General features: G+C 63.6%; 390 protein-coding genes, 7 tRNA genes and 4 pseudogenes (2 of these 401 only partly in view). 166 read left to right on the top strand and 235 right to left on the bottom strand.

Going from position 1 to position 430,482, the window contains the following annotated elements; all coding sequences use genetic code 11:
* The 21 genes from K226_RS0109580 to surE form a co-directional block, all read right to left on the bottom strand.
* Positions 1-1,026, bottom strand: the 5' portion of a protein-coding gene (locus K226_RS0109580) for an ATP phosphoribosyltransferase regulatory subunit (protein ID WP_024814600.1). It extends 153 nt beyond the left edge of the window; the window shows 1,026 of its 1,179 coding nt (coding positions 1-1,026); its start codon is at positions 1,024-1,026; the stop codon falls past the left edge of the window.
* A 92-nt stretch (positions 1,027-1,118) separates the two neighbouring features.
* Positions 1,119-1,304, bottom strand: coding sequence for a DUF2065 domain-containing protein (locus tag K226_RS0109575; RefSeq protein WP_024814599.1), 186 nt, complete (start codon positions 1,302-1,304; stop codon positions 1,119-1,121).
* Between the two features lie 18 nt (positions 1,305-1,322).
* Positions 1,323-2,231, bottom strand: a complete 909-nt coding sequence (gene hflC, locus K226_RS0109570) for a protease modulator HflC (RefSeq protein ID WP_024814598.1) — start codon at positions 2,229-2,231, stop codon at positions 1,323-1,325.
* 9 nt (positions 2,232-2,240) lie between these two features.
* Positions 2,241-3,602, bottom strand: a complete 1,362-nt coding sequence (gene hflK / locus K226_RS0109565) for an FtsH protease activity modulator HflK (RefSeq protein ID WP_024814597.1) — start codon at positions 3,600-3,602, stop codon at positions 2,241-2,243.
* Between the two features lie 53 nt (positions 3,603-3,655).
* Complete coding sequence (hflX, locus tag K226_RS0109560) at positions 3,656-4,783, bottom strand: GTPase HflX (RefSeq protein ID WP_035241626.1); 1,128 nt, start codon at positions 4,781-4,783, stop codon at positions 3,656-3,658.
* 108 nt (positions 4,784-4,891) lie between these two features.
* Positions 4,892-5,149 carry an RNA chaperone Hfq gene (hfq, locus tag K226_RS0109555; protein ID WP_024814595.1) on the bottom strand — a complete coding sequence of 86 codons (258 nt, stop codon included), beginning with the start codon at positions 5,147-5,149 and terminating at the stop codon, positions 4,892-4,894.
* A gap of 107 nt (positions 5,150-5,256) precedes the next feature.
* Positions 5,257-6,600, bottom strand: coding sequence for a ribosome biogenesis GTPase Der (gene der, locus K226_RS0109550; RefSeq protein WP_024814594.1), 1,344 nt, complete (start codon positions 6,598-6,600; stop codon positions 5,257-5,259).
* Between the two features lie 13 nt (positions 6,601-6,613).
* Entirely contained in the window at positions 6,614-7,780 is a 1,167-nt protein-coding gene (bamB, locus tag K226_RS19480) for an outer membrane protein assembly factor BamB (protein ID WP_081739350.1), read from the bottom strand.
* Positions 7,777-8,463, bottom strand: coding sequence for a tetratricopeptide repeat protein (locus tag K226_RS0109545; protein ID WP_024814593.1), 687 nt, complete (start codon positions 8,461-8,463; stop codon positions 7,777-7,779). Before K226_RS0109545 ends, bamB begins: the two co-directional genes overlap by 4 nt.
* A gap of 14 nt (positions 8,464-8,477) precedes the next feature.
* Positions 8,478-9,743, bottom strand: a complete 1,266-nt coding sequence (hisS, locus tag K226_RS0109540; protein ID WP_035241623.1) for a histidine--tRNA ligase — start codon at positions 9,741-9,743, stop codon at positions 8,478-8,480.
* 147 nt (positions 9,744-9,890) lie between these two features.
* Positions 9,891-11,162: a flavodoxin-dependent (E)-4-hydroxy-3-methylbut-2-enyl-diphosphate synthase gene (gene ispG / locus K226_RS0109535; RefSeq protein ID WP_024814591.1), complete on the bottom strand. Its 1,272-nt coding sequence runs from the start codon at positions 11,160-11,162 to the stop codon at positions 9,891-9,893.
* Positions 11,163-11,170: 8 nt separating this feature from the next.
* The gene (locus K226_RS18850) at positions 11,171-12,139 is read right to left on the bottom strand and encodes a helix-turn-helix domain-containing protein (protein WP_035240972.1); all 969 of its coding nucleotides are present in this window, start codon (positions 12,137-12,139) and stop codon (positions 11,171-11,173) included.
* Positions 12,132-12,965, bottom strand: coding sequence for a type IV pilus biogenesis/stability protein PilW (pilW, locus tag K226_RS0109525; protein WP_024814589.1), 834 nt, complete (start codon positions 12,963-12,965; stop codon positions 12,132-12,134). Before pilW ends, K226_RS18850 begins: the two co-directional genes overlap by 8 nt.
* A 26-nt stretch (positions 12,966-12,991) precedes the next feature.
* The gene (rlmN, locus tag K226_RS0109520) at positions 12,992-14,113 is read right to left on the bottom strand and encodes a 23S rRNA (adenine(2503)-C(2))-methyltransferase RlmN (protein WP_024814588.1); all 1,122 of its coding nucleotides are present in this window, start codon (positions 14,111-14,113) and stop codon (positions 12,992-12,994) included.
* Positions 14,114-14,197: 84 nt separating this feature from the next.
* Positions 14,198-14,623 carry a nucleoside-diphosphate kinase gene (gene ndk, locus K226_RS0109515; protein ID WP_024814587.1) on the bottom strand — a complete coding sequence of 142 codons (426 nt, stop codon included), beginning with the start codon at positions 14,621-14,623 and terminating at the stop codon, positions 14,198-14,200.
* Between the two features lie 87 nt (positions 14,624-14,710).
* A complete protein-coding gene (locus K226_RS19475; RefSeq protein WP_081739349.1) occupies positions 14,711-16,282 on the bottom strand; it encodes a pseudouridine synthase in 1,572 nt (523 codons plus the stop codon).
* Entirely contained in the window at positions 16,279-17,019 is a 741-nt protein-coding gene (scpB, locus tag K226_RS0109500) for an SMC-Scp complex subunit ScpB (protein ID WP_024814584.1), read from the bottom strand. Before scpB ends, K226_RS19475 begins: the two co-directional genes overlap by 4 nt.
* A 152-nt stretch (positions 17,020-17,171) precedes the next feature.
* A complete protein-coding gene (locus tag K226_RS0109495) occupies positions 17,172-18,200 on the bottom strand; it encodes an RluA family pseudouridine synthase (protein ID WP_035241619.1) in 1,029 nt (342 codons plus the stop codon).
* Between the two features lie 62 nt (positions 18,201-18,262).
* Positions 18,263-19,144 carry a peptidoglycan DD-metalloendopeptidase family protein gene (locus K226_RS0109490; protein WP_024814582.1) on the bottom strand — a complete coding sequence of 294 codons (882 nt, stop codon included), beginning with the start codon at positions 19,142-19,144 and terminating at the stop codon, positions 18,263-18,265.
* An 11-nt stretch (positions 19,145-19,155) separates the two neighbouring features.
* A complete protein-coding gene (locus K226_RS0109485) occupies positions 19,156-19,932 on the bottom strand; it encodes a protein-L-isoaspartate(D-aspartate) O-methyltransferase (RefSeq protein WP_024814581.1) in 777 nt (258 codons plus the stop codon).
* Positions 19,932-20,720: a 5'/3'-nucleotidase SurE gene (gene surE, locus K226_RS0109480; RefSeq protein WP_024814580.1), complete on the bottom strand. Its 789-nt coding sequence runs from the start codon at positions 20,718-20,720 to the stop codon at positions 19,932-19,934. Before surE ends, K226_RS0109485 begins: the two co-directional genes overlap by 1 nt.
* Before the next feature lie 165 nt (positions 20,721-20,885).
* Here surE and K226_RS0109475 point away from each other — a divergent pair, with 165 nt between their 5' ends.
* From K226_RS0109475 to K226_RS0109455, 5 genes are all read left to right on the top strand, one after another.
* Complete coding sequence (locus tag K226_RS0109475; protein WP_024814579.1) at positions 20,886-21,860, top strand: NADPH:quinone oxidoreductase family protein; 975 nt, start codon at positions 20,886-20,888, stop codon at positions 21,858-21,860.
* A gap of 91 nt (positions 21,861-21,951) precedes the next feature.
* On the top strand, positions 21,952-23,478 hold the full coding sequence (locus K226_RS0109470; RefSeq protein ID WP_024814578.1) for a GGDEF domain-containing protein: 1,527 nt from the start codon (positions 21,952-21,954) through the stop codon (positions 23,476-23,478).
* A gap of 54 nt (positions 23,479-23,532) precedes the next feature.
* Positions 23,533-25,110: an alkaline phosphatase gene (locus K226_RS0109465; RefSeq protein ID WP_024814577.1), complete on the top strand. Its 1,578-nt coding sequence runs from the start codon at positions 23,533-23,535 to the stop codon at positions 25,108-25,110.
* Between the two features lie 162 nt (positions 25,111-25,272).
* Positions 25,273-27,108, top strand: a complete 1,836-nt coding sequence (locus K226_RS0109460) for a gamma-glutamyltransferase family protein (RefSeq protein ID WP_024814576.1) — start codon at positions 25,273-25,275, stop codon at positions 27,106-27,108.
* A gap of 97 nt (positions 27,109-27,205) precedes the next feature.
* Entirely contained in the window at positions 27,206-28,246 is a 1,041-nt protein-coding gene (locus K226_RS0109455; RefSeq protein ID WP_024814575.1) for an Ldh family oxidoreductase, read from the top strand.
* Positions 28,247-28,283: 37 nt separating this feature from the next.
* Here the strand turns inward: K226_RS0109455 and bioD are convergent, their stop codons facing one another.
* The 4 genes from bioD to K226_RS0109435 form a co-directional block, all read right to left on the bottom strand.
* Positions 28,284-28,928 carry a dethiobiotin synthase gene (bioD, locus tag K226_RS0109450; RefSeq protein ID WP_238324251.1) on the bottom strand — a complete coding sequence of 215 codons (645 nt, stop codon included), beginning with the start codon at positions 28,926-28,928 and terminating at the stop codon, positions 28,284-28,286.
* A gap of 135 nt (positions 28,929-29,063) precedes the next feature.
* Positions 29,064-30,281, bottom strand: a complete 1,218-nt coding sequence (bioF, locus tag K226_RS0109445; protein WP_024814573.1) for an 8-amino-7-oxononanoate synthase — start codon at positions 30,279-30,281, stop codon at positions 29,064-29,066.
* Positions 30,271-31,587, bottom strand: a complete 1,317-nt coding sequence (gene bioA, locus K226_RS0109440) for an adenosylmethionine--8-amino-7-oxononanoate transaminase (RefSeq protein ID WP_024814572.1) — start codon at positions 31,585-31,587, stop codon at positions 30,271-30,273. The genes bioF and bioA overlap by 11 nt, the downstream gene beginning before the upstream one ends.
* A gap of 264 nt (positions 31,588-31,851) precedes the next feature.
* Entirely contained in the window at positions 31,852-33,498 is a 1,647-nt protein-coding gene (locus K226_RS0109435) for an acyl-CoA synthetase (RefSeq protein ID WP_024814571.1), read from the bottom strand.
* Positions 33,499-33,777: 279 nt separating this feature from the next.
* Between K226_RS0109435 and K226_RS0109430 the strand changes: the two genes are divergently transcribed.
* From K226_RS0109430 to rpoD, 4 genes are all read left to right on the top strand, one after another.
* Positions 33,778-34,800, top strand: a complete 1,023-nt coding sequence (locus K226_RS0109430; protein WP_035240967.1) for a cytochrome-c peroxidase — start codon at positions 33,778-33,780, stop codon at positions 34,798-34,800.
* 33 nt (positions 34,801-34,833) lie between these two features.
* Positions 34,834-35,256, top strand: a complete 423-nt coding sequence (locus K226_RS0109425) for a Fur family transcriptional regulator (protein ID WP_024814569.1) — start codon at positions 34,834-34,836, stop codon at positions 35,254-35,256.
* Positions 35,257-35,288: 32 nt separating this feature from the next.
* Positions 35,289-37,271, top strand: coding sequence for a DNA primase (dnaG, locus tag K226_RS0109420; RefSeq protein WP_024814568.1), 1,983 nt, complete (start codon positions 35,289-35,291; stop codon positions 37,269-37,271).
* 253 nt (positions 37,272-37,524) lie between these two features.
* Complete coding sequence (gene rpoD / locus K226_RS0109415; protein ID WP_024814567.1) at positions 37,525-39,894, top strand: RNA polymerase sigma factor RpoD; 2,370 nt, start codon at positions 37,525-37,527, stop codon at positions 39,892-39,894.
* 206 nt (positions 39,895-40,100) lie between these two features.
* Here rpoD and K226_RS20225 read toward each other — a convergent pair whose 3' ends face one another.
* The 3 genes from K226_RS20225 to K226_RS0109400 are packed head-to-tail and all read right to left on the bottom strand — an operon-like array spanning position 40,101 to position 41,720.
* Positions 40,101-40,274: a hypothetical protein gene (locus tag K226_RS20225; protein WP_236637047.1), complete on the bottom strand. Its 174-nt coding sequence runs from the start codon at positions 40,272-40,274 to the stop codon at positions 40,101-40,103.
* A gap of 46 nt (positions 40,275-40,320) precedes the next feature.
* Positions 40,321-40,476, bottom strand: coding sequence for a hypothetical protein (locus tag K226_RS20220; protein ID WP_236637048.1), 156 nt, complete (start codon positions 40,474-40,476; stop codon positions 40,321-40,323).
* Entirely contained in the window at positions 40,473-41,720 is a 1,248-nt protein-coding gene (locus K226_RS0109400) for a CaiB/BaiF CoA-transferase family protein (protein ID WP_024814565.1), read from the bottom strand. The genes K226_RS20220 and K226_RS0109400 overlap by 4 nt, the downstream gene beginning before the upstream one ends.
* Before the next feature lie 17 nt (positions 41,721-41,737).
* Here K226_RS0109400 and K226_RS0109395 point away from each other — a divergent pair, with 17 nt between their 5' ends.
* The 3 genes from K226_RS0109395 (at position 41,738) to K226_RS0109385 (ending at position 42,995) form a co-directional block, all read left to right on the top strand.
* Entirely contained in the window at positions 41,738-42,025 is a 288-nt protein-coding gene (locus tag K226_RS0109395; protein WP_255346696.1) for a LysR substrate-binding domain-containing protein, read from the top strand.
* A 167-nt stretch (positions 42,026-42,192) separates the two neighbouring features.
* Entirely contained in the window at positions 42,193-42,501 is a 309-nt protein-coding gene (locus K226_RS0109390) for a helix-turn-helix domain-containing protein (RefSeq protein ID WP_024814563.1), read from the top strand.
* A 137-nt stretch (positions 42,502-42,638) separates the two neighbouring features.
* On the top strand, positions 42,639-42,995 hold the full coding sequence (locus K226_RS0109385) for an FKBP-type peptidyl-prolyl cis-trans isomerase (protein WP_024814562.1): 357 nt from the start codon (positions 42,639-42,641) through the stop codon (positions 42,993-42,995).
* Between the two features lie 321 nt (positions 42,996-43,316).
* Here the strand turns inward: K226_RS0109385 and K226_RS0109380 are convergent, their stop codons facing one another.
* The 3 genes from K226_RS0109380 to ppsA are packed head-to-tail and all read right to left on the bottom strand — an operon-like array spanning position 43,317 to position 48,182.
* Complete coding sequence (locus K226_RS0109380; protein WP_024814561.1) at positions 43,317-45,416, bottom strand: VC_2705 family sodium/solute symporter; 2,100 nt, start codon at positions 45,414-45,416, stop codon at positions 43,317-43,319.
* The gene (locus K226_RS0109375; RefSeq protein WP_024814560.1) at positions 45,409-45,744 is read right to left on the bottom strand and encodes a DUF4212 domain-containing protein; all 336 of its coding nucleotides are present in this window, start codon (positions 45,742-45,744) and stop codon (positions 45,409-45,411) included. The genes K226_RS0109380 and K226_RS0109375 overlap by 8 nt, the downstream gene beginning before the upstream one ends.
* A 47-nt stretch (positions 45,745-45,791) precedes the next feature.
* The gene (ppsA, locus tag K226_RS0109370) at positions 45,792-48,182 is read right to left on the bottom strand and encodes a phosphoenolpyruvate synthase (RefSeq protein ID WP_024814559.1); all 2,391 of its coding nucleotides are present in this window, start codon (positions 48,180-48,182) and stop codon (positions 45,792-45,794) included.
* 194 nt (positions 48,183-48,376) lie between these two features.
* Between ppsA and K226_RS0109365 the strand changes: the two genes are divergently transcribed.
* Positions 48,377-49,198: a pyruvate, water dikinase regulatory protein gene (locus K226_RS0109365; protein WP_024814558.1), complete on the top strand. Its 822-nt coding sequence runs from the start codon at positions 48,377-48,379 to the stop codon at positions 49,196-49,198.
* A 181-nt stretch (positions 49,199-49,379) separates the two neighbouring features.
* Here K226_RS0109365 and K226_RS0109360 read toward each other — a convergent pair whose 3' ends face one another.
* The 3 genes from K226_RS0109360 to ahpC form a co-directional block, all read right to left on the bottom strand.
* On the bottom strand, positions 49,380-50,540 hold the full coding sequence (locus K226_RS0109360) for a diguanylate cyclase (RefSeq protein WP_024814557.1): 1,161 nt from the start codon (positions 50,538-50,540) through the stop codon (positions 49,380-49,382).
* A 392-nt stretch (positions 50,541-50,932) separates the two neighbouring features.
* Positions 50,933-52,501, bottom strand: a complete 1,569-nt coding sequence (ahpF, locus tag K226_RS0109355) for an alkyl hydroperoxide reductase subunit F (RefSeq protein WP_024814556.1) — start codon at positions 52,499-52,501, stop codon at positions 50,933-50,935.
* A 168-nt stretch (positions 52,502-52,669) separates the two neighbouring features.
* Entirely contained in the window at positions 52,670-53,233 is a 564-nt protein-coding gene (ahpC, locus tag K226_RS0109350; protein WP_024814555.1) for an alkyl hydroperoxide reductase subunit C, read from the bottom strand.
* 243 nt (positions 53,234-53,476) lie between these two features.
* Here ahpC and bfr point away from each other — a divergent pair, with 243 nt between their 5' ends.
* The 6 genes from bfr to K226_RS0109320 all read left to right on the top strand — a co-directional run bounded on the left by bfr (position 53,477) and on the right by K226_RS0109320 (position 60,063).
* Positions 53,477-53,953 (top strand): bacterioferritin, encoded by a 477-nt coding sequence (gene bfr, locus K226_RS0109345; RefSeq protein WP_024814554.1) that lies wholly within the window; start codon positions 53,477-53,479, stop codon positions 53,951-53,953.
* Positions 53,954-54,082: 129 nt separating this feature from the next.
* Positions 54,083-55,051, top strand: coding sequence for an IS1595 family transposase (locus tag K226_RS0109340; protein WP_024814553.1), 969 nt, complete (start codon positions 54,083-54,085; stop codon positions 55,049-55,051).
* Between the two features lie 293 nt (positions 55,052-55,344).
* A complete protein-coding gene (locus K226_RS0109335; RefSeq protein WP_024814552.1) occupies positions 55,345-55,650 on the top strand; it encodes a hypothetical protein in 306 nt (101 codons plus the stop codon).
* Positions 55,647-57,404: a PepSY domain-containing protein gene (locus tag K226_RS0109330; protein ID WP_024814551.1), complete on the top strand. Its 1,758-nt coding sequence runs from the start codon at positions 55,647-55,649 to the stop codon at positions 57,402-57,404. Before K226_RS0109335 ends, K226_RS0109330 begins: the two co-directional genes overlap by 4 nt.
* On the top strand, positions 57,401-57,730 hold the full coding sequence (locus tag K226_RS0109325) for a DUF3325 family protein (protein WP_024814550.1): 330 nt from the start codon (positions 57,401-57,403) through the stop codon (positions 57,728-57,730). The genes K226_RS0109330 and K226_RS0109325 overlap by 4 nt, the downstream gene beginning before the upstream one ends.
* A 176-nt stretch (positions 57,731-57,906) precedes the next feature.
* Complete coding sequence (locus tag K226_RS0109320) at positions 57,907-60,063, top strand: TonB-dependent siderophore receptor (RefSeq protein WP_024814549.1); 2,157 nt, start codon at positions 57,907-57,909, stop codon at positions 60,061-60,063.
* 295 nt (positions 60,064-60,358) lie between these two features.
* Here the strand turns inward: K226_RS0109320 and K226_RS0109315 are convergent, their stop codons facing one another.
* Positions 60,359-62,284, bottom strand: a complete 1,926-nt coding sequence (locus tag K226_RS0109315) for a radical SAM protein (RefSeq protein WP_024814548.1) — start codon at positions 62,282-62,284, stop codon at positions 60,359-60,361.
* A gap of 115 nt (positions 62,285-62,399) precedes the next feature.
* Here K226_RS0109315 and K226_RS18840 point away from each other — a divergent pair, with 115 nt between their 5' ends.
* Entirely contained in the window at positions 62,400-62,759 is a 360-nt protein-coding gene (locus tag K226_RS18840) for a VF530 family DNA-binding protein (RefSeq protein WP_024814547.1), read from the top strand.
* 45 nt (positions 62,760-62,804) lie between these two features.
* Here the strand turns inward: K226_RS18840 and K226_RS0109305 are convergent, their stop codons facing one another.
* From K226_RS0109305 to K226_RS0109290, 5 genes are all read right to left on the bottom strand, one after another.
* Positions 62,805-64,010: a PLP-dependent aspartate aminotransferase family protein gene (locus tag K226_RS0109305; protein WP_024814546.1), complete on the bottom strand. Its 1,206-nt coding sequence runs from the start codon at positions 64,008-64,010 to the stop codon at positions 62,805-62,807.
* A gap of 141 nt (positions 64,011-64,151) precedes the next feature.
* On the bottom strand, positions 64,152-65,111 hold the full coding sequence (locus tag K226_RS0109300) for an alpha-E domain-containing protein (protein ID WP_024814545.1): 960 nt from the start codon (positions 65,109-65,111) through the stop codon (positions 64,152-64,154).
* The gene (locus K226_RS19470; RefSeq protein WP_081739347.1) at positions 65,105-65,317 is read right to left on the bottom strand and encodes an alpha-E domain-containing protein; all 213 of its coding nucleotides are present in this window, start codon (positions 65,315-65,317) and stop codon (positions 65,105-65,107) included. Before K226_RS19470 ends, K226_RS0109300 begins: the two co-directional genes overlap by 7 nt.
* The gene (locus K226_RS0109295) at positions 65,311-66,774 is read right to left on the bottom strand and encodes a circularly permuted type 2 ATP-grasp protein (protein WP_024814544.1); all 1,464 of its coding nucleotides are present in this window, start codon (positions 66,772-66,774) and stop codon (positions 65,311-65,313) included. Before K226_RS0109295 ends, K226_RS19470 begins: the two co-directional genes overlap by 7 nt.
* 80 nt (positions 66,775-66,854) lie before the next feature.
* The gene (locus tag K226_RS0109290) at positions 66,855-69,416 is read right to left on the bottom strand and encodes a DNA internalization-related competence protein ComEC/Rec2 (RefSeq protein WP_081739346.1); all 2,562 of its coding nucleotides are present in this window, start codon (positions 69,414-69,416) and stop codon (positions 66,855-66,857) included.
* A 149-nt stretch (positions 69,417-69,565) separates the two neighbouring features.
* On the opposite strand from K226_RS0109290, the gene K226_RS0109285 reads away from it, so the two are divergent.
* Positions 69,566-70,024 (top strand): RidA family protein, encoded by a 459-nt coding sequence (locus K226_RS0109285; protein ID WP_024814542.1) that lies wholly within the window; start codon positions 69,566-69,568, stop codon positions 70,022-70,024.
* A 42-nt stretch (positions 70,025-70,066) separates the two neighbouring features.
* Here K226_RS0109285 and K226_RS0109280 read toward each other — a convergent pair whose 3' ends face one another.
* The 4 genes from K226_RS0109280 to K226_RS0109265 all read right to left on the bottom strand — a co-directional run bounded on the left by K226_RS0109280 (position 70,067) and on the right by K226_RS0109265 (position 77,201).
* Entirely contained in the window at positions 70,067-71,857 is a 1,791-nt protein-coding gene (locus K226_RS0109280) for a methyl-accepting chemotaxis protein (RefSeq protein ID WP_024814541.1), read from the bottom strand.
* A gap of 140 nt (positions 71,858-71,997) precedes the next feature.
* Entirely contained in the window at positions 71,998-74,352 is a 2,355-nt protein-coding gene (gene parC / locus K226_RS0109275; protein ID WP_024814540.1) for a DNA topoisomerase IV subunit A, read from the bottom strand.
* Positions 74,349-75,182, bottom strand: a complete 834-nt coding sequence (locus K226_RS0109270) for a lytic transglycosylase domain-containing protein (protein ID WP_024814539.1) — start codon at positions 75,180-75,182, stop codon at positions 74,349-74,351. Before K226_RS0109270 ends, parC begins: the two co-directional genes overlap by 4 nt.
* Positions 75,183-75,218: 36 nt before the next feature.
* Positions 75,219-77,201 (bottom strand): DNA topoisomerase IV subunit B, encoded by a 1,983-nt coding sequence (locus K226_RS0109265; RefSeq protein ID WP_024814538.1) that lies wholly within the window; start codon positions 77,199-77,201, stop codon positions 75,219-75,221.
* Between the two features lie 123 nt (positions 77,202-77,324).
* On the opposite strand from K226_RS0109265, the gene K226_RS0109260 reads away from it, so the two are divergent.
* The 6 genes from K226_RS0109260 (at position 77,325) to K226_RS0109235 (ending at position 82,212) form a co-directional block, all read left to right on the top strand.
* Positions 77,325-78,542: an MFS transporter gene (locus K226_RS0109260; RefSeq protein ID WP_024814537.1), complete on the top strand. Its 1,218-nt coding sequence runs from the start codon at positions 77,325-77,327 to the stop codon at positions 78,540-78,542.
* Positions 78,543-78,577: 35 nt separating this feature from the next.
* Complete coding sequence (locus K226_RS20055; RefSeq protein WP_202899882.1) at positions 78,578-78,727, top strand: hypothetical protein; 150 nt, start codon at positions 78,578-78,580, stop codon at positions 78,725-78,727.
* Positions 78,728-78,807: 80 nt separating this feature from the next.
* Positions 78,808-79,359: a bifunctional 2-polyprenyl-6-hydroxyphenol methylase/3-demethylubiquinol 3-O-methyltransferase UbiG gene (locus tag K226_RS0109250; RefSeq protein ID WP_024814536.1), complete on the top strand. Its 552-nt coding sequence runs from the start codon at positions 78,808-78,810 to the stop codon at positions 79,357-79,359.
* Positions 79,360-79,393: 34 nt separating this feature from the next.
* The gene (dapA, locus tag K226_RS0109245; protein WP_024814535.1) at positions 79,394-80,290 is read left to right on the top strand and encodes a 4-hydroxy-tetrahydrodipicolinate synthase; all 897 of its coding nucleotides are present in this window, start codon (positions 79,394-79,396) and stop codon (positions 80,288-80,290) included.
* A gap of 41 nt (positions 80,291-80,331) precedes the next feature.
* The gene (bamC, locus tag K226_RS0109240; protein ID WP_024814534.1) at positions 80,332-81,420 is read left to right on the top strand and encodes an outer membrane protein assembly factor BamC; all 1,089 of its coding nucleotides are present in this window, start codon (positions 80,332-80,334) and stop codon (positions 81,418-81,420) included.
* 12 nt (positions 81,421-81,432) lie between these two features.
* Positions 81,433-82,212 (top strand): MBL fold metallo-hydrolase, encoded by a 780-nt coding sequence (locus K226_RS0109235; RefSeq protein WP_024814533.1) that lies wholly within the window; start codon positions 81,433-81,435, stop codon positions 82,210-82,212.
* Positions 82,213-82,358: 146 nt separating this feature from the next.
* Here K226_RS0109235 and K226_RS0109230 read toward each other — a convergent pair whose 3' ends face one another.
* From K226_RS0109230 to K226_RS0109225, 3 genes are all read right to left on the bottom strand, one after another.
* On the bottom strand, positions 82,359-82,655 hold the full coding sequence (locus tag K226_RS0109230; protein WP_024814532.1) for a hypothetical protein: 297 nt from the start codon (positions 82,653-82,655) through the stop codon (positions 82,359-82,361).
* 275 nt (positions 82,656-82,930) lie between these two features.
* Complete coding sequence (locus tag K226_RS19465) at positions 82,931-83,449, bottom strand: hypothetical protein (protein ID WP_081739344.1); 519 nt, start codon at positions 83,447-83,449, stop codon at positions 82,931-82,933.
* On the bottom strand, positions 83,446-84,585 hold the full coding sequence (locus K226_RS0109225; protein WP_024814531.1) for a cupin domain-containing protein: 1,140 nt from the start codon (positions 84,583-84,585) through the stop codon (positions 83,446-83,448). Before K226_RS0109225 ends, K226_RS19465 begins: the two co-directional genes overlap by 4 nt.
* Before the next feature lie 54 nt (positions 84,586-84,639).
* Here K226_RS0109225 and K226_RS0109220 point away from each other — a divergent pair, with 54 nt between their 5' ends.
* The gene (locus K226_RS0109220) at positions 84,640-85,164 is read left to right on the top strand and encodes a peptidylprolyl isomerase (protein WP_024814530.1); all 525 of its coding nucleotides are present in this window, start codon (positions 84,640-84,642) and stop codon (positions 85,162-85,164) included.
* A 39-nt stretch (positions 85,165-85,203) separates the two neighbouring features.
* Here K226_RS0109220 and K226_RS0109215 read toward each other — a convergent pair whose 3' ends face one another.
* The 3 genes from K226_RS0109215 to coaBC all read right to left on the bottom strand — a co-directional run bounded on the left by K226_RS0109215 (position 85,204) and on the right by coaBC (position 88,097).
* Entirely contained in the window at positions 85,204-85,719 is a 516-nt protein-coding gene (locus K226_RS0109215) for a glycine zipper 2TM domain-containing protein (protein ID WP_024814529.1), read from the bottom strand.
* 204 nt (positions 85,720-85,923) lie between these two features.
* On the bottom strand, positions 85,924-86,370 hold the full coding sequence (gene dut, locus K226_RS0109210) for a dUTP diphosphatase (RefSeq protein WP_024814528.1): 447 nt from the start codon (positions 86,368-86,370) through the stop codon (positions 85,924-85,926).
* 503 nt (positions 86,371-86,873) lie between these two features.
* Positions 86,874-88,097: a bifunctional phosphopantothenoylcysteine decarboxylase/phosphopantothenate--cysteine ligase CoaBC gene (coaBC, locus tag K226_RS0109200; RefSeq protein ID WP_024814526.1), complete on the bottom strand. Its 1,224-nt coding sequence runs from the start codon at positions 88,095-88,097 to the stop codon at positions 86,874-86,876.
* 90 nt (positions 88,098-88,187) lie between these two features.
* Here coaBC and K226_RS0109195 point away from each other — a divergent pair, with 90 nt between their 5' ends.
* From K226_RS0109195 to K226_RS0109170, 6 genes are all read left to right on the top strand, one after another.
* On the top strand, positions 88,188-89,846 hold the full coding sequence (locus tag K226_RS0109195; protein ID WP_024814525.1) for a CTP synthase: 1,659 nt from the start codon (positions 88,188-88,190) through the stop codon (positions 89,844-89,846).
* A gap of 15 nt (positions 89,847-89,861) precedes the next feature.
* Positions 89,862-90,719 carry a 3-deoxy-8-phosphooctulonate synthase gene (gene kdsA, locus K226_RS0109190; RefSeq protein ID WP_024814524.1) on the top strand — a complete coding sequence of 286 codons (858 nt, stop codon included), beginning with the start codon at positions 89,862-89,864 and terminating at the stop codon, positions 90,717-90,719.
* Between the two features lie 3 nt (positions 90,720-90,722).
* Positions 90,723-91,013 (top strand): DUF1330 domain-containing protein, encoded by a 291-nt coding sequence (locus K226_RS0109185; RefSeq protein ID WP_024814523.1) that lies wholly within the window; start codon positions 90,723-90,725, stop codon positions 91,011-91,013.
* Between the two features lie 99 nt (positions 91,014-91,112).
* A complete protein-coding gene (gene eno, locus K226_RS0109180) occupies positions 91,113-92,399 on the top strand; it encodes a phosphopyruvate hydratase (RefSeq protein WP_024814522.1) in 1,287 nt (428 codons plus the stop codon).
* A 114-nt stretch (positions 92,400-92,513) separates the two neighbouring features.
* The gene (locus K226_RS0109175; protein ID WP_024814521.1) at positions 92,514-92,792 is read left to right on the top strand and encodes a septum formation initiator family protein; all 279 of its coding nucleotides are present in this window, start codon (positions 92,514-92,516) and stop codon (positions 92,790-92,792) included.
* Positions 92,793-92,821: 29 nt separating this feature from the next.
* Positions 92,822-93,319 (top strand): hypothetical protein, encoded by a 498-nt coding sequence (locus K226_RS0109170; protein ID WP_024814520.1) that lies wholly within the window; start codon positions 92,822-92,824, stop codon positions 93,317-93,319.
* 8 nt (positions 93,320-93,327) lie between these two features.
* On the opposite strand, the gene K226_RS0109165 is transcribed toward K226_RS0109170, so the two are convergent.
* Together K226_RS0109165 and K226_RS0109160 are read right to left on the bottom strand one after the other, a co-directional pair.
* Positions 93,328-94,320: an Hsp33 family molecular chaperone HslO gene (locus tag K226_RS0109165; RefSeq protein WP_024814519.1), complete on the bottom strand. Its 993-nt coding sequence runs from the start codon at positions 94,318-94,320 to the stop codon at positions 93,328-93,330.
* 40 nt (positions 94,321-94,360) lie between these two features.
* Positions 94,361-94,885, bottom strand: a complete 525-nt coding sequence (locus K226_RS0109160) for a gamma carbonic anhydrase family protein (RefSeq protein WP_024814518.1) — start codon at positions 94,883-94,885, stop codon at positions 94,361-94,363.
* 95 nt (positions 94,886-94,980) lie between these two features.
* Between K226_RS0109160 and K226_RS0109155 the strand changes: the two genes are divergently transcribed.
* The 3 genes from K226_RS0109155 (at position 94,981) to K226_RS0109145 (ending at position 98,486) form a co-directional block, all read left to right on the top strand.
* Positions 94,981-95,784 (top strand): ferritin-like domain-containing protein, encoded by an 804-nt coding sequence (locus K226_RS0109155; RefSeq protein ID WP_024814517.1) that lies wholly within the window; start codon positions 94,981-94,983, stop codon positions 95,782-95,784.
* 89 nt (positions 95,785-95,873) lie between these two features.
* A complete protein-coding gene (locus K226_RS0109150; RefSeq protein WP_024814516.1) occupies positions 95,874-97,136 on the top strand; it encodes an EAL and HDOD domain-containing protein in 1,263 nt (420 codons plus the stop codon).
* 66 nt (positions 97,137-97,202) lie between these two features.
* Positions 97,203-98,486: an EAL and HDOD domain-containing protein gene (locus tag K226_RS0109145; protein ID WP_024814515.1), complete on the top strand. Its 1,284-nt coding sequence runs from the start codon at positions 97,203-97,205 to the stop codon at positions 98,484-98,486.
* Between the two features lie 106 nt (positions 98,487-98,592).
* On the opposite strand, the gene K226_RS0109140 is transcribed toward K226_RS0109145, so the two are convergent.
* The 3 genes from K226_RS0109140 to K226_RS0109130 form a co-directional block, all read right to left on the bottom strand.
* A complete protein-coding gene (locus tag K226_RS0109140; RefSeq protein WP_024814514.1) occupies positions 98,593-99,582 on the bottom strand; it encodes a tripartite tricarboxylate transporter substrate binding protein in 990 nt (329 codons plus the stop codon).
* Positions 99,583-99,685: 103 nt separating this feature from the next.
* Positions 99,686-100,585, bottom strand: a complete 900-nt coding sequence (gene xerD / locus K226_RS0109135; RefSeq protein WP_024814513.1) for a site-specific tyrosine recombinase XerD — start codon at positions 100,583-100,585, stop codon at positions 99,686-99,688.
* 65 nt (positions 100,586-100,650) lie between these two features.
* On the bottom strand, positions 100,651-101,613 hold the full coding sequence (locus K226_RS0109130; RefSeq protein WP_024814512.1) for a tripartite tricarboxylate transporter substrate binding protein BugE: 963 nt from the start codon (positions 101,611-101,613) through the stop codon (positions 100,651-100,653).
* A 124-nt stretch (positions 101,614-101,737) separates the two neighbouring features.
* Here K226_RS0109130 and K226_RS0109125 point away from each other — a divergent pair, with 124 nt between their 5' ends.
* The gene (locus tag K226_RS0109125; RefSeq protein WP_024814511.1) at positions 101,738-102,643 is read left to right on the top strand and encodes an AEC family transporter; all 906 of its coding nucleotides are present in this window, start codon (positions 101,738-101,740) and stop codon (positions 102,641-102,643) included.
* Positions 102,640-103,347 carry a GDSL-type esterase/lipase family protein gene (locus tag K226_RS0109120; protein WP_024814510.1) on the top strand — a complete coding sequence of 236 codons (708 nt, stop codon included), beginning with the start codon at positions 102,640-102,642 and terminating at the stop codon, positions 103,345-103,347. Before K226_RS0109125 ends, K226_RS0109120 begins: the two co-directional genes overlap by 4 nt.
* 55 nt (positions 103,348-103,402) lie before the next feature.
* On the opposite strand, the gene queG is transcribed toward K226_RS0109120, so the two are convergent.
* Positions 103,403-104,482, bottom strand: coding sequence for a tRNA epoxyqueuosine(34) reductase QueG (gene queG / locus K226_RS0109115; protein ID WP_238324214.1), 1,080 nt, complete (start codon positions 104,480-104,482; stop codon positions 103,403-103,405).
* On the opposite strand from queG, the gene tsaE reads away from it, so the two are divergent.
* The 4 genes from tsaE to K226_RS0109095 all read left to right on the top strand — a co-directional run bounded on the left by tsaE (position 104,465) and on the right by K226_RS0109095 (position 107,379).
* Positions 104,465-105,007, top strand: a complete 543-nt coding sequence (gene tsaE / locus K226_RS0109110; RefSeq protein WP_024814508.1) for a tRNA (adenosine(37)-N6)-threonylcarbamoyltransferase complex ATPase subunit type 1 TsaE — start codon at positions 104,465-104,467, stop codon at positions 105,005-105,007. The genes queG and tsaE overlap by 18 nt on opposite strands.
* Positions 105,004-106,494: an N-acetylmuramoyl-L-alanine amidase gene (locus K226_RS0109105; RefSeq protein WP_024814507.1), complete on the top strand. Its 1,491-nt coding sequence runs from the start codon at positions 105,004-105,006 to the stop codon at positions 106,492-106,494. The genes tsaE and K226_RS0109105 overlap by 4 nt, the downstream gene beginning before the upstream one ends.
* Before the next feature lie 57 nt (positions 106,495-106,551).
* Positions 106,552-106,884, top strand: a complete 333-nt coding sequence (locus K226_RS0109100) for a cupin domain-containing protein (RefSeq protein ID WP_024814506.1) — start codon at positions 106,552-106,554, stop codon at positions 106,882-106,884.
* A gap of 258 nt (positions 106,885-107,142) precedes the next feature.
* Positions 107,143-107,379, top strand: a complete 237-nt coding sequence (locus K226_RS0109095) for a glycine zipper 2TM domain-containing protein (RefSeq protein ID WP_024814505.1) — start codon at positions 107,143-107,145, stop codon at positions 107,377-107,379.
* 69 nt (positions 107,380-107,448) lie between these two features.
* Here K226_RS0109095 and K226_RS0109090 read toward each other — a convergent pair whose 3' ends face one another.
* On the bottom strand, positions 107,449-108,096 hold the full coding sequence (locus K226_RS0109090) for a DedA family protein (RefSeq protein ID WP_024814504.1): 648 nt from the start codon (positions 108,094-108,096) through the stop codon (positions 107,449-107,451).
* A 96-nt stretch (positions 108,097-108,192) separates the two neighbouring features.
* On the opposite strand from K226_RS0109090, the gene mutL reads away from it, so the two are divergent.
* A complete protein-coding gene (gene mutL, locus K226_RS0109085; RefSeq protein WP_024814503.1) occupies positions 108,193-110,238 on the top strand; it encodes a DNA mismatch repair endonuclease MutL in 2,046 nt (681 codons plus the stop codon).
* A 155-nt stretch (positions 110,239-110,393) separates the two neighbouring features.
* Here mutL and K226_RS0109080 read toward each other — a convergent pair whose 3' ends face one another.
* Entirely contained in the window at positions 110,394-111,566 is a 1,173-nt protein-coding gene (locus K226_RS0109080; protein WP_024814502.1) for a glycerophosphodiester phosphodiesterase, read from the bottom strand.
* 253 nt (positions 111,567-111,819) lie between these two features.
* Between K226_RS0109080 and gdhA the strand changes: the two genes are divergently transcribed.
* From gdhA to K226_RS0109055, 5 genes are all read left to right on the top strand, one after another.
* Entirely contained in the window at positions 111,820-113,163 is a 1,344-nt protein-coding gene (gene gdhA, locus K226_RS0109075) for an NADP-specific glutamate dehydrogenase (protein WP_024814501.1), read from the top strand.
* A gap of 120 nt (positions 113,164-113,283) precedes the next feature.
* Positions 113,284-114,417: a PilT/PilU family type 4a pilus ATPase gene (locus tag K226_RS0109070; protein WP_024814500.1), complete on the top strand. Its 1,134-nt coding sequence runs from the start codon at positions 113,284-113,286 to the stop codon at positions 114,415-114,417.
* A gap of 75 nt (positions 114,418-114,492) precedes the next feature.
* Positions 114,493-115,728 (top strand): multidrug effflux MFS transporter, encoded by a 1,236-nt coding sequence (locus tag K226_RS0109065; protein ID WP_238324213.1) that lies wholly within the window; start codon positions 114,493-114,495, stop codon positions 115,726-115,728.
* The gene (gene miaA, locus K226_RS0109060; protein WP_024814498.1) at positions 115,725-116,726 is read left to right on the top strand and encodes a tRNA (adenosine(37)-N6)-dimethylallyltransferase MiaA; all 1,002 of its coding nucleotides are present in this window, start codon (positions 115,725-115,727) and stop codon (positions 116,724-116,726) included. Before K226_RS0109065 ends, miaA begins: the two co-directional genes overlap by 4 nt.
* Positions 116,723-117,376, top strand: a complete 654-nt coding sequence (locus K226_RS0109055) for an ABC transporter ATP-binding protein (protein ID WP_024814497.1) — start codon at positions 116,723-116,725, stop codon at positions 117,374-117,376. The genes miaA and K226_RS0109055 overlap by 4 nt, the downstream gene beginning before the upstream one ends.
* A 45-nt stretch (positions 117,377-117,421) precedes the next feature.
* Here the strand turns inward: K226_RS0109055 and K226_RS0109050 are convergent, their stop codons facing one another.
* Positions 117,422-117,850 (bottom strand): Hsp20/alpha crystallin family protein, encoded by a 429-nt coding sequence (locus K226_RS0109050; RefSeq protein ID WP_024814496.1) that lies wholly within the window; start codon positions 117,848-117,850, stop codon positions 117,422-117,424.
* A gap of 166 nt (positions 117,851-118,016) precedes the next feature.
* Between K226_RS0109050 and K226_RS0109045 the strand changes: the two genes are divergently transcribed.
* Positions 118,017-120,683 carry an FtsX-like permease family protein gene (locus K226_RS0109045; protein WP_024814495.1) on the top strand — a complete coding sequence of 889 codons (2,667 nt, stop codon included), beginning with the start codon at positions 118,017-118,019 and terminating at the stop codon, positions 120,681-120,683.
* Positions 120,684-120,867: 184 nt separating this feature from the next.
* Positions 120,868-122,040, top strand: a complete 1,173-nt coding sequence (locus K226_RS0109040; protein WP_051463525.1) for a lipocalin-like domain-containing protein — start codon at positions 120,868-120,870, stop codon at positions 122,038-122,040.
* Between the two features lie 52 nt (positions 122,041-122,092).
* Here the strand turns inward: K226_RS0109040 and K226_RS0109035 are convergent, their stop codons facing one another.
* From K226_RS0109035 to K226_RS0109015, 5 genes are read right to left on the bottom strand one after another with little or no spacing between them, the layout of a single operon-like run.
* Positions 122,093-123,088, bottom strand: coding sequence for a branched-chain amino acid ABC transporter permease (locus tag K226_RS0109035; RefSeq protein WP_024814493.1), 996 nt, complete (start codon positions 123,086-123,088; stop codon positions 122,093-122,095).
* A gap of 12 nt (positions 123,089-123,100) precedes the next feature.
* The gene (locus K226_RS0109030) at positions 123,101-123,985 is read right to left on the bottom strand and encodes a branched-chain amino acid ABC transporter permease (RefSeq protein ID WP_024814492.1); all 885 of its coding nucleotides are present in this window, start codon (positions 123,983-123,985) and stop codon (positions 123,101-123,103) included.
* A 35-nt stretch (positions 123,986-124,020) separates the two neighbouring features.
* Positions 124,021-125,217 (bottom strand): ABC transporter substrate-binding protein, encoded by a 1,197-nt coding sequence (locus K226_RS0109025; RefSeq protein WP_024814491.1) that lies wholly within the window; start codon positions 125,215-125,217, stop codon positions 124,021-124,023.
* Positions 125,218-125,277: 60 nt separating this feature from the next.
* Positions 125,278-126,003: an ABC transporter ATP-binding protein gene (locus K226_RS0109020; protein ID WP_024814490.1), complete on the bottom strand. Its 726-nt coding sequence runs from the start codon at positions 126,001-126,003 to the stop codon at positions 125,278-125,280.
* A 1-nt stretch (position 126,004) separates the two neighbouring features.
* Complete coding sequence (locus K226_RS0109015) at positions 126,005-126,775, bottom strand: ABC transporter ATP-binding protein (protein ID WP_024814489.1); 771 nt, start codon at positions 126,773-126,775, stop codon at positions 126,005-126,007.
* A 419-nt stretch (positions 126,776-127,194) separates the two neighbouring features.
* Here K226_RS0109015 and K226_RS0109010 point away from each other — a divergent pair, with 419 nt between their 5' ends.
* Positions 127,195-129,009: an ABC transporter transmembrane domain-containing protein gene (locus tag K226_RS0109010; protein ID WP_024814488.1), complete on the top strand. Its 1,815-nt coding sequence runs from the start codon at positions 127,195-127,197 to the stop codon at positions 129,007-129,009.
* A gap of 63 nt (positions 129,010-129,072) precedes the next feature.
* Here the strand turns inward: K226_RS0109010 and K226_RS0109005 are convergent, their stop codons facing one another.
* The 23 genes from K226_RS0109005 to K226_RS0108895 all read right to left on the bottom strand — a co-directional run bounded on the left by K226_RS0109005 (position 129,073) and on the right by K226_RS0108895 (position 150,873).
* Positions 129,073-129,537, bottom strand: coding sequence for a DUF1178 family protein (locus tag K226_RS0109005; protein ID WP_024814487.1), 465 nt, complete (start codon positions 129,535-129,537; stop codon positions 129,073-129,075).
* A 24-nt stretch (positions 129,538-129,561) separates the two neighbouring features.
* Complete coding sequence (locus K226_RS0109000) at positions 129,562-129,867, bottom strand: DUF2818 family protein (RefSeq protein ID WP_024814486.1); 306 nt, start codon at positions 129,865-129,867, stop codon at positions 129,562-129,564.
* Between the two features lie 19 nt (positions 129,868-129,886).
* The gene (gene nuoN / locus K226_RS0108995; RefSeq protein WP_024814485.1) at positions 129,887-131,380 is read right to left on the bottom strand and encodes an NADH-quinone oxidoreductase subunit NuoN; all 1,494 of its coding nucleotides are present in this window, start codon (positions 131,378-131,380) and stop codon (positions 129,887-129,889) included.
* Positions 131,381-131,404: 24 nt separating this feature from the next.
* The gene (locus K226_RS0108990; protein ID WP_024814484.1) at positions 131,405-132,880 is read right to left on the bottom strand and encodes an NADH-quinone oxidoreductase subunit M; all 1,476 of its coding nucleotides are present in this window, start codon (positions 132,878-132,880) and stop codon (positions 131,405-131,407) included.
* A 13-nt stretch (positions 132,881-132,893) separates the two neighbouring features.
* Positions 132,894-134,933, bottom strand: coding sequence for an NADH-quinone oxidoreductase subunit L (gene nuoL / locus K226_RS0108985; protein WP_024814483.1), 2,040 nt, complete (start codon positions 134,931-134,933; stop codon positions 132,894-132,896).
* 28 nt (positions 134,934-134,961) lie between these two features.
* The gene (nuoK, locus tag K226_RS0108980; protein ID WP_024814482.1) at positions 134,962-135,270 is read right to left on the bottom strand and encodes an NADH-quinone oxidoreductase subunit NuoK; all 309 of its coding nucleotides are present in this window, start codon (positions 135,268-135,270) and stop codon (positions 134,962-134,964) included.
* The gene (locus tag K226_RS0108975; RefSeq protein ID WP_024814481.1) at positions 135,267-135,935 is read right to left on the bottom strand and encodes an NADH-quinone oxidoreductase subunit J; all 669 of its coding nucleotides are present in this window, start codon (positions 135,933-135,935) and stop codon (positions 135,267-135,269) included. The genes nuoK and K226_RS0108975 overlap by 4 nt, the downstream gene beginning before the upstream one ends.
* 52 nt (positions 135,936-135,987) lie before the next feature.
* Complete coding sequence (nuoI, locus tag K226_RS0108970; protein WP_024814480.1) at positions 135,988-136,500, bottom strand: NADH-quinone oxidoreductase subunit NuoI; 513 nt, start codon at positions 136,498-136,500, stop codon at positions 135,988-135,990.
* A gap of 12 nt (positions 136,501-136,512) precedes the next feature.
* Complete coding sequence (nuoH, locus tag K226_RS0108965; protein ID WP_024814479.1) at positions 136,513-137,595, bottom strand: NADH-quinone oxidoreductase subunit NuoH; 1,083 nt, start codon at positions 137,593-137,595, stop codon at positions 136,513-136,515.
* Positions 137,592-139,727, bottom strand: coding sequence for an NADH-quinone oxidoreductase subunit NuoG (nuoG, locus tag K226_RS0108960; protein ID WP_024814478.1), 2,136 nt, complete (start codon positions 139,725-139,727; stop codon positions 137,592-137,594). Before nuoG ends, nuoH begins: the two co-directional genes overlap by 4 nt.
* A 15-nt stretch (positions 139,728-139,742) precedes the next feature.
* Positions 139,743-141,098 (bottom strand): NADH-quinone oxidoreductase subunit NuoF, encoded by a 1,356-nt coding sequence (gene nuoF, locus K226_RS0108955; RefSeq protein WP_024814477.1) that lies wholly within the window; start codon positions 141,096-141,098, stop codon positions 139,743-139,745.
* Entirely contained in the window at positions 141,095-141,586 is a 492-nt protein-coding gene (gene nuoE, locus K226_RS0108950; RefSeq protein ID WP_024814476.1) for an NADH-quinone oxidoreductase subunit NuoE, read from the bottom strand. Before nuoE ends, nuoF begins: the two co-directional genes overlap by 4 nt.
* Positions 141,583-142,836 carry an NADH-quinone oxidoreductase subunit D gene (locus K226_RS0108945; RefSeq protein ID WP_024814475.1) on the bottom strand — a complete coding sequence of 418 codons (1,254 nt, stop codon included), beginning with the start codon at positions 142,834-142,836 and terminating at the stop codon, positions 141,583-141,585. The genes nuoE and K226_RS0108945 overlap by 4 nt, the downstream gene beginning before the upstream one ends.
* Before the next feature lie 27 nt (positions 142,837-142,863).
* Complete coding sequence (locus tag K226_RS0108940) at positions 142,864-143,472, bottom strand: NADH-quinone oxidoreductase subunit C (protein ID WP_024814474.1); 609 nt, start codon at positions 143,470-143,472, stop codon at positions 142,864-142,866.
* A 10-nt stretch (positions 143,473-143,482) separates the two neighbouring features.
* On the bottom strand, positions 143,483-143,962 hold the full coding sequence (locus tag K226_RS0108935) for an NADH-quinone oxidoreductase subunit B family protein (RefSeq protein WP_007849129.1): 480 nt from the start codon (positions 143,960-143,962) through the stop codon (positions 143,483-143,485).
* A 25-nt stretch (positions 143,963-143,987) separates the two neighbouring features.
* Positions 143,988-144,347 (bottom strand): NADH-quinone oxidoreductase subunit A, encoded by a 360-nt coding sequence (locus tag K226_RS0108930; protein ID WP_024814473.1) that lies wholly within the window; start codon positions 144,345-144,347, stop codon positions 143,988-143,990.
* A 73-nt stretch (positions 144,348-144,420) separates the two neighbouring features.
* Positions 144,421-144,505 (bottom strand) — tRNA-Leu (locus K226_RS0108925).
* Positions 144,506-144,617: 112 nt separating this feature from the next.
* Positions 144,618-145,004 (bottom strand): preprotein translocase subunit SecG, encoded by a 387-nt coding sequence (gene secG, locus K226_RS0108920; RefSeq protein WP_024814472.1) that lies wholly within the window; start codon positions 145,002-145,004, stop codon positions 144,618-144,620.
* Positions 145,005-145,045: 41 nt separating this feature from the next.
* Positions 145,046-145,789 (bottom strand): triose-phosphate isomerase, encoded by a 744-nt coding sequence (gene tpiA, locus K226_RS0108915; protein WP_035240947.1) that lies wholly within the window; start codon positions 145,787-145,789, stop codon positions 145,046-145,048.
* Positions 145,786-146,778, bottom strand: coding sequence for an NAD(P)H-quinone oxidoreductase (locus K226_RS0108910; protein ID WP_024814470.1), 993 nt, complete (start codon positions 146,776-146,778; stop codon positions 145,786-145,788). The genes tpiA and K226_RS0108910 overlap by 4 nt, the downstream gene beginning before the upstream one ends.
* 91 nt (positions 146,779-146,869) lie before the next feature.
* Complete coding sequence (pnp, locus tag K226_RS0108905; RefSeq protein WP_024814469.1) at positions 146,870-149,128, bottom strand: polyribonucleotide nucleotidyltransferase; 2,259 nt, start codon at positions 149,126-149,128, stop codon at positions 146,870-146,872.
* A gap of 208 nt (positions 149,129-149,336) precedes the next feature.
* A complete protein-coding gene (gene rpsO / locus K226_RS0108900; RefSeq protein WP_005793232.1) occupies positions 149,337-149,603 on the bottom strand; it encodes a 30S ribosomal protein S15 in 267 nt (88 codons plus the stop codon).
* Positions 149,604-149,715: 112 nt separating this feature from the next.
* Entirely contained in the window at positions 149,716-150,873 is a 1,158-nt protein-coding gene (locus K226_RS0108895) for a pyridoxal phosphate-dependent aminotransferase (RefSeq protein ID WP_024814468.1), read from the bottom strand.
* A gap of 87 nt (positions 150,874-150,960) precedes the next feature.
* Here K226_RS0108895 and K226_RS18830 point away from each other — a divergent pair, with 87 nt between their 5' ends.
* The 8 genes from K226_RS18830 to ribD all read left to right on the top strand — a co-directional run bounded on the left by K226_RS18830 (position 150,961) and on the right by ribD (position 159,687).
* Positions 150,961-151,251 (top strand): hypothetical protein, encoded by a 291-nt coding sequence (locus tag K226_RS18830; RefSeq protein WP_051463524.1) that lies wholly within the window; start codon positions 150,961-150,963, stop codon positions 151,249-151,251.
* A gap of 137 nt (positions 151,252-151,388) precedes the next feature.
* Positions 151,389-151,952 (top strand): GspH/FimT family protein, encoded by a 564-nt coding sequence (locus K226_RS19460; protein ID WP_081739343.1) that lies wholly within the window; start codon positions 151,389-151,391, stop codon positions 151,950-151,952.
* A gap of 5 nt (positions 151,953-151,957) precedes the next feature.
* Positions 151,958-152,596, top strand: a complete 639-nt coding sequence (gene pilV / locus K226_RS0108885) for a type IV pilus modification protein PilV (protein WP_024814466.1) — start codon at positions 151,958-151,960, stop codon at positions 152,594-152,596.
* Positions 152,597-152,631: 35 nt separating this feature from the next.
* Positions 152,632-153,513, top strand: coding sequence for a PilW family protein (locus K226_RS0108880; protein WP_024814465.1), 882 nt, complete (start codon positions 152,632-152,634; stop codon positions 153,511-153,513).
* A 29-nt stretch (positions 153,514-153,542) separates the two neighbouring features.
* Positions 153,543-154,337 carry a PilX N-terminal domain-containing pilus assembly protein gene (locus tag K226_RS0108875; RefSeq protein ID WP_024814464.1) on the top strand — a complete coding sequence of 265 codons (795 nt, stop codon included), beginning with the start codon at positions 153,543-153,545 and terminating at the stop codon, positions 154,335-154,337.
* Between the two features lie 82 nt (positions 154,338-154,419).
* Positions 154,420-158,082: a pilus assembly protein gene (locus K226_RS0108870; protein WP_024814463.1), complete on the top strand. Its 3,663-nt coding sequence runs from the start codon at positions 154,420-154,422 to the stop codon at positions 158,080-158,082.
* Positions 158,083-158,112: 30 nt separating this feature from the next.
* Positions 158,113-158,541, top strand: coding sequence for a type IV pilin protein (locus tag K226_RS0108865; RefSeq protein ID WP_024814462.1), 429 nt, complete (start codon positions 158,113-158,115; stop codon positions 158,539-158,541).
* A gap of 39 nt (positions 158,542-158,580) precedes the next feature.
* A complete protein-coding gene (ribD, locus tag K226_RS0108860; protein ID WP_024814461.1) occupies positions 158,581-159,687 on the top strand; it encodes a bifunctional diaminohydroxyphosphoribosylaminopyrimidine deaminase/5-amino-6-(5-phosphoribosylamino)uracil reductase RibD in 1,107 nt (368 codons plus the stop codon).
* 76 nt (positions 159,688-159,763) lie between these two features.
* On the opposite strand, the gene selD is transcribed toward ribD, so the two are convergent.
* Positions 159,764-160,840 carry a selenide, water dikinase SelD gene (selD, locus tag K226_RS0108855; protein ID WP_024814460.1) on the bottom strand — a complete coding sequence of 359 codons (1,077 nt, stop codon included), beginning with the start codon at positions 160,838-160,840 and terminating at the stop codon, positions 159,764-159,766.
* 36 nt (positions 160,841-160,876) lie between these two features.
* On the opposite strand from selD, the gene mnmH reads away from it, so the two are divergent.
* The 3 genes from mnmH (at position 160,877) to K226_RS0108840 (ending at position 165,623) form a co-directional block, all read left to right on the top strand.
* A complete protein-coding gene (gene mnmH / locus K226_RS0108850) occupies positions 160,877-161,926 on the top strand; it encodes a tRNA 2-selenouridine(34) synthase MnmH (protein ID WP_024814459.1) in 1,050 nt (349 codons plus the stop codon).
* A gap of 258 nt (positions 161,927-162,184) precedes the next feature.
* On the top strand, positions 162,185-163,387 hold the full coding sequence (locus tag K226_RS0108845; RefSeq protein ID WP_024814458.1) for an ammonium transporter: 1,203 nt from the start codon (positions 162,185-162,187) through the stop codon (positions 163,385-163,387).
* Positions 163,388-163,628: 241 nt separating this feature from the next.
* Complete coding sequence (locus K226_RS0108840) at positions 163,629-165,623, top strand: phospholipase D family protein (protein ID WP_081739410.1); 1,995 nt, start codon at positions 163,629-163,631, stop codon at positions 165,621-165,623.
* 31 nt (positions 165,624-165,654) lie between these two features.
* Here K226_RS0108840 and K226_RS0108835 read toward each other — a convergent pair whose 3' ends face one another.
* Positions 165,655-166,608 carry a tRNA-dihydrouridine synthase gene (locus K226_RS0108835; protein ID WP_024814456.1) on the bottom strand — a complete coding sequence of 318 codons (954 nt, stop codon included), beginning with the start codon at positions 166,606-166,608 and terminating at the stop codon, positions 165,655-165,657.
* A 261-nt stretch (positions 166,609-166,869) separates the two neighbouring features.
* Between K226_RS0108835 and K226_RS0108830 the strand changes: the two genes are divergently transcribed.
* A complete protein-coding gene (locus K226_RS0108830) occupies positions 166,870-167,385 on the top strand; it encodes a hypothetical protein (protein ID WP_024814455.1) in 516 nt (171 codons plus the stop codon).
* A gap of 41 nt (positions 167,386-167,426) precedes the next feature.
* Here K226_RS0108830 and K226_RS0108825 read toward each other — a convergent pair whose 3' ends face one another.
* From K226_RS0108825 to K226_RS0108815, 3 genes are all read right to left on the bottom strand, one after another.
* The gene (locus tag K226_RS0108825) at positions 167,427-168,575 is read right to left on the bottom strand and encodes a class I SAM-dependent methyltransferase (protein WP_024814454.1); all 1,149 of its coding nucleotides are present in this window, start codon (positions 168,573-168,575) and stop codon (positions 167,427-167,429) included.
* 9 nt (positions 168,576-168,584) lie between these two features.
* The gene (locus tag K226_RS0108820) at positions 168,585-169,103 is read right to left on the bottom strand and encodes a GNAT family N-acetyltransferase (RefSeq protein ID WP_024814453.1); all 519 of its coding nucleotides are present in this window, start codon (positions 169,101-169,103) and stop codon (positions 168,585-168,587) included.
* A gap of 122 nt (positions 169,104-169,225) precedes the next feature.
* Positions 169,226-169,792 (bottom strand): hypothetical protein, encoded by a 567-nt coding sequence (locus tag K226_RS0108815; protein ID WP_024814452.1) that lies wholly within the window; start codon positions 169,790-169,792, stop codon positions 169,226-169,228.
* A 164-nt stretch (positions 169,793-169,956) separates the two neighbouring features.
* Between K226_RS0108815 and K226_RS0108810 the strand changes: the two genes are divergently transcribed.
* On the top strand, positions 169,957-170,592 hold the full coding sequence (locus K226_RS0108810; protein ID WP_024814451.1) for a response regulator transcription factor: 636 nt from the start codon (positions 169,957-169,959) through the stop codon (positions 170,590-170,592).
* The gene (locus tag K226_RS0108805; RefSeq protein WP_024814450.1) at positions 170,579-172,441 is read left to right on the top strand and encodes a hybrid sensor histidine kinase/response regulator; all 1,863 of its coding nucleotides are present in this window, start codon (positions 170,579-170,581) and stop codon (positions 172,439-172,441) included. The genes K226_RS0108810 and K226_RS0108805 overlap by 14 nt, the downstream gene beginning before the upstream one ends.
* On the opposite strand, the gene K226_RS0108800 is transcribed toward K226_RS0108805, so the two are convergent.
* The 6 genes from K226_RS0108800 to K226_RS0108775 form a co-directional block, all read right to left on the bottom strand.
* Positions 172,413-173,852 (bottom strand): coniferyl aldehyde dehydrogenase, encoded by a 1,440-nt coding sequence (locus K226_RS0108800; RefSeq protein ID WP_024814449.1) that lies wholly within the window; start codon positions 173,850-173,852, stop codon positions 172,413-172,415. The genes K226_RS0108805 and K226_RS0108800 overlap by 29 nt on opposite strands.
* Before the next feature lie 111 nt (positions 173,853-173,963).
* Positions 173,964-174,305 carry a hypothetical protein gene (locus K226_RS0108795; RefSeq protein WP_024814448.1) on the bottom strand — a complete coding sequence of 114 codons (342 nt, stop codon included), beginning with the start codon at positions 174,303-174,305 and terminating at the stop codon, positions 173,964-173,966.
* Between the two features lie 150 nt (positions 174,306-174,455).
* Positions 174,456-177,062 (bottom strand): ATP-dependent chaperone ClpB, encoded by a 2,607-nt coding sequence (gene clpB, locus K226_RS0108790; RefSeq protein WP_024814447.1) that lies wholly within the window; start codon positions 177,060-177,062, stop codon positions 174,456-174,458.
* 321 nt (positions 177,063-177,383) lie between these two features.
* Positions 177,384-177,743 carry a collagen-like protein gene (locus tag K226_RS20395; RefSeq protein ID WP_024814446.1) on the bottom strand — a complete coding sequence of 120 codons (360 nt, stop codon included), beginning with the start codon at positions 177,741-177,743 and terminating at the stop codon, positions 177,384-177,386.
* A gap of 378 nt (positions 177,744-178,121) precedes the next feature.
* The gene (locus tag K226_RS0108780; protein WP_024814445.1) at positions 178,122-178,679 is read right to left on the bottom strand and encodes a molybdenum cofactor biosynthesis protein MoaE; all 558 of its coding nucleotides are present in this window, start codon (positions 178,677-178,679) and stop codon (positions 178,122-178,124) included.
* 57 nt (positions 178,680-178,736) lie between these two features.
* Positions 178,737-178,967, bottom strand: coding sequence for a hypothetical protein (locus K226_RS0108775; RefSeq protein WP_024814444.1), 231 nt, complete (start codon positions 178,965-178,967; stop codon positions 178,737-178,739).
* A 74-nt stretch (positions 178,968-179,041) separates the two neighbouring features.
* Here K226_RS0108775 and K226_RS0108770 point away from each other — a divergent pair, with 74 nt between their 5' ends.
* Positions 179,042-179,296: a hypothetical protein gene (locus K226_RS0108770; RefSeq protein WP_024814443.1), complete on the top strand. Its 255-nt coding sequence runs from the start codon at positions 179,042-179,044 to the stop codon at positions 179,294-179,296.
* A gap of 9 nt (positions 179,297-179,305) precedes the next feature.
* Entirely contained in the window at positions 179,306-179,653 is a 348-nt protein-coding gene (locus tag K226_RS0108765; RefSeq protein WP_024814442.1) for a hypothetical protein, read from the top strand.
* A 78-nt stretch (positions 179,654-179,731) separates the two neighbouring features.
* Here K226_RS0108765 and moaD read toward each other — a convergent pair whose 3' ends face one another.
* The 6 genes from moaD to K226_RS0108735 all read right to left on the bottom strand — a co-directional run bounded on the left by moaD (position 179,732) and on the right by K226_RS0108735 (position 186,086).
* A complete protein-coding gene (gene moaD / locus K226_RS0108760; RefSeq protein ID WP_024814441.1) occupies positions 179,732-179,983 on the bottom strand; it encodes a molybdopterin converting factor subunit 1 in 252 nt (83 codons plus the stop codon).
* Positions 179,980-181,209 (bottom strand): gephyrin-like molybdotransferase Glp, encoded by a 1,230-nt coding sequence (glp, locus tag K226_RS0108755; RefSeq protein WP_024814440.1) that lies wholly within the window; start codon positions 181,207-181,209, stop codon positions 179,980-179,982. Before glp ends, moaD begins: the two co-directional genes overlap by 4 nt.
* A complete protein-coding gene (mobB, locus tag K226_RS0108750; RefSeq protein ID WP_024814439.1) occupies positions 181,206-181,775 on the bottom strand; it encodes a molybdopterin-guanine dinucleotide biosynthesis protein B in 570 nt (189 codons plus the stop codon). The genes glp and mobB overlap by 4 nt, the downstream gene beginning before the upstream one ends.
* 111 nt (positions 181,776-181,886) lie before the next feature.
* Positions 181,887-183,401, bottom strand: coding sequence for a threonine synthase (locus tag K226_RS0108745; protein WP_024814438.1), 1,515 nt, complete (start codon positions 183,399-183,401; stop codon positions 181,887-181,889).
* A 23-nt stretch (positions 183,402-183,424) separates the two neighbouring features.
* On the bottom strand, positions 183,425-184,786 hold the full coding sequence (locus K226_RS0108740; RefSeq protein ID WP_024814437.1) for a homoserine dehydrogenase: 1,362 nt from the start codon (positions 184,784-184,786) through the stop codon (positions 183,425-183,427).
* 70 nt (positions 184,787-184,856) lie between these two features.
* Positions 184,857-186,086, bottom strand: coding sequence for a pyridoxal phosphate-dependent aminotransferase (locus K226_RS0108735; RefSeq protein WP_024814436.1), 1,230 nt, complete (start codon positions 186,084-186,086; stop codon positions 184,857-184,859).
* A gap of 169 nt (positions 186,087-186,255) precedes the next feature.
* On the opposite strand from K226_RS0108735, the gene K226_RS0108730 reads away from it, so the two are divergent.
* From K226_RS0108730 to K226_RS0108715, 4 genes are all read left to right on the top strand, one after another.
* Entirely contained in the window at positions 186,256-186,636 is a 381-nt protein-coding gene (locus K226_RS0108730) for an Mth938-like domain-containing protein (RefSeq protein ID WP_024814435.1), read from the top strand.
* 152 nt (positions 186,637-186,788) lie between these two features.
* Positions 186,789-187,274 (top strand): peroxiredoxin, encoded by a 486-nt coding sequence (locus tag K226_RS0108725; protein ID WP_024814434.1) that lies wholly within the window; start codon positions 186,789-186,791, stop codon positions 187,272-187,274.
* 184 nt (positions 187,275-187,458) lie between these two features.
* Positions 187,459-189,219: a PhoH family protein gene (locus K226_RS0108720; RefSeq protein WP_024814433.1), complete on the top strand. Its 1,761-nt coding sequence runs from the start codon at positions 187,459-187,461 to the stop codon at positions 189,217-189,219.
* Between the two features lie 2 nt (positions 189,220-189,221).
* Positions 189,222-189,608 (top strand): hypothetical protein, encoded by a 387-nt coding sequence (locus K226_RS0108715; protein ID WP_024814432.1) that lies wholly within the window; start codon positions 189,222-189,224, stop codon positions 189,606-189,608.
* A 78-nt stretch (positions 189,609-189,686) separates the two neighbouring features.
* On the opposite strand, the gene dnaB is transcribed toward K226_RS0108715, so the two are convergent.
* The 5 genes from dnaB to rpsF all read right to left on the bottom strand — a co-directional run bounded on the left by dnaB (position 189,687) and on the right by rpsF (position 192,779).
* A complete protein-coding gene (gene dnaB, locus K226_RS0108710) occupies positions 189,687-191,105 on the bottom strand; it encodes a replicative DNA helicase (protein ID WP_024814431.1) in 1,419 nt (472 codons plus the stop codon).
* Between the two features lie 179 nt (positions 191,106-191,284).
* Complete coding sequence (rplI, locus tag K226_RS0108705) at positions 191,285-191,737, bottom strand: 50S ribosomal protein L9 (protein ID WP_024814430.1); 453 nt, start codon at positions 191,735-191,737, stop codon at positions 191,285-191,287.
* 12 nt (positions 191,738-191,749) lie between these two features.
* The gene (rpsR, locus tag K226_RS0108700; protein WP_005795932.1) at positions 191,750-192,031 is read right to left on the bottom strand and encodes a 30S ribosomal protein S18; all 282 of its coding nucleotides are present in this window, start codon (positions 192,029-192,031) and stop codon (positions 191,750-191,752) included.
* 17 nt (positions 192,032-192,048) lie between these two features.
* The gene (gene priB / locus K226_RS0108695) at positions 192,049-192,339 is read right to left on the bottom strand and encodes a primosomal replication protein N (RefSeq protein WP_024814429.1); all 291 of its coding nucleotides are present in this window, start codon (positions 192,337-192,339) and stop codon (positions 192,049-192,051) included.
* A gap of 20 nt (positions 192,340-192,359) precedes the next feature.
* On the bottom strand, positions 192,360-192,779 hold the full coding sequence (gene rpsF, locus K226_RS0108690; RefSeq protein WP_024814428.1) for a 30S ribosomal protein S6: 420 nt from the start codon (positions 192,777-192,779) through the stop codon (positions 192,360-192,362).
* A gap of 251 nt (positions 192,780-193,030) precedes the next feature.
* Between rpsF and grpE the strand changes: the two genes are divergently transcribed.
* From grpE to accD, 16 genes are all read left to right on the top strand, one after another.
* Entirely contained in the window at positions 193,031-193,582 is a 552-nt protein-coding gene (gene grpE / locus K226_RS0108685) for a nucleotide exchange factor GrpE (RefSeq protein WP_024814427.1), read from the top strand.
* Positions 193,583-193,664: 82 nt separating this feature from the next.
* Entirely contained in the window at positions 193,665-195,611 is a 1,947-nt protein-coding gene (gene dnaK / locus K226_RS0108680) for a molecular chaperone DnaK (protein ID WP_024814426.1), read from the top strand.
* A gap of 90 nt (positions 195,612-195,701) precedes the next feature.
* Positions 195,702-196,847 (top strand): molecular chaperone DnaJ, encoded by a 1,146-nt coding sequence (gene dnaJ, locus K226_RS0108675; protein WP_024814425.1) that lies wholly within the window; start codon positions 195,702-195,704, stop codon positions 196,845-196,847.
* Between the two features lie 248 nt (positions 196,848-197,095).
* Positions 197,096-198,460 carry an MBL fold metallo-hydrolase gene (locus K226_RS0108670; RefSeq protein ID WP_024814424.1) on the top strand — a complete coding sequence of 455 codons (1,365 nt, stop codon included), beginning with the start codon at positions 197,096-197,098 and terminating at the stop codon, positions 198,458-198,460.
* 243 nt (positions 198,461-198,703) lie between these two features.
* Entirely contained in the window at positions 198,704-199,642 is a 939-nt protein-coding gene (locus K226_RS0108665) for a LysR family transcriptional regulator (protein WP_024814423.1), read from the top strand.
* A 36-nt stretch (positions 199,643-199,678) separates the two neighbouring features.
* Entirely contained in the window at positions 199,679-201,100 is a 1,422-nt protein-coding gene (gene leuC / locus K226_RS0108660; protein ID WP_024814422.1) for a 3-isopropylmalate dehydratase large subunit, read from the top strand.
* A gap of 11 nt (positions 201,101-201,111) precedes the next feature.
* Positions 201,112-201,237, top strand: coding sequence for an entericidin A/B family lipoprotein (locus tag K226_RS0108655; RefSeq protein WP_008903921.1), 126 nt, complete (start codon positions 201,112-201,114; stop codon positions 201,235-201,237).
* 9 nt (positions 201,238-201,246) lie between these two features.
* The gene (gene leuD / locus K226_RS0108650) at positions 201,247-201,897 is read left to right on the top strand and encodes a 3-isopropylmalate dehydratase small subunit (RefSeq protein ID WP_024814421.1); all 651 of its coding nucleotides are present in this window, start codon (positions 201,247-201,249) and stop codon (positions 201,895-201,897) included.
* 88 nt (positions 201,898-201,985) lie between these two features.
* Positions 201,986-203,056 carry a 3-isopropylmalate dehydrogenase gene (gene leuB / locus K226_RS0108645; RefSeq protein ID WP_024814420.1) on the top strand — a complete coding sequence of 357 codons (1,071 nt, stop codon included), beginning with the start codon at positions 201,986-201,988 and terminating at the stop codon, positions 203,054-203,056.
* Between the two features lie 329 nt (positions 203,057-203,385).
* Positions 203,386-204,543, top strand: a complete 1,158-nt coding sequence (gene asd / locus K226_RS0108635) for an aspartate-semialdehyde dehydrogenase (RefSeq protein WP_024814419.1) — start codon at positions 203,386-203,388, stop codon at positions 204,541-204,543.
* A gap of 282 nt (positions 204,544-204,825) precedes the next feature.
* Positions 204,826-207,396 (top strand): FimV/HubP family polar landmark protein, encoded by a 2,571-nt coding sequence (locus K226_RS0108630; protein WP_024814418.1) that lies wholly within the window; start codon positions 204,826-204,828, stop codon positions 207,394-207,396.
* The gene (truA, locus tag K226_RS0108625) at positions 207,396-208,265 is read left to right on the top strand and encodes a tRNA pseudouridine(38-40) synthase TruA (protein WP_024814417.1); all 870 of its coding nucleotides are present in this window, start codon (positions 207,396-207,398) and stop codon (positions 208,263-208,265) included. Before K226_RS0108630 ends, truA begins: the two co-directional genes overlap by 1 nt.
* 14 nt (positions 208,266-208,279) lie before the next feature.
* Complete coding sequence (locus K226_RS0108620; RefSeq protein WP_024814416.1) at positions 208,280-209,041, top strand: phosphoribosylanthranilate isomerase; 762 nt, start codon at positions 208,280-208,282, stop codon at positions 209,039-209,041.
* Positions 209,019-210,302 (top strand): tryptophan synthase subunit beta, encoded by a 1,284-nt coding sequence (trpB, locus tag K226_RS0108615; protein ID WP_024814415.1) that lies wholly within the window; start codon positions 209,019-209,021, stop codon positions 210,300-210,302. Before K226_RS0108620 ends, trpB begins: the two co-directional genes overlap by 23 nt.
* Entirely contained in the window at positions 210,299-211,108 is an 810-nt protein-coding gene (gene trpA, locus K226_RS0108610) for a tryptophan synthase subunit alpha (RefSeq protein WP_024814414.1), read from the top strand. Before trpB ends, trpA begins: the two co-directional genes overlap by 4 nt.
* Before the next feature lie 114 nt (positions 211,109-211,222).
* Positions 211,223-212,095, top strand: a complete 873-nt coding sequence (gene accD / locus K226_RS0108605) for an acetyl-CoA carboxylase, carboxyltransferase subunit beta (protein WP_024814413.1) — start codon at positions 211,223-211,225, stop codon at positions 212,093-212,095.
* Between the two features lie 104 nt (positions 212,096-212,199).
* Here the strand turns inward: accD and K226_RS18825 are convergent.
* Positions 212,200-212,752 (bottom strand): annotated as a pseudogene (locus K226_RS18825) (YggT family protein).
* 77 nt (positions 212,753-212,829) lie between these two features.
* Between K226_RS18825 and K226_RS0108595 the strand changes: the two are divergent.
* From K226_RS0108595 to K226_RS0108580, 4 genes are all read left to right on the top strand, one after another.
* Positions 212,830-213,468, top strand: a complete 639-nt coding sequence (locus K226_RS0108595; RefSeq protein WP_024814412.1) for an LON peptidase substrate-binding domain-containing protein — start codon at positions 212,830-212,832, stop codon at positions 213,466-213,468.
* Between the two features lie 187 nt (positions 213,469-213,655).
* The gene (gene lysS / locus K226_RS0108590; RefSeq protein WP_024814411.1) at positions 213,656-215,200 is read left to right on the top strand and encodes a lysine--tRNA ligase; all 1,545 of its coding nucleotides are present in this window, start codon (positions 213,656-213,658) and stop codon (positions 215,198-215,200) included.
* A gap of 111 nt (positions 215,201-215,311) precedes the next feature.
* Complete coding sequence (locus tag K226_RS20420) at positions 215,312-215,611, top strand: hypothetical protein (RefSeq protein ID WP_369795421.1); 300 nt, start codon at positions 215,312-215,314, stop codon at positions 215,609-215,611.
* A 52-nt stretch (positions 215,612-215,663) separates the two neighbouring features.
* Positions 215,664-216,332: a mechanosensitive ion channel family protein gene (locus tag K226_RS0108580; protein WP_024814409.1), complete on the top strand. Its 669-nt coding sequence runs from the start codon at positions 215,664-215,666 to the stop codon at positions 216,330-216,332.
* Between the two features lie 19 nt (positions 216,333-216,351).
* Here the strand turns inward: K226_RS0108580 and nagZ are convergent, their stop codons facing one another.
* The 21 genes from nagZ to K226_RS0108480 all read right to left on the bottom strand — a co-directional run bounded on the left by nagZ (position 216,352) and on the right by K226_RS0108480 (position 235,350).
* On the bottom strand, positions 216,352-217,443 hold the full coding sequence (gene nagZ, locus K226_RS0108575) for a beta-N-acetylhexosaminidase (protein ID WP_024814408.1): 1,092 nt from the start codon (positions 217,441-217,443) through the stop codon (positions 216,352-216,354).
* Positions 217,444-217,504: 61 nt separating this feature from the next.
* Positions 217,505-217,915 (bottom strand): holo-ACP synthase, encoded by a 411-nt coding sequence (acpS, locus tag K226_RS0108570; protein ID WP_024814407.1) that lies wholly within the window; start codon positions 217,913-217,915, stop codon positions 217,505-217,507.
* A gap of 57 nt (positions 217,916-217,972) precedes the next feature.
* Positions 217,973-218,770, bottom strand: a complete 798-nt coding sequence (locus K226_RS0108565) for a pyridoxine 5'-phosphate synthase (RefSeq protein WP_024814406.1) — start codon at positions 218,768-218,770, stop codon at positions 217,973-217,975.
* Complete coding sequence (recO, locus tag K226_RS0108560; RefSeq protein WP_024814405.1) at positions 218,767-219,528, bottom strand: DNA repair protein RecO; 762 nt, start codon at positions 219,526-219,528, stop codon at positions 218,767-218,769. Before recO ends, K226_RS0108565 begins: the two co-directional genes overlap by 4 nt.
* Positions 219,529-219,689: 161 nt before the next feature.
* Positions 219,690-220,694 carry a GTPase Era gene (era, locus tag K226_RS0108555; RefSeq protein WP_024814404.1) on the bottom strand — a complete coding sequence of 335 codons (1,005 nt, stop codon included), beginning with the start codon at positions 220,692-220,694 and terminating at the stop codon, positions 219,690-219,692.
* A complete protein-coding gene (gene rnc / locus K226_RS0108550) occupies positions 220,691-221,374 on the bottom strand; it encodes a ribonuclease III (RefSeq protein ID WP_024814403.1) in 684 nt (227 codons plus the stop codon). The genes era and rnc overlap by 4 nt, the downstream gene beginning before the upstream one ends.
* Positions 221,375-221,737 carry a DUF4845 domain-containing protein gene (locus tag K226_RS0108545; RefSeq protein WP_024814402.1) on the bottom strand — a complete coding sequence of 121 codons (363 nt, stop codon included), beginning with the start codon at positions 221,735-221,737 and terminating at the stop codon, positions 221,375-221,377.
* 35 nt (positions 221,738-221,772) lie between these two features.
* The gene (gene lepB / locus K226_RS0108540) at positions 221,773-222,747 is read right to left on the bottom strand and encodes a signal peptidase I (RefSeq protein WP_024814401.1); all 975 of its coding nucleotides are present in this window, start codon (positions 222,745-222,747) and stop codon (positions 221,773-221,775) included.
* Entirely contained in the window at positions 222,747-224,555 is a 1,809-nt protein-coding gene (gene lepA / locus K226_RS0108535; protein ID WP_024814400.1) for a translation elongation factor 4, read from the bottom strand. The genes lepB and lepA overlap by 1 nt, the downstream gene beginning before the upstream one ends.
* Before the next feature lie 510 nt (positions 224,556-225,065).
* Positions 225,066-226,478 (bottom strand): DegQ family serine endoprotease, encoded by a 1,413-nt coding sequence (locus K226_RS0108530; RefSeq protein WP_369795465.1) that lies wholly within the window; start codon positions 226,476-226,478, stop codon positions 225,066-225,068.
* A 561-nt stretch (positions 226,479-227,039) separates the two neighbouring features.
* Positions 227,040-227,657 (bottom strand): sigma-E factor negative regulatory protein, encoded by a 618-nt coding sequence (locus K226_RS0108525; RefSeq protein ID WP_024814398.1) that lies wholly within the window; start codon positions 227,655-227,657, stop codon positions 227,040-227,042.
* A gap of 70 nt (positions 227,658-227,727) precedes the next feature.
* Positions 227,728-228,354 carry an RNA polymerase sigma factor RpoE gene (gene rpoE / locus K226_RS0108520; RefSeq protein WP_024814397.1) on the bottom strand — a complete coding sequence of 209 codons (627 nt, stop codon included), beginning with the start codon at positions 228,352-228,354 and terminating at the stop codon, positions 227,728-227,730.
* 13 nt (positions 228,355-228,367) lie between these two features.
* On the bottom strand, positions 228,368-228,889 hold the full coding sequence (locus K226_RS19780; protein ID WP_155886506.1) for a hypothetical protein: 522 nt from the start codon (positions 228,887-228,889) through the stop codon (positions 228,368-228,370).
* Positions 228,890-228,989: 100 nt separating this feature from the next.
* The gene (fabF, locus tag K226_RS0108515; protein WP_024814396.1) at positions 228,990-230,234 is read right to left on the bottom strand and encodes a beta-ketoacyl-ACP synthase II; all 1,245 of its coding nucleotides are present in this window, start codon (positions 230,232-230,234) and stop codon (positions 228,990-228,992) included.
* 48 nt (positions 230,235-230,282) lie between these two features.
* On the bottom strand, positions 230,283-230,522 hold the full coding sequence (gene acpP / locus K226_RS0108510; RefSeq protein ID WP_003058049.1) for an acyl carrier protein: 240 nt from the start codon (positions 230,520-230,522) through the stop codon (positions 230,283-230,285).
* Between the two features lie 103 nt (positions 230,523-230,625).
* Complete coding sequence (fabG, locus tag K226_RS0108505; RefSeq protein ID WP_024814395.1) at positions 230,626-231,372, bottom strand: 3-oxoacyl-ACP reductase FabG; 747 nt, start codon at positions 231,370-231,372, stop codon at positions 230,626-230,628.
* Positions 231,369-232,319, bottom strand: a complete 951-nt coding sequence (gene fabD, locus K226_RS0108500) for an ACP S-malonyltransferase (protein WP_024814394.1) — start codon at positions 232,317-232,319, stop codon at positions 231,369-231,371. Before fabD ends, fabG begins: the two co-directional genes overlap by 4 nt.
* 58 nt (positions 232,320-232,377) lie before the next feature.
* Positions 232,378-233,355, bottom strand: coding sequence for a beta-ketoacyl-ACP synthase III (locus K226_RS0108495; protein ID WP_024814393.1), 978 nt, complete (start codon positions 233,353-233,355; stop codon positions 232,378-232,380).
* Entirely contained in the window at positions 233,355-234,407 is a 1,053-nt protein-coding gene (gene plsX, locus K226_RS0108490; protein ID WP_024814392.1) for a phosphate acyltransferase PlsX, read from the bottom strand. The genes K226_RS0108495 and plsX overlap by 1 nt, the downstream gene beginning before the upstream one ends.
* A 108-nt stretch (positions 234,408-234,515) precedes the next feature.
* Positions 234,516-234,698, bottom strand: a complete 183-nt coding sequence (gene rpmF, locus K226_RS0108485; RefSeq protein ID WP_005794249.1) for a 50S ribosomal protein L32 — start codon at positions 234,696-234,698, stop codon at positions 234,516-234,518.
* Between the two features lie 100 nt (positions 234,699-234,798).
* Positions 234,799-235,350 carry a DUF177 domain-containing protein gene (locus tag K226_RS0108480; RefSeq protein WP_024814391.1) on the bottom strand — a complete coding sequence of 184 codons (552 nt, stop codon included), beginning with the start codon at positions 235,348-235,350 and terminating at the stop codon, positions 234,799-234,801.
* Positions 235,351-235,375: 25 nt separating this feature from the next.
* Between K226_RS0108480 and K226_RS0108475 the strand changes: the two genes are divergently transcribed.
* Both K226_RS0108475 and K226_RS0108470 read left to right on the top strand, forming a co-directional pair.
* Positions 235,376-235,975: a Maf family nucleotide pyrophosphatase gene (locus K226_RS0108475; RefSeq protein WP_024814390.1), complete on the top strand. Its 600-nt coding sequence runs from the start codon at positions 235,376-235,378 to the stop codon at positions 235,973-235,975.
* Positions 235,972-236,787, top strand: coding sequence for an SAM-dependent methyltransferase (locus K226_RS0108470; protein WP_024814389.1), 816 nt, complete (start codon positions 235,972-235,974; stop codon positions 236,785-236,787). The genes K226_RS0108475 and K226_RS0108470 overlap by 4 nt, the downstream gene beginning before the upstream one ends.
* Before the next feature lie 136 nt (positions 236,788-236,923).
* On the opposite strand, the gene K226_RS0108465 is transcribed toward K226_RS0108470, so the two are convergent.
* The 4 genes from K226_RS0108465 to K226_RS0108450 all read right to left on the bottom strand — a co-directional run bounded on the left by K226_RS0108465 (position 236,924) and on the right by K226_RS0108450 (position 240,177).
* Positions 236,924-237,982 carry a S49 family peptidase gene (locus K226_RS0108465; protein ID WP_024814388.1) on the bottom strand — a complete coding sequence of 353 codons (1,059 nt, stop codon included), beginning with the start codon at positions 237,980-237,982 and terminating at the stop codon, positions 236,924-236,926.
* 91 nt (positions 237,983-238,073) lie between these two features.
* Positions 238,074-238,451, bottom strand: a complete 378-nt coding sequence (locus K226_RS0108460; RefSeq protein ID WP_024814387.1) for a Rieske 2Fe-2S domain-containing protein — start codon at positions 238,449-238,451, stop codon at positions 238,074-238,076.
* Positions 238,452-238,487: 36 nt separating this feature from the next.
* The gene (locus tag K226_RS0108455) at positions 238,488-239,159 is read right to left on the bottom strand and encodes an HAD family hydrolase (protein WP_024814386.1); all 672 of its coding nucleotides are present in this window, start codon (positions 239,157-239,159) and stop codon (positions 238,488-238,490) included.
* Positions 239,160-239,166: 7 nt separating this feature from the next.
* Entirely contained in the window at positions 239,167-240,177 is a 1,011-nt protein-coding gene (locus K226_RS0108450; protein ID WP_024814385.1) for an RluA family pseudouridine synthase, read from the bottom strand.
* A gap of 583 nt (positions 240,178-240,760) precedes the next feature.
* Between K226_RS0108450 and K226_RS0108445 the strand changes: the two genes are divergently transcribed.
* The 4 genes from K226_RS0108445 (at position 240,761) to queF (ending at position 246,741) form a co-directional block, all read left to right on the top strand.
* Entirely contained in the window at positions 240,761-243,904 is a 3,144-nt protein-coding gene (locus K226_RS0108445; RefSeq protein WP_024814384.1) for an Rne/Rng family ribonuclease, read from the top strand.
* A gap of 237 nt (positions 243,905-244,141) precedes the next feature.
* A complete protein-coding gene (gene yaaA, locus K226_RS0108440) occupies positions 244,142-244,918 on the top strand; it encodes a peroxide stress protein YaaA (protein ID WP_024814383.1) in 777 nt (258 codons plus the stop codon).
* A gap of 8 nt (positions 244,919-244,926) precedes the next feature.
* Positions 244,927-245,829, top strand: coding sequence for a 2OG-Fe(II) oxygenase (locus tag K226_RS0108435; protein WP_024814382.1), 903 nt, complete (start codon positions 244,927-244,929; stop codon positions 245,827-245,829).
* 66 nt (positions 245,830-245,895) lie between these two features.
* Positions 245,896-246,741 (top strand): NADPH-dependent 7-cyano-7-deazaguanine reductase QueF, encoded by an 846-nt coding sequence (gene queF / locus K226_RS0108430; RefSeq protein ID WP_024814381.1) that lies wholly within the window; start codon positions 245,896-245,898, stop codon positions 246,739-246,741.
* Between the two features lie 81 nt (positions 246,742-246,822).
* On the opposite strand, the pseudogene K226_RS18820 reads toward queF, so the two are convergent.
* The 3 genes and pseudogenes from K226_RS18820 to K226_RS0108415 form a co-directional block, all read right to left on the bottom strand.
* Positions 246,823-248,384: pseudogene (locus K226_RS18820) on the bottom strand (methyl-accepting chemotaxis protein).
* Between the two features lie 100 nt (positions 248,385-248,484).
* Positions 248,485-249,690: a DNA polymerase IV gene (locus K226_RS0108420; protein ID WP_202899900.1), complete on the bottom strand. Its 1,206-nt coding sequence runs from the start codon at positions 249,688-249,690 to the stop codon at positions 248,485-248,487.
* Between the two features lie 135 nt (positions 249,691-249,825).
* Complete coding sequence (locus K226_RS0108415) at positions 249,826-250,815, bottom strand: DMT family transporter (RefSeq protein WP_081739341.1); 990 nt, start codon at positions 250,813-250,815, stop codon at positions 249,826-249,828.
* Positions 250,816-250,908: 93 nt separating this feature from the next.
* On the opposite strand from K226_RS0108415, the gene K226_RS0108410 reads away from it, so the two are divergent.
* Entirely contained in the window at positions 250,909-251,790 is an 882-nt protein-coding gene (locus tag K226_RS0108410; RefSeq protein WP_024814378.1) for a LysR family transcriptional regulator, read from the top strand.
* Positions 251,791-251,813: 23 nt separating this feature from the next.
* Here the strand turns inward: K226_RS0108410 and K226_RS0108405 are convergent, their stop codons facing one another.
* The 10 genes and pseudogenes from K226_RS0108405 to K226_RS0108360 all read right to left on the bottom strand — a co-directional run bounded on the left by K226_RS0108405 (position 251,814) and on the right by K226_RS0108360 (position 271,252).
* The gene (locus tag K226_RS0108405; RefSeq protein WP_024814377.1) at positions 251,814-253,487 is read right to left on the bottom strand and encodes a thiamine pyrophosphate-binding protein; all 1,674 of its coding nucleotides are present in this window, start codon (positions 253,485-253,487) and stop codon (positions 251,814-251,816) included.
* Positions 253,488-253,509: 22 nt separating this feature from the next.
* Positions 253,510-254,673, bottom strand: coding sequence for an alpha-hydroxy acid oxidase (locus K226_RS0108400; RefSeq protein WP_024814376.1), 1,164 nt, complete (start codon positions 254,671-254,673; stop codon positions 253,510-253,512).
* Between the two features lie 190 nt (positions 254,674-254,863).
* Positions 254,864-256,968: pseudogene (locus K226_RS18815) on the bottom strand (diguanylate cyclase domain-containing protein).
* 260 nt (positions 256,969-257,228) lie between these two features.
* Entirely contained in the window at positions 257,229-259,568 is a 2,340-nt protein-coding gene (gene pbpC, locus K226_RS0108390; protein WP_369795418.1) for a penicillin-binding protein 1C, read from the bottom strand.
* Between the two features lie 116 nt (positions 259,569-259,684).
* Positions 259,685-260,557, bottom strand: coding sequence for an endonuclease/exonuclease/phosphatase family protein (locus K226_RS0108385; protein ID WP_024814374.1), 873 nt, complete (start codon positions 260,555-260,557; stop codon positions 259,685-259,687).
* A gap of 81 nt (positions 260,558-260,638) precedes the next feature.
* Positions 260,639-261,523, bottom strand: a complete 885-nt coding sequence (locus K226_RS0108380) for a carbohydrate ABC transporter permease (RefSeq protein ID WP_024814373.1) — start codon at positions 261,521-261,523, stop codon at positions 260,639-260,641.
* Positions 261,520-262,422 carry a carbohydrate ABC transporter permease gene (locus K226_RS0108375; RefSeq protein WP_024814372.1) on the bottom strand — a complete coding sequence of 301 codons (903 nt, stop codon included), beginning with the start codon at positions 262,420-262,422 and terminating at the stop codon, positions 261,520-261,522. The genes K226_RS0108380 and K226_RS0108375 overlap by 4 nt, the downstream gene beginning before the upstream one ends.
* Positions 262,423-262,426: 4 nt before the next feature.
* Positions 262,427-263,722 carry an ABC transporter substrate-binding protein gene (locus K226_RS0108370; protein ID WP_024814371.1) on the bottom strand — a complete coding sequence of 432 codons (1,296 nt, stop codon included), beginning with the start codon at positions 263,720-263,722 and terminating at the stop codon, positions 262,427-262,429.
* A gap of 121 nt (positions 263,723-263,843) precedes the next feature.
* The gene (locus K226_RS0108365) at positions 263,844-264,950 is read right to left on the bottom strand and encodes an ABC transporter ATP-binding protein (RefSeq protein ID WP_024814370.1); all 1,107 of its coding nucleotides are present in this window, start codon (positions 264,948-264,950) and stop codon (positions 263,844-263,846) included.
* Positions 264,951-265,270: 320 nt separating this feature from the next.
* On the bottom strand, positions 265,271-271,252 hold the full coding sequence (locus tag K226_RS0108360; protein WP_035241553.1) for an MG2 domain-containing protein: 5,982 nt from the start codon (positions 271,250-271,252) through the stop codon (positions 265,271-265,273).
* Between the two features lie 240 nt (positions 271,253-271,492).
* On the opposite strand from K226_RS0108360, the gene K226_RS0108355 reads away from it, so the two are divergent.
* Both K226_RS0108355 and K226_RS0108350 read left to right on the top strand, forming a co-directional pair.
* Complete coding sequence (locus K226_RS0108355) at positions 271,493-273,610, top strand: catalase (protein ID WP_024814368.1); 2,118 nt, start codon at positions 271,493-271,495, stop codon at positions 273,608-273,610.
* A 49-nt stretch (positions 273,611-273,659) separates the two neighbouring features.
* Positions 273,660-274,268, top strand: coding sequence for a hypothetical protein (locus K226_RS0108350; RefSeq protein ID WP_024814367.1), 609 nt, complete (start codon positions 273,660-273,662; stop codon positions 274,266-274,268).
* 161 nt (positions 274,269-274,429) lie between these two features.
* Here the strand turns inward: K226_RS0108350 and K226_RS0108345 are convergent, their stop codons facing one another.
* Together K226_RS0108345 and argH are read right to left on the bottom strand one after the other, a co-directional pair.
* A complete protein-coding gene (locus tag K226_RS0108345; RefSeq protein ID WP_024814366.1) occupies positions 274,430-275,413 on the bottom strand; it encodes a Bug family tripartite tricarboxylate transporter substrate binding protein in 984 nt (327 codons plus the stop codon).
* Between the two features lie 235 nt (positions 275,414-275,648).
* Positions 275,649-277,127 (bottom strand): argininosuccinate lyase, encoded by a 1,479-nt coding sequence (gene argH, locus K226_RS0108340; RefSeq protein ID WP_024814365.1) that lies wholly within the window; start codon positions 277,125-277,127, stop codon positions 275,649-275,651.
* Between the two features lie 51 nt (positions 277,128-277,178).
* Here argH and K226_RS0108335 point away from each other — a divergent pair, with 51 nt between their 5' ends.
* Complete coding sequence (locus tag K226_RS0108335; protein WP_024814364.1) at positions 277,179-278,342, top strand: sensor histidine kinase; 1,164 nt, start codon at positions 277,179-277,181, stop codon at positions 278,340-278,342.
* The gene (locus K226_RS0108330) at positions 278,323-279,090 is read left to right on the top strand and encodes a LytTR family DNA-binding domain-containing protein (RefSeq protein WP_024814363.1); all 768 of its coding nucleotides are present in this window, start codon (positions 278,323-278,325) and stop codon (positions 279,088-279,090) included. The genes K226_RS0108335 and K226_RS0108330 overlap by 20 nt, the downstream gene beginning before the upstream one ends.
* Before the next feature lie 231 nt (positions 279,091-279,321).
* Here the strand turns inward: K226_RS0108330 and K226_RS0108325 are convergent, their stop codons facing one another.
* Together K226_RS0108325 and K226_RS0108320 are read right to left on the bottom strand one after the other, a co-directional pair.
* The gene (locus tag K226_RS0108325) at positions 279,322-280,218 is read right to left on the bottom strand and encodes a ZIP family metal transporter (RefSeq protein ID WP_024814362.1); all 897 of its coding nucleotides are present in this window, start codon (positions 280,216-280,218) and stop codon (positions 279,322-279,324) included.
* A gap of 125 nt (positions 280,219-280,343) precedes the next feature.
* Complete coding sequence (locus K226_RS0108320) at positions 280,344-281,240, bottom strand: dienelactone hydrolase family protein (RefSeq protein WP_024814361.1); 897 nt, start codon at positions 281,238-281,240, stop codon at positions 280,344-280,346.
* Positions 281,241-281,593: 353 nt separating this feature from the next.
* Here K226_RS0108320 and K226_RS0108315 point away from each other — a divergent pair, with 353 nt between their 5' ends.
* Positions 281,594-282,484 (top strand): NAD-dependent epimerase/dehydratase family protein, encoded by an 891-nt coding sequence (locus K226_RS0108315; RefSeq protein ID WP_024814360.1) that lies wholly within the window; start codon positions 281,594-281,596, stop codon positions 282,482-282,484.
* Positions 282,485-282,551: 67 nt separating this feature from the next.
* Here K226_RS0108315 and K226_RS0108310 read toward each other — a convergent pair whose 3' ends face one another.
* The 6 genes from K226_RS0108310 to K226_RS0108285 form a co-directional block, all read right to left on the bottom strand.
* A complete protein-coding gene (locus K226_RS0108310) occupies positions 282,552-283,052 on the bottom strand; it encodes a flavodoxin family protein (protein WP_024814359.1) in 501 nt (166 codons plus the stop codon).
* A 7-nt stretch (positions 283,053-283,059) separates the two neighbouring features.
* Positions 283,060-283,692: a glutathione S-transferase family protein gene (locus tag K226_RS0108305; RefSeq protein ID WP_024814358.1), complete on the bottom strand. Its 633-nt coding sequence runs from the start codon at positions 283,690-283,692 to the stop codon at positions 283,060-283,062.
* 27 nt (positions 283,693-283,719) lie between these two features.
* The gene (gene yghU / locus K226_RS0108300) at positions 283,720-284,595 is read right to left on the bottom strand and encodes a glutathione-dependent disulfide-bond oxidoreductase (protein ID WP_024814357.1); all 876 of its coding nucleotides are present in this window, start codon (positions 284,593-284,595) and stop codon (positions 283,720-283,722) included.
* Between the two features lie 349 nt (positions 284,596-284,944).
* Positions 284,945-286,246 (bottom strand): ATP-binding protein, encoded by a 1,302-nt coding sequence (locus tag K226_RS18810; RefSeq protein WP_035240938.1) that lies wholly within the window; start codon positions 286,244-286,246, stop codon positions 284,945-284,947.
* Entirely contained in the window at positions 286,243-286,965 is a 723-nt protein-coding gene (locus tag K226_RS18805) for a response regulator (protein ID WP_035240933.1), read from the bottom strand. The genes K226_RS18810 and K226_RS18805 overlap by 4 nt, the downstream gene beginning before the upstream one ends.
* On the bottom strand, positions 286,962-287,477 hold the full coding sequence (locus tag K226_RS0108285) for a cytochrome b (protein WP_024814356.1): 516 nt from the start codon (positions 287,475-287,477) through the stop codon (positions 286,962-286,964). Before K226_RS0108285 ends, K226_RS18805 begins: the two co-directional genes overlap by 4 nt.
* Positions 287,478-287,668: 191 nt before the next feature.
* On the opposite strand from K226_RS0108285, the gene K226_RS0108280 reads away from it, so the two are divergent.
* Positions 287,669-288,130: a hypothetical protein gene (locus tag K226_RS0108280; RefSeq protein ID WP_024814355.1), complete on the top strand. Its 462-nt coding sequence runs from the start codon at positions 287,669-287,671 to the stop codon at positions 288,128-288,130.
* Positions 288,131-288,335: 205 nt separating this feature from the next.
* The gene (locus K226_RS0108275) at positions 288,336-288,668 is read left to right on the top strand and encodes a hypothetical protein (protein WP_024814354.1); all 333 of its coding nucleotides are present in this window, start codon (positions 288,336-288,338) and stop codon (positions 288,666-288,668) included.
* Between the two features lie 436 nt (positions 288,669-289,104).
* Here K226_RS0108275 and K226_RS0108270 read toward each other — a convergent pair whose 3' ends face one another.
* The 12 genes from K226_RS0108270 to K226_RS0108210 all read right to left on the bottom strand — a co-directional run bounded on the left by K226_RS0108270 (position 289,105) and on the right by K226_RS0108210 (position 302,107).
* Entirely contained in the window at positions 289,105-290,160 is a 1,056-nt protein-coding gene (locus K226_RS0108270; protein ID WP_024814353.1) for a DMT family transporter, read from the bottom strand.
* 7 nt (positions 290,161-290,167) lie between these two features.
* Complete coding sequence (locus K226_RS0108265) at positions 290,168-290,563, bottom strand: hypothetical protein (RefSeq protein WP_024814352.1); 396 nt, start codon at positions 290,561-290,563, stop codon at positions 290,168-290,170.
* A gap of 102 nt (positions 290,564-290,665) precedes the next feature.
* Positions 290,666-293,812: an efflux RND transporter permease subunit gene (locus K226_RS0108260; RefSeq protein ID WP_024814351.1), complete on the bottom strand. Its 3,147-nt coding sequence runs from the start codon at positions 293,810-293,812 to the stop codon at positions 290,666-290,668.
* Positions 293,813-293,826: 14 nt separating this feature from the next.
* Positions 293,827-294,957: an efflux RND transporter periplasmic adaptor subunit gene (locus K226_RS0108255; RefSeq protein ID WP_024814350.1), complete on the bottom strand. Its 1,131-nt coding sequence runs from the start codon at positions 294,955-294,957 to the stop codon at positions 293,827-293,829.
* A gap of 32 nt (positions 294,958-294,989) precedes the next feature.
* On the bottom strand, positions 294,990-295,622 hold the full coding sequence (locus K226_RS0108250; RefSeq protein WP_024814349.1) for a hypothetical protein: 633 nt from the start codon (positions 295,620-295,622) through the stop codon (positions 294,990-294,992).
* Positions 295,619-296,710 carry a TolC family protein gene (locus tag K226_RS0108245; protein ID WP_238324211.1) on the bottom strand — a complete coding sequence of 364 codons (1,092 nt, stop codon included), beginning with the start codon at positions 296,708-296,710 and terminating at the stop codon, positions 295,619-295,621. The genes K226_RS0108250 and K226_RS0108245 overlap by 4 nt, the downstream gene beginning before the upstream one ends.
* Before the next feature lie 324 nt (positions 296,711-297,034).
* Positions 297,035-297,391, bottom strand: a complete 357-nt coding sequence (locus K226_RS19450; RefSeq protein WP_081739339.1) for a hypothetical protein — start codon at positions 297,389-297,391, stop codon at positions 297,035-297,037.
* Positions 297,392-297,963: 572 nt separating this feature from the next.
* Positions 297,964-298,935, bottom strand: a complete 972-nt coding sequence (locus K226_RS18800; RefSeq protein WP_051463522.1) for an FAD:protein FMN transferase — start codon at positions 298,933-298,935, stop codon at positions 297,964-297,966.
* Positions 298,925-299,380 (bottom strand): hypothetical protein, encoded by a 456-nt coding sequence (locus tag K226_RS20210; RefSeq protein WP_369795414.1) that lies wholly within the window; start codon positions 299,378-299,380, stop codon positions 298,925-298,927. The genes K226_RS18800 and K226_RS20210 overlap by 11 nt, the downstream gene beginning before the upstream one ends.
* A 14-nt stretch (positions 299,381-299,394) precedes the next feature.
* The gene (locus tag K226_RS18795) at positions 299,395-301,149 is read right to left on the bottom strand and encodes a PepSY domain-containing protein (protein WP_238324209.1); all 1,755 of its coding nucleotides are present in this window, start codon (positions 301,147-301,149) and stop codon (positions 299,395-299,397) included.
* 26 nt (positions 301,150-301,175) lie between these two features.
* Complete coding sequence (locus K226_RS0108220; protein ID WP_024814346.1) at positions 301,176-301,646, bottom strand: DUF2271 domain-containing protein; 471 nt, start codon at positions 301,644-301,646, stop codon at positions 301,176-301,178.
* Positions 301,647-301,783: 137 nt separating this feature from the next.
* Positions 301,784-302,107 carry a PepSY domain-containing protein gene (locus tag K226_RS0108210; RefSeq protein ID WP_024814345.1) on the bottom strand — a complete coding sequence of 108 codons (324 nt, stop codon included), beginning with the start codon at positions 302,105-302,107 and terminating at the stop codon, positions 301,784-301,786.
* Positions 302,108-302,374: 267 nt separating this feature from the next.
* On the opposite strand from K226_RS0108210, the gene K226_RS19305 reads away from it, so the two are divergent.
* The gene (locus K226_RS19305; RefSeq protein ID WP_024814344.1) at positions 302,375-304,282 is read left to right on the top strand and encodes a sensor domain-containing diguanylate cyclase; all 1,908 of its coding nucleotides are present in this window, start codon (positions 302,375-302,377) and stop codon (positions 304,280-304,282) included.
* Between the two features lie 87 nt (positions 304,283-304,369).
* Here the strand turns inward: K226_RS19305 and K226_RS0108200 are convergent, their stop codons facing one another.
* Together K226_RS0108200 and K226_RS0108195 are read right to left on the bottom strand one after the other, a co-directional pair.
* Positions 304,370-304,675, bottom strand: a complete 306-nt coding sequence (locus tag K226_RS0108200) for an AzlD domain-containing protein (protein WP_024814343.1) — start codon at positions 304,673-304,675, stop codon at positions 304,370-304,372.
* A complete protein-coding gene (locus tag K226_RS0108195) occupies positions 304,672-305,400 on the bottom strand; it encodes an AzlC family ABC transporter permease (RefSeq protein ID WP_024814342.1) in 729 nt (242 codons plus the stop codon). The genes K226_RS0108200 and K226_RS0108195 overlap by 4 nt, the downstream gene beginning before the upstream one ends.
* Before the next feature lie 222 nt (positions 305,401-305,622).
* Here K226_RS0108195 and K226_RS0108190 point away from each other — a divergent pair, with 222 nt between their 5' ends.
* Positions 305,623-305,976: a hypothetical protein gene (locus K226_RS0108190; protein ID WP_024814341.1), complete on the top strand. Its 354-nt coding sequence runs from the start codon at positions 305,623-305,625 to the stop codon at positions 305,974-305,976.
* Positions 305,977-306,179: 203 nt separating this feature from the next.
* Here the strand turns inward: K226_RS0108190 and polA are convergent, their stop codons facing one another.
* On the bottom strand, positions 306,180-308,972 hold the full coding sequence (gene polA, locus K226_RS18785; RefSeq protein ID WP_035240926.1) for a DNA polymerase I: 2,793 nt from the start codon (positions 308,970-308,972) through the stop codon (positions 306,180-306,182).
* Between the two features lie 211 nt (positions 308,973-309,183).
* Between polA and K226_RS0108175 the strand changes: the two genes are divergently transcribed.
* The 4 genes from K226_RS0108175 to K226_RS0108160 all read left to right on the top strand — a co-directional run bounded on the left by K226_RS0108175 (position 309,184) and on the right by K226_RS0108160 (position 312,065).
* Positions 309,184-309,603: a hypothetical protein gene (locus K226_RS0108175; RefSeq protein WP_024814340.1), complete on the top strand. Its 420-nt coding sequence runs from the start codon at positions 309,184-309,186 to the stop codon at positions 309,601-309,603.
* A gap of 150 nt (positions 309,604-309,753) precedes the next feature.
* Positions 309,754-310,113 (top strand): hypothetical protein, encoded by a 360-nt coding sequence (locus K226_RS0108170; RefSeq protein WP_024814339.1) that lies wholly within the window; start codon positions 309,754-309,756, stop codon positions 310,111-310,113.
* Positions 310,114-310,170: 57 nt separating this feature from the next.
* Positions 310,171-311,121: a homoserine kinase gene (locus tag K226_RS0108165; RefSeq protein ID WP_024814338.1), complete on the top strand. Its 951-nt coding sequence runs from the start codon at positions 310,171-310,173 to the stop codon at positions 311,119-311,121.
* Positions 311,122-311,222: 101 nt separating this feature from the next.
* A complete protein-coding gene (locus K226_RS0108160) occupies positions 311,223-312,065 on the top strand; it encodes a BPSS1780 family membrane protein (protein WP_024814337.1) in 843 nt (280 codons plus the stop codon).
* 354 nt (positions 312,066-312,419) lie between these two features.
* On the opposite strand, the gene K226_RS0108155 is transcribed toward K226_RS0108160, so the two are convergent.
* The 3 genes from K226_RS0108155 to K226_RS0108145 form a co-directional block, all read right to left on the bottom strand.
* Positions 312,420-314,630 carry a PhoX family phosphatase gene (locus tag K226_RS0108155; protein WP_024814336.1) on the bottom strand — a complete coding sequence of 737 codons (2,211 nt, stop codon included), beginning with the start codon at positions 314,628-314,630 and terminating at the stop codon, positions 312,420-312,422.
* A 141-nt stretch (positions 314,631-314,771) separates the two neighbouring features.
* Entirely contained in the window at positions 314,772-314,939 is a 168-nt protein-coding gene (locus K226_RS0108150) for a hypothetical protein (protein ID WP_202899881.1), read from the bottom strand.
* Between the two features lie 148 nt (positions 314,940-315,087).
* Positions 315,088-317,550, bottom strand: coding sequence for a UvrD-helicase domain-containing protein (locus K226_RS0108145; RefSeq protein ID WP_024814334.1), 2,463 nt, complete (start codon positions 317,548-317,550; stop codon positions 315,088-315,090).
* A 563-nt stretch (positions 317,551-318,113) separates the two neighbouring features.
* On the opposite strand from K226_RS0108145, the gene K226_RS0108140 reads away from it, so the two are divergent.
* Entirely contained in the window at positions 318,114-319,091 is a 978-nt protein-coding gene (locus tag K226_RS0108140; RefSeq protein ID WP_024814333.1) for a GMP reductase, read from the top strand.
* Between the two features lie 27 nt (positions 319,092-319,118).
* Here K226_RS0108140 and K226_RS0108135 read toward each other — a convergent pair whose 3' ends face one another.
* Positions 319,119-320,000: an alpha/beta hydrolase gene (locus K226_RS0108135; RefSeq protein ID WP_024814332.1), complete on the bottom strand. Its 882-nt coding sequence runs from the start codon at positions 319,998-320,000 to the stop codon at positions 319,119-319,121.
* A 123-nt stretch (positions 320,001-320,123) separates the two neighbouring features.
* Between K226_RS0108135 and K226_RS0108130 the strand changes: the two genes are divergently transcribed.
* The 4 genes from K226_RS0108130 to K226_RS0108115 all read left to right on the top strand — a co-directional run bounded on the left by K226_RS0108130 (position 320,124) and on the right by K226_RS0108115 (position 323,884).
* Positions 320,124-321,011 (top strand): NAD(P)-dependent oxidoreductase, encoded by an 888-nt coding sequence (locus K226_RS0108130; RefSeq protein WP_024814331.1) that lies wholly within the window; start codon positions 320,124-320,126, stop codon positions 321,009-321,011.
* 81 nt (positions 321,012-321,092) lie between these two features.
* Positions 321,093-321,168, top strand: a tRNA-Lys gene (locus tag K226_RS0108125).
* Positions 321,169-321,404: 236 nt separating this feature from the next.
* Positions 321,405-322,637 (top strand): multidrug effflux MFS transporter, encoded by a 1,233-nt coding sequence (locus tag K226_RS0108120; RefSeq protein ID WP_024814330.1) that lies wholly within the window; start codon positions 321,405-321,407, stop codon positions 322,635-322,637.
* Between the two features lie 107 nt (positions 322,638-322,744).
* Positions 322,745-323,884 (top strand): HD-GYP domain-containing protein, encoded by a 1,140-nt coding sequence (locus K226_RS0108115; protein WP_024814329.1) that lies wholly within the window; start codon positions 322,745-322,747, stop codon positions 323,882-323,884.
* A 100-nt stretch (positions 323,885-323,984) separates the two neighbouring features.
* Here the strand turns inward: K226_RS0108115 and K226_RS0108110 are convergent, their stop codons facing one another.
* Both K226_RS0108110 and orn read right to left on the bottom strand, forming a co-directional pair.
* On the bottom strand, positions 323,985-325,865 hold the full coding sequence (locus K226_RS0108110; RefSeq protein WP_024814328.1) for a DEAD/DEAH box helicase: 1,881 nt from the start codon (positions 325,863-325,865) through the stop codon (positions 323,985-323,987).
* A gap of 316 nt (positions 325,866-326,181) precedes the next feature.
* Positions 326,182-326,760, bottom strand: a complete 579-nt coding sequence (gene orn / locus K226_RS0108105; RefSeq protein WP_024814327.1) for an oligoribonuclease — start codon at positions 326,758-326,760, stop codon at positions 326,182-326,184.
* Positions 326,761-326,798: 38 nt separating this feature from the next.
* Between orn and K226_RS0108100 the strand changes: the two genes are divergently transcribed.
* The 3 genes from K226_RS0108100 to rsgA are packed head-to-tail and all read left to right on the top strand — an operon-like array spanning position 326,799 to position 329,401.
* On the top strand, positions 326,799-328,106 hold the full coding sequence (locus K226_RS0108100) for a M48 family metallopeptidase (RefSeq protein ID WP_024814326.1): 1,308 nt from the start codon (positions 326,799-326,801) through the stop codon (positions 328,104-328,106).
* Entirely contained in the window at positions 328,103-328,438 is a 336-nt protein-coding gene (locus tag K226_RS0108095; RefSeq protein ID WP_024814325.1) for a 4a-hydroxytetrahydrobiopterin dehydratase, read from the top strand. Before K226_RS0108100 ends, K226_RS0108095 begins: the two co-directional genes overlap by 4 nt.
* Positions 328,439-328,456: 18 nt before the next feature.
* Positions 328,457-329,401: a ribosome small subunit-dependent GTPase A gene (gene rsgA, locus K226_RS0108090; protein WP_024814324.1), complete on the top strand. Its 945-nt coding sequence runs from the start codon at positions 328,457-328,459 to the stop codon at positions 329,399-329,401.
* Positions 329,402-329,440: 39 nt separating this feature from the next.
* Here the strand turns inward: rsgA and K226_RS0108085 are convergent, their stop codons facing one another.
* From K226_RS0108085 to rpsP, 6 genes are all read right to left on the bottom strand, one after another.
* Positions 329,441-330,427 (bottom strand): CobD/CbiB family protein, encoded by a 987-nt coding sequence (locus tag K226_RS0108085; RefSeq protein ID WP_024814323.1) that lies wholly within the window; start codon positions 330,425-330,427, stop codon positions 329,441-329,443.
* A gap of 58 nt (positions 330,428-330,485) precedes the next feature.
* Positions 330,486-331,205, bottom strand: coding sequence for a CoA pyrophosphatase (locus tag K226_RS0108080; protein ID WP_024814322.1), 720 nt, complete (start codon positions 331,203-331,205; stop codon positions 330,486-330,488).
* Between the two features lie 97 nt (positions 331,206-331,302).
* On the bottom strand, positions 331,303-331,689 hold the full coding sequence (gene rplS, locus K226_RS0108075) for a 50S ribosomal protein L19 (RefSeq protein WP_024814321.1): 387 nt from the start codon (positions 331,687-331,689) through the stop codon (positions 331,303-331,305).
* A 127-nt stretch (positions 331,690-331,816) separates the two neighbouring features.
* Complete coding sequence (trmD, locus tag K226_RS0108070) at positions 331,817-332,575, bottom strand: tRNA (guanosine(37)-N1)-methyltransferase TrmD (RefSeq protein ID WP_024814320.1); 759 nt, start codon at positions 332,573-332,575, stop codon at positions 331,817-331,819.
* Positions 332,576-332,603: 28 nt separating this feature from the next.
* Entirely contained in the window at positions 332,604-333,173 is a 570-nt protein-coding gene (gene rimM, locus K226_RS0108065) for a ribosome maturation factor RimM (RefSeq protein ID WP_024814319.1), read from the bottom strand.
* 75 nt (positions 333,174-333,248) lie between these two features.
* Entirely contained in the window at positions 333,249-333,500 is a 252-nt protein-coding gene (gene rpsP, locus K226_RS0108060) for a 30S ribosomal protein S16 (protein ID WP_024814318.1), read from the bottom strand.
* Between the two features lie 147 nt (positions 333,501-333,647).
* Here rpsP and K226_RS0108055 point away from each other — a divergent pair, with 147 nt between their 5' ends.
* Both K226_RS0108055 and K226_RS0108050 read left to right on the top strand, forming a co-directional pair.
* Positions 333,648-334,169 carry a GNAT family N-acetyltransferase gene (locus K226_RS0108055; RefSeq protein WP_024814317.1) on the top strand — a complete coding sequence of 174 codons (522 nt, stop codon included), beginning with the start codon at positions 333,648-333,650 and terminating at the stop codon, positions 334,167-334,169.
* Between the two features lie 90 nt (positions 334,170-334,259).
* On the top strand, positions 334,260-334,706 hold the full coding sequence (locus tag K226_RS0108050; protein WP_024814316.1) for a hypothetical protein: 447 nt from the start codon (positions 334,260-334,262) through the stop codon (positions 334,704-334,706).
* A gap of 29 nt (positions 334,707-334,735) precedes the next feature.
* Here K226_RS0108050 and K226_RS0108045 read toward each other — a convergent pair whose 3' ends face one another.
* From K226_RS0108045 to K226_RS0107990, 12 genes are all read right to left on the bottom strand, one after another.
* Positions 334,736-335,704, bottom strand: coding sequence for an IS1595 family transposase (locus K226_RS0108045; RefSeq protein ID WP_024813637.1), 969 nt, complete (start codon positions 335,702-335,704; stop codon positions 334,736-334,738).
* A gap of 164 nt (positions 335,705-335,868) precedes the next feature.
* Complete coding sequence (locus K226_RS0108040; protein WP_024814315.1) at positions 335,869-336,879, bottom strand: inorganic phosphate transporter; 1,011 nt, start codon at positions 336,877-336,879, stop codon at positions 335,869-335,871.
* Positions 336,880-336,897: 18 nt separating this feature from the next.
* A complete protein-coding gene (locus tag K226_RS0108035; RefSeq protein ID WP_024814314.1) occupies positions 336,898-337,545 on the bottom strand; it encodes a DUF47 domain-containing protein in 648 nt (215 codons plus the stop codon).
* 148 nt (positions 337,546-337,693) lie between these two features.
* Positions 337,694-338,056, bottom strand: a complete 363-nt coding sequence (locus tag K226_RS0108030) for a DMT family protein (RefSeq protein WP_024814313.1) — start codon at positions 338,054-338,056, stop codon at positions 337,694-337,696.
* A gap of 182 nt (positions 338,057-338,238) precedes the next feature.
* A complete protein-coding gene (locus K226_RS0108025; RefSeq protein ID WP_024814312.1) occupies positions 338,239-338,967 on the bottom strand; it encodes an ABC transporter ATP-binding protein in 729 nt (242 codons plus the stop codon).
* Positions 338,968-338,969: 2 nt separating this feature from the next.
* Entirely contained in the window at positions 338,970-339,752 is a 783-nt protein-coding gene (locus tag K226_RS0108020; protein ID WP_024814311.1) for an ABC transporter ATP-binding protein, read from the bottom strand.
* A gap of 20 nt (positions 339,753-339,772) precedes the next feature.
* Positions 339,773-340,849: an ABC transporter ATP-binding protein gene (locus tag K226_RS0108015; RefSeq protein ID WP_024814310.1), complete on the bottom strand. Its 1,077-nt coding sequence runs from the start codon at positions 340,847-340,849 to the stop codon at positions 339,773-339,775.
* A 13-nt stretch (positions 340,850-340,862) separates the two neighbouring features.
* Positions 340,863-341,792 (bottom strand): branched-chain amino acid ABC transporter permease, encoded by a 930-nt coding sequence (locus tag K226_RS0108010; RefSeq protein WP_024814309.1) that lies wholly within the window; start codon positions 341,790-341,792, stop codon positions 340,863-340,865.
* 347 nt (positions 341,793-342,139) lie between these two features.
* Positions 342,140-343,474, bottom strand: a complete 1,335-nt coding sequence (locus K226_RS0108005; RefSeq protein WP_024814308.1) for a replication-associated recombination protein A — start codon at positions 343,472-343,474, stop codon at positions 342,140-342,142.
* Between the two features lie 47 nt (positions 343,475-343,521).
* A complete protein-coding gene (locus K226_RS0108000) occupies positions 343,522-344,433 on the bottom strand; it encodes a hypothetical protein (RefSeq protein ID WP_035240923.1) in 912 nt (303 codons plus the stop codon).
* A 292-nt stretch (positions 344,434-344,725) separates the two neighbouring features.
* A complete protein-coding gene (lolA, locus tag K226_RS0107995) occupies positions 344,726-345,358 on the bottom strand; it encodes an outer membrane lipoprotein chaperone LolA (RefSeq protein WP_024814306.1) in 633 nt (210 codons plus the stop codon).
* 51 nt (positions 345,359-345,409) lie between these two features.
* On the bottom strand, positions 345,410-347,740 hold the full coding sequence (locus tag K226_RS0107990; RefSeq protein WP_024814305.1) for a DNA translocase FtsK: 2,331 nt from the start codon (positions 347,738-347,740) through the stop codon (positions 345,410-345,412).
* 500 nt (positions 347,741-348,240) lie between these two features.
* Here K226_RS0107990 and trxB point away from each other — a divergent pair, with 500 nt between their 5' ends.
* The 3 genes from trxB to rpmG all read left to right on the top strand — a co-directional run bounded on the left by trxB (position 348,241) and on the right by rpmG (position 349,875).
* Positions 348,241-349,194 (top strand): thioredoxin-disulfide reductase, encoded by a 954-nt coding sequence (trxB, locus tag K226_RS0107985; RefSeq protein WP_024814304.1) that lies wholly within the window; start codon positions 348,241-348,243, stop codon positions 349,192-349,194.
* 265 nt (positions 349,195-349,459) lie between these two features.
* Positions 349,460-349,693, top strand: coding sequence for a 50S ribosomal protein L28 (gene rpmB / locus K226_RS0107980; protein WP_007859763.1), 234 nt, complete (start codon positions 349,460-349,462; stop codon positions 349,691-349,693).
* 11 nt (positions 349,694-349,704) lie between these two features.
* Positions 349,705-349,875, top strand: coding sequence for a 50S ribosomal protein L33 (gene rpmG, locus K226_RS0107975; RefSeq protein WP_005797189.1), 171 nt, complete (start codon positions 349,705-349,707; stop codon positions 349,873-349,875).
* Between the two features lie 149 nt (positions 349,876-350,024).
* On the opposite strand, the gene K226_RS0107970 is transcribed toward rpmG, so the two are convergent.
* Together K226_RS0107970 and K226_RS0107965 are read right to left on the bottom strand one after the other, a co-directional pair.
* Positions 350,025-351,239: a fatty acid desaturase gene (locus K226_RS0107970; RefSeq protein ID WP_024814303.1), complete on the bottom strand. Its 1,215-nt coding sequence runs from the start codon at positions 351,237-351,239 to the stop codon at positions 350,025-350,027.
* Between the two features lie 207 nt (positions 351,240-351,446).
* On the bottom strand, positions 351,447-352,721 hold the full coding sequence (locus K226_RS0107965) for an RsmB/NOP family class I SAM-dependent RNA methyltransferase (protein WP_024814302.1): 1,275 nt from the start codon (positions 352,719-352,721) through the stop codon (positions 351,447-351,449).
* Positions 352,722-352,915: 194 nt separating this feature from the next.
* Between K226_RS0107965 and K226_RS0107960 the strand changes: the two genes are divergently transcribed.
* Positions 352,916-353,188 carry a DUF1653 domain-containing protein gene (locus tag K226_RS0107960; RefSeq protein ID WP_024814301.1) on the top strand — a complete coding sequence of 91 codons (273 nt, stop codon included), beginning with the start codon at positions 352,916-352,918 and terminating at the stop codon, positions 353,186-353,188.
* A gap of 75 nt (positions 353,189-353,263) precedes the next feature.
* Here the strand turns inward: K226_RS0107960 and purN are convergent, their stop codons facing one another.
* Complete coding sequence (purN, locus tag K226_RS0107955) at positions 353,264-353,845, bottom strand: phosphoribosylglycinamide formyltransferase (protein ID WP_024814300.1); 582 nt, start codon at positions 353,843-353,845, stop codon at positions 353,264-353,266.
* A gap of 21 nt (positions 353,846-353,866) precedes the next feature.
* On the opposite strand from purN, the gene K226_RS0107950 reads away from it, so the two are divergent.
* The 3 genes from K226_RS0107950 to K226_RS0107940 all read left to right on the top strand — a co-directional run bounded on the left by K226_RS0107950 (position 353,867) and on the right by K226_RS0107940 (position 357,082).
* A complete protein-coding gene (locus K226_RS0107950; protein ID WP_024814299.1) occupies positions 353,867-354,580 on the top strand; it encodes a YceH family protein in 714 nt (237 codons plus the stop codon).
* Positions 354,581-354,627: 47 nt separating this feature from the next.
* Complete coding sequence (locus tag K226_RS0107945) at positions 354,628-355,833, top strand: acyl-CoA dehydrogenase family protein (protein WP_024814298.1); 1,206 nt, start codon at positions 354,628-354,630, stop codon at positions 355,831-355,833.
* A 133-nt stretch (positions 355,834-355,966) separates the two neighbouring features.
* Complete coding sequence (locus tag K226_RS0107940; RefSeq protein ID WP_024814297.1) at positions 355,967-357,082, top strand: acyl-CoA dehydrogenase family protein; 1,116 nt, start codon at positions 355,967-355,969, stop codon at positions 357,080-357,082.
* Between the two features lie 72 nt (positions 357,083-357,154).
* On the opposite strand, the gene K226_RS0107935 is transcribed toward K226_RS0107940, so the two are convergent.
* Entirely contained in the window at positions 357,155-358,096 is a 942-nt protein-coding gene (locus K226_RS0107935; protein ID WP_024814296.1) for a bestrophin family protein, read from the bottom strand.
* A gap of 95 nt (positions 358,097-358,191) precedes the next feature.
* On the bottom strand, positions 358,192-358,749 hold the full coding sequence (locus K226_RS0107930) for an HNH endonuclease (RefSeq protein WP_024814295.1): 558 nt from the start codon (positions 358,747-358,749) through the stop codon (positions 358,192-358,194).
* A 166-nt stretch (positions 358,750-358,915) separates the two neighbouring features.
* Between K226_RS0107930 and K226_RS0107925 the strand changes: the two genes are divergently transcribed.
* The 4 genes from K226_RS0107925 (at position 358,916) to K226_RS0107910 (ending at position 365,216) form a co-directional block, all read left to right on the top strand.
* Positions 358,916-360,010: a bifunctional riboflavin kinase/FAD synthetase gene (locus tag K226_RS0107925; protein WP_024814294.1), complete on the top strand. Its 1,095-nt coding sequence runs from the start codon at positions 358,916-358,918 to the stop codon at positions 360,008-360,010.
* 106 nt (positions 360,011-360,116) lie between these two features.
* On the top strand, positions 360,117-362,960 hold the full coding sequence (gene ileS, locus K226_RS0107920; protein WP_024814293.1) for an isoleucine--tRNA ligase: 2,844 nt from the start codon (positions 360,117-360,119) through the stop codon (positions 362,958-362,960).
* Positions 362,960-363,469 (top strand): signal peptidase II, encoded by a 510-nt coding sequence (gene lspA, locus K226_RS0107915; protein ID WP_024814292.1) that lies wholly within the window; start codon positions 362,960-362,962, stop codon positions 363,467-363,469. The genes ileS and lspA overlap by 1 nt, the downstream gene beginning before the upstream one ends.
* 100 nt (positions 363,470-363,569) lie before the next feature.
* Entirely contained in the window at positions 363,570-365,216 is a 1,647-nt protein-coding gene (locus tag K226_RS0107910) for a Na/Pi cotransporter family protein (RefSeq protein WP_024814291.1), read from the top strand.
* Between the two features lie 24 nt (positions 365,217-365,240).
* On the opposite strand, the gene lolD is transcribed toward K226_RS0107910, so the two are convergent.
* Positions 365,241-365,975, bottom strand: a complete 735-nt coding sequence (lolD, locus tag K226_RS0107905) for a lipoprotein-releasing ABC transporter ATP-binding protein LolD (RefSeq protein WP_081739338.1) — start codon at positions 365,973-365,975, stop codon at positions 365,241-365,243.
* On the bottom strand, positions 365,968-367,221 hold the full coding sequence (locus tag K226_RS0107900) for a lipoprotein-releasing ABC transporter permease subunit (RefSeq protein ID WP_024814289.1): 1,254 nt from the start codon (positions 367,219-367,221) through the stop codon (positions 365,968-365,970). Before K226_RS0107900 ends, lolD begins: the two co-directional genes overlap by 8 nt.
* An 80-nt stretch (positions 367,222-367,301) precedes the next feature.
* Between K226_RS0107900 and K226_RS0107895 the strand changes: the two genes are divergently transcribed.
* On the top strand, positions 367,302-368,267 hold the full coding sequence (locus tag K226_RS0107895) for a phosphoglycerate mutase (RefSeq protein WP_024814288.1): 966 nt from the start codon (positions 367,302-367,304) through the stop codon (positions 368,265-368,267).
* The gene (gene recJ / locus K226_RS0107890; RefSeq protein WP_024814287.1) at positions 368,264-370,093 is read left to right on the top strand and encodes a single-stranded-DNA-specific exonuclease RecJ; all 1,830 of its coding nucleotides are present in this window, start codon (positions 368,264-368,266) and stop codon (positions 370,091-370,093) included. The genes K226_RS0107895 and recJ overlap by 4 nt, the downstream gene beginning before the upstream one ends.
* 12 nt (positions 370,094-370,105) lie before the next feature.
* Here the strand turns inward: recJ and K226_RS0107885 are convergent, their stop codons facing one another.
* The 4 genes and pseudogenes from K226_RS0107885 to K226_RS18775 all read right to left on the bottom strand — a co-directional run bounded on the left by K226_RS0107885 (position 370,106) and on the right by K226_RS18775 (position 373,923).
* Entirely contained in the window at positions 370,106-370,291 is a 186-nt protein-coding gene (locus tag K226_RS0107885; RefSeq protein ID WP_024814286.1) for a hypothetical protein, read from the bottom strand.
* Between the two features lie 3 nt (positions 370,292-370,294).
* The gene (locus K226_RS0107880) at positions 370,295-371,641 is read right to left on the bottom strand and encodes a type II toxin-antitoxin system HipA family toxin (RefSeq protein WP_024814285.1); all 1,347 of its coding nucleotides are present in this window, start codon (positions 371,639-371,641) and stop codon (positions 370,295-370,297) included.
* A complete protein-coding gene (locus tag K226_RS19300; protein ID WP_024814284.1) occupies positions 371,641-371,946 on the bottom strand; it encodes a helix-turn-helix domain-containing protein in 306 nt (101 codons plus the stop codon). Before K226_RS19300 ends, K226_RS0107880 begins: the two co-directional genes overlap by 1 nt.
* Before the next feature lie 211 nt (positions 371,947-372,157).
* Positions 372,158-373,923 (bottom strand): annotated as a pseudogene (locus tag K226_RS18775) (methyl-accepting chemotaxis protein).
* Between the two features lie 170 nt (positions 373,924-374,093).
* Between K226_RS18775 and K226_RS18770 the strand changes: the two are divergent.
* The 8 genes from K226_RS18770 (at position 374,094) to K226_RS0107830 (ending at position 383,166) form a co-directional block, all read left to right on the top strand.
* On the top strand, positions 374,094-374,954 hold the full coding sequence (locus tag K226_RS18770; protein ID WP_035240920.1) for a 3',5'-nucleoside bisphosphate phosphatase: 861 nt from the start codon (positions 374,094-374,096) through the stop codon (positions 374,952-374,954).
* 25 nt (positions 374,955-374,979) lie between these two features.
* Positions 374,980-375,615, top strand: coding sequence for an L-threonylcarbamoyladenylate synthase (locus K226_RS0107860; protein ID WP_024814283.1), 636 nt, complete (start codon positions 374,980-374,982; stop codon positions 375,613-375,615).
* A gap of 101 nt (positions 375,616-375,716) precedes the next feature.
* Positions 375,717-376,379, top strand: a complete 663-nt coding sequence (locus K226_RS0107855) for a site-2 protease family protein (RefSeq protein ID WP_024814282.1) — start codon at positions 375,717-375,719, stop codon at positions 376,377-376,379.
* 29 nt (positions 376,380-376,408) lie between these two features.
* Positions 376,409-377,713: a tryptophan--tRNA ligase gene (locus K226_RS0107850; RefSeq protein ID WP_024814281.1), complete on the top strand. Its 1,305-nt coding sequence runs from the start codon at positions 376,409-376,411 to the stop codon at positions 377,711-377,713.
* A gap of 226 nt (positions 377,714-377,939) precedes the next feature.
* Positions 377,940-378,950: a formylglycine-generating enzyme family protein gene (locus K226_RS0107845; protein ID WP_024814280.1), complete on the top strand. Its 1,011-nt coding sequence runs from the start codon at positions 377,940-377,942 to the stop codon at positions 378,948-378,950.
* A 92-nt stretch (positions 378,951-379,042) separates the two neighbouring features.
* Complete coding sequence (locus tag K226_RS0107840; protein ID WP_155886536.1) at positions 379,043-379,486, top strand: thioesterase family protein; 444 nt, start codon at positions 379,043-379,045, stop codon at positions 379,484-379,486.
* A 102-nt stretch (positions 379,487-379,588) separates the two neighbouring features.
* Complete coding sequence (locus K226_RS0107835) at positions 379,589-381,538, top strand: DUF47 domain-containing protein (RefSeq protein WP_024814278.1); 1,950 nt, start codon at positions 379,589-379,591, stop codon at positions 381,536-381,538.
* Positions 381,535-383,166, top strand: a complete 1,632-nt coding sequence (locus K226_RS0107830) for a PEP/pyruvate-binding domain-containing protein (protein ID WP_024814277.1) — start codon at positions 381,535-381,537, stop codon at positions 383,164-383,166. The genes K226_RS0107835 and K226_RS0107830 overlap by 4 nt, the downstream gene beginning before the upstream one ends.
* Positions 383,167-383,463: 297 nt before the next feature.
* On the opposite strand, the gene K226_RS0107825 is transcribed toward K226_RS0107830, so the two are convergent.
* From K226_RS0107825 to K226_RS0107810, 4 genes are all read right to left on the bottom strand, one after another.
* Positions 383,464-384,756 carry a sensor domain-containing diguanylate cyclase gene (locus tag K226_RS0107825; protein ID WP_024814276.1) on the bottom strand — a complete coding sequence of 431 codons (1,293 nt, stop codon included), beginning with the start codon at positions 384,754-384,756 and terminating at the stop codon, positions 383,464-383,466.
* 191 nt (positions 384,757-384,947) lie between these two features.
* A tRNA-Ser gene (locus K226_RS0107820) sits at positions 384,948-385,037 on the bottom strand.
* Positions 385,038-385,071: 34 nt separating this feature from the next.
* Complete coding sequence (gene serS / locus K226_RS0107815) at positions 385,072-386,388, bottom strand: serine--tRNA ligase (RefSeq protein WP_024814275.1); 1,317 nt, start codon at positions 386,386-386,388, stop codon at positions 385,072-385,074.
* A 153-nt stretch (positions 386,389-386,541) separates the two neighbouring features.
* Positions 386,542-387,483 (bottom strand): threonine/serine dehydratase, encoded by a 942-nt coding sequence (locus K226_RS0107810; RefSeq protein ID WP_024814274.1) that lies wholly within the window; start codon positions 387,481-387,483, stop codon positions 386,542-386,544.
* A gap of 212 nt (positions 387,484-387,695) precedes the next feature.
* Here K226_RS0107810 and K226_RS0107805 point away from each other — a divergent pair, with 212 nt between their 5' ends.
* A complete protein-coding gene (locus tag K226_RS0107805; protein WP_024814273.1) occupies positions 387,696-388,391 on the top strand; it encodes an HPP family protein in 696 nt (231 codons plus the stop codon).
* A 95-nt stretch (positions 388,392-388,486) separates the two neighbouring features.
* Here K226_RS0107805 and ispH read toward each other — a convergent pair whose 3' ends face one another.
* Complete coding sequence (gene ispH, locus K226_RS0107800; RefSeq protein ID WP_024814272.1) at positions 388,487-389,482, bottom strand: 4-hydroxy-3-methylbut-2-enyl diphosphate reductase; 996 nt, start codon at positions 389,480-389,482, stop codon at positions 388,487-388,489.
* 3 nt (positions 389,483-389,485) lie between these two features.
* Positions 389,486-389,950 (bottom strand): peptidylprolyl isomerase, encoded by a 465-nt coding sequence (locus K226_RS0107795; RefSeq protein ID WP_024814271.1) that lies wholly within the window; start codon positions 389,948-389,950, stop codon positions 389,486-389,488.
* An 89-nt stretch (positions 389,951-390,039) separates the two neighbouring features.
* On the opposite strand from K226_RS0107795, the gene radC reads away from it, so the two are divergent.
* Entirely contained in the window at positions 390,040-390,750 is a 711-nt protein-coding gene (radC, locus tag K226_RS0107790) for a DNA repair protein RadC (RefSeq protein ID WP_024814270.1), read from the top strand.
* 388 nt (positions 390,751-391,138) lie between these two features.
* The gene (locus K226_RS0107785) at positions 391,139-391,756 is read left to right on the top strand and encodes a Smr/MutS family protein (protein WP_238324208.1); all 618 of its coding nucleotides are present in this window, start codon (positions 391,139-391,141) and stop codon (positions 391,754-391,756) included.
* Between the two features lie 122 nt (positions 391,757-391,878).
* On the opposite strand, the gene K226_RS0107780 is transcribed toward K226_RS0107785, so the two are convergent.
* The gene (locus K226_RS0107780) at positions 391,879-393,936 is read right to left on the bottom strand and encodes a bifunctional 2',3'-cyclic-nucleotide 2'-phosphodiesterase/3'-nucleotidase (RefSeq protein WP_035241523.1); all 2,058 of its coding nucleotides are present in this window, start codon (positions 393,934-393,936) and stop codon (positions 391,879-391,881) included.
* A gap of 229 nt (positions 393,937-394,165) precedes the next feature.
* On the opposite strand from K226_RS0107780, the gene K226_RS0107775 reads away from it, so the two are divergent.
* The gene (locus tag K226_RS0107775; protein ID WP_024814267.1) at positions 394,166-394,855 is read left to right on the top strand and encodes a DUF3334 family protein; all 690 of its coding nucleotides are present in this window, start codon (positions 394,166-394,168) and stop codon (positions 394,853-394,855) included.
* Between the two features lie 102 nt (positions 394,856-394,957).
* Positions 394,958-395,045: transfer RNA gene (locus tag K226_RS0107770), tRNA-Ser, on the top strand.
* Between the two features lie 779 nt (positions 395,046-395,824).
* Here K226_RS0107770 and arsB read toward each other — a convergent pair.
* The 6 genes from arsB to K226_RS0107740 all read right to left on the bottom strand — a co-directional run bounded on the left by arsB (position 395,825) and on the right by K226_RS0107740 (position 400,731).
* A complete protein-coding gene (gene arsB / locus K226_RS0107765; protein WP_024814266.1) occupies positions 395,825-396,850 on the bottom strand; it encodes an ACR3 family arsenite efflux transporter in 1,026 nt (341 codons plus the stop codon).
* A gap of 70 nt (positions 396,851-396,920) precedes the next feature.
* Positions 396,921-397,421, bottom strand: a complete 501-nt coding sequence (locus K226_RS0107760) for an arsenate reductase ArsC (RefSeq protein ID WP_024814265.1) — start codon at positions 397,419-397,421, stop codon at positions 396,921-396,923.
* 59 nt (positions 397,422-397,480) lie between these two features.
* Positions 397,481-398,740 (bottom strand): organoarsenical effux MFS transporter ArsJ, encoded by a 1,260-nt coding sequence (gene arsJ, locus K226_RS0107755; RefSeq protein WP_024814264.1) that lies wholly within the window; start codon positions 398,738-398,740, stop codon positions 397,481-397,483.
* Positions 398,727-399,770 (bottom strand): ArsJ-associated glyceraldehyde-3-phosphate dehydrogenase, encoded by a 1,044-nt coding sequence (locus K226_RS0107750; protein WP_024814263.1) that lies wholly within the window; start codon positions 399,768-399,770, stop codon positions 398,727-398,729. Before K226_RS0107750 ends, arsJ begins: the two co-directional genes overlap by 14 nt.
* 135 nt (positions 399,771-399,905) lie before the next feature.
* Positions 399,906-400,391: an ArsI/CadI family heavy metal resistance metalloenzyme gene (locus K226_RS0107745; protein WP_024814262.1), complete on the bottom strand. Its 486-nt coding sequence runs from the start codon at positions 400,389-400,391 to the stop codon at positions 399,906-399,908.
* Positions 400,392-400,407: 16 nt separating this feature from the next.
* Entirely contained in the window at positions 400,408-400,731 is a 324-nt protein-coding gene (locus K226_RS0107740) for a helix-turn-helix transcriptional regulator (protein WP_024814261.1), read from the bottom strand.
* Between the two features lie 92 nt (positions 400,732-400,823).
* Here K226_RS0107740 and arsA point away from each other — a divergent pair, with 92 nt between their 5' ends.
* Positions 400,824-402,584 carry an arsenical pump-driving ATPase gene (gene arsA, locus K226_RS0107735; RefSeq protein WP_024814260.1) on the top strand — a complete coding sequence of 587 codons (1,761 nt, stop codon included), beginning with the start codon at positions 400,824-400,826 and terminating at the stop codon, positions 402,582-402,584.
* A gap of 56 nt (positions 402,585-402,640) precedes the next feature.
* On the opposite strand, the gene K226_RS0107730 is transcribed toward arsA, so the two are convergent.
* Positions 402,641-403,123, bottom strand: a complete 483-nt coding sequence (locus tag K226_RS0107730; protein ID WP_024814259.1) for a hypothetical protein — start codon at positions 403,121-403,123, stop codon at positions 402,641-402,643.
* 227 nt (positions 403,124-403,350) lie between these two features.
* Between K226_RS0107730 and K226_RS0107725 the strand changes: the two genes are divergently transcribed.
* Positions 403,351-403,734 carry an I78 family peptidase inhibitor gene (locus K226_RS0107725; protein ID WP_024814258.1) on the top strand — a complete coding sequence of 128 codons (384 nt, stop codon included), beginning with the start codon at positions 403,351-403,353 and terminating at the stop codon, positions 403,732-403,734.
* Between the two features lie 154 nt (positions 403,735-403,888).
* Here the strand turns inward: K226_RS0107725 and hemW are convergent, their stop codons facing one another.
* From hemW to K226_RS0107700, 5 genes are all read right to left on the bottom strand, one after another.
* Positions 403,889-405,142 (bottom strand): radical SAM family heme chaperone HemW, encoded by a 1,254-nt coding sequence (gene hemW / locus K226_RS0107720; protein ID WP_024814257.1) that lies wholly within the window; start codon positions 405,140-405,142, stop codon positions 403,889-403,891.
* 7 nt (positions 405,143-405,149) lie between these two features.
* Positions 405,150-405,749: an RdgB/HAM1 family non-canonical purine NTP pyrophosphatase gene (gene rdgB, locus K226_RS0107715; RefSeq protein ID WP_024814256.1), complete on the bottom strand. Its 600-nt coding sequence runs from the start codon at positions 405,747-405,749 to the stop codon at positions 405,150-405,152.
* A gap of 45 nt (positions 405,750-405,794) precedes the next feature.
* Positions 405,795-406,523 (bottom strand): ribonuclease PH, encoded by a 729-nt coding sequence (rph, locus tag K226_RS0107710; protein ID WP_024814255.1) that lies wholly within the window; start codon positions 406,521-406,523, stop codon positions 405,795-405,797.
* Positions 406,524-406,705: 182 nt separating this feature from the next.
* On the bottom strand, positions 406,706-407,608 hold the full coding sequence (locus tag K226_RS0107705; protein ID WP_024814254.1) for a PP2C family serine/threonine-protein phosphatase: 903 nt from the start codon (positions 407,606-407,608) through the stop codon (positions 406,706-406,708).
* A gap of 82 nt (positions 407,609-407,690) precedes the next feature.
* Entirely contained in the window at positions 407,691-408,707 is a 1,017-nt protein-coding gene (locus K226_RS0107700) for a serine/threonine-protein kinase (RefSeq protein ID WP_024814253.1), read from the bottom strand.
* A 76-nt stretch (positions 408,708-408,783) separates the two neighbouring features.
* On the opposite strand from K226_RS0107700, the gene K226_RS0107695 reads away from it, so the two are divergent.
* From K226_RS0107695 to K226_RS0107680, 4 genes are all read left to right on the top strand, one after another.
* Positions 408,784-409,701, top strand: a complete 918-nt coding sequence (locus K226_RS0107695) for a YicC/YloC family endoribonuclease (RefSeq protein WP_202899879.1) — start codon at positions 408,784-408,786, stop codon at positions 409,699-409,701.
* A 36-nt stretch (positions 409,702-409,737) separates the two neighbouring features.
* A complete protein-coding gene (gene gmk / locus K226_RS0107690; protein WP_024814251.1) occupies positions 409,738-410,358 on the top strand; it encodes a guanylate kinase in 621 nt (206 codons plus the stop codon).
* A 16-nt stretch (positions 410,359-410,374) separates the two neighbouring features.
* Positions 410,375-410,578, top strand: a complete 204-nt coding sequence (gene rpoZ / locus K226_RS0107685; RefSeq protein WP_005794722.1) for a DNA-directed RNA polymerase subunit omega — start codon at positions 410,375-410,377, stop codon at positions 410,576-410,578.
* A gap of 95 nt (positions 410,579-410,673) precedes the next feature.
* Positions 410,674-412,953, top strand: a complete 2,280-nt coding sequence (locus K226_RS0107680) for a bifunctional (p)ppGpp synthetase/guanosine-3',5'-bis(diphosphate) 3'-pyrophosphohydrolase (RefSeq protein ID WP_024814250.1) — start codon at positions 410,674-410,676, stop codon at positions 412,951-412,953.
* 32 nt (positions 412,954-412,985) lie between these two features.
* On the opposite strand, the gene greB is transcribed toward K226_RS0107680, so the two are convergent.
* From greB to hrcA, 4 genes are all read right to left on the bottom strand, one after another.
* Complete coding sequence (gene greB / locus K226_RS0107675; protein WP_024814249.1) at positions 412,986-413,555, bottom strand: transcription elongation factor GreB; 570 nt, start codon at positions 413,553-413,555, stop codon at positions 412,986-412,988.
* Between the two features lie 79 nt (positions 413,556-413,634).
* Positions 413,635-413,711: transfer RNA gene (locus K226_RS0107670), tRNA-Arg, on the bottom strand.
* A 202-nt stretch (positions 413,712-413,913) separates the two neighbouring features.
* Positions 413,914-413,990 (bottom strand) — tRNA-Ile (locus tag K226_RS0107665).
* Between the two features lie 48 nt (positions 413,991-414,038).
* Positions 414,039-415,043 (bottom strand): heat-inducible transcriptional repressor HrcA, encoded by a 1,005-nt coding sequence (gene hrcA, locus K226_RS0107660; RefSeq protein WP_024814248.1) that lies wholly within the window; start codon positions 415,041-415,043, stop codon positions 414,039-414,041.
* A 28-nt stretch (positions 415,044-415,071) separates the two neighbouring features.
* Here hrcA and K226_RS0107655 point away from each other — a divergent pair, with 28 nt between their 5' ends.
* From K226_RS0107655 to rapZ, 3 genes are read left to right on the top strand one after another with little or no spacing between them, the layout of a single operon-like run.
* Positions 415,072-415,968: an NAD kinase gene (locus K226_RS0107655; protein WP_024814247.1), complete on the top strand. Its 897-nt coding sequence runs from the start codon at positions 415,072-415,074 to the stop codon at positions 415,966-415,968.
* Positions 415,969-415,970: 2 nt separating this feature from the next.
* Positions 415,971-417,635 (top strand): DNA repair protein RecN, encoded by a 1,665-nt coding sequence (recN, locus tag K226_RS0107650; protein ID WP_024814246.1) that lies wholly within the window; start codon positions 415,971-415,973, stop codon positions 417,633-417,635.
* A gap of 5 nt (positions 417,636-417,640) precedes the next feature.
* Entirely contained in the window at positions 417,641-418,504 is an 864-nt protein-coding gene (gene rapZ, locus K226_RS0107645; RefSeq protein ID WP_024814245.1) for an RNase adapter RapZ, read from the top strand.
* Between the two features lie 29 nt (positions 418,505-418,533).
* On the opposite strand, the gene mutY is transcribed toward rapZ, so the two are convergent.
* From mutY to mutM, 3 genes are all read right to left on the bottom strand, one after another.
* Positions 418,534-419,586: an A/G-specific adenine glycosylase gene (gene mutY, locus K226_RS0107640; RefSeq protein ID WP_024814244.1), complete on the bottom strand. Its 1,053-nt coding sequence runs from the start codon at positions 419,584-419,586 to the stop codon at positions 418,534-418,536.
* Positions 419,583-421,439, bottom strand: a complete 1,857-nt coding sequence (locus tag K226_RS0107635) for a dynamin family protein (protein WP_238324207.1) — start codon at positions 421,437-421,439, stop codon at positions 419,583-419,585. The genes mutY and K226_RS0107635 overlap by 4 nt, the downstream gene beginning before the upstream one ends.
* Positions 421,440-421,649: 210 nt before the next feature.
* Positions 421,650-422,465, bottom strand: coding sequence for a bifunctional DNA-formamidopyrimidine glycosylase/DNA-(apurinic or apyrimidinic site) lyase (gene mutM / locus K226_RS0107630; protein WP_024814242.1), 816 nt, complete (start codon positions 422,463-422,465; stop codon positions 421,650-421,652).
* Positions 422,466-422,494: 29 nt separating this feature from the next.
* Between mutM and K226_RS0107625 the strand changes: the two genes are divergently transcribed.
* The 7 genes from K226_RS0107625 to pth all read left to right on the top strand — a co-directional run bounded on the left by K226_RS0107625 (position 422,495) and on the right by pth (position 428,329).
* Positions 422,495-424,279: a tetratricopeptide repeat protein gene (locus K226_RS0107625; protein WP_024814241.1), complete on the top strand. Its 1,785-nt coding sequence runs from the start codon at positions 422,495-422,497 to the stop codon at positions 424,277-424,279.
* Entirely contained in the window at positions 424,279-424,815 is a 537-nt protein-coding gene (locus K226_RS0107620) for a lipoprotein insertase outer membrane protein LolB (protein ID WP_024814240.1), read from the top strand. Before K226_RS0107625 ends, K226_RS0107620 begins: the two co-directional genes overlap by 1 nt.
* Before the next feature lie 9 nt (positions 424,816-424,824).
* On the top strand, positions 424,825-425,688 hold the full coding sequence (gene ispE, locus K226_RS0107615) for a 4-(cytidine 5'-diphospho)-2-C-methyl-D-erythritol kinase (protein WP_024814239.1): 864 nt from the start codon (positions 424,825-424,827) through the stop codon (positions 425,686-425,688).
* Between the two features lie 23 nt (positions 425,689-425,711).
* A tRNA-Gln gene (locus tag K226_RS0107610) sits at positions 425,712-425,788 on the top strand.
* A gap of 47 nt (positions 425,789-425,835) precedes the next feature.
* On the top strand, positions 425,836-426,810 hold the full coding sequence (locus tag K226_RS0107605) for a ribose-phosphate pyrophosphokinase (protein WP_024814238.1): 975 nt from the start codon (positions 425,836-425,838) through the stop codon (positions 426,808-426,810).
* Between the two features lie 172 nt (positions 426,811-426,982).
* Complete coding sequence (locus tag K226_RS0107600; RefSeq protein WP_024814237.1) at positions 426,983-427,621, top strand: 50S ribosomal protein L25/general stress protein Ctc; 639 nt, start codon at positions 426,983-426,985, stop codon at positions 427,619-427,621.
* A 99-nt stretch (positions 427,622-427,720) separates the two neighbouring features.
* The gene (pth, locus tag K226_RS0107595) at positions 427,721-428,329 is read left to right on the top strand and encodes an aminoacyl-tRNA hydrolase (protein WP_024814236.1); all 609 of its coding nucleotides are present in this window, start codon (positions 427,721-427,723) and stop codon (positions 428,327-428,329) included.
* Positions 428,330-428,388: 59 nt separating this feature from the next.
* Here pth and K226_RS0107590 read toward each other — a convergent pair whose 3' ends face one another.
* Positions 428,389-428,646, bottom strand: a complete 258-nt coding sequence (locus tag K226_RS0107590; protein ID WP_024814235.1) for a YfhL family 4Fe-4S dicluster ferredoxin — start codon at positions 428,644-428,646, stop codon at positions 428,389-428,391.
* 218 nt (positions 428,647-428,864) lie between these two features.
* On the opposite strand from K226_RS0107590, the gene K226_RS0107585 reads away from it, so the two are divergent.
* Together K226_RS0107585 and K226_RS0107580 are read left to right on the top strand one after the other, a co-directional pair.
* Positions 428,865-429,827, top strand: coding sequence for an ABC transporter permease (locus K226_RS0107585; RefSeq protein WP_024814234.1), 963 nt, complete (start codon positions 428,865-428,867; stop codon positions 429,825-429,827).
* Between the two features lie 145 nt (positions 429,828-429,972).
* Positions 429,973-430,482, top strand: the 5' portion of a protein-coding gene (locus K226_RS0107580; RefSeq protein ID WP_024814233.1) for an ABC transporter permease. It continues 363 nt past the right edge of the window; only the first 510 of its 873 coding nucleotides appear in the window; the start codon lies at positions 429,973-429,975; its stop codon lies off the right edge, out of view.

Genomic DNA, 430,482 nt, shown 5'->3' with positions numbered 1-430,482 from the left:
CGCCGCAATGGCCGCATGGACGTCTTCCGAATCGCCCCACGGTGCCCGGATGGCAGCCTTGAGTACGCGCGGTGACACCACGCTCACCACCTGCTTGATGTCAAGGCTGAAGCCAGCGGCAGGCCGATTGCGACCAAACACGGCACCGACTTCGTCGTAGCGCCCACCTCGCACCAACGCATCGCTGGCGCCAGGGGCATAGATGGCAAAGCGCATTCCGCTGTAATAGGCGTAGCCCCTCAAATCGGCCAGATCAAAACTGACACGGACGCCTTGAACACGGGAGGCCAGCCACTTCAAATTCAATAGCACTTCGCGCACGCCAGGCGTGCGCTGCAGTGCTTTTTCTGCTTCAACAAGAACCTCTTCGTCGCCATACATCTGCAACAACGCCAGCAAGCCCTCGCGCGATGCCACGGGGAAATCGCGTGACAGGAAGGCCAACTCACTGGCGTCCTTGTTTGCCAAAGCAGTGTGGATGGACTGAAGCAAAGGGGCATCCACCGGCACACCGGCAAGCAAACTACGAACAATACGCACGTCAGCAAGGTCCACGCTGGTGTCCTGCACATTCGCAACCCGCAGGCAATCCAGGGATAGCTGCACAGCCTCAAGGTCAGCTTCCAACCCGGCATGGCCATAAATTTCTGCGCCAAACTGCAGAGGCTCACGCGTCGCATGAGGACGGTCAGGGCGCGTGTGCACCACCGGGCCGCAGTAACACAGTCGAGTTACACCCTTGCGATTCAACAAATGGGCATCAATGCGGGCGACTTGGGGTGTGGTGTCGGCGCGCAAACCTAGTGACCGACCAGAGAGCTGGTCGACCAACTTGAAGGTCTGCAGATCAAGCGCCTCGCCGGTTCCCGTCAGCAAAGACTCCAGGTGCTCCAGCAAGGGCGGCATGACAAGCTCATAGCCATAGCAGCGGGCTGTATCAAGCAGCCCGCGACGCAATTCTTCGATGTGCCGTGCTTCAGACGGCAAGACATCGGCAATGTGATCCGGCAGGACCCAAGCAGACATGGAAATTGGAAGGCTGTTAAAAACGCGATTCTACCGGCAGGGACGAAGTAACCCGAAAGCCCCCGCAGGCTTGGGAGTCGCGCTCGGCAGAATCAGAAAAGCAGCATCACGATGCCAGACAGAATGCAAAGCAATGCAAAGAACCGAATTTGGCCATCACGCAACTGCACCATTTGCGTAAACACACGGCGCCAGCTGGCAGGTGACAGGAACGGCAAGAGCCCCTCGATCACCAACACCAAAGCGAACGCCGTCCAGAGACTATCGGTCAACTCCATGTAATGCAGCCAATGGCATCATTTGCGGGCCGGCTGCACAGCGGAGGAACTCGAGCCACCCCGAAAGACCTTGAAAAACTCAGACGAAGAAGGGTCCAGCACCATAACGTCGCTCTTCTTGCTGAAGCTTGCCTTGTAAGCCTCAAGACTGCGATAGAACTGAGCAAATTGAGGGTCGCGGCCAAAAGATTCAGCATAAATGCGCGCGGCCTCGGCATCCCCTTCACCCTTCACTTTTTGCGCATCGCGGTAGGCATTGGCAATGGTGATCTCGCGCTGACGATCCGCATCGGCACGGATCTTCTCCCCTTCAGCTCCGCCCGTGGAACGCAACTCATTGGCCACGCGCTTGCGCTCTGCCTCCATACGGCGATAGACGGATTCCGTGATCGCCTCAACATAGTCCACCCGGGTAATGCGAACATCGACAACGTCTACACCCCAAGGCTTGGCACCGCGGACGGTTTCCAGAACCTCGCGCTTCACGTCTGCCATCAAGTCCTCTCGCTTGAGTGACAAGAGTTCTTTGACGGTTCGCTTGTTGATTTCTTCCTGAAACGCATTACGCACCACCCGATTGAGCTGCATTGCACCGGCAGTCTCATCCAGACCGACATTGCGAATGTATTCAGTGGGTTCGGAAATGCGCCAGCGCACATACCAATCGATCACCACACGTTGTTTTTCCGCCGTCAGCATGGGCTCGGTATCCGTGCTGTCGAGCGTCAACAACCGCTTGTCGATATAGGACACATTCTGAAATGGCGGCGGCAGCTTGAAGTTCAGCCCCGGTTCCGTGATGACCTCCTTGATCTGCCCGAGGGCGTACAGCACACCAAACTGGCGCTGATCCACCACGAAGAGCATGGAGCTCATCAATGCGAGAACTACCAGAACGGTAGAAGCAATAAATCCAACTCGGTTCACAAAATGCTCCTATCGGGTTTCACGGTCACGCGTGCGACTGCTGTCACGCGCACGGGAATCGTTCGACAAACTACCGGCCGCAGCCGATGACGGCACCGCAACCGCCCCGCCACTGGCGGGTACTTCAACAGCGCCGGACGACTGCGCAACTCCCTGCATGATCTTGTCCAGCGGCAGATAGAGTAGGTTCGAACCCTGCCGGGACTCCACCAACACCTTGGTGACGTTGCCATAAATCTGCTGCATGGACTCCAGGTACATCCGGTCACGCGTAACCTGAGGGGCCTTCTGGTATTCCGCCAGAACGGAAGTGAAACGTTGTGCATCACCTTGGGCTTGGGCCACGATGCGGGCCTTGTAAGCGGCCGCCTCTTCCTTCAGGCGCGAAGCAGAGCCAACAGCACGTGGAATCACATCGTTGGCATAGGCCTCCGCTTCGTTCTTTGCCCGCTCCCTCTCCTGCCCAGCCTTCAATACATCGTCAAAAGATGCCTGAACCTGCTCAGGTGGGCGCACGCCTCCTTGCTGCAAATTAATGCCAACCACCTCCACGCCCACTTTGTAGCGATCCAGGATTGTCTGCATCAAGGTGCGCACCCTTGGTGCAATCTGATCGCGCTCTTCAGCCAAAGCTGTGTCCATACGCATCTTGCCAACCACCTCGCGCACCGCAGTCTCTGCAGCCTGCACCACGGCATCTGCTGGATTCTTGCTTTCAAAAAGCCAAGCCCGGGCATCGCTCAAGCGGTACTGGACAGCAAACTTGATTTCGACAATGTTTTCATCTTCGGTCAACATGGCCGACTCGCGCAGCCCGGTGCTTTTGATGACATTGTCCCGCCCCACGTCAGCAGATCGTATCTGGGTCACAAAAACCAGTTCGTGACGCTCGATCGGATAAGGAAGACGCCAGTTGAAACCAGCCCCTTTCGTACTCTGGTATTTGCCAAATTGCGTAATGACTGCCTGCTGACCTTCCTGGACGATAAAAATACCGGTCCCCATCCAGATCACAAAAACAATACCGGCAATGAGCCCGATGCCCACGCCAGCACTCTTCATGTCTGGTTGAAACCCACCTCCATTGCCCCCACCAGGACCGCGCGAGCCACCGTTCTTGTTGCCGAACAGCCCGCCCAGCTTACGGTTGAGGTCGCGCCACAATTCATCCAGATCAGGCGGTTGCCCGGTGGGGCCGGAATCACGCCCACGCCCCCCAGCAGCCGGTGCTGGTGGGCGCTCAGGCTCAGGGCGACTGCCATCCTCTGCCTTGTCCTCGCCGCGCCCCCATCGTGGATCGTTCAAATTGAACATCCCACGGATGCGTTCCGGCAGCATGGCCCAGCGTGGGTTACGGTTTTGGAAATTCATGCGCAAAATCTCTGGTTCTCTGATGACATTGTTTCAACCGGCATTGTGCCCAATCAAGACGCTTCGGTCGGGAATTCAGCGAGATCGCCTGGGGTCATGTCAGTCTGGGCCGCAAGTAGGGTCTGGGCCAATTTCTGCCGCAGCGCACCTAGACCCTCACCAGTCTTCGCACTGACAAACAGACGGTCTACTGGTCGACCGTCCAGGTCGTACATATCCTGCAACAAGGCGGGGCGCTGCTCAGGCGGCACCGCATCAAGTTTGTTGAACACCAGCAGTTGGGCAATATCGGCCGCACCGATCTCGCGCAACACCCGTTGAACTTGATCGATCTGCTCAGGAAAGTTGGGGTTGGATGCATCGACGACATGCAGCAGCAAATCCGCATCCACCGCCTCCTGCAGCGTGGCCTGGAAGGCATCTACCAGGCCGTGCGGCAAATCTCGGATAAAGCCGACGGTGTCGGATAGCGACACGGATCTATCGGCCTCCCCCAAATACAGTTGCCGCGTTGTTGTATCCAGTGTTGCAAACAGCTGATCAGCAGCATACGCCCTGGCCTTTACCAAGGCATTGAACAAGGTCGATTTACCGGCGTTGGTATAGCCCACCAGGGAAATATTGAAGGTTTCACGCCGCTCACGCTGGCGCCGTTGGGTCGAGCGCTGGCGCTTCACCTTGACAAGGCATTCCTTGGTCCGTTTGACAGCGTCGCTGATCATGCGGCGATCAAGCTCAATCTGAGTTTCGCCCGGCCCCCCACGCGCACCGATTCCGCCCCGCTGACGCTCCAGGTGCGACCATCGACGAACGAGGCGAGTACTCAGGTACTGCAGACGAGCCAATTCGACCTGCAGTTTGCCTTCGTGGCTGCGTGCTCGCTGCGCAAAAATCTCCAGAATCAGCAACGTTCGATCATTCACCGGCAATTCAAGATGACGCTCGAGATTGCGCTGCTGTGCGGGACTCAGCGATTGGTCAAAAAGCACTTCTACGGCACCGTGCATTTGGGCAAGCATACGGATCTCATCCGCCTTGCCCGAGCCGACAAAAAGCGCAGCATCCGGCGCCTTGCGCTTGCACGTGATGCGCGCAACGGGCTCAAGACCAGCAGTTTGCGCCAGCAACCCCAGCTCTTCGAGGTTTGAATCGAAATGGGGAAGCCCGAAATCGACGCCCACCAAAAGTACTGGAGCGCTGGGAGTGCGAGTGGAATCAGTGGAACTCAAACGAACCGGCCCATCTGCGGGGCCGACCTTTGATGGTCGGCTGTGCGACGCCATCCACAATCAGACGCCGCTGTTGTCGGCATCCGGGGCGGCGTCTGGTGTCAAGAAATTGACTGCACGTCCCGGCACAATTGTGGATATGGCGTGCTTATAAACCATCTGGGTCACTGTGTTGCGCAGCAACACCACATATTGGTCAAATGATTCGATTTGTCCCTGCAGCTTGATACCGTTCACCAGATAAATGGAGACCGGCACATGCTCCTTGCGCAAGGCGTTCAGGAAAGGATCTTGCAGAAGTTGGCCTTTATTGCTCACGATATGCTCCGTGTTCAAGTGTTGTTGTAAACCAGCACCTTACCACAGCGCGCACCGCAGCCAAGCATAGACCTGCGTCAAACCCCTCCGCAGTTCACGCTCTTGCTCTAACTGGCGTCTTTGTCGGCAAAGGGATTGTGAGAAGTCTTCATTTCAATGCGCAGCGGCGTCCCCACAAGATCGAATTCTTTGCGGAACCGCCCCTCCAGAAACCGCTTGAAAGCATCTGTCACATGCTCCAGGGAATTACCGTGGATCACAATAACCGGTGGATTCATGCCGCCTTGGTGGGCGTAACGCATCTTGGGGCGGAACATGCCCGCGCGCTTGGGCGCCTGAAATTGCACCGCCTCCAAAAGCACTCGTGTAAGCACCGGTGTCGACATCTTGCAGGTAGCCGCCTTGTGCGCTTGGGCAATGGAAACCCACAGGGGGCCAAGACCCTGCCTCTTTTTCGCCGAAATGAAATGCATTGCTGCAAATTTCAAGAATGCCAGCCGTGTCTCAATGGAGCGCTCAAGTAGTTGGCGCTGATAGTCATCGACGGCGTCCCACTTGTTGACGGCCAGAACCACAGCGCGCCCGCTCTCAAGAATGTAGCCCGCAATGTGTGCGTCCTGGTCTGTCACACCCTGGGTGGCGTCCAGCAACAGCAACACTACATTCGCTGACTCGATCGCCTGCAGGGTTTTAACCACCGAGAACTTTTCGATTGCTTCAAACACCTTCCCCTTGCGGCGCAGACCGGCAGTGTCTACCAACTCAAATCGTTGCCCGTTGCGCTCAAAAGGCACCGTGATGGCGTCGCGCGTGGTGCCCGGCATATCAAATGCCACCAGCCGCTCTTCACCCAGCCACGTGTTGATCAGGGTGGACTTGCCCACATTGGGACGACCGGCAACCGCCAACTTGATCACGCCTTTATCGACGCTTTCTTCGGTGTCGTCCGGATCCGGCAAATGAAGCGGCTCAAGAGCAAGATCGACCAGCCCCCGGATACCCTGTCCGTGGGCGGCTGACACAGGGTAGACGTCTCCAAGGCCTAGTTCATAGAACTCTGCCAGCTGAATGCCCTGCAGCATGCCCTCGGCTTTGTTTGCCACCAGAATGCACGGTTTGCCAAGGCGACGCAGATAGTTCGCAATATCGTGATCCTGTGCCGAAACACCCGCGCGGGCATCCACTACAAAGATCACCACATCGGCCTCCGCCACTGCCTGCTGCGTTTGCTTGGCCATCTCGCGGTAGATGCCGCTCGATGCGTCTGGCTCGAATCCCCCTGTGTCGATAACGATGTACTCGTGCTTGCCTTGCTTGCCGTTGCCGTAGTGCCTGTCGCGCGTCAATCCAGCAAAGTCGGCCACGATGGCATCCCGCGACTTTGTAAGACGGTTGAACAACGTGGATTTTCCGACGTTCGGACGCCCCACGAGGGCGATAACTGGCTTCATTGAATGCAATCCATTAATCAGGACGGAAGCCGTATATCCCGCCATTGCGGGTTACGGCCACCAAGGTATCCGCAGCGACAACCGGCGCGGCGGCGATGCCGGAGGCATCCGTGGTCAAGCGATTCAAGGGACTGCCGTCGTTGCGAGACAGCAGATGCACGAGCCCGGCATCGTCCCCTACAACAACCGACCGCCCCAGGAGCAGCGGAGCCGTTAACTTTCGAAATTTGAGCCTATCCGATGTCCACGCACGCGTACCATCTGCTCTTCTCCAGGCAATCATTGAGCCATTGCTCTCAGACCCAAAGACAAGTTCGCCGTCACCATGGATGCCATCGCTTCCAGCAGCAAGTTGTGTCCAGGCCACGGTTCCCCGTGAAGTGTTCACACAGCCCACCGTCGCTTGAAATGAGCGTGCGCAGACACTGTCGCCGACACGAGAAACGCGGCCTACCAGTTCAACCAAACGCTCCACGTCGTTGGTGCCACGGGCACTGGCGAGAGGGGCCTCCCACCGTACACTGCCATTGTCAGGATTGAACCCAACGAGTCGTCCTGACAACCCGACCACCAGCGTGTCGCCCACAGCCAGAAGCACCCCGGATTGGCGCAACACCAAAGGCTCACCCGGGCGGGATTGAATCCACAAACGTCGCCCCGTCATTGCATCGTAGGCAGAAACCGACCGGTCAGCAGAAAGGACGAAAATGCGGTTTCCTGCAACCAAGGGGGCTGTGAATGTCTGCGTCTGCAGAGGCTGACGCCAAAGCTCACGACCAGACTCCATCACCACCAAAGCATTGCTGCGGGAAACTACGGCAGTCCATTTTCCGTCGCTTCCCACACCGGCCGAAAGAGGCTCCCCCAGCGCCGTGCGCCAAAGATCTGCCCCTGAGCGAGCATCCAAAGCAACCACAACGCCGTCCGCCGATGCGAGTGTCACCACATGGCCGCTGACATGCATATCCAAAGGAAGGCCCGCGATGCTTCCGATCCGCGCGGTCCATACATGGTTGACCCCCAGCACGGGCACATTGGGCCCAAGATCTGCAGGCACAGGCTTGGAGCTCCCGCCCCAGAGAGAGCAACCACTCAAAACTGCCCCGACCAAAAGCACGGACGCGACATGCCTGGCGTACGAGATCCAAAGCGAGGAACACGAGGTTAGAGCGAATCTCATTTTTTGTTCTCAGGTGTTGCACCAGCAGTCACATCAGCACCTTGTGGACGGACACCCAGTGCGTTGAGCTTGACTTCCACCAAACGGCGATATTCCACGCGGTCATCAAACGCCTTGAATGCGCGGTTGTACTCAGTAACGGCTTGATCCTGTTTCCCCTGCAGAATCAAGATATCCCCCTTGCGATCCGCGACAACCGCCTCGAACTCGGCTGGAAATGAGCCCGAGACCTGCTTGAGCGCTTCGTCCAGTTCCTTCTGATCCATCAGTACACTGGAAAGACGCAATCTGGCAAGCGCCTTGTAGCCGTCATCACTGGCCTTTTCTGCAACCCAAGTCAATGCTTCACTGGCGCCTTTGATGTTGCCGACATCCAGCATGGATTTTGCAAGCATCAGCCCAGCTTGGGCTGTCTGCGTTGTTCCCGCATAGCTGGCGCGCAGATCGCCGAATGCCTGCTCCATGCGAGCCTGGTCACCGGCACGAGCGGCTACATCCACGGCGTCAAAAAGTGCTGCCGCCTGAATTGCCTGGCGATTCTGCCAATACTGGTACCCATTCCAGGCTGCTACAGAGCCAAAAATCAAGATTGCCAAGGCACTGATCAATGTCCCCCAGGTATTCCAAAAATGCTTGAGTTGATCAAGCTGCTCTTGTTCTTCGAGATCGAGGTGATTAGCCATGAATTTATTTGGAATTAACGGGAAAATTGCAGGGCGCTGGCCCACTCGGAAACGCTATCGAGGCGGTGTTCGGTCTGCATGCCACTGCCATCTCGCAATGACTTGCACAGCACCACGCCACGCGCCAACTCATCTGATCCAAAAACAAGCGCATACCGTGCACCGCTGGCATCTGCTTTCTTAAACTGGGATTTCATGCTACCCATGCCCTCACCCGACACAGGGGCACCATGCATCTGCACGCGGACACCGTGCCCACGCAAACGCTCAAGGGTTGTAATGGCAATAGGCAAGGTCGTCATATCCGGGATAACAGCATATACATCCGGACATACCGGGGGAATGGCTCCACCTTGCTCTTTCAGGAGCTCCAGAACGCGCTCTACTCCAAGCGCCCAGCCAACCGCAGGAGCGGCCTTGCCACCAATCTGCTCGACAAGATAGTCATAGCGTCCCCCACCGCAAATGGTGCCCTGTGAGCCCAACTGGTCGGTAACAAACTCAAACACGGTGAGATTGTAGTAATCCATCCCACGCACCAAGCGAGGATTGACCCGCCAAGACACTCCGTTGGCATCCAGAATGGCCTTCACTGCATTGAAATGGCTGAGGGACGCTTCGCCGAGAAAATCAATCAATCGAGGTGCCGCCTCGACAATCGACTGCATGGCAGGATTCTTCGTGTCCAGAATTCGCAGGGGATTGCTGTGCAAGCGACGGCGAGCCTCCTCGTCCAGAGCATCTGTATGGTGCTCCAGGTAGCCGATCAAAGCGGCTCGGTGCGCCTTGCGTTCGTCTGGCTGTCCCAGACTATTGAGTTCAAGGCGCACGTTTTGCAGGCCAAGCTCTTTCCACAACGCATTGGCAAGCAAAATCAATTCAGCATCCAGTTCAGCACCAGGAAACCCAAGCGCTTCCGCACCGATCTGATGAAATTGACGGTATCGTCCCCGCTGCGGGCGTTCATGGCGAAACATCGAACCCATGTAATACAAACGTTTTCCACCGTCATACAACATGGAGTGTTCAGCGACCGCACGCACCACTCCCGCCGTTGCCTCCGGCCGCAAAGTCAATTGCTCGCCGTTCAAGCGGTCCTCAAAAGAGTACATCTCCTTCTCGACAATGTCAGTGACCTCACCCAGGCCGCGCACAAAGAGCGAAGTCGGCTCCACAATGGGAGTACGAATGTTGCGATACGCATACCGCTCCATGAGTGCTCTAACCTTGCTCTCCAGCCATTCCCACCGTGCGGATTCGGGTGGCAGGATGTCGTTCATGCCTTTGACAGCGGTCAGCTTTTCAAGCTTCGACACAAGGGTTCCTTTTTCTATGCTCACAGCAATATTTTTCTTTTGGAAATAGGAAAACGAGAAACAGGGCTTGCCAACAACTGGCCGTTCAACCCTGCGGTGACCGGCTTACGGCTATGCAGCCGAGGATCCGGCACCAAACCGTTTTTCAATGTAGTTTTCGACAATTTGGTGAAATTCATTGGCAATGTTGTCACCACGTAGCGTGAGGGCTTTTTCACCATCGATAAACACCGGAGCCGCGGGCACTTCGCCAGTTCCTGGAAGGCTGATTCCGACATCCGCATGCTTGCTTTCACCAGGGCCGTTCACGATGCACCCCATGACCGCAACCTTGAGACTTTCCACACCGGGATAACGCACACGCCACACGGGCATCTGCGCACGAAGGAAATCATCAATCTGTTTGGCCAGATCCTGAAACGTTGTGCTGGTGGTGCGACCACAGCCGGGACAGGCTGTCACGCTGGGCACGAACATCCGCAATCCCAACGACTGCAGAATCTCAGATGCCACCACAACTTCCTGCGTCCGGGCCTCCCCCGGCTGGGGCGTGAGCGAAACCCGGATCGTATCGCCGATACCCTCTTGCAGCAGGATCGATAAGGCGGTGGCAGAGGCGACAGTTCCCTTGGTGCCCATACCTGCTTCTGTCAGCCCCAGATGGAGCGCATAGTCGCAACGGCGTGCCAGCTCACGGTAAACCGAGATCAAATCCTGAACGCCGCTGACCTTGCACGACAGGATGATCTGGTTGCCGTCCAGACCCATGTCTTCAGCACGACGAGCCGATTCCACTGCCGAGGTGATCAGCGCTTCATACATCACCTGGCGCGCATCCCAGGGGAGGGGTCGGCGGCTATTGGCATCCATCAGGCTGGCAAGAAGCTCTTGATCAAGACTACCCCAGTTCACACCGATGCGAACCGCCTTGTTCCACCGCATCGCAGCTTCGATCATCTGGCCAAACTGGCGATCACGCTTGTCACCTTTGCCAACATTGCCCGGATTGATACGGTACTTCGACAGTGCCTGTGCACAATCCGGAAAATCCGTCAGGAGCCGATGCCCGTTGTAATGAAAATCCCCGACCAAAGGAACGCTTTCCCCCATACGGTCGAGTTGCTCCCGGATATACGGAACCGCTGCTGCCGCTTCCGGTGTGTTGACGGTAATACGAACAAACTCAGACCCTGCCTGAGCGAGTTCTTTCACCTGGATTGCCGTGCCGATGGCATCTACGGTGTCCGTGTTGGTCATGGACTGGATGCGCACAGGCGCATCACCACCCACCGTGACTATGCGAGAGCCCCACACCACCTGCGCCTGCCTGGAACGGCGAGGAGACGGTGCCGCCACGTTGATCGCTGCAGTATCGCTGACCATTTTTTCCACTATTTCACCTCGAAGCGAGCGACATTTTCACGGGAAACGGGCCCGATATCGTAGGGCTTGCCGCGAACAAAAACTTCCGTGGCATCTGCCCGCCCGATCACAACAGCCAGCGGCAACACGCCGGACACAGAAACCAGCTCGTTGGGCGCCAAATTGCGCTGCAAGACCAGTGCACCTGCCACATCACGAACCTGTATCCACGACTCGCTACGTGCTTTGAAAGCGAGAACACCGGAGGGTGCATCGGCGGCAGGCGCGCTGCTGGGGGCAGATGCTTCCACCGACGGCAAGACGATGGGATGTGAAGCGATTCCAGCAGGCTTGATCGATTCCCCAGCAGGCAATTCGACACCCACACCAGCTGCAGCTGCAGGGGCAGGGGCAGGGGCAGGGGCAGCGGAAGGGACGCGCTGTTCTGCACCCACTGCAACCGAAATTTCCTGCGCGACGTTCCCTGTAGGCATCGGAATTTTTGTAGTTGTTTCCGGTTGCTTGAGCAAAGCCGATAAATCCGCATCCAGGCCCCGGGGCAGGAACATCATCAAAGCCGCGCCGATCAACAACAAGCCAACAGCCCATACGAAGGATCTGGAGCCGGCCCCCTTGAACGGAGCCGCAGACGATCTACCGGCGAATCCCTTGACGGGCGCGTTCAAACCCACATCTCCGGCAGAGAGTCTAGGTCCCTCCCCCTGGGGCAGAAGCGCCAGAACAGCTTGAGGATCTATCTTGAGGGTGCGACAGACACTGGACGCCAGTGCACGGACGAACACCATGTCCGGCAATGCAGAAAAATTATCCGCCTCCAGTGCTTCAAGCTTGGCAACAGGCACCTTCAGGGCAACGGCCAATGCGGCAATGTGCAGCCCTGCCGCCTCACGGGCATCTCGCAGCAATGCACCCGCCGTCACTGACATACCTTGGCCAGGCGTGTCAGCTGCAGACGACGCAACCAACAACTCACTCATTGAATGCCCCGCGTTCAAAAGCACCCCACTCACGCGAATCAAGGAACCGCTTGCGCAGCTGATCAGCGAGTTGCCTCATAGCCACGGTGTCGCCCAAAGCACGCTCTACCTTGATCCCCAGCCACAGCGATTCTGCGTTGGCGTATTCGCTGTTATTGAGACGTCGGATGTAAAACTGCGCACGACTCAGATCATTGCGACGCAAAAGGAGTGCCGACAAGTGATAGCCAACCACAGGGTTGGCAGCATCCAGTTCGTAGGCCTTGATCAGCGACTGCTCGGCCTCTGCATAGCGCTCAGCGCCAACTTGACAAAGTCCCTTCGCCATCAATGTTTTGCTGCGCGCAGCGTAGGCAGGATTGTTCAGTGCACGGGAAAAGTTCTGATCAGCTTCTGCGTATTTTTTCTGCTGACACAGAAGCCAGCCAAAGTTGTGCGAGAGATTGGCGTCGCCAGGGCGCAAAGCCAGTGCCCGGCGAAAACTCTCTTCTGCCTGCGGAAAATCGTTGAGGCGCAAATAGATGAGACCGCGCAAGTTGTAGGCATCGGCATAGGTCGGATCAGATGCAAGCGATTGCTTGACCTCATCCAAAGCGACGGCAGTTTGCCCCATCTCGAAATAATTGGATGCCAGCTCCAAGCGGATTCGGGCACGGCGGCGCGCTTCAGGTTCGTCGGACGGCGTCACCAGATCCGCAGAGGATTCAGGCGCCGATGTCCCGCCATTGGTCGCACATCCTCCAAGCGCAAAAAAACAGGTCAAGGCACCACAAGCCATGAGCGTCCAGCGGCAATATTGCTGCCAGCGTCCAATCGATCCCACCATGTAGCGCCTCCTTAATAAGTAGCGACTTAAGTCACCTGTTTGAGCACGATTGTGCGTTGCTTTGCCATGCGCGCAGCCGCATGCGTACGGTCTTTGACATCGCCGGCCAGTTGGCCGCATGCGGCATCAATATCATCCCCGCGCGTCTTGCGCACTGTCGTGACAATTCCCGCGCCACTTAGTACTTTTGCAAAAGCGGCGACCTGTGCCTGAGAAGAACGCAAGAGTCCTGAGGCAGGAAATGGGTTGAACGGAATCAGGTTGAATTTGCAGCGGATCGCGTGGCCACGAACTGGTTTGACCAACTCAATCAATTGATGGGCATGCTCAATCTGATCGTTCACGCCATCGAGCATGCAGTATTCAAATGTGATGAAATCCCTTGGCGCATGTTCAAGGTAGCGGTGGCAAGCTTCCAGCAACTCCTGGATCGGGTATTTTCGGTTCAGCGGAACCAGAAAATCCCGCAGCGCATCATTGGGCGCATGCAACGAAACTGCAAGGGCCACCGGACAGTCCTGCGACAAGCGATCCATCATGGGGACAACGCCCGACGTAGACACTGTGACCCGCCGGCGCGACAGTCCGTAAGCATGGTCGTCCAGCATAACCTTCAGCGCGGGCACAAGGGCAGCATAGTTTTGCAGCGGCTCGCCCATGCCCATCATCACCACATTCGAAATAATGCGGGAAGATGATCCCAGGCGTCTGCGCAAGGCGTGCTCGGCGAACCACAGCTGCGCAACAATTTCACCCGTGGTGAGATTGCGACTGAAGCCTTGGTGCCCGGTCGAGCAAAACCGGCACCCAACCGCACAGCCGGCCTGCGACGATATGCAAAGGGTTCCCCGGTCATCCTCAGGAATAAAAACGGATTCGACAGCATTGCCACCGCCCACGTCAAATAGCCATTTGACGGTGCCATCGGCCGAGACATGCTCACTGATGACAGGCAGGGCCTGCACATGCGCACAGCCCTTGAGCTTGGCGCGCAAGGCAGCAGCCAAGTCGCTCATGGCATCAAAATCATCAGCCCCCCGCTGGTGAATCCAGCGGAAAAGCTGCGTGGCACGAAACCGCTTTTCTCCGAGCTGCCCACAAAAGTCGGCTAACCCGTCGAGGTCAAATTCAAGAAGATTGGTTTTCATGGTTGCCGCGTCCAAAATCGGTCGCAGCTGCCCCCAGCGCTTGCTTTATCCAACAGCATTGGAACGAGCGTGGGGACGATCATGTCAGCGCGAGTAGACGTTCATGCCTGGGAAGAAGAACGCGATCTCCACCTGAGCAGTTTCAGGCGCATCGGAACCGTGCACGGCGTTGGCATCAATGCTGTCTGCAAAGTCAGCACGAATGGTACCGGCCTCAGCCTTCTTGGGATCCGTTGCACCCATCAGTTCGCGGTTCTTCAAAATCGCGTTCTCGCCTTCCAGCGCCTGAATCATGACGGGGCCGGAAATCATGAAATCAACCAGATCCCTGAAGAAAGGACGTGCCTTGTGCACCGCATAGAACTGCTCAGCCTCCAGGCGCGAGAGGTGCGCCATGCGGGCAGCAACGACCTTGAGGCCAGCGGCTTCAAAGCGGGCATAGATCTGGCCGATGACATTCTTGGCAACTGCGTCGGGCTTGATGATGGAAAGAGTACGTTCGATGGCCATTTTGATTTCCTGATGTGATGTTGCTGTAATTTTTTCGCCCGTCGGGCAAAGCTTTCGATTCTAACCGGGCAAGGAATCCCCAAAGAATTAGCGATTTCCGCCGCGACGCTGCCCGCCGCCGCCAGTACGCCCACCGCCGCCCGTGCGGCGCTGATCCTGACGGTGGCGTGACAAACTGTCCACGCCAATGTATCCGACCGACGTTTTCATGGGATCGGGTTGTGCACTGCCTCGCTGGCGATCCGGGTTTCCACCTCGTGCACTCGGATCATCAGACCTGCGAGGTGCCTGTCCACGCGGTCCACCTGCACTGCCGTTGGCTCCTGGCGGACGCTTTCGGCCATCACCCATGCGTTTACCGCCGCCTCCACGGCTCCGATTCCCCCGGTCTCCACCAGTGGGCACTTCGTTGCTGCGGGCCTCGGGGGCTTCCGGGCGTCCAGCCGAGGCGGCCTGAACCAGGGCCCGAATATCGCTCTCATCGAGCTCCAGCCAGGCCCCTCTTTTCAGCCCCCGGGGCAAGACCATTGCGCCGTAGCGGATCCGGATCAGGCGACTGACAGCGTGGCCCACCGCCTCCAGCATGCGACGAACCTCGCGATTGCGCCCTTCCGATATGGTGACGCGATACCAGCAATTGGAGCCTTCACCACCTCCATCCTCGATCGAACCAAACGCAGCCATGCCGTCGTCCAGCCGAACGCCGTCCAGCAGGTGCTGTTTTTCTTCGTTGCTCAGGGCTCCCAGGACGCGCACGGCATATTCCCGCTCCAGTCCAAACCGGGGGTGCATCAGCTTGTTGGCCAACTCACCCGAGCTGGTGAACAGAAGCAGACCCTCAGTGTTCAGATCCAGGCGACCGACGGACTGCCATTTGCCTTGTTGCAAACGAGGAAGCTTGCGAAACACCGTCGGCCGGTTTTGCGGGTCATCGTGGGAAACCACCTCGCCAACAGGCTTGTGGTAAGCAATAACACGCGCAGGTGGAGGATCAATTCGATAGCGGATCGGCTTGCCATTCACCTTCACCTGATCGCCAAACTGCACGCGTTGACCAATGTGCGCAGGCTCGTTGTTCACCGAGATCCTGCCTTCAAGAATCAACTGCTCCATCTCCAGACGAGAGCCCAGCCCGGCCTGCGCAAGCACCTTGTGAAGTTTGGGCGTTTCCACCTGAGGCAACAGCACGCGCTTGGTTGCTACGGCCTCGCCACCGACCTCATCGGCATCGAAACGACCCGAAATGACATCTTCAAACTGGTAACCATCGACCGCGGCAGCCGTAGATCGCTTTCCAGACCCGGTGAGGCCAGCTGGGCGCGGCGTCGCCTGGCGCCTGGCACCGGCCTCGCGCTTGCCAGCGGTCGACTGCGACGTGGTAATTCCGCCGTCAGATGGAACATCGGCATTGCTCAATGGAGCTGCTGACGCCAGTGCGGGCTCATGTTCCGCGGCAAGATTCGCCGACAGGTGCAGTGCATCGCCCTCGCCGGAGAACCCGGCTGGAGCCTCAATCACCACATCCCCAGCGACGCCAGCCATTGGCTCCGCTTTTTTGCGGGTGTTTTTGCGTGCTACAGCTTTTTTGGCAGGCACTGCGACGTCAGAACTCTCCGTCTCTTGAGACATGTCCTGAGGATCTGAAGTGGAATCGTTCATAAATTATTTCCCGTGACGCCCCCTGGGGCGCCAACTTGTTCATCACGGAGATCCGTCTCCGCACTTGGCTTGGCCTGCGTCTGCTGCTGCGCCTCTTGCAAATCCATCCCGGACAACCCTTCATCGCCCAAAGGAAGGCGGTTTGGAACATCGTCTCCATCCATCTCCAAGGTGCCCTGCAGGTTTCCCAACGAGGCCATTGCCTCCAGGACATTGGAGCTACCGGTGGGGTCATCCAGCACCGGCAACTGGTCCAGCGACTGCAGCCCCAAGTCGTCCAGAAACTGGCGTGTGGTGGCAAACAGCGCAGGGCGGCCTACGGTTTCCCGATGCCCAATGACCTCCACCCAACCTCGATCCTCCAGTTGCTTCACGATCAGACTATTGACCGTGACACCCCGGATATCTTCGATATCTCCGCGCGTCACCGGCTGGCGGTAGGCAATGATGGCCAATGTCTCCAGCGTGGCACGGGAATAGCGCGGGGGCTTCTCCGGGTGAAGCTTGTCCAGGTACTCCCGCATTTCGGGGCGGCTTTGGAATCGCCAACCAGAAGCCACCTGCACCAGCTCGACCCCTCGCAGGGCCCAGTCCTGCTGAAGCTCCTGCAAGAGGACTTTCAGTGTGTCCGACCCCAGCGCATCATCAAAAAGTACACGCAGCTCTCGCACAGCCATGGGCTGCGCAGCGCAGATCAGGGCGGTTTCGAGGACCCGTTTGGCATCCACCGTATTCATGGTTCAGCGATTCCGGGAAAATTTGGCCATGTGCCGATAGCAGGCACCACACCAACTGCAGGAGTCAATCAAGAGCGCACCAGGAAGAAACTCTGGAGCGACGCACCACTTGGCGGGAGACCGCCTTCGGGCGAACACGGCCTGGCAGACCGTCAGGGCGGATTGTAGCCCAGGCCCCACTGCGACAACGCCTGCGCCAGATCGTCCGGCAATGGTGCGCGAAACTCGAGCGCCCGCCCTGAGACCGGATGCGCAAAACACAGCCGATAGGCATGAAGCGCCTGGCGCTCCATTCCCGCAGCATAAGCCCCTCCATAAAGACTGTCGGCAACCAGCGGGTGCCCGATGGATGCCATGTGCACCCGAATCTGATGGGTGCGCCCAGTGTGCAAGGTGCACTCCACCCAGCAACCGAGGTCATTGCCTGCAAGCCATCGCACATCCGTGCGCGCAGTTTTTCCGGGATGACTGTCCAGGTCGACTACAGCCATGCGCAAACGGTTGCGTGGATCGCGCCCGATGGGGGCTTGCACCGTCCGGCTGTGGGGCCCCGTCCAGGGCCGGTGCGCCAAGGCCAGGTATTGCCGATGCACTGCCCGCTCGGCGATCATGCACACGAGCGCATCCATAGTGGCCCGATCCTTGGCAACAACCATCAGGCCACTGGTGTCCTTGTCAAGGCGGTGCACGATGCCCGCGCGGGGCACCCATTGCGCCTTTTCATCGCGCGCAAGAAGCCCGTTCAGCAGCGTTCCACCCCAGTTTCCCGGGGCGGGATGAACGACCAGGCCCGCCGGCTTGTTAATTACCAGCAGGTGCTCGTCTTCGTAAACCACATCGATGGGCAGCGACTCCGGGCGAAATGCCTGGCTCTGCAGCGTCGGGCGCATCTCGACCGAGACCGGGTCGCCGGCCTTCACCCGCACAGCCGCCTTGGTGGCCGGACGACCGTTCAGTGAAACAAGACCCTGCGACAGAAGCTGCTGCAGATAGCTGCGGGAAAACTCGGGCACCAGCTCGACCAGCGCGCGGTCCAGGCGCGCGCCATGCTGGGCCACACCCACCACCACTTGCCGCAACTCGGATTCAGCCTCGGCAAGGCCAGTAAACTCATCCGATAAGCCGAGTTCATCCGGGGTTTCGGCCGAACCCGCGGCAGACACGGCCCTACCGGCTGTTATTTCGTCGAGACGGCCCGTTGGGGCTGCATCAGGCACGGCAGACAGTGCGACAGAAGTCAAACTCAACGCGCTGGCAAGTAGCGGACAGGGTCCACGGGTTTGCCCTGGCGCCGAATTTCGAAGTGCAGCTTGACGCGGTCAGCATCCGTACTGCCCATTTCCGCAATTTTTTGGCCGCGCCGCACCGTCTGGTCTTCCTTGACCAGCAATGCCTGGTTGTGCGCATAGGCGGTCAAAAAGGTGTTGTTGTGCTTCAAAATAACGAGATTGCCATAGCCCCGCAGACCGGCGCCCGCATACACCACCCGCCCGTCAGCCGCCGCAAGAACCGGGTCTCCGGCTTTACCGGAAATATCGTAGCCCTTGTTACGGGCCTCATCAAAGCCTGCCAGCAGAGTGCCAGAAGCAGGCCAGATGAAAGGAACGTCGTCTTCCGATGAGGCTGCTGCCGCAGCGGAGGTAGGGGCTGGGATTGGCGCAGGCACAGCCACCGCAGCACTGGCGGCAGGCTTGGGCGTGCTGGCAGCCGAAGCAGGAACAACAGCCGAAGAGGCAACAGGACGCGCCACCACGCCCGTTTCGGTGGCCGCCGTGGCCGAGGGGGGCGCCACTCGCAGCACCTGCCCCACCTCGATCAGGTTGGCATTGTCCAGGTTGTTCCAGCGCGCAATGTCCTTCCAGCCTTGGCCATTTTCAAGGCCAATGCGAATCAGCGTATCTCCGGCCTTGACAGTGTAGTAACCCGGTTTTCCTGCATTCTCAGCCCCCGGCAAGGGCTTGATGGGTGTCACCACCACGCCAGGCACTGACGAAGGCGACGACGAGGCAGAAGACGTTCCACGGTCCTCCACGGGAGCCTTCGTCATACGGGTTCCGCAGCCAGCAAGCACCAGCGCCGTCAACGTGACGGAAACCCCAACGACAAGACTACGTGATACCAACATAAGCATTCCCTTCAGGCAATCCCCGATTTTAGAGGGACAAAATGAACCGGTTCGAGAACGCTTTGTTTCAATCCGTGCGCGGTTTTGTCGATGACAAGCAACACTTGCTGCCCGCCAGCAAGCGCCATGGGCGCCACGAGGCGCCCGCCCAAGGCCAATTGATCACACCAGGCCTGCGGTACGGCTTCGCCGCCAGCCGCTGCGATGATGGCCGCATAGGGTGCGCCCTTGGCATAACCTTGCATGCCATCGCCAAACAACAGGTGCACATTGGCCAGCCGCAGATGGCGCAGATTGTCGCGCGCCTTCTCGTGCAGGCCGCGCAAGCGCTCGATCGAATACACCTCGCGCGCTAGACGACCAAGCACCGCGGCCTGGTAGCCGCAGCCGGTGCCGATTTCGAGCACCCGGCCCAACCCGCCGGCGCGCGCGCACTCGGCGCCCAACAGCAGTTCGCACATGCGCGCCACCACGCTGGGCTTGGAAATGGTCTGCGCCAGGCCGATGGGCAAACTGGTGTCTTCGTAAGCCTGATTCACCAACGCACTATCAACAAAGCGGTGCCGCTCCACCGACGAGAGGGCCTGAAGCACCAATGGTGATGCAATGCCGCCCGCCGCGAGCTTTTGCACCATGCGCGCGCGCACCGCAGCCGAATCCAGCCCAACACCGTGGGGCGCTGCCGGCACATTGGGGCGCACTGTCGGGCGCAACGGGGCTGGCGCAGGCTTGGAGGCGGCACCCCCAGCGCCATCCAGGCGGGCCGGAAAACCGGGTCTGCGCTGCATCACCGCTGCGGGGCCACTGAACCAGCGGTCACCAAGCGGGACGCCGTCTGCGCCCAATAACCCAGATTGTCGTGGTCGGTCAGATCCACCTTCAACGGGGTCACCGACACATGCCCCTGGGCTGTCGCGTGAAAATCGGTGCCTTCAGCTTCATCCTTGGCTGCGCCAGCCCCGCCGATCCAATACATCACGTCCCCGCGCGGGCTCTCCTGCACGATCACCCGCTCGGCCGCATGGCGGCGTCCCAAGCGGCACAGTTTCAGGGGGCGCAATGCCTGCAGCGGCATGTTCGGAATGTTGATATTGAGCAACCACGGCGCCTCGGCCACCAGGTTCTGCGCCATCATCTGCGCAACGATTTCGCGGGTTTTGTGCGCCGCAGCCTCGATTTCGCCCCAGCCTTTGTCCACCTGGGATACCGCCATGGCCGGAATGCCAAAAAGAAACCCCTCCATGGCAGCGCCCACGGTGCCCGAATAGATGGTGTCGTCGCCCATGTTGGCGCCGTTGTTGATGCCGGATACCACCAGATCGGGTCGGTATCCCAGCAGTCCCGTGAGGGCGATATGAACGCAATCGGCCGGCGTGCCATTCACATAGCGAAAGCCGTTGGCTGCCTTGTGTACATACAGCGGTGAATGCAGGGTAAGCGCGTTGGACTTGGCACTGTTGTTGTGCTCGGGGGCAACGACCTCCACCTCCACCCCGTCAAGGGTTTTGAGCGCATCGTGCAGCGCCACGATGCCTGGCGCCTGGTAGCCGTCGTCGTTGGAAATGAGAATCTTCATGGTTGCAGTAGAGGTTGCAACGGATTGTAGGTGCGGCACCCCGCGCGCGAACGCCCGGGGTCAGCGAGCGGCTGCCAACGCGGCCGTCGCTCGGGGGACAACCCCTGCGCGGCCCCCCCACCTATCATGCGCCCCATCATCAAGAGACAGACCGGAGACATACCCATGCACGCTTGGCTTTGCACGAACCCCACCGGCGTTGACGCGCTCACCTGGACCGAACTGCCCACCCCCACCCCCAAAGCGGGCGAGGTGCTCATCGAGATCAAGGCCGCCAGCCTGAACTTTCCGGATCTGCTGATCGTGCAGAACAAGTACCAGATGAAGCCACCCCTGCCATTTGTGCCAGGATCGGAGTACGCAGGCGTGGTGGCGGCCGTGGGCGATGGGGTCACCCACCTGAAGGTCGGCCAGAGCGTGGCCTGCCTGTCGGGCACCGGTGGCTTTGGCACCCACACCATTGCCCCGGCGGCCCTGTGCATGCCGTTGCCAGACGGCTTTTCGCATGTGGATGCGGCCGCATTCATCATGATCTACGCCACATCCCACCACGCGCTGGTGGATCGCGCCCAGCTCAAGGCCGGCGAAACCGTGCTGGTGCTCGGCGCCGCAGGCGGCGTGGGCACCGCAGCCATACAGATCGCCAAGGCCATGGGCGCACGCGTGATCGCAGCGGCCTCCAGCGATGAAAAATGCGCGCTGTGCACCTCGATTGGCGCCGACGCCACCATCAACTACAGCAAGGAAAACCTGCGCGATGCGATCAAGGCCTTGACCGATGGCAAGGGGCCGGACGTGATTTACGACCCCGTGGGCGGTGACTTTGCCGAGCCGGCCTTCCGCTCTATCGCCTGGCGCGGCCGCTACCTGGTGGTGGGTTTTGCCTCGGGGCCCATCCCGGCACTGCCATTCAACCTGGCGCTCCTCAAGGGTGCCTCCATCGTGGGCGTGTTCTGGGGCGACTTTGCCAAGCGCGAGCCCAAGGCCAATGCCGCCATGATGGGCGAGCTGGCCCAGTGGTATGGCCAGGGCAAGATCAAGCCCGTGATCGACCGCACCATGCCCATGGCCGAGCTGCCCGCGGCCTATGCCCACATGGGCTCGCGCGGCGTGATGGGCAAGCTGGTCATGGTTAACTGAAATCGAACCACCGAGGCGGACGGCTTTGCCGTGAAGCCGCCGCCCTGTGTCAAACTCGCGCACCCCAGACCCCTGACACGGATGCTCGCACATGGCGGACCGACAACCCTCTGAAATTGCCCGCGAAACGCTCAAGCAACTGGCCATCCGACGGCTGGCCCCAACGCCAGACAACTATCTGGCGCTGTATGACGAAATTGCCGGCATCCGCACCCCACCGGCGTTCCCGGACGGGCCGCTAAAACACATTCTGCGGGTGCTCCCGGGCCAGACCCTGGCACAAAAGCGGCTGCTGGGCCAGTTGGAGCGGGCGGTGGACAACAGGGACTGGACATCGCTGCAAAGCGTGATGGTGGGCTACGCCAATCTGGGGCTCAACCCGGCCACCGCCGAACCCGTGGCCGCCGAAACCACCGCGTTGACCATCCTGCCCGAAGACCTGGCAGAACTGCTGGCCCGCCTGATCGACAACACGCTGCCCGCGCTGGGCGAAGACGATGCACGCGTGCATGAAATGGCCCAGCAGCTGACCAAGTTGCTGCGCGAGCCCGCCCCGCCCGTATCGACGGTGCAGCTGATGCTGGGCAACTTCACTTATCGCCTGTCGTTTGCCACCGAAGACCAGGCCGCCATTCGCGCCAGCTTGCTCGAACTGCTGCACATGGTGTTTGAAAATATCGCCGCGCTAAGCGTGGATGACCGCTGGCTTAACGGCCAGGCCGAGGCCCTGATGGCGGCCTCCACACCGCCGCTCACGCTGCGCCGGCTGGACGATGTGCAGCGGCGCCTGAAAGACGTGATCTTCAAGCAGACCGAAGCCCACGCCCGCACCGTCGAGGCCCAGGAGCAGATGAGGGACATGCTGTCCACCTTTATCGAGCGCCTGGCAAAAATCACCGACTCCAGCACCACCTACCAGGGCACGATGGAACGCTGCGCCGATCTCATTGGCAAAGCTACCACCCTGGAGGAAATTGCCCCCGTGCTGCAGGAAGTGATGCAAGCCACCCGCTCCATGGCGCTGGACAGCCGGACGGCCCACGACGAGCTTCACGAACTGCGCGAGCGCACCGAACTCAAGCGGGCGCAGGTGGCACAACTGCAGCAGGAACTCGACCGCGCCAGCGCCCAGGCACGCCACGACCCGCTCACCGGCTCGCTCAACCGCAAGGGGCTGGACGAGGCCATGGAGCGTGAGCTGGCCCGTGCGCGCCGCATGGGTGCGCCGCTGTGTCTGGCGCTGCTCGACATCGACAATTTCAAGACCATCAACGACCGCCTCGGCCACACCGCCGGCGATGCGGCGCTGGTGCACCTGACCCAGGTCACCCGCGAAGTCATGCGCCCCCAGGACCTGCTGGCCCGCTATGGCGGCGAAGAGTTCGTGCTGATCTTGCCCGACACCACCGTCGCCAACGGCGTAGCCGCCATGACGCGCCTGCAGCGCGAGCTGACCACCCGCTTCTTTCTGCAAGGCACCGAAAAATTGCTGATCACCTTCAGCGCCGGGGTGGCCCAGCTGGGTGACGGCGAGACCAGCGCCGATGCCATTCGTCGGGCCGACAAAAGCATGTACCTGGCCAAACGCTCGGGCAAGAACCGCGTCATGGCCGCCTGAGCGGCTGGAGCGGCTGTCGCTTTCGCCCTGCAGCCAGCCGCGACACTCCGCACCATGACACCCCTGCAACGCCGCGCCTTCCTACAGCGTGCCGCCCTGGTGGCCGCTGCCGGCACCCTGCCCCGCTGGGCCTGGAGCAACCACCCGCTGCAGCACGACCCGTTTGCCCTGGGCGTGGCCAGCGGCGACCCCACACCCGACGGCGTGGTGCTCTGGACTCGACTGCTGCCAACACAGCACGGCGATCTCAGCGATCCGTTCACCGTGCGCTGGGAGCTGGCCGACGACCCGGCCTTTCGGCGCATCGTGCAGCGCGGGCAGGCCACGGCGCTTCCCGCACTGGGCCACAGCGTGCATGTCGAGCTCACCGGGCTGGCCCCGGCCCGCTGGTACCACTACCGCTTCATGCTGGGCGACGCCATCAGCGCCACGGGCCGCACCCGTACCGCACCTGCGGCCGATGCCATGGACGCCCATCTGCGCATCGCCTTTGCCTCATGCCAGCGCTGGGAGCACGGCCACTACGCCGCGTGGCGCCACCTGTGCGCTGACCAGCCCGACCTGGTGCTGTTCCTGGGCGACTACATCTACGAATACGCATCGCCACCAGCCACCACGGGCCTGGCCCGCGTGCACGCGCTGCGGCACGCCAGCACCCTGGCCGACTTCCGCGACCGCTATGCGCTGCACAAAAGCGACCCGGCCCTGCAGGCCGCCCATGCCGCCTGCCCGTGGGCCGTCACCTGGGATGACCACGAGGTGCAGAACGACTACGCCGGCGCCCAAGGCAAGGGCAGCCAGGGCGACCCAGTCGCTTTTCTGGCCCTGCGCAGCGCTGCCTGGCAGGCGTTTTACGAAAACATGCCGCTGCGTGCAGCCAGCCTGCTGGCGCCCGACTTTGGTGCCCTGCAGGTGTACCGGCGCCTGCGCTGGGGCAGGCTGGCCCAGGTGCACCTGCTCGACACCCGTCAGCACCGCCAGTGGCAGGCTTGCCGCCCGGCCGACACGGGCGGGGCTGCCGCCGTGCGCCCGCAAGACTGTGCCGCCCACGCCGACCCGCAACGCACCCTGCTGGGCGCTGCGCAGGAGCAGTGGCTTGATGCGGGCCTGGCCGCCGATGCACAGCACGACCGCACCCGCTGGAGCGTGATCGCGCAGCAAACCCTGTTCTCGCCCCGCCGCTACCCCTCGGGCGTGGTCTCCACCGACAGCTGGGACGGCTACCCCGGCGCCCGCGCGCGCCTGCTGCAGTCACTGGCCCGCCACGCACCGCGCAACAGCGTGCTGCTGGGCGGCGACATCCACCAGAACTATGTCTGCAAGGTGCTCACCGATGCCGGCTCGGACGGCCAGCAGCCTGCCGGGCCGGTGGTCGCCAGCGAGTTCTGCGGCACCTCGATCAGCTCGCGCGCGGGCACCACACAGGACAAGGTCGATGCCATCGCCCGCCACAACCCGCATGTGCTGTTGGCGCGCTGCGACCAGCGTGGCTACGGCCTGGCCGACATCACCCCGCAGCACTGGACCACCAGCTTGCGGGTGGTGGACGACCCCTTGCGGGCCGACAGCGGCGCATCCACCCTGGCGCGCTTCGTGGTGGAAGACGGGCGGGCCGGCCCCGTACTGATGTGAACCGATTAGCTCACGAAATGATAGCTAGTGGCGTTTACAGGTAAAGCGCTAGAGGCCAAAAACAGCACAAATCCAAGGCGCTGTTCCGCAATGTAACAACGGTCGGCCCCCAACCGCCCGCCCGCTACCATGGATTCCCGCCCACCCCATGGAGAACACCGGATGCCCAAGACCACCCCCCTTCGCATTGCGCTGATCGCCGCCGCCGCGCTGCTGGCCGGTTGCAACACCGCACCGCCGCTGGCCTACACCGTGCCCAGCCAGCCCGAGGGCTCGTCGGGCACCACCGAAAAACCGGGCTGGGCCACCGAGAAGTTTGCCGTGGCCGCAGCCAACCCGCTGGCCACCGACGCGGGCTACCAGGTGCTCAAGGCGGGCGGCTCGGCCATCGACGCGGCCATTGCGGTGCAGATGGTGCTGACGCTGGTCGAGCCGCAGTCGAGCGGCATTGGCGGCGGCGCCTTCCTGCTGCATGCTGCGGGTGCCCGCGTGGAAGCCTATGACGGGCGCGAGACAGCACCCGCTGCCGTCACCGACAAGCTCTTCATCGGCGCGGACGGCAAGCCCCTGCCGTTCAACGATGCCGTGGTGGGTGGGCGGTCGGTGGGCGTGCCGGGTACGGTGCGCATGCTGGAGCTGGCACACCGCGAGCATGGCAAGCTGGCATGGGCGCAGCTGTTCGAGCCCGCCATCCAACTGGCCGAGGGCGGCTTCAAGGTCAGCGCCCGGCTCAACACCTTGCTGGCCAACGACAAATTCCTGTCCAAAGACCCCGTGGCCGCCGCCTACTTCTACGACACCGCTGGCAAACCCTGGCCCGTGGGCCATGTGCTGAAGAACCCCGAGTTGGCTGCCGTGCTGCGGGCCATCGCCCGGCAAGGCTCAAAGGCGCTGCTGGAGGGCGACGTGGCCCAGGCCATCGTGACCAAGGTGCGCACGCACCCCACCAATCCAGGCCAGCTCAGCCTGGCCGATCTGGCCGGTTACCAGCCCAAAAAGCGCGAAGCCCTGTGCACCAGCTACCAGGTTGCGCCCCGCAACTACCGCGTGTGCGGCTTTCCGCCGCCGAGTTCGGGCGCCATCGCCATCGGCCAGATCCTGGGCATCCTCCAAAACACCAACGCGGCTGCCATACCACTGCAAGACGGTCTGCGCGGCCCCGCCCCCGGCGCCGACTGGCTGCACCTCTACACCGAAGCGGCGCGCCTGGCCTTTGCCGACCGTGCGCTCTACGTGGCCGACCCCGATTTCGTGCAACCCCCGGCCGGCAGCTGGATGAGCCTGCTGGAGCCCGCCTATCTGGCCAGCCGCGCCCAACTGATCGGTGCGCAGAGCATGAAGGTGGCGCAACCGGGCACGCCGGGCGCCCTGCGCACCAGCTTTGCCCCCATGCCCGAGCAACCCGAATACGGCACCAGCCACATCAGTATCGTGGACGCCTTTGGCAACGCGGTGGCCATGACCACCACCATCGAAGACCAGTTTGGCTCACGCCAGATGGTCACCACCAGCGCCGCGCGCCGCGGGGGCTTTTTGCTCAACAACGAACTCACCGACTTCAGCTTTGCCCCCACCGACGCGCAGGGCCAGCCCATTGCCAACCGCGTGCAGCCGGGCAAGCGGCCGCGCTCGTCCATGGCGCCCACGCTGGTGTTTGACCAGGCCAGCGGCGAGCTTCTGATGAGCGGCGGCAGCCCCGGCGGCGCGGCCATCATCCACTACACGGCCAAGGCGCTGTATGGCGTGCTCAACTGGGGCCTGATGCCCCAGCAGGCCATCAACCTGCCCAATTTCGGCTCCATGAACGGCCCCACGCTGCTGGAAGAAAACCGCTTCCCGCCCGCCACGGTGCAGGCCCTGCGCGCACGCGGCGCCGAGGTGCGCGAGATGAACATGACCAGCGGCCTGCAGGCCATCACCCGGGGCCAGGCCCATGGCAAAAAGGTATGGCTGGGCGGCGCCGACCCGCGGCGCGAAGGCGTGGTGATGGGTGACTGATAATAATCAGCATAAAAACAGGCTATAGCGCTTTATGCATAAGCGCAAGCAGCTATATAAAACATAGCGAATACACATGCCCGCACCGACTCCGCACATGCCCCACAGCACCGGCACTTCGCTGGTTTCCTGCGCCGAGCTGCAAGCCCTGCTCACCCAGATCTTTCTGCGCCACGGCACCTCGGCCGAAGTGGCGGCCGTGCTGGCCGCCAACTGCGCCAGCGCCCAGCGCGACGGCGCCGAAAGCCATGGCATCTTCCGCATCCCTGGCTACCTTTCCACGCTGGCCAGCGGCTGGGTCAACGGGCAGGCCGTGCCGCAGGTGCAAGACGTGGCACCCGGATACGTGGCCGTGGATGCCTGCAACGGCTTTGCACAACCGGCCCTACAGGCTGCGCGTGGCCTGCTGATCGACAAGGCGCGCCGCAACGGCATTGCGCTGCTGGCCATCCGCAACTCGCACCATTTCGCCGCGCTCTGGCCCGACGTGGAGCCCTTTGCCCGCGAAGGGCTGGTGGCGCTGGCCTTCGTGAACAGCATGGCCTGCGTGGTGCCCACGGGTGGGCACAAGGCCTTGTTTGGCACCAACCCCATCGCCTTTGCCGCGCCGCGCACAGGGGGCGACCCGCTGGTGTTTGACCTCGCCACCAGCGCCATCGCCCACGGCGACGTGCAGATTGCCGCGCGCGCGGGCCACACCCTGCCCGAGGGCTACGGCGTGGACCGCCACGGCCAGCCCACCTGCGACCCGGCCGCCATCCTGGACGGCGGTGCGCTGCTGCCGTTTGGCGGCTACAAGGGATCGGCCCTGTCGATGATGGTCGAGCTGCTGGCTGCGGCGCTCACGGGCGGCAACTTCTCGTTTGACTTTGACTGGTCGCAGCACCCCGGCGCCAAAACGCCCAGGACGGGCGAGCTGCTCATCGTGATCGACCCCGGCAAGGGCGCTGGCCACAATTTTGCGCAGCGCACCGAAACCCTGGTGCAGCAAATGCGCGCCGCCGGCCAGGCCCGCCAGCCCGGCGACCGCCGCTACCAGCAGCGCGCCGAATCCGAGCGCCACGGCATCGCGATCGACAGCGAAGAACTCGCCCGGCTGCGCGGCCTGGCAGCGGCACCCCAGCCGCCAGCCGGGTAAGCGCGCAAACCAGCTGCGCTCCGCGCCGGCCTCTGGCCTACGCGGCCTGCTGCGCCTGCAAAAGTGCCAGCGCCTTTGGCAGATGGGCCGCAATGGCTGCCGGATGCGGGTCGGAGAGCCGGGGCACATGGCCCAGGAAGGGTGCCAAAAGGCCCGCCTCCAGCGCCGCCAGGTTGTCGCCGCCATGCGGCATGGCGGCATCGACCGTGTTGGCCACCCAGCCGGCCAACTGCAGGCCGCGCGCGCGCACGGCTTCGGCCGTGAGCAGCGCGTGGTTGATGCAGCCCAGGCGCAGGCCCACCACCAGTACCACTGGCAGCCCCAGGTCCACGGCCAGGTCGGCGGTGTCCCAGCCAGGGACTAGCGGCACCCGAAACCCGCCCACGCCTTCGACAAATGCGATGTCCGCCCGCGCCGCCACACCGCGCACGGCGGCCAGCAGCGAATCGCGCGAGATGGTGCGGCCCTCCAGGCGGGCGGCGATGTGCGGCGCACAGGGCGTGCGCAGTTGCAGCGGGCCCACCTCGTCATCGCGCAGGTCCATGTTGCTGGCCGCGCGCAGGCGCAGCACGTCTTCATTGACCCAGCGGCCGTCCACGCAGTCTTGCCCCGCCGCCAGCGGCTTGATGGCAGCCGCGCGCAGGCCCGACTGCGCCGCCAGGTGCGTGAGCGCGGCGGTGATGGCGGTCTTGCCGATCTCGGTGTCGGTGCCGGTGATGAAAAATGCCCCCCACGCTCCGCCGCTTCGCGGGTCGCTGCCCCCCCGAGGGGGCTGCTTTTCATCTTGGGGCGGCCCGGCGACGAAAAAAACCGCGCGTCATGCCAGCTCCGCTGCGGCTTCGGCCAGCGCCTCCAGCAGGCGATCAATGTCAGCCGCGCTGTGCGTGCCACACAGTGTGATGCGCAGGCGTGCCGTGCCCGGCGCCACGGTGGGCGGACGAATCGCCGGCACGCGCAGACCGGCGCGGTCGAGGATGGCAGCCACCCGCAGCGCGGCAGCGTTTTCGCCAATGACCAGCGGCTGGATGGGTGTGTCCGACGCCACCAACCGCCAGCCCAGGCCAGGGTGGCGCGCCAGGATGGCGCCCACACCGTCCCGCAGCTGCGCCTGCAGGCGCACGAGGTTGGCGCGGCGCTGTTCGCCCTCTTCGCCCGCCATCAGCGCCAGGCTTTGCAGCAGCGCATGGGCCAGAGCGGGCGGCGCAGCGGTGGTGAAGATATAGGCACGCGCGGCCTGGATCAGGTATTGGATGACCGTGGGGTGCGCGGCCACAAAGGCGCCCGCCACACCGGCGGCCTTGCCCAGCGTGCCCACCATGATCAGCCGCTCGCTGCGCAGGCCAAAGTGCGCCAGTGTGCCGCGCCCCTGCGGCCCCAACACGCCGAAGCCATGGGCATCGTCCACCACCAGCCAGGCATCGTGCCGTTCGGCCAGCGCAAGCAGGGCATCGAGCGGGGCCACGTCGCCATCCATGCTGAACACCGCATCGGTGACGATCAGCTTGATACGGGCCGTGCAGGCACCCAGCAGCGCATCCAGCTGCGCCACATTGCAGTGCGCATAGCGCTGCACCGACGCCTTGGCCAGGCGTGCACCGTCGATCAGCGAGGCATGGTTCAGCTCTTCCGAAAAAATCACCGCATCGGCATCGCCCAGGGCCGTCAGCACCGCCAGGTTGGCCATGAAGCCGGTGCAGAAAAAAAGCGCCTCGGCGTCTGGAATGGCGGGCGCCACCGTGGCTGCCAGGGCACGTTCCAGCGCCGCGTGCGCGCTCGAATGCCCGCTGATGAGGTGCGACGAGCCCGAGCCAGCACCGTACAGGCGCGCGCCCTCGGCCAGCGCGTCGGCCAGCGCGGGGTGTGCGGCCAAGCCCAGGTAGTCGTTGCTGCAGAACATCAGCAGCTCACGCGATTGCCCGTCGGCGCCGCGCACGCGCTGCACCGGTGCCGTGGCGCTCTGGGCCTCGCGCAGCACGCGTGTCAGATCCTTGGCTGCGATGGCCTGCAGTTTCTGGTTCAGGTGGTCAAGCAGCATCCAACACCTCCGACAGCGTGGCCATCACGGCCTGGAACAAAAACTGCGCCGCGGGCGCGTCAATCAGGTAAGGCGGCATCAGGTACACCGTGGCGCCGATGGGGCGGATCAGCAGCTCGTGCGCGCGTGCGGCCAGGTGAAAGCGCTCGGCAAACCGCTCACCGGGTTCGCGCACGTCGAACGCCAGAATCATCCCGCGCTGGCGCAGGTGGTGCACGCGCGGATCGGTGGCCAGCGGCGCGAAGGCCTCGGCCAGCAGCCGGGCCTGCACGCGGTTTTTTTCCAGCACCTGGTCGGCAGCAAAGCGGTCGAGCACGGCATTGGCCGCCGCGCAGGCCAGTGCGTTGCCGGTGTAAGAGTGCGAATGCAGAAAACCGCGCCCCACCTGCTCGCTCCAGAAGCTCTGGTAGACCGTTTCGGTGGTCAGCACCAGCGACAGCGGTAAGGTGCCGCCGCTGATGCCCTTGGACAGCGTGATGAAGTCGGGCCAGCCGCACTCGCCCTGCTCGAATGCAAAGAAGGTGCCGCTGCGCCCGCAGCCCACCGCGATCTCGTCGGCAATGAGGTGGATATCGAACTCGTCGCACAGCGCCCGCACGGCGCGCAGGTAAGAGGGCTCGTGCATGGCCATGCCTGCGGCGCACTGCACCAGCGGCTCGATGATGAGGGCGGCCACATGGCCGCGCCGCGCGGTGAGCACGCGGCGCAGGTCGGCCAGCGCGCGCGCCTCGCTGCCCGGGCCCTGGCGCGCATCGGGCGAATCGACGATGTGGGCGCGCATCAGCAGCGGGTCGTAGGCATCGCGGAACACCGCCACATCGGTCACGGCCAGCGCGCCAATGGTCTCGCCGTGGTAGCCGTTGCGCAGGCAGACGAATTCGCGCTTGTCCGCCTGGCCCCGGTTGCACCACGAATGAAAGCTCATCTTCAGCGCGATCTCGACGGCCGAGGCGCCGTCGCTGGCAAAGAAGGCGTGGCCCAGGGCGCCACCGGTCAGTGCCGAGAGCTTTTCTGCCAGCTCGACCGCGGGCGCATGGGTGCAGCCGGCCAGCATGACGTGGGGCAGGGTTTCCAGCTGGTGCGTGATGGCGGCGCGGATACCGGCATCCGAGTGCCCGAACAGGTTGACCCACCACGAGCTGTTGGCGTCGAAATAGCGCCGCCCTTCCAGGTCGAAAAGCCAGGGCCCTTCACCCCGGGCGATGGCCAGCGGTGGCGTGACGGCGGCACGCGCCATCTGGGTGCAGGGATGCCAGAGCGCAGCCAGGCTGCGGGCGGCCAGATCGGGGGAGTTCAGGGACTTCAATCAACAACTCACTTGCCCGGAAAACCGGGCATGGATGAAGGGCCGGCGCAAGGCACATGCACGCCCCCGCGCGGATGGGGATGAAAAACCGGGGCAAGTATCGCACCCGGACTCCACCCCGGTCACACCGCTTTATCGGCGCACCGAAGCCAGGGGGCAGTATTTGAACCAAATAGGGCACTAGCCCTTATGGATAAAGCGCAACCAGCTATTAATACAATAGCAATCAAAACACTGCCAGCGTGGCCGGCAGTGCTGCCTCGGTCAGACGTTGATCGCCGTGGCCGAGCCCGCCTGCTTGCGCAGCTCGAACTTCTGGATCTTGCCCGTGGCGGTTTTGGGTATTTCGCCAAACACCACGGCGCGCGGCACCTTGAAACCGGCCAGGTGCTTCTTGCAATGCTGCACGATGTCATCGGCCGAGGTCTGCGCGCCGGCTTTCAGCTCCACGAAGGCGCAGGGGGTTTCTCCCCACTTCGCGTCGGGCTTGGCCACCACGGCGGCGGCCAGCACGTCGGGGTGGCGGTAGAGCACGTCTTCCACCTCGATGGACGAGATGTTCTCGCCGCCCGAGATGATGATGTCCTTGCTGCGGTCCTTGATCTTGATGTAGCCGTCGGGGTATTGCACGGCCAGATCGCCGCTGTGAAACCAGCCTCCGGCAAAGGCTTCCTCGGTGGCCTTGGGGTTCTTGAGGTAACCCTTCATGGCAATGTTGCCCTTGAACATGATCTCGCCCATGGTTTCGCCGTCCCAAGGCACGGGGTGCAGGGTTTCGGGGTCGAGCACCTGCACATCACGCTGCAGGTGGTAGCGCACGCCCTGGCGGGCGTTGAGGCGCGCGCGCTCGCCGATGTCGAGGTCGTTCCAGGCATCGTGCTTGGCGCACACCGTGGCCGGGCCGTACACCTCGGTGAGGCCATAGACATGGGTCAGATCGAAGCCCATCTTCTCCATGCCCTCGATCATCGAGGCGGGCGGCGCAGCGCCGGCCACCATGGCCTTGACGCCTGCGGGCACCCCTTCCTTCATCGCGGCCGGGGCGTTGACCAGCAGGCCGTGCACGATGGGCGCGCCGCAATAGTGGGTAACGCCGTGGTTGCGGATGGCATCAAAGATCGCCTGCGCCTCCACCCGGCGCAGGCACACGTTGACACCCGCGCGCGCCGCCACCGTCCACGGAAAGCACCAGCCGTTGCAGTGGAACATGGGCAGCGTCCACAGATAGACCGCGTGCTTGGGCATGTCCCACTCCAGCACGTTGCTGATGGCGTTGGTGGCCGCGCCCCGGTGGTGGTAGACCACGCCCTTGGGGTTGCCGGTGGTGCCGGATGTGTAGTTGAGAGCAATGGCATCCCACTCGTCGCCGGGCAGCTCCCACGCGAACTGCGGGTCGCCGTTGGCCAGGAATTCTTCATAGGTGCGCTCGCCCAGGCGCTGGCTGGCGGGACCATACAGTGCGTCCTCCACATCAATCAGCAGCAGCGGCGCCTGGCTCTGGCGCAGCGCCAGGGCCTTGGCCATGGTGCCCGCGAACTCGGGGTCCACGATCACGGCCTTGGCCTCGCCGTGGTCGAGCATGAAGGCAATGGCCTCGGGGTCGAGCCGCGTATTCAGCGCGTTGAGCACGGCGCCTGCCATGGGCACGCCAAAGTGCGCCTCCACCATCGGCGGCGTGTTGGGCAGCATCACGGCCACGGTGTCGTTCTTGCCGATGCCCGAGCGCGCCAGCGCGCTGGCCAGTTGGCGGCAGCGCGCGTAGGTCTGGGCCCAGGTCTGGCGCAGATCGCCATGCACGATGGCCAGGCGGTCGGGATAAACCTCGGCGGTGCGCTCGATGAAACCCAGCGGCGACAGGGGCGCAAAGTTGGCTTCAGTGCGGGGCAATTGCTGGTCGTAGATGCTGGTCATGGCGGTTTCTCCGGTACGGCGACACATGGACTGTATCCAGTCCTGCGCCCGGACTTGCGCCGGTGTTTGATGCAGCGCAATAACCATACTACCGATATGGATTGAAATCAGTCTGCCGTCTGGACTGAGTCCGAGTCAGATCTCCTACCCGGGGGTCTGCCCTCCCGGTTCATGAAGAGATTGCGCAGTTGCCTGGCTGCGCCGTTTCTGCGGCCGCCCTCTGCACGCCAGCGTGCCGGAAGGCGCATTCACCCAGAGCCAGGTATTTACGGAGTAAACATGACAACCCGAATGGCCACCCCTCTGAGAGCCCTTGCCGCCGCCCTTGCCACATCGGCCGCGCTTCTGGCCGCAGGGCCCCTGCAGGCTGCCAACAACGAGCCCATTTCGCCCATCAAACCCGCCAAGGTGACGAACCCTGCGGTGGTGGAGTTGGGCAAGAAACTGTTCTTCGATCCACGCCTGTCGCGCTCGGGCTTCATTTCGTGCAACTCTTGCCACAACCTGGGCATGGGCGGCAGCGACAACCTCAAGACCTCCATCGGCCACAACTGGCAAAAGGGCCCCATCAACTCGCCCACGGTGCTCAACTCCAGCCTGAACCTGGCCCAGTTCTGGGATGGCCGCGCCAAGGATCTGCAGGCACAGGCCGGCGGGCCCATCGCCAATCCGGGCGAAATGGCTTTCACGCACGAGCTGGCCATTGACCTGCTGGCCTCCATTCCTGCCTATCGCACCGAGTTCAAGAAGGCGTTCAAAAAGGAGCCGATCGATATCGACCAGGTCACCAAGGCCATTGCCGCGTTCGAAGAAACGCTGGTCACACCCAACTCGCGCTTCGACCAGTGGCTGGTCGGCAAGACCACCGCACTGACAAAGGACGAGCTGGCGGGTTACCAGCTCTTCAAGACCAGCGGCTGCGTGGCCTGCCACAACGGCCCGGCCGTGGGTGGCAACTCGTTCCAGAAAATGGGCGTCGTCGAACCCTACAAGGACACGACCGGTGCCGAAGGCCGATCTGCCGTCACGGGCAAGGACGCCGACCGCTTCAACTTCAAGGTGCCTACGCTGCGCAATGTGGAGCTGACCTACCCCTACTTCCACGATGGTGCAGCGGATACCCTGGCGCAGGCGGTGGATACCATGGGCCGCATTCAGCTGGGCCGCACCTTCACCGACGACGAGAACGCCAAGATCGTGGCCTTCCTCAAGACGCTGACGGGCGACCAGCCCAAGTTCATGCTGCCCATCCTGCCGCCATCGAGCGACAAGACACCGCGTCCCCAGCCATTCGACAAATAATCCAGCCACCCGGAAGAGAAAAGAAAAAGGCCCATGGAGACAATCACTTCCGGCGCTGTGTACGAGCGCCTGCAAGTGGCCGGCGTGCTGCCCACCTTGCAGCGCCTGGCCATCGGCGCGGTTTTGCTGCAGCGGCCCGTGCACATGACGGCTGAGCAAGTTCTGGCCGCTGCACGCACACACCTGGCGGGCATCTCGCGCGCCACCGTTTATGGCACGCTGCAAACCTTCGTGCAGCACGGCCTGCTGCGCGAACTGGTGATGAACGGCGAAGCAACCATCTATGACTCGAACACCCGTGCACACCACCACATCTACCATATTGATACCGGCGAGGTGCACGACCTGCCCGACGGCCAGTTGAAGGTAAGCGGCATGCCCGCGCTGAGGGACGACCTGGAAATGGCCGAAGTGGACATCATCGTGCGCGTTCGCAGCCGCAAAACCGTGGGCTGAGCCGCACGCGCAGGATCGTTCAAAATACCCGGGTGTCGATCCCCCAATCATTCATCCAGGAACTGCTCGCGCGCGTTGACGTGGTGGATATCGTGGGCCGCTACGTGCAGCTCAAAAAGGGCGGCGCCAATTTCATGGGGCTGTGCCCCTTTCATGGCGAGAAATCGCCCTCTTTCAGCGTCAGCCCCGCCAAGCAGTTCTATCACTGCTTTGGCTGCGGCAAGAACGGCAACGCCATCAGCTTTTTGATGGAGCACGCCGGCATGGGCTTCATCGAGGCCGTGCAGGACCTGGCCCAGCAGGTGGGCCTGCAGGTGCCGGACGATGACATTTCCCCCCAAGAGAAAGAGCGTGCAGCCGCCGCCCGGCAAAAGCAGGCCACGCTGACCGATGTGCTTGAAAAAGCCGCCGAGGCCTACCGCCAGCAACTGCGCACATCACCCCGGGCCGTGGCGTATTTCAAGGGCCGGGGCGTGTCGGGCGCGGTGGCCAAGCGCTATGGCCTGGGCTATGCCCCCGAAGGCTGGCGCAGCCTGGCCAGCGTTTTCCCGCACTACGACGACCCGCTGCTCGAAGAAAGCGGGCTGGTCATCGTGAACGACGAGGACGGCGGCAAACGCTACGACCGCTTCCGCGACCGGGTGATGTTCCCCATCCGCAATGTGAAGGGCGAGTGCATCGGCTTTGGCGGGCGCGTGCTGGGGGACGACAAGCCCAAATACCTCAATTCGCCGGAAACCCCGGTGTTCCACAAGGGCCGCGAGCTCTATGGCCTGTTCGAGGCCCGCACCGCCATCCGCGAGCAGGGCTATGCACTGGTCACCGAGGGCTACATGGACGTGGTGGCGCTGGCGCAGCTGGGTTTCCCGAACGCCGTGGCCACGCTGGGCACGGCCTGCACACCCGAACATGTGCAAAAGCTGCTGCGCTTCACCGACTCCGTGGTGTTCAGCTTTGATGGCGACACCGCCGGCCGCCGGGCAGCCCGCAAGGCGCTTGATGGCGCCCTGCCCCATGCCAGCGACACGCGCAGCATCAAGTTTTTGTTTCTGCCGCCCGAGCACGACCCCGACAGCTTTGTGCGCGCGCATGGCTCCGACGCCTTTGCCCGCCATATTGGCGATGCCGTTCCGCTGAGCCGCTTCCTGATCGAAGCCGCCAGCGAAAGCTGCGACCTGGGCACGGCAGAAGGCCGCGCGCACATGGCCAGCAATGCCCGGCCGTTGTGGAGCGCATTGCCCGAGGGCGTGCTGCGGCGCCAGGTGCTCACCGAGCTGGCCCAGCTCGCCCAGCTGGACGCGCACGACCTGTCCGATCTCTGGAGCAAGACCGCCGCCCAGGAGGCAGCGCGCCACCCCGGCCCCGGCGCCAGCGCCTCACACCGCCATGCCGCCGCCCAGGCAGACGAGCCCCCGTGGGGCGCGCCGGCCGAACCCGGCTGGCAATCGCCCGGCGGCGGCGCCTACGGCTCGCCCCAGAAACCACCCTTTCGCAAGGGCAGCGACTGGAAAGGCGGCAGCTGGAAAAAGAAGGACGCCGCACCCTGGCCGCCCCAGCCACGCCTGCCGCGCACCCCCACCGCCAGCCGGGCAGACCACGCCGCACGCCTGCTTTTGTCGCACATGGCGTTTCTGGAAGATCTGACACACGACGACCACGCCGCGCTGTGCGCCCTGCCCGCTCCGCACGGCCCGCTGTTCAGCTGGCTGGAAGGGCAATTGCACGAGCACGGCCCGCTGGCCTGGGCGCTGCTGCGGGAAAGCCTGCGGGGCCATCCCTGTGAAGCCCTGGCATTGAAAGTGATGACCGGCTCGCACGCCCAGACCGAGGGCGATCTGCACGAATTGCGGCTGGAGCTGCGCGACCTTTTGAACCGCATGCTGATCGAAGACATCAACGCCCAGCAAAAAGCCCTGATTCTTCAGGCCGCGCAAGACCCCACTGCGCTCGAACGCTACCGCGCCCTGGAGCAGCGGCGCAACATTCTGCAGGGCATCGCGCCGCGTAGCGCTTGAAATATCGTGTGGCCGGTATAATGTAGGGTTTGTCGGCAAGAGCGACAGCAGCACCTCCGAGCCGGACCACCGTGACAAACGCGCACAACCGTCCACCCATCGCAAGGACTGCACACCAAATGTTCGCCCAGACATCTTGCCCTTGAGGATCACTCCTCTACCTGCAGCAGCTCTGCTTTTGCAGTGTCACCCGCGCCGGGATCTGAGGCGCTTGCGTTTTCTTTGTGTCCGTTTTTGACTCCGAGGTTGTTTTATGCCTGCTCAAAAGTCCGCGAAGCCGCTCAAGTCCGCCCCAGGCACCGCCGCGAAGGCTGTCTCCAAAACCGCTGCCAAAGCACCGGCCAAAGCCGCGCCCCCCAAGGCCGCCGCTGCCGCCCCTGCCCCGGCTGCCAAGAAAGTCAAAACTGTGTCCGTGAAAAGTTCTGCCGAGCTGATTAAAGCTGCCGATGAATTGCTGAAGAAAAAGCCTGCCCGCGCCGCAGCAGCCCCGTCCGATGGCGACGAACCCCCTAAAAAACGCCCCGGCCGTCCGGCCAAGGCCGCCGGCACCGCCGAAGCCAAGGTCCCCGCCAAACGCGGCCGCAAGCCCAAGGCCGCTGCGGGCGAAATCAGCAGTGACGAAGCAGACCTGTCCGACATCGAATCCGATCTCGAAGGCGAAGTGGAACCCGAGACAGAAGCCACCCCCACGGCCGAGAAGGTCAAGCCCCTGCGCATGAAGATCAGCAAGGCGAAAGAGCGCGCCTTGATGAAGGAATTCGGCCTGGACGAAACCGTCCTGTCCGAAGAAGACATGGCCAAGCGCCGGGCGCGCCTGAAGACCCTGATCAAGCTGGGCAAGACGCGCGGCTACCTCACGCACGTTGAAATCTCCGACCACCTGCCTGACAAGCTGGTCGATGCCGAAACCCTCGAAGCCGTCATCACCACGCTGAACGATCTGGGCGTGGCGGTTTACGAGCAGACGCCCGATGCAGAGGCGCTGATCATCACCGACAACGCCCCCGCGGGCGCCACCGAAGAAGAAGCCGAAGAAGCCGCCGAGGCCGCACTGTCCACCGTGGACAGCGAGTTCGGCCGCACCACCGACCCCGTGCGCATGTACATGCGCGAAATGGGCACCGTGGAGCTGCTCACGCGCGAAGGCGAAATCGAAATCGCCAAGCGCATCGAAGGCGGCCTGATGGCCATGATGGAGGCGATCAGCGCATCGCCCGCCACCATTGCCGAAATCCTGAACATGGGCGAAGACATCCGCGAAGGCAAGGTGGTCATCTCCACCATCGTGGACGGTTTCTCCAACCCCAACGAGGCCGACGACTATGTGGCCGAAGAAGACTTCGACGAATTCGACGAAGCCGATGACGACGACGGCAAGGGCGGCTCCAAGGCCCTGACCAAAAAGCTCGAAGAGCTCAAGAAGCAGGCGCTGGAGCGCTTTGACAAGCTGCGCGAGCTGTTCGAAAAAGTGCACAAGATCTACGACAAGGAAGGCTACGGCACGCCTGCCTACGTGAAGGCCCAGGCCGCCTTGTCCGAAGAGCTGATGACCATCCGCTTCACGGCCAAGACCATCGAGAAGCTGTGCGACATGGTGCGCGGCCAGGTCGATGATGTGCGCAAAAAAGAGCGCGAGCTGCGCCGCATCATCGTGGACAAGTGCGGCATGCCCCAGGAAACCTTCATCAAGGACTTCCCGGCCAACCTGCTCAACCTCAAGTGGGTGGAAAAGCAGGCTGCGGCCGGCAAGCCATGGTCGACCATCATGGCGCGCAACATCCCGCCTATCCAGGATCTGCAGCAAAAGCTGACCGACCTGCAATCGCGCGTAGTCGTGCCGCTGGCCGAACTCAAGGGCATCAACAAGCGCATGAACGAGGGTGAATCGACCTCGCGCGATGCCAAGAAGGAAATGATCGAGGCCAACCTGCGCCTGGTGATTTCGATCGCCAAGAAGTACACCAACCGTGGCTTGCAGTTCCTCGACCTGATCCAGGAGGGCAACATCGGCCTGATGAAGGCGGTGGACAAGTTCGAATACCGCCGCGGCTACAAGTTCTCGACCTATGCGACGTGGTGGATCCGCCAGGCCATCACAAGGAGCATCGCCGACCAGGCCCGCACCATCCGCATCCCGGTGCACATGATCGAAACGATCAACAAGATGAACCGCATCAGCCGCCAGCACTTGCAAGAGTTTGGTTTTGAGCCCGATGCGTCCATCTTGGCAGCCAAGATGGAGATCCCCGAGGACAAGATCCGCAAGATCATGAAGATCGCCAAAGAGCCGATCTCCATGGAAACCCCCATCGGCGACGACGACGACAGCCACCTGGGCGATTTCATCGAAGACGGTGCCAACACCGCTCCCATCGAAGCCGCCATGCAGGCCGGTCTGCGCGACGTGGTCAAGGACATTCTGGATGGCCTGACCCCACGCGAAGCCAAGGTGCTGCGCATGCGCTTTGGCATCGAAATGACCAGCGACCACACACTGGAAGAAGTGGGCAAGCAGTTTGACGTGACGCGCGAGCGCATTCGCCAAATAGAAGCCAAGGCGCTGCGCAAGTTGAAGCACCCCAGCCGCTCGGACAAGCTGCGCAGCTTTATCGACTCGCTGTAAACCGCACCGCAATCACCCTGGCAACAGGGTCTGGTCGCGCAGACACCCCAGCCACCCACCCGGTGCTGGGGCGTCGTGCTTTGGGGGTGACCTGGTACTGGGAACAGGCCGCTTCAGAGAATATGAATCAAAATAGCCTCCAGCGATTTATGGATAAGCGCCCATAGCTATATAAATAATAGCAATCAATCCAGCTTGAACCCTGACTACGCCACCAGTTTGGCCATGCGGCTGACCTCGCTGCGAAAGAAGGCGGCCGTTGAATCAGGAGGCGGGCTTTGCAGCTGGTAGCCCTGCGCCAGCAAGGCAACGCGCACCTCTGAAACCGCCACCGCGCTGCGCACCGCCTGGTAGGCGCGCTCCACCCCGGGTTTGGGCACGCCTGCAGGCCCCGCCACCGCCACCCAGCCGTCCAGCCGTCCAGCGCTAATGGGGCAGGCCCTGCGCGACGATCGTCGGCAAATCGGGCAGCAGGGGCGAACGGGTGGGGGACGACAAACCGATGGCCCGCCGTGCGCCCGGCTTCACATGGGACGCCGCCACGGCAATGGCAACGAACGCTATCTGGATCTGGCGATTCATGCCACCGCCCCTTGTGCCCGTAAGGCCTGCACCTGCTCGCCGGTGTAACCCAGCTCTTCCATGATCTCGGCGGTGTGCTGGCCCAGCACGGGCGGCTGCAGGCGCACGCCCAGCCGCTGGCCGTCCATGCGCAACGGGAACAGCGTGGTGCGAGCGGTCTGCCCGGCACGCTCGCCATCGGGCAGCGTGATGTCGGCCAGGCCACCGGTGGCGTTGAGGTGCGGGTCGTCAAACAGCTGGTCGGGCCGCAGGATGGGCGCAAAAGGCAGTCCGTTTTTCTCGAAGATGACCGTCAGCTCGGCAGCGCTGTAAGCGGCCAGGCGCTGGCGCAGATCGGGCAGCATCGTGGCACGCTGGCGCACGCGGTCGTTGTTGGTCGCCAGTTGCGGATCGGCCTTGAGGTCGGCAAAGCCCAGGGCATCACAAAAGGTGATCCACTGCGCATCGCTCACAGCGGCCAGAAAAATCTGCTCGCCATCCTTCACGCTGAACACGTCGTACAGCGCCCACGACGAAATGCGCTCGGGCATGGGCGCGGCAGGCTGGCCGGTGACGGCGTATTGCATCATGTGCTGGCCCACCAGAAACACGTTGTTCTCGAACAGGGCCGAGTCCACCTCCTGCCCGCGCCCGGTGATGCCGCGCTGCATCAGCGCCGCCATGGCCCCGATGGCACCAAACATTCCGCCCATGATGTCGTTGACGCTGGTGCCCGCGCGCAGCGGGTCGCCGGGGCGGCCCGTCATGTAGGCCAGGCCGCCCATCATCTGCACCACCTCGTCCAGCGCGGTGCGGTGCTCGTAGGGGCCGGGCAGAAAACCGGTGTGGTTCACATAGATGAGGCGCGGGTTGAGCTGGCTCAGTGCCGCATAGTCGAGCCCGTATTTGGTCATCACGCCGGGCTTGAAGTTTTGCGCCACCACGTCGGCCGAGGCCGCCAGCTTGCGCGCCACCTCCAGCCCCTCGGGGCGGCGCAGGTCGAGCGCAATGCTCTTCTTGTTGCGGTTGAACATGGGGAAAAAACCCGCGCCCGCGCCCAGCAGGTGGCGGGTGCGGTCGCCCTCCACGGGCTCGACCTTGATGACTTCGGCCCCCAGATCGGCCAGCACCATGCCGCAGGTGGGGCCCATGACCATGTGGGTGAACTCCACCACGCGCAGCCCCGCCAGGGGCAAGGGGCGCGATGTGGTGCCAGGGGTGGACGATGAAGCAGGGGCAGCAGGTGACGAAGGTGCAGAAGTCATGGGGCTCACGATAAAGGATACAGTGGAACGATGAAGCCACGGCAGCCGGCGCGCTGACCGCAGCGGCCACTTGCGCCCGGGCCAACCTGGCCATCAGCGTGGTGCCGCGCGAGGTGGCCGGGCCCTTTGCCCGCACGGCCCCGGTGCGCATTGTTCCCCTGAGCGATGCCTGGGCACGCCGCCGTTTTGCCGTGTGTTACCGCAGCAGCCAGACGCTTCCACCCTGCGCACGGCTGCTGGTGGACCACCTGGCGCGTGCCGGCGAGCCCGATCACCTCGTTCGTGGCCCGCATGCAACACTTTGAAATGGTTTGAGGCAATTTACGGGGCAGGTGCATGTGCACTGTGCCTTTTGAGCTACCAAACTTGTAGCAAAACGGGTTCCGCGCTATAGTCGCAGCGCTCCCTCGGACGTGGTGCCTTTCGCGCCACCCCGAAATTTGACCCAACACTCGCGCGAGGAGAAACATCCATGAGCTCCAAAGAAAATGCCGCCATCAACCAGCTGTTTGAACGGCTTGAATGCCGTTACGCACTGCGCGTGCTCTGGGCCCTGCGCGATGGCCACCCCCAGACCTTCCGCCTGCTGCAAGACAGTGTGGGCGGCATCACGCCCAACACCTTGAACACCCGCATCAAGGAACTGCGCGAGGCCGGCTTTGTCGACCACGGCAGCGACGGTTACACCGTCACCCCGTCGGGCGCCGATCTGCTCAAGCGCCTGTCGGACGTGCAAGCCTTTGCCACCCGCTGGGTAGCGGGCCGCGCCAAGAAGGCCTGAAGCAGCGCCCATCCGCTGACCCGCGCTGCCCTGCCCGCTTGCCGGGTTTTTGCTAAAATACGGGCCAAAATGGCTGCTAGCGCACTATCCATAAGCGCTAGCAGCTATATTTTTAATAGCACCCAAGGAATTTCACCATGGCACTGACCACCACCGCATCCGGCCTGCAATACGAAGACACCGTCATCGGCGAAGGCGCCGAAGCCACCAAGGGCCAGAACGTCTCGGTGCACTACACCGGCTGGCTTTACAACAATGGCGAGCAAGGTGCCAAGTTCGACTCTAGCCGCGACCGCAACGACGCCTTCGCGTTCTCGCTGGGCGCGGGTATGGTCATCAAGGGCTGGGACGAAGGCGTGCAAGGCATGAAGATCGGTGGCCAGCGCACCCTGATCATCCCGGCCGCACTGGGCTATGGCGCACGCGGCGCCGGCGGTGTGATTCCCCCCAACGCCACGCTGAAGTTCGACGTGGAACTGCTGGGCGTGCGCTGAAACAGCGGCTCCCCTCTCCCAGCACCAAGGGATGACCTGCATTACCCCCTGCGGTCTGTGATAGCGCGCCCTCGGGCGATCCACTGCGTTGCTTATCTTTCCAATAGTGGGGCTACTGGCTGCAAAAAGACGCCTTGCGGCCCATCCCGATCCGCACTACCACCGACGCGCGAGGGTTGTGCAGGTCATCCAAAGCGGCCCCTGTGGCCGTTTTTTTGATTGCGGGGTTGTGCAGGCTGGCCGGCACACCTGGCACACTCTGCGCGGTATTGGCTGTCGGCGAAACGGCTCCTGTTGCCCGATTGCGCAGGCTGGCAGTGCCTACATCTCGGAGCGCACCAGGGGCAGCGCTGGAGCCGGTCGGGTGATGCGGCTCACCACCACCGCCACGATCAGCCCTGCGGGCACGCCAAACACCCCCGCAGAAATGGGCTGGATGCCAAACCACAGGCCATCCGCCAGCAACCAGCCCGCCCAGGTGCGCAAGACGGGCACATGCGAAAGCATGTAATACACGGCAATGCCCAGCCCGGCGAGCATGCCGGCCACCGCCCCCTGGCGCGTGGTTCCGCGCCAGAAGATACCCAGCACCATCACCGGCACAAAGGCCGACGCAGCCAGAGAAAACGACGCAGACACGAGCGGCAGAATTTCGGCCGGCTTGAGTGCCGCTACAAACGCCGCCGCCAGCGCCACCGACAGCAAGGTGAACTTGGTCAGGATGACGCGCTGTTCGGGCGATGCCTCCCGGGGAGCCCCGCGGTAATAGAGGTCGCGCACCAGCGCGTTGCTGATGGTCAGCAGCAGCCCGTCGGCAGTGGACAATGCCGCCGCCAGCCCGCCCGCAGCCACCAGGCCCGACACGACATACGGCAGCCCCCCCAGCTCTGGCGTGGCCAGCATGATGAGGTCGGCACCCAGCCGGATTTCGCCAAACTGCACCAGGCCATCGCCGTTCACGTCTTCCACCGACAACAGCGATGCGTCCACCCGGGCCCATTGCGCCAGCCAGTTGGGCAGGGTTTCAAAACTGCTGCCCACCAGGTTCTGCATGACCTCGAACTTCACCAGCACGGCCAGCGCTGGCGCGCTAAGGTAAAGCAAGGCAATGAAAAACAGCGACCACGCCACCGACGTCCGCGCCGCAGCCACCGAGGGCGCCGTGTAGTAACGGGTCAGCAAATGTGGCAGGCCCGCAGTGCCCACCATCAGGCAGAACATGAGCGCCAGGAAGTTGCGCCGCGCCAGTTCATACTCCTTTCGCTCATGCGGCGAGCCGTTGGGGTCGCCTGCGAAGGCCTGGCTGTGCAGCGGCAGGCCTCCCAGGGGGCGGGCGCGCTCATAGTTCTCGCGCATCTCGCGCGTCCAGCGCTCGCGCGCCGATGCCGCATCGCGGGGCAGCGAGACCAGCTCACGGCTGGCCGAAACAATCAGGCCCACATCGGCATTCTGGTCACGCAGGGCACGAACGCGTTCACGCGCCTTTTCGCGCTCGCGCTCCAGCGCGCCCTCCACGTCCTGCAGCCGCGCCTCGAAGTCCTGCGCCCGGCGCAAATAGGCCACCACCACCTGGTGCTCTGCCGGCGAGTCAAGCAGCCGCTCTTCCATATCGGCAATCTTGCCCAGCTGCGCGCCATACACCAGGGGCGCCATCGGATTGCCCAGCTGCTTGTAGGCCAGCCAGGACACCGGGATCAAAAAGGCCAGCAGCAGCACCACATATTGCGCCACCTGCGTCCAGGTGATGGCGCGCATGCCGCCCAGAAACGAGCACAGCAGCACACCGCCCAGCCCCAGCATGATGCCGATCTCAAATTGCACCCCCGTGAGGCGCGATGCAATCAGGCCCACGCCATAAATCTGGGCCACCACGTAGGTGAACGAGCACAGCACCGCCGCCAGCGCGGCAATGATGCGCGGCCAGCGCCCGCCAAAACGCACATGAAAAAAATCGGGCACCGTGTAAAGGCCCATGGCACGCAGATGCGGGGCGATCAGCAGGGCCACCAGGCAAAAACCGCCGGTCCAGCCCAGCAGGTAGGCCAGCCCGCCCGCCTGGCCCGGCGTGCCAGAAAAACCCTGCAGATACAGCGCACCCGACAGGCTGATGAACGAGGCGGCGCTCATCCAGTCGGCCGCCGCCGCCATTCCGTTGTAGACGGGCGGAATGCGCCGCCCCGCCACGTAATACTCTTCGGGATCGGTGGTACGGCCGTACACACCGATACCGGCGTAGACCATTACCGTGAGAAACAGGAAGATCGGGCCGATCCAGTGCCTCGAAAGCCCCCGCTGCTCTGCCCAGGCCATCAGGGCCAGAAATGCCACCACCCCCACCACATACAGGGCAAAGATGCGGTGCAGGCGCCAAAGGTAGGCCTTGTCGTCACCCCCCTGTTTAGCACGACCGGGATCAGCCATGGGGTCTGGCCGGTACCGGCGCGCGCTCTGCCATCTGCGCAGCCGCCTGTGCGGCGTCCTGGCGCTCAAAGCGGTTCATGGCCCAGCAGTAGGCCACGACGATGGCAATGAACATCAACACCGCGCCTTGGGCGGCGATCCAGTAACCCAGCGGCCAGCCCCCTGCCACCAGCAATTGCAGGTCGCGGGCAAAGAATGTGGCCACAAATGAGACCAGCACCCACAGCAAGAGCAGCCCCCCCTTGAGCCACAGGTGGCGCACATCGTGCAGATCTGGTGGGAAGGGCCCGGCCAGCTCGGGCTCGTGGGTTTTTTTCAGGGGCCGCATCCAGGGTGCTCGCTACCGTGGGTTGACAAAGTGCAGCCCCTGCTCGCTCAGCGTGCGAGTTGCTGCCAGGTGGCGATCACGCTGTCAGGGTTCAGCGAAATCGACGAAATGCCCTCTTTGGCCAGCCACTGCGCAAAGTCAGGGTGATCCGAGGGGCCCTGGCCGCAAATGCCGATGTATTTGCCCTGCGCCAGGCAGGCCTTGATGGCCTGGTGGATCAGCGCCTCGACGGCCGGGTCGCGTTCGTCAAAGTCCTTTGCCAGCAACTCCAGGCCCGAGTCACGGTCCAGGCCCAGGGTGAGCTGGGTCAGGTCGTTGGAACCGATGGAGAAACCGTCGAAGAACTCCAGGAAGCGATCGGCCAGGATGGCATTGCTGGGCACCTCGCACATCATGATGACCTTGAGGTCGTCCTTGCCGCGCTCAAGCCCGTGGGCAGCCAGCAACTTGGTAACGCGCTCGGCCTGGCCCAGTGTGCGCACAAACGGCACCATCACCTGCACGTTGGTCAGGCCCATGTCGTTGCGTACGCGCTTCAAAGCTTCGCATTCCATCGCAAAGGCTTCGCCGAACTCGGTGCTGATGTAGCGCGCTGCACCGCGAAAACCCAGCATCGGGTTTTCTTCCTCGGGCTCGTAACGGCTGCCGCCGATGAGCTTGCGGTATTCATTGCTCTTGAAGTCGGATAAGCGCACGATGACGGGCTTGGGCCAGAAGGCGGCCGCAATGGTGGCCACACCTTCAGCCACCTTGTCTACATAGAAAGCGCGCGGGCTGGCATGACCTCGTGCCACCGATTCCACGGCCTTTTTCAGGTCGTTGTCGATGTTCGGGTAGTCAAGAATGGCCTTGGGGTGCACGCCAATGTTGTTGTTGATGATGAACTCGAGCCGCGCCAGGCCCACGCCCTCATTGGGCAACTGGCAAAAGTCAAACGCCAGTTGCGGGTTGCCCACGTTCATCATGATCTTGGTCTTGATGGCTGGCATCTCGCCGCGCTGCACTTCGGTGATCTCGGTTTCAAGCAGACCGTCATAGATGCGGCCGGTGTCGCCTTCCGAGCAGCTCACCGTGACCAACGTGCCGTCTTTCAGGCGCTCGGTGGCGTCACCGCAGCCCACCACCGCCGGAATGCCCAGCTCGCGGGCAATGATGGCGGCGTGGCAAGTGCGGCCACCGCGGTTGGTGACGATAGCACTGGCGCGCTTCATCACGGGCTCCCAGTTGGGGTCGGTCATGTCGGTCACCAGCACATCGCCGGGCTGCACCTTGTCCATCTCGCTGATGTTGTGCACGATGCGCACGGGGCCGGTGCCGATCTTCTGGCCAATGGCACGGCCTTCGGCCAGCACGGCGCCATGGCCCTTGAGCTTGTAGCGCAGTTCGGCCTGGCCTTTGGCCTGGCTCTTCACCGTTTCAGGGCGGGCCTGCAAGATATAAAGCTGGCCGTCGGTGCCGTCCTTGCCCCATTCGATGTCCATGGGGCGGCCATAGTGCTGTTCAATCACCACGGCATAGTGCGCCAGCAGCTCCACGTCGGCATCGGTGAGCGAATAGCGGTTGCGCTGCTCGGTGGGCACGTCGATGGTCTTGATGAGCTTGCCGGTCTGGGCCTTTTCGTCGGGCGTGGCAAACACCATCTGGATCAGCTTGGACCCCAGATTGCGGCGGATCACCGACTTTTTGCCCGCCTTGAGCATGGGCTTGTGCACATAGAACTCGTCTGGGTTCACGGCGCCCTGCACCACGGTTTCACCCAGGCCGTAGCTGCTGGTGATGAACACCACGTCTTCAAAACCGCTTTCGGTGTCGATGGTGAACATCACACCGGCCGCGCCCAGGTCAGAGCGCACCATGCGCTGCACGCCGGCAGACAGGGCCACCACATCGTGCGCAAAACCCTTGTGCACGCGGTAGCTGATGGCGCGGTCGTTGTAGAGGCTGGCGAAAACCTCCTTCATCTTGTGCAGCACCTCGTCGATGCCATGCACGTTCAGGAAGGTTTCCTGCTGGCCAGCAAAGGATGCGTCGGGCAGGTCTTCGGCCGTGGCGGACGAGCGCACGGCAAACGAGGCAGCCGGGTTGCCTGCGCTCAGTTTGGCGAATTCGTCGGCAATGGCCTTTTGCAGATCGGCCGGGAAAGGCTGGGCCTCGACCATGGCGCGGATCTCGGCGCCCACGGCAGCCAGGGCACGCACGTCTTCGGTGTCGAGCGCGGCCAGCTTGGCGCTGATGCGGTCGGCCAGGCCTTCAAAGGCTAAAAATTCGCGGAACGCATGGGCCGTGGTGGCAAAGCCCGTGGGCACGCGCACGCCGTGCGGCAGCTGCGAGATCATCTCGCCGAGGGAGGCGTTTTTTCCGCCTACCGCCTCGACGTCGGTCATTCTCAGGTTTTCAAACGGTACGACCAGGGCGGTCGGGCTGAAAAGTGCAGACATGGGAGAGCTCCAGAAGTTAAAACCGGGTCTGCGCGCCCGCCCGAAGGGAGCAAGGGGCGAGCGGCCATGCACGGGCTGCAGCTTTGTCGTAGTGGTTGTTGGCCGACCGGGTGCATGGTGAGAATTGGATAATTGTCACAATTGTAGGCCTGCCGCACTGGCGACAGGCTGACGTCCTGAAAGGCCCCTCTTCCATGCACTCGCGCACCGTATTCTTTGTGTCTGACGGCACCGGTATCACCGCCGAAACTTTCGGCAACGCCATCCTGGCCCAGTTCGAGTTGGTGCCGCGCCGCGTGCGCCTGCCGTTCGTGGACACCGTGGACAAGGCCCACCAGGCGGTGCGCCAGATCAACCACACCGCCGAACTGGAAGGCAAGAAACCGGTGGTGTTCACCACGCTGGTCAACATGGAGGTGCTCAAAGTCATCCAGGAGGGCTGCAAAGGCATGCTGCTGGACATGTTTGGCACCTTCGTGCACCCACTGGAGGAAGAGCTGGGAATCAAGTCGCACCACCGGGTGGGGCGCTTCTCGGATGTGAGCCGCAGCAAGGAATACACCGACCGCATCGAAGCCATCAATTTCAGCCTGGCGCACGACGATGGCCAAAGCCACCGCGACCTGGCGGGCGCCGACGTGATCCTGGTGGGCGTAAGCCGCAGCGGCAAAACTCCCACCAGTCTCTACCTGGCCATGCAGCATGGCCTGAAGGCCGCCAACTACCCGCTGATCCCCGAAGACTTTGACCGCCGTCAGCTGCCACCGGCGCTGATGGAGTTTCGCAAAAAGATCTTTGGCCTGACCATCAGCCCCGAGCGGCTGTCCGAGATTCGCAGCGAACGCCGACCCGAATCGCGCTATGCCAGCCTGCAAAACTGCCGCCACGAGGTGGCCGAAGCCGAGGCCATGATGCGCCGCGCTGGCATCCGCTGGCTGTCTACCACCACCAAATCCATCGAAGAAATCGCCACCACCATCCTGCAAGAGCTGCAGCCGGACCGGCTGATCTACTGATGCGGCGGCGCCCGCAAGGGGCGCCCATTGACCGGGGCGACATGCGAAAAACTGCATGGTGCGCGTGTGCTGCGCCCACTATACAAATCCGGGAAAATTTAGAACAAATTCGGCCTTAGGCCGCGCCCATTAAGCGCTAACAGCTATTAATTAAGGAGTTTTTTGCAACCTGCGTGCCCGTTCATGCAGGGGCCGGTTCGATCCGGTTGCGTCCAGCGGCTTTGCCCCGGTAAAGGGCGGCGTCGGCTTCTCGCATGGCGTCCTCCAAGACATGTGCACTGGCGAAGGGGTGTGAAACCCCAATCGTGATCGTGCAGTGCAGTGGATGGTCGGAGCCAGTCATCTTGATGGCTTGATTTTCGATGGCTGCGCGTAAGCGCTCAGCCAAGTGCATGACGCCCAGAATGTCTGTGTCCAGGCAGACGACAACAAACTCTTCGCCACCAATACGGGCTGCCAGGTCGCCACCACGCACAGTGGCACCAAGTACCTCCGCCACCTGGCACAAAACGGCGTCTCCGACTTGGTGGCCATAGGTATCGTTGATGCGTTTGAAGTGGTCGACGTCAACCATCAGCAAGTGCGCAGGCACTGCCTTGCGGGAGGTGAAATACCGTTGCAGCGCTTCTGTCAGTCCCCGGCGGTTAAGCAACTGTGTCATGGGGTCACGCGCAGCCATGTCACGCAGGTCATCGGTCAAGCGGCGCAGTACCAGCCAAATGATCGATGGCGGCAACACCGTTGCCAGGGATGACATGTAGATGTAGAACACCAGCTGAAAATTGCTGTCCATGTGCAGTGCATTCAAACCGCCATCCACAAGCTTCATGAACTTGAGCGCGTTGAGTACGCAAATGCCGCTGATCAAGACGGCAAAAAATATCATCTCCCCATACAAATCCTTGGCAAATGTGCGCACGCCATAGACCACGGTGATGACCATGGCCAAGAAAAGCAGTGCAGACATGCCTGAGAGCATGGCGTAGCGGGCCACCGGGCCCAGGCTCCATTGCACCAACACCTGCGCGGCGCTGTAGGTCACGGCGACTGCAAGCAGTGGACGCCACAAAGGGACGGAGTGCCCAAAAAACCGCATGGCGCCCAGCCAGTAAGCCACCGGGGAGGCGAGCGTGAAGGTGTGGTTGACAACGCTCACCAGGCTCCAGGCGGGGCCGCCTTCAGCCAATTGCAGCACATAGGCAGAACCCAAAAGAAGGTTGCCCATCGCAAAAAAGTCCATCCCCATCTTTTTGCCGTGCAGGCGTTTGCTAACGAGCCAAAACATCACCGAAAAGCACAGCAGGTGTGCGCACAGCATGCCGACGAGAATGTTTGCAACCATGTTGATGTTGGAAGGTGGGAGCAGACGGTCTAGGCAAAAACCTGCGCTACACCACTGCTTAGAGACGGGTCAAAAACGATGCGATTGCCGATCAGTGTAACTATCGGTAATAACGAAGGGCGGCGCGGGTTGAACGATCTGCATGCGGACTCCAGGTCTGCTGATTGCGGCGTCGGCTGACCAACACAGCAAGGGTCGGTATTGACCAGAGGCTGTAAAAAGCTTGAACCGATCCACCCAAAAAGCACTGATCGGCTGCTCTTGGCCGAAACCTGGCCTTCCCTGCATACAAAACAAAATCGGCAGGGCTGTTTGCACAGCCCCGCCGCTTTTAATTTGATAGCTGCCAGCGCTTACCCGATAATCGCTACAGCCATATTTGATCTAAAAACTCAAGCCGATACGCCGCTGCGGATCAGGTGGTCAAACGCGCTCAGCGCGGCCGTGGCGCCAGCGCCGGCGGCAATCACGATCTGCTTGTAGGGCACGGTGGTGCAGTCGCCGGCAGCAAACACGCCGGGCACGTTGGTGTGGCCCTTGGCGTCGATCTCGATCTCGCCAAACTTGCTCAAGTTGACTGTGCCCTTGAGCCAGTCGGTGTTGGGCACCAGGCCGATCTGCACAAACACGCCTTCCAGCGGCACCAGGTGTTCCTGGCCGGTAGCGCGGTCCTTGAACTTCAGGCCGTTCACCTTGCCGTCGGCGCCGGTGATTTCGGTGGTCTGCGCGTTGGTGTGGATGGTGACGTTGGGCAGGCTCTTGAGTTTATTCACCAGCACGGCGTCGGCCTTGAGCTGGTCGGCAAATTCCACCAGCGTGACGTGAGCCACCACACCGGCCAGGTCGATGGCGGCCTCGACACCCGAGTTGCCGCCGCCAATCACCGACACGCGCTTGCCCTTGAACAGCGGGCCGTCGCAGTGCGGGCAGTAGGCCACGCCCTTGTTCTTGTACTCGGCTTCGCCGGGCACGTTGACGTTGCGCCAGCGCGCGCCGGTGGAGAGGATCACGGTCTTGGACTTGAGCGAGCCGCCGTTGGCCAGCTTCACCTCGATCAGACCACCGGGCTCGGTGGCGGGGATCAGGCGCTCGGCCAGTTGCAGGTTCATGATGTCCACGTTGTAGGCGCGGGTGTGGGCTTCGAGGGCGGCGGCAAACTTGGGGCCGTCAGTTTCGAGCACCGAGATGTAGTTTTCGATGCCCAGGGTGTCGTTCACCTGGCCGCCAAAGCGCTCGGCGGCCACGCCAGTGCGAATGCCTTTGCGGGCGGCGTACACGGCAGCGGCAGCGCCGGCGGGGCCACCACCGATGATCAGCACGTCAAAGGCTTCCTTGGCGCTGAGCTTGGCTGCCTCTTTGGCGGCGGCGCCGGTGTCGATCTTGGCAACGATTTCTTCGAGCAGCATGCGGCCCGAGCCGAACACTTGGCCGTTCAGGAACACCATGGGCACGGCCATGACTTCGCGGCGGTTCACTTCTTCCTGGAAGGCGCCGCCTTCAATTACGGTGGTCTTGATGCGCGGGTTGCGGATGGCCATGAGGCTCAGCGCCTGCACCACGTCGGGGCAGTTGTGGCAACTCAGGCTCATGTAGACCTCGAAGTTGAAGTCGCCTTCGAGCGCGTCGATCTGGTCGAGCACTTCCTGCTCGGCCTTGGGTGGGTGGCCGCCCGTCCACAGCAGCGCCAGCACGAGGGACGTGAATTCATGGCCCAGCGGCAGGCCGGCAAAGCGCAGCTGGCTGGTGCTGCCCACGCGCTGCAGCGAGAACGAAGGCTTGCGCGCGTCGTTGCCGTCAGTGCGCAGGGTGATCTTGTCGCTGCGCAGCGACTGGATGGTTTGCAGCAGCTCCAGCATTTCGCGGGAGGTGTCGCTGTCGTTCAGGGATGCCACCAGCTCGAACGGCTGCTGCACGCGCTCCAGGTATGCAGAGAGTTGGGTCTTGAGTTGGTCGTCGAGCATGGTGGTGTCCTTATAGATTCGAGTTGTGGGGGAAATGTGTTCGGGCCGCTTTTGGCGCCCTTTGCACGAAATACCGGGCGTAAAAAAGCCGGACGGCATGGCGCGGGCGCCACGGCGTGGTCCGGTTTGGGAGCGCCGGGGCGCTCCGCCGTCAAATGGTTGGGTGGCTTAGATCTTGCCGACCAGGTCCAGCGATGGAGCCAGGGTCTTGGCGCCTTCATTCCACTTGGCGGGGCACACTTCGCCAGGATGCGCTGCGGTGTACTGGGCTGCCTTGAGCTTGCGCAGGGTTTCCTTCACATCGCGGGCGATTTCGTTGGAATGCACTTCCATGGTCTTGATGATGCCATCGGGGTTGATGATGAAGGTGCCGCGCAGTGCCAGGCCTTCTTCTTCGATGTGCACGTCAAAGGCGCGGGTCAGCTGGTGCGTGGGGTCGCCCACCAGAGGGAACTTGGCCTTGCCCACGGCGGGGGAGGTTTCGTGCCACACCTTGTGCGAGAAATGCGTGTCGGTGGTAACGATGTACACCTCGGTGCCGGCCTTCTGGAACTCGGGGTAGTTGTCAGCAGCGTCTTCGACTTCGGTGGGGCAGTTGAAGGTGAAGGCAGCGGGCATGAAGATCACGACCGACCACTTGCCCTTGAGGCTTTCTTCGGTGACGGTGATGAACTTGCCGTTGTGGAAAGCTTCGGTCTTGAAGGGCTGAACTTGCGTGTTGATCAGGGACATTGCTGTTTCCTTAGTGGTTGGTTGACTGAACAGGGCTGAAGTTTAGGTTTTTTCGACCAATGAATCCAATGAATTGAATTCATTGAATCAATTGAGTATTGCTATTTCGTGACAAATCTGTCCGCCTGTCTGCCTGTGCAAGCGCAGGCCGCCAACGGCAGCGCGCCCCGCGCAAGGGCTTGGGTTGCGCAGTGGGTGTGGCGTCGCGACAATGGGGGCCGAACCAACACACAAGGAATCTTCATGAAGGGTGACGCACAAGTCATTGGCCATCTGCAGGCCCAGCTCAAGAACGAGCTCACGGCCATCAACCAGTATTTTTTGCACTACCGCATGCTCAAGCACTGGGGCTTCGACAAGCTGGCCAAGAAGGAATATTCCGAATCCATCGGCGAGATGAAGCACGCCGACTGGCTGATGGACCGCATCTTCATGCTCGACGGCCTGCCCAACCTGCAGGACCTGGCCAAGATCCAGGTGGGCGAAGACGTGCCCGAAATTCTGGCCTGTGACCTGAGTGCCGAGCAAGGTGCCCAGGCCACCATCAAGGACGGCATTGCCCATTGCGAAACCGTGCGCGACTATGTCTCGCGCGACCTGCTGCAAAAGATCCTGGATGACACCGAGGAGCACATCGACTTCCTTGAAACCCAGATCGACCTGATCGCCAAGGTAGGCCTGCCCAACTATCTGCAATCGCAGATGGGTGAAGTGGAATAAGCGACGGGGCAGCAGCGCACCACACCACGGGCCTTCGGCCCGTTTTTTTAGGCTCTGTTCTCGTTAAGTATTGAACTGCATTCCAGCCTTGAACTCCAACGGTTTGTGTAAGACGGCCGGGAGAATGCGATGGACACACGCGACTTTGAGCAATTGCTCGTCATGTTGGGCCGATTGACGCGCGGCCAGCGCGAAAAGGTTCAGCTGGCACTCAATCGGCTGCCGCTATCCGAGCAGACCGTACAAATTATTCAGACACGCCTGGCCAGCGGTGCATCCTGCCCCCATTGCGGGGCGACGCACCTGCACCGCTACGGCCAGGCCCATGGCCTGCAGCGCTATCGCTGCACGGCTTGCAGCAAGACCTTCAACGCCCTGACGGGAACCCCACTGGCGCGTCTGCGCCACAAGGCCAAGTGGCTCGATTATTTGCAGTGCATGCTCGACTCCCAGACGATTCGCCAGGCGGCACAGGCCAGCGGGGTTCATCGCAATACGAGCTTTCGCTGGCGGCATCGCTTCTTGAAATGGGCCAAGGACGACCGGCCCACGCCTTTGCACGGCATCACCGAGGCCGACGAGACTTATCTGCTCGAATCGGACAAGGGGGCGCGCAAACTCAATCGGGCTGCCCGCAAGCGCGGCAGGGCGGCCACCAAACGGGGACTTTCGAGCGAGCAGGTCTGTGTACTGATCGCCCGCGACCGCACGGGGCAAACGCTGGACTTCGTGACCGGCAAGGGTCCGGTGACCAAGGCCCAATTGCGCGCATGTCTGCAGCCCGTGCTCGATGACGATGTGCTGCTGGTCAGCGATGCCAACGCCACCTACCACTACTTTGCTGCCGATGCCGGTATCACCCACGAATCGGTCAATCTTTCCGCCGGTGTTCGCGTCAAGGGGGCGTTTCACGTGCAGAACGTCAACGCCTATCACAGTCGCCTGCACCAATGGCTCGCCCGCTTTCACGGCGTGGCCACCCGCTACCTGCCCAACTACCTCGGCTGGCGACGTGCCCTGGACACCAACCGCCTGCCTACCCCGCAAACCTTGTTGCGCGCCGCTATCGGAGTTTTTCCAAACTTAACGATGACATAGCCTTTTTTTACGCCTGGGACGGGCAAGGAAAGGCGTGCAGGCTGTTGCAACAGCGCATCAACTGCTGCAAAGCCTCATTGCACAAATGAGAATCAATATCAAAACAGATACAATCCACGGAGATTTTCCTCCTTCTTAGCCAGCCAGCATTGCCGGGCCATGCCCTCGTTGCAGCCAGCGTTTTTTCCGAAACCTGACTGAAACCCCGCCATGCCGCATCGCCCTCGCCATTGCATCCAACCCCGCCCGTGTCTGGCGGAACGTGCCGGTTCGCAGCCCCTGTTCGCACAGCCATGAAGGCGGCACGCGTGGACGGGCGTTATCGCCTTGCTGTCGCCCTGCGCACCCTTGCCGCTGCCGCCGGGGGGTATGCCGTGGCGGCGGCCTTGGCCGCGGCGCTGTCGCTGGCCCTGATCGCGCACATGCCGCGCGTCGAAGCCGTGCTGGTGGCCACCATGCTGTCGTGGCTGGCCTATGCCGCAGCGGCTGGCTGGGCGTTTTATGCGCGCACCATCTGGGGCGCCTGGGGCGGTACGCTGGCGCCGGCCATGGTGCTGGGCGCCCTGGCCCTGGCGCCGCGCTGGATGGGGGCGGCATGACGACACCGGCCCCTTCCGCCCCTGCGCCGAAGTTGCGCACCGCGCCCCAACCCGCCCAGGCACCTGCCGAGCGCGAGGGCTTTCGGCAAGCCATGGCATGGCTGCACACCTGGGCCGGGCTGGTGCTGGGCTGGCTGCTGTTTGCGATCTTCCTCACCGGCACGCTGTCGTTCTTCCGGGCCGAATTCAGCCAATGGATGCGCCCCGAACTGCACGGCCTGCCACCCGCCGACGCCCAGGTGGCCGACAAGGCCCTGGCCGCACTGCAGCGCGAGGTGCCCGACGTGACGCAGTGGATCCTGCGCCTGCCCGACGAGCGCCAGCGCCCCGTCTCGCTGCTCTGGCGCAGCGCGGCCCAGCCCCGCTTCGAGGCCCTGCTCATGCACCCGCAGACGGGCGAAAAGCTCGCGGCCCGCGACACCATGGGGGGCGACTTCTTCTACCGCTTCCATTACGAACTGCGCACCGCATCCAAGGGCCGGTGGGCGGTCGAAGGCCGCTGGGTGGTGGGCGGCGCCACGCTGCTGATGTTCATCGCACTGCTCACGGGCATCGTCACGCACCGGCGCATCTTCAAGGACTTCTTCACCTTCCGCCCCGGCAAGGGCGGACAACGTGCGTGGCTGGACGCACACAACGTCACCGGCGTGCTGGTGCTGCCGTTCTACCTGCTCATCACCTTCAGCGGACTGATGATCTTTCACACGCTGTACATGTCGGCAGGCATAGCGGCCGCCTACCCCGGCGCCAAGGGCGGTGCCGGCACCGACACGCAGGCCTACTTCGCCGATCTGCAGGGCGAGCAACCCGGGCGCCGTGCGCGCCGCCAACCGGGCGATCAGGTCGAGCCTCTGCCGCCCCTGGTGCTCGCCCCCCTGCTCGCCACCGCCAGCGCCCATTGGGATGGCGGGCGCCTCGGCGCCATCGAGGCCCGGCGCGATGCCACGGGCCGTGCCGTGGTGCAGATCAGCCGCCACGAAAGCGACCGCCTGCAATACCGCCCGGCCCGCTTGCTGCTCGACGCCGCCACCGGCCAGGTGCTAGAGCAGGCCGATCCGGCCAGCCCCGCCCTCAAGACCTATGGCGTGCTTTACGGCCTGCACATGGCCCGCTTTGCAAGCCCCGGCCTGCGCTGGACCCTGCTGGGTTTGGGCCTGATGGGCAGTCTGATGATTGCCACCGGGCTGGTACTGTGGTCGGTCAAGCGCCGCTCGCAGGCCTTGCGCAAAAATGCGTCGGCCCGGTTTTCGCACGGCGAGCGGCTGGTCGCCAGCCTGAACATGGCCACGCTGGCGGGGCTGCCCCTGGCCTGTGGCGTGCTGCTGGCGGCCAACCGCCTGCTGCCCCTGGCCACACCCAACCGGCCCGATGCCGAGCTGGCCTGGTTCTTCGGCGCCTGGGGTTGCGCCTTGCTGGCGGCACTGCTGTGCCCAAGGCGCCAGGGCTGGGCCGTGCTGCTGGCGCTGGCCGGTGCCGTGTGGGCGGCGCTGCCCCTGCTCAACGCCTTGACGAGCAGCGCGCACCTGGGCGTCACGCTGCCTGCCAGCGACTGGACCTGGGCCGGCATGGACCTGGCGTTCCTGGCCGTCGGCGCGCTGCTCGGCACCTTGGCCTGGCGTCTGTGGCCGCCCGCGGTACGGCCGCGCACTGCAGCCGCACCATGGGCCAGGGCCCGCAGCTCTGGCATGGCCACGCCCCCGGCGCTGCCCGCCCCAAGCCCGGTCCGCCACCCGTTGCCGGGGTTGAACCCATGAGCGCCTTTCTGCTGTGTTTTGCCGCCTGGACCGCACTGGCGCTGGGCATGGACCGCCACCATGCGCACGCGCGGGGCCGCGATGCGTCGTTGCGGCAGTTGCAGGGCCTGCGCGGCGGTGGCTGGCTGCTGTTGCTGCTGTCGCTCGGGCTTGCCGTGCGGTCGGGCAGCGGCCCCGCATCGCTGGCGGTGACCGCCTGGGCCGTGGCACTGTCGCTGGCGGCCCTCGCGGTGACCGCCGTTCTCACCTGGTGGCCCCGCCAACTGGCCGGGCTGGCGCAACGGGTGTTCTGCGCCGGTGTGCTGGCTGCGGCCGGAGGTTGGTGATGGGCTTTTCCATGCGCTCCAGCGGCGGCTGCCGCCCAGGCTCCTAGCGCCCGCAGCGGTGCGGGCAATGCCAGCACTTCCACCCCGTTTTTCAACACCACCCCCCGCAAGCCCGCTGCCCCGCAGCCGCCAGCCAGGCCCGTGCTGTTTCCCGCTTTTTTTCTTGAAGGAAACCCATGCGCTCTTCGCTCTCTCTTGCCCTCACGCCCCTGGCCGCTGCCGCACTGGCCGCACTGGCCCAGCCCGTCTTCGCCCAGACACCTGCGTCCGCCACGCCACCCCAAGCCCTGGGTGAAATCACCATCCGGTCGTCGGCGGACGACGACGCCTATTCGCCGGCCACCAGCAGCACCGCCACCAAGGGCAGCGCGCCGCTGCGCGACGTGCCGCAGGCCGTGAACGTGGTGCCCGGAAAGTTGCTGCGCGACCAGGGCGCGCGCTCGATGGAAGACGCGCTGCGCAACGTGCCCGGCGTCGCCATGAGCCATGGCGACGGCCAGCGCGACCAGGTGGTGATCCGCGGCTTCACGGCCATTGCCGACCAGTTCGTGGACGGCGTGCGTGACGACGCGCTGTACTTCCGCGACCTGGCCGACATCGAACGCGTGGAGGTGCTCAAGGGCCCGGCGGCCGTGCTGTATGGGCGCGGCTCATCGGGCGGCCTGATCAACCGCGTGACCAAGAAGCCGAAGTTCGGCGAAACCTCGGGCGAGGCCACGCTAGGCCTGGGCAGCTTCGATTACCGCCGCGCCACGGCGGACGTGAATCTGGGCATCAACGACGCCGCCGCCTTCCGCCTGAACATGGCGGCAGAAGACTCGGGCAGCTACCGCGACCAGCAGTTCGTCAAGCGCTACAACTTTGCGCCGTCGCTGGCGCTCAAGCTGGCGGCGCAGACCGAGCTGCTGCTGCAGTACACCAACGCCCGCGACAAGCGCCTGACCGACTTCGGCATCCCCGCGCTGAACGGCCGCCCCGTGGATGTGCCCGCCAGCACCTACTACGGCTCGCGCAACGCCGCGCAGGACGACACCACCACCAGCACCATCCAGTCGTTTGCGGCCACGCTGAACCACCGCTTCAACGACGACTGGTCGGTGCGCAACGTCACGCGCGCCTACGACTACGCGCTCGACCGCTACAACACCCTGCCCGGCGGCACCACCAACCCGGTGGATATGACCGTGGGGCGCACCCGCTCGTTCATCCTGCGCGACGAAACAGGCCTGTTCAACCAGACCGACGTGACCTGGCGCAACCAGCTCGGCGGCCTGAAGCAGGAATGGCTGATGGGCATGGAGCTGGGCCAGCAGAAGAAGCGCGCGGAATCCGTTTCGGGCGGTGCCGACCGTGTGTCCATCCTGAACCCGGCCGGCGTGGCCGCACCGGTGATTCCGGCGGCCAAGTACGCTGCCGACAGCGCCATCCCCAGCCATACCACGCAGGACACGGCGGCGCTGTACTGGCAGGACCAGATCACGCTGGCGCCCCAGTGGAAGGCACTGGTGGGCGCGCGCTACGACGTGTTCCGGCAGCAGACCACGTTTGACCGCAAGCTCTCCGCGCTGTCGCGCACCGACAAGAAGTTCAGCCCCCGCGCCGGCCTGGTGTGGCAGCCCAGCGACGCGGTGTCGTACTACGTGTCCTACAGCAAGTCGTTCCAGCCTTCGGCAGAGACTTTTGCGCTGGCCGCCAACAACACCGCCAACGAACCCGAGATCACGCAGAACAAGGAAATCGGCGTGAAGCTCGACCTGCTCGACGGCCGCCTGAACGTGACCGGCGCCCTCTTCAACCTCGAGCGCAGCAACATCAAGAACACCGACCCGGCCAACCCATCACGACAGATCAACGTGGGCACGCAGCGCACCAACGGCTTCGAGCTGACCGCCAACGGCCGGCTGCCGGGCCGCTGGGACGTGAGCGCGGGCTATGCCTATCTGGACGGGCGCATGACGAAGTCGCTGGCCACCACGGGTTCGCTGCAGCTGCCCACCGCCGCCATTGCGGCGCAGGGCAAGGTGCCGGCGCTTACCCCGCGCAACTCGGCCTTCCTGTGGGCCATGAAAGACCTGGGCCATGGCCTGCGCCTGGGCGGCGGCCTGAACCATGTGGGTGCGCGTTTCACCTCGCTGACCAACCTGGTCACGCTGCCGGCCTACACCACCGTGGACGCGGCGCTGCAGTACACGCTGGGTGCGTGGGATGTGGACCTGAACGTAAAAAACCTCGCGAACCGCAAATACTACGTGTCGGCCCACGGCAGCAACGACAACCTGATCCTGCCCGGCTCGCCGCGCTCGGTGCAGGTGACGTTGCGCCGGCATTTCTGAGGCACTGGAGCGCTTTCAAGGTGTTTTTGCACGGTAGCGCTTGTGCTGCCGGCGCAGGCGGCTATCCATCAAAGGGCATCGCGTCACGCGGGTTCCGGACCGACGCGGCCCATGCGCTGGCGGCGAGGGCCGCTGCACGACAAGGGGCGTGGGGGGGGGGGCTTCCGGGCGCCATCGGCTCCCAAGACGTGCCGCCGACCCGCTGGTGGCTTGGCAATCCACGGCGCCCTGCGATGCCGGCATTGCCCCGGCGGGACGGCGGCAATGGACCTGGGGGCCACCACGCCGGCCGGGCTTACCCGCGCTCGCGCAGCGCCCGCTCGATGCGGTGGCGCGCCACGGTGGTCTTGGGCACCTTGAAGGGGAACCAGCTGCGCACGTCTTCTTCGAGCCCGATGCCGTGCATGTAGTTGTAGATGGCCTTCTTGAGCGCGCCGCCCAGGGCATCGTGGTCCACGCCGGTGGGGTCGTGAAAGCCGATGTCGTTCTTGGCAAAGCTCACGGGCGGCAAAGGCTGCAAGGTCACGCCGTAATCTTCGGGGTGCTGGCCCACGGGTGAGTGCACCGTGCAGGCAAAGCGGTGGAAAAACCCGCTTTGAATGCAGCCATTGGCAAACAGCTGGCGCACGTATTCCAGCGCATCCACGGTGTCCTGCACCGTCTGCGTGGGAAATCCATACATCAGGTAGGCGTGCACCAGAATGCCCGCATCGGTGAAAGCACGCGTCACGCGCGCCACCTGGTCCACCGACACGCCCTTTTTCATCAGGCCCAGCAGCCGGTCGGAAGCCACCTCCAGCCCGCCCGAAATGGCGATGCAGCCGCTGTCGGCCAGCAGGTTGCACAGCTCGGGGCTGAAGGTTTTCTCGAACCGAATGTTGCCCCACCACGAGATGCCGGCATTGCGCGCGATGAGTTCGGTGGCCAGCGCCTTCAGCGCCTTGGGTGGCGCGGCTTCATCGACAAAGTGAAACCCGGTCTGCCCGGTTTCGCGCACTATTTGTGCGATGCGGTCGGCCAGCACGGTGGCCGAGGCGCCTTCGTAGCGGCCGATGTAGTCCAGACTCACGTCGCAAAAACTGCACTTTTTCCAGTAGCAGCCATGGGCCACGGTGAGCTTGTTCCAGCGCCCGTCGCTCCACAGCCGGTGCATGGGGTTGAGCATGTCGAGCAATGAAAGATACCGGTCGAGCGGCAGGCCGTCCCAGGTGGGCGTGCCCACCTCGGCAAAGGCGATGTCGGCTTCCATCATGTTGATGTACTGCACGGCGCCCGCGTCATCGCCACCTTCAGCGCGCACAAAGGTGCGCACCAGCCGCTGGCGGCCACGCTGGCCCTGCAGGTGTTCCAGCAGCGCCAGCAAAGGGCGCTCGCCGGCATCCAGCGTCACGTAATCAAAGTAGTCAAACACGCGCGGCTCGGTCAGCTCGCGCAGTTCGGTGTTGACAAAACCACCGCCCAGCACCGTCACGATGTGCGGGTGCTGCGCCTTGATGGTCTGCGCAATGCGAAAGGCCGCATAGGCCGACCCAGGAAACGGCACCGACAGCAGCACCACGGTGGGCGCATGGCGCTCGATGGCAGCCAGGGTCAAATCGCGCAGCGTTTCATCCACCAGGTTGGGCGCCGCCGCCAGCGCCTGGGCCAGCGGCTCAAAGGTGGGCTGGCTACCTGCCAGCGACTCGGCGTAGCGCACAAACTCAAAGCGCGGGTCCACCGCATCGCGCAGCACATCGGCCAGGTCGTTCAGGTACAGCGTGGCCAGGTGCTTGGCCCGGTCGTGCAGGCCCAGGGCGCCAAAGGCCCAGCCCAGCGGGTCGCCGCCCTCGTCGTCCACATACACATCCAGCGACTCAAAGCGCGGCCCTTCGGGCAAGAAATTGCGGCCCACAATGCGGTGCGCCAGCGTGGAATCGCGCCCCTGCAAAAAGGCAATGGCGGGCGCGATGGTGGCCAGGTAGCGACCCTGCTGCGCCGCAAAGCTTTGCACCGCAGGGCTGTGCTTTTGGGGGGGCATCGCCTCGACCTGGGCAGCCACCGCGCGCAGGCCTTGCGGCGACAGCAGTTGCAGCACCAGCGCCAGCGCCAGGTCTTCCTGCACTGCAGCCACCCCGCGCGAGCGCAGAAACCCCGTGAGGTACGCGGTGGACGGGTAAGGGGTGTTGAGCTGCGTCATCGGCGGGATGACGGACAGGACGCGAAGTGGAGGCTGGGCGGACATGAAGAATTGAACCGGGTGACCGCCAGTGCAGGACGGGTGCTGGGGCGGGTGCTGATTATCGGCGCCCGCACCCAATGCCGCATCCCGGCCCCGCAATCGCCTTATGCTTGCGGCCATGAATGCCCACGAGCCAAGCCTTCCAAAGTCCGCCCCCGAGACACCTTCCAACCCGGGCGCTGCGCCGGCGAACGCGCCCATAGACGCACCCATCGATGCGCCAGCAGACGCCCGCCCCAAGCAGGCGCACAACCCGCTGCACGGTGTGACGCTGGAGGCCATGGTGGTGGGGCTGGCCGACTATTTCGGCTGGCAGGAGCTGGGCGAGCGCATTCCGGTGCGCTGCTTTCAAAGCGACCCCAGCGTGTCATCAAGCCTGAAGTTTTTACGCAAAACACCGTGGGCGCGTGAAAAGGTCGAGAGCCTTTATCTTTTCATGCTGCGCGACCAGCGGCGCAACGCGCGGGACGGCGACTAGCCGCACAGCACGACACACGGCCAGGGCCAGCGCCAGGCGATGGCTTCAAACCCGCGCAAGGGCCTGCGCCACATCGGCCAGCAGATCGTCGCCGTCTTCGATACCCACGCTCATGCGCACCAGGGCATCAGACACGCCGTTGTCCAGGCGCACCGGCTCGGGCACGCTGTGGTGGGTGGTGGATGCGGGATGGCATGCCAGCGAATCCACATCGCCCACCGAAACCGCCTGCGTCACGATGCGCAGGCCGTCCAGAAACTGCCGCGCTGCGGCGCGCCCGCCCCGCAGGTCCAGCGACAGGATGGCGCCAAAGCGCCGCATCTGCTGCGCGGCCACACCGTGGCCCGGATGCGTGGCCAAGCCGGGGTAGTACACACGGGCCACTGCAGGCTGGGCCTGCAGCCACCGGGCCAGTGCCTCGGCATTGGTACAGGCGGCCTCCACACGCAATGGCAGCGTCTTGAGCCCGCGCAGCAGCATGACAGCTTCGTGCGGACTCAGGCACCCGCCCAACTGCCCCATGCCAGCCGCCCTGATGGGCCCCAGCAGTTCGGCGCGGCCCACGGCGACGCCCCCCGTGGCGTCGCCGTGCCCGCTGATGAACTTGGTGGCCGAGTGCACAACCACATCCATCCCCAGCGCCAGCGGGCGCGTGAGGTAGGGCGTAGAAAACGTGTTGTCGGCCATGCTGATGGCCCCTGCCTGGCGCGCAATCTGCGCCACCTGCGCCAGGTCCATCACCTCCAGGGTGGGGTTGCTGGGCGTTTCAACATAAACGATGCGGGTGCCAGCATCCAGCCCCGCCCGCAAGGCGTCCACCGTGCGAAAGTGCCGCACCGTGACACCCAGCCGCGGCAGCAAAGAGCGCATCACCCCGTCGGTGCCGCCATACAGGGTGCCCACGCAGGCGACCACATCGCCCGCCTTGAGCAAGCCCAGCAAGCTGGCGCTGATGGCCGCCATGCCGCTGGCAAACCCCACCGCGGTCTCGCCGCCCTCCAGTGCTGCCATCTTGCGCTCGAAGGCTGCCACCGTGGGGTTGGCAAACCGGCTGTAAACATAGCCTGGTGCTTCGCCATTGAAGCGCCGCTCGCCCGCCTCGAAATCGTCGTAGGCAAACGCCGACGTGGCCACGATGGGGGGCGCTATGGCGCCGGTGCTGGTGTCGGGCGACTGCCCGGCATGAACGGCCAGGGTGCGAAATCCCCAAGGTTTGCATGGCGCTTCATGGGGTGGGATGTGGGTGCTCATCAGGAAAAACTCCGTCGGTGAAGGCGACAGTGTGCCCTGCGCGCCAACCCCACCATGCAGCGCACACGCACAGCCGTGGGGGCAGCGCGTGCCGACCGGCGGGCGCCCCTCGCCCGGCTTGCCGGCGCACACCCGCCCAGGCTAGTCGCCCGCGGCCACCAGGAAGTCGCGGCTGATGCCGCCACCCAGATCGTTCACGCGGTCGAGAAACTGCGTCAGGTAAGCGTGCAGGCCCGTGGCCAGGATTTCGTCGATACGGCCATATTGCAGATCGGCCAGCAGCCGCCCGGCGCAGCGCTGTGTCTCAGCGGACTGCTCGTTGGCCACCACAGCCAGGTTGTCCACCACCTCGCGCAGGCTGGCGTGCAGCGATCGGGGCATGTCGCGGCGCAGGATCAGCAGGTCGGCCACCCGCCCCGGGGTGATGACGTCGCGGTAGACCTTGCGGTACACCTCGAACGCCGAAACACTGCGCAAGATGGCGCTCCAGTGGTAGAAGTCGTTCTCCTGGTTGCGCTCGCTGGCACGGCCAAAAAAGTCGTTGTTGACGGCGTGAAACTTCACATCCAGCAGGCGCGCCGTGTTGTCGCTGCGCTCCAGAAACGTGCCCAGCCGCAGGAAATGAAAGGCCTCGTCCTGCAGCATGGTGCCCAGCGTGACACCGCGCGACAGGTGCGAGCGGTATTTGACCCACTCAAAAAATTGGGCCGGATCGCGCTCGAAGATGCCACCTTGGAGTTGCCGGGTCAGTTCCAGCCAGGTCTGGTTCTGCGTTTCCCACACTTCGGTGGTCAGCGCACCGCGCACCGCCCGCGCGTTCTCCCGCGCGGCCCGCAGGCACGACAAGATGGACGACGGATTGTCGCCATCGCGCACCATGAATTCGAGCACCTTGGCAGGGGCGACCTCACCGTGCTTTTCGGTATAGGCCGGAATCAGCTCGCTGATCGACAGCAGCCCCAGCCAGCCTTCCTGGGCCATGGCGGCAGACTGCGGCAGCAGCGAGGTCTCGTAGCTCACATTGAGCATGCGGGCGGTGTTCTCTGCCCGCTCGGTGTAGCGTGACATCCAGAACAGATGATCGGCAGTGCGGCTCAGCATGTTTCCTCCCCGGGCAGAGAACCCCGAACGCGCTGCGCGCGCACGCTGTGTTGTGGTGAAAGTCTGCCTTCAGCAGCCTTTTGGTGGACGCATAACAAGTGCTTTGCACAATTGTTAGCGCCCCCGCTGTTTGCTGACGCAAACAGAGCTGCCCGCTCGGTGTAGCGTGACATCCAGAACAGATGATCGGCAGTGCGGCTCAGCATGTTTTGCCCCCTTCTTGTCCCAATACCCAGGTGTCCTTGGTGCCGCCGCCTTGCGACGAGTTGACGACCAGCGAGCCGTCTTGCAAGGCCACGCGTGTAAGGCCACCCGCCACCATCTGCACCTCCCGGCCGCTCAGCACAAAGGGGCGCAGGTCGATGTGGCGCGGAGCGATTCCGCTTTCCACATAGGTCGGGCAGGTGGACAGGCTGAGCGTGGGCTGGGCGATGTAGCCCGCCGGATTGACCAGCAGGGCGCGGCGGAAGTCTTCGATTTCTGATTGCGTGGCGGCCGGGCCGATGAGCATGCCGTAGCCGCCGGCGCCGTGCACCTCTTTCACCACCAGTTCAGACAGGTGCGCCAGCACATACTGCAGATCGTCGGGCTTGCGGCACATCCAGGTGGGCACGTTTTTCAGGATCGGCTCTTCACCCAGGTAAAAGCGGATCATCTCGGGCACATAGGGGTACACCGATTTGTCATCGGCCACGCCGGTTCCCACAGCGTTGCAGATGCCCACGTTGCCCGCGCGATAGGCCTCCATGAGGCCCGCGCAACCCAGCGTGGACGTGCGGCGAAACACCTGCGGATCGAGAAAATCATCGTCCACCCGCCGATAGATCACATCCACCCGCTGCAAGCCGCGCGTGGTCCGCATGTAAACGAACCGGTCCTTGACCACCAGGTCCTGCCCTTCCACCAGCTCCACGCCCATCTGCTGCGCAAGAAAGGCGTGCTCAAAATAGGCGCTGTTGTGCATGCCGGGCGTCAGCACCACCACCACCGGCTCTGCCACGGTGGCCGGGGCGCTGGCCCGCAGGGTTTCCAGCAGCATGTCGGGGTAATGCGCCACGGGGGCCACCGCATGCGCGCTGAAAAGTTCAGGAAAAAGCCGCATCATCATCTTGCGGTTTTCCAGCATGTAGGAAACCCCCGAGGGCACACGCAGGTTGTCTTCCAGCACGTAATACACGCCGTTGCCCTGCGTGTCGGCGGCCCGCACGATGTCGATGCCGGCGATGTGTGCATAGACGTCCCGGGGCACCTGCACGCCAGCCATCTCGGGGCGGTATTGGGCGTTGTTCAGCACCAAGTCGGTGGGAACAACGCCCGCACGCAGGATGTCCTGCCCGTGGTAGACGTCATGGATGAAGCGGTTGAGCGCCGTCACGCGCTGCACCAGGCCGCGCTGCATCTGCGCCCATTCATGGCCGGGGATGATGCGGGGGATCAGGTCGAACGGAATCAGCCGCTCGCTGCCGGCGCCGCCTTCGTCCTTGGCGCCATACACCGCAAACGTGATGCCCACGCGCCGAAAGATCATCTCGGCCTCGGCCCGGCGGGCCTGCATCACATCCACGGGCTGGCGCGCGAGCCACTGCCCATAGCGCTTGTAGTGCTCGCGCACATCGCTGCCATCAAAGGGCAGCATGGCGTACATCTCGTCGAATTTTTGCATCAGCGGGCCTCCTGCAATCAGGATAGCAAGTTGCGCGCCCACCGCCTGTGTTGCCCCACAAAAAACAGCGCCCGCACGAACTATGGCGCCATGGTGTGCTGCCAGTAACGCCGCCCGGCATCCCGCTCGCAGCGCACCTGCAATGGCTGCACCGAGCGCCAGGTGGCGGCGCCACAGCGCGCGGACTCCACCACCCGGATATCTCGCTCTTGATAACGCCCCAGCACCTCGGGCGCCGGGTGCCCAAAGCGGTTGCGGTAACCGGCCTGCACCAAAGCGGTACGCGGCTGCACCGCATCCAGAAACGGCGCGCTCGATGAGGTCTTGCTGCCGTGGTGTGGCACCAGCAGCACATCGGCGGCCAGCGGTGCGGCACGGGCCACCAGGGCCTGCTCCTGGGCCTGCTCGATGTCGCCCACCAGCAAGGCCACTGCGGGTGCAGGCCCCAGGGTGGCGATGCGCAGCACGCAGCTGGCGGCATTGGTGCGCACGGCGGGCGCGCTGGCCTTGCCAGCCGCAACGGGCGTGCCCTGGCCCGCCGCCGGGTACAGCACCTCGAAGGCGACGCCATCCCAATCCCAACGCTGCCCCGCCACACAGGGCGTGGCCGGGCGCAGGGCCTGCAATTCATACTCGGCTTCGATCGAGCCGGTCAAGGCCGCCTGGGGTTGTTGCGCCAGCACGGCGGCCGCGCCGCCGGTGTGGTCAGAATCCCGGTGGCTCAGCATGAGCAGATCCAGCCGCTCCCCCAACGCGCGCAGCAGGGGCACCAACACGCGGTGGCCCGCGTCGCTTTCGCGGCTGAAGCGCGGGCCTGCGTCGTACAACAGTGCATGCGTGGCGGTGCGCACCAGCACGGCATTGCCCTGGCCAATGTCGGCAGCAAGCAGTTCAAATTGCCCCGGCGCAGGCCGCACTGGCTGCCACCACAGCGCGGGCAGCAGCAAGGGCAGCGCCAGCGCGCGCACCGCCCACGGCACACGCATGGCCAGCAGGGCACCCCCCACCACCGCCGCCACACCCGCCCACAATGGCGCCATCGGAACAAACGCCACGGCCAGGGGCCAGGCCGCAAGCCACTGCAAGAACGCGGCAAGGGGTTGCAGGGCCATAGCAGCCAGGCTCCACAACGGTGCCCACAGCACCCCGGCCAGTGCCAGCGGAGTCACCACCAGCGTCACCCACGGTATAGCCAACAGATTGGCCACAAAACCCACCAGAGACACCTGGCCAAACAGCAGCAAGGTCAGTGGGGTGAGCGCCAGTGTCACCACCCACTGCTCCCGTAAAAGTGCATAAAAACAGGCTCTAACGCTTATTCCATAAGCGCTAGCAGCTATATTATTGCTAGCAAACAACACTGCCACAGCCACAAAACTCAACCAGAATCCCGCCTGCCACAGTGCCCAAGGGTCCACCACAACCACCACGGCGCAGGCCAGCAGCCATACCTGTGGCCAAGGCCAGCGGCGCCCACTCAGTTGCAGCGCAGCAATGGTCGCCAGCATCAGCACGGTGCGCTGCGCGGGCACGCCCCAGCCACTGAAGAGCGCATAGGCACCCGCCAGCAAAACACCTGCCACCAGGGCCGCAGAGGGGGCCGGGACGGCCAGGCACAAACGCGGCGAACGGCACCACAGCCGCCGCACCACCAGCGCCGCCAGCCAGGCAAACAGGGTGATATGCAGACCCGAGATGCTCATCAGATGCGCCACGCCGGTGGCGCGAAACACATCCCAGTCGGCGCGGTCAATCGCACGCTGGTCACCCGTCACCAGGGCGGCCACCACGCCAGCGACCCGCACCGGCCCCGCATCCCCTGCTGCAGCACTGCCGGCAAGGCGGGACACGATGGCATCGCGCACCGCTTGGCGCGCACGCTCGACGGGGTGCCGCCAGGTGCTGCCGAGCCGCACCGGCGGCAAGTCGTTGGAACCGGTGCGCACATAGCCCGTGGCCTGCACGCCCTGCTCCCACATCCAGAGCTCGTAGTCGAAACCGTGGGGGTTGCGTGCCCCATGGGGGGCCTTCAGGCGCACCGTCATTTCCCAGCGCTCGCCCGCCCGCAGCGATGGGGGCTGCCGCAATGCATCGGCAGGCTGCGCCATCTCCAGCGCCGCATCGCCATACCACGACACATCCACCAGCGGGGGCAATGTCACCGCAGCGCCTTGCCAAAACGCAGCCTCAACTTCCAGGCGCAAGCGCACGCCCATTTCGTTCACCTGCGGCATGGCAGCGACCACGCCGGTCACCCGCAGGTCACGCCCTTCCAGCCCCGGGGCCAGCGCATGGGAGGCATAGGCACCGGCACGCAGCCCGCACACGGCAAACAAGGCCAGCGCCCCCGCGCAGGCCGCAAAGCCCATGGCCCGCGCACTGCGCCAGCGCCGCTCAGCAGCCAAGGGTGTATGACCCCACCATGCGCGGCGCAGGCTGCTGACCAGCCAGGCCACACCAGCCAAGGCCAGCAGCACGCCATAAACAGGCCCGGGCCAAAGCTGGGGCTGCTGCAACTGCACCGCGGCACCCACCAGGCCCCCCAGCAAGCACGCCGGCAAGCGCCATGCGCCCCCTACGGAACTCTCCTCGTGCGGTTTCGGCGCAGCAGGGCGGAATACGCTGGAGGAAATGGGCGGCATGGGCACATGCTAAACGCAACCCACGGCGCAAAAATGGGCACTTCTCGCACACGCATGTGTAACACTGGCGCCCTCTGCACCGGCACCAGGGCACTGCGCCTGCGCTTGCGCCCCGACCGGTCATGTCTGCCACCCATCCGAGGAAAACCATGAGCGTTTACGACAAGCTGAAAGAACTCCAGATCACCCTGCCCCCGGTTTCCGTGCCGGCGGCTGCCTATGTGCCTTATGTGCAGACCGGCAAGCTGGTGTTTCTGAGCGGCCACATCGCGCGCAAGGACGGCAAGCCATGGGCCGCCCAGTTTGGCCGCGACATCACCACCGAAGAAGGCAAGGCCGCTGCCCGCGCCGTGGCCATCGACCTGATGGGCACACTGCAAGCCGCCTGCGGGGGCGACCTGAACCGGGTGCAACGCATTGTCAAGGTGATGAGCCTGGTCAACTCCACCGGCGACTTCACCGAGCAGCACCTGGTGACCAACGGCGCCAGCGAGTTGCTGGGCCAGGTATTTGGTGAAAAAGGAGTGCACGCGCGCAGCGCTTTTGGCGTGGCACAGATTCCCATGGGTGCGTGCGTTGAGATCGAATTGATCGCTGAACTCAACTGAAAACTGAGCGCTCAGCGCTCAGCGCCCTTCGGGGTCAGCGACTCAAAAAGTTTCCCAATCGTCGTCCCCACCCTTTGCCACGGCAGTGGCTCGGGGCGCCGGTGCAGCGGGCTTGCGCGGCTCCTCGGCAGAAGGGGCCGGAGCACTGGGCGCGCTGCCCGCACCCGCCAGCCGCTTGGCGGCAGGTTTGCTTGCCACGGCAGGGCGTTGCACCCTGGCAGCGGCTGCAGCCATGCCGGGGGCCGGGGCTGCCACGGCGCGGGCCACCGGGGCCTGTACGCCATAGGCGGCTGCGTTGACCTTGAACACCGACACCATCTGCGCCAGTTGCTCAGCCTGTTCACGCAGGCTTTGTGCTGCGGCTGCGCTTTCCTCGACGAGTGCCGCGTTTTGCTGCGTCATCTGGTCAAGATTGCCCACCGCTTGGTTGACCTGGGAAACGCCTGCACCCTGCTCGGTGGATGCGGCCGTGATTTCGCCAATCATGTCGGTCACGCGCTGAACCGATTGCACGATGTCGGCCATGGTGGAGCCGGCATCCGCCACCAGCCGAGAGCCGGTGTCCACCTTTTCCACCGATGCATTGATCAATTGCTTGATCTCCTTGGCGGCCTCCGCACTGCGCTGGGCCAGGCTGCGCACTTCGCTGGCCACCACCGCAAAACCTCGTCCCTGCTCACCGGCACGGGCTGCCTCGACGGCCGCGTTCAGCGCCAGGATGTTGGTCTGAAATGCAATGCCATCAATGACACCAATGATGTCGGAGATCTTTTTGCTGCTTTGATTGATCTCGTCCATGGTGGCAACCACCTGCGTTACCACCTCACCGCCGCGTCGTGCCACGCCAGTGGCACTGACCGCCAGGCTGCTGGCCTGCTGGGCACTGCCAGCGCTTTGCTGGATGGTGCTGGTGAACTGCTCCATGGCGGCTGCGGTTTGCTGCAGGTTGCTCGATGTCTGCTCGGTGCGCGCGGAAAGATCGTGGTTGCCGGTGGCAATTTCGGCACTGGCGATGGCAATGCTGTCGGTGCTCTGGCGCACCTGGTGCACCACGCGGCCCAGGGCATCGCTCATCGCGTATTGCGATCGCAGCAGATCACCAAACTCGTCGCCACGCGTGACGGTGGCCTGCATGCTCAGGTCGCCCGCTGCAATGCGGGCAGCGAGGTCGTTGGCCTGGGCCAGGGGCTGCTCAATGCTGCGAATGAGGAAATAGGCCCCGCCAATGATCGCCAGCAGCAAGGCGCCCACCGCCACCGCCGCCATTTTCACGGTCAACATGCGTGAAGCCGTCATCTCCGCCAGGGTCGTCTGCGCAGTCTGCTGCTGCATCTGCACAAAGTCGCCCAACGTCTGCAGATAAGCAGACACCGCAGGGTTGTAGGACTGCTTGACCAGGGCCACGGCCTGCTCTGCCTGGCCATCGGCCTTGAGCTGCCTGGCTTGCGCCCGCAGCTCGGTCATGGTTTTGCGCGCAGCGGCAATTTTGACCATCTGCGCCCTGTCCTGCTCGGACAAGGCCATGCCTTCCATGGATTTCTGCACTTCGCTGATTTGCGCCGAAGTGGCTGCGATGACGTCCTTGAACTCCAGCTCTACCGCCGGATCGCTGCTGACGATGAGCGCCTGCGTGCGCGCCGCATTGGTCTCGGTCAGGCCAGCCCAGCGGATGGCGGAAGAGACCCGGGCCTCCATCTCTTTGGTCACCGCGTCGGCCTGCGCCTGCACCTTGGCGGACCGGTACCCCGAAAAACCCACTACGGCGATCAGCATGACCACGATAAGGACGACCGCCAGCCACAGCTTGTGGGCAATGCGAAGTTGATTCAGCATGATTTGTCTCCTGCAGTCCGATGGTTCGTAACCGATAGTGCGCGATTTTTCATTTTCCTACAAATCCAGGGCATTCCCCCGGGCGTCGCAGCTACACCGGAATTTCCGGCAGGCGACAAATGCGCCTGCCGACACGGCGGCTATTCGACGCGCGTCACGGATGCCGGTTTGAACCCCAGATCTGCCGCCTTGCCCCTGCGTCCACGGGCTGCGCGGGCGTTGTTGAGCGAGCGGATTTCGAGCGTTTCTTCCCGCAGCTTGCCGCCCCGGCCTACGCCCTCGATGCGGATGCTGCGCGTGTAGGCAACGGCACCCGCCAGCTGATCTTTGGGCTCCAGGTCGATCAGCATCAGGCCACGGCCACCGTTGGCCATGGTCTTGAGTTCGCTGATCTCGAACGTCAGGATGCGCCCCCCCGCCGAGGCACAGGCCACATGCGTGGCGGCAGGTAGCGGCTGACCGCCGGTGCTGCCCGCCGCGTGCGAAGGCGGGCAAACCGTTTCGCCATCACCCAGTGTCAGGAAGGATTTACCCCCCCTCTGACGCGAGACCAGGTTTTCCACGCTGGCCAAGAATCCATAGCCACCTGAGTTTGACAGCAGCAACACGGCGCTTGCCGGGCCGGCAAAGTAGTGCAGCAGCTGCGTGCCCGATTCCAGCTCGATCAGGGTGGTGACCGGCTGTCCGTCGCCACGCCCACCGGGCAACAGGGCCACCGGCACCGAATACACGCGGCCATTGCTGCCAAACGCGATGAGCTGGTCCACGGTGCGGCATTCAAACGTGGCATACAGCCCGTCGCCCGCCTTGAAGGCAAAACTGGCCGCCTCGTGGCCATGGCCATTGCGCGCACGCACCCAGCCTTTTTGTGAAACGACCACCGTGACGGGCTCGTCCACCACCTTGACCTCGGCCACGGCTTTTTTCTCGGCCTGGATCAGGGTGCGGCGTGGGTCGGCAAAGGTCTTGGCATCGGCTTCGATCTCCTTGACCATGGTGCGGCGCAGCGAGCCGGGGTTGTTCAGGATGTCTTCGAGCTTGCCCTGGCTTTCGCGCAGCTCTTTCAGCTCCTGCTCGATCTTGATGGCTTCCAGCCGCGCCAGCTGGCGCAGGCGGATTTCGAGGATGTCTTCGGCCTGGCGGTCGCTCAGGGCAAAGCGCGCAATCAGTGCGGCCTTGGGATCGTCCGCCTGTCGGATGATGGCAATCACCTCGTCGATGTTGAGCAGCACGGTCTGCCGCCCTTCGAGGATGTGAATGCGGTCCAGCACCTTGGTCAGCCGGTGCTGCGTGCGGCGGGTGATGGTGCCCTGGCGGAAGGCGATCCACTCTTCCAGCATCAGCCGCATGGATTTCTGCACGGGCTTGCCATCCAGCCCCACCATGGTGAGGTTGATGGGTGCCGAGGTTTCGAGGCTGGTGTGGGCCAAAAGCGCCGTGATCAGCTCTTGCTGTGGGGTCTTGCCGGTCTTGGGCTCGAACACCAGGCGCACAGGCGCGTCCTTGCTGGACTCGTCGCGCACCACGTCCAGCACGGCCAGGATGCTGGCCTTGAGCTGTGTCTGGTCCTGGCTCAGCGCCTTTTTGCCGGCCTTGACCTTGGGGTTGGTGATTTCTTCGATTTCTTCGAGCACGCGCTGTGTGCTCACGCCAGGCGGGAGCTCGTTCACCACCAGCTGCCACTGGCCACGGGCCAGTTCTTCGATCTTCCAGCGCGCACGCACCTTCAGGCTGCCACGGCCCGTGCGGTAGGCGTCGGCAATATCGCCCGCGCTGCTGATGATCTGGCCGCCGCCGGGGTAGTCCGGGCCGGGCACCAACGCCAGCAGGTCTTCGGCGCTGAGCGAGGGCGTCTTGATGAGTGCAATGCAGGCGTCGGCAATCTCGCGCAGGTTGTGGCTGGGGATCTCGGTGGCCAGGCCCACGGCAATGCCACTGGCGCCGTTGAGCAGCGCAAACGGCAGGCGTGCGGGCAACTGGCGGGGTTCCTCCGTGCTGCCGTCGTAGTTGGGCATGAAATCGACCGTGCCTTCATCGATCTCGTCGAGCAGCAGGCTGGTGATGCGCGACAGGCGCGCCTCGGTGTAGCGCATGGCGGCGGCGCCGTCGCCGTCACGGCTGCCGAAGTTGCCCTGGCCGTCAATCAGCGGGTACCGCTGGGCAAAGTCCTGCGCCATGCGCACCAGCGCGTCGTAGGCCGACTGGTCGCCGTGCGGGTGAAAACGGCCCAGCACATCGCCCACCACGCGGGCACTCTTGACGGGCTTGGCCGCCGTGCTGCGCGTGGGGCCGCTGTAGCCCAGGCCCATGCGGTCCATCGAATACAAAATGCGCCGCTGCACGGGCTTGAGGCCATCGCACACGTCGGGCAATGCACGGCCCTTGACGACCGACAAAGCATATTCAAGATAGGCGCGCTGGGCATAACCGGCCAGATCCAGGGAGTCGCCCCCGTCGCCGGCGGTAGTGAAATCGAGAGTGGGTTGGTCGCTCATTCGTTCGGGTTCGGTTCAGTCACGTTCTGGGGCGGGGCCACACGCGTGGCGGGCAGATTGCCCCGGTTCAAGGCGCCGCCCGATAGCTCCATGCGCACACGGCCGGGGCCCGCACGCTGCGCCAGCACAGGCGCTGGCGGCTTGAGCTGGGCATACAGGCCGAGCACGGTGCGCACATAGTTCTGGGTTTCCTTGTAGGCCGGGATCCGGTTACCCGCCCTTTGCACCGCGCCCTCGCCTGCGTTGTAGGCAGCCAGGGCCAGGTCCAGACGGCCGGGAAACAGATCGAGCAGATAGCGCAGGTAGCGGGTGCCGGCAGACACATTCAAGGCCGGGTCCAACAGCTTCTGCGCCACCGTCCGGCGGGTGTCCGCCGCCACGCCAAACCGCCCTGCCGTCGCAGGCATGACCTGCATCAGGCCGATAGCTCCTTTGGGTGACACGGCACCAGCGTCAAATCCCGATTCGGTGGCAATCAGGGCCTGCAGCAACTCGTAGTCCACCCCCTGGCGGCTGGCCGAGGCCCGCAAATGGTGCTTGACGCGCTTGTAATCGAGCGAAATGTCAAAAAATGCCAGCAAGCGCACCGCGGGAGGCTGCGCCTGCCCAGGGCGCTGATCGCTTGCAGGCGCATCGCGCGAGGAGTCGAATTGCGTTCCGCGAAAAAAAAGCTCGTAGCGCGCATCCACCTGCTCTGCGGCAAAGTGGGTCACACCACGCGGGTCCACAAAGGCCCACAGGTCGGCATGCGCTGCCTGCTGCGCTATCAATAGCAGCAAAGGCACAGCCAGCAAGCGCAAGAGGCCTAAAAGGCGATGAATGGTGAGCATGTGAAACACCGACAAGGGGCGGTCAGGCATCTGCGGTCAGATGTCCACTTCCACCGCGTCGCCATGCAGCTCCATCAACTCGCGCCGGGATGCCGCCTCGCCCTTTCCCATGAGCTTGGTGATGAGCACCTCGGTGGCGGCAAAGTCGGTGCCGCCCAACTGCACGGGCAACAGGCGCCGGGTGTCGGGGTTGAGCGTGGTCTCCCACAGCTGCTCGGCGTTCATCTCGCCCAGGCCCTTGAAGCGGCTGATCTGGCATTTTTCGCGCGGAACGCCGTCTTTCGCGCACTTGTCGAGGATGGCGGTGAGCTCGCCCTCGTCCAGCGCATACATCTTGGCCGCAGGCTTCTTGCCGCGCGCGGGCACGTCCACCCGGAACAGCGGCGGGCGCGCCACATAGATGTGGCCGGTTTCGATGAGCTTGGGGAAGTGGCGAAAGAAAAGCGTGAGCAGCAGCACCTGGATGTGGGAGCCGTCCACGTCCGCATCACTGAGGATGCAGACCTTGCCATAGCGCAGGCCCGACAGGTCGGGTGAGTCGTTGGGGCCGTGCGGGTCCACCCCCATGGCCACCGAAATGTCGTGGATTTCGTTGTTGGCAAACAGCCGGTCGCGGTCTACCTCCCAGGTGTTGAGCACCTTGCCGCGCAGGGGCAGCACTGCCTGGTTCTCCTTGTCGCGGCCCATCTTGGCGCTGCCACCGGCCGAATCGCCCTCGACAAGGAACACTTCGTTGTAGGCGATGTCGCGGCTTTCGCAATCGGTGAGCTTTCCGGGCAGCACGGCCACACCCGAGCCCTTGCGCTTTTCGACCTTCTGGCCGGCCTTCTGGCGCGTCTGTGCGGCCTTGATGGCCAGTTCGGCCAGCTTTTTGCCGTAGTCCACATGCTGGTTGAGCCAGAGCTCGAGCGCGGGGCGCACGAAGCCGCTGACCAGCCGCACCGCGTCGCGCGAGTTCAGGCGCTCCTTGATCTGGCCCTGGAACTGCGGGTCGAGCACCTTGGCTGAGAGCACATAGCTGGCGCGCGCAAACACGTCTTCGGGCATCAGCTTCACGCCCTTGGGCAGAAGCGAATGCAGCTCGATGAAGCTCTTGACGGCGTTGAACAGGCCATCGCGCAGGCCGCTTTCGTGCGTGCCGCCCGCGCTGGTGGGGATCAGGTTGACATAGCTTTCGCGCACGGGCTGGCCGTCTTCGGTGAAGGCCACACACCACGAGGCGCCCTCGCCTTCGGCAAAGCTGTCGTTGCTGCTGTCGGCAAAGCCCTCGCCTTCAAACAGCGGTATCACCGGGTCGCCGTTGAGCGTTTGCTGCAGGTAGTCGCGCAGGCCGCCCTTGTATTGCCAGGTCTGGGTGTCGCGTGTTTTTTCGTTGATCAGCGAGACCGACACGCCCGGCATCAGCACCGCCTTGCTGCGCAGCAGGTGGGTGAGGTCGCCCAGCGGCAAGGCGCTCGATTCGAAGTATTTGGCGTCGGGCCAAACTCGCACCGTGGTGCCCTGCTTGCGCTCACCGGCCTCCAGGGGGCGCGCCACCAGGGGCTCGATCACATCGCCCGCCGAGAACACCAACCGGGCCGATTGCCCCTCGCGGTAGCTGGTGGCTTCCAGCCGGGTGGCCAGCGCGTTGGTCACGCTCACGCCCACACCGTGCAGGCCGCCCGAGAAGCTGTAGGCCCCGCCCTTGCCCTTGTCGAACTTGCCGCCCGCGTGCAGACGGGTGAACACCAGTTCGATCACCGGGGCCTTTTCCTCGGGGTGCAGGCCGAAGGGAATGCCGCGCCCGTCGTCTTCGATACTGACCGAGCCGTCGGCATGGAGCGTGACCTTGATTTTCTTGCCGTAGCCCGCCAGTGCCTCGTCGGCGGCGTTGTCCAGCACTTCCTGAATGACGTGCAGCGGGTTGTCGGTGCGGGTGTACATGCCCGGGCGCTGCTTGACGGGCTCCAAGCCCTTGAGCACACGGATGGAACCCTCGGAATATTCGCTGGCGGACACTGATGACGGTTTGGCAGACATGGGGCGGATTGTAGTGCCGCAGCGCTGTTGGGACTGGATAAATACCCAGCCTGCAGCACGATGGCGAGCCGCGCGTCGTGCAGGCGTCAGGCAAATGCACGCCGGATTGGCTACATTCCTTGAATGCACACGAATCCCCAAAAATTGTCCATGTTCCAGGTGCTGGCGTGCGGTGCCGCCATCGTGACCTTGTCCATGGGCATCCGCCACGGCTTCGGGCTGTGGTTGCAACCCATCACCCAGGAGATGGGCTGGACACGCCAGTCGTTTGCCCTGGCGATTGCCATCCAGAACCTCTCGTGGGGCGTGATCGGCATTTTTGTCGGCATGGTGGCCGACCGGTTTGGCGCGTTTCGCGTGCTGATAGGCGGCGCAGTGCTCTATGGCCTTGGGCTGGCTGGCATGGCGCTGTCACCTACGCCCACCCTGTTTGCACTCACGGCGGGTGTGCTGATTGGCGCGGCCCAGGCCGGAACCACCTATGCCGTGATCTACGGCGTGCTGGGCCGACAGATTGCGCCCGAAAGACGCTCGTGGGCTATGGGTGTGGCGGCGGCGGCCGGCTCGTTTGGCCAGTTTCTGATGGTGCCGGTAGAGGGCTGGCTGATCAGCAGTTTGGGCTGGCAACAGGCGCTGCTGGCGCTGTCCCTGATGGTGCTGCTGATTGTTCCGCTGGCCTTCGGACTGCGCGAGCCCGGGTTCCACGCATCCACCCCCGCCCGGCGCGACCAGACCATTGTGCAGGCATTGGGTGAGGCGTTTCGCTACCCCAGCTTTCTGCTGCTGACGGCGGGGTATTTTGTGTGCGGGTTCCAGGTGGTGTTCATTGGCGTGCACATGCCCAGCTACCTGCGCGACCACGGGCTCTCGCCCCAGGTGGCCAGCTATGCGCTGGCACTGATCGGGCTGTTCAACGTGTTTGGCACCTACATTGCGGGCACGCTGGGCCAGCGCATGCCCAAACGCAACATCCTTGCCTTCATCTACTTTGCGCGGGCCGTGGTGATTTCGGTTTTTCTGCTGGTACCGCTGTCGCCGCTGTCGGTGTACGTGTTTTCTGCCGTTATGGGGGCGCTGTGGCTGTCCACCGTGCCCCCCACCAATGCCACGATTGCGCAGATCTTTGGCGTGCAGCACCTGTCGATGTTGGGAGGTTTTGTCTTCTTCAGCCACCAGGTGGGCAGCTTCATGGGAGTGTGGCTGGGCGGCTATCTGTATGACCGCACGGGCAGCTACGATGTGGTGTGGTACATCGCGATCGGACTGGGCATCTTTGCGGGGCTGGTGAATCTGCCCGTCAAGGAAGCCCCCATCCAGCGCGGCACGCCGCAGCCCGCCTGAAAAACGTCCGGCAACCCAACACCCTTGACGGCCCCATGCACATCCCCACACCGCGCCACACATCCCGCTTTGCCCGGCTGCTGGGCTGGGTGGCCGCCTTGCTGATCTTGCTGGCGGTGTTTGCGATGTACACCGTGCCGGGGTTCATGGTCATGCTAGCAGACCAGATGTGGGCATGTTTTTGATATTTTTAAGCCTTTTTAGCCTCTAGAGCTTATAAAGCAAGCGCTAGCAGCTACTATTTTTATAGCAATTATTCTCCTCAATGCACGGCACTGAAGCACCATCCGACTGGGTTCGCCGCTGGTCAACCCTGGCGCCGCCAGGCAGCACCGCGCTGGACGTGGCCTGTGGCGCGGGCAGGCACCTGCGCTGGATGCACCAGCACGGCCACCCCACCGTGGGCGTAGACCGCTCGGCCGATGCCGTGGCGGCGTGCGCGGCCTGGGGTGAAATTCACTGTGCCGACATTGAAGACGGCCCCTGGCCTTTCGCTGGCCGACAGTTTGGCGCGGTGATCGTCACCAACTACCTCTGGCGCCCGCTGCTGCCCCTTCTGGTGGACAGCGTGGCCCCTGGCGGTGTGCTGATTTATGAAACCTTTGCAAGCGGCAATGAAACCGTTGGACGCCCTGCGCGGGCCGATTTTTTGCTGCAACCCGGCGAGTTGCTTGCCGCCTGTGCGACCCTTCGCACCGTTGCGTACGAAGACGGCTTTGTGGACGCGCCCGCACGTTTCGTGCAGCGCATTGCGGCCGTGCGCGAAACCGCGCACCCACGCCAGCCCGTTCGATACCGTCTGGACCTTCCGGTCTAGTTAGAATGCCCTTTTACCGTTTTCACTTGCGGACATGACCTCTCCTTCCGTCCCCCTTACCGGCAGCATCGTCGCCCTCGTCACCCCCATGCACGAGGACGGTAGCGTGGACTACCCCGCCCTGCGCAAACTGATCGACTGGCACATTGCCGAAGGCACCGACTGCATCGGCGTGGTGGGCACCACGGGCGAATCGCCCACGGTCAACGTCGAAGAGCATTGCGAGATCATCCGCGTGTCCGTGGAGCAGGCCGCCAAGCGCGTGCCCATCATGGCCGGCTGTGGCGCCAACTCCACGGCAGAGGCGATCGAGCTGGCCAAGTTTGCCCGCGGCGTAGGGGCCGACAGCCAGCTGCAGGTCGTGCCCTACTACAACAAGCCCACGCAAGAGGGCCAGTACCAGCACTTCAAGGCAATTGCCGAGGCCACGGGCGACCTGCCCATGGTGCTCTACAACGTGCCTGGCCGCTCGGTGGCTGACATGCTGCACGACACCGTGCTGCGCCTGGCGCAGGTGCCCGGCATCATCGGTATCAAAGAGGCCACCGGCAACATCGAGCGCGCCCAGTGGCTGATCCGCGATTTGCCCAAGGACTTCGCCGTGTATTCGGGCGATGACCCCACCGCCGTGGCCCTGATGCTCTGCGGTGGTCACGGCAACATCAGCGTGACCGCCAACGTGGCACCCCGCCTGATGCACGAACTGTGTGTTGCGGCGCTTGCCGGAAATGTGCGGCGCGCCATGGACATCCAGTTCCAGCTGATGCCGGTGCACAAAAACCTGTTCATTGAAGCCAACCCGATTCCCGTCAAGTGGGCCATGGCCCGCATGGGTCTGTGCGCAGGCACCATGCGCCTGCCCATGACACCCCTGAGCCAGGGCCACGAAGCCACCGTGGAAGCAGCCCTGCGCGCCAGCGGCCTGCTTTAACCCGACCGCCCTGACACCCGAGACACTCTGAGGATTTCCGCGTGAATCACACTGCACGATTGGGCCTGCTGGGCCTTGCCATGGCGCTTTCCGCCTGCTCCGTTCTGGAAAACGACAAGATCGACTACAAAAGCGCCACCCAGGGGGCCACACTGGAGGTGCCCCCCGACCTGACGCAACTGTCACGAGAAAACCGCTATGCGGTACCCGGCAGCGCGGTATCTGCCGCAGCCTACCAGGCTGGCCAGAACACCAAATCGTCTGCCACCTCCGGAGCAGCAGCCACGAAAATCGGCGATGTCCGCATCGAACGCAACGGCGCCCAGCGCTGGCTGGTGATCGACCGACCGGCCGACCAGTTGTGGGACCCGGTGCGGGAGTACTGGCTGGAGAACGGTTTCAACCTGGTTGTCGACCAGGCTGACCTGGGCATTCTGGAGACCGACTGGGCGGAAAATCGCGCCAAGCTGCCCCAAGACGTGATTCGCGCCACCCTCGGCAAGGTTTTTGATTCGCTGTATTCCACGGGCGAGCGCGACAAGTTCCGCACGCGCCTGGAGCGCAATGCCGCCGGCGGCACCGAGATTTACGTCACCCACCGCGGCATGGTGGAGGTTTACACCAGCACGTCCAAGGACAGCACCGTCTGGCAGCCCCGCGCCGCCGACCCCGAACTCGAAACCGAATTCCTGCGCCGTCTGATGGTCAAGCTCGGTGTGCCCCAAGAGCAATCCCAGGCCGTGGTGGCAGCGCCGGCCTTGAAGGCCGTGAGCGTGCGCATGACCTCGGTCAACAACGTCCCGGTCGTGCAGATGGACGAAGGTTTTGATCGCGCGTGGCGCCGTGTGGGCCTGGCCCTTGACCGCACGGGCTTCACCGTCGAAGACCGCAACCGCAATGACGGCCTGTATTTTGTGCGTTACGTGGCGCCCGGAACCGACAAGAAGGAGCCAGGCTTCTTCAGCAAGCTGCTGGGCGGATCTGCCGCCACTCCCCCGCTGAAGTACCGCGTGGTGGTGCGCAGCCAGGGTGAAGCCACCACGGTTTCCGTGCTGAACGAGGCCGGTGCGCCCGAATCGTCTGCCAACGCCGAACGTATCCTGCGCGTGCTGGCAGACGACCTGAAATAAGCACGCCTGCCGATGCTGCGCTTTCGCAGCTTGGGCAGCGGCAGCTCAGGCAACGCCACCGTGGTGGAAGCGGGCGACGGATTGCAGGTGCGCCGCCTGTTGGTGGACTGCGGCTTCGGCATCCGGCAACTTGCCACCCGGCTGGGTGCGGCGGGGTTGGGCATCGACCAGATCGATGCCATTTTCATCACGCATGAACACGCAGACCATGTCGGCTGTGCCCATACCGTGGCACTGCGGCACCGCATTCCCGTCTTTATGAGCCGCGGCACCCATGTGGCGATAGGTGCGCCAGATTTTGACGGGCTGCTGCAGATGGCCCACGACATGGTTCCCATCGATCTCGGCACGGTGTGCGCAGTGCCCTTTACCGTACCGCACGATGCGCGGGAACCGCTGCAATTGCGCTGCACCGATGGCGCTTCTCACCTTGGCCTGCTTACCGACCTGGGCCACGCGAGCCCCCATGTGCTACAGCAATTGCAGGGTTGCCACGCGCTGCTGCTGGAGGCCAACCACGACCCGGACATGCTCGCAGCATCCGGCTATCCCGCTTTTCTGAAGCGACGCATTGCGGGTGTGCATGGGCATCTGGCCAACCACGACGCTGCCGGCATCCTGGCGGCCGTTCGGCACACGGGTCTGAATCGCGTGGTCGCGGCACACCTCAGCGCGCAGAACAACCAGCCCCGGCTGGCGCAGCAAGCGCTGGCACACGCCCTGGACTGGCCCGCTGAGGGTGTGGACATTGCCTCGCCCACTAAAGGAACGGACTGGATCAACGTGGTGTAGTCGCCGCGACTACGCAGCGCATCCCCTTGGCAAAAGACTCAGCGGCAAATTGCCGCGCAAGAGCTACCCAGCCTCTGCAGACATCGCAACACAATGGGCAGCAACAAAAAAGCCCCGCACCTGTGAACAGGTCGGGGCCCTTGGTTTCAGAGCCTCCAGCAAGGCTGGCAGGCCCTGAAATCCGTGCCGGCTTTACTTCGCAGCGGAAGCAGCGCTGGTAGCAGCCGTTGCAGCAGCGTCCACAGCAGCCTTGGCATCGGTTGCAGCGGTTGCAGCAGCGTCAACGGCGGTCTGTGCGCCAGTTGCGGCAGTTGCAGCAGCATCGGCAGCAGCCTTGGCGGAGTCTGCAGCAGAAGCAGCGGCTTCGGCAGCAGGCGCAGCAGCGTCAGAAGCAGGCGCAGCGGCGGCAGGTGCCTCCACGGGAGCTGGCGCAGGAGCAGCAACAGGCTCTTCCTTCTTGCCACAAGCGGCGAGGGCAGCAGCAGCGATCAGGGTAGCCAGAACGAGCGATTTCTTCATTTCAATTTTCCTAGTTGGACAGACAAAAAACCGGAGTAGCCACCACGACCAGACTGTGCAGCCGTTGACGCGTTGGCCGAATGCATGGGCGTGCGTTTCTGCGCAATCAACAATTATATTGGGATTTCGTCAATCCCGAATAACGCTGAATTCCCACATGAAACGCAATTCATTTTTCATGCATTGAGCACTATCAACGTTACAACCCCAATGTGGTTGACGGGAATCCGGGTGAACTTTTGCTTCGCAACCATTCATTGAGTGATTCCCGCAATAAAACGCGGCGTTCCGGCTCAAAGCCGGCAACCCCCACACAGCGTACGGGATCGAGGCGGTGCATCACCCAGGCTGGCGACCAAAAGGCACTGGGGAGGTCAAGCGGGTCTGCCGAAGGGCTGCGCCGACAGCTGATGATGTGATCCCATGTGCCGCGCCAGCGCACAAAACGCGGATGCCGCCGTATCACCTCGTCAAACGTGCAAGCCAGCATGGTGAACCGACGGCCACTGTGGGCCCACTGCTGCAACGACTCAATGACAGCAAGCTCTCCCAGCGGCCAGTCATGGAAGTTGGAATCACTCACAATAATCTCTGACCATCCGTCACGCGCCGCTGTGGCCAACCCATCACGCACAAGCTGCATGAACGCCTCGCGACCACTGAACCGCCCAGAAGGCAAATCAGGCAATGAAGGGGCTGGGGTTACCGCATCGGTCATGGGGTTTCCTGTGGGTCTTTGCAGGCATGGGCCCAGCCAGCGTCGCACCAGGCAGACAGCAGTTCCAGGGCATCGTCAGTGGCACGCGCCAGATCACGGCTGTTCAAGCGGCGTTGATCCGCCAGGCGCCGCATCAACGTGGCGTCGCGGCCTGCCGCGCGATAGCTGTCGCCATTGATGAACACGTGGTGCGCGTCGTACATCATGCGGGTACGCCGGTCCAGTGCCAAACCCTCCAGCATCACACCTGCGTCATTCGGCTCAAACCATACGCTGGGCTTAGGCTCGGTCAGGTACTCACCCAGCGCGCGTTCGAGCACCAGGGGCTCGCTCAATGCGCGTTTCAATGCATCCCGGGCAAATTCGTGCAACCGCTCGGGAATGGCAGCGGGCAGCTCCACTGCATCCTGGCCCGCATCGCGGTACAAAACCGGGGCAGCTTCCTCGTCCGCATCTTCTGCCACCCGCAGCAGAAGCTCATTGGCCAGTTCGGCACGTGCCGGAACCCGAAAACCGATCGAGTAGGTCATGCACTCCCCTTCGGCAATACCATCGTGGGCATATCCGGGCGGAAGGTACAGCATGTCCCCGGGCTCGAGCACATACTCTTGCTCGGGTTCGAACTGCGCCAGCACTTTCAGCGGAATATCGTCCCGCAGGCTCAGGTTTTTTTGGCGACCAATGCGCCAGCAGCGGCGACCATGGGCCTGCAGCAGAAATACATCGTAGCTATCAAAATGCGGGCCGACGCCTCCGCCATCACTGGCATAGCTGATCATGAGGTCATCAAGGCGCGCATCCGGAACAAAACGGAATTGCTGCATGAGGGCGTGCACCTGGTCGTTGTGCAGATCCACACCCTGCACCAGCAGCGTCCAGTTGGGCTGCTGGAGGGCAGGCAATGACCGGCGCGAAAACGGGCCGTGGCGCAACTTCCAGACATCCTTGACCTGCTGCACCAGCCGGGACTCCACGCCCTCCTGCGCAGCCAGCGCAAACAACTCGGACCGCAACACCGGCGGGGTGAATTGCGGGATGGCCTGGCGCACCAGCAGGGGCTTTTTTTGCCAGTGCCGACGCATGAATTGCGCGGGGGTCAGACCGCCGAGCAGGGAGAGGGGTTGCTGGATATCCATGAGAACCTGTCCGCCCATTTGCAGGGCCGTTGATCAAACTGCGACAATTCTCCTATGGAAATTACCCAACAATGCGTGGTCGCTCTGACCTGGACCCTGAAAGACACCCTGGGCGAAGAACTGGACGTGCTCGACGACCCGGTGGAATTCCTGGTGGGCGGCGAAGACCTGCTGCACCGCATCGAGGAAGCACTGCAAGGCCATGGCCCAGGTGCAACGCTGGCACTGAACCTGGAGCCCGAGGATGCTTTTGGCGACTTCAACGACCAACTGCTTTTTTTGGAGCCCCGCGAACTGTTCCCGCCTGAGATTGAGGAGGGCATGACGTTTGATGGGAGCGCACTGCCCGAGGGCGTCAACCCCACTGCGCCCCGTAGCGGTCTTTACACCGTGACAGAAATCTACCCAGAGCATCTGGTGCTGGACGGTAACCATCCACTTGCCGGAATCGCCTTGCGATTGCAACTCACGGTGCAAGGCGTTCGCGAAGCCACAGAGGAAGAAATCGGCAAAGGCACGGCGGGTACGGGCTTTTTTCGCATACAGCCCCAGGCACCAGGCAACTCGCTGCTGCACTGAAATGGCGGCCCTTGCGGGCCACCACGTCGCGCTGGCTGCTTACTGGCGGGAAATCTGACCGTTGTACAAACGCACCCGGTCGCCCGTACGCAGGTCGCCCGGATTGCTTACGTCGTAAGAGCGATAGCCGCCCTGGTCAAGCTGAATCGAAATGCGATAGCCCTGCACCTCGCCGCCGCTGTTGTTGTTGCGCCCTTCGATGGCATTGCCTGCAAGCGCTCCGCCAATGACACCCACGGCAGTTGCGGCAGTGCGGCCCGATCCGCCACCCACCTGGTTGCCCAATACTCCACCCACCACGGCACCCAGGACTGCGCCTGCACCGGTAGTTTGCCCCTGGCTGCGACCCTGCAACACCTCAATATTGGCAACACGGCCGTATTCCGTGCCCATGGCATTGTTCGAATAAACCGGTGCATTGCTTTGGTAGCCACCTGACGTGTAACCGCCCGATGGATACTGGCTCGGATAGGTCTGCTGTGGCGCACATGCGGCCAAGGCTCCGAGCATAAAGACAGAGCCCACCAAGGTGGCGGTACGTGTGATCTGGCGCATATCAGTTCTCCTTGAAATATCTCGATGAGGGCAGCGTCCTGGCGAAGCCATTCACCACCCGATGCAAAACGATTGGAGCATGGGCCCGAGACACCCTTGGACGGCAAAGCACGACCGTACAGGTCGGCATTGGGCTCTGCGCCGCGTAGGAATGCGCTGACACAAGGACACGGGCATGAAACAGTGCAGGGACGAAAAAACCCCTCACCCCTTGCCCGTGGACCCGTAGCCGCCTTCGCCCCTCTCGGTGGCCTCGAACTCGGTCACCACGTTGAACTGCGCCTGCATTACGGGAACAATGACCAACTGGGCCAGCCGCTCCATGGGCTCCAGCGTGAAAGGCACCGTGCTGCGATTCCAGGCACTCACCATGAGCTGTCCCTGGTAATCGCTGTCGATCAGGCCCACCAGATTACCCAGAACAATGCCGTGCTTGTGCCCCAGCCCCGAGCGGGGCAGGATGAGCGCAGCGTATCCGGGGTCTTTGATAAAAACGGCAATGCCCGTAGGCACCAGGTGCCAGGCATTGGGTGCCAGCATCAAGGGCGCATCGATGCAGGCCCGCAGGTCCAGGCCCGCGCTACCGGGGGTGGCATAAGTCGGCAACTGATTCGCCATGCGCGAATCAAGAATTTTGACGTCAATCTTCACTTCTTGCTTTCTGCTTTGCCCTGCGGGGCCCGTGCCCGCAAGCGCTGTCGCCAGGACTCTACGCCCTGATTTTCGGCGTTGCGGGGAAGTGAGAGCAGTCCGGGGAGCATCTGCACTACCCTGCCCAATCCCCACCACAACACCGCCATGAACATCAAAACCGGCAGTGAGCCCCGGCCAAAACCCAGCCAGGCGATGGCGTGGATCCCTATCGCCACCAATAGCACGACCCGTGCGCCACGAAGCCTGCCCCCAAGCTGCCCGGCCATCACAGCCAGGTCAGGGGGAGGTGCTTGCACGGGTGGTCTGGGTGCGCTATCACCACGCTGGGGCGCCTCCTGCAGACGGGTCGGCCCGGCAGGCCCTGCCGCATTTGTGTTCGGGGGGCGCGCCGCAGCCGGCGCATTGGCACCCAACCGATCCACATAGCGGGCGAAATCACCATCGGGAGGCGTATCCCAGTCGGGGCGGACAGGCGGAATCACCATGGAAATCCTTTGCGGTCAGGCCTGCAAAGCAGGCAGGCGCTGGGCAATCTCGGCAATCAGCTGCTGGGCCAGGATGCGCTTGGATGCCCGGGGCAACTCGCGATGCCCCTGCGCGTCCACCAGCAGCAGGGCGTTGTCGTCCTGCCCGAAGGTTGCAGGGCCAATATTGCCCACCAGCAATGGCACGCCCTTGCGCTGGCGCTTGGCCGTAGCGTGGGCCAGCAGATCGTGGCTTTCTGCCGCGAAGCCCACACAGAATAGGTCGCCCACCAGAGCGTGCTGCGACTGCGCCACGGTGGCCAGGATGTCCGGGTTTTCGACAAAACCCAGCACCGGCGTCTGGCCCGAGCCGTCTTTCTTGATCTTCTGATCCGACTGCGTGGCCGGACGCCAGTCAGCTACCGCCGCAGTCGCTATAAAAACAGTAGCTTTCTGCGCTTTCTGCATAACGGCTTCAAGCATATTTTGTGCAGACTGCACGTTGATGCGATGCACACCGCGCGGCGTGGCCAGATGCACCGGGCCCGCCACCAGCGTGACCTCGGCGCCAGCCTCGCGGGCCGCGCGCGCAATGGCAAAACCCATCTTTCCGCTGGAATGGTTGGTGATGCCACGCACCGGGTCAATGGCCTCGAACGTAGGGCCCGCCGTGACCAGCACCTTCTGGCCCGCCAGCACCTTGGGCGTGAAAAAGGCAATCACTTCTTCCAGCAACTCCTCCGGCTCCAGCATGCGGCCGTCACCGGTTTCGCCGCAGGCCTGGTCGCCGTTGCCCACGGCCAGCACCGTGGCGCCGTCCTGGGCCACCTGGGCCAGGTTGCGCTGCGTGGCCGGGTGCGCCCACATTTCGCGGTTCATGGCCGGTGCCAGCAGCAAGGGCACACGCTCCTGTGGTCGCGCCAGGCACAGCAGGCTCAACAATTCATCCGCCCGCCCCTGCGCCAGGCGCGCCACAAAGTCGGCGCTGCAGGGCGCAACCAGGATGGCATCGGCCTCGCGGCTAAGGTTGATGTGGGGCATGTTGTTGGGCTCGCGCGCGTCCCATTGCGAGCCATGCACCGGCCTGCCCGACAGGGCCTGCATGGTGACCGGCGTGATGAATTGCCTGGCTGCCTCGGTCATCACCACCTGCACGGTGGCCCCCTCCTTGATGAGCTGGCGGCACAGATCGGCCGCCTTGTAGCAAGCCACGCCTCCACTCAGACCCAGAACAATGTGTTTGCCAGCAAGCTCATTCATGGCGCGAATTTAGCAGACAGAAGCAGGCCCCGCCGCGGCCGCTTGCCGAGGGGCCATCTATAATCCCAATTTCCCACCACCAAAAAAGACATGACCAAATTTGTCTTCGTCACCGGCGGTGTGGTGTCTTCCCTGGGCAAGGGAATCGCCTCAGCCTCCCTTGCCGCGATCCTCGAATCGCGGGGACTCAAAGTCACCCTCATCAAGCTTGACCCCTACATCAACGTAGATCCGGGCACCATGTCGCCGTTTCAGCACGGCGAGGTTTTTGTGACCGATGACGGCGCAGAAACCGACCTCGACTTGGGCCACTATGAGCGTTTCATTGAAACGCGCATGAAGAAAACCAACAACTTCACCACGGGCAAAATCTACCAGTCCGTGCTGGAGAAAGAGCGCCGCGGCGACTACCTGGGCAAGACCGTTCAGGTCATTCCCCACGTCACCAACGAAATCCAGGAATTCATCAAGCGCGGCGCCGGCATCGGCACGCCCGATGCCGTGGATGTGGCCATTGTCGAAATCGGCGGCACGGTGGGAGACATCGAGTCGCTGCCGTTCCTAGAGGCCGTGCGCCAGATGAGCCTGCGCATGGGCCCCAACAACGCGGCGTTTGTGCACCTGACCTATGTGCCCTGGATTGCTGCGGCTGGCGAGCTCAAGACCAAGCCCACCCAGCACACCGTGCAGAAGCTGCGCGAAATCGGCATCCAGGCCGACGCCCTGCTGTGCCGCGCCGACCGGCGCATCCCGGAAGAAGAGCGCGAAAAAATCTCGCTGTTCACCAACGTGCCCGAATGGGGCGTTATCAGCATGTGGGACGTGGACACCATCTACAAGGTGCCCCGCATGCTGCACGAGCAAGGCCTGGACGGCCTCATTTGCGACAAGCTGCGCCTGAACACCCCCCCCACCAACCTCAAGCGCTGGGACGACCTGGTTCATGAGACCGAGCACCCCCGGGGCGAAGTGCGCATCGCCATGGTGGGCAAGTACGTGGAGCTGTCCGACAGCTACAAGTCCGTCAACGAGGCCCTGCGCCACGCCGGCATGCGCAACCATGTGCGTGTGCGCATCGACCACCTCGACTCCGAATCCATCGAAGGCCAGGAAGCCGACAAGCTGGCCCCGTACGACGCCATCCTCGTGCCCGGCGGCTTTGGCTCGCGCGGTGTGGAAGGCAAGATCTGCACGGCCAAGTTCGCCCGGGTGCACAAGGTGCCCTACCTCGGCATTTGCCTGGGGATGCAGGTCGCCACCATCGAATACGCCCGCCATGTGGCAGGCCTGCCCGGCGCCAACTCCACGGAATTCGATCCGTCCTGCAAGCACCCGGTGATCGCGCTGATCACCGAATGGAAAGATGCCGACGGCACCATCAAGACGCGCGACGCCAACTCCGACCTGGGCGGCACCATGCGCCTGGGCGCGCAAAGCTCTGACGTGCAGCCAGGCACGCTGGCGCACAGCATCTACGGCGACGTGGTGACCGAGCGCCATCGCCACCGCTACGAAGCCAACGTCAACTACCTCGACCAGTTGCGCAAGGCGGGCCTGGTGATCTCGGCGCTGACGCAGCGCGAGCACCTGACGGAAATCGTCGAGCTGCCGCAAAACGTGCACCCCTGGTACATCGGCGTGCAGTTTCACCCCGAGTTCAAGTCCACGCCCTGGAACGGCCACCCGCTGTTCAACGCCTTCATCAAGGCGGCCGTGGAGCACCAGAAGGCCGCCAAGGCCGCAGCGTAAGCAAGGAGCATCGCCATGAAACTCTGCGGCTTCGACGTCGGCCTCGACCAGCGCTTTTTCCTGATCGCTGGAACCTGCTCCATTGAAAGCCTGCAGATGTCGCTGGACGTCGCAGGCCAGCTCAAGGAGACCTGCACGGCACTGGGCGTTCCCCTGATTTACAAGGGGTCGTTTGACAAGGCCAACCGCTCGTCTGGCACCAGCCAGCGCGGCGTGGGGATGGAAGCGGGCCTCAAGATCCTTGATGAAGTGCGCCGCCAACTGCAGCTGCCCATCCTGACCGATGTGCACGAGGCCTCCCAGGTGGCCGAGGTGGCCAGCGTGGTGGACGTACTGCAGACGCCGGCCTTCCTCTGCCGCCAGACCGACTTCATCCGTGCCGTGGCACAGAGCGGCAAGCCGGTGAACATCAAGAAGGGCCAGTTCCTCGCGCCCTGGGACATGAAGAACGTCATCGACAAGGCCCGTGCCGCTGCGCAGGAGGTGGGCCTGTCTCAAGACCGCTTCCTGGCCTGCGAACGCGGCGTGAGCTTTGGCTACAACAACCTCGTGGCCGACATGACCAGTCTGGCCGAGATGCGCAACTCCGGTGCGCCCGTGGTGTTCGACGTGACCCACTCGGTGCAAAAGCCCGGTGGCTTGGGTGCCGTGAGCGGTGGCGCGCGCGACATGGTGCCCGTGCTGGCCCGTGCCGGTGTGGCAGTGGGTGTGGCGGGCCTGTTCATGGAAACCCACCCCAAGCCCGCCGAGGCCTGGTCGGACGGGCCCAATGCCGTGCCGCTCAAGCACATGAAGGCGCTGCTGGAGACCTTGGTGGCGCTCGACGACATCACCAAGAAAAGCGGATTCCTCGAAAACAACTTTGGAGCCTGAGACATGAGCAGTGGTTACGTCATCGCATCCGTCACCGTCACCAACCCCACGCAGTATGAGGAGTACCGCAAGTGGAGCACCGTGGCCATGCAGGCCCACGGTGCTGAAGTGTGCGTGCGCGGCGGCAAGGTTGAAGTGCTGGAAGGCGACTGGAACCCCGGCCGCACTGTGATTCTCAAGTTTCCGAGCTTTGAAGCGGCCCGCGCGTTCTACGACACACCCGAGTACCAGAAAGCCAAGGCAGCGCGCGAAGGCGCGGCGGTCATGCGCATGGTGTGTGTCGAAGGCGTCTGAACGCGCATTCGATATTCGCTCATTAATTAATAGCTGCTAGCGCTTATCCAGAAAGCGCTAGAGCCCGATTTGATTTAAAACTTCTGCAAAAGGAAAACCATGAGTGCCATCGTTGACATCGTAGGTCGCGAGATTCTGGACAGCCGCGGCAACCCCACCGTCGAGTGCGACGTGCTGCTCGAATCGGGCGTGATGGGCCGCGCCGCCGTGCCTAGCGGAGCGTCCACCGGTAGCCGTGAAGCCATTGAGCTGCGCGACGGCGACAAGAGCCGTTACCTGGGCAAGGGCGTGCTCAAGGCCGTCGAGCACATCAACACCGAAATCTCCGAAGCCGTGCTCGGCCTGGACGCGTCGGAACAAGCCTTCCTGGACAAGACCCTGATCGACCTCGACGGCACCGATAACAAGAGCCGCCTGGGCGCCAACGCCATGCTGGCCGTCTCCATGGCCGTGGCCCGCGCCGCCGCCGAAGAGTCCGGCCTGCCCCTGTACCGCTACCTGGGCGGCATGGGCGGCATGCAGCTGCCCGTGCCGATGATGAACGTCATCAACGGTGGCGCGCACGCCAACAACAGCCTCGATCTGCAAGAGTTCATGATCATCCCTGTGGGCGCCCCCACTTTCCGCGAAGCCGTGCGCTGGGGTGCCGAGGTGTTCCATGCGCTCAAGAAGATCATCCACGACAAGGGCATGAGCACCGCCGTGGGCGACGAGGGCGGCTTTGCGCCCAGCGTTGAAAACCATGAAGCCGCCATCCAGCTGATCCTGCAGGCCATCGAAGCCGCAGGCTACACCGCCGGCGAGCAGATCGCCCTGGGCCTCGATTGCGCCGCCAGCGAGTTCTACAAGGACGGCATGTATGTGCTGGAGGGCGAAGGCGGCCTCAAGCTCACCGCCCAGCAATGGACCGACATGCTGGCATCGTGGTGCGACAAGTACCCCATCATCAGCATCGAAGACGGCATGCACGAAGGCGACTGGGATGGTTGGAAGATCCTGACCGAGCGCCTGGGCAAGAACGTGCAGCTGGTGGGCGACGACCTGTTTGTCACCAACACCAGGATCCTCAAGGAAGGCATCGACAAGGGCATTGCCAATTCGATCCTCATCAAGATCAACCAGATCGGCACGCTGACCGAAACCTTCGCCGCCATCGAAATGGCCAAGCGCGCGGGCTACACGGCCGTGATCTCGCACCGCTCGGGCGAAACCGAAGACAGCACCATTGCCGACATCGCCGTGGGCACCAACGCAGGCCAGATCAAGACCGGCTCGCTGTCGCGCTCGGACCGCATCGCCAAGTACAACCAGCTGCTGCGCATCGAGGAAGACCTGGGCGAGATTGCCCACTACCCGGGCCGCGCGGCGTTCTACAACCTGCGCTAAACCATGCCAGCTGCCCGGTCCTGCTGCGATCGCTCAGGCGCCCCCCGGCGCCCTAGGGCGGCGCCAGCACGACCGGACGCAACGCAGGCCCCGGCAAGGCGTACCATTTAGGCCATGGGTTTTCGTCTTGTGCCCGTTGTCCTGCTGGCCCTGCTGGCAGTCCTTCATGCCCAGCTCTGGCTGGGCCGGGGAAGCATTCCCCGTGTCCAGGAGATGCAGCGTCAGCTCGATGAGCAGATCGCCGCAAACGACCGGGCCCGGCAGGCCAATGAGCGCCTGAACTCCGAGGTGCACGACCTCAAGGAGGGCTTGGACATGGTGGAAGAAAAGGCACGCAGCGAGCTGGGCATGGTCAAGCCCAACGAGGTTTACGTGCACTACATGCCCCGCTGAGCTGCCGGGCTGCATCCTTCATCGCCACCGTGCCTGCACAGCAGACCATTGCCCTGCTGGGTGCACCCGGCACCGGCGCCCCCGCATTGGCCGAGGCCCTTCAGCACCGACTGGCAGACTCCGCCATGACGACACAGGAGCTTGCCGTGGCAGACGCTCCACAGCTGCCCACCGCGATCCGCCACACCCTGCACAGCGCCGCCATCACCTTGCTGATGGGGCTGGACCTGCCCTGCGCCGCACCCGAACAAGCCCGGCGCGAGGCCTGCGATGCACACCTGCGCGCCTTGCTGGCGGATGCTGCCGTGCGCTACCACGTGGTGTATGGCCAAGGTCCCGAGCGGGTCGAAAACGCGCTAAACGCTATTAATTCAATAGCTGTTAAGCCTTATGTGATAAGCGCAAACGACGTGTCGGATGCTAAACCCATGCGCCTGCGCGCCTGGGACTGCGAGAAATGCAGCGACCCCGAATGCGAGCATCGCCTGTTCAGCGCCCTCACCGGCCGGGGCGCTGCCGACCGTTGAGGGGTGAATTATTGAATGGCAGGCGGCACAGGCGGCTGACTGATCATGGGAGAGACAAAAATCTGCGCCGCATCCACCGCGTCAAAACGGTATTGCTGCCCACAGAATTCGCAGCCCACCTCGACGTCATCGCGCTCGGCCAGAATGCTCTCGATCTCGTCCCGGCCCAGGCTGCGCAACATGTTGCCCACGCGCTCGCGGCTGCAGCTGCACGCAAAGCGTGGGCCAGTGTCGCCCTGCTGGGGCTCGAAACGCAGCAGCTTTTCTTCCCAGAAAAGGCGGCGCAGGATGGTGTCCACGTCCAGCGTGAGCAGCTCTTCGCGGGTCAGGCTTGATGCCAGGTGGGCAATGCGGTTGTAGTCCTCGTTGCGGCCGATCTGGTCTTCGTTTTCGCGGTGCGTCAGGCCCCCAGCCAGGTTGCCCTCGCCCTTGAGGGGCATGCGCTGGATCAGCAGGCCGGCCGCCACGGTGTCGTTGGCAGCCAGCACCAGCACCGTATCAAGCTGCTCGGACTGCAGCATGTAGTGCTGCAGCACATCCGACAGGCGCTCCAGCTTTTCATGGTGGTCGCCGTGCAGTGGCACCACGCCCTGATAGGGCTGCTGGCCCGGGTGACGGTCCTTGGGGTCGAGCGTGATGGCACAGCGCCCGCCGCCGGCCACATTGAGCATCTGGCTCAGCCGCGCATCGTCGGCAACAGATCCCGTCACCGTAGCGGTCGCGCGCAGGCTCAGGTCGGATTGCACCTCGGCCACGGCCAGCTTGACCGGGCCGTCGCCAAATATCTGCAGCACCAGCGCGCCGTTGAACTTGATGTTCGACTGCATCAGCACGCCGGCTGCGGCCATTTCGCCGAGCAGTTCGCTCACGGGTGCAGGGTAGGCGCCAGTGGCGGAGTTGCTCGCGCGCACGCGCAGGATCTCGGTCCATGCCTCGGTCAGGCGCACCAGCATGCCGCGCACGGGCATGCCATCGAAAAGAAACTTGTGGAGTTCAGACACGCAGGGATTCCAGAAAAAAGTCGGGCTCGGTGGGCGGGCTTCAGGCCAGCTTGCGCAGGCCGCTTTGAAAGCGGCGCGCGTTGTCCATGTAGTGCCGGGCGCTCTGGCGCAGGCCTTCGATGTGCTCGGGGCTCAGTTCACGCACGGCCTTGGCAGGGCTACCGATGATCATGGAGCCATCGGGAAACTCTTTGCCCTCGGTCACCAGCGCGCCCGCGCCCACCAGGCAGTTCTTGCCGATTCTGGCGCCGTTGAGCACGATGGCGCCAATGCCGATCAGCGTTTCGTCGCCAATGGTGCAACCGTGCAGCATGACCTGGTGGCCCACCGTCACGCGCTCACCGATTACCAGCGGCTGGCCGAAGTCGGCGTGCAGCACGCTCGCATCCTGGATATTGGTGCCTGCGCCGATGGTGATGGCCTCGGTGTCGCCGCGCACCACCGTGCCAAACCACACGCTGGCGTTCTCGCCCAGCACCACGTTGCCGATCACCTGCGCGGTGTCGGCCACCCAGGCCGAGGCCGCCACGCGCGGGGCCACGCCATCGAGTTCGTAAATCGCCATGCAACACACTCCGTAAAAAATGGATCTGCCGGTTGGTTACAAAGCATCTGCTCTGGCCCTCCAACCAACTCCAGGCAGGGCCTAGAATTGTAAGGATGGAGCTTCGCCAACGTGCACTGCAGGTCTTGTGCCTCTCAGACCCAGAACAAAAAGCGGCCGCAACGCTTGACCTTCAAGCGCAGGCAGCTATGCTTTCAATAGCAGAACAAGCCCCTGCACCCCCGCCAGAGGCCGCCGCCCTGCCCGGCCACCCCGAGCGCCCCGCCCTGCTGCGCCACACCGAGGTCGCGCGCCGCTCCCCGGCCACCGCACAGGGCCGTGCCATCCTCATCCACGCCATTGCGCACATTGAGTTCAACGCCATCAACCTGGCCCTTGATGCGGTCTGGCGTTTTGATGGCATGCCGCCGGCCTATTACCTCGACTGGCTGCGCGTGGCGGCCGAAGAGGCCCAGCACTTCAGGCTGCTGCGCGACCACCTGCGCCGCCAGGGCCACGACTATGGCGATTTCCCGGCCCACCAGGGTCTGTGGACCATGTGCGAGAAAACGCAGCACGACATCGTCGCCCGCATGGCCCTGGTGCCCCGCACCATGGAAGCGCGCGGCCTGGACGCCACGCCGCAGATCCAGCGCAAGCTGCGCCAGGTGGGCACCCCCGATGCACTGGCTGCCGTGGACATCCTGGACACCATCCTGCGTGACGAGGTGGGCCACGTGGCCATTGGCAACCACTGGTACCGCTGGCTGTGCGCGCGCCAGGGGCTGGACCCCGAAAGCCTTTATGGCCAGCTCGTGCGCCAGTACGAGGCGCCCCGGCTCAAGCCCCCGTTCAACGAGGCCGCACGCCGCAGCGCCGGCTTTACCGAAGCCGAATTGCTGTGGCTGCAGCAGGGGTGATCCAGGCGCCCTAAACGCCGAACTTTTCTACAATCCGCCAACGCCGCGTCCGACATTCTTGGCACGCTGAAACCAACACCCCCCACCCCATGTCCACACATCCTGCCAACGGTGCCAACTCACCGCCGCCTCCCAACCAGTCGTCTGTTGCCATGATTGCGCGGCAGGCGATCGTGAACGCGCAGCACATGGTGGTGGGCTATGAGCTGTTCAACCGCTCACGCACAGGCGCAGGGCATACGGCCGCCACCGATGTCATTTTGGTGTTCACCGCGCTCTCCCATGCCGGAACCGAAGAGCTGGTGGGCAAGAAGCTCATCTTCGTCAACTGCACCCATGAAAGCCTGGCGGGTGGTCACCTCGAACTGTTGGACCCCGACAAGGTCGTGCTCGAAATCCCCCCCTTGGGCCATGCCGCCAGCGCCGAGGTGGTGGCCCGCCTGCCCATTCTGGCGGGGTTGCGCGAACGCGGCTTTCACCTGGCGTTCAACCACACCGTGCTCGAATCCGCCTACGCGCCCTGGTTGCCGCTGGCAGACTACATCAAGCTGGATCTGTCGGTGCTCGCCCCCGACCAGCTGGCCGTGCTGATCAGCTATGCCGGTCGGCATTCGCAGGCCGAGTTGATTGCCGAGAAAGTGGAAACCGCGCAGCAATACGACATGGTTTCCAGCCAGGGCATTGATCTGTTCCAGGGCTACTGGTTCGCCCGCCCCGCGCTCATCGAGGCCAAGCTGCTCCCGGCCTCGCAGGCCAGCATCATCCAGCTCATCAACCTGGTGCGCAAGCAGGCCAGCACGGACGACATCGAGGAAGTGCTCAAAAAAGACGCGGGACTGGCCTTCAACCTCATGCGGCTCATTAACTCCTCGGGCTTTGGCCTGAACCGCGAGATCACATCCTTCCGCCAGGCAGTGATGCTCATGGGCTTGAAAAAATTGTTCCGCTGGGCGGCCCTGCTGCTGACCGCCTCGCGCTCCAGTGGCACGCCGTCGCCGGTGGGCCACACCGCCGTGGTGCGTGGGCGGCTGATGGAACTGCTGGCCCTGGAAACCCTGCCCCCTGAAGAGGCCGATCTCGCGTTTGTGGCAGGCATTTTCTCGCTGCTGGACGTGATGCTGAACATGCCCATGGAATCAGCGCTCGGCCTGCTGAGCGTGCCCGATGAGGTCGCGGACGCGCTGCTGCGGCGCGAAGGCTTCCTGGGCGACCTGCTCACGCTCGCCGAGGCCTGCGAATCCAGCGACGACGCCGTGTTTGACCGTGCAGCGGGCACCCTGCACCTGTCCAGCCAGCAAATCAACTTTGCCCATCTGCAGGCACTGGCCTGGGCGGACCAGCTCACGGACTGACCTTGCGGGCAGAGCCTCCGGTCTAGAATGGACCGGACCCCCCGCAACACCCTTACCAGCGTATCCATGTCGAGCATCAACGAACAAGACATTCCGCAAGCCGAAGTGGCTGCCCCAGACGGCACAGAGACCGACAATCTGGCCATCATTGCACGCCAAGCCATCGTGGACGCCAACCGAGCAGTCTATGGTTACGAGCTGTTCGACCGCTCCACGGCGTCGGACTCACATACCGCTGCCAGTGATGCCGCGCTGCTGTTCAATGCCCTGTCGTATGCCGGCACCGAAGCACTGGTGGGCAAGAAGACCGTATTCATCAACTGCACGCATGAAAGCCTCGCCGGCGGGCACCTGGAGCTCATCCACCCCGACAAGGTGGTGCTCGAAGTGCCCCCACTCGCCGACAGCGCCACGGCCGAGGAAATTGAAGCGCGGGTGGCCACACTGGACGCCTTGCGCACCCGGGGTTTCCGGCTGGCGTTCGATCAGCATGTGCTCAAGCGCAGCTATGTGTCGTGGTTGCCGCTGGCGGGCTTTATCAAGCTCGACATGCAGGCCTTCAAGCCCGAGTTGGCGGGCCCGCTGGTCAAATTTGCCGGCATGCACAGCCAGGCCACGCTGATTGCAGAAAAGGTGGAAACCCCCGAGCAATACCAGTTGATGGCGGACCTGGGGGTCAAGCTGTTCCAGGGCTACTGGTTCGCCAAACCCTCGCTGGTGAAGGCCACCACCATACGCCCGTCGCAGGCCACCATCATCCAGCTCATCAACCTGGTGCGCAAACAGGCCAGCACGGCCGAGATCGAAGACCTGCTCAAGAAAGACCCCACGCTGTCTTTCAACCTGCTGCGTTTCATCAACTCGTCGGGCTTTGGCCTGTCGTGCGAAGTCACGTCGTTCCGCCATGCCGTGATGATCCTGGGCCTCAAGAAGCTGTTCCGCTGGGCCGCCTTGCTCATGACCACGTCGCGCGCAGGCGGTCCCCCGCCGGCCGTGGGAACCACTGCGGTGGTGCGTGGTCGCCTGATGGAGTTGCTGGCCGCCGAGTTGCTGCCCCCCGAGGAATGCGACAACGCCTTTGTGGTGGGCGTTTTCTCACTGCTGGATGTGATGCTGGGCGTGCCCCTGGAAAAAGCCCTGGAATCGGTGGCCTTGCCCCAACCCGTGACGGACGCACTGCTGCACGGCACCGGCGTTTTTGCGCCGTTTCTCGAACTCACACGCGCCTGCGAAAGCGGCGACGAGGCCGCATTTGCCAAGGCCGCCGAGTCCTTGCACCTGTCCAACCGCCAGGTCAACTGGGCGCACCTGCAAGCCCTCACCTGGGCGGAAACGCTGAACGAAGACTAATCTGGTCACCGTGCCGCCCACATCCAAAGGGGCGGCACGCGCGGCGTGAAAGGCCCCGCTCCGAGGGGCAAAAACGAAGCAGCTTTCGGCTGCCCGCCCCCCAGAGTCAGTTGGCCTTGATGCCCGCGCTGCGGATGATGCGGGCGTTGTTCTCGGATTCCAGCGCAATCTGGCGGGCAAATTCGGCCGCCGTGCCGCCCGTGGGCACGTTGTCGGTGGCATCGAGCTTGCTGCGGATATCGGGCAGTGCCAGTGCCTTGTTCAGCTCGGCATTGAGCCGCTCCAGCACCGCAGCTGGGGTCTGAGCTGGCGCGTAAATGCCAAACAGCGATGACATGTTGGCAGCAGGCAGGCCCAGCTCCGCCAGCGTGGGCACGTCGGGCAGGCTGGCCAGCCGCGCAGGGGCACCAACGGCCAGTGGCTTGAGCTTGCCCGCTTTCACATGCTGCTGCACCGCAGGGCCTGCATTGGTGGAAAGCACTTCAAACTGCCCGCCGAGGGCATCGTTCATCTGCTGGCCGCCCCCCTTGTAGGGCACATGGGTGATCTGCACCTGTGCGCTGGCCATGATCTGCTCGAGCATGATGTGGCCCAGCGACGCCGGGCCCGAGGTGGTCCAGCGGATCTCCCCCGGCTTGGCGCGCGCGGTGGCCAGCAGATCGCGAAAATCCTTCGCCTTGCCGGCCGGGGTGCCCAGCAACAGCACGGGCGAATACATGACACTGACCACGGGCGCAATGTCTTTTTGCGGGTCAAACGGCGATTTACCCAGATGGGGGTTGAGTGCCAACGGGCTGATGGCGGCAAAGCCCAGGGTATAGCCATCGGGCGCTGCCTTGGCCACGGCATCCACGCCGATGCTGCCACTGGCGCCCGCCTTGTTCTCAATGACCACCGGGGTGCCCAGCTGCACCGCCAGCTTGTCCGCCAGCGCACGCGCCACCGTGTCGCTCACCCCGCCTGCGGGGTAAGCCACTACGATGCGGATGGGCTTGGCGGGCCAGGCGGCCGGTTGGGATTGGGCATGTGCCAGTGGTGGCACCAGGGCGCTCAGGCACAGGGCGGCCAGCAGGCTGCGACGGCTTTTGAAGGGCATGACGGCTTTCGGTGTTCAGGGAAAGCTGCCGATTTTGGCGCAGATCGCGCGGGCCTGCCTGCACCGTTCAACCGTTATCCCCGCTACCACCCCGTTACCGCCGTCATCCCCGGGGGTGGTGGCGTGAATGCAGCGCTTTCAGGCGCTCGCGCGCCACATGGGTGTAGATGGTGGTGGTGGAAATATCGACATGCCCCAGCAACAGCTGCACCACCCGCAGGTCGGCTCCATGGTTGAGCAGATGGGTGGCAAAGGCGTGGCGCAGCGTGTGCGGGGACAAGGGCACGGTAATGCCCGCCACCGCCGCCCACTTTTTGACGATCATCCAGAACATCACGCGCGTCATGCCGGCGCCCCGCTGGGTGACAAACAGGTCCTCGGTCTGCTGGCCACCCAGAATCACGCCGCGCGACTCCTGCAGGTAGCGCTCGATCCACAGCCGTGCCTCCTCTCCAAACGGCACCAGACGCTCCTTGCTGCCCTTGCCCATCACCCGCAATACGCCTTCATTCAGGCCCAGTTGAAAGGTCTTGAGCGTGACCAGCTCGGTCACGCGCAGGCCGCTGGCATACATCAGCTCCAGCATGGTGCGATCGCGCAGGCCCAGCGGCGTGCCCACGTCGGGCGCATTGAGCAGCGCCTCCACCTGTGCCTGCGACAGGGTTTTGGGCACGCGCAGCGGCTGGCGTGCCGCCTCCAGCCGCACCGTGGGGTCGGCGCTGATGCGGCGCTCGCGCAGCGCCCAGTGAAAATACCGCCGCAGCACCGTCAGGCGCCGGTTGGCCGATGTGGCCCGCGTCTGCGCATGGCGCTCGGCAAAATAGGCCTGCAGGTGGTGCTCGGCCGTGTCATCCAGTGCCAGTGCAGGTTGCTGGCCAGCCAGCCAGGTGCCATACAGCGTGAGGTCGCGCCGGTAGGCGGCCAGTGTGTTGCGGGCCAGGCCGTCCTCCAGCCAAAGGGCGTCCACAAAGGTATCGATGGCGGTCAGGCTGGCAGCAAGCATCTAAAAACGATAGCACGTAAAAAAGCCGCCCGGACTGCGGGCGGCTGGCGTGGCAAGCCGCCGGATTATTCCAGCGTCAGCTTCTGCTTGGCCACCACGTCTTTGTACACCGCGTACTCGGCCTTGATCTGCGCGGCAAACTGGTCGGGGGTGTTGCCCACGATGATCGAGCCTGTTTCTTCAATGCGCTTTTTCACGGCCGGATCCTGCAGCGCCTTGCGCACTGCTGCGTTGACCTTGTCCACCACCTCCTTGGGCAGGCCCTTGGGCCCGACGATGCCGTAGTAGGCCATGCGGTTCACTGGCTCCAGGCCCAGTTCCTTGAAGGTGGGCACATTGGGCAGCGCCGCCACGCGCTCGGGTGCAGCCACCACGATGGGCACCAGGCGGTTTTCCTTGATGAAGGGCAGTGCTGAAGGCAGGTTGTCAAAAATCATGGGCACCTGGCCGGCCACGGTGTCGTTCAGGGCGGGGCCTGCGCCACGGTAGGGGATGTGGGTCACGAAAGTGCCGGACAGATTTTTGTACAGCTCCATCTGCAGGTGGCCAATGCCGCCCGTGCCCGACGACGCGTATGAATACTTGCCAGGGGACTTCTTGACTTCGGCCACGAACGACTTGTAGTCCTTGGCTGCGAAGCTGGGGTGCACCGCAATGATGTTGGGCGTGGCCGCGATGTTGATGATGGGCGTGAAATCCGTCAGCGGGTTGTACGGCGTTTTAGGGTTGATGGCCGGATTGGCCGCTGTGGTGGACACCGTGGCCACGCCGAGCGTGTAGCCATCGGGTGCCGACTTGGCGGTTTCGTTGGCGCCCACGATGCCGCCGCCACCCGACTTGTTTTCCACGATCACGCTTTGGCCCAGCGCGCGGCCCAACGGGTCTGCAATCACGCGGGCAATGATGTCGGTGGTGCCACCGGGTGCAAACGGTACTTGCAGCTTGATGACCTTGGTGGGATAGCCCTGGGCCGCGGCGCTGCCAGCAGCGGCTGCAAGGGTGAGAGCAAGCCATTGACGACGGTGCATTCAGTTCTCCTTTGTGTGGATAAAAGACCACCCTATCGTACGCGCAACGCATGGCGCTCAGACCTATGGATTCCCCATAGGGGCCAACCCGAACACAACGGCCCCCTCGGGTATTCTCGGCACCGTGAATTACGCCCAGCTCCTCCTCCCCGATTTCACCCTCATCCTCTTCGGCTACCTGGTTTGTCGCTACACCGCACTCAACCGCTCGGTGTGGCAGCCGGTGGAAAGCCTGGTGTACTACCTGCTGTTTCCGGTGCTGCTGTTCCAGTCCATTGTGAGGAGCCCGGTGGACATCGGCGCCGCGTCGGGCCTGATTGGCGCGGGCCTGCTTTCTGGTCTGGCGGGCATTGCGCTGGCCTACAGCCTGCCGTACTGGCCGTGGCTGGGCAAGCGCATCGACGCCCGCGACCACGCAGCCAGCGCGCAGGTGGCGTTTCGCTTCAACTCCTTCATCGGTCTGGCGCTGGCCGAGCGGCTGGCCGGCGCGCAGGGCCTGCTGCTGATTGCCGTGCTGATCGGTGTCTGCGTGCCCTTGTTCAACGTGGCCGCCGTATGGCCCATGGCACGCCACGGGCAGCATGGCTTTGCGCGCGAACTGCTGCGCAACCCGCTCATCATTGCCACTGCCTCGGGGCTGGTGGCCAACCTGCTGGGCTTTCGCATTCCCGAGTGGCTTGAGCCCACGGTGAGCCGCATCAGCGCGGCCTCGCTGGCACTGGGCCTGATGGCGGCGGGCGCGGGCATGCAGTTCGGCCTGCTCACGCGCAGCAAAACGCTCAGCACCGCCGTGCTGGCCATTCGCCACCTGGCGCAGCCGCTCATCGCATTTGCCATGGCGCAGCTGTTTGCACTCAACCCGGTGCAGACCACTGTGCTGCTGGCGTTCTCGGCCTTGCCCACGGCCTCCACCTGCTATGTGCTGGCGGCGCGCATGGGCTACAACGGGCCGTATGTGGCGGGGCTGGTGACACTGTCCACGCTGCTGGGCGTCGTCAGCCTGCCTTTTGCGCTGGGGTTTTTGCAATGAAGACTCAACCACTCCCACCCGAAGCGTACGGCCTCTCCCGCCCCTCGCACACTTCGCGCCCCTCGCGCCGGCGCGTGCTGGCGGCCGGCCTGGTGAGCGCGCTGCTGGCACCGCTTGCCGCCTGTGGCCGCAAAGCGCCGCGCGCCCAGCCCATTGCGCCCGGGGCCACGGTGCTGGCCCTGGGCGATTCGCTGACCTCGGGGGTGGGCGCATCACCCGATGCCGCTTACCCCGCCGTCCTGCAGCGCCTGACAGGCTGGAAAGTCATCAATGGCGGCGTCTCAGGCGACACCGCAGCACAGGCGCTGGAACGACTGCCCGCGCTGCTGCAAACGCACAGCCCCGCGCTGGTGATCGTGAGCATTGGCGGCAACGATTTTTTGCGCCGCCAGAGCGCATCGGTCACACGCACCCACGTGCGCCAGATCTGCGAGCAGGCCCGCGCCAGTGGCGCGCAGGTGCTGCTGGTGGCCGTGCCCGAGCTGTCGCTGATGGCGGCGGCAGGCCGGTTGAGCGATCACGCCATGTACGAAGAGATTGCCAGCGCACTGAAGATTCCGCTGCACAGCAAAGGCTGGGCTGATGTGCTGGCCAGCGAGCACCTGCGCGCCGACAGCGTGCATGCCAATGCGGCGGGCTATGCACAGTTTGTGCAGGGGCTGGCGGTCACGCTCAAAGCCACCGGGCTGCTGGCAAAGGGCTGATAACTCCTGTTTTTATAGCTGCTAGCGCTTATCCATAAAGGGCTAGAGGCACTTTTCACTCAAAATCAAGCGCCCACGCCACATGTTCGCGCACCAGTTCGCTGGGGTCTTGCGCCCGTGACTGCAGCGCCGCGCGCACGGCCCCGTCACCCGTGGCACGCAGCGCGTTGCCCAGCGCCACGGCCACGTTGCGCAGCCAGCGCTCGTGGCCAATGCGGCGGATGGGGCCACCCTCGGTCATGCGCAAGAAGGTGGCCTCGTCCCAGGCAAACAGATGCACCAGCTGCTGGCCCGCCAGGCCCTTGCGCTCGTCAAAATCCGGCAGGCGGCTGACCTGCGCAAACTTGTTCCAGGGGCAGATCAGCTGGCAGTCGTCGCAGCCATAGATGCGGTTGGCCAACAACGGGCGCAGCTCTATCGGTATTGGCCCCGCGTGCTCGATGGTGAGGTACGAGATACAGCGCCGCGCATCCAGCCGGTGCGGCGCAATGATGGCCTGCGTGGGGCACACGTCGATGCAGGCGCTGCAGCTGCCGCAGTGCGCAGTGACGGGCTCACTCGGCGCCAGCGCCATGTCCACGTAGATCTCGCCCAAAAAATACATCGAGCCCGCTTCGCGGTTGAGCACCAGCGTGTGCTTGCCGCGCCAGCCCTGACCGCTGCGTGCGGCGAGTTCGGCCTCCAGCACCGGCGCCGAATCGGTGAACACGCGGTGACCAAAAGGGCCAATGGCCTCGCCAATGCGGTCGCTCAGCTTTTGCAGTCGCGCACGCAGCACCTTGTGATAGTCGCGCCCCCGGGCATACACCGACACAATGCCTTCTTGCGGGCGCGCGAGGCGGGCAAACTCCACGGCCTGCCAGCCGCCATGCGCCTGCATGGACATGTCGCGCGGCAGGTAGTCCATGCGCGCGGTGATCACGCTCACGGTGCCCGGCACCAGCTCGGCCGGGCGGGCGCGCTTGAGGCCATGCGCAGCCATGTAATGCATGTCGCCATGGAACCCTTGCGCCAGCCACTGCATCAATCCGGGCTCGGACGCAGACAAATCCACGCCCGCCACGCCAATTTGGGAAAATCCCAGCTCACGGGCCCACTCCCGCACTTGAGGAACGAGTTGACTGTTGCACCACATATCGGCCGGATTGTAGAAACCTCCGCCCCACAAGCCCCTGCCGACGGCGCGCGCGTGCTGAACTGGCGCAGCGAAGACGACACGGCGGCATGGGCCCGCACGCTGGCCGCGCAGCCCTTGCTGGCCAATGCCTTCCTCACGCTGCATGGCGATCTGGGGGCCGGCAAGACCACGCTGGTGCGCCACCTGCTGCGCGCGCTGGGCGTGCAGGGCCGCATCAAAAGCCCCACCTATGCCGTGGTTGAGCCACACGAGGCGCCGGGGCTCGCCCCTCACGCCACGACGGTGTGGCACTTCGACTTCTACCGCTTTGACGACCCGCGCGAATGGGAAGACGCTGGTTTCAGGGACATTTTTGCCAGCCCGGGCCTCAAGGTGGCAGAATGGCCAGAAAAGGCTGCGGCGCTTACTCCGCTTGACGACCTTGCTATATACATTGAAGCAACTGACGAAACCGACAGGAAGGTCACGCTGCTGGCCCACACGCCCCTGGGCCGCGGCCTGCTGCAAGGAATGAACGCATGACACCCGACGCCGGCCCGCTGCACCCCTCCCTGCCGTCCGCCCCGTCGCGCCGCACGCTGCTGCAGGCTGGCAGCCTGGTGCTGCTGCTGGGCACACAGCAAATTGCGCGGGGCGCCACCATTTTGGCGGTGCGCGTGTGGCCGGCGCCCGAGTATTCGCGCGTCACCATCGAATCCGACGGTCAACTCACCACCAAGCAGTTTTTCGTTACCACCCCGCCCCGCCTGGCGCTGGACATTGAAGGCATCGACCTGAGCCCCGAACTGCGCGAGCTGGTGGCCAAGGTCAAACCCGACGACCCCAACATTGCCGGCATCCGCGCGGGCCAGAACACGCCGGGGGTGGTGCGTCTGGTGATTGATCTCAAGCAGGCTGCGCTGCCCCAGGTGTTTACGCTCCCGCCCGTGGCCGCCTACCGCCACCGGCTGGTGGTGGACCTGTACCCCGCAGAACCCGTGGACCCACTGGAAGCCCTGATTGCCGAACGCCTGCGGGATGCGCCCTCTGCAGCAACGTCCCCCACCGCATCCAAAGAGCCTGCAACGCCCGTCGTCCCCCGCTCCCGCGCACCGCAGCCCGCCACAGCCACAGCCCCCGCCGAGCCCGACCCGCTGGGCGAGCTGATGGCCCAGCGCGCCACGCGTGCGCTGCCGCCCGAGGCACCGCCGCCCCCTGCTGCCCCAGTGGCGGTGGCCACTGCCGCAGCCCCGGCGCAGGCCAGCGCGCGCGGCACTGCCAGCACCCGTGCCAGCGCCACGCAGACCGACCGCATCATCATCGTGGCGCTGGACCCTGGCCATGGTGGCGAAGACCCTGGCGCCATCGGCCCGGCGGGCACCCGCGAAAAAGACGTGGTGCTGCGCGTGGCCCACCTGCTGCGCGACCGCATCAACGCCACCACCGTGGGCGGCAACCCCATGCGCGCCTACCTCACGCGCGACGGTGACTATTTCGTGCCCTTGGGCACCCGTGTCGAGAAGGCGCGGCGCGTGCAGGCCGACCTGTTTGTCAGCATCCATGCCGACGCATTCACCACGCCCGCCGCACGCGGCGCCAGCGTGTTTGCGCTGAGCCAGGGCGGTGCCTCCAGCACTGCGGCGCGCTGGCTGGCGAACAAGGAGAACCAGGCCGACCTGGTGGGGGGGCTCAACGTGCAGTCCAGAGACCGGCATGTGCAACGCGCCCTCCTCGACATGAGCACCACGGCGCAGATCAACGACAGCCTGCGCCTGGGCACGGTGCTGCTGGGTGAGATCCGCCATGTGGGCAAGCTGCACAAACCCCGGGTGGAACAGGCCGGGTTTGCCGTGCTCAAGGCCCCCGACATTCCCAGCGTGCTGGTGGAAACCGCCTTCATCAGCAACCCCGAAGAAGAAGCGCGCCTGCGCAGCAACGCCTACCAGGTGCAGCTGGCAGATGCACTGATGCGCGGCATCTCGCGGTATTTCGCCAAAAACCCGCCGCTCGCCCGCAGCCGGTCGGTGTAAGGGCGTTTTTGCAATGTAATTTCGGCCACTTCACCCCGCTGAACAGGAGACACCCCCATGGCACTTACCCACACCCCTTCTGGCCAGGTCGTCAGTGTCCTTCCGCTGGGTGACCGGCTGGCACAGGCCACCTCCAGCGCCATCCTCAAGGCGGGCCAGCTCGAAGTCATGCGCGTGGTGCTGCCCGCCGGCAAGAGCATGCGCGAGCACCAGACCCCCGGTGAGATCACCGTGCAATGCCTGGAAGGCACGGTGCATTTTCAGTCTGGCGGCGCCACGCATTTGCTGCGCGCGGGCGATCTGGTGCACCTGCAGCCACGGGCACTGCACGCACTGACAGCGGTACAAGACGCCTCGCTGCTGGTCACCATCTGCCTGGTTGCGGGCTGACCGGGCCCGGGGGCCCGAGCCGCCGACACACGGGCTGCAGGCTGCAGGCTGCAGGCTGCAGGCTGCAGGCTGCAGGCCGCAGGCGGCCATGGGCTGGGCAATGTGGCCACCCCACGCATGCCTTGTCCTACACGCTCTGGCCGGAGGCTCCTACACCGCAGCCGCGAGCAGGGCGCGATAGTGGGCCCATGCCCTTGTGGCGGCCCTGACTGCACCTCCAGTCCCGGCTTGGCCACCCATCTTAAAAGGAACCCCTCCATGAATACCCGTCTTGTCCTTGCCTCCACCTTTTGTGCCGCCGCCCTTGCCCTGGGTGGATGCGCCTCCAATCCCACCAACACCCAGATCGGCACCGGCGTAGGCGCCGTGGTCGGGGGCGTTGCCGGAAACGCCGTGCTGGGCGGCACGCTGGGCACCGTGGGGGGTGCCGCAGCCGGCGCCCTCATCGGCCACGAACTCGGCGAAGACCGCGATCAACGCAAGCCACGCCGTTAATCCAGTCCTGTCAAAAGAGTGCCTGGCGCGGGTTGATTCCGCGCCAGGCACTCTTTTTTTGTGGGGCAGTCAGGCCACGGTGGCCTTGCGGCCAGCTCGCCAGGCGCCAAAAATAGCGATCAGTCCGGGTATGAAAATCATGGCCCAAATGATCTTGTCCAGGTTTTCTTTCACCCAGGCAAAGTTGCCAAAAAAGTAGCCGGCAGAGCAGATTCCCAGCACCCACAGCAGGGCTCCGCCCACGTTGAAGGCGGTGAACTTGCCGCGCGACATCTCGGCCACGCCGGCCACAAAGGGCGCGAAGGTGCGAATGAAGGGCATGAAGCGCGCGATCACGATCGTGATGCCGCCATAGCGCTCGTAAAAATCATGCGCCTGCTGAAACGCCCGGCGGTTAAACCAGCGCGAATCCTCCCACTGAAAAACCTTGGGGCCGAAATAGCGCCCGATGGAGTAGTTGCACTGGTCGCCCAAAATGGCCGCCACCACCAGCAGCGTGCAGGCCAGCGGAAAATTCAGCAGCCCGGCACCGCACAGCGCACCCACGATGAACAGCAGCGAGTCGCCCGGCAAAAAAGGCATGACCACCAGCCCGGTCTCCACGAACACGATCAGAAACAGCAGCGCATACACCCAGGCGCCATAGCTGGTGACAAAGGCTTCGAGGTATTTGTCGACATGCAGGATGAAGTCGATCAGAAAGGTCACTAATTCCATGGGGGTTCCGGCAACACAAAGGCAGCGCGCATTATCCCCACCGCCCGGCGCCGCCCGCCCGATGCCCCTGCGAGGCCCCGCCCTAAAATCGCCCGGGTGAACGACACCCTGCACCCCCCACCGCCCCGCCGCCCCATCCGCGACCTGCCCGACGAGCTCATCAGCCAGATCGCCGCCGGCGAAGTGGTGGAACGCCCCGCCTCGGTGGTGCGCGAGCTGGTGGACAACGCCCTGGACTCGGGCGCCACGCAGATCACCGTGCGCCTGCTGGCGGGCGGCGTGCGCCTGATTGCGGTGGAAGACGATGGCTGTGGCATTGCGCACGACGAACTGCCCATTGCCCTGCGCCGCCACGCCACCAGCAAGATCACCAGCCTGCACGACCTGGAAACCGTTGCCACCATGGGGTTTCGGGGCGAAGCGCTGGCCGCCATCGGCTCGGTATCCGAGATGGCGCTGTTGTCGCGCCCCGCGCACCAGACCAGCGCCTTCCTGCTCGACGCCCGCAGCGGCGAGCTGCGTCCGACAGCGCGTGGCACCGGCACCACGGTGGAGGTGAAAGAACTGTTCTTTTCCACCCCGGCGCGCCGCAAGTTCTTGAAAACCGATGCCACCGAGCTGGCCCACTGCGTCGAATCGGTGCGCCGCCACGCGCTGGCGCGGCCCGATGTGGGCTTTGCCATCTGGCACGAGGGCAAACTGGTCGAGCAGTGGCGCGCCACCCTGGTGCCAGGCGATGCCAACGTGCGGGGCGCTTTGGCGCGCCGGCTGGCCGACGTGCTGGGCGACGACTTCGTGGCGCAATCGGTGGACGTGCGCCACACCGAGGGGCGCGTCACCGTCACCGGCCGCGCAGGCCTGCCCGACGCGGCGCGCTCGCGCGCCGACCAGCAATACTGCTATGTCAACGGCCGCTTTGTGCGCGACAAGGTGCTCACGCACGCCGCGCGCAGCGCCTACGAAGACGTGCTGCACGGCCACAAGCAACCCGTGTATGCGCTGTATGTCGAGATCGACCCCGCACGCGTGGACGTCAACGTGCATCCCACCAAGATCGAGGTGCGCTTTCGCGACAGCCGCGAGGTACACCAGGCCGTGCGCCACGCGGTAGAGAACGCGCTGGCCGCCCCCCGCGCCGCCGCACTGGCTGCCGCCGAGGCCGCGCACACGCCTGAAACGACCACGGCGCAGAGCGCCACCGTCTATTTCAAGCAAAAACAGGCGCAAGCCCTTATGTGGCAAGCGCAAGCAGCTATTAAATTTGATGACCGAGGCCACCAGGTAGCAGACCTTCAGGCGCTGTGGGGGCCCCGAAAAGACAGCGAGACGGTGTGGCCCACCGGGCCGACCGCACCCGGGATGAACGCGCCGGGTGCAGCCTACGCGCCAGAGACGGGCACCCTGCGCACGCCGTTGACGCCCCCCGCATTCATCGCCCACCCCGCGGACATGCCTGCCCCGGGCAACGGCAGCGCTGCCGATGGAGCTGCCTGGCCCCTGGGCCGCGACGGCCAGGAGATCGCCTGGCCGCTGGGCCGCGATAGCCAGGAGATCGCTTGGCCCCTGGGCCGCGCGGTGGCCCAACTGCATGGCGTGTACATTCTGGCTGAGAACGCCCAGGGGCTGGTGCTGGTGGACATGCACGCCGCCCATGAGCGCATCGTCTATGAACGCCTCAAGGCCCAGGTGGACAGCGGCGCGCGCATTGCGAGCCAGCCGCTGCTGATACCCGCCACGTTTGCGGCCACCCCCGAAGAAGTGGCCACCGCCGAAGAATCGGCAGAGGTGCTGGCCACGCTGGGCCTCGAAGTGGTGCCCTTCTCCCCCAAGACGCTGGCGGTGCGCGCCGTGCCCACCACGCTGGCACAAGGTGACCCGGTGGAACTGGCCCGCAGCGTGCTGGCCGAGTTGGCTGCCCACGACGCCAGCACGGTGGTGCAACGCGCCCGCAATGAAATCCTGGGCACCATGGCCTGCCACGGCGCCGTGCGCGCCAACCGCAAACTCACCCTCGACGAGATGAACGCCCTGCTGAGGCAGATGGAAGTGACCGAGCGCAGTGACCAGTGCAACCACGGCCGCCCGACGTGGCGGCAGCTCTCGATGAAAGAGCTGGACGGGCTGTTTTTGCGCGGGCGGTAGTGACTCCTCGGGACGCCTGAGGTCACGGCCCCAACGGCCGACAGAGCGATCAAGCGACGCGCAGCGCTCCCGCGCAAGCGGCCGCCAATCGTCCCACGTGCAGGCGCTGGGAGCATCCCCCTTGAGGGGATGGCGCGCAGCGCCTCCGGGGGGCTTCAGTTATCCCGCGCGGCCTTGGCGGTGTCGGGGAAGTCGCTGAACACGCCATCCACCCCCAGCGCATAAAACAGCTTGTACTCGGCCTTGGGGTCGCCCTTGAAGTCCGATGCCAGGCGCTTGGCCTCGCTGCGGAAGGTGTAGGCGTGCACGAACAGGCCGGCCGCATGCGCATTGGGCACCACAGCGGTGGCGGGCATCATCACGCGGTCGCGCTCGTCGATCTTGCCGTCGCCGTTCAGGTCGTCGGCCTTGCCGTCGTTGTTGGCGTCCACTTGCTTGGAAGGGATCAGGTAGGGCTTCCAGGGGCCGATGCCGTCGGCATAGGTTTTCACCTCTTTCAGGCCTTCGGGGGTAAGCAGGCTGGCGAAGGTGCGCTTGTCGCCGGCCACGGCAAAGTCGTAGGGCTTGTCGTAGGGTGCCACGAGCGACATGCTGCCGTCGGCCTTGACGTCGTCGGCATCCACCAGTTGCACCAGGCGGATTTGTGTCTTGCTGCGCAGGTATTTGAGGTTGGACACCTCGAAGGACTGCACGATCACCGGCGATGCCTTGGTGGTGTAGCCATACTTGGCCAGTGTGGCCAGCAGGCGGTCTTCGAGCTTCAGGCCCAGGTTGGCATGGTAAGTGGGGTGCTTGGTTTCAGGGTACACACCCACGGTGCGGCCGACCTTGCTGCCTTCGCTCTTGGCCAGGTCCAGCACCTCATCGAGCGTGGGAATCTGGAACTTGCCGTTGTACTGTGGGTCGCGGTCGGACAGGGGCTGAATGGCGCGCAGGGTCTTGATTTCGGCCAGCGTGAAGTCCGATGCGAACCAGCCTTCCTCTTCCACGCCATCGACCACCTTCTTGGTCTTGCGGCTGGCAAATTCTGCGCGGGTGGAGACATCGGTGGTGCCGGTGATGTTGGGCTCGTGGCGGGCGACGAGCACGCCATCCTTGGTGGCCACCAGATCGGGCTCGATGAAATCGGCGCCCATGTCGATGGCCTTTTTGTAGCCCTCGAGCGTGTGGTCGGGCAGATAGCCCGACGCGCCCCGGTGGCCAATCACCAGCGGCCGATCGCCCGTGAGCGTAGGGTAGCGCGCATCATCGCTGCCACCGCACGCAGCCAGCGCCGCGGCCAGTGTCAGACCCAGAACCCCGGCTCTTGCCGCTTGTTGTTTGTGCATGTTGTTCGTCCCTCTTTGGCGTAGTGAAAGCAGACCACTGTGGCGAGAAAGGGTGACAAGCGCATGACATGGCAACGCACCAGAACCGACCGCCAGAGCGCACCAAAACAGCCCTTCAGCGCACCAAAAACTCGCACGGCGCGCGAAATGCCCCACGACTGTGCGCAGTTTGTGCATGAGCGCATGTGTTTTTGACATAATCCGATGCTGCAACGCCGCATTCTTCGTTTTTTTGCACAGAAAGCCCCTTTCCATGAAGTACGACTCCGTAGACAGCTTCCTTGCGCAGGTCGCGCAGCGCAACCCTGGTCAACCTGAATTTCTGCAGGCTGTCACCGAAGTCATGGAAAGCCTTTGGCCCTTCATTGAAAAGCACCCCCGCTACGCCGAACACGGCCTGCTGGAGCGCCTGGTCGAGCCCGAGCGCGTGGTGATGTTCCGCGTGTCGTGGGTGGACGACCACGGCACCGTGCAGGTCAACCGCGGCTACCGCATCCAGCACAGCATGGCGATCGGCCCCTACAAGGGCGGTCTGCGGTTTCACCCCTCGGTGAACCTGTCGGTGCTGAAGTTCCTGGGGTTCGAACAAACCTTCAAGAACGCGCTGACCACGCTGCCCATGGGTGGCGGCAAGGGCGGTTCGGACTTCGACCCCAAGGGCAAGAGCCCCGGCGAAGTGATGCGCTTTTGCCAGGCTTTCGTGTCGGAACTGTTCCGCCATGTGGGCGCCGACACCGATGTGCCGGCCGGTGACATCGGCGTGGGCGGCCGCGAGGTGGGCTACATGGCCGGCATGTACAAGAAGCTCAGCAACCGTGCCGACTGCGTGTTCACGGGCAAGGGCCTGTCGTTCGGCGGCTCGCTGATCCGCCCTGAGGCCACCGGCTACGGCACGGTGTATTTTGCGCAAGAGATGCTCAAGACCCGTGGCCAGTCGTTTGACGGCAAAACGGTGTCGGTGTCCGGTTCGGGCAACGTGGCGCAGTACGCCGTGGAAAAGGCCATGGCCCTGGGTGCCAAGGTGGTGTCGGTGTCCGACTCCAGCGGCACGGTGTACGACAAGGACGGATTCACGCCCGAAAAGCTGGCCATCCTGATGGAAGTGAAGAACCACAAATACGGCCGCGTCAACGACTACGCCCAGCTGGTGGGTGCCGAATTCCAGGCCGGCAAGACGCCCTGGCATATCCCCGTGGACGTGGCCCTGCCTTGCGCCACGCAAAACGAACTCAACGCCGACGATGCCGCCACGTTGATCAAGAACGGCGTACTGTGCGTGGCCGAAGGCGCCAATATGCCTTCCACCATCGAAGCGGCCAAGGCGTTTGAGGCCGCTGGCGTGCTGTACGCACCTGGCAAGGCATCGAATGCCGGTGGCGTGGCCACCTCGGGCCTGGAGATGAGCCAGAATGCGGCCCGCCTGTCGTGGCCCGCCGAAGAAGTGGACGCCCGCCTGCTGCAGATCATGCAAGGCATCCATGCCGCCTGCCTGAAGTATGGCCAGCGCGCCGATGGCTCCATCAGCTACATCGACGGCGCCAACATCGCCGGCTTTGTGAAGGTGGCCGACGCCATGCTGGCACAGGGTGTGGTGTAAGCCACCCACGCGCATTCGCGCACCAGCATCAAGGGGCTTCGGCCCCTTTTTTTTGGCTGCGGCAGCTTGCAGGCTATGCTTGATGCTTGATACAAATTGCCACAAATCACGGGATTCACAGTGGAAATATTCAGCTTTCTGAACGCCATGGTCGAGAAGGGTGGCTCCGACCTATTCTTCAGCGTGGGCGCGCCCGTCAACCTCAAGATCGAAGGCGTCACCCACCCCCTGAAAATGCCCGCACTGCAACCCGGCCAGGTCAAGCAGCTGGCCTATTCGGTCATGAACGAAAAGCAGATCAGCGAGTTCGAGGCAAAGATGGAGATGAACCTGTCCATCTCGGCTGAAAACCTGGGGCGCTTTCGGGTGAATGTGTTTGTGCAGCGCGGCGAGACCGGCATGGTGGTGCGCTACATCAAGAGCAAGATTCCGCCGCTGGCGGCACTGGGCCTGCCGCCAATCCTTGAAAAGCTCGTGCTGCGCAAGCGCGGGCTGGTGCTGGTGACCGGGGCCACCGGGTCGGGCAAGTCGACCACGCTGGCTTCCATGATCAACTACCGCAACGAAAACGTGACCGGGCACATCCTCACCATCGAGGATCCGCTGGAGTTTCTGCACGCCCACAAGCGCTCGGTGGTGAACCAGCGGGAAGTGGGTATCGACACCCTGTCGTATGAAGATGCGCTCAAGAACGCGCTGCGCGAGGCGCCCGACGTGATCATGATCGGCGAGATCCGCGACCGCCAGACCATGAAACAGGCCATTTCCTACGCAGAGACCGGCCACCTGTGCCTGTCCACGCTGCACGCCAACAATGCCAACCAGGCGATGGAACGGGTCATCAACTTCTTCCCCGAAGACGCGCACCACCAGTTGCTCCTGGACCTGAGCATGAACCTGGCAGGCGTGGTGTCGCAGCGGCTGATTCCGGGTCTGCACGAAAAGCTGGTGCCGACGGTCGAGGTGATGCTCAACTCGCCCTACATCGCCGATCTGATCGCCAAGGGCGAGTTTTCGGGCATCAAGGAGACCATGGGGCGCAGCACCGAAATCGGCATGTGCACCTTTGACCAGGCGCTGTACGCGCTGTACACGGAAGGCCGGATTTCGCTGGAGGAAGCCCTGCACAATGCCGATTCCCGCACCGATCTGGCCCTGCGTGTGCGGCTGGCAGCCGGCGTGAGCACATCGGATGCGGGGGAGCTGTCCATCGACACGTCCACGCCCCTGCAGTCGGCGTCCCGACTGTCTTGAGCGGCCTCCAAAACGGGTTGTACCCGGGGTCTGGCAAGGCTTTGTCTGCTGCCGGCATCTGCTACCCTCCAGCGCATGTCTGACGCTTCCAACGCCCCGGCACACACGGGTGCTGCGGCCATGCCAGCCTGGCTGGTCATTGGCCTGCTGGCGCTGATGCTGGGCCTGCAGCCGGTCACCACCGATCTTTATCTGCCCGCGCTGCCCACGCTCAAGGCACAACTGCTGGCCAGCATGGCGCAATCGCAACTCACGCTCACGGCGTTGCTGTTGGCGTTTGGCTGCTCGCAACTGGTATGGGGGCCGCTGTCGGACCGCTGGGGGCGCCGCCCCATCCTGCTAGCGGGGCTGGTGGCCTATGTGCTGGCCGCGCTGGGCTGCGCGCTGGCGCAATCCATGGAAGCGCTGATCTTCTGGCGCACCGTACAGGGCGCTGCCATGGGCGCCGGCGTGATGGGTGCGCGCGCCGTAGTGCGCGACCTGTATGCCCCGGTGCAAGGGGCCCACGCCATGTCGCGCGCCCTCACGGGCCTGGGCATCATTGCGTGCCTGAGCCCGCCGCTGGGCGGCCTGCTGGCCGGGCACCTGGGCTGGCGCGCCACGATGGTGGCGCTCTGCTGCTTTGGCGCCATGGCGCTGCTGCTGGTCCTGCTGCGTTTTGAAGAAACCCTGGCCCGCCCCAACCCGCAGGCCCTGCGCCCTGCGCACCTGGCGCGCACCTGGGTGCAGATCCTGCGCCACCCAAGCTTTTTGGCCTACTCGGCCACCACGACCTTCACCTATGCGGGCCTGTTCACGTACCTGGCGGCCTCGTCGTTCACCTTCATCCAGGTGCTGGACTGGAGCCCCACGGCCTATGGGCTGCTGCTGTCGTGCAACGCAGCGATGTACATCACCGGCACGGTGCTGTGCCGGCGCCTGCTGGTGCGCTGGGGGCTGCGCCGCAGCATCGCGCTGGCGGGCCTGCTCAGCGCCACAGGGGGCACGCTGATGGGTGTATTCGCGCTTGCTGGCGTACAAAACGGCTGGGCCTATGCCCTGCCGTTTCTGCTCTACCAGATCGCGCATGGCATCCACATGCCCTGCAGCCAGAGCGGCGCCGTGGGCCCCTTTCCGCATGCCGCCGGCACGGCCGCCGCACTGAACGGCTTTGTCATGATGCTGGTGGCGTTTGGTGTGGGCCAATGGCTGGGCCAGCGCATGGACGGCACGGTGCTGCCGCTTGCCTTGGGCGTGTGGTTCTGGGGCGTGTGCGCCGCCCTCGCCGCGTGGACACTGGTGCAGAAATTCGGGGAGCCGACCAAGGCATGAATACACCGCTACCCACCATCGCCATTGCCGGGCCCACGGCCTCAGGCAAAACGGCCGGCGCGCTGGCGCTGGCGGCCGTGCTGGCACCGCGCCTGCCGGTCGAGATCATCAGCGTCGATTCGGCCCTGGTGTACCGGGGCATGGACATTGGCACTGCCAAGCCCACGCGCGCCGAGCTGGCCGCCGTGCCGCACCACCTGATCGACATCCGCGACCCGTTGCAGGCCTACAGCGCCGCCGAGTTTGTGCAGGACGCCGAGCGGCTGATGGGCGAGATCCGCGCGCGCGGCGCCCTGCCACTGCTGGTGGGCGGCACCATGCTGTATTTCAAGGCACTGTTTGACGGCATTGACGACATGCCCCCCGCCGACGCTGCCGTGCGTGCGCGGCTGGAGGCCCAGGCGTTTGACCAGGGCTGGCCCGCGCTGCACGCTGAACTGGCCCGCGTGGACCCCGCCACCGCCGCACGACTGGCGCCCGCCGACAGCCAGCGCATCCAGCGTGCGCTGGAGGTGTGGCATGTTTCGGGCCAACCCATCTCCCACTTTCACACTACAAAAAAGAGAGCTACTAGCGCAGACTCCATAAGCGCTACCGCCCTTTTTTCTTTGGAGCCCGAAGACCGCGCCTGGCTGCACGAGCGCATTGCACGGCGCTTTGACGCCATGCTGGCGGAAGGCTTTGTGGACGAAGTGCGCCAGTTGCGTGCGCGCGGCGACTTGCACCCCGACCTGCCGTCGATGCGCTGCGTGGGCTACCGCCAGGCCTGGGAAGCGCTCGATGCCCAAACGGCGGCCGGCCCCGAAGCACCGCTGGACCTGGCCGGGCTGCGCGAGCGCGGCATTGCCGCCACCCGCCAGTTGGCCAAGCGCCAGATCACCTGGCTGCGCAGCATGCCGCACCGCCACACCATTGCCTGCGACCAGCCCGATGCCACCGCCCGCCTGGTGCAGGCCGTGCTGCACCGCCTGGAGCGCACGGAGCACGGCGCCCCATGAGCAGCGTTCTTCACGTCGAGGCCTTGGCCAAACACTACGGCGGCACGCCGGTGTTTGCCAACGTGCAGTTCACAGTGCAGCCGGGGGAGTTTGTGGCCATCGTGGGCGACTCGGGCGTGGGCAAATCCACCCTGCTCAACTGCCTGGCGGGGCTGGACCACTGGGATGCGGGGCGCATCGTGCATGGCGACACCGACCTCGCGCCGCTGGATGAAGCGCAGCGCGCCCTGTGGCGGCGCGCCCATGTGGGGTTTGTGTTTCAGGCCTTTCATGTGCTGCCCCACCTCAGCGTGGCGCAGAACGTAGCCTTGCCGCTCATGCTGCTGGGCCGCACCGAACCCGATCGGGTGCAGCACATGCTGGCAGCCGTGGGCCTGGCCGACCTGGGCGAGCGCCTGCCCCAGCAACTGAGCGGTGGCCAACTGCAGCGCGTGGCCATTGCGCGCGCCCTGGTGCACCGCCCCGGGTTGCTGCTGGCCGATGAACCCACCGGCAACCTGGACCCCGGAACGGCCGCGCGTGTGATGGACCTGCTGCTCGCGCAGACGCGCGAACATGGCGCCTCGCTGGTGCTGGTCACGCACTCCGACGCCGCCGCCGCGCGCGCCGACCGGGTGCTGCGCCTCACAGCCGACGGTATCGCCAACTGAGCACGGCACCAGCCATACCGAGCGACAGACAGCCGCCGGCCCCGCTTATTCGATGGAGAGCCGCTGCGCGTTGCCACCCTGCTTTTTGGGCAGCGTGAGCGTCAGCACGCCGTTGTCGTATTTGGCCTTGGCCTGCGCGGCATCCACATCGACGGGCAACTGAAAACTGCGCGCCACCGAGCCGAAATAGCGCTCGGAACGCAGCACCTTCTCGCCCTCTGTCTTCTGGTCGTGCTGGCGCACCTCGGCGCGCAGGCTGACCACATTGCCGTCGATCGAGACATGAATGTCCTCCTTGGGCACACCGGGCACTTCGGCCTGCACGGTGTAGCCGCCATCGGTTTCCTTCACATCCACCTTGATCTGCGAGGGCGTCGGTACACCGTCGCCATGCAGTGGACGCACATAAAAGCCGGGGGCGATGTCCTTGAAGAAGTCATCGAACAAACTGCCACGTGTAACCAGAGAATTCATGGTGAAGCTCCTGAACGTAAGGGTTGGACAACCGGGCCGGCAAGGAAGAGCACCAGCCCCAAGTCCAACATACGAACAGGCTGGCCCGATTTCAAGAGCCGCTGCGGTTGCGTTTGATCTGTCTCAATGGCCTGCCCTGTCTGTGCTGGGCCGTCACAATCGGGTCATGCTTGCACTGCTTCGCACCTTCTCCTGGCAAGAGTTGCGCCACCATCCCTGGCGCAGCGCCGCCGCAGTGGCCGCCGTGATGCTGGGCGTAGCGCTGGCCTTTGCCGTGCATGTGATCAACACTTCGGCCCTCGATGAGTTTTCGCAGGCCGTGCGCGCCGTGAACGGCCAGCCCGATCTGGAGCTGCGCGCCATGCAGGGCCCGTTGCCCGAAGCGCTTTATGCGCAGCTGGCCAACCACCCGCAGGTGGCGCGTGCCAGCCCCTGGCTGGAGCTGTCCACCATGGCCCAGGTGGATGCCCCACCGACCACACAGCCCGCCACGCCACCAGCCACCGCACCAGCGGTGGCACCCGCGCCCGCACCCGCCCGCGTGGTGCTGCGGGTGGTGGGGGCCGATGCGCTGCTGCTGCCTGCCGTGGCGCCCGCGCTCATGCCCCGCGCGTTTGCCACCAGCGAGCGGCTGGCCATGCTGGCGCCGGCCACCGTGTTTCTCAACGCGGCGGCCTTGCAGGCCCTGGGCCTGGCGACAGATGGCAGTGGCCCGGCACAGCTGCAGCTGCAGGCCGGCCCGCACGGATCGCACACGGTGCGCGTGGCGGGCACCGTGGCAGCAGGTGGCGCGCCCCTGGCCGTGATGGACATCGGCGCGGCGCAGGACCTGTGGGGGCAAGGGGGTCGCCTCACCCGCATTGATCTGCAACTGCAACCGGGCGCCGACCGCACGGCATTTGCGCAGGCGCTGCAATCACTGCCCGGCTGGCCCGCCAACGCCGTGCTGGCCGAGCCTGGCGATGCCGTGCAGCGAATCGGCAACCTGTCGCGCGCCTACCGCGTCAACCTGACGGTGCTGGCGCTGGTGGCGCTGTTCACGGGAGCATTTCTGGTGTTTTCGGTGCTGGCGCTCAGCGTGGCGCAGCGCGCGCCCCAGTTTGCGTTGCTGGCGGTGCTGGGCGCCACGCCGCGCCAGCGCCTGGCGCTGGTGCTGGCCGAGTCGACCCTGCTGGGGCTGGTGGGCAGTGCCGCCGGCATTGCGCTGGGCACGGCGCTGGCGGCCACCGCGCTGCAACTGCTGGGGGGCGACCTGGGTGGCGGCTACTTTGCCGGCGTACAACCGACGCTGCACTGGAGCGGCCCGGCTGCGCTGCTCTACGGCGCACTGGGTGTTGTCGCCGCGCTGGTGGGGGGCTGGTGGCCCGCGCGTGCCGCCCGCAATCTGCCGCCTGCGCAAACGCTCAAGGGTCTGGGCGCCACGGCTGGCCCAGGGGTAGGCGCTACTACGGGTATCATTTTGATAGCTGCTGGCGCTTTACTGGCAAGCGCTCCACCCATATTCGGCATTGCATTGGCCGCCTACGTCGCAATTGGCTTGCTGCTGGTGGGCGGCATTGCGCTGCTGCCCTGGGGCATGGCCTGGCTGTTGCACCGCCTGCGCCCGTTGGCGGCCAGCCATCTGCTGCTGATGCTGCCCCTGGAGCGCGCGCGCCGCATGCGCGGCACGGCCGCCATTGCGGTGGGCGGCGTAGTGGCCAGCTTGAGCCTGGCCGTGGCGCTGACGGTGATGGTGGCCAGCTTTCGCGGCTCGGTCACCCAATGGCTCGATGCGGTGCTGCCATCTCCGCTGTATGTGCGCTCGGCCCTGAGTGCGGCAGGGGGCGAATCGGCCCTGCTGCCGCCGGGGTTCGACGAAGCCGTGGCGCAGTTGCCCGGCGTGGACCGCGTGCAACCCCTGCGCATCGGCCCGCTACAGCTGGACGCCGCACGCCCCGCCCTCACGCTGATGAGTCGCCCGCTGGGCAGCGATCCCGCGCGCGCGCTGCCGCTGGTGGCTGCGGCGCTGCCCGTGCCCGAAGGCCGCATGGGGGTTTACATCAGCGAGGCGGTGGTGGACCTGTATGGCCTGCAGCCCGGCATGGAGTGGCCCGCACTTTCAAGGTCTTTTAGCCCTCTGAAGCATGATGGACAAGCGCAATCAGCTCTATTTTTTATAGCAGGCGTATGGCGCGACTATGCCCGCCAGTCGGGCACCGTGGCCATGGACCGGGCCGACTACCTGCGCCTGACGGGCGACACACGTGCCAGCGATCTGGCACTGTGGCCCCGCGATGGCACCGACCTGGCGCAGTTACAGCAGGCGATCCGCGCGCTGGCCGGGCCCGATGCTGGCACAGAGGCCCCCACGGAGGCAGGCGCAGCAGGGCTGGAATTTGTCTCGTCCGGTGCCATCCGCGAGCGCTCGCTGCGCATCTTCGACCGCAGCTTTGCCGTCACCTACTGGCTGCAGGCGGTGGCCATTGGTATCGGCCTGTTTGGTGTTGCGGCCAGCTTCAGCGCGCAGGTGCTGGCACGGCGCAAGGAGTTCGGTTTGCTGGCCCACCTGGGCCTCACACGCCGCCAGATTCTGGCCGTGGTAGCCGGCGAAGGCGCGGCATGGACCGGCGTGGGCGCAGCCGTGGGGGTGCTGCTGGGCCTGGCCGTGGCATTTGTGCTGGTGCACGTGGTCAACCCGCAAAGCTTTCACTGGACCATGGATCTGCGCGTGCCCGCAGCCCGCTTGCTGGCACTGTGCGCCGTTGTGGTGGCCTCAGGCACCCTTACGGCCTGGCTGGCGGGCCGGGCGGCAGCCGGACAGGATGCGGTGCTGGCCGTCAAGGAAGACTGGTAGGTCCGGCCGGATGCCCGCTAAACCCTACAACCGGCCCGAAAGCATTGAAAGACAATTCACGCCATGACCGCGCAGCCCCCTTTTTTTGAACCCCACGGCGGGGCCTGCGGCTCTGGCCACGGCACCCCGACCCACCAGCGCCGGTATGCCAGTCAAGCCTGACATGCCAGCCGCGCAGCTGCCCATGCCCCTCACACCGCCGCCCGGGCGCTTTGCCCTGTGCACGCGCCGCCAATGGCTGGCGCTGACCCTGGGGGCGGGCGCGGCCAATGCGCTGGCGCTGCCCGCGCGAGCCCTTCAATTTCCGCGCGACCATGGCAGCCACCCGGATCTGCACACCGAATGGTGGTACCTCACGGGCCATGTGCAGGCCGAGGGCAGGCTGTGGGGGTTTCAGGTGACGTTTTTCCGCTCGCGGGTGGATGCCACGCAAGGCATGCAGTCGGCCTTTGCGGCAAGGCAGCTGCTGTTCGCCCACGCGGCACTGACCGACTTCCAGGGCCAGCGCTTGCACCACGACCAACGCATCGCCCGCGCGGGCTTTGGCGTGGCGCAGGCCAGCGAGTCCGACACGGCCGTCAAGCTGCGCGACTGGTCGCTTGCCAGAACCGCCCTGCCCGACGGCACCCCGCGTGCAGCGCACGGCAGCGGCGCTGGACAAAGCCCCATCACCAGCGGCAGCCGCTATCTCGCACGGGTTGAGGGCGACGGCTTCGGGCTCGACTTGCGCTGCGACACGGCCCAGCCGCCGCTGCTGCAGGGCCGGCAGGGCCTGTCCCGCAAAGGCCCTGAGGCTGCCCAGGCCAGCTATTACTACAGCCAGCCACAGCTGGCCGTGAGCGGCGCCATTGTGCTGAACGGGCGCCGCATGGCCATTGAAAGCAGCACCACCGACAACGGCACCAACCGCGCCTGGCTCGACCATGAATGGAGCGATGCGCTGATGCACCCCGACGCCGTGGGCTGGGACTGGATAGGCATGAACCTCTACGACGGCAGCGCGCTCACGGCGTTTCGCTTGCGGCGCGCCGATGGCTCAACGCTGTGGACGGGTGGCTCGTTCCGCCCGGCGCGTCAGGAAACGCAGGTATTTGGCGACAACACCGTGGTGTTTGCCGCAGAGCGCCACTGGAGCAGCCCCTTGAGCGGCGCCCGCTACCCGGTGCAATGGCTGGTGACAACCCCCGCTGGCCAGTTCGGTGTGCGTGCACTGCTGGACGACCAGGAGCTCGACAGCAGCAGCTCTACCGGGGCGATTTACTGGGAAGGCCTGTCCGAGTTGCGCAATGGCGCAGGCGAAGCCGTTGGCCGGGGTTATCTGGAAATGACGGGATACAAAAAGCCGCTGCGCTTGTAACGCAACGGCCTATGGCTGCAAAAAATGGGCGACTCCGATCGATTCGTGCGAATCAGCCTTTGTTGCCCGCCTTGCGGCGAACCAGCCAGGCAATGATTTCACCCATGATGCCGCGGCGGAATGCCAGCACGCAGATCACAAAAATCAGGCCCGTCACCATGGTGACCGACTCACCCAGCGTGTTGAACCATTCCACGCTGGTCAGCGTGGCCAGGAAGCTGCCGATTTCACCCAGCTTGTTCTCCAGCAACACCACCACGGCCGAGCCCACCAACGGCCCCGACAGCGTGCCAAGGCCACCCACCAGCGTCATCAGCACCACGTGGCCCGATGCCGTCCAGTGCACATCGCTGAGCGTGGCAAACCCCAGCACCAGGGTTTTGAGCGAGCCGGCCAGCCCCGACAGCGCAGCCGACAGCACAAACGCCAGCAGCTTGAAGCGGTTGGTGTCGTAGCCCAGCGAAATGGCACGCGGCTCGTTTTCCTTGATGGCCTTGAGCACCTGGCCATACGGCGAGTGCACGGTGCGCACGATCAGCAAAAACGCCGCCACCACCACGACCAGCACCACGTAGTACATGGCCAGGTCATTCTGCAGATCAAACACGCCAAACAGCTTGCCGCGTGGCACGCCTTGCAGCCCGTCTTCACCGCCGGTAAAGGGCATCTGCAGGCAGATGAAGAACAGCATCTGCGCCAGCGCCAGCGTGATCATCGTGGAGTAGATGCCTGTGCGGCGAATGGCGAAGAAACCAACCACCAGGCCTAGCAGCGCGCCGCTGGCCGTGCCCAGCAGCAGGCCGACTTCGGGGGTAAAGCCCCACACCTTCATGGACTGGCCCGCCACATAGGCCGAGCCCCCAAGAAAGGCCGCATGGCCAAAAGACAGCATGCCGGTGTAGCCAAGCAGCAGGTTGAAGGCGGCAGCAAACAGTGCGAAGCACATCAGCTTCATGACGAACACCGGGTAGGCACCCAGCAACGGCGCTACCAGCAGGCCGATGAACAACAGGCCGTAGCCAATAGCGGTAAGGTTCTTGGAATTCATGTGAACAGCCCCTTATTTTTCTTTGCCGAACAGGCCGGCGGGGCGAATCAGGAGAACGATGACCATGATGACAAACACCACGGTCGAGGATGCTTCGGGATAGAACACCTTGGTGAATCCTTCGACGATGCCCAGGCCCAGCCCGGTCAGGATGGAGCCCATGATGGAGCCCATGCCACCGATCACGACCACGGCAAACACCACGATAATGAGGTTTTGCCCCATCAGCGGAGACACCTGGTACACCGGCGCAGCCAGCACACCGGCAAAGGCCGCCAAACCGGCACCAAACGCATAGGTCAGCGTGATCATCAGCGGCACGTTGACACCAAACGCTTCCACCAGGCGCGGGTTCTCGGTGCCCGCACGCAGATAGGCACCCAGCTTGGTCTTTTCGATCACATACCACGTGGCAATGCACACCGTGATGGAAGCCACAACCACCCAGGCACGGTAGTTGGGCATGATCATGAAGCCCAGACTGGTGGCACCTTCGAGCAGCTCAGGCGTGTCATAACCCAGGCCCGAGACACCGTAGATCGAGCGAAAGATGCCCTCGATCAGCAGCGTCAGGCCCAGTGTGAGCAGCAGGCCATACAGATGGTCCAGCTTGTAGATCCAGCGCAGCAGCAGCCGCTCGATCAAAACCCCGAACACCCCCACCACCAGCGGCGCCAGCACCAGCATCAACCAGTAATTGATGCCGAAGTAGTTCATGGCCATCCAGGTAATCACGGCCCCCATCATGAACAGCGCACCGTGCGCAAAGTTGATGACGTTGAGCAGGCCGAAGATCACGGCCAGCCCGAGGCTGAGGATTGCGTAAAACGAGCCATTGACCAGCCCCAAAAGGAGCTGACTCAAGAGACCCGGCAATGAGACACCAAAAATTTCCATGGCAGGCGGCAGAAGGTGGGGGTCAGGTCAGGAGCTTATTTCCAGAGAGCGCACTTGCTCTCGGCCTTGGTCGTAAAGATCTGGTCGCCAGGAATCTTCTTGACGACCTTGAAGTAATCCCAAGGCTTGGTCGACTCGGAAGGCTTCTTCACTTGCAGCAGGTACATGTCGTGCACATAGCGGCCATCGGGGCGCAGCGTGCCGGAGGCGTAGAAGTCATTCATCGGCATGGCGCGCCAGGCGGCCATGACCTTGTCGGCATCCACGCTCTTGGCAGCTTCAACGGCCTTGAGGTAATTCATGGTGGCCGAGTAATCAGCCGCCTGAATCGATGTGGGCATGCGCTTGGTCTTGTCGAAGAAACGCTTGCCGAACTTGCGCGTCTCGTCGTTCAGATCCCAATACCAGCTGCTGGTGAATTGCAGGCCTTCGGTGTTCTTGAGACCCAGGCTGTGGATGTCGGTGATGAACAGCAGCAGGCCCGCCATCTTCATCGTCTTGTCAATGCCGAATTCCTTGGCGGCCTTGATGGCATTGATGGTGTCGCCACCCGCGTTGGCCAGCCCGAGAATTTGTGCCTTGGAGTTTTGCGCCTGCAGCAGGAACGAAGAGAAGTCCGATGCGTTGAGCGGGTGACGCACAGAGCCTGCAACCGTTCCGCCCTTGGCCTTGACGGCGGCGGAGGTGTCGGCTTCGAGTGCCTGGCCAAAGGCATAGTCGGCCGTCAGGAAGAACCAGCTCTTGCCGCCAGCATCCACAATGGCCGAGCCAGTGCCGCGGGCCAACGCCACGGTGTCGTAGGCGTAGTGCACGGTGTAGGGGGTGCACTGCTCATTGGTCAGGGCCGACGAGCCGGCGCCACTGTTGACATACACACGTTTCTTCTCGGCAGCCACCTTGGCAGCCGCCAGCGCGGTGCCCGAGTTGGTGCCGCCAAACAGCATGGTCACGCCCTGTGTGTCGATCCACTCGCGCGCCTTGGAGGCTGCGATGTCGGCCTTGTTCTGGTGGTCCGCGCTGATCAGCTCGACCGGCATGCCCAGCACCTTGCCACCGAAGTCGTCGATGGCCATCTGGATCGCCAATGCACCGTTTTTGCCCTCCACGTCGGCATACAGGCTGGACATGTCGGTGATGAAGCCGATCTTGACTTTGTCCTGCGCATGGGCGGCCGAAGTGGCCAGCCCGGCTGCGCCGAGCATCAGTGCGAGTGCCTTGAGCTTGTTTTTCATGAATGTCTCCTGTTGTGGTGAGAAAGTTTGCAAATACACGGGACGTGGTCGTCCGCCCGCTCAGACGCCGAGAAGGTTGTTGAGCACCGGCATCTTTTCTTCCAGCTCGCTGGCGCCGAATTTCTCGACGATGCGGCCGTGCTCCATCACATAAAAGCGGTCAGCCAGCGGTGCAGCAAAGCGGAAGTTCTGCTCGACCATGACTACCGTGTAGCCGCGCTCGCGCAGCATGATGATCATGCGGGCCAGCGCCTGCACGATGACGGGCGCCAGGCCTTCGGAGATTTCGTCGAGCAGCAGCAGCTTGGCGCCGGTGCGCAGGATGCGCGCCACGGCCAGCATCTGCTGCTCACCGCCCGACAGGCGCGTGCCCTGGCTGTGGCGGCGTTCGGCCAGGTTGGGGAACATGGCATAAATTTCATCAATCGACATGCCCTGCGTGCCCGTCTTGAGAACCGGCGGAAGCAGCAGGTTCTCTTCGCACGACAGGCTGGAGAAAATGCCCCTTTCTTCAGGGCAGTAGCCCACACCCAGGTGCGCAATGCGGTGCGTTGGCATGTGGATGGTCTCCACACCATTGATCTTCACAGAGCCCTTGCGGGCGCCGGTGAGGCCCATGACAGCCCGCATGGTGGTGGTGCGACCAGCGCCGTTGCGCCCGAGCAAGGTCACGACTTCGCCGGGCCGCACCATGATGTCCACGCCGTGCAGCACATGCGACTCGCCGTACCAGGCTTCCAGATGGCTGATTTCCAGCGCAGGGGTGTTGGAGGCAGTGGTGGCCATTTCAGTGGGCTCCCTGCAGTTGGCCGTCGGTCGTACCCATGTAGGCTTCCATCACTTGGGGGTTGTTCGAAACTTCGGCGTAAGGCCCTTCTGCCAGCACGGCACCACGCTGCAGCACGGTGATGCAATCGGCAATGGTGGACACCACTTTCATGTTGTGCTCGACCATCAGGATGGTCCGGCCGGCCGAGACCTTCTTGATGAGTTGCGTGACACGGTCCACGTCCTCGTGACCCATGCCCTGCGTGGGCTCGTCGAGCAGCATGAGCTCGGGTTCCATGGCCAGCGTGGTGGCGATTTCGAGGGCGCGCTTGCGGCCATAGGGCAGGTTCACCGTGAGCTCGTCGGCCAGGTCTTCCAGGCCCACTTCGGTGAGAAGCTCCATGGCGCGGGCATCGAGCTGGCGTAGGCTGCGCTCGCTGCGCCAGAAGTGAAAGGCGGTACCCAGTTTGCGCTGCAGGCCGATGCGCACGTTTTCCAGCAGCGTCAGGTGCGGGAACACCGCCGATATCTGGAACGAACGGATCACGCCGCGGCGCGCAATCTCCGCGGGCTTTTCGCGCGTGATGTCCTGCCCGTTAAAACGGATCAGACCCGAGGTGGGCTCCAGAAATTTGGTGAGCAGGTTAAAGCAGGTGGTCTTGCCGGCGCCATTGGGTCCAATCAGGGCGTGGATGGAGCCACGGCGCACCGACAGGGTCACGTTGCTGACCGCGGTGAAGCCTTTGAACTCTTTGGTCAGGCTTTGTGTTTCAAGAATGACGTCGCTCATTGCGCCTTGATCGCTCCATGGGGATGCTGAGGAAAGAGCCTTGCCGCAAGGTCTCGGAAGATGCGTTTTGTTGAGTTGCATCGTAAGTCCCGGCATGGGCACGCAGGTACTGGGACAAATGCCTATGTATAAATGCCTACGTAAGAACGCCCACCCCACCGCGCCAACACGCGCTTGCGCAACGGGCGTCGCAATGGTCCGTGCGGAGCATTCAAGCGGGCGATGGCGCAGCTTCAGGTCACCAAATGGCGTGCGCCTGCGGCTTCGTTTTTTGTCGGGTGGACGGGGTGCATCCGGCACCACCGGCCGCGGCCGCCGCTATGCACCACCCGAGCTGCCACCACCGTGTAAAAGCACAGGGCCCAAAAGGCACGCGTGCCCACTGTGCACCACCCTTCGGGGCAGCCTACACTGCCCTGATGGCAACATCTTCTCCCCTGAGCGCGCGCGGCGCTCCGCGCTCTCTGTCTGGCCTGCTTCCTTTTTTGCGGCCCTACCGCGCCCAGATTGGTCTGTCGCTGATTTTTCTGGTGCTGGCGGCGGGGGCCACGTTGGCGTTTCCGCTGGCATTGCGCAATCTGATCGATGGAGGCCTGATGGCATCCGGTCATGGCGACCAGACGATGGCGCTGCGGGGGCATTTTCTGGCGCTGTTTGGCGTCGCCATCGCCCTCGGCATTTTTTCAGCGGCACGCTTTTACATGGTGAGCTGGCTGGGCGAACGAATCACCGCTGACCTGCGCAATGCCGTCTACAGCCATGTGCTGCGGCAAAGCCCGCAGTTCTTTGAAACCACGCAGACCGGCGAGGTTTTGTCGCGACTGACAGCGGACACCACGCTGGTGCAGACGGTGGTCGGTTCATCACTCTCCATGGGGCTGCGCAACGCCGCCATCGGAGTGGGCGCACTGGTGATGCTGGTGTGGACCAACCCGTACGTGATGGCGGTTGTCCTATTGGTGTTGGTACTGGTGGTTTTGCCCAGCATGTGGATAGGGCGGCGCGTACGGCGCCTCTCGCGTGACAGCCAGGACCGCGTGGCCGACTCCAGCGCCATCGCGGCCGAGGTGCTCAATGCCGTTCCGGTGGTGCAAAGCTACACGGCCGAAGCGCGTGAGTCGGCTCGCTTTGGCAAAGCCACCGAAAACGCCTTTCTGACCGCCATCCGGCGCACACGTGCGCGCGCTTTTCTTGTGGCATTCATCATCATTGCCAACGCCGGCCTGCTGCTGTGGGGCCTCTACCGGGGAACTCAGGCTGTGCTGGACGGACAAATGACAGCGGGTCACCTGGGGCAGACCGTGGTGTATGTCATCTTGCTGGCTGGCGCAGTGGCGGTGCTCGGCGAGGTCTATGGCGACCTGCTGCGCGCCGCAGGCGCGACAGAACGCCTGATGGAATTGATAGCGAGTGAGTCCCCCGTGGCAGAGTCTCGGGCGCCCCAACCGCTGCCCACGGGAAACCAAGGCCTTCGGGTGGACTTTGAAGCGGTTGATTTTCATTACCCGTCACGGCCCGACCAACCGGCATTGCAAGGCTTCACGCTGCACCTGCAACCGGGAGAAACGGTCGCGCTGGTCGGGGCCAGCGGTGCAGGAAAAACCACCGTTTTTCAACTGCTCCAACGCTTCTACGACGTAGACCAGCGTGCCAATGGCGCGTTGCAAGGCCGCATTGCTCTCAACGGCGTCGACATCCGGCAGTTGGCACTGGAGGAGTTGCGCGCCAACATTGGTACCGTGCCCCAGGACGCCGTGATCTTTTCGGCTTCTGCTTTCGACAATATCCGGTATGGGTGCCCCAATGCATCGACCGATGAGGTGATCGCTGCTGCCAAGGCGGCCTTCGCCCACGACTTCATTGAAGCCCTGCCGGAGGGATACTCCACCTTTCTGGGAGAGCGGGGTGTGCGCCTTTCTGGCGGACAACGCCAGCGCATCTCCATTGCGCGCGCGATGCTGAAAAATCCTCCCCTGCTGCTACTGGATGAAGCCACCAGCGCACTCGATGCGGAAAGCGAACGCATGGTGCAGGCCGCACTGGAGATGGCCATGCAGCGACACACCGGCCAGCGCACGACACTGGTGATTGCACACCGCCTCGCCACAGTTCAAAACGCTGACCGGATCGTGGTGCTGGAAAATGGACGCATCGTCGAACAGGGTACCCACGCCGTGCTGCTGACGCAGGGCGGTATCTATGCGCGTCTTGCAGCACTGCAATTCACCGTATGACCGATTCGCGGTGACAGCGGCGAGATCGATGCGAAAGAGCCAGCGCAGCCGCACGGCGCGGCCTTATTGCAAGGTTTCTTTAGCTGCCTCTGGCAACAGGAGCGGCAGAACCGCAATGCCTTCGTCGAGCAACTGCAGGGTCTCGTCGGGTGACGCCTGACCCCGAATCGCCCGCTCTTCAACCTCTCCGCGGTGGATGCGCCTGGCTTCTTGCGCAAATTGTGGACCTACGTCTTCTGTGGTGGCCATGATCTTGCGCGCCAGCGACAACCATGCCGCCTGACGATCAGCGCCAGACGCGTCGACAGTGCTGCTTGCCACCGACGAATCCGCAACGACGGGTGTGGCAGTGGATTGCCGAGCACCCAGATTCAGCCTGGGCGCACTCAGTCTTTTGGAAATGTGGACGTCAGCGCACAACGGGCACTGCACGAGCGAATCGCGCAGCTGCCCCTGAAAATCTTCTTCCGAGGCGAACCACCCCTCAAATACGTGGCCCTGCTGACAATGCAGGTCAAGCACCTTCATGAAGGCAGTCTCTTTGAACCGTGGTCAATCGTGGCGACGCAGCAGATAGCGGTAAACAAAACCCGGAAATGCCAGCGTAAGAAACAAGGTTCCAGTAACGGCATAGAACTCCCACCCCTGCGGTGCAATCTGCCCGGCACGCCGTTCCAGCAGAAGGGCAATGCCGCCGACCAGAAAGTAAAGCACCACCAACTCAACAAGACGAACAATCAACGCCTTCTTGGTCTGGGCCAAGGGCCCGACCACCATCATCCGGTGGTTGATAAACGGCAGGTTGGCCGCGATGAACGCGGCCACGATGACAAGCCAGATCGATCCAGTTTGAGACACAGAAGTACTTTGATTGGGTTCAGGTGGCCAGGGCACGCACGATGGCATCTGCACACAGGGCCATCAAACCACCGGGCAACAAGCCCAGCACCAGCACCAGTGCACCGTTGACAGTCAACACCACGCGAACATCCAGGGGCGCAGACACGCTGGTTGCCGTCAGAGGGGCATCAAAATACATGACCTTCACAACGCGCAGGTAGTAGAAAGCGCCAATCAACGACATGAGGACGGCAAACACCGCCAACGCAATGTAAAGCCCCTGTCCGGACGCCACCAAGGCCTGCAAGACAGACAGCTTGGCATAAAAACCCACCAGCGGTGGAATGCCGGCCATAGAAAACAGGCAGACAGCCATCACGCCCGCATACAGGGGGCTGCGCTGATTGAGACCCGCCAGATCGGCGATTTCTTCGCTCTCAAAGCCTTCACGGGCCAGCAGCAAAATCACGCCGAACGCTGCCAGGGTTGTAAGGACATAGCTCACCACGTAGAACATGGCGGAGCTGTAGGCGCTCTCAACGGCAGCTGCATCCACATTGCCGTTGATGACACCCGACAACAGGCCCAGCAAGACAAAACCCATCTGAGAAATGGTGGAGTAAGCCAGCATGCGCTTCAGATTGGTCTGGGCAATGGCTGCAAGGTTACCCACCAGCAGCGAGCCAATGGCCAGCACTGCCAGCATCTGCTGCCAATCGATGGCCAGTGGTAACAAACCGTCCACCAAAAGCCGAATGGTGATTGCAAACGCAGCAAGCTTGGGTGCGCCACCAATCATCAGCGTGACTGCAGTGGGGGCACCTTGATAGACATCGGGAATCCACATGTGGAAAGGCACCACGCCCAGCTTGAAAGCCAGACCTGCCACCACGAAGACCAATCCAAACACCAGCACCTGGTGGCGGATCTGGCCAGAATTGACGGCCTTGAACACTTGCCCGATATCCAGGGATCCCGTGGCACCGTAAAGCATCGACAAACCATAAAGCAGGAACCCGCTGGCCATGGCCCCCAGCACAAAATACTTCATGGCAGCTTCCGTTGCCATGGCGTTGTCGCGGCGCAATGCCACCAGCGTGTAGCTGGACAGGGTGAGCAGTTCCAGTCCCAGGTAAATCACGAGGAAGTTGTTACCGGAGATCATGATGAACATGCCCAGCAAAGCCAACATCGACAGGGTGAACAACTCGCCACCGCGCAGCATTCCACGATCGGCGGCATAAGGACGGCCGTAGACCAGCGTCACCATCACTGCCACAGTGGCGAAGCACTTGAGCCAGTTGCCCATCGCATCACTGACCACCATGTTGCCGAAACCATAGAACGTGTTTCCACTGCTGGCGTACACACCCTGCAGAACAGCAACCACTGCCAGCGTGAGCATGGTGAGCACATAGGTGCCGGTACGGCGAGGACTGTGAACCCCCAGGTCCACAAGCATGATCACGCAGGCCATGGCCAACAGCACGATCTCGGGGTAAATGGCAAGCCAGCTGATGTTGTCAATCATCTCGAATCTCTCAGTTCAGTCTGGTCAGTTCAGCTTGGACAGGGCCACGTGCTTGAGCAACTCCGCCACGGAGGTGTCCATCACGTCGGTGAAGGGGCGTGGATAAAGGCCCATGGCCAGAACAGCCACAGCCAGCAATGCCATCACCAGAAATTCACGGCTGTTAATGTCTTGCAATGCCTTGACATGGTCGTTACCCACGGGACCCAGATAGACCCGTTTGAACATCCAAAGCGTATAGGCGGCACCAAAAATCAGTGCTGTGGCAGCTGCACCACCAATCCAGAAGTTGGCCTTCACTGCGCCAAGGATCACCATCCACTCGCCCACAAATCCGGCGGTTCCTGGAAGCCCGCAGTTGGCCATGGCGAACAGCAAGGCAAATGCCGTGAAGTTGGGCATGGTATTGACCACGCCGCCATAGGCAGAGATTTCCCGGGAGTGCACTCGATCGTAAAGAACACCGATCGAAAGGAACATGGCCCCGGAAACAAAACCGTGCGCGATCATCTGCACCAGACCGCCCGAAACACCCAGATCGTTAAAGATGAAGAAACCGAGTGTCACAAAACCCATGTGTGCCACGGACGAGTAAGCCACCAGCTTCTTCATGTCTTTCTGAACCATGGCCACCAGACCGACATAAATCACTGCCACCAGCGACAACGCGATCATCAACCACGCCCATTCCCGGGATGCATCCGGGGCAATCGGCATCGAGAAGCGCAGGAAACCGTAGGCGCCCAGCTTGAGCATGATGGCCGCCAAGACAGCAGAACCGCCTGTGGGGGCTTCCACGTGCACATCAGGCAACCAGGTGTGCACAGGCCACATAGGGACTTTCACGGCAAAGGCCGCAAAGAATGCGAAGAAAAGCATCGTCTGCGCCGTGGAGCTGAGGGGCAACTTGTGCCACGCCGCAATATCAAAACTGCCACCCGACTGGTTGTACAGAAAGATGAGCGCAATCAGCATCAGCAGCGAGCCGAGCAGCGTGTACAAGAAAAACTTGAAGGCCGCGTAAATCTTGTTAGGCCCGCCCCAGATACCAATGATCAGGTACATCGGAATCAGGGTTGCCTCAAAGAACACATAGAACAGCAGGCCGTCGAGTGCGCAGAACACACCAATCATCAATCCTGAAAGGATCAGAAAGGCACCCATGTACTGGTTGACCCGCTCAGTAATCGACTCCCAGGAAGCGATCACCACAATGACCGTGATGAAGGCGGTGAGGGGCACAAACCAGAAGGAAAGGCCGTCCACACCCAGGTGGTAATGGACGTTAAAACGTTCAATCCACGTGGTCTTCTCTACAAACTGCATGGCAGCAGTGCCCAGCTTGAAGCCGTCATACAGAGGCAGCGTTACCAACAAGCCGATGACAGCGCCAATCAGGGCGATCCAGCGGACAGCACGGGAATGTTCATCCCGACCCACCGCCAGCAGCAGAACACCAAAAACGATTGGCGTCCAGATTGCAAGACTCAACAAACCCATTTTGTTCTTTTCCTTATTTGATGAGCTGCAGGAAATAGTCGCGCCAGACAAACCAGGTCATCAGCGCAAACACCCCCAGAATCATCACGAGGGCATAGTGGAAGATGAAACCCGTCTGCATCCACCGCACCACACTGGAAACCCAGCGAACCAGCTTCCATGAACCGTTGACCATGGCACCGTCGATGATGGCCTGATCTCCCACCTTCCAAAGACCGGTGCCCAAGGCACGTGCACCACGCGCCAGGATGTTTTCGTTGATCCAGTCCAGGTAGTATTTGTTTTCCAGCAACGCATACAGGGGCTGCACTCGCGCCTTGATGGCCGTTGGCAATGCGGGATTGACCATGTACATGTAATAGGACAGCCCAACACCCGCCAACGCCAGCCAGAACGGCGCTGTCTGCAGCCCATGCAGGGCCATGCCCATGGGACCGTGGAAGATCTCGGCCAGCTTGGCCATCGCGGGATGCTTGACTGCATCCACAAAAATCACATCCTTGAAAAAATCTCCAAACAGCATCGGCTGGATGAACATGAAGCCCACCACGACTGAAGGAATCGCCAGCAAAACCAGGGGCACGGTAACCACCCATGGCGATTCGTGCGGTTCATGGTGGTCATCATGACCGTGGCCATGGTCGCCCGCATGGTGTGCGTCTGGATTCTGGTCATAGCGTTCTTTGCCGTGAAAAACCAGAAAGTACATGCGGAACGAGTAAAACGCCGTGATGAACACCCCGGCCAACACCGCAAAGTGTGCAAAACCTGCAGCCGGAAGTTGACTGAAGTGAACCGCCTCAATGATGCTGTCCTTGGAGTAGAACCCCGAGAACAGAGGTGTGCCGATCAGTGCCAAAGAGCCAAGCAACGAGGTAATCCAGGTAATGGGCATGTACTTGCGCACGCCCCCCATCCAGCGGATGTCCTGGTTGTGGTGCATGCCCATGATGACCGAACCAGCACCAAGGAACAAAAGCGCCTTGAAAAATGCGTGGGTCATCAAGTGGAACACCGCCACAGAGTAAGCCGATGCCCCCAGGGCCACCGTCATGTAACCGAGCTGCGACAAGGTGGAGTAAGCCACCACACGCTTGATGTCATTCTGAATGATGCCCAGAAAGCCCATGAAGAGCGCAGTGATCGCACCAATCACCAAAATGAAGTTGAGTGCCGTATCCGACAGCTCGAACAGCGGCGACATGCGGGCCACCATGAAAATGCCGGCCGTCACCATGGTCGCCGCGTGAATCAAGGCGGAGATGGGAGTTGGGCCTTCCATGGAATCAGGCAACCACACATGCAGAGGGAACTGGGCGCTTTTACCCATTGCGCCGATGAACAGGCAGATGCAGATGACCGTAATGAGCATCCAGTCGGTGCCGGGGAACGCAAGCCCGCCCAGCTCGGCGGTCTTGCCAAACACCTCGGCGTAATTGAGCGTGCCAGCGTAGGCCGCGATCAGGCCAATGCCGAGGATGAAACCGAAGTCACCCACGCGATTGACCAGAAAGGCCTTCATGTTGGCGAAGATGGCAGAGGGCTTATTGAACCAGAAGCCGATCAGCAGATAGGAAACCAGGCCCACCGCTTCCCAGCCAAAGAATAGCTGCAGCAAGTTGTTGCTCATGACGAGCATGAGCATGGAGAACGTGAACAGCGAGATGTAGGCAAAGAAACGGTTGTAGCCGTCATCCTCTTCCATGTAGCCAATAGTGTAGATGTGCACCATGAGCGACACAAAAGTGACTACCACCATCATCATGGCAGTAAGGCTGTCCACCAGGAAGCCCACCTCCATCTTGAGGCCTCCTACGACCATCCAGGTGTACAGCGTCTCATTGAAGCGCGCACCATCCAGTGCCACGCTCTTGAGCGTCATGGCAGACAGGATGAATGCAACCAACACGCCCAGGATGGTCAGCGTGTGGCTGAGGCGACGACCAATCCAGTTGCCGCCAAACGTGGTACCAAATATACCGGCCAGCAATGCGCCTGCCAGCGGTGCCAAAGGAACCGCCAAAAGCGTTGAAGCAGAGAGGGTTTGACTCATTCTTGAGAACCTTGGGAATGTGGGCGACTCAACCCTTGAGGGTGTTGAGATCTTCCGCGTTGATGCTGGAGTTATTGCGGAACAGCAGCACCAGAATGGCCAGACCAATGGCCGACTCGGCAGCCGCCACTGTCAGGATGAAGAACACGAAAACCTGACCGTGCATATCGCCCAGATAGTGCGAAAACGCCACGAAATTCATGTTGACCGCCAACAGCATCAACTCAATCGCCATCAGCAAGACAATCAGATTCTTGCGATTCAGGAAAATACCGATCACTGCAAGGGCGAACAGCATGGCGCCCAGTGAAAGAAAATGGCCCAGCGTCAATGTCATGCTTTTTTCTCCTCGCCCGCAGGCTCGCTGGCGACTTCTGGGCTAGGCTTCTGGGTTGCCGCCAGCTTGACCACTTGCAGACGATCACGCGCCCGCACCCTGACCTGCATCGAGGGGTCGATCGCCTTGGTGTCCTTGCGTTGGCGCAGCGTCAAAGCAATGGCGGCAACCATGGCCACGAGCAAAATGACAGCGGCAATTTCCACGGGATACAAATATTCCGTGTAGAGTAATTTGCCAAGCGCCTTGGCGTTGGAGTAAGGGACCACCTGCCCCGCGGCATCCAGCACCACCGCTGCAGCCTTGGGTTCGTCCATACCACGGAACCCTCCAATGACCACCGCTGCCATTTCCAGGGCGATCAAGGCACCGACAAAGGCGGCCAGTGGAAAATGCTTCCAAAACCCCTTGCGGATCGTGTCGATGTGGATGTCGAGCATCATCACTACGAACAGGAACAGCACCATGACTGCGCCCAGATACACAAGGACCAGCACGATGGCAAGGAACTCCGCCTTGAGCAGCAACCAGATTGCCGCAGCCTGCGAGAAGGCAAGGATGAGGTGCAGCACCGCATGCACTGGATTGCGCGCAGTAATCACCCGGAAGGCTGCAAACAGCAGCACTACCGAGAAGAGATAGAAAAAACCAGTCTTGGCGTCCATGAATCGGGTCTTTGTATAAAGTCTGGCCTAAGGGATTCGCAGCAGTAGCGCGTTAACGGTACTTGGCGTCAGCGGCCTTGGCCGCAGCAATTTCACCCTCGTAGCGGTCACCCACCGCCAAAAGCATGTCTTTGGTGAAATACAGGTCGCCGCGCTTCTCGCCGTGGTATTCGAGGATGTGCGTCTCAACAATCGAATCCACCGGGCAACTCTCTTCGCAAAAGCCGCAGAAGATGCACTTGGTCAGATCAATGTCGTAGCGCGTGGTGCGGCGTGACCCATCGTCACGGACATCGGATTCGATGGTGATGGCCATCGCAGGGCAAACGGCTTCGCACAGCTTGCAGGCAATGCAACGCTCTTCACCGTTGTCATAGCGACGCAACGCGTGCAACCCCCGAAACCGTGGTGACAAGGGCGTCTTTTCCTCAGGGAACTGCACCGTCACCTTACGGCGAAAGGCATAGCGCCCAGTCAGGGCCATGCCCTTGAGCAGCTCCACGAGCATGAAGCTCTTGAGAAAGTCTTTGAACGAAAAAGGTGCAGCAGCAGCAACAGCAGTCATTTGTGTCCCCGCTTATTTCCAGATATTCCAAGGCGAGAGCAACCACCCGCCAACAATGAGCAACCACACCAGCGTGACCGGAATAAAGATCTTCCAGCCCAGACGCATGATCTGGTCGTAACGGAAGCGGGGGAAAGTCGCCCGGATCCAGATAAACATCGACACCACCACAAAGGTTTTGAGGCCCAGCCAGATCCAGCCCGGAATCCAGTTGAACAATGCGCTGTCGATTGGCGAGAGCCAGCCCCCCAGGAACATCAGCGCAGCCAGGATGGACACCAGCCACATGCTGGCGTATTCGGCAAGGAAGAAGATGGCAAACCCCATGCCGGAGTACTCCACCATGTGCCCGGCAACAATCTCGGCTTCGCCCTCGACAACGTCGAAGGGATGGCGGTTGGTTTCTGCCACACCAGAAATCAGGTACACGAGGAAAATCGGCAGCAATGGCAACCAGTTCCAAGACAGAAAGACCAGTCCCTTGTCGGCTGCCATGCCACGCCCCTGCCCCATCACGATCTCCGTGAGGTTCATGCTGCCAGACACCATGATTACCACCAGGAAGCAGAACCCCATGGCAATTTCGTAGCTGACCATCTGCGCGGAAGCTCGCAAGGCGCCCAGAAATGCGTACTTGGAGTTGGATGCCCATCCAGCGATGATCACGCCGTAGACTTCAATGGACGTGATGGCCATCACCAGCAGCAAACCCGCGTTCACATTGGCCAACGCAACATCCGGGCCAAAAGGAATCGCAACCCAGGCCGCCAATGCGGGCATGATCGCCATGACCGGCCCCAGCACAAACAAACCCTTGCTGGCAGCGGTAGGCTGGATGATTTCCTTGGTCAGCAGCTTGAGCGCATCCGCAATGGGCTGCAGCAAGCCCATGGGACCGACACGATTCGGACCATGGCGAACCTGCATGAAACCCAGCAACTTGCGCTCCCAAAGTGTCAGGTAGGCAACAGCCCCCATCAACGGCGCCAGAATGACCACTATTTTCAAAAGAATCCAGAGAACCGGCCAGACGATGGCTGTCCACCAGCCGTAGCTCAACAGATTCAGACCTGCGTTGTGGATAGCATCAATCATGCCGCGGCTCCTTCCTGCGTGCGACGGGCATCCGCCGTCAGTTGCAATGAAGTGGCCCGACGCACGATTCCATCCAGCTGGTAGATGTATGCCACTGCCGGCTCACCGGTCGCAGGACTTGCCGCCTGTGGCAGCAAAGCTTGGGCGTTACTCAGCTGTACGGACGAAACTTCAGCGATGCCACCCGCCGGTGTGTTGGTTGCCCGGGCCAGTACATCCTGAGATGTCTCGAAATCAAAGCCCGGAACATTCAAAAGGTTGGCGAGCACTCGCAACACCTTCCAGGCAGGCCGGGTTTCACCCAACGGCCGGACGACCGCATGGAAACTCTGCAACCGGCCTTCGGCGTTCACAAAACTGCCCGAAGTTTCAGTAAACGGGGCAATTGGCAGCAGGACGTCGCTGAAAGCCATGTTGGCCTTGAAGGGACTCAGGGTGACAACCATGTCGGTATTGGCAAGCGCCTGACAGGCCGCCTCACCGCCAGCAGAGTCAAAGGCAGGTTCCGTGTTCAAAAGAATGGCGGCCTTGAGGCTCCCTGCGAGCATCTGACCTGCATTGTGGCCGCCATTGACGGGCACTGCGCCAGCGTACTGTGCACCGACCGTGTTGGCAGCCTCGGTCAGATAGCCCACCGTGGCACCCGTGTGCTCTCCGATCCACTGCGCCAGTGCCAGCAAACGGCTGGCATGCGCATGGTGGGCCGCTGCGTTACCGAGCAATATTGCCTTGCGCTCGCCGCCCAGCAGCGAGCGAGCAATAGCCAAGGCAGAATCGCCCACCTGAACCGTGTCATCAGGAGCCTGCACGCCCTTTTCCTGGGCGACCGCTGCGGCTACGCCGGCCAGCGCCTGCTCCCAAGCGCCAGACGCCAGCACCAAAGAGTGCGTGACAGGCATGGCCCAGTCAAAAAATTCTGAATTGATAGCGCTGACAGCACAGCCATGGCGCGCTGCCTGACGAATCCGCTGTGCAAACAGCGGGTGGTCCTTGCGCAGATTGGAGCCCACCACCAGCACACGCTGCAAGGTGGACAAAGACGCAATCGACGTTCCCAGCCAGCGAATCCCGGAGGGAGCGGGGAATTCGGCATTGCGAAGTCGATAGTCAATGTTTTCACTACCTAGCCCACGCACCAGTGCGCCGGCCAGATAGATTTCTTCGAGAGTGCTGTGCGGACTGACCAAAGCACCAATGGCGCCAGCACCGTGGTCGTTGCGAACGCATCGCAACCCATTGGCAACGTACTCCAGTGCCGTCTGCCAGTCCACTTCGCGCCATGTTCCGCCCTGCTTGAGCATGGGCTGGGTCAGGCGCTCGTCGCTGTTGAGTGCTTCATACGAAAAACGGTCGCGGTCTGCAATCCAGCATTCGTTGACTGCCTCATTTTCAAAAGGCACGACACGCATGACCTTGTGATTCTTGACCTGGACAATCAGATTGGCGCCTGTGGAATCGTGCGGGCTGACCGACTTGCGGCGTGAGAGCTCCCAGGTGCGGGCGCTGTAGCGGAACGGCTTGCTGGTCAACGCACCTACCGGGCAGATGTCGATCATGTTGCCCGAGAGCTCGGAGTCGATCGTTTCCCCCGTCACGGTGGTGATCTCGGCGTGCTCGCCGCGATGAATCATGCCCAGTTCCATCACGCCGGCCACTTCCTGGCCAAAGCGCACGCAACGTGTGCAGTGGATACAACGCGACATCTCTTGCATAGAGATCAGCGGGCCCACATCTTTAACTGGTACTACGCGCTTTTCTTCTTCGTAGCGGGACGACGATGCTCCGTAGCCCACCGCCAGATCCTGCAACTGACACTCACCCCCCTGGTCACAGATGGGGCAATCCAACGGATGGTTGATGAGCAAAAATTCCATGACCGACTTTTGCGCCTGAATGGCCTTGTCGGTCTTGGTTCGCACCACCATACCCTGCGTGACTGGCGTGGCACATGCGGGCATGGGCTTGGGCGCCTTTTCAACGTCCACCAGGCACATGCGGCAACTGGCCGCAATCGAGAGCTTCTTGTGGTAGCAGAAGTGGGGTATGTAGGTGCCGGCCTTTTCGGCAGCATGCATCACCATGGAACCCTCGGTGACTTCTACCTTCTGACCGTCCAGTTCAATTTCAACCATATGCTTTTCTCGCGATCAGGCAGAGGGTGCGGCCTGAGGGGTCTTGTTCCGGATCAACGCTTCGAACTCGGGACGGAAGTGCTTGATCATGGCGCGTACGGGCATCGCTGCCGCGTCGCCCAAGGCGCAGATAGTGCGCCCCATGATGTTGCTGGCAACGGAATCCAGCACATCCATGTCGGCGGGACGCCCGTCGCCGCGGTGAATGCGGTCCACCAAGCGCCAGAGCCAACCCGTACCTTCCCGGCAAGGGGTGCACTGCCCACACGACTCATGCATGTAGAAATATGACAGGCGCTTGAGCGACTCCACCATGCAGCGCGAGTCGTCCATTACGATCACCGCCCCAGAACCCAGCATGGAACCGGCCTTGGCAATCGAGTCGTAGTCCATGGTGCATTCCATGATGATGGATGCCGGCAAAACGGGAGACGAAGAACCACCAGGAATCACCGCCTTGAGCTGGCGACCCGTGCGCACACCGCCAGCCAGCTCAAGCAGCTTGGCAAACGGCGTGCCCATGGGCACCTCGTAGTTGCCGGGCCGTTCCACATCGCCACTGACCGAAAAGATCTTGGTGCCACCGTTGTTGGGCTTGCCGCACGCCAGGTAGGCAGCTCCGCCGTTGCGGATGATCCAAGGCACCGCAGCGAACGTCTCGGTGTTGTTAATGGTCGTAGGCTTGCCGTAAAGGCCAAAACTGGCCGGAAACGGCGGCTTGAATCGTGGCTGGCCTTTCTTGCCTTCCAGGGATTCGAGCAGGGCGGTTTCCTCGCCGCAGATGTAGGCACCAAAACCGTGGTGCGCATGCAGCTGAAAGCTGAAGCTGCTGCCCAGAATGCCATTGCCCAGGTAGCCTGCAGCACGTGCCTCTTCCAGAGCCGCCTCAAAGCGCTCGTACGTCTGGAAGATTTCGCCGTGAATGTAGTTGTAGCCCACGCTGATACCCATCGCGTAAGCAGCAATGATCATGCCCTCAATCACGATGTGCGGGTTGTACATCAGGATGTCGCGATCCTTGCATGTACCCGGCTCACCCTCGTCAGAGTTGCACACGAGGTATTTTTGCCCCGGGAACTGCCGGGGCATGAAGCTCCACTTCAATCCCGTGGGAAACCCTGCACCGCCGCGCCCCCGAAGTCCGGACTCCTTGACGGTCGCAATCACCTGATCCTGCGTCAGACCTTCGCCGCCATTCGCGCCCAAAATGGTGCGCAGGGCTTGGTATCCGCCACGGGCTTCATAGTCCTTGATGCCCCAGTTGGAACCATTCAGGTCGGCATAAATCTGTGACGCGATATGCCGGTCATGGAAGCAGGTTTCGACACCTGCGGCCTGAAATTGTGCAAGTACCTGGGCAGCTGTAGTCATTGCTTTGCCTCCGCCGCGCGCAGGTTGTCCACCAGCTGGTCGAGCTTGTCGTTGCCCATGAAGCTGCACATGCTGCGATCGTTCACCAGCATCACGGGTGCATCGGCACAGGCGCCAAGGCACTCGCACTGCTGCAGGGTGAACATACCGTCTGGCGTCGTTTCGCCCATGGAAATACCCAGCTTGTGCTCAAGATGCTCCAGCGCCTTGCCGCCATCACGCAAGAGGCATGGCAGGTTGGTACAAACGTTCAGCTTGTATTTGCCCACCGCTTGCTGGTTGTACATGTTGTAGAACGTGGTGACTTCGTGCACGGCGATCTGCGGCATACCAAGATATTCGGCAATGCCGGCTTCGCTGGCCTCGCTCACGTATCCCTGTTCCTGCTGCACGATGGCAAGGCAGGCCATCACGGCAGATTGCTTCTGCTCGGCCGGGTACTTGGCTACTTCGCGCGCAAATCGCGCTTTGGTCGCTTCGGTAATCATCGATCAATCTCTCCGAACACGATATCCATGGTGCCGATGATGGCAACCACGTCGGCCAGCATGTGGCCACGGGCCATTTCGTCCAGCGTGGCCAGATGCGCGAAGCCAGGGGCACGGATCTTCAGTCGATACGGCTTGTTGGCTCCGTCGCTCACCAGATAGATACCGAACTCTCCCTTGGGGTGCTCGACCGCAGCATAGGCCTCGCCTTCGGGAACATGGAAGCCCTCGGTGAACAACTTGAAGTGGTGGATCAGCTCTTCCATGTTGGACTTCATGGACTCGCGATCGGGGGGGGCGATCTTGTGGTTGTCCGTAATCACCGGGCCCGGATTGACGCGCAGCCAGTCGACGCACTGCTTGATGATGCGATTGGACTCGCGCATTTCCTGCATGCGGACCAGATACCGGTCGTAGCAGTCGCCGGTTTTGCCAACCGGAACATCAAAGTCCATTCGGTCGTACACATCGTACGGCTGGGTCTTGCGCAAGTCCCACGCAATGCCCGAGCCCCGCAGCATGGGCCCGGTCATACCCAGGTTCAGCGCGCGCTCGGGTGGGACCACACCAATGCCCACGGTGCGCTGCTTCCAGATGCGGTTATCGGTGAGCAGGGTTTCATACTCATCCATACAGCCCGGAAAGCGCTGCGTGAAGTCGTCAATGAAATCCAGCAACGAACCTTTGCGATTGTGGTTCATCGCCTCAAGCGCCTTGGCATTCTTGATCTTGCTGACCTTGTACTGAGGCATGCTGTCCGGCAGATCGCGGTACACACCACCAGGACGGAAGTAGGCCGCATGCATGCGCGCGCCCGACACTGCTTCGTACATGTCGAACAGGTCTTCGCGCTCGCGGAAGGTGTAGATCAGGATGGTGGAGCTGCCGCAGTCGTTGCCGTGCGAACCGAGCCACATGAGGTGATTGAGCAGGCGCGTGATTTCAGCAAACATCACCCGGATGTATTGCGCACGCAGCGGCACCTCGATGCCCAGCAGCTTTTCAATTGCCAGGCAATAGGCATGCTCGTTGCACATCATCGAGACGTAATCGAGCCGGTCCATATAGGGAAGCGACTGGATATAGGTCTTGTGCTCGGCCAGCTTTTCGGTGGCGCGATGAAGCAGACCAACGTGCGGGTCGGCGCGCTGCACCACTTCGCCGTCCAGTTCCAGCACCAAGCGCAACACACCGTGCGCGGCCGGGTGCTGCGGACCAAAGTTCAGGGAATAGTTCTTGATTTCCGCCATGATGGATCACATGAGTCGCCCAGCGGCTCAGTGCAGGCCTCCGTACTTGTCTTCGCGAATGATGCGGGGCGTGATTTCTCGCGGCTCGATGGAAACTGGCTCATAAACCACGCGCCGCTGCTCGGCGTCGTAGCGCATCTCCACATGTCCGGACAGCGGGAAATCCTTGCGGAAGGGATGACCAATAAACCCGTAGTCGGTCAGGATGCGGCGCAAATCGTTGTGACCATCGAAAACGATACCAAACAGGTCGAACGCCTCGCGCTCAAACCAGTTGGCCGAATTCCACAACTCGGTGACCGAGGCCACCACCGGAAAATCATCGTCCGGGCAGAACACCTTGACGCGCGCGCGCTGGTTGAGACTGACAGACAGCAGATGCGACACCACACAATAGCGCGCACCTTCGTTCACGGCATCTGCATAGGCCGAGTAATCCACCCCGCAAAGGTCGATCAGCTGCTCAAAACGGCAGCCATCGGCATCGCGCAACACACGCATGGCCTCCAGGTAGTCAGCAGCGGCAACCACCACGGTCACCTCGTCCAGAGCCACCGTGATCTGCCGCACCTTGGCACCCAGCGCCGCAGCAATGTTGTCTTTGAGTTTTTCAGGCCGAATGGCAACTGCAGTCATCATCAACCCTTCAGACACGAGCAATGGTGTTGGTGCGGCGAATCTTCTGCTGCAACTGGATGATCCCGTAGATCAACGCTTCGGCCGTGGGTGGGCAGCCAGGCACATACACATCGACCGGCACGATACGGTCGCAGCCACGCACCACGGAATAACTGTAGTGGTAGTAACCACCGCCATTGGCGCAGGACCCCATCGACAGCACCCACCGGGGCTCCGACATCTGGTCATATACCTTGCGCAGGGCAGGAGCCATCTTGTTGCACAGGGTGCCCGCCACAATCATCAGATCGGACTGGCGCGGGCTGGCGCGAAACACCTCGGCGCCAAAACGACCAATGTCGTAGCGCGCAGCGGCCGCGTGCATCATCTCGACCGCACAGCACGCCAAACCAAAGGTCATGGGCCACAGGGATCCGGTCTTGGCCCAGTTCACCACAGAGTCGTAACTCGTGGTGATGAAGCCTTCCTTCATCACGCCTTCAATCATTGCATCAGTCCTTGTTGCAGCCCGTTCATTCCCAATTCAGGGCGCCTTTTTTCCACTCGTAGGCAAAACCCACGACAAGGATGGCGAGGAAGATCACCACGGCCACAAAGCCGGTCACCCCCACCTCCTGCAGCGAGACAGCCCAGGGGAAAAGAAAGGCGATTTCCAGATCGAACAGAATGAAAAGAATGGCCACGAGGTAATAGCGCACATCGAACTTCATGCGCGCATCTTCGAAGGCTTCAAACCCACATTCGTAAGGGGAATTTTTTGCGGCGTCCGGGCGATTGGGGCCCAGCACATATCCTAAAACCAGCGGCACTATACCTACAGCAATGCCAACCAGGATAAACAAGAGGACGGGGAGGTACTGTTCGAGATTCATCTGGAGGATGTGCTCACCGCTGTGACCTAGCCTGCAAGAACCCTGGCCGGGTCATGCAGGCTGGCCTATGTTTTGGTGCCGTCGGCGAGACTCGAACTCGCACAGCTTTCGCCACTACCCCCTCAAGATAGCGTGTCTACCAATTTCACCACGACGGCTGTTTTTTATCTGGATGGCATGAGGAACCTTGCGGTTTTGGCTTCCCAGACAATCCGGGATTCTACTCCGGAAAAACCCTTCCCCAGAGCCTGAAACCCAATTTAGTGCAGATTATTTCGTCGGGATCTGGCCGGCACCCGAAGCAGCAGCCGCAGGTGCGGGCACCGCTGCATTAGAACCAGCATCCGCAGGCCCATTTACCGGCGTAGCGGGAGCCACAGCGGCTGGCGTTTCCAGCACGCTGCCCGAACCGGTGGGACGCGCGTTGCCAAAATAGGCCAGCGCCAGAGTTGCCACAAAAAACACCGTTGCCAGCACGCCCGTGGTGCGCGAAAGAAAGTTGGCACTGCCACTGGCGCCAAACAGGCTACCCGAACTGCCACTGCCAAACGCTGCCCCCATGTCTGCGCCCTTCCCATGCTGAACCAGGATCAGGCCAATCATGCCCAGAGCCGTCAGCATCTGCACACCCAAAATCACATTTACAAGCACGCTCATTCTCTGTTTACTCCTAATTTGATAGCTTGAAGCGCACGCCCTTATTGGGCTGCGGCAATAATTTGCAAAAAGTCTTGGGCTTTCAAGGCCGCGCCGCCAACCAAGCCACCGTCGATGTCCGGTTGTGCCAGCAGTTGCGCGGCGTTGGCCGCGTTCATGCTGCCGCCATACAGCAGGCGAATCCGGTCTGCGTGTTCACTGGCTGCTGCCAGCTGGGCACGCAAAACGGCATGCACTTGCTGGGCCTGCTCTGGCGACGCCGTGCGCCCTGTTCCAATCGCCCAGACGGGTTCATAAGCCACCACGATTTCGCTGATGCAGTGGCCATTGAGGTGTATCACCGCCGCCAACTGGCGCTTGACGACCACCTCGGTTTGTCCGGCTTCGCGCTCGGCCAGGGTTTCGCCCACACATACGATGGGCGTGATGCCCTGCGCCAGCGCCCGTTGCGCCTTGACGGCCACCACGGTATCGCTCTCGCCGTGGTACTGGCGCCGCTCCGAGTGCCCCACCAGCACATACCGCACGCCAAACTCCTTGAGCATGGCCGCCGATGTCTCGCCCGTGTAGGCACCCATCTCATGCACCGAGACATCCTGTGCGGCCAGCGCCAGCGCAGACCCCGCCGCGATGCCCGCCACCTGGGCCAGATACGGTGCCGGCACGGCGACCGCCACATCACAGGCGGGTTGCCCCATGCCGGCGACAAGGGCCCGCACCAGTGCCTCGTTGGCAGCCAGGCTGCCATTCATCTTCCAGTTTCCAGCGATGAGTTTCTTTTTCATGATGACCACGTCAAAACAATCTTGCCTGTGTGCTGGTTGGATTCCATCAGCGCATGGGCCTGCGCCGCATCCGCCGCCGCAAAAGTGCGATAGATGACGGGGCGAACCGTGCCCGCCGCAATCAGGGGCCAGACATGCTCGCGCAGCGCGCGCGCAATGGCTCCCTTGAACGCCACGGGGCGTGGACGCAGGGTGGAGCCCGTAATGGTCAGCCGGCGCCGCAGCACCAGGCCCGCATTGAAGGCGCTCTTGACCCCGCCCTGCACGGCGATGATGACCAGGCGGCCATCTTCGGCCAGGCACTCCACCTCGCGCGCCACATAGTCGCCGGCAACCATGTCGAGCACCACATCCACGCCTTTGCCGGCAGTGATGCGTTTTGCTTCCTCGACAAAATCCTGGGTCTTGTAGTTGATGGCGTGGTGCGCGCCCAGTGCCAGGCAGGCTGCACATTTTTCATCGCTGCCCGCCGTCACGATCACCGTGGCACCCATAGCGCGCGCCAACTGAATGGCGGTAACGCCAATGCCGCTGGTGCCGCCCTGCACCATCAGGGTTTCGCCTGCCTGCAGACGACCCCGGTCAAACACATTGCTCCACACCGTGAAGAAGGTTTCGGGCAGAGATGCCGCCTCAATGTCGGAAAGCCCCGCGGGCACTGGCAGGCACTGCTCGACGGGCGCCACGCACCACTCGGCGTAGCCGCCACCAGCCACCAGCGCGCAAACGCGATCGCCCACCTGCAAGCCGGCGTGCATCAGGGCCGCCGCATCGCCGCTTTCGACAACACCCGCCACCTCCAGCCCCGGCAGATCGGTGGCGCCAGGTGGAGGCGCGTAATGCCCCAGGCGTTGCAGCACATCGGGCCGATTGATACCGCTCGCACTGACGCGAATCAGCAACTCGCCCTCCCCCGCCTGGGGCTTGGGGCGCTCGCCCAGGCGCAGCACATCGGCGGCACCAAAGGCAGTGATTTCTACAGCGCGCATACAGGAATCCTTCGCACGTCAATCTGAATGATTTTGGCCGCTAGCGCTTGATGGATAAGCGCCAGCAGCTCTTATATCAATAGCAGATCAATCAACCGTTCAGCTGACCTGCGCTGCCTTCGGAAGGCACCGCTTGCTGCTGCTGTTGCTGCTGATCGGCGGACTGGCGATCACGACCGCCATCACGGCGCTCGCCACCGCGATCGCCACCACGGTCACCACGCTCAGCCGGTGCGGGACGATCGCTGCCGCCAGCGGGACGCTCGGCCAGGGCCTTCATGGACAGCTTGACGCGGCCCTTTTCGTCGGTTTCCATGACCTTGACCTTGACGATCTGGCCTTCGGTCAGGTAGTCGCCCACGCGCTCGACGCGCTCGTGCGCGATCTGGCTGATGTGCAGCAGGCCGTCCTTGCCGGGCAGCAGGTTGATGAGGGCGCCGAAGTCCAGGATCTTGGTGACCGGGCCTTCGTAGATCTTGCCGATTTCGACTTCGGCCGTGATCTGCTCGATGCGGCGCTTGGCTTCGTCGGCCTTGGCGTTGTCGGTGGCGGCGATGGTGATGGTGCCGTCTTCCTCGATGTTGATCTGGCAACCGGTTTCTTCGGTCAGCGCACGGATCACGGCGCCGCCCTTGCCGATCACGTCACGGATCTTCTCGGGGTTGATCTTCATGGTGTACAGCTTGGGCGCGAAGTTGCTCACTTCGGTCTTGGCTTCGCCCATGGCTTCCTGCATCTTGCCCAGGATGTGAATGCGCGCTTCCTTGGCCTGTGCCAGGGCAACCTGCATGATTTCCTTGGTGATGCCCTGGATCTTGATGTCCATCTGCAGCGCCGTGATACCGGCGGTGGTGCCCGCCACCTTGAAGTCCATGTCGCCCAGGTGATCTTCATCGCCCAGGATGTCGGTCAGCACGGCAAAACGGTTGTCTTCCTTGATCAGGCCCATGGCGATACCGGCCACATGCGCCTTCATGGGCACGCCAGCGTCCATCATGGACAGGCAGCCGCCGCAGACCGAAGCCATCGACGACGAGCCATTGGACTCGGTGATTTCCGACACCACGCGCATGGTGTAGGGGAATTCTTCCTTGGTTGGCAACACCGCCACCAGAGCACGCTTGGCCAGACGGCCGTGGCCGATTTCGCGGCGCTTGGTGCTGCCCATGCGGCCCACTTCGCCCGTGGCAAAGGGAGGCATGTTGTAGTGCATCATGAAGCGGTCTTCGTACTCGCCGGCCAGCGCATCAATGCGCTGTGCATCGCGCTCGGTGCCCAGCGTGGTCACCACCAGCGCCTGGGTTTCGCCACGCGTGAACAGCGACGAGCCGTGTGCGCGGGGCAGCACGCTGCTGCGGATCTCAATAGGGCGCACGGTGCGCGTGTCGCGGCCGTCGATGCGGGGCTCACCGGCCAGGATCTGGCTGCGCACAATGCGTGCCTCGATGTCGAACAGCATGCCTTCGACCTTGACGCTGTCGAATGCAACGCCGTCTTCCTTCAGGTCGGCCATGACCACGGCATAGGCTTCGCGGCAAGCGTGCGTGCGGGCCTGCTTGTTGCGGATCTGGTAGGCAGCGCGCAGCTTGTCTTCGGCCAGGGCCGTCACCTTGGCGATGAGCGACTCGTCCTTGGCGGGCGCCTTCCAGTCCCACATGGGCTTGCCGGCTTCACGCACCAGATCATGAATGGCATTGATGGCCACATTGCCCTGCTGGTGACCGAACACCACGGCACCCAGCATGATTTCTTCGGACAGTTGCTGCGCCTCGGATTCGACCATCAGCACAGCCGCTTCGGTGCCGGCCACGACCAGGTCCATCTGCGAGCTCTTGCGCGCCGTCTGACCGGGGTTGAGCACATATTCGCCGTTGATATAGCCCACGCGCGCAGCGCCAATCGGGCCACTGAACGGAATGCCCGAGATGGCCAGCGCAGCGCTGGTGGCAATCAGGGCGGCAATGTCGGCATCGACTTCAGGGTTCAGCGACACCGTGTGGATGACCACATGCACGTCGTTGTAGAAACCTTCGGGGAACAGCGGGCGGATCGGGCGGTCGATCAGGCGGCTGGTGAGGGTTTCGTGCTCGCTGGGCTTGGCTTCGCGCTTGAAAAAGCTGCCGGGGATCTTGCCCGCAGCGTAGGTCTTCTCGATGTAATCCACCGTCAGCGGGAAGAAGTCTTGCCCCGCCTTGGCCACCTTGGAGGCCACCACGGTGGCCAGCACCACGGTGTCGTCGATGTTCACCAGCACGGCACCACCGGCCTGGCGGGCGATTTCGCCCGTTTCCATGATGACGGTCTTGTCACCCCATTGGAAAGTCTTGGTGATTTTGTTGAAAATGCTCATGTTCAGCTCCTGTTTTAATAGCTGGCAGCGCTCTGCCAGATTGGCTTGGAGGGCAATTCAGAACACGATGCCATTCCAGTGAACTTGCCTGCCACCAGTGTGGGATCAAGGCCATTGGAATGACACAGCTTCGCTCTGTTTTGCGGCTCCGAAGTAAAAAACGCCTGAGCTAGCGGACTAACCCAGGCGTTTTGACATGCAAATCAGATTACTTGCGCAGACCCAGCTTGGCGATCAGTGCGGTGTAACGGTCGGCGTCCTTGGCCTTGAGGTAGTCCAGCAGCTTGCGACGACGGCTCACCATGCGCAGCAGGCCGCGGCGACCGTGGTGGTCCTTGGCGTGCGTCTTGAAGTGAGGGGTCAGTTCGTTGATGCGGGCCGTCAGCAGGGCCACTTGCACTTCTGGGCTGCCCGTGTCGTTGGCAGCGCGTGCATTGGCCTTGACAACTTCGGCCTTGATAGAGGATGCGATCATTGATTTTTCCTTGATGGAGACCGGCAGCAATGCCGCAGGTCAATAGTTTTTACTTGCGCCAGCGGCTGGAACGGCCATTGGCGTGCGTCTTGCACCGTGCAAAACCCGCAAATTATAACCCGAGCCAGTTTTTTAGCCGCCCCACCCCCTGCACCAGGCGCTGCGGGTCTTTGGAGGCAAAGCACCAGCGCAGCCAGCCCTGCGCCTCATCGCCAAAGGCATTGCCGGGCGCCAGGCCCAGCCCCGCCTCGGCCACCAGGCGTTTGGCGGTGGTCAGCGAATCATCATGCCCCGGCAGGCGAAAGAACGCATACATGCCACCGCGCGCGCTGGCCACCTCCACGCCGGGCAGCGCCTGCAACAGCGGCACCAGGGTGTCGCGGCACTGCTGCAGGTGCGCCACCACGCGTGGCGTGATCTGGTCAGCATGCTGCAAGGCGGCAATGCCCGCCCGCTGTGTGAACACGCTGGTGCACGAGGTATTGAACTCCACCAGCTTGCCCATGTGGTGCGTCATTGATGGCGGCATCACCAGCCAGCCCAGTCGCCAGCCCGTCATCAAGAAACTTTTGGAGAAGCTGTGCACCACCACAAGTCGGTCCTCAGGCTCGGCAATATCCAAAAAACTGGGGGCGCAACCATTGGCGGTGGGCTCGTAATACAGGCGCTCATACACCTCGTCGGCCAGGATCCAGGTGCCTGTGGCGCGGCAATGCGCCAATATGGTTTGTTGCTCCGACCCGGTCAGCGTCCAGCCCGTGGGGTTGTTGGGCGCGTTCACCACCAGCAACCGCGTGGCCGGGGTGATGGCCGCCAGCAACTCGGGCATGTCCAGCGCCCAAGCGCCGCCCGGCTGGGGGCGCAACGACACGCAGCGCAAATTTGCCCCCATGATCAAGGGCTGCGCCGTCAGGTTGGGCCACACCGGCGTGATGGCGACCACCTCATCGCCCGCATCCACCAGCGCCTGCACCGCCAGCATCAGCGCATTGACGCCGCCCGAAGTGATGGCAATACGGTCAGCGCCCACGGGCCGGTGCAACCGACTGGTGTAGGCCGCCACTTCGGCGCGCAACTCGGGCAAGCCCAGGTTGTGCGCATAAAACGTTTCGCCGCGCTGCAGCGAGTCGATAGCCGCCTGGCGCACCACATCGGGCGTGCCCTCGTCACTCTCGCCAAACCAGAAGGCCAGCACATCGCTGCGCCCCAAGCCAACATTGGCAACTTCGCGGATGCGGGATTCTTCGAGGTTCAGGACAGCTTGGCGCATGGCACGATGGGCGTGGAAAATGACAAGCCGCATCGTACGGGATGCCGCCTCAACCCGCCCAGCCAACCCGCCCGCCATGGAGCACTCATGCACCCCACCCAAAGTTACCAACCCCTGCGCCACCCGCGCACCCAAGGCACCTGCGCCGCGATTCTGTGTGCCTGCATGGCATGGGGCCTGATGGCCTTGCCAAACAGTGCGCATGCTGCGCCCCAAAAGAGCGCCACAGAAGCAACCGCCAAGAAGAAGGGCTCGGTCAAAGTCAAACACCAGCGCAGCTCGTCGGAAGAAAGCACCGCTGAGCGCGACCGGCGCCTGTACCGGGAATGCAAAGGGCTACCCAACGCGGGGGCGTGCCTGGGGTACACAAAGCGCTGAATCGGCACACAAACCACACTCAGCCGACCACTGGTCGGGGCGCCCGCGCCACTCATCAGCACCCGCTGGCCATCAGGCATCTAACCACTACCATGCGTTACATGCCTTTCTTTTTGTCTATTCGCCTTACCACGCACATGCCGTCACGCACTGCCGTCTATCGGCGCATGCGTGGCTTTACGCTTCTCGAAGTCATGGTGGTTGTGGCCATCATTGCCGTGCTGGCGGCACTGGCAGGCCCGAGCTTTACCCCACTTATTGAGCGTTGGCGCGTGCGTCAGGCGGTGGAAGGTTTGCAATCCACGCTGTATTACACGCGCTCTGAAGCTATCAAACGTGGGGGCAATGTCACCATCCGAAAAGAGCCCACGGGCACCAACGGTTGCACCCTGGCGTCAGGCGCGGCAGCTTGGGACTGTGGCTGGTTTGTCTTCGTGGACACCGATGGCGACGGCACTCTAGATTCGGGGGAAGAAGTCCTGCAACGTTTCCCTGCACCCACAAACGTGGAAGTTACTCGCTCCACCAATAGCGTCAGCATCCGCTTTGACCGCTGGGGTAGGCCTAATGCCCCTTACGGGTTCTCCCTCGTGCCTCTGAACAAATCTACGAACAATTCGGCAGCACGTGGCCTGTGTTCAAGTTCTGGCGGGCGAATCCGAATCACCAGCGATCCAGCAGATATTCCATGCTCCGGTTAAAACCCATGCCATACACACGTCACCACTCCCAGCGCGGCATTACATTGATCGAGTCACTGGTGGCCATCGTCGTCGCATCCCTGGGCATTCTGGGCATCCTGGGCGTGCAAATGCGCACCCTGACAGATACGCAAACCAGCGTGCGGCGGGCACAGGCCATTCGTCTGATCGAAGACCTGAGTGAACGCATGAAAGTGCACCCCAACGCAATGGGCAGCATCAATAGCTACACGATTGGCTGGCGCTCGGGTGCTGCCCCCACCGCGCAAGCAGGCACACTCTGCGACAGCAGCGCATGCGCACACGCCGATTTTGCTGCCTACGACCTGCGTGAATGGAAACGTGCGGTGGAACGCGCGCTTCCGCTCGGCGACGCCAATGTTTTCGTTGCAGCAGGCGAGACCGCCGACACCAATCGCCGCCAACTTGGCGTGATGATTCGCTGGCGCGAGAACGAACGCGACACCAGCGACGCCTACAAAACCGAGTTAGACACGGCATCTACTGCACTGGGTGGAGGCGGCGCTGCCACTTGCGACGCTGGCTTCACATGCCACCTGCAATACATCCCCGTCAGCGGCCGTTGCGCACCGTATTTTGCGGGTGCCACAGTTCAGTACTTCTGCCCAGGCCCCCAGTCCTGATGCAGAGGCACCATCGCATTACAAGACTTTCAGACATGCCCGGCATAAAACACCTAAAGAAACGACCCGCCTCCCAGCGCGGCGTTACCCTTATCGAATTGCTGGTGGGTATCACCATCGGCCTGCTGACTATTGCAGTGGCCATGGGTGCGCTCATGGTTTCGCGCGGTGTCTCCGGCACCGTCAGCGACGCCAGCGAAATCCAGCAGCAAGCATCCTATGCCTTTCGCGTCATTGGTCTGCAGCTGCGCCAAGCAGGATCTCTCAAGCTCAAACTGGCTGCGGCAAAAGACCCCAGCGACACCACTCCGCCGCTTGTGGGCGACCCAGTGGCGTTTGAAACCGACTACACCGACACAAGCGACGGGAGCAAATTCGTGCTCGCGACCGACACGCTGAGCGGCAAAGATGCACCCAGCTCCAGCGAATACGCACTCACCGTGGGCTATCGCAACTACACAGAGCCGGTGTACACCAGCGCGTCCGAGCAATCTTTCCAGCGCAACTGTCTGGGTGGAAATGGCTCCGGCGCATTGGTACAAAGCCGCTTTGTGCTAAACACAGACACCAATGAACTGCGTTGCGATGGCAACGGCCAGGTCCAACCCATCGTCCGCAACGTAGCCAACTTCCAGGTGCGTTACCTCATCCAGACTGCCGCAGGCTCCGGCAACCCCAACATGCGCTACGCAAATGCCACCACAGTGGGCACCAACTGGGCCCAGGTCTTTGGCGTGGAGGTCTGTTTAGTGCTCTACGGTAACGAACCCATCGACCTGCCTGCGGGCAGCACCTACATCGACTGCGACGGCACAACCGCCGTCAACATAACCACCCTGGGTGCCCCCCGTACTCGGCGCATGCACATGGTTTTCCGCAATGTTTATCAACTGCGCAGCCAAGGGCTGGCAGGCTAACCCCAACAAACCGTAACTCCATGCAACGCATGCAATTCCTCCCGCCCAGGCGCCCAAAGCAGAGCCAACGCGGTATCTCGCTGTTCGTGGTCATCGTCTTCGTCATGCTCTCCATGTTGTTGGCGCTGTGGGCCTCACGCACATCGCTCTTCAACGAAATGGTGGTGGGCAACGATGCCGACTACCAGCGCGCCTTTGAAGCCGCCCAGGCCCTGCTGCAAGACGCAGAACTGGACATACGTGGCGAGAAAGCCGATGGCAGCGCCTGCATCGGTGCAGGCGCAATCTGCCGCACTACCGGCGTCAAGCAAATCCCGCTAGAGGCCAAAGAAGTCGCCACGCTGCTGGCCGACCTTGAAGGGATATCCGGCAACGCCCCCCGTTGCGCAGATGGCCTTTGCCTCAAGCGCACCGGCCGGCAAGACTTCTGGAACAACGCCAGCGACAACACCACCGAAGGCGTGGACGTGACACTCACCCAGATGATGTCCACCACCGTGGGCGCTCGGTACGGCCAATACACCGGCGCAGAAATCGGCAGCGCCAGCAACCCCATTCTGAGAGAGCAAGGAACTACTGCAAACGAGTTGAAGCGAGGCGGCTGGTACTGGATCGAGGTTCTGCCCTATGACGCCGATGCAGGGAATTCGGCCCTCGTTGCGGGCGGCACCACCCACTTGGCGCTCAACCTGCAGCCCAATGTGGTGTACCGCATCACCGCGGTGGCGCACGGCCGCAAGCTCAGGCGTGTGGGCAACGAAGACGTGCCCGTCACCCAGGTAGTTCTGCAGCAAACCTACGCCCGCCAGAAATACAAAGACTGAATTTGCTATTTAAATAATAGCAATTAACGCCTTACCAATAAGCCATACCGGCACTTGCCCTCTATTCGATCAGGAGCACCTTATGCCCCAACACGCCCACACTCGCGCACATTTCAAGAAAACCCTTATCGCACTGGCCGTCGGTACGGCACTGGCGCCGCACAGTGTCTGGGCGCTCGATTTTGCGCAGTCGCCACCGGGGACGGTCGAACCCTATGTTGCGCCGAACGTGATCATCTCTGTGGATGACTCGGGCAGTATGGATTTCTGCCTGAACAAGGAAAGTGCTTCAAATTGTATTGGCTACACTGACGCAAACAACAACACAACCCCCAATGCTGACGGAACCTGGCCTGTAAACAGTCGGCGCATGAACGTACTCAAATACGCGCTCAAGAAGGTTTTCAACGACACCACCCTGTTGCCAGACGGCAAGATCCGCCTGGCCTGGCAGGTACTGCACAACAATGGCGGGTCATCAGGGGCCGAAAGCGTGGACTCCGACAGCATGAATACGAACTCCATGCGCCCCGTAGCAGGCAGCCACCGCACCAACTTCATCAGCTTCGTGAACAACTTGGATCCCGGTAGCGGAACGCCCACCCACAGGATGTTCAAACAGGCCGATGACTATATGCGCCGAGGCCTGAGTTCCAACAGCCCCTGGGCATCCAAGCCGGGCGAGGCCAACCCGACCTACCTGGGCTGCCGCCGCAATTACCACATCGTGATGACCGATGGGCGCTGGAACGGCTACAACGACGCCTATGCAGCGGGTGGCAACATAGATGGCGAAACGTCCAAGACCTTGGGCGATGGCAGCACGATATACAGCAACACGGGTGCCAACGCAGGGCAAACCAACCTCTACCGCGACAGCACGGACAACACCCTGGCCGACTGGGCGTTCAAGAGCTGGTCAGAAAGACTGCAAGACCCTGCCAACCTGACCGGTGCAGTGTCTCCCGACGCTGAATACGATAAGGCCCCACTGACTGAAACCATCGGTGGCGTAGCACTGAACAAATACTGGAACCCCAAATACAACCCGGCCAACTGGCCGCATATGGTGACCTACACCATTGGCTTCAGCGCATTGGCTTACCAGTGGAAGACCGACTTCATCAATAGCAAATACAACATCACCCGGCCCACCGAGATGGTGCCTTTCAGCTATGACGGCGATTTTCCCAATCTGGTGAACGGCACCAAGACCTGGCCCAACATGAACGACGAAGACCGCCGCTCACTGGACCTGTGGCACGCCGCTCTCAATGGCCGTGGCCGATTCTTTGCTGTGGAAAAAGGCGACGACCTCGAAAAAGCGTTTCGCATGATCGTTAAGCAAATTGGCTCCCAGAACGAGCCAGACCGAGGCTCCACGGCGACCAGTGGCAGCAACGTGTCGCGCACCGACGTGGGCAAATACGTAGCCAACTACGTGCCCAAAGACTCCTGGAAAGGCTATGTGGAGGCCGAAACGGTGAAAACCGACGGAACCACCGAACCTGCCGCGGGCTGGGCCAGCAAAACCACCGCCGATCTGCTGGACGACGCAGCCTTCAATGTTGCCAACCGCTTGATTCTGAGCTACAGCAACAAGATCACCAACACGACGACAGGCGCGGAAAAGGGAGGTGTTCCCTTCAAGTGGGCCAGCGACGAAACCAACCTCAGTACCGCGCAGAAAGCTTTTCTTAATTTGAAGAGTGACGGCACCAGCGACAGCCTGGGGCAAGACCGCCTGAACTTCATCCGGGGCGACCGCAGCAAGGAGGGCGTCGCCCCATCCAACTACACCACCACCAAGCCTTTCCGCGAGCGCAAATCACGCCAAGGCAGCATCGTCAACTCGGAGGTGTGGTACCTGGCGGCGCCTGTCAGCAACTACTCCTTGAAGGGCTACGCCGCATTTACCCGCACCCACCAAACGCGGCTCCCCATGATTTATGTAGGCGGCAATGACGGCATGCTGCATGGTTTCTCGGCTGTCAATGGCACGGAAAAGTTGGCGTATGTGCCTCGTGGCGTGATACCCGCTGTGGGACGGCTCGCCGACCCAACCTTCAACGACAACCACCTGTACTCCGTGGATGGCTCACCCATGTCCGGTGATGTCGATCTGGGCACCGGCGACACGGCCTTGTCCACTTACACGCCCAACTGGCGCACCATGTTGGTGGGCACATTGGGTGTCGGCGGCAAGGGCTACTTTGTGCTGGACGTGACCACCCCGGGCACCACCGCAGGCGCTGCTGGCAACTTTGCCGAGGGCAGCGCCCAGCAACTGGTAGTGCTGGACAAAACCCGCCACGCCACTGAAGCGGTGGCCACCGTAGGTGATTGCGCGAATGTTGCCATCACGCCGGCGGCGAACAAAGAGGCGTGCCTGGCCGCCGCTGACACGGGCCATATCGTTGCCAAGCCCGTGCTGGACGATACCAACCCTCAGCGCACCACGCAAATCGTGCGCCTGAACAGCACACTGAACGGCAAAGACCACCGCTGGGCTGTTGTGATGGGCAATGGCTACAACAGCAAAAGCGAGCGTCCCGTGCTGCTGGTGCAATACCTGGATGGCAACAAGGAGTTGCTGCGCTTGGTGGCCACGGGCGCCACAGCCACAGGTGCCGATGAGAAAACCACTGACAACGGCCTCTCGGCTCCGCGCCTGGTGGACATCAACAGCGATGGCCGCCCCGACGTGGTGTATGCGGGCGACCTCAAGGGCAACATGTGGAAGTTCCTCATTGCCGACAGCGATCACGCCAATTGGGGTGTCTCGCAATGGGGTGCCGATGCCGGAACCACCACTAACCACACAACTACTGGCGTGCCACTGTTCACGGCCAAGGGTGGCACACAGGGCTCACCCAATTCGCGCACCCTGGCGCAACCCATCGTTGTGGCACCCACGGTGCGTGCCAACGACCGCAGGATGATGATTGACACCAACAATGACAATATCAAGGACAAATCAGTGGCCGTTGGCGGCATGATGGTCGCCTTTGGCACCGGTCGCAACTTGGCAAAAGACGACCCTCAGAACGCGAACGTACAGACGCTGTATTCGGTGCTGGACAACACACGCTACAAGCTGGTCGGTACAAAGAAAGACCGTGTTGAGGTGTGCGCATCCACCTCTACCACAGACAAGCTGTGCAGCACGCTGGTGAAATCAGACGATGACCTGCCCCAGTCCGTGTCAATAGCTGCCCTCGCGCAGCAGGAAATACCCAACACCCCAGTACACACCCGTGATGGCCGCCAGTTCTGGACGGTCGATACGAAAACCGCCCTGGACTGGGCCACACACAAGGGCTGGTACATGGATTTGCCCGAAACTCGCGAACGTTTGCTCAAGCCCATGAGCCTGTATGACGGCAGCAACTTGCTGACGGTGTATTCGCAGGTGCCTGCCAAGGGCTCGCGACTGGACCCCAACGTGGAAACCTGCGAAGCCGGCTCGGTAGACAAGGAGCGCCAATACCTCACGTTTATCAACATCATGGATGGCAAGAGGCCCAACGTGCAAATCATGAACACTGATGGCATCAACGGATACAGCCTGACTGCCGACCAAGGCGCCTCCCGCATGTCCGTCACCGCAGGTGCGCAAACGATGATCAAGCGGGGCGACAAGATGATCCACACTGGCAAGGACGACGACGGTAAGAACCGGAACGACGAGTTTGCCCTGATGCCCGAGCAGTCCTTGCGCCCCAGCTGGCGCCAGGTGCGATAACCCCAGTAGTTAGCAGGAGCACACTGTCTTATGAAGCATCCACACAAGGGCTTTACGCTCATTGAGGTCATGATCGTGGTGGCCATCGTGGGCATTCTCGCGGCCATTGCCATGCCTAGCTACAACGAGTACATCCGGCGGGGGCATCGCGCAGAAGCGCGTGCGGCATTGCTGCAAGGCGCCCAATGGATGGAAAGGGCCGCAACTGCCACGGGCACCTACCCGCTGACAGCGTCGTTTCCAACGACTCTCACAACCATTCAGTCTGGGCGGTATGCGGTGGCAGTGGCTTCCCCCCCCGCCAGCGCAACCGCAGGAGCTGCATTCACGTTGACAGCCACTCCAGCAGGCGCCCAGGTCGGAGACAAGTGTGGAAACTACACACTTACGCACACTGGTGTGCGAGGTGCAGCGTCGTCCACTACCAGTGCTCTGGCAACGGAGTGCTGGAACAAATAGTCCCGTTTGCAGTTGGTTGAATGCATTAGCATTCGGCCAATGGCATGCACTGATGAGTTAATGAACCAAGCGCTTGGGCTCGCTGCCCAGGCGCTTTTTCTTTCCAACCCCAACCCCCGCGTGGGCTGCGTGCTGGTGGCACCGGATGGCCGGGTCGTCGGCCAGGGTTCTACACAACAAGCCGGCGGCCCGCACGCCGAAATCATGGCGCTGCGCGACGCAGCGGCTGCCGGGCAGGATGTACGCGGCGCCACGGCTTATGTCACCCTGGAGCCCTGCGCGCATCAGGGGCGCACGGGGCCTTGCTGCGATGCGCTGGCGGCGGCGGGCATTGCCAAGGTGGTGGCGGCTATTGCCGACCCCAATCCGCTGGTTGCGGGCCAGGGCTTTGCGCGGCTACGCGCTGCGGGCATTCAAGTAGAAGTCGGCCCGGGTTCGGCCGAGTCGCGCGAGCTCAATATCGGCTTCTTCAGTCGCATGATCCGTGGCACGCCATGGGTTCGCCTCAAGTCTGCGGCATCGCTGGACGGCACTACGGCATTGCTGAACGGCGCCAGCCAGTGGATCACCTCGCCGGCTGCCCGCGCCGATGGCCACGCGTGGCGGGCGCGCGCCTGTGCGGTGTTGACCGGCATTGGCACGGTGCTGGACGACAACCCGCGCCTGGATGTCCGCGAAGTGCCCACCCCGCGCCAGCCGCATGTGGTGGTGGTAGACAGTCAATTGCAAACTCCGCCGGATGCTCATTTATTTATAGCTGATCGCGCTTGCTACATATACGCTGCAAGCCAAAATGATGAAAAAAAAGCCGCACTGGAGGCGCGGGGTGCCACAGTGGTCTATTTGCCCAACCCGCAGGGCAAAGTGGATTTGCAGGCCATGCTGCGCGACCTGGCCCAGCGTGGCGTGAACGAGTTGCATGTGGAGGCCGGCAACAAGCTCAATGGCTCGTTGGTGCGCGAGGGGCTGGTCGACGAAATGCTGGTGTATCTGGCACCCACTTTATTGGGGCCGGGCCTTGGCATGGCCAACGTGGGGCCATTCGACGCATTGGGTCAGGGCTTGGCGATGGACTTCATTACGGTGGAGCGTGTGGGGCCAGACATTCGCATCGTGGCCCGGGTGCGCGGGCGCGATATTTTTTGAAGCCCGGGCCAGCCCGACAGGCGCTGCGACACCGCACTTGTGGGCAATCAGTGCGCCACTGCTTCGCCCGCCCCACTCACCCGCAAACCAGTTGACTGCCCTGCCCTTGCGCCCGCGCTTGCATACCGCCAATGGCAGCAGCTGCGGCAAAGCCGGCGTGCTGAAACGTGTTGAGCACCTGCTGCAGCGCATCGGGGCTGCAGCTCACCAGCAGGCCGCCGCTGGTTTGGGGGTCGGTCAGCAGGTGGCGCTGCCATTCGGGCGCACCGGGGGCCCAGGCCACATCGGCACCGTAGGCGGCCCAGTTGCGTGCCGAGGCACCGGTCACCACGCCATCCAACGCAAACTTCGCAGCGGCCTCAATGAAAGGCACGTGGGCCAAATTGACCCGGGCCGACAACCCCGAGCCCCGGCACACCTCCAACAAATGGCCGGCCAGGCCGAAGCCTGTGACGTCGGTCATGGCGTGCACGCCCTCCAGCGCGCCCAGCGCAATGCCCACGCGGTTGAGCTGCGTGGTGTAGCGCAGCATGTCGGCATAGCCAGCGGCATCCAGAATGCCTTTTTTCAGCGCCGCCGAGAGAATGCCCACACCCAGCGGCTTGCCCAGCACCAGCACGTCGCCAGCCTGCGCGTCGGCGTTGCGGCGCACGCGTTGGGGGTGCACCAGGCCCAGGCCCACCAGGCCGTAGATGGGCTCGAGCACGTCGATCGAATGTCCGCCCGCAATGGGGATGCCGGCTTCGCGGCACACGGCGGCGCCGCCTTCGAGCACGCGGCCAATCACTTCGGGTGGCAGCTGGGCAATGGGCATGCCCACCAGTGCCAGCGCCATGATGGGCGTGCCGCCCATGGCATAGATGTCGGACAGCGCATTGGTGGCGGCAATGCGGCCAAAGTCGTACGGGTCGTCGACGATGGGGGTGAAAAAATCGGTGGTGGCCACCAGCGCCTGGCTGTCGTTGAGGCGGTAAACCGCCGCGTCGTCGCTGGTTTCTGTGCCCACCAGCAGCTCGGGCGGCACGATGCCCTGCGGTGCGCGTGCCAAAATCTCTTGCAGCAGGCCCGGCGCTATCTTGCAACCGCAACCGCCGCCGTGCGAGAACTGGGTAAGACGAATGGGTTTTGAATCAACAGTCATGGTGCGCGCCATTGTGCCAGCCGCCTGCGGCGCGGCGCGGGGCAAGCCATGAGCCACCGCAGCCCCGTGCGCGTGGCAGACCGCCACGCGTTTCACACCCTCATTGATGCGCGGTCGCCCGCCGAATACGCGCTGGACCATATTCCCGGCGCCATCAACTGCCCCGTGCTGGATGACGACGAGCGCCGCATTGTTGGCACCATCTACAAGCAGCAGGGCGCCTTTGAGGCGCGGCGCGTGGGTGGCGCCATGGTGGCCGCCAACCTGGCGCGGCATTTGCGCACGCAGTTTGCCGACCAGCCCGCCAGCTGGAAACCGCTGATCTACTGCTGGCGCGGCGGCATGCGCAGCGGCTCGATGGTGACCTGGCTGCGCCTGGTGGGCTGGGATGCCCAGCAACTGGCCGGTGGCTACAAGTCGTGGCGCCGCCACGTCATCGACCGGCTGGCCGAGTTGGCGCCGCAACTGCCCCTGCGCGTGATTTGCGGCCCCACCGGCAGCGCCAAAACGCGCGTGCTGCAAGCACTGGCTGCGCGCGGCGCACAGGTGCTTGACCTGGAAGCCTGCGCGCGCCACCGCGGCTCGGTGCTGGGCGCCTGGCCGGGGGTGGCGCAGCCTTCGCAAACCGCCTTTGAAACCGCCCTGCTGCATGCGCTGGAGCCCCTGGATTTGCAGCGCACCATCTATGTCGAGGCCGAGAGCAGCAAAATCGGCCGCGTGGCGGTGCCCCAGCCCCTGGTGCAGCGCCTGCGCGCCAGCCCCTGCATCGAGGTAGCAGCCAGCCTGCCTGCGCGCCTGGATTTTTTGCTGCGCGACTATGCCAACCTGGGCGACAACCCCGACCTGCTGGCCCAGCAACTGGGCGTGCTCAAAGAGTTGCACGGAAAGCAGGTGATTGCACGCTGGCAAGACTGGGCACAGGCAGGTGCGTTGCCCCCCCTGTTCGCCGAGCTGGTGGCACTGCACTACGACCCGCTGTATGCCCGATCGCAAAGCACGCACCTGCACCAGTGGGCTGCGCGGCACAGCCTGGCCAGCGACGATCTTTCTGAGGCCGGCATTGATGCCCTGGCCGCCCAGGTGCTGGCGCTGGGCTGAGGGCCCCCTCTGCACCGGGCAGGGCTTCGTGCTTAGACAACTATCAAAACAATAGCTGCTTGCGCTTACTGCATAAGCGCTAGAGGCATATTTGACCCAATTTTCTCGGATTCACACGACAACGGTGCCTGATATTGGTGCGCGCTGGCCACGCACCAGTATGGTTTTCATGGTCCAAATTTTGCTTAATTTTGGTGCAAATCTGGCGCCGACGTCTTGAGCGCACCAGAACCGATCAATTCTGAGCACGAGGAAGTTATGAATGCACTCCCACAGGGCAGCGATGCCCTGTTTATTTTGCTGGGCGCCATCATGGTGTTGGCCATGCACGCGGGGTTTGCGTTTTTGGAGCTGGGCACCGTGCGCAAAAAGAACCAGGTGAATGCGCTGGTCAAAATTTTGGTGGATTTTTCGGTTTCCACGGTGGTGTATTTTGTGGTGGGCTACAGCGTGGCGTATGGCACCCATTTCTTTGTAGGTGCAGAAACCCTGGCCCAGCACAACGGCTATGCGCTCGTGAAGTTCTTCTTTCTGCTCACGTTTGCGGCGGCCATTCCGGCCATTGTGTCGGGCGGCATTGCCGAGCGTGCCAAATTTTGGCCCCAACTGCTGGCAACGGCTGCCATCGTGGGCTTTGTCTATCCATTTTTTGAAGGCATCGCCTGGAACGGGCACTTTGGCATCCAGGCTGCCATTACCGCCCTGACAGGGGCCGCTTTTCACGACTTTGCCGGTTCTGTGGTGGTGCACGCCATGGGGGGCTGGATTGCCCTGCCTGCGGTGCTGCTGCTGGGGTCGCGCTCCAACCGCTACCGCAAGGATGGCGCCATCTCGGCACACCCCCCTTCCAACATCCCGTTTCTGGCGCTGGGGGCGTGGGTGCTGGTGGTGGGCTGGTTTGGTTTCAATGTGATGAGCGCGCAGACGGTCGACAAGCTCTCGGGGCTGGTGGCGGTCAACTCGCTGATGGCCATGGTGGGCGGCACGCTGGCTGCGCTGGTGCTGGGCAAAAACGACCCCGGCTTTGTGCACAACGGCCCGCTGGCCGGGCTGGTGGCGGTGTGTGCGGGCTCGGACCTGATGCACCCGCTGGGCGCGCTGGTGGTGGGCGGGGTGGCGGGCAGCATCTTTGTGGTGATGTTCACCCTGACCCAGAACCGCTGGAAGATCGACGACGTGCTGGGCGTGTGGCCCCTGCACGGGCTGTGCGGCACCTGGGGCGGCATCGCAGCGGGCATTTTTGGAAGCAAGGCGCTGGGCGGGCTGGGCGGCGTGAGCCTGTGGGCCCAACTGATGGGCACGGCCATGGGCGTGCTGTGGGCGCTGTTGGGGGGCGCGCTGGTGTATGGCGTGCTCAAAGCCACCGTGGGCCTTCGCCTGTCGCAGGAAGAAGAGTTTGATGGTGCCGACCTGTCGATCCACAAGATCAGCGCAACGCCCGACCGCGAAGTGAGCTGGTAAGAACCTGTTCTGGGATCGTCGAATTGCCCTGCCTGGACGGTTGTTGATTTTTTCACACGGCAAGAGGCCAGTTCCTCGGCACGGCGTGCCGTCTGACACCCGCCCGGCGTGCGGCCCGCTACGCTGTGGCGCATGATGGGCACAGCGAGCCCACACAGTGGGCCGGCACGCCATCGCGCTGGCAAAGTCCTCGACCACCCAAATCACCACAGCTGCCCAAAAGCCTCCGATGAGCCCGCCCATGACCCCAGCCCTTGTTTCCGCCCCCCGTAGCGTGCTGCCACTGCGGCATCTGCCAGTGCTGTGGGCAGCCCTGCTGGTTGCCGTGCTGGGTGGCTGTGCCGAGTTGCCCAAGAATGTGCCGCGCCCCGTTTCAACGGCGCTGGAAACCACCGCAGGCACCGCGCTGGCCACCCAGGTGCAAGAGCGCCGCGCGGCGGCGAGTGGGCGCTTTGAATCCGGCTTTTTGCTGCTCTCCGGCCCCCAGGCGGCCTATGGCAGCCGCCTGGCACTGGTCGAGGCGGCCCAAAAAACGCTGGACCTGCAGTACTACGCCATTCACGCTGATGCCAGCACCGAGCGTCTGCTGCGCAGCGTGGTGGCCGCAGCCCGGCGCGGCGTGCGCGTGCGCGTGCTGCTGGACGACTTCAACACCTCCGGCGCGGACGCGCAGGTGATGCGCCTGGCCTTTGAGCCCAACATCGAAATGCGCATGTTCAACCCGGTGGCCGGTTCCCGTGACTCGTCTTTGTGGCGCATGGTCAGTGCCCTGAGCGATTTTTCGCGGGTGCAGCAGCGCATGCACAACAAGCTGTTCATTGCCGACAACGCCATGGGCATCGCCGGCGGGCGCAACCTGGGCGATGCCTATTTCGGCCACGACACTTCGGGCAACTTTGTGGACCTGGACGTGCTGGCGGCTGGCCCCATCGTCAAAGACCTGTCGCGCAGCTTTGACAGCTACTGGAACAACGAGCGCGCCTACCCGGTGCAGTCGCTCATCACGCGCAAAGAGCTCGATGCCCTGCGCGCTTCTGCCGCATCGGTCGAAGAGGTGGACGAGACGCCCACCGAATCTTCCAGCCCCCCCGAGGCCGCCCCCAGCCCTGTGACAACGGCATCAGCATCAGCATCAGCAGCGGCAACGGCATCGACCCCGAACGCCACAACCGCGCTGGATGCCCTGGAGGCCCAGCGCAGCCGCGTGTGGGACCGCAAGCCGCTCAATCTGGCCGCCGCACGCTTTGTGTGGGCCCCGGCCGTGGTGCTGGTGGACAAGCCCGCCAAGATTCCGGCAGATTCCGCCGCCACCACGGAGCCGCTGGCACCACAGCCCGGAACACCGTCGCCGCGTGATGCGGTGACGGCAGTGGCTGGGCAGCGCAACGCCCTGGCCCCCGCGGCCCCCGTGCACCCCGTACATGTGGCATCGGTCACGCCGGCACCCAAAACGCCCACGGCATCAATCACCGCGTCCCCCGTGGGCACCTCCACGGCCCCTACGTCAGGCACGCCTCAGGCGCCATCGGCGGCCGAGCTTGAATACCTGGAAAGCCAGGAAGACACCGTGGTGGATGGCCTGTTGCAGCTGATGGACCAGGCCCGGCGCGATTTGCTCATTGTTTCGCCCTATTTCGTTCCCGGCCCCGAGATCACGGCCGCCTTTGCCGCCGCGCGTGCCCGGAACGTGCGGGTGCGGGTGCTGACCAATTCGCTGGCATCGAATGACGCACCCATTGCCCATGTAGGCTACGCACGCCACCGCAAGACGCTGCTGGCGATGGGCGTCGAACTGTACGAAATGCACAGCGAGGCCACCGGCGTGCGCAAGGCGTTGAGCGCCACGGGCAGTGGCAGCAGTGGCGGCAGTGACGGCATCGGTGCCACGGGGTCCACGGGCTCTTCGCGCGCGATGCTCCACTCCAAGCTGGTGATCATGGACCACCGGCTGCTGGCCGTTGGCTCGATGAACCTGGACATGCGTTCGCAAAAACAAAACACCGAGATCGCGCTGCTGATCCGCAGCATGGATCTGTCCCGCAGGGCCGGTGCCAGCATCGAACTGGCGCTGCGCGATGCCGCCTGGCATGTGGAACTGGACGCCCGTGGCGGCCTTGTCTGGCGGGCGCCGCAGGGCAGCGACCTGCAGGACGCCACCAGCGAGCCCGGCGCAAGCGTGCCGCTGCAGTTGCTGTTGCTGCTGCTGGGGCCGCTGGCGCCCGATCATCTGCTGTAGAGCCTGCCCCGCACGGGTGGCCGCGCCCGCCTCAAGGCTGCAGGGCAGCCAGCCAGGCCGTGATGGCGCGCTGATCGGTCATGGTGCGCACGTGCTGGTAGGCCAACTCGGCCTCTGGATAGCGGCGGCGCAGCAGGTTGAGCCATTGCTTGAGGCGGCCGGCGCGCTGGCGCGGCTCCAGGTCGTTGCACACCAATTGCCAGAACGCTGCCAGCTGCGGCAGCAATGCCGGCCACTGCACCGGGTCGGTGCCGGGCAGGCCCTGGTCGGCAGCACGGATGGCACGGGCCAGCCCGGGGTCGGCCACCATGCCGCGGCCCAGCATAAGGGCGTCGCAGCCCGACACTTCGCGGCAGCGCTGCGCGTCGGCCACGGTCCAGATCTCGCCATTGGCCACCACGGGTATACGCACCGCCGCCCGGATTGCCGGGATCTGCTCCCAATAGGCGGGCGGGCGGTAGCCATCGGCCTTGGTGCGCGCATGCACCACCAGTTCGCTGGCACCGCCAGCCTCCATGGCCTGCGCGCACTCGCGCGCCAGGCTGGCGTCGTTAAAGCCCAGGCGCATCTTGGCCGACACGGGCAGGTGGGCGGGAACAGCGCGGCGCACGGCGGCCACCAGCGTGGCAATGCGCTCGGGCTCTTGCAGCAGCGCCGCCCCGCCGCCGTGGCGGTTGACCACCTTGGCGGGGCAACCAAAGTTCAGGTCGATGCCCTCGGGCCCCAGCGCCGCCAGGCTGGCAGCGTTCTCGGCCATGCACACCGGGTCGGAGCCCAGCAGCTGCGCGCGCACGGGCACGCCGGCCAGCGTGCGCCCGCCATGGTGCAGTTCGGGCAGGTAGCGCAGAAACACCCTTTCGGGCAACAAGGTGCCGGTGACGCGGATGAACTCGGACACGCAGCGGTCCACGCCGCCCACGCGGGTGAGCACATCGCGCAGCACAAAATCCAGAAGCCCCTCCATGGGGGCGAGCAGCAAGGTCATGGTGCAGCACACCCGCCCGACTTGCGGAGGGATGCTCAGAGAGTATTCAAACAAAAACGGGCTGTAGCGCTTATGTATAAAGCGCAAATAGCTATAATTATTATAGCAAATTACGCCGTTGTCGGCGGCCCCGTCGGCAGCCGACATTGTGCGACAGGCTGACGGAGTGCTCTGCCTGCGGTGCCGCCCGCTGCACGGGTCATCACAGCGTCATCGCACGGTGCTGCAATGCACGCCATACCCTTCGCAACCCATGCCCCCATGTTGCTCCACCGAACCGAAAAAGCCCGCCGTGAACTCTCGCCAGGTGTTCGCACCCTGAGCCTGCGCGAACGCTCGCTGCTGTTGCTGGCAGACGGCAAACCCCTGGCCGATCTGCAGGCCATGTACCACGGCATCGGTGCGCAAATGGTGGAGCAACTGGTGCGCGAGGGCTACCTCACCCACCTGGCCACCACGCGGGCGGCAGACACCGCCGCCCCCGCACCAGAAACGCCCCCCGAACCCACCGAGGCCCTGCGCTCACTGGCGGGCACCCGCATGTACCTGTTCGATCTGTGTGAACGCCTGTTTGCGCGCCGCGACCCCGATCTGGCCCGCTTCTATCACGCCACCTTGCGCGAAGCGCGCGATCACCACAGCATGCTGGAAGTGGGCGCAGCCCTGATCGCGGAAGTGGCCAAGGTGGCCGGGCCGGAGCGCGCCCACGGCATCCGCGAACGCCTGGAGCAGTTGCAGCCGCCGGAACGCGCGCTGTCAGCCGCCATGAGCGACTGAGCCCATCGCGCAGCCCCTTCATCCCATCGAACGGGATCGAATCAGGCCGCAGCCAAGCGCCACAGCGAGGTGACTTCCGCCGCACGGGCAGCGTGCAGGGCATCGCCCGCATCGGCCGCCTTGGCGTGGTGCGGGCGAATGTCCTCACGGCCCAGCACCTTGAGGCCGGCCTCGGCAATCCAGCCCAAGAGCTGTTCGCGGCTGCGCAAACCCAGGTGCTCGGCCAGGTCCGACAAGATCAGCCAGCCCTCGCCTGCGGGCTCCAGGTGGGCTGCGAGCCCTGCAAGAAAGCCGCGCAACATGCGGCTGCCCTCGTCATACACCGCGTGCTCGATGGGCGAGCTGGGGCGGGCCGGCACCCAGGGCGGATTGCACACCACCAGCGGCGCGCGCCCCTCGGGAAACAGGTCTGCCGACTGCAGCTGCACCTGCGCCAGCACGCCCAGGCGCTGCAGGTTGTCGCGGGCGCAGGCCAGCGCACGCGGGTCTTGCTCGGTGGCCACCACGCGCTGCACGCCCCGGCGCACCAGCAGGGCCGACAGCACGCCCGTGCCCACGCCGATGTCAAAGGCCAGCGCCTTCGATGGCAGCGCAGCCGCTGCCACCAGGTCCACATATTCGCCGCGCACGGGCGAAAACACCCCGTAATACGGATGGATGCGGTTGTTGGGCGCGGCGCCCAGCGCGGGCACTTCCACGCCCTTCTTGCGCCACTCGTGCGCTCCCACCAGACCCAGCAGTTCACGCAGCGAGGCCACCGAGCGTTCGCCCGTGGCCGGGCCCCAGGCTTCGGTGCAGGCCTGGCGCAGGTCGGGCGCGCGGCGCAGGTCAATGGCGTAGTCGCCTTCCAGCGCAATCAGCAGGGACGACAGCACGCGTGCGCGCTGCGCCTGCGCCTGGCGGTGCAGGTGAAACGCCTCAGCCGCCGTGGCCTCTGCCATTTTTTGTGCTGCCTTGGCTGCCGCCTTGGGCGGCTTGCGATCCACCCGCCGCATAAGGGCCTGCAGCAACATGCGGGCGTTCTGAAAGTCGCCCTGCCACAGCAGGCCGGTGCCTTCGCAGGCCAGCCGATAGGCCGTGTCGGCGGACAGCGTGTCATCGGCCACCACGACGCGGCGCGGCGCAGTGGCCCCGCTTTCGGAGCGCCAAAGGGCTTCGTGGGCTTGGCCCGAGTCGCTCCAGGAGATCATGCAATAGCCTTAATTGATGGGGCGTTTGAGACGCACTTCTTCGATCTTCACGCCGCCTACCACGGCCGTCTTGGCAGTGGAGAGCTCGCGCTTGAAACCGGCCATTTCGTGGAACCGGATGGCGCGTTCGTTGCGCAAGGGAACCCACGCGGTCACGTTGGTGCAGCCTTCTTCGTGCAGGCCGTCACGGGCGGCGTCCCACAGGGCCAGGCCTACGCCCTGGTTCCAATGGGTGGGCGCGGCGTAGATGGCCCAGATTTCACCGGTGGTGGGGCGGGATTTTTCATCGCGCGAGCGGTCATAGCCGACGAAACCCACAATCTTTTCGCCATCAATGGCGACTTGCACCTGGGGCTCGCAATATTCAATGGCTTCGCGCCAGTAGGCCTGGCGCTTTTCTACCGACATGGATTTCAACTGCTCGTCTGGCACCAGACCTTTGTAAGCCTCTTGGGCGGATACGGTGTGGATCTGGGCAATGGCTTTGGCATCGCGAAGCGTGGCGGGACGAACCTGGATACTGGACATGGAAAAACCGAACGAAAACAGGGAGTGAAAAAACAAAAAGGACCGGCATTGTCGCCGCAAACGCTTTTTCGCCCTGTGCTGCTGGTTAATCCGGGGGCTCGCAACGCCCCCCACCATCACCCTCAGGCCCTGCTGAGCGCGGCGTTCGATGCCGTGTCCAGGCCCTGCGCCCGGGCGCGTTTGTTGCGCGGGCGCGGCACCTTCACCGCAGGCGGCACGCCGTTGATGGCGCCCATGCACAGCACCAGCGCCACACTGTGCGATGCGTCCTCGCGCTCATCCGGCGCATAGGGGCGATAGCTGCCATTGCCAGCGCCGTGGCCGCGCTGCACAGAGTGAAACACCACGCGCGCGCCCTCCCGGTTGCTGCCCGAGCACAGCACGCGCAAACGCGCGTCGCGGTCGAGCGCCAGGCCCGTGTGGCCGGGCCGGTTGATGAGGTCGGTGCGCACAGCGCGCCACGTCTGCCCGTCGTCCAGCGAAAATTGCCAGGTGCCTGCCTGCGTATCCAGGTATTCAATGACCACACCCGCCGATGCCCGCATGTCGGCGCAGTTTTCCTGCAGCAGTTGGGCCACGGTATTGCCCCCCACACCGGCCCCGCCAGCAGCTGCCACGGGGCGTTGATCGACGATGCGCTGACCGAGAACGGAAGAGCGGGCGACAGAATGGGAAACACTGGCACTCATGCGTAAACCTCTTTGTGGATAAGCTGGACAGGATCGGATGCGCCATGCGGTCCAGCCACAGACCATCACAACGCCTGGGTCACAGTCTAGAAACCGCACGCCCGTGCGTCCATCGCACAAATGGACTAGTCGCGCACCCCGGCGTTGTGCGCAATACTCGCCCCATGCCTGCCAGTCTGCTGCTTGTTGACGACCACACCCTGTTTCGCACCGGGCTGCGCCTGATCGTGCAGGACCACCCCGGCGTGGATGCCATCTTCGAAGCCGGCACTGTGGCCGAAGCCTGCGCGCTGCGGCCAGAGACCGTGGACCTGGTGCTGCTGGACATCCAGATGCCCGGCATGAGCGGCCTGGACGGCCTGCGCCTCTTGCGCCAGGCCTTCCCCCGGGCGCGCATCGTGCTGGTGTCTGCCAGCGTGGCGCCCGACGCTGTTTACGAGGCGCGCACGCGCGGTGCCGACGGTTTTCTGCCCAAGTCGGCCAGTGGCGCCGACATTCTGGAGGCCATCAGCTGCGCGCTGTCGGGCGCGCCCTGCTTTCCCGCCCACAGCGGCAACACCACCACCACACGCGCACCGGCAGCGCCCACGCTGACCGCACGCCAGCTCGATGTGCTGTTCCTGCTGTGCACCGGCAAGCCCAACAAGGTGATTGCCCGCGATCTGGGGCTGAGCGAAAACACCGTGCGCGTGCATGTGGCCGCCATCTTTGCGCAGCTGGGCGTCAACAGCCGCAGCGCTGCCTTGCTGGCGGCACAGCGGCTGGGCCTGTCGTTGCCGCCGCTGCATGATGCCGCCTGAAACGCCAGGGACCGGTGCGCTCTGGCCCTGGCCGTCGCTGCGCTGGGAGCGCGACGAGGTGCTGCGCGAGCAGGTCGCACTGCTGCGCCAGAACTTTCCCATGACCCTGGCGGCCTCCCTGGCCACGGCACTGGGCACGATGTGGGTGATGGACGGCGCGGTCGACCCGCAGGCGCTGACGGCCTGGCTGATCTCGCATGTGCTGGTCGTGATGGGGGTCTATCTCTCGCTGCGCAGCATGGACCCGACGACCGATCCCGCCCGCTGGTCGGCCTACAAGCTGATGGTCTGCATGGCCGGCATGGGACTGAGCTGGGGCGGCCTGGGCCTGGTCGTGATGCACTGGGGCAACGCCAGCAGCGTGGTCTACGCCATTGGCATCATCAGCACGGTGTCGTCCGGCGCCCTGGGGCTGGGAGCGCCGCTGTACCGCGCCTACCTTGTCTACCTGAGCTGCGCCATTGGCAGCGTGCTGCTGGCCATTGCCCTGGCCGGCGGGCCGGTGCTGTGGCCCGCGCTGTTCCTCGTGCTGGTGTATTTCAGCCTGACCTGCATGCAGGCCAGCACGGCCGATACAGCCACCCGCCGCAGCATTGCCCTGAAATTGGAAAACCAGCGCCTGGTGGGAGAGCTGCGCGCCGAGTCCCAGCGCGCCCAGGCGGCGCAGCAGATCGCCGAAAAAGCCGATCGCGACAAGTCGCGTTTCCTGGCGGCGGCCAGCCACGACCTGCGCCAGCCGCTGCACGCCATGGGGCTGTTTCTGGAGAGCCTGCAGCGCAGCCCGCTGAACGCCCACCAGCAGACGGTGCTGGACCATGCCCACGCCGCATCCAGCGCCGCAGCCGAAATGCTCACCACCTTGCTCGACTACTCGCGGCTGGAGGCTGGCGTGGTCAAGGTGCGCCCGTCGGCATTTGCCGTACAACCCCTGCTCACGGCCCTGGAGCAGGAATTTGGCGTGCAGGCCGACAACGCACGCCTGGTGTACCGCACCCGCGAGACCTCACTGGCCGCGCATGCCGACCGATCACTGGTGGGCCTGGTGATGCGCAACTTCATCTCCAATGCGCTGCGCTACACCACCCGGGGCGGCGTGCTGATTGCGTGCCGTCGGCGCGGCCAGCGGGTGGCACTGGAGGTGTGGGACACCGGAATCGGCATTCCCCAGAGCCAGTGGGACGACATCTTTCAGGAGTTCCTGCAGCTCGACAACCCGGAACGCGACCGGCGCAAGGGCCTGGGCCTGGGCCTGGCCATCGTGCACCGGCTGGTGCGCGAAATGGGAACCACGGTCGAGCTGCACTCCAAACCGGGCCAGGGCTCGGTGTTTCGACTCTGGATGGATGCGTGGGATGGCGCACTCGAAGATGAAACCGCGCCGCTTGGCGATGACCACAGCCTGGCGGGCCTGCATGTGCTCGCCATCGACGACGACGAGGCCGTGCTTCTGGGCATGCAGTCGCTGCTGCAAAGCTGGGGCTGCCTGTGCACCGTGGCCAGCTCGGGTGCGGACGCACTCGAACGCCTGGGCGACGACATCCCCGATCTCATCATCACGGACTTCCGGCTGCGCCTTGAGGAAACCGGCAAGCAGGTGCTGCAGGCGCTGCGCACGCACCTGGGCACTGCGGTGCCCGCCATCATCATGACGGGGGACACCTCGCCCCAGCGCCTGCGCGATGCACAAAGCACGTCGGCCCTGCTGCTGCACAAGCCCGTGTCCACGAGCCAGTTGCGCGAGGCCATGGTGCAGCTCATCACCCAGCCGCAACCCGTGCGCGCGAAAGGCTCCGCCCGGCAACCCGCCGACGAAGCCGCTGCTACAGCCAGCGGCGCAGCAGGCCCATGATGCGGTCGAGCTGCGGACCGTAAGGCGGATAGAACAACGCGCCCATGGCCCAGCGCGACTGCTGCAGCACCGATTTCTGGTGGCAAAAGCGCACAAAGCCCTGCTCGCCGTGGTAGGCGCCCCAACCGCTGTCGCCCACGCCGCCAAAGGGCAGGTTGTCATGGGCGATATGCATCAGCGTGTCATTCACCGTCACGCCACCGCTCACGGTGCGGCGCAGCACATCGGCCTGCACCGCTTCACTGCGGCCAAACCAGTACAGCGCCAGCGGGCGGGGCCCCGCGTTGATGTGGGCAATGGCATCGTCGAGCCGGTCGTACGAAATCACCGGCAGGATGGGGCCAAAAATCTCCTCCTGCATCAGGGCCATGCCCGACGTGGCACCAAACACCAGAGAAGGCAGCATCTGGCGGCTGGCCCCGTCGCCCAACGTGCCTACGGTGGCCGCCACGGGCTTGCCGCTGGCGGGGTCGATGGTGTGCACCTCGGCACCTTGCGTCTGGGCCTGCAGCAGCAGGGTGCGCAGCCGCGCATAGTGGCGCGGCGTGATGATGGAGGCGTAGTCGGGGTTACCCTCGATACTGGGAAACAACCGTGCCACCGCAGCCTGGTAGGCCTGCGAAAACTCGGCCTCACGTCCGCGCGGCAGCAGCACGTAATCGGGGGCAATGCAGGTCTGGCCCGCATTGAGCAGCTTGCCGTGGGCAATTTTGAGCGCGGCGTCCTGCATGTCGCAATCGGCATCGACGATGCACGGCGACTTGCCCCCCAGCTCCAGTGTGGTGGGCGTGAGGTTCTGCGCTGCCGCCTGCGCCACCTTGCGCCCTACCGCAGTGGAGCCGGTGAACACCAGGTGGTCAAACGGCAGCGAGGCCACCAGCGCTGCCGCCGCTGCATCGCCCTGCACCACGCAAAACTCGTCCGCCGCAAAGAACTGCGCCACCAACAACGCCAGCTGGGCCGATGTGTGGGGCGTGAGTTCGCTGGGCTTGAGCATGACGCGGTTGCCCGCCGCCAGTGCCGTGATGGCAGGGGCCAGCGCCAGTTGCACGGGGTAGTTCCAGGGCGAAATCACGCCCACCACACCCAGCGGCTGGCGCTCGATCCAGCCCCGCGATGGCTGTAAAAAGAGGGGCGTGCGCACCTTCTGCGGCTTCATCCAGCGCGCCAGATGGCGCAAGGTGTGCGACAGCAGCGTACGCAACACAAAAAAATCGGCCACCTCGGTCAAACGCGGCGAGCGCATGCCGAAATCGGCCTGCACGGCGGCGGCCAGCAAGGGCCCGTGCTCATCGAGCATCTTTTGCACGCGCAGCAGGCGCTCGCGACGCACCAGCAGGGGCACGTCAATGTGTGCCCGGCTGGCCTGGTACTGAAGGTCAAAATGGGCACGAATGTCGTCAGGTGTCATGGCCGCCATCATAGAAGACAGTCCAATGTCCCCGTCCGGCGCCTGCAGCGCCCCGGCGGCGGCGTTCAGGGCCGCCATAAGCCAGACGCCCGGTGCAGCTGCCAGGCAGCGCTAGCGCTCTTCGCGGGGTTCGCGCGGCTCCACATCCACCACCTCGTCGGCGCCGGGCAACACGCCTGCGCGACGCGAGGGGGTGTCGGCGGCGGGTGCGGTGCGCGTGGCCGACCAGCGCTCGGTGGAACGGTAAACCGTGCTCCAGCCCGTGCGCGGATCCACCCGCATGGTCCAGGGCGTTACCGGCCGACCGGTGAGGCGCGCCCAAGCCGCACGCAGCCCCCAGGCCAGCGCCAGCACCAGCACGGCGGCCAGCAGGCTCAGAAACATCACCAGCCCGGCGACCACCAGGACGGCCCGGATGAGCCAGCGGGTCAGGCCCGCCAAAAAATCATTCAAACAACCTCCTCGGTTCTCAGCCTCTGGGCGATCGGCAGGGATGTCCCCTACCCACTGTCAACCACCACTATTTATGCCAAATGTGCCGCTATCGCTTATAAATAAAGCGCTAGCAGCTATCATTTTTGACAATTCAAACCTGCCTGCTGCTCAAACCGGCGCGGATGCTCCAAAGCGGAACACCCCCGGCTCCAGCACCGGGTCCACGCTGACCTCGATGCGGCTCTTGGGCGGGAAGCGCCCTTCGAGCAGCAGCTTGGACAGCGGGTTCTCGATGCGCTGCTGGATGGCCCGCTTGAGCGGGCGCGCACCGAACACCGGGTCGAATCCGACCTTGGCCAGCTCGGCCAGGGCTGCGTCGGACACCTGCAATTCCAGGTCCATCTTTGCCAGCCGGGTTTGCAGCAACTGCAGCTGGATCTTGGCGATCGAGGCAATGTGCGCCGCGTCGAGTGCATGGAACACCACGGTCTCGTCGATGCGGTTCAAGAACTCGGGGCGGAAGTGGTTCTTCAGCTCGCCCCACACGGCTTCCTTGATGTCCTGCGAATCCTGCCCCACCATGGCCTGGATCAGGTGCGAGCCGATGTTGCTCGTCATCACGATCACGGTGTTCTTGAAGTCCACGGTGCGGCCCTGGCCGTCGGTCAGACGACCATCGTCCAGCACCTGCAGCAGCACATTGAAGACGTCCGGGTGGGCCTTTTCCACCTCGTCGAGCAGCAGCACGGAATAGGGCTTGCGGCGCACGGCTTCGGTGAGGTAGCCGCCTTCTTCATAGCCCACATAGCCCGGGGGCGCGCCAATCAAGCGTGCAACGCTGTGCTTTTCCATGAACTCGCTCATGTCGACGCGGATCAGGTGCTCTTCGCTGTCGAACAAAAAGCCCGCCAGCGCCTTGCACAGCTCGGTCTTGCCCACGCCCGTGGGGCCGAGGAACAGGAAGGAGCCCGTAGGGCGGTTCGGGTCCGAGAGGCCCGAGCGCGAGCGCCGGATGGCGTTGGCCACGGCGGCAATCGCCTCCTCCTGGCCCACCACGCGCTCGTGCAGCTTGCCCTCCATCTGCAAGAGCTTGTCTTTCTCGCCCTGCATCATCTTGGCCACGGGAATGCCGGTGGCGCGGCTCACCACCTCGGCGATTTCCTCGGCGCCCACCTGGGTGCGCAGCAGGCGGTTGGCCTGGGCTGCGCCGTCCTTGCCCTCTTCCTTGGCCTGGGCTTCCTTGAGCTGGCGCTCCAGCTCGGGCAGCTTGCCGTACTGCAGCTCGGCCACCTTGTTGAAGTCGCCCTTGCGCTTGAGTTCTTCGATCTGCAGCTTGACCTGCTCAACCTGCTCGCGCACATGCTGGCTGCCCTGGGCCTGGGCTTTTTCAGCCTGCCAGATCTCGTCGAGGTCGGCGATTTCCTTTTGCAGCGACTCGATTTCTTCCTCGATCAGGCCAAAGCGTTTTTGCGAGGCCTCGTCCTTTTCGCGGCGCACGGCCTCGCGCTCGATCTGCAGCTGGATCAGGCGGCGGTCGAGCTTGTCCATGACCTCGGGCTTGGAGTCGATCTCGATCTTGATCTTGGACGCAGCCTCGTCGATCAGGTCGATGGCCTTGTCGGGCAGGAAGCGGTCGGTGATGTAGCGGTGGCTCAGCTCGGCCGCGGCCACGATGGCCGGGTCGGTGATCTCCACGCCGTGGTGCACCTCGTACTTTTCCTGCAGGCCGCGCAGGATGGCAATCGTCGCCTCCACGGTGGGCTCGCCCACGAGGATCTTCTGGAAGCGGCGCTCCAGCGCGGCGTCCTTTTCGATGTACTTGCGGTATTCGTCCAGCGTGGTAGCGCCCACGCAGTGCAGCTCGCCACGCGCCAAGGCGGGTTTGAGCATGTTGCCCGCATCCATGGCGCCCTCGGCCTTGCCGGCGCCCACCATGGTGTGCAGCTCGTCGATGAAAACAATGGTCTGGCCCTCGTCCTTGGCCAGCTCGTTCAGCACGGTCTTCAGGCGCTCCTCGAACTCGCCACGGAACTTGGCGCCGGCCAGCAGCGCCGCCATGTCGAGCGACAGCACGCGCTTGCCCTTGAGCGATTCGGGCACCTCGCCGGCCACGATGCGCTGGGCCAGGCCTTCGACGATGGCGGTCTTGCCCACGCCGGGCTCGCCGATCAGCACGGGGTTGTTCTTGGTGCGGCGCTGCAGCACCTGGATGGCGCGGCGGATTTCGTCGTCGCGGCCGATCACCGGGTCGAGCTTGCCCATGCGTGCGCGCTCGGTCAGGTCGATGCAGTATTTCTTCAGCGCCTCGCGCTGGCCCTCGGCCTCGGCGCTGTCCATCTTCTGGCCGCCGCGCACGGCGTCAATGGCGGCTTCGAGGCTTTTGCGCGTGAGGCCGTTGTCCTTGGCAATTTTTGCGGCCTCGCCCTTGCTGTCGATCACGGCCAGCAAAAACAATTCGCTGGCGATGAACTGGTCGCCGCGCTTGATGGCTTCTTTTTCAGTGGCCTGCAGCACGCGGCCCAGTTCGGGCCCGCCCTGCACCTGGTCCTGGCCTTGCACGGAAGGCAGGCGTTTGACGGCGGCCTCCGCCGCCGCCAGCAGGCCGGACACATTGGCGCCCGCGCGCTGCAGCAGCGCCTTGGGGCCGTCGTCCTGCTGGAGCATGGCCACGAGCAAGTGCACGGGCTCGATATAAGCGTTGTCATTGCCCAGCGCAATGCTCTGGGCATCGCTCAGGGCTTCCTGGAACTTGGTGGTGAATTTGTCGAGACGCATGGTCCATATCCTCCGAATTGCAGAGCACTTGAGGCAGTGCGTGCCTGATTTCAAGACAGCACGCAGGCCAGAACTTGTGCCAGGTCAACCAACCCAAGGGCGCTGGCACCCCCTTGTAAACCCATTTTTCCATGGCCACCGGCGCTTGACCAGCGGGGAACAGGAACTGCGGATCCGGTTCGCCAAGGCGGCGTGCAAATCCACCCGTCGGCATTGCGCGGGGCCATGGATGCCGTTTGTTTGAAACGGCACCCCATTGCCCGGCCCAAAAAAAAGGCGCAGGCGTAAAACCGCCTGCGCCTGTCGCGTCACGCCAAGGTCTTACTTGGCGGGCACAACAATCACGGTGTCGCCCGTTTTGCCATCAGCGCCCGCTTCGCCCTTGGCACCGTCGTAACCGGTGGCACCCGTGGCGCCAGACGCACCGGTGGCGCCGGTAGAGCCCGTGGAGCCCGTGGCACCGTCATAGCCGCTCGCACCCGTGGCGCCGGTAGCACCGGTGGGGCCTGGAACACCCACCGTGGAGCCGGTAGCGCCGGTGGCACCCGTGGCACCCGCAGGGCCTGCCGGGCCCGGAACCACCACCACCGGTGCAGCGACCGGCGGGGTTACAACGGTTTTTTCGCAAGCGGCCAGACCGAAAGTGGCAATCAGGGCGGCAAGCAGTAGGGAATTTTTCATGGAAACCTTGTAGGGAGGGGATAGACGCACATGACGATGAAACTGCGCGCGGAGTTTCTTTCTTGCCAAGACCTTCAACAGGCATTGACAAGCTGTGGCGCAAATCTACAGAAAATGCCCACGCGGCCCTGTAGGACGAACCGACGCCTGCGTGTCATTGTTCAGGCCGATTCAGCCCGCCTCCAGGCTGGATGGGTGTCCGGTCGGGTGAAAGCTGTTTTTCCGTCCCAACGCCAGCGCTGCGCCCCACGGCGCCCCAATCACCGTGCGCTGGCCACCGGACGGCCGAATGTGGCGACGCGGCCGCACCAGCGGCGTGGCTGTGCTCGCGGGTCCGCAGGGCGACGCCAGCGCCAGCACTTAGCGGTCGACGGCCCCTCAGGCGTTGCGTGCGTCGATGCCCCAGCGCGCAAGGGCGGCATCGTCGCTCACGCGCGCATCCACCCAGCGGGCTCCCTGCGCGGTTTCTTCCTTTTTCCAGAACGGCGCCTGGGTCTTGAGGTAGTCCATCAAAAACTCGCATGCCTGAAAGCTCTGGCCCCGGTGGGCGCTGGTCACTGCCACCAGCACGATCTGGTCGAGCGGCTGCAGCAGCCCCACGCGGTGGATGATGCGGGCGCCAAAAATATCAAAGCGCCGCATGGCCTCGTCCACCATCGCCTCGATGGATTTTTCGGTCATGCCGGGGTAGTGCTCCAGTTCCATGGAGGCCACGGCATCGCTGTCTTGCGCCGCCCGGCCGCCCGAAGGCGCAAGCGCCCCTTCGGAGGGCAGCGAGGACACGGACGTGCCGAGCGTGGGGGCCACGGTACGGTCACGCACGGTGCCGACAAAGCTGCACACCGCACCCACGCCCTTGTTCTCGTGGCGCAGCGCGGCAATTTCGGTGGAGACGTCAAAGTCCTCGGTCTGGATGGAAACGCGGGGCAAGGTCATGGCAAAAAGCTCTCTACAGGGCGAAATGACGGCAGGGGACGGGGCGCGGCCCACCCCTCAAGGCGAGCGGTGCAGGCGTGGCGCTGCCAGCAGCGCGCACTCTTCTTCCACCACCTTGTTCAGTTGCGTCAGCGCGGGCGATGGGGGCAGCTGGGCCAGCAAGGCTTGCAGGCGGGTGACATCACCGACGGTCGGGGCCACCTTGATCTGCGCGATGGCGGCGGTCAGGTTGCCGCCCCGAACCAGGGCGAGCACCTTGGCGGGCCATTCACTTTTGTTGCGTGCCATAAATTGTGAAATAGGTTTGTCTGTACGATTCGCCCGCACTGTACCCGCACTGCACAACCACCCCTTCTTCGCCCATGGCCACACAAACGATTCAGACACCTCTGTACAAGCTCTATCCGTCGCCACGCAACCTGCACCGCGATATCTTCGAGCACCAGGTTTTCGTGCCCTACCCCTACGCCATCATTGACCTGGATGTCATGGAGCTTTCGGGCAAGACCACGCTGTTTGCGGCCTGTCGGCTTTCCGACATGAAGATGGGGCAGTTGGTCACCTTCGATCTGGCACCCGATCAGGCCAAGTTTGAGCGTCTGTTCACACCCGACTGAACCACGCCCATGCACGACGACAACCAGATTTTCGTTCCGCCGTCTTTCATGGCCGTGTTCACCGATGCCCGTGGGCGGCTCACTGAAAAGGCCGACGCCGTGCGCACGCGCTACGAGCTGTGCGAAGACCTGGCCGGACACCTGGTGGAACATGCGCAGAGGCTCTACCACGTGCAGGCCCCTTCAGAGGCCGAGATTTTGCGGCGCATCCATGCCGGGCTGTGCACGGCCGAATCGGGTGTATCAACGGCCGAGGCGACCTGGATCGTCACGCGGCTGGCCGAACTGCTGGTGTGGCCATGCCCCGACCTGGTTGTACCGCCGCCAGAGCAGCCTGCCGCGCCCGAGGTGCCCTGAACTGCCCGAACTACCCTGAACCTGCTGGTGCTGCCCGTTGCTGCCCGGCAGCCCGGTTGTGTGCCCGGCGCTTACCTGTCAGCCACCGGTGACCGGCGGAAAGAAGGCAACCTCTGCCCCGTCGGCCAGCGCGGCCGATTCATCGCTCAGCGTCTGGTTGAGCGCCATGCGCACGGCCTTGCCGCGCGCCAGGCTGTCGGCATGGGGGCCACCGCGCGCAATGAGCTCGTCGCGCAGCGCGCCCAGGGTGGCGGCAGTGGTTTGCACCGGCTCTAGCCCGGTGCCGATCGCCTCGCGGATGGAGGCGAAATAGCGCACGGTAATCTTCATGACAGCAGCTCCGAAAACGCAATGAACCGCACGGTGTCACCCGCTGCAATGGTCTGGCCGGCCGGGTTGTCCACCACACCGTCGCCCCAGGCGGCCGAGGTGAGCACGCCCGAACTCTGGTTGTTGAACAGGTCCAGCCCGCCCGTGGCGTTGTGCCGCACACGCAAAAATTCGCGGCGTTTATCGGCCTTGGGCCAGATGAAATCAGCGCGGGCAGCTATGGTTTGAGGAGCAACAACAGAGGCTCCCTGCAGCCGCAGCACAAAGGGCCGCACCAGCAACGCAAAGGTCAGAAAGCTCGACACCGGGTTGCCTGGCAGGCCGATGAAGTGCGCTGCCCCCCCATCGCGTGGAATCTGGCCGTAGGCAAACGGCTTGCCGGGTTTCATGGCGATCTGCCACAAATCGAGCGTGCCCAGCGCCTGAACGGCGGGCTTGACGTGGTCTTCCTCGCCCACCGACACACCGCCGCTGGTCAGGATCAGGTCGTGCGCGCTGCTTGCCGCGCGCAGGGCCTCGATGGTGGCGTCGCGCCGGTCGGGCACGATGCCGAAGTCGGTGACCTCGCAGCCCAGGCGCTGCAGCATGGCGCGCAGAAAAAAGCGGTTGCTGTTGTAGATGGCGCCGGGGCGCATCTGCTCGGGCGGCACATCGCCGGGCATGACCAGTTCGTCGCCGGTGGAGAACAGCGCCACGCGCGGGCGGCGCGCCACCTGCAGCTGGTGCAGGCCAATGCTGGCGGCCAGGCCCAGCTCGGCAGGCGTGAGGCGCGTGCCGGCGGGCAACACCACGGCGCCGCGCGTGATGTCTTCACCGGCACGGCGAATCCACTGGCCCGGCTGCGGCACGGCGTTGATGCGCACGCGGCCATCGCCCTGCGCCTCGCAGTCTTCCTGCATCAGGATCGCATCGGCACCTGCAGGCACGGGGGCGCCGGTGAAGATGCGCGCTGCCGTGCCCGGCTGCAGGGGCTCGCCCGCGCTGCCCGCTGCAATGCGCTGTGATACGGGCAGCAGGGCACCCGCAGCCGCCACATCGGCGCAGCGCACGGCATAGCCGTCCATCGAGCTGTTGTCCTGCGGCGGCACATGCAGCGCCGAGATGCAGTCCTGGGCCAGCACGCGGCCGTCGGCATCAAAGGTGGTGACGGTGTCGACGCCTGTCAGCGGCGTGGCGTGGCCCAGCAACTCGGCCAGCGCTTCATCCAGCGGTTTGAGGGGTTTCATTGGGGGGCGCATGGCAACAGGTCTCCGTGCAGGTCCCATTGGTAGTCAAAGCGGTCGGCGTGCTGCAGCAGCCAGTCGACCACCTGCGCGGGCGCATTGAGGTCGAGCACGGGCAGCTGGGTGGGCACCGGCAGGCCGTGCGGGGCATCGGTGGCAACAGCGACCACAAAGTCGTCTTCTGGGTAGCGCACGGGCTTGGCCGCGCGTCCGGGCTCGGGCATGCGCCACACTTCGATCTTGAGCAGATCACTGTCTTTGAAGCCCTCCACCAGCACCCAGTCCACGCCCTGGTACAGCTCGGCCAGCAGATGGTGCACGCTGAGCGTGGCGGGCTGCTCGAACTCGCGCACCAGCATGAGGCGCTTGTCGGAGGCGGCCACCACTTCGAAGGCACCGGCTTCGCGATGGCGGTAAGTGTCCTTGCCGGGGTGATCGATGTCGAAACTGTGGTGGGCGTGTTTGACCACCGAAACGCGCAGCCCCCTGAGCCGCAACTCGGGGATCAACTGCTCGACCAGCGTGGTCTTGCCGCTGCCGGAGAAGCCGGCAAAGCCTACAACCTTCATCCAATGCTCCTGTGAATAGCTATGCTATTTATAGCTGCTAGCGCTTATCAGACAAGCGCTAGGGGCATTTTTGACTCAAAAACCCTGGGGCGCCGCACTTCCGACAGGGAATTACTGGCAGTGCCGCTCGACATACGCCTTGACCAGTTCCACATCGGCTGGCATGACCTGCACGCGCTTGGGCAAGGCCTCGATGCCGGCAAAGCGGTCGGGGCGCTCGGGGGCATGGCCCAAGGCCTCCTGAATGGTTTCGGCAAACTTGATGGGCAGGGCCGTTTCCAGGACGATCATGGGCACGCTGCCGTCGCCCCGGTGCTCGCGCGCCACCTTTACGCCATCAGCGGTGTGGGTGTCGATGGTCACGCCAAAGCGGCTGTAGGTATCGCGGATCGTGGCCAGGCGGTCGGCATGGGTGCTCTTGCCGCTTTCAAAGCCGTATTTGCCCGCAGCGTCGGCAAACAACGGCTCCGCGCTCAGGTCGAAGCGGCCATAGGTCTGCAAGGCGGCGCTGAACAAGGCCTTGGTGCGTTGGCCATTGCGCCCCAGCAGGTCGAACACAAAGCGCTCGAAGTTGCTGGCCTTGCTGATGTCCATCGAGGGGCTCGATGTTTCGTGTGTGTCGGCGCTGCCGCGCACGCGGTACACACCGGTGCGAAAGAACTCGTCGAGCACGTCGTTCTCGTTGGTGGCCACCACCAGCTTGTCGATCGGCAGGCCCATCATGCGCGCCACATGGCCGGCGCAGATGTTGCCGAAGTTGCCGCTGGGCACGGTGAAGCTGACCTTCTGGTCGTTGGGATTCGCCGACGGGCCGCCCCTAGGCGAATCAGCCCCCTCGGGGGGCAGCGAGGACACGCCAGTGCCGAGCGTGGGGGCCGGGTGTTCAGTGGCTTGGATGTAGCCGGCAAAGTAGTACACCACCTGCGCCAGCAGACGCGCCCAGTTGATGGAGTTGACGGTGCCGATCTTGTACTTGCGTTTGAATTCGAGGTCGTTGCTGACGGCCTTGACGATGTCCTGGCAGTCGTCAAACACGCCTTCGATGGCGATGTTGTGGATGTTTTCGTCCTGCAGGCTGAACATCTGCGCCTGCTGGAAGGCGCTCATGCGGCCGTGCGGGCTGGTCATGAAGACGCGCACGCCCTCTTTGCCGCGCATGGCGTATTCGGCTGCACTGCCGGTGTCGCCGCTGGTGGCGCCCAGGATGTTGAGCTGTTCACCGCGGCGCTTGAGCTCGTACTCGAACAGGTTACCCAAGAGCTGCATGGCCATGTCCTTGAAGGCCAGCGTGGGGCCGTTGGACAGAGCTTCGAGCCACAGGCCGTCTTCGAGGTGGCGCAGCGGCACGATCTCGCCGGTGCCAAACACTTCGGCGGTATAGGTCTTGGCGCACAGGGCCTTGAGGTCGGCGGCAGGAATGTCGTCGATATAGAGCGACAGGATCTGAAACGCCAGCTCGGCGTAGCCCTGCTCGTGGTAGGCCTTGCGCAGTTGGGTCAACTTGGCGTCGTCGATCTGCGGGTAGTGCTCGGGCAGGTACAGGCCGCCGTCGGGCGCCAGGCCTTCGAGCAGGATGTCGCAAAAGTGTTTGCGGTCCGGGTGGCCGCGCGTGGAAAGGTACAGCATGGCGTTCGTCCTGCGTGTTGGGCTTAGTTCAGCTCTTCCTTGCGGATACGGGTGATGGGCGCCAGCACCGTAGGAAGCTGCTGCATCTGGGCGATGGCATCGTTCATGGTGCCTTCGCGCGTGTCGTGCGTGAGGATGATCAGATCGGTTTGCGTGGAACCTTCGCCCCCCACCTCGTCCGCTTCGCGCTGCAGCACCGCGTCGATGCTGATGCCCGCATTGGCCAGGATGCCGGTGACCTTGGCCAGCACGCCGGCCTGGTCGGCCACGCGCAGGCGCAGGTAATAGCTGGTGACCACTTCGCTCATGGGCAGCACGGGCAGCTCGTTCATAGCCTGGTCAAGGGTGTGCGGCTGGAAGGCCAGGTGCGGCACGCGGTTGAGCGGGTCCACCGTGTGCAGGCGCGTGATGTCCACCAGATCGGCGATCACGGCGCTGGCGGTGGGCTCGGAGCCCGCGCCCTTGCCGTAGTACAGCGTGGCGCCCACGGCGTCGCCCTGCACCACCACGGCGTTCATGGCACCTTCCACGTTGGCGATCAGGCGCTTGGATGGCACCAGGCTCGGGTGCACGCGCAGCTCGATGCCCCCGGCGGATTTGCCGGCGGCGTCGGTTCTTTCCACCCGCTTGGTGATGCCCAGAAGCTTGATGCGGTAGCCCAGCTGCTCGGCGTATTTGATGTCGGTGGCGCTGAGCTGGGTGATGCCTTCCACATAGGCCTTGTCGAACTGCACCGGGATGCCAAAGGCGATGGCACTCATGATGGTGACCTTGTGCGCGGCGTCCACGCCTTCGATGTCGAAGGTGGGGTCGGCCTCAGCATAGCCCAGGCGCTGCGCCTCTTTCAGCACCACATCAAAGTCCAGGCCCTTGTCGCGCATCTCGGACAAGATGAAGTTGGTGGTGCCGTTGATGATGCCCGCCAGCCACTGGATGCGGTTGGCCGTGAGGCCCTCGCGCAGCGCCTTGATGATGGGGATGCCACCGGCCACGGCCGCTTCAAAAGCCACCATCACGCCCTTGGCCGATGCTGCGGCAAAGATCTCGGTGCCATGCACGGCCAGCAGCGCCTTGTTGGCGGTGACCACATGCTTGCCTGCGGCAATGGCTTCGAGCACCAGTGCCTTGGCAATGCCGTAGCCGCCAATCAGCTCGATGACGATGTCGATGTCGGGGTTGGCGATGACGGCGCGTGCGTCGCTCACCACCTGCACGCCCTCACCCACCACTTTCCTGGCGCGCTCCACGTCGAGGTCGGCCACCATGGTGATCTCGATGCCCCGGCCCGCACGGCGGCGGATTTCTTCCTGGTTGCGTTGCAGCACGTTGAAGACGCCGCTGCCGACGGTGCCAATGCCCAGCAGGCCTACTTGGATCGGTTTCATGGGGAATTTACCAGTCAAAATGCGCCGCAGCGCTTTATCTATAAGCGCAAGCAGCTATCAAAAAAGAGTTTTATTCGGTGCCGCACCGCTTGCGGTACTGCTCGAGAAAGCGCGCCACGCGGCCAATGGCCTCGCGCAGGTCGTCCTCATGGGGCAGGAACACGATACGGAAATGATCGGGCCAGGCCCAGTTGAAGCCCGTGCCCTGCACCAGCATCACCTTGGTCTCCTGCAGCAGCTCCAGAAAGAACTGCTGGTCGTCCTTGATCGGATAAATCACCGGATCTAGGCGCGGAAACATGTACAGCGCCGCCTGCGGCTTCACGCAGGTCACCCCGGGAATGGCGGTGATGAGCTGGTAGGCCAGGTCGCGCTGCTTGCGCAGGCGGCCGCCCTCGCCCACCAGTTCGTTGATGCTCTGGTAACCACCCAGCGCGGTCTGCACAGCCCACTGACCGGGCACGTTGGCGCACAGGCGCATGTTCGAGAGCATGTTCAGGCCCTCGATGTAGTCGCGTGCGGGCTTCTTGTCGCCCGACACCACCAACCAGCCGGCCCGGTAGCCGCAGGAGCGGTAGCTCTTGGACAGCGAGTTGAAGGTGAGTGTGAGCACGTCCTCGCTCAGGCTGCCCAGCGCGGTGTGGCGTGCGCCGTCGTACAACACCTTGTCGTACACCTCATCGGCAAAGATCACCAGCCCATGCTCGCGGGCGATGGCAACGATGCCCTTGAGCAACTCGTCCGAATACAGCGCGCCCGTGGGGTTGTTGGGGTTGATCACGACAATGCCCTTGGTTCTGGGCGTGACCTTGGAACGGATGTCATCGAGGTCGGGCATCCAGCCATTGGCCTCGTCGCACAGGTAATGCACGGGCGTGCCGCCCGACAGGCTGGCCGCCGCCGTCCACAGCGGGTAGTCGGGCGAGGGCAGCAGCAGCTCGTCACCGGTGTCGAGCAACGCATTGGTAGCCATCACGATGAGCTCGCTGGCGCCGTTGCCCAGATAAATGTCGTCGAGCGTGACGCCCTTGATGCCCTGCTTTTGCGTCTCGTGCATCACGGCTTTGCGCGCCGCGAAAATGCCTTTGCTGTCCGAGTAGCCTGCCGAGTTGGGCAGGTTGCGGATCATGTCCTGCTGAATCTCTTCGGGCGCATCAAAGCCAAACACCGCCAGGTTGCCGATGTTGAGCTTGATGATCTTGTGGCCGTCTTCCTCCATCTGCCGGGCCGCGTCCATGATGGGGCCCCGGATGTCGTAGCAGACGTTGGCGAGCTTGGCGGATTTGTGGACGGTTTTCATGGACTGACTTTGAAATGCGGTGGGGTCAGAGACCTGCCAGCGCCCCGGGCGCTCTGGCGAAACCTATAATTTGACCACAGATCGACGGCACCCCGAGGCCCAAACGCCCGTGAATGCCGCTCCTGCAAAGCCCCAGCCCGTGGCCTGCGCCAACCCACCCAGCCTTCGCATGAAATTCCAGCCCGAACCCTCCTCCGCACAGACCATCCGTGCCTACGGCCCCGGCTGGATCGGCATAGATGCAGAAAAGATCACCACCAGCATCATCCTGGGATCGGGCGGCCTGCGCATGGTCTGGCCGTGCGCCCGGTTTGAAGACCTTACGCCAGATCATTTCGCCCAGCTGGCCACCCTGGAGGCGGAGCTGATCATCTTTGGCAGTGGCGTGCGCAACCGCTTCCCGCCGCCGGCCTGGCTACAGCCACTGATGGCCCGGCGCATGGGCCTTGAAACCATGGACACCCCAGCGGCCTGCCGCACCTACAACATCCTCGCCAGCGAAGGCCGCAACGTGGTGGCGGCGCTTGTACTGGAAACACCGATGGCCTAGAACGCGTTCGCGATCCTGGACAGAGCCCGCGGATTGGCCTTGGTGGCGTTTTCAGGGTAAAATCACCGGTTGCGGTCGGGGGCACCACCAAAATCAATAACACCCAGCTCCCCCGGCTTATCAACGACTACATCCTGAGAGATTGAAGTGATATGGCGATCGTTGTCAACAAACCCCTCCCTGAATTTGAAGCCAACGCGACCGGTGGTATCAAGGTCTCCAACACCTCCCACCTCGGCCAGGTTGTTGTTTTGTACTTCTATCCCAAGGACAACACGCCTGGATGCACCACGGAAGCCATGCAGTTCCGGGACAAGTACAAAGATTTTGCAAAAATTGGCGCTGCCGTTTTCGGCGTGTCGCGCGACAACATGAAGTCGCACGACGAGTTCAAGGAGAAGCTGGAGCTGCCCTTCGAGCTCATCGCCGACACCGAAGAAAAAATGTGCCACATGTTCGGCGTGGTCAAGAACAAGATCATGTACGGCAAGAAGGTCAAGGGCATTGAGCGCAGCACCTTCCTGATCGGACCCGACGGCATTTTGCAAAATGAATGGCGAGGTCTCAAGGTGCCAGGCCATGTGGACGAAGTGCTCAAGGCCGTCAAGTCCATCAAGGCCTTGAAAAAGGCCGCCTGAAACCCTGCGTTGCATGGCCCCTCACGCGGATCGCAAAGCTGCTGCGCAATCCGACACAGTGAATGGGCATAATGGTTCGATGCACCTGAAAACAGCCACGCTTTTTTCCTCCCCCAAAGCCGCCTTGGTCTCCAGGCGGCTTTTTGCTTTCTGAACACCCTACTCTGCCCAAGGCCCTGCCAACATGCCCCTGCCTCCCGCCCCCAGCCGGCGCGCTGCCATCCTCGCGCCAGAAGCCTACGAAGCAAGTGCGCGCACCCGTCCCGTTGATAAAACGCACCCCGAGGTGGAGACAAGGGTTGAACCTGCCAGCCGCAGCGGTCGCAAAACCGAACGCAGCCAGGCTGCTGCCGCGGAACTGGCACCAGCGCCCGCAATGATTCAGGTGGAAACCAAATCGCGCGCACCAGCCCCTTCCCAAGAGCCCGCCGCTGCCCCCGCACCAGTGGCGCGCCGCGCCACCAGTACCCGCAGCAGCACCGGCACCAGCAAACCTGCTCCCGGCGCGCCGGCAGCACCCGTTGCAGCGCGCAGCAAAAAGGCAGCGCCACAGGGGCCCGCCAAGTTGTTTGTGCTGGACACCAACGTTCTGCTGCACGACCCGACCAGCCTGTTCCGCTTCGAAGAACACGACATCTTCCTGCCGATGATCGTGCTGGAAGAACTCGACGGCCACAAGAAAGGCATGACCGAAGTGGCGCGCAATGGCCGCCAGACCAGCCGCACACTGGATGCACTGGCTGGTGTCCATGGCGCCGACATCGCGCACGGGCTCAAGCTCGACTCCACGGGCCAGCGTGCTGCCGGTGGGCACCTGTTCTTTCAGACGGTTCCGCTCGACTACAGCCTGCCCACCAGCCTGCCACAAGGCAAGGCCGACAATCAAATTCTGGGTGTGGTGGAGGCCCTGCGCAAGCTGCATGCACCGCGCGAGGTGGTGCTGGTGTCCAAAGACATCAACATGCGCGTCAAGGCGCGCGCCCTGGGCCTGAACGCCGAGGATTACCAGAACGACAAAACGCTGGAAGACGGCGACCTGCTCTACTCCGGCGTGTTGGCCCTGCCCACCGATTTCTGGGTCAAGAGCGGCAAAAACGTGGAAAGCTGGCAAAGCGGCGCGCACACCTACTACCGCATTGGCGGCCCCATCGTGCCGCAACTGATGATCAACCAGTTTGTCTACTTTGAGGCCCCGGGCGAGCCCAACCTGTTTGCCCGGGTCAGCGAAATCCGTGAGAAGACGGCGGTGCTGCAGACGCTCAAGGACTATGGTTCGGTCAAGCACGCGGTGTGGGGCGTGACCACGCGCAACCGCGAGCAGAACTACGCCATGAACCTGCTCATGGACCCCGAGGTTGACTTTGTCACGCTGACTGGCACGGCCGGCACCGGCAAAACCCTGCTGGCGCTGGCCGCCGGCCTCACACAGGTGCTGGACGACCGCCGCTATACCGAGATCATCATGACCCGCGCCACCGTGAGCGTGGGCGAGGACATCGGCTTTTTGCCCGGCACCGAGGAAGAAAAGATGGGCCCCTGGATGGGAGCACTGGACGACAACCTCGAATTTCTGGCCAAGGGCGACGGCGGCAACGCGGGCGAGTGGGGCCGTGCAGCCACCAACGAACTCATCCGCAGCCGCATCAAGATCAAGAGCATGAACTTCATGCGAGGCCGCACCTTCCTGAACAAATACGTGATCATCGACGAGGCGCAAAACCTGACGCCCAAGCAGATGAAAACGCTGATCACCCGCGCTGGCCCCGGCACCAAGATCATCTGCATGGGCAACCTGGCACAGATCGACACACCCTACCTCACCGAAGGTTCGTCGGGCCTCACCTACGCGGTGGATCGATTCAAGGGCTGGCCGCACAGCGGGCACATCACGCTGGCACGCGGCGAGCGCTCGCGCCTGGCAGATTTTGCCAGTGAGGTGCTCTGAGCATGGCCGTGGGATGGGTTACTGCCCTCAAGCTGGTGCCCTGGGGCGACGTCCTGGAGGCGACGCCCCAGATTTTGCAGGCGGCCAAAAAGCTGCTGGGCAGCACACGCCAAGGCACGGCAGATGCGGCTGCCGGCACGCTGGCGGGTGCGGGCGATGCAGCCACACCCCCGGTCGCCCTTCAGCTGCAGCAATTGCGCGAGCGGGTGGCGCGCCTGGAGCAGGAACAGCAGGAATCTGCCGTCCTGATCCAGTCCCTGGCAGAACAGAATGCCCAGGTGGTACAGGCGGTGGAAGTGCTGCGCCTGCGCAACCAGCGCCTCACGGCGGCCATCGCGCTGCTGGGGGCGGTGTGCGCCGGGCTCATCGTGTGGGCACTGCGGCAGTAGCGCCGGCGGCCAACGCAAAAAAGCTATTATTTTGATAGCTACTAGCGCTTGTAAATCAAGCGCTAGTAGCTATTTTTACTAGAAATCGTCGCCCGAACCCATCGCCAGGCTCTCAAAGCGCGTCTGCGACTTCTGGAAGTACAGCTTCACGGTGCCAGTGGGACCGTTACGCTGCTTGCCGATGATGACCTCGGCCACGTTCGGCTCTTTGCTGTCCTTGTTGTAGTAGTCGTCGCGGTAGATGAACATGATGATGTCGGCATCCTGCTCGATGGCGCCCGATTCGCGCAGGTCACTCATCATGGGGCGCTTGTCGGTGCGCTGCTCTACCGAGCGGTTGAGCTGCGACAGCGCAATCACCGGACACTGCAGCTCCTTGGCCAGCATCTTCAGGCCCCGCGAAATTTCGCCCAGCTCGGTGGCCCGGTTTTCGCCCTGAGAACCGCTAGAGCCACTCATCAGCTGCAAATAGTCCACCACGATCAGGCCCAGCTTGCCGCACTGGCGCGCCAGGCGCCGCGCATTGGCGCGCAGCTCACTGGGCGTAAGACCCGGTGTTTCGTCGATGTGCAGCGACACCGTGCGCAACTTTTCGATGGCTTCGGTCAGGCGCGGCCATTCTTCATCACTGAGCTTGCCGGTGCGCAGGTTGCCCTGGTTGATGCGGCCAATCGAGCCGACGATACGCACGGCCAACTGGGCAGCGCCCATTTCCATCGAGAAGATAGCCACGGGCAGGCCTTCGTTCAGCGCCACATGCTCGGCAATGTTCACCGCAAACGCCGTTTTACCCATGGACGGGCGCGCAGCCAGCACCACCATGTCGCCGGCCTGCAGGCCCGAGGTCATGCGATCAAGGTCGACAAACCCCGTGGGCACGCCGGTGATGTCATTGGGGTTGTCAGCCATCTCCTGCACGCGGTCGAGCAGGTCCACCACCAGGGTGTCCATGGCCTGAAAGCCCTGCTTCATGCGCGAGCCTTCTTCACCGATGTTGAAGATTTTTTGCTCGGCCTCGTCGAGGATCTTGTCCACCGGCTTGCCCTGCGGGTTGAAGGCGTTGGTGGCAATTTCGTCGCTGGCCGTGACCAGCTTGCGCAGAATGGCCCGCTCGCGCACGATCTCGGCGTAGCGGCGGATGTTGCTGGCGCTGGGCACATACTGCGCCAAGTTGTTCAGATACCCCAGCCCCCCAATTTCCTCGGCCTTGCCCAGCCCCTGAAGCTGCTCATACACCGTGATCACGTCGGCAGGCTTGCTGGCATTGATCAGGCCGCAGATGGCGGCGTAGATCAGCTTGTGCTCGTAGCGATAGAAATCGCCGTCTTTGAGCAGATCGCCCACGCGGTCCCAGGCGTTGTTGTCCAGCAGCAGCCCGCCGAGCACGCTCGACTCTGCCTCGATCGAGTGCGGAGGCACGCGCAGCTGGGCAATCTCGCGGTCCGGCATGGGCGGTGCGAAACCGTGGTCATCGAGCGGGGGGAAAACAGCAGACATGGGGTTCCTTGGGGCAAGCCTTTAATGCTAGCGCAGAGCGGCCTGACGGGATGGGGACAAGCCTGTGGATAACCACGGGGAAGGCTGTGGGTTGCCCTGTATGGTTGCACCGCACCAAAAACAAAAGCCGCCCGAGGGCGGCTTTTGTGCATCGTCACGAAATGACGATCAGGCGACGATCAGGCGCTTTCGCCGTAGACCGACACGTTGACTTCAACAACCACGTCGGTGTGCAGAGCCACGCTCACCGATGTGTCGCTCACCACCTTGATGGGGCCGTTAGGCAGGCGAATCTGGGCCTTGGCGACCTTGTAGCCTTGCTTGTTCAGCTCTTCGGCGATGTCGTGGTTGGTCACGGAACCAAACAGACGGCCATCCACACCGGCCTTTTGCGTCAGCTTGACGGTGGTGCCAGCCAGCTTTTCGCCTTGGGCCTGGGCTTCTGCCAGCTTGGCAGCAGCCGCCTTTTCGAGTTCGGCGCGCTTGGCTTCGAACTCGGCCTTGGCCGATTCGGTGGCGCGGCGTGCGCGGCCCGAAGGGATCAGGAAGTTGCGGGCATAGCCGTCTTTGACCTTGACGATTTCGCCGAGGTTGCCGAGGTTCACAACCTTGTCGAGCAGAATGATTTGCATGGGTTGTGCTCCTTAGATCTTGTGCTGGTCGCTGTAAGGCACCAGGGCCAGGAAGCGGGCGCGCTTGATGGCGGTATTCAGCTGACGCTGGAAGATGGCGCGCGTGCCGGTCAGGCGTGCGGGGATGATCTTGCCGTTTTCGGCGATGAAATCGCGCAGCGTGTCGACATCTTTGTAGTCGATTTCTTCAACACCCGTCACCGTGAAGCGGCAAAAGCGCTTGCGCTTGAACAGCAGGGACTGGGTGTTGCGCTTTGGGCGCTTGTCTTTGTTGAACTTCTTGAACGTGGCCATTGCGGACCCCTTGCAAATTAATTTTGTTGAATATCCTGGATGTGGAGCACTGCATTCTTGCCATTGCGTGGCGTGGCCAGAAACCCACTGAAAGTCCAGAGACTTCCGATGTTCTGCCTTGCCAGACGCTCAGCCATTGCACCAAAGGCAACGGCTTTCATGGCGGCCTTGACTTCGCGGGGGTGGCCTGCCTCGTCTTGCTGCGACTCGTGTTCGAGACGCAGCGCAATGGCAGGCAATCCGGCGGGCGTGTAGCGCAGGGCCTCAGCCTCTGCGATACAAGCGGTCAAGACAACGCGGTTCTCCACTCCTTAGGCTGAACTGTCAATCAGCGATCGCCAGAACGCTCGCCACGGTCACCGCGGTCACCGCCACGGTCGCCAGCAGCTGCGTATTCAGCTTGGCTGACCTTGCGGGCTTCTTCGCGCTCGACAGTCTTCATCATCGAAGAGGGGCCGGTATCGGCCTTCTTCTTCTGAACCGTCAGGTGGCGCAGCACGGCGTCGTTGAACTTGAAGGCGTGCTCCAGTTCAGCCATCACGGCCTGGTCGGCTTCAATGTTGACGCACAGGTAGTGGGCCTTGGCCAGCTTGTTGATCAGGTACGCCAGTTGACGGCGGCCCCAGTCTTCAACGCGGTGCACCTTGCCACCGCCAGCGGTGATCATGCCCTTGTAGCGCTCCAGCATGGCTGGAACTTGTTCGCTTTGATCCGGATGGATCAACAAAATGATTTCGTAATGACGCATGCATACTCCTTCTGGGTAAGACCACCCGTTGCGTCCCAATCTCGTCGATCTTGTCGAGATTGCGCGGTGTGGCAAGGCAAAGCCGGTGATTATAGCCCGCATCTTTGCGGCTTGTACACTCCCGGCCTGACCACTGCCGCGTGGCGTGCCATTTCGCGCGACCAAAACGGCGCCTGGCTGCCACAGGCCTTGAAATACGGCCCGCCCGCCCCATTCTTTTCGCGTATCCGTTCGTTTCAAAAAATTCCGATATGTCCGATAACAGCCAGCAACACCCCAACCAAAGCACTCCCGCCCCCGAAGAAGTCGAAGCCGCCATGGCAGCCCACGCGTCTGACGAAATGGCCCGCCTGCAGGGCGAACTGGCCGAAATTAAGGCAAAAAGCGCTGAACTGGCGGACCAGTTCCTGCGCGCCAAGGCCGAGGCGGAAAACGCCCGTCGCCGCGCAGAAGACGAGGTGTCCAAAGCCCGCAAATTCGGCATCGAAAGCTTTGCCGAAAGCCTGCTTCCCGTGGCAGACAGTCTGGACGCAGCACTGGCCATCCAGAACGCGACGGCCCAGCAACTGCGCGAGGGCTCCGACGCCACGCTGCGCCAGTTGACTGCTGCGCTGGAGCGCAACAAGGTGCTGGCCATCAACCCGGCCGCCGGCGACAAGTTCGACCCCCACCAGCACCAGGCCATCAGCGTGGTGCCTGCCGACCAAGAGGCGAACACGGTGGTGTCCGTGCTGCAAAAGGGCTACTTGATCTCGGAGCGCGTGCTGCGCCCCGCGCTGGTGACGGTCACCGCCCCCAAATAAATTTCTGGAAAACAACTTGAACCCGTTCAAGTTATCCACAAGTTACTAGCTATCCAATCATTCAAACATCGCGGAGAAGAACATGGGAAAAATCATCGGTATCGATCTGGGCACCACCAACAGCTGCGTGTCCGTCATGGAAGGCAACACCACGCGCGTGATCGAAAACTCGGAAGGTGCCCGCACCACGCCGTCGATCGTTGCGTACCAGGAAGATGGTGAAGTGCTGGTGGGCGCCTCGGCCAAGCGCCAGGCTGTGACCAATCCCAAGAACACGCTGTACGCCATCAAGCGCCTGATCGGCCGCAAGTTCACCGAAAAAGAGGTGCAAAAGGACATCGACCTGATGCCCTACAAGATCACGGCGGCCGACAACGGCGACGCCTGGGTCGAAGTGCGCGGCAACAAGATCTCTGCCCAGCAGGTCAGCGCCGACATTCTGCGCAAGATGAAGAAGACTGCCGAAGATTACCTGGGCGAGCCCGTGACCGAAGCCGTGATCACCGTGCCCGCCTACTTCAACGACGCCCAGCGCCAGGCCACCAAGGACGCCGGCCGCATTGCCGGTCTGGATGTCAAGCGCATCATCAACGAGCCCACCGCCGCGGCACTGGCCTTTGGCCTGGACAAACAGGAAAAGGGCGACCGCAAGATCGCCGTGTATGACCTGGGTGGCGGCACGTTTGACGTGTCCATCATCGAAATCGCCGATGTGGACGGTGAAAAGCAGTTTGAAGTGCTGTCGACCAACGGCGACACCTTCCTGGGCGGCGAAGACTTCGACCAGCGCATCATCGACTACATCATTGCCGAGTTCAAGAAAGAGCAAGGCGTTGATCTGTCCAAGGACGTGCTGGCCCTGCAACGCCTGAAGGAAGCCGCCGAAAAGGCCAAGATCGAGCTGTCCAACAGCGCGCAAACCGACATCAACCTGCCCTACATCACGGCCGACGCCTCGGGTCCGAAACACCTGAACATCAAGCTCACGCGCGCCAAGCTCGAAGCCCTGGTGGAAGAGCTCATCGAGCGCACCATTGCCCCTTGCCGCACCGCCATGAAGGACGCCGGCATCAGTGTGTCCGACATCAACGACGTGATCCTGGTCGGCGGCATGACGCGCATGCCCAAGGTGCAGGAAAAGGTCAAGGAATACTTCGGCAAAGAGCCCCGTAAGGACGTGAACCCCGACGAAGCCGTGGCCGTGGGCGCTGCCATCCAGGGCCAGGTGCTGTCGGGCGACCGCAAGGACGTGCTGCTGCTGGACGTGACGCCGCTGTCGCTGGGCATTGAAACCCTGGGCGGCGTGATGACCAAGATGATCACGAAGAACACGACCATCCCGACGAAGTTCGCGCAGACCTTCTCGACGGCCGACGACAACCAGCCCGCCGTGACCATCAAGGTCTTTCAGGGCGAGCGTGAAATGGCTTCTGGCAACAAGCTGCTGGGCGAGTTCAACCTTGAAGGCATTCCACCCGCATCGCGCGGAACGCCGCAGATTGAAGTGTCGTTCGACATCGACGCCAACGGCATCCTGCACGTGGGCGCCAAGGACAAGGGCACGGGCAAGGAAAACAAGATCACCATCAAGGCCAACTCGGGCCTGTCGGAAGAAGAAATCCAGCAGATGGTGAAGGACGCCGAGCTCAATGCCGCCGACGACAAGAAAAAGCTGGAGCTGATCCAGGCCCGCAACCAGGGCGAAGCCGCTGTGCACAGCGTGAACAAGAGCCTGGCCGAGCATGGCGACAAGCTGGATGCGGGCGAAAAAGACGCCATCACCGCCGCAGTCAAGGCCCTGGAAGAAGTCCTCAAGGGCGAAGACAAGGACGCCATCGATGCCAAGACCACGGCACTGATGACCGCCAGCCAGAAGCTGGGCGAGAAGATGTACGCCGAATCCCAGGCTGCACAGGCGGCGCAGGCAGCCGGTGGTGCGGATGCGGCAGGTGCATCGGCTTCGTCTGGCAAGCCCGCAGACGACGACAACGTGGTCGATGCAGAGGTCAAGGAAGTCAAGAAGGGCTAAAGCAGCCCCGTTGCTGACCCGAGCCGCCGCGCTGGGCCCCCTTCAAGGGTGCCTGCGCGGCGTTCCTCTTCCAACCAGGCTGATTCATCCATGTCCAAAAGAGACTATTACGAGGTCCTCGGCGTTCCCAAGAACGCCTCCGAGGACGAAATCAAGAAGGCTTATCGCAAGCTGGCGATGAAGCACCACCCTGACCGCAATCAGGGGGATACCGCCAAGGGCGCCGAAGAAAAGTTCAAAGAGGCCAAAGAGGCCTACGAGATGCTTTCGGACGCACAAAAGCGCGCCGCCTACGACCAGTATGGCCACGCCGGCGTGGACCCGAACATGCGCGGTCCTGGCGGGCCCGGTGCGGAAGGTTTTGGTGGCTTTGCCGAGGCCTTTGGCGACATCTTTGGCGACATGTTCGGCCAGCAGGGTGGGCGCGGGCGTGGCGCGGGGGGCCGTCAGGTGTACCGCGGCAGCGACCTCAGCTACGCGATGGAAATCACCCTCGAAGAGGCCGCGCGCGGCAAGGATGCGCAGATCCGCATTCCCTCGTGGGAAAGCTGCGACACCTGCCACGGCAGCGGCGCCAAACCCGGCACCAGTGCCAAGACCTGCACCACCTGCACAGGCAGCGGCACGGTGCAGATGCGCCAGGGCTTCTTCAGTGTGCAGCAGACCTGCCCGCACTGCCGGGGCACGGGCAAGATCATTCCCGAGCCCTGCACCACCTGCTCCGGCCAGGGCAAGCTCAAGAAGCAAAAGACGCTGGAAGTGAAGATTCCGGCGGGCATCGACGACGGCATGCGCATCCGCAGCACCGGCAACGGCGAACCGGGCACCAACGGCGGGCCACCGGGCGACTTGTACATCGAGATCCGCCTGAAGAAACACGACATCTTCGAGCGCGACGGTGACGACCTGCATTGCCAGGTGCCCGTGAGCTTCATCACGGCGGCGCTGGGCGGCGAGATCGAAGTGCCCACGCTGGCCGGCAAGGCCGCCATCGACATCCCCGAAGGCACGCAGGCCGGCAAGCAGTTTCGCCTGCGCGGCAAGGGCATCAAGGGCGTGCGCGCCAGCTACCCCGGTGACCTGTATTGCCACATCGCGGTGGAGACGCCCGTCAAGCTCACCGAGCACCAGCGCAAGCTGCTGCGTGAGCTGGAAGACTCGCTGAAAAAAGGCGGCGGCCGCCACTCGCCCAGCGGCGAAAGCTGGACCGACCGGTTGAAAAACTTCTTCAGCTAAACACCGCACAGCAGCGCTGCCCGTTGCACCCAAGGCTGCCCCGCTTAGCGCCGGGCAGCCTTTTTTATTGCCCCGGCCCATGCGCCCACGGTGCCCTCGTGCGCCACATGCGCCACCTGCACACGCAGGTCTCAGCCCATTTTTACCAGCGCCCCCTGACCTGCATCACGCGGCCGCCCGCTCCCACCCACGGCAGCGGCCCCCCTGCGCGCTACGATGGCAGCCATTGGCACGCATGGAGAACTGCAATGGAAGTCAACATCACCTTTCTGGGCGGCGCCAGCACCGTCACTGGCTCGAAATATTTGGTGCGCCACAACGGCCACAGCATGCTGGTCGATTGCGGCCTGTTTCAGGGCTACAAACAGCTGCGCCAGCGCAACTGGCACCCGTTGCCCCTCACGCCGCACCAGATTGACGCCGTGGTATTGAGCCATGCACACCTCGACCACAGCGGCTATCTGCCCCTGCTGGCGCGCGATGGCTACACCAAGGCCATTCACGCCACCACCGGCACGCGCGACCTGTGCGCCATCCTGCTGCCCGACAGCGGCCACCTGCAGGAAGAAGACGCCGCCTTTTTGAACCGCCACCAGCTCTCGCAGCACGCACCGGCGCTGCCGCTCTACACGCGGCTCGATGCGCAGCACTGCATGAAGCAGTTCCGCACCCATGCGTTCCACAAGGCGTTTGAGCCGATTCCCGGCTGGCGCGTCACTTTTACGCCGGCCGGGCATATCCTGGGCGCGGCCAGCGTGCTGCTGGAAGTGGGCGGGCGGCGCATTCTGTTCTCGGGCGACCTGGGCCGTCCTGACGACCTGGTCATGAACCCGCCCGAGGCGCCACCCCAGGCCGACACCGTGCTGGTCGAATCCACCTACGGCGACCGCCAGCACGGGCAGGAGGACATCCTGCAAGAGCTGGGCCCCGCCCTGCAACGCCTGTCCCAACGCGGCGGCGTAGCCGTGGTGCCGGTGTTTGCCGTGGGCCGGGCGCAGGCCGTGCTGCATGCCATCAACCTGCTCAAGAAACAGGGCACCATCGCCCGCTCGCTGCCAGTTTTTCTGGACAGCCCCATGGCCGTGAGCACCACCGGTCTGTTTGCGCACCACACAGGCGAGCACCGGCTCACCGCGCACGAGGCAGACGCCCTCTCGCACACGGCCACCATGGTGCAGACCACCGACGAATCCAAGGCCCTGGCACGGCGCCACGGCCCCATGGTGATCCTGTCGGCCAGCGGCATGGCCACGGGCGGGCGGGTGCTGCACCACCTTGCGCTGTATGCGGGCGACCACCGCAACATGATCATCATCACCGGCTACCAGGCGCCGGGCACGCGCGGCGCGCGCATTGCCAGCGGCGAAAAGACCACCCGCATCCACGGGCAGGATGTGGATGTGCGCGCCGAAGTGGTGCAGCTCACCTCTGCCTCGGCCCACGCCGACGCCAACCAGACCCTGGCCTGGCTGCGCAGCATGGGGCATGCGCCCGACCGGGTGTATGTGGTGCACGGTGAGATGGGCGCGGCCGACATGCTGCGCCAGCGCATCGAACATGAACTGCGCTGGCGTGCCGCTGTGCCCGAGCACGGCAGCACCCTGACCGCCTGAGGGTGCACAAAGCCAGGCGCTTCAGGCAGCATGCTTCAAAAAAAAGAGCGCTTTGCGCTCGTCTTTATTGGCTTTCACTCATAAAAGCTTCTGAGATGCTTTAAAAGCAAGCGCAAGCAGCTCACTTTTTTGACAAACTAAGCCCTTGCGCGATGAAAACCATCGCGTTTGGCGATGGCAAACACAAAAAATTGGGGTGAAAATCGCAAGTCTTCTCAAAACAAGAAGACTACACACCGCCCCATGAAAAGCTCCGAGCGCAGTTTTGCGCGCCGCATTGATCTCACCTCGCTGCAATTGTTTGTGGCGGTGTGCGAGCTCGGCAGCATTGGCCGCGCGGCCGAGCGCGAGTTCATTGCGGCATCGGCCGTGAGCAAGCGGCTGTCCGACCTGGAAACCGCCGTGGACACCGCCCTGCTCTACCGCCACAGCCGGGGCGTCACGCTCACCCCCGCGGGCGAAAGCCTGTTGCACCACGCGCGCACGGTGCTGTTTGGCCTGGAGCGCATGCAGGGCGAGCTGAGCGAATACGCCGAAGGCGTGCGCGGCCATGTGCGCATGCACGCCAACATCTCGGCCATCGTGCAGTTTCTGCCCGAAGACCTGGGCGCTTTTGCGCGCGCGCACAGCCAGGTGAAGATCGACCTGCAAGAACACCTCTCCAGCGATGTGCTGCACGCTGTGCAGGAAGGCGCGGCCGATCTGGGCATCTGCAACACCGGCGGGCCCGGCGCCGCCGACCTGCAAAGCCGCCCCTATCGGACCGATCATTTGGTGCTGGTTGTGCCTGCAGCGCACGCCCTGTCTGCGCAAGCAGCTATCAATTTTGAAGAGGTGCTGGACTGGGACATCGTCGGCCTGCACGCCAACAGCAGCATCAGCCTGGCCATGCGCGCTGCCGCCGCTGCCGCTGGACGCCCGCTGCGCCAGCGCATCCAGGTCACCGGGCTCGATGCCATGTGCCGCATGATCGACAACGGCTTGGGCGTGGGCCTGCTGCCCGACCGGGCCTTTGCCCTCATGCACGGCGTGGGCCGCCTGCAAGCCATTCCCCTGACCGACCCCTGGGCCCAGCGCGAGCTGCGTGTGGTGGCCCGCGACTTCGATGCCCTGCCCGTGACCGCGCGGCTGCTGGTGGAGCACCTGATCCGCCCGGCTGCTGGCACTTTCACGCCCACCTAAAATCCAACTTATCCACCCCCACGAAAAGAGACCGCCATGGGACGCACCCTGTACGACAAGATCTGGGACGAGCACGTCGTCCACACCGAGGAAGACGGCACCGCCATCCTCTACATCGACCGCCATCTGGTGCACGAAGTGACCAGCCCCCAAGCCTTCGAGGGCCTGCGCGAGGCGGGCCGCAAGGTCTGGCGCATGAGCTCCATCGTGGGCACGGCCGACCACAACACGCCCACCACCGGCTGGGAAAACGGCTACGACGGCATCACCGATCCGATCAGCAAAGAACAGATCACCACGCTGAACGACAACATGGCGCAGATCACGCCGGCCGCGTTCTTCCCGTTCATGCACAAGCGCCAGGGCATCGTGCACGTGATCGGCCCGGAAAACGGCGCCACCCTGCCCGGCATGACGGTGGTGTGCGGCGACAGCCACACCAGCACCCACGGTGCCTTTGGCGCGCTGGCCCACGGCATCGGCACGTCGGAAGTCGAGCATGTGATGGCCACGCAAACCCTGCTGGCCAAGAAGGCCAAGAACATGCTGGTGCAGGTGGACGGCACGCTGGCCAAAGGCGTGACGCCCAAGGACGTGGTGCTGGCCATCATCGGCAAGATTGGCACGGCCGGCGGCACGGGCTACACCATCGAATTCGCGGGCTCGGTGTTCCGCGCGATGAGCATGGAAGGCCGCATGACCGTGTGCAACATGGCCATCGAAGGCGGCGCGCGCGCGGGCCTGGTGGCTGTGGATGACAAGACGATTGAATACGTCAAGGGACGCCCGCTGTCGCCCACGGGCGTGGAGTGGGACCAGGCTGTTGCCTACTGGAAGACGCTGCACTCCGACCCCGATGCCAAGTTCGACACGGTGGTCAAGCTTGACGCCGCCGACATCCAGCCGCAAGTGACCTGGGGCACCTCGCCCGAGATGGTGCTGGGCGTGGACGCCCGCGTGCCCGACCCCGACAAGGAAAAAGACGCCAACAAGCGCGGCGCCATCGAGCGCGCACTGACCTACATGGGCCTGCAGCCCGGCAAGGCCATCAACGACATCACCATCGACAAGGTGTTCATCGGCTCGTGCACCAACAGCCGCATCGAGGACATGCGCGAAGCCGCCGCCGTGGTGAAGAAGCTCGGCCGCAAGGTGGCCAGCAACGTCAAGCTAGCGATGGTGGTGCCCGGTTCGGGCCTGGTCAAAGAGCAGGCCGAGCGCGAGGGCCTGGACCAGATCTTCAAGGCCGCAGGCTTTGAATGGCGCGAACCTGGCTGCAGCATGTGCCTGGCCATGAACGCCGACCGCCTGGAGCCCGGCGAACGCTGCGCATCCACCAGCAACCGCAACTTCGAAGGCCGCCAGGGCGCTGGCGGCCGCACCCACCTCGTGAGCCCCGCCATGGCCGCTGCTGCTGCAGTGCACGGCCATTTTGTTGACATTCGCCAATTTGCCTGAAGGAGACCGCCATGAAGAAGATTGCCACCCTCATCGCCCTGTCCGCCGCTTTCGTGCTGGCGGGCTGCAACACCGTCAAGGGCGTGGGCCAGGACGTTCAACGGGCCGGAGGCGCACTCGAGCGCGCCGCCAAGTAAAAGAACGCCATGCAGAAATTCACCAAACTCCAAGGCCTTGTGGCCCCGATGGACCGCGAGAACGTCGACACCGACGCGATCATCCCCAAGCAATTCCTCAAGTCGATCAAGAAGACCGGCTTTGGCGTGAACCTGTTTGACGAATGGCGCTACCTGGACCACGGCGAGCCCGGCATTCCGGAATCGCAACGCAAGCCCAACCCCGACTTCGTACTGAACCAGCCGCGCTATGCAGGCGCCTCCATCCTGCTGGCACGCAAGAACTTCGGCTGCGGCTCGAGCCGCGAGCACGCACCCTGGGCGCTGGACCAGTACGGCTTTCGCGCCATCATCGCACCCAGCTTTGCCGACATCTTCTTCAACAACTGCTTCAAGAACGGCCTCTTGCCCATCGTGCTGCCCGAGGCCACGGTGGCCCAGCTGTTCGATGAAGTGCACGCCTTCCCCGGCTACCAGCTCACCATCGACCTGGAACGCCAGGTGATTGTTAGACCGCAGGGTGAAGAGATCCCGTTCGAGGTACAGGCCTTCCGCAAATACTGCCTGCTCAACGGTTTTGACGACATCGGCCTGACCCTGCGCCAGTCCGACAAGATCCGCGCCTTTGAAGCCCAGCGCCTGGCGACCAAGCCGTGGCTGGCGCACACCATGGTGTCGTAAGACGGCGCAGCACCAAAAATATTAGTCAAATTGGCCTCTAGCGCTTTACCAATAAGCGCTAGCAGCTATTAAAAACAAAGCAAATTCAATGAAAATCGCAGTTCTGCCAGGTGACGGCATTGGCACCGAAATCGTCTCCGAAGCCGTCAAGGTTCTGGAAGCGCTGGAGCTCCCGTTCGAGATGGAATCCGCCCTCGTAGGCGGCGCCGCCTACGAGGCCCATGGCCACCCGCTGCCCGAATCCACCCTGAAGCTCGCCATGGATGCCGACGCCGTGCTGTTCGGCGCGGTAGGCGACTGGAAATACGACAAGCTGGACCGCCCGCTGCGCCCCGAGCAAGCCATTCTGGGCCTGCGCAAGAACATGGGGCTGTTTGCCAACTTCCGCCCCGCCATCTGCTACGAGCAGCTCGTGGGGGCGTCGAGCCTCAAGCCCGAGCTGATTGCGGGCCTCGACATCCTCATCATCCGCGAGCTGACGGGCGACATCTATTTTGGCCAGCCCCGCGGCCGCCGCGTGGCCACCGACGGCCACTTCCCCGGCGCCGAGGAAGCGTATGACACCATGCGCTACAGCAAGCCCGAGATCGAGCGCATCGCCCACGTCGCCTTCCAGGCCGCGCGCAAGCGCAGCAAAAAGGTCACCAGCGTGGACAAGGCCAACGTGCTGGAGACCTTCCAGTTCTGGAAGGACGTGGTCACCGAGGTGGGCCAGCAGTACCCCGACGTGGAACTGCAGCACATGTACGTGGACAACGCCGCCATGCAGCTCGTCAAGGCGCCCAAGGCGTTCGACGTGGTGGTCACCGGCAACATGTTCGGCGACATCCTCTCCGACGAAGCCTCCATGCTCACCGGGTCGATCGGCATGCTGCCCTCGGCCAGCCTGAACAGCAAAGGCCAGGGCCTGTACGAACCCAGCCACGGCAGCGCCCCCGACATCGCGGGCAAGGGTGTGGCCAACCCGCTGGCCACCATCCTCTCGGCTGCCATGATGCTGCGCTTCAGCCTGAACCAGGAAGCCGCCGCCCAGCGCATCGAAGCCGCCGTGCAAAAGGTGCTGGCGCAAGGGTTGCGCACGCCCGACATCTACAGCGAAGGCACCACCAAGGTGGGCACCGCGCAGATGGGCGATGCCGTGGTGAAGGCGCTGGCATAAACCTGCCCTCCAGGCGCAGGCATTTATCAAGGGCGGCCAGGTGCCGCCCTTTTTCATGCACGGCTCTTACGCCGAAACACACCGACCACCGTCAGCGGGCGCAAAGCCGCCATCCGCTACAATCTGCACCCATGTTTGTCGCCCGCCCGTTCGCCCTGAACACCGCATCCGCCGCCCAGGCCGGTGCAGCCGCGCGCGCAATCACCACCAAAACCACGACCATTAAGGGCTGATCCAGCCCAGGTATCGTCGTGCGCCCTCCCTGGCCAGACGAGCCGGGGCAAAACAGTCTGGTCTGGCACTGTTTCTTACTTTGAAAGGGCGTTGAAATGAGCAAGTTGGTAGGTTTGGTCGGCTGGCGCGGCATGGTCGGCTCGGTCCTGATGGACCGCATGGTGCAGGAAAAAGACTTCGATCTGATCGAACCCCTGTTCTTCTCCACCTCGAACGCAGGCGGCAAGGCCCCGGCACAGGCCCGGAACGAAACCACGCTGCAAGACGCGTTCAACATCGACGCCTTGAAGCGCTGCGAAATCATCATCACCGCCCAGGGCGGCGACTACACCAACGAGGTGTACCCCAAACTGCGCGCCGCCGGCTGGAACGGCCACTGGATCGACGCCGCATCCTCCCTGCGCATGGAAAAGAACGCCGTCATCGTGCTCGACCCGGTGAACATGCCGGTCATCAAGAACGCCCTGGCGAATGGCGGCAAGGACTGGATCGGCGGCAACTGCACGGTGAGCTGCATGCTGATGGGCGTGGGCGCGCTGTACAAGGCGGGCCTCGTCGAATGGATGAGCACCCAGACCTACCAGGCCGCATCGGGCGGTGGCGCACAGCACATGCGCGAGCTGCTCACGCAGTACGGCACGCTGAACGCCGAAGTGAAGGCCCTGCTCGACGACCCCAAGAGCGCCATCCTGGAAATTGACCGCAAGGTCATCGCCAAGCAGCGCAGCTTGAGCGCCGCCGAAACCGCCAACTTCGGCGTGCCGCTGGGTGGCTCGCTGATCCCCTGGATCGACAAGGATCTGGGAATCGGGAAAAGCCAGGACGAGCCTGGCTGGGGCATGTCCAAGGAAGAGTGGAAGGGCATGGCCGAGACGAACAAGATCCTCGGCATGGGCGAGGGTTTCAGCTCCGCCGCCATTCCCGTCGACGGCTTCTGTGTGCGCGTGGGTGCCATGCGCTGCCACAGCCAGGCCCTGACCTTCAAGCTCAAGAAGGACGTGCCCGTGGCCGACATCGAGGCCATGATCGCTGCCGACAACCAGTGGGTGAAAGTGGTGCCCAACACGCGCGAGGCCACCATCAAGGACCTGACCCCCGTCGCCGTGACCGGCACCATGACCATTCCCGTGGGCCGCATCCGCAAGCTGGCCATGGGCCCCGAGTACGTGGGTGCCTTCACCATCGGCGACCAGCTGCTGTGGGGCGCCGCTGAACCCCTGCGCCGCATGCTGCGGATTCTGCTGGAGGCCTGATCTGCCCAGCCCCCAGGCGCGCGCAGCACACGCTGTAGCGCGCTTTTTTATGCCTGGTCGACGGAAACACCCGGTTACGCGGCGTTGGCATTTGGCAACATCTTAATCCCCAAAAACAAGGCGACGACACCTCGCTCAAAGCTTCCACACCACGTCAGCTTGTCAGTGCAAAACATTGCTGCTATGGTGCTTTTTACACATTTTCACGCGCCGGGGCGGGACCAGACCATGAGAAGAACAACACCGCTCGACCGAGCAGCACAAACACACTTGATGGCACACATGCATCGTTGGAAATTTTCTGTCCTGGCGGCTGCGGCCGTCGCATTGACCGGTTTCCATGCCGACGATGCTTACGCCCTGGCTCTGGGTCGCATTACGGTGCAGTCCGCTCTCGGCGAGCCATTGCGCGCCGAAATCGACCTGCCCCAGATCACACCGGCAGAGGCCGACACCCTGCGCGCCACAACGGCGTCACCCGAAGTCTTTCGGGCCCAGGGCATGGAGTTCAACCCGGCTGTGAACAACCTGCGGGTGCAACTGCAGCGGCGGCCTGATGGCACTGCCGTATTGCGCCTGTCCAGTGACCGCCCCGTCAACGACCCGTTCGTGGACCTGGTGCTCGACGCCACATGGGGCAGCGGCCATATCGTGCGCAGCTACACCATGTTGTTTGACCCACCGGCATTGCGCCGCGCGGCGCCCACGGTTACCGCAGCACCGCAGGTTTCAGTCCCTTCGGCAAAAGCCCAAGCTGGCGCTGCCCCGCGCGCGTCGGCGGCACCGGCTAGCACGCCTCCCCGCAATACCCCTGTCGCCAGCCCGCGCACCGCTCCTGCCGATGGCGTCACCGTACAGCCGGGCGATACGGCTGGCCGCCTGGCCAACGCCTACCGCCCTGCCAGCGTGTCGCTGGACCAGATGCTGGTGGCACTGATGCGCGCCAACCCTGACGCCTTCATCCAGGGCAACGTCAACCGGGTCAAGGCCGGCGCCGTGCTGCAAATGCCTGACGAGGCCACTGCATTGGCCACGCCAGTGGGCGAAGCACGCCAGGTTCTGGCGGCACAAAGCCGCGATTTCAACGCTTTCCGCCGCAAGCTCGCGGCAGCAGCCCCCACCGCCGAAGTGGCGGCTGCAGAGCGCTCTGCCAGCGGCACAGTGCAAGCGCGCGTCGAAGACAAGAAACCCGCTACGGCTGCACCCGACAAACTCACCCTGTCCAAGGGCGCCATCACGGGTCAGAAGGCGGCAGAAGACCAACTGGCCAAGGACAAGCAAGCCAGCGAAGCATCCGCCCGCATGGCCGAACTGTCCAAGAACATTGATGAGCTGAACAAGATCAGCGCTGCGTCTGCGCCCGTCGGCGCGCCTGCAGCCACGGCCTCCGCGCCAGGCGCTGTGGCAGTGGCAACACCAGCAGGGATGCCTGCCCAGCCTGCAGCTTCCGAGCCAGTTGCCGTGGCGGCATCGCCCACGGCGAGCGCCCCCGCAGTACCGGAAGCAGCGGCCTCCGATCCAGTCGTTCCTGCTGAAGCAGCGGCACCAGCCTCTGCCCCTGTCACGGCTCCAGCTCCCACGCCTGCCCCGCCGCCAGCGCCAGCCCCTGAGCCAAGCTTCCTGTCGGACCTGATGGAAGACCCCCTGGTGCCGGCCGGAGGGCTTCTCGCCTTGATCGCACTGGGCGGTTACGGCGCTTACCGTGTCGTACAACGGCGCCGTGCCAATGCCGGTGTTGACAGCTCCTTCATGGACAGCCGTGCTCAGCCCGACTCTTTCTTTGGCGCCAGCGGCGGCCAGCAAGTGGACACCGCCAACAGCGAGATGACCACAGGCTCATCCATGGCCTACTCCCCCAGCCAGCTCGACGCTGGCGGTGACGTGGACCCTGTGGCCGAAGCCGACGTGTACCTGGCGTATGGACGCGATCTGCAGGCCGAGGAGATCCTCAAGGAGGCCATTCGCCACAACCCGGCCCGCGTATCGGTACATGTCAAGCTGGCCGAGATCTATGCCAAGCGGCAGGACCGCAAGGCACTGGAGGTCGTGGCCGGTGACGTTTTCAAGCTCACCCAGGGCGAAGGCCCGGACTGGACCCGCGTAGCTGAACTGGGCCGCGACCTGGATCAGGAAAACCCGCTGTACCAGCCTGGCGGACGTCCTGGTGCGCTCCTGAGCGATGCCACCGCCGCATCCACTGCCGGTTTGGCGGGCAGCGCCATGGCAGCAGCAACCACGCTGCCCCCGGACCTGGATCTTGACCTGGATCTGGATTTGCCTGAAGACGCACTGAGCGAGGCGCCAGCCGCTCCCGGTGGTTTTGCCGCAGCAGCGGCCACGGCCACCGCAGCCAGTGAAGTGGACGCTGGCTACAGCACCAGCAACGTTGAATCATCTGCGCTTCCGCAACTGGATCTGCCCCCATCGCTGCCCACCGAGCAGTCTGCCGTGGCGGCAGCCCCTGACGTCGGGTTGCCTGCAATGGCAGACCTGGACTTTCCAAGCTCCGATGACCTCACCATGCTCCCGTCCGGTGCCATGCCGCTGACAACCAGCACCAGTTCAGCGCCCCTGGAAACCGCCCCCATGGAATTTGACCTGGGTGACTTGACGCTGGATTTGGGCGCACCTGCCAAACCTGCCGCGCTGCCTCCTGCAGCGGCGCTGGCCGCAGCAGACATCGGCGTCGAGGCCGCTGCGGATGACCCATTGGCCACCAAACTGGCACTGGCGCAAGAGTTCAATGCCATTGGCGACACCGATGGGGCCCGCACCCTGGTCGAAGAAGTGGTCGCCGAGTCGTCGGGAGCGCTCAAGGCCCGCGCCCAGCGAATGCTGGCCGACCTGGGCTGATGCAGCCGGACAACCCGCCCGCACCGCAAGACACTGCCCCTGCCCACCTCTCCAGGGTGGCCATGGGGGTCAGCTACAACGGCCAGCGCTACAGCGGCTGGCAAAGCCAGCTGTCTGGCAATACGATCCAGGATCATCTTGAAGCGGCCTTGGGCCGCTTTGCTACGCACCGGGTCAGCACCTTGTGCGCGGGCCGCACCGACGCGGGGGTGCACGGTCTCATGCAGGTTGTGCACTTCGACACGCCACTCCAACGCCCAGCGTCGTCCTGGGTGCGAGGCACCAACACCTTTTTGCCAGCGGATATTGCGGTGCAATGGGCGCAGCCGGTGCCCGATGGCTTTCACGCACGCGCAAGCGCCATTGCGCGGCGCTATGCCTATGTGCTGCTGCAGTCGCCCGTGCGGCCCAGCGTGGATGCGGGCCGTGTGGGCTGGGTTTTCTACCCACTCGACCATGCTGCGATGCTGCAGGCAGCGCAACAGCTGTTGGGCGAACACGATTTCACCTCGTTCCGGGCTTCGGCTTGCCAGGCCAAGTCACCCGTCAAGACGCTGCAGCGCATCGAGATCACCCGCACGCCATCCAGCATGGCCGCGCCGCCAGAAGGCTTCGCGCCCTGTTACTGGCGCTTCGAATTTGAAGCCAACGCTTTTTTGCACCACATGATTCGCAACATCATGGGGTGCCTGATTGCCGTGGGGCAGGGAAAAAAACCACCGCAATGGATCGGCGAAGTGCTGGCTGCGCGCTCACGCGACGCTGCGGCACCCACCTTTTCGCCCGACGGCCTGTATTTTCAGGGCCCGGTCTACGAACCCCATTGGGGCCTGCCCAACCGCACGGCTGCGTATGATTGGCTGCCCTGAGCACCATCATCACCATGAGCAGCCCGTCGTCCGAAAAGCCACTTCCCCTCCCCTGCATTCGCACCCGCATCAAGATTTGCGGCCTGACACGCGAACAGGATGTTGACGCTGCCGTTGCCGCAGGCGCGGATGCCATCGGTTTCGTGCTGTATGCGCCCAGCCCTCGGGCCGTTACGCCGCAAAGGGCTGCCGAACTGGCCGCGCGCTTGCCACCGTTTGTCACCCCGGTGCTGTTGTTTGTCAACGAGTCCGCTTCAAATATCATAGCTGCCAGCGCTTTGCTGGCGGGCGCTACCATTCAATTTCATGGTGACGAAGCGCCGGCGGAATGTCTGGCTGCCACCCTTGGGGGCGCCCGGCCTTTCCTTCGCGCCGCGCGCATTCCCCTTGGCGACGGTGCGGCACGGTTCGACCTCGTAAAATACGCCGATGATTACTCAAAAGCCCAAGCCATACTGCTCGACGCCCATGTCGACGGTTACGGCGGCGGCGGCAAGGCATTCAATTGGTCACTCCTTCCACCAAGCGTAGCCTCTCATCTCGTTTTGTCTGGTGGACTCACGCCTGCAAACGTGACCGATGGCATTCTGCAAGTACGCCCGCGCTGCACCACGCTGGCCGTTGATGTCAGCTCCGGCGTCGAGGCCGATGGCCCCGATGGCCACCCCCAGCGGGGCATCAAGGACGCCGACAAGATCCATCGCTTCGTAGCCGCCGTGCGTGCGGCAGATGCACAACTTGCAAAGAATCCCCATGAATTCCTACCAGCACCCTGATCCCTCGGGCCACTTCGGCCCTTACGGCGGCAGCTTTGTCAGCGAAACCCTGACCCACGCCATCCAGGAACTGCGCGAGACCTATGCCCGCTACCAGAACGACCCCGCGTTTCTGGCCGAGTTTCACTATGAACTCAAGCACTTCGTTGGCCGCCCTTCACCGGTCTACCACGCTGCGCGCACCAGTCGCGAAATGGGCGGCGCGCAGATTTATCTCAAGCGCGAAGACCTCAACCACACCGGCGCCCACAAGATCAACAACGTGATCGGCCAGGCCATGCTGGCCAAGCGCATGGGCAAGCCGCGCGTCATTGCCGAAACCGGTGCCGGCCAGCACGGTGTGGCCACGGCCACCATCTGTGCGCGCTATGGACTGGAATGCGTGGTGTACATGGGCGCCGAGGATGTGAAGCGCCAAAGCCCCAACGTGTACCGCATGAAACTGCTGGGCGCCACCGTGGTGCCCGTGGAGTCGGGCAGCAAAACCCTGAAAGACGCGTTGAATGAAGCCATGCGCGACTGGGTGGCCAATGTGGACAACACTTTTTACATCATCGGCACGGTGGCGGGCCCTCACCCCTACCCCATGATGGTGCGCGACTTCCAGAGCGTGATCGGCAAGGAATGCATCGAGCAGATGCCCGAAATGCTGGCCGCCCAGAAGGCTGCCACCGAGCAACCCGATGTGGTGGTGGCCTGCGTGGGTGGCGGCAGCAACGCCATGGGCATTTTTCATCCCTACATTCCGTTTGAAAAGACCCGCCTGATCGGCGTAGAGGCGGCCGGCGAAGGGCTGGAATCGGGCAAGCACTCGGCATCGCTGCAAAAGGGCAGCGCGGGCGTGCTGCATGGCAACCGCACCTTCATCCTGCAGGACGCCAATGGCCAGATCACTGAAACCCACAGCGTCAGCGCGGGCCTCGACTACCCCGGCGTGGGCCCCGAGCACGCATGGCTGCAGGAAATCGGTCGTGCCGAGTATGTGGGCATCACCGACAAGGAAGCGCTCGACGCCTTCCACTACCTGTGCCGCACCGAAGGCATCATCCCGGCGCTCGAATCAAGCCACGCCGTGGCCTACGCCATGAAGCTGGCCAAAACCATGCGCGCAGACCAGTCCATCCTGGTCAACCTCTCGGGCCGTGGCGACAAGGACATTGGCACCGTGGCCGACCTCAGTGGCGCCGATTTTTATTGCCGCCCCAGCTGCCAGGGGCAGTCCGTCAAGGGCGGCGAGCAACCCGTCAAGGTGGTCAAATGAGCCGCATCGAATCCACTTTTTCCGCACTCAAGGCGCAGGGCCGCACGGCGCTGATTCCCTATGTGACCGCAGGCTTCCCGTTTGCCGATATCACCCCCGCGCTCATGCATGGCATGGTGGATGCCGGGGCCGACGTGATCGAGCTGGGTGTGCCGTTTTCCGACCCCATGGCCGACGGCCCTGTCATCCAGAAAGCGGGGGAAAAAGCTTTGGGTCTGGGTATCGGCATGGTTCAGGTGCTGGACCATGTGCGCGAGTTCCGCAAGCGCAACAGCACCACGCCCGTGGTACTGATGGGCTATGCCAACCCCGTGGAACGCTACGACCAGATTCACAGCCAGGGCGCCTTTGTGCGCGATGCGGCCGCGGCAGGCGTTGATGGCGTGCTCATCGTGGACTACCCACCCGAAGAATGCGAAGCCTTTGCCGCCAGCCTGCGCGCGCATGGCATGGACCTGATCTTTTTGCTCGCCCCCACCAGCACCGACGAGCGCATGGCCCAGGTGGCGCGGGTGGCCAGCGGCTATGTGTATTACGTGTCGCTCAAGGGCGTTACGGGATCGGGCGCGCTGGACACCACTGCAGTCGAACAGATGCTGCCCCGCATCCGCCAGCATGTGCACATCCCCGTGGGCGTGGGCTTCGGCATCCGTGATGCGGCCACCGCCCAGGCGATTGGCAAGGTGGCCGATGCGGTGGTGATCGGCAGCCGCATCATCCAGCTGATTGAAGACCAAGAACACGCCAAAGTGGTGCCCATTACCATCGACTTCCTGCGTGGCGTGCGCAAAGCGCTCGACGCATAATGCAGCCCGGCGCGCGCCTCCACCAGGAGGCAGCGCGCCACAGATTCACTCCGGCCTGCCCACGAATGCCCACCGACTCCGGGCCGAGGCCGTGCCACCGAAGAGGAGAACACCATGTCCTGGCTCGAAAAACTTCTGCCCTCCAAAATCCAGCAAACCGACCCCACCGAGCGCCGCCAGGTGCCCGAAGGTCTGTGGATCAAGTGCCCGAGCTGCGAAACCGTGCTCTACAAGGCCGACCTGGAGCTAAACCAGAACGTCTGCCCGCACTGCAGCCATCACCACCGCATCGGCGCGCGGGCGCGGCTGAACGCCTTCCTCGACCCGGAAGGCCGCTACGAAATCGGCCAGGAAGTCTTGCCAGTGGATGCGCTCAAGTTCAAGGACAGCCGCAAGTACCCCGAGCGCCTGAAGGAAGCCCTGGAAAACACGGGCGAGACCGACGCCCTCATCGTCATGGGCGGTGCGGTCAAAAGCATCAACCTGGTGGCAGCCTGCTTCGAATTTGACTTCATGGGCGGCAGCATGGGCAGCGTGGTGGGCGAGCGCTTTGTGCGCGGCGTCGAAACCGCTATCGATCAGAAGGTACCCTTCCTGTGCTTTACCGCCACGGGCGGCGCGCGCATGCAGGAGGGGCTGCTGTCGCTCATGCAGATGGCCAAGACCAATGCCGCACTCACCCGCCTGGCCAAAAAAGGCCTGCCCTTCATCAGCGTGCTGACCGACCCCACCATGGGCGGCGTGAGCGCTGGTTTTGCCTTTGTGGGCGACATCGTCATCGCCGAACCCAAGGCCCTGATCGGATTTGCCGGCCCGCGCGTGATCGAATCCACCGTGCGTGTGACGCTGCCAGAGGGTTTTCAGCGCGCCGAGTTTCTGCAGACCAAGGGCGCCGTGGACTTCATCTGCGACCGCCGCGAACTGCGCAACACCGTGGCCAGCAGCCTGGCCATGCTGCAGCGCCTGCCTGCCGACGCCGTCGTGTAAAGCCGTGCGGCCGCTGCTCGGCTGTCGACGGAATTACTATCAAATAAATAGCATGCCGTGCTTACTGGATAAGGGCTGCATGCTGATTTGGCACAAAATCACCCTCACCCCTGCAGCACGCCTGCTTGCAGGTGCCCCAGGATGATCATGGCAACCTGCAGCAACACCAGCACGGCCAGCGGCGATAAATCCACCCCGCCGACCAGCGGAATAGTGCGCTGAAACGGCCGCAGCACCGGTGCACACAAACGTGCCACCACGTCCGCAATCGGCGAGCGGGTCGACATCCATGACATGACCGCATGGACAATCAGCAAACCAATCAGCCCCGAGATGGCCACCCGCACCAGGCCAAAAAGCGCCAGCCAAGGCAGCCAGGCCCAGGCGGCACCGGCACCCAGAATCAGCCACAGCAAAAAAATACTGGACCAATTGCAGCAACACAGCTGCAGCCAGGCTGGAAAGGTCCCAACGCCCCACCGGCGCAATCACGCGCCGCAGCGGCATGACCAGCCAGTCAGTGAGTGCAAACACCAGCCCGCCAATCGGATTGGAGAACGGCACCCGCTGCCACTGCATGTACAAACGCAGCAGACACGCCCCGGTCAACAGGCCACCAACGACATCGAGCAGGAAAGAGGCGATCTGGTAGAGCATGGATGAGACAAATTGGAGTGGACCGGGTACGAAAGCAGACTGCGCCATGGGATGATAGCGACCGAAGAGCTTCGCCCATGACACAACCCCTCACCCTGTCATCCCTTCCGCTGTTTCCGCTCAATTCCGTGCTGTTTCCAGACGGAGTGCTGGCGTTGCGCGTGTTCGAGGTGCGCTACCTCGACATGGTGCGCAAATGCCACCATGCGGGCGCCCCGTTTGGCATCGTTGCACTCACGCAGGGCAACGAGGTGCGACAGGCCGGCGCACCCGATGAGCGATTTCACGACATCGGAACCCTGGCGGTCATCGAAAAGCTCGACAACCCGCAACCCGGACTGATCACCCTGCTGTGCCGCGGCAGCCAGCGTTTTCGCATCACAGAGCGCAGGCATTTGCCGCACGGCCTGTGGATTGCCGATGTGGAGCAACTGGCCACAGACCTTGCGGTGTCCATTCCCGAGGACCTTCTGACCACCGCGACAACCTTGGCCCAGGTGCTGGCATCCTTGCGCGGACGCGACACCGGCTCCGGCACGGCCGTGCACCCCACCCCCGCCCAGCTGAACGACTGCGGCTGGGTCGCCAACCGCTGGTGCGAACTGCTGCCCATTCCCCTGGAACTCAAGCAGCGGCTGATGGAGCTCGACAACCCCTTGGTCCGACTGGAACTGGTGGGGGATGTGCTGGAACGCACAGGAATTTCGCCTTCCTAGCCGAATGCCCCACAACCGCTATTTATTGCACCACGTCCTGGAATGGCCGCGCTCTGCCTTACATCATCGATAGAGTCGGCTTCATCCGCGCGTTGCCGATGCAGCCCGAACCCTGCCGATAACCCATAAAATCCACGGTTTGGCTGCCACCAGCCCCCACATTCCACGTCCCGTAGCCACGGCACCTATGTCAGAACAAAACCACGCCCCCGCCCCCCACGACGAAAACCAGCTCATCGCCGAGCGCCGCGACAAGCTGCGCGCCTTGCGCGAGGCCCATGCACAGGGCGCAGGCGTCACGTTCCCCAACGATTTCAAGCCGGCGCACCACGCTGCCACGCTGCAGGACCAGCACGCCAGCAAGGACGCACAATCGCTTGAAACCCACGCTGTTCATGTGAGCGTGGCGGGGCGCATGATGCTCAAGCGGGTGATGGGCAAGGCCAGTTTTGCCACCGTGCAGGATGGTTCGCTGGGCGAAACCGGGGGGCGCATCCAGCTCTACATCACGCGTGACGCGCTGGGTGAAGACCTTTATGCGGCCTTCAAGCACTGGGATCTGGGCGACATCATCGGTGCCGAGGGCACGTTGATGAAGACCAAGACCGGCGAGCTGTCGGTCAAGGTGACCACCCTGCGGCTGCTGACCAAAAGCCTGCGCCCCATGCCCGACAAGTTTCATGGCGTGGCCGACCAGGAGGTCAAGTACCGCCAGCGGTACATCGACCTGATGACCGATGAGGCTGCACGCAAGCGCTTCGTGGCGCGTAGCCGGGCTGTCAGCGGCATCCGCGATTTCATGGTGCAGCACGGCTTCCTGGAGGTCGAGACACCCATGCTGCACCCCATTCCGGGCGGCGCCAATGCCAAGCCGTTTATCACGCACCACAACGCGCTCGAACAAGAGATGTACCTGCGCATCGCGCCGGAGCTGTTCCTCAAGCGCCTGCTCGTGGGTGGTTTCGAGCGGGTGTTTGAGATCAACCGCAACTTCCGCAACGAAGGCATCTCGGTGCGCCACAACCCCGAGTTCACCATGATGGAGTTCTATGCGGCCTACTGGAACTACCAGGACCTCATGGGCTTTACCGAACAGCTCGTGCGCGATGCCGCCCTGAAGGCCGCTGGCACGCTGCAGCTGTCGTACCAGGGCCGCGAGGTGGACTTGAGCCAGCCGTTTGCCCGCCTGACCATTCGCGAAGCCATCTTCCAGCACACCGAGGCCGGCGCGCATGTGGACGATGCGGCGTGGCTCATCAGCGCCCTCAAGAAGCTGGGCATGTCGGAACAAAAGAACCAGCTTTCCGGGCGCACCCTGGCCAGCCTGCAGGTGCTGTACTTTGAAGAGACGGTGGAAGACAAGTTGTGGCAGCCCACCTTCATCATGGAGCACCCCACCGAGATTTCGCCGCTGGCCCGCGCCAACGACCAGCGCCCCGAAGTCACCGAGCGCTTCGAGCTCTACATCACCGGGCGCGAATTCGGCAACGGCTTCAGCGAGCTGAACGACGCCGAGGACCAGGCCGCGCGCTTTCATGCCCAGGTGGCTGCCAAGGACAGTGGCGACGACGAGGCCATGTATTACGACCACGACTTTGTGCGCGCGCTCGAATACGGCATGCCGCCCGCCGGCGGCTGCGGCATCGGCATTGACCGCCTGATGATGCTGCTGACCGACAGCCCCAGCATCCGCGACGTGATCCTGTTCCCGGCCCTGCGGCGCGAGTCTTGACCGCCTGGTGCCGTTCAGGCGTGGGCGCCTGCCCGCATCCCGGCAGATGAAGGCAGGCGACCCCGCGGTGCAAAAAAGCCCGCCAGCCAATGTGGGCCACAAGGAAACACCGTGACAGCCCCCACGCCCCTGCCGCACCCTTCGCCCGCGGCCCCACCCATCGGGGCCGCATTGGCGGACCACCCATTTTCCGCGCTGGTCGTGAAAGACGTGGGATCGGTACGTGCTGCGCTGTGCGTCGCACCCACGCTGCACGGCGGCATCAGGACCTGCGTGCCCGATGACAGCACCAACGCAGAGAGCGTGGTCATGCGGGCCGACCAAGTGCTTCATGCCGCCAAGGTGCAAGGCCGCAACCGCTGCTTCAGTTTTAAGATGCCGATGGACACGGTGGAGCAGTTGAACGGCTGACTGCCGCTGTGCCGCCTTTTTTGACACCATAGCCCCCATGGCCATTTCCCGAATGCAACTCTTGAAAGCCCGCCTGCCCGAATGGGTGCAGGACTGGCTTGAAGTCATCATCCCCGGCTCGCAAATCCTGCTGATCCTGGTTGTGGCATGGCTGTTGCAGCGCACGCTGCGCCGCCTGGTGCGCCGCGCCAGTGCGCACTACCAGTTGCCCGATGAATTGCTGGTGCCCATCAACGGCCTGATCCGTTGGCTCATCATTGCCAGCGCGCTGTTGCTGGTGCTTGAACGCATGGGCGTCTCGGCCACGGTGCTATGGACGGCTTTCACGGGCTTCGCCACCGTGGGCGCGGTGGCATTTTTTGCCGCCTGGAGCGTGCTATCCAACCTGTTTTGTGCGCTGCTCATCTTCACGGTGCGGCCTTTTCGCATTGGGGACTACATCGAGGTGCTGGACACCGCAGACAAGCCCGGCGCCAAGGGCCGCGTGGTGGATATCAATCTGCTTTACACCACGCTGGAGGACCATGGCGCAGCGGTGGGCCACACGGCGTGGCTGCAGATTCCAAACGCACTGATCTTTCAGCGCGTGGTGCGCCGCTTTCAGCATTACCCTCCACCCGCAGAGGCTGCGCCACCAACGGAGCCGACCGCGCCGGTGCCAGCCGTGGCCGCACCCCTGCAGCCGAGTGCCTTGCCCGTCAGCACCGCACCGGTGCCATAGTGCAGGCCTGCGACAAAAGTCAGGGTAGCAAATCCAGCGCCTGCAGATAGGCGGGCTGGTACATCAGATCGTCCCAGGCCTGCGGCAGGGTTTCGGGCAGCAGGGCCAGGCGGCGCGATTCGCTGTCCACGCTGGGCTGCCAGCGGCCCTGGGCACGCGCCTGGTCGAGGCCCGCAATGAGTTCGTCCACAGCCTCACCTTTGCCCACGCTCTGGTTGCACAGCAGCACCAGGTCGCAGCCGGCGGCCAGGGCCGCGATGGCGGCGTCGGTGTAGCTGACCACCTGGCCGTCGAGGCGGCGCGCGCCTTCCATGCTGAGGTCGTCACTGAAGATGGCGCCATCAAAACGCATCTGGCGCCGCAGGATGTCTTGCAACCAACGCTGCGAAAAGCCCGCCGGGCGGCTATCCACCTTGGGGTAGATCACATGTGCCGGCATCACGCTGGTGAGCGTGCTGCTGAGCCAGGGGTACGGCGCGGCGTCATCGGCCAGGATGGCCTTGAGGCTGCGCTGGTCCACCGGCACCTCGGTGTGCGAATCGGCCTTCACAAAGCCGTGCCCCGGAAAATGCTTGCCGCAGTTGGCCATGCCCGCCTGCAGCAGACCATGCATGAGGCTCTTGGCCAGCAGGGCCACCACGCGTGGGTCGCGGTGGAAGGACCGGTCGCCGATCACGCCGCTTTCGCCCCAATCCAAGTCCAAGACCGGGGTAAAGCTCAAGTCCACCCCGCAGGCCCGCAGCTCGGTGCCCAGCACATAGCCCGCCGCCGTGGCCGCGTTGGTGGCGCGCAGCGCGCCACTGCCGGGCACGGCCTTGGCGCCCTTGCCGTCATCCATCCACATCTCGCCCAGCGCGCGCATGGGCGGCAGGTGGGTAAAGCCATCGGTGCGAAAGCGCTGCACGCGGCCGCCTTCATGGTCCACACAGATCAGCAGGTCATCGCGCACGGCCTTGATGGCGGCTGTGAGCTGCAGCAGCTGTGCGCGGTTGCTCCAGTTGCGGGCGAACAGGATCACGCCGCCCGTCAGCGGGTGGGCCAGACGGCGGCGATCGGCGGCGGTCAGCTCTGTGCCTGCCACGTCGAGGATGAGGGGTGCGTGTTCGGTCATCGGGCTTCCAATCGTGAAATTGCTATTTAAACAATAGCTGGTTGCGCTTATTCAACAAGCGCTACAGGGCTATTTGGCTTGAATTTTTTTCCACCACACAAAAGCTGGCGGCGTAGTCGGTTTCGTCGGTCACGCTCAGGTGCGCCGTGAGGCCTTTGGCCTCGAACCATTCCTTGAGCGCACCGTGCAGCACGATCACCGGCTGGCCGCTGGGCAGAGACCCCACCTCACACGCGCGCCAGGTCATGGGCATGTGCATGCCCAGCCCGATGGCCTTGCTGAAGGCTTCCTTGGCGGAAAAGCGCGTGGCCAGGTAGCGCACGCCGCGCTCGGGCCACCGCGCGCTGCGCGCACGCCAGGTGGCCAGCTCGCCATCGGCCAGCACCTTCTCGGCAAACCGCTCGCCGTGGCGCTCCAGACTGGCCGCGATGCGGCGCACGTCGCAGATGTCGGTGCCAATGCCGTAGATCATGGTTTTGAATGAAATATGCCTCTAGCGCTTGATAAATAAGCGCTAGCAGCTATCAAATCAGGAGTTTTTCTCTGCTGCAAAGCCTGCATCGATACACGCTTGGTAGGCCTGCACGGTGGCTGCATAGCCCAGCTCCAGTGCATCGGCAATCAAGGCATGACCGATGGAGACTTCGAGCACGCCGGGCACCTCGCGCACAAAGGCGGCGAGGTTGTCGCGGTTGAGGTCATGCCCGGCATTCACACCCAGGCCGGCATCCAGCGCGGCCTGGGCGGCGGCGGCGTAGCGCTTCAGCTCCACGGCTTGCTGCGGCGTGCCCCAGGCTGCGGCGTAGGGCTCGGTGTACAGCTCCACCCGGTCGGCGCCCACGTCCCGGGCAGCGGCCATCTGCTCAGGCACCGGGTCCATGAACAGGCTCACACGCACGCCCAGGCTGCGGCATTCGGCAATCAGTGGCGCCAAGCGCTCGGCATCGTGCGGAAAGCTCCAGCCATGGTCGCTGGTGAACTGGTCTTCGCTGTCGGGCACAAAGGTAACCTGCTGTGGCCGCATGCCCTGGCCCGCTAGCGCGCGGATGAAGTCCATCAGGTTCTGCGACGGATTGCCTTCGATGTTGTATTCGCGGTCGGTCCAGGCGCGCATCTGCGCCGCCAGTTCGAACACGTCCTGGCGGCGAATATGCCGCTCATCGGGCCGGGGGTGCACCGTGATGCCCTGGGCACCCGCCTGCAGGCACAGCTGGGCCGCGCGCGTGACGCTGGGAATGCCCAGGTGGCGCGTGTTGCGCACCAGGGCGACCTTGTTGACGTTGACCGACAAGGCGGTGCGTTGCGGGATATGTTCAGACTTTTTCATAAGGACTGCAGGTCGATCATGAGCTGGCGGGTGCGCAGCGTGGGGCTGCCGCAATGGTATTGCAGCAAGGCCCGCAGCTGGGGTTTGAGTTCGGCGGCCACCGGGGCGCAGGCACGCAAGGTGGCGGTGTAGCTGGCCGCATCGTCCAGCGCGCGCTGCAGCGCTTGCCACTGGCTGCCGGGCAGGCCGGCACGGTCGGTGGAAGACGCCGCACGCAAGCCACCTTCGGGCACCAGGGTGTAGCGCGTGTCGGGCAGCAGCGGCGCAAACGTCATGGTCTGCGCATCCAGGCTGGGCAGCAGGCCGATCTCGCGCAGCAGCAGCAACTCGAAACTGCGCAGCACGGGCTCCAGGGCATCGCCATGCTCGCTGGCCAGCACCCGCACGACCCCCGCATAGGCATCGAACAGCGCAGGGTGCGGATCGGCGCGCGCCAGCAGGCGCAGCAACAGCTCGTTGAGGTACATGCCCGACAGCAGTGCGTCGCCCGTGGGCATCACATGCCCGCCCACCCACTCGGCGCCCTTGAGCGTGTGGATGTCGGCCGTGCCGTCGCCAGCCAGGGTGTAGGTCACCAGCAGGGGCTGCAGCGGCAGCAGCACAGGACGGAAGTTGGAGCTGGGCTTCTTGGCGCCCTTGGCCACCAGGGCCACGCGCCCCTGGCGTCGGCAAAACACTTCCAGAATCAGGCTGGACTCGCTCCAGTCGTAGCTGTGCAGCACGAAAGCAGGTTCATCGGCAATGCGGCGCACTGGCATGAAATAAACGCTACGCCATCCCTCAAAAGGCGGCGGAGCAGGCCATGCCAGCGGACGCCGTGGAACGGGCTTTGCCCGACCACTGGCGTCGTTCCCCTTCCCGCAGCGCGCAGCGATGCGAGAGAAGGGGGAAGCGGCGCAGCCGCTCAGGGGGATGGTCGCTATTCATAGCCGAACGAGCGCACGCGCGCTTCATCGTCTGCCCAGCCAGAGCGCACCTTGACCCACAGCTCCAGGAACACCTTGGCATCCATGAGCTTTTCCAGCTCCTGGCGGGCTTCGGTGCCGATGCGCTTCAAACGCTCGCCCTTGTCGCCAATCACCATCATCTTGTGGTTGTCGCGCTCGACCACGATGGTGGCGGCAATCTTGACCATGCGTTTGTGCGCCTTGCTGGCTTCTTCATCGAACTTGTCGATGACCACCGTGGAGGTGTAAGGCAGCTCATCGCCCGTGAAGCGAAACAGCTTTTCGCGCACAGTCTCGGAAGCGAGAAACTTTTCGCTGCGGTCGGTCAGCTCGTCTTCGGCATACCACCAGGCCTGCTCCGGCAGGTATTTGGCGCAGATGCCAAACAGCCGCTCGATGTCGCCCTTGTTCTTGGCCGACATGGGCACGAATTCGGCGAAGGGGTGGCGCTCCTGCATGCTCTTGAGCCAGGGTGCCAGCTCGGCGCGGCGGTGCACCATGTCAAGCTTGTTGGCCACCAGCAGCGTGGGGATGCCGGGCTTGAAGAGGCTCAATACCTTGGCATCGGCCAGCGTGAAGTTGCCCGCTTCGACCACAAACAGGATCAGGTCCACATCGCCAATCGCGCCCATCACGGTCTTGTTGAGCGATTTGTTGAGCGCCGTGGCGTGGCGGGTCTGAAAACCCGGCGTATCGACAAAGACAAACTGCGTCTGCTCCCGCGTGCGGATGCCCGTGATGCGGTGCCGCGTGGTCTGCGCCTTGCGCGAGGTGATGCTGATCTTCTGGCCCACCAAGGCGTTGAGCAGCGTGGATTTGCCCACGTTGGGTTTGCCCACGATGGCGATCACGCCGCAGCGCTGGCCCGGCACGGCTGCCGCAGCGCCCGCAGCAGCCAACATGGCATCCAGGTCATTTTGCACCGGAGCGCTTGCTGGGCTTGCGCCATCAGCTACATCTTTAGTAGCATCGTTCATATGTTTTTCGCTTTCAGTGTGGCCAGCATGGCGGCGGCGGCGGCCTGTTCGCCGGCACGGCGCGAACCGCCAATGCCACGTTCGGCCAGGCCCAGTTCGGTGATCACGCATTCCACGTCAAAGGTCTGGCGGTGCGCCGCCCCTACCGTGGCCACCACGCTGTATTGCGGCAGCTTCATTTTGCGACCCTGGAGCCACTCCTGCAACGCGGTCTTGGGGTCTTTGGCAGCGGCCTGCATCTGAGGGTTGATCTCCACCCCCTGAAACAGACGGTGCACCAGCGCTTCGGCACTGGTGTAACCGGCATCGAGGTAAACGGCGCCAATCAGGGCTTCAAGGGCATCGGCAAGAATGGAGGGCCGTTGCTGGCCGCCAGATTTGGACTCGCCCTCGCCCAGGCGCAACACGTCAGACACTTGCAGACGCAGTGCCAGCTGGTGCAACGTATCCTGCTTGACCAGGTTGGCACGCACACGCGAGAGATCGCCCTCGGGCAAATCGCTCAGCCGCTGGTAAAGCAAGCTGGCCACAGCCAGATTGAGCACCGAATCGCCCAGAAACTCCAGGCGTTCATTGTGGTCTGCCGAAAAACTGCGGTGCGTTATGGCACGCTGCAGCAATGACGCGTTGGAAAAGGTGTGCTGCAGACGGGTCTGCAGCGCTAGTAGAGCCGGCTGCACCTAGTTGGTCTGCGCTTCAAAGCGATACACCAGATAGGCAGGGCCTGCCAGTGCAATCTCGCGTGCGTACTTGAACGACACCACCACCTTGTCGCCCCGCTTGGTCACTTCAAGGTCGGAGCCCTTGATGGACGTGATGTCATCAATCGCCGCAGCCCGATCGAAGGCCGCGCGTACGCCAGGAACCGTGCTTTCAATCTTGGCTTTTTCGATGGCTTTCTTCGCAGAGGTGTACTCCAGAAAGATCGGAACGGACTGCCCGCCAATGGCAAAGGCGGCCACGGCAAACAAACCGACAAAGATCAACCCAAAGAACGACAGGCCGCGCTGGCGCGACCGACTGGCTGTGCGATGCATGCTCATACTTTTACCCCCTCGTTGTTGTGTATCTGCGCTCTTCAATGAAAAGCGCCAATCCGCTTGAGATTGCCAAAATTCATCCAGACAAAGAACGCCTTGCCCACGATGTTGGCCTCGGGCACAAACCCCCAATAGCGCGAATCCAGCGAATTATCGCGGTTGTCGCCCATCATGAAATAGTGCCCCTGTGGCACCTTGCAAACGACGCCTTCGACACTGTAGCGGCAGTTATCGCGGTAGGCAAAGTTGGTGGCACCCTGCACAAAAGCAGGCGCCTCGGGGGTGTTCAGCAGCCGGTGCGGCTGGGTACCCAGCTGCTCTTCGTACTGCTTGAAATACCGCATGCTGTCTTTGTCAAAAAAATCTGGTTCAGCCGTGGTGTCAACCGGCTTTCCGTTAACGGTGAGGCGCTTGTTGAGGTAGGCCACTTCGTCGCCAGGCACGCCTACCACGCGCTTGATGTAGTCAAGGCTGGGCTGCGGTGGATAGCGAAAAACCATCACATCACCGCGAGCGGGTTGGTTGCCCTCAATGATTTTGGTATTGATGACCGGCAGCCGCACACCGTAGGTGAACTTGTTGACCAAAATGAGGTCGCCCACCAGCAAGGTGGGGATCATGGAGCCCGAAGGAATCTTGAAAGGTTCAAACAAAAACGAGCGCAGGAAAAACACCGCAGCGATCACGGGGAACAACCCCGCGGTCCAATCCAGCCACCAGGGCTGCATCAGGATGCGGCCCTTGGCCTCCTGCACGTCCACATCCACCTTCTGGATGCCCATGCGGTCGAGTTCGGCGCGGCGTTGTACGGCAGCGTCCTCGATGGCCTGGGCTGCGCGGCGCCTGCGCGGCAGAAAAACCATGCGCTCTGCCAGCCAGTAGGCCCCGGTAACCACGGTGGCCAAAAACAGCAGCAACGCAAAGTTGCCCTCGATGGCGCCCATGTACCAGGCGCCGACGTAGCCCGCAAAGGCAGCGAGCACCAGAGAAGTCAGGATCTGCATGAACTGCATCAATCTTCCACCTGCAAAATGGCCAGAAATGCCTCTTGGGGCACCTCGACCGAGCCAATCTGTTTCATGCGCTTTTTGCCTGCCTTCTGCTTTTCGAGAAGCTTGCGCTTGCGGCTGACGTCACCGCCGTAGCATTTTGCCAGCACGTTCTTGCGCAGTGCCTTGATGGTTTCGCGCGCAATGATGTTGGCGCCGATGGCCGCCTGAATGGCCACGTCATACATCTGGCGGCTGATGATTTCGCGCATTTTGGCCACCACGGCACGACCGCGGTACTGCGACTGCGAGCGGTGCACGATGATGGACAGCGCATCCACCTTTTCGCCATTGAGAAGAATGTCGACCTTCACCACATCGGAAGCACGGTACTCCTTGAACTCATAGTCCATGGAGGCATAGCCGCGCGACACCGACTTGAGCTTGTCGAAGAAGTCGAGCACGATCTCGCCCAGCGGCATTTCATAGGTGAGCATGACCTGGCGCCCGTGGTACGCCATGTTCATCTGCACACCGCGCTTCTGGTTGGCCAGCGTCATCACCGGGCCCACGTAGTCCTGGGGCATGTAGAGGTGCACCGTGACGATGGGCTCGCGGATTTCCTCCAGCCGCCCCTGGTCGGGCATCTTGGACGGGTTCTCGACCATGATCACTTCGCCATCGGCCCGGACCACCTGGTACACCACGCTGGGCGCGGTGGTGATGAGGTCCTGGTCGAACTCGCGCTCCAGTCGCTCCTGCACGATTTCCATGTGCAGCAAACCGAGGAAGCCGCAACGGAAACCAAAGCCCAGCGCCTGGCTGACTTCGGGCTCGTAATGCAACGATGCGTCATTGAGCTTGAGCTTTTCGAGGGCGTCGCGCAGCGAGTCGTATTCGCTGGCCTCGGTGGGGTAAAGCCCGGCAAACACCTGGGGCTGGATTTCCTTGAAACCGGGCAGCGCTTCGGTGGCGGGGCCCGCGTTGTTGGGCAGCTTCTTTTCGAGCGTGATGGTGTCGCCCACCTTGGCCGCCTGCAGCTCCTTGATGCCCGCAATGATGTAGCCCACCTGACCGGCATCGAGCGAATTGCGTGGCTCGTTGGCCGGTGTGAACACACCCAGGTTGTCGGCGTTGTAAACAGCGCCCGAGGCCATCATCTTGATGCGCTCGCCCTTGAGCAGGCGGCCATCGACCACGCGCACCAGCATCACCACGCCCACATAGCTGTCGAACCAGCTGTCGATGATCATCGCGCGCAGGGGGCCCGTGGCATCGCCCCTGGGCGCGGGCACCTTCGCAACAATGGCTTCGAGAATTTCGTCAATGCCCATGCCGGTCTTGGCCGAACAGGGAATGGCGTCGGTCGCGTCGATACCGATCACATCTTCGATTTCGGCCTTGGCATTGTCGGGATCAGCGTTCGGAAGATCCATCTTGTTGAGCACGGGAACCACTTCCACACCGAGGTCCAGCGCGGTGTAGCAATTGGCCACCGTCTGCGCCTCAACACCTTGCGATGCGTCCACCACCAGCAGCGCACCCTCGCAGGCCGACAGCGAGCGGCTCACTTCATAAGAGAAGTCCACATGGCCCGGTGTGTCGATCAGATTGAGGTTGTAGACCTGCCCGTCCTGGGCCTTGTATTGCAGGGCAGCAGTCTGTGCCTTGATGGTTATCCCACGCTCTTTCTCGATGTCCATCGAGTCAAGCACCTGCGCCTCCATGTCGCGGTCCGCAAGTCCGCCACACCGCTGGATCAAGCGATCGGCCAACGTCGATTTGCCATGGTCGATGTGCGCAATGATGGAAAAATTTCTGATGTGTTTCATCAACGGGAAGCGTCAAGTAATTGAATTGAAACGGCGCGGACAAGAAAAAAGGGCGCGTCGAATGGCGACGCGCCCTGAACCAACAATCATTGGCAACTGCGAAGGTTGGAGCCTCATTGTAGGCAAAAAGCCTGAACCCATGAGCCATCAACCCCACATGTGAAGCGCGTTGCTGCAGTGCAACAAGCATTTTATACACAACTTATTCACAAGCAGCATCCGAGCAACGTGGGACAACTTGTGGGCTAGCTGCGGATCTGTGGTGCAGGGGCCATGCCCATTTCACAATATGATCCCAGCGCCGACTCATATGTCGATATGTGTTGAACGCAGGGCCGCATTCTATCCAATCTGATCGATGCGCAGTTTTCCGGGTCAGCGAAAACCAACCCTCATCTTCCGAAATTAATTTGGCCGCAGTTGCTCTCGGCGGCTATCCAGACGAAAGAAATCCCGGATATACACCCGGGATTTCCCTGCGCGCCCTCAGGGCACCCCCTCAGTGCCAGCTTATTTGGAAGGGCGAATCAAGGCATATTGGGCCCACTCACCCCGACGGTACAACACATTGATCGGCTTGTTCTTGTCCACCTTGGCCAGCGCCGCCTCCAAATCCTTGACCCCGCCAATTTCGGTGTTGGCGATGGAAAGGATGACGTCACCCTCGCGCAGGCCGGCACGTGCAGCGGCATCGGTGGCCGAATTCACCACCACCCCACCCCGGATGTTCAGCTCTTTCTTTTGCGCATCGGTCAGCGCGCTCACCGATAACCCGATCAACTGTGCAGCAGCCGAGGCTTTTGGTTTTTCTTCCCGCTCCGCAGCCTTGCGCACCGGCTTGTCGCCCTCGATCTCCGCGATGGTGAGGCTCAGGTCCTTGGCGGTGCCGCGGCGGAACACCGTGACCGTGCTTTTCGTTCCGGGCTTGGTGTTGCCCACGAGGCGCGGAAGATCTGCCAGCTTGTCGATCGCCTTGCCATCAAAACGGGTGATGATGTCGCCCGCCTCGATGCCTGCCTTTTCAGCGGGCGACCCGGACTCCACGCCCGTGACCAGTGCGCCCGATGCCTTGCCAAGGCCAATGGATTCGGCGACATCTTTGGTGACCTGACCAATCTGGACACCGATGCGCCCGCGGGTCACGCGGCCAGACGCACGCAGTTGCTCACTGACCCGAATGGCCTCGTCCATGGGAATCGCAAACGAGATGCCCATGAAGCCGCCAGACCGCGAATAGATCTGGCTGTTGATCCCCACCACCTCGCCGCGCATATTGATCAATGGCCCGCCAGAGTTGCCGGGATTGATGGCCACGTCGGTCTGGATGAATGGCAGATAGTCCCCCGTATCGCGTTGCTTGGCGCTCACGATACCGGCGGTGACCGTGCTCTCCAGGCCAAACGGCGAACCGATGGCCATCACCCATTCACCCACTTTCAGGCGGCTGACGTCTCCCACCTTCACAGCGGGGAGTCCTGTCGCTTCAATTTTGACCACAGCCACGTCGGTGCGCTTGTCGGTCCCCACGATCTTGGCCTTGAACTCCCGCTTGTCCGTCAGGGTGACGATGACCTCGTCAGCGCCGTCCACGACATGCGCATTGGTCATCACGTAACCGTCGGCCGTCAGGATGAATCCCGATCCCACGCCCCGAGGCTGCTCCTCGTCGGGCTGGGGCCGCTGAGGCCTTTGTTGCCGGGGCATGTTGGGCATGGGCACACCAAAACGCCGAAGAAACTCAAGCATGTCTTCATCCATGCCGTTGGTGTTGGTACGGGCCGACACCTTCTCGGAGGTGCGAATGTTCACCACCGATGGCCCCACCTGCTCCACCAGTTCGGTGAAGTCCGGCAAGCCACGCAACGCGGCAGTTTGCGCATGGGCTGCACCATGGGGCACGACCACCAGACTCGCTGCTCCCATCAGCGCGCCTGCGAGTGCATACGAGTGCAGTTTTTTCCAATCGATCCTGAGCATCATCGACCTTTCTTGAATTGTGGCAATGGTTACGAACAGATGTTGTATGCCTGTGAAGGCAACAGGAGTCACTTGGTTCCCTGAAGCACACGCTCCGTTGTACCCCACGCAACAGCTGGCGCGATCCAGCATACGGTGCATGCACGTGGGCGCCCTGCCCAAGTGGCTCGCATCAGATGCAGGGATTGCAGTGGAATCGCGTTGTGAGTAACAGGCCAGGCGCCGGTCAGGCGTCCGGCGGCGATAAAGCTTTGGTATATCGCCCAGGATTGCTAGCAGTTCTCGGGCCAGTCTGGATGCATCCCGTGTCTTCAGGCGAGCAGCTTTAGCCCCAGCAGGACGACGCGCATTACCTCATTGCGCCGGAAGATGGCACGAGGCGCGCCATGTGTCGCCTCTACGCGCTTGATTTGCCGGGATCCGCTGCCAGCATGCGCGGCTTTGGCACACGCCATTGCCCCACAGAACCGGCGGCACGACAAACTTGTCCAGGCAATTGCGTTGGCATCAGCGGGCAGGGGCCTCAAAAGTGGCATTGCGCAGAAAACCTGCGGGCATCTGCAATGCGGACGTGCTTCCAAATTGTTTATGGGCGGCTAAAAGCTCATCGAGGCGCGGGTCGCGAATCATGACCTGCTGGCCATCGTTGACCGAAACGCTTGCCACGGCAGCTGCCGGCTGGGAAGGCGCAGGCGCGGCAGCCAATTGGGCACCAGAAGTCGCCCCGCCCTGCAACCCCGCCAAAGAACTCCAGCCAATGGCGGCTACGGCGGCCAATGACGCAACTCCGGCAGCCATCTTCCAGAGGAAAACCGATGAATTTGCGGCAACCGCCGTCTCGGGCATAGCAACCTGTTGCACCTCCGGCATGGCTTCGGACAGACGCCCGTACAGGGGCTCTTGCGCCAGTTGCTCGCGAAGCCGCATCACCATGGACTGATTGCCCGGCTGGTGTCGGGCCAGTTCGGGAGCACGCAAGACATCACCCACCAGATGATAAATCTGCCAGGTGGATTGACCCTCGTCCTGCGTCGCGAATTGCAGGGCCTGCGCCAGTTCCTCGCCCTGCAGTTCCCCGTCGGCCAAGGCCGACAATTGTTCGCGTTTCATCAAGTCTGTGTTCATTGCGTCACCTGCCAAACATCATCCCGGCCCCAATGGCCGCATCCATGTACCGCCTCCGAAGAAACGTCCATCACCAGCGCTTGCCCGACTGGTTTTCCAGCAGAGGGCGCACACGCGCAGAAATCGCCTCTCGGGCACGAAAAATCCGGGACCGTACCGTTCCGATGGGGCATTCCATCGCCGCGGCAATTTCTTCGTAAGTCAATCCTTCTATCTCACGCAAGGTCACCGCTTGGCGTAAATCCTCCGGCAATGCCTCCATGGCCGCATTCACGGCCTCGGCAATTTCACGTGCTGCAAGAATGGTTTCGGGTGTTTCTTCGGAAATTAGTTCATGTCCAAGGCGGGAAGTTTCATCTTCGTCATCACCGCCACGCAGAGCGTTTTCCGAAATGACGGGATTGCGCTTCATGTCCATGAGCGCCTTTTTCGCCGTGTTGACGGCGATCCGGTACAGCCAGGTATAAAACTGTGCCTCGCCACGAAACTGGTGCAGCGCCCGGTAAGCACGGATAAAAGTTTCCTGCGCAATATCCGGTACGAGGTCCGTGTCCCGCACCATGCGCCCAATCAGACGTTCGATGCGCCGCTGGTATTTGATGACCAGCAATTCGTAAGCGCGCTGGTCGCCCGCAACCGTGCGCTCCACCAGTTGGAGGTCGCTGTCTGTGGGGGCTGCAGGGGAAGTTACGGTCATTGTCACTTTGAATTCACGCTGGCGGGCGTCTGGCCGCAGCGGGTTCGTCGGCCGGGGTGGCCTCGGGCTTGGGGCGCGAATATACCGCACGCCGCAGATCGCCCCATCGTTCAGGAGCGCCCTGACGCTCCAGCCATAACCAGGTGCGGCGCCCACCTGGTTCATCCAGACAAACCCACAGGTGACTTTGTAGATCCAACCTTACCCACAGGGCTCCCTTCAGGGGATGCGCCGGGTCGCCAGGCGGACCGGCCTCCAGGTGCCAGCGAACACCATCCCACTGCAGCACCCCATCCAGCCGCTGGCGCCAGAAATGCACAACCGCACCCGCAGCACACAGCCAGACGCCCAGGGCTACGGACAATCGCGCCACCGAATCGCCGGCCCCTTGCAAAAGCCAGAACCACAACCCGGCACCGCCCGCACCCCACAGGAAAAGCATTCCCCACAGCAGCACCGAACCCTGTCCGACGGGATATCGGACAGGTGGAGCAGAAAAATAATGGGAGCCGCGGCGCATGATCAGCGTCGCCAAGGTAATTGCCGACAGCTGGACGATCCCAGCGCGCGGAGCGAAGCAGGGCAAAAAACCGTTTCGGGGCTGTCACCAACAAGGGCTGGTGACAGCAACCGCATCAAATCCGCTTGAAGACCAGCGTGCCGTTGGTGCCGCCAAAGCCAAAGTTGTTCTTGACGGCGATGTCGATCGGCATGTCCCGCGCCGTATTGGCACAAAAATCCAGATCGCACTCGGGATCCTGGTTGAAGATATTGATCGTCGGCGGTACCTTTTGGTGGTGCAACGCCAGTACGGTGAACACGCTTTCAATTCCACCGGCACCACCGAGCAGGTGGCCTGTCATGGATTTGGTGGAGCTGATCACGGTCTTGTAGGCATGATCGCCCAAGGCCGCCTTGATGGCGTTGGTTTCGTTGAGGTCGCCCAGCGGAGTGGACGTGCCATGGGCGTTGAGGTAATCCACCTGATCGGCGTTGATGCCGGCATTGTGCATGGCGTGCAGCATGGCGCGGCGTGGGCCATCCATGCTCGGAGCCGTCATGTGGCCGGCATCGGCACTCATGCCAAAACCGCTCAGTTCGGCATAGATCTTTGCACCGCGCGCCTTGGCGTGTTCGTACTCTTCGAGCACCATCACGCCCGCACCCTCGCCCAGCACAAAACCGTCGCGGTCTTTGTCCCAGGGGCGGGAAGCAGTTTTGGGGTCGTCGTTGCGTGTGGAAAGTGCACGCATGGCGGCAAAGCCACCCACGCCCAGGGGCGACACGGTGGACTCGGTGCCGCCCGCCACAGCCACATCGGCATCGCCGTATTCAATCATGCGACCTGCCTGCCCAATGCAGTGCAGCCCGGTGGTGCACGCAGTCACCACCGAGAGGTTGGGCCCCTTGAAGCCAAACCGCATCGAAACGTGCCCAGCCACCATGTTGATGATGGAAGCGGGCACGAAAAAAGGAGTGATGCGCCGAGGACCCCGTGCGGTCAACTCGGCGTGGGTGTTCTCGATCAGCGGCAAGCCGCCGATACCAGAACCGATCACGCAGGCAATGCGCGTTGCCAGTTCGTCGTGCAGGGCCTCACCCGTGGGCAAGCCTGCATCCTGCACAGCCTGGGCCGCCGCAGCGATGCCGAAATGGATGAAGGCGTCCATCGCGCGCGCATCCTTGGCGCTGATGTAGGACTCCAGATCGAATCCCTTGACCTCGCCTGCAATCCTGCAGGAAAAGTTCGACGTGTCGAACTTGGTGATGAGATCAATGCCGGACTTACCGGCCAGGACATTGGCCCAGGAATCCGCCACCGTGTTACCCACGGGACTGACACACCCCAGGCCGGTCACGACAACGCGACGACGGCTCATGCGTAAAAACCTTGTGCTGATCGCTCAAGTCAGGCGTAGGACGCCCGCTCAGGCTTTCTGGTGGGTGTTGGCGTAGTCGATGGCGTTTTGCACCGTCGTGATCTTCTCTGCGTCTTCGTCAGGAATTTCGATGCCAAACTCGTCTTCGAGTGCCATCACCAATTCGACGGTGTCCAGCGAATCAGCGCCGAGGTCGGCCACAAAGGCTTTTTCGTTGGTGACCTGGGACTCTTCAACGCCAAGTTGTTCGGCAATGATTTTTTTGACGCGTGCTTCGATATCGCTCATGGTTTCCCTCTGGGGGTTGTGAATGAATCCGCGATTCTAGCCGCTTGAGGAAACCCCTCAACACGACCCGTCGCACGGATGAACCGACGTTAACTCTCAACAATTACATGTACATGCCGCCATTGACGTGCAATTCCTGCCCCGTCACATAGCCCGCCTCACGCGATGCCAGGTAGGCCACCGCATGGGCAATGTCGGAAGGCTTGCCCAGATGGCCCAGGGCGATCTGGGATTGCAGCGCCTTTTGCTGCTCTTCGGGCAGATTTGCCGTCATGTCGGTTTCAATGAATCCCGGCGCCACGCAATTGACCGTGATGCTGCGGCTGCCAAGTTCGCGGGCCAGCGCGCGCGTCATGCCAGCCACGCCAGCCTTGGCGGCCGCATAGTTGGCCTGCCCGGCATTGCCCGATGCGCCCACCACGCTGGTGATGCTGATGATGCGCCCAAAGCGCTGCTTCATCATGGGGCGAATCGCCGCACGGCTCACGCGGAAAACAGCCTTGAGATTGGTGTCCAGCACGGCATCCCAGTCTTCGTCTTTCATGCGCATGGCCAGCGTGTCGCGCGTGATGCCGGCATTGTTCACCAGCACATGCAATCCGCCTTGCTGCTTGACGATGGAGTCCATCAGCGCCTCGATGGCCGCGCCATCGTTGACATTCAGGTTGGCGCCCCGGCAGCCCGGGTAGGCTGACAGGGCCTTGCTGATGCGCTCTGCGCCCTCGTCCGTGGTGGCGGTGCCGACCACCTGGTAACCACGCACTGCGAGCTCCAGGGCAATCGCGGCACCGATGCCGCGCGATGCGCCGGTGACCAGCGCCACCTGGGCTGGGGATACAGAATGCGTCATGCCAACAACTCCCGGGTTTCGGCCAGCGTGGCCGGATCAAACAGTGCTGCGCCGACCAGTTCAGGGTCGATGCGTTTGGTCAGGCCCGCCAGCACCTTGCCGGGGCCACATTCAATGATATGGGTGATGCCACGGCCTTTCAGCGCCTGCACACACTCAACCCAGCGCACAGCACCAAAGGCCTGCCGGTACAGCGCGTCGCGAATAGCGTCGACATCCTGCTGCACGGCCACATCCACGTTGTTGAGCACCGGAATCTGGGGCACAGCCAGCACCACATCGGACAGCGCCATGCGCAGCTTTTCGGCGGCAGGCTTCATCAGGCTGGAATGGAATGGTGCCGACACGGGCAGCGGCAGCGTGCGCTTGGCACCCGCCGCCTTGAGCAGCTCGCAGGCCTTGTCCACACCCGCCTTGGTGCCAGCGATCACGGTCTGGATCGGGTCGTTGAAATTCACGGCCTCGACCACTTCGGTCGATCCCGTACCAAAGGATGCAGCCGCCTCGGCGCAACCAGCAATCACCCGGGACGCCTCCATGCCCAGAATGGCTGCCATGGCCCCCGTACCCACCGGCACGGCCTCTTGCATGGCTGCGGCGCGCAAGCGCACCAGCGGCGCTGCCTGTGCCAGTGTCAGCACGCCGGCGGCCACCAGCGCTGAATACTCGCCCAGCGAATGCCCGGCCACGGCCAGCGGCATGGCCCCGCCTTCGGCCAGCCACACGCGCCATGCGGCTACGCCAGCCACCAGCATCACGGGCTGGGTGTTGGTGGTCAGGGCCAGCGCTTCCTTGGGGCCTTGCTGAATCAGCAGGGCGAGATCCTCACCCAACGCATCGGATGCCTCTTGAAGAACCTGTGCCACGACCGGGTGATCGCCCCAGGCGTCCAGCATGCCAACAGATTGCGAGCCCTGTCCGGGAAAGACAAATGCAAAGGATTTCATAAAACTACAGTATTTATAAGAAATATGCCTTTAGCCCTTATACAGCAAGCGCTAAAAGCTATAATTTCAGGAGCACCGCACCCCATGTAAAGCCCCCGCCCACCCCTTCGAGCAGTAAGGTTTCACCCTTCTTGACCTGCCCGGTGCGCACGGCATGGTCCAGCGCCAACGGAATCGAGGCTGCCGACGTGTTGCCGTGCTGGTCCACTGTGACCACCACCTTGTCCATGGACAGCTTCAACTTCTTGGCTGTGCTCTGCATGATGCGGATGTTGGCCTGGTGCGGAATCAGCCAGTCGATGTCGGCATCGGTCAGGTTGGCTTTTGCCAGCGTGGCGCGTGCCGCTTTTTCGAGCACACCCACCGCCAGCTTGAATACAGCCTGGCCATCCATCTTGAGCAGGGGATCGCCCAGCACCTCGCCACCCGATACATTGCCCGGCACACACAGGATGCCCACATACTGGCCGTCGGCGTGCAGGTCGCTGGCCAGGATACCGGGCGTGTCAGACGCCTCCAGCACCACCGCGCCTGCTCCGTCACCAAACAGCACGCAGGTCGTGCGGTCCTTGAAATCCAGGATGCGGCTGAAAACCTCGGCCCCCACCACCAGCGCACGCTTGGCGGCGCCGGTCTGGATCATGGCGTCTGCCACCGTGAGGGCGTAGACAAAGCCACTGCACACCGCCTGCACGTCAAAAGCGGGACAACCATTGGCGCCCAGCTTGTTTTGCAATATGCAGGCCACCGAGGGAAACACCATGTCAGGCGTGGAGGTGGCCACGATGATCAGATCGATGTCTTGCGGCTCGCAGCCGGCGGCCTCCAGCGCCTTCCTGGCAGCCTCCAGACCCAGATCGCCGCTGGTCACATCGGGCGCAGCGAAGTGGCGCGCCCGTATACCGGTGCGCTCCACGATCCATTCGTCAGAGGTCTGGATTCCGCCCTGCGCCAGCTCGGCCACCAGATCGGCGTTGGTCACCCGGCGGGGAGGCAGATAACTGCCGGTGCCGGTAATGCGGGAATAGCGTCTCATCAATGTGTTGTCGCCACAGCGCCGGGCGTTGGCTGGGCATTGCCAGGCGCCAGCAGGGGCGCCGCATGCGCAATCCGGGTCCGGACACGATCGAGCAGGTTGTTGCGGGCTGCATCATACGCCCGGTTCAATGCCTGCTCGAAAGCCATGGTGTCGGCCGAACCGTGGCTCTTGAACACCAGCCCCCGCAGGCCCAACAGCGCCGCGCCGTTGTATCGACGGTAATCTATGCGCTTCATGAGCGCTTTTAGCACCGGATAGGCAAAGATGGCGGCAATTTTTGTCAGGATATTGCGCGAGAACTCTTGCTTGAGTCCACCCACCACCATGGTCGCCACGCCCTCACTGGCTTTCAGCGCCACATTGCCCACGAAACCGTCACACACCACGATGTCCACGGTTCCCTTGAAAATGTCATTGCCTTCCACATTGCCATAAAAATTCAGATCGCCCGAATTGGCAGCAGATCGGAGCAGTTCGCCAGCTTTTTTGATGACTTCACTGCCCTTGATGATTTCTTCGCCAATGTTGAGCAAACCCACCGTGGGCTCCTCGACACCCTTGAGCACCGACACCAGCGCAGAACCCATGACGGCAAACTGCAATAGATGCTCGGCAGAGCAATCCACATTGGCCCCCAGATCGAGCACCGTAGTGGCGCCGCCCTGGGCATTGGGCATCTGGGTGGCAATGGCCGGGCGGTCAATGCCATCGAGCGTCTTGAGGATATAGCGGGCAATGGCCATCAAAGCACCCGTGTTGCCGGCGGAAACCGCAGCAGCAGCCGTGCCATCCTTTACCTGCTGAATGGCAACGCGCATGGACGAATCCTTCTTGCGGCGCAGGGCAATCTCCACGGGGTCATCCATGGCAACCACCTCGGTGGCCAACACCACGGTAGCGCGCTCGTGCGAGAACGATTCAAAACTGTCCTTCAGACCGACCAGCAGCAGATGGGCATCGGGATGATTGTCGAGGAACTGGCGGCACGCCGCGAGCGTGACGCGGGGGCCGTGGTCGCCCCCCATGCAGTCAACAGCCAGTGTGATCATGGGCGACTTGTCCGGCCGGCAGTGCGGGCCGAAAGATAAATGCAACGGTCAAAACAAAGGCCCGAGCTACAGATGCAGTAGCAGCGGGCCTTGTGGAGAGGGCTAAAGTCAGGCTTCAGACTTGTTCTTCAGCACCTGGCGGCCACGGTAGAAGCCGTTGGGGCTGATGTGGTGGCGCAGATGCGTTTCACCGGTGGTGGGTTCCACAGCAATGCCCGGCACGTTCAGGGCATTGTGCGAGCGGTGCATGCCGCGCTTGGAAGGGGACTTTTTGTTTTGCTGAACGGCCATGATGGCTCCTGGTCTTGAATAGGGTTGGTAAAAACGCGATCAGCCCAAAAAAGACCCGAGGGGATTCGCGTGAAGCCCACGATTATATCCCAAACACCAATTACTGTCCCTTTTCTTCTTTGCGCAGGCCGGCCAACGCGGCAAAGGGGTTGGGTTTTTCTGCACTCGCCGCCTCAAAATCGTCGTCGCTGGAGGCCAGCGGCACGGCCGTGGGGCACTCATCGTGGCGCGGAACCACAGGAAGGGCCATCAGCAACTCATCCTCGATCAACTCGCGCAAATCGAATTCACGGCTCAGGGCCAGCAGATCTTCCTCGCTCTCGTCGTCCAGCGCCTCGGCCGTGGCTTCGTCGGCCACGAAACGAAACGAGCGCTCCACGGCCAATGGCACATCCACCGGCGTCAGGCAGCGCTGGCATTCCATGGGAAACGTGGCCTGCACCTTCATGTGCAGCCACACCTGACCGCTGTCACCGAGTTCCGTGCGCAGCTCGCCCGTGGCCGTCCAGTTCACCCGCAAATCGGGATGCAGGCCCTTGGCCTCCTGGGACAACCGCTCGTATTTCAGCAGCGAGTCGTGCCCGGACAGGTGTCCGCTTACCTGAGCGAAGGCCTTGACATCGAGCCGGTCGGGAGAGAATTCCTTGGTCATGGCGGCAGTGTAAGAGAATCGCCCGATGCAACAATCCCCCACCCCGCAACGCCCATTGGTATTGGGCTCTACTTCGCGTTACCGCCACGAACTCCTGGCCCGTCTGAACCTGCCTTTCGTCGTAGCAGCTCCTGAGGTTGACGAAACCCCGCTGGCCGAAGAAACACCGCGCGACCTGGCTTTGCGCCTGGCCGTGGCCAAGGCCCGCGCAGTGGCCCGCCAGCACCCACAGGCGGTGGTGATCGGCTCGGACCAAGTGGCCGACCTGGGTGGTCACCCGCTGGGCAAACCGGGCACGCACGAGCGTGCGACGGCCCAGTTGCGCCAGATGCGCGGCCAGACCGTGATTTTCCAGACGGCGGTGGCCGTGGTCTGTGAGGCCACGGGGTTCGAACAGGTGGATCTGGCGCCCGTGGAGGTGCGCTTTCGCGCACTGTCCGACGATGAGATCGAGCGCTATCTGCGCGCCGAAGAGCCCTACGATTGCGCGGGCAGCGCCAAAAGTGAAGGCCTGGGCATTGCGTTGCTCGACGCCATCCTGAGCGACGACCCCACTGCCCTGATTGGCCTGCCGCTGATCCGCACCTGCCGCATGCTGCGCGCCGCCGGGATGGTCTTGCCATGAGCACGCGCCCCACCACCCCGTCCGACGCGCCCAGCTTCACCGCCACCAACGGCACGCTGTACCTGGTGCCCGCACCGCTCGACTTCGGCTGCGACACCCAGGCGCCGCTGCAAGACGCCTTACCCGATGGCACGTTGAAAACGGCGGCCCGCCTTACGCACTGGATTTGCGAGAACGCCAAGAGCACACGCGCCTACCTCAAGCGCATCGAGCCCCTGCATCCGCTGGCCGCTTCGCTGCAGCAGCAAACCATCACCGAGCTGCCGCGCGAGGTCCACAAGAAAGGCGACCATGGTGAAAAGGGGTCGGCGCCGTTTGATGCCCGCCCGCTGCTGGCCGCCGCACTGGTGGGGCACGACATGGGACTGATCAGCGAAGCGGGCATGCCTGCCGTGGCAGACCCCGGCTCATCGGTGGTGCGCGCAGCACACGATCTGGGCATTCCGGTGGTGCCACTGGTGGGCCCCGTCTCACTGCTGCTGGCGCTGGCGGCCAGCGGCCTCAACGGCCAGAATTTCGCCTTTACCGGCTACCTGCCAGTGGATGCGCAAGAGCGCAGCCAGCGCATCCGCGAGCTGGAATCTCTGGCGCTCAAGACCGGGCAAACCCAGCTCTTCATCGAAACCCCCTATCGCAACGCAGCGCTGTGGCAGGCGCTGGTGCAGACCCTGCAGCCCCACACGCGGCTGGCCATGGCAGGAGGGCTGACATTGCCCCAGGCCCAGATCCGCAGCCAGCTGGTGCGCCAGTGGCGCCAATTGCCATGCCCCACCGACAACCGCACACCGGTGGTATTCGCCCTGGGGCGTTAGGAACGTTAGGCATTGCGATTGAAAATTTGCTATCTATTTAATAGCTATCAGCGCTTATAGGATAAGCGTTAAGGGCATATTTCTTCAAAACATTGCCCCCCCCTCTGCTGCCCCCACCAAGCCGGGGCCAATGCGTTCAACGCAATTGCACCGTGGCGGGGGTTGCCAGGGCCTTGGCGGCGCCCACACCCATCGCTGCGCCAAAACGCTTGACCAGGCGTTCGGCCACGTTTTCACGGCGGGTGTAGTCGATGATGTCTTCGGCCTTGACCACTTCGCGCGCCACAAAGTCAAGACTGCCCAGCTTGTCGGCCAGGCCTATTTCAATGGCCTGCTGGCCCGTCCAGAACAGGCCGCTGAAGGTTTCCGGCGTGGGTTTGAGGCGATCACCCCGCCCGGCCTTCACCACGCCAATGAACTGCTGGTGGATCTGATCCAGCATGGTCTGGGCGTATTCACGCTGCGTTTGCGTCTGTGGACTGAAAGGATCGAGAAATCCCTTGTTCTCGCCCGCAGTGAGCAGGCGGCGTTCCACACCCAGCTTTTCCATGGTGCCCGTGAAGCCAAAGCCGTCCATCAGGACGCCAATGCTGCCCACGATGCTGGCCTTGTCCACAAAAATCTCGTCGGCTGCCGCCGCAATGTAATAGGCGGCCGAAGCGCAGGTTTCTTCCACCACCGCATACACAGGCTTGCCGTGTTTGGCCTTCAGGCGCAGGATTTCATCGTTGATCATGCCGGCCTGCACCGGGCTGCCACCGGGTGAGTTGATCAGCAGCACCAGTGCCTGCGAGCCTTCGTCTTCGAGGGCGCTGCGCATGGCGGCCACCACCAGCTCGGCGCTGGCTTCGGCGCCTGCGGCGATTTCACCCTTGATATCCACCACCGCGGTGTGGGGCGCCAACTTGCTGGCGCCACTGGTGCTCTGGTCCAGGGCCGCCCAGGCCACCAGCACGGCCACCAGCAGCCAGGTCAGGCGAAAGAATATCTTCCAACGCCGTGCACTGCGCTGCTCGTTGAGGGCGGCAAACGCCAGCTTTTCCAGCGTAGCCCGCTCCCAGCCGGGCTCCAGCGCCGCCTTGGGGCGAGCTGCCGAGGCCGCTCCTGATTCAGTAGCTGCTTGCGCCCACAGGTCGGGCGGTACAGACGGTTTTGTGCCAGAACCAGAACCGCCGGGTTGTTGCGAATCACTCATCTCACACCTCCCACCGGGACATGCCAACGCGGGCCGGTGCACCCACAGCGGGGGTGCAGCGCATGAACAAAAGAGCGAGGGTGTAATGCATCTAGAACTCAACGGGTTGCAGGTTGTGGGCAGTATGCCAGTGCACCACCCCGTCCACTTCGGACAGGGCGATTTTCACCAGCCCGCCGCGGCACGGGCCGCCCACGCAGGCGCCGGTGTCTGGCCGATAGGTCGCACCGTGCGTGGCGCAAAGCAGCCACTGGCCGGTGTCGTCAAAAAAGCGGTCGGGCTGGTAGTCCATCTCCATGGCCACATGGGAGCACCGGTTCAGGAAGGCGTGGGGCCGCCCCTCGAAGCGGATGGCAAAGGCCCGGCAGGTCTGCCCGGCATACACCACGTCAAAGGGCACGGCCAGGTGGCGCTCCTGCAGGTCGGCACTGTTGCACAGCGCGATGGCAATGGAATCGGCGGTGGTCATGGGCAAGCGGGCACGGGTGATGCGATGGCGCGCAAGTCAGGCATGGGACAGCAGCCAGTCGTGCAATTCGCGCACCGAATGGGCCACATGCAGCGGATTCAGCACGTCAAAGGCCGCAGGCTCGTGGGCGCCGTAGCTCACGCCCACGCTGGCACAACCCGCCGACAGCGCCATTTGCAGGTCGTGGGTGGTGTCGCCAATCATGAGCAGGCGCTCGGGCGGCACATCAAATTCGGCCATCAACTCCTGCAGCATCAGGGGATGGGGTTTGCCGGCCGTCTCGTCGGCGGTGCGCGAGCCGTCGAAAACGCCCTTGAGCTGCACCGAATGCAGCGCCTCGTCCAGCCCCCGCCGGCTTTTGCCGGTGGCCACGGCCAGCAGATGGCCTTGCGCCCGCAGGTCACCCAGCAGGGGCAGCACGCCGTCGAACAGGCTCAGGTCGTCCTGGTGCTGCAGGTAGTGGAAACGGTAGCGGTTGCCCAGCTCGGGGTATTTTTCGGGCGGCACATCGGGCGCAGCGTGGGCCAGGGCCTGGGTGAGTGCCATGCCGATCACGTAGGAAGCGGCTTCGTCGGTGGGTACGGCGCCGCCCACGTCGCGCACGGCCTCCTGGATGCTGCGCACGATGATGGCCGTGGAGTCGAACAGCGTGCCGTCCCAGTCAAAGGCGATCAGGTCAAAGCGGCGTGGGCGGGAGGTCGCAGGCATGGGGCAATCAGGCGGTTGGAACGAAGTCGGCAAGCTCCGGCGGCAGTTCGGCGTTCAGCAGCACGCGTTCGCCGGTGGCCGGGTGCGTGAACTGTAACCGCCACGCATGAAGAAACATGCGCCGCATCCCCAGCTTGTGCAGGCGTTTGTTGAGGTCGAAATCACCGTATTTGTCGTCCCCCACGATCGCGTGCCCCTGGCTGGCCAGGTGCACACGGATCTGGTGGGTGCGGCCGGTCTTGATGGTCACCTCCAACAGGCTCATGGCCGGCAGGCCTTGCGCCGGTCGGGCCGGCAGCACCTGTCGCACCTTGACCAGTGTGACCGAACGCATGCCGTCGGGGTCGTCGGCGGTGGTCACCCGCACGCGGCGTTCGCCGTCGGCCTGCAGGTATTTGTGCAGCGGCAGGTCGATCACCTTCTTGTTGGAGGCCCAGGCCCCGGTCACCAGCGCGAGATAGGTTTTGCCGGTTTCGCGTTCACGGAACTGGTCTTGCAGGTGAGTGAGTGCTGACCTTTTTTTTGCCACCAGCAGGATGCCCGATGTTTCGCGGTCCAGCCGGTGCACCAGCTCCAGAAACCGGGCCTGGGGCCGCGCCTGGCGCAGTTGCTCGATCACGCCAAAGCTCACGCCGCTGCCACCATGCACCGCCACGCCAGCGGGCTTGTCCAGGGCAATCAGGTGTTCGTCTTCGAGCAGGATGGGGAACTCGCGCGCCGGAGCAGGCCGCTCGGCCTTTTCAGCCACCTTGTCGGAGATGCGCACGGGCGGCAGGCGCACCACGTCGCCCGCCTCCACGCGGGTGTCGGCGTTGACCCGGCCCTTGTTGATGCGCACCTCGCCACTGCGGATGATGCGATAGACATGGGTTTTGGGCACGCCTTTGAGCTGGCGTATCAGAAAGTTGTCGAGGCGCTGGCCCGAAGAGTCTTCGTCGACCTCCACCAGGCGCGCTGCGGGAGCGGGAGCGGCGGGGGTGCGGTCGAATGACGGTTTGCCCCCTATAATGTGTTTCACCTGCGCGTCAATGTGTAAGTGGTTGATTTGTCTGGAGTTTAGTCCACACAGCCCTTGCATTTGCGCAGGCAGGTCGATGCCAGCGGGCGTCGTACCGGCAGATTGCAGGCCAGATGCCTGCAGTGGCCTGTACGCCGTGCGGCGGGCTGACAAATTGAAACACTGATACGGAATCCCCCAAGCTGGCAGATTCGCCCCACCAGGGCGCAATCTGCCAGCGGATCGAAGCGAGCATGTGGTTGCTGATGGCATTGATATTGACTCTCTGGCGGTGGCGCTTGCCCCCGCTTTTGGGCGTCATATTGCCTATAGCGCGCACCCTGCCTGCGCATACAGCTATTATTTCGATAGCAAAACTGCGCACACTCCCACTCGCCCCCATCCACCCGCCCTTGCCGCCCCCGTTGAGCTAGCGCTCGACGGCACTGCGTCATCCCCGGCAATTCCCTTCGTTTCAATGCGTCAGTCCAGGCATTCACAGCTCCTGTAGAGCTTGTTTTTGGTTTGGAACTGCGGGTGGCAGCCCGCGCAGCCCTGTTGGCTGCGCCGCTGCCCTCCGCAAAACACGCAAAGGAATCGCATCATGAAGCGGATGCTCATCAACGCCACGCAGCCCGAAGAACGGCGCCTGGCCATCGTCGACGGACAAAAGCTCCTCGACTACGAAATCGAAATCGAGGGGCGCGAGCAACGCAAGGGCAATATCTACAAGGCCGTCGTCACGCGCGTCGAGCCTTCGCTGGAAGCCTGCTTTGTGGATTACGGCGAAGACCGCCACGGTTTTCTGCCGTTCAAGGAAATTTCGCGCAGCTACTTCGCCCCGGGTGTCTCGCCCAACCAGGCACGCATCAATGACGTGATCAAGGAAGGCCAGGAACTGCTGGTCCAGGTCGAAAAAGAAGAGCGCGGCAACAAGGGCGCTGCCCTGACCACCTTTGTCTCGCTGGCCGGCCGCTACGTGGTGCTGATGCCCAACAACCCCCGTGGCGGTGGCGTTTCGCGCCGCATCGAGGGCGAGGACCGCGCCGAGCTGAAAGAGGCGATGGACCAGCTGGAATACCCGAACGGCATGAGCATCATCGCGCGCACGGCCGGCATTGGCCGCAGCGCGCCCGAGCTGCAGTGGGACCTGAACTACTTGCTCAAGCTCTGGACCGCAATTGACGGCGCAGGCAAGGGCGGCAAGGGCGCCTTCCTGATTTACCAGGAATCGAGCCTGGTGATCCGCGCCATCCGCGACTACTTCAACAACGACATCGGTGACATCCTCATCGACACCGACGACATCTACGAGCAGGCGCAGCAGTTCATGGCGCACGTCATGCCCGAGCATGCCGCCCGCGTGAAGCGCTACCGCGACGATGCTGCCCTGTTCAGCCGCTTCCAGATCGAGCACCAGATCGAGTCGGCCTACGCCCGCACCGTGCAACTGCCCTCGGGCGGCGCCATCGTGATCGACCACACCGAAGCGCTGGTCAGCGTGGACGTGAACTCGGCCCGCGCCATCAAGGGCGGTGACATCGAGGAAACCGCCACCCGCACCAACCTGGAAGCTGCCGACGAAGTGGCCCGCCAGATGCGCCTGCGCGACCTGGGCGGCCTGATCGTCATCGACTTCATCGACATGGAGGAGAGCAAGAACCGCCGCGAAGTGGAAAACCGCCTGCGCGACGCCTTGCGCCAGGACCGCGCCCGCGTGCAGTTCGGCACCATCAGCAAGTTTGGCCTCATGGAAATGAGCCGCCAGCGCCTCAAGCCCGCATTGAGCGAAGGCTCGTCCATCCCCTGCCCCCGCTGCGGCGGCTCGGGCCACATCCGCGACACCGAATCGTCGGCCCTGCAGATCCTGCGCATCATTCAGGAAGAGTCCATGAAGGACAACACGGCCGCCGTGCACTGCCAGGTGCCGGTGGAAGTGGCTTCGTTCCTGCTGAACGAGAAGCGCACCGAGATCGCCAAGATCGAACTCAAGCAGCGCGTGGCCGTGCTGATGGTGCCCAACAAGACGCTGGAAACCCCCAACTACCGCCTGGAGCGCCTCAAGCACGACGACCCGCGCCTGGACCACATCGAAGCCAGCTACAAGCTCGCAGAAGAAGTGGAAGACCCCACGGCCGTGACGCGCCGCTCGCAAGAGCCCACCAACAAGCAGACCCCGGTGATCAAGGGTGTGCTGCCAGATGCGCCCGCGCCCATCGCAGAACCGCGCGAGCCGCGCCCCGAAGGCGCCGTGCGCCCACCGCGCGCGGGCCAGCGCCCGGCCGCTGCTGCCCCGGTGCAAGCCGCCGCACCCGCTCCTGCGGCACCGCGCGCCCCTGTCGCGGCCCAGGAACAAGGCTTCTTCGGCTGGCTCAAGAGCCTGTTTGGCATGGGTGACGCCCCGGCATCCGCTCCGGTGGCAGCCCCCGCACCGGCCGCTGCGCCCGCCGAAGCCGGCACACGCAGCGAACCCCGCCGCGACGGCCGCAATGGCGAAGGCCGTGGCCGCCGTGGTGAACGCGGCGCAGGCCGCGACGGCAACCGCGAAGGCGGTGCCCGTGATGGCAACCGCGAAGCTGCCGGCGAAGGCCGTGGCCGCCGTGGTGAACGCTCGGCTGAGGGCCGCGCCCCGCGCGACGGCGAAGGCCGTCCTCCCCGTGGCGAAGGCGAAGGCCGCAATGGACGTGAAGGTCGCGAAGGCCGTGAAGGTGGCCGTGGCCGCCGCGACGAGCCCCGCAACAACGCTGCTGGCGCCGACGCCGACAATGCCGCCGCCCAGACCGCCATCCAGGCGCAGGTGACCGGCCCGAGTGGCAATGGCGCCGAAACGGCTGGCACCCAGCCCCGTGGCGAACGCGGCCCCCGCCGTGAACGCGGTGAAGGCCAGGGTCGTCGTGAACGCGGCGAACGCGCACCCCGCGCGGCAGAGGCCCGGGAAGACACCGGCGCCCCCACGCCCGACTTCGCGGACACCGCGCCGCTGGCATCGCTGCCCGATCTGGACCTGACCGGCAACGACGTCGCACCGGCCGCAGACGAACGCCGTGAGCGCCGCTCACGCGACCGCTATGGCCGCGACCGGCGCGAACGCGGTGAACGCGGTCCCCGCGACACGGTGGAATCGGCTGCCCCCGCCATGATGGAGCTCGACACCTCGGCCCCGGTTGCCGCCACTGCGACCGAAGCCCAGGAAGAGCCGGCACGCCGCAGCTACTTCAACGCGGCTCCGGCACCGGCGCAAGCACCCGCAGCCCCTGCGCCAGCGCTGGTACCCGCTCCTGCACCCGTGCCAGCACCCGCACAGCCCCGCGCCGAGACCGCCGTGCAAGCTGCTGCCCCCGTGCCAGCACCTGCTGCCGCACCGGCACCGGCGCCCTTGGCCGCCGCGCCAGCGCCAGCGCCCGCTCCTGTGGCGGTGGCTGCAAAGCCCGCACCCGCGGTGTCACCGGCGCCTGCCGCAGCGCCTACAGCGGCACCGGCCCAAGGCATGCCCCGCGTCCAGGGCTTTACGCTGCCGCTCGATGCGCTGCACCAGGTGGCCGCTGCGTCGGGCCTGCAATGGGTGAACTCGGATGCTGAAAAAATCGCCGCCGTACAGGCAGCGATTGCCGCCGAGCCACAACCCATCCGCGTGCCGCGCGAGCGCCCGCCCGCCGTGGTGCTGGACGAAGGCCCGCTGGTGCTGGTGGAAACCCGCCGCGACCTCTCTGCCATGACGCTGCCGTTTGAGCAACCCCCAACGGCTTGATGCCCTGACAGGTCTGCCGCCCCCCCGGGCCGCAGTCACCACCAAAGAAGGCGGCCTGGGCCGCCTTCTTTCATTGCAGCCCGCAAATACCCGTGGGGGCCAGCAGCAACCCGGCACCGGGTACCATTTTGGGTCGTTGTGGCCACCGCACGCATGCAGCACCCCGCATCGCCAGCGCCTGCAGTGTCCCGGCCACCGCCTGCCTTGCCCTCCGAGATCCACAGACCTTCCGCCACCATGCTGTTCCTGCTGTCTCCCGCCAAATCGCTCGACTACGACACGCCTTTGCCCGAGGGGCTGCCGCACACCGTGCCGCAGTTCGTGCCGCAGTCGGCGCAGCTGATCGAGGTGCTGCGCCAGAAATCCCCCCAGGACATCGCCTCGCTGATGGGTCTGAGCGACAAGCTCGCCGCCCTGAACGTGGCGCGCTACGAGGTGTGGCAACCGAAATTCACCGCCACCAACGCACGCCAGGCCGTGCTGGCCTTCAACGGTGATGTGTATGAAGGCCTGCAGGCCCGAACGCTGACCGCGCCCGACCTGGACTGGGCGCAAAACCATCTGGCCATCCTCAGCGGCCTGTATGGCGTGCTGCGGCCGCTCGATCGCATGCAGCCCTACCGGCTGGAAATGGGCACGCGCCTGGCCACCGATGCGGGCAGCAACCTCTACCAGTTCTGGGGCAGCCAGATTGCCGAGCACCTCAACACCCGCTTGCGTGCCGACACCACACCCGTGGTGGTCAACCTGGCTTCGCAGGAGTATTTCAAGGCCGTGGACCGCAAGGCCCTCAAGGCGCGCGTCATCGACTGCGTGTTCGAGGACTGGAAAGCGGGCGCCTACAAGATCATCAGCTTTCATGCCAAGCGCGCGCGGGGCCTCATGGCGCGCCATGCCATCACGCACCGCATTGCCACGCCCCACCAACTCGAAGGGTTTGACCTGGAGGGCTATGCCTTTGCCCCCGCCGCCTCCGAGCCCGAGCGCCTGGTGTTCCGGCGCAAGGCGGCCTGAGCAGCATCATGGCGACGCGTTCTGACCAGCGCACCCCGGCAGGGGCAAGCACGGCGCAACCGGCCCGCCAATCCATCACGCCCGAGCTGCGCGACTGGATTGCCGAGCAGGCCAGCGCCGGCTGCTCGCCCGCCGCCCTGCGGCAATCCCTGCGCGCAGCGGGCTGGGACGACGACGTGGCCGCGCAGGCGCTGGCCGATGCGCTGCAAGCACCCACCAGCAACAGCCCCGAGGCCCACCACCGCGCACCGCCCCTGGCCGTGCCCGCACCGCTGCTGGCAGATTCGCCCCCGTTTCTGGATGCGGGCGACCGGCAGGTCGGCGTGCTGCTCACCCTCGCGCAGCCCCGCCTGGTGGTGTTTGCCAACCTGCTTGCGCCCGAGGAATGCGACGCCCTGATCGCCGCCGCCGCCCCGCGCATGGCGCGCTCGCTCACGGTGGCCACCCAGACGGGCGGCGACGAAATCAACGACGACCGCACCAGCGACGGCATGTTTTTTCAGCGGGGCGAGAGCCCGCTGATCCAGCGTATCGAAGAACGCATTGCCCGCCTGCTGAACTGGCCCATCGAAAATGGCGAAGGCCTGCAGGTGCTGCACTACGGCCCCGGCGCCGAATACAAGCCGCATTACGACTACTTTGACCCCGCCGAGCCCGGCACCCCCACCATCGTGCGGCGCGGCGGGCAGCGCGTGGGCACGCTGGTGATGTACCTGAACACGCCCGAAAAAGGCGGCGGCACCATCTTCCCCGATGTGCAGGTCGAGGTGGCACCGCAGCGCGGCAACGCCGTGTTCTTCAGCTACGAGCGCCCCGATCCGTCCACGCGCACACTGCATGGCGGCGCGCCGGTCATTGCGGGCGACAAGTGGATTGCCACCAAATGGCTGCGCGAGCGCGAATTTATATAAAAACAGGCTCTAGCGCTTTCCCGATAAGCGCAAGCAGCTATTAATTTAATAGTAAAAGGATAGACCATGACCACGCCGGAACAATCGCAGCTGGGCAAGGCATCGGCGTATGCCGATCAATACGATGCCTCGCTGTTGTTTCCCATTGCGCGCGCAGGCAAGCGCGCCGAGATCGGCATTGCGGGCGCGGCACCCTTTTTTGGGGCCGACCTGTGGACGGCGTTCGAGCTGTCGTGGCTGAACTTGCGCGGCAAGCCGCAGGTGGCGCTGGCGCACATCACCGTGCCCTGCGAAACACCCAACATTGTCGAGAGCAAGTCGTTCAAGCTTTACCTCAACAGCTTCAACAACACGCGCTTTGCCGATGCGGCTGAAGTGCAGGCACGCATCCGCACCGACATCAGCGAAGCCGTGTGGCGCGGTGCCGACCGCGCCGCCACCGTGGGCGTGAAACTGCTGCTGCCCGAACTGTTTGACCGCGAGCCCGTGCACGAACTCGATGGCCTGAGTCTGGACCGGCTGGACGTGGAATGCACGCGCTACCAGCCCGCACCCGAATTGCTGACCGCGGCCTCTGGCGAAGCGCCCGTGTCCGAGGTGCTGACCAGCAACCTGCTCAAGAGCAATTGTCTGGTGACCGGCCAGCCCGACTGGGGCAGCGTGCAGATTGCCTACAGCGGCCCGCAGATCGACCAGGAGGGGTTGCTGCAATACATCGTGAGCTTTCGCAACCACAACGAATTCCACGAGCAGTGCGTGGAGCGCATCTTCATGGACATCTGGACCCGCTGCCAGCCCATCAAGCTCACGGTATATGCCCGCTACACGCGCCGGGGCGGCCTCGACATCAACCCGCTGCGCACCAGCCACCCGCAGCAGTTGCCGGCCAACACGCGCACGGCGCGGCAGTAAACGCGCACGATCGTGACCGCAGGCTGCGCCAGCCTGCCCCAGGCGGACGCACCCACAGCCACATCACAGCCCACAGCCGCATCAGCGGATGCGGAACACTTGCACCGAGCGCGACAAGGCCACCGAGTTGCCCTTGAGCGCCTCGGCCGAGGCGGCGGTCTGCTCGACCAGCGCTGCGTTTTGCTGGGTCACGGTCTCCAGTTGCGCGACAGCCTCGTTCACCTGGCCGATGCCGATCGACTGCTCTGCGGTGGCCTGGCTGATCTGGCGCACCAGATCGCTCACGCGGGACACCGACGACACCACACCGGCAATCGTCTGGCCCGCCTCGGCCATCTGGCGCGAGCCATCGGCCACCTGGGACACCGAGGTGCCGATCAGCGCACGGATTTCCTTGGCCGCCCCCGCACTGCGCTGCGCCAGCGCCCGCACCTCGCCAGCCACCACGGCAAAACCCCTGCCCTGCTCGCCTGCGCGTGCCGCTTCCACGGCGGCATTGAGGGCCAGCAGGTTGGTCTGAAAGGCAATGCCCTCGATCACCGAAACAATCTCGCCCACCTTGCGCGACGACTGCTCGATGGCGTGCATGGCTTGCCCCACCTGCTGCACGGCCAGCCCGCCCGCCCGCGCCACTTCGGCACTGTGCGTGCTGTCGTTGGCCACCGCGCTCGAAGTGTCGGCAGTGTGCCGCACGGTGCTGGACAGCTCTTGCATCGCAGCGGCGGTTTCCTGCAGATTGGCGGCCTGTGCCTCGGTGCGCTGGTACAGGTCGTGCCCGCCCTGCGAAATTTCTTCGGTGGACCGCAAAAAACCCGCAATCTCGGTGCGCACATCGCCCACCACGGCACGCAGGTTGACCTGGATCTGCTGCAGGCCACGCACCAGGGGCGCCAGCGACGGTGTGCACTGCGCACTGTCCAGCGTGGTGACCAGGTTGCAGCAGGCAATGTCGCCCGCAAACCGCTCGACCGTGCGCATGCCGCCCACGATGCGGCCGTGAAACCACGCCAGCACGCCTGCGCATCCCACCCCCATCAGTGCCAGCTGGGCACCCCAGGCCAGGACACCCTGCCAGCCCAGCCAGAGCGGCAGCATTCCCAGCAGCACGACACCCAGCAGCATCAGCGCCAGCGACTGCGTGGCCGACAGCTGCTGCAGCCGCTGCAGCGCACCGCGCATTCCGGGGTAAACCACTTGGCCGTGGTGCAAACGAATCGTCTCGCGCTGCGCGGCCAGGTCACTGCGTAGCTAGGCATACAGCGCTTCGGCCTGCTGCACCTCGGCGCGGCCCGGCTTGGTGCGCACCGACAGATATCCTCCCGCTTGCCGCCCTCCATGATGGGCGTCACGTTGGCCCGCACCCAGTAGAAGCCGCCGTCCTTGCGCCGGTTCTTCACCAGCCCGGTCCAGGTGTGTACGCACCCGACGGTGGACCACATGTCCTTGAACGCCTGGGGCGGCATGTCGGGATGGCGGATCAGGTTGTGGGGCTGGCCTACCAGTTCGTCATGGCTGTAACCGCTGGCCTCGATAAAGGCGGGATTGCAGTGCACGATGATGCCCTTGGTGTCGGTGGACGACACCAGCATGCTCTCTTCAGGGAAATCAAACTCGTGTTGGGTTACCGGCAAATTCACACGCATGCATTGATTCCTTGTGCTGCCCTGCACCAAAAAGTGGCAGGAAAGTCCCTGATGTTAGCGCGTGATACAAGTCAACAAAAATTTCACCCCCAGAGCGGCGTCAAAACAGCGGCGCGGTGTGCGGATCAGGGTGGCGTGCGGTGCCAGGCCCAGCGCAAGGCGGCTCGCCCGCCGAGGCCAGGTGGTCAGACAGGCGCACCAGCGCCCCCACCCGCACGCCCAGCAGCCGCAAGCGTCGGTCCAGCGGCACCCGCTTCAGGCAAAGCCCCGCCGTGTGGCGGATCGTGGCCGCATCGTCAGTGGGCACTGGCAAGGTGTGGTCCCGCGTGGCGGTCTTGAAGTCGTCATAGCGCAGCTTGATGCCGATGGTCTTGCCCACATAGCCCTTGCGCTGCAGGTCCTTGGCCACGCGCTGGCACAGGTCGGTGAAGATGCGGCCGAGTTCTGCTTTGTCGCGCACGGCGTGCAGGTCGCGTTCGAACGTGGTCTCGCGGCTCATGCTCACGGGCTCGCTCTCGGTCACCACGGGGCTGTCGTCCCAGCCCCAGGCCACGCGGTGCATCCACGCACCGGTGGATTTGCCAAAGTGGCCCATCAGCCACTGCGGGTCTTGCGCGGCCAGCTCGCCAATGGTGTGCACCCCCAGCGCCGCCAGTTTTTCGCCCGCCTTGGGGCCGATGCCGTTGATCTTGCGCACGTTGAGCGGCCAGATGGTGGCCTGCAGGTCGGACTCGTACACGATGGAGATGCCATTGGGCTTGTTGAACTCGCTGGCCATCTTGGCCAGCAGCCGGTTGGGCGCCACGCCAATCGAGCAGGTCAGGCCCGTGCGGTCAAAAATGCTTTTCTGGATGAGCCGCGCCAGTACCCTGCCCCCTTCGCGCTGGCCGCCGGGCACATCGGTGAAATCGATATACACCTCGTCCACCCCCCGGTCCTGCATCACCGGCGCAATCTCGGTAATGGTGCTCTTGAACAGCCGTGAAAACCTGCGCACCTCGTCAAAGTCCACCGGCAGCACAATGGCATGCGGGCACAGCCTGGCGGCTTTCATCATGCCCATGGCCGAGCCCACGCCAAACTGCCGCGCGGCATAGGTGGCGGTGGTGATCACGCCCCGGCCCACGTAGTCCTTGAGCAGCGGGAAATCGGCCACAGGAATAAAGCACGGCTCGCGCGCACCCGAACCATCGGGACTTTGCAGCAGCAGATCGTCCACCGTGCGCCGCCCGCCGCCAATCACCACGGGCAGGCCCTTGAGCTGCGGATAGCGCAGCAACTCCACAGACGCAAAGAAAGCGTCCATGTCCAGGTGCGCAATGCGGCGCAGCTTGCCGGTAGGGGCAGCCTGCGCAGGAGGTGGGGTCTCAGGAAAATCGGGCTCAATGGCGATCACACCCGATATTGTGGGGCGCGGCGCCCTCCCACCGCAGGCGGATGATTAGCGATGGCGCCGCGCGCTGCGCTCCCCGGCCCCGATGGCCCCCAGCATCAGCACCACGCCCGCCATCTGCCAGCCGCCCAAAGTGTGCTGAAAGTACAACCAGTCCACCACGATGGCGACCGCCGGATAGGCGAACTGCAGCACCGCCACCCGAGCCGTCGCCAACCGGGCCATGCCTGCGTACATCAAGGTATACGCCAAGCCGGTGTGGATCAGCCCCAGCCCAGCCAGCCATGCCCACGAGACACCCCAGACAGGCCAACCGTGTCCCACAGGGGCTACCCACAGCACGGCCGCACCCAGCGCACACTGCCACCACGCCAGGGCACCCAGCGGCAGCGCCCCCAAGCGCTTGGCGACCACGGTGACGGTGGCTGTGCACAGCGCACCGATCAGGCACAGGCCAATGCCCACCCAGTAGCCTGGCGCGTGGCTACCGCCCGATGGAGCCAACCCCTGGGCCACGCCCGTGGCCAGCACCAGCCCCGCCATAGCGACCAGCACTGACACCGCGCGCTGCCGGGGAACGGCCTCTTTCAACCACCAAGCCCCTAGCAGCAAAACCCACAGGGGTTGCACATGGAACAGCACCACCGCCACCCCGGTGGGCACCTGCTGGATCGCCGTGAAAAATAGCCACCAGCTCGCCAACATGAGCCCGCTGAGCAGCAACACCCACGGCAAAGCAGCCCTGCCCACCCAGAGCCCCTGCCACAGTCCCGACCATGACCGGTGGCGCCAAGCCATCCACAACGTGAGCCCAACGAGGCCAAACGCGCAGCGGAACCAGGTCACTGTCAACGGCGCCGCCTGCGCCTTGTCCACAAACACGCCGATGGTGCCCAGCAGCGCGTTGCCCAGCACGAAGGTGATCCAGCCCTCCAGCCGACGGGCATCCGGCAGCGCATGGGCAACGGCCGCAGGTGAAGCGGACGCTGGAACCACGGGTGCGGATGTGCTTGAAACGGTAGAGGAAGACTGCTGCATGCCCGCAGTGTGGCGGCCAGTCCATGCATTCGAAAGCGCATAATTCGTGAACTAATCATTCGATCATCGAATACATCATTACTGGGGCAATGCATGAGCTACCGCGATTTGCAATTCGATTGGCTTCAGTGCCTGGTGGCTGTGGTGGATGCAGGCTCGCTCTCCGGCGCAGCGGGCGAGGTGCACCGGTCCCAGTCGGCGGTCAGCATGCAACTCAAGAAGCTCGAAGACGCCGTAGGCCACCGACTGCTGGAGCGCGATGCACGCAAGCAGCACCTTACGCCCGAGGGTGAAACCCTGCTGGGCTATGCGCGCCGCATTCTGGAGCTGCACGCAGAAGCGCACGACGCCCTGAACGGCGACGCCCTCACAGGCCAGGTGCGGCTGGGGGTGCCGGATGACTATGCGGCGCGCTACCTTACGCCGGTGCTCAAACGCTTTGCGCCCCGGCACAGTGCGGTGGAGATTGAGCTGGACTGCGAGCAGTCCACCGCACTCATCCCACGCGTGGCCAGTGGCGACCTGGACCTGGCTCTGATCTCGCGAGACCACGCACGCCGGGGCACGCTGCTGTTTCATGAACCCATGGTGTGGGTGGGGTCAGCGCAGTTCGAGTTGTGGAGGCGTGACCCACTGCCGATTGCGGTGTACGAATCGGCCAGCCTGGCGCGGCGCGGCGCCATCCACGCGCTGGCGCAGCAGGGGCGCCGCTACAGGGTGGTCTATCACAGCTCCAGCCTGGCCGGGCAAATTGCAGCGGTGGAAAGCGGCCTGGCCGTGGCCGCCCTCACCCACTGCAGCGTGCCACCGCAGCTGCAGGTGCTCGGCGCCGAACACGGCCTGGGGCCGCTGGCCCCCATGGAAGTGGCCGTCTACCGCAGCCGCGCATCGCGCGGCTCCAAGGCGGTGGACAGTCTGCAGAACCTGCTGATGCAGACCCTTCGGCAGTCCGGCGGCGCCCGCGTGACCGCCTGAGCGCCTGAGTACGAGACGGGGCCCTATTTTTTGGAGAGTGCCGCCCGGCGAATGCCCTGCAGCGTCCCCGTGGGCGTGATGGCCTCGGGGTCGATCAGGCAGTGCAGCACGCTGGGCAGGCCGCTGGCGCGTGCGCGGGCCAGGGCGGGGGCAAATTCTTCGGTGGTGGTTATGCGCTCGCCGTGGCCGCCAAAGGCCTGGGCGTAGGCCTGGAAGTCGGGGTTTTTCAGGGCCGTGGCGCTGATGCGGCCGGGGTATTCGCGCTCCTGGTGCATGCGGATGGTGCCGTACATGGCGTTGTCGAGCAGCACCACGATGACGGGCAGGCCGTATTGCACGGCGGTGGCAAATTCCTGTCCGTGCATCAGAAAGTCGCCGTCGCCTGCAAACACCACCACTTCACGCTGTGGCCACAGGCGCTTGGCACCCACGGCCGCAGGCAGGCCGTAGCCCATGGACCCGCTGGTGGGCGCCAGCTGGCTGGCATAGCTGGTGAAAGGCCAGAAGCGGTGCACCCAGGTGGCGAAGTTGCCGGCGCCGTTGCAAAAGATGGTGTCGGCCGGCAGTGTGGCGCGCAGGTGCTGCATCACCTCGCCCATTTGCAGCGCGCCAGGGATGCGGATGGGCGCCGGGTCGCTCCAGGCCAGGTAATCGGCGTGCGCAGCCTCGGTGTGGGCTTTTAATGGCACGTTTGCCTGGGGACGCACGGCATTCAACGCGGCAGCAAAGGCCTGCGGCGTGGCATGAATGGCCTGCGTGGGGCGATAAAGCTTGCCCAGCTCGTCGGCATCGGCGTGCACATGCACCAAGGGTTGCGCGGGTGTGGGGATGTCGAACAGCTCGTAGCCCTGCGAAGGCACTTCGGACAAACGCCCACCCACCACCAGCACCAGGTCGGACGCCTTGATGCGCGCCAACAGCTTGGGGGTCACGCCCAGGCCGAGGTCGCCGCCGTAGCAAGCGTGCGTGGCCGGGAACAGCATTTGCCGGCGAAACGAGCAATACACCGGGATCGACCACGCCTGGGCAAACGCCGTGAACGCTTGCACTGCCTGCGCAGACCAACGGCTGCCGCCCACAATCGCCACGGGCTGCTGTGCCGCCTGCAAGCGTTGCTGCAACTCGGCCATCTGCGCCGCACCGGGGTGTGTTTCGGTGACCTGGTAAGGCAAGGCATCGGCCACCGTGGCGGCTTGCACCAGCATGTCTTCGGGCAGCGCCACCACCACGGGGCCGGGGCGGCCCGAGGTGGCAACGTGGAAGGCGCGCGAGACCAGCTCGGGCATGCGCGCCGGGTCGTCGATCTGCACCACCCACTTGGCCATGGTGCCAAACACGGCGCGGTAGTCGAGCTCCTGAAACGCCTCGCGCCCCATGGCACCGCGTGCCACCTGGCCCACAAACAGGATGAGCGGGGTGGAGTCCTGGTGCGCAATGTGGATGCCTGCGGCCGCGTTGGTGGCGCCCGGCCCGCGCGTCACAAAGCAGATGCCCGGCTGCCCCGTGAGCTTGCCCTGCGCCTCGGCCATCATGGCCGCGCCGCCCTCCTGGCGGCACACGGTAACGGCGATGTGGGCATCGTGCAGCGCATCGAGCACGGCCAGGTAGCTTTCGCCGGGCACGCAAAACAGTTGCTGCACGCCGTGGATGAGGAGCTGATCGACCAGTATCTGGCCGCCGGTGCGGGAGTTTGTCATGGGCAGGGATGATAAAAACAGCTCAGGCGAGCGGGTAGGTGCCCGGCAGCAAAATGCCCCGGTCCACCGTGTTGATGTTGGTGTGGCCGCAGAACGCCATGGTGATGTCCAGCTCTTTCTGGATGATCTGCAGCGCCCGGGTCACGCCCGCCTCGCCATAGGCACCCAGGCCATACAAGAAACTGCGGCCAATCAGCGTGCCGCGCGCGCCCAGGGCACGGGCCTTGAGCACGTCCTGGCCGCTGCGGATGCCGCCGTCCATCCACACCTCGATGTCCTTGCCCACCGCCTCGGCGATGGCGGGCAGTGCGGCAATGGACGAAGGCGCGCCATCGAGCTGGCGGCCGCCGTGGTTGCTGACGATGAGCGCATCGGCACCGCTGTTGACCGCCAGGCGCGCGTCTTCGGCGTCCATGATGCCCTTCAGGATCAGCTTGCCGCCCCAGCGCTTTTTGATCCACTCCACATCGCCCCAGTTGAGCTGCGGGTCAAACTGCTCGGCCGTCCACGATGCCAGCGACGACATGTCGCCCACGCCCTTGGCATGGCCCACGATGTTGCCAAACGTGCGGCGTTTGGTGCCCAGCATGCCCAGGCACCAGTGCGGCTTGGTCGCCAGGTTGATGAGGTTGGCCAGCGTGGGCTTCGGGGGCGACGACAGGCCATTTTTGATGTCCTTGTGGCGCTGGCCCAGGATCTGCAAATCCAGCGTGAGCTGCAGCGCCGAGCAGCCAGCAGCCTTGGCGCGGTCGATCAGGCGCTCGATGTAGTCGCGGTCGCGCATCACATACAGCTGAAACCAGAAGCCGGGGCCGGCGTGCTGGGCCACGTCTTCGATGGAACAGATGCTCATGGTCGACAGCGTGAACGGAATGCCAAACGCCTTGGCCGCACGCGCGCCCAGAATTTCGCCATCGGCATGCTGCATGCCCGTCAGGCCCGTGGGCGCAATGGCCACCGGCATGGCCACGTCCTGGCCGACCATGGTGGTGCGGGTGCTGCGGCCCTCCATGTTCACGGCCACACGCTGGCGCAGCTTGATGCCCTGAAAATCGGCGGTGTTGGAGCGGTAGGTGCCCTCGGTGTACGAGCCCGAATCGGCATAGTCATAGAACATGCGTGGCACACGGCGCTTGGCAACCACACGCAGGTCTTCGATGCAGGTAACTGTGGACAGATTGGGCACTTGGGCACTCCGGGTAACAAAGGATTTGACTGCGCATGGTAGGTGGCTGCGCACGGCGGGGCCATCAAAATTATTTGCGCGGCCTTGCAACAAATTTCGCGCCCAACCACCAACGGCACGGGGCCCCAGCAAAAAATACAAGCAAAAACCGACTCTAGCCCTTATGCATCAAGCGCTAGAAGCTATTATTTCAGGAGCCTTCTACTGCCTGAACATCGCCTTGCGTCACCAGCACGGGCTGGGCATCGGCCCCCGCGTACAGGCGAAACTGCCGCCGTCCTGCGGTTTTGGCGGCATACATGGCCGCATCGGCGTGGCGTGACAGCTCATCGAAGTTCTCGCCATGCTGGGGGAACAGGGCAATGCCGCCACTCAACCCCACCGACAGCACCTGGTCATTGATCACATACGCCGGGCTGCAGGCCGCCATGATCTTGGTGGCCACATGGCAGGCCTGCTCTGCGGTGTCGATGCTTGGCAGCATCACCACAAACTCGTCGCCCCCTGGCGGCACACCGTGTCGGACACGCGCACGGCGCCCGTGAGGCGCTTGGCCAGCTGCACCAGCAACTTGTCGCCCATGTCGTGGCCCAGCGTGTCGTTGATTTGCTTGAAGCCATCGAGATCGATGTACATCACGGCCACCGATTTCTGCTCGCGCCGTGCCTGGGCCAGCGCCTGGCGGGCCCGGTCTTGCAGCAGCAGGCGGTTGGGCAGATCGGTCAGCGCGTCGTATTGCGCCAGGTGCGCCATGCGTTCGGCCATGGCCACGCTTTCGGTCACATCGCGCAGCACGGCCACGGCGCCGGTGATGTGGCCGTGGCGGTCGGTGATAGGGCTGGCCGTTTCCTCCACATCAAAGCGCTGGCCACTGGTGCGGTGCAGCAGCACGCCGCGCGTGGGCTCCACGGCTTTTTTCTGCGCAAGGGCCTGGCGCAGCGGGCTGGTCTGGGGCGCCTGTCCGTCCGGGGTGACCAGGCGCATCACCTCGTCCACATTGCGGCCCGCGGCGTCAAACCCCTGCCAGCCGGTCAGGCGCTGCGCCACGGGGTTCAGGTAGGTGACCAGGCCCTGTGCATCGGTGCAGACCACGGCATCGCCAATCGACTTGAGTGTCAGGCGCATGCGCTCCTTTTCCTCGAACAGCGCTTCTTCCATGCGCTTGCGCTCGGTGATGTCGGTCACCTGCACAAAAATGCCGCGCACCTCTTCGCCGTCCATATCGGGCACATAGGAGGCGATGGCGTAGCGTTCCGTGCCCGCGGGGTCCACGATGGTGCGCTCGAAAATCTGTGCATGCCCCTGCAGCGCGTGCCCCAGGTAAGGCAGGGTCTTCTGGTAAAGCTCTTCACCCAGCAACTCGCGGATGTGCTTGCCGCGCATTTCGTCGGGCGCCTTGCCAAACCATTCCACATAGGCGTGGTTGGCAAAGCGGTTGTGCAGGTCGCGATCCCAGTAACCAATCATGGACGGCAGGTTGTTCAGGATGGTGCGCAGGTCGTGCTCGGCCTGTTGCAGTTGGGCGCCCACCTCCTGGCGGCGGCCCAACTCGCGTGCAAAAAGCACCGCCAGCCCCACGCAGGCGGCCATCAGCACCAGGGCAAAGCTGCCTGAAAGCCAGGCGCTGCGGTACCAGCCGGCCAAAATGGAATCGACCGACTGGGCCACGTTCACCATCAGGGGGTAGTCGCCCACATGCCGGAAGGCGTAAAGCCGCTCTACCTTGTCAAGCGCCGCACGGCCCGTGAAGGTGCCGCTGCGGGCCGCCTGCATATTGCGCATGGTGGGCGTGCCCGCCAGGCTGCGGCCCAGCACGTCCTCGCTGAAGGGGAACCGCGCGACAAGAACGCCATCGGCCCGGAACAGGTTCAGGGCGCCGCCGGCGCCCAGGTTCAGCTCTTCAAACAAACCCTGAAAATGCGCCAGCCGGATGGTGCCCACCACCACCCCGGCCAGCCGGCCTTGGGAATCATAAAAAGCGCGGCTCACGGGCAGGCTGAGCTGGCCGCTCAGGCGCGCACGCACCGGCGCGCCCACATACAGGCCCGTGTGGGCACCGCTCTCAAACACCTTGAAGTAATCGCGATCGGCAAAGTTGGCTTTGCGGGGCACCGCGTGTTCGGAATCCATCACCACATTGCCAGCCGGGTCCAGCACCAAAATGGAGCCGACGCCTTGCACGCGCAGCGAGTTGTCGAACAGTGCAAGGTTGCGCATGGCCAACGGCAGGGCCATCACGCGCGGGTCGGTCATGCCCTCCACCACCCCCTGCAGCGACTGGTCAAACGCCTCCATCGTGCGGGCGATGCTGCGGTCGAGTGCGCGCACCAGGTTGGTGTTGGTGCGCTCGGCGTTGTTCCATGCCTCTTCGCGCAGCGTCCAGATGCTGCGGGCAAAAAGCCCGCCAATGCCCAAGGACAGCAGCAGGGCCAGCAAGATCAGACGGGAAGTGGCAGGCAGGCGCACAAACAGCAATGGAACTAGATTTTTACAATTTTAAGCACTCGCTTGGTGCAGACCCGACACCCGGCACAAGGCGCGCTGCGCGGGCCCGCTTACCGCCCGGGTGCGGCGCCGGGCAGCACCCCGGCCCCTCGCACCTCGATGCGCACCTCGTCCAGCACGGTGCCCGCTGCATCGGTGATTTGTATCACATGGCGCCCTGGCCACGGCAGCCACGCCACCTGCGGCCCACGCCCCAGCGGCTTGCCGTCCATGCGCCAATAAAGACCCTGCCCGCTGGCCCGCAGGTGCAGGCGCTGGCGCGCGGGCGGAATATCGGGGTCGAGCGCCACCACGGTGCCGGGCGCAGGCGCGGTGATGCGGGCGCCCGTGGTGATGACTGTGGCTGCCGTGGCTGCTGAGGCCGTTGTGGCGCTACCTACGGATGATTTTTTGTCTTTTTGGCCTCTGGCCCTTTCTGCATAAGCGCTATAAGCTATTGAATCAATAGCAAACAAAGCCTGTTGCGTGCCCGGCACAAACCATTCGTCGCGCGCGGCCTCCAGCGGCGGACTGCCCGCAGGGGCCAGCGGTGCCGGGCCAAACCGTACCGGCGCCCTCACCAGCCCCACCGGTGGCCGGGGCGCCGGGCCAGGCTCGCGTGCGTGCAAGAAGCCCATCACCGCCGCCCAGATAGGCGCTGCGCCACTGGTGCCGCTCACGTCGTGCATGGCGGCGCCGCTGGCGTTGCCCACCCACACGCCCACGGTGTAGCGCTGCGACCAGCCCACCGCCCAGTTGTCGCGCATGTCCTTGCTGGTGCCGGTTTTCACGGCGCTCCAAAAGCGCGTGGCCAGCACGCTGTCGGTGCCAAAGGTGCGCGCACGCGCATTGCCGTCCGACAGGATGTCGCCCACGATGAAAGCCGCCCGCGCATCCAGTGCGGGGGTGAAGAGCGGCTTGGCATCGGCCGCCACCGCCACCGCGCTGGCACGCCCGCCGTTGGCCAGTGTGCGAAAGGCATTGGTCAGGTGCAGCAGCGGCACCTCGGGGCTGCCCAGCGCCAGGCTGTAGCCAAAATAATCACCGCTTTCGCGCAGCGGCAGGCCCACGCCAGCCAGCTGGCGATGAAACGCATCGGGCGTGACCATGACCAGCGCGCGCACCGTCGGCACATTCAGCGAGGCCGCCAGCGCCGTGCGCACCGACACCCAGCCCTTGAACTGCCGGTCGTAGTTCTGCGGGATATACAGGCCGCTGGCCGTGGTGATTTGCGCAGGCGAGTCATGCACCAGCGAGGCTGCCGTGAGCCGCTGCTCGGCAATCGCCTGGGCATACAAAAATGGCTTGAGTGTGGAGCCCGGCTGGCGCAGCGCCAGCACGCCATCGACCTCACTGGCCTGGCTCAGCGCCCCCGAAGACCCCACCCAGGCCAGCACCGCGCCCGTGGCGTTGTCCAGCACCAGCACGGCGCCGTCTTCGACATTGCGGCCACGCAGCTCGCGCAGGTGCTGCTGCAGGCTCTGCACGGCAAAGCGCTGCAGCGGCGCGCGCAGCGTGCTGGGCACGCGCTCGGGGACCACCCCGTCCTTGAACCGCTGGCGCAGCAGATGGCGGGCAAAGTGCGGCGCCACGCCTTCGCTGGCATCAAACGCGCGGCGCTGCAGGGCGGCGGTGGTAAAAAATTCGAGCGCATCGCAATCAACCGGCAACCCCGCCGCCGGTGCTGCCCCCTTGGCACGCCGCTGCAACGGGCTGGTGCTGACGCTGGCTTGCATGTCGCGCAGCACGCCACAAGCCCGCTGCGCCACCAGCGCGGGCCGAGCATTGGGCGCGCGCACCAGCGCCGCCGCCACAGCCGCCTCGCGGTCGTCCAGCCCGTGGGCGGCCTTGCCAAACAGCGTGCGGCTCAGCGCATCAATGCCCACCAGCTCGCTGCGAAACGGTACGAGGTTGAGGTAGGCCTCCAAAATCTGGTCCTTGCGCCAGCGGCGGTCCAGCACCTGCGCGGCCACCGTTTGCCCCAGCTTTTGCACCACGGTGCGGCCGCCGGGGCCCTGGCGCCAGTCCCCGTCGAGCAAACCCGCCAGCTGCATGGTGATGGTGCTGGCCCCGCGCGTGCGCTGGTTCCACAGGTTGCCCCAGGCAGCGGCCGAGGCGGCGCGCCAGTCCACGCCGCTGTGCTCAAAAAATCGTTTGTCCTCGCTGAGCACCAGCGCCTGGCGCAGCGCGGGCGACACATCGGCCAGCGGCACCCACTGCCCGCGCCGCACCGTCGCATCGGTGCGCAGGCGCTGCAGCACTTCGCCCTCGCGCGAGAGAATCAGGGTGTCGGACGGCTGATAGTCCTGGCGCACCTGCGCAAAAGTGGGCAGGGCCCAGGCGGCGGGGGCGCACAGCACGATGCTGCCCACCAGGGCCAGCCGTGCACAAAATCGATAAATCAATGTCACGCCGCTTTGTAGCAGAGTGGGCGCGCCGAACGGGGCCGTTGCGCTTTGGCGCGTGCACGCGTGCACGCTGTTGCCCAGCTAGGCGACCGCAGCGGTGCGCTGGCGGCCCGCTGCCCTCAGCCGATCAGCACCGCCACCGGCTGGTGATCAGACGCCTGCGTTGCCGCATCCACCCCAAAGCGCTGCACCCGGCCCTTGAGCGAATCGCTGACAAAAACGAAGTCGCAAGCCACCGGCTCGGGCCCATAGGTGCGGTCGTACAGCCGAAAAGTGGGTGGCTGCGGCGCGTTGCCATGCAGCAGGCGCCAGCTGTCCCACAGGCGGGCGCCGTGCGGCGCCTCGTCGTTGTCGTCGGCACCGGCGGGGGCGCAGATGGCCGCGTGCTCGGGTTCGTGGGCTTCGAAGTTGAAGTCGCCACACAGCACCGCATGGGGCGTGTGCGGCTTGCTCTGAAACGGCGATCCATCACTGCGGGCCTGGGGCGGCGCTGCCACCTGCGCGCAGGCCTGCCCATGCAAGGCCCGCAGCGCGCGCGCCTGGGCCATGCGCTGGCGTTTGGAATAAAACTCAAGGTGGGTGGTCATCACGCGTACCGCCCCCAGCGCCGGGTCGCGCACCGTGGCCACGGTGCACATGCGCGGCATGCTGGGCACGCCCGCGTCGGCGGGATACGGCAGCGGATGGTGCTGCAGCTGCAGCACGGGCAGGCGCGTGGCGATCAGGTTGCCAAACCGCTGGCGCTGGCCGTCGTGCGTCCACTCGTCCACCGCAGCACCAAAGAACACCTGGTAGCCAGGCAGCAAATCGCGCAGCAGGGCCACCTGGTCGTGGCCTGCGTTGCCGGGGAGGGCCGGGTAATGCACGGCGATTTCCTGCAGGCACAGCACGTCAAAACCCGCCAGCGCGCGCGCCTGCTGCACGATGCGCTGCGGGCTCACCACGCCATCGAGGCCGCAGCACCATTGGGTGTTCCAGGTCACGAGTTGCATGGTGCGGGCCTCACGAAAATATCAAAACCATAGCTGGATGCGCTTGCTGGAAAAGGGTCTATGGCCTATTTCATCCACAAATCACTTGATGCCCGCGCGCATGAAGCTTTGCACAAACTGGCGCTGAAACAGCAAAAAGGCAATCAGCAGCGGCGCCGAGGTCATCAGCGTGGCGGCGGTGATGGTGGACCACTCCACGCCCTGCTCCACCGACGAAAACACCTGCAGCCCCACGGTAAGCGGGCGCGATTGCACGCTGTTGGTGATGATGAGCGGCCACAGGAAGTTGTTCCAGTGAAAGCTCACCGACACCAGCGCAAACGCGGTGTACACCGGCCGGGCCAGCGGCACATAAACACGCCACAGGGTTTGTAGTGCGCTGGCGCCTTCCACCCGCGCGGCTTCGTCCAGCTCTTTGGGAATGCCCATGAAGGTCTGGCGCAGCAGAAAAATCGCAAAGGCCGACGCAAAATACGGCAGGCCGATGGCCAGCAGCGTGTCCACCAGCCCCAGGCGGGCCATGCTCTTGTAGTTCTCCACCAGCAGGATGTCCGGCATGATCATGAGCTGCACCAGCACCAGCGCAAAGGCCACGTTCTTGCCCCGGAACTCGTAGCGCGCAAACGCAAAGGCCGCCAGCGTGGCCAGCACCATCTGCGCCGCCAGGATCAGCACCACCAGCACGGTGGTGTTGAAGAAATAGCGCGCAAACGGTGCGGCCTCCCAGGCGTGGCGAAAGTTGTCCAGCGTCCACGGTGCCGTGATGTCAAAACGGGTGGAAAACTCGGCGGGGTGAAATGCCGTCCAGAACGCATACAGCAGCGGCAATATCCACAAAATGGCCAGCAGCCAGGCGGCCACCGTGTCCACCCACGACACAGAGTACAGCAGGGGCACGCGGGCATTGCGCGCTGGCGTTCTTGCCTGCGGGCTGCGCCCGGCGGGGTTGTCGATCACTGTGCTCATTTGTAATGCACCCGTTTGTCCAGCACAAAAAACTGGAACAGCGCCACGCTGGCCAGCACCACCACCAGCACCACCGTGATGGCGGCGGCATACCCCGTGTCCCAGAACTTGAAGCCCACCTCATACAGGTGGTAGAGCAGCAGGGTTGAGGCATTGTCGGGCCCGCCGCGCGTCATGATGAACACATGGTCCACCAGGCGAAAGGCATTGACCACCGCGTTGACCAGCACAAACAGCGTGGTGGGCATGAGCAGCGGCCACTGCACGCGACGAAAGTAATACCAGCGCGAGGCGCCCTCGATGGCGGCGGCTTCCTTCAGACTCGGGTTGAGGGTTTGCAGCGCGGCCAAATAGAAAATCATGAAAAACCCGGCCTCTTTCCACACCGCCACCAGCGTGATGCAGGCCAGCGCCGTGCGCGGGTCGCCCAGCCAGTTGTGCGATGGCAGGCCCAGGGCGCCAGTGATCTGCTCCAGCAACCCGTATTGCGGGGTGTAGAAAAACAGCCAGATGTTGGCCACCGCAATCATCGGCAGCACCGTGGGCGTGAAATACGCCATGCGCACCAAGGCGCGGCCGCGCAGCTGCTCGTTGACCCACAGCGCCATCAGCAACGCCAGCCCGATCGACAGCGGAATGGTGGCCCCGGCAAACCACAGGTTGTTGCGCACGGCCTGCCAGAACACCGGGTCTTGCACCATGACCTGGTAGTTCTCCGGCCCCACCCACACGCCGGGCCGGCTGCCGCGCGGGGTAGAAAAGAAGCTGTCGATCAGCGTGGCCAGCGCGGGCCAGTGCGTGAACGCGATCAGCAACGCCAATGCCGGCAACAGCAACAGCCAGGCATGCAGGGCATGCTGGCTGATGGCTGCGCGCGGCGCCTGTTTCAGCGCCCCCATGGTGTTACTGGTAGCTGCGCAGCAGGCGGTCGGCCTCGCGCTGGGCATCCTTCATGGACTGCGCCGGGGTCTTGGTGCCGTTCAGGGCCGCCTGGATGGCGTCGTTGAGCACCTTGGTCACGCGCTGGTTGTCGTGCGTGGAAAACTCGGCCACCGACACGGGCAGCTGGTCACGCGCCACCAGGGCCTGCGGGAAGTCCTGGCCATACTTCTTGAGCGTGGCGGTGTCATAGGCTGCGGGCGACACGGCCACGTAGCCGGTGTCCATGCTCCACTGCGCGGCGCGCTCGGGCTGGGTGATCCACTGGATGAACTTGAACGCGGCTTCCTGCTGCTCTTTGGGAGCCTTCTTGAAGATATAGAAATTGCCGCCGCCGGTGGGCGAGCCCTTGCGCAGGTTGCCCGCGATCTGGCCCACGCCAAAGTCAAACTGCGCGTTCTTGCGCACATTGGTCAGGTTGCCGGTGGTGGTGACCATGATGGCGGCCTTCTTTTCAAAGAAGTCCTTGGGCGTGGTGCCCCACTCCACCACACCGGCGGGGTGCACACCCTGCTTGGTGAGGTTGACCCAGTATTCCAGCGCCTCGATCACCTTGGGGTGGTCGAACGTGACCTTGGTGCCGGTCTCGTTGGCCAGCAGCACGCCGTTGGGCGTGGTCAGGGTCTGCAGCATCCAGTAGGCAAAGCCGGTGGACGGGATCTGGATGCCGTATTGCGTGACCTTGCCACTGGCGTCTTTCTTGGTCAGCTTCTGGGCGGCTTCGCTCAGTTCCTTCCAGCTCTGGGGTGCCTTGTTCGGGTCGAGGCCCGCTTCCCGGAACAGGTCTTTGTTGTAGTACATGACCACGGTCGAGCGCTGGAACGGCACGCCCCAGGTCTTGCCATCGGTCTGGCTGTTGGCCATGAACGCGGGGTAAAAGCCCTTGAGCCAGGCCTTGTCGGCATCGGTCTTGACGAACTGGTCGATGGGTGCGATGGCGTCTTCGTCGATCAGCGTGAACATGTCGGTGGACAACAACACCGAGGTGGCTGGCGCGCTGCCCGACTTGTTGGCCGTGAGCGCCTTGACAATGGTTTCCTGGTAGGTGCCCGCATAGATGGGCGTGACCTTGATGTTCGGGTGCTCCTTCATGAAGTCCGCCGCAAAGCCGTCAATGGTCTTGGTGACCGGGCCACCCACGGCCACCGGGTAATAAAAGGGCACTTCCACCTGCGCCTGGGCATGGGCGGCGCCCATGCCCCCCACGGCGGTCAATGCACTGGCCAGGGCCACGGTCTTGAGAAAGGTCTTGCGTTGCATGGTGTCATCACTCCAGAAAAAAACAGGGAACTGGCGCGCACCCGTTGCGGCGCCTGCGGATTTCAATCAATTCGCTGGTGGGTTGCGGCCTGACGGACGAGGCTCATGCGGCGTGAGCGGTTCATGCGGCGGCACGCAGTGCAACCAGCACGTCCGGACTCACGGCGGCCGAGGCCACGCGCTGGCCGTTGCCGTCAAAAAAATGGGTGTCTTGCGCAGACCAGCGCAGCAGCACCGGTGCGCCCGGCGCCACCTGCTGCGGGCCTGGCGCACGCACGGTCAGCACCTCGCTGCCCACCTGGCAGCGCAGCACCAGATCGGCCCCGAGATATTCCTGCCCCACCACCTGCGCGGGCAGCTCGATCGCTCCGGGCTCGCGTGCGCCGGACAGGCTGGCACCGCCGTGCGCCACCGCAATGGCTTCGGGGCGCAGGCCCATGCAGGGAGCCCCGTCGCCGCCCACCCGCCACCGGCTGCCCGCGATGCACCCCGACTCCAGCAGCACCAGGTTCATGGCCGGCGTGCCGATGAAACGGGCGGCAAAGGTGCTGGCGGGGCGCGCATACATCTCGCGCGGCGCCGCACATTGCTCCACCTGCCCCTTGTGCAGCAGCACCACCTGGTCGGCCATGCTCATGGCTTCGGCCTGGTCGTGCGTGACATAGACCACCGTAAGACCCAGCCGCTGCTGCAGCTCGCGCAGCTCACTGCGCATTTCCTGGCGCAACTGGGCATCGAGGTTGGACAAGGGCTCGTCCATCAGGCACACCTTGGCCTGCGCCACCAGCGCGCGGCCCAGCGCCACGCGCTGTTGCTGCCCGCCCGAAAGCTGCGCGGGCCGGCGGTCCAGCAAGGCGGTCAGGCCCAGCAGGTGTGCGGTTTCCTGAAGGCGCTGTGCCGCCTCGGCCTTGGGCACCTTGCGCACCGACAGGCCAAACTGGATGTTGTCGGCCACGGTGAGGTGCGGAAACAGCGCATAGTTCTGAAACACCATGGCCACGCCGCGCTGCGCAGGCGGCAGATGGGTGACATCCTTGCCATCAATCAGCACCTGCCCCGAGGTGGCTGTTTCGAGCCCGGCAATGATGCGCAAGGTGGTGGATTTGCCGCAGCCTGACGGGCCCAGAAGGACGCAAAAGGAACCCGGTTCAATGCGCAATTGCATCGAATGCAACGCAGTGACCTGGTCCCACGACTTGGCAACTGCATTGAGTTCAATCGAAGACATGCGGCCAGTCTAGATACCGCTTGTGACAAACAAAAGTCAGCCGCGCCAGTGTGTGTCCACCATGTCATATGCGCTGGTTCACAAGGGCGGCGTGGGCCGTGCGGCGCCACTTCGCACTGCCAACCGCCGTGTGACAGTCACCACCGCACCACGGCATTTCGTCACCCAGTGGCCATGAAAAACTCAAACAAAATATGCCACTAGCCCTTATGCAATAAGCGCTAACAGCTATATTTTATATAGCATCACCCACACACATTGACCCCCGACCCAGCGGCCGGCGCACGCCGCTGCGCACCCCGCCACAGGGCCACCCGGTCTCAGGGCGCCGTCACCACCTTCACGCGCGCATTGGGAGACTCGCCAAACATTTCCGGCGCATACAGTGCCTCCACGCGGCTTGGGGGCAGCGCAAACTCGCCGGCATTGTTCAGCCGCACGGTGTATTCCATCTTCACCACCCCCTTGGGCAGAAACTCGTAGTAGCTGCGAAAGGATTCGAAGCTGCGCTCCTCGAAAGCGGGCCAGCCGCTGCCGCTCTTCTTCTCGCCCTGCGTGGCGATCTCTGAATCGCGGCCCAGGCCACTGCCCAGGATGGTTGCGCCGCCCGGTATGGGGTCGGTGATGGCCACCCAGGTCATGTTGGCGCTGGCGTTGACCGTGAGCGTCACGCGCAGCACGTCGCCGCGCGTGTACTGGCCTGCAGGCAGCGATGGGTTGGCCTGCTCCACCGGCGTGATGGTCTTGGTGATGGCATAACCCGCTGCAAACGGCGCCTTGAGCGCTATGGCGGCCACGGACTGCAGGGTGAGCCACGGCTTGCCCGGGCCCTGGTGTGCCACCGCCAGGCTCTCCTTGCCGCCGGCCTTGCCCCAGGGCAGGAACATGTCGTTGTTCTTGAGGTTGCCCGGCGATGCGGGTGCACCAAACCAGGTGGCCTGGTGCGCGGCGCCGGTCATGTCGCTGGCCTTCACGCGCTCGACCTTGCTCCAGTCCACGCTGGACGTGTTGCCGGACATCGTGGCCTTGGTGGTGCCCGACACCGGCGTGGCCTCGAACCTGGCGCTGAATTTTTCCAGCGCCAGGCCGCCCCACAGGTTGGCCGTGGTGGTGTGCCAGGCACCCGCTTGCTGGCGGCTGATGAAGCCGTTGGCCAGACGGCCCATGTCGTCTTTCCAGGCCGGGTCGTCCATCACGGCCAGCATCAGGCGCGCGGTGTTGACATCGCCGTTTTGCATCAGCCACCACCAGTAGTCGTCTTGCTCGGTGCTGAAGATGAGTTTGGTGCCCTGAAACGACAGGCGCGCACGCAGGACCTGCATGGCCTCGGCCAGACGCTGGTCGCGCTGGGGTACATCGGCCACGCGCTTCAACACATTCACCCAGTCGATCACCGTGTGCGTGGGCCACTGGTTGGGCGCAATGGTGATGCTGCTGACCATGCGGCCCTGCGCCTTGCCGTAGCGCGAGAGCGCCTCGATGGCCGCGAGCTTGCGCATGTCGAGGTCTTTGCGGGGGCTCCAGAAGTTGCGCTCGACGCGGCCTTCGACAAACGCGATCAGGCCACGCTCCATGGGTGCACGGGCCACATCGGGCAGTGCAAACGCGGGGTTGATGCTGGATGCCTCATGCGCGGTGGCCAGCAGGTAAGCGGTGAGCGTGTCGCTGCCCCGGTTGCTGTCGCCATCGCGCGGCGGGAAGTAGTTGGCCAGGCCGTCGCCATCAAGGTAGGTGGGCAGTTGCGCCACCACGGCTTGCCACAGCGCGCCGTCGCGCAGGCCCACGGCCTTGCTGGTCTTTTGCTCCAGGCAGGCAAAGGGGTAGCGCGCCCACCAGTCGCGCACGCCCGGCAAGCCTTCGGCCAGCTTGGGCTGCAGCGACATCTTCAGGCCGCCCCGGCCCGGCAAGGCGTCGGCGGGCGGATTCACATCCAGGTTGAAGCTGCCCTCCACCTGCACCAGAGTGGCCTGCTGCACCGTGAGCGGCACGGCCGGGATCAGCTTCTGGCTGACCTTGAGGGCGTCGCGCGCGCCGCTGACCTGGTCTTTGGCTTCGATCTCCCACAGGATGGCCTGGGCGCGGGTCTGCGCCAGTTGCGCGGGTGCCGTCACGCTCCACGCCACCTCGCGCGCCTCTCCGGGCGGGATATCGATGCTTTGCGGCTTCAAATCGAGCAGCGTGGCGCGCGGTGCCACCTCCACCTTCATCGCCGCCTTGGTGGTGTTGCGCAGCGTGATCTGGGCACGGAACTGGTCGTCCTCGCGCACCAGCGGCGGCAGGCCGCTGATGATCTGCAGGTCTTGCGTGGCGCGGATGCTCGTGCTGCCCATGCCGAACAGGCCGGTGGATGCATCGGCCACCGCCACGATCTTGAAGGTAGTCAATGCATCGTTCAACGGCACCGTCACCTTGGCCTGGCCGTTGGCATCGAGCTGGATCGCGGGCTGCCACAGCAACAAGGTGTCGAGCAGCTCGCGCGTCTGCGCCCTGCCCCCGCCACCGCCTGCGGGCACGGCCTTTTTGCCATAGTGACGGCGGCCGATGATCTCCATCTGTGCGGTGGAGGTTTCTACGCCCCAGCTGCGCCGCTGCAGCATGGCTTCGAGCAGGTTCCAGCTGGTGTTGGGCATCAGCTCCAGCAGGGCCTGGTCCACGGCGGCCAGCGCCACCTCAGCGTGGGCGGCGGGCTTGCCCCCGGGCAGCGTGGCCGTGATGGTGACCTGCGCCTTGCCCCGCACGGCGTAGGTCTCCTTGTCGGCCGTCACCTTCACGTCGATCTGGTGGGCCTGCGTGCCCACGCGGATCTCGGCCAGGCCGACGCGGAACGCGGGCTTGGACAAATCCACCAGCGCCGTGGGCGCCTGGTATTCCTTGCCCTCGTACCAGAACGACGTCCACCATTCGCGCGGTGCCTTGAAGCCCCAGGTGAAGAAGCTGTACCACGGCACCTCGCGCAGGCGGCCGCGCAGGGCCAGCACGCTCACGTACACGTTGGGGCCCCAGTCGGGCTGCACTTTCAGGCTCACCGTGGGGTCCTGGCCGTTGAGCTGCACCACCTGCGTGTCGATGATGCCCTCGCGCTCCACCGCCACCAGGGCCGTGGCAAATCGGAACGGCATGCGCACCTGGAACCTGGCGGTTTCACCGGGCTGGTAGCTCTTTTTCTCGGGCAGCAGGTCGATGCGGTCGTGGTCTTCGCCACCAAACCACAGCTCGCCCTGGCGCGTCACCCACACCGAAGCGGCCGACTCGCTGGTGTTGCCCACCGGGTCGGTGGCCGTGGCGACCAGCTCCACCTCGCCCGCCTCATCGAGGCGGGCCTCGCACAGCAGCAGGCCGCGGCTGTCGCTCTTGCCGGTGCACACGGTGCCCAGGTCTTTGGTTTCGGTCTGGTTGTCGTAGCTGTAGAACCCGCCCACCATGCGCTTGCGCGTGGTGGTGGTGATGCGCGCAATGGCCTGCACCTGAAGGCTGGTGTCGGGCGCGGCCTTGCCATCGTGCTGCAGCGCCAGCGCCTGAAAACGCATTTTCTGGCGGGCCGACACCCAGCCCTCGGTCTTGATGCCCGCCACCACGGCGGCGGGCCACAGCGTCTGGGTGCTGCGAATCGTCTGCACTTCGCCATTGGGGTCGGCGTAGGTGGCCTCCAGCAGCAGCTCTTGCGGCTGGCGCGCCTGGGGCACGTTGTCGATGGTGAGCTTGCCCGCGCCGCTGCGGTCCAGCGTGAGCGGCAGCTTGTCGGCAATCACGCGCGCATCCTGGCTGGCCGTGGCTTCCTCGTCATCACTGCGGGCATTGGCGTGCTCGCGCTTGCGCGGGGGGCTGAAGCTGAAAGCCTCGTAGTCGCTGTAGTGCAGGGCCTTGCCGCGCACCAGGGCCGATACGCGCACCGGCAGGTTGGCGGCGCCGCCCCCCGCCACGTAGTTGATCTGCACATCGGTGGGCACCGAGCGCACATGCACCAGTGCTTTCTTGTCACTGGGCGCGATGCGGCCCTGCAGCACCGGCAGGCGGAACTCCTCTACCCGAAACTCGCCCGAGCCGTAGCCACCTTCGGTGATGGCGTCGTTGCGCAGCTCCACCTGGTACACCCCCAGCTTGGCCGCTGGCGGCAGGGCAAAGCTGCTCTGGGCGCTCAGGCCGCCCGTGGCGGTGTTGCGCCATGCCAGTGGCTGGGTGAACTGCTGGCCGCTGCCCACATGGGTGATGACCAGCAGGTCGGGTCGGTCCGAGGGCAGCGCAAAGCCCTGGCGCGTTTCAGCGCGCAGCAGATGCTTCATCGACACCGTTTCGCCCGCACGCAGCAGCGTGCGGTCAAAAATGGTGTGGGCGCGCTCGTCGGGGCGTGCCTCGGTGCTGGTGGGCACGTTAAAGCGCCAGGGCTCGATGCCGCGCTGCCAGTCGCTCCAGGTAAAGGCCATGTCCTCCACCCCATCGGTGCCTGTTTGGCGCGCGCTCACAAAATAGGCGCTGCCGCCTTCGCCATAGTCGCCCCCGTCGCTGCAGCGGCCGGGGTCGGACGACAGGCCTTCGATGCGGGCAATGCCCTGCGCGTCGGTCAAGGCGTTGGCCAGTTCGTTGCCCTTGCAGTCAGACACCCGCACCGTAGCGCCCTGCACTGGCTGGCCCTTGTCCAGCGTGGTGACCCAGGCCAGGGCGTTTTCGCGGCCCAGCTTGAAATGCACACCCAGGTTGGTGACCAGGGCCGAAGTGCGCACAAACATCGTGCGGGCGTTGCCATGGCGTTCATCGAGCAGCGAGGCGCCCAGCTTTTGCGAGGCAATCTCCACCACGTGAAAGCCGGGCGTGAGCGGAATACCCACCACCTCGGACGGGCGCGGGTCGTCGCGGGCGGGCTGGGGCAAATCCAGCGTCTTGACTCCGCCTTTGCCCGCCAGCAGCGACAGCATGCGCGACTGCACGTAGTCCTTGTCGACGTCTTTGTCCAACACCGGGGGCAGCGGGCCGGTGATGTCCTTGCGCGCCTCTTTGCGGTCCACCACATGGCTGTTGTAGCGGTGCACCTTTTTGAACCAGGCAATGATGTCGGCATCGGTGCGGGGCTTGAGGGTGCTGACCTTGCCTGCGGGGGCCTTGGGGTTGGCCGTGCCCGGCTGCAGCGCCTGCACACGCAGGGCTGCCTCGACATTGCGCAGCGTGACGGGCAGCAGCGCGGGGGGCTTGTCGGCGGCCGGGCCTTCGGCAAAGCGCTCCACCACACCAAACGGCGCCGCCGCAAACTTGGCCAGCGGCGGCATGCCGCCCGTGGCCACCTTCAGCGGAAAGTTGTCGGCGTTGCGCAGCGTGCGGCCCGAGGCGTCCTTGAAATTCTTGGGCAGCTCCAGCGTGAAGGCCGCGTTTTCGGCCAGGGGCGCGGCAAACTGCACGCTGTTCACCAGGGCATCGGCCTGCGGGCCTTCGGCGCCACCGTCCAGGCGCGGCTGCAGGGTTTCGGTGGGCGATTTCAGGCGGATGGCGGCTGCCAGCTTGCGCGGCACAGGCGCGTTGAAGGCCAGTTGCAGCGGCCGAATCGGCAGGCAGGCGGCCTGGGCGTTCTCGCGCTCGCAACTGAACTCGGCGGCAAAAGGCTGGCGCACCTTGTAGTCAAAGCGCTTTTCCACCGCGTTGGGCACGCCACTGGGCGTGGCCACGCCTTTGCCAAACACCAGCTGCAGGCGCGAGCCCGAGGTGAGGCGCCGGTTGCAGGCCAGCGAAACAAATTGCAGCGGATCCTTGAGCGCGCGCTGCTCCAGCCCCAGCGATTTCAGCATTTCGCTGCGCTGGTCCCCCTCGATCAGCCGCACCGGCACGCGCTCGCCCACCCCTTCCACGGCGCACCACACGTTGGCCTGCACGCTGGCCAGCGTGGCCGGTCCGTTCAGTTGCAGCACAAAAAACTGTTCTTCGTCGATCTCTTCGTAGGTGCCGGGCCGCACGCTCCGGACAAACGGGCCACCACTATTAAATTGATAGCTAATTGCGCCCGTCAATAAAGCGCCAGAGGCCGATTTGAACCCTGATTTTGCAGTGGCGGTGCAGCGCACACCGGGCGGCAGGTCGTTGTCAAAGTCGAAGACCCATTCGCGCTCGCTGGTCCAGCGGCCCGTGCCCTGGGTGGCGGCGGCATCGCTGCAACTGAGGTTCACGGGGGCCGGCGCCTTGGGGTCGCCAAAGCGGACGGCCGCCGCGTCGAACTTGACCACCATCTGGCGCACGCGCGCCACCTCGCCCTGGGGCGAAAAGCTGGCGATTTGCAGGGCGTGCGCGCCCCAAGCCATCAGCGCCAGGCTGGCGGCCAGCATCCATTTCTTTGCGTTCACGCGTTCCCCTCCGAAGGTAGCGGCAAGCGTAACAAAACAGCACGACAAACCGCGCGGCGTTGCATGCGCTTACGTGTCGCCCCGCGCGGCCCGCCGCCGGTGGCGTTTCGATAAACGGCGACGACGGATCCATGGGGCGGCGTCCTACGCCACATGGCTTTGCCCGGCACAAAGATAAGCGCCTGTCCAAAACCCTTGTCCCGCACCCCCACAGGAGCACCCATGGCACGACCCCCTACCCCGCGCAGCGCAGCGACCAAATCGCCCGCAGCCAAACCGTCTTCCACCCAGGCCGACAGCCACCGCGGCAACGCAGGCGAGTTGCAGCAGCAGGCCAAGGGCACCCACCCGGTGCTGACCACGCAGCTGGGCATCCCGGTCGCCGACAACCAGAACTCGCTGCGCGCCGCGCCGCGCGGCCCTACGCTGCTCGAAGACTTCGTCCTGCGCGAGAAGATCACGCACTTTGACCACGAGCGCATCCCCGAGCGCATCGTGCATGCGCGCGGCTCGGCGGCGCACGGCTTTTTTGAGCTGACGCATTCGCTCAAGCAATACACCACCGCCAAGGTGCTGACCGAAGTGGGCGTGCAAACGCCCGTGTTCACGCGCTTTTCCACCGTGGCCGGTGGCGCGGGCTCGGTGGACACGCCGCGTGACGTGCGTGGCTTTGCCGTGAAGTTCTACACGCCCGAAGGCAACTGGGACCTGGTGGGCAACAACATCCCCGTGTTCTTTATTCAGGACGCGATGAAGTTCCCCGACCTGGTGCACGCCGTGAAGATGGAGCCCGACCGGGGCTTTCCGCAAGCCGCCAGCGCACACGACACGTTCTGGGATTTCGTCTCGCTGACGCCCGAAACCCTGCACACGGTGATGTGGGCCATGAGCGATCGCACCCTGCCGCGCAGCCTGCGCATGATGGAAGGCTTTGGCGTGCACAGCTTTCGCCTGCTGAACGCGGCGGGCGAAAGCACGTTTGTGAAGTTCCACTGGCGCCCCAAGCTGGGCATCCAGTCCACCGTGTGGGACGAGGCCGTCAAGCTGCAATCGGCCGACAACGACTTTCACCGCCGCGACCTGTTCGAGTCCATCGAGGCGGGCGACTTCCCCGAGTGGGAGCTGTCGGTGCAGCTCTTTACCGATGAGGATGCGCAAGACTTTCCGTTCGACCACCTCGACCCGACCAAGCTCATCCCCGAAGAGCTGATCCCGCTGCAACCTGTTGGCCGCATGGTGCTCAACCGCTGGCCCGACAACTTTTTTGCCGAGACCGAGCAGGTGGCCTTTTGCCCCGCCAACGTGCCCCCAGGCATCGATTTCAGCAACGACCCGCTGCTGCAGGGCCGGCTGTTCTCGTACCTCGACACCCAGCTTTCGCGCCTGGGCGGGCCCAACTTTGCGCAGATCCCCATCAACGCACCCAAGTGCCCCTTCCACAACAACCAGCGCGATGGCCACATGCAGATGCAGGTGCCCAAGGGCCGCGTGAACTACGAGCCCAGCAGCCTGCAGGCCGACAGCCCGCGCGCATCGCAGGCCCAGGGCTTTCGTCACTTTGCCCAGGCCGATGATGGTGTGAAAGGCCGCGTGCGCGCCGAGAGTTTTGCCGACCATTACAGCCAGGCGCGCATGTTTTACCGCAGCCAGAGTCCGCTGGAGCAGGCCCACCTGGCGTCGGCCACGGTGTTCGAGCTGTCCAAGGTGGGCACGCCCCATGTGCGGGAGGCCGTGGTGGGCCACCTGCAGCATGTGGATGCCGAACTGGCCCAGCGCGTGGCCGACGGCCTGGGCATGCAGGCCCTGCCGCCTGCGCCGCCGACGGTGGAGCCCGTGCAAGACCTGCCGCTGTCGCCCGCGCTGCGCATCATCGACCGCATGAAACCCACGCTGCAGGGGCGCTGCGTCGGCATCCTGGTGGCCGATGGGTCCAACGGCACCTCGGTGGCCAACCTTCGCAAGGCGCTGGAAAAGGCCGGCGCCACGGTGAAGATCGTGGCGCCCAAGGTGGGCGGTGCGGTGCTGAAAGACGGCACCCTGCTGCCCGCCGACGGCCAGCTCGCTGGAACGCCTTCCGTGGTTTTTGACGCCGTGGCCTCGGTGCTGTCGCCCGACATGGGCGCCGTGCTGGCCAAGGAGGCCGCGGCCGTGGACTGGTTCCGCGATGCCTTTGGTCACCTCAAGGCCATTGCCGCCTGCAAGGGCACACAGGCCATCCTGCAGGCCGGTGGCATCGAGCCCGATGCGGGCGTGCTGGACCCGGCCGATGTGCAAGGTTTCATCGCCGCCGCCCAGACCCGCCAATGGGACCGCGAGCCCAAGTTGCGCACGCTGGCGTAAGCAAGCTGCAACCGTTCAACACCTCACCACAGCAACCCAAGGAGATCCCATGTCCAAAGCACGCTATGACAGCCAGCAACTCAACGATCTGGTCATCCAGATGATGGAAACCGAGCTCGGTGGCGAGCAGGTGTACCGCACCGCCATCGCCTGCGCCATCAACCCCGACCTGAAAAAAGAGTGGGAAGAGTATCTGGAGGAGACGCTCACCCACCAGAAGGTCGTACGCGGTTTGTGCGACACGCTGGGCTTGAGCCCCGACACGCAAACGCCCACACGCCAGGTGGTCAAGCACATTGGCGAATCGTTGGTGAAGGCCATGCAGATGGCCCAGAAGGGCGCAGACCCGGCGGCGGCCCAGCTGGTGGCTGCCGAATGCGTGGTGCACGCCGAAACCAAGGACCACGCCAACTGGGAGCTGCTGGGCAAGGTGGCTGAAGCGGCCACCGGCGACCTGGGCAAGGCCCTGAAAGCCGCGCACGAGGCGGTCGAAAAGCAGGAAGACCACCACCTCTACCACACCAAGGGCTGGAGCCGCGAGCTGGCGATCGAGGCGCTGGGCATGCCCGCCGTGCTGCCGCCGCCAGAAGAAGTGAAAAAGGTGGAAACCGCCATTGGCGCATCGCGCGCCGAGCAGCAGCGCGAGGCCATGCTGTAACGCCAGGGCACATGTCCGCTGTTGTGCACGCCGGTATGCCCGCTGCCATGGCGGCGGGCATACGCTATAACAATAATAGCTGCTAGCGCTTATCCATCAAGCGCTAGCAGCTATTTTTACGTGAATTTTCGAACCTCGGGCTGCCCCCCGCCCTGGCAGGCTTACTGCGGCACAAACCCGCTGGTCTTAATGATGCGGCGCCAGGCTTCGGTGTAGGCGTGCTCACGCGTGGCCAGTTGCTGCGGTGTCATGAAGCCTACGGTGAGGCCCATGGCGGTGAGGTGGTGGCGCACCTCGGGCTCGGCCACCACCTTGGCCAGCGCCACCGAGAACTGGGTGATGAATTTTTGCGAGGTGCCGGCCGGGGCATAGAAGCCGTAATACGGCAGGTCTTCAAACCCCTTGAGACCCAGCTCGTCGAACGTGGGCACCTGGGGCATGGCCGCCTGGCGCTTGGTACCCAGCACCGCCACCACGCGCAGCTTGCCGGCCTTGTGGTTTTCCATGAAGTCCTGCACCGAGCCCACGCCCGCACTGATCTGGTTGCCCAGCATGTCGGCCATCATGGGCGCAGCGCCTCGGTAGGGAGCCGACACCAGATCGAGCTGGAATTTTTCGCCCACCACCTTCACCAAAAACTCGGGGGTGGACGCAGGCGCCGGAATGCCCACGGCGCCCTTGCCACCGCCCTGCGTGCGCACCCACTGCACATAGTCGCCAAAGCCCGTGGCCGGGGTGCCGCCCGACACGGCAAAGGCATTCACAAAGGTGGCAAAGCCGCCCACGGGCACAAAGTCGTGGTCGGGCTGGTAGCCGGGGTTCTTCACCACCAGCGGCAAGATGGAGATGGTGTGGTCGTGTGTGAGAAACACCGTGGTGCCGTCGGGCGGCGATGCCTTGAGCACCTGTGCGGCAATCTGCCCACCGGCACCGGGCCGGTTTTCGACCACCACCGCCACGCCCAGCGCGTCCTTGAGGCGCTCGGACAGCGTGCGCGCAATGGCGTCGGTACCACCGCCGGGCGGAAAACCCACCAGGATGCGCAGGGGTTTGGGCTGGGCCATGGCGGCAGACACGGCCAGGCCGGCTGCCAGAACGGCCATGCCGCGCAAGGCGCGCGAAACAACGGTGCGGCGCAAAGACATATCCAACTCCTCAAAGGAACAACCGGGTGGGGAACACAGGAACAAGGCAGAAAGAACGCGGCCACCAGACCACTCATCGGCATATCGGCGTATCGGGTGGCGGTGTGGCCAACGGCAGCACGAGCTGCGTTGCGCCGCACGGTCCGCACGCATCAGGGATACCCAATGCTACTAAAAACAGAGCTGCTAGCGCAATACCATCAAGCGCCAGAGCCCTATTTCACATATAACCGCGTCACACCGCCAGCCGTGCCTGATGGCGTGCAATCTGCGCACGCACCTGCGCGGGCGCCGTGCCGCCCAGCGTGTTGCGCGCGTTGAGCGAGCCGCGCAGGCTAAGGCACTCGTACACGTCTTTTTCGATCTGCGGGTGAAAGCCCTGCAGCACCGCCAGGGGCAGCTCCGACAGGTCACAGGCGTGCGTGGTGGCGGCTTTCACGGCGTGGGCCACGGTTTCGTGCGCATCGCGAAACGGCAAGCCCTTCTTGACCAGGTAGTCGGCCAGGTCGGTGGCGGTGGCATAGCCGCGCAGTGCCGCCTGCTCCATGGCGGGCGCGTTGACGGTGATGCCGCCTTCTTTTTTGCCCGTGGCAGGGTTGAGCTGGCCGCCCACCATTTCGGCAAAGATGCGCAGCGTGTCCTTGAGCGTGTCCACGGTGTCAAACAGCGGCTCCTTGTCTTCCTGGTTGTCCTTGTTGTAGGCCAGGGGCTGGCCCTTCATCAGGGTGATCAGGCCCATGAGGTGGCCGACCACGCGGCCGGTCTTGCCGCGGGCAAGCTCAGGCACGTCGGGGTTCTTCTTCTGCGGCATGATCGACGAGCCCGTGGTGAAGCGGTCGGCGATCTTGATGAAACCGAAGTTCTGGCTCATCCAGATGATGAGTTCTTCAGAGAGGCGGCTGACATGCACCATGCACAGGCTGGCAGCGGCGGTGAATTCGATGGCAAAGTCGCGGTCACTCACGGCGTCCAGGCTGTTCTGGCACACCACGGGGTGGCCGCTGGCGTCCACCATGCCCAGCATTTTGGCCACGCGCTCGCGGTCCAGCGGGTAGGTGGTGCCGGCGAGCGCCGCTGACCCGAGCGGCAGCACGTTGGTGCGGCGGCGCACATCGGCCATGCGCTCGGCATCGCGCTTGAACATCTCCACATACGCCAGCATGTGGTGGCCAAAGCTCACGGGCTGGGCGACTTGCAGGTGGGTGAAGCCGGGCAGGATCACCTCGACGTTCTGCGCCGCCACATCGACCAGCGCCACCTGCAGCTCCTTGAGCAGGTCGCCAATCAAATCAATTTCGCCGCGCAGCCACAGGCGCACGTCGGTGGCCACCTGGTCGTTGCGGCTGCGGCCGGTGTGCAGGCGCTTGCCGGCGTCGCCTACCAGCTGGGTCAGGCGTGCCTCGATGTTCAGGTGCACGTCTTCCAGATCCAGCTTCCACTCGAAGGCGCCCGATTCGATCTCGGCCGTGATCTGCGCCATGCCGCGCTGGATGGAGGCGTGGTCGGAGGCAGAGATGATGCCCTGCGCAGCCAGCATGTCGGCGTGCGCCAGGCTGCCCGCAATGTCGGCCTGCCACAGGCGCTTGTCAAAAAACACGCTGGAGGTGTAGCGCTTGACCAGGTCGCTCATGGGCTCGGAAAACAGTGCGGACCATGCCTGCGCCTTGGTGTCGAGCTGGTTGTGGGAGGGGGTCGTGGCTTGGCTGGTGGGCATGGCAGGGCAATAATCGGGTGGAACTGACACCCGGAACACCCGGATGCCTCAATGCAAAACAAGCAAATTTTATCGACCCAGCCCCTGGAGCTGGAAACGGCGCCCGCAAGGCCCCGCCCACGCGCTCCCGTGCAGCGGGCGCTGGTGTTCGATGCCTGCCATGTGGGCGTGGTGCTGCGCGCCGTGCTGTTTGTGGAAATCGTGCTGGGCGTGGGCGCCATGTATGGCGCCAGCACGCTGCTGGAGTGGCTTGCGCGCGTGTCGCTGCTGACCGGGGGCGCCCTGCCCGCCACGCTGGTCTGGCTGATTGCCGCCTGCAGCCTCAAGACCCTGCTGCAGCGCCTGGGCACCAACGGCCAGTTTGCGGCCGGCGTGGTGCTGGGCACCCTGGCGGGGCTGTATGCCTGCGCCATGCTGAGCCTGGTGGGCGTGGCAGAGCAGCCGCCCTGGCTGGCCAGCGCGGCCAGCGGCGCCTTGCTGTCGGCCGCCCTGGTGGCGGCGCTGGTGCTGCGCGCACGCGGGCGCACCCCGGCGGCCACCGCCGCGCGCCTGACCGAGCTGCAGTCGCGCATTCGGCCGCACTTTCTGTTCAACACCCTCAACAGCGCCATTGCCCTGGTGCGCGAAGAGCCTGCCAAGGCCGAATCGCTGCTCGAAGACCTGAGCGACCTGTTCCGCCACGCGCTGGTGGAGCAGGGCGAAGCCGTCACGCTGGCCGAAGAGATCACGCTGGCGCGCCGCTACCTGGCCATCGAAGAAGTGCGCTTTGGCAAGCGCCTGCAGGTGCAATGGAATCTGGACCCGCGCACCAACAACGCCCGCCTGCCCCCGCTGCTGCTGCAGCCGCTGGTGGAAAACGCCGTCAAGCACGGCGTGGAGCCCAGCGCCCGCGGCGGCAAGCTGCGCGTGCTGACCGAGCTGCGCGGCAGCCGCGTGGTGGTGCGCATCACCAACACCTTGCCCTCCAAGGAAGGCAAAAACGGCCAGGGCGATGAGCCCGCCACCAAGGGCCACGGCATTGCGCTGGCCAACGTGCGTGCCCGGCTGGCGCTGCTGCATGATGTGCAGGGCGAGTTCAGCGCGGGTGTGCAGGATGGCCTGTACCAGGTGCGCATCACCCTGCCGGCCCCCGCCGCGCCCAGGCCCGCCGCCCCTGCGCACGCATCCCGAACCCCGACCCGCGCCGCTCCAGCCCATGAACATCCTCATCGTTGACGACGAAGCCCTGGCCCGCAGCCGACTGCGCACCTTGCTGGGCGATTGCCAGGACACCGTGCGCACCACGGTGGCCGAAGCCGCCAACACGGGCGAGGCCCTGGCGCAGCTCACCCCCACGGGCGGGCGGGCCTTCGACCTGGTGCTGCTGGACATCCACATGCCCGGCCAGGATGGCCTGTGCCTGGCCCACGCCGTGCAGGCCCTGCCCCACCCGCCCGCCGTGGTGTTTGTGACCGCCCATGCCGACCATGCCGTGAGCGCCTTTGAACTCGACGCCGTGGACTACCTCACCAAGCCCGTGCGGCGCGAGCGCCTGTTGCAGGCCCTGACCAAGGCCCAGCGCAGCCACCGCCAGGGCGCGCCCATCGGCCACACCGGCACCCACCATGCCAACGGTGCTGCCGACGGCGAAACCCTGGTCATCCAGGACCGCGGACGCACCGAGCGCCTGCCCCTGGCCGAGGTGCTGTATTTCAAGGCCGAGCAGAAGTACGTGACCGTGCGCACCGCCACGCGCAGCTACATCATGGACGGCTCACTGAGCGAGCTGGAAGCCAAGTTCGCCCCGCGCTTTTTGCGCATCCACCGCAACGCCCTGGTGGCGCGCCGCGCCGTGCGCGCACTCGAAAAGCACTACGACCCCGACGAAGGCGAAGGCTGGGCCGTGCGCCTGCAGGGGCTGACCGAGCTGCTGATGGTGTCGCGCCGGCAGGTGGCGGCAGTGCGCGAGGAGCTGGCGGGATAGGAAGCCCCCTGATTGGCTGAGCGCCTTCCCCCCAGGGGGACGCCGCCCGTGCGGCGCGGCGGCCCTTGCACGGCGGCTACAGGTTGGGCCGCGTCCAATTCATAGGTTGTCTCAATCCATTGGCCTCATACAGATTTGCCTTGAACCGGATAACCAGGCGGGGAGCTGCACCCAGTGCTGCGGCACGACAAGGCGACCCAACGACGTCATGCGGTGGAAGGCAACCCCGTATCAGTGGACGTGCGCGGCGCCGCTCACCAGCATCACAAGGCCCATGCCCACCAGGAGCCAGACGATCTGGGCCATGGTCTCGCGCGCCGAGAGGCGCTTTTGCAGTTGCGGAATCAGATCGGCCAGGGCCACATAGACAAAGCTGCTGGAGGCCACGGCCAGAAAGTACGGCAGCCAGTCGTGCAGCTGCCCCACCAGAAAATACCCCACCAGCCCACCCAGCGCCGTCACGGCCCCGGCCAGCGAGACCTTGACCAGCGCCATGCGCCGGTTCGGGCTGGTCTGGCGCAGCACCACCAGGTCGCCCATGTGGTGAGGCACCTCGTGGGCCAGCACGGAAAACGCGGCAATCACCCCCAGCCGCAGGTCGGCCATGAAGGCCGAGGCAATCAGGATGCCGTCGCCAAAGCAATGCACGCTGTCGCCGGTCAGCACCGCCCAGCCACCGGCCTTGGGGCCATGGTGGTGAGCGTGGTCATGGTCATGAGCGGCGGCGTGGTCGTGTCCATGTGTATGTCCATGTGGATGTGCGCGCCCCTGCTGCACTTGCGCAGCGTGGTCATGCCCGGTCGCGCCGTGCCCCGCGGCGGATGGCAGCCCGTGGCTGTGTTCGTGGCCGTGGTGCCAGAGCTCGGCCTTGTCGAGCAAAAAGAAAAACACCAGGCCCACCAGCAGCGTGGCAAACAGGTCGTGGGCATCGACATGGCTTTCAAACGCCTCGGGCAACAGGTGCATAAAGGCGGTGGCCAGCAGGGCGCCTGCCGCCAGGCTGAGCAGGCGCTGCGGCCCCACACTGGCGCCGCCCCCCTTGAGCCCCACCCCCATCAGCAGCGCTGCCAGCCAGACGCTGCCGATACCCGCAGCCAGGGTGGCCAGAATGATTGCTATTAAAGTCATAGCTATATGCGCTTGTTAGATATGCCTTAGCGGCATGTTTTAATAAAAATGCGGTGCACACGGCCCCAAAAAACGAAGCCGCCCCCGCGGTGGCCGGGGCGGCTTTTGCGTGGGGTGCGGCCGTTTCAGACCACGCCGTGCGCCTTGAACCAGGCCAGGGCGCGTTTCCAGCCGTCTTCAGCCGCTTCCTTGCGGTAGCTGGCGCGGTAGTCGGCATGAAAGGCGTGCGGCGCGTCAGGGTACACCACGAACTGTGACGCCTTGGCTGCGGCCGTGCCCTGGCCCAGGGCAGTTTTCATCTTATCAATCGTGTCAAGAGGGATGCCGGTGTCTTTTTCGCCATAAAGGCCCAGCACGGGCGCCTTGAGGATGGGCGCCAACTCCACAGGGTGTTTGGGCGTCAGGTTGCTCGCCTGCCCCACCAGGCGGCCATACCAGGCCACGCCCGCCTTGACCGGGCCGTGCGCGGCATAAAGCCAGGTGATGCGGCCGCCCCAGCAAAAGCCCGTGATGCCCACACGGGCCGGGTCGCCGCCATGGGCTGCGGCCCACTGCACGGCACCATCGAGGTCGGCCATCACCTGCGCGTCGGGCACCTTGGAGACCACCTCGGCCATGAGCTTGGCCATCTCGCCATACATCGCCGGGTCGCCCTGGCGCGCATACAGTTCGGGCGCAATGGCCAGATACCCAGCCTTGGCAAAGCGCCGGCAGGTGTCGGCAATGTATTCGTGCACGCCAAAGATTTCCTGGATGACCAGCACCACCGGCAGGCCGGTCTTGCCCGCAGGCGCCGCGCGGTAGGCGGGCACCTGGAAGCCGCCCACGGTGAAGCTGACCTCGCCCGCATCCAGCCCGTCGGCCGGGGTGGCAATGGCCGTTTGCGCCATCAGCGGCGCCGCCGCTGCCGCGTAACCCAGGCCCATGGCCACCTGCAAGGCGGTGCGCCGGGTGGCACCGGCCTCGGTGGCGCGACCGGGGAGCAAGGCGTTGACATCGGATCGGGCATCGTCATGCAGCATGGCGCATCTCCTGTAAATGCAAGCGTTGAAGAAAATCGAGGCAGCAGCCCAAAGGCTGGCGGACTTGGAAAGCATCAACTGCCCATGGGCCTGAGCGGCGGCCCAAGGGGCACCGTCTTGTGGCCCCGTGGCCGACTGGAGGCTTGGGGCTGGGGCTGCCAATCCGGCAAAAACTGACCGGGCCAATTTTCAGTGATCGGCGCTCCCCGTGCGACAGCCCCTGCAGCAACTCAGGCATCCGCCCCTTGCATTGGCATGGCCGGGCGCGCTCTGGGTGCAAGGGGGGCATCGCCCGGCACACAATCCCAAATCCGTCTATCGTCCAAAGCCACGCAGATTTCAGGCGCTACACCATGCACATCCTTCTCACCGGCTCCACCGGCTTCATTGGCAATACCCTGCAAACGGCACTGCAACGCGCGGGCCACACCGTGCACGGCGGTGTTTCGCCGCGCAGCCGCACACTGCTACCCGGCCAAGTGCCCATGGACTTTGCCCATGACACCACGGCCGCCGCCTGGCGCCCGCGCCTGGCGGGCATCGACGCCGTGGTCAACGCCGTGGGCGTGCTGCGCGACACGCGCGCGCGCCCCATCGACGCCGTGCACCGCGACACCCCCATCGCCCTGTTCGACGCCTGCGCCCAGGCTGGCGTGCAGCGCGTGGTGCACATATCGGCGCTGGGCATTGACGGCAGCAACACGCGCTATGCCCAGACCAAACGGGCCGCCGAGGCGCACCTGCAAACGCTGGCAACCCAGGCAAAGCTGCGCCCGGCCATCCTGCGCCCCAGCGTGGTGTATGGCAAAGGCGGCGACAGCAGCGCGCTGTTCATGAACCTGGCGCGCCTGCCCTTGGCGCTGTTCCCCGGGCCCATGCTCACGGCGCGCGTGCAGCCGGTGTCGGTGCACGACCTGGCCGCCGCCGTGGTGGCATTGCTGGGCCCGGCGCTGGAGCACACCGGCACCATCGACTGCACCGGCCCCGAGGCGCTGACCATGGGCGCCTTCATCGCCAGCCTGCGCCAGCAACTGGGCCACAGCCCCGCCACCGTGCTGCGCCTGCCGCAGCCGCTGACCACCTTGAGCGCGCGCCTGGGCGACGCCGTGCCCCAATCGCCCTGGTGCAGCGAAACCCTGGCCATGCTGGGCAGCGACAACGTGGGCAACCCGGCCGTCTTTGAGCAATTGCTGGGCAGAAAAGGCGTGCACTACAGCCAGCTGGTGGCCACGGCCTGGCGCTGAGTTTTTAGGAAAAATTGGCCTCAAACGCTTGTCATATAAGCGCCATAAGCTATTAATACAATAGCAACTAAAACACCCCCAGCACCAGCCCCGCCGCCAGTGCCTCGCCCAGCGCCCGGCAGCGCTCCAGGTCTTCATTGCCAATCTGCTTGGGCGCCAGGATGGCCTCGGGCGTCTGCGCGTGGGTGCACACGATCAGCGGCTCGGCCACGGGCTTGAGGCGCCAGCCAGTGGCGATGCGCACAATCTGCCGCGCCGCATTGCTGCCGTCACTGCCCGCGCACACCAGGCTGGCATACGGGCGGCCATTGACCTGGTCGAGCACCCCGTAATAACTGCGGTCAAAAAAGTCTTTCAACTGCCCGCTCATCGCCGCCAGGTTTTCGGGCGTGGCAAACACATAGCCATCTGCCGCCAGCACATCCTGCGGCCCGGCCTGCGCGGCGTGCAGCAGGCGCACCGCGCAGGCCGCCTCCCCCGCCGCCCCGGCGCGCGCCGCCTCGGCCATCTGCCGCGTGCCACCCGTGAGCGAGTGGTAAACGATCAGCAGCGTTTTGGCAGAGCTCATGAGGAGATCAAAGAGCCATCGATGGCCGGCCCGCCATGGCCGCGCGCCAGCGCAGCAGGTGCGGGTGCTGCTCGCCCGGCTTTTGTTTGACCACACGCGCAAAGTCCACCGCCACCACCGCCGTTATGTCGGCCACGCTGAAGCGGTCGGCGGCAATAAAGTCGTGGTCCGCCAGGCGCTCGTTCAGCAGGGTAAAAAACTGCGCCACCCGCGCCAGCCCGCGCTCGGCCAGCGCCGGGATTTGCGGGTAGTCCACCGCGCCCGGCAGCGCCCGGTTGGCCATGGCCGGCGCGCTGTTGCGCAGCGCCTCGGCAATCGCCAGCAGGCCTTCAAACTCCATGCGCCAGTTCCAGCTGGCGATTTCGGCTTTTTCCTCGGGGGTTTCGCCCAGCAGCGGTGGGCTGGGGTAGCGCGCTTCCAGGTAGGCAGCAATGGCCGCGTTGTCGGTCAGCAGCAAGCCCTCTTGCGTGCGCAAGGCGGGCACCGTGCACTGCGGGTTGATGCGCCGATAAGCATCGCCCAGTTGCTCGCCACTGCGCAGGTCCACCTGCACGGTGTCGTGGGCAAGGCCCTTTTCGGCCAGAAAAATGCGGGCGCGGCGCGGGCTGGGCGCCGTGGCGCAGTCATACAAAGTGATCATTGCAAAGTCCTTGGCGGCGAGAAAGGGTCAGGAGGCAGGGTTCAGCTTGTCCTGCGTGCGGGTGTCAAAGTCACTCGCGTCATGCCTTTCGTGCAACTGGCTGGCCGGTTCGCCCCAGGTGCGGTTGACCTTGCGGCCGCGCTGCACCGCAGGGCGCTTGGCAATCTGGTCGGCCCAGCGCACCACATGGGTGTATTCATGCACCTGCAAAAATTCACCCGCTTCATAAAGCTGGCCCTTGGCCAGGGCGCCGTACCAGGGCCAGGCTGCCATGTCGGCCACCGTGTATTCGCTACCCGCCAGATACTCGTGCGCGGCCAGGCGCTGGTTGAGCACATCCATCTGGCGCTTGACCTCCATGGCATACCGGTTGATCGGGTACTCATACTTCTCGGGCGCATAGGCATAAAAATGCCCAAACCCGCCGCCCAGAAACGGCGCGCTGCCCATCTGCCAGAACAGCCACGACAGGCACTCGGCCCGCTGGGCAGGATCGGTGGGCACAAAGGCGCCAAATTTTTCCGCCAGGTACAACAGGATGGCGCCGGACTCGAACACGCGCACCGGCTCGGCCCCACTGCGGTCCATCAGCGCCGGAATCTTCGAATTGGGGTTGACGGCGACAAAGCCGCTGCTGAACTGCGCGCCCTCCTGAATGGGCACCAGCCAGGCGTCGTACTCGGCGCCACTGTGGCCCAGCGCCAGCAGCTCTTCCAGCATGACCGTGACCTTGACGCCATTGGGCGTGGCCAGCGAATACAGCTGCAGCGGGTGCTTACCCACGGGCAGGTCTTTATCGTGCGTGGCGCCAGCCACCGGGCGGTTGATGCTGGCGAACTTGCCGCCGCTCTCTTTGTTCCATTGCCAGATGGCGGGTGGGGTGTAGGGGGATGAATCGGTCATGTGGGGGCTCCTTCAGGCAAATCGGATTACCAAGGGCTGCGTGGCCTCTTGCCGAATGAGTGTACTGATGCGGTTTGCGATCCGCTTTGCCTGAAACCCTTACGCAGCAAGGCATGCCCCGGGAACTACTCAAGGGCAGCAACGGCAATCGGCTCAGCGGTGAATGGCAGAGAACGCCCCGTTGCTGTCCTCCAGCCCTCACTGGTGAGTGACTTGTCCGCAGCGTTTGCCGTCCGTGCGCTTCGCACCGAACCTTGCGGCCTGCGCCTGGCAGCGGTCGTGCCAGTGGCGTTGCTTGATGAAGGACAGGCGGCCGCTTGTGGTACCGAAGCTGACCAGCGATTGACTCTTATTTGGACACCATTGACAGTCGCGCCTGAAGCCCGCCTTCGGTCCGATTGCTCAGCTCGACGTCTCCACCGTGGCTTCGGGCAATCTGACGCACGATGGCCAGCCCCAGGCCCGCGCCGCCCGTGTCGCGGCTGCGCGAGTGCTCGACGCGGTAGAAGGGTTCGAAGACTTTTTGCAGCTCGTCCCCGGGCAAGCCCGGCCCTTTGTCCTGCACCAGCACCTCCACGCCGTACGACCCGGTGGCGAGCACCACGTGGGCGTGGCCGCCGTACTTGAGGGCGTTGTCGATCAGGTTGGTCAGCGCACGCTTGAGCGCCTTTGACCGGCACGACCACTGCAGCGCGTCCGGTGCCTGCAGCGTGACCATGCCCACGCCCTGGTAGTCCTCGACCAAGCTCTCCACCAGCGCCACCAGATCGACGCGCTGCAGGGGTTCTTCCACCGCTTTGCCGCGCAGAAAATCCAGCGTGCCGTCCAGCAGTTGCATCATGTCGTCGGTGTCGGCCTGCAGCTGCGCGCGCAGCTGCGGATCGGCCATCATTTCGGTGCGCAGGCGCATGCGGGTGAGCGGCGTTTTGAGGTCGTGCGACACAGCGGCCAGAAAGCGCTCGCGCTCTTCAATGCCGCTGCGGATGCGCGACTGCATGGCGTTAAACGCCTGCGCCGCCTCGCGCACTTCGGTCGGGCCGGTCTCAGGCACGGGCGGGCTGCGCAGATCGCGCGACAGGCTGTGCGCCGCCCGAGCCAGTTCGGTCAGCGGGCGCACTGTGCTGCGCGCGGCCATTGCCACCAGCAGCACCACCACCACCAGCATCAGGCCCAGGTTGAACAGCAGGTTCCAGGGCAGCGCAAACACCCCCTCCGGCGCGCTGCCGTTTAGGCGCAGCCATTCGCCCGACGACAGCCGCAGGTGCAGCTTGAACGCGAACCGCCCCAGCCTCGGCAACTCGCTGGTGCGGACCTCGGCGCGCTGGCCGAGCACTTCGGTAATGTGGCCGGGCAGGTTGTCGAGCATCGACGGCGCCGCCGCGGTCGCTGGCGGTGCCGAATCGACGATGTGAATCTGCAGGCTGGGGGTGGATAACAGAGTGGCCATGGCCTGCCGCTGCGGGCCGGCCTGAACCTCGATCACCCGATAGATGGCCGCGATGCGTTGCGCCAATTCGTGGCTCACGGTGTGGCTCAGCGTGCGCTGCCGGTCCCACGACTGGAGCATTGAACCCGCGAGCTGCGCCATCAGCAGCCCGGCGCTCATCAGCAGCAGCAGGCGGCCAAACAGCGACTGCGGCCAGAGCTTCACAGCGCCTCCACGCTGGCCGCCAGCACGTAGCCTTCGCCGCGCACGGTCTTGATCAGGGTCGGTTCCTTGCCGTCGTCGCGCAGGCGCTTGCGCAGCCTCCCCACCAGCACGTCGATGCTGCGGTCGAACAGAATGGCTTCGCGGCCATTGGTCAGCTCCAGCAACTGGTCGCGCGAGAACACGCGGTGCGGGTGTTCCAGCAGCACGCGCAGCAACCGGAATTCGGCGCCCGAGAGCGGCACCACCAACCCGTCGGGCGCAGTCACGTTGCGCGAAGCCACCTCCAGCGTCCAGCCCGCGAAGCGGAACACTGCCACCTCTTCGGGCACCAGGTTGGTCGGCAGCGCCTGCGCGCGGCGCAGGATGCTGCGGATGCGCGCCAGCAGTTCGCGCGGGTTGAAGGGTTTGGCCAGGTAATCGTCGGCACCCATCTCCAGGCCCACGATGCGGTCGATCTCCGAGCCCCGCGCTGTGAGCATGAGGACGGGAATGTTCGAACGGCTGCGCAGATCGCGGCACAGGCTCAGACCGTCTTCGCCGGGCAGCATCAGGTCCAGCACCACCAGGTCGAAGCGGTGCTGCTCCATCAGGCGCCGCATCGCCTTGCCGTCGGCCGCGCTGGACACGCGGTAGCCGGCCTGGGTCAGATACTCCTCGATCAGGCGGCGGATTTCGCGGTCGTCATCGACGACCAGCAGGTGCTTGGGGGTGGGACTCATGTGCTTTTTTTGCCGGGGCGCATGCGCAGCAGCAGGCCATCCTTGACGACCCATTGATGGTACAGAGCGGCCAGCACGTGCACCGCCACCAGCGCCATCAGCAGGCGAGAGACCAGGCCGTGCACCTTGCGCAGCGTCCAGCCGTCCAGCGACTCGGGCAATGGCGCCGAGCCCAGCACCGCGGCCAACACGCCGCTCTGCAGCGCCAGCACCCCGCCGCTGACGGCCAACAGCAGCACCAACAGGTTCAGGCCCATGTGGCCCAGGTGCGCCCACTTTTCGGCGACGACGGCCGGCGGCCGGGGCTTGACCCGGCGCAGCACCACGCGCGCCACCACCAGCAGGGCCGCCAAAGCACCCAGGATCATGTGAATGCGGAAGTTGCCAATCTTGTCCGCGGTATTGGGCAGTTCGGCCAGCACGAAGGTGCCGGTGACCAGCAGGAATAGGATCAGGACGGCGGCCAGCCAGTGGACGGCGATCTGTGAAGTGGCGTAGCGGAAGTGGTTCATGGTGTTGGTTCCCGGGTTGCGATGGCTGCATCTTCGCGCCGCTGCAGCAGGCCAAGGCGGCATCTTGGTAACACAGCATGTCAAGTGAGGCCCTGTCATGCAAGCTCACCAAACGGGGGGGCGCAGACACACGGCACAAGGCCTGTCTGCCTAACATTGAGTCATCCCATCCACACCCCCTGGAGCTTCAGATGAAAAAGATCGCCACCGCCCTGCTCGTCGCTGCCTTGCTGCCCCTGCCGCTACATGCCCAGGACACCGCCGAAAACCTCGTTGCCGGCATGCGCAAGGCCGAAATGACCTACAAGGAACTCATGACCCTGATGGGCAAGTCCATCGGGATGATGCAAGAAGGCGTGTTGACCCACAACCGAGAGATGGTCGAGCAGGGCGCCAACATCATCTTCACGCACCCGGCACCCAACCACTCACCCTGGGCCATCATGAAGCCCGAAGACCAGGCCGGCTTCAAGCAGGCCCTGGTAACTTACGACAAGGTGCTCGATGAGAACACCAACGACATCCTCAAGGCTACCCGCAGCCGCGACTGGATGACCGCCACCGGCGCGCTGTCGCAGTTGCAGGTGTCCTGTGTGTCGTGCCACGCGCAGTGGAAGGACAAGGCGCAGAAGTGGCCAGCGCTGCTGCGCTGAGCGATGCCAGAACGTGAACCGCCATCACTCGTGGCTGTGGCTGTGACCGCTTTGGTCACTTTTTCCAAGTGAGCCTTGCTTTTCACATCCGGCGAGTGAGGCTAAGAAAGCGACTATTAGGGAAGTACCAGTAACAGTTTTACGAGTTTTCATGGGGCGATGCAAGCCGTGGTCTATGGCGTTGTGTGCGCATTTTCTATGCACGATGCTGGTGCCGTTGGCCTGCGCGGCGCCTCCTGAAACCAAGCTGACCACCGCGCAAATTCGCGCCATGCTGGGCGGGCACCATGTCACCGACGGGCGCCATTGGGGGCATGAATACCGCTTGGACGGTCGCATGGAGCGTTCAGAGAACGGCCGCACGCGCAGCGGACGCTGGAGCGTGCAGAACAACAAGTTGTGTCTGTTACTGCCCGAGGTCGGCAAGGTATCGCCCGTCTGCTTTGACGTGGGGCGAGTGGAGGGGGGGGAATTGCAGTACCGCGATGCGGGCAGTGTGGTGTACGAAGGCACGGTCATAAAGAGTCCGTCTCGTTGAGGCTCAACAACGTCAGCCTCTATGGCGTTAGCACCGGCTTGGCCCCATGCGGGACCTTGGGCACTATAGGAGCTTGGCCACACGTCCATGCATTGAAGTAAACCTCGTCGCCAACTGCCATGCCAGTGCCTGAGGCCACTTTGGCGAAGTGCCCACGGGTTCGGGTGACTTGCCGCCATCGGATCACAGCAACCTGGTCCGTGGGACCGAGTTCCATTTGTCCGCAGCGAGAGCGACCCGTCTACTGGAACTCCTCCGGTGGGATCAATTTGGTTACTGTGCCGACTCTCCAGCCGTAGTCCCAAGCGTACTGACTCTCGTAGACAGGCGTGCTGCAGCCGGAAATTGCCACGCATGCCAACGCCGCAACCAGCGAAGGCGTCGAATCCTTCATCATCAAAGTTCCTTTGCGATATTCTCGGGGCATCTGATCTGGTCAATGCCTGTGCTGGTGGTGGATATCCGGCGCATGGGGATGGGCATGGTTAACCGGTTCATGCAAGTGCACGTGGCTGTGGCTCCCCGTGGGCATCACGTCATGCGAGTGCGAATGGTGTCCATCGTCATGACGGTGGGCGTGCTCATGCTCCATCGGCTCGTGAGTATGTTCATGCCCGTGACTCTCGGCCAAATGCAGAAGCACCCCCGCAAGCATCAGAAGACCGCCGAGCAGCATCAGCCACCCCGCAGACCGTTCACCCAAGCCGAACGCCACAGCCGCACCGATGAAAGGAGCAAAGGCGAACACGGAGCCGGTCCGCGCCGCACCAAAAGCCCGCTGCGCCAGAAGGTAGAACCGAAGGCTCAAGCCATATCCCGTGGCACCAACAGCAAAGAGCCCAAGAGCTACAGTCATGGAGGGTAAAGGCTCTTCCCACACCATGGCAAGACATGCTGTCGCAGCGGCACCCAGCGAGGCCTTTGCCATCACGACCTGGCTGGGATCGCGTTCGGCCAGTTCCCTGGACAAGGTGTTGTCCACGCCCCAAGCCGCAGTCGCCAGCAGCACGGCAAGCAGACCAAGCAGCTGCGCGCCGCCCTGCAGGCCCTGATCCATCACCAATGCCATGCCCCCAGTTAATAAAAGAAGCATCGCAGCCCACACGCGGCGGTCCATGGTTTCGCTGTACAACCACCACGCCAACGTGGCGGTGAACAGCGCTTCCAGGGTCAGCATGAGCGAGGCGCTGGCCCCGCTCGTGTGTTGAAGGCCCCAGGACAGGGCGACAGGCCCCAGGGCGGCGCCGAATCCCGCCATGGCGATGAGGCGCCAAGCATCGGATCTCTGCAACCTTGCCTCGTGGGCGGAGGTCCGCAGGGACAAGGCACCGACGACAGCCGCCCCTGCGTACAGCAGCGCGGCCGTCGTGAACGCCCCCAGCCCTGCACCCAGCCGCTGAACCAGCGGGGTGCTTATGCCGAACAAGGCTGCAGCCAGCAAGGCGAGTAGACCGCCTCGCAGTGCAGGCAAGGAAAGAGATCCGCGCGCCATGGGGGCCTTACTTGATTGTGAAACGAACGGTGATGCTCTTCTTGCTATTAGTGGTCAGCACCGCGACTGCCTTGGCCCCCTTGGACAGGGTGACTCCCTTGGCCTCCAGCTTGTTCGCACCTGCTGGTTTCAGGGGCGCTTCGGATTTTTCTGCGCCGTTGAGCACTGTCAATTTGCCGTCGAATCGCGAGGCATCGGCATCTTTACCGTGGTCCTGAATGTAGATCGCCGCGCCTTCAGCAGTAGCAACCAGCTCAAATGACAAATCAGAGGCGGTTTGCACGACACCTCCGTGCAGGGGGCCAGCGGCACCGTGGGCCATTGCAGCGGGGGCAGATAGTGCGGATGCAGCAAACATTGCAAGGACTGCCGCCAGTTTGGAGAGGTTCGTCTTAGCAGTCATTGGATTTTCCTTTGGATGAGAAGTTGCGTGAAACTGCGCGCTTGAAAATGCGGCGCCTAAATGCCTACGGGAACAACTAAAACTACAGTGATCGGTGCGGGGTCAATAGGCCTCCTGCGTCGTTGTGACCTCGGTTTGCGTCTGGGCATCGGCCTCGATCAGGCGCCGCATCGCCCGCTCCCCAAACAGCCAGAACATCACGGGCGTGAGCAAGGTGTCCAGCAAGGTCGAACTGGCGAGCCCGCCAAAGATCACGACCGCCACAGGATGCAGAATCTCCTTACCCGGGGCGTCGGCCGCCAGTAGCAGCGGGGTGAGCGCAAAGGCGGCCACCAGCGCCGTCATCAAGACCGGGGTCAACCGCTCCAGCGAGCCGCGCACGATCATGGATTGGCCGAAGACCTCTCCCTCGAACTTGCACAGGTTGATGTAGTGGCTGACCTTCAAAATCCCGTTGCGCGTGGCAATGCCCGCCAGCGTGATGAAGCCCACCATGGAGGCCACCGACAGGCTCACCCCCGCCAGCCACATCGCAGCCACGCTGCCGATCAGCGCAAGCGGAATATTGGCCATGATGATCCCGGCCAACACAGCCGACTTGTAGCGTACATACAGAACGAGAAAGATCATTGCCAAAGACACCAGCGACAAGCCGACGATCAGTTGCATCGCTTGCTCCTGGGCCTGGAACTGGCCTTCCAGACTCAGAAAGGTCCCCGGTGGCAATGGCGTCTTTGCCATCACCGCACGAATGTCTGCAATGACGCGGCCCATGTCGGAGCCGTCCGTGTTGGCATAGACCACGATGCGCCGACGACCGTTTTCTCGGCCAATCTGGTTGGGGCCATCGGTTTCCTCGACCGTGGCGATGGCAGACACCGGTATCTGCCCCGCTGGGGTGTCGATCAGTGTGCGCGCCAGATCCTGCGGGCTGCGTTTGTCATCGGGCAGGCGCAGCACCAGTTCATAGCGGCGAAGTCCATCCACGATCTGCGCACCATGGGCACCATCTGTCAGGGCCTGTAGGAGCCGCACAGCCTCCCCCGGGGACAGCCCAACCTGCGCGGCCTTGCGGTGGTCCAGCCGTACCGTGATCTGGGGGATCAGCACCTGCTTTTCCACCGTCAAATCCACCAGCCCTGGAACGCCCGAGACTCCCTGGCGCATCTGCTCGGCCAGGCCCCGCAAGGTGTCCGTGTCATCGCCGAAAATCTTGAGCGCGATCTGCGCCCGCACCCCTGACAAGAGGTGATCCAGGCGGTGGGAAATAGGCTGGCCAATGGCCACCTGGGCTGGAAGGACGGCCAAACGGGCACGGATATCTGCCATCACGGCCTCGCGGTCCCGGGCGGACCGCTTCAGGTCCACATCAATCTCGGCCGAATGCACGCCTTCGGCATGTTCATCCAGCTCGGCCCGCCCCGTCCGGCGCCCCACCTGGGTGACCTCGGGGACCTCAGCAATCAGCGTCTCGGCCAACGCCCCCATGCGATTGGCTTCCGCCAGCGCCGTGCCTGGGTTGAACACCATGCCCAGTACCAGCGAGCCCTCATTGAAGGCAGGCAGAAAGGTGCGTGGAAAAAACGGGACGCTTGCAGCTGCTACAGCTACCGCCAGTGCAGCGACAGACATCAGCACCTTGGCGCGAGAAAACGACCAGCTGAGCACTTGCGCATCCCGCCGCTTGAGCCAGGCGACCAGGGTGCTGTCACCATGGTCCAGCCGTTTCATCCCCGGCAACAGGTAAAGGCACAACGCCGGCGTCACCGTCATTGAGACCAGCATCGATGCCAGCACCGACACGATATAGGCGATGCCCAGGGGCGTGAACAGGCGACCCTCGATGCCCGGCAGCGCAAAGAGCGGCACAAACACCAGCACCACGATGGCGGTGGCGTAGACGATGCCCGAGCGGACTTCCACGCTCGCCCGACGCACGACCTCCAGCATGGACAGTGGATTGCCCTGGGCACGGTTTTGCTTCAGCCTGCGCAGGATGTTCTCCACATCCACCACCGCGTCGTCCACCAGTTCGCCAATGGCAATGGCCAGGCCACCCAGAGTCATGACGTTGATGGACTGGTCCAGCAGCCGGAAGACCATGGCTGTCACGGCCAGCGACAAGGGTATCGCCACGAGCGAGATCAAAGTGGTTCGCGCGGACAACAGGAAGGCGAACAACACGATGGCCACCATGATGGCGCCGTCCCGCAAGGCCTCGGTCACGTTACCGATGGACGCCTCGATGAAGTCAGCCTGGCGAAACAACACTTTCGGAGCAGCCAACCCCACGGGCAGCCCCTGCTTGAGATCCCCCAATGCCGCTTCGATGGCGTGGGTGAGCTTGACGGTATCGGCCGCAGGCTGCTTTTGCACACTGACGATGACGGCAGGCACGCCGCTGTATCCGGCGTCGCCGCGCTTCATGGCCGCGGCGAACCGGACATTGGCCACCTGTTCCAAGAGGATGGCACGGCCGTCCTTCCAGGCCACCGCCACGCCTTGCAGGTCCTCGACACGGCTGGTGCGACCGATGTGGCGGATGAGGAATTCACGGCTGTTGAGATCGATGAACCCACCTCCCGCATTCCCCGCAAAGCCTCGAAGGGCCTGCTCGATCTGCGTCAATGTCACCCCGAACTGCGCCATGCGCGCCGTGTCCGGCTCCACCCGCAACTGGCGCACTTCGCCGCCGATAGGGATGACCTGAGAAACTCCTGGAATCGACAGCAGTCTGGGGCGCAGCACGAAGTCCGCGTACTCGCGGGCCTGCATGGGTGTCGCTGCAGGGGATTTGCCATCGCCTGCCGTCAAGGGCAGAGCAATGAGCATGACTTCGCCCATGATGGAAGACACTGGCCCCATGACGGGCGTGATGCCCCCGGGGAGTTGCTCCCGCACCAGCGCCAGGCGCTCCGCCACGAGCTGGCGGTTGCGGTAGATGTCGGTCCCCCAATCGAACTCGGCATAGAGGATGGACAGGCCCACCCCAGACGTAGAGCGCACCCGCGTGACTCCGGGCATACCGTTGAGCGCGGTTTCCAGGGGGAAGGTCACCAGTTGCTCGACTTCTTCGGGTGCCATACCTCCTGCTTCCGTCAAGACGGTGACCAGGGGTTTGTTGAGGTCGGGAAAGACATCGACTGGCGTGCGCCACGCTGTGATGGCCCCATAAACCATCAGCAGCGCCGCAACTGCCAGGACGAACAGGCGGTTGTGAAGGCTGTTCCTTACGATCCAATTGAACATTGCATGGGCTCCGTTCAGCGGATCTGCGCGATCAGCGGCGCACCTTGCACCACCACGCGGTTGTCAGCGCCCAGGCCCTGCGTGACGACCACCGTGGCGGCGTCCAAAGACCGATATTGCACCGGTTGAGGAATGTAGCGCTCTGCACCGGACTTGATCCAGACCACCGGTTCGTTGGCGCTGTTGCGCACGACGGCCTGCGCAGGCAGGACGAAGCCTTTGACCTGCTCGTTCAGCGAGGCCACGACGGTGACGGGCTGTCCGACCGCCAGCGGCAAAGCCGTGCCCGATTGCTCCGGGACCGCCCTGAAGGTCATTGGCAGCACGCCATCGCGCAGGCTGCGCGCAGCGCCGACCAGCTGCAACTTGACTCCAGGCACCCCCTGCATGTGGGCTTGGCCGACGCGTGCGGGCAAGCCAGGATCTGCCGTAGTGGCCTCCACCAGCACGCGTGCCGGGTCAATCACATCGAACAACACTTCGCGGGCCTCAACCACCTGGCCTTTGGTCACATCAGCCCTTGCAATCACCCCGGAGACGGGAGCCAGCAAGGCCTCTCGGGCAGCAAGGCTCGCTCCAATGCTTTTTTCGCGCGCGGTAAGGCTCTGCAGCTCAGCACGTGCCGCCTCGATCTCCTTGCGCGGCACCGTGCCTTCGAGGGACTGCAGCCGCTGCACCCGCTGTGCAGCCAGTTCTCGGCCACTGCGCAACTCGGCCAGCTGGGCCTGTTGATTTGCCAAGGCATAAGGCTCTGCATGGTGGGCCACATAGGCCAGTACCTCTCCCTGGCGCACGGTCTGGCCGGCGACCGGTAGCCCGCGCGGTCCCGCTTCGATGCGACCCCCATGGATTGCCTGAACCCGACCGCTCGCATTGGGGTCCACTACCACCCGGCCTGACAACTCGGTGGTGGCTGCTGCCTGGGTTTCAGAGGTCAACTGTGTGCGGATGCCCAGGCGCCGTTGGGCGAGCATCGGAACGTTGACACTGCCGTCTGGCAACCGCATCAAACCGGATGCGTTGACCGCCGTGGGGGCATCCAGATGCTCACCGTTCGGCCCATGGGCACCCGGCGCTGCGACGGCAGCAGGTGGAAACATCGCCGCGATGCACGTGATGACACTCAAGCCGAAAACATGGAGCATGCTGGTTGCCTTGGTTTTTTGAGTCGATGAGTTCACAGCGCACCTCCTTTGGAGGACGTACCTGCAGCCTTACGCGTGCGGCCAAGGAACCAACCGACCGCCGCCAGGACCGCCAGGGCCACAGCCAGCCAGACCGTTCGGGAGGGCCCATGGGCGTGACCGTCGTCGTGGGGGTGACCATGGTCATCGAGCATGGCGCCCGCGACCGTGAGGGTGCCGTCCAGAAGGTCGGAGTCATTGCCCGCCAGTACGGTGACCACCATGGGGTGGTCACCGGGTGCCGCCAGAGCCTTGAGCATGTTGGCATCGTCGATGGCGTAGTCGCCCATATCTGCATGGAACTTGGCAGGCGCCTTGAGAGCGCCCGTCTCCACTTCCACTGTGGCATTGAGCACAGGTTCATTGGTGGCAAAGCGGTTGATCAGGATGGACAACTCTCCGCCTTGCAGCCGGCCCACCAACTCGAAGGCTTCCGAGCGGGCCTCAAAGCTGGGTCCGGTGCCACTTTGGGCCCCAGCTTGAGCGGGGGCATCCAGGTGCTCGCCATTGGGGCCGTGCGCACCTGGCGCGGCATAGCAGGGTGTTGCGGCAAGCACCAGCACGGCGAAGCCTGCACCCAGCAATGAGAGGCGGCAACGAGGGGGGCATAGATTCAAGAGGTTCATGGAAGGATTCCGTGAGATTGCTGAAAGCGGGCGCGGGCCAGGCCCAGGGCCACTTGCTGGCGTGCGAAGCTGGTGTCGGCTTGGGAGGCTGCGGCTAGAGCGCGCAACAACTCCGGCAGCGGTGTTTCACCCGCCTTGAAAGATCGTTCAATGAGCGTGGCACGCTCCCGCAGGAGTGCCGAGCGCTGGCGCTCCGCTTCCAGTTGCTGCTCTGCCGTGTGCACCGCAGACTGCGCCATCGCGGCGTCAGCAGCCAGCCGCTCCTCGGTTCGCTGTTTCGTGGTCAGCGCTACATCCAGCTCACTCAGTGCGGCAGCTTGCAGCGGCTGGTTGCGGCTCGCTGTGCCCAGGGGAATGCGCACACCTACGCCGATGCTGTTTTGAGCCGACTCACCCCTACCCGGCATGTCTTGCCGGATACGAAGGAGCAGTTCAGGTGGGTCGCGCCTTGTGACGGCCACCACGTCCAGCCGCTTGCGAGCGCGCTCAACCGTCAGCGCAGCGACACGCGCATCGGGGTGGGTTTCAACGGTGAAGTGCGCCCCGCCTGGTGAAACTCCGGCCCCATCAACAACCGGGGCAGCCGTGAGATCAGGCGCCAGGGCTATGCCCGTCAGGGTTGTCCATTGAGACAGGCTGGCGCTCAGACGCTGCCGTGCAGCCATCTGTGCAGATTGCGCAGCCAGCGCTTCGGATTGAGCGGCAAGCGCATCCGCATGCGCCAGATCACCCGCTTTGACACGGCGGCGCACGTCATCGGATATCTCCTGCAGAGATCGCACTTGGGCGTCAGCCAGGTCGACCTCGGCCTTTTGCGCGGCAATGCCCCAGGCAGCTTCCCGTACCAGTCCCGCGAAATGCAGGCGCCCCGCTTGAACGGCAGCCTGTGACAGCTCTACGTCGGCATCCACAGCAGCGCCGCGTGCATTGCGCTGCCCAGGCAACCACAGCGGCCACGCCAGGCCGGCCTCGGCTTCCCTGCGTCCAGCGGACGTTTGCCAGCGGTCGTCCCGGTAGGAAAACTCCAGCGCCGGTGGGGCCGCCCACAGGCTGGAGATAGCCACACGATCCGCCGCAACCCGCTGCATCTGACCTTCAGCTTCTCTTGCCTGCGTAGCACGCTGCCATGCGGCATCCACAGCTTGTGCCAGTGTTGGAGCCACAGGAGATGCCGTGGCAGAAAGTGAAGGGGCGGTGTTGGACTGCGCAACCGCAGCGCCGACAAGGGCGCAGCTCAACGCGCAGCCTGTGGCGCAACGCACCGCAAACCCGGAAATAACAAAACGCACGTGATTCCTGACCGATCAAAGGCAGCAATCCGGGATCTTTGACGCGTCAGCGCCTGATCAAAAGGACTGCCGCACCGATGAACAACCCCGCTTTCGTGTGAGAAGCGGGGCGCTAAGGGTGGATCAGGAAATCACTCTGGGGGGTCGTCGCAACCCGTCCAGATAGGGGGATGGGCTCACGGTTTCGTCGGTCTCTGCCGGTGCAGGCGAGCCGTCGAGAGGATGCGACAGCAAGGGGAAATGGAAAAGTGCTGCGGTTCCTGGACCTGCTTCCGCAAGCATGTGCTGGATCGACTCCCGGGAATCGTCTTGGTGCATCACACCGTGTTCGTCATGGTGGTGCGCGGCACCATCCAAATGCATCTCGGCGTGCACCACCTGGAATGCTCCCTCATGGTCGAACGGTACCACCTGACGGGCCGTTGCGAAGGCCTGGCAGAAGAAGGAGAGCAACAGGATGACTGCGAGCAGTCGGCGCATGAAGTATGAAATGGCTATTGAGTATTGGTCGCGATCATAGCGATACTGGAATGGTCACATCCGAATTCCATGCCAAACGGACAGGTTTCGCAAGTGATCGGCCCCGGCGAGGTCACGGCTGCAAACAGCTTCTCCGTCGGGGCTAAACCGCGCAGACGGGCGGTGACTTGGCAATGTCCGGTATCCGCTTTAACGGACACTCAGTAGCTTAGTTTGAACGACTCTAACCAGCCTGAGCGGGTGGCCGTCCCGCCACTTCGAAAGTCAGCTCCTGGCCGGTAGCTGCCACTCATTCATCTCTTCTTCATAGTTGAGGACGTGTTCGTTCCGCCTGCGAGGCATCGGATTTTGAGACGCATCAGCGCTGACCGCATCCACCAGTCCGGCATCACCCCGACCATCACACCACCCTCGCCGCCGCCGCCCCCAGCAAAAACGGCAGCCGCAGCCACAAAGCCATGTCCGCTGCCACCTTGGCGGTCAACAAGGATTCGCCGCGCCCTCACGACCATTCCCCCAGCTCCAGCAAGCAGCACCCAAGCTGCGCCCACGCAAAATTCGGCTCAAACACGCTATTGACGCTGCCCAGCGTGAATGGCGATCTCCTCAAATCCATCGCCATCCCGCAACACGAACACCGCATCCATGCCCCGCTCTTGTGCCAAACGGACTCCGGCCTCCTCACCGAGCACCAGCAGTGCGGTTGCCCATCCATCGGCGAGCATGCAGGCGGGTGCCACTACCGTGACTGCCGCGAGCCGGTTGTTCAAGGGCCGCCCGAGGGAAGGACTCATGGTGTGGGCAAAGTATTGGCCCGCCACTTCAATCCAGTGGCGGTAGTCGCCCGAGGTTGCAATGGCCGCATCGGTGAGTTCCATTACGCCCATGGCCTCACGCACGCCCCGAAGGGGCTTCTCAATCGCTATGGCCCACGGCCGCTGGTCTGGTTTCAGGCCACGCGCACGCATTTCACCGTCAATTCCCACCAGATAACTGGCGATTCCCCAGCCATCCAGGCAATGGGCCAACTGGTCCACGCCAAAGCCTTTGGCGATGCCTGAAAGATCGAGCGTGATGGCAGCCCGTTTGCGAACCCGGTGATTGCCGGGGTCGATATCCAGCGCTTCTATTGCAGAGCGATGGGGCTGGCCTTTGAGCGCCTTGATCTGCTGCGCATCGGGTTGTTGCTGGCCGGGGCCAAAACCCCAGGCGTTGACCACGGCCCCCACACCGATATCAAACGCTCCCAGGGACTGCTGCCCCAACTGCAGCGATGCCAGCAGCACGCTCACCAGCTCGGGGGGCATGGTGAGCCATTGCTGCACCCGAGCGGCGTTGAGGCGGCTCAGGTCCGAGTCGGGCTTCCAGGTGGACATTTGTCGATCCACCGCGTCCACTGCGGCAAACAACTGGGCATGGATTGCAGCCGCATCGAGACCCGGCGGCGCAAAAAAAACGGCGCTGTACCGCGTGCCCATGGTTTCGCCGTTCAGGCTGTAGCGCTGCGCCGGCGTGCCAGAGGAGTTCTGCACCTCAGAAAACATCTTCACGGTAACGTCCCTGCGCCTTGAGCGTCTGTGTATCCAGGTGAATGGGGGCCAGCACTTCGTCCAGTGCCTGCAGGGTACTTTTTGCCATGCCACGGCTGCCGCAGACCAGAATTTGCCCGCCATTGGCCATGAGCTGGCGCAGTTGCTCCGCATCATCGATGACGCGATCCTGTACGTACCCGCCGTCCTTGACCCGCGAAAAGGCGGCATGCAACTGTGTCAGCCGGCCATCTGCCAAATAACGGCTCAGTTCGGGCTCATAGAGAAAATCGGAAGCAGGGTCGCGCCCGCCCCAATACAGGTACATGGGATGTTTGCCCGTGTTGTTGCGAATGAACCCCGCCAACGGCCCGATCCCTGTGCCGGCGCCGATGAGAATGACAGGCGCCTCTCCAGACACTGGGCGAAAATCCGGATGGAGCTGGATAAAGGCGTCCATCCGCTCCCCCACTTTCAGGCCGTGAAGAAATTGGGAGCACAAGCCTTCGGGAAGCTTTCGCACGCAAATCTCCAAAACACCGTCGCGCGACCCGCTGGCGAGCGAATAGAAACGGGGTATTGCACTGCCCGGGGCACCACCCCAGCCAGATCGCCCACCTCGAAATGCGGCAATCGCCCGCCCCCCAGCAGACGCTGCCAGCGGCCCCCCAACCCTGACCGCGCCACGGGGGCAAAGCGCAAGATGCTGGTGGGTGCATTCACCTGCTCACCGTAGTCAACCCGCTCGACCAATTGGAAAGCATCCGTTCGCGGGGGCTTGGGCGTGTGCTGCAGCGCCAGCTCCTGGCCGATCAGCTGACTGACGGCCTGGCCCCAGCGGGCAAACGCCTGGGTCGACTGCCTGTCCACCGTTTCCAGCGCCAGTATGCGGCGCCAGCCCTGGGCCAGCAAAGCGGCTTGCACGTCTTTTGCAAACTGACAAAACCGCGGGAACTGCTGATCCCCAAAACCCAGCACGGCAAAGCCCAAACCAGGCGGGGCCTTCACCTTGCCCAACCGCGCGAGAAACTGGCTGGCTGAGCTGGGTGCATCGCCGTCGCCATAAGTCGCCGTCAGGATGAACAGGCGTTCGGCACGGCGGTACTGTGCCGCCAGTTGGTTCATGGGCGCCGTGTGCACCTGCAGACCCGCCTGCGTCAAGGCGTTGTGCAGCGCATTCGCAAAGCCCCAGGTGCTGTTGTTTTCGCTGCCAACCAGAATAATGGTGTCGGCCGATTGCGCCGCGCTGTTGCCAACAATGCGCGGCATGGACTGGCGCCGCTCCCACCAGGTCAGCGCGCCTGTCGCGCCCAAGACCGGCACACCCAGCGCACAAATCCCCAGCAACAAACCAAGCCACCACAAGCCCTCGCCGGTGTGCAATTGGTAGACCTGCTCGTAGATGCGGCGCGCCACACCATGGGCCTGATAGGACAACAGCGCGCCAGTTGCCTGGTCGACATACGCATCGCCCTGGTTCGTCCGCAGCGAATAGACGTCCGAAGGGTCGCTCGGGTGGGGGTACACCAGCTCGCGCAAGTCATTCAGATCGGTTGCCAGCAACGCCGCCAGCGCCGTGACCGGCTGTGCGGGGACGCCCGCCTGCCTGGACGGAAACTGCGGCTCGCTTTGCATGCCATCTGGCACCAGTGCAAACGTTGCCGCCGACATATAAATGCCCGTCAACGCAGACAACAGCAGTGCCGGCAGCACCCAACGCCCCACCTGCGCGTGCCAGCGCTGGTTTACGCCGCCGCGCAGCGGCTGCGCAATTTGCCGCCAGCCCCCAACGCGCCAGACCAGCAGCACCACGCCAGAAACACACAAGAAAAGCATCGCCAAGGCCACCACACCCACCACCGCCCGGCCAGGCGTGTCAAAAAGCAAAGAGCGGTGCAGGTCTTTCACCCAGCGCGAAAACCCCGAAGGCGCATGGGGGGCAATGCCTTGGCCGCTGACCGGGTCGACACGGTCTGCGCCCGGCTGGTCGTTGCGGGTGTAATAGACAATGATCGAGCCCGAGGGCGTGCGCTCAATTTGCTCGACATCGGGGTAATGCTGCGCCACCCGGCCCGCCAGCGCTGCCACGCTGATCTGACCGTCTGCGGGCACCGTGGCCTGGAGCCGCTCCAGTGCCGGGTCTAGCGACAAAGCCACCCCACTGAGCGACAGCACCGTCAGAAACAAGGCGGCGATCAGACCCGCGAGTGAGTGAAGCTTGCGCACCATCGTACGAACCCTTGCTTAACGCGCCGTCACATGCCGTAGGTGAATGACTGGACATAGCCGCGCCCTGCGGCGGGTTTACCGGCGCCCTGGGTGGTCAGGGGCACGCGCACGTCGGCCGCGTTGTCGCGCCCATCTTCCACCGCGCTGTCGATGCGAATTTCATGGCCGGAGTCAATCAGCACATCGGCCAGTTCCACGGTGACTTTGAGCGTTTTTCCACTGCCCACGCTGGCACCACTGACGCCATCAAACTCTGCCGCCTTCAAGCCACTGCCACGGGCCCAGTCACGCAGATGTTTGTAGTACTTGGATTTTTTTCCGGAAACCCAGAGCGTTTTTTTGTACAGACCGTTCGTATCGGTCACGTAGATCGCCAGATATGCCCCGTCGCCACCGTAGTTTTTGAGCTGGGTGGTCAAGGTCACCGGACGCGCCTGCGCCAGGTTGGGCAGCGTCATCACGCCGGCAAGGCAAAGCAAAGCAGCAAGTTTTTTCATAATGAATCTCTCGGTAAATTGTCAGGACTGCGCACGCCGCGCGCCCACCGTGGTCTGAAAGTGAAGAAGAAAGCCAGCGCGCGTTTCAAATGCCAACGGGCGCCATCCGGCACACGAGCCCTCGATGGGCAGGGGCGTCATTTGGCTTTCTGTGCTGGATCAAGATAGTCCGCCGCTTCAGCGTCGTCACTGAACTCGATTTCGAGTTTTTTGATGCGCAGTGACTGGGGCGAATACTTGCCTTTGAATCGGTTTCCCCGGGCATCGATACCGCGAACCTCATAGCAACCATCGTCCACCTTGATGCGTTGCACCGTGCCGCCGCGCTGCTCGATCTGCTGGCGCAGGCGCTCACGCGGCTGCCAGTCGGCCACCGGGTCTGCACAATCGTTTGCAGCCCATGCTGCACCGCCCATGAGCATGCCGGCCAGCGCGGTGTTGACGAGAACCAAAGCTTTCATGATTTCTCTCCTCTGTGAACAGACAAGAGAACTCTAACGACGCAGCCTTAACACTTGATGAACTGGACCGCCGCCAGTGATTTGCCTGTTTTCGTTAGCGACGCCTTGCAGCTACCCCCGCGCCAAAGCCGCCTGCGCCCATTTCTGCGCAGACAAGAAGTTGTCCGCGAATTGCAACGGCAGCGTGTGAGTTGACCCGGCCCCACTGGAGAACTTTGGCAGCATGGCGGCCGGGTTTCAGGCTCTTCTTCTTTAAGGTGCGATTTTTTGCAAAAAAATGCTTTCCGGTCTCTGGCGCTGCTGCTTTTGCTGCTGACGTTGGTGGTCGTCGCCGAAATCGGCCTCACCCATCGAAACGCTTATGAAGCGACCCAAGCCCATGAGCGCGACCGGGTGCAGCACGACCTGGCAGACATGCGGCTCACGGTCAGTGGCTATCTGGAAAAATTGACGCGCGATGCACAGTTGATGTCCCGCTCGACCGTGCTGGGCCTGTATTTGAGCGACCCCACACCTGAAAACACAACCCATGCCGAAAAAGCGCTGCAAACCCTGTCCATGCTGCGCGGGGACTATGACCAGACACGCTACATCGACCAGAACGGGCAGGAAAAGATTCGGGTCGACAGAGAAAACGGCCAATCCGTCTTGCACAGGCAGGGCTTGCAAAACAAGTCGGACCGCGGCTATGTGCAGACGGGGCTTCAGCTTGGCGCAGGCCAGGTTTTGGTGTCAGAACTGGACCTGAACGTCGAGCAGGGAGTAATTGAAGAACCCCACCGGCCAACCCTGCGTGCCGTGGCCCCGGTTTTCCTCGATGGCAGCCGCAGGGGGCTGATGGTGCTGAACATCGCTGCTGATGAACTGCTCGCCAGCCTGCGCGTCAACCTGCCCGCTGGCAGCGATCTGGTGATGCTCAATGCCACCGGCGGCTGGATCCCCGGAGGGGGTGCACTGGACTGGCAGTTCATGCTGGATCCGTCGGCACGACTGAGCGCGCAGGACCCGGCCTTGTGGGCATCCATTGAAGGCCAGCACAGCGGAAGCTTCGAGCGCCTGGGCGAGTGCTATCACTACGAGTGGTTCCAGACGACCGGTGATGGTGTGCAGGCGCCCAAGTGGCTTTTGGCACAACGGCGTGCCAACGAGCCCTGCGCTGCTGCCGCCGCCGAAGCCACCCAGATAGCCGCCAAAAGAATTGCCATCACACTGCTCATCGCCCTTCCCCTGGCAGTGCTGTGGCACCAATCACGCGTCAAAAGCCGGCGTTTTCAGCAAGCCCTGCAAGACCAGCAGGCCGAGTTGAGCATGATCGCCCAGGAGGCAGGCCATGCAATGATCATGGTGGACCGCCAGTGCCATGTGCTTTGGATGAACCGGGAGGCCGAGCGGTTGCTGGGCTGGAGCGAAGCCGAGCTGGTGGGTAAAAATCTGCATGAAACCATCCACCTCACACCTGACGGACAACCGGTTCACGCGGGGCTGTGCCCCACGCTGAACGCCCTTGAAACCGGCGAACGCCATGGCACAGACCGCGATTCGATGGTGGGTCGAAATGGCCAGCGATGGGTGTTCAGCACCCGCGTCACCCCGTTCGGCCCCGCAGAAAACCGCAAGGCCGTTGTCGCCTTTGCGGATGTCAGCACCCATGTGGCACTGCAACAAGAATTGGCCGTCCAGGCGCAAACAGACGTGCTGACCGGCGCGCTCAACCGCCGATCCATCGTGCAAAACCTGCAGGCTGCCCTGGACGACCCGACTCAGACCCCCTGCGTACTGGCGCTGGACATTGATTTCTTCAAGAAAGTCAACGACACGCACGGACACCAGACCGGCGACCAGGTACTGATCCACTTCTGTCGAACCATAGAAACCATGCTGCGCAAGGGAGACCTTCTGGGCCGCATGGGTGGCGAAGAATTTCTGGTGGTTGCAAACACCCTGTCGCTGGCAGATGCCATGGGCCTGGCGGAGCGCATTCGTGCAGCCATCGCCAGCACCCCATGCCTGTGCAGCCCGGACACCCCGATTGCCATCACCACCAGCGTCGGCGTGGCCCAGCCCCACGTCGGAGAAACGATGGAACAACTGCTGGAGCGCGCCGACGAAGCCCTCTACCGCGCCAAGCACGCAGGGCGCAACCGGGTGATGATGGCAGGCGCGGCAATCGCCTGAAAGCCACGCGCCCAACCCACCCGCCCGGGCCAGCCAAACCCGGCGCGGCGGCTCTGCAAGCGCACCACAGGCATCAGCGACGCCATATCAAGTCCACCAGCGCACCAACCCCGCTGCCACCGCACCCAGCACCACCACCAGCAAAAACGGCAGCCGCAGCCACAAGGCCAGCGCCGCTGCTGCCAGGGACGCCAGGCGCGCGTCGATCACCAGGGCGGTGCCTGCGGCAAAGGTGTTCATCACCGTGAGCGAGGCGAGCAGCGCCACGGTGATGGCGCCGGCCACACGGGTCATCCGCGGGTTTTGCAGCCAGCGGGCCGACACGGCGTAGCCCGCCAGCTTGGTGAGGTAGGTGGCTGCGCAGGCCAGCAGGATGAAGCCCCAGAGCGTCATGCCGCGCCTCCGGTGCGAGACGCGTCCCCGTGGGCATCCGGTGTACGCCCGCGCCAACCCCAGGCGGCGCCCACCACGGCGGCCAACAAAATGGGCAGGCCGGGCGGCACCAGCGGCACGGCCAGGGCGGTGACCACGCCGCACACCACCGCCAGCGCCACGGGTTCGCGCTGTTGCAGGCGCGGCCACAGCAGGGCCAGAAAGGCCGCCACGGCGGCGCCGTCCAGGCCCCAGCGGCGCGGGTCGCCCAGGGCGTCGCCCAGCACGGCGCCGACCAGCGTGAACAGGTTCCAGAGCACGAACACGCCGACGCCCGCCGTCCAGAAGCCGCGCCGCTGTTCATCGGGCGTGGTCTGGCCTGCGGCGGTGACGGCGGATTCGTCGATGGTGAGCTGCGCTGCCACCGCCTTGCGCCAGCCGGTGGGCGCGACCATGGCATTCATCTGCATGCCGTAGACCGCATTGCGCACGCCCAGCAGCGCGGCAGCGCCCAGGGCCGCCGAGCCCGCGCCGCCGCCCGCGATGACGCCAATGAAGGCGAACTGCGAGCCGCCCGTGAACATGAGCAGGCTCAGCGCCATGGCCTGCCACACCGTCAGGCCTGCCGCCACGGCCAGGGCGCCAAACGAGATGCCGTAGAGGCCGGTGGCGACGGCAATCGACAGGCCCATGCGGATGGCGGGGGTCCAGGTGGAGGGACGCAGGGTGGGTGGGGAGGATTCCATGGAATTCAATTTTGATAGCTAGCAACGCTTATCAGTAAAGCGCGGGAGGCCAAAAACACTCAAAACATTCAGCGGGTAGGCTGCGGCGGGCTGCGGGCGCAGGCGGTGTCAGGCGGCCCAACGACGCCATGCCCTGAGGCCCGGCTTGGGGATCAGAGCACTATGCACCTGCGGCTTTTAGGTTCATATTGCGAACGCATTTTCAAAAAAGGTGGATATCTGATGTTCTTTCCTGCCCTTGTGGGCTTACTGGGTCTGGTGGGAGTGGTGGTCTTTTTCTGGTTGCACAACGGCCCGGGGTCCGGCCGCCCCTTCGGCAACCGGGTCGCTGCCCACATCGGCATTCCGAAAAGTGTCTTTTACGCGCTGCTGGAAAACGGCGTCGAAGGCTCGTCTCGTGAATTGCTGGCATCTCTTCAGCGGTCGAAACTGGGCCTGGAGGAGGCGGGCGTCAAGCTCGGCCCTGCGCTGGGCAGAGGGCTTGCGCGCCTGGAACGGCGATTTGGCACCCAGGACAGTTACGACCGGGCCAAGCCCATTGTTGCCAGACTTGTCGCGGCAGCTGAAGAGCAGTGACATAGCAACCCCAACGCCATCCGCTGGCAGCGCCCATCCGTCCAGGGATGGGCAGCATCGCTTGACCCTGCGACGGGGAAAGCACAAAACCACTCATGTTTTGATAGCTTGCAGCGCTTGTTTCACAAGGGTTTCAAATAAAAATAGTATTGAATTGCTTGTGAAATAAGCGCAAGCAGCTCCTGATTCAGGAGCAAATGGGTTCAGTGCGCCTTGTCCCAGTTCGGCCCCACGCCCACCTCGGCCAGCAGCGGCACCTTGAGCGCAGCCACATCGGCCATCAGGCGCGGGATGTGTGAGCGCAGCCAGTCCACCTCGCTCTCGGGCAGCTCGAACACCAGTTCGTCGTGCACCTGCATGATCATCTTGATGCCGGGCTTGTGTGCGTCCAATTCTTTCTGCACGGCCACCATGGCCAGCTTGATGAGGTCGGCCGCCGTACCCTGCATGGGCGCGTTGATGGCGGCGCGCTCGGCACCGGCGCGGCGCGGGCCGCTCGCGGCGATTTCGGGCAGGTACAGGCGGCGGCCGAACACCGTCTCGACGTAGCCCATGGACTGGGCGGCGGCCTTGGTTTCGTCCATGTACTGCTTCACGCCGGGGTAGCGCTGAAAGTAGCGGTCGATGTAGGCGGCGGCGGCCTTGGTTTCGATGCCGAGGTTTTTTGCCAGGCCAAAGCTGCTCATGCCGTAGATCAGGCCGAAGTTGATGACCTTGGCGTAGCGGCGCTGCTCGCTGGTCACCTGGTCCAGCGCCACGCCAAACACCTCGGCGGCGGTGGCGCGGTGCACGTCCAGCCCGGCGTGGAAAGCGTGCAAGAGCGCGTGGTCGCCGCTGATGTGGGCCATGATGCGCAGCTCGATCTGGCTGTAGTCGGCGCTGGCGATCACGCAGCCGGGCGGCGCCACGAAGGCCTCGCGCACACGCCGGCCCTCGGCCGTGCGGATGGGGATGTTCTGCAGGTTCGGGTCGTTGCTCGACAGGCGGCCAGTGACGGCCACGGCCTGCGCGTAGTGCGTGTGCACGCGGCCGGTGCGCGGGTGGGCCAGTTGGGCCAGCTTGTCGGTGTAGGTGCCTTTGAGTTTGACCAGGCTGCGGTGCTCCAGCAGCTTGGCGGGCAGGGGGTAGTCTTCGGCCAACTTTTCCAGCACTTCTTCGTCGGTGCTGCGCGCGCCGGTGGCGGTTTTCTTCACCACGGGCATGCCCAGCTTGTCGAAAAAGATCTCGCCCAGCTGCTTGGGGCTGCTGAGGTTGAAGGGCTGGCCCGCGATCTCGTACGCCTCGGTTTCCAGCTGCAGGATGCGCTGGCCCAGCTCGTGGCTTTGCTGCGCGAGCGTGGGCGCGTCGATCAGCACGCCGTTGCGCTCGATGCGGTAGAGCGCCTCGCTGCTGGCGATTTCCAGCTCGTAGATGAAGCGCAGTTTCTCGTCGGCCTGCAGCAGCGGCCACAGGGCCAGGTGCACGTCCAGCGTCTGGTCCGAGTCTTCGCACGAATAGGCGGCTGCCTTGTCCACCGGCACTTGGGCAAACGAAATCTGGTGCGCGCCCTTGCCGCACAGGTCTTCGTAGCTGATGCCGGTGCGGCCGGTGTGGCGCTCGGCCAGGCTGGACAGGCCGTGGGGCTTGTGCACTTCGAGCACGTAGCTTTGCAGCATGGTGTCGTGCACGTAGCCCTGCACCTCAATGCCATGGTTGGCGAACACATGGCGGTCGTATTTGACGTGCTGGCCGAGCTTGTGGCGTTTGCCATCTTCCAGCCAGGGTTTGAGTCGTGCCAGCACTTCATCGCGCGACAGCTGCGCCGGGGCGTCCGGCCCGGCATGGGCCAGCGGAATGTAGGCCGCCTCGCCGGGCTGCACGCTGAAACTGATGCCCACGATCTCGGCGCGCATTTCGTCGAGCGAGGTGGTTTCGGTGTCCAGCGCCACCAGCTCAGCCTTCATCACGCGCTGCAGCCAGTGGTCAAAGTCGGTCCAGTTGAAGATGGTGTCGTACACCACCGGGCGGTGCTGCGCGGCCTCGGCCACGGGGCTGGCGGAATGGTCGGCGAACAGGTCGCCGCTCTGGCCGGGCATGGCGACCACGGGCGCGGGCGCGGCGGCCGGGGCGTCGCCCGCCAGTGTGCGCGCCAGGCCTTTGAAGCCGTAGGTGTCGCAAAAGGCCATGAGCGGCGCAGTCTGGGGCTGGCCGATGCGGATGGCGTCCAGCGCGGGCATATCGGGCACCCAGCCGTTCAGGTCGCAGTCGGTCTTGATGGTGAGCAGCTGGCGGCTGGTGGGCAGCCAGTCCATCGCCTTGCGCAGGTTCTCACCCACGGCGCCCTTGACCTCGCCGGCCCGCGCCACCAGGGCGTCCACCGAGCCGTATTCCTGCAGCAGTTTCACGGCAGTTTTGGGGCCCACCTTGTGCACGCCGGGCACGTTGTCCACCGTGTCGCCCACCAGCATCTGGTAGTCCAGCATCAGGCGGGCGGGCACGCCGAATTCAGCCTCCACCCCGGCCAGGTCGCGCACCTTGCCGCTCATGGTGTCGATGATGGAGATGTGTTCGTTCACCAGCTGGGCCAGGTCCTTGTCGCCGCTGGAGATGACCACGTCAATGCCCTGGCGCGCGGCCGCCACGGCCAGGGTGCCGATCACGTCGTCGGCCTCCACGCCGGGCACGTCGAGCACCGGCCAGCCCATGAGGCGCACCACCTCGTGGATGGGCGCGATCTGGCTGCGCAGGTCGTCGGGCATGGGACTGCGCTGGGCCTTGTATTCGGGGTAGAGCGCGTCGCGGAAGGTGGGGCCCTTGGCGTCGAACACGCAGGCTGCGTAGGTGCAGGGATGGTCCTTCAGGAGCTTCTGCATCATGTTGATGATGATGCGGATGGCACCGGTCTTTTGCACCGTGCCGTCGGGCAGGGTGGTGCTCATGGTTTCGCCGCCCGCGAAGAAGGCGCGGTAGAGGTAGCTGGAGCCGTCCACCAGCAGCAGGGTCTTTTTGTCACTCATGCGGCGATTGTGCACACTCGTTCATCCCCGCGCGGCCTGGGATGCCCGCTCTTGGTTACTGCGTCCGGAACGCGGCAAAATACGTGTTTTTCCAGCCCGTGCCTGCCTTGGGCCCCTGCGTTGACTGGCGCCGTCAGGGCGCCACCCAGCAGATGGTGCGATGCCCCTGCTACCCGGACTGGAACATTGCTCAATTTTTAAGGTGATCCCCATGAAGAAAATGCTCGCGTTGTTGATCAGTGCGGTATGCACGCTGGCGATGGCAAACACGGAGTTCAAGAACATCCCGGTGCCAATGCAAAAAGCACTGCGCGGCAACGCGCTCAAGACGGTGCATCTGGACAACGGCGTGATGCGGCTGCAAATGGACAAGCCGGTGATCACCGAACTGGTGTATTCCACCTTTGTCTTTCACAACATCTGCGCCGAACAATGGCACAACCCCGAGCAATTTGCCAAGTTGGCCCTGACGCGGGTGGAGCTGCTCAACGCCACTGGCGCACAGGGCTTTGCCTTTGACGCCCGGGGCAACGTGTGTGAGCAGATGGGGCAGCTGGGCAAGAACTTCGGCACCTTCATCGGCCAGCGCACGGTGCAGTGCGAAGCGGGCACCTGCCCCAAGCACCCCTGATAGATTTTCAAGGCATTGCGGCGGACCGCCTGCCGTCTGCCCCCAAATAGAAGGGCTTGGCGCCAACCGCAGCATGGCAAGTGCTGCCCCCCGGTTTGGGGCACAAAACCATGCGCCATACCGCCCGCACGCGCCGCCTACAATGGCGCCATGCGCGCCGTTCACCTCTTTTTGCTGCTGGGCCTGGCTGCCAGCCCCCTGCTGGCCCAGACCACCCCTCCAATTGCCCCGCAAGGCAATGCGGACAAGCGTGAGCAGCTCCCAAATCCAGAGCAGATGCAAGGCCGCAACAACCAGCGCACCGAGCGCATTCGCGTGGAAGACGAGGGCAGCCGCGTGGACGAGTTGCGTGTGGGCGGCCAGACCCAGAGCATCACCGTGCAGCCCAAGACGGGCGACATGCCCGAATATGAAGTGCAGTCGCCCGACGGAGCCCGCAGCCGCGCCGGCAGCCGCAGCGGCGCCGAAACCAACACCGCCCCGCGCGTCTGGAACGTGATCAAGTTCTGACGCTGCCCCTGGCTGCCCATTCCCTTGTTTTTGTCTTACCCGTTTTTCTTTTGAGCGATGGCCGTTTTTACCGAAGTCTCGACGAATGAGGCGCGCGAACTGCTGCGCCATTTGCAACTGGGTGACCTGGTGGCGCTGCGCGGCATCGAGGGGGGCATCGAGAACACCAATTACTTTCTGACCAGCGACCAGGGTGAGTTTGTGCTCACGCTGTTCGAGCGTCTCACTGCAGCCCAGCTGCCGTTCTATCTGTACCTGATGAAGCACCTTGCCCACCACGGCATGCCGGTGCCCGACCCCAGGCCCGACCAGAACGGTGACATCCTGCACAGCGTATGCGGCAAGCCCGCAGCCGTGGTGAACAAGCTGCGCGGCAAAAGCCAGCTGGCACCGCAGCCCGTGCACTGCGCCGCCGTGGGCACCATGCTGGCGCGCATGCACCTGGCGGGGCGTGATTACGACCGCCTCCAGCCCAACCTGCGCGGTCTGCCCTGGTGGAACGAAACCGTGCCCGTGGTTCTGCCCCACATTGGCCCCGAACAGGCGGCGTTGCTGCGCGCCGAGCTGGCCTACCAGAACCATGTGGCCGCATCGTCGGCCTATGCAGCATTGCCGCGCGGCCCGGTGCATGCCGACCTCTTCCGCGACAACGTGATGTTTGACGGCGAAGAGCTCACCGGCTGCTTCGACTTTTATTTTGCGGGCGTGGACACCTGGCTGTTCGACCTGGCCGTGTGCCTGAACGACTGGTGCATCGACTCGGCCCAGGGCACCCACGACGCCACACGCGCCGCCAGCATGCTGAACGCCTACCAGGCCGAACGCCCCCTGACCGCAGCGGAGCGCGAGCTGCTGCCCGCCATGCTGCGGGCCGGCGCCCTGCGGTTCTGGATTTCGCGGCTGTGGGATTTTTACCTGCCCCGCGAGGCGTCCATGCTCACCCCGCACGACCCCACACATTTCGAGCGCGTTCTGCGAGGCCGCATTGCCCGGCCGGTGCACGCCTGATCCCCTTCACCCCGGCGTCTTTTAGGGTGCTGGGTTAAATTCGCCGCTACCGTCCCGCCACCCACGGCCCGGGGCTCTTTTCTGATTGTCAAAACCTGTCCATGAAACTCCACATCGTCCCCGCACGCACCGGCCTGGCCTGGGTCAAGCTTGGCATTCGGGCGTTCTGGCGGCAACCCATGGCACTGGCGGCCCTGTTTTTCATGACCATGGCGGCCATGTCGCTGGCCACCATGATCCCGCTGGTGGGCCCGGCCGTGGCGCTGGCCCTGCTGCCCTCGGCCACACTGGCCATGATGGTGGCTGCCGCCGAGGCCGTGCAAGGGCGCTTTCCCACGCCCGCCGTGTTGCTGGTGGCCTTTCGCACCGGGCGGCAGCACCTGCGCGACATGCTGGTGCTGGGTGCGCTGTATGCGGTGGGGTTTCTCGGCGTGATGGGCCTGTCGGCACTGATCGACGGGGGCCAGTTCGCGCAGGTGTACCTGGGCGGCGCCCCCCTCACCCGCGAGATGGCAGAAACGCCCGCATTCCAGGGGGCCATGTGGCTTTCGATTGCGTTGTACCTGCCCCTGTCGCTGCTGTTCTGGCATGCACCCGGCCTGGTGCACTGGCATGGTGTGCCGCCGGTGAAAAGCCTGTTTTTCAGCATCGTGGCCTGCCTGCGCAACTTTGGCGCTTTCACGGTGTATGGGCTTGCCTGGATGGGCGTTTTCCTGGTGGGCGGCCTGGTGGTCAGCCTGGTAGCGGGCCTGCTGGCGGTGACCGGGCTCACCGGTGCCGTGGGCGGCATCATGGTGGGCGCAGCCATGATGATGGCGGCCATGTTCTTCACCTCGCTCGTGTTCACCTTCCGTGATTGTTTCGAGCCCCCAGAAAAGCCCCAGCCAGAGGCATCGCAAGGAAGCACTTCCGACGCCGCACCAGGGACGGACGGCACGACGTAACGCCGCCCCGGCGGCGCAGCTCGCCAGCGCGAGCATGTATTGCCTGATTCGGCCCGCAGGGTACGCTGGCGCTGCCACAGGGCAAACCACACACGCGCTGCTGAAACACGGCCACCCCAAAACTGCGTGGGCGCCCCAGTGCCCTGCCCCGTCGTCGCCCCTCTTTTGCGGCTGGCCTGACGACGCCGCACTTTCACCCAACCTGCACCACCAACCACACCGTCACCCGCATCGCCGCACACGGGCGACAGCTGCAATCGGCCCGGCGAAAGAAAGCACCCAACAAAAAGCCCACCGGCCCAGGGCTGCCAGGTAGCTGGCAACCCCAGGCCGGTGGGCCTAGGAGCCTGTCGGTCAGGTACCGATCTTGCCGCCGTCGTTCTTGGTGATGACGATGGTGGCCGAGCGCGGCCGCTTGCCAGCGCCGTAACCGGCATTCGACGGCCACTGGCTCTGGTACTTGGTGGCATCGCCCACGTTGGCCATGGCGGTGCCTTCGCCCGGGTGCTGGATGTTCACGAAGATGGCCTTGCCATCTGGCGTTTCTGCCAGTCCGGTGATTTCGCTGCCCTTGGGGCCCACCAGGAAGCGCTTGAGCGTGCTCTCCGTGGCGGCCTTGCCCACGGGCGTCACGATGTCCAGCTTGCTGCCATCGGCCTTGGTGTAGCTCAGCGTCTTCTTACCGCCGTCGCCCACCTGGCCGGGCACGGCGGCCAGCATCATGCAGTTGGAAACATCGGTGTAGGCGCCATCATCGGTCTGAATCCAGCAGATGCCGGTGGCCTTGCTGAACACCAGACCGTCAGGGCTGGAGAAGTCCTGGTCAGCGGTCAGTGCGGAGATGTTGACCAGCGACTTGTCGGCACCGGCTTCGGCGCCAAACAGGTACACGTCCCAGCTGAAGCTGGAGACCGAAGCACCTTCCTTCAGGCGCACCAGGTGGCCGTTGGGGTTGCCGTTTTGCTTGCTGGTGCCCTTCATGTCGGTGTAGGCACGGGGGTTGGATGCATCGGGCAGGTATTGGCTGCCGGTGGGGTCGATGCTGCGGTTGCTGTTGTTGGTCAGCGTGAAGTAGATCTCGCCGTTGGCGGGGTTCACGGCGTTCCACTCGGGGCGGTCCATCTTGGTGGCACCCACGGCATCTGCAGCCAGGCGGGTGTTGATGGCGATGTCAGCGGCATCGGCAAACTTGTAGGTGGCGTAGCCTGCAACGGCGGTATTGGTCATTGCCAGCTCCACCCAGGTGCCGGTGCCGTCGGCGTTGAACTTGGCTGCGTAGAGCTTGCCGCTGTCCAGGTACTTGTCGCCCACGGCCATGCGGTCGGTGGGGTTGGCATCGGCTGCGCTCCACACGGCGGTGGTCACAAACTTGTAGATGTATTCGCCGCGCGAATCATCACCCATGTAAATGCTCAGCGGCTGGCCGACCACGGCCTTGCCAAAGGCAGCGCTTTCGTGTGCAAAGCGGCCCAGCGCGGTGCGCTTTTTGGCCATGCGGGTCTTGTCATAGGCGTCGATCTCGACGATGTAGCCCATGCCGTTCATCTCGTTGCGGTAGTCGTCGCTGCCGTTGGCCGACGCACCGGTCTTGCTGTTGTTCCAGCGCTGGTACTTGTCGTCGGCACCACCGGTTTCCCAGCCGTGGCGCGATGCGGCGCCCTGGCTGCGGCCGTAGCGCTTGAGCGAGGTCACGCTCTTGTCGTTGCCGCGTGCGGCGTCGTCGGCAGCGCCGCGCGTGAAATAGCCAAACCAGTTTTCTTCGCCGGTCAGGAACGTGCCCCAGGGCGTCTTGCCCGTGCCGCAGTTGTTCAGCGTGCCGCGGGTCATGGTGCCGGTGGGCGAATACTTGGTGATGAGTTGCGCGTGGCCACGGGCGGGGCCTGCAATCTCGATAGGGCTCAGGGCTGTGAGGCGGAAGTTCTGCGAAGAGCCAGGCACATAAGCCCATTTGCCGGCGCTCTTGGCCACTTCGATCACGGCAACGCCGTGGATGGCGGTTTCCTTGTCCACTTCCGACGCGGGGCGGGGCAGCGTGGAGGTGCCGCCGTTGGCGTGCAGGAAGAACGAGGACAACTTCTCGTCGGTGGTGGCTTCGTGGTTGATGGCCAGCAGACCGCGCTCGGTGGCGCTGTCGTTGCGCTTGCCGTCGGCACCCAGACCAAACCATTCCATACCGTCGTGGTGGTCACCAGCACGCTTGTCGAAATCGCCGTCGGTACCGTCATTCTTGTAGGCAGCCACACCAGCGGCCATAGGGTCGCCCAGCGCAAACAAAACGCTGGCGGTGTAGCCAGCAGGCACGACCACTGTGTCGGCAAGGCTCTTGGCCACTGCGCCGAAGCCCAACACCTTGGCTTCTGCAACGGGATCATCGCTGCCGCCGCAGGCGGTGACGCCCAAGCCGCCCAGCACGGCGGTGCCCACCGTGCCAACGCTGCCACGCAGCAGGCCACGGCGCGACAGACGTGCACCCAGCACGGCATCGAATGTGGGGTTGGCAGAGGTGTTGGAATTTTCGTTATTGAAGTCAATCGCCTGCTCGGGCGCATCCACGCGGTGGTTCATCGGGGTTCCTTGGGTTGTGGGTTGCAAAACCACTGGAGCGTAAGAACCCTTTGCGACACCACCGTGACGTTTTCATGGCACTTTGATGGCGCTCCGCCCACTCCGATGAATGCAGTGCCCGAAAATCGGCGCCCCTTCCACTCAGCGACCGGCCGCGCCCTTGCTGCGATGCGCATGCAGATGCATGCGGTCGTCCACGCTGGAGAAGACCAGGGCAAACGCGATGCCTAGCACCGTGCCCAGCTTGGTGTCGAGCACGCGCTCGACCGGCATGCTCAGGGCAGCCGCCGGTGATGCCATATAGGTCATGCGCAGCGCCATCGTCGTCACGGTGATCTGGCCGAGCGCGTGGTTGCAGCCATGATGCACCGAGTGATGTGCCGCGCTGGCGCCGGGATTCCCTGGGTGAATCGTTGGCGTCAGACAGGGAGGGCATCCGTCGGGGCGACGGGTGCGTTCACTCCACCACCGTCAGCTTGGCCACCGACAGCGCCAGCCACTTGGTGCCATGGCGCGGAAAGTTGACCTGCGCGCGCGCGTCGTCGCCGGTGCCTTCAATGGCCAGTACCTTGCCTTCGCCGAATTTGGCGTGAAACACGTTGAGCCCTGCGCGCAAACCGTGCGACGGCGTGGCCTTCTGCACCGGCACGGGTGGGCTGGCAAAGGTTTCGGATTTAAAGCCAAATTGACCTCTAGCGCTTGATCCATAAGCGCTACCAGCTCCTGAATTAGGAGCGTACGAGCCAAACCCCTGCTGCTTGGGCGTGATCCACTTGAGCGCACCCTCTGGCAGCTCGTCAAAAAAGCGGCTCTTGATGTTGTAGCGCGTCTGGCCGTGCAGCATGCGTGTTTGCGAGTGGCTCAGGTACAGGCGCTTGCGCGCGCGGGTGATGGCCACGTACATCAGGCGGCGTTCTTCCTCCAGGCCGTCGCGGTCGCTGGCCGAGTTTTCGTGGGGGAACAGGCCCTCTTCGAGGCCGCCGATGAACACGCCATCAAACTCCAGGCCCTTGCTGGCGTGCACGGTCATCAGTTGCACGGCGTCCTGCCCGGCCTGGGCCTGGTTGTCGCCGGCTTCGAGCGCGGCATGCGTCAGGAAGGCGGCCAGGGGCGAGAGGGTTTCGCCAGTGTCGATGTCCACGATGCCGGGCACTGCGGGCGAGAGCTGCTCATCCAGCACCGGCGCGTTGGGGTCCAGCCCCTGGCTCACCGGACTTTGCGTGCCCTGCCCCAGCGGCGTGCCATGCTCATCCAGCGGCAGGGCCACCGCGTCGCGGCCAAAGCCCTCGTGGGTGACAAAGCTCTCGGCAGCGTTGACGAGTTCTTCCAGATTCTCGATGCGGTCGGCGCCTTCTTTTTCGGTACGAAAGTGCTCCACCAGCCCGGTGGATTCGAGCATTTGCTCGATGATGCCGCGCAGGTTCAGCCCCTGGGTTTGCTCACGCAGCACGTCGACCATGGCCACAAACGCGCCCAGGTTGGCGCCCGCCTTGCCTGGCACGGCGCTCACCGCGTCGTGCAGCGAGCAACCGGCGGCGCGGGCGGCGTCTTGCAGCACCTCGATGCTGCGCGCACCAATGCCGCGCGGCGGAAAGTTGACCACGCGACTGAAGCTGGTGTCGTCGTGCGGGTTCTCCAGGAGGCGCAGATACGCCAGTGCGTGCTTGATTTCCGCGCGTTCAAAAAAGCGCAGACCGCCATACACACGGTAAGGCACGCTGGCATTGAACAGGGCCGATTCGATTACGCGGCTTTGGGCATTGCTGCGGTAAAGCACGGCGATTTCCTTGCGCTCGAAACCATCGCTCTTTACCAGCTGCTTGATCTCATCCACCATCCACTGCGCCTCGGCCAGGTCGGAGCTGGCCTCGTACACGCGCACCGGCTCGCCCGCGCCCTGCGTGGTGCGCAGGTTTTTTCCCAGGCGGCGGCTGTTGTGACTGATGAGGGCGTTGGCCGAGTCGAGAATGTTGCTGTAGCTGCGGTAGTTTTGCTCGAGCTTGATCTGGCGCTGCACATCAAATTCGCGCACAAAGTCGGCCATGTTGCCCACGCGCGCGCCGCGAAACGCATAGATGCTTTGGTCGTCATCGCCCACGGCAATCACGCTGCCGCGCGCCTCAAAACGCCCGCCCACCTCGTTGCCCGCCAGCTGCTTGAGCCAGGCGTACTGCAGCTTGTTGGTGTCCTGAAACTCATCGACCAGCATGTGCTGAAACCGGCGCTGGTAGTGCTCGCGGATGGGGTCGTTGTCGCGCAGCAATTCGTAAGAGCGCAGCATCAGCTCGCCAAAGTCCACCACGCCTTCGCGCTGGCATTGCTCTTCGTAGAGCTGGTAGATCTCGACCTTCTTGCGCGCATCGCTGTCATGCGTGGGCACGTCGCCGGGGCGCATGCCTTCTTCCTTGCAGTGGGCAATGAAGTAGGCCAGCTGCTTGGGCGGAAAACGCTCGTCGTCCACGTTGTGCTGCTTGCACAGGCGCTTGATGGCCGAGAGCTGGTCTTGCGTGTCCAAAATTTGAAACGACTGCGCCAGGCCCGCCGCCTTGTGGTGCGCGCGCAAGAGGCGGTTGCACAGGCCGTGAAAAGTGCCAATCCACATGCCGCGCACGCTCACGGGCAGCATGGCCGACAGGCGCGCCACCATTTCCTTGGCAGCTTTGTTGGTGAAGGTGACGGCCAGAATGCCGCCGGGCGTGGCATAGCCGTTTTGCAGCAGCCAGGCGATACGCGTGGTGAGCACGCGCGTCTTGCCCGAGCCGGCGCCAGCCAGGATGAGCGCGTGGCCCGCAGGCAGGGTGACGGCGGCCAGTTGCTCGTCGTTCAGATTGGCCAGAAGGGGCGATGCTGCCGAGGCAGCACCGGCGTGTGGGGGCACCAGGGCTTCTGATGCACCCGAAAACGGGTCTTGTGGAAACATGCAGCCATTGTAGAAAGCACCCCGCCGCTGGGTATAGCCGCAGGGCCAGTAGGGCCCCTGCGAATGGCCTGGGCGCTGGCATCGGCCCCCAACGGGGTGTGATCATGCGTGCTGGACAGATCGAATGATCACGGTCACCTTGCGATAAAAGTATTAGCAAAAACAGACTCTAGCGCTTATGCAATAAGCGCTAGAAGCTATACAAAACAGAGCACTTCTACCACTTGCGAACAAACCCTGTGCGCATTGCCCAGGGCGCCCGTCCGGCCCACTGGCGTGTGTGCGGCGGTGGGATGGGGCCCGAGGCGCAGCGCCCCGCCCTGGCTGCGGCGCATTGCGACGACCGGCACAGCCCGGCAGCAGGCAGGGGCATTCCGGCAAAGCCGCGCGCGGGTAGAATCAATCACCGGGCCCAAGTTTCTTGACGTCCGGTTTTTTTGTGCCTGCGCTCAGCAGGGTTCGGAGCGGCCACCACGGCCCCGCCCACACAACCGGTCGCCAGGCCAAGCGCCCACCGCAGTCAAAATTGTTTGGCTGCGTCCCTTGATGGAGCTTGGAATCTCATGGAAATCTTCGACTACGACAATGTTTTGCTGCTGCCCCGCAAGTGCCGCGTGGAAAGCCGCTCGGAATGCGACGCCAGCGTAGAACTGGGCGGGCGCAGCTTTCGCATCCCCGTGGTGCCCGCCAACATGAAGACGGTGGTGGACGAAAGCATATGCACCTGGATGGCGCAAAACGGCTACTTTTATGTCATGCACCGCTTTGACCTAGACAACCTGCAGTTCGTGCGCGACATGCACGCCAAGGGTTGCTATGCCTCGGTCTCGCTGGGCGTCAAACCGCCCGACTACGCCACCGTGGACCAGCTGGTGGCCGAGGGCCTGTGCCCCGAGTACATCACCATCGACATCGCCCACGGCCATGCCGACAGCGTGAAAGCCATGATCGCTTACCTCAAGCAGCACCTGCCCAAGGCCTTTGTGATTGCTGGCAACGTGGCCACGCCCGAGGCCATCATCGACCTGGAAAACTGGGGCGCCGACGCCACCAAAGTGGGCGTGGGGCCGGGCAAGGTGTGCATCACCAAACTCAAAACCGGCTTTGGCACGGGCGGCTGGCAGCTCAGTGCGCTCAAGTGGTGCGCGCGCGTGGCCACCAAGCCCATCATTGCCGACGGCGGCATCCGCAGCCATGGCGACATCGCCAAGAGCATCCGCTTTGGCGCCAGCATGGTGATGATCGGCTCGCTGTTTGCGGGCCACGAAGAGTCTCCCGGCAAGACCGTGGAAGTGGATGGAGAACTGTTCAAGGAATACTACGGCTCGGCCAGCGACTTCAACAAGGGCGAGTACAAACATGTGGAAGGCAAGCGCATTCTCGAGCCCATCAAGGGCAAACTTGCCGACACACTCATCGAGATGGAACAGGACGTGCAAAGCTCCATCAGCTACGCGGGCGGCACCCGGCTGATGGACGTGCGCAAGGTCAACTACGTGATTCTGGGCGGCGACAACGCGGGCGAACACCTGCTGATGTAGGCCACCCATCGGGCTGCGGGCGCGTGTTCAGGCCCGCAGCAGGTTCAGGGCCATGTGGTGTAGGTCATGCCCGGGCTGTGCCAGCGCATCGAGAATACTGAAATGGTTCAGCCCGGCCAGCACCTGGTGGCGCGGCACGGCGCGTGATCCCCAGGCGTCCTGCAGCAGCCGGGCCTGCCGCAGGAACTCGGCGCTTTCGTCGCCACCGACCGCGCTGTACACAATGCCCTGGCTGGGCGCCTGCAGCCTCGCCGGGCTGGCTTGCAGCACATGCTGCGCGGTCAGGTGCAGCACCGACTGCAAAAATGGGGTGTGCATGATGGGCTCCAGGTCGTGAATCCCCGAGATCGAAAGCGCGTTGCGCACCAGCCCGTCCGGCCATCCGTCGCCCAGCAGCGGCCACACGCTGGTCAGCAGCATGGCCGCCAGTTGCCCACCTGCGGAATGGCCTGCCACCGTGATGCGGCCAGGGTCACCTCCATGGCGCTCAATGTTGCCCCACACCCAGCCCAGCGCCCTCTCGACCTGGCGCACGATCTGGGGCACCGTGACGGGAGCCTGGGGCGTGCCGGGGCACAGCGCATAGTTCACCATCACCACGCAGACTCCCTCGCGTGTGAACGCAGGCGCCAGAAAGGAATGCTCAGACTTGTCGAGTGCGCGCCAGTACCCCCCGTGGATGAAAACCAGCACCGGGGCCGGCGAGCGGCCCGGCACGTGGGGCGCAAAGATGTCGAGCGCCTCACCAGTGCCGCTGCCGTAGGCAATGTCCAGCGCGCACGCCCCACTGGTGCGTGCCAGGGCAGACGCGTCGGCCCAGCGCTGCAGATAATCCAGGTGGTCCGGCACCAAGGCCCGGTTGTTGTACATCCGCTCCAGCCAGGCCGGATCGTGGTGGGGGAAGTTCATGGCGCGTCTCCTTGTGCGTGCCATCATCCCGGCATATTAAGCACACTGCAAGCTCGCTGACAGGGAGTGGCAGTGAAAAAGCCCATGATGGCGGCAGACAACACAGCTTCCAAGGATGCGCCCATGACCACCACCCCGCCGCTTCGCGTTGCCGTCCTCGGTATCGGCATGATGGGATTGCCCATGGCCCGACGCCTGTGCGAGGCAGGCCACCAGGTACACGCCTGGAACCGCACCCGCGCCAAGGCGGATCCACTGGCGTCCGCCGGCGCCATGGTGCACAACACACCCACAGACGCCGTGCGCGATGCCGACTTCGTCATCAGCCTTCTGGAGAACGGCTCGGTGGTGGACCAGGTGCTTTTCGGGCTGGGCACGGCGCAAGCCATGCGTGCAGGCGCCCTGTTTATCGACATGGCCTCGATACAACCCCGGGAAGCCCGCGACCACGCGACTCGCCTGGAGGAAATGGGGCTGACCCACCTGGATGCGCCGGTCTCCGGCGGCACGGTGGGCGCCGAAAACGGCACTCTGGCCATCATGGCAGGCGGCCGGCCGCAGGATTTTGCGCGCGCACAGCCCATCTTTGCCATCTTTGGACGGGCCACCCATGTCGGCCCCCACGGCGCGGGCCAGCTGGCCAAGCTGGCCAATCAAATGATCGTGGGCATCACCATTGGCGCGGTGGCAGAGGCACTGCTCTTTGCCGCCAAAGGCGGCGCCGACATGGCCAAGGTGCGAGAGGCCATCAGCGGCGGCTTTGCTGACAGCCGGATTCTTCAACTGCATGGTCAGCGCATGGTGGACCGCGACTTCGCTCCACGTGGCCGCATGACGGTTCAACTCAAGGATCTCGACAACGCCCTGATCACCGCCCAGGAAATCGGCTTTGATGCCCCCATCACGGCGCTTTTTGAAGCGCTGTACAAAGATGGCGTCGAACACGGACTGGGCCAGCTGGACCACAGCGGCTTGTTTGTCGAGCTGGCCAGCCGCAACGCCATGCAATAATTTTTGTACCAGCTTGCCAACGCCAGAATTTTTGGTGCATAATTCGAGGCTCAGCAGCAATGCTGACAGATTAAAAAGTTTGGGTTCTTAGCTCAGTTGGTAGAGCAGCGGACTCTTAATCCGTAGGTCGAGTGTTCGAGTCACTCAGGACCCACCAAACTGCAAAACCCCGCTGTCTTCAAGATGGCGGGGTTTTTTCATTTGCAGCGCCTGCCTGCCCGGCCGCTCCCACATACGAGGCGCGCAGGCGCAGCACTCAACGCTCAGAGCTGCGCCCAAAGCCCGGATCAAAGCGCTCGCCGATAATGGATCCGACCCGTGCGCCGGACAACGCAATCGTCACTCCCGCTGATGCGGGTAACTTCCATTCATCCTGCACATCCAAAGTCCTTCATGAATCCACAAGCCCACCTGCTATGGCGTGCACCCCGTTGGGCACTGGCGGTGCTGCTGGCCTTGCTGGGCATGCTGGGGCCTTTTTCGATCGACACATACCTTCCGGCGTTCTCGGGCATTGCCTCGGCCTTGGGCGCCACGCCGGTGCAGATGCAGCAGACGCTCTCTGCGTATCTGTTCGGCTTTGCCTTCATGAATCTCTTTCATGGCGCGCTGGCAGACAGCTTTGGCCGCAGACCCGTGGTGTTGGCCGGAATTGCCATGTTCACCGTTGCATCGGCCGGGTGTGCGCTCTCGCAGAGCATTGAACAACTGGTGCTCTTTCGCGCCTTGCAAGGCCTGTCAACCGGCGCTGGCATTGTGGTGTCTCGTGCGGTGATCCGCGACATGTTCCCACCCGCCCAGGCACAGAGGGTCATGAGCCAGGTCACCATCTACTTTGGTGTCGCGCCGGCCATTGCCCCCGTCGTGGGTGGCTGGCTGTTTGTGCATCTTGGCTGGCACAGCATTTTCTGGTTCCTGACCCTGGTGGGGGTTGCGCTCTGGATCGCCAACCTGCGGTTCCTGCCCGAAACCCTGCATGCGGACCACCGCCAGCCCTTCAATGTTCCGCACCTGATGCGGGGCTATTGGCAACTCGGCTCCAGCCCGCGCTTCCTGCTGCTGGCCCTCGCCAGCGGGGTGCCGTTCAATGGCATGTTCCTGTATGTGCTGTCAGCCCCTGCCTTTCTGAGCGACCACCTGGGGCTCGCACCCACGCAGTTTTTCTGGTTCTTTGGCCTGACCATCTGCGGCATCATGGGTGGAGCATGGCTGAGCGGCCGGTTGGCGGGGCGGGTTGCGCCCAAGCGGCAGATTCAGCATGGCTTTGTCATCATGTGCGTTGTTGCGGTTGTCAACGTGATCGCGAATGCTGTTTTCACTGCACACGCAAGCTGGGCGCTCTTTCCCATCGCCGTGTTTGCGTTTGGCTGGGCGTTGATGGTGCCGGTGGTGACCTTGCTGGTACTGGACCTTTACCCGCAACGGCGCGGCATGGCATCATCTTTGCAGGCGTTTGTGGGGTCCACCGCCAACGGGGTGGTGGCCGGTGTGGTGGCGCCGCTCGTGATGCACTCCACGTTGTGGCTGGCGGTGGCATCGCTGTTGATGATGGGCATCGGCATGCTGGCCTGGTTCTACCTGCACCATCGCTGGCCCGAAATCGGACGCACCTCTGAGCCAGGCTGACTCACCGGTATGTTCAATCGTCGGTCACTCTGCAACAATCGTCCAGAGGCGCCCCACCCCCGCAAAGGATTCACGACCCAAACAATGCGATCAACCAAGGTTTGGCCATGCAACTATTGAAACTGGTGGAGTCCGAGATCCAGATGGATGTTGCGCTGCCGTGGAACGTTCGCAACCACGATTGCACCCTGCTTCTCGCACGGGGGCACATCGTCAGCAGCGAGGCCCAGATGCAGGCCTTGCTTGAGCGTGGCATCTACGTGGATCTGGAGGAAAAGCGGGCAGTGGAAGCCCTTGATGCCCCCAAGTCAGGGCCGGTAAAAAGTATTTACACGCGCTGGGCCGATACCATCGACACCCTGGAAACACTGGTGCACGAGTTGCCGCATGCGCCGGAATTCCCCGCCAACATAGAAAAACTGGCGCAGGATCTGATCACGTTGGCCGACCTGGATGCCGATATCGCCATCTTCATGGCGGTCCGCCAGGACCAGGCCAGGCACCTGCGGTATGGTTACAGCCACAGCGTCTACACCGCTCTGCTGTGCATCCTCATGGCGCAGCGCATGGACTGGACCGCCGCACGCATTCGCGTCATCACCTTGGCCGCCCTCACCATGAATGCGAGCATTGCCGACCTGCAGGGCCAGATGGCGAGCCAGGACTATCCCGTGCTGGACCGGCAACGCACCCAACTGCGCACACATCCCATCGATAGTGCCGCATTGCTCGCCAAGGCAGGCATCACCGACGCCGCATGGCTGGAGGCCATTCGCCAACACCATGAACAGGGTAATGGCAGCGGCTACCCCAGGGGCTTGACGCAAATCGATGAACTCGCCCAGATGCTGCGCATGGCCGATATTTTCATGGCGCGCATCAGCCCCCGGGCAATCCGCTCACCCATGAATGTCCAGGATTCCGCCCGCCAGATGTTTCGGGACGACAAGGGGGGAGCGATGTCGTCCGCCATCATCAAGGTACTGGGCATCTACCCGCCGGGCAACCTGGTGAAACTCGCCTCTGGTGAGCTGGGCGTGGTAATGCGCCGTGGCACAGAAGCTCGCACACCTTTGGTGGCCGCCGTCACCGACGCACAGGGCCGCAGCGTCACCACCACCCTGCATCGCAACACCGCAGACCCTGCCCATGCCATCACCGGCCTCGCAGCAGACGACAAACACCTGCTTTCGCGGGTGCCCCCCGAGCGCCTTTATGGCTATGCACAGGCGGGCGCGCTGACCTGAGCGTGCACGGCGGCCCCACAGCCGCCACCCCTGACGAAAAAAAGGGCTGGCCCCTTTCGGAACCAGCCCTCTTCAACTCGTCAGCAATTCTGCAGACAACTCAGCGTGCAGGGCGCGCTGGGCGTTTGCGGGCATCATGGGGCACAAAAGGCTTGCCACCACCAGCACCTGCCGGCTTGGAGAAAGCGGGCTTGCGGGGAGCGAAGTCACCGCGAGGTGCGCCAGCATCGCCACGGGGGGCAAAGCCAGCACGGCCAGCGTCGCCAAACCCAGGCTTGCGGCCAAACGACTCGCCATCACGGCGGGGCGCAAAACCACGGTCACCACCACGGTCGTCACGGCCAGCAAAGCCGCCGCCACCGCCGCCTTCACCACGGGCGGCAGGAGCGCCACGGTTGTCACGACCAGCAAAGCCGCCGCCAAAACCACCGCCGAAGCCACCACGGTCATTGCCGCCACGTGCGGGACCACCGAAGCGGCCGCGCGACTGGTTGTCACGGTTGTCATACGAACGGCCAGGGGCGCCACGGCCACCACCACCGAAATCGCCACCGCGAGGTGCCTGCGGCGCGCGCTGCGAGGGCTCCATGCCAGGAATCACTTCGGCCTTGAACTGCTGGCGGCTGTACGACTCAATGTCGTAGATTTTGCGGCGATCGCGGAACTCGGCAAACGTGATGGCCAGGCCATCGCGGCCCGCACGGCCGGTACGGCCAATGCGGTGGGTGTAGTCCTCGGCCTTCATGGGCAGGCCGAAATTGAACACGTGGGTAATGGTGGGTACGTCAATACCGCGTGCCGCCACATCGGTGGCCACCAGGATCTGCACCTGGCCAGCGCGCAGCGCCATCAAACGGCGGTTGCGCAAACCCTGGCTCAGGGCGCCGTGCAGGGCAACGGCCGAGAAGCCTTCCTGCTGCAGGTCGTTGGCCAGGCCGTCGCACTCCACCTGGGTGCTGGCAAAAACGATGGCCTGGTTGATTGTGGTGTCACGCAGCCAGTGGTCGAGCATCTTGCGCTTGTGCTGGGCGTTGTCGGCCCAGTACAGCATCTGCTTGATGTTGGCGTGCTTCTCTTGCGGAGAATCGATGGTGACCTTCTGCACCGACGAACCACCGTCATGCATCACGCGCATGGCCAGCTGTTGAATGCGGGGCGCAAACGTGGCGCTGAACATCATGGTCTGCTTGCGCTGGCTGGTGAGTTGGTTCAGCTCGGCCAGATCGTCCGAGAAGCCCAGGTCAAGCATGCGGTCGGCTTCGTCGACAACCAAAAACTGTACCTTGTCGAGCTTGATCTGCATCGAGCGCTGCAGATCCAGCAGACGGCCAGGAGTGGCCACCACGAGGTCGGCATTTTGCAGCTTGGCGATTTGCAACTGGTAAGGCATGCCGCCCACCACGTTGGCCACGCGCAGGCCACGGCAATGCTTGACCAGATCGATGGCGTCGTGTGCGACTTGCTGTGCCAGTTCACGGGTAGGGCACAGGATCAGGGCGCCGGGGGTGGCGGCCTTGAAGTTGCGGGAGCTCGTGGGGTCCTTGCGCTTGGCGCGCTTGGGAGCGGGTTCGCCACGGGCAGCGGCTTCGGCCACAGCGTGGTCGAAGGCGGCGCGCTCTTCGGCTTCGGCTTCGGCTTGCTGGTTGATCAGCGTATGCAGCACGGGCAGCAGGAAGGCGGCAGTCTTGCCGCTACCCGTCTGGCTGGAAACCATCAGGTCGATGAACTTGGAGGCATCGCTGCCCATTGCCAAGGGAATGGCCTTGAGCTGCACGCTGGTGGGCTGGGTGTAGCCCAGATCGGCCACAGCCTGCACCAGTTCAGGGGCCAGGCCCAGCTCGATGAAACCATTGGGCTCAGCAGTGACTGCTTCGCTGGTGGATTCAATGGAAGTGTCAAGGGTGGACTGCTCGGCAATAACGGCAGCAATAGAAGTATCTGCAGGCGCGAAATCGCCCTGCACCAAAGTGGTGTCGGTCATGAATTTTTCTCTCACGAAGACGGTCGCAAGCGTAGCCCGCGATGGCTTCGTCAATGGTTAAAAAACATCAACCATCAAACGAAACCTGCATGCGCTCTGGGCGGATGCTGGTGGGCGTTGTTCGCCAGTCCTGCGCTGTCTGAGACAGCCGGCTGGCAAGCCCGGTGTGTGAGGGGAGATGCACAATCTGCGTGCAGTTTCCTGCGCAGCCCACAATTATTGCATGATTAGGGGTTTCCCCGCAAGCCCTCTGTTCGTAACAACCGCCTTTTAGGTGGATTGAGGTCCGCCACGACAACGCGGCGTCCAGCCAGCGTCAAACTGACAGCAGGTGCTTACGATAGTGCGCCAGCTCGTCAATGCTTTCATGCACATCGGCCAGCGCGGTGTGCTTTTGCGCCTTCTTGAAGCTGCTGTAAGCTTCAGGCTTCCAGCGCTTGGCAAGCTCCTTGAGGGTGCTCACATCCACGTTGCGGTAGTGAAAGAAGCGCTCCAGTTTGGGCATGTAGCGCACCAAAAAGCGCCGATCCTGTCCAATGCTGTTGCCACACATGGGCGCGGTACCCTTGGGCACGTAACGGGCCAGAAACTCCAGTATCTGCTGCTCGGCTTCGGCCTCAGTCACAGCAGAGGCTTTCACCTTGTCGATCAGTCCGCTGCGGCCGTGCGTGCCCTTGTTCCAGGCATCCATCTTGTTCAGCAGTTCATCTGACTGATGAATGGCAAACACGGGGCCTTCGATGCGTGGCTCCAGCTGGGGACCCGTCACGATCACGGCAATTTCCAGCAGACGGTCGGTATCGGGCTCCAGGCCGGTCATTTCGCAGTCCAGCCAGACCAGGTTCTGGTCCGATTTGGAAAGCACGAGGGGTACGGGGTTGTTGGCTTCAGACATGGCGGGCATTGTCGCTGATGGCCTAAACTCGCGCCCACATGCCTATCTCCGACGCTTTTTCGCCCTCCAGCGCCCTCACCATCGCCTTTGCCGCTGCGATTTGTGCCGGTCTGCTGCTCAAGTTCTGGCTGACTTCACGCCAGATTCGCCATGTGGCCCAAAACCGATCCAGCGTGCCCGACGCCTTTGCCGCACGCATTTCACTGGCCGCCCACCAAAAGGCAGCCGACTACACCATCACCAAGGCACGCTTGAGTTTGCTGGAGATGGCGCTGGGCGCCGCCGTGTTGATGGGCTGGACGCTGCTGGGCGGTCTCGATGCCTTGAATCAGGTCCTTTTGGGTGCATTGGGCGGTGGCATGGTGCAGCAACTGGTCCTGCTGGGGGCGTTTGTCGTCATCAGTGCGGCCATCGACCTGCCGGTCACGCTGTACCAGACGTTCGTGATCGAGCAGCGCTTTGGCTTCAACAAGATGACGCTGGCACTGTGGCTGGCGGATCTGGCCAAATCCACCCTCGTGGGCGCCCTCATTGGCGTGCCGGTTGCCGCGCTGATCCTTTGGCTGATGGGCGCTGCAGGGCCATCGTGGTGGCTGTGGGCCTGGGGCCTGTGGATGGCGTTCAACCTACTTTTGATGGTGGTCTACCCCACCTTCATTGCCCCCCTGTTCAACAAGTTCCAGCCGCTCGAAGACGAATCAATCAAAACCCGCGTTACGGCGCTGATGCAGCGTTGTGGCTTTGCGGCCAAGGGGCTGTTCGTGATGGATGGCAGCCGCCGCAGCGCCCATGCCAACGCTTATTTCACAGGCTTTGGCGCCGCCAAGCGTGTAGTTTTTTATGACACCCTGCTGCGCCAGCTCTCGCCGGGCGAAGTAGAAGCCGTACTGGCCCATGAGCTGGGGCACTTCAAACACCGCCACATCCTCAAGCGTGTGGCCAGCCTGTTTGCCCTGAGCCTGGCCGGCTTTGCCCTGCTCGGCTGGCTGTCCACCCAAGTATGGTTCTACACGGGGCTGGGCGTGCGCCCCTACATCTCCCTTGATCTGGCGGTGCCTCCAGTGCCCAATGATGCGCTGGCCCTGCTGCTGTTCCTGCTGGCAGTGCCCGTTTTCACGCTGTTCATTGCGCCCGTTTTTGCAGGGCTTTCGCGTCGCCACGAATTTGAAGCCGACGCCTATGCAGTGGCCCAGACCAACGGGGCCGATCTTTCCACTGCGCTGCTCAAGCTCTACGAAGACAACGCCTCCACACTCACCCCCGACCCGGTGTATGTGAAGTTCTACTACTCGCACCCGCCCGCTACTGAACGGCTGGCACGCATGCCATCGTCCGCCCAACCATGACCACAATGCTGAAGAAAAAAGACTGGTCGGCGCATACCCGACGTGCGCTGACAGCTACGGAAATAGTAGCAAACCTGGCCAAGATCGAAGGCTGGTCCCTCAGCGGTGATGGCGCCCAGGTGGCCATCGAAAAAACCTACCATTTCGCCAACTACTACGAAACCATTTCCTTCGTGAATGCCGTAGCCTTTGTGGCCAACGCACAAGACCACCACCCGGACCTGTCAGTGCAGTTCAACCGCTGCGTGGTGCGCCTGAACACGCACGACGTGCAGGGCATCTCTGCCACCGATTTCGATTGCGCGTCCCGGTTCGACGCCCTGCTGGCATGAACCCCACCGCGTGCTCCCATGACTGAACGCAGCGCCCTCATGGAAGGATTTGTGGTGGCCGGACACGGGCGCCACTGCATGGTGGAGACCGCCGACGGTCAGCGCCGCATCTGTCATCCGCGCGGCAAGAAGAGCCAGGCCGTCGTGGGCGACCGGGTGCTGTGGCAGGCCCCTCCGAAAGGCCAGGGCGAGGAAGGCACCATCGAAAAAGTGCTGGAGCGACGCAACCTGTTTTACCGTCAGGACGAGATCCGCACCAAGTCCTTTGCTGCCAACCTCGATCAGATCCTGATCCTGATCGCCGCCGAGCCGGTGTTTTCCGAAAGCCAGCTGGCCCGCGCCCTGATCGCCGCTGAGGCCGCTGGCATCAAGCCCCTGATTGCACTCAACAAGAGCGATCTGGTAGAGCCCTTTGCCCGCGCTTGGGAGCGCCTGCTGCCTTACCGCCACATGGGCGGCGGGCACCACTATGGCGTGCTGCCGCTGTCGTTGTCGCTGTCGGGGGACGTGGACCGCGCCCTGCTAATGCAACACCTGCAGGGCAAAACCACCTTGGTGCTGGGGCCCTCGGGCTCGGGCAAAAGCACGCTGATCAACCTGCTGGTGCCGGGCGCCACCGTGCTGACGGGCGAGATCTCACAGGCTTTGAACTCGGGCAAGCACACCACCACCAGCACCAACTGGTATTGGGTGGACAGCGCCCGCACCACTGCCTTGATCGATTCGCCAGGCTTTCAGGAGTTTGGCCTGCAGCACATCGCGCCCATGCAACTGGCGTCGTGCATGCCCGACATTGCGGCCCACGCCACCGACTGCAAGTTCTACAACTGCTCACACCTGCACGAACCAGGCTGCGGCGTACTCACCGCACTCAAAAACGGCACTGGAGCAGATGGAATAAGCGCCAATCGCTACAAAATTTACAGCGACCTGTTTGCCGAATTGAGCCACACCCGCTACTGAGCCACACCCCACATTGGCCGCCCGGCCCGGGGTATCCGGTCAACCCAGCAGGCGCGCCAAGGTCAACAGCGCCAGCAGCAGCATCCACACCACCACGGAGCGCCAGACCAGGCCCACCACGCTGCGCAGATGCCCCACCTCGGGCTCGCGGCCAGGAGTGCTGTCGCTGTCGCCCATGTCGGCCTCTATTTCGAGCCCCTGCGGTGTCTGAAGGTCGGCACGGGCACGCAGGGCCTCGCCGCCAAGCCGCACATTGATGGCCCCCGCCGTGGCGGCCAGCACCACGCCATCGTTGTCATTGGGAAAGCGCTGCGCATGAAAGCGCCAGCCCTCGATGGCTTCTTCAAAACTGCCCACCACGGCAAAACTCAAAGCGGTCATGCGCGCAGGCAGCCAGTCGATGATGGTCCAGGCCCGCACCGAGGCTTGCTGCAACGACTGGCTGGCAGGTTGTGCGCCCGAGCGCTCCCTGTGATGCCAGTGGCGCGAGACAAATTCGGCCAGCCGGTACAGCACCGCACCACTAGGCCCCAGGCCCAGTGCAGCCAGCACAGAAAACCATGCCAGCACACCAAACACATACCGGTGCGCCGCCAACACCGAGTATTCGATCACATGGCGCACGATCTCGCTGCGCGGCAGCGCGCCGACATCCACCTGCTGCCAATGGGCCAGGCGCTCACGCGCACGATCTTCATCGCCCTCTTCCAGCGCATCACGGATGCCGGTGAAATGGTGGCTGAACTGGCGAAACCCCAGGGTGACATACAGCACCGCCACACTCCAGACCACCGCAAACGGCCATCCCAGCAGCAACATCAGCAACCAGTGAATTCCGAGGGTGACCAGCGCCGGTACCAGCACAGCCAGGCCCCAAGCCACCCAGCCGTGGTGCGGCTTGCCCGCGTCAAAGTTGCGGCTGACTGAAAGGGCCCACGCGCGGAGCCCCGCGTGGATGGGGTTGGTGCGAGCCAGAGGACGGGCCTGCTCGATCAGCAGAGCGAACAGGATGGCAAAGAAACTCATGGAGGGCAATGATACTGGCGTAGCGTGCATTTGGGCCGCACGAGCGCTCGCCCCGCCATCACGCCAGCATGAATCGATAAAAATTGCGCAACATACCGGCCGTGGCACCCCAGATATAACGATTCTTTTCGCCATCCTGGTAGGGCATGGAGAACCACTCGCGGCGCACACCCTCCCACTCGAACATGTGGCGCTGATGGTGGGCAGGATTCAGCAAAAACGCCAGGGGCACCTCGAACACATCGGCCACTTCGTAGGGGTTGGGGTGCAGCACGCAGTCGGGCTGCACCAGCGCCACCACCGGGGTGATGATGAACGATGAACCGGTGACATAGGTGGGCAGCACGCCCAGCACTTCGACAAAGCGCCGCTCCAGGCCCACTTCTTCCTCGGCCTCGCGCAAGGCCGTATCAGCGGTGGAGACATCTTCCGCGTCCGCCCGTCCACCGGGAAAAGCCACCTGGCCCGAATGGGTGGACAGGTGCGCCGTCCGCTGCGTCAGCAGCACCATGGGCTGCTCGCGCAGCACGATAGGCACCAGCACGGAGGCGTGGGCAGGCTGGCGATTCATGAATTTCTTTTCCAGCACCACCTCAGGCGTCCAAAGCGGTGGGTGGGCAAAGCGCGCCCGCAGGGCCTGCGGTGTCTGTGCGTGTACCGGAACAGCGGGCAGATGCGCATCCACCCCCACCACCGGAACGGCACGGGGATCAAAATCGGGCAGCGTCGAAAGCGACGCAGGCGTGACCGATGGAGCAGGAATGGGCGACGGATTCACGACAAGCCAGGAACACACGGCACAAGGGCCGCAAAAAACAAAAAGCCGCTACAGGCAGATGCTGTAGCGGCTCCGGTCAGGGGAAGTTGCCTGTGCCTTATGCGGCGACGGGTGCAGCCACCTTGACACGCGAAGGCAGCTTTTCCTTGATACGTGCCGACTTGCCGCTGCGCTCACGCAGGTAGTACAGCTTGGCGCGGCGCACGTCACCACGGCGCTTGACTTCGATCTTGGCGATCAGGGGACTGTAGGTCTGGAACGTGCGCTCCACGCCTTCGCCGCTGGAAATCTTGCGCACCGTGAAACCGCTGTTCAGGCCGCGATTGCGCTTGGCAATCACCACGCCTTCGTAGGCCTGCACGCGCTTGCGCGTGCCTTCAACCACGTTCACGCTCACGATGACCGTGTCGCCAGGGGCAAACACGGGAATGGTCTTGTTCAAGCGGGCAATTTCTTCCGCTTCCAGGGTCTGGATCAGGTTCATTTTGGTGTCCAACGATCTTGTCCGCGCCAAAAATGGCTGCGTCGGGATTGACGTCTCAGTGTTTTGCGGGAGAACTCCCTGTCAAAACGGCCGGGCAGAGGATCGAAAAGCTTTTGATTATAGCAATTCAGCCGAGCTTGGCCAATACCGCTTCATCGGCGGGTACCAGGCGCCCCGCCTCGCGCGCAGCATCGATCAGGTCGGGCCGGTGCTTTGCGGTGATGACCAGGCGCTGATCGCGCCGCCAGCGCTCAATCTGCGCGTGGTGCCCGGACATCAGCGGCGCGGGCACCGAACGCCCCGCCCATTCCTCGGGGCGGGTGTAGTGGGGGCAATCGAGCAGGCCATCGAGCGCCGGATTGAAGCTGTCGAGCTGGTGGCTACCCTCATCGTTGAGCACGCCGGGTTGCAACCGCGCCACGGCATCCAGCAAGGCCATGGCCGCAATTTCACCACCCGACAGCACGAAATCACCCAGGCTCATCTGCACATCGACATGGGCGTCGATGAAGCGCTGATCGATGCCTTCGTAGCGCCCACACAACAAAACAGCGCCCGCACTGGCCGACCAGCGCTCTACCGCCGCGTGGTTAAGGGTTTCGCCGATGGGCGAAAAAAGGACCAGCGGCGCCTGGGCGTCTTCGGGTTCGCCGCGTTCGGCCCGGATGGCGGCAAGGCACCGCGCCAGCGGTTCGGCCAGCATCACCATGCCGGGGCCACCGCCAAAGGGGCGGTCGTCCACGCGACGGTAGTTGCCTTCGGCATGGTCGCGCGGATTCCACAGATGCACATCGACCTGCCCGCTGGCATAGGCGCGGCGGGTTACGCCGCCGGCCAGAAACGGCGCAAACAACTCCGGGAACAGGGTGATGATGTCAAAACGCATGGTGCGCGGCTCGCCGGAGCCAGGCCGGTCAGTAGTCAGGCTGCCAGTCAACCGTGATGCGTTTCTCGGGCAGATCCACCTTGTCGACAAATGCCGAGACGAACGGAATCATGCGCTCCAGGGACTTGCCGTCCTGCTCATAGGCTAGCACCAGCACCGTCTGCGGGCCGGTGGACATCAGCTCCTGCACCTGGCCCAGCGCCACGCCTTCGCGGTTGACAACCTGAAGACCGATCAAATCGACCCAGTAATACTCGTCTTGCGTGGTAGCAGGAAAGCTCGAACGGGGCACAAAGATGCGCGCGCCACGCAGCGCCTCTGCGGCATCACGGTCATCAATGCCCTGCGCCCAGGCCACCACCGTGTCGGAGTGGACCTTGGACTGGCGAATCAGCAACAGCACCGTGCCAGAGAATGTCTTGGCCCCGCGCTCGGAGGGCTGCAAATACCAGCGCTTCGCCGCAAACAACGCCTCTGCATTGGCACTGTGGGACAACACCTTGAACCAGCCCTTGACGCCCCAGGCGTCGGCAATGCGCCCGACCTCAACAGCATCGGCAGGGAGTTCGGCGGGTTCGAGCGTCAGGGTTGCGGCCATGGTGTACCTCGTGAAAAAAAGAAAAGGGCGGGTTCCGCCGGGCAAGCCAACGGAACCCGCCCTTTTCGGGGGACTTTAAGCAGCCTTCTTGGCGGCTTGCTTGATCAGGCGGTCCACCGTAGGCGAAGACTGGGCGCCCACGCTCTTCCAGTACGTCAGACGGTCTTGCACGATGCGCAGGCCTTCTTCGTTTTCCTTGGCGGTGGGGTTGTAGAAACCGATGCGCTCGATAAAGCGGCCATCACGGCGCACGCGCTTGTCGGCAACGACGATGTTGAAGAAAGGACGACCTTTGGAGCCGCCGCGGGAAAGTCGAATGACGACCATGATTTATCCTTCGGGTGGTGAACTCCGGCAACATTTGCCTTGAGCCACAGTATTTGCAACCATATTCGCAACGCTTGAGACACGCGACATGGCCACCCGGCCAGCGACACGCTGCAAAGCCCGCGATTATATCCATTTCCCCCTTTCATGCCCAATATTCGTCCCAGCACCGACAGCGATATTCCCGCCATCACTGCCATTTACCAACACCATGTGCTGCACGGCACGGGCACATTCGAGATCGATCCACCCACCGAAGCCGACATGGCGACACGCCGCGCGGACGTGCTGGCGCGCGGTCTGCCTTGGCTCGTGGCCGAAAAAGAAGGGCAGATTCTGGGCTTTGCCTATGCCAACTGGTTCAAGCCACGCCCGGCCTACCGCTTCTCGGCCGAGGACTCGATTTATGTGGCCGACAGCACACGCGGCATGGGCGTAGGGCGCAAGCTGCTGGCAGAACTGGCGTTGCAGGCCGAAGCCGCCGGCGTGCGCAAGCTGCTGGCCGTGATTGGCGATTCGGCCAACGCCGGTTCGATCGGATTGCACCGTGCGCTGGGCTTCACCGACGTGGGCACCCTGCGGTCGATGGGCTGGAAGTTCGGCGCCTGGCGCGACATCGTGCTGATGGAAAAGACCCTGGGCGCCGGCGATACCACTTCGCCGGAATAATCGAGGCATGAAACATTACCCCCACGCTCCCCACTTCGTGTGGTCGCTGCCCCCCGAGGGGGCCGCTTTTCATCTTGGGGCGGCCCGGCGATGAAAAACAAAACCGTGGCGGCCTGGCTCGCCTTTGTGGGCGGGCCTTTGGGCCTGCACCGCTTTTATCTGCATGGCCTTTCCGACATGATCGGCTGGCTGCTGCCCATTCCCACGGCACTGGGCCTGTACGGCATCCAGCGGGTGCAGGCGCTGGGGCAGGATGATCACTACAGCTGGGTGCTGATCCCGCTGCTCGGTTTCACCATCGCAGGCTGTGCGCTGCAAGCCATTCTGTATGGCCTCATGGCCCCCGAGAAATGGAATGACCGCTTCAACCCGGCGGCCGCACCGGACGCGCCTGCTGGCCGCACCCGGTGGGCCACCATTTTCGCCATCGGCCTCGCGCTGATGATCGGCACGACCGTGTTGATGGCCAGTCTGGCGTTCAGCTTTCAGCGCTACTTTGAATACCAGATCGAGGAAGCACGCAAGATCTCTCAATAACGGCTGATTTCAAGCAAAAAGAGGCTCTTCTAGCGAATACTAGTGACGCCTTGATTTCCCATGGCCGCCTCCAGCACCTGCGCGGGCTGCGGCCCCATGGGGCCTGATCGGTCCAACATCCTGAACCAGCCCAGGTACGAGTCGAGGTATTTCGTCGCAACGCCCTTGAAGCGCTGCATCCACCCGCGCAGCCTGCTGACATAGGCATTGACGTTTTGCACATGCCAGGGGCCTCTCACGCGGTTGCCCCGGCTTACGTTCACCGCCTGGTGCTGCACGCCCAGTGCCCGCGCGGCGCTGGCCAGCGTGATGCTGCCATCGGTGCACAGGATGGTGTCCGGCGCCAGCAAAGGCTTGAGCGCCGCTTGCACACTCACCGCCATGTTCGTCTGCAGGATGAGGTTGGCCGTTGCTCCGGCTCGGTCTCGCGCCATCAGCACCGGGGTGTACTCCGAACCCTTGCAGCCAGCCAGCGCCTTACCGCCGCGCCGGCGAGGACGGCGCAGCAACCCTCTGTGTCCCTTGCAGGAGGCCAGGAAGTAGGACTCATCGGCCTCGGCGATGCCCACAAGCTGGCGTGCCTGCACGCTCTTGGGGCAGGCAAGAAAGCGGTGGCGCCACCGAAAGGCCGTGCTTTGCGCCACGCCCAGACGCTGGGCGACCTGGTTGAGCGAGAGCCCTTCGCCCAGGGCCTGTGCCTGGCCCATCCACTTGTCTCGCAGATGCAGCCGCGCAAGCGGTGTACCTGTCAATGCATTGAACGTGCGTGCGCACTGGCGGCACTTGAAGCGTTGCAGCCCGTTGGCTGAGCCGTTCTTGACGAGCAAGGAGTTGCTGCAGTGCGGACAGGCTCGGGGGGCGCAGTTGTGTGTTTCTACAACGGCGATGGACTGACTGTGATCGAGCAGCGCCTGCAGGGAGCTTGCCAGTTGTTGGCGCTGGTGGTGCGTCAGCTGGGGCAGGCTGTGGATCAAACGCGTCATCTGTTGCTGTCGCATGGCCTTCTCCTGAGGCTGACGCACGAGCGTCATGCTTTGGAGATGGGGGCGCAGCGGGGCGGTTAAAGACTCATCACTAGCATTCGCTAGAAGAGCCCAAAAAGAGCTGAAAGCGCTTTATTGACAAGCGCCTGCAGCTCTTTTTTTGATAGCAAATTGCAGAATCAATACAGCTGCAGACTGACCCAGTAGGCAATGGCCGCAACAAAGGCGCTGGCCGGAATGGTCAGAACCCAGGCCCAGATGATGTTGCCCGCCACGCCCCAGCGCACCGCGCTGGCGCGCTGCGTGGAGCCCACGCCGACAATGGCGCCGGTGATGGTGTGCGTAGTGGACACGGGAATCCCCATCGCGGTGGCCAGGAACAGCGTCATCGCCCCGCCCGTCTCGGCGCAGAACCCGCCCACGGGCTTGAGCTTGGTAATTTTCTGCCCCATCGTTTTCACGATGCGCCAGCCACCGAACATCGTGCCCAAACCGATGGCCAGGTAACAGCTCACGATGGTCCACGTGGGCGGAGAGGCATCCGCGGTCGACGCATAACCCGTGGCGATCAGCAGCAGCCAGATGATGCCGATGGTCTTTTGGGCATCGTTACCACCGTGCCCGAGGCTATAGGCTCCGGCCGATACCAGTTGCAGGCGGCGAAACCACTTGTCCACCCTGCTGGGGCGTGCGCGCCTGAACATCCATGACACCGCAACCATCATCAGCGAGCCCAGCAAAAAGCCCAGCAATGGCGACACAAAAATGAAGGCCACCGTCTTGAGGATGCCGGTGGACACCAGCGAGCCGGCACCCGCCTTGGCGATCACGGCACCCACGATGCCGCCAATCAGCGCATGCGAGGAGCTGCTGGGAATTCCGTAGTACCAGGTGATCACGTTCCAGGTGATCGCCCCCACCAGCGCGCCAAACACCACATGGGTGTCCACCACGCCCGGCTGGACAATGCCTTTGCCCACCGTGGCCGCCACGCTCAGGTGAAAGACAAAAATGGCCACCACGTTGAAGAACGCGGCAAACAGGACGGCCTGGGCAGGTTTGAGCACGCCGGTGGACACCACCGTGGCGATCGAATTGGCGGCGTCGTGAAACCCGTTCATGAAATCGAACAGGAGCGCCAAGACAACGAGCAGAACCACAACCCACAGGGCTGCTTGTACGGTTTCCATGTTGATCCGCCCGGTTGGTCAGGAGTTTTCGAGGACGATGCCCTCGATGCAGTTGGCCACGTCCTCGCACTTGTCGGTGATGGTCTCCAGCAGCTCGTAAATGGCCTTGAGCTTGATTACCTCGCGCACATCGGGCTCTTCGCGAAACAGCTTGCTCATGGCGCTGCGCATCACGCGGTCGGCGTCGCTTTCGAGGCGGTCGATTTCTTCACAGGTCTTGAGCGCGGCTTCCGCCACGGCCGGGTCCGCAATCTTGCCCAGCAGCCTCACGGCGTCGCGCAGACGCTCGCAGCATTTCAGGCTCAGATCGGTCAGGCGCGTGATCTCCTCGGTCATGTGGTGCACGTCGTACAGCGCCATGGTCTCGGCCGAATCCTGGATCAGGTCGGCCACATCGTCCATGGTGTTGATGAGCGAGTGGATCTGCTCACGGTCGATCGGCGTGATGAACGTCTTGTGGATCAGCCGATTGACATCCTGGGTGACGCGGTCGGCAGCGCGCTCTGCGTTGTCCACGTCCTGGTTGTACTTGTCGCGCAGGTGGGGATCACTGTAGTTGGCCACCAGCTGCGAAAAGGCCCGGGCGGCCTCGACGATGCGGTCCGCATGCTGGTTGAACATTTCGAAAAAATTGCCTTCGCGCGGCAATAGCTTGCCAAACAGCATGGGAGCTCCTAGGACGGATCGGAATAAAAATGGCCACTTACCATCCGTTCATGACGGAAGAGTGACCAATTTGTGACATTTAAGAATGCGCGAAGTTTAACCGCCCGCCAATTCACGCCCGGCGCAGACGCTGCGCGCCACACCAAAATCACCCGCTGCGGAAGATGAAATACACCGCACCCAGCATGCACAGGCCCGCCCACAGGTAGTCCCATTTCAGGGGCTGGTCGAGATAAAACACCGCAAAAGGCACAAAAACCGACAGCGTGATGACTTCTTGCAAGATCTTGAGCTGCCCCACATTGAACTGCGTGTAGCCGATGCGGTTGGCGGGCACCTGCAGCAGATACTCGAACAGCGCAATGCCCCAGCTGACCACTGCCGCCATGTACCAGGGCGATGTGGCCATGTTCTTCAGGTGGCCATACCAGGCAAACGTCATGAAGACATTGCCGGCCACCAGCAACATCACGGTTTGCAGACCAACGGGAAGCGATTGCAGATAGTTCATGGACACCATGCCATAGAGCGATAAAAACAAAATACAAGCCAAATACGGCTCTAGCCCTTATTTAATAAGCGCAAATAGCTATAAATAATATAGCATTTTACATCCACCAGGCGGTCACAAAAAAAGGCACTGCCGCCACGGCAGTGCCTTTGAAAGAACGCCAGCGCCCGCAGGCGCCTCGCTCACTCGCCTAGGTAGGCGGCGCGCACGCGCGGGTCGCTCAGTAATTCCTGGCCAGGGCCGGTCATGGTGATCAGACCCGACTCCATCACGTAGCCGCGGTCGGCAATGGCCAGTGCGCGGCTGGCATTTTGCTCGACCAGCAAGATGGTGACGCCGAGCTGGTACACGTCGCGCACCACCTCAAAGATCTTGTCCACCATGATGGGCGACAGGCCCATGGAGGGCTCGTCGAGCAGCAGCACCTTGGGCTGGCTCATCAGCGCGCGGCCCATGGCCAGCATTTGCTGCTCGCCACCCGACATGGTGCCGGCCAGCTGGTCCTTGCGCTCGCGCAGGCGCGGGAAGATGGTGAACATCTTCTCGATGTCTGCCGCAATGCCCGCCTTGTCGTTGCGAATGTAGGCGCCCATCTGCAGGTTCTCGGTGATGGTCATGCGCGCAAACACGCCGCGGCCCTCAGGCACCATCACCAGGCCCTTTTTCACCAGGTCCCACGCGCCCTTGCCCTTGATGCTTTCGCCCAGGTACAGGATGTCGCCATCGTTGATGGGCAGCGTGCCGGTGATGGCCTTCATGGTGGTGGTCTTGCCGGCGCCGTTGGAGCCGATCAGCGACACGAGCTCACCTTCGCGCACCTCGAAGTCCACACCCTTGACGGCCTGGATACCGCCGTAGGCCACTTTCAGGTTCTTCACCTGCAGCAGAACCTTGTTGGATTTTTCGGCCATTCTCAGTGTCCTCCGGTGCCCAGATAGGCCTCAATCACTTTTTCGTTCTTCTGCACGGTGGCAGGCGTGCCTTCTGCAATCTGCTTGCCGTAGTCGAGCACCGTCACGCGGTCGCACAGGCCCATCACCAGCTTCACGTCGTGCTCGATCAGCAAGATGGTGCGGTTGTCGTTGCGAATGCGGTCGATCAGTTCGCGCAGCTGCACCTTTTCGGTGGCGTTCATGCCGGCGGCGGGCTCGTCCAGCGCGATCAGCTGGGGGTCGGTGGCCAGGGCCCGGGCAATCTCCAGGCGGCGTTGGTCGCCGTAGCTCAGGGTGCGCGCCTTGTAGTCGGCAAACTTGCCAATGCCCACGTATTCAAGCAGCTCTTGCGCCCGCTTGGCAATGGCAGCCTCTTCTTCCTTGAAGCTCTTGGTGCGCAGCACGGCGCCCAGCAGGCCCGATTTGGTGCGGATATGGCGGCCCACCATCACGTTCTCCAGGGCCGTCATTTCGGCGAACAGGCGAATGTTCTGGAAGGTGCGGGCGATGCCCGCCTTGGCCACTTCGTGCACGGCCGTGGGCTCGTAGGGCTTGCCCGCGAGCTCGAACGTGCCGCTGTCGGGCGTGTACAGGCCGGTGATCACGTTGAAAAACGTGGTCTTGCCTGCGCCGTTGGGGCCGATCAGGCCATAAACCTGGCCGCGTTCAATGGTGATGCCCACGTCGGACAGCGCCTGCAAGCCGCCAAAGCGCTTGGAGATGCCGGCAACCCGCAGCACCACATCTTTGTTTTGTTCTGCCATGTTTTCGCTCTCTGTGGTGTTCAGGTCTTCTGTGTGAGGCTCTTGCCGCGCTCGGGCGCTGGCCACAGACCACGGGGACGCAACAGCATGATGACGATCATGGCCAGCGCGATGAGCAGCTGGCGCAGGATGGCAGAGTCAATGCGCCCGTCGGTCATGGCCTGCAGCGGGCCGGCCACATAGCGCAGCACCTCGGGCAGGGCCGACAGCAGCACGGCGCCCAGAATCACGCCGGGAATGTGGCCAATGCCGCCCAGCACCACCATGGCGACGATCATGACCGACTCCATCAGGCTGAACGACTCGGGCGAGACAAAGCCCTGAAAGGCACCGAACATGGCGCCCGACACGCCGCCGAACGAGGCGCCCATGCCAAAGGCCAGCAGCTTCATGTTGCGCGTGTTGATGCCCATGGCCTTGGCGGCGATTTCGTCTTCGCGGATGGCCATCCAGGCGCGGCCGATGCGCGAGTCCTGCAGGCGGTAGCAAATGATGACGCTGACGACCACCAGCACCAGGAACAGGTAGTAGTAGAGCGTGACGGAGTTGATGTCAAAGCCAAACAGCTCCAGCCGCTTGCCCAGATCGAGCCCGAAGATCTTGACCGAGTCGATCTGGCCCATGCCCTTGGGGCCGTTGGTCAGGTTGACGGGGTGATCGAGGTTGTTCAGGAAGATGCGGATGATTTCGCCAAAGCCCAGGGTCACGATGGCCAGGTAATCGCCGCGCAGCTTGAGCGTCGGAGCCCCCAGCACCGCCCCGAAGATCGCCGCCACCAGCGCCGCCAGTGGTATCACGAGCCACAGCGAGGTGTGCAGCCCGTTGGGAAACATGGCGGCAAATGCCGCAAAGTTGTCCGCCAGGTGCGGCGATGCCATCAGGGCAAACAGGTAGGCACCCACGGCATAAAACGCCACATAGCCCAGGTCGAGCAGGCCGGCATAGCCGACCACGATGTTCAGGCCCAGGGCCAGCATCACATAGAGCAGCGCCAGGTCGGCAATGCGCACCCAGGCGTTGCCGAAATATTGCAGGATCAGTGGCAAGACCAGCAAGGCAATGCCGCCCAGGATCCAGTTGAGTTTGGTGTTTTTCATGGTCTGGTGCTCCTCAGGCGCGATCCGCCACACGCTCACCCAGCAGGCCCGAGGGGCGCAGCGTCAGGATGATGATGAGCACGATGAACGCAAAGATGTCGGTGTAGTGGCTGCCCAGCACACCGCCCGTGAGCGCACCGATGTAGCCCGAACCGATGGCCTCGATCAGGCCCAGCAGGATGCCCCCCACCACGGCGCCGGCCAGATTGCCGATGCCGCCAAAAACCGCTGCCGTGAAGGCCTTGAGCCCCGGCAGGAAGCCCATGGTGTGCTGCGCCGTGCCATAGTTGGATGCATACATGATGCCGGCGATGGCGGCCAGAATGGCGCCGATGATGAAGGTGGCCGAAATCACCATGTCGGGTTTGACACCCATGAGCGAGGCCACGCGGGGGTTTTCTGCCGTGGCACGCATGGCGCGGCCGAGCTTGGTGTAATTCACCAGGTACATAAGCGCAGCCAGGGCCACCACGGTCACGCCCAGAATCAAAATCTGGGTGGATGTGATGACCGCCCCGCCCACCTCGAACGGCGCGGCCGGCAGCAAGGTGGGGTACGACTTGTAGTTGGGCTTCCAGATGATCATGGCCAGCGTCTGCAGCAGGATCGACATGCCGATGGCCGTGATCAGCGGCGCCAGGCGCGGGCTGGTGCGCAGCGGTTTGTAAGCCACCTTCTCGATCACGAAATTGAGCGTGGCAGCCACAACGCAGGCAATGATGGTGGCCAGCAGCAGGATGAGCCAGCCGGGGGCGCCTGGCATGGCGTCCTGCATGAGCCCTATGCAACTCCAACTGGTGAGAGCGCCGACCATGAGCACTTCGCCATGGGCAAAATTGATCAGCTGAATAATGCCGTACACCATCGTGTAGCCCAAGGCTATCAAGGCGTACATGCTGCCGAGAACCAGACCGTTGATGATCTGCTGCAGCAAAATGTCCATAAGAGAAGTCCTTCGTTTGTGACGTACCCACCGCTTTGGCACCGAAATCGGTACAGCCTTGTGGGCCCGACTGCCATGTAGCAAAAAACCCGCCAGGAGTGCAGCTGTGCGGGTTTGAGGACGGGATTGTAGCGAGTAGTCTGTGGCCGCCCGGGCCCCGGTCGGCGGGGTTTTCCCTTGGGTTTCAGGCCCATCAGCCGGGGACGCCGCCCATAAGCAAGATTGATGGACCTATCGCACAGGTTGTGCAGATTTATCTGCCACAAGCGTGCCCATGCGGGTGTCGCACCGTCCCCCCAATCACCGCCGATCCTGCCTTGGCCTTCAGCGCACCCCGCAGGTTGCGTTCAAGGCGTCTGCGGATCCGGGTCGATGGCAGCGGCTGTGACAGCGACGGCCGCATTGCGCGCGCGCATGTCCCGCAGCTTTTGCGCAATCTTGATTTCCAGGCCCCGCTCGACCGGCTGGTAGAAGCCCGGCTCGTCCATGCCGTCGGGCAGGTAGCGCTCGCCGGCGGCAAAACCACCCTCCTCGTCGTGCGCGTAGCGGTAGCCCTTGCCATAGTCCAGCGCTTTCATGAGCTGGGTGGGCGCGTTGCGCAGGTGCAAGGGCACGGGGCGCGTGCTGTCCTGCTTTACCAGGGCGCGGGCGGCGTTGTAGGCCTTGTAGACGGCGTTGGACTTGGGCGCCACGGCCAGGTAGACCACGCATTCGGCCAGCGCCAGCTCGCCCTCGGGGCTGCCCAGGCGCTCGTACACCTCGGCGCAGTCGAGTGCCAGGCGCAGCGCGCGCGGGTCGGCCAGGCCAATGTCTTCGCTGGCCATGCGCACCAGGCGGCGCGCCATGTAGCGCGGGTCGGCGCCGCCGTCGAGCATGCGCACCAGCCAGTACAGCGCCGCGTCGGGGTCAGAGCCGCGCACCGATTTGTGCAGCGCGCTGATGGTGTCGTAGAACTGCTCGCCGCCTTTGTCATAGCGGCGCATGCGTTCGCCCAGCACCTTGAGCAGCCAGGCGTCGGTGATTTCGGCCAGCTGCTCCTGCTGCGCCGCCATCTCCAGCGTCTCCAGGGTGTTGAGCAGGCGCCGGGCGTCGCCGTCGGCATAGGCCACGAGGCGCTCAACCGCTTCACTATCTATAGCACGTAGCGCTTGATGTGATTGGGCCAGAGCCACAATTTGCTTCAAATCATCGACAGAGAGCGGTTGCAGCACATACACCGCCGCGCGCGACAGCAGCGCCGAGTTGACCTCAAACGACGGGTTTTCGGTGGTGGCGCCAATGAAGGTGAACAGGCCGCTTTCGACATGTGGCAAAAAGGCGTCCTGCTGGCTCTTGTTGAAGCGGTGCACTTCATCGACGAACACCAGCGTGCGCTGCTGCATCAGGCCGTCGCGAGCGCTTTCGGCCTGCAGCACCGCCTCGCGGATGTCTTTGACGCCGCCCAGCACGGCGCTGATGCTGATGAACTGCGCATCAAACGCATCGGCCATCAGCCGCGCGATGGTGGTCTTGCCCACACCCGGCGGCCCCCACAGGATGCAGCTGTGCGGCCGACCCGACTCGAACGCCAGGCGCAGCGGCATGCCCGGCCCCAGCACATGCTGCTGGCCGATGACCTCGGAGAGCTGGCGCGGGCGCAGGCGCTCGGCCAGGGGTTGGTGGGAGACTGCGGCAGGTTTCACGTTCGAAAAGCCGGCGACCGCTTTTCAAGTCGCCAGCGCATCGGTGTTCATCGGTTTTTCTTTTGCAGCTCGCTCTGGATGGCAGGCAACGCGTCTTCGTAGTTGAAGCCATTTTGTGACTTCAGCGGCGGCAAACTGACTTGCTTGTTCAACCACTCTCTCAAACTCTGACCTTCGCCGGGTCGTACCAGCGGATCATGGCTGTTACCCGGATAACGGAACGAAGTGAGGTTCTGCGGGTTGTCTTTGAACTTCTCTTCAAAGCCGACCGCGGGAAACTGTTTGCTGCCTCCAGCCCATGGGTCTAAGTCCTCGTTGGACGACCACATCGGCAATCGGGTGTCCCATTTCCACAGATGCTCATAGTGCCGGTTCACGCTCTGCTTGTGGCAGATGCCGCCCTTAACTTGGGGTTCGTTGCGATTCCAGTTATAGGTGGTTCGGCAGCCCTCACTGTGACCGCTCAAGAAAATCGGCAAGTCCGTGAGCGCTTTGATCCACCGGATCACTTCTTGAATGTCGTCGCCCCGCGCCGCGAGGCGTGCGGGGTTCTTGGCGGTGTAAATGCCCTCTGCGGCCCGCTCGCCAGCGCGTCGAAGCTGTTCTTCTGGCGATCCGCCAGGGCATCCCGTCTTGTTCCCATCGCGCGTCACGAACTCCGGCGAGACGACGGCAAAGCCTTCACGGTAGTAGAACTGCGCAATCGTGGTTTCCCAGCCCCACATGCCACCGCATCCATGGTTGTGGATGATGACGCCGCGCACGCCCGGCAACTTCTGAAGCATGACCTCGAATTTCTCGCGGTAAACCGCACCGAACAGCGGCATGTACAAAGTGCTGCGATCCAGAACATTTTTTGCCTGGGCCTTGTCGTAGGCAGGAGCATCTTTCCACTGCTGGGCATGCGCGCACGTCGCCGTGCTACCCAGCGCGAGCATGGCCAACCACGACGCGACCATGCGAGTATTCAGGCTTCGGTTTTTTGGTTTCACTGTTCCCCCCTTGAATTTGGCTTATTCATGGTTGCCCCGTGTTGCTTGCAGCACTTTGAAGAATGCGCCATGAAATCATCGCAGTTAGATTCTGCATGACAAGCGCATCCAACCCGGGTCAAGAACAGGCAGTCTGCGGAAATGGCTGCCACCGCCCCATGTCTGCGCGGATACGCTGGGGTGACGCAGATAAATTCTCAGCCAGAAGCACTGCCAGCGCTTTACCAGTAAGCGCTGAAAGCTATTATTTACGAAGCAATTACTGTTTCACTACATCCGCCCCTTGCGGCGGCTTGAACTGGAAGGTGGCGGGTGGCAGCGCTGCATTGGCCTGCATCCCGGTGAAGCGGATGGCCGAGCGCTGGCCAAAGCTGTCCAGAATGTCGAGCGCGGCCAGTTGTTCACCCACAAAGCCTACGCGCACGCTCTGCAGTTGGCCATCTTTGGTCTTGGGACGCGCCAGCACCCATTGCAGGCCATCCTGGTCGGGGGCGGCTTCCAGCGTGAAATCGGCCTTCAGCGCCGACAGGTCGGGCGCAGAGGCCAGCAGCGCGGCGGGCGTGCTGCCCAAAGCCTGGGACTGGGCACGCTGGGTGACCTGGTTCAGATCGGTGTCGTAAAGCCACAGCGTTTGCCCGTCGGCCACGATGGTCTGTTCGAAAGGCTTTTTGTAAACGAACTTGAACCGCCCCGGCCGCTGGAACTCGAATGTGCCACTGCTGGTTTTGGTGCGCGCGACCTGGCCGTCTTTCGGGGGCGAGGTGACCACCTGGGTAAAGTCGGCGCGGCCGGTCTGGCTGCCCTTCATGAAGGATTCAAGGCTTTTTAGCCCGTCAGCGCTTGCCAGCTGTGCGCCAGCTGCTATCAAAATTGCAATAGCGATTTTTTTCAACAGAAACTCCTTTGGGGTGACCGCAGGGCCGGGCTCATTGCCCTGCCCCCGTCATTCACTGCGTGCGGGTACCAGCACTTCACGCTGGCCGCTGGTGGTGAGGCCACTGACCAGACCCGCCTTTTCCATGTCTTCGAGCAGGCGTGCCGAGCGGTTGTAGCCAATGCGCAGCTTGCGCTGCACGTAGGAGATGCTGGCCTTGCGGTCTTTGAGCACCACTTCCACGGCCTGGTCGTACATGGGGTCTTTCTCGCCGCCGTCACCACCGTCTGCGGTCAGATCACTGTCGCCGTCCACAGTTCCCCCTTCGAGCACGCCCTCAATGTAATCAGGGTCGCCCTGGCTCTTGAGGTAGCTCACCACGCGGTGCACCTCTTCGTCACTGACAAAGGCGCCGTGCACACGGATCGGCAGGCCGGTGCCGCTGGCCATGTAGAGCATGTCGCCCATGCCCAGCAGGGCCTCGGCACCCATCTGGTCGAGGATGGTGCGGCTGTCGATCTTGGAGCCTACCGAAAACGCAATGCGGGTGGGAATGTTGGCCTTGATGAGGCCCGTGATCACATCCACACTGGGGCGCTGGGTGGCCAAAATCAGGTGAATGCCCGCCGCGCGCGCCTTCTGCGCCAGGCGCGCGATCAGCTCTTCGATCTTCTTGCCCACCACCATCATCAGGTCGGCCAGCTCGTCGATGATGACCACGATGTGCGGCAGGCGCTGCAGCGGCTCAGGACTTTCGGGCGTGAGGCTGAAGGGGTTGTAGATGAATTCTTCGCGCGCCTTGGCTTCGTCGATCTTGACGTTGTAGCCCGCCAGGTTGCGCACGCCCAGCTTGGACATGAGCTTGTAGCGCCGCTCCATCTCGGCCACGCACCAGTTCAGGCCGTTGGCGGCCTGCTTCATGTCGGTGACCACGGGCGCCAGCAGGTGCGGAATGCCTTCGTAGACCGACATTTCCAGCATTTTGGGGTCGATCATCAACAGGCGCACATCGCGTGCCTCGGCCTTGTACAAGAGCGAGAGGATCATGGCGTTGATACCGACCGATTTGCCCGATCCGGTGGTGCCGGCCACCAGCACATGCGGCATCTTGGCCAGGTCGGCCACCACCGGGTTGCCCACGATGTCCTTGCCCAGGCCCATGGTGAGCATGCTCTTGGCTTCGTGGTAGACCTGCGAGCCCAGAATTTCAGACAGGCGGATGGACTGGCGCTTGGCGTTGGGCAGCTCCAGCGCCATATAGTTTTTACCGGGAATGGTCTCCACCACGCGGATGGACACCAGACTGAGCGAGCGCGCCAGGTCCTTGGCCAGGCCCACGATCTGCGAGCCTTTCACGCCCGTGGCCGGCTCGATTTCGTAGCGGGTGATCACCGGGCCGGGCATGGCCGCCACCACGCGCACCTCCACGCCGAAGTCCTTGAGCTTTTTCTCGATGAGGCGGCTGGTCATCTCCAGTGTCTCGGGTGCCACGGTTTCCTGGCGCTGCAATGGGCCGTCGAGCAGGTCCACCAGCGGGAGCTTGCTGTCGGGCATCTCGGTGAACAGGGGCTTTTGCCGCTCTTTGACCACGCGGGCGCTTTGGGGCACATCCGCCAGCACCGGCTCAATGATCTGCACCGGCGCAGGATGGTGCTCTTCGCTTTCGGTGCGCTCTTCCAGCACCACCACGGCGCGCTCGCGTGCGGCCTTGCGACCCACGGCCACATCCTTGGCCACTTCGCGGCGGGCCAGGCGCGACCGCACCAGGGCATCAATTCGGGCACCCAGCACCTCGGCCACATGCCCCCAGGAAAAACGGAACACCAGGGCAGCCCCCAGCACCAGGACCACGATGCCCAGCAAGCCCGAGCCCGTAAAACCCAGCCATTTCACACTGGCAGGCCCCACGATGTAGCCCAGCACGCCCCCCGCATGCCCCGGCAGCAGCGCTTCGAGGCGGTAAAGGCGCGACCATTCCAGCGCCGTACTGGCGCTCATGAGCAGCGCCAGCCCACCCCAGAACAACGCACGGCGCGCGGCGGGGCTTGCGGCACCCACCACAGGTTCGCCGCCACGCATCCAGCGCGCCAGCGAAGCAATCCAGGCACGCACCCCTGCCGCCACACACCACCACACCGAAAATCCCAGCATGAAATAGCTGCCGTCAGCCAGCCAGGCACCAAACCGCCCTGCCCAATTGGCCACCAACCGGTCGCCGCGCGTGCCCGAGGTGGACCAGGCAGCGTCCTGTGCGGAGTAGCTGGACAGCGCCAGCAGCCAGAAAACCAGCGCCAGCAGGCCCACAACAAGGCCTATTTCGTGGCCGAAGCGGGCTGCACCGGTGCGGGGTGCAGACCGGGCCGAAGAAGAAGCATTCAGGGTATTGAGTGAATAGGTCATAAGCGTGCCGGGCAAGCTTACCCCATGCACCACAGGGGTCACACCGTCCCGCAGTGGCAACCCAGCCACACACATTAAGGATGACCTGCATAACTCCCTGTGGTCTGTGATAGCGCGGCCTCGGGCGGTCCACTGCGTTGCTTTTCTTGCCAATAGCCGAGCTATTGGCCGCAAAAAGACGCCTTGTGGCCCATCCCGATCCACACTACCACCGACCGCGAGGGTTATGCAGGTCATCCTGAACATCCGGTAACGCCCGTGACGTTATCTTGCTGTTCTGGCGCGCGCATCACGCCCCCGCACCACCGCCATCAGCGCGGCCCCCGTTGATATGGCATCGCGCAACCTGTGCCGCAACAGGTTTTTCATGGGTTCTTACAATCGCGCTGATTGATAAGGGGTCACCTGAAAAGGCCGCGTGCGGTGGATACTTGACGGCTGATTCCGCATTTTTTCAACAGCATCTGGCCTGAGGCCAATGCAAAACACAGGTTTAGTCCATGTCCACCACCCAACACGCGAAAGTTCTGATCCTCGGATCTGGCCCTGCAGGCTATACGGCGGCTGTCTATGCGGCGCGCGCCAACCTGAACCCGGTGCTCATCACCGGCATCGCGCAGGGCGGCCAGCTCATGACCACCACCGAGGTGGACAACTGGCCAGCCGACGTGCACGGTGTGCAGGGCCCGGACCTGATGCAGCGCTTTCTGGAGCATGCCGAGCGCTTCAAGACACAGATCATTTTTGACCACATCAACAAGGTCGATTTCAGCCAGCGCCCCTTCACGCTGACGGGCGACAGCGGCACCTACACCTGCGACTCGCTCATCATCGCCACCGGCGCATCGGCCAAATACCTGGGCCTGCCCTCCGAAGAGGCCTTCATGGGCAAGGGCGTTTCGGGCTGTGCCACCTGCGATGGCTTCTTCTACCGCGACCAGGACGTGTGCGTGGTAGGCGGCGGCAACACGGCTGTGGAAGAGGCCCTGTACCTGTCGAACATTGCACGCAAGGTGACGCTGGTGCACCGGCGCGACAAATTCAAGGCCGAGCCCATTCTGGTGGACAAGCTCAACGAGAAGGTGGCTGCCGGGAAGATCGAGCTCAAGGTGTTTCACACCCTCGACGAGGTGCTGGGCGACAACACGGGCGTGACGGGCATCCGCGTCAAGAGCACGGTGGACGGCAGCACGCAGGACATCGCGCTGCAAGGCTGCTTCATCGCCATTGGCCATGCGCCCAATACCGACATCTTCCAGGGCCAGCTGACCATGGAAAACGGCTACATCGTCACGCAAGGCGGCCTCAAGGGCTTTGCCACGCAGACCAGCGTGCCTGGCATCTTTGCCGCGGGCGACGTGCAGGACCATGTGTACCGCCAGGCCATCACCAGTGCAGGCACCGGCTGCATGGCGGCCCTGGACGCCCAGCGCTTCCTCGAACAGGAGTCTTGAGAAAGCCAGGGCGTCCCCAGGCTCCGTCGCTGTGCGGGTCGCTGCCTCCTAGTGGGGGCTTATCTGTCTTGGGGCGGCCCGGCGACAAAAAGCGAGCCGCAGGCTATAATCTGCGGCTTTGCTGAATTCGGCCCGTTTTTGCGGTCCTCCGAAACAGGCAAATCGGGTTACCGCCACCCCTTCTGGCGAGGTGAGGCCGCTAGCCAACCTGGGCAAACAAGCCAGGGCCCAGCGAACGGCCGTTAAAAAGTATCGGAGTGTCCTCATGGCACGCGTCTGCGACGTAACGGGCAAGAAGCCCATGGTCGGGAACAACGTTTCCCACGCCAACAATAAAACCAAGCGCCGGTTCCTGCCGAACCTGCAATACCGCCGTTTCTGGGTTGAGACCGAAAACCGCTGGGTTCGCCTGCGTGTTTCGAGCGCTGCCCTGCGTTTGATCGACAAGAACGGTATCGACTCGGTGCTCGCAGACCTGCGCGCACGTGGTCAGGCTTAAGGAGAAGCACCATGGCAAGCAAAGGCGGACGCGACAAGATCAAGCTGGAATCCACTGCGGGTACCGGTCATTTCTACACCACGACCAAGAACAAGAAGACCATGCCCGAGAAGATGGCGATCATGAAGTTTGATCCCAAGGCTCGCAAGCACGTCGAATACAAGGAAATGAAGCTGAAGTAATTCAGCCTCAGGTCTTTCGGAAAAACCGCCCTGCCGCAAGGTTGGGCGGTTTTTTCATGCCCGCGCCCACCATGCGAGGGCGAATTTGCCAAAACACCCGCTGCGTTGTCGCCCCGGCGGGCGGGGCTCAATCATCATCAGGGCAACCGTCAGGCCTGCGCCGCGCGCAAGCGCATCGAAAAATCATGCAGCGCCGCAATGCCACTCTCCTCGGCCCGGCGGCACCAGGCCTGCAGATCCAGCGTGAGCTGCTCACGCGAGCGCGAGGTGTTCAGCCACAACTGGCGCAACTCCTCGCGCATGGTGATCATGGTGTCGAGCACGGGCGAAGCGGCGCGCACCTGCGCCAATTGCGGCAATGCCATGGCGGGCACCTTTTCCACATCACGGTGCAGCCAGCGCCTGGCCACCTTGAGCACTGTTGCATCAGCCTGGCGCGCCTGCAACGCGGCCAGCTCGGCACGACAGGCCTGGCGCACACCGCGCGCATAAGCGGCCATCACTTCATAGCGGTTGGCAATCAGGGCCTCCAGCGTCTTTTCATCGGCCACGGGCTTGACCTCGCCCAGTTGCAATCTGGGCGGCACTTTTTTGACCGTGGCCCAGCCCATCGCCTGCATCAGGCGGATGTAGGCCCATCCGATATCGAACTCATAGCGCTTCACCGAGAACTTGGCCGACGTGGGGTAAGTGTGGTGGTTGTTGTGCAGCTCTTCGCCGCCAATGACGATGCCCCAGGGCAAGAGGTTGGTGCTGGCGTCGTGCGCCTCGAAGTTGCGATAGCCCCAGTAGTGGCCCACACCATTGACCACGCCAGCCGCCCAAAAAGGTATCCAGACCATCTGCACGGCCCACACAGCAGCGCCCAGCGCACCAAACAGGGCCAGATCCAGAATCAGCATCAGCGCCACCCCCTGCCAGCTGAAGCGGCTGTACAGGTTGCGCTCGATCCAGTCGTTCGGTGTGCCGTGGCCAAACTTTTTGATTGTTTCCAGGTTCTTCGACTCGGCACGGTACAGCTCGGCGCCGCGCCACATCACGGTGCCCAGGCCGCGCGTCTGCGGGCTGTGGGGGTCGTCCACGGTTTCACATCTGGCGTGGTGCTTGCGGTGAATCGCCACCCATTCCCTGGTGACCATACCCGTGCCAATCCACAGCCAGAAACGAAAGAAATGCGCGGGAATAGCGTGCAGATCGAGCGCACGGTGCGCCTGGGCGCGGTGCAGAAAAATCGTGACCGCTGCAATGGTGAGGTGGGTGGTTGCCAGGGTGTACAGCACGATCTGCCACCAAGTCAGGCGCCACAAGCCATGGCCCAGCCAATCCACGGCGGCGTTCAATACAGCCCCATCGGGTAACAGCATCATCAGACCCCTTGCTTCAGCCAACCCGCACCCAACTGAACGGAGCGCAGATGTTGGAGTGCTACGCCCCGCAGGAGTTCGGGGCATCGCACCGTGCTCAGGCCCATTTTCAGCCGACAGGGCCGTTACCCGCCCCCGCTGATCGGGTAAGAAAGTGTGAAAAAATCCGGCGTGCCCCAGCGGGCGTGACGGGTTCTTTCACCCTTCTCAGGCCTTTTTGGCCCAGACTGCTGCGAAAAACCCGTCGGTGTGGTGCAGGTGCGGCCACAGGCGCAGGTATCCCGTACCCGAGGCACCGCCGCTGCACAGGCTTCGGGCGTCCGCCACCTTCAGCTGCTCGAGCAATTCACCGGCATCAAGCATCTCGAAATCCGGGTGCGCGGCACTGAACACCTCGGCAATGGCCTCGTTTTCCTGGGGCAGGATGCTGCAGGTGGCATACACCAGTCGCCCACCCGGCTTGAGCAGGCGCGCTGCGCTGTCCAGGATGGCGGTTTGTTTGGCCACCAGTTCCTGCACGCTTTTGGCCGACTGGCGCCATTTGAGGTCGGGGTTGCGGCGCAGCGTGCCCAGGCCCGAGCAAGGTGCATCCACCAGCACGCGATCAATCTTGCCCGCTAGGCGCTTGATGCGCTCGTCGCGCTCGTGGGCAATGGCCGCCGGGTGCACGTTCGACAGGCCGCTGCGCGCCAGCCTTGGTTTGAGCGCATCGAGCCGGTGGGCCGACACATCAAACGCATACAGGCGGCCGGTGCTGCGCATGGTGGCGCCAATGGCCAGCGTCTTGCCGCCCGCGCCCGCGCAAAAATCCACCACCATCTCGCCACGCTTGGCGTCCAGCAGCAAGGCCAGCAGCTGCGAGCCTTCGTCCTGCACCTCGATGGCACCGCGCGTGAAGGCATCGAGCTTGGTCAGCGCGGGCTTGCCCTCAATGCGCAGGCCCCACGGAGAATAAGGAGTCGCTAGTGATTTAATAGCTGCTTTCGCAAGCTCCTTCTGCACATCTGCCCGTTTTTCCTTCAAGGCATTGACGCGCAGATCGAGCGGCGCACTTTGCGACAGGCTCTCTACCAGCGGCCAAAAGCCTGCGCCCAGCTGGTCCTTGAGGGGCTGCACCAGCCATTCGGGCAGGTTGTGGCGGTGCCGCTCCATCAGGTCATCGGGCTTGACGGAGTCGCATTGTTCGAGCCAGTTCTTTTCCTGATCGGTCAGGCCGCCCAGCAAAAAGTCGCGCGGGCCATGGAACCCCAGGATGGCCAGGCGGCGCTCTTTGGGGCCGGAACCCGAAGGGGCCATGTGGTCAAACAACAGCTTTTTGCGCAGCACGTTGTAAACCGTCTCGGCCAGCGTGGCGCGCTCGCGGGGGCCAAGGCCCCGGTTGTCGCGGAAAAACCGCGAGACCACAGCGTCGGCGGGGTGTTCGAAGGTGAGGGTGAGCCGGATGAGTTCGGCGCAGGCATCGATAAGTACTTTGGGGTGCATGCCCCGATTGTCCCACCGACACCCCGATCAGCGCGGGCCCCCACTCTCCAAGGTTCCCAAGGTTCAGCGACAGGGCTGCATCCTCAGCGTGTCCTCCGGCGCCATCATGCTCAGTCCTGCGCAGCGGGCGTTGACAATCTACAGGGATTGCAATCCCTCACCCTGCGTTTCTCTTATCGCCCGCCATTACCGCCATGAACGACGACGACCTGCCCACACTTATCCGCACACCACCAGGCCTGTACCGCCACTACAAGGGAATGCTCTACGAGGTGATAGACACCGTGCGCCACAGCGAGACCCTGGAGCCCATGACGCTGTACCGCGCGCTCTATGGCCAGCGCGGCCTGTGGGTGCGCCCGGCGGCCATGTTTGAAGAGCAGGTGCTCATCGACGGCGTGGTGCGGCCACGGTTTGAGCGGTACGGCGATTGCGCGAGTTCCGGCAATGAATTTGAGTCAAAATAGGCTCTAGCCCTTACCCATAAAGCGCTAACAGCTATTATTTTAATAGTGAAATCATTGCACCTGCAGCGGGCAGGCTTAGAGCGCCCGGACCAGCGCGCGCACGGCACGGGGGTAGATCACATGCTCCTGCGTCAGCACCCGGGCCGCCAGTGTCTGCGCCGTGTCGCCGGGCAGCACCGGCACCACGGCCTGATCGAGGATGGGCCCCACATCCAGCTCGGCCGTCACCTGGTGCACCGTCACACCGGCAAATTTGCAGCCCGCATCAATGGCGCGCTGGTGCGTGTTCAGCCCGGTGAAGGCCGGCAGCAGCGAGGGATGGATGTTGATCAGCCGCCCGGCGTAATGCGCCACAAAGCCCGGCGTGAGGATGCGCATGAACCCCGCCAGCACCACCAGCGCGGGCTGGTGGCGGTCGATGGTGGCGGCCAGCTCGGCGTCAAACGCTTCACGGCTGGCAAACGCCTTGTGGTCCAGCACTGCGGTGGCAATGCCCTGCGCGCGGGCAAAAACCAGCCCCTTGGCATCGGCCTTGTTGCTGACCACGGCCGCCACGCGCGCGCCATGGCGCTGCTCCCACTGCTCCTGCTGTGCGGTCTTGACGATGGTCGCCATGTTGGAGCCACCGCCAGAGATCAAAATCACGATATTCTTCATTTGCACCGGATTATCCCTGCCATGTCAGCACCCACACCGTTCAGCCCCGCCTCCCGCCCCCTCACGCCCAACGAGGCCCGCGTGCTGGCCACGCTGATGGAGAAAGCCCGCACGGTGCCCGACAGCTACCCCATGTCGCTCAACGGCCTGCTGACCGGCTGCAACCAGAAAACCAGCCGCGAGCCTGTAATGCAGCTCAGCGATGCCCGAGCGCAAGAGGCGCTCGACGCCCTCAAACTCCTGAGCCTGGCATTCGAAAGCAGCGGCAACCGCACCACGCGGTGGGAGCACAATTTTCAGCGCGGCGTGGGTGTGCCCGAGCAATCGGCCGTGCTGCTGGGCCTGTTGATGCTGCGCGGCCCGCAAACGGCGGGCGAGTTGCGCATCAACGCCGAGCGCTGGTACCGGTTTGCCGACATTTCCTCGGTCGAAGCCTTTCTGGACGAGCTGCAGGAGCGCAGCGCCGAAAAAGGTGGCCCGCTGGTGGTGCAATTGCCCCGCGCGCCGGGTGCACGGGAGCAGCGCTGGGCGCACCTGCTGTGCGGGCCGGTGGATGCCAGCAGCGCCAGCGTGCATGCCACCGGGGGCAGCGCCATGGGCGCGGCCGCCTTGCAGGCGCGGGTGGAGGTGCTGGAGTTTGAGGTGGCCAGCTTGCGCACCACGGTGCAGCGGCTGTGCTCCGAGCTCGGAATTTCCCCTGACTCCACCCCGATGTCGCCACCCGGACAGGAATAAAACGAACGCCCGTGCTACAACCACGCAATCACTAGGAGACGCACCGCATGGATCTCGCATTCACCCCCGAAGAACAGGCCTTTCGCGAAGAAGTTCGCGCATGGGTTCAAAACAACCTGCCCAAGGAAATTTCCCACAAGGTCCACAACGCCTTGCGCCTGACGCGCGACGACCTGCAAGGCTGGGCCAAGATTCTGGGCAAAAAGGGCTGGCTCGGCTTTGGCTGGCCCAAAGAGTTTGGCGGCCCCGGCTGGACGGCCGTGCAAAAGCACCTGTTTGAAGAAGAGTGCGCCCTGGCTGGCGCACCGCGCATCATTCCGTTTGGCCCCGTCATGGTGGCCCCGGTGATCATGGCCTTTGGCAATCCAGAGCAGCAAAAACGCTTTCTACCCGGCATCGCCAGCGGCGAAGTGTGGTGGAGCCAGGGCTACAGCGAGCCGGGCTCGGGCTCGGACCTGGCCTCGGTCAAGACGCGCGCCGAGCGCGTGGGCGACAAGTACATCGTCAACGGCCAGAAGACCTGGACCACGCTGGGCCAGCACGGCGACTGGATGTTCAACCTGGTGCGCACCAGCACTGAGGGCAAGCCCCAGACCGGCATTTCCTTCCTGCTGCTGGACATGAAATCGCCCGGCGTCACCGTGCGCCCCATCAAGTTGCTCGATGGCGAATGCGAGGTCAACGAAGTGTTCTTCGACAACGTCGAAGTGCCGGCCGAAAACCTTATTGGCGAAGAGAACAAGGGCTGGACCTACGCCAAGCACCTGCTCAGCCACGAGCGCACCAACATCGCCGACGTGAACCGCAGCAAGCGCGAGCTCGAGCGCTTAAAACGTATCGCCAAAACCGAAGGTGTGTGGGATGACCAGCGTTTCCGTGACCAGATCGCATTGCTCGAAGTAGACATCGTGGCGCTGGAGATGATGGTGCTGCGCGTGCTCTCGGCCGAAAAATCGGGCAAGAACTCGCTCGACATTGCAGGCCTGCTCAAGATCAAGGGCAGCGAAATCCAGCAGCGTTATGCCGAGCTGATGATGCTGGCCGCAGGCCCCTTTGCCATGCCCTTCATCGAAGAGGCCATGGAGGCTGGCTGGCAGGGTGACGCTACCGCAGGGGCGCTGGGAGGCTTCCCCGGCGGTGTCACCGCCAACGCGCCGCTGGCGTCCACCTACTTCAACCTGCGCAAGACCACCATCTACGGTGGCAGCAACGAAGTGCAAAGAAACATCGTCGCGCAGACTGTGCTCGGTTGAAGCCGACAACAGTCCACGCTTTGCACGACAGGACTGCTCCGCCGTGCCCCCTCCAGGAGGGGGTTTCACCTAGAGCTTCGCTGGTTGTATGAAGAAGGCGCCACGACGCCACAACCGGCACAAGGAGAGACACATGGATTTCGATTTTTCTGACGACCAGGAACAACTGCGCGACGCCGTGCGCAAGTGGGTGGACAAGGGCTACACCTTTGAGCGCCGCCGTGCCGCTGTGGCCGCCGGTGGCTTTGACCGCGCCGCCTGGAACGAGCTGGCCGAGCTGGGCCTGACCGCGCTCACCGTGCCCGAAGCCCACGACGGCATGGGCCAGGGCCCCATAGACGCCATGGTGGTGGCCGAAGAACTGGGCCGCGGCATCGTGCTGGAGCCCATCGCTCAGGCCTTCATGGCCAGCGCCGTGCTGTCGCACTATGCGCCCGCCGCCGTGCAATCGGCCTGGCTGCCCCGCGTGGCCAGTGGCGAAGCCCTGGTGGTGCTGGCCCAGCAGGAGCGCAAGGCGCGCTACCGCCTTGATGTTTGCGAGGCAAAAGCGGCCCCAGCACAATCAGGGTATGCGGTAACAGCTATTAAAAGCATAGTTTCCGCTGGTGACCAGGCCGACGCGTTCATCGTTCCTGCGCAGCTGGACGGCCAGATCGCCCTCTTCCTGGTGGAACGTGCGGCAGCTGGCGTGACCACGCGGGGCTACGTCACCCAGGACGGCAGCCGCGCCGCTGAAGTGCAGCTCGTCAACGCCCCCGCCACGCTCATCACCACCGACGGCCTGGCCGCGCTGGAGTTGGCCGTGGACACCGGCATTGCCGCCACCTGCGCCGAAGCCGTGGGCGTGATGGACAAGACCGTGGCCATCACGGTCGAATACATGAACCAGCGCAAGCAGTTTGGCGTGTTCATCGCCAGCTTCCAGGCCCTGCGCCACCGCGTGGCCGACATGAAGATGCAGCTGGAACTGGCGCGCTCGATGAGCTACTACGCCAGCCTCAAGCTCGGCGCCCCCGCCCCCGAGCGCCGCGCCGCCATGGCCCGCGCCAAGGTGCAACTGGGCCAGTCGATGCGCTTTGTGGGCCAACAGGCCGTGCAGTTGCATGGCGGCATCGGCGTGACGGACGAGTACATCGTGAGCCACTATTTCAAGAAGCTCACGCAGCTGGAAGTGGCTTTTGGCGACACGCTGCACCACCTGGGGGAAGTGTCGGCGCGCATGCAGGACACGGCGGGGGTGTTTGCCTGAAGCTTGGGTAGTGCACCAAGACAAACCGCCTTCGGGCGGTTTTTTTTGCCGCGCTCACGGCAAGTCCACGGTTCAGGTCAGCTGAAAATTCACCGGATACAAGGGCGGCGGCAGGTCCTTCTCGCCCAGCGATTCCCGCAAATTGATCTCGATGGCCCGGCACAGGGTATCGAGCGGCAGGTCGTTGCTTTCGAGGCCGAAGGGTTCCTCGATTTCGTCGCCCAGCGCATCCAGGCCAAAGAAGGTGTAGGCCACGATGCCCACCACAAACGGCGTCATGAAGCCCGTGGTGTCCACCAGTCCAAAGGGTAGCAAAAAGCAGTACATGTAAGCCGTACGGTGCAGCAGCAGGGTGTACGAAAACGGCACGGGCGTGTTCTTGATGCGCTCGCACGATGCGGCAGATGCGGTCAGGGACGACAGCGTGGCATCCAACGGCACCGCCAGGCAGGGCTCGATCTGCCCCTGGCGCACGCACTCCCCCAGGTCGCGCCCCATGTGCAGCATGAGCGTGCTGGCGGGGTTGAGGCTGCTGCGGGTCTGTTCAAACTCGGCTGCGGTCAGCCAGCGCTGCAGCACCGTGTCATCGCGCTGGTCGCGCAATTGCAGCCGCAGCGCATGCACAAATGCAATCGCACGGTGCACCATGCGTATGCGCACGTCGTCGTCACGCCGCGCAGCGTCCAGGCTGTCGGGCAGGTCGATCAGGCCCTGGCATTGGCGCGACAGCGTGCGGGTGCGGTGCACGATCTCGCCCCACAGCTTGCGCGCTTCCCAGTAGCGGTCGTAGGCGGTGGTGTTGCGAAACCCCAGAAAAATCGCCAGCGGCAGGCCGATCAGGGTGAACGGGATGGCGGTGAGCGTGATCTTGAGTGAGAACAGGTTGCCGTGCATCACGGTGACCAGCGTTGCCAGCAAGATATTGAGCAGCAGGGTCAGGCGGATACGTTGCAGCACCGAACCGCGCAGCACCAGAAACAACCGCAGCCCGGAGGGACGCTCACGAACAATCATGCCGAAAAACCAAGGGTAAACGCTTATTTGACCACAACCAGTCTACCGGCAACGAAGACGGCGCGCCCTGCATAACCAGGCATCGGGCCTCCCTGTCAGGCCAGCAAGCGCGATGATTTGGGCACATGCGCCATCAAAAACTCCATCTGATCGGCCAGGATGCGCCGGTTGCGCAGAATGAAGTCTTCCCACAGGCTGGGCACGTAGGGTGCGTACAGCAGCGGCATGTGCGCCTGCTCGGGCGTGCGCGGGCCCTTGCGGTGGTTGCAGGGGCGGCATGCGGTGACCACGTTCATCCAGTGGTTCTGCCCGTTGCGCGCAAACGGCACGATATGTTCGCGCGTGAGGTCTTCTTCATGAAAATGCCCGCCGCAGTAGGCGCACACATTGCGGTCGCGCGCAAACAGCTTGCTGTTGGTGAGACTGGGCTTGAGATCGAAGGGGTTGATGCCCGGCACGCCCCGGGTACCGATGATGCTGTTGACGGCAATCACCGATTGCTCGCCCGTGATGGCGTTGTAGCCACCCCGAAAGCGGGCGATCTGCCCCCCCGATTCCCAGCGCACCTCTGCGGCAGCGTAGTGAATCACCGCCTGCTCCAACGTGATCCACGATTGGGGCAGCCCTTGGGCTGACAGTTTCAAGACCTTCAAAACACGCCTCCTGGACCAAAAGTACACAAGGATCGCAACGGTGATGTCTCGCGGGCAGCCCTGCGCCGGGCCATCCGTGGGTCACAATATACTCCGTTTTCATGACAAATTGGCGTCTTGCGCTTGATACATCGGCGCAGACTGCTATCAAAACAATATCAAACCGATGAAAATCTTTCGCGGCTTCCACCACCCGGACATCGCCCGCGCCTGTGCGCTGACCATTGGCAATTTCGACGGCGTGCACCGGGGCCACCAGGCCATGCTGGCCCTGCTGAACAGCGAGGCCGCGCAACGGGGCGTGGAAAGTTGTGTGCTCACGTTCGAGCCCCATCCGCGCGACTATTTCGCGGGCGTGCACCGCAAGCCCGACCTGGCCCCGGCGCGCATCGGCACGTTGCGCGACAAGCTCACCGAACTCAAGCGCTGCGGCGTGCAGCAAACCATAGTGCTGCCATTTGATGCGCGGCTGGCAGCCCAGTCGCCCCAGGCCTTCATCGACGAGGTGCTTGTGCGCGGCCTGGGCGCCCGCTATGTGCTGGTGGGCGACGATTTCCGTTTTGGCGCCCAGCGGGCGGGCGACTACGCCATGCTTGACGCCGCTGGCCCGGCCCACGGGTTTGATGTGGCGCGCATGAACAGCTACGAAATCTCTGCCCCCCAGGCGCGGCCCGGCAGCAGCGGGCCTGGCCTGCGCGTATCCAGCTCGGCCGTGCGCCAAGCCCTGGCTGCGGGTGACATGCAAGCGGCGGCGCGCCTGCTGGGCCGGCCCTACGCCATCAGCGGCCATGTCGTGCACGGGCGCAAGCTGGGGCGCGCGCTGGGCGCCAGCAGCGCCGCGGCTGGGGATGGCTTTCGCACCCTCAATCTGCGCTTTGCCCACTGGAAGCCCGCCGCCAGCGGCATCTTCGCCGTGCTGGTGCATGGCCTGAGCAATGCCCCGCTGCCGGGCGTGGCGAACCTGGGCGTGCGCCCCTCGCTGGACCCCCATGACGTGAACGGTGGCCGCGTGCTGCTCGAAACCCATTGCCTGACCTGGCCCGCCGATCTGGGGCCTGAAGGGGCGTACGGTAAAATCGTGCGCGTGGAACTGCTGCACAAACTGCACGATGAGCTGAAATACGACGGTCTTGATGCCCTGACGGCGGGCATTGCCAAAGACTGCGCTGATGCACGTGCTTACTTTGCGTCGGCCCACGCCCTCACGCTCACCAGTTTGCACACCGAGACCCGGCGCCAGACCACGCGCGACCGAATTTGAGGTGGCTGCCTGCGCAGCGCCTGCATGCCAAACCCCTCGCTTGTCGTGCCCTCTTCCCGTTTTTGACCCGGGCCAGCCCCGGAATGCCCCGTTTTAAGGCCCATCCATGTCCGACAACGCCAGTCCCGCACCCACCGACTACCGCAGCACGCTGAACCTGCCCGACACGCCCTTCCCGATGCGTGGCGATCTGCCCAAGCGCGAGCCGGGCTGGGTCAAGGAGTGGGAAGACCAGGGCACCTACAAGAAGCTGCGCGATGCGCGCTGCGGCAAGCCCAAGTTCATCCTGCACGACGGCCCGCCCTACGCCAACGGGCAACTGCACATCGGCCACGCGGTGAACAAGATCTTGAAGGACATGATCACCAAGGCGCGCCAGCTCGAAGGCTTTGATGCGCTGTATGTGCCCGGCTGGGATTGCCATGGCCTGCCCATCGAGAACGCCATCGAAAAACTACACGGCCGCAACCTGCCGCGCGACGAGATGCAGGCCAAGAGCCGGGCGTTTGCCACCGAGCAGATCGCGCAGCAGATGCAGGACTTCAAGCGCCTGGGTGTGCTGGGCGAGTGGGACAACCCCTACAAGACCATGAACTACGCCAACGAGGCGGGCGAGTTGCGCGCCTTGAAGCGCGTGATGGAGCGCGGTTACGTGTACCGCGGCCTCAAGCCCGTGTACTGGTGCTTTGACTGCGGCTCGTCACTGGCCGAGTTCGAGATCGAATACCAGGACAAGAAGAGCCAGACACTCGACGTCGCCTTCAAGGCGCACAACCCGGCCCAGCTGGCCGCCGCCTTCGGCCTGCCCGCGCTGACCAAAGACGCCTTCGCCGTCATCTGGACCACCACCGCCTGGACCATCCCCGCCAACCAGGCGCTCAACCTCAACCCCGAGCTGCCCTACGCCCTGGTAGACACCGAGCGCGGCCTGCTGATCGTTGCCGAGACGCTGGTCGAATCCTGCCTGCAGCGCTGGAACCTGCAAGGCCAGGTGCTGGCCGTGGCCCAGGGAGAAAAGCTTGCGGGCATCGAGTTTGAGCACCCGCTGCACGATGTGGATGCCGGCTACAAACGCCTTTCGCCCGTGTACCTGGCCGAATACGCCACCGCCACCGACGGCACCGGTCTCGTGCACTCGTCGCCCGCCTATGGGGTGGAAGACTTCAACTCGTGTGTGGCGCACGGCATGAAGTACGACGACATCCTGAACCCCGTGCTGGGCAACGGCCGCTACGACGAATCGCTGGCGCTGTTCGGCGGGCTCAATATCTGGAAAGCCTGCCCCATCATCATCGAGGCGCTGCAGGCCGCAGGCCGCCTGCTGGGCACCACCACCATCACGCACAGCTACCCGCACTGCTGGCGCCACAAGACGCCCGTGATCTATCGTGCCGCCGCCCAGTGGTTCGTGCGCATGGACGAGGGCGAAGGCGTTTTCACCACCGACAAGGCCCCCGGCACGCTGCGCCAGACGGCCCTGGCCGCCATCGAGCAGACGCACTTCTACCCCGAGAACGGCAAGTCGCGCCTGCGCGACATGATCGCCGGCCGGCCCGACTGGTGCATCTCGCGCCAGCGCAGCTGGGGCGTGCCCCTGCCGTTTTTCCTGCACAAGGATTCGGGCGAGCTGCACCCTCGCACCATGGAAATCATCGACCAGGCGGCTTCAATAGTCGAGCAGGGCGGCATCGAGGCCTGGAGCCGCATGACGGCCGAAGAGGTTTTGGGCGCAGAGGACGCCGTGCACTACACCAAGAGCACCGACATCCTGGAAGTGTGGTTCGACTCGGGCTCGACCTTCTGGCATGTGATGCGCGGCACGCATGGCAGCATGCACCACGACGAGGGCCCCGAGGCCGACCTGTACCTCGAAGGCCACGACCAGCACCGCGGCTGGTTCCACAGCTCGCTGCTGCTGGCCAGCGCCATCTATGGCCGCGCGCCCTACCGCGGGTTGCTCACACATGGCTTCACGGTGGACGGACAGGGCAAGAAGATGAGCAAGTCGGTGGGCAACACCGTCTCGCCCCAAGAGGTGAGCGGCAAGTTGGGCGCCGAAATCATCCGCCTGTGGTGCGCCGCCACCGACTACTCGGGCGACCTGGCCATCGACGACAAGATCCTGGCGCGCGTGGTGGATTCGTACCGCCGCATCCGCAACACGCTGCGCTTTTTGCTGGCCAACGTGAGCGACTTCGACCCCGCCGCGGACGCCGTGCCTTTTGAGCAGATGCTCGAAATCGACCGCTACGCGCTGGTGCGCGCCGCGCAGTTCCAGGAAGACATCCTGGCCCACTACAAGGTGTACGAGTTTCACCCCGTGGTCGCCAAGCTGCAGCTGTATTGCTCGGAAGACCTGGGCGGTTTTTACCTCGACGTACTCAAGGACCGCCTCTATACCACCGCGCCCAAGAGCCTGGCACGGCGCAGCGCCCAGACCGCGCTGCACCAGATCACGCACGCCATGCTGCGCTGGATGGCACCGTTCCTGAGCTTCACCGCCGAAGAGGCCTGGAAGATCTTTGGCGACTCCGATTCGATCTTCATGGAGACCTTCTCGGCGCTGGGCCAAATCGACGACGGCCTGCTGGCCAAGTGGCGCCGCATTCGCGAGATCCGCGACGCCGTCAACAAGGACATCGAGGCCTTGCGCGCCGCCGGCCAGGTGGGCGCCTCGCTGCAGGCCTGCGTCACGTTGACGGTGGCACCGGAAGACCATGCCTTGCTTGCTAGCCTGGGGGACGATCTGAAGTTCGTCTTCATCACATCCACTATTGAATTGATAGCTGGAAGCGCTTTACAGGTAAGCGCGAAAGCCAGTTCTGATGCCAAATGCGAGCGCTGCTGGCATTACAGCGCCGACGTGGGCCACGATGCAGCCCACCCCACCCTGTGCGGCCGCTGCACCAGCAACCTCTTTGGCAGCGGTGAAGACCGCAAGGTGGCCTGATGGCGCGGGGCAACACCTCGCTCGTGCGTGGCCCGGGCACCAGTTTGTGGCCCTGGCTGGCTTGGGCGGTCATCATCCTGATGGCCGACCAGTTCACCAAGACGCTGATCCTGGGCTACTACCGCCTGGGCGATGCCACCACCATCACCAGCTTCTTCAACATCGTGCGGGCGCACAACACGGGTGCGGCCTTCTCGTTTCTGGCCGACGCGGGCGGCTGGCAGCGCTGGCTGTTCACGGGCATTGGCGTGGTCGCCACGGTGTTCATCGTCTGGCAACTGCGTGCGCACCCGGGGCAAAAGCTGTTTTGCTTTGCGCTGTCGAGCATCCTCGGGGGTGCCGTGGGCAATGTGGTGGACCGGCTGATGCACGGCTATGTGGTGGATTTTCTCGACTTCCACTGGGCGGGTTACCACTTCCCGGCGTTCAACATTGCCGACGCCGGCATTAGCGTGGGCGCGGCCTGCCTGATCCTGGACGAGTTGCTGCGCGTGAGAAACGCGCGTTGAGCCAGCAGCACCCACGCCCGCCCCATGCGGGCGTGACCACTGCCACCAAGGCCATCGCGTTTGGGGCTGTGTGCGGGGCTATAGTTGCACGCTTCTTTCCATGAAGCATCTCCTCAATCTTCTTGCTGCCGTGGCCCTGCTGATCTGGGGCACCCATCTGGTGCGCACCGGCATCTTGCGCGTCTTTGGCGCCAACCTGCGCCAGCTGATCTCGCGCAGCGTCAGCACCCGCCTCACGGCCGTACTTTCGGGCATTGGCGTCACGGCACTGGTGCAGTCCAGCACCGCCACCGCCCTCATTGTTTCTTCGTTCGTCGGCCAGGGCCTGGTGGGCCTGCCGGCCGCGCTGGCCGTGATGCTGGGCGCCGACGTGGGCACCAGCGTGATGGCAGTGGTGTTTGCGATGGACTTGTCCTGGCTCTCGCCCCTGTTCATTTTTGTGGGTGTGGTGCTGTTCATCTCGCGCCAGGACACCACCGTGGGGCGCGTGGGCAGGGTGCTGATCGGTCTGGGGCTGATGCTGCTGGCCTTGCGGCTCATCACCGATTCGACCATGGTCCTCATGCAGTCGCCCGCTGTGCGCACCCTGCTGGAAGCACTGACCAGCGATCTGCTGCTGGAGCTCTTCACCGGTGCCGTGCTGGCCGTGGTGTCTTATTCGAGCCTCGCCACGGTGCTGCTGACCGCCACGCTGGCGGGTTCTGGCGGCATTCCGGTGGAAGTGGCGCTGGGCCTGGTGCTGGGCGCCAATCTGGGCAGCGGGCTGCTGGCGGTGCTGACCACGCTCAAGTCCAATGTGCAGACACGCCAGGTGCCGCTGGGCAACCTGGTGTTCAAGATCGTGGGCGTGCTCATCATGATGCCGCTGGTCGGCCTGTGGCTGCGCCATGTGCGCCCGTTTGTTCCGGATGCAGCCACGCTGGTGGTGCTGTTCCATCTGGCGTTCAACACCGTGGTGGGCCTGGCGTGCATCGGCCTGACCGGCACGGTGGCGCGCCTGGTGCAGCGCCTGCTGCCGCACGAAGAGGCGCCCACGGCAGGCGCCCGTCCGCAGCACCTGGACCCCTCGGCCCTGGCCACGCCCTCGCTGGCCATTTCGTGCGCCGCCCGCGAGGCACTGCACCAGGCCGATGTGGTCGAGTCGATGCTGATGGGCATGCACCAGGTTATCCGCACCGATGACCTCAAGCTGGCCCAGGACCTGCGCAAACTCGATGACCAGGTGGACGACCTGTATTCGGCCATCAAGTACTACATGACCAAGATCTCGCGCGAGGCCCTGGACGAGCGCGAGGGCCGGCGCTGGGCCGACATCATCAGCTTCACCATCAACATGGAGCAGATCGGCGACATCATCGAGCGCGTGCTCATCGACATCGAGGACAAGAAGATCAAGAAGGGGCGCCAGTTCTCCGATGCCGGCATGGAAGAGATCAACGAGCTGCACGCGCGCCTGGTGGACAACCTGCGCCTGGCCATGAGCGTCTTCCTGAACGGCAATGTGCGCGATGCCCAGAAGCTGCTGGAAGAAAAAGTGCGCTTTCGCGACCTGGAGCACGCCTACTCGGCCACCCACCTGGCGCGCCTGTCCGACAACACCGTGCAGAGCATCGAGACCAGCTCGCTGCACATCGACCTGATCAGCGAACTCAAGCGCATCAACTCGCTGCTGTGCTCGGTGGCCTACCCCATTCTGGAATCGGCCGGCGCCCTGGCGCCCAGCCGGCTGCGCGCCTCGGTGCTGTAGCCGCAGCCGGGCGCGCCCCAGGCCTCAGTCGCCCAGCCGCCCCGCCACCAACCGCACCACGCGGTCGCAGCGGGCTGCCAGTGATTCATCGTGCGTCACCATCACAAACGCGGTGCCCTGGTCGCGCGCCAGTTGCAGCATGAGGTCGAACACGCCGTCGGCGGTGCTGCGGTCGAGGTTGCCAGTGGGCTCGTCGGCCAGCACGCAGGCCGGCCGCGTCACCAGCGCGCGGGCAATCGCCACCCGCTGGCGCTCGCCACCCGAAAGCTCGGCCGGGCGGTGGTGCAGGCGGTCTTTCAAACCCACAGATGTAAGCACACGCTCAGCCTCTGCGCGGCATTGCGCCAGAGGCAGGCGGCGGATGCGCAGCGGCATGGCCACGTTATCGAGTGCGCTGAACTCGGGCAGCAGGTGGTGGAACTGGTAGATGAAGCCCAGGTGCTGGTTGCGCAACTGGCCCTGGCGTTCGGCCGACAGCGCCGACATCTCCTCGCCCTTGAGGCGCACCGTGCCCGAGGTGGGCGCATCCAGTCCGCCCAGCAGGTGCAGCAGGGTGCTCTTGCCCGAGCCCGACGCGCCCACGATGGCCAGCGTTTCGCCGGCATGGATCTGCAGATCGACACCATGCAGCACCGTTACATCCAGGCGGCCTTCGGTAAAGCGCTTGGTGATGCCACGGGCTTCAAGCACCACCTGGTTTTTCAAGCCATTTTGGCCTCCAGCACTTGATGGTATTGCGCTAGCAGCTACATTATTCATAGCGAAGAGCCTCGGCGGGGTTGACGCGGCTGGCGCGCCAGCTGGGGTAGAGCGTGGCCACAAAAGCCAGCACGAGGGAGATGACCGTGATGGGCACGATGTCGCTGCTCTGCGGCTCGCTGGGCATCTTGCTGATGAGGTAAATATCCTGCGGCAAAAAGCTGGCGTTGAGCGCGCGCTCGATGGCGGGCACGATCACATCGATGTTGCTGGCAATGGCCAGGCCCAGCAGCAGGCCGGACATCGTGCCGATCACGCCCACCATGGCGCCCTGCACCACAAAGATGCCCATGATGCTTTTGGGGCTGGCGCCCAGCGTGCGCAGGATGGCGATGTCGGCGCGCTTGTCGGTCACCGTCATCACCAGCGTGCTCACCAGGTTGAACGCGGCCACGGCCACGATCAGCGTGAGGATGATGAACATCATGCGTTTTTCCAGCTGCACGGCGGCAAACCAGGTGCGGTTTTGCTGCGTCCAGTCGCGGATCAGCAGCTGATCGCTCAGGCTGCCCGCCAGTTGCATGGTTACCTCGCGCGCCTGGTGCAGGTCCTTGAGCTTGAGGCGAATGCCCGTGGGGCCTTCGAGGCGGAAGATGCGCTGCGCATCCTCGTGGTGCAGCAGCACCAGCGCAGAGTCGTATTCATAGTGGCCCGAGTCAAACGTGCCCGCCACCGTCATCTGCTTGAGGCGTGGCACCACGCCAGCGGGCGTCACCTGCCCGGCCGGTGCGATCAGCGTCACGGCGTCGCCTGCACGCACGCCCAGGGCGCGGGCCAGCTCGCCGCCCAGCACCACGCGAAACTCGCCCGGCACCAGCAGCTTGAGCGTCTCTTCGTTGGTGGCGGCCAGGTCGGTCACCGCGCCTTCGAGCGCCGGGTCGATGCCGCGCACCAGCGTGCCCTTCATGTCCTCGCCGCGGGCCAGCAGGGCCTGCGCACCCACAAAGGGTGCAGCGCCGATCACGTTGGGGTTTTGCCGGGCCTCGGCCAGCGTGCGTGCCACATCGGGCAGGGCCGTGCTCTGGGGCGAAAAAATCTCGATGTGCGAGACCACGCTGAGCATGCGGTCGCGCACCTCTTTCTGAAAGCCGTTCATCACACTCAGCACGATGATGAGCGCCGCCACCCCGAGCGCAATGCCCAGCATGGACACGCCCGAGATGAACGAGATGAAGCCGTTGCGCCGCGTGGCGCGGCCCGCGCGCGTGTAGCGCCAGCCCAGGGCCAGTTCGTAGGGAATTTGCATGGTTTGAAAAGAAGGTCTGCGCCCTGCGCGGATGGCAAGCGCCAGACGGAACCAATTGTGGCATCCCGGACAATAGCGGGATGTCGGACACCACCTCTTTGCTCATTCCCTATGCCGCGAGCACGGCCGAGGGTTGCCAGCAAGCCCTCCAGGGCCTGGCCCTGCCCCATCTGGACCGGCTGCTGGCCCGGCTCAGCCCCCACACCGCGCAAACCGATACTGGCGAGGAAACCAGCTTCACCCCCCCGCACGAACGCGCACTGGCACGCGCCCTGGGCCTGCCCTTTGACGACGGCCGCACTCCCTGGGCCGCGTGGCACCGCCACCAGCAGGGCCAGCCCGCACACGGCCAGGCCTGGGCCTTCATCACGCCGTGCCAATGGCATGTGAGCACCGACCACATCACCCTGCGCGACCCGGACAGCCTGGGGCTCGACGAAGCCGCCTCGCGCGCACTGCTGGCCATCGTGGCGCCCTGGTTTGCCGAGGACGGCATCGCGCTGCACTACGACCAGCCCACGCGCTGGCTGGCCAGCGGCGCGCTGTTTGATGGATTGGCCACCGCCTCGCTGGAGCGTGTGCTGCTGCGCGACGTACGGCCGTGGATGCCTGAACCCCGTGCAGCGCAGGCGGCCCGCACCCTGCACCGCCTGCACAGCGAGATGCAGATGCTGCTTTACACCCACGCATTCAACGACGAACGCGCGGCGCGCGGCCTGCCGGTGGTCAACTCGTTTTGGGTGCACGGCACTGGCCCCCTGCCCACGCCCGCCCCACCCCCCACCACCGTACCCACGGTGCCCACCACGCTGCGTGATGCGGCCCTGCGCGAAGACTGGCGCACCTGGGCCACTGCCTGGGCGGCGCTCGATTCCGGCCCCGTGGCCGATCTGCTGCGACAGAGCGAAAGCGGCGCACCCGTGCAACTCACGCTGTGTGGCGAGCGCAATGCACAGGGCTTTCACAGCGCACCGCGCGGCCTGGCACAGCGCATTCAAGGCTTTTTCAGGCCCCAGCGCTTTATGGACCTGCGCAATCAGCTATGAAAATAATAGCAAGAGACATTCCCCCCCGCGCCGCCTGGGCGCTGGAACAGGCCGGCGTGCACCCGCTGCTGGCGCGCCTGTATGCCGCGCGCGGCGTGCGCGCCAAGGATGAACTGGACGATGGCCTGGGTCGGCTGCTGCCCCCATCGGGACTCAAAGGCATCGACGCCGCCGCGCGCCTGCTGGCCGATGCCATGGCGCAAAACAAGCGCCTTTGCATCGTGGCCGATTACGACTGCGACGGCGCCACCGCCTGCGCCGTGGGCGTGCGCGGCCTGCGCCTGCTGGGGGCTACCCACGTGGACTATCTCGTGCCCGACCGCGTGACCGATGGCTACGGCCTCACCGCGTCCATCGCCCGCCGGGTGGCCGAACGCGGCGCCGATGTGCTCATCACCGTGGACAACGGCATCGCCAGCGTGGAGGGCGTGGCCGAGGCCAAGGCGCTGGGCCTGCAAGTCCTCGTCACCGACCACCACCTGCCCGGCCCCGAGCTGCCCGCCGCAGACGCCATCGTCAACCCCAACCAGCCCGGCTGCACCTTTGAGAGCAAGTCCATGGCAGGGGTCGGTGTGATGTTCTATGTGCTGCTGGCGCTGCGCGCCGAGCTGCGCGCGCGCGGTGTGTTTGATGCATCGAGCGCCGCCGGGCCGCCCCAAGGCGCGAGCGGCCCAGGAACCGGCTCGGCCGGGGCCCCTTCCCCGGCTGGGGGCAGCGAACCACGCGAAGCGGGGAGCGTGGGGGCACCTAGACCCCAACCCAAGCTCGACCCCCTGCTCACGCTGGTGGCTTTGGGCACCGTGGCCGACGTGGTCAAGCTTGATGCCAACAACCGCCGCCTGGTGGCGCAGGGCCTCAAGCGCATCCGCGCAGGCCAGATGCCTGCCGGGGTGGCCTCGCTGTTCACCGCCGCCGGCCGCAAGGCGCCCGTGGCCACCACGTTCGACTTCGGCTTCGCTTTAGGCCCGCGCATCAACGCCGCAGGCCGCCTGGCCGACATGACACTGGGCATCGAATGCCTGCTGACCGACGACGCGGGCCGCGCGGCTGAGCTGGCCGCCACGCTTGACGGCATCAACCGCGAGCGCCGCGAAATCGAGGGCGGCATGCGCGACCAGGCGCTGCTGATGGCCGAAAGCCTGTTCCAGGAGGACGAAGAACCGCCGCCGGCCATCAGCGTGTTCGACCCCGATTTTCACGAAGGCGTGGTCGGCATCGTTGCCAGCCGCATCAAGGACAAGCTGCACCGCCCCACCTTTGTGTTTGCTGCCAGCAGCGCGCCGGGCAAGGCGCACGAGCTCAAGGGATCGGGCCGCTCCATCCCCGGCTTTCACCTGCGCGATGCGCTCGACCTGGTGGCCAAGCGCCATCCGGGCGTGCTGCTGAAATTTGGCGGCCACGCCATGGCGGCCGGCTGCACGGTGGCCGAAGAAGCGTTTGACGTGTTCGAGCAGGCCCTGGCCCAGGTGGCGCGCGAATGGCTCGACGTGGCCGCGCTCACGCGCCGCATCGAAACCGACGGCCCGCTGGCCCCCGAATACTGCCGCGCCGACATGGTGGACACCCTGCACCGCGAGGTGTGGGGCCAGGGCTTTGCCCCACCCACGTTCAGCGAAGAAGTGCAGGTGCTCAGCCAGCGGCTGGTGGGCGAAGGCAAGAACCACCTGTCCATCAAGCTCATCCACCAGGGCAATCCCATCGACGCCATCTGGTTCAGCCACACCGAACCCCTGCCCGCGCGCGTGCTGCTGGCGTTTCGACTCGACGTCAACGAGTGGAAGGGCGAGCGCAAGGTGCAGTTTCTGGTGGAAGGCGCGCAGCTGTAAAGCCCAATGCAGCTACGCTCCCCCCGGCAAATACGACTGAATAGGCCGCAACGGCAACCGCCGCAACGCCTGGTCGGTGAGCTTGCCGTAGTGCTCCATCCACAGGTCAAACAACGTGTCCAGCCCGATCAGGGTGATGTGCCGCTTTTCCTGGATGCGCGCTGCGGTGGCTGCGTCCTTCGTAAAGCCAGCGCTCATCGCTTACCCAGCAATATGGAGTGCCCCATCTTGGTAGTTTCGATTTTTTGTTTTGGTTGGGGGCGAAAACCCTTCAAACGCCTCCCCCGCGTTCCAATCCCCCACCGCATACACCCGCGCATCGCGCAGGCCCTGCACGCCCTCGGCCCAGGCCAGCAGCATGCGTTTGCCGATGTCTTCAAAGCCGGGGTGTTGCGCCATGGCCTGGCGCACCTGGGGCGCTACGTCAGCCACGGCGTCGCTGATGGCTTGCACCATGTGCTGTTGCTCCTTGGGCTGGATGCCAAAGGTGGCGGCGATGAACTTTTGCAGGTTTTTGCCGGGCATCCAGGTGCGTTTGCCCATGAACTCGATGCCGGGCGGGTTGTGCGCAAAGCCCGCATACACGCTGGTGGTCAGCACGTCGTAGGCGGGCGCTAGGTGCACGTCGGCCCGGCGGGTGTAGCGCAGGGCCAGGTTTTTGGCATGGCAGTCGGCGTTGCGCAGGGCGTAGGTCAGCAGCAGGGTGGTGGCCAACTGGCGGAAGGTATCCAGCCGCTGCGCGCCGGGCACATGGTCGCGCACAGCTTTGGCGATGCGCTCCCAGGTGGTGTCGTATTTGGCGGCGGGGCGCAGGCCCAACAGGCTGCAAAAGTCTTCCATGCCCCACAGCGGCTGGCCGTGTTCGTCCACGTCAAAGCGGTGCACCACCAAGGCCTGGCCATCGTCAGACACCTCTGTCTTGGCGGCGGGCATCACACGGCGGGCCACCTGCATGCACAGGTGTTCGTTCAGGGCCACAAAGGGCAACTGGGCGCTGGAGCCTTTGATGATGTGGCGGCGGGTGATGACGCTGGCTTTTTTGTGCAGGGCCAGGGCTTCCATGGGGCCGGCCGTTGCCGCGCCCGTTTCGGCCTGCGCATCCAGAAACTTGGGCACCACGCCCGAGACGCCGCTGGTGGCATGCTGGCGCACCAGGGCGGCAAAGGCGGCTTCGGAGTTGTCGCCCTTGAGCAGCGCGGCCACTTCGATGGGCTGGGCCGGTTCACTGAGCTGCGCGCCCGGCGCTGCCACCTGCAGGCGGCCCACCATGTTGCGGCCAATGACGGACAGCAGAGCAATGGGGCTGGCGCCGATGTGCGGGCCAAACTGTTCTTGCAGCACCTGAAGCAGATAGCCCTCGGGCAGGTTCATCTGCAGCACGGGCGGAAGCTGGTCGTCCCACACATAGCTCTCCAGGCGCACGGGCATGGTGAGCGACACAAAGTCGTCGGCCGCCACCTGCGGGTGGTAGGTGAGCACGCTTTTGAAGTCGCCAGATTGCTCCAGCGTGGCAACCTCGCGGCCCAGCACGTACACAGACAACTGCATCACCGACGGCCCTCACTGGAAGTTCCCGGCGCATCGACCGTGCGCCCCGGGGTGGACTGTGCGCGCTCGCGGCGCAACTCGTCCAGATTGCCCGCCTGGCCTTGCGCCACGATGTCCAGTTCGGCCTCCAGCACAGCCAGCACCGCCAGCAGTTTGCGCGCGCCAAACTCCGCGGACCTGCCGCGTTCAAAGCGCGACAGGGATTCGGGCGTGACGCCCGCCTTGGCCGCAACATCGCCCTGCTTGAGGCCCAGCAGTTTGCGACGTGTGGCGACGGCCTCACCGAGTTCTTGGAGGGTTTGCAATTGATATTTGCGTCAAAATTTTTGCAATGCTAACAATTTTTGACGCAAAAATCAAAATACTGATGGGTGAGTCGGAATGCTTGCCGAGTAAGCGCCAGAAGCAGACTTGCGCAATAAAAAAAGCCAAATCGGGCTCTAGCGCTTACCCATCAAGCGCTAGCAGCTATCAAAACATGAGCAATCTGAAGCCATCTGAAGCCTGTAGAGGGAATCAGAAGCTCTCCCAGTCGTCATCGTTGCCCGTGGTCGCAGCGCGGGGCGCGGGCGCTGGGGCTTGGTGGCCGAAGGCTTGGGCGCGGCGGGAGCTGCAGACGCCAGCCGCGCGGCCGGTTTTGCAGCCGGGGCGGATGCAACCCGCACCGGGGCCGGTGCGGAACGTGGGGCGGCCACTGCCGGAGCAGGGCGTGGGGCCACGGGCGCGCGGGTCAGCGCGGCGCCCACGTTGAACACCGACACCACGTTGGCCAGGTGCTGGGCCTGGTCGCGCATGGATGCGGCGGCTGCGGTGCTTTCTTCCACCAGCGCGGCGTTCTGCTGCGTCATCTGGTCCAGGTGCGTGACGGCCTGGTTCACCTGGGCAATGCCGTCGCGCTGCTCGGTGGACGAGGCCGTGATCTCGCCAATGAGGTCGCTCACGCGGCGCACGCTGGAGACGATTTCTTCCATGCTCTGGCCGGCCTGCGCCACCTGGGCCGAGCCCGCTTCGACGTTCTCGACCGACGCGCTGATGAGCTGCTTGATCTCTTTTGCCGCCTCGGCGCTGCGCCCTGCAAGGCTGCGCACTTCGCTGGCCACCACGGCAAAGCCGCGGCCCTGCTCGCCGGCACGGGCGGCTTCCACGGCGGCGTTGAGCGCCAGGATGTTGGTCTGGAAGGCGATGCCGTCAATCACGCCAATGATGTCGCTGATCTTTTTGCTGCTGTCGGTGATCTGCTGCATGCTGGCCACCACCTGACCCACCACCTCGCCGCCGCGCGCGGCCGCCTGGGCGGCGGTGCCCGCCAGCTGGTTGGCCTGGCGGGCAGTGTCGGCCGACTGGGTGACGGTGGCCGTCAGCTGCTCCATGCTGGCGGCGGTTTCTTCGAGGTTGGAGGCCGTCTGCTCGGTGCGCGCCGAGAGGTCGTGGTTGCCGTTGGCAATTTCCACCGACGCCGACGAGACCGAGTCCACGCCCGAGCGCACATCGGTCACCACACCCCGCAGCTGCGTGGACATGGCCGACAGCGAACGCAGCATGTGGCCAAACTCGTCCTGGCGGGTGGATTGCAGCTCTTGCGTGAGGTCGCCCGCGGCAATGGCGTCAATGGCGTTGACGGCCTGGTCGAGCGGCCGGGTGATGGAGCGCACCAGCTGCCACGCCATGGCCAGCCCCACCGCCAGCAGCAGCACCGAAAGCACCAGCCCGGTGATGGCGTATTGCACCCGGCGGTTGAATGCATCGGTGCGGATCTGCTCGCGGCGCTGCTCCAGCGTGCGCACAAAATCGTCCTGCGCCTTCAGGTAGGCGGCGACGAGGGGGGTGAACTCGCTGTCCACAAACTTCTGGGTGGCCGCCGGGTCGCCCGCGCTCTTGACCTCGCGAGACCGGGCGGTGGTTGCCAGCACCAGCTTGCGCGCTTCCTGCACCTTGTCCAGGGCCGCTTTTTCCGCCGGTGCGGTAGCCGAGGCCACGATGGTTTCCTGCACCTTGTTGATCTGGCCAATGATTTCCTTGACGCGGGCGTCATATTGCTGCGCCAGCGCTTCGTCGGTGGTCACGGCACTGCCCATGATCATCGTCACGGCGGTTTCGGTGGCGCCACGCCAGCGCAGGGCGGACGCAATGCGCCCCTCAATCTCGACCACCGCATCCATAGCGCTGACCATGGAGTTGTTGGAGCGGTTTTGCGCCCACCCGGACATGATCAGCATGGCAACCATCAGCCCGATGAATGCTCCCCACAACTTGCGCGATACCCGGATGTTGTCCAGCTGCATGGCTCTTCCTTCTGAAACCCCGAAACCCTGAAAGGGCGAATGAAACCAGCAATTATCACCGGCGCCGTTCAAAATGCTACATTTTGCAACAGGTGCTTTGTGCTGAATGCAACACGGCCTGCACGGCCGACCGCAGCGCCCGCACAAGGACAAACCCGTAGAATGGATCGGTGACCACCTACCTCAACGCCGACCTGCATTGCCACTCCGTCGTATCCGACGGAACCTTGGCGCCCGAAGACTTGGCCGCGCGCGCCAGGGCCAACGGGGTCGAGCTGTGGGCCCTGACCGACCACGACGAGATCGGCGGCCAGCCCCGCGCCGCCGCCGCCGCCCGCAGCCAGGGCATGGCTTACCTCACGGGCACGGAAATCTCTGTCAGCTTTGCCAACACCACCGTGCATATCGTGGGACTGGGGTTCGATGCCGACAACCCGCAGCTCGCGCAGGGCCTGGCCACCACCCGAGGCGGCCGTGGCGGGCGCGCACGCGAAATGGCGGCGCAACTGGCGCAGGCGGGCATTCATGGCGCCTACGAGGGCGCGCTGAAGTTTGTGGGCAACCCCGAGCTGGTTTCGCGCACCCACTTTGCACGCTTTCTGGTTGAAACCCGCGTGTGCCGAGACACCTCGGAAGTGTTTCGCAAATTTCTGGTCGAAGGCAAGCCCGGCTATGTGCCGCACCGCTGGGCGGCGCTGGGCGACGCGGTGCGCTGGATCACCGATGCCGGGGGCGTGGCGGTGATCGCCCACCCGGCCCGCTACAAGCTCACGGCCAACGAGGAATACGCGCTGTTTTCCGAGTTCAAGGCCCATGGCGGCCAGGGCGTGGAAGTGGTCACCGGCAGCCACAGCGCGGCCGAATATGTCACCTACGGGGCCATGGCACAAGAATTTGGCCTGGCCGCCTCGCGCGGCAGCGACTTTCACAGCCCCGACGAATCCCACACCGACCTGGGCGCCCTGCCCCTGCTGCCCGGCACCCTGACCCCCGTGTGGGAACTGCTGGCCGAGCGGGTGCACCCGGCCTAACATTGATCCGGAGGCATTGGCTGCCATGGCACAGTATTTCGAAGTTCACCCCGAAAATCCGCAACCGAGGCTGCTCAAGCAGGCGGCCACCCTGCTGCAAAAAGGCGGCATCTTGGCCGTGCCCACCGATTCGAGCTACGCCCTGGTGTGCCACCTTGACGACAAGGACGCCGTCGATCGCCTGCGCCGCATCCGCCAGGTGGACGACAAGCACCACCTGACCCTGCTGTGCCGCGACCTGTCGGAACTGGCCAACTACGCACGGGTGGACAACCGGCAATACCGGCTGCTCAAGCTCGGCACGCCGGGGCCCTACACCTTCATCCTGGAAGCCACCAAAGAGGTGCCGCGCCGCGTGAGCCACCCATCGCGCAAGACCATCGGCCTGCGCGTGCCCGACCGCAAGGGCCTGCAATTGCTGCTGGAGCTGCATGGCGCGCCGCTGCTGGCCACCACGCTGATTCCAGCGGGCGAGTCCGACCCGCTCAACGACCCACAGGAAATCCGCGACCGCTACGAAAAGCTGCTCGATGCCATCGTGGATGCGGGCGCCTGCCCCCTGGAGCCCACCACCGTGATCGATCTCACGCCCATGGGCAACGGCGGCGACCCCGAAGTGCTGCGCGAAGGCCGCGGCAGCGTACAGGCGCTTGGGCTTTGAGTCCATACAAAACTTCAAGCCAAATCACCCTCCAGCGCTTATCCAGAAAGCGCTGGCAGCTCTCTTTTTTGCAGCAATCTACAGCCTGAGACAATCGCCCGGTGGAAAACATCATCCAAACTGTTCTGATCTACGCCCTGCCGGTGCTGTTTGCCATCACCGTGCACGAGGCGGCCCATGGCTATGCGGCGCGCCACTTTGGCGACAACACCGCGTACATGTTGGGGCGCATCACGCTCAATCCCATCAAGCACATTGACCCGGTAGGCACCATCCTGATGCCGCTGCTGCTGTACTTTGCCACCTCGGGCGCGTTCCTGTTCGGCTATGCCAAGCCGGTGCCGGTGAATTTTGGCAACCTGCGCAATCCCAAGCGCCACATGGTGTGGGTGGCGCTGGCGGGGCCGGCATCCAACTTCATCCAGGCAGTGCTGTGGGCGATCTTGCTGGTGGCCTTGGTGGGCACTGGCGTGGACGAGCGCTTCTTCGTTGAAATGGCGCGCGCCGGGGTGCTGGTCAACCTGGTGATGTGGGCGTTCAACCTGTTTCCGCTGCCGCCGCTTGATGGCGGGCGCATTCTGGTGGGCCTGCTGCCGTGGAAGCAGGCGCACATGGTCTCGCGCGTGGAGCCCTATGGTTTCTTCATCGTGCTGGGGCTGGTGGTGGCTGGGGTGCTGGGATCGCTCTGGCTGCGCCCGCTGATGGCGCTGGGCTATGGCGCCATCAACCTGCTGCTGACCCCGCTGACCGCCCTGCTCCGCTGACCCTTCCCTTTTATTGCTGACACCGTTCCATGAGCACCACGCGTTTTCTCACCGGCATCACCACCACGGGCACGCCCCACCTGGGCAACTTTGTGGGCTCCATCCGCCCCTCGGTGGCGGCCAGCCTGCGCCCGGGTGTGCAGAGCTTTTACTTTCTGGCCGACTACCACGCGCTCATCAAGTGCGAAGACCCGGCACGCATCCAGCGCTCCACGCTGGAGATCGCCGCCAGTTGGCTGGCCGCCGGGCTGGACCCGGAAAAGGTCACCTTCTACCGCCAGTCCGACATCCCCGAGACCACCGAGCTGACCTGGCTGCTGACCTGCGTGACCGGCAAGGGCTTGCTCAACCGTGCCCACGCCTACAAGGCCGCGCAGGACAAAAACGCCGCCGCTGGCCGCGAGCCCGACGACGGTGTGACCGCGGGCCTCTTCATGTACCCCGTGCTCATGGGTGCCGACATCCTGATCTTCAATGCCCACAAGGTGCCCGTGGGCCGCGACCAGATCCAGCACATCGAGATGGCGCGCGACATGGCGGCCAGCTTCAACCACCTGTATGGCGAGCACTTCACGCTGCCCGAGGCGGCCATCGACGAGCATGTGGCCACGCTGCCAGGGCTCGATGGCCGCAAGATGAGCAAGAGCTACGACAACACGATTCCGTTGTTCAGCTCGCGCGAGCAGCTCAAGAAGCTGATCGGCGGCATCCTGACCGATTCGCGCGCGCCCGGCGAGCCCAAGGACGTGGAGGGCTCGGCCCTCTTCCAGATCTACCAGGCCTTTGCCACGCCCGAAGAAACCGAGGCGCTGCGCAAGCTGTATGCCGAAGGCATTGCCTGGGGCGATGCCAAGCAGTTGCTGTTTGAGCGCATCGACCACGATGTGGCGCCCATGCGCGAGCGCTATGACGACCTGATGGCCCACCCCGAGAAGATCGAGCAGACCCTGCTGGCGGGCGCCGAGCGCGCGCGCCAGATTGCCACGCCGTTTGTGCGCTCGCTGCGCTCTGCCGTGGGCCTGCGCAGCCTGGCACAGGCCAGTGCAGCCCCCAAGGCCGCCAAAGCAGCCAAGGCCGCCCTGCCCAGCTTCAAGCAATACCGCGAAGCCGACGGCCAGTTCTATTTCAAGTTCGTAGCCGCCGACGGCCGCCTGTTGCTGCAAAGCACGGGCTTTGCCGCGCCCAAGGATGCGGGCCAGGCCATCGCCCGCCTGCAGCAACAAGGCGAAAGCGCTCTGGCAGCCTTGGCTGGCCAGCTGGCGCCCATCGAAGGCGTGCCACCGCAGGACGTGGCCGCCGCCCTGCAGCAACTGGCCGAGGCCGCCAACGCCTGACGGGCTGCACAAACGCTATTATTTTAATAGCTATTAGCGCTTTATCCATAAGCACTAGAGGCAATAATGACCACAAAATGGCTCCCGCTTCCCGGGGGCCATTTTTGCTTTCGCCACGTCGCCACCGCTGCCACAATGGCCTGCAAGTGCTGCGGCCCTACCCACTTCATACGGTGTCACACGGGTTCACACGGCTTCATTGTTTTGCACCCTACCGGGGCACGCCATGGCATCTCGCACCTTCGCACTGCTCTTTGCGCTGACGCCGCTGGCCTGCGCCCTGGCGGCACCGCCTGCGGATCAGAGCCCGCACGTCTGGACCAACTCGCTCGGCATGGCCTTTGTGAAGGTGCCGGCAGGCCGCTTCTGGATGGGCAGCGCCGAATCCCCCGGTGCGCTGGCCCAGGTTTTCCCCCAACTGGAGCGCAAGCGCTTCACCGAGCTCACCGATGAGGCCCCGGTGCACCGGGTGCGCATCCGCCGGGCCTTCTACCTGGGGCAGCACGAGGTGACCGTGGGGCAGTTTCGCCGCTTCGTCGAAGCCTCGGGCTATCGCCCGGAGTCCGAGGCCGACGGCACCGGTGGCTATGGCTACAACCCCGATTACGACCCCGCCACCACGGCGCGCGGCGATGCCTTTGAAGGCCGCAACCCGCGCTACTCCTGGCGCAACCCCGGGTTTGCGCAGGATGACAGCCACCCCGTGGTCAACGTCACCTGGAACGACGCCCAGGCCCTGGCCGCCTGGCTCAGCCGCACCGAGGGCCAGCGCTACCGCCTGCCCACCGAGGCCGAGTGGGAACACGCCTGCCGCGCAGGCAGCCGCACGCGCTACCCGCATGGCGATGCGCCCGAGACTCTGGTGCACCATGCCAACCTGTTCGACCAGGCCGCCGCTCCCTACTGGCCCCGCTGGCAGCAGCACGCCCTGCCCGGCAGCGACGGCCATGCCTTCACCGCGCCCGTGGGCAGCCTGCAGGCCAACGCCTTCGGGCTGCACGACATGCTGGGCAACGCCTGGGAATGGGTGGCGGACTGGCATGGCGACCATTACTACGCCCAGTCCCCCCGCACCGACCCGCAAGGCCCTGCCGAGGGCAGCGTGCGGGTGCGCCGGGGCGGCTCGTGGCACACCTGGTCGTTTTATGCCCGATGCAGCTATCGCAACTGGAACAGCCCTGAGACGCGCTACACCCTGGTGGGCATGCGGCTGGTGCGGGAGATCCCCGGGCGCTGAACGTTGATACCCGCAGCGCGCGGCCACTGCGCGGTCTGCAGCGTCATTCACATGACACCTGCCGTCCCATGGCGCAGGCGACAATCGCCCGCATGCCTTGGGACCATCCACAGCCTTTCACCCTGCCCGCCACACCGCAGGCACACGACATTGACGGCCTGAACCACACCAACAACGCCGTGTACGTGCAGTGGTGCGAAAGGGTCGCCTGGGCACATTCGCAGGCCCTGGGCCTGGACCTGCACGACTACCACCGCCTGAACCGCGCCATGGCCATCCGCCGCAGCGAATACGACTATCTGCTTCCTTCGGTTCTGGGAGACGCGCTCACCTTGGGCACCTGGCTGGTGGCCAGCGACGGCAAGCTGACCATGGAGCGGCGCTTCCAGCTGATCCGCAACAGCGACCAGGCCACCCTTTTGCGCGGCCGCTGGGATCTGGTGTGCATCGAGCTGGGCAGCGGCAAGCCGCGGCGCATGCCCGAAGCGTTCTGCCGCATCTACCTGCCCGCCCTGACGGCGCAGCAGGACGTCTGAGCGGCTGAGCCCCGCATTCCCCCGCAGGCGCTGCGGGGCTGTCATCAGCCTGCCATTCGTGCAGGCGCTAATACACCACCTGTGTTTGCGGAGAAACTCCTGATGCTCAAGGAAAAAGCGGTTGCGTCCCTGGGGCAGCCCTCGCTGCTGATGCCCGCGTGGATCAAAGCTGCCCTGGCGGCCAACGACCGGCTCAAGCTGTACCTCACCCTTCTGCAATCGGCGGCGCAGCATGCGTCCACGCCCGATGGGCCGGTAGGACGCTGGGAGACGGACATCGCGCACGCCGGTCTGCAAGACGCCCCCTGGGCCCCGGAAATGCTGAGCGGCGCTTACTACGACGACGACCTGCTGATCCTGCCCCACATGGAAAACCTGCTGGAGGCGCTGTCAAACGACCTCGCCACCATGGCCCGCCCCCTGTGCGACGTCGGCCAGGCCAGCGCAGACGCGCTGACCGTGCGGCGAGACCACTGGCTGCGCCAGCTCCATGCCCTGGCCGACGACGAGGGTCTGCGCCGCGCCGCACTGGCCGAACTGACCCACGGCGACCGCCAGCGCGGCGACAGCCTGCACCTGCTGGTCATGGACCTGCACAAGCAGATCAATGCACTGTCGGGTGAAATGGCCACCGAAGACGTGGACGGCGCCCACACCTGGCAGGTGCAGGACGATGACCGCCCGCTGATCCGCGCCTTCATGCGCGGCCTGCACCGCACCGCCGATCTGAAGTTTTCGCACCCCGGGCTTGACACCGCCGTCACGCGCGACGGCCCGCGGCTGCTGATCCAGAACGACATCGGAACCAACGACGTCCACGTGCTGGTCATCGAGGTGCAGGACAGCACGATCTCGCTCACCTACTCCGACCTGCACCCAGGCCGTTTCGGGTTTTTCCGGCAAATGCTCGAAGACATGGGTTTTGGCTGGGAGGTGTTCGACCCCCGGGTTTCCGAAGGGCTCAACGCCGGCAAGCCCTACCTTGTGGGCCAGGCGCGGCTGCAGGCGCAAAGCAATGCCGAGCTGCAGACCGGCCTGGAGAACGTGGCATCACGCATCGTCTTCGTGATCGACTGGAACCGGGCCCGCAAGCGCCTGCAGCATTTTGTGAGCAAGCCCCGGGCGCACCAGCTGCTGGCGCAGGCCGCGCAAAACGACTGGGGCCACATGGCCTGGCTGCTGGCCGGTGCCGAGCGCCTGGTTTACAACGCCATGCAGGCCGTGGACAGCGAAGCCTTCCGCGTGGGCGACCGGCTCGACGACGTGCTGGGCGAAACCGCCGCCAGCGCCTACCTGCTGGAGCTGTTGCGCATCTCCAGCATGGTGCTGCGCCAGCAGCAGCCCGTGTCGCTGGTGGCCGACGAGGCCCACCTGCTGCTGGCCCGCATGCTGCGCCAGCGCACCTTTGAATTCGACCTGCTGGCCGAGCACGCCGCCTACACGCACGCGCTGGCCGAGGGCCTGTGCGACGCACTGGAGAACCCCGGCGATGCCGCCCAGACCCAGGCCCAGGTGCTGCGCGCCAAAAACTGGGAGCGCCAGGCCGACCACCTGCTCATGGACGCGCGCCAGCGCGCCGAGCGGCGCGCGCACTGGCTGCCGGTGGTGGACTTTCTGACAAAGGCCGATGACGTGGCCGACGCGCTCGAAGAAGCGACCTTCATGCACTCGCTCACACTCATCCATCCCGCCCCCGGGCTGCCCGCCGAAGTGCGCGCAGCGCTGTGCCAGCTGGCGGCCACCACGCTGGCCGCCATCCAGGACCAGGTCAAGGCCATTGAAATTGCCCGCCAGGCCAGCCAGCGCGCCGACGGCCCCGACAGCGAGCTGTTTCTGCAAACCCTGTGGCGCATGCTGCGCGCCGAGCGCCAGTGCGACGAGCTGTTTCGCCAGGCACGCACCGCCATGGTCAAAAACCTGCGCAACGCCCCGGTGGACCTGATGTTGGCCAACGACCTGGCCGCCACGCTGGAAAACGCCACCGACAACCTGCTGCGGGCCGGCTATGCACTGCGCCAGATGGTGCTCAACAGAACGGGAATGTCGGCATGAAATCCAGCTCCAGTCTGCCCAAGCATCTGTACCTTGTGCGCACACCCGCAAGCCAGCACCTGCACAAGCCCTCGCCGGAGACCATGGGTGCCAAAGGCTACAACCTGCACCGCATGACCCAGGCCGGGCTCAACGTCCCGGTGGCACTGGTCATCGGAACGCACTACACCCACGCCCCGCAGGATTGTTTTTTGCCAGTGTTTTCCGTGGGTCTGCACGCGCTGGAGGAAAGCACCGACCTGCTGTTTGGCGACGACCGCAACCCGCTCATCCTGTCGGTGCGCTCGGGCGCCCCGGTGTCGATGCCGGGCATGCTCGAAACCCTGCTCAACATCGGGCTGAGCGACCACACCCTGCCCGGCCTGGTGCGCCAGACCGGCAACCCGCGCATGGCCTGGGACGCCTACCGGCGCCTGGTGTCCAGCTACGGCGAAGTGGTGGCCGGGCTGCCCGCCAGCCTGTTCGAGGCCGAGATCACCCGAGTCACCCAGGGCCAGGATGAGCGGCTGCTCGATTTCAGCCAGTTGCGCCAGCTCACACGCAGCTTTCTGGCCCTGTACGAAACCCATGCGGGCCGCCCCTTCCCGCAGGATGCGCAGGAACAGCTCTCGGGCGCCATCGAGGCGGTGTTTGCCTCGTGGAACGCCGACAAAGCCGCAGAGTACCGGCGCATCAACCAGATCGACGCCGACATGGGCACCGCCGTCATTCTGCAGCGCATGGTGTTTGGCAACACCGGCGGGCATTCGGGTGCTGGCGTGGGCTTCACGCGCGACCCGAGCACGGGCGAGCCCCGCCTGTGGGTGGACTTTCTGGCCAATGCGCAGGGCGAAGACGTGGTCTCGGGCCGGCGCAACGCCCATGGCCACGCCACGCTGGCCGCCGTGGCCCCCGAAGCCTGGAAGCAGCTGCAGGCCTCGGCCCAGGCGCTGGAGCAGCATTTTCAGGACATGGAAGACTTCGAGTTCACCGTGCAGGATGGCGTGTTGCACATGCTGCAAACACGCTCGGGCAAGCGCACCCCGCTGGCCGCCGCGCGCATCGCCCTCGACCTGCTGGACGAAGGGCTGATCGACAGCGCCGAGGCCTTGCACCGCACCCAGGCCATCGACGCCGCCGCGCTGGGCACCGTGCGCATGGTTGCCAGCGACGACCCCGACAACGCGCCCGCCCCGCTGGCCCAGGCCAACCCGGCGTGCTCAGGCGTGGTGTCGGGCGCGATTGCGCTCGATGCGCAGGCGGTGGAACGCCTGGTGCAGCAGGGCCTGCCCGCCATCCTGGTGCGCCAGGACGCCGAAACCAGCGACATCGCCGCCATGCAGGGCGCGCAGGGCCTGCTCACCCTGCGCGGGGCCCGCACCTCGCACGCCGCCGTGGTGGCACGGCAGATGGGCAAAACCTGCCTGGTCGGCTGCACCGCGCTGCACATCGACGAGGCCGCCCGCACCGTACAGATCGGCAGCAAGACCCTGGCCGAAAACGAGGTGATCACGCTCGACGGGAACGACGGTGCCATCTATGCGGGGCAAGCCACCAGCGCGCTCGTGCCCGACACCGCCCTGCGCGCCCGGCTGGAAGAGCTGCGCAGCCAGCACCATGGCAAGGGTGCGCGCCACCACAAACACTGACCGCACCGATCAGGCCCTTGGGATGGCCTGCATAACCCTCGCGAGTCGGTGGTGGTGCGGATCGGGATGGGCCACAAGGCGTCTTTTTGCGGCCAATAGCTCGGCTATTGGCAAGAAAAGCAATGCAGGGGACCGCCCGAGGCCGCGCTAGCACAGACCGCAGGGAGCTATGCAGGGCATCCCTTGGGTGTTTGAAACAGGCACTGGCCTCAGCCAGTGTCGTGATTGCCTGCTTCGCTGCGGCATGGCCCGGTCATGTGCACGCGCGCGACACCAAAAAGCCATTGGCAACTGATTTCAGCCCGTAGGGCTGGAAATGCTCTCCGGGCTATCGCCTTGCCGTTGCGAAATCGAAAGCCGGTTGCGCCCTCCATGCTTGGCTTCGTACAGGGCTTCGTCGGCGCGGGCGATGAGTTGCTCCATCGTTTCGTCGGGCTTGAGCGTGGCCAAGCCCAGCGACAGCGTGACCTTGCCAACGTCTGCGTCGTGATGGGCTTCAACGCGGTGCCGAATGCGTTCGGCCAACAACACGCCTGGCGCCTGCTCGCAATGTTCGAGCAGCACCAGAAACTCTTCACCACCCCAGCGAATGACGCAATCTCGGCTGCGAACCGCCGAACGCAGGATGTGCGCTACATCGCGAAGCACGCGATCACCCGCCAGGTGGCCGAAGCGGTCGTTGACCTGCTTGAAGTGGTCAATGTCACAGACAAGCAGCGTGAGTGACCGGCCGTGCTTGTGTGCCGCGAGGATGGCCTTGCCAAGGGTCTGCTCACCATAGCGACGGTTGTGAAGGCCGGTGAGCTTGTCGTGACTTGCCTCGTGAAGAAGGGTCTGCTCTTTCTCCACGCGTTCGGAGATGTCCTTGCTGACGCTCACATAGTGGGTTACGCGCCCCTTGTCGTCGCACACTGGGGAAATGCTCTGCTCAGAGTGGTAAAGCGAGCCGTCGCGCCGCCGATTGATGAAGGTGGCCCGGAAGTCTTTTCCGGCATCAAGGAATGCTCTCAGGGCACGGTAGAAAGCCTCATCGTGCGCTCCGGACTGAAACATGGCCGGCGTTCTCCCCCGCACTTCATCGACGGTGTACCCAGTGACTTTCGCAAAGGCCGTGTTGACGAAGGTGATCCGTGCACGCGCATCGGTCAGCACCACAGGGTCGCTGGTGGCGTCGAGCGCACGCGCAAGCAGCAGGTTCTCTTGTGCAGCGCGCACGATATCGGAAATATCTTGCTGCACGGACACAAAATGCGTGAGCACACCTTCGTCGTCGCGCACCGGGGAGATATTCCAGTGCACCACGTAGCTCGCGCCATCCTTGCGGTAGTTGATCGTCGTGCCCTCGAAGTACCGAGCCTCCTTGAGGCAGGCGCGCAGGTCGTCAATCACGGCAGGGTCGGTGTCAGGGCCTTGGAGAATCTGGAGCGTGCACCCGCGCAACTCGTCCAGCGCATAGCCTGTCATCGCACAAAAGGCTGGATTGGCGAACTGCACACGGTAACCAGCCGCACGATCGGCGTCGGTGATGACGATGGCATTCCAGGACTGCATGAAGGCAGCCTTGAACAAACTCAGCTCAGATGTGGTCATGCTTTGCAATGGTTTGGGTACCAACTTGGGACTGTAGCCTCAGTGCCCGCGAGTCCACTGGCCAGGCCCCGAACATGGCGGTTTCACATGGTAACCACGCGAGTGTCGGACGCGGTGCAACCTGCCCGTACCGACGCCAAAAGCAAAAAAGGTTTGCTGCTAAATTAATAGCAACAAACCCTTGTGCATACTGGCGGAGAGGGTGGGATTCGAACCCACGGTAGTGTTGCCACTACGCCTGATTTCGAGTCAGGTACATTCGACCACTCTGCCACCTCTCCTGTGTGTCGAAGCCTGCGATTCTAGCAGGATTTTTCAGGGGGCCAATACGGCAACCCCGCCCATGTAGGGCCGCAGCGCTTCCGGAATCGTCACGCTGCCATCGGCCTGCTGGTAGTTTTCCAGCACGGCCACCAGCGTGCGGCCCACGGCCAGGCCCGAGCCGTTGAGGGTATGCACCAGTTCGTTCTTGCCCTGGGCGTTCTTGAAGCGGGCCTGCAGGCGGCGGGCCTGGAAGGCCTCGCAGTTGCTCACCGAGCTGATCTCGCGGTAGGTATTTTGCGCGGGCAGCCACACTTCCAGGTCATAGGTCTTGGCGGCGCCAAAGCCCATGTCGCCGGTGCACAGGCTCATCACGCGGTAGGGCAGGCACAGCTTTTGGAGCACGGCTTCGGCGTGGCCGGTCATTTGCTCCAGCGCTTCGTAGCTCTTGTCTGGGTGCACGATCTGCACCATCTCGACCTTGTCGAACTGATGCTGGCGGATCATGCCGCGCGTGTCGCGGCCATAGCTGCCCGCCTCGGAGCGAAAGCACGGCGTGTGGGCCGTGAGCTTGATGGGCAGCTCGGACTCGGCCACCACCACGTCGCGTACAAAGTTGGTCAGTGGCACTTCGCTGGTGGGGATGAGATACAGCGCGGCATTGTCGGGCACGGGTTCGGCGTCCTGCCCGCCCTTCTTGGCCGCGAACAGGTCGCCTTCAAACTTGGGTAGCTGGCCGGTGCCCTTGAGCGAATCGGCATTCACGGCGTAGGGTACATAGCACTCGGTGTAGCCGTGCTCCTGGGTCTGCACGTCCAGCATGAACTGGCTCAGGGCACGGTGCAGGCGGGCGATCTGGCCCTTCATCACGGTAAAACGCGAGCCCGAAAGCTTGACGCCCATGTCGAAGTCCAGGCCCAGCGGCGTGCCCACGTCCACATGGTCTTTCACCTCGAACGCAAAGGTGGCGGGGGCGCCCCAGCGGCGGACTTCCACGTTGCCCGCCTCGTCACTGCCCACGGGTACGGATTCGTGCGGCAGGTTGGGCACGGCAGCCAGCATGGCCTGCAACTCAGCCTGGATCTGCTCCAGCCGCGCGGCGGATTGTTCCAGCTCGACCTTGGACGCTGCCACCTGGGCCTTGGCGGCTTCGGCGCCGTCTTTGTCACCCTTGCCCATGAGCATGCCGATCTGCTTGGACAGCTGGTTGCGCTGGGCTTGCAGCTCTTCGGTGCGGGTCTGCAGCGTCTTGCGCTCGGATTCCAGCCCCTGAAACGCTTCCACGTTCAGGAAGGCCTGGGGTTTTTTGCGGGTTTCCAGGCGCGCGATGGCGGTGTCGAGGTCTTTGCGGAGAAGAAGAATGTCAAGCATTGCTGGATTTTAGTTCCCCCCTGAGTCGAAATCTAAGCCCCCCTGAGTCGCTTCGCGCCTTCCCCCGAGGGGGACGCACCCGGTGGCCCGGCAAAGCCGGTTCCACGGGTGCACTGGCATGGACCGCGCCCGTTGCATGGGCTGCTTTCTGGCTCAGGTGAGGCTGGCTGGATCAAAATTGGCGCCACAGAGGATGAGGGCCACCGTTTCCTGCGGTTGGGGCCGGTAGGCGCCGGTTTGCAGCGCCGCCAGGCCCAGGGCGGCGGCGGGCTCTACGGCCAGTTTCAGCTCTTGCCATAGCCACAACTGGGCGGCGCGGATGGCGTCGTCGGACAGCAGCAGCGCATCGTGCACATGGCGCTGGCTCACCTCCCAGCCAATGGCGCCAATGCGGCGGGCGCCCAGCGAATCGGCGGCCAGGCCGCCCACCTCCACGTCCACCGGCTGGCCTGCGGCGCGCGCCGCGTGCAGGGTGGGCGCGCGTTCGGGCTCCAGCGCGACCACATGGGCGCGGCTCTCCACCCAGGCGGCCACACCGCCGATAAGGCCCCCGCCGCCCACGCTGACCAGCAACGTGTCGGGCAGGCGACCTCCCTGTTCTTCCAGCTCCAGCGCCAGGGTGCCCGCACCGGCCACCACCTCGGGCTGGTCATAGGCGTGGGCCTGCAGGGCGCCGGTGGCCTGCTGGCGGGCCACGCAGGCTTCAAACGCTTCGGAATAGGCTGCACCGGTCACCACCACCTCGGCGCCCAGGGCCCGCAGGCGGGCGCGTTTGGCTTCGGGCGAGACTTCGGGCACAAACACCTCGCAGCGCACGCCCAGCGCCCGGGCTGCAGCTGCCACCGCAATACCAGCGTTGCCCCCCGAGGCGATGATCACGCCGCTCTCGGGCACCGGGTTGGCCAGCAGGCGATAGAGCATGCCGCGCGCCTTGAAGCTGCCGGCCACCTGCAGGTGCTCCAGCTTGAGCCAGACTTCGCCGCAGTCCACACCCAGGGATCGGCCAGACACCCGCATCAGCGGCGTGGTGCGCAAAAAATCGGGCTGGGTGGCCAGCTGGCGGCGGGCGGCGGCGATGGCGGCGCGGTTGATCATGCAAGGGCTCCGGGCGAGTAAAGCGAAACAGTTTAGAGGGCCGTGCCGGGTGGCCCTGGGTAGCGTTGGCTTGCATTGGCTTGCATTGGCTAGCGTTGGGTAGCGCCGTGCAGTGCAAGCCCACACCCGGATACAGGTGGCGCTGTACTTGATGGCTGGCCGTGCCGATAACATGGGTCATACGGGCGGCATGCTGCCCGCAGGAGGCAACCATGTTCTTTGTGTTCGGCCCGTCGGGCCAGATGTACCGGGGCGGGCCCGAAAACCTGGCGCACATCGCAGCAGTGCGGCGTGTGGCGCGCCCGCAGGCGCTGCGCACGCGTGGCCCGGATGTTGACGGCACACTCGCCCCCGGCCCCGCACCCACGCCAGAGCCAGCAGCCGCCCCTGTCAACCTGCGCATGCAGGACGCGGTCAGCGCCTATTCGCAGGCCGAGCAAGGCCCCCAGCTGGCACGCCAGCCCTTGACCGAGGTGCGCGATGTGATGACCACAACCGCCCTCAGCGTGGCCCCCGATATGCGCGTAAACGATGCGTGGCAGATCCTTGCCGAGCGCCAGGTGGGGCAGGCTCCGGTGGTCGATGCGCTGGGCCGCGTGATCGGATTGCTGCTGCGGGCCGACATGGCACCGCTGGACCTGCTGCCCGAGCCCGGCGCCGTGAAAAAGGCCATTGAGCTGGCGCGCCGCCCGGTGTCCGAAGTGATGGTGAGCCCCGTGCCCACCGTGGCCGCGGATACCGAACTGCGCCGCGTGGCCGCCGTGCTGCTCGACACGGGGCTGCCAGGCCTGCCGGTGACCGACGAAGCCGGCGTGCTGGCTGGCTTCATCGCGCGCACCGACATTTTGCGGGCCGTGGCGGCCGATCCGCCGCTGGATTTGTGGAGCGGCCCCGCGGTGTCACTGTAGTGTGTGCCGCGCAAAAATTTAAGTGAAATAAGCCTCTAGCGCACGCCCATCAAGCGCTGATAGCTATTATTTCAATAGCATTCACAACCTGCCGCTCAATGCCCCGCTGGCCCCGTCTCGGGCAGGCGCTCGGTGATTTCAAGGCCCGTGCTGGGGTCAATCTTGAGGCCCTTGGGCAGGGGGAACTTGATGGTTTCCTCGATGCCCTGCATCTTGCGCACCGACACCGCGCCCAGCGCCTTGATGCGGTCGATCACCTGCTGCACCAGAATTTCGGGCGCCGATGCACCCGCCGTGAGGCCCACGCGGGAGATGCCGTCAAACCATTCGTGGCGCAGCTCGTCCACGCTGTCCACCATGTAGGCGGTGGTGCCCAGGCGGGCCGCCAGCTCGCGCAGGCGGTTGCTGTTGGAGCTGGTGGGGCTGCCCACCACAATGACCAGGTCCACTTGCGGGCTGAGCAGTTTGACGGCGTCCTGCCGGTTTTGCGTGGCGTAGCAAATGTCCTGCTGCTTGGGCTCGCGCACCAAAGGGAAGCGCGCCCGCACGGCGGCAGAGATCTGGGCGGCGTCGTCCACGCTCAGGGTGGTCTGCGTCACCACCGCCAGCTTTTCGGTCTGCGCGGGCTGCACGCGGGCCACGTCGGCCACGTCTTCCACGAGGTGGATGCCGTGGTCGAGCTGGCCCATGGTGCCTTCCACCTCGGGGTGGCCCTTGTGGCCGATCATGATGAATTCGTAGCCCTCTTTGGCAAGCTTGGCCACTTCGACATGCACCTTGGTCACCAGCGGGCAGGTGGCGTCGAAGATGTTGAACCCACGCGCCTGCGCCTCTTGCTGCACGGCGCGGCTGACACCGTGGGCACTGAACACCAGCGTGGCGCCGGGCGGCACATCCGAAAGCTCTTCAATGAAGATTGCGCCCTTGGCCTTGAGGTCGTTGACCACATAGGTGTTGTGCACGATTTCATGGCGCACGTAGATCGGGCGGCCAAACTTTTGCAGCGCGCGCTCGACGATCTCGATGGCGCGGTCCACACCTGCGCAAAAGCCGCGCGGCTCGGCCAGCAGGATTTCCTGGGGTTTCTGCATGGCTCAGAGCACGCCGATGATCTGCACTTCAAACGTCACCGGCTGGCCCGCCAGCGGGTGGTTGAAGTCAAACAGCACGGCGCCGTCATCGCGCACCTGCATCACGGCGCCGGCGTAGCTGCCCTGCCCGTCGGGCGTGGGGAACTGCACCACGTCGCCCACGTTGTATTTTTCGTCCGGATCGCCCAGCTCGTTGAGCAGCTTGCGCGCCACCCACTGCTGCATGTCGGCATTGCGCTCGCCAAAGGCTTCGCCGGCGGCCAGCTCGAACGTGGCGTGCGTGCCCTCGGGCAGGCCCAGCAGGTGCTGCTCCATGGCAGGCGAAAGCTCGCCCGTGCCCAGCGACAAGGTGGCCGGTTTGTCCTCAAAAGTGTTGATCACATCCCCCGCCGGACCGGCCAGGCGGTAGTGCAGCGTGAGGAAAGAACCCGACTGGACGGAGGGAAGGGAAGCAGCGGTAGAGGTCATGAAAGTCCCGATAAACTGGGTCATATTGTAGAAAACCGGGCAAAGCCCTACGCCCGTCGGCCCCTGACTGGCGTCAAACAACCAGCGCCATGCCCCTCAAAGACCTGCCCACCGATGCCCAGCCCCGCGAAAAACTGCTGGCACGCGGCCCTGCGGCACTGGCCGATGCCGAGCTACTGGCCATCCTGCTGCGCACCGGCATCGTGGGCAAGGGCGTGCTGCAGATGGCGCAAGAGCTGCTCGACCCGCCCGCGGTGGACGCCACAGGTCAGCTCGGTGGTGGCTTTGGCGGCATAGCCGGTCTGCTGCACACCAGCGCTGCCGACCTCGAACGCATCAAGGGCCTGGGCCCGGCCAAGCGTGCCGAGCTGGTGGCTGTGCTCGAACTCGCCCGCCGTGCCCTGGCCCAGCAACTGCGCGAGCGCGAGGTGTTCGACTCGCCCGAAACCGTCAGGCACTACCTGCAGTTGCACCTGGCTGCCAAGGGGCACGAGGTTTTTGCCGTGCTGTTTCTCGACAGCCAGAACCGCCTGCTGGCCATGGAAGAACTCTTTCGGGGCACCCTCACGCAGACCAGCGTGTACCCGCGCGAGGTGGTGCTGCGCGCCCTGCACCACCAGGCCGCGGCCGTGGTGCTGGCGCACAACCACCCCAGCGGCAGCGTGCAGCCCAGCCGGGCCGATGAGGCCCTGACACAAACCCTGAAAGCCACCCTGGCGCTGGTGGACGTGCGCGTGCTTGACCATTTCATCGTTGCGCCGGGCCAGGCCCTGTCGATGGCCGAGAAAGGGCTGGTGTGATGCCGGCCCGGTCTGCGGCAAAGGGCCCCGCGCCGCCAGACAGCCCGGGCGCACTGGCCATGGCGCTGGCGCGCGCTGCGGCAAAAGCCAAGCCCTCTGTTCCCGCAGACCCATTGGCAGTTGAACCTGCCCCCGCGCAGCCAACAGCAACCGCACCGCGCTCGGGCGAAGCGGGCGCCACACCTGCGGCAAGGGCCGTGCGCCGTGCCGCCGCTGCTGCCGCAGCGGCACGCCAGGCCGCCAGACAAATGGCCCAAAAGGCCCGCCCATCCACCCCGGCGCCCGCTGCCGACGCCCCCCACACAACGCGCCAGCCAAAACCCGCCGAACCGCCCCGGCGCCGCGCCGCGCCAGCCTGCGCATTCACGATCTGCACGACCTGGCCAGCGTGGCCCGCCTCTTGCGCGAGGAGCACGAACGCGCCCAAGCACAGGCCAAGGCCCACCGCGAGGCCGCTGCCCGGTTGGAGGCCGAGCGCCATCTGTTCAGCCGCAGCGTGGGGCCGGTGACCTCGCTGCGCAATCCCAACCTGGCGCGCCTGCGGCATCGCCTGCCCCCACCGCTGCCCGTGCAACACTGGCTGGACGAAGAGCGCGTGCTGCTCGAATCCATCAGCGACGATTTCGATGTGAGCACCCTGCTCGACACCGACGACCAGCTCAGCTTTCGGCGCCCCGGCATTGGCGTGGAAGTGACGCGCCGCCTGCGCTCTGGCCACTGGAGCATCCAGCGCCAGCTCGACCTGCACGGCCTGCGCGTGGACGAGGCGCGCGAGGCCCTGGGCCAATTCATCCGCCACGCGCACAAGACGGGGCTGCGCTGCGTGCGCGTGGTGCACGGCAAGGGTCTGGGATCACCGGGCAAAAGCCCCGTGCTCAAAAGCCGGGTGCAGCGCTGGCTGGTACAAAAAAACGAGGTGCTGGCCTTTGTGCAGGCACGGCCCATGGATGGCGGCGCGGGGGCACTGGTGGTGCTGCTCAAGCCCGTGAATCAAAGAAATACATAGCAAAATAGCCGTTAGCGCATGCTGTATATGCACTAGCAGCTATTTATTTAATAGCAAACACCCGCCATGCCACCGGAAACGGGCTGCCTGCCTTCGCTTGCGGCCGCTATGCCGGGGACAGGCTATTTGGACAGGTCAATGCCGTACTTGGAGGTGCCCTTGCCCAAGCCATCATCGGCCGCCAGCAGCGACACGTTGGTCAGGCCTGCCGCCTGCGCCACGCTGAGCGCATTGGCGCCCGAGCTGAACACCACCGGGCCGGCCGTTGTCGCCTTGGCAAAGCGCCAGCTTTTGGCTGCGCCATTGGTGGCGCGGGTCACCGTGGGGTTCTTGCGGATGTAGTCGATCACCACGTCGCGGTTGGCATCCGGCGAAGCCCAGATGGTGCCCGAGCCGTCGAGCTTGTCGATAAAGCTCTTGCCGCTGGTGGCGCGGTAGTTGTTGGTGGCGATCACGAACTCCTGCGCCACGTCAATCGGCTTGCCCAGGTAGGTCAGGCTCTTGATGCGGCTGCCCACGGGCTGGGTCACGTCGATCTCGTACTGCAGGTCGGGCGTGGTGAACATGTCGAAGTTGTAGCCCGGGAAGGTGCTGATGAGCGACTGCTCGGTGGTCTTGGCCGGGTCGATCTGGTTGAAGCGCTTGGCAGCGGCCTCCAGCCAGTTCTTGATGTCGCCGCCATTCACCTTTACGGCATACACCGTGTTGGGGTAGAGGTACAGATCCGCCGCGTTGTTGATGGCCAGCGGGCCCACGGCCACGTCGGTGTAGTCAGCCCCGCCCTGAAAACCGCTCTTGAACGGCGCACTGACCGACAGCACCGGCAGCGCCGCATATTGCGGCAGGCTGGCCTTGATGTAGGCGGCCACATAGGCCTGCTGCGCCTGGTTGACGATCTGGATGGCGCCGGGGTCGCCCACGTCAGCAAACAGCGTGCTCATGCGGAAGTCGGTGCTGCCAATGGGTGTCTTCACATATTGGATAGCGGCCTGGTGCTGCGTTTCGATCAGCTGCGCCACGGCGGCATCGGGCTCCACGTAAACGGTGGCGCCGGCAGCGTTTTTGCTTTGGGTGTTGCGCAGCTCGCTCTTGCTGGCGGTTTTGTTGACCACCCATTTGCTGCCATCCCATTGCAAGGCGAGCTGGATCACGCCCAGCGACTTGCCCCACGAACTGGCCATGACGGCGGGAACGCCATTGATGGTGCCAGCCTTGTTGTCCACGCCGGCCTGCCGGTATGAGGGCGTGGCCGCCGTGTCGGGGAACACGCTGTGCTGGTGCCCCATCACCATGGCGTCAATGCCCGCCACTTTGGACAGGTGCAGGCCCGGGTTCTCCATGGTGGGCGAGTAGGCGGCACTGTCGAGCCCGCCGTGCAGCAGTGCCACCACGACGTCGGCGCCCTTGGCGCGCAGCTCGGGCACATATTTGGTGGCGGCCTCTACGGCGCCTTCGGTGTAAACCTTGCCTTCGAGGTAGCGCTTGTCCCAGTTCATGATGCCGGGGGTGGTGAAACCGATCACGCCCACCTTGATGGGCAGCTTCACTTCCTTGCCGTCGGCGCCCTTGGCGGTCAAGGTGCGCTCCAGAATGGTGTAGGGCTGCACCAGCGGCTTTTTGGTCTTGCTGCTGTACACGTTGGCCAGCGCCATGGGATAGCCAGCGCCCGCGCATTTCTTGGTGGCATCGACGCCTTCCACATCCAGGCCGCCGCCCAGTACCTGGTTCAAAAAGGGCAGGCCGTAGTTGAACTCGTGGTTGCCCAGCGTGCCGGCGTCAAAGCCCAGCGCGCCCATGGCCTTGTACATCGACAGCTGCTGCGTGCAGGGGATGGGGCTGATGGTGGCCTCGTAGTCGGCCAGCGCGGTGCCCTGGATGGTGTCGCCGTTGTCCACCAGCAACGTGTTGGCGAATTCTTTGCGCGCGGCGCGCACCAGCGTGGCGGTGCGCTCGAAACCGTAGGATTTGTCTTCGGCGAGCTTGAAGTAATCGTAGCTGCGCACGTTGAAATGCAGGTCGGTCGTCTCCAGCACGGCCAGCGTGGCTGTGGCGCCCGCATTGGCGGAGCCATCGTCGTCACTGCCGCCGCAGGCGGCAAGGATGGCCGCCAGGGCCAGCGCGCCAAAGCGGGCCACGCTGCGTGAAATACGGGTCGGTTGGCAAAAAGAGGGTTCCAGCATGAACAGGCCCAAAGGTTGAAGAAGGGGCTGAGTGTGTGGAGGGCGTTTGACAGGCATGTGACGCCCACCAGCCCGCCCGGTGCGGGCCGCCACCTCCCGCCAAGGCACCCGCCCACCCGGCCCCGGGTGATACTGCGCATGCAACCCGGCAAATCTCTGGCGCCCCAACCCATTCGTCGCCTATGCTGTGCACACAAGCCACCTTCCTCAGCCCCATCCATTTCGCACCATGAGCACCCCAGAAAAATCCGTCGTCTACGGCACCGAAGACCTGCTGATCAGCCTGTGCAATTCAGTCACCCGCGTTCTGAACGTGGCCACACACGGCCATATTCACTATTCAGGCATGGTGCAGCGCATCAGCAAAACCTGCCTCAAACCCGACATTGGCTGCTTTGTGCTGTTTGATGGCGGCTTCTCGGGGCTGGTAATCATCAACTTTTCGGCCCCTGCCGCCATGGAGCTTTACCAGAGCTATCTGCTGAACATGGGCATGTCAAAAGAAGACCTGGTCACGTCGTACACCTCGGACGAAGTGAGCAACGTGATGGGCGAACTCATGAACCAGGTCGTGGGCGACTTCACCGGCAAGGTGCGGCGCGAGCTGCAGACCCACATCACGCAAAACCAGCCCAAGATGCTGGTGCTGAACAAGCAGGTGATGCTGAGCGTGGACGCCAACCTGGACAAGCCTGAGGCCCGGCGCGTCACCTTCTACACCGGCAACAACAACATCTTCTATCTGGAGCTGGCCATCGACCGCACCGAATTCATCAAGCTGTATGACTTCGAGCCGCAGGAAACCCCCGATCCCGACGCGCTGATGGCGCAAACCCGCGCCGACGCAGACGCCGAAGTGCCCCTGCCCCCCGTGCCCTCCAGCGACACCGACGAACTGCTCAGGTCACTGGGCATGTGAAGCCGCGTAGCTTTGGCACGCGCACAGCGGCCATATGGAAAGCCAACCGCGTGCAGCACGCGGCGACGCTGGCGGGCGGCTAGAATATGCGGCTTCCAACCCGGAGACTTGGGTGAGTGGTTTAAACCAGCAGTCTTGAAAACTGCCGACGGGCAACCGTCCGTGAGTTCGAATCTCACAGTCTCCGCCAGATCTCGGGTTTTCATGCGGTCCAAGGCACTCCACCAGCCTGCGCATGGAAACCGCCAAAGCCCACACAGTTCGAGACCAACGTCACAAAGCAGAGCCCCAGCGATGGGGCTTTGTTGTTTCTGGCTTCGTGCTGTCACACGAACTGCCTCTGGCAATCCGGACACGCCAGCAGCACCCTTTGATACATTCTGGCGATGCTCATGCTTCTTGGAATTGCACTTTTGGGGCTCAGTTCAGATGCCTCGGCTCAGGTCTATCGGTGTGGGAACACCTACTCCAGTGAGCCGTGCAAAGGCGGCAAAGAGGTTGACGCGTCCCCTGCTGTGTCTGACCCCCAAGGGCCGAAAACAACACTCATTTATTTCTGCGCAACCCAGCAAGGGGCGCGGTACTGGACCGCCGAAGCGTGCCGCACCCGGGGGTGGGCCTTGGAGCGGACAGAGCGCGTTCCTAAAAACATGACTTGGGACAATCAAGTGATCGTGGCAAATCGACAGATGCGCCAGGCACAGCACGCGGCGACGCGTCCGGCAGCGCCCACACAGTACCTCCAACAACATCCAGAACACCCCGGTCGAAAGTCCCAGTGCGAAGCACTTGACGAGCGAGTCAGGCACCTAGACAGCATGGGGCGTGCAGGTAGTCTTTACTACGACCTTGACTGGATAAGAAGCCAGCGCAAGGATGCGCGTGACAGACAGTTCCGACTGCGTTGCTAGTCTGGACGGGCTAAGGATAAGCGCGCGTTTCGATAGCAAAGCAGAACACCCCCGTCCATCATGCGCGAGGAGTGGAAACACTCGGCCGCCAGGCATTGACAATTGCCACCAGCGACAGCATCACAGGCACCTCCACCAGCACGCCGACCACCGTGGCGAGGGCGGCGCCAGAGTTGAGACCAAAAAGCGAAATGGCCACAGCCACTGCCAGCTCAAAGAAGTTGGATGTGCCAATAAGGCAGGCAGGGCCAGCCACATCGTGGGGCAGCTTGAGCAGCTTTGCGCCCCACCAGGCGATGAAGAAAATGCCGTAGGTTTGCAAAATTAGCGGGATGGCAATCAGGCCGATCACAGCCGGTTTCTCGACAATGGTGCCCGCCTGAAAACCAAACAACAGCACCACGGTTGCAATGAGGCCCACGATGGACCAGGGCTTGAGCCGCGCCACCAACGCGCCCACCGCCAAAGGTGACCGCCTGGCCAGCAAATGGCGTGTGGCCATTCCAGCCGCCAGGGGCAGCACCACATACAACACGGTGGACAGAACCAGCGTCTCCCAGGGCACGGTGACGTTGGTTACGCCAAGCAAAAATGCGGCGATGGGAGCAAAAGCCACCACCATCACCAGATCGTTCACCGAGACCTGCACCAGCGTGTAGTTCGCGTCGCCTTTGACGAGCTGGCTCCACACAAACACCATGGCGGTGCAAGGCGCAACGCCCAGCAAAATCATGCCGGCGATGTATTCGCTGGCCGATTGGGGGTCTACCCAGGGCGCGAAGATGTATTGGAAAAACAGGACACCCAGCGCGGCCATGGTGAACGGTTTGATGAGCCAATTGACCACCAGGGTCAGCAGCAGCCCTTGCGGCTTCTTGCCCACGTCCTTGATGGCGGCCCAGTCGACCTGGATCATCATCGGATAAATCATCACCCAGATGAACACTGCAACCACCAGGTTGACCTGCGCGATCTCCAGGCCTGCGACGGCCTGGAAGAATCCTGGAAGAAGCAGCCCCAGTCCCACGCCTGCAGCAATGCCCAGCGCAACCCAGATCGTCAAATACCGTTCAAACAGTCCCATGGTGGACTACCTCTTTCAAAGGAAAAGGCCTGGACCGTTGAAAGTCCAGGCCCGTCAAAATGTGGATGCCTCAGTCTGTGGTTTGTCCAATGTGGACAAGCTCTTTTTGCAGCGACAGTTTGTCGAGCTTGTCGATGGGCAGGCTCAGGAAGAGCGAGATGCGGCGACTCATGAGGATAAACGCGTCTTTGAACGCTTTGTTCACTGCGTCTTCATCGCCTTGCACCGCCGCCGGGTCTTCGACGCCCCAGTGCGCCGACATCGGCTGGCCTGGCCAGATTGGGCACACCTCACCGGCGGCCTTGTCGCAAACCGTCAGCACGTAATCCATGACCGGCGCATTGGGGGCCGCAAACTCGTCCCAGTTTTTGCTGCGCAAGCCCTCCGTCGAAAACCGGTTTCTTTGCAATAGATCCAGCGCATGCGGGTTGACCTGGCCAGCCGGGTGGCTGCCAGCGCTGAATGCACGGAATTTCCCCTCACCCTTCTGGTTCAGGATGGCCTCGGCGAGGATGCTGCGCGCGGAGTTATGCGTGCAGATGAAGAGTACGTTGTAGACGCGGTTTGACATGTGAATAGCCACTTTCAGCAGCAACAGTGGAGGGGTAGAGGGAATGAGGTGGGCAGCTTTCAAGCCGTAGCCGGTGTTTTATGCGCGGTGGTCACCGGCAAAGCCAGCGTGACCAGCCAGCAAATGGCCAGCATCACGGCAGACCCGATGAGGGCGTAAAGAAGCCCGCCCCACTGGTACAGCAGGCCAGACATCAGCGTGCCCATGAAACGCCCGAGGGCGTTGGCAGCGTAGTAAAAGCCCACGTCCTCGGCGGCCTTTTCAGAGCCCGCGTAGGCCAGGATGAGGTACGAGTGAACCGACGAGTTGACGGCGAATGCAAAGCCAAACACACCCAGGCCGCCCACTACCACCCACTCCAGATAGGGCGCCTGCATGGCCACCGCTAAGGCAATGGCCACAGGAACCACCGCCAAAATAGCCGACCACAGCCGTGCGGCGGGCACTTCGGTGCTCAGGCCGTCCTGGCTGCGTTTGACCAGTTGCGGCGCCATGGCCTGCACCAGACCATAGCCAATGGTCCAGGCTGCCAGAAAGCCGCCCACCATGGTGAACGTCCAGCCCTGCGAATACAGAAACACCGGCACACCCACCACAAACCACACATCGCGCGCGCCAAACAGCACCACGCGGGCGGCGGCCAGCGCATTGATGCCTGCGTTTTTGGCGAACAGCTCCTTGGCCGATTTGGAGGCCTTGCTCTTGCCCATCATCCGGGGCAGCGAGGTGACCACGCCCGCCAGCACCATCGCCAGCAGCGCCGCCATGGCCCACAGTGCCTGCTGAAAGCCCAGCGCCTCCAGCAGCAAACCGCCCAAAAAGAAACCCACGCCCTTCATGGCGTTCTTGCTGCCCGTAAACCAGGCGACCCACTTGAACAGCTGGCCAGCACCCTGCTCTTGGGCCTGCGCCGAGGTGACCTTGATGGCCGATTTGCTGGCGGTTTTGGTCAAATCTTTGGCTACGCCGCAAATGCCCTGCGCCAGCACCACCCAGGCCACCGACATGGCTACCGACCACTCGGGGTTGAGTTGCGCCAGCAAGCTAAAACCGATGATTTGCGTCACCAGCCCCACAGTCAGCATGCGCGTGATGCCATATCGCGTGGCCAGCCAGCCGCCAATCAGGTTGGCCAGCACGCCAGCCGCTTCATAGAGCAAAAACAGAAAAGCCAGTGCGAACGGCGAATACCCCAGGCGGTAAAAATGCAGCAGCACCAGCATGCGCAGTGCGCCATCGGTGAGGGTGAAGCCCCAATAGGCTGCAGTGACGATGGCGTAGTTGCGGGTGGCGTGGCTTTGCATTTCAGACACCCACATCGCGCATGTGGCAGGCCAGATCGACCATGCGGCAGGCATAGCCCATTTCATTGTCGTACCAGGCGTACACCTTCAAGAGCGTGCCGTCGGTGACCATGGTGGACAACGCATCGACGATGGAGCTGCGCGTATCGCGGGCGTAGTCGGCGCTCACCAGGGGCAGCGTTTCGTAACCCAGAATGCCCGACAGGTAAGACGATGCAGCGTGCTGGAACAGCGCATTCACCTCCTCGGCCGTTGTCTCACGCTGCAGTTCAAACACGCAATCGGTGAGTGACGCATTGAGCACCGGGGCGCGCACCGCGTGGCCGTTGAGCTTGCCCTTGAGCTCTGGGTAAATCAGCGCAATGGCGGTGGCGCTGCCGGTGGACGTGGGTGCCAGGCTTTCCATGGCACTGCGGGCACGGCGCAGGTCTTTGTGTGGCGCGTCCACCACCACGTTGGTGTTGGTCGGGTTGTGGATGGTGGTGATTTGTCCGTGACGGATGCCCAGCTGCTCGTGCACCACTTTCACCACCGGTGCCAGGCAGTTGGTGGTGCACGACGCCGCCGTGACGATGCGGTTTTTGGCAGGATCGTACAGCTGGTGGTTCACGCCGACCACGATGTTGAGCACGTCGCCCACCTTCACCGGCGCGGCCACAATGACGCGCTTGGCGCCGCGGTCCAGGTGGCCCTGAATGGTTTCGGGCATCAAGAATTTGCCTGTGCACTCCAGCACCACGTCTACGCCCAGATCGCCCCAGGGGATGTCTGCCGCTGTGGGGTGCGCGCTGAACGAGAGCCGCTGGGCGCCGATGGTGATGGCGTTGTCGCCCTCGGCGGCAATGCGCTCGCGCCACTTGCCCTGCACCGTGTCAAACGCCAGCAGGTGGGCGGTGGCGGCAGCGCCGCCTTTGATTTCATTCAGGTGCACCACTTCCAGGCGATTGCCGCCGCGTGGGTCGTCCAGCGGGCGCTCGGCGGCGCCCATGGCCGCGCGCAGCGCCAGACGGCCAATGCGGCCCATTCCGTTGATACCGACTTTCATGACACGCTTTCTTTTATTAGTTCTATATTCATTGAAATATTGCATTATTCAATGACAGATGGATGACAGATCGTTGGAGTGACTGCGCAACTGCGCAAGCCACCCCCCCCAACGGCAACCTCGTTCAGAGACGCTTCAGCATTGGCCCGGAGCGCAGCACGCCGCTGCGGCCTTGTCGCGGCCCGGCACGGCCGCGCGTGCGGCGGCGGGCGCACAGCATGCACCGACTTCGGGGGTTTTGCCCGGCTCGTTGAACACCGGAATATTGCCCAGCGTGTGGAAATGCTCCCAGGCAATGCCTTGGGGATCGGTGATCCAGTGCTTTTCGCTGCGGGCATAGCAGCAGCTGGTGGCACCTTCGTCAAGCAGCGCCATATCGGCCGATTCGGCGCGGGCTTTCAACTGCGCCAGCTCGGCGGCATCGTCCACCTGAAAACCCAGGTGATCCAGCCCCGGCGTGTCGCCCCGGGTAGAGATCGCAAAGTTCACGCGCGGGTCGTCCAGCATCCACTTGGCGTAGTCCGCTTCAACGCGCGCCGGCTCGGCGGCAAACAGCCGCGAATAAAACGCAATGCTCTGGGCAAGATCATCGACATGGATGTGGACGTGGAATCGCTTCATGGTGGTCTCCTTGTATTCAGCAATCGCAAGACGTTGCCTGGGGCGCCAGGCAGTCAGCGCCCTGGCAACAGTTTTCGGTCAGAAAGCCCAGCAACTCGTTCATGGTGGTGATGGATGCGCGGTAAATCAGGTTGCGGCCCTGGCGCTCCTGGCTCACCAGATTTGAATGGGTGAGTTCTTTGAGATGAAACGACAGGGTGTTGGGGGCCACATCCAGCAGCTCTGCCAGCGCACCGGGCGTAAGCCCCTCGGTACCGGCCACGACCAGCGCACGAAACACCCTCAGGCGCACCTCCTGGGCCAGGGCGGCGAGCGAACGGACAGCGTCAATTTCAGTCATGCAGCAACTATACAATGATTGTTGAATTATTGTAAAGTATCGCCATTGGCGCCTTGCACCTTCACCGCCTGCGCGCACTTTTCAGGAATCCCATGCCCACACCCATCGCCCTTCTGGATCAGCCCACCAAGTACCTTTTCTTTACGGGCAAGGGCGGCGTGGGTAAAACCTCGGTTTCCACTGCCGTGTCGATCGGGCTGGCAGACGCGGGCAAAAAGGTACTGCTGGTCAGCACGGATGCCGCCTCCAACCTCGATGAAATGCTGGGCATCGAGTTGAGCAACCAGCCGGTGGCGGTGCCCGGCGTGCCCGGCCTGCAGGTGCTCAACATCGACCCCGATGCCGCGGCCGTGGATTACCGTGCGCGCGTGGTGGAGCAGATGGGCCCGCAGGCCAGCGACCAGGACATTGCCACGGTGCGCGAGCAGTTGTCTGGCGCGTGCACAACCGAAATCGCCACGTTTGACGAATTTTCCAGCCTCCTGTCGCAAGGCGGTGCCGCCTATGACCACGTCGTGTTCGACACGGCCCCCACGGGGCACACGCTCAGGCTGCTGAGCCTGCCCAAGGCCTGGAGCGGTTTTCTGGAAGGCAACGACCGCGGCGCATCCTGCCTGGGGCCGCACTCGGGCCTGAAAATGCAAGAGCAGCTTTTCAACGCAGCCCTGGCCGCACTCAACGACGCCACACAAACCACCGTGGTGCTGGTAGCCCGGCCCGATAAAGGCGCGCTGGATGAGGCGGCCCGCACCTCGGATGAGCTGCGCGCGCTGGGCCTGACGAACCAGCGGCTGGTGGTGAATGCCGTGTTCCATCGCACCCATGCAGACGACCCGATTGCCACGGCCATCGAGGCACTGGGGCGCAAAGCGCTCGACGAGATGCCCGCTGCGTTGCGCTGCCTGGTGGCCGACCACATTCCACTGCGGGCAGTGGACTCGGTGGGTTTGCCTGCACTGCGCGGACTGCTGGCCTCAAAACCCACAGCGGCAACGGGCGCAGCCACCCCCGCAGTGCCCGCCATGGACCACCACAAGCTGTCCGAGCTGGTGGCCGAGCTGGCGCAGGGTGAGCGCGGCCTGATCATGGTCATGGGCAAAGGCGGGGTGGGCAAAACCACCATTGCCGCCGCCATTGCACTGGGGCTGGTTCACCAGGGAAAGTCCGTGCACCTGACGACGACCGACCCTGCTGCGCACCTGGCCGTCACACTGAACGGAGAGGTGCCAGGGCTTAGCGTAGGCCGCATCGACCCGCAGGCCGAAACGCAGAAATACGTGGACAAGATTGTGGCCGCCCGCTCGGCCACCCTGACCGAGGACGAGAAAGCGCTGCTCATCGAAGACCTGCGCTCGCCCTGCACCGAAGAAGTGGCGGTGTTCCACGCCTTCTCGCATGTGGTGTCGCAGGCCCGAAGCGCGTTTGTGGTGATGGACACCGCGCCCACGGGCCACTCTTTGCTGCTGATGGATGCCACCGGCGCCTACCACCGCCAGATGGTGCGCGAATTTGAAGGCAAAGCCGCCGGGCGCATCGTGACGCCGCTGATGCGGCTGCAAGACGCCGACTACACCAAGATCATCCTGGTCACGCTGCCCGAAGCCACCCCGGTGTCGCAGGCTGTTGCGCTACAGGACGACTTGCGCCGGGCCCAGATTGAGCCCTATGCCTGGGTCGTCAACAAATCACTGCTGGCTACCGGCACGGGCGACCCCTTGCTGCAAGCGCGCCTGCACAGTGAGCTCCAGCAGATGGAGCGGGTGGCCGAACACACGCGCCACGACGTGCTGGTGGTGCCATGGACGGCGGAGCCCCCCATTGGCATCAGCGCGCTCGAAAAGCTGCTGGGCTGATGCGGCGGCACCAACCCTGAACATCCTCCACGTTCTGCGCCGCGGCCTACCCCGCTTTATTTCGCCGGATCGTTGCCACCCACCAGCAGCGCACCCACCGCAAGCCCCACGGCAAACGCCCCATAGACCGCCGCAAGAGACCGATGCGACAGACGGTGTTCGAAGCCGGGCGTGAGCCGCTCCGGGGTTAGTTGAAAATCTACGAAACAGGCTGCCGCACTGGTGGCCATGCTGCCAGCCAGCACGGCGCCCGGGTTGCGTGCTGCCGGTCGCCCATGCAGCGCCCCTGCAAACAGCGCCCCCCAAAATACGGACGCCCCATGGTGGGTGAGGTAACCCAGCAGCGTGTGTTTGATATCGGTCTGCCGGAAATACAGGGCTTCTTCGCGCCAATACCAGTGGCTCACGGCATTGATGGGCGCCGCCGAACTTCCGGTTTCCCGCCGGCCGCACACCATGAGTGCAGCGGCCGAAAAAAGGCTCGCCGCGGTCCCCGCCGTCAAGGCCCGCGTTATGGTGGATCGGAGTGCCGGTGTCATGGCCACAGTTTCACTGAATCCGCCGACGGGTCTGTAGGACGCAAGCGAAGGAACCCGCCCCTGTTGCAAAGCCGCTTTGCGGCACCTCCGCTCCCGCTGTGTTCCACCAGTGGAACGAGCAATCCAGCCAGCACCCGTTACCTGTGGTGACAGCCACGGCACCCTGCGCACGCTAAGGTAGCCCCTCCAACGGCGTGCCACGCCACCGATTCCTCCAGGAGACAACAATGCAGATGACCCGAGCCCTCACCCTGTCCACCAGCCTGACCGCTGGCCTGTGCGCCGCTTTGCTGGCGGGCTGCGCGGGCATGCAAAGTGGCGCGGGTACAGCGGGAGCAGGTGGGATGGGCGGGACTGCGGGAGCCACGGGCGCGGCGCCTGCATCGGTGGGCCCCGGGCCGCGCGGCGGCGTGTGCAATGCGGCGCCCGCGCAGGGGGTGATTGGCAAGCAGGGCACCCCGTCGGTGATTGAAAAGGCCCGGGTGGCCTCGGGTGCGGCCATGGCCCGCCTACTGCATCCCCGCCAGGTGGTGACGCTGGAGTTCAACGCCGAGCGCCTGAACCTGGTGGTGGACGGCAAAGGGCGGATTACGGCGGTGCGCTGCGGCTGAACAGGCGCCGCGGCCACCTGCACGATGGCGGCTGTCTTCACCTTTTTGCTCATATTTTAATAGCTGTTTGCGCTTTACCAATAAGCGCTAGAGCCATATTTGATGCATATTCTTTGACCAGCAGTGACGGCATTTCGCCCTGGTCTTCCGCCGGTCAGTCGGCCAAAAAGAGCGCCTGCAGATCGTTCAAGAAATCAAACCCGCGCTCAGTGGGGCGCACACGGGCCATGTCGCGGGTGATCAGGCCCTTGCGCTCGGCCTCGTCCAGCGCCTTGGCAATGGCGGTGACGGGCAGCCCGGTGCGCTCTACAAAATCCTGCAAGGCAAAACCCTCGCGCAGGCGCAGCGCATTGAGCATGTATTCAAACGGCAAGTCGGCCCGGCGCACGTCCTCGTCCTGCGCCAGGGCACGGCCTGCCAGCGCGTTGTCCATGTAGAGACGCGGATCGCGAAAACGCGTCTGGCGCACCACGCGGTGGGCAAAGCTGAGCTTGCTGTGCGCGCCCGCGCCCAGCCCCAGGTAGTCGCCAAATTGCCAGTAGTTGGTGTTGTGAAAACACGCATGGCCTGGCCGGGCGTAGGCCGATATCTCATAGCGCGCCAGCCCCGCCTGGCCCGTCATCTCGGTGATGCGGTCGAGCATGGCGTAGGCATCATCGTCCGGTGGAATGGCGGGCGGAAACTTGGCGAAGTAGGTGTTGGGCTCGATGGTGAGGTGGTAGATGGAGATGTGCGGCGGCGCCAGCGCCAGCGCGGTGGCCATGTCCTGCTCCAGCTCTTGCAGCGTCTGGCCAGGCAGCGCATACATGATGTCCAGGTTGAAGGTATCGAAGGCCTGCGCCGCCTCCTGCACAGCGGCCAGCGCCTGCGCGCGGTCGTGCACGCGGCCCAGGGCCTTCAGGTGCCGGTCGTTAAAACTTTGCACGCCCACCGACAGGCGCGTGACGCCGGCCGCGCGGAAGGCGTGAAACCGGTCTTTTTCGAAGGTGCCGGGGTTAGCCTCCAGGGTAATTTCGCAATCGGCCGCCAGCGGCAGGCGCGCGCGAATGTCGCCGATCAGGCGGTCGATGGACTGCGGCGAAAACAGGCTGGGCGTGCCGCCGCCGATGAAGATGCTGTGCACGCTGCGGCCCCACACCAGGGGCAGCGCCGCCTCCAGATCAGCCATCAGGGCATCAAGGTAGCGGGCTTCGGGCAACGCATTGCCCGCCCCGTCCACTTCGCGCCACTCGTGCGAGTTGAAATCGCAATACGGGCATTTCTTCAGGCACCAGGGCAGGTGCACATACAGGGCCAGCGGCGGCAGGCTGGTGAGCTGCAGCACCCCCGGGCGCATGTAGTGCTGGATGTCGCGCACCTGCGCGGGCGCGGCCTCAGCAGCGGGAACGATGGGGATGGAAACTGCCATGGTGAATTCAGAACCAGCGCTCGCGCATCAGCGCCAGCATCTGCTGCGCCGCACGGCCCCGGTGGCTGTGGGCATTTTTGACCTCGGTGGGCAGCTCGGCAAAGGTCTGGCCGAATTCGGGGATGAACATCACGGGGTCGAACCCGAAGCCGTTGCTGCCGCGCGGCGCACGCGTGATCTCGCCCACCACGCGGCCCACGGCGATCAGGGGCTCGGGGTCTTGCGGGCTGCGCACGGCGACCAGGGTGCTGACCATGGCGGCACGGCGGTTGTCCTGGCCCTGCATCTGCTCCAGCAGGGCACGCACGTTGGTGTCGTCGCCTTTTTCGTAGCCAAACTGCGTGGCGTAGTAGGCGGTGTCCACCCCGGGCAGACCACCAAAGGCATCCACGCACAGGCCTGCGTCGTCGGCCAGCGCAGGCAGGCCGGTGTGCGCGCTGGCAAAGCGCGCCTTGGCCAGGGCGTTTTCAACAAAGGTGCGGTGCGGCTCTTCGGCCTCGCCCACGCCCAGGTCGGCCTGGCGCACCAGCTCGATGCCCAGGGGCACCAGCATGGCCTGCAGCTCGGCAAGTTTGCCGCGGTTGTTGGATGCGAGAACCAGTTTCATAGTCAAAATGGCTTGTAGCGCTTATGGATAAAGCGCAAGCAGCTATTATTTTAATAGCGATTGTTGTTGCAGACCCACCAGCTCGGCGATGCCCTTGTCGGCCAGCGCCAGCAGCTGGTCCATCTCGGCGCGGGTGAAGGCCACGCCCTCGGCCGTGCCCTGCACTTCCACAAAATGGCCAGCGCCCGTCATCACCACATTCATGTCGGTGTCGCAGCCCACGTCTTCCACATATTCCAGATCCAGCAGCGGCGTGCCCTGCACGATGCCCACCGAAATGGCGGCCACGGGCCCCAGGATGGGTGTCGCCGTGATTTTGCCGCCGGCCAGCAGCTGGTTGACCGCGTCCTGCGCCGCCACCCACGCGCCGGTGATGGCAGCAGTGCGCGTGCCCCCATCGGCCTGGATCACATCGCAGTCGAGCTGGATGGTGCGCTCACCCAGCAGCTTCAGATCAAACACCGCCCGCAGCGAGCGGCCGATCAGGCGCTGGATCTCCTGGGTGCGGCCGCTTTGCTTGCCCTTGGCCGCCTCGCGGTCGCTGCGCTTGTGCGTGGCGCGGGGCAGCATCCCGTATTCGGCCGTGACCCAGCCTTCGCCGGTGCCGCGCTGGTGCGGCGGCACTTTTTCTTCCACTGAAGCCGTACACAGCACCTTGGTGTTGCCAAACTCGATCAGCACCGAGCCCTCGGCATGCATGGTGTAGTGGCGGGTGATGCGCACGGGGCGCAGTTGATCAGCGGCGCGGCCGCCGGTGCGAGTAAAGGTGGTCATGTGAATCAGAAGTTAGAAGGCAGTGGACCCTGGGGCTGCGGCTGGTTCCAAAAGCCTGGAAGGGGGCGGCACGGCGATCTCGCTGAGTAATCGCAGCTGCAATTTTCATCGCGCCGCCCAACTCGGCAGCCGCAAGCAAGGCCAGGGGCGGTAACGCCGCGCAATGCCATGCGGTCAGCCTCTCAAGCCTTGCGTGCAGCCGAACGCCGGATGGCTTCGTTGATCTCGGCAATCGAGCGCTCGATGGCGGCGTCATCCAGGTCATCGACCAGTCCATCCAGGGGCCCGGCCTGAATGGTCGAGGCGAAGACATCGTCACTGATGCTGTCGGTCGAAACACCTTGCGTGGAATCGAAGGTATCGGGGGTTTCCCACTCGAGCGCCACCACGGTCACGTTGTCGCTGCTCTCGCCTGCCTTGCGCAGGGCGGCCTCGACCAAGTCGGGCACCGCGTTCGACACGGTCTGCTGGCTCAGCTGGGTGGCAATGTCTTCGTCACTGAGCGTGCCCCACAGGCCGTCCGAGCACAGCAAAATGCGGTCGCCCTGCTCCAGGTGCACGGGCCCGGTACTGTCGTAAATGGGCTTGGTGGGCGAACCCAGGCAGGTGAACAGCACATTGCGGTTGATGCGGTCCAGGCCCGGCGGCGGCGCATTGCGCAGCTCCAGATAGGAATGGTCGCGCGTGCGGGTCAGCAGCTCGCCACCGCGCACCATGTACAGGCGCGAGTCACCGCAGTGAATCCACGAAGCCGCGCCCGCTTGCACCACGGCTGCCACCAGCGTGGTGCGCGGTGTGTCGAGCATGCCTTTTTCGGTGGCATAGCGCAGGATCTGGTGATGCGCCGCCAGCAGTGCAGACGACAGGAACTCCTGCACGTTCTCCAGCTGCGGCTTGGCCTGGCGCTGGAACAGCGCCGAGATGGTTTGCAGCGCAATCTGCGCGGCCACTTCGCCCTCAGGGTGCCCGCCCATGCCGTCCGCCAGCACAAACAGGCCCGACTCGCGCGTGTAGCAGTAGCCCATGCGGTCTTCGTTCTTCTCGCGCCCGCCGCGGCGGCTGATCTGGAATACCGAAAACTTCATAGTGACTCGCGCAAACAAGGATGCGCAAAGGCATCGTTAATGACCATGCAGCTTGCCCGAACCCGCTTTGCGTGGGTCGTGCTCATTTGGGCTTGGCCCCGATGCCGGTGGCATCACCCACCTTTTGCACATTCTTCTTGGTGTCGGACACCAGGGTGTCGAGCTGCAGCCGCATCTTTTCGGCCACCGAAAGCTTGGTGTAGCGGCGCTCGCCCTCGCGGCTGAGCTCTTTTTGCAGCGCAAAAACAGACTGCGGTCGCGAGAGCGGATCGAGCGCCATGCACCACTCCACCACCTCGATGAGGTTGTCCGAATACACGCCGCGCAACTTGGTCAGCGCCAGCGACAGGCGATCTTTCTCGATGCGCTGGGGCGCCTCGTTGGGCGGAAAGCCCTGCATGCAGGCGTAAATGCAGGCGCCAACGGCATAAATATCGGTCCACGGGCCCATGGACGAGTCGCGCCGGTACATCTCGGGTGCAGCAAAGCCGGGGGTGTACATGGGACGAATGAAGTTGCCCTCTTTGGACAGCACTTCGCGCGCAGCGCCAAAGTCGATCATCACGGCCTTGTTGTCGTCGGTGATGAAAATGTTGGCAGGCTTGATATCAAGGTGCAGCATCTTGTGCTGGTGCACGATACGCAGGCCGCGCAACACCTCGTCAAACAGTGAACGGATGGTGGATTCGCGAAACACCTTTTGCGTCTTCAGATCGCGCGCGGTGATGATGAAATCCTGCAGGGTGGCGCCCTCCAGGTAGTTCATCACCATGTAGACGGTTTCGTTCTCGCGGAAGAAATTGAGCACGCTCACCACCGAGGCGTGCGAGATCTGCGCCAGCGAACGGCCTTCTTCAAAAAAGCTTTTAAGGCCCAGGCGGTACAGCGAGAGCTTTTCGGGGGGCACCTTGGGCAGCAGCTCCCCAGGCGCCCGCGTGGCCAAGGAAGAAGGCAGGTATTCCTTGATAGCGATCTGCTGGCCTTCGGCGTCGAGCGCCAGATAGACCACACCAAAGCCGCCGGAAGACAATCGGCGTACCACACGGTAGCCCCCAATGACGGTATCGGGCGGCAATGGCGCCGGCTTGATTTTTGACATATTTTGCGAAGATGACCCGGGTATAGAGCGGAACCCGGATAATCACCGGATCGCAAGCAACCATCAAAAAAGTCCAATGCCAGTTTACAGCATGACCGGATACGCCAGCGCACAGCATGGCGCCTCTGCCACTGGCGCTGAAACCGACGCCCGCGCCCCCCAGGCCCGCCGGCTGGGGCTCGAAATCCGCTCGGTGAACAGCCGTTTTCTGGACCTGTCGTTCCGTCTTCCCGACGAACTGCGCGCCCTGGAACCCGTGTTGCGCGGCATGCTGACCGCGCAGCTCAAGCGCGGCAAGGTGGAAGTGCGTGCCGCGCTCGAAAACGACGATGGCAACAGCCTCCAGGACCCGGCACCCCGCCTGCTGCAACGCATCAACTCATTGCAGGACGCCGTGAAGGCCTGGCTCCCCCAAGCCGCCCCCCTCACCGTTGCAGACGCGCTGCGCCTGTGCGCCAACGCCAGCAGCGGCCCCGAGGACTGGAGCGAAGCCGTGCCGCCCCTGGCGGAGCAGGCACTCGCACAATTGCTGGCGGCACGCGCCCGAGAAGGCGAGCGCCTGGCGGCCATGCTGCACGACCGGCTCGGTCAGTTGCGCACCCTGGCGCAACAGGCTGGCCCCATGGTGCCCCTGCTGGTCGAACAGCAACGCCAGCGCTTCATGGAGCGCTGGAAAGAGGCCATGGCCCTGACCGACGGCTCCACCCTTCCAGAAGCCGCACGCGACCGCGCACTCACCGAGGCAACAGCCTTTGCCATCCGCATCGACGTGGCCGAAGAAATCACCCGCCTGAACTCGCATCTGGACGAGATCGAGCGCTTGCTCCAAAAAGGCGGCGAAGTGGGCAAACGCCTGGATTTCCTCATCCAGGAATTGCACCGCGAGGCCAACACCCTGGGCTCCAAATCGGCGGCCCTGGACCTCACGCGCATCAGCGTCGACATGAAAGTGTTGATCGAGCAGATGCGCGAGCAAGTGCAAAATATCGAATAACGCTCTTTTTTTGATAGCACCCAGCGGATATCACCCATGGATTACCCAGGAAATCTCTTTGTAGTGGCAGCCCCCAGCGGCGCCGGCAAATCCAGTCTGGTCAAGGCCCTTCTCGAACTCGACTCCCACGTTCACCCGTCCATCTCGCACACCACACGCCCTCCGCGCGGGCAGGAAAAACATGGCCGCGAGTATTTTTTCGCATCCGAGCCTGAGTTCGACGCCATGGTGCAAGGCAACGCTTTCGTGGAATGGGCCATGGTGCATGGCAACCGCTACGGCACCTCCAAAAAAGCCATCGAAGAACGCATCGCACAGGGGTCGGACGTGATCCTGGAAATCGACTTCCAGGGCGCACTCCAGATCAAGAAGGCGTTTGCCAACGCCATCCTCGTGTTCATCCTGCCGCCCAGCTGGGAAGAGCTGCGCTCGCGCCTGGAGCGCCGGGGCGAAGACTCGGCAGATGTCATCGAAGTGCGCCTCAAGAACGCAGCCATTGAGATGGCCCAGGTGAGCAAATTCGACTTCGTTATAATCAATGAGTTGTTTGAGCGCGCGCTTTTCGACCTGAAAGCCGTAGTTCACGCCCAGCGACTCAAGTACGCCGCCCAGCGCCGCGCCCGTGCTGACACCTTCCAGTCGCTCAATATCACCTGATTCCCGGAGAATACCGATGGCACGCATCACCGTAGAAGACTGTCTGGAAAAGATTCCCAATCGTTTCCAGCTCGTGCTGGCCGCCACATACCGCGCCCGCATGCTGAGCCAGGGTCACGCCCCGCGCATCGAAAGCCGCAACAAGCCCGCCGTAACGGCGCTGCGCGAAATCGCCGAAGGCAAAGTTGGCCTGGAAATGCTGAAGAAGGTTCCCGGTTGATCTTTTCGACTGGCAACTTGAACAAAAGGCACCGCACAGCGGTGCTTTTTTTTGCGCCTCGGGTATCTCATGCGCCACCGCGCTACATTTAAGGGATGAACGCGGTGCTCAATTCATATTCTGCAACGCAGATTCGGCCCGGCGAAGCCCCCGCTTCGGGCACGGTCAGTGCGTCAGCGGCCGCTGCCAATGCAGCGGCGGCCAGCTTTGCCTCACTGACAGACAATCTTGACTACCTCGACCCAACCAGCATCGAGCTGGTGCGGCAAGCCTATCGCTTTGCCGACGAGGCGCACCTGGGTCAGCTGCGCAACAGCGGTGAGCCCTATATCACCCACCCCATTGCGGTGGCGGCACTTTGCGCCACCTGGAAGCTCGACGCCCAGGCATTGATGGCGGCGCTGCTGCACGATGCCATGGAAGATTGCGGCGTAACTAAGGCCGACCTGATCGATCGTTTCGGTGCCCCGGTCGCCGAACTCGTGGATGGACTCACCAAGCTCGACAAGCTTCAGTTCAATACACGCGAGGAAAACCAGGCCGAGTCCTTCCGCAAGATGCTGCTGGCGATGGCGCGCGATGTTCGCGTGATTTTGATCAAGCTGGCAGATCGCACACACAATATGCGCACGCTGGCAGACATGCCGCGCAGCAAATGGGGTCGAATTTCTTCTGAGACGCTGGAGATTTATGCACCGATTGCCCACCGGCTGGGCTTGAATCAGACGTATCGCGAATTGCAGGATCTTTCGTTCCGGTATTTGCATCCGTGGCGTTATCAAACCCTGTCGAAGGCCATCAACAAGTCGCGCAACCGGCGGCGGGATCTGGTGCAAAAGGTGCAAGCGGAAGTGGATGCTGCGTTCTCCCGCATTGGCATGCCGGTTCGTCTTGCCGGACGTGAAAAAACCCTATACGCCATCTACCAGAAGATGGACCTCAAGCACCTGAGCTTTGCCCAGGTCACTGATATGTATGGCTTTCGGGTGATTGTTCCCAGCATCACCGACTGCTACACCGCTTTGGGCATCCTGCACCAGATGTTCAAGCCCGTGCCCGGAAAGTTCAAAGACCACATTGCCATTCCCAAGCTTAATGGGTATCAGTCGCTGCACACCACGCTGGTAGGTCCCTCGGGCGTGAACATCGAGTTCCAGATGCGCACCGATGAAATGCACGTTATCGCCGAGGCAGGCGTTGCGGCCCATTGGCTCTACAAGGCTCAGGACAGCGAAGGTAATGCGGCCGAGAGGCTGGGGACCAAATGGCTTCAGTCGCTGCTGGACATCCAGAACGAAACCCGTGATGCCGCTGAATTCTGGGACCACGTCAAGGTCGACCTGTTCCCTGATGCGGTGTATGTCTTCACGCCCAAGAGCCAGATCATGGCCTTGCCGCGCGGCGCCACCGTGGTGGATTTTGCTTATGCCATCCATAGCAATGTGGGTGACCGCACCACGGCAGGCAAGATCAACAATGAACTGGTACCACTGCGCACCGAACTGAAAAATGGCGACGTGGTGGAGATCATCACCGCCCCTATCTCCACGCCCAATCCGGCATGGCTGGGGTTTGTGCGCACGGGCCGTGCACGGTCCAAGATTCGGCACTACCTCAAGACTCTGGCACAAACCGAATCGGAAGGTCTGGGCGAAAAGTTGCTGACGCAAGCCCTGCGTGCAGAAGGGCTGGTCAGCCTCCCGCCCATGGATACGGAAACCCAGCCCATGTGGGACAAACTGCTTCGCTTCACGGGGAACCGTTCGCGCAGCGAATTGATGACAGACCTGGGGCTGGGCAAGCGCATAGCTAGCATAGTCGCTAAGCGACTCATGGTTCTGATGTCCGAGCACGGCCACCGGCCCGATGCGCTGCTGATGACCCGAGAGCGATACACATCCCACGAAAAACTGTCCCAAGGCGCTGTGACTCTGGATGGAAGCGAAAACGCTTCGGTCCAGTACGCACACTGCTGCCGCCCCGTCCCCGGCGACAGCATCGTGGGTTACCTGGGCCGTGGAGAAGGTTTGGTGGTCCACAATGCGCATTGCAGCGTCGCCAAGCGGCTGCAACACAAGGACAGCGAGCGCTTCATCGCGGTGGACTGGTCGGATGAACCCTCTCGCATGTTCGAGACCGGGGTGGTTGTTACCGTGACCAACGGCAAAGGGGTACTGGCACGCGTGGCGTCAGAACTGGCCAACTCGGAAGCCGATATAACCCATGTGGACATGGACGACGAGGTAGCACTTGACACCACGGACCTGCGCTTCGTGGTGGCAGTGCGGGATCAGGCCCATCTCGAATCAGCATTGCGCGGATTGCGACGCACACAGGCTGTGATCAGAGCGTCTCGAATCATTCCCCAAGCCTGAACTGTGGGCCCGGCAAGGTGAAGGTGACCGGTTCAGACCCCGCTTTGCCAAGGCTTATCAGGATACTGAACATCCATCACCTCCAGCCGATGCATACCTCCAGGGGCAGCCAGTGAAATTTCGTCACCCACCCTGGACTTCAGGAGTGCACGCGCTACCGGTGACATCCAGCTCACTTGGCCGTGGCCGCTTTCAGCCTCATCTATCCCCAGTATGGTGATTGTCCGCTCCACGCTGTCGTCTTCCAGGTAAGTAACGGTTGCACCAAAAAATACCTGATCGCTTCCATGGTGGATGGCTGGCTCGACGATCTCTGCAATCTCTAGTCGCTTGGTCAGAAATCTGATGCGCCGGTCAATTTCGCGCAACCTTTTTTTGCCGTAGAGGTAGTCCCCATTCTCGGAGCGATCCCCATTGCTGGCCGCCCAATGGACGATCTCCACGATCTTCGGACGCTCCGTGTCAATCAACTCCAACAGCTCCGAGCGCAACCGAGCATAACCTTGGGGGGTGATGTAGTTCTTCCCACCAACTGGGAGCGGCTGCGACACAAGATCGTCGTCGGTATCGGCGTCGGTTTCCTTGGTAAAAGCTTTGTTCATGGCGAAGTGTTACCCGCAAAACGAAAAGCAATCCACAAATGAAAAAGCCTGCAACTTTTCAGTTGCAGGCTTTAAACATTGGTGCGGCTGGCAGGAATCGAACCCACGACCCCTTGGTTCGTAGCCAAGTACTCTATCCAGCTGAGCTACAGCCGCTAAGCTTTGAATTATAGCACGAAAATCAGAGCGATCCAAAATTCTCACTATTTTTTGATTGATGCTTGCATCGTCTGCGTTAGCACCCATCCATTCAAATCACGGATGCAATTGTAATGCACCCGTAGCGGCCCCTGATCCAAATTCATCAATTTCTAACGAAAGAAAATTCAAAGCAAATGATGATCGTGCCAACGATCACTGGTAGGGCGTGTTGGACTTGAACCAACGACCAAAGGATTATGAGTCCTCTGCTCTAACCAACTGAGCTAACGCCCCTTGCGCCTACGATGAATCAAACGGGGCACCGCAAGTATTGTAGGGCGTTTACTTGCGGTAACTCAGCGCGTTGGACACCAACTTGGAGGTGATGTCCACGATCTGGATCATCTTGTCGTAGGGCATGCGGGTGGGGCCGATCACCCCCAATGTCCCAACCACTCGGCCATCTACCTCGTACGGTGCGCTGACGATCGAAAGTTCTTCGAACGGCACCACTTGGCTTTCGCCGCCGATGTAAATACGAACTCCCTCGGCCTGGCTGGATATGTCCAGAAGACGCAGTATCTGGGTCTTCTGTTCAAACAGATCAAAGGCTCTGCGAAGGTTGCCCATATCGCTGGAGAAGTCGCTCACGGCCAACAGGTTTCTCTCGCCAGAAATGACAACCTCATCCTGGGATTCAGAAAGCGCCTCCGAGCTGACATTGACTGCGGCCTGCATCAGTGAAGCGACTTCCCCGCGCAGCATGTCGACCTCCGACTTGAGCTTTTCGCGCACCTGCTCTATGGCCAAGCCGGCATAGTGGGCATTCAGAAAGTTGGCGGCCTCGATCAACTGCGACTGGGAGTAGTCCACGTCAGTGAAGATGACGCGGTTTTGCACGTCTCCTTCGGGCGAAACGATGATCACCAGGAATCGGCGCTCTGAAAGCCGAAGGAATTCGATGTGGCGAAACACGGAGGTGCGCCGAGGCGCCATCACGACACCCACAAACTGAGAGAGGTTAGACAAAAGATGTGCCGCATTGGCAATCACTTTTTGCGGCTGCTCTGGCACCAGTTGCGGTGTTGTCAGGGGATCCCGCTGCACCGTCAGCATGGTGTCTACAAACAGGCGGTAGCCACGCGCCGTGGGGATCCTTCCAGCGGAGGTATGTGGGCTGGCAATCAGCCCCAACTCCTCGAGGTCCGCCATGACGTTTCGTATCGTCGCAGGAGATAGTTCCAGACCGGACGCACGCGAAAGGGTGCGCGAACCCACAGGTTGCCCATCGGCGATGTAGCGCTCGACCAGCGCTTTAAGCAACAACTTGGCACGGTCATCAAGCATGGGGGGATTTTAGTGATGTAATTTCGCGATGACGTCCAATTTCCGCCATGTTGCGCTTATCGGCAAGTATCAGGCAACTGCTGCAGGCGCCATGACCGACAGTTCTCGCCGCGCCCTCGAAGAAATAGCGCAGTTTCTTGTCCGCCAGGGGTGCCAGGTGGTGCTTGAACAAGAAACAGCGATCAACACCAACCTGACCGCCTATCCCTCAATGGACGTAGACACCATTGGCACTCATTGCGACCTGGGCTTGGTAGTTGGAGGAGACGGCACCATGCTGGGCATCGGACGTCGGTTGGCGCGCTATGGCACCCCACTGATCGGGATCAACCAGGGGCGCCTGGGTTTCATTACTGACATCCCCTTCGACAGCTACCAGGCGGCGCTCACTCCCATGCTTTGCGGAGAGTATGAAGAGGACTTGCGCCCCTTGATGCGAGCCCGCGTGGTTCGTGAGCAGACCACGGTTTTCGAGGCCCTGGCCATGAACGATGTCGTGGTGAATCGCGGAGCCACATCCGGCATGGTGGAGCTGCGCGTGGAAGTGGGGGGGCGATTCGTGGCCAACCAGAGGGCTGACGGGCTCATCATCGCCTCACCCACCGGGTCTACGGCCTACGCCCTTTCTGCCGGCGGTCCCATGCTCCATCCTTCTATCCCGGGGTGGGTGCTGGTTCCTATTGCACCCCATACCCTGTCAAACCGTCCGATCGTTTTGTCCGATGCCACCGAGGTGGCCGTCGAGATCGTGAGCGGCAGGGATGTGAGCGCGAATTTCGATATGCAGTCGCTGGCATCACTGCTGCATGGCGATCGAATACTCGTTCAGCGCTCCGAGCATAGCGTTCGGTTTTTGCACCCGCTCGGCTGGAACTACTTTGCCACCCTGCGCAAAAAGCTGCGCTGGAACGAGGGGGGCTCCTGACCATGGCGCTCAAGCGGATCACACTGCGAGACTTCGTGATCGTTCAAGAGCTGACGCTCGATCTGCAAACTGGCTTCACCGTGCTGACAGGGGAGACGGGAGCCGGCAAATCGATTCTGGTCGATGCACTGCAGCTGGCTCTGGGCTCCCGCGCGGATGCTGGATACGTGCGCGAAGGAGCTTCCCACGCAGATGTATGCGCAGAATTCGACTACCCCTGCCAACTGCAACCATGGTTTGACGATGCAGGAATCGAAGCCGACGAAACCCTGCTTCTTCGCCGAACCATCGACACCCAAGGGAAAAGCCGTGGGTGGATCAATGGAACCCCTGCCACCGCGACACAACTGCGTTTCCTCGGAGATCAGCTATTGGATATTCATGGTCAGCATGCCTGGCAAAGTCTGACCCGCCCCGACTCCGTGCGGGGTTTGCTCGACGCGTATGCAGGTATCTCGGTGCAAGAACTGGCCGCGTGCTGGATTAAATGGCGTGCCGACCAGAAGATTCTGGAGGAAGCACGTGCGGCACAGTCATCACTCCAGCAGGAGCGCGAGAGGCTTCAATGGCAAATTGCGGAAGTCCGCAAGCTAGCACCCGCAGAGGATGAATGGGCACACCTGGAGGCACAGCACAAGCGCCTTTCGCACGCCCAAACGTTGCTGGAGGTCGCCCAAGGCGCGCTTGCAACCCTCGAGGAAGAGGCATCCGGCGCTCAGTCCAGTCTGGCGCGAGCGACGTCGCTTTTGCAGAGCCAGGAACTGCTTGAACCCGCATTCAGCGAAATGGCCGATATCCTCTCGTCCAGCCTGGCGCAGACCAACGACGTCATTCGCTCGTTGCAAGCCTATCTACGACACACCGACCTGGACCCCGACCGCCTCGCAGATCTCGATTTGCGACTTTCACAGTGGATGACTCTGGCGAGGCGTTACAAACGGCAACCAACTGAACTGCCCGCCTTGCTGCAAGCGTGGAAAAGAGAGCTGCAGCAACTGGACGCCGCAGCCGACCTCGTCGGCCTGGAAACCGCGCAAGCGAGCAGTGCCAAAGCCTACCAAACGGTTGCACGAGCCATTTCTCTCAGGCGGACAAGGGCAGCGCCCAAACTGTCAGCGGCCATCACACAGGCCATGCAGGGACTGGGCATGACGGGGGGGGTGTTTGAGGTGTCAGTAACAAAAACCGCTGAGCCTGCTCTTCATGGATTGGACGAGATTGCGTTTCTCGTGGCAGGTCACCCCGGCATGACCCCCCGCCCCATCGGCAAGGTCGCCTCTGGTGGAGAATTGTCACGAATTTCCCTGGCCATTTCCGTGACTACCAGCCAACTCGGCACGGCGCCGACCTTGGTTTTTGACGAAGTAGATTCGGGCGTCGGCGGGGCCGTGGCAGAAACAGTGGGTCGATTGATGCGGCAACTAGGGCGCGACCGCCAAGTGCTGGCAGTCACCCATTTGCCGCAGGTGGCTGCTTACGCCGATCACCACCTCATGGTGTCCAAGCGCCGAAATACAAAGGGAACCACCAGCACAGTGACGCCCGTTCTGGGCGACCTCCGGGTTACAGAGGTGGCCCGCATGCTGGGCGGCGAACGCCCAACTGGCACCAGCCTTGCCCATGCCAGCGAAATGCTGAGCTTGGCCAACACCCCGCAGAAAGGCTGACATCCATGCCCCTGGAAATTGTGCTGATCACCGGGATGTCTGGTTCCGGAAAATCCGTGGCACTGCACGCCATGGAAGATGCAGGCTATTACTGCGTAGACAACCTCCCCCCCGAACTGCTCCCGGCCTTTGTTGCACTCGAACACAAACACCACGGAAACCGCGTGGCAATCGCCATGGATGTGCGCAGCGCCACGTCACTGCCGCAAGTGCCGCAGGAACTGGAACGCCTGCGCAACCAGGGCGTGATCATTCAGTCCATTTTTCTGGATGCCACTACGGAAACATTGGTCCGACGTTTTTCCGAAACACGTCGACGCCACCCCTTGTCGCATGACGACATTACAGACGGACGGTGGGCACTCACGCAGGTGATTGAGCTGGAGCGCGAGTTACTGGCCGACCTGCGTGAGCAAGCGCATGTCATAGACACCAGCACGATAAGGGCGTCCCAGCTTCAAAGCTATGTCAAGGACCTGATGCCAGCAGCGCCGGGGCAGCTCACGCTGGTTTTCCAGTCGTTCGCCTTCAAGCGCGGAATTCCAGTGGACGCCGACTATGTGTTTGACGTCCGAATGCTGCCCAACCCGCATTACGAGCCGGCTCTGCGCGACCTGACGGGCCTGGACGCTCCCGTTGCCGACTTTCTACGCCAGCAGCCAGAAGTGGCACTGATGGGCCAGCACATTGAGCAGTTTCTCTCCCATTGGCTGGATATGCTGGACCGAAACCACCGAAGTTATGTGACGGTTGCCATCGGGTGCACAGGCGGGCAGCACCGATCGGTTTATCTTGTAGAGCAAATGGCCCAAGTATTCAGCGCCCGCTGGACCGTGCTACGACGCCACCGAGAGATGGATGGCCGCTAGATGCCCGCATCAAGATGGCTTTGCAATAGCTATAGCCCTGCCAACAACTTGCGAACGGGCGCAGGAAGACCCAGCGCCGCGATCTGTTCAGCAGTAAACCAGCCTCCCCCATCATCCGGCTTTAACTCAACAGCTTGCCCAACGACCACGGGGTGCAAATGAAGATCCCGGTGGGTCAGCACATGCAGGAAAGGGGTGCACTCCTCCATGGACTGCACACAAGCAGGTCCTAGCTCATGCAGTAACGCCAACAAATCCGGGCGCGACGAAAAAACCGGTACGCAATACAGCCCGGCCCAGATCCCAGCCGCAGGACGTCGAGACAACCAAAACCGCCCCACGGAATCTTTCAGCACCAAGAGCCACCACGATTCCGCACGGCGTTTGAGTTTGCGAGTTCTGACGGGATAGTGCTCAGGGGCTCCCTCGCGGTGCGCAACGCACAAGGTCTGCAAAGGGCATTGGGAGCAGGCTGGATTGCGCGGCGTGCACAAGCTTGCCCCCAGATCCATCAGCCCCTGGGTGTAGCGCGGCATGGCAAAGTCGATGTCTACCGAGGGCAACAAAGCTTGCGCGTGCGTCCACAACATCCGCTCGTTGCGGGCCACTGCCAAGTCCGCATCAAACCCCAGAACCCGTGTCAGCACCCTGCGCACGTTGGCGTCCAGAATGGGCGTGCGTTCTGCAAAACAGAACGCTGCAATCGCTCCAGCTGTCGAGCGCCCGATACCGGGCAGGGTAGCCAATGCCTGCGCTGTGCAGGGAAAACTTCCGCCATGGTCGCTCACGACGGCCTGGGCACAGCGATGAAGGTTGCGTGCACGGCTGTAGTAGCCAAGCCCGCTCCATAACGCCATCACGTCATCTGAAGGCGCATGGGCCAAAGCAATCACATCGGGAAACCGCTCTAAAAATCGCGCGTAATAACCCAGAACCGTGCTGACCTGTGTCTGTTGCAGCATGATTTCAGACAACCAGACCCGATACGGATCCCGCGTCTGCTGCCAAGGCAGGTGATGGCGCCCATGGATTTCTTGCCAGCGAACCACGCGCGTGGCGACATCCGCTTCCGAAAGAATCATGCAGGCGTAAGCCCGGTTTTTTCTGCAGCTTCCGCCAGAACAGGCAATGCTATCAACTGGGCAGTCAGTTCCGCCAATCGTCGTTCCAGTTGAACAAGCTCTTCTTCACCCGCCTCGATCTCGGAGATTCGCTCCACCAAGCCAGTGGCAGCATGTTGAATGCGGTCGACGGCTTCAATCCGCCGGGCAAAACTGCGGCGGCGTTCCCGCAACTGAGCATCCAGTTGCGCCGTTGCAGACTTGCTCCACAGCTCCAGGTCATTCGCCGCCGACTCGTACACAGTGCGCAAGCGCATGGCCAGCGCACGAACCAGCCGCTCGGCGAACTCCGGTTGCACCAGCTTCAGGGCATTGCCGACACCCAGGTACTGCAGATGGCTTTGTTCAATTTGTGACAGCTCTTGGGCGAAGTGTTCAAGTTGCGGCGGGGGCGGCACCTGAAGGGAGAAACCAAACTCCGAATTCAGCTGACGAAAGGTGCCACCCAGCATCGCCTGGATTTCAATACCAGAGGCCTGCGCCTTGTCCAGTGTGCCCCTTAGCTTGTCGAAGGTCTTAGCATAGGTTTTGCGCACGCCCAGCTTTAAGCCCCTTTGCTGGAGCATCTGTGCCAACTCGGTCAACTCCATCTTGAGCGACTTCGCACCCAGCTGATGAAAAACGTCTCGCAGCAACTTGAGATGCACCGCGCGAACCGCCTGAATCTTGGCAGTGCTCAAATCGAACTCACGCTGCTCCTGTTCCACGCGGTGCCGCATTGACTCGATCACCGAAGCGTTTTTGCCGCGAAGACTCCGCAACTCCGCCATCTGGTCGTCAAGATCTCTTCGTCGAATATTGATGACACGCGAAGTTTCTGCACGCAGACTCCCCACCCCCGTTGCCACGGCAGCCCGCAAGATAGCCTGGCGACGGCCCATGATTCCCTTGGCCAGCGCCTCTTCCAACACGGGCAGGCCACTGGATTCGAGCAACAGGTCGTCGCATGTAATTTTTGCAACCAGGCCCTTTTGCGCAGATACAGGCACCACCTGCTGCAACGGCACGCCCAGCATGTCCGCGGAGGTCATGCATTGCCGGTTCATCTGCGCGAGGATTTCATCCGGCGAATTGAGGGTGTCCCACAGGGTGTCAATCTTGTTCAGCACAACCAGGCGTGCATCGAGGCTGTCCACAGAGGTTGCCAGGTGTTCTCGCCAAATGGACAAATCCGAACGGGTAACTCCCGTGTCCGCACTCAGAATGAAAACCACTGCATGCGCCTGCGGAATGAGATTGACCGTCAACTCGGGCTCGGCGCCCACCGCATTCAATCCAGGGGTGTCCAAAATCACCAGGCCCTGCTTGAGCAAGGGATGGGGAATATTAATGATGGCGTGGCGCCACATGGGTACTTCGACCAAGCCCTCGGAATCAGGAACCGGATTTTCGTCCGCCAACTCATCGTGCCAGAACCCCAGCGCCCGGGCGTTGTCCAGCGTGACCTTCCGAACCTCCGCAACCTTCTCAAGTGCTTTGGCGATTTGATCGGCGTTGTTGACATCCAGGGGGATTTCGATCCAGCGCTCGGGCTTCACGCGCCATTCAGCAAGACCTTGCAGTTGCAACCGGGTTTCGATTGGAAGCAGCCGAAGACTGGGCGCCAGCGAGGCGTCGTAGCCCAACTCCGTTGGGCACATCGTTGTGCGGCCAGCACTGGCAGGCATGATGCGACGGCCATAGTCAGCAAAGAAAATGGCATTGATCAGTTCTGACTTCCCCCGCGAAAACTCCGCGACGAAAGCCACCATCACCTTGTCACTGCGGACCTGGGCTTCGAGGCGATTCAGCCGCTCCTGAACTGCAGCGTCCATGAGTTCGTGGTCAGACATCCACTCGGACAGACGGTGAATCTGGTGGGCGAACTCACGCCGCCACACGCCGTGCTGGTCGAACTGCTCGTTGAATGATGGTCCCACTTTGCTCCCGGAATGCGATGAACGGTCTACATGTAGACATGCTCAAAATATAGCATTGACCGCCCCTTGGGAGCGATATCCATGCCGATGGCCATCCGCGCCACGTCATGCGCGTTGGCATCGGGGACAAAAATAGCTGCTGCGTTGACCCTGACGAACCAATTTGATGGCCGTGCCGCAGTGATGGCACGGGGCACCGACACGCCCGTAGACATTGGCCTCATGCTGGAAATGCCCATCCTTTCCGTCGGCGCTGGAAAAGTCCTTCAATGTGCTGCCGCCCAATTCCACTGCACGCTCAAGCACCGTCGTGATCGCTGAATAAAGTCTGCGCACTCTCAAGGGACCGATGCGATGCGCTGCAACGGTGGGTCGAATGCCTGCAAGAAACAGCACCTCACAAGCGTAGATATTGCCTACCCCCACGACCAGACGCCCCGCCAGCAGCACCTGCTTGATGGGCGCGCGACTCGCCTTGAGCCCCGCTTCGAAGGCAGGATAGGTAAAGTCCTCGGACAGCGGCTCTACTCCCAGCCCGCCCAGCAGCTTTTGCGCCACGGCATCCTGCTCGCTGGCCGCATAGACCACGGCGCCGAAACGCCTGGGATCATGCAGACGCAATGTTCCTTCTGACGTGAGGATGTCGAAATGATCATGCCCACCCGGTGGGGGCAGATCACGACTGAAACGCAGGCTGCCCGACATTCCAAGATGCAGCAACAGAAGGCCCGAGTCCAGATCGAGCAGCAAATACTTGCCCCGGCGGCGCAGCGCGACCACCTTTTTGCCAACCAGCGATTGTGGGTCACACCCCAAAGGCCACCGCAATGGTTTACCCACACATACCGACTCGATCCTGGCCCCAGCAATAGCCTGCGCAAAGCTGCGACGGGTGACTTCCACTTCGGGCAACTCAGGCATGCAATAGCCTTTGAAACAGGTTTGGGAGCATGGATTATTATGGCCCGATGGTGCAATCTCATCGCTTTCGAACAGCCCTTCTCACTGCCGCTCTGGCGGCAACAGCAACTACGGGATGGACACAGTCCGGCGATGAGAAACGCCCCGACACCTCAGAAGCCACAACGCTACCAACGCCCAGCGCGCAGTTGGATGCAGAACTTTTCTATGAGATATTTTTGGGCGAGCTGACCACACAGTCAGGAGACCCAGGCGCAGGCTATGCACTGATGTTGGAAGCGGCGCGGCGCAGTGGAGAAAGCGCGTTGTACCGACGTGCCGCAGACATTGCCTTGCAGGCCCGATCAGGTCACTACGCCCTGGCAGCAGCACGTGCGTGGAAAGAGGCGCAACCCCAATCGCGGGAAGCCAACCGCTACACATTGCAGATACTGATTGCACTCAATCGAATAGGCGAGACCGCGGACCTGCTGCGCCAGGAGTTGACTCAGATGCCGACTGCAGCCAAAGCTGCGGCCCTGTCGGCCCTTCCTCAGGTGTATGGCCGTGCCAGCAACAAGCAATTGGCCGCCAATGTGGTAGAGCAAGCGCTAATCGATGAACTGCGCCATCCCGCCACAGGCCCCGCTGCGTGGACCGCATTGGGGCGCATGCGCCTGGCGGCTGGGGATAAGGCTGGAGCGCTTGAGGCGGCTCGTCGGGCCTTGGCACTGGACGGCTCGAGCGAAGTGGCCTTGCCATTGGCCCTTGAACTGATGCAGGAGGACGTTACGGAAGCGGAATCGCTGGTGACAACCCGCCTTGCCAATCAGCCCGATCCCGAATTGCGCACGGCATATGCCCGCGTCCTGCTGAGCCAGCAGCGTTACCCCGCTGCGCGCCAGCAGCTGGAGATCGTGACACGCGACAAGCCGGATCTGAGGGAAGCGTGGCTTGCTCTTGCGACACTGCAATTCCAGGATAACCGCCTGCCCGATGCTGAAAAATCACTGCAGCGCTACATCGAACTGACAAATGCGATCACGGCAGATCCCGACATACAGCAGCGCGGTCTGACTCAGGCCTATCTTCTTTATGCGCAGCTTGCTGAAAAGAAAAAAGACTATGCAGCAGCCGAATCCTGGCTCGGACGCATAGACAAGTCGGAAGAATTGCTCAGCGCACAGCGGCGTCGTGCGTCCATACTCGCCCAACAGGGAAAGATATCGCAAGCACGTGCCCTGCTTCGCGGTCTGCCCGGCAATACCTCAGAGCAGATCCGCTTGAAACTGCAGGCTGAGGTGCAGTTGTTGCAGGAGATGCGTTTATACAAAGACGCCCTGGCCGTTCAGACCGAACTGGTGGACCTGGACCCGCAAGACAACGAACTGATTTACGACCAGGCCATGCTGGCCGAAAAGTCGGGTGATCTGGGCATGATGGAGCAGCTGCTGCGGCAGCTGATAGCACGGCAGCCCGACTACCACCACGCCTACAACGCCTTGGGATACTCGCTGGCTGAACGTGGCCTGCGCCTGGAGGAGGCCAAAGGGTTGATCGCCAAGGCGCTGGAATATGCTCCTGGCGACCCCTTCATTACGGACAGCCTTGGTTGGGTCGAATTCCGCCTCGGCAACAACGCGCAGGCATTGCAACTCCTATCAGCCGCCTTCGAGAAGCGGCCCGACGCGGAAATTGCCGCACACCTCGGTGAAGTCCTCTGGAGCACCGGAGACCGCACACGCGCCTTGAGCATCTGGCGCGAGGGGCTGCGCCTGAATCCAGACAACGAAACGCTCAAAGGCACACTGAAAAGGCTGGGGGCCAGGCCCTGATGTTGCGCGCCATTTTTCCGGGCCAGCAACCCCAAGGCCCCTCCCGGACGCTGCCCTACGGGGTAGCTTGCCTGCTGGCGTTTTTTGTTCTGTTGCTGGCCGGCTGTGCGCAGCCTCAACTGCGGCCTGCACATTCACACGACACGCTATGGGCAGGTCGCCTTGCGTTGCAGGTGGAAGATCAGGCGTCACAGTCCTTTTCAGCGTCGTTCGAACTCTCAGGGTCGGCACAACAAGGCCAATTCGTCTTGCTCAATCCTCTGGGCAACACCATCGCACGAATCCAGTGGAATGCCGGCCACGCAGAGATTACTACGGGCCAGGACACCCGGAAGTCTGAGTCACTGGAGGCCTTGCTGCAGGATGTCCTGGGAACCGGTATTCCCGTCGCAGCACTGTTCAGCTGGCTAGAAGGCACCCAGGTTGAAGCCGTTGGCTGGCATGTCGATTTATCGGCCATTGCATCTGGGCGACTGGTCGCACAGCGCCATACACCTGCGCCGCAAGCCACCCTGCGAATTGTTCTGACCCGCTGACACCGTTTCATGCAAAACCTGTACGACGTGCCGGCACCGGCCAAGCTCAATCTTTTCTTGCACATCACTGGCCGCCGACCCGATGGCTACCACCTGATGCAGTCTGTCTTCATGCTGATCGACTGGTGCGATTCGCTGCATTTCGAACTGCGCCACGATGGCCGCATCACCCGCGAAGACCTGGGACCCACACTGCCCGCTCTCGACCTCACGCTGCGCGCGGCGCAGGCCCTGCAAAAGGCCACCGGCTGCGGACTGGGAGCTCACATTGGCGTGCTGAAAAAGATTCCTGCCCAGGCAGGCATGGGTGGCGGCTCGTCCGACGCGGCCACAACGCTGCTGGCGCTCAATCGCCTGTGGAAGCTGAACCTGCCCCGCCCCGCGCTGGAAGCCATCGGGCTGACACTGGGCGCCGACGTGCCGTTTTTTTTGCGCGGCCACAACGCCTGGGTGGAGGGAATTGGTGAGATAATCACGCCGCTTGAGAATGCACATCAGCTACCGCGAGCGAGCTTTGCAGTAGTGAAACCCGAGGCGGGTCTGGATACGAAATCAATTTTTTCTGCTCCAGATCTGAAACGTGATTCAGATCGTGCTACAATCTTAGGCTTTGCTGCAGCACACTACAATTTCGGTTGTAATGACTTGCAACCAGTTGCCCAGGCCTTATGCCCCGAAGTGACGCAGGCCCTTCAGTGGCTTGAATCGCACGGTTTGCAAGGTCGAATGACCGGTTCGGGTAGTGCAGTGTTTGCGCAAATTTCGCATGCCGTTGATCTTCAAAACGCCCCCGGCGATTGGCAGGTCAAAACATGTGAGAATCTGATGATTCATCCTCTGGCAGGATGGGCAGCAGACAAGAATTTCGGTTGATTGTTTTTGCAATCAACCCGTGTAGGGGAGTCGCCAAGCTGGTTAAGGCACCGGATTTTGATTCCGGCATGCAAAGGTTCGAATCCTTTCTCCCCTGCCAAATTTCTTTTCGCGTACGGGCTTTTTTTTCAGACTGCTGGGACGCTCATGCAAGCCAACCAACCCGACTTCATGGTTTTCACCGGCAATGCCAACCCTGGCATGGCAGCTGAAATTGCCCAACACCTTGGCACCACCTTGGGTGCTGCCGATGTGGGCCGCTTCTCCGACGGGGAAGTCACCGTCGAAATCAAACAAAACGTGCGAGCCCGTGACGTTTTCGTGGTGCAGTCTACCTGCGCACCCACCAACGAAAACCTCATGGAACTGCTGATCATGGTGGACGCGCTCAAGCGTGCTTCAGCCGAACGCATCAGCGCCGTGATTCCCTATTTTGGCTACGCCCGCCAGGATCGCCGCCCCCGCTCCAGCCGGGTTCCGATCTCCGCCAAGGTGGTGGCCAACATGTTGCAGGCGGTGGGCGTGGCCCGCGTGCTGACCATGGATCTGCACGCCGACCAGATCCAGGGGTTCTTTGACATCCCGGTAGACAACATCTATGCGTCGCCTGTTCTGCTGGGCGATCTGCGCCAGAAGAATTACGAAGACCTGATCGTCGTGTCGCCTGACGTCGGCGGCGTGGTTCGCGCCCGGGCCCTGGCCAAGCAGCTCGGCTGTGATCTGGCCATCATCGACAAGCGCCGTCCCAAGGCCAATGTGTCCGAGGTGATGCACGTGATCGGTGAAATCGATGGCCGCAACTGCGTGATCATGGACGACATGATCGACACCGCCGGCACGCTGGTGAAGGCTGCCGAAGTGCTCAAGGAGCGCGGTGCCAAGAAGGTGTACGCCTACTGCACCCACCCCATTTTTTCTGGCCCCGCCATTGAACGCATCGCCCAGGGCTCGGCCCTCGACGAAGTGGTGGTGACCAACACCATCCCTTTGAGCGACAACGCCAAAGGTTGCGCAAAAATCCGCCAGCTCTCCGTGGCTCCGCTGATCGCCGAAACGATCCAGCGCATTGCCAAGGGAGAGTCGGTGATGAGTTTGTTCTCGGACCAAGAGAATCTTTTCTGAGCGCCGGTCGCGCCTGTGTGGCGTGGCTTTGCTGAGTCAGATGCTTGCAGGCCTCCTTCGGGAGGCTTGCCTGTTCGGGAGCATTGTTGTGGGCTTGCCGCCATCTGGGCGCAACAAGCCTTTTTTTAACAGGGAATGACTGGTCGCGGTCGTCCCTTTTCAGGAGCTAATTATGAACATCGTCGCTTTTGAGCGCGCCAAGCAGGGTACGGGTGCGAGCCGCCGTCTGCGCAATTCGGGCAAGACGCCTGGCATCGTGTATGGCGGTTCTGCTGAACCCCAGCTTATCGAGGTCGACCACAACGCACTGTGGCACGCCCTGAAGAAGGAAGCTTTCCACTCCAGCGTGCTGGACATGGAAGTGGCCGGCACAACCGCCAAGGTTCTGCTGCGCGACGTGCAATACCACCCCTATAAGCAACTGGTGCTGCACATTGACTTCCAGCGCGTGGACGAAAAGACCAAGCTGCACATGAAGGTGCCACTGCACTTCAGCGGCGCGGATGAGTCCGACGCTGTCAAGGTGGACAAGTGCCTGGTGAACCCCGTCGTGAACGAACTCGACGTGACCTGCATGCCTTCCGACCTGCCTGAGTTCATTGCCGTGGACCTGAGCACGCTGAAGAAGGGTGTTTCCCTGCACCTCAAGGACATCAAACTGCCCAAGGGTGTAAGCGCTGTGATCCGTGGCGGTCAGAACAACAACCCCGTGCTGGTTTCCGTGACCAACCCCGTGGTGGAAGTGGTGGCGCCTGTCGCCGACGCAGCACCTGCCGCCGATGCCAAGGGCAAGGGCAAGGGCAAGAAATAAGACCGGCGCACCGGTCTTCGCGGCCTGCTCCGGCAGAGCTGCATCCAACGGCCCACCTGTGTGGGCCGTTTTCATTGGTAGCTACCGATAATTGCGCACATGATCAAACTGTTTGTGGGCCTGGGCAACCCAGGGCCCGACTACGAGGCCACCCGCCACAACGCGGGCTTCTGGTGGATAGACGCGCTGGCGCGCGAACTCAAGGCCACGCTGGTGCCCGAGCGCAGCTACCACGGGCTGGTGGCCCGCACCAGCGTACATGGCCAGAGTGTGTGGCTGCTGCAGCCCCAGACCTTCATGAACCTGTCGGGAAAATCGGTGGCGTCACTGGCGCGGTTCTTCAAGATCCAGCCCGAGGAAATCCTGGTGGCGCACGATGAACTGGACATCGCCCCCGGCCAGGTGAAACTCAAGCGCGGGGGCAGCCATGCCGGGCACAACGGCCTGCGGGATATTCATGCCCAGCTCGGTTCGCCCGATTACTGGCGCCTGCGCATTGGCATTGGGCATCCGGGCGTCAAGGCCGAAGTGGCCAACTGGGTGCTGAAAAAACCCTCGCCCGACCAGCGCACCTTGATCGAGGACAGCATCGCACATTCACTCAAGGCGCATCCGGCCTTGCTGGCGGGGGACATGGAGAAAGCCACTTTGCTGATCCACACCACCAAGCCACCGCGTCCCAAGCCACCAAGACCTGAAGACAACTAAAAGCTATTGTTTTTATAGCTATTAGCGCTTGACGGGTAAGCGCTAGAGGCCAAAAAAACTTATATTTTGGTGACAGCCTGCAGCCGGTGAAACTTCTGCCACAGCGTTTCCCGGCTCTCCACATGCTGGGGGTCTACCGGGATGCAGGCCACTGGGCACAGCTGTACGCACTGGGGCTCGTCGAAATGGCCCACGCATTCGGTGCATTTGTCGGGGTCGATCTCGTAGATTTCCTGTCCCAGGGTGATGGCCTGGTTCGGGCACTCGGGCTCACACACATCGCAGTTGATGCACTCGTCAGTGATTCTCAGTGCCATGCGGTCCTCCCCGTAGATGGCGGGAGCGCCAGGCGCGATTGCAGCGAATTCAGGGAGACGGTCTTCATGCGGCGTATTATCCCGCGCCCCTGCCCTGCACTGCTTTGACGCCAGGCACAACACACCACCGCCGCCATGGGTGCTTTGTCGGTATGCTGCGCAGGCACCTGACCTTTTTCAATCGACTGAAGCACCCACGCTCCGCCAGCATCCGATCCATGGGTTTCTTTCTTCTCAAACGATTTTTCACCCTTGTTGCCACGCTGCTCGGTGCGTCGGTGGTCGTGTTTGTGGTGCTGGACATTCTGCCGGGCAACGCCGCCCAGGTGCTGATGGGGCCAGACGCCTCACCCGACGCCGTGGCCGAGCTTGCCACCCAGCTGGGGCTGGACCGGCCCGCAGTGCAACGCTATGGGCAATGGATGCGTGGCCTGGTGGTGGGCGACCTGGGTGACAGCTACACCTACGGCAGCCCGGTGCTGGAGCTGGTGCTGGAACGCCTTGCGCTCACGGTGCCGCTGGCGCTGATGGCCATGGTGCTCAGCACGGTGCTGGCCCTCGCGGCGGGCCTTTTTGCCGCTGCGCGCCACAACCGATGGGGCGACCTGGGCGTGATGGGCCTGGCCCAGCTGGGCATTGCCATTCCCAACTTCTGGTTCGCCATCCTGCTGATCTTGCTGTTTTCGGTCAAGCTGCAGTGGTTTTCGGCCGGGGGCTTCCCGGGCTGGACCGAAGACAGCGGCGGCGGCCCGCTGCAAGCGCTGAAAGCACTGCTGCTGCCCGCGCTGGCGCTGGCCGTGGTGCAGGCGGCCATTCTGGCGCGCATCACGCGCTCGGCCGTGCTGGATGTGCTGCGCGAAGATTTCGTGCGCACCGCGCGCGCCAAGGGCCTGTCGCGGCGGGCCGCGCTGTGGGGCCATGTGCTGCGCAACGCCATGATCCCGGTTGTCACGGTGATGGGCCTGCAGTTTGCCAACCTGCTGGCGGGCACCATCGTGGTGGAAAACGTGTTTTATCTGCCGGGCCTGGGCCGGCTGATCTTCCAGTCGATTGCCAACCGCGATCTGGTCGTGGTGCGCAACTGCGTGATGCTGCTGGCGGCCATGGTGGTCGTCGTCAACTTTTTCGTGGACCTGCTGTACGCGGTGATCGACCCCCGCGTGAAGGCCAGCGACGTATGAGGTGGCACCCCCCTGAGTCGCTTCGCGCCATCCCCCCAGGGGGACGCCACCCGTGGCCTGGCAGAGCCAGTTCCACGGTGGCGCTGGCTTTGGGGCGCGCCGGTTTCAAGCGCCGGGGGCTTCACAAAAAGCGGTCAACAAACCCATGAGCGCAACGACTTCCTCATCCGTTCGGTTGTCACGCCCCCACTGGCTGCGCCGTGCCCTGGGGCACCGCAGCTTTGTTGCGGGCGCCCTGCTGGTGGCGTTGCTGCTGGCCACAGCGGCCCTGTCGCTGGTGTGGACGCCCTGGTCGCCCTACGAAATGGACCTGCCCGCCAAGCTGCAGCCCCCCAGCGCCCAGCACTGGCTGGGCACCGACGCCTTTGGCCGCGACGTGGCGTCACTGCTGCTGGTGGGCGCACGCAACTCGCTGCTGGTGGGCGTGATTGCGGTGGGCATTGGCATGGGCCTGGGCGTGGCGCTGGGGCTGCTGGCCGCCGCGCGGCGCGGATGGGTGGAAGAAACCATCATGCGGCTGGCCGACTTCACGTTTGCCTTTCCAGCCATTTTGTCGGCCATCATGATGACGGCGGTGTTTGGCGCGGGCATCGTCAATTCGATCATCGCCATTGGCATCTTCAATATTCCCACCTTTGCGCGGGTGACGCGCGCC

Source organism: Acidovorax sp. JHL-3 (assembly GCF_000526295.1).
Classification (GTDB): domain Bacteria; phylum Pseudomonadota; class Gammaproteobacteria; order Burkholderiales; family Burkholderiaceae_C; genus Acidovorax; species Acidovorax defluvii.
This window is presented reverse-complemented; position numbering and strand designations above follow the sequence as displayed.

Coding starts and splice junctions, on each gene's coding strand:
- K226_RS0109575 (WP_024814599.1), bottom strand. CDS start 1,304: ATGGAGTTGACCGATAGTCTCTGGACGGCGTTCGCTTTGGTGTTGGTG.
- hflK (WP_024814597.1), bottom strand. CDS start 3,602: ATGAATTTCCAAAACCGTAACCCACGCTGGGCCATGCTGCCGGAACGC.
- der (WP_024814594.1), bottom strand. CDS start 6,600: ATGAAGCCAGTTATCGCCCTCGTGGGGCGTCCGAACGTCGGAAAATCC.
- bamB (WP_081739350.1), bottom strand. CDS start 7,780: ATGAGATTCGCTCTAACCTCGTGTTCCTCGCTTTGGATCTCGTACGCC.
- K226_RS0109545 (WP_024814593.1), bottom strand. CDS start 8,463: ATGGCTAATCACCTCGATCTCGAAGAACAAGAGCAGCTTGATCAACTC.
- hisS (WP_035241623.1), bottom strand. CDS start 9,743: ATGAACGACATCCTGCCACCCGAATCCGCACGGTGGGAATGGCTGGAG.
- ispG (WP_024814591.1), bottom strand. CDS start 11,162: ATGGTCAGCGATACTGCAGCGATCAACGTGGCGGCACCGTCTCCTCGC.
- K226_RS18850 (WP_035240972.1), bottom strand. CDS start 12,139: ATGAGTGAGTTGTTGGTTGCGTCGTCTGCAGCTGACACGCCTGGCCAA.
- pilW (WP_024814589.1), bottom strand. CDS start 12,965: ATGGTGGGATCGATTGGACGCTGGCAGCAATATTGCCGCTGGACGCTC.
- rlmN (WP_024814588.1), bottom strand. CDS start 14,113: ATGAAAACCAATCTTCTTGAATTTGACCTCGACGGGTTAGCCGACTTT.
- ndk (WP_024814587.1), bottom strand. CDS start 14,623: ATGGCCATCGAACGTACTCTTTCCATCATCAAGCCCGACGCAGTTGCC.
- K226_RS19475 (WP_081739349.1), bottom strand. CDS start 16,282: ATGAACGATTCCACTTCAGATCCTCAGGACATGTCTCAAGAGACGGAG.
- scpB (WP_024814584.1), bottom strand. CDS start 17,019: ATGAATACGGTGGATGCCAAACGGGTCCTCGAAACCGCCCTGATCTGC.
- K226_RS0109490 (WP_024814582.1), bottom strand. CDS start 19,144: ATGTTGGTATCACGTAGTCTTGTCGTTGGGGTTTCCGTCACGTTGACG.
- K226_RS0109485 (WP_024814581.1), bottom strand. CDS start 19,932: ATGCAGCGCAGACCCGGTTTTCCGGCCCGCCTGGATGGCGCTGGGGGT.
- surE (WP_024814580.1), bottom strand. CDS start 20,720: ATGAAGATTCTCATTTCCAACGACGACGGCTACCAGGCGCCAGGCATC.
- K226_RS0109475 (WP_024814579.1), top strand. CDS start 20,886: ATGCACGCTTGGCTTTGCACGAACCCCACCGGCGTTGACGCGCTCACC.
- K226_RS0109470 (WP_024814578.1), top strand. CDS start 21,952: ATGGCGGACCGACAACCCTCTGAAATTGCCCGCGAAACGCTCAAGCAA.
- K226_RS0109465 (WP_024814577.1), top strand. CDS start 23,533: ATGACACCCCTGCAACGCCGCGCCTTCCTACAGCGTGCCGCCCTGGTG.
- K226_RS0109460 (WP_024814576.1), top strand. CDS start 25,273: ATGCCCAAGACCACCCCCCTTCGCATTGCGCTGATCGCCGCCGCCGCG.
- K226_RS0109455 (WP_024814575.1), top strand. CDS start 27,206: ATGCCCCACAGCACCGGCACTTCGCTGGTTTCCTGCGCCGAGCTGCAA.
- bioF (WP_024814573.1), bottom strand. CDS start 30,281: ATGCTGCTTGACCACCTGAACCAGAAACTGCAGGCCATCGCAGCCAAG.
- K226_RS0109435 (WP_024814571.1), bottom strand. CDS start 33,498: ATGACCAGCATCTACGACCAGCAATTGCCCCGCACTGAAGCCAACTTT.
- K226_RS0109430 (WP_035240967.1), top strand. CDS start 33,778: ATGACAACCCGAATGGCCACCCCTCTGAGAGCCCTTGCCGCCGCCCTT.
- K226_RS0109425 (WP_024814569.1), top strand. CDS start 34,834: ATGGAGACAATCACTTCCGGCGCTGTGTACGAGCGCCTGCAAGTGGCC.
- rpoD (WP_024814567.1), top strand. CDS start 37,525: ATGCCTGCTCAAAAGTCCGCGAAGCCGCTCAAGTCCGCCCCAGGCACC.
- K226_RS20220 (WP_236637048.1), bottom strand. CDS start 40,476: ATGAATCGCCAGATCCAGATAGCGTTCGTTGCCATTGCCGTGGCGGCG.
- K226_RS0109400 (WP_024814565.1), bottom strand. CDS start 41,720: ATGACTTCTGCACCTTCGTCACCTGCTGCCCCTGCTTCATCGTCCACC.
- K226_RS0109390 (WP_024814563.1), top strand. CDS start 42,193: ATGAGCTCCAAAGAAAATGCCGCCATCAACCAGCTGTTTGAACGGCTT.
- K226_RS0109385 (WP_024814562.1), top strand. CDS start 42,639: ATGGCACTGACCACCACCGCATCCGGCCTGCAATACGAAGACACCGTC.
- K226_RS0109380 (WP_024814561.1), bottom strand. CDS start 45,416: ATGGCTGATCCCGGTCGTGCTAAACAGGGGGGTGACGACAAGGCCTAC.
- K226_RS0109375 (WP_024814560.1), bottom strand. CDS start 45,744: ATGCGGCCCCTGAAAAAAACCCACGAGCCCGAGCTGGCCGGGCCCTTC.
- ppsA (WP_024814559.1), bottom strand. CDS start 48,182: ATGTCTGCACTTTTCAGCCCGACCGCCCTGGTCGTACCGTTTGAAAAC.
- K226_RS0109365 (WP_024814558.1), top strand. CDS start 48,377: ATGCACTCGCGCACCGTATTCTTTGTGTCTGACGGCACCGGTATCACC.
- K226_RS0109360 (WP_024814557.1), bottom strand. CDS start 50,540: ATGGTTGCAAACATTCTCGTCGGCATGCTGTGCGCACACCTGCTGTGC.
- ahpF (WP_024814556.1), bottom strand. CDS start 52,501: ATGCTCGACGACCAACTCAAGACCCAACTCTCTGCATACCTGGAGCGC.
- ahpC (WP_024814555.1), bottom strand. CDS start 53,233: ATGTCCCTGATCAACACGCAAGTTCAGCCCTTCAAGACCGAAGCTTTC.
- bfr (WP_024814554.1), top strand. CDS start 53,477: ATGAAGGGTGACGCACAAGTCATTGGCCATCTGCAGGCCCAGCTCAAG.
- K226_RS0109340 (WP_024814553.1), top strand. CDS start 54,083: ATGGACACACGCGACTTTGAGCAATTGCTCGTCATGTTGGGCCGATTG.
- K226_RS0109335 (WP_024814552.1), top strand. CDS start 55,345: ATGAAGGCGGCACGCGTGGACGGGCGTTATCGCCTTGCTGTCGCCCTG.
- K226_RS0109330 (WP_024814551.1), top strand. CDS start 55,647: ATGACGACACCGGCCCCTTCCGCCCCTGCGCCGAAGTTGCGCACCGCG.
- K226_RS0109325 (WP_024814550.1), top strand. CDS start 57,401: ATGAGCGCCTTTCTGCTGTGTTTTGCCGCCTGGACCGCACTGGCGCTG.
- K226_RS0109320 (WP_024814549.1), top strand. CDS start 57,907: ATGCGCTCTTCGCTCTCTCTTGCCCTCACGCCCCTGGCCGCTGCCGCA.
- K226_RS0109315 (WP_024814548.1), bottom strand. CDS start 62,284: ATGTCCGCCCAGCCTCCACTTCGCGTCCTGTCCGTCATCCCGCCGATG.
- K226_RS18840 (WP_024814547.1), top strand. CDS start 62,400: ATGAATGCCCACGAGCCAAGCCTTCCAAAGTCCGCCCCCGAGACACCT.
- K226_RS0109305 (WP_024814546.1), bottom strand. CDS start 64,010: ATGAGCACCCACATCCCACCCCATGAAGCGCCATGCAAACCTTGGGGA.
- K226_RS0109300 (WP_024814545.1), bottom strand. CDS start 65,111: ATGCTGAGCCGCACTGCCGATCATCTGTTCTGGATGTCACGCTACACC.
- K226_RS19470 (WP_081739347.1), bottom strand. CDS start 65,317: ATGCTGAGCCGCACTGCCGATCATCTGTTCTGGATGTCACGCTACACC.
- K226_RS0109295 (WP_024814544.1), bottom strand. CDS start 66,774: ATGCAAAAATTCGACGAGATGTACGCCATGCTGCCCTTTGATGGCAGC.
- K226_RS0109290 (WP_081739346.1), bottom strand. CDS start 69,416: ATGCCGCCCATTTCCTCCAGCGTATTCCGCCCTGCTGCGCCGAAACCG.
- K226_RS0109285 (WP_024814542.1), top strand. CDS start 69,566: ATGAGCGTTTACGACAAGCTGAAAGAACTCCAGATCACCCTGCCCCCG.
- K226_RS0109280 (WP_024814541.1), bottom strand. CDS start 71,857: ATGCTGAATCAACTTCGCATTGCCCACAAGCTGTGGCTGGCGGTCGTC.
- parC (WP_024814540.1), bottom strand. CDS start 74,352: ATGAGCGACCAACCCACTCTCGATTTCACTACCGCCGGCGACGGGGGC.
- K226_RS0109270 (WP_024814539.1), bottom strand. CDS start 75,182: ATGCTCACCATTCATCGCCTTTTAGGCCTCTTGCGCTTGCTGGCTGTG.
- K226_RS0109265 (WP_024814538.1), bottom strand. CDS start 77,201: ATGTCTGCCAAACCGTCATCAGTGTCCGCCAGCGAATATTCCGAGGGT.
- K226_RS0109260 (WP_024814537.1), top strand. CDS start 77,325: ATGCACACGAATCCCCAAAAATTGTCCATGTTCCAGGTGCTGGCGTGC.
- K226_RS20055 (WP_202899882.1), top strand. CDS start 78,578: ATGCACATCCCCACACCGCGCCACACATCCCGCTTTGCCCGGCTGCTG.
- K226_RS0109250 (WP_024814536.1), top strand. CDS start 78,808: ATGCACGGCACTGAAGCACCATCCGACTGGGTTCGCCGCTGGTCAACC.
- dapA (WP_024814535.1), top strand. CDS start 79,394: ATGACCTCTCCTTCCGTCCCCCTTACCGGCAGCATCGTCGCCCTCGTC.
- K226_RS0109235 (WP_024814533.1), top strand. CDS start 81,433: ATGCTGCGCTTTCGCAGCTTGGGCAGCGGCAGCTCAGGCAACGCCACC.
- K226_RS19465 (WP_081739344.1), bottom strand. CDS start 83,449: ATGACCGATGCGGTAACCCCAGCCCCTTCATTGCCTGATTTGCCTTCT.
- K226_RS0109225 (WP_024814531.1), bottom strand. CDS start 84,585: ATGGATATCCAGCAACCCCTCTCCCTGCTCGGCGGTCTGACCCCCGCG.
- K226_RS0109220 (WP_024814530.1), top strand. CDS start 84,640: ATGGAAATTACCCAACAATGCGTGGTCGCTCTGACCTGGACCCTGAAA.
- K226_RS0109215 (WP_024814529.1), bottom strand. CDS start 85,719: ATGCGCCAGATCACACGTACCGCCACCTTGGTGGGCTCTGTCTTTATG.
- coaBC (WP_024814526.1), bottom strand. CDS start 88,097: ATGAATGAGCTTGCTGGCAAACACATTGTTCTGGGTCTGAGTGGAGGC.
- K226_RS0109195 (WP_024814525.1), top strand. CDS start 88,188: ATGACCAAATTTGTCTTCGTCACCGGCGGTGTGGTGTCTTCCCTGGGC.
- kdsA (WP_024814524.1), top strand. CDS start 89,862: ATGAAACTCTGCGGCTTCGACGTCGGCCTCGACCAGCGCTTTTTCCTG.
- K226_RS0109185 (WP_024814523.1), top strand. CDS start 90,723: ATGAGCAGTGGTTACGTCATCGCATCCGTCACCGTCACCAACCCCACG.
- eno (WP_024814522.1), top strand. CDS start 91,113: ATGAGTGCCATCGTTGACATCGTAGGTCGCGAGATTCTGGACAGCCGC.
- K226_RS0109175 (WP_024814521.1), top strand. CDS start 92,514: ATGGGTTTTCGTCTTGTGCCCGTTGTCCTGCTGGCCCTGCTGGCAGTC.
- K226_RS0109160 (WP_024814518.1), bottom strand. CDS start 94,885: ATGGCGATTTACGAACTCGATGGCGTGGCCCCGCGCGTGGCGGCCTCG.
- K226_RS0109155 (WP_024814517.1), top strand. CDS start 94,981: ATGGAGCTTCGCCAACGTGCACTGCAGGTCTTGTGCCTCTCAGACCCA.
- K226_RS0109150 (WP_024814516.1), top strand. CDS start 95,874: ATGTCCACACATCCTGCCAACGGTGCCAACTCACCGCCGCCTCCCAAC.
- K226_RS0109145 (WP_024814515.1), top strand. CDS start 97,203: ATGTCGAGCATCAACGAACAAGACATTCCGCAAGCCGAAGTGGCTGCC.
- K226_RS0109140 (WP_024814514.1), bottom strand. CDS start 99,582: ATGCCCTTCAAAAGCCGTCGCAGCCTGCTGGCCGCCCTGTGCCTGAGC.
- xerD (WP_024814513.1), bottom strand. CDS start 100,585: ATGCTTGCTGCCAGCCTGACCGCCATCGATACCTTTGTGGACGCCCTT.
- K226_RS0109130 (WP_024814512.1), bottom strand. CDS start 101,613: ATGCACCGTCGTCAATGGCTTGCTCTCACCCTTGCAGCCGCTGCTGGC.
- K226_RS0109120 (WP_024814510.1), top strand. CDS start 102,640: ATGAAGACTCAACCACTCCCACCCGAAGCGTACGGCCTCTCCCGCCCC.
- queG (WP_238324214.1), bottom strand. CDS start 104,482: ATGTGGTGCAACAGTCAACTCGTTCCTCAAGTGCGGGAGTGGGCCCGT.
- K226_RS0109105 (WP_024814507.1), top strand. CDS start 105,004: ATGACACCCGACGCCGGCCCGCTGCACCCCTCCCTGCCGTCCGCCCCG.
- K226_RS0109100 (WP_024814506.1), top strand. CDS start 106,552: ATGGCACTTACCCACACCCCTTCTGGCCAGGTCGTCAGTGTCCTTCCG.
- K226_RS0109095 (WP_024814505.1), top strand. CDS start 107,143: ATGAATACCCGTCTTGTCCTTGCCTCCACCTTTTGTGCCGCCGCCCTT.
- K226_RS0109090 (WP_024814504.1), bottom strand. CDS start 108,096: ATGGAATTAGTGACCTTTCTGATCGACTTCATCCTGCATGTCGACAAA.
- K226_RS0109080 (WP_024814502.1), bottom strand. CDS start 111,566: ATGCACAAACAACAAGCGGCAAGAGCCGGGGTTCTGGGTCTGACACTG.
- gdhA (WP_024814501.1), top strand. CDS start 111,820: ATGAAGTACGACTCCGTAGACAGCTTCCTTGCGCAGGTCGCGCAGCGC.
- K226_RS0109065 (WP_238324213.1), top strand. CDS start 114,493: ATGTCTGACGCTTCCAACGCCCCGGCACACACGGGTGCTGCGGCCATG.
- miaA (WP_024814498.1), top strand. CDS start 115,725: ATGAATACACCGCTACCCACCATCGCCATTGCCGGGCCCACGGCCTCA.
- K226_RS0109055 (WP_024814497.1), top strand. CDS start 116,723: ATGAGCAGCGTTCTTCACGTCGAGGCCTTGGCCAAACACTACGGCGGC.
- K226_RS0109050 (WP_024814496.1), bottom strand. CDS start 117,850: ATGAATTCTCTGGTTACACGTGGCAGTTTGTTCGATGACTTCTTCAAG.
- K226_RS0109045 (WP_024814495.1), top strand. CDS start 118,017: ATGCTTGCACTGCTTCGCACCTTCTCCTGGCAAGAGTTGCGCCACCAT.
- K226_RS0109040 (WP_051463525.1), top strand. CDS start 120,868: ATGCCCCTCACACCGCCGCCCGGGCGCTTTGCCCTGTGCACGCGCCGC.
- K226_RS0109035 (WP_024814493.1), bottom strand. CDS start 123,088: ATGAATTCCAAGAACCTTACCGCTATTGGCTACGGCCTGTTGTTCATC.
- K226_RS0109030 (WP_024814492.1), bottom strand. CDS start 123,985: ATGGAAATTTTTGGTGTCTCATTGCCGGGTCTCTTGAGTCAGCTCCTT.
- K226_RS0109025 (WP_024814491.1), bottom strand. CDS start 125,217: ATGAAAAACAAGCTCAAGGCACTCGCACTGATGCTCGGCGCAGCCGGG.
- K226_RS0109020 (WP_024814490.1), bottom strand. CDS start 126,003: ATGGCCACCACTGCCTCCAACACCCCTGCGCTGGAAATCAGCCATCTG.
- K226_RS0109015 (WP_024814489.1), bottom strand. CDS start 126,775: ATGAGCGACGTCATTCTTGAAACACAAAGCCTGACCAAAGAGTTCAAA.
- K226_RS0109010 (WP_024814488.1), top strand. CDS start 127,195: ATGGCAACATCTTCTCCCCTGAGCGCGCGCGGCGCTCCGCGCTCTCTG.
- K226_RS0109005 (WP_024814487.1), bottom strand. CDS start 129,537: ATGAAGGTGCTTGACCTGCATTGTCAGCAGGGCCACGTATTTGAGGGG.
- nuoN (WP_024814485.1), bottom strand. CDS start 131,380: ATGATTGACAACATCAGCTGGCTTGCCATTTACCCCGAGATCGTGCTG.
- K226_RS0108990 (WP_024814484.1), bottom strand. CDS start 132,880: ATGGGTTTGTTGAGTCTTGCAATCTGGACGCCAATCGTTTTTGGTGTT.
- nuoL (WP_024814483.1), bottom strand. CDS start 134,933: ATGAGTCAAACCCTCTCTGCTTCAACGCTTTTGGCGGTTCCTTTGGCA.
- nuoK (WP_024814482.1), bottom strand. CDS start 135,270: ATGACATTGACGCTGGGCCATTTTCTTTCACTGGGCGCCATGCTGTTC.
- K226_RS0108975 (WP_024814481.1), bottom strand. CDS start 135,935: ATGGACGCCAAGACTGGTTTTTTCTATCTCTTCTCGGTAGTGCTGCTG.
- nuoI (WP_024814480.1), bottom strand. CDS start 136,500: ATGACTGCTGTTGCTGCTGCTGCACCTTTTTCGTTCAAAGACTTTCTC.
- nuoH (WP_024814479.1), bottom strand. CDS start 137,595: ATGATTGATGCTATCCACAACGCAGGTCTGAATCTGTTGAGCTACGGC.
- nuoG (WP_024814478.1), bottom strand. CDS start 139,727: ATGGTTGAAATTGAACTGGACGGTCAGAAGGTAGAAGTCACCGAGGGT.
- nuoF (WP_024814477.1), bottom strand. CDS start 141,098: ATGACTACAGCTGCCCAGGTACTTGCACAATTTCAGGCCGCAGGTGTC.
- nuoE (WP_024814476.1), bottom strand. CDS start 141,586: ATGATTACCGAAGCGACCAAAGCGCGATTTGCGCGCGAAGTAGCCAAG.
- K226_RS0108945 (WP_024814475.1), bottom strand. CDS start 142,836: ATGGCGGAAATCAAGAACTATTCCCTGAACTTTGGTCCGCAGCACCCG.
- K226_RS0108940 (WP_024814474.1), bottom strand. CDS start 143,472: ATGACTGCAGTTGCCATTCGGCCTGAAAAACTCAAAGACAACATTGCT.
- K226_RS0108935 (WP_007849129.1), bottom strand. CDS start 143,962: ATGATTGAAGGCGTGATGAAGGAAGGCTTCATCACCACGAGTTACGAC.
- K226_RS0108930 (WP_024814473.1), bottom strand. CDS start 144,347: ATGAATCTCGAACAGTACCTCCCCGTCCTCTTGTTTATCCTGGTTGGC.
- secG (WP_024814472.1), bottom strand. CDS start 145,004: ATGAGCGTGCTTGTAAATGTGATTTTGGGTGTGCAGATGCTGACGGCT.
- tpiA (WP_035240947.1), bottom strand. CDS start 145,789: ATGAAAAAGAAACTCATCGCTGGAAACTGGAAGATGAATGGCAGCCTG.
- K226_RS0108910 (WP_024814470.1), bottom strand. CDS start 146,778: ATGCGCGCTGTAGAAATCACTGCCTTTGGTGCCGCCGATGTGCTGCGC.
- pnp (WP_024814469.1), bottom strand. CDS start 149,128: ATGAGCATTTTCAACAAAATCACCAAGACTTTCCAATGGGGTGACAAG.
- rpsO (WP_005793232.1), bottom strand. CDS start 149,603: ATGATCGCATCCTCTATCAAGGCCGAAGTTGTCAAGGCCAATGCACGC.
- K226_RS0108895 (WP_024814468.1), bottom strand. CDS start 150,873: ATGCGCCAAGCTGTCCTGAACCTCGAAGAATCCCGCATCCGCGAAGTT.
- K226_RS18830 (WP_051463524.1), top strand. CDS start 150,961: ATGCACCCCACCCAAAGTTACCAACCCCTGCGCCACCCGCGCACCCAA.
- K226_RS19460 (WP_081739343.1), top strand. CDS start 151,389: ATGCCGTCACGCACTGCCGTCTATCGGCGCATGCGTGGCTTTACGCTT.
- pilV (WP_024814466.1), top strand. CDS start 151,958: ATGCCATACACACGTCACCACTCCCAGCGCGGCATTACATTGATCGAG.
- K226_RS0108880 (WP_024814465.1), top strand. CDS start 152,632: ATGCCCGGCATAAAACACCTAAAGAAACGACCCGCCTCCCAGCGCGGC.
- K226_RS0108875 (WP_024814464.1), top strand. CDS start 153,543: ATGCAATTCCTCCCGCCCAGGCGCCCAAAGCAGAGCCAACGCGGTATC.
- K226_RS0108870 (WP_024814463.1), top strand. CDS start 154,420: ATGCCCCAACACGCCCACACTCGCGCACATTTCAAGAAAACCCTTATC.
- K226_RS0108865 (WP_024814462.1), top strand. CDS start 158,113: ATGAAGCATCCACACAAGGGCTTTACGCTCATTGAGGTCATGATCGTG.
- ribD (WP_024814461.1), top strand. CDS start 158,581: ATGGCATGCACTGATGAGTTAATGAACCAAGCGCTTGGGCTCGCTGCC.
- selD (WP_024814460.1), bottom strand. CDS start 160,840: ATGGCGCGCACCATGACTGTTGATTCAAAACCCATTCGTCTTACCCAG.
- mnmH (WP_024814459.1), top strand. CDS start 160,877: ATGAGCCACCGCAGCCCCGTGCGCGTGGCAGACCGCCACGCGTTTCAC.
- K226_RS0108845 (WP_024814458.1), top strand. CDS start 162,185: ATGAATGCACTCCCACAGGGCAGCGATGCCCTGTTTATTTTGCTGGGC.
- K226_RS0108840 (WP_081739410.1), top strand. CDS start 163,629: ATGACCCCAGCCCTTGTTTCCGCCCCCCGTAGCGTGCTGCCACTGCGG.
- K226_RS0108835 (WP_024814456.1), bottom strand. CDS start 166,608: ATGACCTTGCTGCTCGCCCCCATGGAGGGGCTTCTGGATTTTGTGCTG.
- K226_RS0108830 (WP_024814455.1), top strand. CDS start 166,870: ATGTTGCTCCACCGAACCGAAAAAGCCCGCCGTGAACTCTCGCCAGGT.
- K226_RS0108825 (WP_024814454.1), bottom strand. CDS start 168,575: ATGATCTCCTGGAGCGACTCGGGCCAAGCCCACGAAGCCCTTTGGCGC.
- K226_RS0108820 (WP_024814453.1), bottom strand. CDS start 169,103: ATGTCCAGTATCCAGGTTCGTCCCGCCACGCTTCGCGATGCCAAAGCC.
- K226_RS0108815 (WP_024814452.1), bottom strand. CDS start 169,792: ATGAGTGCCAGTGTTTCCCATTCTGTCGCCCGCTCTTCCGTTCTCGGT.
- K226_RS0108810 (WP_024814451.1), top strand. CDS start 169,957: ATGCCTGCCAGTCTGCTGCTTGTTGACGACCACACCCTGTTTCGCACC.
- K226_RS0108805 (WP_024814450.1), top strand. CDS start 170,579: ATGATGCCGCCTGAAACGCCAGGGACCGGTGCGCTCTGGCCCTGGCCG.
- K226_RS0108800 (WP_024814449.1), bottom strand. CDS start 173,852: ATGACACCTGACGACATTCGTGCCCATTTTGACCTTCAGTACCAGGCC.
- clpB (WP_024814447.1), bottom strand. CDS start 177,062: ATGCGTCTCGACAAATTCACCACCAAGTTCCAGGAAGCCCTGAGCGAT.
- K226_RS20395 (WP_024814446.1), bottom strand. CDS start 177,743: ATGAAAAATTCCCTACTGCTTGCCGCCCTGATTGCCACTTTCGGTCTG.
- K226_RS0108780 (WP_024814445.1), bottom strand. CDS start 178,679: ATGACCTTGCCCCGCGTTTCCATCCAGACCGAGGACTTTGACGTCTCC.
- K226_RS0108775 (WP_024814444.1), bottom strand. CDS start 178,967: ATGGCACGCAACAAAAGTGAATGGCCCGCCAAGGTGCTCGCCCTGGTT.
- K226_RS0108770 (WP_024814443.1), top strand. CDS start 179,042: ATGGCCACACAAACGATTCAGACACCTCTGTACAAGCTCTATCCGTCG.
- K226_RS0108765 (WP_024814442.1), top strand. CDS start 179,306: ATGCACGACGACAACCAGATTTTCGTTCCGCCGTCTTTCATGGCCGTG.
- moaD (WP_024814441.1), bottom strand. CDS start 179,983: ATGAAGATTACCGTGCGCTATTTCGCCTCCATCCGCGAGGCGATCGGC.
- glp (WP_024814440.1), bottom strand. CDS start 181,209: ATGAAACCCCTCAAACCGCTGGATGAAGCGCTGGCCGAGTTGCTGGGC.
- mobB (WP_024814439.1), bottom strand. CDS start 181,775: ATGAAGGTTGTAGGCTTTGCCGGCTTCTCCGGCAGCGGCAAGACCACG.
- K226_RS0108745 (WP_024814438.1), bottom strand. CDS start 183,401: ATGCTGTACCTTTCCACGCGCGGCCACCCGGACCGCAAACACTTTTGC.
- K226_RS0108740 (WP_024814437.1), bottom strand. CDS start 184,786: ATGAAACCGATCCAAGTAGGCCTGCTGGGCATTGGCACCGTCGGCAGC.
- K226_RS0108735 (WP_024814436.1), bottom strand. CDS start 186,086: ATGAAAACCGTCCACAAATCCGCCAAGCTCGCCAACGTCTGCTACGAC.
- K226_RS0108730 (WP_024814435.1), top strand. CDS start 186,256: ATGAAATTCCAGCCCGAACCCTCCTCCGCACAGACCATCCGTGCCTAC.
- K226_RS0108725 (WP_024814434.1), top strand. CDS start 186,789: ATGGCGATCGTTGTCAACAAACCCCTCCCTGAATTTGAAGCCAACGCG.
- K226_RS0108720 (WP_024814433.1), top strand. CDS start 187,459: ATGCCCCTGCCTCCCGCCCCCAGCCGGCGCGCTGCCATCCTCGCGCCA.
- K226_RS0108715 (WP_024814432.1), top strand. CDS start 189,222: ATGGCCGTGGGATGGGTTACTGCCCTCAAGCTGGTGCCCTGGGGCGAC.
- dnaB (WP_024814431.1), bottom strand. CDS start 191,105: ATGTCTGCTGTTTTCCCCCCGCTCGATGACCACGGTTTCGCACCGCCC.
- rplI (WP_024814430.1), bottom strand. CDS start 191,737: ATGCAAATCATTCTGCTCGACAAGGTTGTGAACCTCGGCAACCTCGGC.
- rpsR (WP_005795932.1), bottom strand. CDS start 192,031: ATGGCCACGTTCAAGAAGTTCAACAAAGACAAGCGCCCAAAGCGCAAC.
- rpsF (WP_024814428.1), bottom strand. CDS start 192,779: ATGCGTCATTACGAAATCATTTTGTTGATCCATCCGGATCAAAGCGAA.
- grpE (WP_024814427.1), top strand. CDS start 193,031: ATGTCCGATAACAGCCAGCAACACCCCAACCAAAGCACTCCCGCCCCC.
- dnaK (WP_024814426.1), top strand. CDS start 193,665: ATGGGAAAAATCATCGGTATCGATCTGGGCACCACCAACAGCTGCGTG.
- dnaJ (WP_024814425.1), top strand. CDS start 195,702: ATGTCCAAAAGAGACTATTACGAGGTCCTCGGCGTTCCCAAGAACGCC.
- K226_RS0108670 (WP_024814424.1), top strand. CDS start 197,096: ATGGAAGTCAACATCACCTTTCTGGGCGGCGCCAGCACCGTCACTGGC.
- K226_RS0108665 (WP_024814423.1), top strand. CDS start 198,704: ATGAAAAGCTCCGAGCGCAGTTTTGCGCGCCGCATTGATCTCACCTCG.
- leuC (WP_024814422.1), top strand. CDS start 199,679: ATGGGACGCACCCTGTACGACAAGATCTGGGACGAGCACGTCGTCCAC.
- K226_RS0108655 (WP_008903921.1), top strand. CDS start 201,112: ATGAAGAAGATTGCCACCCTCATCGCCCTGTCCGCCGCTTTCGTGCTG.
- leuD (WP_024814421.1), top strand. CDS start 201,247: ATGCAGAAATTCACCAAACTCCAAGGCCTTGTGGCCCCGATGGACCGC.
- leuB (WP_024814420.1), top strand. CDS start 201,986: ATGAAAATCGCAGTTCTGCCAGGTGACGGCATTGGCACCGAAATCGTC.
- asd (WP_024814419.1), top strand. CDS start 203,386: ATGAGCAAGTTGGTAGGTTTGGTCGGCTGGCGCGGCATGGTCGGCTCG.
- K226_RS0108630 (WP_024814418.1), top strand. CDS start 204,826: ATGCATCGTTGGAAATTTTCTGTCCTGGCGGCTGCGGCCGTCGCATTG.
- truA (WP_024814417.1), top strand. CDS start 207,396: ATGCAGCCGGACAACCCGCCCGCACCGCAAGACACTGCCCCTGCCCAC.
- K226_RS0108620 (WP_024814416.1), top strand. CDS start 208,280: ATGAGCAGCCCGTCGTCCGAAAAGCCACTTCCCCTCCCCTGCATTCGC.
- trpB (WP_024814415.1), top strand. CDS start 209,019: ATGAATTCCTACCAGCACCCTGATCCCTCGGGCCACTTCGGCCCTTAC.
- trpA (WP_024814414.1), top strand. CDS start 210,299: ATGAGCCGCATCGAATCCACTTTTTCCGCACTCAAGGCGCAGGGCCGC.
- accD (WP_024814413.1), top strand. CDS start 211,223: ATGTCCTGGCTCGAAAAACTTCTGCCCTCCAAAATCCAGCAAACCGAC.
- K226_RS0108595 (WP_024814412.1), top strand. CDS start 212,830: ATGACACAACCCCTCACCCTGTCATCCCTTCCGCTGTTTCCGCTCAAT.
- lysS (WP_024814411.1), top strand. CDS start 213,656: ATGTCAGAACAAAACCACGCCCCCGCCCCCCACGACGAAAACCAGCTC.
- K226_RS0108580 (WP_024814409.1), top strand. CDS start 215,664: ATGCAACTCTTGAAAGCCCGCCTGCCCGAATGGGTGCAGGACTGGCTT.
- nagZ (WP_024814408.1), bottom strand. CDS start 217,443: ATGACCGAACACGCACCCCTCATCCTCGACGTGGCAGGCACAGAGCTG.
- acpS (WP_024814407.1), bottom strand. CDS start 217,915: ATGATCTACGGCATTGGCACCGACATCTGCGACGTGCGCCGCATCGCG.
- K226_RS0108565 (WP_024814406.1), bottom strand. CDS start 218,770: ATGAAAAAGTCTGAACATATCCCGCAACGCACCGCCTTGTCGGTCAAC.
- recO (WP_024814405.1), bottom strand. CDS start 219,528: ATGCCAGTGCGCCGCATTGCCGATGAACCTGCTTTCGTGCTGCACAGC.
- era (WP_024814404.1), bottom strand. CDS start 220,694: ATGAACGATGCTACTAAAGATGTAGCTGATGGCGCAAGCCCAGCAAGC.
- K226_RS0108545 (WP_024814402.1), bottom strand. CDS start 221,737: ATGAGCATGCATCGCACAGCCAGTCGGTCGCGCCAGCGCGGCCTGTCG.
- lepB (WP_024814401.1), bottom strand. CDS start 222,747: ATGCAGTTCATGCAGATCCTGACTTCTCTGGTGCTCGCTGCCTTTGCG.
- lepA (WP_024814400.1), bottom strand. CDS start 224,555: ATGAAACACATCAGAAATTTTTCCATCATTGCGCACATCGACCATGGC.
- K226_RS0108530 (WP_369795465.1), bottom strand. CDS start 226,478: ATGGGAGCAGCGAGTCTGGTGGTCGTGCCCCATGGTGCAGCCCATGCG.
- K226_RS0108525 (WP_024814398.1), bottom strand. CDS start 227,657: ATGAACACAGACTTGATGAAACGCGAACAATTGTCGGCCTTGGCCGAC.
- rpoE (WP_024814397.1), bottom strand. CDS start 228,354: ATGACCGTAACTTCCCCTGCAGCCCCCACAGACAGCGACCTCCAACTG.
- fabF (WP_024814396.1), bottom strand. CDS start 230,234: ATGAGCCGTCGTCGCGTTGTCGTGACCGGCCTGGGGTGTGTCAGTCCC.
- acpP (WP_003058049.1), bottom strand. CDS start 230,522: ATGAGCGATATCGAAGCACGCGTCAAAAAAATCATTGCCGAACAACTT.
- fabG (WP_024814395.1), bottom strand. CDS start 231,372: ATGACGCATTCTGTATCCCCAGCCCAGGTGGCGCTGGTCACCGGCGCA.
- fabD (WP_024814394.1), bottom strand. CDS start 232,319: ATGAAATCCTTTGCATTTGTCTTTCCCGGACAGGGCTCGCAATCTGTT.
- K226_RS0108495 (WP_024814393.1), bottom strand. CDS start 233,355: ATGAGACGCTATTCCCGCATTACCGGCACCGGCAGTTATCTGCCTCCC.
- plsX (WP_024814392.1), bottom strand. CDS start 234,407: ATGATCACACTGGCTGTTGACTGCATGGGGGGCGACCACGGCCCCCGC.
- rpmF (WP_005794249.1), bottom strand. CDS start 234,698: ATGGCCGTTCAGCAAAACAAAAAGTCCCCTTCCAAGCGCGGCATGCAC.
- K226_RS0108480 (WP_024814391.1), bottom strand. CDS start 235,350: ATGACCAAGGAATTCTCTCCCGACCGGCTCGATGTCAAGGCCTTCGCT.
- K226_RS0108475 (WP_024814390.1), top strand. CDS start 235,376: ATGCAACAATCCCCCACCCCGCAACGCCCATTGGTATTGGGCTCTACT.
- K226_RS0108470 (WP_024814389.1), top strand. CDS start 235,972: ATGAGCACGCGCCCCACCACCCCGTCCGACGCGCCCAGCTTCACCGCC.
- K226_RS0108465 (WP_024814388.1), bottom strand. CDS start 237,982: ATGAGTGATTCGCAACAACCCGGCGGTTCTGGTTCTGGCACAAAACCG.
- K226_RS0108460 (WP_024814387.1), bottom strand. CDS start 238,451: ATGACCACCGCCGATTCCATTGCCATCGCGCTGTGCAACAGTGCCGAC.
- K226_RS0108455 (WP_024814386.1), bottom strand. CDS start 239,159: ATGCCTGCGACCTCCCGCCCACGCCGCTTTGACCTGATCGCCTTTGAC.
- K226_RS0108445 (WP_024814384.1), top strand. CDS start 240,761: ATGAAGCGGATGCTCATCAACGCCACGCAGCCCGAAGAACGGCGCCTG.
- yaaA (WP_024814383.1), top strand. CDS start 244,142: ATGCTGTTCCTGCTGTCTCCCGCCAAATCGCTCGACTACGACACGCCT.
- K226_RS0108435 (WP_024814382.1), top strand. CDS start 244,927: ATGGCGACGCGTTCTGACCAGCGCACCCCGGCAGGGGCAAGCACGGCG.
- queF (WP_024814381.1), top strand. CDS start 245,896: ATGACCACGCCGGAACAATCGCAGCTGGGCAAGGCATCGGCGTATGCC.
- K226_RS0108420 (WP_202899900.1), bottom strand. CDS start 249,690: ATGGACGCTTTCTTTGCGTCTGTGGAGTTGCTGCGCTATCCGCAGCTC.
- K226_RS0108415 (WP_081739341.1), bottom strand. CDS start 250,815: ATGCAGCAGTCTTCCTCTACCGTTTCAAGCACATCCGCACCCGTGGTT.
- K226_RS0108410 (WP_024814378.1), top strand. CDS start 250,909: ATGAGCTACCGCGATTTGCAATTCGATTGGCTTCAGTGCCTGGTGGCT.
- K226_RS0108405 (WP_024814377.1), bottom strand. CDS start 253,487: ATGACAAACTCCCGCACCGGCGGCCAGATACTGGTCGATCAGCTCCTC.
- K226_RS0108385 (WP_024814374.1), bottom strand. CDS start 260,557: ATGCAACTCGTGACCTGGAACACCCAATGGTGCTGCGGCCTCGATGGC.
- K226_RS0108380 (WP_024814373.1), bottom strand. CDS start 261,523: ATGAGCACAGTGATCGACAACCCCGCCGGGCGCAGCCCGCAGGCAAGA.
- K226_RS0108375 (WP_024814372.1), bottom strand. CDS start 262,422: ATGGGGGCGCTGAAACAGGCGCCGCGCGCAGCCATCAGCCAGCATGCC.
- K226_RS0108370 (WP_024814371.1), bottom strand. CDS start 263,722: ATGCAACGCAAGACCTTTCTCAAGACCGTGGCCCTGGCCAGTGCATTG.
- K226_RS0108365 (WP_024814370.1), bottom strand. CDS start 264,950: ATGTCTTCGATTGAACTCAATGCAGTTGCCAAGTCGTGGGACCAGGTC.
- K226_RS0108360 (WP_035241553.1), bottom strand. CDS start 271,252: ATGCTGGCCGCCAGCCTGGCGCTGATGGCTTGGGGCGCGCACGCCCTG.
- K226_RS0108355 (WP_024814368.1), top strand. CDS start 271,493: ATGGCACGACCCCCTACCCCGCGCAGCGCAGCGACCAAATCGCCCGCA.
- K226_RS0108350 (WP_024814367.1), top strand. CDS start 273,660: ATGTCCAAAGCACGCTATGACAGCCAGCAACTCAACGATCTGGTCATC.
- K226_RS0108345 (WP_024814366.1), bottom strand. CDS start 275,413: ATGTCTTTGCGCCGCACCGTTGTTTCGCGCGCCTTGCGCGGCATGGCC.
- argH (WP_024814365.1), bottom strand. CDS start 277,127: ATGCCCACCAGCCAAGCCACGACCCCCTCCCACAACCAGCTCGACACC.
- K226_RS0108335 (WP_024814364.1), top strand. CDS start 277,179: ATGCAAAACAAGCAAATTTTATCGACCCAGCCCCTGGAGCTGGAAACG.
- K226_RS0108330 (WP_024814363.1), top strand. CDS start 278,323: ATGAACATCCTCATCGTTGACGACGAAGCCCTGGCCCGCAGCCGACTG.
- K226_RS0108325 (WP_024814362.1), bottom strand. CDS start 280,218: ATGACTTTAATAGCAATCATTCTGGCCACCCTGGCTGCGGGTATCGGC.
- K226_RS0108320 (WP_024814361.1), bottom strand. CDS start 281,240: ATGCTGCATGACGATGCCCGATCCGATGTCAACGCCTTGCTCCCCGGT.
- K226_RS0108315 (WP_024814360.1), top strand. CDS start 281,594: ATGCACATCCTTCTCACCGGCTCCACCGGCTTCATTGGCAATACCCTG.
- K226_RS0108310 (WP_024814359.1), bottom strand. CDS start 283,052: ATGAGCTCTGCCAAAACGCTGCTGATCGTTTACCACTCGCTCACGGGT.
- K226_RS0108305 (WP_024814358.1), bottom strand. CDS start 283,692: ATGATCACTTTGTATGACTGCGCCACGGCGCCCAGCCCGCGCCGCGCC.
- yghU (WP_024814357.1), bottom strand. CDS start 284,595: ATGACCGATTCATCCCCCTACACCCCACCCGCCATCTGGCAATGGAAC.
- K226_RS18805 (WP_035240933.1), bottom strand. CDS start 286,965: ATGAGTCCCACCCCCAAGCACCTGCTGGTCGTCGATGACGACCGCGAA.
- K226_RS0108285 (WP_024814356.1), bottom strand. CDS start 287,477: ATGAACCACTTCCGCTACGCCACTTCACAGATCGCCGTCCACTGGCTG.
- K226_RS0108280 (WP_024814355.1), top strand. CDS start 287,669: ATGAAAAAGATCGCCACCGCCCTGCTCGTCGCTGCCTTGCTGCCCCTG.
- K226_RS0108275 (WP_024814354.1), top strand. CDS start 288,336: ATGCTGGTGCCGTTGGCCTGCGCGGCGCCTCCTGAAACCAAGCTGACC.
- K226_RS0108270 (WP_024814353.1), bottom strand. CDS start 290,160: ATGGCGCGCGGATCTCTTTCCTTGCCTGCACTGCGAGGCGGTCTACTC.
- K226_RS0108265 (WP_024814352.1), bottom strand. CDS start 290,563: ATGACTGCTAAGACGAACCTCTCCAAACTGGCGGCAGTCCTTGCAATG.
- K226_RS0108260 (WP_024814351.1), bottom strand. CDS start 293,812: ATGTTCAATTGGATCGTAAGGAACAGCCTTCACAACCGCCTGTTCGTC.
- K226_RS0108255 (WP_024814350.1), bottom strand. CDS start 294,957: ATGCTCCATGTTTTCGGCTTGAGTGTCATCACGTGCATCGCGGCGATG.
- K226_RS0108250 (WP_024814349.1), bottom strand. CDS start 295,622: ATGAACCTCTTGAATCTATGCCCCCCTCGTTGCCGCCTCTCATTGCTG.
- K226_RS0108245 (WP_238324211.1), bottom strand. CDS start 296,710: ATGCAGCGGGTTGCGGCGGATCGTGTGGCTATCTCCAGCCTGTGGGCG.
- K226_RS19450 (WP_081739339.1), bottom strand. CDS start 297,391: ATGCGCCGACTGCTCGCAGTCATCCTGTTGCTCTCCTTCTTCTGCCAG.
- K226_RS18800 (WP_051463522.1), bottom strand. CDS start 298,935: ATGTTTTCTGAGGTGCAGAACTCCTCTGGCACGCCGGCGCAGCGCTAC.
- K226_RS20210 (WP_369795414.1), bottom strand. CDS start 299,380: ATGGACGCCTTTATCCAGCTCCATCCGGATTTTCGCCCAGTGTCTGGA.
- K226_RS18795 (WP_238324209.1), bottom strand. CDS start 301,149: ATGGTGCGCAAGCTTCACTCACTCGCGGGTCTGATCGCCGCCTTGTTT.
- K226_RS0108220 (WP_024814346.1), bottom strand. CDS start 301,646: ATGAAAAAACTTGCTGCTTTGCTTTGCCTTGCCGGCGTGATGACGCTG.
- K226_RS0108210 (WP_024814345.1), bottom strand. CDS start 302,107: ATGAAAGCTTTGGTTCTCGTCAACACCGCGCTGGCCGGCATGCTCATG.
- K226_RS0108200 (WP_024814343.1), bottom strand. CDS start 304,675: ATGACGCTCTGGGGCTTCATCCTGCTGGCCTGCGCAGCCACCTACCTC.
- K226_RS0108195 (WP_024814342.1), bottom strand. CDS start 305,400: ATGGAATCCTCCCCACCCACCCTGCGTCCCTCCACCTGGACCCCCGCC.
- K226_RS0108190 (WP_024814341.1), top strand. CDS start 305,623: ATGTTCTTTCCTGCCCTTGTGGGCTTACTGGGTCTGGTGGGAGTGGTG.
- polA (WP_035240926.1), bottom strand. CDS start 308,972: ATGAGTGACAAAAAGACCCTGCTGCTGGTGGACGGCTCCAGCTACCTC.
- K226_RS0108175 (WP_024814340.1), top strand. CDS start 309,184: ATGAAGAAAATGCTCGCGTTGTTGATCAGTGCGGTATGCACGCTGGCG.
- K226_RS0108170 (WP_024814339.1), top strand. CDS start 309,754: ATGCGCGCCGTTCACCTCTTTTTGCTGCTGGGCCTGGCTGCCAGCCCC.
- K226_RS0108165 (WP_024814338.1), top strand. CDS start 310,171: ATGGCCGTTTTTACCGAAGTCTCGACGAATGAGGCGCGCGAACTGCTG.
- K226_RS0108160 (WP_024814337.1), top strand. CDS start 311,223: ATGAAACTCCACATCGTCCCCGCACGCACCGGCCTGGCCTGGGTCAAG.
- K226_RS0108155 (WP_024814336.1), bottom strand. CDS start 314,630: ATGAACCACCGCGTGGATGCGCCCGAGCAGGCGATTGACTTCAATAAC.
- K226_RS0108150 (WP_202899881.1), bottom strand. CDS start 314,939: ATGACCTATATGGCATCACCGGCGGCTGCCCTGAGCATGCCGGTCGAG.
- K226_RS0108145 (WP_024814334.1), bottom strand. CDS start 317,550: ATGTTTCCACAAGACCCGTTTTCGGGTGCATCAGAAGCCCTGGTGCCC.
- K226_RS0108140 (WP_024814333.1), top strand. CDS start 318,114: ATGGAAATCTTCGACTACGACAATGTTTTGCTGCTGCCCCGCAAGTGC.
- K226_RS0108135 (WP_024814332.1), bottom strand. CDS start 320,000: ATGAACTTCCCCCACCACGATCCGGCCTGGCTGGAGCGGATGTACAAC.
- K226_RS0108130 (WP_024814331.1), top strand. CDS start 320,124: ATGACCACCACCCCGCCGCTTCGCGTTGCCGTCCTCGGTATCGGCATG.
- K226_RS0108120 (WP_024814330.1), top strand. CDS start 321,405: ATGAATCCACAAGCCCACCTGCTATGGCGTGCACCCCGTTGGGCACTG.
- K226_RS0108115 (WP_024814329.1), top strand. CDS start 322,745: ATGCAACTATTGAAACTGGTGGAGTCCGAGATCCAGATGGATGTTGCG.
- K226_RS0108110 (WP_024814328.1), bottom strand. CDS start 325,865: ATGACCGACACCACTTTGGTGCAGGGCGATTTCGCGCCTGCAGATACT.
- orn (WP_024814327.1), bottom strand. CDS start 326,760: ATGTCTGAAGCCAACAACCCCGTACCCCTCGTGCTTTCCAAATCGGAC.
- K226_RS0108100 (WP_024814326.1), top strand. CDS start 326,799: ATGCCTATCTCCGACGCTTTTTCGCCCTCCAGCGCCCTCACCATCGCC.
- K226_RS0108095 (WP_024814325.1), top strand. CDS start 328,103: ATGACCACAATGCTGAAGAAAAAAGACTGGTCGGCGCATACCCGACGT.
- rsgA (WP_024814324.1), top strand. CDS start 328,457: ATGACTGAACGCAGCGCCCTCATGGAAGGATTTGTGGTGGCCGGACAC.
- K226_RS0108085 (WP_024814323.1), bottom strand. CDS start 330,427: ATGAGTTTCTTTGCCATCCTGTTCGCTCTGCTGATCGAGCAGGCCCGT.
- rplS (WP_024814321.1), bottom strand. CDS start 331,689: ATGAACCTGATCCAGACCCTGGAAGCGGAAGAAATTGCCCGCTTGAAC.
- trmD (WP_024814320.1), bottom strand. CDS start 332,575: ATGCGTTTTGACATCATCACCCTGTTCCCGGAGTTGTTTGCGCCGTTT.
- rimM (WP_024814319.1), bottom strand. CDS start 333,173: ATGGCCGCAACCCTGACGCTCGAACCCGCCGAACTCCCTGCCGATGCT.
- rpsP (WP_024814318.1), bottom strand. CDS start 333,500: ATGGTCGTCATTCGACTTTCCCGCGGCGGCTCCAAAGGTCGTCCTTTC.
- K226_RS0108055 (WP_024814317.1), top strand. CDS start 333,648: ATGCCCAATATTCGTCCCAGCACCGACAGCGATATTCCCGCCATCACT.
- K226_RS0108050 (WP_024814316.1), top strand. CDS start 334,260: ATGAAAAACAAAACCGTGGCGGCCTGGCTCGCCTTTGTGGGCGGGCCT.
- K226_RS0108045 (WP_024813637.1), bottom strand. CDS start 335,704: ATGCGACAGCAACAGATGACGCGTTTGATCCACAGCCTGCCCCAGCTG.
- K226_RS0108040 (WP_024814315.1), bottom strand. CDS start 336,879: ATGGAAACCGTACAAGCAGCCCTGTGGGTTGTGGTTCTGCTCGTTGTC.
- K226_RS0108035 (WP_024814314.1), bottom strand. CDS start 337,545: ATGCTGTTTGGCAAGCTATTGCCGCGCGAAGGCAATTTTTTCGAAATG.
- K226_RS0108030 (WP_024814313.1), bottom strand. CDS start 338,056: ATGAACTATCTGCAATCGCTTCCCGTTGGTCTGCAAACCGTGATGTTG.
- K226_RS0108025 (WP_024814312.1), bottom strand. CDS start 338,967: ATGGCCGAAAAATCCAACAAGGTTCTGCTGCAGGTGAAGAACCTGAAA.
- K226_RS0108020 (WP_024814311.1), bottom strand. CDS start 339,752: ATGGCAGAACAAAACAAAGATGTGGTGCTGCGGGTTGCCGGCATCTCC.
- K226_RS0108015 (WP_024814310.1), bottom strand. CDS start 340,849: ATGAAAAACACCAAACTCAACTGGATCCTGGGCGGCATTGCCTTGCTG.
- K226_RS0108010 (WP_024814309.1), bottom strand. CDS start 341,792: ATGGACATTTTGCTGCAGCAGATCATCAACGGTCTGGTTCTCGGCAGC.
- K226_RS0108000 (WP_035240923.1), bottom strand. CDS start 344,433: ATGGTCGCGTCGTGGTTGGCCATGCTCGCGCTGGGTAGCACGGCGACG.
- K226_RS0107990 (WP_024814305.1), bottom strand. CDS start 347,740: ATGACCTATTCACTCAATACCCTGAATGCTTCTTCTTCGGCCCGGTCT.
- trxB (WP_024814304.1), top strand. CDS start 348,241: ATGTCCACCACCCAACACGCGAAAGTTCTGATCCTCGGATCTGGCCCT.
- rpmB (WP_007859763.1), top strand. CDS start 349,460: ATGGCACGCGTCTGCGACGTAACGGGCAAGAAGCCCATGGTCGGGAAC.
- rpmG (WP_005797189.1), top strand. CDS start 349,705: ATGGCAAGCAAAGGCGGACGCGACAAGATCAAGCTGGAATCCACTGCG.
- K226_RS0107970 (WP_024814303.1), bottom strand. CDS start 351,239: ATGCTGTTACCCGATGGGGCTGTATTGAACGCCGCCGTGGATTGGCTG.
- K226_RS0107965 (WP_024814302.1), bottom strand. CDS start 352,721: ATGCACCCCAAAGTACTTATCGATGCCTGCGCCGAACTCATCCGGCTC.
- K226_RS0107960 (WP_024814301.1), top strand. CDS start 352,916: ATGAACGACGACGACCTGCCCACACTTATCCGCACACCACCAGGCCTG.
- purN (WP_024814300.1), bottom strand. CDS start 353,845: ATGAAGAATATCGTGATTTTGATCTCTGGCGGTGGCTCCAACATGGCG.
- K226_RS0107950 (WP_024814299.1), top strand. CDS start 353,867: ATGTCAGCACCCACACCGTTCAGCCCCGCCTCCCGCCCCCTCACGCCC.
- K226_RS0107945 (WP_024814298.1), top strand. CDS start 354,628: ATGGATCTCGCATTCACCCCCGAAGAACAGGCCTTTCGCGAAGAAGTT.
- K226_RS0107940 (WP_024814297.1), top strand. CDS start 355,967: ATGGATTTCGATTTTTCTGACGACCAGGAACAACTGCGCGACGCCGTG.
- K226_RS0107935 (WP_024814296.1), bottom strand. CDS start 358,096: ATGATTGTTCGTGAGCGTCCCTCCGGGCTGCGGTTGTTTCTGGTGCTG.
- K226_RS0107925 (WP_024814294.1), top strand. CDS start 358,916: ATGAAAATCTTTCGCGGCTTCCACCACCCGGACATCGCCCGCGCCTGT.
- ileS (WP_024814293.1), top strand. CDS start 360,117: ATGTCCGACAACGCCAGTCCCGCACCCACCGACTACCGCAGCACGCTG.
- lspA (WP_024814292.1), top strand. CDS start 362,960: ATGGCGCGGGGCAACACCTCGCTCGTGCGTGGCCCGGGCACCAGTTTG.
- K226_RS0107910 (WP_024814291.1), top strand. CDS start 363,570: ATGAAGCATCTCCTCAATCTTCTTGCTGCCGTGGCCCTGCTGATCTGG.
- lolD (WP_081739338.1), bottom strand. CDS start 365,975: ATGAATAATGTAGCTGCTAGCGCAATACCATCAAGTGCTGGAGGCCAA.
- K226_RS0107900 (WP_024814289.1), bottom strand. CDS start 367,221: ATGCAAATTCCCTACGAACTGGCCCTGGGCTGGCGCTACACGCGCGCG.
- K226_RS0107895 (WP_024814288.1), top strand. CDS start 367,302: ATGTCGGACACCACCTCTTTGCTCATTCCCTATGCCGCGAGCACGGCC.
- recJ (WP_024814287.1), top strand. CDS start 368,264: ATGAAAATAATAGCAAGAGACATTCCCCCCCGCGCCGCCTGGGCGCTG.
- K226_RS0107885 (WP_024814286.1), bottom strand. CDS start 370,291: ATGAGCGCTGGCTTTACGAAGGACGCAGCCACCGCAGCGCGCATCCAG.
- K226_RS0107880 (WP_024814285.1), bottom strand. CDS start 371,641: ATGCAGTTGTCTGTGTACGTGCTGGGCCGCGAGGTTGCCACGCTGGAG.
- K226_RS0107860 (WP_024814283.1), top strand. CDS start 374,980: ATGGCACAGTATTTCGAAGTTCACCCCGAAAATCCGCAACCGAGGCTG.
- K226_RS0107850 (WP_024814281.1), top strand. CDS start 376,409: ATGAGCACCACGCGTTTTCTCACCGGCATCACCACCACGGGCACGCCC.
- K226_RS0107845 (WP_024814280.1), top strand. CDS start 377,940: ATGGCATCTCGCACCTTCGCACTGCTCTTTGCGCTGACGCCGCTGGCC.
- K226_RS0107840 (WP_155886536.1), top strand. CDS start 379,043: ATGCCTTGGGACCATCCACAGCCTTTCACCCTGCCCGCCACACCGCAG.
- K226_RS0107835 (WP_024814278.1), top strand. CDS start 379,589: ATGCTCAAGGAAAAAGCGGTTGCGTCCCTGGGGCAGCCCTCGCTGCTG.
- K226_RS0107830 (WP_024814277.1), top strand. CDS start 381,535: ATGAAATCCAGCTCCAGTCTGCCCAAGCATCTGTACCTTGTGCGCACA.
- K226_RS0107825 (WP_024814276.1), bottom strand. CDS start 384,756: ATGACCACATCTGAGCTGAGTTTGTTCAAGGCTGCCTTCATGCAGTCC.
- serS (WP_024814275.1), bottom strand. CDS start 386,388: ATGCTTGACATTCTTCTTCTCCGCAAAGACCTCGACACCGCCATCGCG.
- K226_RS0107810 (WP_024814274.1), bottom strand. CDS start 387,483: ATGATCAACCGCGCCGCCATCGCCGCCGCCCGCCGCCAGCTGGCCACC.
- K226_RS0107805 (WP_024814273.1), top strand. CDS start 387,696: ATGTTCTTTGTGTTCGGCCCGTCGGGCCAGATGTACCGGGGCGGGCCC.
- ispH (WP_024814272.1), bottom strand. CDS start 389,482: ATGCAGAAACCCCAGGAAATCCTGCTGGCCGAGCCGCGCGGCTTTTGC.
- K226_RS0107795 (WP_024814271.1), bottom strand. CDS start 389,950: ATGACCTCTACCGCTGCTTCCCTTCCCTCCGTCCAGTCGGGTTCTTTC.
- radC (WP_024814270.1), top strand. CDS start 390,040: ATGCCCCTCAAAGACCTGCCCACCGATGCCCAGCCCCGCGAAAAACTG.
- K226_RS0107780 (WP_035241523.1), bottom strand. CDS start 393,936: ATGCTGGAACCCTCTTTTTGCCAACCGACCCGTATTTCACGCAGCGTG.
- K226_RS0107775 (WP_024814267.1), top strand. CDS start 394,166: ATGAGCACCCCAGAAAAATCCGTCGTCTACGGCACCGAAGACCTGCTG.
- arsB (WP_024814266.1), bottom strand. CDS start 396,850: ATGGGACTGTTTGAACGGTATTTGACGATCTGGGTTGCGCTGGGCATT.
- K226_RS0107760 (WP_024814265.1), bottom strand. CDS start 397,421: ATGTCAAACCGCGTCTACAACGTACTCTTCATCTGCACGCATAACTCC.
- arsJ (WP_024814264.1), bottom strand. CDS start 398,740: ATGTGGGTGTCTGAAATGCAAAGCCACGCCACCCGCAACTACGCCATC.
- K226_RS0107750 (WP_024814263.1), bottom strand. CDS start 399,770: ATGAAAGTCGGTATCAACGGAATGGGCCGCATTGGCCGTCTGGCGCTG.
- K226_RS0107745 (WP_024814262.1), bottom strand. CDS start 400,391: ATGAAGCGATTCCACGTCCACATCCATGTCGATGATCTTGCCCAGAGC.
- K226_RS0107740 (WP_024814261.1), bottom strand. CDS start 400,731: ATGACTGAAATTGACGCTGTCCGTTCGCTCGCCGCCCTGGCCCAGGAG.
- arsA (WP_024814260.1), top strand. CDS start 400,824: ATGCCCACACCCATCGCCCTTCTGGATCAGCCCACCAAGTACCTTTTC.
- K226_RS0107730 (WP_024814259.1), bottom strand. CDS start 403,123: ATGACACCGGCACTCCGATCCACCATAACGCGGGCCTTGACGGCGGGG.
- K226_RS0107725 (WP_024814258.1), top strand. CDS start 403,351: ATGCAGATGACCCGAGCCCTCACCCTGTCCACCAGCCTGACCGCTGGC.
- hemW (WP_024814257.1), bottom strand. CDS start 405,142: ATGGCAGTTTCCATCCCCATCGTTCCCGCTGCTGAGGCCGCGCCCGCG.
- rdgB (WP_024814256.1), bottom strand. CDS start 405,749: ATGAAACTGGTTCTCGCATCCAACAACCGCGGCAAACTTGCCGAGCTG.
- rph (WP_024814255.1), bottom strand. CDS start 406,523: ATGACCACCTTTACTCGCACCGGCGGCCGCGCCGCTGATCAACTGCGC.
- K226_RS0107705 (WP_024814254.1), bottom strand. CDS start 407,608: ATGAAGTTTTCGGTATTCCAGATCAGCCGCCGCGGCGGGCGCGAGAAG.
- K226_RS0107700 (WP_024814253.1), bottom strand. CDS start 408,707: ATGTCAAAAATCAAGCCGGCGCCATTGCCGCCCGATACCGTCATTGGG.
- K226_RS0107695 (WP_202899879.1), top strand. CDS start 408,784: ATGCCAGTTTACAGCATGACCGGATACGCCAGCGCACAGCATGGCGCC.
- gmk (WP_024814251.1), top strand. CDS start 409,738: ATGGATTACCCAGGAAATCTCTTTGTAGTGGCAGCCCCCAGCGGCGCC.
- rpoZ (WP_005794722.1), top strand. CDS start 410,375: ATGGCACGCATCACCGTAGAAGACTGTCTGGAAAAGATTCCCAATCGT.
- K226_RS0107680 (WP_024814250.1), top strand. CDS start 410,674: ATGAACGCGGTGCTCAATTCATATTCTGCAACGCAGATTCGGCCCGGC.
- greB (WP_024814249.1), bottom strand. CDS start 413,555: ATGAACAAAGCTTTTACCAAGGAAACCGACGCCGATACCGACGACGAT.
- hrcA (WP_024814248.1), bottom strand. CDS start 415,043: ATGCTTGATGACCGTGCCAAGTTGTTGCTTAAAGCGCTGGTCGAGCGC.
- K226_RS0107655 (WP_024814247.1), top strand. CDS start 415,072: ATGACGTCCAATTTCCGCCATGTTGCGCTTATCGGCAAGTATCAGGCA.
- recN (WP_024814246.1), top strand. CDS start 415,971: ATGGCGCTCAAGCGGATCACACTGCGAGACTTCGTGATCGTTCAAGAG.
- rapZ (WP_024814245.1), top strand. CDS start 417,641: ATGCCCCTGGAAATTGTGCTGATCACCGGGATGTCTGGTTCCGGAAAA.
- mutY (WP_024814244.1), bottom strand. CDS start 419,586: ATGATTCTTTCGGAAGCGGATGTCGCCACGCGCGTGGTTCGCTGGCAA.
- K226_RS0107635 (WP_238324207.1), bottom strand. CDS start 421,439: ATGGACGCTGCAGTTCAGGAGCGGCTGAATCGCCTCGAAGCCCAGGTC.
- mutM (WP_024814242.1), bottom strand. CDS start 422,465: ATGCCTGAGTTGCCCGAAGTGGAAGTCACCCGTCGCAGCTTTGCGCAG.
- K226_RS0107625 (WP_024814241.1), top strand. CDS start 422,495: ATGGATTATTATGGCCCGATGGTGCAATCTCATCGCTTTCGAACAGCC.
- K226_RS0107620 (WP_024814240.1), top strand. CDS start 424,279: ATGTTGCGCGCCATTTTTCCGGGCCAGCAACCCCAAGGCCCCTCCCGG.
- ispE (WP_024814239.1), top strand. CDS start 424,825: ATGCAAAACCTGTACGACGTGCCGGCACCGGCCAAGCTCAATCTTTTC.
- K226_RS0107605 (WP_024814238.1), top strand. CDS start 425,836: ATGCAAGCCAACCAACCCGACTTCATGGTTTTCACCGGCAATGCCAAC.
- K226_RS0107600 (WP_024814237.1), top strand. CDS start 426,983: ATGAACATCGTCGCTTTTGAGCGCGCCAAGCAGGGTACGGGTGCGAGC.
- pth (WP_024814236.1), top strand. CDS start 427,721: ATGATCAAACTGTTTGTGGGCCTGGGCAACCCAGGGCCCGACTACGAG.
- K226_RS0107590 (WP_024814235.1), bottom strand. CDS start 428,646: ATGGCACTGAGAATCACTGACGAGTGCATCAACTGCGATGTGTGTGAG.
- K226_RS0107585 (WP_024814234.1), top strand. CDS start 428,865: ATGGGTTTCTTTCTTCTCAAACGATTTTTCACCCTTGTTGCCACGCTG.